Here is a 357,437-nt window from a genome sequence, read left to right as displayed (position 1 = left end):
CCCAGATCCAGGCTGACAAGAAGATGCCGGCCAAGGACAAGAAGGAGGCGCTCGCCGATCTCAACGAGGCGCTGAAGTCGCCGCCGCCGGCAATCGAGAACAAGGGCAACATCGATCTCGTGGCGAAGTATTACGACAAGCTCGCCGAGGCGCTTGGCGAGGGCGAGGAATAGCGCGAAGCGTTTTCAAGCGAAGTGGACACCGTTCGCGTGAAGAAAACGCGTCAGAAATAGATAGCTACCCGTTCAACGAAGAAGCCCCGGAGAAATCTCCGGGGCTTCTTTTTTGTCTTCGATCATCCGCCTCAGGTGCGGGTGCGCATCCGCATCATGAAGCTGTCGTAGCTCAGTTCAGCCACCTGATTCCAGGCCAGCGATTCGTTACGGAACGCCGCCAGGCTCGTATACATCTTGTTGAAGTGCGGGTTGCTCTTGGAGAGATCTGCGTAGATGCCGTTGGCGGCATTGTAGCAGGCCTCCAGAACTTCCTGCGGGAACGGCCGCAGGATCGCGCCCGCCGCCAGCAGCCGCTTCAACGCCGGCGGATTGACGTAGTCGTATTTGCCGGTGACCCAGGTGAACGTGTCGTAGGAAGCGGTCTCGATCGCGGCCTGATAGTGCTTCGGCAGGGCGTTGAACTTCTCGAGGTTCATGATGTTGTGGCCCTGGCCGGTGCCTTCCCACCAACCCGGATAGTAGTAGTACTTCGCGACCTTCACGAAGCCGAGTTTTTCGTCGTCATACGGTCCGACCCACTCGGCTGCGTCGATGGTGCCTTTTTCCAGCGCCGGATAGATGTCGCCGCCCGCGATCTGCTGTGGCACGCCGCCGACCTTGGCGATGATGGTGCCCGCGAAACCGCCGACGCGGAATTTCAAGCCCCTGAAATCCTCCATCGACTTGATCTCTTTCCGGAACCAGCCGCCCATCTGGGCGCCGGTGGAGCCGGTCGGCACGCCGACGCAGTTATATTCCTTCAGCAGGTCGTTGAGCATGTCCATGCCGCCGCCGAAACGCAGCCAGGAAATATGCGAGCGCGTGTTGAGACCGAACGGCAGCGACGTGCCGAAGGTGAAGGCCGGGTTCTTGCCCCAGTAGTAATAGAGCGCGGTGTTGCCCATCTCGACGGTGCCGTTCGAGACGGCGTCAAGCACCTGCAGGCCGGGCACGATTTCACCGGCGGCGAAGGCCTGAATCTGGAATTTGTTGTCGGTGATTTCAGCGACGCGCTTGGCGAAAAATTCGCAGCCGCCGTACAGCGTATCGAGCGCCTTCGGCCAGCTTGCCGTGTATCGCCACTTTATCTCAGGGTTCGATTGCGCAATGGCAGGTGCTGCAACCGCAGTCGCGGCAAGACCGACACCGCCCACTTTCAAGAAATCACGACGTTTCACTTTTGCTTCCCCTCTGCTTTTTGCCGATACCCGACCAAGGGACGACGGTCTCATGCCGTCTTCTCTGATTACCGATGGCGGGTGCTGGACTGTTGTTTAAGGATGTGGGCCCTGAAACCTAGGCTCTTGGTGATGCAATCAATTTTCCCGGCTTTATGGACCTGCAGGCAGGATGACGAATTGGTGATCGATAATCAAGGGTTCTGGTTTCCGTCGCAGTTGCGAACAGCTGCCTGAATACTGTGCGGCCAGGCTGCTTCACCCGACGAAAGACTAAGATTGCCGCTGACGCGGCTTGCGGCCGCCTGCTAGTGAAAGCTGCAATTCCCTCGCTGGAGTTCGTCAATGGCCGACAAGAAAGTAGTGGTTGCGGGCGCGACAGGGCTGGTGGGAAATGCCGCACTGCGGCACTTCGGCCGGACCGGCGGCTGCGACGTTGTAGCGCTATCGCGCCGCAAGCCGCGCGAGCTTCATGGTGCCCGCCATGTTCAGGTCGACCTGACGGATGCCGCACGATGCACGCAGACAGCGTCTGAATTGCAAGGTGCAACCCATCTTGTCTACGCAGCGCTCTATGAAGCACCGAATTTGATCGACGGTTGGCGCGATCCGAACCAGATCCGCACCAACGATCTGATGTTACGCAACCTGATGGCGGCGCTCGAGCCGGTCGCACCGCAGCTCCGCCACGTAGCGCTGCTGCAGGGCACCAAGGCCTATGGCGTTCACGTTCGTCCGCTTACCGTGCCGGCCCGCGAAGGCCGCTCGGAAATGTACGAGCAGCCGAACTTCTACTGGGCGCAGGAGAACTTTCTGCGCGAATTGCAGCAGGGCAAGCTGTGGCACTGGAGCATTCTTCGCCCGGTCCTGATCGTTGGCGAAGCCATGGGCGGCGCCATGGATTTGATCCCGCCGCTCGGCGTCTATGCGGCGTTACTGCGCGAGCAGGGTGGCCCGCTCCATTATCCGGGTGGAGCGGCGCGGGTAGCGCAGGCGGTCGACGTCGATTTGCTTGCGCGTGCGATCGCGTGGTCGGGAGAAGCAATCGCGGCGCACAACGAAGCCTTCAACGTCACCAACGGCGATGTATTCACCTGGGAGAATGTCTGGCCGGCAATTGCCGATGCGCTTGAAATGAAGCCGGGGAGTGCCGTGTCGCTGTCGTTGGCACAGGAGTGTTCGAAATGGATCGCGCCGTGGGACGACCTGCGCCGCAGATACAATCTGGTTTCACCCGGGCTCGAAGAGTTCGTCGGCCTGTCATTCCAATATGCCGATTACAGCATGCGCTATGGCCAGACGCAGCCAGGGCCGCCGTCGATTGTCTCGACGGTGAAGATCAACCAGGCCGGCTTCACCGAGATGATGGATACCGAGGCGATGTTCCGCAAATGGTTCACCCATGCGCGGGCGAGTCGGTTGCTTCCGTAACCAGGTTCCGGTGGAGGGAAAATGAAAGAGATTGCTCTGGACGCTTCGGCATGGCGGGATCGGAATGATTTCTATGATGCATTGCTTCCGGCGCTCGGCGCACCAGGCTGGCATGGCCGAAATCTCGACGCTTTGAACGACAGCATCGGTGCGGATGACATTTCAGCGATACGACTGCCCTTCCGCATCAAGATCACAAATGCGGCGTCGGCGCCTGCCGATCTTCAACAGTATCTATTTAAGTTTGCCGATTTGCTGACGGATCTCAGGGTTCACCGCGGCTGCGAAGTGTATTTGATGCTGGATTAGCGGAATATAATGCACCCGCGATGAAGCTTGTTATCGTGCGCCGCCGAACGCCGCTTCCATCGCCCGGCGGGTCTTGATGGTGTCGTTGTTTTCGTCGACCTCGACATCGCTCCAGCGCACCACCGCGCCATGGGCAACGTCGCTCTTAAGCTTGACGCGATGGGCAAGTCCGATCGGCAGCGCGCCGGCTGCGAGGCTCTTCGATGCCGGCATCAGTCTGCCCCACACCGTGTAGCCGCCTTCGCCATCGAGCATCTCGCCGGCGCGCAGGTCGCGCTTTGCCACCGCGGCCACGTCGCCGCGAAAATCATGCGGCTGCCCGGTCGGCTCGTTGCGCAGCGCCGCCGACAGGATTGAAATGTTCAACTCGAGCCCGATCAGATGATACGGCTTGTACATCGCCGCATATCGGCCTGAGGCGTCGGTCTTCAGCCCATATTGCTTGAAGCAATCGGCGGCGTAGTCGTTCGGCGCTTCCAGCACGACATAGACGCCCCAGCGCAGGTCGCGGAAGACAGGGCGGCCGTCGCGCTCCAGCGACGACACGACCTCTGCGAGGCCGGCCTTCTCCAGCACACCGCCCGCATCGCGCGGCCGCATCACATGCGGCAAATCGTCGACGCCGCAGGGTGGAAACAGCAGCCCATCCGACGGCACGTCAAGTCCGCATGCGTTCGCGATTGCCGCCATTTCGATCGCGGATTTGGTGCCGTCCAAAAACGAGTTGAACATCTGCGGGTTCATGCCGGCCGATTGCGCTTCGCCGGCCGTCAGTCCGTAATGGCCCCAGACGCCATCCGGCGTCACGTCGTGATAGGCCGGCAGATATTTGGTGCCCTTGCCGGCGGCGACGACGCGAAAACCGGTCGCGCGCGCCCAGTCCACCATCTCGGCGGTCAGCGCCGGCTGGTCGCCATAGGCCAGTGAATAGACCACGCCGGCCTTGCGTGCTTCATCGGCCAACAGCGGGCCGGCCAGCACGTCGGCCTCGACATTGACCATGACGACATGCTTGCCCGCCGCAATCGCCGCGCGGGCATGTCTGATGCCGACGGTGGGATTGCCGGTCGCTTCCACCACGACGTCCATCGCGCCGCCGGCAATTGCGCGCACGGCGTCATCGGTGAAAGCGGTTCGAGCGATCCGCTCTGCGTCCCAGCCGACGGTGCGGCACGCTTCCCGGGCGCGGTCGCGATCGATGTCGATGATGACGGACACTTCGAGTCCCGGCGTATGTGGCACCTGCGACAGGAACATCGAGCCGAACTTGCCGGCGCCGATCAGCGCGACGCGAACCGGCTTGCCGGCCGCGAGGCGGGCGTTGAGGAGGCGATGAAGGTTCATGAGGAATGTCCGATCGGAGTGAGGCATGTCCCGGACGCGGTGCAGCCTAGGCGATGCGTAGCATCGTCCGTAACGCTGCTCCGCAGGGCCGGGACCTATGATAGCAATAAACGAGAGCAGGTCCCGGTTCAGCAGCGCATCATTTCATGCTGCACTGCGCCCGGGACACGATCGCTCCTACTCCGCGGCCTGCTGGTGGGCACGCGCCAGCCGCAGCAGCGCGTCATCCTCCACCGTCTGGATCGGCGTAAAATCGCGGTGCGCGATATATTCCGGCCGGGTGGGGGTGCGGATGTAGTTCGAAACCGCATTCAGCGTCAGGTAGACGATCTTGCGTGGATAGGGCGTGATGTTGCCGCTTGATCCGTGCACCAGATTGCCGTGGAACATCAGCATGCCGCCGGCCTTGCCGGTGGGGGCTACGATGCCGCCTTCCTTCACCAGCCGGGTGACGGTGGCCTCATCCAGCGTCCACAGCGGATAGGAGGTGGTCTCCAGGTCATGCGAGGCCTTGAGGTCGCCGGCGTGCTGGCTCTTCGGCACCAGCATCAGGGGGCCGTTGATCGGCATCACCTCGTCGAGGAAGATCGCGATGTTCATCGCGCGCGGCTCGGGCATGCCGTCGTCGCGTTTCCAGGTGCCGTAATCCTGGTGCCATTGCCAGACATCGCCGGTGAAGGCGGCTTTGGCGTTGATCTTGAACTGATGCATGTAGAGTTTTTCGCCGAAGAGCTGCTCGATCGGCTCGATCATGCGGGGATGAGCGCCGAGAGCGCCGAAGGCTTCGTTATAGAGATGCGCGGCAAAGGCGGTGCGCGGCGCGCCGCTCTTCTCGCGCCACACCTCGGGCCGGTTGGCGTCGTAGATGCCTTCGGCCTCGCGCGCGAGATAGGCTGCTTCCTCGGGGCTGAACAGCTCGGGCAGGAACAGCCAGCCTTCGCGGTTGAAGAATTCGATCTGCTGCGGTGTCAGTTTCATGGCGTTCTCTCCTGTGATTTTAATTGTCGGCGGTTATGCCGCCTTGTCGTCAGTCGCCCTCAGTCTCTCCTCCGTCATTCGTCCGGCGGTCTGCGCATGCGCCAGCGCCGCGGCTTCCGCGACCTTCGCATTGCCGGCGAAAATCTCCGAAGCGATCGCCTCGTGCTCAGTCCAGGCACTCTCGCGGTAATCGAGTTCGGCCAGCACGGTCGCCATCGAGCGGCGCATGTGCGGCCATTGCGGCGCGATCATTTCCTCGATCGCGGGATTGCCCGCGAGGCGATAGATCGCGCTGTGAAAATCGACGTCGAGTGCGATCAGCCGCGCCAGCGGCGTGTTTTTATCGATGGTCCGCCCTGCCTGCAGCGCGGCTTCAAGCCGCGCGCGACCCGCAGCGTCGACCTTGGTTTGCGCGGCGGCCAGCCGTGCTGCCAGCGCGTCGATGGCGCCGCGCACCTCGTAGAGCTGGCGGATGCGCGCCGGGTCGAGCCGGGTGACTTCAAAGCCGCGGCGGCCGCTTTCGGCGACGAGCCCCTGCCGGTGCAGCAAATGCAGCGCATGGGACACCGGCTGGCGCGATACGCCGAGTTTTTCGGCGAGCTCGTTCTGCCGGATGCGATGCCCCGGCGGCAGCGAACGGTCGGTGATCGCCTCAAGGATCCGGGCATAGACCTGGTCGATCAGGTTGGGGAGCGGATCCAAAGGGATCATGCTGGCTGTCCAGTTTGGAATACGGAATTCCGAATTCAAAAGCTAGCGCCTCGCCCGGGCTCAGTCAAGGGGGACTGGGACCGGGGTGTGGGGATATGCTTCGTCGGGGGCGATCGGAGGTCTGCAATGAGCAGCGACGCAGCCGGTTTCATTGGCAATATCCCGCAGCATTACGATCACGGTCTCGGCCCGATCATCTTCGCCGAATATGCCGCTGATATCGCAAGACGCGCCGCCGCCGGGCGTCCGGCGCGGGTGCTCGAAACCGCCGCCGGCACGGGTATCGTCACACGGAAATTGCGTGACGCATTGCCTGCCGACACGCAGTTGATCGCGACCGATCTCAACCCGCCGATGCTCGATATCGCGCGCGCCAAGTTTCGTCCCGGCGAGCAGGTCGGCTTCCAGCCCGCCGATGCGGTCGCGCTTCCCTTTGCCGACCAAAGCTTCGACGCCATCGTCTGTCAGTTCGGCGTGATGTTCTTTCCCGACAAGGCAAAATCCTTTTCCGAGGCCTCCCGTGTTCTCGCCCCGGGCGGCCGCTATGTGCTCAGCGTCTGGGACTCCCATCGCTACAATTCGTTTGGCCGCATCGCGCACGAGGTGGCCGCGCGTTTCTTCCCGACCGATCCGCCGCAGTTTTACAATGTGCCGTTCTCCTGCCACCAGATCGATCCGATCAAGGAGTCGCTGATAACAGCAGGCTTCGGTGACATCGGCATTGCTGTGATCAGGCAGGAAAGGGAGCTGCCTGACGTCGCGAATTTCGCGCGCGCGGCGGTCCATGGTAACCCGCTGATCGATCAGATCCAGGCGCGTGGCGGCGTCGATCCGGCACGCGTCGTCGACGCGCTGACGCGGGAATTTCGCCGCGAATTCGGCGATCCCGGCCGGATATCGCTACAGGCCATCGTGTTCTCGGCCGTGAAGGGATGACCCCGCTCACGTGAGCATGGTTACGTCGGACGAACCGAGCCGCTCGGCGTCTGCCACCGCCTCGACCGCCGATATCCGCTCCCCGCTGAGGGTAAGGTGCAGCACGATACGCAACTGCCCGCCGATGCTGACGGCGACCGCCAGCGTACCATCGACCAGCGCCGGCTTGGCGGCTTGCGCGCGTCCCTTGAAGGTTTCGGCCACGGCCGTGGCGCCGCGAATTTCGGCGAGCGAGCCGAGCCGTTGGGCGGCAGCATCGGCGCGAAACACCACGTCGGGATCCAGCACCGCGAGCAGCCCTTCGAAGTCGCCCTCGCGGGAAGCCTTGAGGAAGGCGTCGACGATGTTCTTCTGCCGGCCGAAATCAGCGTCCGGCGGTGGCGTGCCCTGCACACGACGACGCGCGCGGCTGGCCAACTGCCGTGCTGCGGCAGGCGTGCGGCCGACGATCGGGGCGATCTCCTCAAAGGGGACGGCGAACATGTCGTGCAGCACGAAGGCCAGCCGTTCGGCCGGCGCCAGCGTCTCCAGCACTACCAGTAGTGCCGCACCCACCGAGTCGGCCATCTCGGCGTCGCGCCCATGCGCATCGTCAACGACAGGTTCCGGCACATGCGGCCCCATCGGTTCCTCGCGCTGCGATTTGCGCGAGCGTAGTATGTCGAGGCAGATGCGGGCGACAACGGTGGTCAACCAGCCGCCGAGGTTCTCGACCGCGCTGGTATCGGAACGGCTCAGCCGCAGCCAGGTCTCCTGCACGGCATCGTCGACCTCGCTGGTCGAGCCCAGCATGCGGTAGGCCACCGCCCTCAGGCGGGCCCGGTTGGCCTCGAATTGTTCCGTCAGAAATTTTTTCTCGTCCATTCGGTCACATTCCCATGTCGCGTTCCGTCTTGGCTATGACGAACGAAACCGCGCCGATGTGACAGCAAATCGGCGCGGCGGCGTCAGAACGGAACAACTCATGGAGAGTAGAAATGATGCACGCCCGTATGAATCACCCGGTCATGGTCGTTCCCGATGCCATGAAGGCGCTGCAGGCGCTGGGTGAATTGACCAAAAACAGCCTGCCGGAAAAACTGCTTGAGCTGGTGCATCTGCGCGCCAGCCAGATCAATGGCTGCAGCGCCTGCGTCGACATGCACCCCAAAATCGCCAAGCGGGCCGGCGAGACCGACGAGCGCCTGTTCTGCGTGGCGGCGTGGCGCGACACCCCCTATTTCACGGAAGGCGAGCGTGCGGCGCTGGCGTTGACGGAGGCCCTGACCAGGATCAGCGACCGGCCCGATCCGGTACCGGATGAGGTCTGGAGCGAGGCCGACAAGCATTTCGACGAGGCGGAGCTCGCGGCGCTGATCCTGGCGATCGCCAATATCAACGTCTGGAACAGGCTCAATATCGCGGTGCGCCAGCCGGCCGGCGTTTGGAAGGGGTAGCTGCGACAGTTTCTCCCGAAACTACGGTCAATTTTAACGCGCCGGATCGTGCTAAATTCACCAGCGCGCGATAAGAAACGCGCCCGGCCAGATGTCGATCGGCCGGGCTTTCGCTTTGCTGCTTGGATCCCGTTTCCGGTCATGTCCATCACCTTAGAACGCCAGTCCATGCTGCGACCAACCATCCGAAAGCGGATCCTTGGCATTGCCATAGGACTGATCGTCCTGATGGCGATCACGTCGGCGTTGTCGACGGTGATGACGCGCAAGATCGCCCATCAGCTCGACGAGTTCAGCAGCAAATATGTCGAAGCGTATGGGCATCTGGCGCGGATGAATGTCCGCTCGCTGGAGCAGGCTTTGGCGCTGCGCCGGATCGTGATCGGCAGGATGCAGTCGCCGCCCGACATGGCATTCTCCGCAGAGCAGCGAAAAATCTATGAGGCGAAGGGAGCGGAAATCGAACAGGAGGCGCAAGCGGCGCGCGCCCTGATCAACGCGATCATCGACGATGTCTCCACCGGATCCGATAACGCCCGGCTCGGCCGGATCGACGATCGAATCGAGCACGTGACCAGCGATCTCCGTCGCTATCTCGGTGAGGAATACAAGCGATTGTTGTCCTTGCTCGACGCCGGCAATTTCGTGGAGGCCAGAGCCAGCCTGGTCCGAACCGATACGCTGCGCGACGAACTCAACCAAAGAATCGAAGGCATCCGCACGGACATGCTGGGGCAGGTCCGCAGCGACGCCGTGATGACGATGCGCGACCAGAAGACCGCCATTGTCATCTCCGTTGTCCTGACCTTGCTTGCGGGCATCCTCGGACTGATGTTTTCACTTTTCATCAGCACCGGCATTACCGGACCAGTCCGGCGTTTGCTGGAAGGCACCCGCGCCGTCGAAGCCGGCCGGCTCGACGGGTCGATCGACGTCACCACGCGCGACGAAATCGGCCAGCTCACGACGGCCTTCAACAACATGGTCGAGCAATTGCGCCACAAGGAGCGCTTGCGCGAAACCTTCGGCCGCTATGTCGACCCGCGCGTCGTCGAAGGCCTGATCGACCCGCAATCGCTGGCCGCAAGCAATGGTGAGCGGCGGGTGATGACGGTGCTGTTCTGCGACATGAAGGGCTTTACCAGCCTCAGCGAAGGCACGACACCGCAGGGCCTCGTCAAGGTGATGAACCATTATCTGTCGACAATGTCGGGACCGATCCGCGGCCATCGCGGCATCATCGACAAATATATCGGCGATGCCATCATGGCCTATTGGGGGCCTCCGTTTACCGAGCATAGCGAACAGGCGCGGCTGGCATGCCTTGCCGCCGTCGAGATGGCGGACCGCGGCAAGGCGCTGCGCACCGAACTGCCCGAATTGCTTGGCGTGCGCACCGTGCCGAGCGACTGCGAAGTGCGCATCGGCATCGCGACCGGCGAGGTGCTGGTCGGCAGCATCGGCTCGGAATTCATGATGAGCTACACCGTCATGGGTGATGCTGTGAATCTGGCCTCGCGCCTGGAGAACGCCAACAAGTTCTACGGCAGTCATTCGCTGGCTTCGGAAGCTGCGATCATGGCGGCCGGCGATGCCGTGGAATCGCGCGAGGTCGATCGGCTGACCGTCGTTGGCCAGACCCGTCCCGAAGCGGTGTTCGAGATCATCGGGCGCGCGGGCGAGTTGACGGAGAAGCAACTTGAACTGCTGGCGCGGTACGCCGAGGGGCTGGCTGCCTATCGGGCGCGCCGCTGGGATGATGCGCGCCGGGCTTTCCAGGCGGCGCTCGAGGCCGTCCCCGGCGACGGACCGTCCAAAGCGATGGCGCAACGTGTCGAGAACTTTCAGGCTAATCCGCCGGCCGCCGATTGGGATGGCGCGTGGCGGCTGGATCAGAAGTAAACGGGGCGACGCATTTACGCCGCGAGAAACTCCAGCACCACGTCGCAAAATTCCTGCGGCGCCTGTTCGAACATCCAGTGGCGCGTGCCGGGGATGACCGCCGTCGTTGCACCTGGAATATGCTTGGCCAGCACGCGCCAGATCACCGCCAATGCGCCCTTGGTGTCGCCGCCGCCGATCAACAAGGTTGGCGTCTTGATCGATTCCGCTTCGCTCTTCAGAAACGGCTTGCGGTTTTCGCCGACCTGGCCGAGCAGCGTATAGATGTTGTCGCGCAATTGCTGTCGTGGCGCCGCAGGCCACCGCGCCCACGCGCCTTCACCGTCGATCCCATCGACAAAGAGGGCGAGCGCACCGTCGATGTCGCCGTTTCGTACCATCTCGGCAGCCATCGGAACGCGCGGACCCAGCGGCACGGGGCCGGGAGGCGGGCTTGTCGGTTGCAGCGCCGGTTCGAGATCGCCCCCCGGCTCGGCAAGAATGGCCCTGCGCAACAGATCCGGCCGCGCCTGCGCCACCCGGAATCCGATATGGCCGCCGCGGGAATGGCCGATCAAATCGACCGGCCCCACATTCAGCTCCTCGATGAAGCCGATGACGTCGGCGGTGTGCTGCGCCATCAGATAGTCGTTGCCTACCCCGTTCCAGTGCTCCGGAAAGAACCGCCGCAGGCTCAGCGCAATCACGCGGTGCTTCTTCGACAGCGGCCCGAGCACGGCGTTCCAGGTGCGGAAGTCGCCGAGTGTGCCGTGCACGAGAACCAGTGGCGGGCTGTTGTCGGCACCTCGGCCAACATCGAGATAGGCCATGTCGTAGCCGTTGACGGTCAGTGTCTGCATGGCGATCAACCCTCCGCGAGATATGTCAAAACGATCTCGCAATATTTCTGCGGCGCCTGCTCGAACATCGGGTGCGTGGTGCCCGGGATCATCTCGGTGCGCGCGCCTTTCACGTTGGTGGCCAGCGCATGCAGCACCTTCGGCAGCGTGCCCTTGGTCTTGGCGCCGCCGATGAACAAGGTCGGGGTCTTGATCGCCTCCGCATCCGCCTTGGAGAACGGCGGACGCTGGTCGCGCATCTGGCCAATCAGCGTCGTGGCGTTGTCGCGCAGCAGTTGTTTCGGCGTTGCCGGCAGGCGCTTCCAGGCGCCGGGGCCTTCCAGCGCATCCATGAAGATCTGCAAGCCGCCGTCGATGTCACCCTTGGCGATCACCTCAGCGGAAGCTGCTATCATTCCCGCCAGCGGCGAGGGGCCGGGCTTGTAGGCGGGATCAAGGGTAGCGTCGAGCTCGCCCCCCGGCTCGGCCAGGATCAGCTTGCGCAACAGGTCAGGCCGGCGCTGCGCGACGCGAAAGCAAATGTGTCCGCCGCGGGAATGGCCCATCAGGTCGACCGGCCTGGCATCGAGCCTTTCGATGAAGCCGATCACGTCGTCGACATGCTGCGCGATCGAATAGGTTTCACCGACGCCGTCCCAATGGTCGGGGAAGAAATGCCGCAACGACGGTGCGATCACGCGGTGTTTGCGCGTCAGCGGCCCCAGCACCGACGACCAGATCCGGAAATCGCACAGCGAGCCGTGCACGCACACCAGCGTGGGCCCCCGGCCGATCTCGAGATAGGCCATGTCATATCCGTTGACGTTTATCGTTTGCATGGGCTCGTGAGGTGGGGATGGGTCAAAAGCCATTGAATGGCGCTGGCGAGAACCTCAGATCATCGGAAGTTGTTCATGCCGTCAAGTTCCCTCAGGTTTCGGGTGGATAGCAATAATCTCCAAGCCTAGATTTGAGCTCAAGAGGAAGCTGGGTGGCATTGAACAGGAGACTATGGAGCCAGCCATGACCGGGCACCATTTTACGATATTCGACACCGCGATCGGCCGCTGCGGCATCGTTTGGGGCGAGCGCGGCATCATTTCGGTGCAGTTGCCGATGGGCGACGAGAAGAAGACCCGCGCCCGCCTGCAGCAGCGCCATAACGACCTTGTCGAGGCAGAGCCGCCCGAGAACGTGCAGGCCGCGATCGACGGGATTGTAGAACTGCTCGAGGGCAAGCCGAACGACCTCGCCGGCGTCGTGCTCGATCTCGACGGCGTTCCTGAATTCAATCGCGGCGTCTACGACATCGCGCGCACCATTCCGCCGGGCAAGACCATGACCTATGGCGATATCGCCAAGAAACTCGGCGGCGTCGAGCTGTCGCGCGATGTCGGCCAGGCGCTGGGCCGCAACCCCTGTCCGATCGTGGTGCCGTGCCACCGCGTGCTGGCGGCCGGCAACAAGCCCGGCGGCTTCTCCGCCAATGGCGGGGTGGTGACGAAATTGAAGATGCTGACGATCGAAGGCGCGGTCGTGAACCACACGCCGAGCCTGTTCGATTGAGCGGCTTCGGTTCTGATTGAATCAGAACCGAAGCCTGGGTTCTTGTTTGACGCGTTTTCTACCGCAGATAAGTCTACGCAATCTGCGTAAACTTGATTGCTATGCGAACCGGTATCCACCCCCGGATCAAGTCCGAGGGCATGCTTCGCTCGAAAACGCTATCGGTTCACCGCCCCTTGAAATTCGGCGGCCGCTTCTCGTTGAAGGCCAGCACGCCCTCGCGGCGGTCTTCGGTCGGGACCATGCGGTTGTAGGCCTCGATCTCTAGCGCGAGGCCGTCCCGCAGCGATAGTTGCAGGCCGCGATGGATCGACAGCTTTGCCTGGCGGACGGAGATCGGCGCGTTGCGGGCAATGCGCGAGGCGGTCGCCAGTGCCGCCGGCAATAGTTCGGATATCGGAAAGACTTCGTTCACAAGACCCCAGGCGTGGGCTTCCGCTGCCGTGAACGGCTTGCCCGTCAGGATCAATTCCTTGGCGCGGCGCTCGCCGACGGCCCGCGGCAGGGTTTGCGTTCCGCCGCCACCCGGCATGATTCCGAGCGTGACTTCGGTCAGGGCAAAACGCGCGCCCTCTGCCGCATAGAGGAAATCGCAGCAGCCCGCGATCTCGCAGCCGCCGCCATAGGCCGCGCCGTTGACGGCGCCGATAATCGGGACCGGGCAGTCGATCAGCGCCCGCACCATTCGCTCGAAGATGACGTGCTGGCGAGTCCATGCCTCGTCGGTCATGCCGCGGCGCTCCTTCAAATCGCCACCGGCGCAGAACGCCTTGTCGCCGGTGCCGGTCAGGACGATGCAGCGCAGGCTCTTCGGATCAAGCGCCGCATCCTCGAAATAGCGCACGAGGTCGCGTCCCATCCGGGTGTTGAGCGCGTTGGACGCGTCCGGCCGGTTGAGCCGGATGATCGCCACATGCTCGTCGACCGGCTCGATCGAAAGCGTCTCGAACGTCGGCGTGCCCGCGCTCATGTCGCCTCGCAGGAAAATCCATTGCCCTTGCGCCGGATTTTTCCGACCGAAGGCGAGGGGAAATGCGCGGTGCAGCACAGCGTATCGGTGTCGCAGTAACGTTCCAAGAAATTGCGCCGCGTCGTGGCCGCCTGCACCTGATCGACATCGAACTTCACGGACAGTTCTGGATAGCGCGTCTGCAGCGGCGAATGCATCAGGTCGCCGGAGAACACCGCGTCGTCCTTGCCGCGGCCGAAGGTGAAGGCGGCATGGCCGGGCGTGTGGCCCGGCGTCGGCAGGATGCGCGCGTGGTCGCCGATCTGGTAGTCGCTGCGCACGATCTCCGCCTGTTTCGCCTCGACGACCGGCAGCACACTGTCGCCAAACGCCGGCACCGGCGTTTTCGCGTGGGTCTCGGTCCAGTAGTCGAACTCGGTCTTGTCGAACACGTAGCGCGCCTTGGGGAAGGTCGGCACCCAGCGGCCATTGTCGAGCCGCGTGTTCCAGCCGACGTGGTCGACATGCAGATGCGTGCACATGACGTAGTCGATGTCACCGACGGAAAACCCTGCGGCAGCCAGCCCGCGCGCGTAGGTGTCGTCGGTCTTCATGTTCCATTTCGGCCGCTGCGGCCGCGGCTTGTCGTTGCCGATGCAGCTATCGATCAGGATGGTGTGATGCGGCGTCTTCACCACATAGGACTGGAAGCACAGGATCAGCACGTCCTTGTCGTCGAGCGCACCGGCATCTCGCATCCACGCCCGGTTCTCCGCCAACAGTTCCGGCGTCAGGCCCGGCAGCATTTCCAATGCCGGCAGGAAGGTGGTTTCCTGTTCGATGATGCGGTGAATGGTGAGATCGCCGACGGTAAATTTCAGGCTCATGATTTTCCCGGCTAGATTATCGCGCGTTGTCCCTGATGTAGGGAATGATGAAGTTGGCGAGGATGTCGAGCGCGGCCTGACCTTGCCGGCCGCTGCCATAAAGCCCGGATGTGGTCATGACCACAAGATCGAGTTCGGGGACGATGAAGATCCGCTGGCCGCCGAGGCCCTGGGCCGCAATCCACTTCACATCCTTGTCGCCGGACAAGGTGCGACCCATCCACCATTGCTGGCCGTAATAGAACAGGCCGCCGAAATAGCCGATCGCCTGAAAGCGCGGCGTGACCGATTGCTCGATCCATTTCGACGACACAATCTGCTTGCCGTTCCAGGCACCCTTGTTGAGCACGAGCTGGCCGATTTTTGCGGCGTCGCGCGGGCGCAAGCGAAGACCCGCGGCCGCGGCAATATGCTCATTCCGGTACTTCATCCATTCCCAGTCCGAGATGCCAAGGGGCGTGAACAGGGCCTCGCGCGCAAAAGCGTCCAGCGATTTACCCGATACACGCTCGATGATGTTGCCGAGCAGGTCCGTTCCACCGCCATTGTAATTCCATACGGTGTCCGGCGGTGCCGCGATCGGCTTCGACAGGACGTAGCGGAACGGGTCGGCTTCATTGCCGAGATGCGGTTCGTCGTTCTCAGGATCTTTCCAGGCGCGGTTCTCGTCCCACTGAATGCCCGACGACATGGTGAGGAGATGGCGGAGGGTGATGTTGTCCCAACCCGCCGTTTTCAGCGCCGAATAGTCCGGAAAGAATTTGACGACAGGCTCGTCGGCGCTCTTGATCAGCTCGCGATCGATTGCGATCCCCACCAGCAAGGAGATCACGCTCTTCGAAACCGAGCGCATGTCGTGCTTGGTCGTCGCATCGAAATCGTGCTGCCGCCCTTCGCCCATTCCCCAGGGCTCGTCATAGCCCGGGAAGTACTGCTCGAACACGAGCGTCCCGCGACGGACCACGATCACGGCATGAACGTTGGCATTGGTGGACTGTAGCCGCGCGGCGATGCCGCACAGGCGCGCACCGTCAAGGCCGACGCTTTCCGGCGTCGCGGTGGGCCAGCCATCGCCGATGGAGGCCGGGCTGCCGCAGGCGAGGTTGCGCTGGCCGGTGGAGAATTCCTGTAGCTGGGCAGATGCGGCGGATGCGCCGAGCATGAAAACGGCAGCGAAGCCGAGGTGTCGCAATCGTTTGCCACCCTCGCGCATGCTGCCGTCTCCCTTGTTGTGGTTACGCCGGCGGCGGTGCCGAGATTTTCACCGACGGCCGCTCCATCATCTTCTGATGGAAAGCGTCGAGTTTTGGATAGGCCTTGCGCCAGCCGCAATCGGCAAAGCGGAAATCGGCATAGCCGAGCACACAAACAAGGCCGATCTGCGCGATGTTGAACGGGCCAGACAGAACGTCGGCCTTGTTCTCGAAGCGCGCCATGCCGGTCCACGCGCGGTTCCAGTGATCGTCGGACCACGCCTTCCACCGCAGCGGCTCCGGCCGCACCATGCCTTCGTAGCGGCACAGCAGCATGGAATCGAGCATGCCCTGCAGCAGCGAATGGTCGCTCTTGACCTTCCATCGCTCGGGGCCGGAGGCGGGGATCAGTTTGCCGCCGCCGGCGAGTTCGTCGAGATATTCGACGATCACATACGAATCGAGAATGACATCGCCATTGTCGAGGATCAGCACCGGCAACTTCTTCAGCGGCGTGATCTTCGAATATTCTTCGTTGGCCTGACCCGGCGCGACCGTGGCCGCGATGAATTCGATCTTGTCGATCAGGCCGGTCTCGATCGCGACGATGCGCACTTTTCGGGCGAACGGCGAGGCGGGGGAGAAGGTGAGTTTCATGCTGGGAGTTCCCTTGGAAGTTTTCTTCTTTGTTTTGCCCGGTCATGACGACCACGCGATGTCATCATCCGCGAAGGCGGATGATCCAGTACGCCGCGGCTGTTCGGTTCTTTCACCAAAGCCGCGGCGTACTGGATACCCCGCTTTCGCGGGGTATGACGTCTAGGCCGCGATGATCTCCTGCCGCTGCTCGCCGAGGCCTTCGATGCCGAGGGTTACGACGTCGCCGACGTTGAGGAAGGTCGGCGGCTTCATGCCGAGACCGACGCCGGGCGGGGTGCCTGTCGTGACGATGTCGCCGGGCAACAGCGTCATGAACTGCGAGACATAGGAAATGCATTTCGCCATCGAGAAGATCATGGTCGAGGTGTTGCCGGTTTGGCGGCGCTGGCCGTTGACGTCGAGCCACATGCCGAGCTTCTGCACGTCAGGGATTTCGTCCTTGGTCACCAGCCACGGGCCAAGCGGGCCGAAGGTGTCGTGCGACTTGCCCTTGGTCCACTGGCCGCCGCGCTCCTGCTGGAAATTGCGCTCGGAGACGTCGTTGCAGACGCAATAGCCGGCGACGTGGTTCAACGCGTCGGCTTCCGAGACGTACTTGGCGCGGGTGCCGATGATGGCGGCGATCTCGACTTCCCAGTCAAGCTTGGTGGAGCCGCGCGGCTTTTCGACCGCGTCGTTCGGACCCGACAGCGAGGTGTTGGCTTTGATGAAGAAGATCGGTTCGGTCGGGATCGGCGATCCCGTTTCCTTGGCGTGGTCGCTGTAGTTCAACCCGATCGCGACGAATTTCGAGATGCCGGTAACCGGCGCGCCGAAGCGCTGTTTGCCGTCGACGGCGGGAAGTTTTGAGGTATCCAGGGCGGCGAACTTGGCGAGCCCGGCCGGCGAATAGGCCTCGCCGTCGAGGTCCTTCACGTGGGCCGAAAGATCGCGCAACTGGCCGGATTTATCGATCAGGCCGGGCTTTTCCGCGCCCTTGGCGCCGTAACGTACAAGCTTCATTTTGTCACTCCCTGCAGGGTTTATCAGGCTTATCGGTGGTATACCTCGGTACGCTTCATGGAACAGCGGGGCAGGAAATTCAACTGCCGAAAGCGCAGGGTAGGGTGGGCAAAGGCGCCCTTGCGCCGTGCCCACCATCCCGCGTGTCGGGCGCTAGTCGCCTAGCGCGATGTACTTGAACGCATCGCCGTCACGCCTGATGTGACCGGCGCTGAAATGCCCGCCGATCACGAGCGTCGGCGTGTCGGTAAAGCGCGAGAACAGCTCGCGGCGGGTTTCGGCCGACTGCCGGGGATCGGAATCCGCCGTCGAAGACCAGTCGAGATGGGCCATCTGGCACGGATGGTGGGCAACGTCCCCCGTCAGCAGGGCTTCCTCGCCGTCCGACTTGATGTGGACGCTCATATGGCCGGGGCTGTGGCCGGGTGTCGGGATCAGGGTGATTTCATCCGCAAGCTGGGCGTCGCTGGCGACGAGATCGGCCTTGCCGGCATCGGCAATCGGCTGCACGGAATCACTGAACACGGCCGCCTTGTCCGGCGCATCGCTGTGGTCGCGCCAGTGCTCGTATTCGGCCTTGCCGAACACGTATCGGGCATTGGTGAAGGTCGGCGCCCATTTGCCATCGACGAGCCTCGTATTCCATCCGACATGATCGACATGAAGATGCGTGCATAGCACGGTATCGACGCTATCAGGGGGAAAGCCCGCCGCCGTCAGTCTGTCGAGGAACGGATCCGTTCGGTTGTTCCAGGTCGGAACGTTGCGGCCCTGCTTGTCGTTGCCGAGCCCGGTATCGACGATGATCCGGCGCGTGGGCGTTTCGATCAGGAACGAATGGATCGACATTTTCAGCCGGCCTTCCCCGGTCGCAAAATGCGGAATGAGCCAGGGCAGTTTCTGGATTTCCTCGTTGGTCGCGAGCGGAAGGATGAAACGGGTGCTGCCGACCGTTTCAACTTCAACGACCTTCGTGATTTTGACCCTGCCCACGGTCCAGTGCATTGGCGCTTCCTTATTGATGTAATTGGCCGCGAAGATGCGGGTTTCTGCAGGTCGGCGCAATGGATCGGATGGGGCGATGGAACGTTATCGCGGCATCACACCAGGAGCGCGCCATGCCGGAACTCGCGATTTCGACGGAAAAAGTCGGGTTTTTGATTGAGAAGGCCCGGCAATTCGACGTCAAGGAGGCCACGTCTGATCCGGACTCCGGGTCGAACGCAGCCGATGACGACATGATCGATGTGCTGCAGGACAATGGGCAGGATCCGGTGATCCGTGAGATCACCGGCTTCATCAACGCGCTCTCCGAAGAGGAGAAGGTCGATCTGGTCGCCCTGATGCGGCTCGGCCGTGGCGACGCCTCCATTGATGAATGGGAGGATTTGCGTAGGGAAGCCGCCGGCCAGCGTGAGCGTCACACCGCGCGTTATCTCCTGGGCGAGCCAATGCTCGGAGATTTGCTGGCGCAAGGCCTCGACGAGTTCGGCCTGACTTGGGATCAGGAGCGAACCGCGGCGGATTCCTCCAGTGTCAGCCAACGGGAAGAAGACGAGCGCAATCGACGATAACGGTGCCGAGTTTGTCGCCTTTCTCCACCGCAAGGTGTGCCTGCGCAGTGTCCGAGAGCGCGAACTGCGCCGCGACGTTGTGAATGCGCGGACCCGCCGACAGCCACTTCGTGATGTCCGCCTGCGCTGCAGCCAATAACGGCTGTGGCAGTGCGAACAGCACCAGCGCGCGAAGCGCGATGCATTTTTCCATCAACTCGCGCATCGGCACGACGGGCGTGCGGTTGCCGTTGCTGGCGTAGACCGCGATCGTCGAATTCATGCCCATCAGTTTCAGCGTGGTCTCGATATTGCCGCCGAAATCGACATCGACGACACGGTCGACGCCAAGCTGCCCGGTGAAGGCCATCGTCTTGGCGACGACATCCTCGCTTTTATAATTGATAACGAGGTCCGCGCCGGCAAGCCGCGCCTGCTCGGCCTTAACAGCCGAACTCACGGTCGCGATCACCTTGGCGCCGCCCCATTTGGCGAGTTGCACGGCATAGTGACCGACGGCGCCCGCGCCGCCGGTGACCAGCACTGTCTGTCCCACGATCGGGCCGTCGCAGTAGAGGCAGGTCCACGCCGTCATGGCGGGGATGCCGAGCGTGGCGCCTTCCGCAAACGACAAATTGTCCGGCAGCGGCGTCACCAGATGTTCGGCGAGCGCAATATACTCGGCCGCCGTGCCGAACGCGCGGCCGTTGCGCTGGCCGTTGAACAGCCAGACGCGCTGGCCGGCCTTGAGCCGCGTGACGCCGTCGCCGACCTGATCGATGATCCCAGCACCATCGCTGTTCGGAACGACGCGCGGATATTCCATCGGCCGGTAGCCGCCGCCGCGGCGGCCGACATCGGCGGGATTGACGCCGGATGCTTCCAGCCGCACGCGCACCTCGCCCGGGCCGGCCACCGGCGTCGGCATCTCGCCATAGGTCAGCACCTCGGGCGCTGGCCCCGCTCGCTCGTACCAGACAGCCTTCATAGCGTGCCCGGGAACGCGCCGCCGTCGAGCAGGATATTCTGGCCGGTGATGAATCCGGCCTTGTCGCCGCACAGGAATGCACAGGCATAGCCGAACTCATCGGGCTCGCCGAACCGTCCGGCCGGATTTTGCTTGGCGCGCTCGGCAAACACCTGGTCCGGCGTGATGCCGCGCTTTTCGGCTTCCGCTTTCCCCACACCGCGCAGCCGGTCGGTGTCGAACGGTCCAGGCAGCAGCGCATTGATGGTGACGTTGCTGATCACGGTCTTGCGCGACAGCCCGGCAATGAAGCCGGTGAGGCCGGCGCGCGCGCCGTTGGAGAGCCCCAATATATCGATCGGCGCCTTCACCGCGGCCGAGGTGATGTTGACGATGCGGCCGAATTTCCGCGCCATCATGCCGTCCACCGTCGCCTTGATCAGTTCGATCGGCGTCAGCATGTTGGCGTCGATCGCCTTGATCCAGTCGTCGCGGGTCCAGTTGCGGAAATCGCCGGGCGGCGGGCCGCCGGCATTGTTAATCAGAATATCGGGATCGGGACAGGCCTTCAGCACCGCCTCGCGCCCGGCCGGCGTGGTGATATCGCCGGCGATCTCGGTGACGGTGACGCCGGGGTTGGCTTTGCGGATTTCGTCGGCGGTCTTCTTCAGCGCCTCCGCGCCACGTGCAGTCAGCGTGACATGTACGCCTTCATTGGCCAGCGCCATGGCGCAGGCGCGCCCCAGGCCCTTGCTCGATGCGCAGACGATGGCGCGGCGGCCTTTGATCCCAAGATCCATTGTTTCTCTCCCGTTGTGTCAGGTGATTGTTGAAGTTGATGGAACTACTGTAACCAAGTCGCGCGCGCCTGATAAGTCACCGAGGCCCGCTGATAATGCATATTGCGATCCCGGAAATCGGTTGTGTCGCACGTCATTGCGAGACAACGTAGGGTGGGCAAAGGCGCTCTTGCGCCGTGCCCGCCATCTATCCGGATCATCAGCTGGTGGGCACGCTTCGCTTTGCCCACCCTACAATCCCGCGCTCCTCGCAATAACGGGAATCAACCCGCCCGCATCTCCGCTCTTATCATGTCGGCGGCCTTCTCGCCGATCATGATGGTCGGTGCGTTGGTATTGCCGCCGATCAGCGTCGGCATGATCGAGGCGTCGACCACGCGCAATCCTTCGACGCCGTATACTTTCAGCTTTGGATCGACCACGGCCATCGGATCGTTGACGCCCATCTTGGCGGTGCCGACCGGGTGATAGACGGTGTCGACGCGGGCGCGCAGGAGGTTACGGATGTCATCATCGCTATGCACGCCTTCCGTGAACATCTCCTTCTTCTGCAACGCGCGCAGCGCCGGTGTCTCCATCAGCCGCCGCGTGGTCTTGAAGCCCGCGACCATGGTTTCCAGATCGTCCGGCTCGCCGAAGAAGTTCGGGTCGATCACCGGCGCGGCAAGCGGATCGGCGCTGCCGATCGTGACCTCGCCGCGGCTCTTCGGCCGCAGCAGGCAGACGTGGCAGGTAAAGCCGGTGCCGCGATGGCGCTTGCGGCCATGGTCGTCCGCCAGCGCCATGCCGAAATGGAGCTGGATGTCGGGGATGTCGAGGTCGGGCCTTGTTTTCAGGAAGCCGCCGCACTCGGCGAAATTCGACGTCATCGGTCCGGTGCGTTCGCGCCGGTATTGGCCGATGGCCCGCAGCAGCCTCGGCAGCGCTTTAAGCGAAATACCGTTGAAGTTGGGGTTGTCGGACATGTAGCCGAACACGAAGTCCGGGTGATCCTGCAGGTTCTGTCCGACGCCGGGCAAATGATGGACGGTGGCGACGCCGTGCTTGCCAAGCGCCGCGCTGTCGCCGACGCCGGAGAGCATCAGGAGTTGCGGGGTCTGGAACGCGCCGGAGGACACGATCACCTCGCGCCGGGCACGGATTTGTTTGAGCTCCTTGCCCTGCCGGTATTCGACGCCGACCGCGCGCTTGCCTTCGAACAGGATGCGGGTGGCGTGGGCATGCGTCTCGACGCGCAGATTGGCGCGGTTTCCCATATGCGGGTGGATATAGGCGCGCGCGGCGCTGCAACGTTCGCCGTTCTTCTGCGTCAGTTGATAGATGCCGAGGCCCTCATGCTCGTCGGCGTTGAAGTCCTCGCGCAGGCGGAACTGCGCTTCCTGTGCGGCCTGCAGGAATATCTGCTGCACCGGATTGCCGCTGCGCGACTTGTTGACGGAAAGCGGCCCACCCTTGCCGTGATACTCGCCTTCGAAATCGGAATTGTTTTCCGCGCGTTTGAAGTAGGGCAGCACGTCGGCGAACGACCAGCCGGCATTGCCGAGCGAGGCCCATTGATCGTAGTCGGCGCGGTGGCCGCGGATATAGACCATCGCGTTGATCGCCGATGAGCCGCCGAGCCCCCTGCCGCGAGGCTGATAGCCGATGCGGCCGTTGAGGCCCTTCTGCGGGACGGTGTTGAAGGCCCAGTTGTTGACGTTGCCCGCGACCATCAGCACGAGTGCGAAAGGTGTCGTGACCACCCAATTGTCGTTCTTGCCTCCGGCGTCCAGCACCGCCACCGAAATGTTCGGATCCTCCGACAGCCGCCCCGCCACCGTGCAGCCGCCCGAGCCGCCGCCCACCACCACGAAGTCGAATGTATCCGTCACGCGCATCCCCCCGTATTTTTTGTTCTGGCGGCCTTCCTGGGCCGCATCTTGGGGCGCAAAGCTCCGCTTTTGCAGCGTTTATGGCAAGTGCGGTTCCAGGAGGCGGTTTTTGCGCTCCAACCCCTCGTTTTTGCTGTCATAAAATCTGCAAAAGGGGGTTCTTGCCCCTTTCCAAAGCAGGGCGACGTTGATACATACCCCTCGCACCCGATGGCTTTGCCCGGGTTGCCTTCTCAGGAAGCCTCCGGACGGGATCGATCGGCGCCGAACACGCGTTGGCCGGTTCACTTCCGGTCCGGTTTTTCGAAGGCAGTGCAACGGTTTAACGCGGGGTGGAGCAGCCCGGTAGCTCGTCAGGCTCATAACCTGAAGGTCATAGGTTCAAATCCTATCCCCGCAACCAAATATGCTGCTGATTAAACAGCAGTAATTCGAAAAGCCGCCCCTCGGGGCGGCTTTTTGTATTTCAAGGACCGCTTGCTTGATTTGCCTCAAGCTGCCTGCCCAACGGTCGGGCTGGTTTGTTTGCGGCGCCGACGATGCTGCTCTTGAAAAGGAGGCGCCGGGCCAAGCCGACGGAATGCAGGCGCCCCGCTGCTTCCGAGTTGACCTCATGAATCCATTGCTCAAGGAAATCCGGCACAATCCCCTGCTATGGCTGCTGGCGTTCGTGCCGGTGCTGTTCGTCGCGCAACACGTCAAGCCGGACGCGCACACGCTGCTCTTCGTGCTGTCGGTCCTGGCCATCGTGCCGCTTGCCGGCCTGCTAAGTCACGCCACGGAATCTGTCGCGGCCAAGACGGGCGACACCGTTGGCGGCCTGCTCAATGCCACGCTCGGGAACCTGACAGAACTCGTCATTGCGCTAACTGCGCTGCACGCCGGGCAATATACCTTGGTGAAGGCATCGATCGCAGGCGCAATCGTCACCAACACGTTGTTCATGCTCGGCATGTCATTTCTGCTCGGCGGACTAAGGCACCATGTGCAGGAATACGACCGGGGAAGCGCCCGGCTGCAGGCGAGCCTGCTTTTCCTGGCGACGATCGGCATATTGATCCCTTCGGCGGTCTCCGAAGCCGATTCTGCGGCCGGATTGGAGTTCACGGCGAAGTTGAGCGTGGGCCTGTCCGTGTTGCTCATCGCGGCCTATGGCCTGGGCCTGCTGTTCTCGCTCAAAACCCATCGCGAATTGTTTGGCGGCGCGGGGCACGCGGAGGCCGGCGAAGCGCCGTGGCCCATGGGACTGGCCCTGGCCACGCTGGCCGGCGTCACCATACTGGTCGCACTGGTCAGCGAGGTTTTCGTCGAGTCGGTGCAGCAGGCCGCGGTGGCTTTCGGGATGAGCCCGGCCTTTGTCGGCTTCATTGTCGTTGCGCTGGTAGGGGGAGCCGCAGAAATGGCCTCGGCCTTTTCCGGCGCGCGCAAGAACCGGCTGGACCTGAGCGTTGGGATTGCGCTCGGGAGTGCATCCCAGATCGCGCTCTTTGTCGCGCCGGTGCTGGTGCTGCTGAGCTACGTCATCGGGCCGGAGCCGATGAGCCTGCAATTCTGGCCGGGCGCGGTAGTCATGATGCTGATCGCGACCATGACCGCGTCGCTGGTGACCAACAGTGGCCGCTCGGCATGGTTTGTCGGCGTGCTCGTACTGATGGTGTACTTGATCTTTGCCATGACGCTTTACCTGTTGCCACCCCGGACACAAGGCGAAAGCAGACATGCGTCGATCACAGCCACGACTCCGATCGAACATCGGCTGCGATATCCGAGCGTTTGACGGGTCCGACCAGCTGAACGAAAACAGCGCCGCAAACGCAAATGCGGAAGCAGCGAGAGTAATGTTTTTCGTACTCTGTTTCATGGTCTTCTCCGTTGTGCGTAGAATACGGTAGCGATGCATGTCGTTGCGCTTCGGAGCGCCTGGTCTTGACTCGGGTCAAGGGTACCGGAACGGCGATCACTTCGGGTCTGCTGCTCATTCAACGTCACCTGCCCGTTGGGACAATGACCGTTGGGGCAATAGTCCGGGCAGCGCGTTTGTCGTTAACTGGTGCCAATGAATTTCTCCCTCAGGCAGGGGGTGCCAATGGCGGGTCAGTGGGAGTTTGACTTACGCGCTACGCTGTGCAGACAGCTCGCCCAGCGTGAACCGGCAAACCGGGCTCTTTGGATGGCCGAGGCGGAGAACTGGTCGCGCCTCTCGAAAGAGGGCAGCCGCAGCGGTCGAGTTTCTTTCGGCACTGGCCGTCGGGCGAGAGGTCAAATTGAGCAGCATGATCTCGCCTGTTGCGCTTCCAATTGTCGGCGATCGCATCCAGCTCCAACAGGTTATTCTTAACCTGGTCGTCAATGCGATCGACGCGATGGCGGACACGCCCAGTGACGGCCGCGTAATCAGTCTTCTGACGCTTTTCCGAGCGTTTCATTTTGTCGGTCACAATGCAGGCAATTTGTCGATGCGAAGCTTCCGACTGCGGGCTGCAAGCATGCTAACAGCTTCGATCATTGCCTATGGTGCCGACAGCGCCTTTGCGAATCCGCTGACGCCGTTCCGATATGAAGCGCAGGCGCAACGACATTGCCGCGCCGATGTGGTCGTCTGGCTCGATCTCGGCAAAGGGATCTATTACTCGAAGCGGCAAGGACGATATGGCCGCGGCTCTACCGGAAGTTTTGTGTGCCGGGAGGAAGCCCGTAGCAGCGGCTATCGTCGCTCGCTGCTGGGGCTGCGGTAACGCCGGGCGAACTCCGCCACGATCCTTCTCAGAGCAGTTGCAGCGTCAGGTGGACCACCTGAGGCGATCCTTTGGAGCCGCGCTGGAAGCCGAACTTCTTGAACAGTTTCAGCATGGCGGTGTTCTCGGGCAACACTTCCGCGACCAGTTCCTTGAGGCCTGCATCGCGTGCCAGGGCCGCGAGATGCCGCATCAGGATCGTTCCCATACCCTGGCCCTGATAGGCGTCCACCACGATGAAAGCGATCTCCGCCTGGCCCGGCTGGACAACGATATAGCGTCCGCCACCGACGATGACCGGGCGGCCATCCTCAGCGATTTCCGCGACGATTGCGACGTGCGATTCAAAGTCGATGTTGAGAAAGAAGGCCATTTCCTGCTCGGAGAAGCCCTTCTTTGGCACGAAGAACCGCCGCTGCAGCGATTGCATGCTGGTCCGTCCGATCGCCGCCAGCATCCCGGCGCGGTCATCAGGACGGAGCGCACGGATCGTGATTGGACGGTCGTCGCGAAGATGCTCGCGGACCGAATATTCGGCGGCGTCAGGCATGGCAGAAGCTCTCCGGCTCCGACAGTGCGCTTGATCAGCCAGAGCGACCTTTGCGTGCTGCCGCTTGATCTGGATCAAGCGCGGGCTTGGGCGAGCGCCGATAGGCTCTGAATGTCAGGTGAAGTTCTATCGGCCCGCATCCGGTCCGCGGCTGGGCCGTTGCGTGCGTCAACGAGGGCGAAGCAATGGCCCAGAGGGTAGTTCGACAGACGGCATCCGGAGGAGAAATCATTCAGCTGGCGCTCCGCCTGGGTGTGCTGGCCTTCCTGGTTTACTGGTCGTTCGTTCTTGTCCGCCCATTCATTCCCATTCTCGTCTGGAGCATGGTTCTGACCGTGGCCCTGTACCCGCCGTACAATTGGCTTTCGGCTGGGCTCGGCGATCGGCCGAAGCTGGCGGCCGCGATCATCACGATCATCAGTCTGGCGATCGTCATTGGACCGGTGACGTGGCTCGGCTACGGCGTGGTCGACGGCTTGCAAGAGCTTGCTCGCCAGCTTGGCGCCGGCGCCCTGGTCATTCCGTCGCCTCCGGAAGGCGTCAAGGCATGGCCCGTCGTCGGCACCCAGATTTTCGAACTCTGGGATCATGCTTCAACAAATCTGAGGGTCGCGCTCAAGGAGGTCGCTCCGCATCTCAAGCCATTGGCTGGTCCGGTGCTTGTCTTTGCCGGCAGCGCGGGGTTGGGGACGCTCAAGTTCGTCGCGTCGGTGGTGCTGGCGGGCTTCCTGTTCCATTACGGTCCCGGCCTCGTGGCGGCAATCAAGAGGATTCAGGCGCGTCTGGTTACCCAGCGAAGCCAGGATTTCGTCGCCCTCGCCGGGTTGACGATACGCACAATCGCGCAGGGAGTTATCGGCGTAGCCATCCTGCAATCACTGCTGGCCGGTATCGGACTGAAGCTTGCAGGCGTGCCTCATGCGGGCGTGCTGGCTTTCCTTGTGCTGGTTCTTGCGATCCTGCAGATCGGGTCGGCAATCGTCCTTATTCCCGTCATCATATGGATCTGGGCCACCAAGGACTTTGCCCTGGCTCTTCCGCTGACGGTCTATCTCCTGGTCGTGGGGCTGGCCGACAACGTCTTGAAGCCGATACTGATGGGGCGTGGGCTGAATACGCCCACGCTTGTCATCTTCATCGGTGTCCTGGGCGGGATGCTGGCGCATGGCATTCTCGGGCTGTTTGTCGGGCCGATCATCCTGGCGGTGACCTGGGAACTGATGATGGCGTGGATCCGCGAAGAGCGGGTCGACGCTGCCGCAACTGTTGCCGAACAATGCACCGAAAAAGTTGCCGCGATGCCCAGCGTCTAGGCGCATCTCGATGTGATCGCGCGCGGCAAACGAGAGTTATTCCCCTTGACCTATGTCAATGGTCCCGACCACCCGAGCGCAATCCTGACGCAGGGCTGCAAGCAGTGAGAGATTTGAGCATGTCTACCGACAAGCCGGCCATCTCTGGCGAAGTGCTTCCGGGACTCTTTGCATCCGGCCTCGAATATCTGGTCGATACCGGGCAACGGAGTGTCCTGTTTCTCGATGTCATGCGCCAGCGCGGGCTGCAATACCGCGAACACATCGCTGAAACGGCGCCGCATGTCCTCAACTATGAGGTTGAATTGATCGTCGACGGCAGAACCCTTCCGCAGCCGGTCAACTACGCGCTGGTCAGCGTCGCTCCGCCGAGTGGCGTGGCGATCGATAACAAGCGCCGTCCGTTCGTGGTGATCGACCCTCGCGCCGGGCACGGGCCGGGAATCGGCGGCTTCAAGGCCGACAGCGAGATCGGCGTGGCGATGAAGGCGGGGCACCCCTGCTACTTCATCGGCTTCCTGCCCGAGCCGATGCCCGGCCAAACCATCGAGGACGTCGCGAGAGCTGAGGCTGTCTTCATCGAGAGGGTCATCGCCCTGCATCCGGAAGCCGACGGCAAGCCGTGCGTGATCGGCAATTGCCAGGCCGGCTGGGCGGTCATGATCCTGGCCTCGCTGCGGCCGGAGCTGTTCGGCCCGCTGATCATCGCCGGCGCGCCTTTGTCCTACTGGGCTGGCGTTCGCGGCAAGAATCCGATGCGCTACTCGGGCGGCCTATTGGGCGGAAGCTGGCTGACCGCACTCACCAGCGACCTGGGCGGCGGCAAGTTCGACGGGGCGTGGCTTGTCCAGAACTTCGAGAACATGAATCCCTCGAACACGCTCTGGACCAAGCAATACAACGTCTATTCGAAAGTCGACAGCGAGGCGGATCGCTATCTCGAATTCGAGCGCTGGTGGGGCGGCCACGTCAACTTGAACGCCGAGGAGATCCAGTTCATTGTCGATGAGCTGTTCGTCGGCAACAACCTGGCCGCCGGACGCATCAAGACGTCGGACGGCCAGACCGTCGACCTCAGAAAAATATCATCTCCGATCGTCGTGTTCTGTTCAAAGGGCGACAACATCACGCCGCCGCAGCAGGCGCTCGGCTGGATTCTCGATCTCTACAGCGATGTCGACGATATCAGGGCTTACGGACAAACCATCGTCTACACCGTTCACGAGACCGTCGGGCACCTCGGCATCTTTGTCTCCGGAGGCGTCGCCAAGAAGGAGCACAGCGAGTTCTCCAGCAACATCGACCTGATCGATGTGCTGCCGCCCGGGCTTTATGAGGCAACGTTCGAAGCCAAATCCGCCGAGACGGCCAATTCCGATCTTGCCGGTGGAAAGTGGATCATGCGGTGCGAACGGCGCACGCTGGACGATATCAGGGCCATGGGCGGCAACACGGCCGAAGATGAACGCCGGTTTGCGACGGCCGCACGTGTGTCCGAAATCAATCTCTCTAATTACCGGAAATTCGTGCAGCCGTGGGTTCGTACGGCAGTTGCGCCCCAAATGGCGGAGTTGATGCGCCAATGGCATCCGCTACGCGTTTCCTACGAGGCCTTTGGAGGCGATACCGTTGCCATGAAGGGCGTCGCGAGAGCTGCTGACAAAATTCGCGAGCAGCGCAAGCCGGCAGCAGAAGACAATCCGTTCGTCGCGTTCCAGGAGACCGTCTCGAAGAATATCGTCGACGTCCTCGATAAATGGCGCGACACGCAGGAATCACTCAGTGAGGCGCTCTTTCTCGGCATCTATGGATCGCCCGTGGTACAGGCCGCGGTCGGCATCACGCCGAATGCCGACGTTTCGCCAAAGCCGCAGATGTCGTCGGAACACCGCGAGCGTCTGGAGGCGCGCATCGCCGAGCTCAAGTCGCAGGTCGGCAGCGGCGGTCTTAGGGAATGTGTCATTCGCGGTCTCCTGTATGTCGGAATGTCGCGGGGAATGGTCGACGAGCGCAGCCTGGAGGCTTTGCGAAGGGCTCGCGCCAACGACGCAGGATCGCGTCTGACGCTGGCGCAGTTCAAGAAGATCGTGCGCGAGCAATTCTTCATGCTGCTGCTCGAGCCGGCGGCGAGCCTCGCCGCCATACCCAAATTGCTTCCGCCTGACGAAGGCGAGCGGCGTGCCGGCCTGGAGGCAATCCGCGGCGTGCTGTCCGCGAGTGCGGAAATATCCGGCGAAGCCGCCAAGCGGCTCGATCGCGTGACTGAATTGTTCGGTCTTGCCGGAAAATCGCGGGCGAAGGCGTCATAGGCGTTGGTGGGTTGATCGGAGAGTTGGATATGGGCATTGCATCCATCGAGGCGGGCGAAGCGAGAGCCGGCGCGAAATACGATCGTCTCATTGCGGCAGCCAAAGCGATCCCGCCGGCGACAACCATCGTCGTGCATCCATGCGATGAAAGTTCGCTGCGCGGCGCAGCCGATGCCGCCGAGGCGGGCATCATCAAGCCCGTACTTGTCGGACCGTCGGCGAAGATCAAGGCGGTCGCGTCCAGGCACGGTATCGACATCAGCGCATTTGAACTGGTCGATGCGCCTCACAGCGAGGCTGCAGCAACAAAGGCCGTCGAGTTGGTCCATGCGGCCAAGGGCGAGATGCTGATGAAAGGCAGCCTGCACACCGACGAACTGATGCGAAGCGTGACCGCAAAGGCAGGCGGATTGCGTACGGAACGGCGGATCAGCCACGTCTTCGTGATGGATGTTCCGGCCTATAGCGAAACCATCTTCGTCACCGATGCTGCGATCAACATCTTCCCGGATCTCGATGGCAAGCGCGACATCGTGCAGAATGCGATCGATCTCTATACGCAGATGGGACTTGGCACATCTCCCCGGGTCGCCATCCTCTCGGCGGTCGAAACCGTCACGTCGAAGATTCCGTCCACCATCGAGGCCGCTGCGCTTTGCAAGATGGCGGACCGCGGGCAGATCACGGGCGGGCTGCTCGATGGGCCGCTTGCCTTCGACAATGCGATCGACCGGGAGGCGGCGCGAATCAAGGGCATCAAGTCGGAAGTCGCGGGACGCGCCCAGATCCTTGTGGTGCCGGACCTTGAGGCAGGCAACATGCTGGCCAAGAACCTGGCGTACTTCGCCAAGGCGGACGGCGCCGGCATTGTGCTCGGCGCCCGTGTTCCCATTGTGCTGACGTCGCGGGCGGACTCCCCGCGATCCCGAATGGCATCCTGCGCCGTTGCGACGCTCTATGCCGACGGGCGGCGACGCCGCGCCCAGACAGCCGCAGCGTGACGGCCATGGATACCATGCTCGTCGTCAATGGAGGCTCCTCAAGCGTCAAGTTCCAGGTGTTTGCCGTGGATGGCAACGGCGGGCTGCGCCGGCTGATCAAGGGGCAGATGGACGGGATCGGCAGCCGTCCCCGGCTGCGCGCAACCGGCGCGGCAGGCGAAGCATTGGCGGATCGATGCTATCCGATCGAGGCTGTACCAGATGTTCCGACAGCCTTGATGCTCGCCAGCGCCTGGCTGCGCGACGAACATCAATTGAACCCGCTCGCGGTGGGCCATCGGGTCGTCCATGGCGGTCCCGACTACGATCGCCCTGTGCTGATCGACCATGGAGTAGTCGCGCGTTTGGAGCGCCTCACGACACTTGCGCCGTTGCATCAGCCCCACAATCTGGCGCCGATCCGAATCCTGCTTGCCAAATTTCCAGCTCTGCCCCAGGTCGCCTGCTTCGACACGGCCTTTCACCGCGACCACGACGAGGTCGCCGACCATTACGCCATACCCCGCCGGCTGCACGAGGAGGGAGTCCGCCGTTACGGATTTCATGGTCTTTCCTATGAATACATCGCAAAGACCCTGCCGAACGTTGCACCCGAAATCGCCAGAGGCCGGGTGATCGTGGCGCATCTCGGAAGCGGCGCATCCATGTGCGCCATACACGGCGGACGCAGCGTGGAGAGCACCATGGGGTTCACCGCGCTCGATGGGCTTCCGATGGGAACGCGCACCGGCCAGATCGATCCCGGCGTCATACTGTATCTGATGACGGTAAAGGGCATGTCGCCCGCCGAGGTGCAGGACTTTCTCTACCGCGATTGCGGGCTGAAAGGGCTTTCCGGCGTCAGCAACGACATGCGGGAGCTCCAGAACAGCAGCGATCCCCACGCGGCGTTTGCCGTCGACTATTTCGTCTACAGGGTTGCACTGCAGGCCGGAATGCTGGCTGCTGCCCTGCAAGGTCTCGATGGCTTCGTTTTCACCGCAGGGATCGGTGAAAATTCCGTCGGCATTCGGGCACGGATTGCGGAGCGGCTCGAATGGCTCGGGATATCTCTCGACCCGGTCGAGAATGCTCGCCACAGCCTTCGGATATCGCGCGGAGGCAGTCAAATTCCGGCCTATATCGTGCCGACCGATGAAGAGCTCATGATCGCACAGCACACCTTGTCGCTGCTGTGGAATCGGCATTCATCCTCCAGCCTGAAACGGGAGAGAGCGTCATGACAATTCCCGTATTTCCAGAAACCAAGATTGCGCTGAAGGGCCGGAAGGGGCTGGTCGTCGGTATCGCCAACGATCAGTCGATCGCATGGGGATGCGCCAAGGCGTTTCGGGCCCTGGGCGCGGAACTCGCTGTCACCTATCTGAACGAGCGGGCAAAGAAGCACGTCGAGCCGCTGGCAAAGGCGCTTGAGGCTTCGATCTTCATGCCGCTCGATGTGAATACCGAAGGACAGACCGAGCAGGTGTTCGAACGGATTGAGAAAGAGTGGGGACAGCTCGATTTTATGCTGCACTCGATTGCCTTCTCTCCGAAGGAAGCCCTGCATGGGCGCGTCGTCGATGTCGAGCGCGACGGTTTTCTCAAGACGATGGACGTTTCCTGCTGGTCGTTCATGCGGATGGCGCATCTGGCGGAGCCGCTGATGAAGAACGGCGGCACGCTGTTCACCATGACCTATTACGGCAGCCAGATGGTCGTCAAAAACTACAACATCATGGGCGTTGCGAAGGCGGGCCTGGAGGCCGCCGTCCGCTATATCGCAGCCGAGCTCGGTCCCAAGGGGATCCGGGTGCACGCGATTTCGCCGGGGCCGCTGGCGACGCGCGCAGCTTCGGGAATTCCCGAATTCGACGAGCTGATGGATAAGGCACAAACCACCGCACCGACGCGGAGTCTCGTCAGCATCGACGATGTCGGCGCGGCGACGGCGTTCCTGGCACTCGATGGCGCGAAGCTGATCACGGGCGGCGTCATGTATATCGACGGTGGATATCACATCATCGATTGAGACGCGGACTCATGGCGCAATCATATCCCGGCGCCGTGACTGCCGGCCCCGGCGGGGCGGTCCATCTCCGGAGGCATGTCGATGTTGCGTCAGTTTCTCGTTGGCGCGGCCGCAAGCGGTTGCAACATCGCGATCCATGCGTTGGTGATGGTGGCTGTCATAAGGGCGGCGCGCTTCGCCGACGAATTGGCGATGGCATATCAGACGTTTCGATTGATCGCGATCATGATTGCCGCCGTGACGGTCCTGATGATCGCGCATCTCGCCGAGGTACTGGTCTGGTCATTGATTTACGCGACAGCCGATGTGGCGCCGGAAGGCACCGATCTCGTGTATTTCGCCTTTGTAAACTACACGACGCTCGGCTACGGCGACGTGACCCCGGTCAAGCGTTGGTCTCTGCTTGGGCCGATGACCGCGATGAACGGGGTCCTGTTGTTCGGCTGGTCGACGGCGGTGATCTTCGAGGTGTTGCGCATGACGTTGCTGGCGAGCGGCGAAGAGGGAGCGCACGAGAAGCGGGGATGGCCCAAGTAGCAATTATGCGGCAACTCGCGCCCCTTGATCTGTATCAAGCCCGCAGAGGGGACCGTGGTCAGCCTCCCAGTGGCACTCTGGATTGGCCTTGAGAGGCTGCGTCGAAGTTGCCGCGTTCCGGGATCATCTGGAGCCTCTGACTCAGGGAGACCAACATGAAACTCTCGATCACATTGTCGGCATTGCTGATTGCCGGTTTGATGGCCGCAACGACGGAGCCGGCCAGCGCCGTCGTGTACTGCCAGTATGTCTCCTATCCCGCAGGCTGCACCGTAAGGGCAGGCGTCGTGCTGCGTCCGCGGCCGGTCGCCCGCGCGGTGGCGACGCCCGGCGTCGGCCGTGTCGGCACACCCACGAATCGCGGCGGCCTGGTAGCGCGTCGGCCGGCGCTGACATGGCTCTTCTTGCCGCATTAGCACCTCGTGATGTCGCAAATTACCGACGTCGAGGTTAAGGCGGCTTCTGCCAAAAAATACGGCCGTACCCGAGTTCGACTTCGAAGCGGGTGCGGCGCCGCGGCGGAGTAGCGTATGCCCCTGGCGCGATATTTCCTTTATGTCGGCGGAATACTGCTCACTCTGGTGTTCATTCTGGACGCTTGCCTGACAAAACTGCCGGTCATGGAGAGATCGCACGTCAATTCGCCCGTCATCCGCATTCATTCCGATCGCAAATGGCCGGAGCGCATCGTTCTCGATACCGCCCTTCCGACGATCGTTCCCGCGCAAACCGCGATCGTGGAAGACCGCGTCGTCAATCCTGCAACGGTCACCCCAAGGGAGAGGGAACGCGAAGCATTTGCGTTGATGCAATCATCCGATGCGAAGCGGCTGGAACCGTCCAGCCCGGGAAGACGAGAACTGAAGCCGCAGCGGCAACGCAAAATTGTGAAGCGGCACGTGCCGCCGCGTTCGCTCCTCGTTGCGAGGCAGCCGCAGTTTGGCTGGTTTGGCAACATCTGGTGATGGCATCGGCAATCTTGCTCGTTGTGAGTGGGTAAACTCCGGAAGCAAGCTACTTCTCGATCCGAAATCGAACCGTCCTGGCCTTCTTGTCCGCGGATTCTTCGACTGTCTCAAAAATCCCTGCGGACGCTCGCCGTAGAAGCGCCGCACGGGGAGGTGCAATCGATGACGAAACGTACCGATAGGTTCCGGAAAATGACCCGCCACTCGCTTTGATTTCCCGTAACGGCACGTGTTGAAAAGACTTTCGCACTGTTTCATGAATAGAGGCGTTACGATCTCGATACCCACTGCAACTGCTCGTCAAGCAGATGAGCCGATCCGTCGCTCTTCCTGCGCGCTCATCAGGTATTATGTCGCAAAGTACAGCGCGCCTGCCGCTGAAGCATGGGCTCGCAGTCAGGGCGCGACCGAAGCGGAAATTCAGACTGCTCGGCGTTGTATCAAGCCTCAACAGACCGTCCGTTTTGGTCAAACAGCCGCATAGCAAACAATGACGAAGGTCCGATAACCTCCTCGTCGGGCATGTCGTCAGTTTCGGGCCAGATGCATTGCGTGCGGACGCCACAAATAATGCAAATCAGTCTTTCAAAGTAACAGCAGTGCGGCGATGCAGAGGATGAGAACTGCCTGCCAACCGGCCTTGACGGTTCTCCTTGACTCACGAGAAGACCTGATACCGATTCCTGCCGGTAGGCGATTGTCGTTGGCGGGAAGCCTGCCTGCTTGAAGCAGAGCATCAGAAATCCGGGGCGACTGACACATCGGCATGACGATGTCCTCCGGCGAACACTCCCATTTGGAGTACTTGCCGTCATCCAGCTCCACGACGATCCAGGTCAGATGATGCAAATCAATTGGTAAGCAGCACTGATCAAACTGGATTGTAGGTCATGGCCGTCGGCCAAGATCACTGAGCCATCAGCGGATTGTACTGCGGCAACTGGCCTCTTTCACTTTTGGACACAGAGTGGTCTCAGCGTCTCGTCAGAGCTTCGGGCCTTCGCGTACTCAATCAGTGTCTGCCGGGCCGCGTCGCACCGTTCTGCGCTGGTAAATTCCTGTGTCGCAATCACGGCGCCATTTGCAACGCCAAGCCAACTAACGATGATTAGAACGTGGGTCACAATTTCCTCCTCACCGGGACAATGCCTGTCGACGACCGACAGCGGATGGATTATCCCGGCCAGGACGCTCGTTGATGCGCCCGCGCGTTGATCTGGGTCAAGCGCCGCCGACTACCCTTTATGGTCCTCGCCAAGCAGCGCAACACCCAATACTCGCACTTAACGAAAAGCCCCGGCACTGTGCCGGGGCCAAGCTTTGCTTGCTGGAGACAAGCGGTTGATCAGTAGCGAGCCGCGACTGGCGCCCCGTAACCGCCGAAGCGGTAGTTGATGCGCAAGGTGACCATATCCACGTCCTGGCTGACCCGGTTGTTGATCGCTAAGGCAGTGAACGAATTATCGGCATCGCCCATGAACAGGTGGTCGTACTCAACGCCGAACGACCAGTTCGGTGCAAAGCCGTACTCAAATCCAACACCCACGACGCCGCCCCAGCGGGTCGAGCTTGCCGAGGCCAGTTCAATGCCGGTGGGGGTATCGAGGATGCTAAAGCGGTTGCTTGTCACCGCCGCGCCGCCCTTTACGTATAGCAGCGCTTGATTCCAGGCGTAACCGATCTGGCCGGTAAAGAGGCCAATGCCATCGGTTTTGGTGCGAATGGAGAGTATCCCAGGAAAGAGCAGACTATCGCGCGTGTGGCTGAGATCCGCCCAATCGCCCTGAGCTTCCAGGCCGAACACCCACTGATTGGCTTGCCAGCGATAACCGATCTGGCCGCCGACGACGCCTCCGGAACGCTCGTGGCAGCCCTCAGCGAAGGTTACGCCAAGCACCGGGTCAACGAAATCCCAACAATTGCGGCTCTGAGCCCAGCCGCCGTTGGCGCCGATATAAAAGCCGGTCCAGTCGTAAATCGGGGCCAGCACCGGAGCGGGCGGCCGCGCCTTGACTGCCATATCGGCAGCGGATGCGGGGGCGGCGATGCCGACCAATGCTACGAGACCAACGGTAGCCAGCAGAAAACTTTTCATTTGTTCCTCTCCATTTCCGTTGGCTTTAAATTGTCCCCACCAACGGGAGCTCAGGCGTTGCATTGATTCCAACTTGCAACTAATCCTACGTACTTTAAACAAAATGCTCGTGCCAAAATGGCAACACTCAAGAGCAATTGGTGAGCGCTCATTATTGCTTTGTTGATTATCGTGCACATGGCGGGAGGCACGGCCGTGCGCCGCGAGAGTTCCGCGCGCTCTTTGAAGCTGCGGTTTATTCGCTCTTCCTTGACTGCGGGTCAGCACTTTCCGCCGCGTCGCCACTGTCTTGTTCCCGTCCTTCGTCAAGCCATGGCGGAATGTTTGCCGATGCGATTGCGCGTCTCGGCAAATGAGGAATGATTGTTCCGGCGGTCACGACCAATCCCTCGTCGAATCTGGCACGTGCAAAATTCCTGGCCTCCATTTCGGTTTCAAACGTTTGAGTCGACCGAGAGCGCCGGCTCCGGACCGCTGTGCCTTTCCATGGGAGTTCGAAGGTCACATACCAGGTGTGCTTCTTCATCCGATGCTTCCGATGGATCTGCCAGCCGCGTCCCCGGCAACACGATCAGCGGTAGTGCAATGCGATTAGTTCGGCGACGCAGGCAGGACGCTGACCGCCTTCGATTTCGATCACCATGTGATAGTTGACCCTCAAGCCATCGGGCGGGAGGTCCTCTACCTCCGCGATGCTGGTGCGACCCCTGATACGTGAGCCGGCCGGGACGGGCGAGAGATAACGTATCCGGTCCGCGCCATAGTTCAAGGTGTTGCGCAGGCCTTTGAGGCCCATCACGGAACGAATGAACATCGGCGCCAGGCTGAGCGACAAGAGTCCGTGGGCAATGGTGATACCACCCGGAAGTTCTTTCTTCGCCCGCTCCTGATCGACATGGATCCATTGATCGTCACAGGTCGCCCGCGCAAAGAGGTTGATGCGTTCCTGGGTCACTTCAATCCATTCGCTGGCGCCGACCTCGGAGCCGACCGCTGCCTTGAACTCACTGAAGTTGCTGAAGATGCGCATGTCAGGTCCTCGATCGTGCACGTTGCGGGGTCAGATCCTCATCTCTGGAACGCTGGCTGGAATGAACAAATCCGCTTCCGTCACCGCCATGACCTCGGCGACGGTGACGCCTGGCGCGGTCTCCTGCAGCGTTATCCTTCCGCCGGAAAAGCCGATCACCGCCATGTCGGTGACGACGAGGTCGACCGGCCGGGAAGAGGTCAGCGGCAGCGCGCATTTCTGGACGATCTTCGATTTCCCTTTGGCGGCATGCTGCATGGCGACGATGACGCGCTTTGCTCCGGTCACCAGGTCCATCGCGCCACCCATCCCCGGCACCATCTTGCCGGGGATCATCCAGTTCGCGAGGTGTCCTTCGGCGTCGACCTGAAGGCCGCCGAGGACCGTTATGTCCACGTGACCGCCGCGGATCAATCCGAACGACATCGCGCTGTCGAAGACGCATGCGCCGGGCAGGGCGCTGATCGGCCGTCCGCCCGCATCGGTGAGCAGGGGGTGGGCCATGCCTTGCTCCGGCATCGGTCCCGTGCCGATCAATCCGTTCTCCGACTGAAAAAACACCTTGAGATCGGACGGAACGAAGTTCGCGACCAGCGTCGGAATTCCGATGCCGAGATTAACGAGGTTGCCGGCGCGAAGTTCGCGTGCCACCCGTCGCGCGATGAGCGATTGAGCGTCCATGGGTCACCCGTTGGCGATGAGGTAGTCGACGAGCGGCGCGGGCGTTATGACATGGTCGGGCGCAATGACGCCGACGGGAACGATGTTTTCTGCGGTGACGATGACGGTATCGGCCGCCATTGCCATGACGGGATTGAAGTTGCGCGCGGTCAGCGCGTAGGCGAGATTGCCGAGGTAATCGGCCAGAAATGCATGGATCAGCGCGAAATCCGATCGAAGTGCCGTCTCGATCAGGAAGCTCTTGCCGTCGACCTCGATCTTTAGTTTGCCCTCCTCGACCACGGTGCCGACGCCTGTCGGCGTCAGCACGCCTCCCAGGCCGCAGCCGCCGGCCCGAATGCGCTCGACGAAGGTGCCCTGAGGCACCAGGTGGACCGCGACCTGGTTGGCCATCATCTGCTTTTGTACGTGCGGATTTAATCCGATGTGGCTTGTGGTCAGTGTCGAGACAAGCGCCGCGTCGAACAGCTTGCCGACGCCCTTGCCGGGGACTGCGACGTCATTGCTGATGATGGAGAGCTCGGATTTCCTTTGCCTGACCAGTTCGTCCAGCAGCCGTTCCGGCGTTCCCACCCCCATGAACCCACCGACCATCACCGTTGCGCCGTTGGGGATCATGGCGACCGCTTCTTCCACGGAGACGGCTTTCATCGGAGACCCCGAAATCGCTTGCGCTTGCAGGCGCGTGCCCGAAGGTGGAGCGAAGCCGGCATGAAGCTTTGATCTGTATCAAGGCTTCCGCTTCTGGAATCGATGCCATTACCGGGATCGCCGTCTATCGGTCCTTGCGGCGTTCTATGCCAATCGAGGACAGCATATCGTCCCATAGCTTGCGTACCTGCTCGTGGCGGCTCTCGATGGCCGTGCTCACTTCGTTGCGAAGCGGCAGCAGGTCTGAGTCAATTCACCGACCGCGATCGGTGTTGCGCCAACGCCGACCAGCGCAGCGCCGACCGCCGGCTTGAACAAGTAGGAACCTTATGGTGGCACGGGTGCGAGCGGGCGAGGTCCAACTCGGCTGGCGACAGTGGGGCGAGGGCGATGTCACCGTCGTCTTCATCCACGGTAATCTCGCCAGCAAGGACTGGATCGAACTCGCCGCCCCGCTGTTTCCCAGCGGCGTCCGTATGATCGGCATCGACTGGCGCGGCTGCGGCGATAGCGACCGGCCGCGCCACCAGCGGCCGATTTCTCCAACTATTCCATGCGCCAGCACGCGCTCGACATGCTGGCCGCACTCGATGAGTTGCAGATTCCCTTCTGCCACCTCGCCACCCACTCCACCGGCGGCATCATTGCCGCGCGCATGCTGCTCAAGCAGCCCGAACGCTTTGGCAGGGTGTTCGCGCTGGATCCGGTTACGCCGCTGGGCATGGCCTTCAATGCCGAGCAGACCGATCTGTTTCGCAAGATGATGACGAGCCGGGACCTGACGCGCGCGGTCATGGCCACCGCCGCGGCCTCGCTGTTCGTCCCCGAGAGCCTTGCGCCAAATACCATGCCGCGGTTTCGCGAGGGCCTTGGCGAACTCCAGGCGTTCTACGAACGCGTCCTGGAGCAGACATTCGGTGTGGCCGAGGGCATCTGGCTCGGTACGCCCTTTAACCTCAACCTTGAGCGGGAGAGCGGCGAGCTGGAGCGGTACATGGCCGAGATCTGGCATCCGCATCTGGTGTTGGGGGGGGAGAAGGATGGCTGGATTGCTCTTGCCGATCTCAAGACTATGGCAGCAGTCATGCCGGATTGCCGGCTAATCACGGTGCCGGGCATTGGGCATTCGATGAATCTGGAATCGCCGGCGCTCTACGCCGGATATTTCGGCGCATGGTTCGGCGGCTTGTCCGGAAGTGAGGTGGCGATCTAGCTTCGCCCTAAAGGTCCAGCTCCGCCAATCGTCCCCGGTCCAGCAACACGATTTGCCGCTGAGTCTGGCCGAGGAAGCCAAGGATGCCCATGCCGTGAAGATGTGACAACGCCCGGGAGACCGTTTCGAGCGTCAGGCCGAGATAGTCGGCGATATCGCGGCGAGACATCGGAAGGGCCATCACGCCGGCGGCCGTCAGGCGGGGTTCCATCTCGATCAGGAATGCGGCGACCCGCTCGAGCGACGTCTTGCGCCCCAGCAGCAGCATGTGTTCCTCGGCATGCCGGAGGTTGCTCGTCGTCATGCTGAGAAGATCGAGCGCTACCATCGCGTCGGTTTCTGCTACGTGCTCCAGGCTGCACCGTTTCATCAGCCGTACTGTCGTATCGACGATCGCTTCCGCGGTGAATCGGTGGGTTGCGCCGTTCTCCAGTCCAAAAATGTCGCCAGCCAGATGGAACGCGCCGATCTGGCGGCGGCCATCGGAGAGAAGCTTGTGGGTGCGAACCGCACCGTCGCCGACCTGATAGACATAGTCAGCAGGTTCCGCCTCGCCAAAGATTTCCGTGCCCTTGCTGTACTTGAACTCGCTCAGGATCACCCTTGCGCGCGAAAGCTCACCGAGCTGTCCCAGGGCCTTCGGTCTGCTGCCGGGATGGGCGTTGACGTTGACAAACATGGTCTCCCCCTGTTTGAGACAATTTGTCTGCATTCCTGGAGCTCGCGACCAAAGGCCTTAAAAATGCATGGCTGGTAGCTCCCGCGAATGTGTTAAACCGGACGCTGTAGCATGGGCTATTGTATCGAGGGTCATTGTCCTCTGGGACAATGACCGGAAGGGCGAAGTCTAACAGATCACCAGGAAGAATTTTCGAGGATGTAGGCGACACCTCGGCGAGCATCCCAGATTTTATTTTTCATTTCGGCGAAGATGGGGGCAAGCTTCATCGAGCCTAACGGCGGTTCTGATGCAATGATCGCGCGGATCAGTGCGTTGTTGATTGGCGTAGCCGTGTTCCTCACCCCGCTCGAGGTGATGGCGCAAGAGAAGCGCTCGCGATCGATACTCCTGCTTGACCAATCCCAATCCACGGGGATGTTTTTCCTTCAGATATTCTCTGGGCTCCGTGCTGCAATCGACGCCGATGCCAGCGCTCACACCACACTTTTTTCCGAAAGTCTCGATCTCAGCCGTTTTGACGGCGAGGTCTATGACGAAAGTCTGCGCCGTCATTTCAGCGAGAAATATCGAGACAAGAATATCGGCGTTATTGTCGCGATCGGCTCCGGGACGCTCGAGCTCGTACAGCGCTGGAGGAATGAACTATGGCCGGGAATTCCTGTCGTGTTCGGAATGGTCGATGCGGCCGATTACGCCCGGCTGAAATTGCCGAACGATGTGACGGGCAGCATTCTCAAGACGGTGCTCGCCGATTCGATCGGGGTCGCGCGCGCGGTGGTGCCTGATTTGGAAACCGTCGTCTTCGTTGGCGATCATTGGGAGCGCCAGAACGTATTCGGGAGTTGGGGCCTTGAGATACCCAGCGCTACGGCAGGACTGAATGTCATTGATCTCGTGGGCGCGACGATGGTGGAAGTGCGGAAGCGAGTTGAAGCGCTCCCCGCGCGCAGCGTCATCATCTATTCCGCAATATACTCCGATGGAGAGGGCACCTACTTTTCGCCTGCCAAAGGGTTTGAACTGGTCGCGGAGAAGGCGAATCGACCAATCATTGTTGCGGCGGAACCGCTTGTTGCGCTGGGTAGCATCGGCGGCCCTGTGATCGTTCCCGGTCTGATTGGCGCTGACGCTGCAAAGCTGGCGCTGCGGATTTTGCACGGCGAACCGGCGTCGAGTATTCCCGTAGCGATGTCCGATGCGGTGAAGCCCATCTTCAATCGGCTGCAGATGCAGCGATGGGGAATCAGCGAGTCTGATCTGCCTCCCGGCAGCGAAGTTCGCTTTCGCGAGCCAAGCATATGGGAGAAATACCGTTGGCAGACCCTTTCGATCGCGGCCGTGCTGTTGATACAGGCCGGGTTGATTTCGATTCTGCTGCACGAACGGCACGGACGAACCACTGCCGAACGCGAATCCCGGAATCGCCTGACCGAGCTGGCGCACGCGAATCGTCAGGCGACGGCAGGGGAACTGACTTCCACGATCGCGCACGAGCTGAATCAGCCGCTCGGTACAATTCTTACCAATGCCGAGACGGCAGAATTAATATTGAGCTCACCAGCGCCGAACTTGAGCGAGGTCAAGGAAATTCTTGCCGACATCAAGCGAGATGATATTCGCGCGAGCGAAGTCATCGATCGTGTGCGTGGCTTTTTGAGAAGGGCGCCGTTTGAGGACAAGGCTATCGACCTCAACGATACCGTGCGCAAGGTATTCGATTTCCTGTCGGTCCAGGCGTCGGTGCGAAAAGTTGCGCTGCACTTCGAGCCCTCGGGAGAGTCGCTTCGGGTGAAAGGTGATCAGGTTCAGCTTCAGCAGGTCATCCTGAACCTGGTCGTTAACAGCATGGATGCAATGGCCGCGATACCAAACGGACGGGCCGTGATTGGGCGAACCGAGATGAATGGCGGGTCGTCCGCAGTGGTTTCGATTTTGGATTCCGGTCCCGGAATTCCCACCGAAAAGTTGAACGAGGTCTTTGATCCATTCTTCACCACCAAGAAGCAAGGAATGGGAATTGGCCTGTCGATCTCGCGCACCATCGTTCAGGCGCACAAGGGACGGATCTGGGCGGAAAATCAAAAGGACGGTGGCGCGGTGTTCCGTTTATCTCTGCCGTTGGCCTTATCGTAGGGGGATCAATTGCCGGGGGTAGTTCATATTGTTGACGACGATGCTTCCTTCCGGACGGCTATCGAACGTCGTTTGAAGAAGGCTGGTTACGAGGTCGCGACTTATTCGTCGGCCCAGCATTTGCTGGACCATCTGCCGAATGAGAGCGAATCTGGGTGCATTCTACTCGACGTGCGAATACCGGGATTGAGCGGGCCGGAGCTGCAGGGACGCTTGAGCGAGATCGGCTCGATCTTGCCGATCGTGTTTCTCACCGGCTATGCGGATGTCCAGACCACAGTGCGGGCCATCAAGGCAGGCGCAGAAGATGTCCTCATCAAGCCGGTATCGTCGGAAGAGCTTCTTGGTGCGGTGGAGCGGGCGCTGGCTCACCATCAGGCAGCGCGCAGCCAGAGAAGCAAGCTCGACGTCGTGCTCGCCCATATTGCGAAGCTGACGCCGCGCGAACGCCAGGTTTTCGATCTTGTCATTCGTGGAAACACCAACAAGCAGGTTGCCAATGTATTGGGCGCGACCGAACGCACGATCAAGGCGCATCGCCGCAGAGTGATGGAGAAGTTGCAGGTCCAGTCGCTCGCGGAGTTGGTCTCCCTTGCCGAGCGTGCCGGGATTTTGAGAGACCTGTCGGGTACCGGACAGTCGAATTGAGCAGTCGTCAACTGAATTTGGGCTCGCATTGTCCCATGGGACAATAGAAAATGCGGGACTCAGAGCTTACCAAAATTGAGTGGTGAGTCGGGGAGCCACGACCTGATCAGCTTCGGCGGACGCTGACAGGTTGCAGATCGTCTCTCGAAAAGACGTTCAAGGCGCGGTGGACAGGATAGCGATCTTGCGCAAGCGAAATGTCGTCTTTGTCGTCGATGATGACCTCGGGACGCTCAAAGGGCTCAAGCGGCTGCTACGCGAACACGGTTACGACAGCGTCGTGTTTTCGTCTGCCGACGAGTTCCAGAAACACGACGATTTCGAGTCGGCGTGTTGCGTGGTTCTCGACATCGATCTGAACAACGAATCTGGAATCGAACTGAGGCATCGCCTCAAGGCGGCGGGCATTTCACTGCCGGTTATTTACATCACTGCCAACGACAATCCCGCTGTCCGCACGGCCGCAATCGAATCCGGGTGCATTGCCTATCTTACAAAGCCGTTCCGGGCGAAGTCTCTGATTGAGCCGATCGAAAAAGCAGCCTCCGAGGCGGCGTAGGTTGTCGCCGCCGCGAACGCTACGCATCATTCATCGATATTTTGCTCGAACGTTTGCGTCGGAATTCCCTGCCTGACCGCAGCGAACTGGTTGACCGGCAATGCCGTGGTCACCGCCAGGACGCTGGAATCCACGACCTCGAGCTGAAGCTTCTGGCCTGTTTCCATTTCCTTGATCAAGGCGGGGTCAGCCAGATCGGCGGCGATGCAGGTGTTGATGAGGCACCAGACGTAGGGAATTCGGTAGACGGCGCCCTGGTCGATCGTGATATTTACCCCGGCCTGCAGGTAGAGGCCGACGGGAAGGAACATCTGCAGCCGCGCGGCCTTGTCGCCCTCGCGTTCGACCAGGTCGATGCGGACAGCGGACTGGCCGGTCTCAAACGTGCGGCTGATCGATGTCCGGCACACCGTGATTGTGCCAGGAACCTTGAAGCAGACCTTGTGCCAATCCGAATACTTGATGTCGCGCGCCGCGCGCTGGCCGCGCAAGGCGAACTCCAGACCGGCCGGCTTCTCGCTTGCCGGGCTGCCTTCCGGCTTCGCGGCCTGTTGCGCGGATGCAGTTCCAATGCCGATATCCAGCAGCATCAGGACCGACAGTGCTGTCACCAGGCTGGATTGGCCGTGGTATTGGTGGGGCCGCTGCCTTGTCATCTTCGTCTCCATCGCTCCGCCGGCGTCAACCTCATCTGTGCTTGTCCAGGAACGCCCCGACCAGCGGCGTCCACAACGGGAGGCTGTCGCGCGAACTGACCAGAAAATGTCCGCCGGCATCGGCGGAAATCGGGACGGTGAGGGTCGTCTTCACCAAAGGTGGGTTCATCGTTGGCGTCGGAGGTGGCGAGGGTGTGCTGACATTCCGCGGCAAAAACTATCCATTTACGGTTTCGGGAGCCAGCATCGGCTTTACCGTTGGCGCGTCGACCACCAAGCTGGTCGGCAGGGCATTGAACCTGAGGGGTCCCGGTGACATTGCCGGGTCATACGCTGTGGTCGGCGCCGGTGGCGCTCTTGCGGCCGGAGCCGGCGGCGTGCAGTTGCAGAATGCCAAGGGCGTCATCCTGCAGCTCAGCGGTCCAAAGGTTGGCGTGGAATTGTCGGCCGCCATGGGCGGGGTTACGATCGCCATGCGATGAGTTTGCGGAAATGAGTTTGCGTCGAGGCGCCCGTCGGGGCGCCTCGGCTCGCCGGATCGTGATTACTCGCCCCAGGCGATCACGATGCTGATGTCGCCCGGCACACCTCCGGAAAAATCGACGATCTGATAGCGAATGCGGTAGCCGCGCGGTTTGAGGTAGTCGGACCAGAGCTGAAAGATTTCCTGCGCTATTCCCGTTAGCGTCTTTTCCCAGCCCGGCTCCTGTTGATTGATGGCGCGGCCGTTGTCGGTGCATAGCGTGTGGGGGAACCGATAGACCTGAACCTCGCTCAGCCCATTCCGTACCGCGCGCTGGATGACGGTTGACGCAAGCTTGACCTTTTCGTCTTCGGTCAGGCCCGACGGCTTGCTCAGTCTTTCGATCAGCTTGTGCTTTTCAGATTCGGCCGCGGCCGTTCGGCGGGCATATTGTTCGGCCCTTTCAGCCTCCTGGAGGGCGGCTTGCTTCTGGATATCCCTTGCCGTGGGTAGCAGATCGTCGATTTTCTCGGGCATGGCTGATCCCTCCTCAATGAACCGTCGCGCCTCAAGCGATAGCTAGCGTCAGCGCCGAGACCACTCCTTTGATCCAAATCAAGCGTTCGCGACGCCGCGCGATTTCAATTTTCGGCAGTGCCCGGCTGAGCGAGGAGATGGCATGAAGCGGTTACTTCAGTTCGCGGTCGCCGCCGCAATGGTTGCGGGTCTGCATGGTCCGAGGCCGGTGGGCGCCGTCGATCTCTCCGGGGCGTGGGCCAGCAGTGCGGACGAATGCTCCAACGTGTTCGTCAGGAGGGGGCGCGCAAAGCAGATTGAGTTTACCGCTGTCGGATCAGCACGGAGGCGGCTTCATCGTGGAAGCCGATCGTCTCAGGGGCAAATTTGCCGGCGGCAAGATCAAGAGCAGGAAGGAGGACGGGGACACCGTTAACATCATCGCAGGCTGCGCGACCGACATCATTGCTTTCCAACGTCCAGTTCAGCCTCAAGATGCTCGAGCCGAACAGGATATCGCGGATATTTCCGGGCATCGAGGACATGGCGATCAGCTACCACCGTTGTCCGATCTGATCATTGTTGCCGTCGACGCGCAGGGCCGGGCACCGGGGCGGGTTGATTCATATCAAGGGTCGGGCGCGGCTGCCGATCAGTGTTGGTGGGATTATAGGGGCGCCGGGTTCTGGGACCTATGTTGGCTTAAGACGTGGAGGAACATTTGAGCGATCAGCTTCATCCACTGGCTCCGCACCATTTGCCCGGTTTCATCACGGCGCCTGGCGAGACGGACGTCTGGATGGTCGTGATGGGTGTCTTCCTGATTGTCGGCGTCCTGGCGGTCGGCAACTTGTATCTGAAACTGCACTCGTTACCCGAGCGGATGGCTCACAAGTCGCAGAAATTGCAGTTCGAGATCGTCGCTGTGCTGGGGCTCCTGGCGCTGTTCACCCATATCCACCTGTTCTGGATCGGAGCGCTGTTGCTTGCGATGATCGACCTTCCGGACTTCAGCACGCCATTGCGCAGCATCGCAGGCTCGGTCGAGAAGATCGCGGGCACTTCGCCGGACGATGTTGTCGCTGGCGAGGCGGGCAACGCTCCAGCCCTCGCGGTGACGGAAGAGCCGAAGCCGCGCGCGTCAAAGCGGGAGGTGCACGGTCATGCTTGAGCTGATCATCTGCTCCATGCTCACGATCCTGCCGGATTACCTGTACCGCCGCTATATCCAGGGCAAGCGTATCGGCAAGGAAATTACCTTCTTTTCGGTCTGGTTCGAACTGAGATACGGCATCGTCGCCTGCCTGATGCTCACGGTTTCACTCATTACCCTGATTTTCTATTTCCACCCGTCGACCAGCAACGCGACCCTGTTCTTCAGGACGGTACCAATCCTCCCCGAAACCAACGGACGTGTCGCCGAGGTCCTTCACGATTACAGCGCCCCCGTCGCCAAGGACGCTGTGATTTTCAGGCTGGACAACTCGAAGCAGGAGGCTGCGCTGGAGACGGCCCGGCGGAAAATCGCCGAAGTCGACGCTTCGCTGATCGCTGCAAAAGCGGACGTGCTGAAAACGGAAGGCCAGATTCAGGAGGCGAAGAGCGCCGTTCAGCAGGCTCAGGATGAATTGGATGTGAAGAGCGAACTGCAACGGCGCAACCCGGGGATCGTACCGCAGCGGGACATCGAAAAGCTGCAGGTCATGGTCGATGGGCGCAAGGGATCGCTCGATGCGGCTAACGCCTCAAAACAATCCGCCGAGTTGCGCGTCTCGACCCTTCTGCCGGCCGAGAGGGAAAGTGCGGAAGCCGCATTGGCGCAGGCGCAGGTCGATTATGACAAGACCTTCGTCCGGGCCGGCGTGGCGGGGCGCGTGGAGCAGTTCTTCCTTCGCGTCGGTGACATCGTCAATCCGTTGATGCGGCCAGCCGGAATCCTGATTCCGGAGGGAGCAGGGCAGCGTTCGCTGCAGGCGGGCTTCGGACAGATCGAAGCCCAGGTCATGAAGGTCGGCATGGTGGCCGAGGCGGCGTGCATCTCCAAGCCATGGACCATTATCCCGATGGTCGTCACCGGCGTTCAGGATTATATCGCAGCGGGTCAGTTCCGTGGCGGAGAGCAGCTCATTGAAGCGCAGAATATCGCAAGACCGGGCACGATTCTCGTGTTCCTGGAGCCGCTCTACAAGGGCGGGCTCGAGGGCGTGACGGCGGGAAGCAGTTGCATCGTCAACGCCTACACCAGCAATCACGAGCTGATCTCGTCCGGCAAGCTGAGCACGGCTAAGAGTTTCGGCTTGCACGCGGTCGATGCGGTTGGCCTCGTTCACGCGCTGTTACTGCGAATCCAGGCTCTGCTGCTGCCGATCAAGACGCTGGTGCTGAGCGGGCATTGATAGAGGCCGTGAACAGTGAGGCCGTATGGATTCGATCAGAATGCCGTCATGGCTTCGGATGGTCCTTGTCGCAGGCGTCGTCGTCCTGGTGACGGGAGCAGGTCTGTTCGGCTATCGCTGGTATTCACGGCCGACGACATTGACCATTGCGGTCGGATCGCTCGACGGCGAGGCCACGAAACTAATGTCGGCGCTGGCAAGCCGGCTCGCTGCCGCGAATGCCCCGGTACGTCTCAAACTGGTGGAGACGACAAGCGCGCTTGAGGCGGCCGACATGTTTTCGTCGAACAAGACCGATCTTGCCGTCGTGCGCGGCGATGTCGGTGACCTGTCGCAGGCGCAGGCCATTATTGTCCTCGCACGCGCCGTCGTACTGCTGGTTGCACCCCCGGGATCCCAAATAACATACATCGCCGGCTTGAAACGCGTCACCGTCGGCGTGGTTGGCGGTGAAATGAACCGGAAGGTCGTCAGCGCCCTGACGGAGGAGTACGATCTCGGCCGTGCCAATGTATCGTTCCGCAACCTCACGCCCGCGGAGACGCGGCGCGCGCTCGAAGCCAAAGAGGTGCGCGCACTTCTGATCGTCGTTCCCCTGGCTGAGAAATATCTGGCACTGCTGCGTGGCTTCTTTCTGCAGAACCCGAAGGCCGCGCCGGTCCTTATTCCTGTCGATGCGGCCGGCGCCATTGCCGAGAAACAGCGCGCCTACGAAAGCTTCGATATCCCGAAAGGAACGCTGCGCGGTTCGCCTCCAGTTCCCGGCGACGATCTAACCACGCTCAGAGTTTCGTTCTACGTGGTTGCCAGCAAGCAACTCGACAACGATCAGGCCGGCGCATTGGCGGAAGCGTTGATGAAGGCGCGCAGAGACCTGCTCGGCGAATTGCCAATGCTGGCGCAGATCACCGCGCCCAGCACCGATTCCGATGCTTATCTGCCGGTCCATCCCGGTGCTGCCGCCTTCTACAACGGCACGCAGGAAAGTTTTCTGGACCAATGGGGAAACGCCATCTTTCTGGCCCCGATGATATTCGGCGCACTGATCTCGGTGGCGGCGGCGGCGTGGAAATTTCTTCGCGACGGCGAACCCCGCAAGAGCGAACATGCGCTGGATTCACTCTACGCCCTCGGTCGCCGCATAAGATCGGCAGAGGGCGAGCCGGAGCTGTCGGAAATCGAGCGTGAGATCGACAAAGTCCTTCAGATGCAGCGCGTGAAGGCAGCGGAAGGGGACGAAAACGCGCTTGATGTTACCACTCTTAACGTGGCTGCGCATCGCCTTCAGAACCTCGTCCATGACCGACGAACGTTGCTGGCTGCACGGCCCGGCGACAAGGCGATGGCTTGATCACAAGTACAGGCGGCCCGAACCTGTTCGCACAGTTCGCGTCGAAGTTGGACCTTTGATCTTGATCAAGGGTCCGCTGCCGTTTCGGCGATTGGCTTGTCTCGTTTGGCAATGGAGAAGGCCATGTTGCGTTGCAGGAACTTGCTGCTGGCACTCGCCATCATGATAGCGTCGCCGGGCCTTGCGGCGGCGCAGGCGACCGATGGCAAACCGCCGGAGCCTGAGCAGACCTTACTGAAACCCGAACAACTCGATGCGCTGGTCGCGCCGATCGCGCTTTACCCCGATGAACTGCTCGCCAATGTGCTGGCGGCTTCGACCTATCCCCTGGAGGCGGTGCAGGCCGACCGCTGGGTAAAAACCAACAAGAATCTGAAAGGCGATGCGCTCAAGGCCGCGGTCGACAAGCAGGCATGGGACGACAGCGTCAAGGCGCTGGCCGCTACACCCGATGTCCTCGCGACGATGAGCGACAAGATCGACTGGACCAAGAATCTTGGCGATGCCGTGTTGGCGCAGCAGCCCGACGTGATGGACGCGGTACAGCGGCTGCGCGCAAAGGCGCAGGCGCGCAACAAGCTCGTCACCAACAAGCAGCAGAACGTCAGCGTTCAGCAACAGGAGAACAAGGAGGTGATCGTCATCGAGCAGGCACAGTCCGATACGGTCTACGTTCCCTACTACGATCCGGCGACGGTCTATGGTGACTGGCCCTATGCGGAATATCCGCCGTATTATTTCGGCTATCCATCCTACATCGGTGCCGGCGTGATTGCCGCGGGCCTGGCATTCGGCGCCGGCTGGGCGATCGGGCGCTGGGGCAATTACTGGGGCGGCGGCTTCAACTGGGGTAACCGCAACCTCTACGTCAATCACTACAACAGGACGACCAACATCGGGAACACCTGGCAGCACAATCCGGCGCACCGCCAGGGGGTCCGATACAACAACGCCGGCGTTGCGCAGAAATTCGGCAACAACAACCTGCGGGCCGGCGCTGCCGACCGGATGGATTATCGCGGCCGCGACGGCCAGAAGGTGCTCGACACGGGAAAGGACCGCGCCGGCGCGGGTGATCGTGCCGGCGATCGCGCAGGCGCCGATCGGCCGGGGGCCGGTGACCGCGCCAAAGGAGGCGACCGCGCCAAGGCAGGTGGTGGTGGTGCGAAAGGCGGCGATCGCGCCACGACAGCCGACCGCAGCCGTTCCAGTGGCGCGGGCAACAAGGGCGGGCGCGATACGGCGATCAGGAACGTGTCGTCGGGCAGGGCAGTCAATGCTCATTCCGCCCGTGGCCAGGCAAGTTTTGCCAGTGCCGGCGTGTCACGCGCAAGCATGGCTGGCGGCGGCTTCCGCGGTGGAGGCGGCGGTGCAGCGTTTGCCGGCGGTGGACGCGGCGGCGGAGGGTTTGGCGGCGGTGGAGGTCGCGGCGGCGGTGGCGGCCGGCGTTCCGATATTGCGCTGAAGCACGACGTCGTCCTGCTCGGACATCTGGACAACGGCCTCGGCTATTACCGCTTCAGCTATCTCGGCAGCGACAAGGCCCATGTCGGGGTCATGGCGCAGGAAGTGCAGGCGGTCATGCCAGGTGCAGTGACGCGCGGCGGCGATGGTTATCTGCGGGTTCACTACGACAGGCTCGGGCTCAAGTTCCTCACCTACAAGGATTGGCTCGCAGCCGGCGCGCAGATCCCCTTACGCGCGAGGATGTGACGATGACCAGGCTTCGGTTGACGCAAAGCTGTCGGAAACACGCCGTCGCGCTCTCGGCGGCAGCCATTCTGTTGCTTGGATTATCTTTCGCCAATGCTCAGCAAGTCTTCAAGACACCGGAGGAGGCCGCCACAGCGCTCGCCGTCGCCATCAGATCTGGTGCGCCGAGAGATATCCTCAAGGTGCTCGGCCGCGATGGCGTGGAGATCGTGTTCTCCGGCGATGAAGTCGCGGACCGCGAAGCGCGGGAACGGTTCGTGGGAGCCTTCGATGCCAAGCACAATGTGACCGTCGAAGGCGACAAGGCGTTTCTGGTCGTGGGAGCCGACGACTTCCCGCTCCCGATTCCGCTCATCCGTCAGGAATCCAGCTGGAAGTTCGATACAGCCGCCGGCCGGCTTGAAGTCCTGTACCGGCGCATCGGACGCAACGAACTCGACGCGATTCAGACCTGCCTGGCCTATGTCGATGCGCAGAACGAATATGCGGAAAAAGACCGCACCGGTGCCGGGCCCGGCGTCTATGCGCGGCGCATTGTCAGTTCCTCCGGCAAGAAGGACGGCCTCTATTGGCCGGCGTCGGATGGTGATGCGAGCCCACTTGGCGAGTTCGTCGCGCAGGCCTCCGCGGAAGGATACAAGGCCGGGACAGGACGTACGCCGTACCACGGCTACTACTATCGCATTCTGACGCGGCAAGGACCGAACGCTCCCGGCGGAGTGCTCAACTACGTCGTCAAGGGAAAGATGATCGGAGGATTTGCGCTGCTCGCCTATCCCGCGGAGTATGGCAATTCAGGCGTGATGACCTTCCTCGTGAATCATTCCGGCACCGTCTACCAGAAGGATCTGGGTGACTACACGATGTCGCTGGCCGAGCGTATGACGTGGTTCGATCCCGACCAGACCTGGAAGAAAGTCGAAGCATCCCGTCCTTGACGCATTCCGATTCCGATCAACCTGATCCACGAGATCGATTTCTTGCGTTTCGCGATTGAACGACAAGGTTCCCGTGCTGGAACCGGCGAGGCGATTCTTCAGCGCGAGAATCCGCGCTGAAAAAAATCGTCGGCCACCACGTACAAACCCGCAGCGATCTTAAGCTGAACGTTAATCCCTCGCGCTATCCGTCGCACAAAGACGGAGTGCGGTGATGGCAGGTATCTTCGACATTCAGGGTTTTGGCGCGTTGTCCGAATGGAACGGGCAGTTCTCGAGCGCCTCGGCCAAGCAGGCATTTCAAAAGATTGCGTCGCTCGGATCGAACTCGATCGAGCTCACGGCGCGGATCTGGACGCAAACAGGAACCGCCAATTCGGTCTTTGCCGATCCGGCCAAGACCGAAAGCGACGCCAGCCTGCTGACCAGCTTCCAGGCCGCGCATGACGCCGGCCTGTCGGTACTCTTCAAGGCGGCGCTTTCGACGTTGAATGGAACCAGGGTATCCAGCCTGGCGCCGGCGGATGTGGCGGGCTTCTTCGCGTCCTACAAGGCCGAGATCGTCCATCTCGCCACCATCGCGCAGGCCGGCGGCGTCGAGATGTTCGCCATCGGTAACGAGATGAGCAGCCTGTCCGGCCAGCAATATCGCGGCTACTGGACCGATCTTATTGCGGCGGTCCGCGACGTCTATCACGGCGAACTGACCTATGCGGCCGCGACCGACGAGGCTTCCCATGTTAGTTTTTGGGATCAGCTCGACACGATCGGCGTCAATACCTATCCGCCGTTGACGGCCAGCCACGCGCCGACCGTGCAGGAGCTGGTCGACGCGTGGACCTCCGTTCCGGTCAATCCTTATTACGCTGCCGCCTTCGACTACAAGTCGCCGGTCGACTTTCTCCATTCGCTTGCGACGACATACGACAAGCCGCTGCTCATGACGGAGGTCGGCTATCGCAGTATCGACGGCACCGCCATCGCGCCGGGATCATGGACCAGCAACGGCACGCCTGACGTGATGGAGCAGGCGGACGCCTACAACGCCTTCTTCCAGGTCTGGTCCACCCATGGCGGCAGTTGGTTCAAGGGGGCCGAACTCTGGCAATGGGATCTCAACAACCAATATTCGAGCACCGGCTATTCCGTCATGGGAAAGCCGGCCGAAGCCATCGTCTCGCAGTATTTTCACGGCGACGGGGCCGTGCCTGGCCTCACTGCGCCGGGATCGGCGGTTGCCGACATCATCGATCTCGGCCGCGGTAACGACGTGATCAACGCCGGCCTGGGCGATGACGTCATTCGCGGCGGAGCCGGGGATGACGTCATTGTCGGTGGGCCCGGCGGGCCCGGTAGATTGGCCGTCACCACCGTTACCCTGGTGGGCTACGGCTCGGTGGTCGAGGGTGTCGGCGCCCAGGCCCAGATCCTGGTCAACGGCAAGCCGGTATCCGGATTGCTGGAATTCAAGCCGGCGGTGGACCCTGCGGGTTACCAGACTTTTACCGTGAGCTTCGAGAACCCCGGCGCGATCAGCAGCATCGATATCTCGCTGGCGAATGCCACGCCGGGACGCGCGCTGCACATCAAGGATTTTCTGATCAACGGCGTTGCCGTCACCCCCGCCGACGCCACCAATGCGAGTTCGCCCGGCTCGTTCGACCTTTACGTCCGCAACATCCATGTCGACGCGTCCAGTCACCAGGACTGGTTCCTTGGCGCATCGACGGACAACGACGTGATCAATGGCGGCGCCGGCGACGATCTCATCGCAGGTGCCACTGGCACTGACGACATCGACGGTGGAGATGGAAGCGATACGGCGGTATTCGCCGGCAGCGCCCGTGACTACGACATCACCATCGTCGGCGGCCAGCTCGTGGTGCGCGACCGGATTGCCGACCGCGACGGCAGCGACCATCTCGTGAACGTCGAATTTCTGGAGTTCGCCGACGGCACCGTCGAAACCGGAAATCTGCTGGCGAGTCTGTCGGGCCATTCCAGTGATGCGCTTCAGGTGCTGGCGACCGACGGCGCCGGAAACATCACCAGCCAGACGGTTCGCCATGCCGACGGTTCGCGCGACGTCTATATGTCGGGGATCACCGGCAAGGATTATGCGTCCGAGCATGACGTCATCGGCGCGAACGGCCATACGGTTCTTGTCGAGCGCTTCTTTTCCGACGGCGATCTTGCCTTTCGGCAAATCGTCAGTGGCGATAGCTCGGTCGACAGCGCCACCTATGACACAGAGGGTCACCTCCGCAATTTCCTGAGGCGTTTTGCCGACGGTTCCTTCGATCAGTTCACCTACGATGCATCGGGATCGCAGACCGGCGAAACGATCCGGCATGCCGACGGCTCGCGCGACGTCTATAGCTATGGCATCGCCGGCAAGGCGTACGCTTCACAGCACGTGATCAGCGATCCCTCCGGCCACAGTGTGCTGATCGAGCAGTTCCATGCCGACGGCACGCTGGCCCTGAAGCAAACGGTCGACGCCAGCGGCGTCCGCACACTCGTTCAATATGACCAATCCGGGCACATCGCCCAGCAGACGGTCACGCAGATGGATGGCTCCTACGTCCAGTCCAGTTACGCGGCGGATGGCGCCTTGATCGGCGAAACAACGCGGCACGCCGACGGGTCCCGCGACATCTACAGCTACGGCATCGTCGGCAAAGACTATTCTTCGCAGCATGTGGTCAACGATTCCGCCGGACATAGCGTGCTGATCGAACGTTTTCATTCCGACGGAACGTTGGCGCTGAAGCAGACCGTCGACGCCGACGGGACCAGGACGCTCGACAAGGATGACCAGGCCGGTCACCTCGTGCAGGAGACGGTGACACAAGGCAACGGGTCCTATCTTCAATCCAACTACGCGCCAGATGGCGCCCTGATCTCGCAAACGACGCGGCATGCCGACGGCAGCCGGGACGTCGATACTTTTGGCATCGCGGGCCAGGCCTATTCGGCACGCCACGATGTTTTCGATGCGGCAGGGCACAGGCTTGCGACCACCTTCGACAACCAAGACGGCTCGCATACCATGACGGCCCATGCGTCCGGCGTCACGCTGACCTCAACGGCCGCAAGCGACATCATGAACAGCGCGGGCGGCGATACGTTTGTCTTCAAGGAGGCGGCCGGACACGACGTGATCCACGATTTCAAGGCCGGGGATTCGCCAGGTCACGACGTCATCCAGATCGAATCGACGATCGCCGCCGACATCGCGCATCTTTCCGTTCACGTCGTCGGACACGACACGGTCATCGATCTCGGTCATGATGCATCCATCACGCTCATCGGCGTGACGTCCCTGACGGCGGATAACCTGCTCTTCATCTGATAACGTGGGCGCGTCGGTTCAGCCCCGTTCGGGACCGACGGTTACGACCATGACACCGTCGATCTTGATCAGGAACGTCATGGTGGGCTGGTCGGACGCCGGAGCCCGTTCGACCGCATGCCGGAACGCCGCGATCTCCTCTTGTGCTGCCGCCCGCAGGCTGAGCGCTGAATTTGGTCCGCAGACCGGGACGCCGTCCGATGTGAACGCGGTCAGATCGGCCTGCAGATCGGCGTCGCGACAGATTTCCTGCGCGGCAGCAAGGTCGTCTGCTTCAAAGGCGAGCGTCGGCTTCCGGTCGATGTCGAGGACAAAAACCTGACGCGAACCGGATCCGTCCGGTCGCTGCGATGGTTCGCGGGCTGACACGCCAAACAACTCCTCGATCGCTCAAGTGGCAAGCCGGGCCGACAGATCAGGATTTGCCCAGGGGCGGAAATTGTCAAACCCCCAATCGGTCGTGTCGTGAATGCCGGGTTACTCCGGCTGAGGCCGATTTCGCCCGGTCGGTGGCGCAAGGCAGGCCCGGTTGGAAAGCGTTTCGACAAATCCTGAAATTTTGTCCGAAACAACAGGGCGGGTTCGTGCGTTGCCTTCCAGCATGCCCTCCCGGTAACCCCGTGCTGCGGCTTCCTGCGACATCCAGATTGCGACCATCCGAATTGTTCCCGGTCCCCGCATTGTTGCGCTGTCTGTGCATTCGAAATAGCATCGATCGCGAACCAGGTGCGGGCAGGGCAGAAGAAATGACATACGAGGCCTTCTTTGCAGCTTTCTGCCGTCGACCGCTCGGTAGCGAATACGGAACCCACGCACTGGAAAAAGCGTCTTCGCTGCCCTCGCTGTTCGTCGGCGCTGCGGAACGCGTGGTCACAGCCGTCCTGTTCGAACCGGGCCTGCGATTATAGCAAGGCCGGGTTTCCCATGGTCGGCGCGCAACCGGTGCTGATCGATTTTGCAGCCAGCATTTTTGAGCGCCGAATGTACGATGCCGAGAATGGCTCGGTGCTGCAGCGGGACGTCAGCCGCCGTTCCATCGGTTCGCGGCTGCATCGTCTTACCTTCGGGGGCAACCCGGTGGCGGTTTCCAACAGCACGAAGTTCATCGATTTGTTGAAGCGGGAGTCGCGGCGGCCTGTGGTGCTGGTGGTCGGCGGCGGGACGATCGGTTTGGGCGCCGACGAACTTTATCGGGATGATTCCATCGAACTCGTCGGCACCGATGTCTATGCCTCGCCGCACACCGTACTGGTGGCCGACGCCCACAGACTGCCGTTCGACGACGGCGTGTTCGACGGTGTCTGGGTGCAGGCGGTGCTGGAACACGTGCTGGAGCCCGCAACCGTCGTTGCCGAACTGCATCGCGTGCTTCGGCTGGAAGGCCTGGTCTATGCCGAGACGCCGTTCATGCAGCAGGTGCATGAGCGGGCCTACGATTTCTCGCGTTTCACGCAGAGCGGTCACCGCTGGTTGTTCAGGCGATTTTCCGAGATCAGCGCCGGGCCGGTCGGCGGCGCCGGCGTGGCGCTGGCATGGTCGATCCGCTATTTCTCGCGCGCGCTCGGCGCGGGCAACAAGCTGTCACGCCTGATCGTGCTGCCGTTCTTCTGGATCAGGTATCTCGATGCGTTCGGCCGCGGCCGGGCCGCAGCAGACGCCGCCAGCGGCTTCTTCTTTCTCGGCCGCAGGGCCGAACAGGCGATGGATCCGCACGCCATGCCGGAATACTACAATCGGCAAAAGTGAGGTTTCGACAAGCGGCGTGCGGGCCTCAAGAAAGGCCCTTGATCTTCTTGCATGGCGTCGACGCGGTCGACGACATCCGCGCGACGTCGGTGACGGAGCGAATGACAAGCTTCTCCTTGCGGGTGATGAAGCGCAGCACGCCGTGCGGATGGGCGTCGCAGAACTGCGCAAGCGTGGCGGCCGTTGCCGGCACGCTGTCCTGCTTGGGGACGACGGCGATCCCGCCATCTCTCAGCATGTACGCATCCTTCACGTTGGGCATGGATGATGTCGCGATGCAGACCTTGAACAGGTCGTTGTAGGCCTGCGGCGTCTGGGCGAGGTCGCCGCCGGGCGTGCCCAGCAGATACTCGCGGCTCTTGCGGCAGTTCTCGCTATCCGCCCGCGCCGCACCGGTCGCGAGCACCAGCAGCATCGCGGTCGCGATCAACAGCCTCATGCCACTGTTCCGATAGCGCGGGCCGCGGATGTCCGCTTGCCGGCATAGGCCAGGCCATAGGTCGTCGCCGCGCAGCGTTCCCATGAAAGGGCGCGGGCATGGGCGGAGGCGCCGGCTGCGAGAATGGCGCGCAGGCCTCGATCCGAGGCCAGCTCTGCGATCGCCTGCGATATGCACTCCACCGACGGCGGCACGAGAATTCCGGTCTCGTCGGCGAGCACGGCGTCAGGTACCCCGCCGACCTCAGTCGCGACGCTCGGCAGGCCGGCGGCTCCGGCCTCGAGATAGACCAATCCAAATCCCTCCACCCGGCCGGTCGTGTCAGGCAGTCCGGTGAGGCAGAAGAAATCCGAAGCCGCGTAGAGATCGCGGATTGCCTCGTCCGGCTGTGGGCCGAGGAAGCGAATGTCGCAGGCCATCTGACCGGCGGCCTTTCGGAGTTCGCCGACATAATCGGCTTCCCCATCCGGTCCGATCACGAGCCACGCGATGCGACGGCGCAGATCGTCCGGAAGCCGCGACAATGCGGCGAGCGCCAGATGATGCCCCTTGCGGCGCGTGATCCGCGCGACCGTGATCATCACCAGCCGGTCTTCCGGCAGACGATAGGCCAGGCGGACCTCGCGGCGTTTCCGTTGCGCGCCGAACCAGAATTCCGATACGCCCAGATTGATCGCGCTGATCCTGGCGGGATCGACGGCAAACCGCTCGCGGAACAGCGTCTCGGTGAAGCGGCTGTTGGCGACGACCTCCGTGCGCGGCCCGAACACACCGGCGCCGCGGATAGCCATGCGCTTCAGCCGCGTCTGCGTTTCGTTGATCTCAGTGCCATGCACCGTCATCAGTACCCGCGCCGGCGTTCGCCATCTGGAAAGCGCGAGTGGAATGAAGAACGGCCAATCGGCGGCATGGACCACATCGTATCGATCGCCGCGGACGCCGCGGCGCGCCAGCATGATCTTGGCCGGCATGTCGCGCATCGAGTGGAGACCGCCGCGAAACCGAACGACCTCAAAGGGCAGGGACCGGTCGTCGTCGTCCGTCTGCCGCGCGTAATCGGGCGCCATCACCGTGACCTTTGCGCCGAGCCGGCTGGCGGCCGCCGCGATTTCGCGGGCGTAGGTCCCAATGCCTCCCATCGCGGGAGCGAACTCGCTGGTCAACAGAAGGATGTTCAACCCGGCGCCCTCAATAGGTCGGCGCCGCGGCGGCAAGTCCCCGCGCATCCTGAATTTCCTGATGATAGCGGAACACCCGCGCGAGCTGGGTGCTCGGGGTGAACGACCTGATGCTGTCGGCGATCTGTACCGGATTCATCACGCCCGCCTCGATGGCGGTTCTGATATCGACGAACCGCTGGACGAGCGCATCCGCCATGTCGTCGGGACTGCCGTCCCGCGCCACCAGATAGCCGCTGATGCCAGGGCGGATCACGGGTTCGAGCTGCGGCAAGTGCATGGCGACGACGGGACGGCCGACCGCCAGGGTCTCCAGCACGCAACGCGGCATGCCTTCGAACTCCGACGTCAGGATGCCGGCATGGGCGCCGGCCAGCGTCTCTGCCATGCCTGCGGCATCCTTGAAGCCGTGGCGCACGGTGATGTCCTCAATGGCGGCGAATTCCTCGAACCGGTGCGGGTCGCTGGTGCCGATGTAGTGAAACCTGACGTCGCCATTCAATCGCCGCTGCAGGCGATCGATCGTGCGAAACATCAGCGGCGGATCCTTGAACTCATCGAGCCGGCCCGCGAACACGATCTGGAACGGTGACGAGTCCAACGGCCAGAGCTGCGGCTTGAAGATATCCGTATTGACCCATGTCCAGAGCGTGTCGATCTTGTCCTTGCGGCGTGGATAGGTCTGTTGCAGCCGCTCGGTGATGAACGGATTGACGCAAAGAAACTTCTCGCTCATGGCGACGGCAAACCGCTCGCCGGTGTTGTGGACGAAGGCGTATTTCCGCAGCAGCGAGTCCATCTGCAATTTCGGTGCGCCCTCGCCGTGAAGCATCTGCACGAATGGCAGCCGCAGGATCGCCGGCAGCCACGAGAATTCAACCCGCCGCAGATCGACCGAGCATCGCCTGGCGCGGATCAGCCTTGCGATCGGGCCGAAGTAGCGCAGCAGCGCCATGAAGAACTGTCCGGTCAGCGACGTGCGGATGGTGCGGGCCGCTTCGCGCGCCTGCTGGTCCGAATAATGCAGGATGGGCAGGAAGTCGAAGCCGCGGCCGCGAAATGTCAGCCGGTGAAGCTTTCCCAGCTCCAGCTCGCCCGTCGAGTCCACGCCGATAAAGAGGATGTCGGTGTCAACAGGATGAAACGTGATGAAGTCGCGGATGTAGGTTTCGAGGCCGCCGACCTTTTGGCCGCGCGGGTCGAACGGATGGATCAGGCAGATCTGATAGCGCGGCTTGATGCGGCTGGTGTTTCGCGCCCGCAGCGCCAGGGTCAATGTTGAAGTCATGCAGCTTTCCTCATGCGTGCCTGGACAATTTGCGGAATGGTTCGTGCAACGAGACGCGGAACCACGCTCATGCATCTGACATAGCGGGGACCGAGCCGCCGTGGCTCGCGCAGCATGCGCCACGCCCATTCCAGCCCGGTTCTGCGCGCGATGGATGGCGCGCGGCTCTGCGTGCCGGCGATGAAATCGAGCGCGGCCCCGATACATAACACGCCGGTGCCGTTCAGCTCGTCGAGGCATCGCGCCGCGAACAGTTCCTGCCGTGGTGCGCCCAGCGCGACGAAGCAGAGCCTGGCGCCCGAGGCACGAATGGTTTCGATCGCCACATCAGCTTCGCTGGAATAGGGATCGAACCCCGGTCCCGGTGCAAGGCATCCCGCGATCTGCAATCCCATGAATCGTTCCGACAAACGCTGCGCCGTCATGTTCAGCGTGGAATCGTTCGAGCCCAACAAAAAGACCGAGAGGCCTTTCTTTCGCGCCTCCGCGCACACCGGTTCGACGAGATCGGCGCCGGTGGTCCGCTCGATTCGTGTTCCCATGAGACGGCTCAGCACGACGATCGGGAACCCGTCGGCTGTGACAAATCGGGCACGGCGATAGGCGGCGCGAAAGTTGGCGTGTTGCTGCAATTGAACAACGTGATCGAGATTCAGTGTACAGACGCTGAAGTTGTCGCCGCGTTGCGCGGCCGACACGATCGACGACACCGCTTCCGGAAGCGATGGAACATTGATGGAGATACCGTCGACCGTGAGACTCGGCTGCAACGATATTGGCGGTTCCGCCATGTCGACCTCCTGACGATGATTTGATTGAGAGACGCATTCACGCTGGACGATCGACATGCCCGTTGCTTCGCAGTGGGAACTGTCAGCCGAAAAATCTTGATCGGCATCGTCACGAAATCGAACTAATGCGACGCAACGATGGCGATGTCGCAGCGCGAACGACAACACGTGGCGACGAAGCATTCACATGATGGAGATCAGCTATGCAGGAGTGGTCGAGGCGAAATGCGCTCGCTCTCATCGCAGGTGCAGGCGTTGCGTCGTACGGGAAGAGAGCATTCGCCGCGCAGCCTGCGCAGAGTCTAGGTGCCATCGCGGCGCGCAACGGAATCGTGTTCGGCGCGGCCGCAGGTCCGGTGATCGACAAGGATCATGCCTATCGCGAGCTCTATCAGACGCAGACGCGTATCGTTACGACAGATATTGCGATGAAGATGGGAACCATCGCGCCACAACCAGGCCCTAAGCGATTCGAGAGCGCGGACCGTCTGCTGCAATTCTGTGCAAGCAACAACATTCCGATGCGGGGCCACTGCCTGATCTGGAACGAATGGGTTCCGCAATGGGTCAGGAACATGAGCGGCGCCGAGCGCGAAAAGTTCTTCGATTCCTATATCGAGGAGGTCGCTGCCCGCTATGTCGGCAAGCTGCACTCCTGGGATGTCGTCAACGAGCCGTTCTGGCCCGGGCACAAGGCGCCCGGCGGTTACAGGCTCGGTCCCTGGTACGACACGTTCGGCACGGGCTACGTTCGCCGGGCCTTCGAGCGTGTGGCGATGGTCGACCGCAAGACCAAACTGGTTCTCAACGAAGCGCAGAGCGAACGCGACGATGACGTCGGCCTCGCGGTTCGCCGCGGCTTGCTGCAACTGGTCGACGAACTGAAGCAGGCCGGCGTGCCGCTGCATGCCGTCGGACTGCAAAGCCACCTGCAGCCGCGATACCCGCACGACCCTGGACGTTTTTCCGAATTCCTTCACGCGCTCGCCGATCGTGGCGTCGATATCTATCTGACTGAGTTCGACGTGCGCGACGACACGTTTCCCGATGACATCGTCGCGCGCGATGCCATGATCGCCGAGACGGCCGAGAAGTACCTGAACAACGTACTGCGCGTTCCGGCGGTCAAGGTGGTGATTGCCTGGGAGCTTGCCGACAACTACTCGTTCTATACCGACGCGGCGAAGAAGAAGGATCCTCTCGCGCAGCGGCTGCCCCGGCCGCTGCCGTTCGATTCGTCGATGCAGAAGAAGCCGCTCTGGTTCGCGATGGCGCGCGCGTTCGAGAATACCAGGAAGTCGTAGGCGCCGATCGTAATGGGCTCATGCCCCCGAATGTTGGGGGCGTGGGCGGAGCATCCGCACCAGCGACGGCGCGTAGAGCAGGGCGAGCGTTCCGAAGTAGGCGGCGGCGCCTGCCGCAACATGTGCCGCCAACACAGCAATAGTGCGGGCTTCCGGGAAGATCCGCAACAGTGCCGCCATCGCAATCGTGGCCAGTGCGATGCGCACGAGATGGCCGACCGGAAGGCGCAGGCCAAACCGGGTAAACCCGATCGAGAAACTGACGCTTGCCGCGGCCAGCGCAGCCAGCACGGTGGCGCCGGCAACGCCGGTGAGGCCCCAACGCGGCAGGAACAGGGCGCTCAGCACCACGGTCGTCGACGCATCGATCGCTGCAATGGACATCATCCAGCGTGTGCGGTTCTGCAGCAGAAATACCTGGTCGCCGAAATGGGCACGCAGGTTGCGGATCGCGCCGGCAAGCGTGGAGAGCGGCAGGACGGCGAGCGTCACCGCCTGGAACGGCACTGCGATCAACAGGTGCACGATCTCCGCTCTCAGCATGAATATGCCGGCGAGGCTCGGCGCCAGGATCGCGACCAGGAGCGCGCTGTTGGCGGCAAGCTGGCGCATGCCGGCCTGGCTGCCCTCCTGTTCCATGCTCTTGACCGCAAGCGGGAACGCGGCGGCCGTCACCAGCATGGCCGCGACCGCCGCGGCGCGTTGGCCGAGGCCGTAACCCACCGCGAACAGTCCGGCTGCGGCAACACCGGACATTTCGTTGACGATGAAGCGCGACGCATTGAGGCCGACCCAGCCGAGCGCGCCGCCGACGATCAGTGGAATGCCGTAGCGCAGCGCGTGCACGACGATCTCCCGGTCGATCGGCCAAAGGCGGTAGCCACGGCGGAGTGTGGGCATCACGATCAGCGCCGCGGTCAGTTGCGCCGCGGCGTATCCCGCAAGCGGCCACTCCGCCGATTGGCCGAACAATCTGATCAATACCAGGCCGGCGATAAATCCGACCGACGGCCCGAATACCTGCTGGATCGTGTAGACCCGGATCTGCTGCTGCGCGCGGGCGCGCTCGCCGATGTAGACGTTGAGGGATCGGGTTATCACATAGGCCACGGCGGCCAGGAGAAGGCCCGTTCTGGCGCCGGGCGCAATGACCAGAAGCAGAATTCCGACGACGGCCGCGCTCTGCAAGGCAATGGATACCAGCAGGACCGCATTTTCGGTGCGATAGAAGCGCGGCGCGTCGTTGGCGTCTTGATACCGTCCTAGGAAGCGCAGCGCATACTGCGACCACCAGGCGAGAAAGCCGATCTGCAGCAGTTCGTGCGTGGCGGTGATCAGCGTGATGACGCCGAGCGTGTGTTCGTCGACGACATGCGTCCATACGATCATCGCCAGAAGCTGGAACAGCGGTCCGACGAATTGCGCGGGCAGATAGAGCAAGGTGTGTTTCAGGAGCATTTGTTCAGGCCCCCAGCCAGCGGCAGAGTCGGGGGGAGGCGATCTGCCGGACGGCCAGCAGCGCTGCAGTAGAGAGGAGGACGGTCAAGCCGCAGCAAACGGCAAAGCCGGCGACGCCGCCGAGCTGGCGCACCGGGGTGTGATCGCGCAGCGCCATGATGATGAAGATGTGCCAGAGATAGATGAAGTAGCTACCCGAGCCGAACCAGCCAAGCAGCGGCGAGCCCGGCTGGATGGCGAACAGCCCAACGCAGAACAGGGCTGCATAGAGGAAGAAGGCGATCGAATCGTAGGTGGCGGCGTCGCCAAGATTGAGAATGCGCACGGCGGCATAGAGCATGTAGGCCGCCAGCATGGCGCCTAGCAGCGAACGGCGCATGCCCTGGTCGCTCAGGTCCGCGAACATCGCGGTCAGCGCGCCGAGCGCGACAAAGGAGAACCAGAAGGGAATGTCGCGCATGCGGACTTCGTCGAGCAATGTGTCCGAGGCGCCGAGCCTGGACATGGCCGGATCGAGATAAGCACCGGCAAGCAGGCCGCAGCCGATCGAGAGGATCAGCAGAGCCGCAATCCGCTTTCTCGAATCCGGCTGTCCGGTCTCGACAACCGCAAAGACGAGCCACAGGCCGAGTGTGCAGCAGACATAGACGAAGACGTAATAGTAGACGAACACGTATCCGAGCGCGAACCGGGCGAGTGTCGTGGCGATGCGGTGGTCCATCGCCGGATTGTGCAGCGCCATGTAGGCGTAGGCGGCGGCGAACGCAATCGCGTAAGGGATCAGAGCGGCCTTCAACCGCTTCGCCAGCGGCACACGGCCGGAAAGCGCGGTCAGATATCCAGATGCAAACAGGAAGACCGGCACGCAGGGCCGCAGCGCCGCGTCGAGGGATTTCGCCCAGATAGCATCGAGCGGCTGCGGCAGCGAGTGGATTCCGATCACCATCAGGATGGCGATGCCGCGCATGGCGTCGATGACGCCATCGCGGCTTCTTGCCGACGCCTGCGCGACGCTCAGGGATCGCGGATGTTCCGATAAGCGCTCCACGACCGTCATCACGTGCTCTCCTGCCGCGAGATCGCGGGAGACGGCGCGGGTCTGATGGCGCGGCGGTCGTAGGCCTCGGTCAGATATCGCCGCAGCGGCGTTTCGAACGTGCGCAGCGAGACGACACTCGAGAAGGCAAGGACGATGATCGCCACCGGCGCAAGAATCAGCCGCTCATGCGGCGACAGCGAAAGCAGGCGGGACCCGAAGGTGATGATGACGGTCGCCACCGGAATATGCAGCATGTAACAGGAGTAGGTCAGCGGCGACCAGCGATCGAAGCGGAGCCGCGACAGCAGCGTCTCGCGTCCCGCGCAATCCACCTGAACGGCAAGCATTGCGATGGCGTAGATCGCGATCAAGGCGATCGTCGTCGGCAGCCACGAACCGAGCACGATGAACGCCATGAGCGATGCGGCCAGCGCGCCGGGAATCACGGGCCAACACGCGATCCGGTCGCGTAACAGATAGCAGGCCATGCCGAGGTTGAAGGCAGGCAGCGCCCTGAAGGCGCCGCCCTGGTTGATCCAGTCGGCCCACGGCGTCGTTCCTGCTGCCGATGTCCAAAGGGAATTGGCGAGCGCGGCGACGATCACGAGCGCAATGACCGCCTCCTTGCGCCGTTGCGCGATCAGCGCGACGACCGGGAAAAGCAGATAGCAGAACATCTCGGCCGAGAGCGACCAGCTCGGGAAGTTGAACGTCAGGCGCTCGCCGATGAAGGCGTGAAGCAGCAAAAATTGCGCGGGCAGGTCGGAAAGCGGGTAGCGGGCGGGGTTGTCGGTCCGGGCGGCGCCGAAATGAAGCGCGCCGGCAAGCGCCACATAGAAGGCCAGCGTGGCAAGATGGAGCGGATAGATGCGGGCGAGGCGACGCCAGAGGAAGCGGCCGATCGATGCGGCATCGTTGACGCGGCCGAAATACTGACGGGCGATGACAAAGCCGGAGACCACAAAGAACAGATCGACGAACAGATTGAAATGCCAGGTGTGCGCGACCATGAAACGGCCGGCGGGTACGTCCTTGAAGTAATCGGAATAGTGAAGGATCACCACGGCGCCGGCCGCAATGATCCGCAACCCATCCTGATGCCTTGTGGTGCTGGTGTCATGCAAGGCTGCGGTACTCCGGACCCGAATTTCCTGGAACGCAAGTGTCAGTTGGCAAGACGGGCGATCAGGCTGATGACAGCCTCGCGGTCGCTGCGGGCCAGATCGTTCCAGCGCGCCAGATTCCGCACCGCCAGTGCCACGTACCGGGCGCGCCAATCCTCGTTCGACAGCGCAGCCGCGATCCGCGTGGTGGCGGAGGCAGGATCCGCGGTATCGATATAGATTCCGGACTCGCCGAGCACCTCGCGAAAGATGGCGGCATCGGGGGCGATGATTGGAAGGCCGGCATACTGAGCTTCCAGCAGGGGCAACCCCAGACCTTCGTCATGCGAGGTGCAGACGAACAGATCGGCGGCTTCGAGCAACTGATTGACCCGCTCGGTGGACTGATATCCGTGCAGCGTAACGCCGGGTTGCCACTCAAGCGTTTGCCAGTCGTTACCCCAGCCCGGCCTTCCGACGATATCCAGTGTTGCATCCGGAAATCCCTGCGAGCGCAATGCGTCGAGGATTTTCGCCGCCGCTGTGAAATTCTTGCGCGGCTCCACGGTGCCCAGCGCGATCAGCCGAAGCGGTTGGGGCCGCGCGCTGCGTTCGCCGCGTTGTCCGGGGGCGAGGCCAAACACGTTGCGGACCGAAGGCCGATAGAGCGTCACTTCCGCGTCGGACCGGCAATGCGCGGCAAGCTTGCGCCTGGTATCGCCGGAATTTGCCAGAAAGCGCGGATAGTGGCGCAACGCGAGCTTGAAGGGCCCGGCCATGTAGAGCCGCGCCCGCATATTGAGTTCGGCGCGCCGCGTGATCAGAAAGTCGTCGTGGATATAGGGCAGCACCCGCGATGCGAACGGCCGCAGCAGCGGGCTGGGCGGAAAGCCCGGGCACAGCAGGATCGAGGACGAAGCGGCGAGCCGCATCGGCAATCCCAGGGTCTGCGTCGTCACCATCTGGCGAAGACCCTGCGCCTTCACCGGCACGACATCGAGCGGCGCCAGCGCGGCCTCGGAGAACAGCTCGAGCGTGATGCGTTCGAGACCGGTGACGTGACGTCCGAGATGGGTGTTGTCGACATAGATGGTCATGCGAAAGGGGATCCCGTGTTATGCCGGAACGGACCGGTAGCTGATGGGTGGGCGAACTTGCGCGGGCGCGGCGACGCGCCGCGGCTCGCGCGGCAGCAAGACCGAAATGAGGATCACGAACTGCGCGAGTTGAATGTTCTTCGACGAGAAGCTCACCGAACTGGCGGCGATGATGACGATCAGCAGCACGATCGCCCACGCCGCCCGATCTGAGCGGCGCAGCAATTCGACGAAGAAGCAGACCAGTCCGACCGTCAGCACGATGGTGTGGACGAGGCCGAACTGAACGACGGAGGAGATCCAGAAGTTTTCGATGCCGTAGTTGAGGCCGAGCTGCGACTGCAGCGCATTCACCCGAACCGGGTTGGGGCCGAGGATCAGTTCATGCCAGTCGAAATGCGAGAGCAGGCTGAAGGTGGCGTAACGCGCCAGCGTGCTGCCTTTGTCTGAGGAGAAGCGCAGCAGCATCTTGTCGAAAATGCCGAGGTCGAGCGCGGCGAATACGATGGCGCCTGCAGCAAACAGCACACAGATGGCGAGAATTGCCGCGGGAAGCGGCATTCGCCTTCCCCGCATCAGGCGGAACGCCTCAAAGCCCCCGAGCAGCCCGATCATCGCCAGCACTGTGACCAGCGACGTTCGGCCGCCGAAGGCCATCAGCGATCCCAGGCTGAATGCGATCAGCGGCAACCGCACCAGCAGCGGCGGACAGATCGCCGGACGGAGCACCAGCGCCAGCACGTAGGCGCCCACGATGCCGGATGCCGTGAGCGGGTGGCCCAGCAGCGCTGCGGAGCGCCATTCTCCCAACACCACGACGTCGCCGAGCGTCAACGGGATCAGCCGATGGCCGGAGAAATACTCATAATAGCCGAGCACGACGTTCAGCAGGATCGTGAAATGAATGGCCCAGGCCAGCGGGCGTTTTTGCGACGGCGACAACTGCCACATCACCATCGCAATCAGGATCGGCAGCAGAAACGTGTCGATGATGACCGTGAACGGGCGTTCGAGCACGATCACCTGGATCAAGAGGAACAGCCAGCAGAGCAGATACGCCAGCAGCAGCTTCGATTCGGAGAACATCCGATTGAGCTCGCCGACCGGGCCGCGGCTGCGTATCAGCAAAAGAGAGAATGCGAGCAACGTGAAATAGGTTGCCGGATGCAGCTTTTCGTAAAAATTACCGCCTGCCGTCATATAATGGATTTTAAAGTTGGTCAGTACGGACGACGAGGCCGTGAACGTTGCCATCACGGCCAGCAGCATCAAGCCGGCCGCGATCCGTTCGATGACGGCGTCGGCATTCGAAGCGCGCCCATGCGCGTAGGAAGCTGGCCGCGGCGCCGATGATGCAAGGGGGAGACGATGCACCCGTGCCACGCCGGCTGGTCCGTTAAACGGTCCGCGCATTCTCACCGCGCCGCTCCGGCATGCAGGCGCGCGGCGCCGTATGGCTTGAGATAGGCCGAGCTGCGGTAATAGTCATAGAACTGCAGGCGGCTGAGATCGACGCGGGTCAACACCGTGCCCATGACCCGGTTGCGGACCGGGGACAGCAGGTCCATGGCATGGGACAACACTTCACCCGGAGTCTGGTCCCAGGCCAGCGCCAGAATGATGCGATCGGCCAGTTCGGCGAGCGCGCGGCCATCGACCAGGGGCACCAGCGGCGGCGAGTCGATCACGATCAGTTCGTAGCGGTGGCGGAAGTAATCGAGAACGTCGACGATCCGGTCGGAGAACATCAGCTCCGTGATGAACTCGACTTCCTTGATCGGCGTGGACGGCAGAATCGAAAGCCCCGTGCTGGGATCGACCAGAATGGCGCGTTCCGGCGCTGCCTGGCCGATCGCGACTTCCAGCAGCCCGGCGTCGGCGCGTGGACAGAGTGCGCGGGTCACTTGCGGGTTGCGGAGGTCGCCATCGATGAGGAGCGTTCGGATGCCGAGCATGGCCAGCGACTGTGCCAGGTTGATCGCAAGCGTGGTCTTGCCCTCGCTGTCGAGCGCGGAGGTAACCTGCACGACCTTCACCGGCTGCGACCGCATCGTCCGTTGCAGCGCAAGGCGAACGGCGCGGATCGCTTCCGCGAAAAACGTGCCGGGCTCGTCGATCGCGTAGCGCGTCAAGGGCGGCTGCAGCGCCGGCGGCAACAGCCCTGTCGCCTTCGGATCATAGCGGCCGAGTTCGCGGCGTCCGCGCCGGGCGAGACCGGCCAGCTCGCGCGCGCCGATCAGCGGCACCGCGGCCAGCGCGGGCACGCCCGCAATGGCTTCGGCCTGCTCAAGCGTCTTGACGCGGCCGTCGAGATAGTCGGTGAGGAACGCCAGCACGCTGCCCGCGCCGAGACCGAGCATCACGGCAAGGCCCAGAATCAGCATGGTCTTGGGAGAGGACGGCCTGATCGGAATGCTGGCCTTGGTCACGATTCGGGAATCCGGCATCTCCAGGCTCTCTTGCGCCGTCGTTTCCTTGGAGCGTGCCAGATAGGATTCATACTGCGTGCGGTTGGCCTCGGCCTCGCGCTGCAGTTCGCGTAAGCGCACCTGCGCCTGGCCTGAGGACGTGGACACGCCCTGGAGCTGATCGAGGCTTTGCGTCAGCGACGCTTCGCGTGAGCGCGCGACGTCGTAATCGTGCTTCGTGCTCTCCAGGATTCGCCGGATTTCCTCGTTGATCAGCCGCTGGGTATCACGCCGCTGCGCCCGGACATTGGCGACGAGGGGGTGACGCGCGCCGTATTTGCTCGACAGGTCGGCTTCGTTCTTGGCGATGTCGGCATACTGGGTGCGCAGCTTCGTGATCATTTCCGAGGAAATGGCCGCGTTGATGCCGCCGGGATCGCCGCCTGATTTCGCGATGTCCTGGACCTGTTCATACTTCGCCCGCGCCTCCGCGGTTTGCGCGCGCGCGGCGATCAGCTTGCCGTTGAGGTCGGTGATCTGCTGGTCGTTGAGCGTGACGCCCTGCGACACCATCAGATTATTGGCGGAACGATAATCCTCGACTGCCTTTTCGGAGGCGACAACCCTCGACTTCAACTCGTCGATCTGGCCGTTGAGCCAGTTCGCGGCAATGCGCGTCGCATCGTATTTGGCGCGTACCTGCTCGTTGAAATACGCATCCGCAATCGCGTTGGCGATGGTCGCGGCCTTCTGCGGCGATTGAGAACTGACGGCGACGTCGACGAGGAAAGTGGTGCCCTGCCGCGTCACTTTCATCCGCTTCTGAAGGATATCGACCGATCGCGACCTGGCGGCGTCCTCCGGGCTGGCTCCGTCGCTCGGCCCGCTGCTGCGGAATAGCCCCTTGATCGGATCGAGCAGGCCGGGCTTCGGCGTGAATTCCTCGTCTTCGGTTAGCTTCAGCTTGTCAACGACGCGCGTCAGAATCGCGACCGACTGGATCAGCAGCGTCTGGCTTTCGATGGTCGCATCATCCGTGCCGAAGTTTGACAGCACGGACTGGTTGGTCTCGACGACGTTGGCGCGGCGCGGATCGACCAGCACGGTCGATGTCGCTGTATAGAGAGTGGTGGCGAACATCAAATAGGTCAGCGCCAGCCCGAGCAGCGCCAAGGCCGGCAGCGCCAACAGCCGGTAGCGGCGGCGCAGGATGCGGCCCATCTCGCGCAAATCGACGGTCGGATACTGCCAGCTTTCCGCGGGGGGGCGGGTGACGGGCTCGTCGGGGATTACATAGGGCAGGTCAGAATTGCGCTGTAACATTCATTCCTACCAGATGTTTGTCGAAGCTGAAGACGGGAATGTCGCTGTCGCGCTTGGTGTAGCGGTAGTAGGCGGAAACCGCCCCGAAGCGGTTGACGAGGTATTTGACGCGCGTGTCCGACGTCAGCACGTTGTCCTTGCGGAGTTGACCGAAGAACTTGTCGTTCTCGTAACCGCCCGCGAGCGACACGATGATGTTGCGCCGAAGTTCGTAGTCGACGCCGAGTTGAACCGCGTTGGCGAGCACGCCGGTGGCGCTGGTGTCGGTGGTCTGCGTCACGAGCTGCTCGGCATTGAAGTGTACATCGAGCAGGCGCGTCGGCCGCCATGTCAGCCGCGCGCGGTAGGAGGGGCCTTCTATGTTGCCGATCGACGGATCGTCGAAGCGCTGCTGAACATAGCCGGCGCCGAATTCGCCGGTCACCAGATTGCTTAAGCCGACCGTGATGCCGGTCAGCGCGCGATAGCCTTGCGAGTCCAGCGTATGGCCCGGCGTTCCCCTGATGTCGCGCTGATTGCCTTCCACGCCGCCGAACCAGCCGAGGGTGGAAGAGATCGCATAGTCGATCCGGCTGTGCAGTGCGTAGATCTGCCCGTCGCGGGCGTCCTGGTTGATGACGGTGCCGTCCTGCGCGCGCGTCGATCCGTAGTCGTAGGAATCGGTACGGAAGCCGACCGATGTTGTCAGCCGGTTGAACTCCTTGCGCAGCGTGACGTCGCCGGACATCAGGTTGTATGGCGTCGGCGATATGGCGTTGGCAGGAGAAGTGAGCGTGCCGACGCCTTCGTTCAGATGCGCGATCTGAAAGCTGCCCAGCAGCATCGTGTCGTTTGTGATGTCCAGCCAGCCATTGCCCTTCAGGCTGGCGTTGGTCTGGTTCAGGCTCGAAAACTGATTATAGGTCGTCGACTGCGCATCCAGCTTCAGATCGACGCCATGCCGCCCCCATAGTGAATGCGCGCGCAGCGTCGGCTCAATCACCGCTGCGACATCGGAACGCGGCGCGGTGTTCGAAGCAAAGACGTTGCTGTCGTAGAAAGTTCCGGCGGTCAGCGACGGGTTGAACATCCAGGAACCGGAGCGAATGCCGACGGGTTCGTAGCCAGGCTGTTGTCGCTTCTTCACCGGCATGTCCTCGGGCGGAACCTCTTCGCGGTTGTCCGGGTCGGTCCGGTCCGGCAGCGATGACGGTTCAAAGATCTTCTGTGAGCTCCAGGGTGATGCGAATTCTCCGCTGGTCCATGGAATGGCCTGTGCATTCGCCGACGATCCAAGACCCAGCAGGATTGCTATCGCCGGCGCGGGCAACAGGTTGAAGCGGCATCGGCCGGGCACGCGTACGAAGCGGGATTGCTCGCCGCTTCCTTCGGATGCATTCCACCATGCAAGTGCAAACTCGGATCCCATCACCCATCCCTTGCGGGAACTTGAAGGCGGCGAACACTTAACGGGCGAAGCCCATCGCTCAGAAAATGATCGTCGACTGCGCATAAGAAAGGCATGCCTCATACTCGGTACGCGGGCGCAAGGTTTTTGAGTTGTGAGATTGAAGTGATGCGCTCGCTTGCAACGCGCCTTGCCGGAAAAAGTTTTCCTCGCGTCGCAAAAATATTTCGCATTGCAAAACGCTTGATGTGACGACAACGCAACACACACGTCGTCATTCCGCGCGCGAGCGGCGTGCACCTCATCTGCGGTTCCGCGACGCTAGAAGTAGCGCTCCGGAATCCGAATGTTGTCGCCCGGGAAAACCGGAACCGGCGCATCGAGAGGCAGGATCTCTTCCGCGCCGGCACCTGCCCGGCGCAGATAAACCTTGTTCTCATTGGCGCGATACGTGAATCCACCGGCGCTTGCGACCGCGTCCAGGACCGTCAGCCCATTGCGGTACGGGTATTCGCCGCTCTTCTTGACCTCGCCGAGAATGTAGTACGGGCGATACTGCGCGATCTCGACGTTCACGCGGGGATCGCGCACGATTCCCTTGGCAAGCGCGGATGCGATCGCTTTTTCGAGCTGCCGCGTCGTAGTGCCGGCAGCCTTTATATGGCCCGCGAGTGGAATCGAAACCTTACCGCCATTGTCGATTTCATATTCGCCGGTGATATCGGCCTCGCCGTAGACCTTCAGCCTGATTCGATCGTTCGGGCCAAGGATGTAACCCTCCGCGGACGATGTGGATGGCGGCGTTTGTGCTGAAGCTTGAACTGAAAGACCGGCACTGATGCCGGCAATCGCAAGGACGACGAAAAGAAGGAAGGGAAGCGTCGGGCCGGCGCTGGACGACCGTTGCTGCATGGCTGCATCTCCGTGAATGCACGTACAGCCTCCGATCATAGAAAGGAAAACAAGGCGAAAGAATGTGATGCGCGAGTTCCATCGAATTCGCAATCGCGTGCGCGCATCACAAAACGCGTGTGCGCACATCACAAAAAGAGGATCGTCGATCCTTCGATCGCGATGCAGGTCAGGGTTCCCGTTCGCCACGCGCAGGTATCGATGTTGATTCGGTTGTGGCGGATATCCGGACGCGGCACCGGCGTGTGACCGTGCACGATGAATCTTTCGTGATCCAGCGTGGAGTCGAGGAACTCGTTCCGAATCCAGATCAGGTCGTTAACATCCTGCTGCGCGATCGGGATGTCCGGGCGAATGCCGGCGTGAACGAACAGGAAGTCGCCGCAACTGAACTGATTGCGCAAACACTGCATGAACAATTCGTGGGCACGGGGGAACGCATCGAGAAGGCGGCGATGCAGGTCGAGAGCTGTCTCGGTGTCGTCGTGCAGCTCGATGCCGTAGGATGCAAGCGTCTGCATGCCGCCCAATGGCAGCCAGTGCTGCAGGATGGCCGGATCCTGAAGGAACCCTTCCATCACAGCTTCGTGGTTGCCGCGCAGACACACGGCGCTATTGGCAACCAGACGAACCGCGAGCAAATCAATCACCGTCCTGGAGTGCGGTCCGCGATCGATGTAGTCGCCGAGATAGATTTCGACCGTATGCGCAATCGGTCTGCGCCGGATGTCGTCGTCGATGCGCGCAGTGATTTCGCTCAGAAGGTCGGCCCGGCCGTGGATGTCACCGACCGCATAGATGCGTGTATCGGCTGGCGCTGAAGCGTTAACGGAGCGCGAAGGTGCTGCGGACATCTGTTGCATGGTGTGCGATGTCGATCATGGAACCGGGTGGCGGTCAATCCATCACGCAGTACGCCGAGGCGAGGTGTCTAGAAAAAGAGCAGAGCGATCAAGATAACGATCGCCACCCACGCTATCACATTCCCGATGATGATTCGGTTCCTGAGCTTGCGGTCAGGCAGCACTCTGTCGTGCGGCACCAGCGCGCGGCTGTGCAGACGTTCGGCCATCATGGGCGCCTCCCCGGAAGCGTTCCGCGAGGTGGACGGCTCGCGAATCGCTGCCGTCTCTGTTTTTTCTTCGAAGCCTGGCGATCATCGCACCAGCTCGTGCGCTTCAGTCTCCGTCTGTCGTCAGGCTGTGGTGGATCGCTAGCTTTCGATGAACGATCTCGTTCAAGACAACGGCGTGACGGCCATTTGTTGCCCTTATAGCGACGCTGAATTTGTTCAATTGAACGTCGAGAATCGAATAATGGATTTTGTTCCGCGGTTTTCGAATATGCATAGCAGCGTCGAGTCACACGCATCCCGTTAACCGGGCAAATCGAAACTAAGCGCCTCCGAACAAACCAGAATATCGCGTCGCACAATCGCGCGCGCGATTCAGTTCCGGCGTCATGCGAGACCTATTTCACTTTCGTGCCAAATTTCGCTCAAGATTTTGGAAAGTCTTTGCGACTTCGAAAGTGCTGACATTCGCTGCTGCGAAATCGTCACGCGCGGTGCCGGGCAATTCGACGTGCTCGGCCACAGTCCGGTTCCAGCAGAGAGGAGAGTCATGGCCTCGATCGTGACAGCCAACTTCGATCGGAACAACGTCACGCCGATTCGGAGAGAGCGGACTCAGATTTCGGTCCGTCCTGTCGAGTTTGCCGGCGGCGGTACGCATCGTGCGTATCGAGGCCGCCGGCGTTCGCGCCGTGCCGCGCGGACTGAGCCGTCGTCGTCGATCGCAAAGCGCGTCTTCGACATCGCCGCGGCAGGCGGCGCATTGCTGTTTTTCGCGCCTCTCCTGATTGCGATTGCCGTGGCGATCAAGACGACGTCGCCGGGCCCGGTGCTGTTCTTTCAATACCGCTACGGCTATCGAAACCGCCGCTTCAAGATCTACAAGTTCCGCACCATGCGTAACGATGCCGGTGATGTGCGCGGCGTAAGGCAGACGGTCCAGGGCGATGCGCGCGTGACGCCGGTGGGGCGAATTCTGCGCAAGACCAGCCTCGATGAGATTCCGCAACTGATCAACGTGATCAAGGGCGACATGTCGCTGGTCGGGCCGCGGCCGCACGTTCCGGGAATGCTGGCCGCGGATCTGCCCTACGAAGACCTCGTGCCATATTATTTTCAGCGCCATACGGCGCGGCCCGGTATTACCGGGCTCGCGCAGGTCAGCGGCTGCAGGGGCAGCACGGCCGAGTTCGGGCCTGCGGTCTCGCGGATTGATTACGACCTGCATTACATCGAGCAGTGGTCACTGCGCATGGACGTCATGATCATCATCCGCACGATCCGCAAGGAATTCCTGTCGGGAAGCGGATTCTGACCAACGTCAAGACATCGAAGGACCATGCCATGGCGATGATCGAGCCGCACGGCCGAATCGTACCCGTTCTCCTGTCAGGCGGCGCCGGCTCGCGGCTGTGGCCGCTGTCGCGCGAGACCTACCCCAAGCAGCTGCTCTCGCTGCTCGGCGAAAACACCCTGCTGCAGCAGACGGCGTTGCGCGTCGACGACCGTTCGCTGTTTACTGAGCCGATGGTGATCGCAAACGGTGAGCATCGTTTCGCGATCGGCGAGCAGTTGCGCGCGGTGGGCGTCGATCGTCCAACCATCGTGCTCGAGCCGTTCGGAAGGAATACCGCGCCTGCGGTTGCGGTTGCAGCGTTGCTCGCCAGCGAAAGCGATCCGGACGCCGTGATCCTGGCGATGCCGGTCGATCACTGGGTGCGCGATCACGCCGCGTTTCGCGCCGCGATATCGACGGGCGTCACGGCCGCGCGGTACGGCCGCTTCGTTCTGTTCGGCGTTCGGCCTTCATCGGCGGCGACCGGGTTCGGCTATATCCGGATGGGCGACGAACTGGACGCTGCTTCCTCCATTCGCAACGTGGCCGGCTTCGTCGAGAAGCCGGATCTGGTGACGGTCGAGCGCCTGCTGGCCTGCGACGAGCATGTCTGGAACAGCGGCATATTCCTGCTGCCAGCGCGCCAGTTCATCGACGAATTGGCGCATCGGGCGCCGGAGGTTCTCGCCGCCTGCCGCAAGGCGCTGACGGGCGCGACCCGCGATCTCGATTTTCTTCGCCTCGAGGAGCAGGCGTTCGAGGCCTGCCCGACCATCTCGATGGACTACGCGATCATGGAAAAGACCGACAATGCGGTCGTCGTTCCCGCGACCTTCGACTGGAGCGATGTCGGAAGCTGGTCGGCGTTGTGGTCGATGGCGGAAAAGGATCCGTCGGGCAATGTGGTGATTGGCGATGCGGTGATGGAAGACACCTCCGGCTGCTATGTCCGCGGCGACGGCCAACTGGTCGCAGCGCTCGGCGTCGAGGATCTCGTCATCGCTACCTCGCCTGATGTGGTGCTGGTGACCAGCCGGAAGCGCGACCAGGATGTCGGAAAGCTGGTCGAGCGTCTGAAGGCAAACGGCCATCGGTCGGCGACCCAGACCCACAGCGTCCATCGGCCCTGGGGCTATTATCAGTCGATCCATGCCGGGGAGCGGTTTCAGGTCAAGCGGATTACCGTCAATCCCGGCGCCAAGCTGTCGCTGCAGAAACATTATCACCGCGCCGAACACTGGGTCGTGGTGAACGGCACCGCGATTGTCACGCGCGACGACGAAGAAATCCTGCTGCGCGAGAACGAATCGATCTTCGTTCCCCTGGGATGCATGCATCGCCTGGAGAATCCCGGAAAGGTTCCGCTCAATCTGATCGAGGTCCAGTCCGGCAGCTATCTCGGGGAGGACGACATCGTTCGCGTACAGGACATCTATGACCGCGTCTGAGGTGCGGCCGGGTGGGGGGCGGCATCCGCATCGAGGACGACGCACGTCGCAGCGAATTCTGTGCGTGCGACACCAAGGGAGGCGGCGATGAACGCAAAGCAACAGGTCAAGGAGCTGGTGAAGGACGCGTTTCCTTCGGTCTGGCTGCAATGGCATTTCATGAAGCGCCCCAAATCGGCGGAGCGGGAACTGTCTTATCTCGAAAAGGTGATTCCCGATGATGCGGTGACGGTCGACGTCGGCGCCAATTGTGGCCTGTACACGCGGCGGCTGGCGCGCCTTTCCCGGCAAGTACATGCCTTCGAGCCTTCGCAGCAGATGGCAAGGCTGCTGCGCCGAACCTCGGCGCGGAATGTGAGTATCCACGAGATCGCGCTGTCGGACCATGACGGCGATGCCGAGCTGTTCATCCCGCAGGGCGATGACGGCCTGGTGTATGGGCTTGCTTCGCTGGAGGCGCGAAACGATTCATCGGCCAAAATAGTCTCTGCCCATGTGCCGATTGCGCGGCTTGATGCTGTGATCGATCAGGATGTGGCGTTCGTAAAGATCGACGTCGAAGGCCACGAGCTGAATGTCCTGAACGGCGCCGTCGAACTTCTGGAGCGTTGCCAGCCGGTATTTTTGGTGGAGGCGGAAGACCGCCATCGCGCCGAGGCGACACGCCTGGTGTTCGAATTCTTCCGGAGTAAATCCTATCGCGGGTTCTTCCTGAAGGACAACGACGTGATCGGCGTGGAGCAGTTCGATTCCCACAGGTTCCAGGATGCCGGCGCGCTGCGGCCGGATGGCGGCCGCAAGGATGGACGGTTCTACGTCAACAACTTCTTTTTCTTTCCTCGTCATCTCGACGGTGAATCGATATTGAGCAGCTAGCTAGCTCGTCGCTTCACCGGCCATCCGTCGGCGCGGCCAAGGCCGCGCGCGGCTTTTCAGACAGGAACCGTAATGCATATAGCGATGATTGGCGCCGGCTATGTCGGGCTGGTGTCAGGGGCGTGTTTTTCCGATTTTGGGCATCAGGTCGTCTGTATCGACAGCAACGCGGAGAAGGTCGCCAGCCTCAACAACGGAGAGATGCCGATTCACGAGCCGGGACTTGCCGAGCTGGTAGCACGAAATGTCGGGCAGGGCCGCCTGTCATTTGCGAGCGACCTGAAGTCGGCGGTCAGCGAAGCGGAGGTGGTGTTCATCGCGGTCGGCACGCCGTCGCGTCGCGGTGACGGCCATGCCGATCTGTCCTATGTATATGCGGCGGCGCGCGAGATCGCGGGCGTGCTTCCGGAGCGAGCGGTGGTGGTCACCAAGTCGACGGTTCCGGTCGGCACCGGCGACGAGGTCGAGCGCATCATCCGCGAAGAGAATCCGGAAGCCACGGTGGCCGTCGTCTCGAATCCCGAGTTCTTGCGCGAGGGGGCGGCGATCCGCGACTTCAAGCATCCAGACCGGATCGTGATCGGAACGGATGACGCGCGCGCCCGCGGCGTGATGGCCGAGGTGTACCGGCCGCTTCATCTCAATGCATCGCCGATCCTCTATACCGACCGCCGCACCGCCGAACTGACGAAATATGCCGCCAACTCCTTCCTTGCCACCAAGATTGCTTTCATCAACGAGATTGCGGACCTTGCCGAAAAGGTCGGCGCCAACGTGCAGGAAGTCGCGCGCGGGATCGGCCTCGACAACCGGATCGGTCAGAAATTCCTGCACGCAGGCCCGGGCTTCGGCGGCTCCTGTTTTCCAAAGGATGCGATGGCGCTGATCAAGACCGGCCAGGATAATGAATCGCCGGTACGAATCGTGGAAACGGTGGTTGCCGTCAATGACCAGCGCAAGCGGGCGATGGCGCGCAAGGTCGCCAACGCGTTTGGCGGCAATCTGCGGGGAAAATCCATTGCGGTGCTCGGCGTAACCTTCAAGCCCGATACCGACGATATGCGTGACGCGCCGTCGATTCCGCTGGTCACCGCGCTGCAGGACATGGGAGCCGAGGTTCGGATCTTCGATCCCGTCGGCATGGAGCAGGCGAAGAAGGTGTTCGAGAACGTCACCTTCTGCGAGAGCGCCTACCGTTGCGCGAGGGGATGCCACGCGCTCGTCATCGTCACGGAATGGGAGCAGTTCCGCGCGCTCGATCTGAAGGAATTGTCCACCATCATGGCCTGCCCCGTCATCGTCGATCTGCGCAACATCTACTCCCCGGAGGAGGTGGAGCGGAACGGCTTTCTGTACTGCGGCGTTGGTCGGCCGAAATCGGTGGCGTACTGACCCTGATGCGCCGCCATGACATCGGCTGGTTGAGGATGCACGGATGATAATGCCGGATCAGGCAATTCTGGTAACGGGAGCCGCGGGCTTCATCGGATTCCACGTGGCGCAGCGGCTGCTGCAGTCCGGCCACCGCGTCGTCGGGGTCGACAATCTCAATTCCTATTATGATCCGCGGCTGAAGGCGGCCCGGCTCGATATCCTCAGAGCCGACCCGCGCTTTCAGTTCGAAAAATTGGACGTGGCAGACCGCGTGGCGATGCCGGCGCTGTTCGCGCGCTATCGATTTCCCGTCGTCATCCATCTGGCCGCGCAGGCGGGCGTGCGATATTCGCTGAGAGATCCACACGCCTATGTCGACGCCAATCTGGTCGGCTTCACCAATATTCTGGAGGGATGCCGGCACAATGGCTGCCGTCATTTGCTGTTCGCGTCCTCGTCGTCTGTCTACGGGGCCAACCGGAAGCTGCCGTTCTCGGTACACGACAACGTGGACCATCCGATCAGCCTCTATGCCGCGAGCAAGAAGGCCAACGAGTTGATGGCGCATTCGTACAGCCATCTCTACGGGATACCCTGCACCGGCTTGCGGTTCTTCACGGTGTACGGCCCCTGGTATCGCCCCGACATGGCGCTGTTCGTGTTTGCGGACGCGATCGTCCGCGGCGATCCGGTCAAGTTGTTCAACGGCGGCCGGATGCTTCGCGACTTCACGTATGTGGACGACGTGACGGAAGCTTTGGTCCGCCTGATCGACCGTGCGCCGCAGGTCGGGCAGGCCGGGCTGGGCGGAATTCCAGACCCGGGATCGAGCATCGCCCCCTGGCGCATCTACAATGTCGGCAACAACAAGCCGCAGGAATTGCTGCGTGTGCTCGATATCCTCGAACAGGAGCTCGGGCGCAAGGCCAACAAGGAACTGCTGCCGATGCAGCCGGGCGACGTGCCGACGACCTATGCCGATGTCGATGACCTCGTACGTGACGTGGATTTTCGCCCGGCGACCCCGATCGAGGACGGCATCCACAGGTTTGCGGCCTGGTATCGCAGTTATTGTGAGGCTTGACCGGATAGAACGGTAAGCTCACGCCACTTCCAGGGCGTGCGCGTAGGCGTGGCCGGAATTGGTGATGTGCACCGTCATCAGTTTCGTAAAGCCTTCGAACTTCCCGCGCTCGAACAGATCAAGCAACTCGCGGTGCTGATCGAATGACGCCGGCGTCTGGACGTCGATCGGCGAACTCAAATTGGTGCGCAGCGCGGCGGTCCGCCCTGCGATGAGTTGATAGGACTGCATCAAATAATGATTGCCGCAATGGACAAACAGGGCGTCGTGGAATGCGGTGTCCGCCGAGCCGTAGGCGAGCGTATCCTTTGCCGCCACCGCCTGCTTCATGTCCGCGACTGCCGCCGTCAGCGCTTTCAGCGCGCCGTCGCGGTCATGCCGATAGGCGAGTTCGGCCGCCTTGGGCTCGATCAGGATACGGAAGGTGCAGAGCTCGTCGATGTCGGCGGCGCTCGGTGTGAAGACGAAGCTGCCGACCTGCGGCTTCACCACGACGAGCCCCTGCGCCTGCAGCAGGCTCATGGCTTCGCGAACCGGCGTGCGGCTGACGCCAAAGGATTGCGCGAGCATCTCCTCGGCGATGATGGAGCCGAGTTCCAATTCGCCTTCGATGATCGCCTGACGCAACCGCAGCATCACCTTCTGCGACAGCGATTTTGGCGTATCGAGCTTGAATGATTTCATGGCGTCACCGCCCCGTTTCCTTTGCTGCGCCGCCTGCGACCTGCGGATCGATCAGATCACTTTTCCCGGATTGAGGAGGCGATCGGGATCAAGCGCAGCCTTCAGCGTGCGCATCAGCGCAATCTCGGCTTCACTGCGGGCATGCCCGAGCCACTTCTTCTTTAGCGTTCCGATGCCGTGCTCGGCCGAGACGCTGCCGCCCATCTCGCGGACCAGGCCGTAGACGATCTGGTCCATTTCTTCCTTCGGCTGTTGGTCGACGGAGAGTCCCGGCACCCACGACACCAGGTGCAGATTGCCGTCGCCGATATGCCCGTAATAGACGCTGTCGCAACCGGGAATGCCGGATGCAAGCGCTGCCTTGCAGCGCCGGACGAATTCGTCCATGCCCGCGACGGCGAGGCCGATATCGTAGGGGATGTGCGGGCCGAGCACCTGGCCGAATTCCGAACAGATGTCACGCACCGCCCAGAAACCTTGCGTCTGCGCGACCGATTGCGACACCGCCGCATCGCTCAGCATCCCGCGTTCCAGGAGGTCCGCAAGCCAGGCCTCGAACCGCGGCGCATCGGTTGCCTCGTCGGTGCCCTGCGCCTCGACCAGTACATAGAGGCCGTGACCGGTGCCGACCGGCGAGCGGACGCCCGCGCGCGTCGTGATCACGTCCCAGTAGTCGGGCCACATCACTTCGAAAGCGGATAGCAGCGGACCGAGCCCGCTGCGCGCTTCGTTCAGGAGCGCGAGCACCGCCGCATAATCCGGAACGGCGCAGAGCGCGGCCATCGTCGAACGCGGTTTTGGAAACAGCTTGAGCACCACGCGGGTGATGATACCGAGCGTGCCCTCCGACCCGATGAAGAGATGCTTCAGGTCGTAGCCGGCGTTGTTCTTGATGAGCTTGTTGAGGCTGGTCATGATGGTGCCGTCGGGCAGTACCACCTCGAGACCGAGCACCAGTTCGCGCGTCATGCCGTATCGAATGACGCGATTGCCGCCGGCATTGGTGGAAAGATTGCCACCGATCGCACAAGAACCTCGCGAACCGAGATCGAGCGGAAAAAACATGCCGCGTTCGTCGGCCGCCTTCTGAATGGTCTCGAGCGACGTCCCGGCCCGCACCGTCATGGTGGCACTCGCCGGATCGATTTCCTCGATGCCGACCATGCGTTCCAGCGAGATCGCGACCCAGCCGGCCTCCGGCGAAGCGCCGCGGCACAGACCGGTCAGTCCACCCTGTGGCACGTAACACAGTCCGGCCTTTCGGCAGGCGAGAACCGCGTCAGATACGCCGGCGGCATCGACCGGGCGCACGACGGCGAGCGGAGTCTGCGGCAGGCTTGCGCTCCAGTCGTTGCCATTGCGTGCCGGCACGTCGGCGCCGAGCAGAACGGCCTGGGCGCCGAGCTTCCGCTGCAACTGGCTGAGCGCTTCCCGGCCTTCGTCGCGTTTCATGGCGTGCATGGCGTGCCCGTTTCTTCGCGGTACGTGCCGCGCCGTGGACCGGAAAGCGGTGTTTCCGCTCCCGAAATCCCCCTTGAGGCTATCTTGTATGTAAGATACAAGAAGTGTCAACACCGACGGATGGCGGGGCACCGGTTCCGGCGACAAGGGAGCGAATAATGACCGATGCGATCCGTGGCTTTTGGGTAGCGACGCCGACGCCGCTGTCGGCCGACGACTCGGTGGATCATCTCCGGCTGGCGCGACATGTGTTCCAATTGTTCGCGAAGAAGGTCGACGGCGTGGTGCTGTTTGGTACTACCGGCGAGGGGACGTCGTTCAGCGCGGCGGAACGGCTTGCAACCGTCGAAGCGCTTTTGAAGGCAGGCATCCCGGCGTCACGCATGGGTCTAGGCAGCGGCTTTCCGGCCTTGACCGATAGCGTCGCGCTCACCCGCTCGGCGCTGGGTCTGGGATTGAGACATATGTTGTTGTTGCCGCCTTATTTCTATCGTGACGCGAGTGCGGAAGGCATCGAGGACGCGTTCGCCGCCATATTGGATGACGTCGCCGACGATCGGCTGCGAGCCACGCTCTATCATATTCCGCAGACCTCGGGCGTCGGCGTGCCGGCGTCGGTGGCGGCCAGTCTCCGTGCGCATTACGGAGAGATCGTCGCGGGCCTCAAGGACAGCAGCGCCGATTTCAAACAGTTTCAGGCGTTTCGCGCCGCTGCGCCGGATCTGGCGATCACCGTGGGCAACGAGGTCGATATCGCCCGCGCGATGGCGCAGGGCGGCGCCGGCACGATCTGTGGCCTTGGCAACATCGTCCCCCATCTGGTCCGGGCCATGCTGGATGGCGGAGACGCGGAGCCGCAGATGCGCGCCGTGCTCTCGGTCATCGCCGACCTGCCGTTTACGCCAGCGCTCAAGGCTATCCTCGCCGAGCAGACCGGCGATGCCGGCTGGCTGCGGGTCCGCGCGCCACTGCGCGCAGCACCCGACGGCGCCGCGCTTACGGCAAAGCTGGATTCGCTGTCGCGGGCCGTTGCCGCTTGAGCGAGCAGTGGACTAAGGCCCGGCCGGCGCCCCTTCGCGAAAGTCTCGCGGCGTGGCGCCAAATCTGTTCTTGAATGTGCGGGTCGCGTGGGCGGCATCGGCGAAGCCGCACTGATGCGCAAGTCTCGCGATCGAAGTCCCGGTCAGTGATTTCTGCCGCAGCAGATTTCGAAACAGCTCGACGCGCAGATGAAGAACATGCCGTTCGAATGTGGTTTCGCGGTCGGCAAAGATGCGATGAAACGTCCGCTCGGAGATGCCGAATTGGGCGGCAAGCGCCGGCGCAGGCCGGGCGCTGGCGATATTTGCCCTTAGATGGATGTCGATCAGACCAAACAGACCCGGGCGGGTGAGTTGATGGCTGGCGCCGACGGCAAGGTGCAGCAGGGCCGATAGATAGGCCGCGATATCAGGCGCGTCCTGTTTGGCCGGCGCGGATGAACTGGAGATTGCGTCGCGGACCAGGGCGGCAATCGAGCGGGCCACCGTTCCGGACAAGGGGATGGGTTTTGCACAAAGCCGCTCCGCCTCGGGAATGGATCGCAACAGGGACGCGGCGGGCACCGTCGCGATCAGCAATTCCGCGCGTTGCTCGGGACCGAACAGCCGGTCCTCGAACGGGCGTCGTGCATCGTAGAGCACGCCGTATCCCGGATCGATCGTACCTTCGTTGCCGGCTTGCACCATCGCGCTTCGCCCGCGGCGCTGGAAATCGAACATGAATTCGTCGGAGCCGGCCCGGCTCACGAGCCTGGCGTCGCGGGTGTAGCATTGCGGGCTGCTATCGAAGCGGACAAGCTTGGCGTCGCCGATCTCGACGAACTCGAAGTGGCCACTGACGATCGCAGAGCCGAGCGGCCTGGTCTCGACATTGGCGAATGACCGGCAGATCGCCTCGGTCCAATAGGCGGTCCGCTCGGTCGGACGGATCGGGTCGGTGGAGACGCTGATGGGCATCGTGCGAACGAGATCCGGTTTGTGGTCCTCCAGCGTCGCCCAGGATTGGTGGCTCTGGCAAGGGCCGAACCGGCCGGACGTGGCAGGTTCATTCAAGACGCGGCGCCTCGGGCCGCCGTAGGCTGTGGCCAGAAACCCTAGGGGGAATTCGGTCCGATATGGTACGTACAAAGCCATCCGCCGGCGTAGATGCCGGTCATCCGCTCGACCCGCTCAGCGAGACCGAAGTCGCGCTGGCGTCCGAAATATTGAGGACGGAAAAGCGGCTCGGCCCGCACGCGCGATTTACGCACGTGCAGCTCGAAGAGCCGGCCAAATCCGACGTGCTCGGATGGAAGCCGGCTGGCGCACGTCCACGGCGGGCCGCCGTCACCTTGTTCGACAGCAAGACCGGTGCAACGCATGTCGCGACGGTAGATCTCGATTCGAGGCGCGTGACGGAATGGCTGGAGTATTCGACCAAGGCCCATCCTTACGGCCAGCCGCCGATCACGATCGAGGAAGTCTTCAAGGTCGGCGACATCGTCAAGGCCGACGCGGACTGGCGGCGTGCGATGAAGCGACGCGGCCTGAAGGATGAGGATATCGAGCTGGTTCAGGTCGATCCGTTTTCAGCCGGCTATTTCGACCGCCAGGTGGAAAAGGGCCGCAGGCTGGTCAGCGCCGTGTCCTACTGGCGCAGGGATCTCAAGGACAATGGCTACGCGCACCCGATCGAAGGCGTGGTCGCGCTCGTTGACCTGATCGAGAACAGGATCGTCCATCTGGTCGACGAGCCCGAAATCATTCCGATCCCGAAAAAATCGCGCAACTACGACCGCGCCTCGATCCCGCAAACGCGCAACGACGTCAAGCCGCTGGATGTCGTGCAGAAGGACGGCCCGAGCTTTATGGTCGAGGGATGGAAGGTTTCTTGGCAGAACTGGTCGTTCCGCGTCGGCTGGACCGCGCGCGAGGGCCTCGTGCTTCACCAGATATCGTTTCGCGACGGTGCGCGCGAGCGGCCGATCATCTATCGGGCCAGTGTCACCGACATGATCGTGCCCTACGCCGATCCGACCGCGAACCATTTCTGGAAATGCGCGTTTGACGCCGGGGAGTATGGACTGGGCAAGCTCGCCAACGCGCTCGAACTCGGCTGCGACTGCCTCGGTCACATCCATTATTTCGACGTGCCGGTCGCCGACGATTACGGCAAGCCCGCGATCATGAAGAATGCGATCTGCCTGCACGAAGAGGATTACGGCATCCTCTGGAAGCATTACGAATTCCGCAACGAGACCTTCGAGGTGCGGCGCTCGCGGCGGCTCGTCATCTCGTTCTTCACGACGGTTGGAAACTACGACTACGGCTTCTTCTGGTACTTTTACCAGGACGGCACCATTCAGCTCGAAGTCAAGCTCACCGGTATCATCCAGACGGCGGCGATCGCGCCGGGCAAGCCCTATCCGTGGGGCGGCATGGTGGACGAAAACCTCGGCGGGCCCACCCACCAGCATTTCTTCAACGCGCGACTGCACATGATGCTGGACGGCGAGGGCAATACTGTCACCGAGCACGAGTTCCGGCCGCGGCCGTGGGGAACGGACAACCCGTACGGCAACGTGTTCGATACTACGTCGCGCCTTCTCTCTCGCGAGCGCGACGCGGTCCGCGAGGCCGACGGTCGGACAGGGCGGTACTGGAAGATCAACAATCCCAATCAAAAGAACAGCGTCGGCGGCCCGACGGCCTACAAGCTGCTGGCGCACAGCGCGCCGGTCATGCTTGCGCAGGAGGGCTGCTACATGACCTCGCGCGGCGGCTTTGCGACCAAGCACATCTGGGTGACGCGCTATGCACCCGACGAGCGCTACGCCAGCGGCGAGTTTCCGAACCAGCATGCCGGCGGCGACGGCCTGCCGAAATATGTTGCGAAAAATCGTTCGATCGAAAACCAGGATATCGTAGTCTGGCACAGTTTCGGGGCGACGCATGTCTGCCGCCCCGAAGACTTTCCGGTGATGCCGGTCGAATATGTCGGCTTCACGCTGAAGCCGAACGGCTTCTTTGCCGAGAATCCGGCGATGGATCTGCCGCCTGATCGCAACAGCGCGAGCCGCGACAACAGGGATAAGGATTCGTGCTGCGGCTGAAGGCCCGCCGTCAGCTTTTCATTTCATCGAACGAGACTGACCATGAATCGCAGGAAGCTCCTCAAAGTTGCTGGCGCCGCGGTCGCCTCTACCGCCGTCGCGGTGCCCGCCATCGCCCAGTCCACGCCCGCCTTGCGCTGGCGTCTCACCACATCATTTCCGAAGACGCTCGATACGCTCTACGGTGCCTGCGAGATGTTTGCGAAGGCGATCGCCGATCTGTCGGACCAGAAATTCCAGATCAGCGTATACGGTCCGGGCGAGATCGTGCCGGCATTTCAGGTGTTCGATGCGGTGGCGAACAACACCGTCGAGATGGGGAACAGCGCCTCCTATTACTACATCGGCAAGGACCTTGCGTTTGCGTTCGGCACCGCCGTTCCGTTCGGCCTCAACACGCGACAGATGAATGCCTGGCTCGCCTATGGCGGCGGTCTCGACATGCTCAACGAGCTCTACGGCACGTTCGGCATTCTGGGCATCCCGTTCGGCAACACGACCGCGCAGATGGGCGGATGGTTCCGCAAGGAGATCAAGACGCTCGATGATCTCAAGGGCCTCAAATTCCGCGTCGGCGGCGTGGCGGGGCAGGTGTTGAGCCGGCTCGGCGTTGTGCCGCAGCAGATTCCTCCGGGCGACATCTATCCGGCGCTCGAAAAGGGCACGATCGACGCCGCCGAGTGGATTGGTCCCTACGATGACGAGAAGCTCGGCTTCCTCAAGGTCGCGCCCTATTACTACTATCCCGGCTGGTGGGAAGGATACGCCAACGGCTTCCTTTACATCAACAGCGCGAAATGGGCCGAGCTGCCGAAGCTCTACCAGAACATGGTGACAATTGCTGCAGGCCAGGTCGCAGCCGACCTCACCGCCAAATACGACGCTCGCAACGCGTCTGCCATCAAGCGCCTGGTTGCGGCCGGTGCGCAATTGCGGCCGTTGTCGGCCGACATCCTGGATGCATCGTTCAAGGCGACGAACGAGCTGTTTGCCGAGGTCTCCGCAAAGAACGCGAAGTTCAAGGCGCTCTACGATTCGACGATCGCATTCCGGAACGAACAGTACCAATGGCATCAGGTCTGCGAGGCCACCTACGACAATTACATGATCAAACGGATCCGCGCCTGACGGCTTGCATATCGGGGGCTTGAATTGGACATTCGTACCGGCCGGCCCGCCACGCTTGCCTCAAACGGCATGGTGACGTCGCCGCATTCGCTCGCCTCCGCGGCCGGCCTTGACGTGCTTCGCGCCGGCGGCTCCGCGATCGATGCTGCGATTGCGACCAGCGCGGTGCTCGCGGTCGTCTATCCGCACATGACCGGTCTCGGCGGCGACGCGTTCTGGCTGATTCATGACGGCGCGAGCGGCGAGATCCGCTACCTCAATGGCGGCGGCAAGGCGGCGGAGGGCGCCACGCTCTCTTCGCTCGAAGCGCGCGGGCTGAATGAGATCCCGCTTCGGGGTATCGTGCCGGCGACCCTGACGGTGCCGGGCGCGGTGGCGAGCTGGATCGAAGCGCACAGCGTCCATGGGCGGCTGCCGCTCCGGCGTGTGCTGGAAAGCGCCATCGGCTACGCGCGCGACGGCTTTCCGGTCACCGGCCGCCTTGCCAGCTTCATCGAGATGACGCGCGACGATCTGGTGCGGGATCAAGAGGCCGCAGCGCTTTTCTTTCCCGATGGGACGGCAGTGCGGTCGGGCACGAAGCTTGCCAACGCAAATCTAGCGCGCACGCTGCAATCGATCGCGGATGACGGGTGGTCTGGATTTTATGAAGGGCCAGTCGCCGCCGAGATGGCGCGCTTCTCGGAAGCCGCGGGTGGCCTGTTTCGCATTACCGATTTCAGCCGGCAAAAGGCCGTCTGGGGCGAGCCTCTTGTTGGCCGCTACCGCGACGTCACGGTCTTCAACACGCCGCCGCCGACGCAGGGTTTTACCGTGCTCGAAATGCTCAACCTCGTCGCGCCGCATGAACTACATCGAAAGGATTTCCTCGGGCCCGACCATGTCCATCTCCTGGTACAGGCCAAGCAGATCGCCTATCACGACCGCGATCAGGTGCTCGCCGATCCCTCGTTTGCCGATGTGCCGGTCGAGCGGCTGATATCGAAAGAATACGCGGCCGAGCGCGGCCGGCTGATCGACGCAAGGTCGGCATTGAAATGGGACATGGTGCCGTCATTCGGCAGCCTGTCCGGCGATACGGTCTATGTCGCCGCCGCCGATCGCGACGGCAATGCGGCGTCGCTGATTCAAAGCCTGTATGGCGCCTTCGGCTCCTGCGTGGTTGCGGGAAACACCGGCGTCATCCTGCAAAACCGCGGCGCCTATTTCTCGCTCGATCGCAACCACCCCAATCGGCTCGAGCCGGGCAAGATCCCGCTGCATACGCTGATTGCCTCAATGGCCAAACGCGACGGCAAGCTTTGGAGCGTGCTTGGCTGCATGGGCGCGGACGGCCAGCCGCAGATCCAGATGCAGCTCTACTCGGCGATGATCGATTTCGGTCTCGACATCCAGGAAGCGATCGAGACGCCGCGGTTCCTGTCCGGCCGCTTCGCGCTCGGCGAGGCGCGCGACACGCTGCATATCGAGAGCCGCTTTCCCGGAAGCACGATCGATGCGCTCGCACAACGCGGCCACGCGATCAACCGCTGGGGCGCCTGGAACGAAATGGCCGGTCACGCGCACGGCATCACGATCGGCCGGCAGAACGGCATGTTGAGCGGCGGTTCCGACCCGCGCAGCGATGGGGCGGCGATCGGGTATTAGGTCACTGCTCAGTCGCGGTCGAACTCGGGCACCGGAACGCGAAGGCAGGAGTCGATCTCAATCAAGATCGCCTTTCATGCATGCGGTGATAAAGGCTGTCTTTCCGAGCGATTCATTGCCACCCCAACCGCGTTGGGTCGCAAGATCCTTGCAGGATTGAAAGGAACGCTTTGTAACCTCCGCTTCGTTTTTAGCCGAACTGGTGCGACGGATGGCTGGGGCGGGCGTTGACGTTGCCGGAGGTGGTGACGATGTAGCAGCCGATGACGATGTCGGAGGTGGGGTCGTTGACACTGGCGGCAATGCTGCGGCAGCAGTTGGGCTCAACGAAGCCTTGCCATCGGGCCTCTGGGTTGCAGACAAGAAAGCGAAAGCCGCAGTGCATAGCGCGACGGCACCGATGAGTGCGACCGAAAGCCACGATTTAGCGCTTGCCGGAGTGGCAGTCGCTTGCGGCGCCCCATAAGATCGGCCATCGTCCCACGTCGCCACGATATAGGCATGGACCGGCGCCGGAATATTCTTCACATTCCGCGCGCCGATGTCGATAAATCGCGCGGACAGCTTGCCGGTCACCTGCTCATGCACCGCGCGTGAAATACAGATGCCGCCAACTTCGGCCAGGCCTTCGAGGCGCGCGGCGATATTGACGCCATCGCCGAGCAGATCGCCCTCGCGCTCGACTACGTCGCCGATGCCAATGCCGATGCGGTAGCTCATCTGCCGGCTGGCCGGATAAGCGAGGTTCCGCGTGCGCAGGCTTTCCTGGATGTCGATGGCGCAGCGCACCGCTTCGACCGCGCTGGGGAATTCTGCAAGAAGTGCATCGCCCGCGGTATTGAAAATGCGGCCGCCAGCTATCGCAATGAAGTCGTCAATGGTGGTTCGACACGACGCCATTCGCCGCAGCGTCTCTTCTTCGTCATCGGCGACCAACCTGCCGTAGTCGGCGATGTGGGCTACCAGAATTGCGGCGATCTTGCGCCTCATGAAGATGGTATCCCGCACAAATCGGTCGCAGCAAAATGCTCCCAGGTTAGGACAACCAGGACGATCACGGCGGGGTACCCGCGCGACTTCGCGGAACCCGGTCCATCCGGTCGGCGTCAAGCGAAGCCTATCCGCCGTCCCTCCAGGCCGCAATACCCAAACTTCCCGTAACGTGCCAGAATCCTTGGCATTTGGACCGATTGGTCGTGCGGCCGCGAGTTCTGTCGCAGCCCGACCACGCCTCGAACAGGAGCAACGCTATGCCGCTATGGACCTGCGAACAATGCGGCGCCCAGTTTCCCGAAAGCGCTGCGCCGCCGCGGGCCTGCCCGGTCTGCGAGGACGAGCGGCAATATGTGAACTGGAAGGGGCAGGCGTGGCTCACGCGCGAGGAACTGGCGACGCACCACAAGCTCGTCTGGCGCGACGATCTCGGCATTTCCGGACTGGCCGTGGAACCATCTTTCGCGATCGGACAACGCGCGCTCCTGGTGCGGGAGGCAGATGGCTGCGTGATGTGGGATTGCCTGCCGCTGGTCACCCGCGAAGCCATCGACTACGTCCGCTCGCTCGGCGGCCTGAAGGCGATTGCCGTCTCGCACCCGCATTACTATGGCGCGGTCGCCGATTGGAGTGAGGCGTTCGGCGGCGCACCGGTCTATCTGCATGGCGACGATCGCGCTCTTGTCACGCGGCCTCACCCGGCCATCGTGCCATGGACCGGCGACAGCCACAGGCTCTCCGACGACATTGTTCTGGTGCGGACCGGCGGACATTTCGCCGGCGGCACCGTGATGCACTGGCGCGCAGGCGCGGAGGGCAGGGGTGCATTGCTCACCGGTGACGTCGCGATGGTGGCGATGGATCGCCGCTCGCTCAGCTTCATGTATAGTTTTCCGAACTACATTCCGCTCAACGCCGCGGCGGTGCGGCGGATCTGGGCTGCGGTCGGGCCGCTGGCCTTCGACCGCATCTACGGCGCATGGTGGGGCCGCAACATCGCCGACAATGCAAAGGCGGCGTTCGAGATGTCCGTCCAGCGCTATATCGCGGCGATCTCCGGCTGAGGAATACGGCAAGCTCGACGGCGCCGCGCGGCAAGCGGTGTCGTCGATCATCACTGGCACCGGATGCGAGAAATTGCTGGCTCCCGCAGCATGACCGCCACGGCTAACCTGTCGCCGGCTAGCGGTTGCCGGCGCCAACCGCAGCTACGCCTCGCGGCATCGGCGCCGCCTCTCGCGCCGGTTGTGGCGGGATAGTCCCGCTTTTGGGCTCGTTGAGCCAGCCGGTGAGGCGCGACATCAACCCTGATTGTTCGGCCGTCCGGGGCTCCTGCACGAACGGGTCGGTGTAGCACCGTGCGCCTGCGGCCTTTGCAATCCGCGCCACGGCGTCGGTCATCGCCGGCGCGCCCGCGGTATAGACCACGTCGTCCGGCGTGAGCTTCGGCAGATGATCGGTCGGCCTGCCGCTCTGAATGGCGTGCGAGATCTGTTGCGGCTCCGACACCATCGGGATCAGCCTGACGTTGGGAAACAGCGCCAGCCGGCACAGCGCGGCATGCATGTAGAGCGAGCGGATGCTGCGGGCCTGCACGATGAAGACCATTTCGCGCTGCGGCTGCTCCATGATCGCGGCGACCGCGACCGACCACATCGGGGCGAAACCGGTGCCGCTGGCGACGAGAACGATGCGGCCGGCATGGCCTTTCCTGAAAAAGGCGCGGCCGTACGGTCCCGTCAGTCTGACGCGATGCCCGGCGCGGATTTCCTGGCCGAGCGCCGAGGATACCAGCCCGTCCGTAACCTTTCGGATGTGAAAGTGCAGCATGTGATCGTTGGGAGCGCCTTCCAGCGGAAAAGTCGGGCTGTAGGACCTCGCCGGAAAGCCCTGAAACTGCAGCTTGCAATACTGGCCGGGAAGATAGTCGAGCGGCTTCGGCAGTTCGATGTCGACGCCAACCACGTCGGGCGCGAGCTGAACGGTTTGCGCCACTTCCGCCGACAGCGCCACCGGCTCGGGCGCGGCCTCGATCGCGATCTCGAGATCGGAGACGATCCGGGCCTGGCAGGCATGGATCATGTCGTCGCCCCGGCTGTGGCCGCCGAACACCTGGCCGTCGACCAGGCGCACGCGGCAGGCGCCGCAGATTCCGGCGCGGCAATCGTGCGGAAGATCGACGCCGTTCATCAACGCCCAATCGAGCAGAAGCTCGCCGCGATTCGCCAGAAACGGCTCGTCATTGATCGTGACCTTGCAAATCTTTGACATTTATTCCACCTCGATACGAATCGGCCGAACGTGCCGTGTATGTCTGATCTGGCTGTGATCGAAGGCGGCGACCCGCATAAAGACGCCGCTTCTGATCGGCACGTCGAACTTGCTTGTTGTGTCGAGCCGACGTTTCACCTCGAGCGCCCAATGGCCGGAAGCCCAGCGGGCTGCACTTCGAACGTCTGCGCGATCGCCTGAAAATTCGCCGCTCAGGATGACGCCCGGGATCACAGTCCCGGTCGGGATGCGGGCGTCGACGTCGGTCGAATAGGGAACTGAATCCTTCTCGGTCATGAACCAGCGCGCGCCGTCGCTTTCGCCGTGGTTGGGATCGAGGTCGATATCCCCCAGCGCGTCCGTCGTGGCGGCGACGACTTTGGGCAGGCGCAGCGGGGCGACCAGGCGGCTGCGGCGCGGACCGCCTGACGTGTCGGCCTCGACGGTGAAATTGTCCCGGTAGTTTGCCGTTCCCGGGTCGGGCGCGAAGCCGCCTTTGTACGGAACGACGTTGGCCGCCTGCATCGGGGTCGGATTCAACGGAGGCCCGAAATGGGCGTCGTCCATCCATCCGGTCGCGCCGCTCGTCGCCTTCCACTGCCAGACGTCGGCATAGCCGGTCTCCGTGTAGTGCAGTCCGCGGCCGCTCATGGTGGCCGGCGCGCCGGCGACCGGCTGCGGCCCTGGATGAAAGGTTCGGCCGCCGGCCAACGTGACATCCGAGGTGGTCAGCAGCACCGAAAACTTGTCTTCGTTGTATCGATGCTCGTCGCCGAGCTGAAAGCCGGAATGAAGCAGGTGCCATCCGTCGGCTTCCTTGACGAGCGGCAGGTGCTTCAGCGAGCGTGTCGAATCCTGCCAGGTGAAGAGGAAGTACGCATAGGTGCCGTCGTGCACCGCGCGGACCTCGATTCTGGCTTCTCCTTTGCCGTCGAAATTTCCGCCTTCGCCGGTCAGCAGCGAAAACGGCTTGACGCCACGCCAGGCCCGATCGGACGTGTCGCCGTCGAGGATCGGCGCGTCGGCGGCGTTGATGCGGCGAATCTGCACACTATCCACCGCCAGCCGATCGGTAGCTACGATGAGCGAGGCGCCAGTGATCGCGGCGGCGGTCGCGACCACGAACGCATTGGCCTGCAGGGTCGGGTTTCGCGATCGTGCGGGGCCGGCGTTGGGTCGCGGCGCCGGGTCTGTTTCAGGCGTCCGATCGCGGCGCACCTCGGCGCGGGGCTGCAGCGGGTGGGACGAAACCTTGGGCGGCACATCGACGTTTTCGGATTCCTTCGAACGCGCCGACTGCTCGGCCAGGAGGCCCAATAGTTCGACGGCATCGAGCCGTGGCGGCGGCGCAGGCAGCGGGGCGGGACGAAAGATGCGCAGCAGTTGCGCAGCGCCGCCGCTCTTGAACTGGGTCAGGACATGCAGGACGACGAAGGCGAGGATCACCCAAGTCCCCACCCAGTGCAGCATCGCGACGTCGTAGCCGGAGTAGAAGCCGAAATAGAGTGCGCCGCCGCTGATCATTAGCCCCGACATCGTGACAAAGAAAATCCAGTACATCAGGGCGATCACGGCGCTCAACCTCGCCTGCCCGCGGCCGAACAACCCGCGCAGGCGAACCTTGTCGAGCTGGACGCGGCGCCCGAGGCCGGAGCGGAGCATATAGACGATGTAGCCGATCGCGACTGCGACCAGGACGATCGCGGCCTGCATATGGGCGAGCCATACGCCGTCACGCGGCAGCACGGCATCGAACCAGTTGATCCAGGTTCGGTCGGGCGTTTCAGTCGCAATGCGTAAGCCGGTAACGAGCGCAACGGCGAAGGCTGCCACGAACGTCCAGTGTAGAATGATGGTCCCATAATCCGTCTTACGCTGCCTCACGCATACGCCCCGCTACTTCACTTCCGAGGCAGCAACCGCGCCGATTTCCTCCAACCGCCGATGTCGCTGCCGTACCAATGATGGTCCCCAAAGCCGTCGTTGAGGCCATCGTCTAAAGATCGTCCTTTGCGGCGCAGGCCGGCTAAAACCTGTTCTCTGCGCGCCCGCTGCGTGCGCCGGATCGGCGAACGCGTTCTTTGCTCGATGTATCGGCCTCCAGCATCCCCGGGACATGGGGACGGCTGGAGGCCGCGCCGCGCGCCGCTATCCCCACGTGTGATGTAAATGATGCGTCAGTTCGGACATGTCCGAATGGCCGTGATCGACGACGACCGTGGGGGCTTCCGTCGTTACGATCGTGACCGGCACATCGCCGGTCGCGATGGTGGCAATTTGCGGCGAGACCTGGGTTTCGCTGGCGCCGGCGATGTTGACGGCATGCTGTCCAGGCGAGTTCGGCGGGCCTTGCACCGTCATGCTTGCCAGATTGATATCGCCCGTAACGATATTGGTGATATCGCCACTGCCGTCCTGTACCGCACCAGGGGGGACGTTCCCCTGGTTGATATGGCTGAGTTCGAGCTGGATCTGCTGCACGATCTCGTCGGCATCCTCGACGGTCAACCCAACGAACAGTTCAGGGTTTGCAGCTATCAACGCTTCCATCTCTGCTATCGCAGCAGCGAGGTTCTCGTCGGTCTGCGCCGTGTTCTCGGCGTCGCCGGCCTCCGCCAGATTGGTGGTTTCCGCCGAATTGGCGTCAGGCGCGGTGGCCGCCGTCTTGTCAGCGGGAACAGCCTCGCGCGCCGCGATTGGTTCGGTTACCGGCGCCGCCGGATTCGCCAGCACGGGATCGGTATTGACGGTGTTGAGAATACTGAGATGGCTGGCGCGGAGCGCTTGTTCTGCGCCGGGCATGCCTCCACCGCTCGCCGAGGCGTTGGCTGCCGAGATGGCGGCGGTGATGTCGGACAGGATCGCCTGAACATGACCCAGCGCGGCGCCGGAAAACTGGCCTGTATTGAGTTCGGCCAGCACATTGTTTTGCACCGTCGCGAGATCGTTGGTGTGGTTTGCCATGCTGCCGGTTCGCTGGCCGCCTTGGTCGAGGGCGCTTTGCGACGAAGCATCCATCGGCGGCCGCGCCATGCCGATGAAGGTGGCGCCGAGGTCGGAGAAACTCGAGCCGATCGGTCGGGTTGTCGTTTGGCTGGCCGGCAGCGTTTCGTCGGGAGGGGGCACGACGGACGGCGATTCCGGGGCGGCATGCGGACTCGCGACCTCATCGATCGGCAAATCGGCGTCGCGAAGATACTCCTTGTCAGCGAAGCCCGCCATCATTCGTCCCCTGCTATTCACTCTGTTACATGACGTATGGGCGCAATCCTCCGCGAGGGAGCAGGATGTGCGCACGACGAAGGATCGCGGAGCTTCGTGGCGTCATTCGGCCGACACAGCGACTATTGAGCGCCGAAGCAAGGTTATAGACGGACGAATCCATGACGGGCGCCGCGCCGAAAAACGGCGAGTTAGACGCGCTCCAAAGAAGGGTATCGCAGCCCGTGTCGGCGCCCGTCGCGCGAATCCAGGACGCTGTCCCCCGTGCCGAAATTTTGCCCGGCCGCACGCACACTGGATAAGCGACAACGAGGCCTTTGCCACCGTTCTACCCACGAGCGAACTTGAACAATCGGCATTCGTCGCATTCTCGCCGAAAAATGGTCTGCATCGCGCGTCAAGGAGACTTGCAGGGAGACCCGGTCGATGGGTCGAAGGGCAGTTCAATGAGTATCGCTCAGGGGCAGGCACACGGCCGAGCGCGGGCAGCGCCGACGCCCCGCGCAATTTCCGGCCTGTTGTCGACGCTGGCTGCCGACGATCCCGTCGCGACCGCGATGCGCGCGAGCGCGCGCCGCTTGATCGGCGTTGCCGTCTTCAGCGGCGTCATCAACATCCTGATGCTGTCGGGGTCCCTTTATATGTTGCAGGTGTACGATCGGGTGATTCCGAGCCGTAACCTCGCGACCCTGTTCGGCCTGTCCCTGATGGTGCTGATCGCCTACCTGGTGCAGGGATATTTCGATGCGATGCGGTCGCGGATGCTTTGCCGCATCGCAACGCTGTTCGATGGCGCGCTGCAGGGGTCGATCCATTCGGCGCTCGCCACCTTGCCGCTGCGCGGGGTGAAGCCGGTCCTGATGCAGCAGCCGCTGCGCGATCTCGATCAGGTGCGCACCTTCATGTCGGGCATGGGGCCGACGGCGTTCCTGGACATGCCGTGGATCCCGGTCTTTCTGATCGGGCTGTTTCTGTTTCACCCGCTGATCGGCTTCACGGCGCTGCTTGGCACCGCGGCGATCGTTGCCATGACATTGGTGACCGAGCGGATCTCGCGCGGCGCGACCAAGGCGGCGATGGACTTGAACGCGCAGCGGCAGGTGCTGGCGGATGCGACGCAGCGCAACGCGGAAATCGTGCGCGCCCTCGGCATGACGGATCGGTTGACGGCGCGCTGGTCGCAAGCCAACGAGCGCTACCTGCAGGAAAACATCCGCGCGACCGACGTCTATGCCAATCTCGGCTCGGCCGCGAAGGTGCTGCGCTACATCCTGCAATCGGGAATGCTGGCCATAGGCGCCTATCTCGTCATCGCCGACAAGGCGTCGGGCGGCATCATGATCGCGTCCTCGATCCTGATGGGGCGCGCGCTCGCGCCCGTCGAAATCGCGCTCGGCACCTGGAAGCAACTGGCCGCCGCCCGCCAGGGCCTCACGCGTCTGCGCGACATCTGCAAGGCGACCGCGCCGCCGCCGGCGCCGCCGGTCATGTTGCCGCGCCCCTGCCGCGAATTGTCCGTGCAGAATCTCGCGGTGGCAGCACCCGGATTCGACATGCCGATCGTGTCGGGTGTCACGTTTTCGCTCAAGGCCGGCGCGGGACTGGCGCTATTGGGCGCGAGCGCGTCGGGCAAGACCTCGCTCTCGAAGGCGCTGGTTGGAATCTGGCCGGCGCATCGGGGTGCCGTGCGGCTCGACGGCGCGGCGCTCGATCAATGGCGCAACGAGGATCTCGGCCGGCATATCGGCTATCTCCCGCAGGATGTCGGCCTGTTCGACGGCACCGTGGCGGAGAACATCTGCCGCTTCGACGAACACGCGACCTCCGACGCCATCCTGAAGGCCGCGCAGATCGCGGGTGTCCACGACATCATCCTGCGGCTGCCGGAGGGCTACGCGACGCGAATAGGGCAGGGCGGCATGTCGCTGTCGGCTGGCCAGAAGCAGCGGGTTGGCCTGGCGCGGGCGGTGTTCGGTGATCCGTTCCTGCTCGTGCTCGATGAGCCCAACGCCAATCTGGATGCCGACGGCGAGAACGCCTTGACGCGCGCCATCGGGATCATGCGCCAGAACAAATCCATCGTCGTCGTCATCTCGCATCGCCCGAGCGCGCTCTCCGCGCTTGATATGACGATGGTGCTCTACGAAGGCAAGGCGATCGCGTTCGGCCCGAGCGCAGAAGTGTTCGCGCGCGTCCGAAACGCTGGCGGCAAGGCGCCGCCGGGATCGCCGCAGCCGCCGCCGCAGGCCAAGGCAGAACAGCGCGCATCACTTGCCGAGAGTGTTTCATCATGAAGAGTTTTGATCACGTGCATGCCGATGAAAGAGTTGCGCGCCACCGGATCGGCGGGACGGATGAGGACGTCGCGGCGCCGCAAGGCCAGGCGCTGATCCTCGAACTGCAGCGATTGCGGCAGGCTTTCGAGCACGACAATCTGCAGGACCAGCGGCCGCCGCTTCGCCGCCCGGCGAATGACGAATCAGGTCCGGGCGCGCGGCGTTCGCGCCAGGCCCGGCCGAAGCGGTCGAAAAAGAAAGGCAAGATGGGACGGGTGCTGGATTGGCTCGGCCCCTTTGGATCCCAGTCCGACGGCTTTGATGCCGAGCCTCCGGCGCCACGTCGCGGACGCGTCACGCGTGAGCCGCAGTTCATGACCCCGCCACCGGCGGGCAGCGCGCGTGGCCCGGCGGGTAATGCTCCGGCAAACAATGCTCCCTCAAGCAATTCCTGGCGGAATGAACGGCAGGCACGCGGTCCGATGATCGCGCCCGACGATCCGTCGCTCATGAACATGCCGAGGTCGCGGCCGGAGGTTTTGTCGATCGAGGACACACGGCTGCCGCCGCGCATCGAGGCTCCCCAATTGGCGCCGCCGAGCCCGGCGGGCCCGGTGCCGCGCGATCGTTCCGTGACCGGGGTCGTCCGCAACAGCCTGACCGCTGGCGTCGCCTTTCTTGCCAATCGCGATGGATCGACGGATGTGGCGGGCGCGCCCGGCGAAAGCATCGTCGTCCGGGCGGCGCGCGCCTTTGAGGGCGAACTGCGCACCGGCTTGCGGGCGCTGCTCGTCGTCGGCGGGCTGGCAGGCGGCTGGATGACGCTGGTGCCGTTGTCGGGCGCCGTCGTGGTGCCGGGCAATCTGGTGGTGCAGTCCAACGTCAAGACCATCCAGCATCCGACCGGCGGCGTGGTCGCGCAGATCCCGGTCCATAACGGCATGCGGATCAACGCCGGCGATCTGCTGCTGCGGCTGGACGCGACGCAGGCGCAGGCCAGCCTTCAGGTGGTCAGCAAGCAACTCGACGAATTCCGGGCGAAGATCGCGCGGCTGGTCGCCGAGCGCGACGGTCTGCCCCGGCCGGCGATCCCGCCGGAAATGTCGGCCCGGCTGGAAGACAACAATGTCAAGACGCTGCTTGCTTCGGAGGCGTCGCTGTTCAGGGCGCGGGTGACGGCCCGAGAGAGTCAAAAGGAGCTGCTCAAGAGCAAGGTATCGCAGCTTGGCGAGGAGATCGTGGGCCTGGAGGCGCAGGTCGCGTCCAAGGTCAAGCAACTGGACCTGATCACGGGCGAGCTCACGGGAGTGCAGGAGCTCTTCGACAAGCGTCTCGTGCCGATCGCGCGGCTCACGGCCTTGCAGCGCGAGAGCGCCAGAATCGAAGGTGAACGTGGCCAGTTGATCTCAACCATCGCCGAGACCAGAACCAAGGTCGACGAGGCGAAGCTTCAGATGGTCAGGCTCGACCAGGATGTGCGGACGGAAGTCGTCAAGGAGCTCGGCGAGGCGCAGGGCAAGGAAGCCGAACTCAGCGAACGAAGTGTCGCAGCGCGCGACGTCCTCGAGCGGATCGAGATGCGCGCGCCGACGTCGGGTGTGATCCATCAGCTGACCGCGCACACCATCGGTGGCGTCATTCGCGCCGGCGACGCCGTCATGGAGGTGGTGCCGGATTCCGACGATCTGCAGATCGAGGCGCGGTTGCAGCCGAATGACATCGACCAGGTGCGGAAAGGCCAGCAGGCTTTTGTCCGCTTCTCGGCCTTCAACCAGCGGGTGACGCCGCAGTTGATCGGTCAGGTGTCGTATGTCTCGCCCGACACCACCCGCGACCAGCAGACCAACACGTCCTATTTCACGGTCCGGATCATGCTGCCGGAAGAAGAGCGCCGGCGGCTGGCCGGGCTGCAACTCTCCTCGGGCATGCCCGCGGAAGTGTTCATGCAGACCGGCAGCCGGACCATGCTCAGCTATCTGTTCAAGCCGATCCTGGATCAGTTCCAGCGCGCTTTTGTCGAGCGGTGAGGGGGGCAATACCGGGTTGCAGCGAGGCTAAATCTTGCCACTCCAGATGGTATCGCTATATCAGGGCTTTGCTTTGGCCCTGTTCCCTGCGAGCCCCTGATGACCACTACCACTGCCCCCGAATCCCAGCCGTTCCAGGCCGAGGTTGCCGAACTTCTGAACCTGATGGTGCACTCGGTCTATTCGGAGACCGACATCTTCCTGCGCGAGCTGATTTCGAACGCGTCCGACGCCTGCGACAAGCTGCGCTATGAGGCGATATCGGCGCCCGAGCTGATCGCCGACGGTGCGCCGCCCAGGATCCGCATCGTGCCGAACAAGGCGGCCGATACGCTTTCCGTTGTCGACAGCGGCATCGGCATGGACCGGCAGGAGCTGATCGACAATCTCGGCACCATCGCACGATCAGGCACGAAATCCTTTCTCTCCCGCCTGACCGAGGCCAAGGACGGCACCAATCTGATCGGCCAGTTCGGAGTCGGCTTCTATGCGGCGTTCATGGTTGCCGATCGCATCGTCGTCACCAGCCGCCGCGCCGGTTCGGATGAGGTTTTTGTCTGGTCGTCCTCGGGGGGGAGCGGGTTTGAAATTGCGCCGGCCAGCGAGGAGGATGCGGCTCGCGTCACGCGCGGCACCGAGATCGTCCTGCACCTGAAGAAGGACGCAGCGAAATATGTCGAAGCTCACGAGATCGAGCGCATCGTCCGCGCCTGGTCCGACAACATTCAGTTTCCGATCGAACTCGTGCCGGAGGAGGGCGAGCCGCGCCAGATCAATTCGGCCAGCGCGCTGTGGCAGCGGCCGAAATCGGAGCTCTCGCCGGAGGACTACAAGCAGGCCTACCAGCAGATCGCCGGCGCGTTCGACGATCCGGCGATGACGCTGCATTATCGCGCCGAAGGTCGGCAGTCCTATGCGGTGCTGCTGTTCGCACCATCGACGAAGCCGTTCGATCTGTTCGACCAGGCGCGCAAGGGCAAGGTCAAGCTCTATGTCCGCCGCGTCTTCATCGCCGACGACGCCGATGTCCTGCCGGCTTATTTGCGCTTCATCCGCGGCGTGATCGACAGCGAGGATTTGCCGCTCAACATCTCCAGAGAGATGCTGCAGAACAATCCGCAACTCGCGCAGATCCGCAAAGCCGTCACCGGCCGCGTGATATCGGAGCTGGAAAACCTCGGCGAAAAGGAGCCGGAAGCGTTCGCCAAAATCTGGGACGCGTTCGGCCCCGTGATCAAGGAAGGCATCTGGGAGGACTTTGAGCGCCGCGAGAAATTGTTGGGCTTGTCGCGCTTCACCACGACCACGGGCGAGAAGCGCTCGCTCAAGCAATATGTCGAGGACCTCAAGCCGAACCAGACCGACATCTATTACCTGACCGGCGACAGCATCGAACGGCTGAAGGCGAACCCGAAACTGGAGTCCGCGACCGCGCGCGGCATCGAGGTATTGCTGCTCACCGATCCGGTCGATGCATTCTGGACCTCGGCGCCGCTCGATTTCGGCGGCAAGCCGCTGAAGTCGCTGAGCCAGGGCGATATCGATTTCGTCCTGATCCCGCTGCTGGATGACAAGGCGGAGGACAAGAAGGACGAGGCTGGCGCCGACGAGGCCACGACGATCGCGCTGATCAAGGACGCGCTCGGCGAGCGCGTCTCCGACGTTCGCGCCTCGCAGCGGCTGACCTCGAGCGCGTCATGCCTGGTCGCCGGCGGCGACGCGCATGACCGCATGCTCGAGCGGCTCTTGGCGATGCAGAACAAGGCGCCCGCCACCAAGCCGATCCTGGAGATCAACATGCGCCATCCCGTGGTCGCGGCGATCGCCGGCGACAAGGAGGCGGGCAAGGACCTGTCGTTCCTGCTGCTGGAGCAGGCGCAGATCCTCGACGGCGAGTTGCCGGAAGACCCGGCGGCGTTCGCCAACCGGCTCAATGCGCTGGTGCTGCGGGGGCTGGCAAAGGGGTAGGACGATCTGTCGCGAACCGGATTTTAAAATCGACCGTATCTGCTGGAAAGCTGAAACCCCGGGGGGCCTTCATCGCCATGACGACGCCTGACGGCACCGACATTTTCTACGGCGCGATCCCGGTCTTTCGCGGCTTTGGCAGCCTGATGGACCCGGCGATGTATTCGCCGCTGCCGGATGACTGGACCGTCGGCGTCGCCGACATCGTGGAATCGACCAGGGCGATCGCGAACCAGCGCTACAAGGCGGTCAACATGGCGGGTGCCGCCGTGATTGCCGCCGTCACCAACGCGCTTGACGGGCGCGAATTTCCGTTCGTGTTCGGCGGCGATGGCGCCAGCTTCGCGGTGTCGCCCGGCGACCTCGCGCGCGCCCGCGAGGCGCTCGCGGCGACGGCGGCATGGGTCAGCCAAGATCTCGATCTGCTGATGCGGGTGGCGCTGGTGCCGGTCAGGGACATCCGCGCGCAGGGTCTCGATATCAAGGTGGCCCGCTTCGGCCCGTCGGCCAATCTGTCCTATGCGATGTTTTCCGGCGGCGGGCTTGGCTGGGCGGATGCCGCGATGAAGCGGGGCGAGTTTGCGGTGCCGGCGGCAGCGCCGGGTACGCAGCCCGATCTGTCTGGATTGTCTTGCCGGTTCGAGGAAATTCCTTCCACGCGCGGGCTCATTCTGTCGGTGCTGGTGGTGCCGGCCAGGGGCGCCGATCCGCTCGCCTTCCGCAAGGTGATCGAGGACATCATCAGGCTGGTCGAACAGTCTCCGGATGCCGGGCGGCCGGTGCCGCCGGGCGGGCCGCCGCTGCGCTGGCCGCCGGCCGGCGTGGAGTATGAAGCGCGCGCCGCGCGTGGCGGGCCGCTGTTGAAGCGGCGCACCGTCGTGCTCGCGGTGACGCTGTGGGCCTATGTCGTGATGCGGTTCGGCATCAAGGTCGGCAATTTCGTGCCGAAGAATTACGTGCAGCAGGTGGTGGAGAATTCCGACTTCCGCAAATATGACGACGGCCTGCGGATGATCCTCGATTGCACGGAGGAACTGGAGCGCGCGCTGGCGGAGATTCTGGCCAACGCGGCTTCAGCAAGGGTGGTGCGCTACGGCCTGCACCGGCAGGACGCGGCGATGATGACCTGCTTCACGCCATCGGTGATGCGCAGCGATCACGTCCACTTCATCGACGGCGCCCGCGGCGGCTATGCCTCGGCGGCGTCAGCGCTGAAGGCGATGGCGGCGTGATTTGCGGTGATTCGTAGATTCCATGGGGCGGTGAGCGTGGCCTTTCCGGTAGGTTTGGGTTTCCACACTCGAACCATCGGAGAGTCAGATGCAAGCATCGACCGTAGCCACGCCCACCGTTGAGCATTGTGGCACAATTTTCGTTGCAATCGAACTGAGTCAGAAGAGCTGGCTGGTGACGCTGCACAGCCCGGACAAAGGTAAGATGTCCCGCCATAGGCTGGAGGGGGGCGATCATGCCGAGCTGTTGGCGTTGGTCGGTCGGGAGCGCGACCGGGCGGCTCGGGCGCTGGGAGCCATTCCGGCGGTGGTGAGCTGCTACGAAGCGGGCTACGATGGGTTCTGGCTGCACCGGCTTCTGATGGCGGCCGGGATCACGAACTACGTGTTTGACCCTGCGAGCATTGCGGTTGATCAACGGGCGCGACGGGTGAAGACCGACCGGATCGATGGCGAGAAGATGCTGCGGACGCTGATGGCGTATCTGCGCGGTGAGCCGCGGGTGGTACGGATCGTTCAGGTACCAGCGCCGGAGCAAGAGGACGCCCGCCGCGCCAGCCGCGAACGCGGCCGGCTGATCAAGGAACAGACCGCTCACACCAGCCGGATCAAGGCGCTGCTGCGGCTGTTGGGCATGGCGGTCGGGAACCCGCGCCGGCGCGACTGGCTGAACTGGCTGGCGGCGCAGCGGGATTGGCAGGGCCAGGCGGTGCCACGGCAGATGCTGGCGGAGATCAAGTACGAGCACGCGCGGCTGATGCTGGTACGCGAACAGCTCGAGGCGCTCGCACAGGCGTCGGCTCAAGCGGATCCGGCACCTGCGGCGGTTCAGATGGCAGAGCGCAGCGAACTATTGCTCCGGCTCAAATGCCTCGGCCCGGCGTTCGCGACGACGCTGGCCAGCGAGGTGTTCTACAAGGATTTCCGCAACCGGCGTGAGGTCGCGAGCTATTTCGGGCTGACGCCCAGCCCATGGCAGAGCGGCGGAATCGACCGCGACCAGGGCATCAGCAAGGCAGGCAATCCGCGCGCCCGCTGCGCCGCGATCGAACTTTCCTGGCTGTGGCTGCGGCATCAGCCGGAGAGTGCGCTCACCCGATGGTTCCGCAGCCGCACCCACAACAATGCCAGCAAGCGCAACAAGCGCATCGCCATCGTGGCCCTGGCGCGCAAGCTGATGGTGGCGCTCTGGCGCTACCTCACAACTGGCCTGGTCCCCGAAGGAGCCCTGCTCAAGGCCGCGAAGCCGTAAACGTTTCAAGCAACGCGTCAGCGTCGCGGCATCGGCCGCGGTCAGCGCGGAATGGATGATGACCGTGCCACCCTTGGGCCAAATCAACAGGCCGCTTCGTAGATGGGTCTCATCCCTGTGGCTTCCTCGCCGCAAGCATGCGGAATGTGGGTACCGGGCTGCAACCGCCCGACCGGATATGAGGTGATGCAGTGAGCTGCTGCATAAATCGCCGGAAGCCAGTTCCTGAGCGCACCGACCGCGGCGGCACGCTGCGCTACGCATGGCTCCGCGCGCCGCCGCTCCACCGAATGCAAAAAATTACATCCAAGCCTCGGTTGGGATGCTTGACTCAAAAGGCCTCATATGAGGGTGGGCAAAGGCGCACTTGCGCCGTGCCCACCATCTATCCGACACCACCCGAATGAATGGTGGGCACGCTTCGCTTTGCCCACCCTACGGCCATCGAGATCGCTACTACCGTCCCACCCGCGTCCAGTTTTCGCCGCCGCAGAGTGCGCCGACGCAGCCTTCGACTTTCAGCGTATCGGTCCCCGTCACCGAGACGCTGCTCGCGTAGGTGCCGCCGTCATCGGCGTTGTAGATCTGGCCCGACCATTTGTTGGGCGCTACCGGCTGCATGCCGCTGAACAGCGGCAGGCCGATCATCGGCCGCTTCTTCAGCGCCGGGTTCGGATTCTTGTCATCGACCTGGGGGTTGCCGGTAGCGGGATCGACCGGCTCTTTGAGGCCGACGATCACGCCGCAGATGCCGCCGCCGCATTTGCTGACTTTCACCCGCGCGTCGCCGGCCTGGGTCAGCCAGACGCCGGTCGGCTCGCCGGCGCCTTGCGCGTAGGCGGACGGCGCGGCCAGCAGTGCCGCCGAGATCGCGATGATGAAAGCCGGTCTGCAAGCCATGAATCATTTCCCCAAAAAAGCAGGCCTGCATAGCAACAAATCAGATTTGTGCAACGTCGGATTGCGCGAAGGCGATCATTTGCTCCAGCGGGTGAGGCGGATCGACAACGCCGTACCGAGGCCGTACACGACCATCGCCGCGCCGACCAGCGCGAACAATGTCCATGCCGGCGCGCCCATTGAGGCCAGCCACCAGCCGCCGATGCCGACGATCAGCAATCGCGCGGTGCCGGCAATCACGGGACCGCCGACCTTTGCTGCCCCCTGCGAAGAGAAATAGAGGCAGACGCCCATCCCGAAAAAGGCGAACGCCGGGCCGGCCCAGACGAGATAGGAAGAAGCCGCGGCGGTGACGCCGGGATCGCTGGTGAACAGCGAAATCCAGAGCGACGGCATCGCTGCGACGATCAGCCCGATGGCGCCCACGGTGATGCCGGCTGCGGCTCCCGCGATCCACGCCACCTGCCGCGCGCGCGTCACCAGCCCCGCGCCCATCGCCATGCCGACCATCGGCACCGAGGCGACGCCGAAGGCGAACGCGATCGGCGTCAGCAGAAATTCCAGCCGCGAGCCCATGCCATAGCCGGCCAGCGTCTCGGTGCCATAGCCGGCCAGGATTTTGGTGAAGATCAGCACCGTCAGCACGGTTTGCAGCGGCGACAGGCAGGACACCGCGCCGACCTTGAGAATGTCGAAGAACATGTCGCGCTGGAATTTGAAGCCTGCGAAGTTCAGCGTCAGCCGGCTGCGGCCGCTGATGAGGTAGCAGGCCAGGAACACCGCCCCCAGCGTGAAAGCTGCAAGCTGGCCCGCGGCGACGCCGCTCATGCCGAATTTCGGCAGGCCGAACAGCCCAAGGCCCAGCGCGCCGCCAACGGTGATCTGGACCAGCGCGGTGCCGATCAGGGTCACCGATGGAATCCGCATGTCGCCGGTGCCGCGCACCACCGAGGCCAGCGTGTTCACCAGCCAGATCGCGATCGCGCCGGAGAACAGCACGTGCGAATATTGCATGGCCTGATCGATCACGCCGCCGCGCCCGCCGAGCAGCGTGTAAAATGCGCGGCCGAAAATCAGCATCATCGCGGTGAAAAAGATTCCGGCGCAGGCGCCGATCATCGCAGCATGCAGCGCCAGATCAGCTGCGCGGTCGCGATCGCCCGCGCCGATGGCACGGCTGATCGCCGAGGACACGCCGCCGCCCATCGCGCCCGCCGACATCATTTGCGTCAGCATGACGAAGGGAAATACCAGCGCGATGCCGGCGAGCGGCTCGGTGCCGAGCCGGCCGATATAGGAGGTCTCGGCCACCGCAACCAGCGTCGTGCCGGCCATGGCGATCGCATTGGGCAGCGTGAGCTTTAGCAGCGTCGGCAGGATCGGCGAGGTGAGCAGGCCGTTGGCCGACGCTGATGGAGCCGCGGCGGTGGGGCGCATGTCGAGCTGGGCGTCCATGGTCATGCGTCACCGGTCATCCAAATGAATAGATTATGGATGACATATTATCCGGCCGGCTCCGTGCAAGCCACCCGCGCCCGGTGCAGGGGTCACCACGGCAGGCCGCATAGGTCGATGACGCCGTCGCGCGGCTTGCGGGTGAAATCGAACACGAACGGCGCCATCGCCTCGAAACGCACCCGCCCCTCCGGCTGTTCGGCATAGACCTCGCCCTGGAAGCGATGCCAGCCGCGCGCTTCATAGAATGCTTCATTGTGCGGCTCGCAGAACAGCATCGCAAACCGCACCGCCTCGTGATCGCGTAGGGTCCTGATGGCGGCGTTCAGCGCCAGCGAGGCGTAGCCGCGTCCCCGGCAATCCGCCCGCGTCGAAACGCCGCCGATGCCGCCGATATGAACCTTGCGCCCGTCCCAGGTCGCGTCACGGAAGAAAATGCCGACATGGCAGGCGAGACCCGGCTTAAGCCCGTCCTCCGGTGCGTCGATCAGTACGCGCAGGTCGGCGTGGGCCCATTTGACGTGACCCCACGACAACTTTTCGACCACATGCGCCGGCCAGACCGCCTGCATCAGCGGTTCGGCCCGTGGCCATGATGCGTCCCCGTTCAGGACGTCGATCTCGATGCTCATTTCGTTCCCTCATCGGCGCCAAATCCGCATGGGCGCCATATCCGTCATACGCTGGACGCGGAGGGGCGTTACCCAGAACCTTGCGCGTTCTTGCCAAATTGCGGTGTTTATGCGCAATGGAACCTTCTATAACGGTTCCCGTTAGACCAGACCACGTCTCCCATCAGTTCGGACATCACCCCATGACCTTCACGCTGCCCAATCTTCCCTATTCCCACGACGCCCTTGCGCCCCACATGTCCAAGGAAACGCTGGAATACCACCACGACAAGCATCACCAGGCTTACGTGACCAACGGAAACAACGCGATCAAGGGGACCGAATTCGAAGGCAAGTCCCTGGAGGAGATCGTCAAGGGTTCGTTTGGCAAGAATCCGGCCGTGTTCAACAATGCCGGCCAGCACTACAACCATCTGCATTTTTGGAACTGGATGAAGCCGAATGGCGGCGGCAGCAAGCTGCCCGGCCGTCTGGAAAAGAAGATCACCGAGGACCTCGGCGGTCTTGACAAGTTCAAGGCCGATTTCGCCGCCGCCGGCGTCGGTCAGTTCGGCTCCGGCTGGTGCTGGCTGTCGGTCAAGAACGGCAAGCTCGAAATCTCCAAGACCGCGAACGGCGAAAGCCCGCTGGTCCATGGCGCAACGCCCATTCTCGGCTGCGACGTCTGGGAGCACTCCTACTACATCGACTATCGCAACCGCCGTCCCGACTATCTGAAGGCGTTCTGCGATAGTCTGATCAACTGGGACTATGTCGACGAGCTGTTCGGCAAGGTGTGACACTCCGTCATTCCGGGGCGCGCGTAGCGCGAGCTACGATGTGCAATTGCACATCGTAGAATCGATCGGGCCGCGTGCCTGCCGTGAAATGGATTCCGGGCTCAGCCCTGCGGGGCTGCCCCGGAATGACAGCGGATAAGAGTTCGAAGGGCGGTGGTCGTGCGGCTGCCGCCCTTATTCGTTCGCCGGCGCCGTCCCGATCCTTGCAGGGATCGCTGCCATCCGGCACAAGCGGCATGCCGGGTGCCTTTGCTACGTGGAAAAATGCTGCGATGAGCTATCTGCTGGTCTTTGTCGGTGGCGGCCTTGGCGCGACGCTGCGCCATCTCATCAACCTCACCTGCGCCCGCATTCTCGGCACCGGATTTCCCTGGGGCACCTTCATCATCAACGTCACGGGCTCGACCGTGATGGGGCTGATCGCGGGCTATCTCGCCTTCAAGGGCGAGGCGTCGCAGCCCTGGCGGCTGTTTTTGATGACCGGCATCCTCGGCGGCTACACGACGTTTTCGGCCTACTCGCTCGATGCAGCGCTGCTCTACGAGCGCGGCGAACTTGGCCTTGCGGCGCTTTATGTCGTTGGCTCGGTCGTGCTCTCGATTGCCGGGCTGTTTGCCGGCCTTGCGCTGGTCCGCCAGTTCACCTGAACGAATGGCCCGCGGGCGGGCAGGGCCGCGTGACGCCCTCGCATGGGCATGCCTGAGATGCGCATGGCTATCGTTGCGTCGCCACCATGGCGGGACTAAGCAGGGACGAAATAGCATCACCCGCCGAACCCATCGCCCTTGTCAGAACATCAGATAAAAGACCCGGCGCCTGCCGATGACGCCGAGCCGAAGCCCCGGCGCGCCCGCAAGCCGGTGGGCTGGTCGATGATCGTGATCGGCGCGCTGGTCGTGGTCTGCGCCGCGCTGGTCTGGCGGCGCGACGGCGTTGATGGCGTGCTAAAAATCCTCACGCATGATCTCTGGCTGTTCGGGGAAATCATGCCGCGCGTGCTGGCCGGCTGCCTGCTCGGCGGCTTCATCGCGGAAATTCTGCCGCACGACAAAGTATCGCGAGCGCTGGGGCCGAACTCGGGCCTGAAGGGACTTTTGATCGGAACGGCGTTCGGCGCGATCCTGCCCGGCGGTCCCTTCACCGCCTATCCGGTGGCGGCGGCGCTTTTGACCGTCGGCGCCGATTTCGGCGCCACCATCGCCATGGTCGTGAGCTGGACGCTGATCGGCTACGGCCGCGCGGTCGCCTGGGAATTGCCGATTCTCGGCACGGAGTTCACGCTGTGGCGGATCGTGATCTCGCTGCCGATCCCGGTGCTGGCCGGCGCGCTCGGCCGCTTCGTCTTCGTGCGGATGTACCCGAAGGGCGAGCCGGAGCCGCCGTCATGACCCTCTCCGCGCTGATCATCGACATCACCCTGTGGGGCTCGGTCGCCGTGCTCGGCTTCATGGCCTGGCAGCGCGGGCGCGTCGTGCTGGTGTCGTCGGTGCGCGAAGGCAGCATGGACTTCATCAACATCGTGCCGCGCATCGCGCTCGGCGTGATCGGCTCGGGCTACATCGCCGCCGTCATCCCGCCGGAAGTCATCACCGGCTGGCTCGGGCCGGACAGCGGCTGGTTCGGCGTGTTGACCGCAGTGATCGCCGGCGCCGCAACCCCCGGCGGCCCCGTGGTCGGTTTCTCGATCGGCGCGGTGGCGCTGAAAGTCGGCGGCGGCCCGCCGCAGGTGATCGCCTATGTCGTCGCTTGGGCGCTGTTCGCCTTCCAGCGCATGATCTTGTGGGAAATCCCGTTCATGCCGGCCCGGTTCGTCTGGTTTCGCGCGGCGGTCTCGGTGCCGTTTCCGTTCCTGGCAGCGGCGATCGCGATGGTGATCGGGAAGCCGTGAGCTGAGAGACGGACCACAAGGCTTCCTAAGAGATGCTGGGAGCACTATGTTTGCAGCATGACCCGCTTGCTCGAACCCTATGAGCTCACGCCTGAGGAAGCCGCCGACCTCGATGCTTCGCTCGCCGAAGCCGCGAAGGGTGAGTTCGCGACGGATGAAGAGGTCCGCGCCGTCTGGGCAAAGCATGGGTTGTGAATTTGGGGTGTCCTAGTTCAGTCTGAGGCCATGCAGCTTGAATCGACACTGACCTGTCCCGCGTGTGGGCACCAGGCCACCGAGACCATGCCGACAGACGCCTGCCAGTTCTTCTACGACTGTCGGAACTGCGGCACCCGGCTCAAGCCCAGGCCGGGCGATTGCTGCGTTTACTGCTCTTACGGAACCATACCGTGCCCGCCGGTCCAGATCGACGGCAAGGGAGCGTGTTGCAGCGTGATTGTGTAACGTTGCTGCCTGCGACTATCTTCCAGTCATGGCGGATCACTGCTGCGCACCACCACCCCTGAACCTCGGCCCGCGCCAGGACGTGAGCGCCTTTCGTCGCGTCCTGTGGGCCGTGCTCGGCATCAATGCTGCGATGTTCCTGGTTGAAATCGGCGCGGGCCTGGCTGCGGGGTCTGCCTCCCTCCAAGCCGACGCGCTCGACTTTCTGGGCGACGCCGCGAACTACGCGATCAGCTTGTTCGTGGTCGGCATGGCCTTGCGCTATCGGGCCGGCGCCGCGCTTGCCAAGGGCGTCACGATGGGCGTTTTCGGGCTATGGGTTATCGGCGTCGCCGGCTGGCATGCCCTGCATGGGACGCTGCCGCAGGCGATCACCATGGGCAGTGTCGGCTTTGCCGCGCTGGCCGCCAACGCGCTGTCCTTTTACCTGTTGTGGCGGCACCGCACGGGCGACGCCAACATGCGGTCGGCCTGGATTTGCACGCGCAATGACGTGTTGGGCAATCTGGCTGTGTTGCTGGCTGCGCTTGGCGTGTTCGGTACCGGCACCGGCTGGCCCGACATTATCGTCGCCGCGATTATGGCCGTGCTTGCGCTGCAAGGCTCGGTGGCCGTCGTGCGGCACGCCCTGGCCGAACTGAAGCAGCCGGCCGCAGCGACGGCTTAGGCCGCGGCCTCACATCGTGCCGCGAATTGCGCAACGCTACCGCCCAGCACCCGCGGCTAGAGCCCCAACCGAACGGTCAGGGCGCTTGATCTATGTCAAAGGGCGCGCCACCGGCAAAAGCACGGTTTAAGCCGCGGGGATTAGCAATGGAGTAGAGCATGAAAATGACTTTGAGAGCGGTGGCCATCGCTGCGTCGACGTTCGCATGTGCGGCGTTGTTTTCGCCTGGCTGGTCCGATCAAGGCGGGATATCGCTGTCGATCAATAAAGCCGAGGCGCAGAAGCGGGTCTATATCACCCGTGGTTACGCCGCGAGGGCGGCCTACGTCGAGCCGGGCTCCTGGTACGCCGTGAGGGCCTACTACTTCGGTGGCCCCTGGAGTGGTCGTGGGTACAGCTACACCGGCTGGCCTGACTACGCAGCGCGCAATGGCATTGGCTGCACGCCCGGTACTGCCATCAAGGGCGGCGACAGCATCATGTACGTCTGTCAGTAGGGTTTATTTTTACGTGGGGCCAGGTTGCGATGATGGCGACCTGGCCCAACACCTGTGTTGTTCAGCCGCCGCCAAAGCACTGGTGACCGCGGTGATGTCTGCTGCAAGGGTAACCCGCACGACTGATCCGTCTCACCGTCTCATCTCGACCTGTCGAGACCTGACCCGTCTCGGTGACGACCACGCTATCGCAACGTAGGACGAGGATCGTGAGAAACCTGTCGACGATTGCCGCGCTATTGCTTTTGGTCGGATGTTCTCGTTTTGACGAGGCAAAGGAACGTGAGGGATGCCAAAAAGCACACCCGAACGATCAGGTCGCGGCGGATAAATGTCTCGAAACCTCTCTCCTTGAATGGGAAAAAGCCAATGCGTGGGTTGCTCGGATCACTCATCGGCGATCCCCGATGCCCTAGGGGCCGGGAGCATCCCCGCAGGTGATCGCGGCCGCGGAACGCATGCCGTACCCCAATCGTTAACAGTTTATGAAAGCTGTTGCCGCCGCATTTGTTGCTCTGTTCGTTTTGTGGGTCGTTGACGTCAACTTCAACGGCGCCCGTTACACCGACGCTGGCATGCGGATGATCCGGTCTACGGTCTCATCGATTGGCGTTCGAAATTAAGGCCGCCTCCGTGCTCCAGATGCGGACCCAGCCTCGACAGTCTCTCAGTTTGATTGCTGGGGAAGCCAGTCGGTGAAGATGGTCCGCGTAAGAAACCAGAGACCAAGCAGGATTAGCCATGCCGCACACAACAGGGGCAGGGCGTGAAACAGGGTGCCCGTATCCGCCCCCTGGACCCAAATCCAATAGGCTTGGGCAACCACCGGAAGGAACATCGCAGCGACCATTGCCGGGATTCCGGATTGAGATGCCAGGGAGATGGTGTGCAGAACGATGACAGCCCCGAGCAAGCTGAGAAGGGTGGGCAATAGTGCCCAGAATATCGGATGCAGGAAATCCGTGACGAAGTAAGCAACGCCGAAAATGATTATCCCGGCAACCATGCCTTCCGGCTTGCACCAGTAAACGGCCAAGACACCCATGGCCAGAGACAGGGTTTCGACCAGGAATTCACCGGTCCTGTCGCGAAATCGATCGCTCAGACATTTCTCTGGTTTGCAGTTCTGGGTCATCGGGGAATTGGTCGCCTCAATTGGCCGCCGCGTTCATGCGATGACTCGGCTTCTGTCCCGGCCGGCCTACCAAAGCCTGTGTTGCCCGTCGGGCAAATCACGCCAGCGCTTGGTCCAGTACCCGGTGCAAAGATATTCCCCTTTTGTTCCCTCGCAAATCAGTTCATCCATGCACCTGTCCCACCCGGCAAGAGGGGCGGCTCGCGATCGTCACGAAACGCGCGGTGGGATGCGGTGGACGCGGAAGCCATGACTGACGAGGCTGGCATGACGCGTACGGCGAAGTCGTGTGGTTCTGACGCCGCGGTGCTGGCGTCAAGTCGGCGGGAAGTGTCCCGCCGATGACGGTGGCAAGAAAGCCGTTCGCCGGGAAGAGCACGAAGTAAGCCGTAAAACCACTGCGCAGGGAAGGCCGGATGCCTCCGCTGAACCTGTATGCTCGTGTGCGTCTTCTTGTGCGCAAATTGCACACGAGACCGCGGGTGCAGCGTGCACCCGGTCTTCCCTGCACCCTCTGTTTTTCAGGGGGGCATGAATTCGAGCAAACCTCGGGCGAACGCGTCGCGAGATCGCGAAGGCGTGTCGTAGGATGGGTAGAGCGAAGCGAAACCCATCGTCACGCGCGCCAGCATTGATGGGTTTCGCTCCGCTCTACCCATCCTATGGCAGCCAACGCGTAGACTCCCGTAATGTTATAATGTAACATTTACCCATGCCTCACAAACATTCCCACGACCACGGGCACCATCACCATAGCCACGCCCATTCCCATGGCCCGGCGACGCCGCATCCGGCGCAACCGGCTCCCTGGTCGATCCTGCGCATGACCGTGACCGCGCGCCTTGCCGCGGCGCTCGCGGTCAGCGCCGGCCTGTGGGCCGTCGTCCTGGTGGCGATGAGGTGAGCATGGCGGCGCGGCTCAAATTCCACAACGTCACGCTCGGCTACGATCGTCACCCGGCCGTGCATCACCTCAACGGCGAGGTTGCCGCCGGCGCGCTGGTGGCGGTGATCGGGCCGAACGGCGCCGGCAAGTCGACGCTGTTTCGCGGGCTCGCCGGCATTTTGAAGCCGCTCTCGGGATCGATCGATCTCGGCGGCCTCGATATCCGCGACATCGCCTATCTGCCGCAGAGCGTCGACATCGACCGCAGCTTTCCGATCTCGGTGTTCGATCTGGTCGGCACCGGCCTGTGGCGCTCCACCGGATTTTTCGGCGGCATGGGCAAGGCGGAGCGGGACAAGATCACGCACGCGCTCGCCGCCGTCGGCCTCAACGGTTTTGAGAACCGCAGCATAGGCACGCTGTCCGGCGGCCAGATGCAGCGCATGCTGTTCGCGCGCGTGCTGCTGCAGAATGCACGACTGATCGTGCTGGACGAGCCGTTCAACGCCATCGACACGAAGACATCGGCCGATCTGCTGGCGCTGGTCAAGCGCTGGCACGGCGAGGGCCGTACCGTGCTGGCGGCGCTGCACGACATGGAACTGGTGCGCGACCATTTCCCGGAAACCCTGCTGCTGGCGCGCGGACCGGTGGCCTGGGGCGCGACCGCAGAGGTGCTGACCGCCGAAAACCTGATGGTCGCCTTGCGGATGTGCGAGGCGTTCGACGACACCGCCGCCGCCTGCGCGGACGATTTGCCGTCACAGGCCGCCTGATGCTCTACGACGCGCTGATCGCACCCTTCACCGAATTCGAGTTCATGCGCCGCGCGCTTGCCGCCGTGATCGCGCTTGCGCTGGGCGCCGCGCCGATCGGCGTGTTCCTGATGCTGCGGCGGATGAGCCTCGTCGGCGACGCCATGGCGCACGCGATCCTGCCGGGAGCGGCGATCGGCTTCCTCGTGTCCGGGCTCAATCTGTTCGCGATGACGACGGGCGGGCTGATCGCGGGCTTTACGGTCGCGCTGCTCGCGGGCCTCGTCGCGCGCAATACCGAGCTGAAGGAAGACGCCTCGCTCGCGACCTTCTATCTGGTGTCATTGGCGCTCGGCGTTACCATCGTTTCCGTCAAAGGCACCAATATCGATCTGCTGCATGTGCTGTTCGGCAACATTCTGGCGATGGACGACCAGACGCTGCTGGTGATCGCGTTCAATGCCACCATCACGCTGCTGGTAATGGCGGTGATCTACCGGCCGCTGGTGATCGAATGCGTCGATCCGGTGTTCCTGCGCACCGTCTCTCGCGCCGGCGCGCCCGCGCATCTGGCGTTTTTGGCACTGGTCGTGATCAATCTCGTCAACGGCTTTCACGCGCTCGGTACGCTGCTCGGCGTCGGGTTGATGATCCTGCCCGCCGGCATCGCGCGGTTCTGGTCGCGCGACATCACCGGCATGATCTGCATCGCAGTCGCCAGCGCCATTGTCTGCGGCTATGCCGGGCTGGTGCTATCGTTCCAGACCCGGATTCCCTCGGGGCCGGCGATCATCCTTGTGGCGGCAGGGCTCTATCTGGCGTCGCTGTTGTTCGGCAATGTCAGCGGACTGGTGCGGCAGTTGTTTCCCCGCCGTCATCTCGAGGCGTGAAGATGCGACGACTGTGTTGGCTGATATGTCTGGGATTGATCGCGGTCAGCGGTCCGGCGTGGGCGCAGGCTCGCCTCAACGTCGTTGCCAGCTTCTCGATCCTCGGCGATTTCGTCCGCAATGTCGGCGGCGATCGCGTCAATGTCACCACGCTGGTCGGCCCCAACAGCGATGCACATGTCTACGTGCCGACGCCGGCGGATGCGAAAAAGGTGGCGGACGCGAAACTCGTCTTCGTCAACGGCCTTGGGTTCGAGGGCTGGATGCAGCGGCTGGTGCAATCATCTGGCAGCAAGGCAACGGTTGTTGTGGCAAGCACCAACATTACGCCGCTCAAGCTCGGCTCCAGTACCGACCCGCATGCATGGCAAACAGTCACCAATGCCAAAACATACGTCTACAATATTCGTAATGCGCTCAGCGCGGCAGCTCCCGCAGATGCGGCGCTTTTCGAGGCCAATGCCGAAGCCTATCGGGTGAAGCTCGAGGCCCTTGAGGGCGAGATAAGCCCGTGGGTCGGGTCAATTCCGCCGGAGCATCGCAAGGTGATCTCGACCCATACTGCCTTTGGCTATTTCGCAAAAGCGTACGGTATCGAGTTCATCGCGCCACGCGGCGTCTCAACCGAGTCCGAGCCGAGTGCCCGGGATATTGCCGGGATCATCACCCAGATCAAAACCAAGAAAATTCCGGCGGTTTTTCTGGAAAATATCAGCGATCCGCGCCTGATCGAGCGGATCTCCGCGGAGACCGGCGCCAGGGTCGGCGGCACCCTTTACTCGGACAGCTTGACGGACGAAAAGGGCGACGCCCCCACTTACATTGATATGGTAAGGCACAATATAAGGACCCTGAGGAACGGGATTGGGTATGGTCCTGGCCCAATACGCTGAATATCTCCGGAGCCGTTATGTCTGAACCTTCGTCCCAGAAAATTCCAGTGACCGTGCTGACGGGCTATCTCGGCGCCGGCAAAACCACGCTGCTCAACCGCATCCTGTCGGAAAACCACGGCAAGAAATACGCCGTCATTGTCAACGAATTCGGCGAGATCGGCATCGACAACGACCTCATCATCGGCGCCGATGAAGAAGTGTTCGAGATGAACAATGGCTGCGTCTGCTGCACCGTGCGCGGCGACCTCGTGCGCATTCTCGACGGGCTGATGAAGCGCAAGGGCAAGTTCGACGCCATCATCGTGGAGACCACGGGCCTCGCCGATCCGGCCCCGGTGGCGCAGACCTTCTTCGTTGACGAGGACGTGCAGAAGAACGCGCGCCTCGATGCGGTCGTGACGGTGGCCGACGCCAAATGGCTGAGCGATCGCCTAAAGGATGCGCCGGAGGCCAAGAACCAGATCGCATTCGCCGACGTGATCGTGCTGAACAAGACCGACCTTGTTTCAAAGCCCGAACTCGCCGAGGTCGAGGCCCGCATCCGCGGCATCAACCCTTACGCAAAGCTGCACCGCACCGAGCGCTGCAAGGTGGCGCTGTCGGATGTGCTGGAGCGTGGCGCGTTCGATCTGGATCGCATCCTCGAGATCGAGCCGGAATTCCTCGATGCCGGCGATGGCCATGATCATCACCACGACCACGATCATCATCACGGCCATGGCCATCACCACGATCACGGCCACAGCCATGGCGGGCTAAAGCATTACCACGACGAGGAGATGCAATCGCTGTCGCTGCGGTCCGACAAGCCGCTCGACCCGACCCTATTCATGCCGTGGCTGCAGAACCTCGTCGCCACCGAGGGCCAGAAGATTTTGCGCTCGAAGGGCATCCTCGCCTTCACCGACGACGATGACCGCTACGTGTTCCAGGGCGTGCACATGATGCTGGAAGGCGATCACCAGCGAAAGTGGAAGGACGGCGAGGCGCGCGAAAGCCGCGTCGTCTTCATCGGCCGCGAATTGCCGGAGCAGATGATCCGCGACGGTTTTGAAAGCTGTATCACGACGTGATGACACAGTTCGATCCGGGCGAAATGCCCTCCATCGCTTCCATCACCGACCAGGTGCGGACGTTGCCGGTCGGCATGCCCGTCACCTCGATCTATTTCCTCGGCGATACCGCGGTGTTCGTCGGCGCCGAGGAGTACGCGGCAATGGTGAACCAGGCGGGCGAAGTCTCGAAAGTCGCAATCCATGGCGGCGCCGTCCTGTGTGCGGCGTCTGACGGCAAGCGCATCGTCACCGGCGGCGACGATGGCAAGGTCGTCGCGCTCGACACCAAGGGCGAGGTCACGGTGCTCGCGACCGACGCAAAACGGCGCTGGATCGATAACGTCGCGCTGCATCCCGATGGCGCGTTTGCCTGGTCGGCCGGCAAGACCGCGTTCGTCCGCAGCGGCAAGGGCGATGAGAAAAGCTTCGATGCGCCGTCGACCGTCGGCGGGCTCGCCTTCGCGCCCAAGGGATTGCGCGTGGCGGTCGCCCATTACAACGGCGTGACGCTGTGGTTTCCCAACATGGCGGCGAAGCCGGAGTTTCTGGAATGGGCTGGATCGCATCTCGCCGTCACCTTCAGCCCCGACAACAAATTCCTGGTCACCGCCATGCACGAGCCGGCGCTGCACGGCTGGCGGCTTGCCGATAACAGGCACATGCGGATGAGCGGCTACCCGGGCCGTGTCCGTTCGATGTCGTGGAGCACGGGTGGCAAGGGCCTCGCCACCTCGGGCGCCGATACCGTGATCATCTGGCCGTTCGCCAGCAAGGACGGTCCGATGGGCAAGGAGCCCGCGATGCTGGCGCCGCTGCAGGCGCGCGTCTCCATGGTCGCCTGTCATCCGAAGCAGGACATCATGGCGGCCGGCTACAGCGACGGTACCGTGCTGATCGTGCGGCTCGAGGACGGCGCGGAAATCCTGGTGCGCCGCAATGGCAGCGAGCCGGTCTCGGCACTGGCCTGGAACGCCAAAGGCACGCTGCTGGCGTTCGGCACCGAGGATGGCGACGCCGGAATCCTCGAATTTTAGGTGTTTCGGACAGGCACTGGTTCCCCGCGGAACCATGCGCCCCGCCGGCCGTTGATCTCGCGACCAATTTCGTGGGGTTGAACGATGTCTGCCGATGACGACAAGCGCGAATACCGACGGGAAATGCTGCTCGCGTCCGCGCTGATCGCGGCCGGGCTGGCCGTTTCAGCGCTCGCGCTGACCGCGCTCAGCGCGCGCGATCCTCAACAGATCGCGCAGGCGACGCAGCCGACGCAGCCGACGCAATCGACGCCGGGCGCGGAAACGAAACCGCCCGCGCCAGCCGAACCGGGCACGACCGGCCAAAGGCCGTCAGACATTCCGCCGCAGCCGGCCCGTCCCGACCCGGACGCGCAGAAGGCGGGCGCTCAGCCCGCGCTGCCGCCGGCGCCGGCGGAGAAGGTTGCGCCGCCGATCCGCGAGAAATGATCCCACTTTCGCTGCTCCGATTGTGCAATCGCAAAATTCGTGGGCTGGCAGAGGCCTGCGGCGCGCGCTCTGACGCGCCATTGTGCAGCCATGCGAGCTATATCCGCTCGTATCAATTCGTAGGACGGGGCGCAGGCGTCGCCTCCGAACGCCTTGTGTTGATCCCCAACAAGCGGTTAGGCTTGCTGCAATAACGGCCGGCAGCTCGAACAAACAGCCGGCAGGTCAGGGAGTGACGCATGCGTGAGTTAACGCCTGAAACGATCACGGACGCCGTGCTCGACCAGATGGCGACAACGCCGGACCCGCGCCTGAAGACGATCATGGCGTCGGCGGTCAAGCACCTCCATGCCTTCGCCCGTGAGGTCAATCTGACGCCGGCGGAATGGATCAAGGGCATCGAATTCATGACCGCCGCCGGCAAGATGTGTTCGCCGGAACGGCAGGAATTCATCCTGCTGTCCGACACCCTCGGCCTCTCGGCGCTCGTCAACGGCCTGCACGACGCCACCGCCCTCGAGGAGGCCACGCATACCAGCCTGCTCGGCCCGTTTTACCGCGAGGCCACGCCGACGCTCGCGGCCGGCAGTTCGATCGCCAAGAATCCGAAGCCGGGCAGCGAATGCGTGCTTTATGGCCGCGTCACCGATGCCACCGGCAAGCCGGTCGCCAACGCCACCGTCTCGATCTGGCAGACCGGCGCCGACGGCCTCTATGACATTCAGGCCAGCGCGACGTCGGTCGATTATCGCGGCGTATTCGCAACCGATGCCGATGGGCTCTATGTGCTGCGCACCGTCAAGCCGCTCGGATATTCGATCCCGATGGACGGGCCGGTCGGCGCCATGGTGAAGGCGCAGGCACGGCATGGGATGCGGCCAGCGCATATTCATTTCCTGGTCGGCGCGCCGGGCTATCGCGAGCTGGTTACCGCGCTCTACCTGCGCGACGATCCGCATCTCGCAGATGACGTTGTGTTCGGTTCGTCGGGCGATCTCGCCGTCGACGTGGCGGCAAACGATCCGGACTGCCCGATCAAGGGCATGCCGAGCATCCGTTTCGACATGCGGGTCTCGCGCGAAAGCGAGGCCGACAAGACCAGCGGGCGCGTCGGCGCCGATCCGTCGGCGATCATGAAAAAATCGGCCAAAAATGAACCCGCGCCGGTGGGAGCCAAATAGCCTCGATCTGACCTAACCATTCGCAGCGACCGGACGGAGATCCGGCGGAGCCGTAATGACTGACAACAACGACAAATGAGGGGGATTCAATGAAACGCAGGACATTCCTTGGCGGCGCGATGGCCGTCGCGGTGGTTGGGCAGGGCTCGCGCGCGCTGGCGCAGCAGCCGCCGATCAAGATCGGCATGTCGATGCCGCAAACCGGCGGTCTCGCCGGCGGCGGCAAGGCTTCGCTGCTCGGCATCGAAATCTGGCGCGACGATATCAACGCCAAGGGCGGCCTGCTCGGCCGCAAGGTCGAGCTGGTCGTCTATGACGACAAGTCGAGCGCATCCGAGACGCCGGCGATCTACGCCAAGCTGGTCGATGTCGACAAGGTCGATCTCCTGTTCGCGCCTTATGCGACCGTGCCGACCGCGCCGATCATGCCGTTCGTCAAGCAGCGCGGCCTGCTGCTGATGGGCAATTTCTCGTTCCAGGTGAACAGCAAGGTCGGCCACGACATGTGGTTCAACAATGCGCCCTGGGGCCCGGCCGATAGTTGGGCGGCCTCGTTCCTCGATCTGGCGCAGAAGGCCGGCGGCAAGAGCATGGCGCTGCTCACGGCGGATCAGGAATTCGCCCAGAACCTCGCGCTGACCGCACGCGACGTCGCCAAGAAGCGCAACATCCCGGTTGTCTTCGACCAGTCCTATCCGCCGAACACGGTGGAATTCGCCTCCATCATCCGCGCGCTCAAGGCCGCCAAGCCCGATATCGTCTATGTCGCGTCCTATCCACCGGATTCAGCCGGCATTCTGCGTGCCGTGAACGAGATCGGGATCGGCGACGACGTCAAGATTTTCGGCGGCGGCATGGTCGGCCTGCAGTTCGCGGCCGTGATGTCCAATCTGGGTTCGTTGCTCAACGGTGTCGTCAACTACAACACCTGGCTGCCGGAACCGAGCATGTATTTCGACGGCACCAAGGACTTTTTCGAGAAATACACCAAGCGCGCGGTGGAGGCCAAGGTCGATCCGCTCGGCTATTACCTGGCCCCGTTCGGCTATGCGATGGGCCAGATGATCGACGCGGCGGTCAATTCAACCAAGTCGCTCGACCAGAAGGGCATCGCCAAATATCTGCGCGAGAACGAGCACAAGACCATCGTCGGGCCGATCGCGTTTTCGGCGGATGGCGAGCGCAAGGAAACCGCGACGCTGCAGGCGCAATTCCGGGGCGTGAAGGACAAGGACATCGAACAGTTCCGCTCCTCTGGCAAGCAGGTGATCCTGTTCCCGGACAAACTGAAGACTGGAAATCTCATCAGTCCCTTCGAGGCTGCCCGCAAATAGGCTAGCGGCCTTTTTTTCCGGTCCAGAACGGGCCAAGGGGGATCTGAATTGTTTTCGATGGACCTGCTGCTAGGTGCTGTCGTGCTTGGGGTACTGCTCGGCTGCTTCTATGCAGCCGTCAGCGTCGGGCTGTCCGTCTCGTTCGGATTGCTCGACGTTCCCCATGTCGCGCATCCGGCCTTCCTGGTGCTCGCGTCCTACGGCGTGTACCAGCTCAACGAGAGCTACGACATCGACCCGTTGCTGGCCGGGCTCGCCATCACGCCGCTGTTTTTCCTGTTCGGCCTGCTCGCCTACCGCGTTTATTACGAGACCTTCGAGCGGCGCGGCAGCGACGCCGGCGTGCGCGGCATCGCGTTTTTCTTCGGCATCGCCTTCATCATCGAGGTGCTGATCATTATGCAATTCGGCGTCGACCAGCGCTCGGTCTCCGCGACCTATATCGGCAAGTCCTGGCGGTTCGGCGAGTTTCGGATCCCGATCCGGCAGCTCGTCGCGTTCGCGGTCGCGCTGGGGCTGACGGTGCTGCTCGCCGTGTATCTGTCGAAAACCTTCATGGGCCGCGCGATCCGTGCCGTCGCGCAGGACGAGGAGGCGCTGCGGCTGATGGGCGCCAATCCGGTCCGCATCAAGCAATTTGCCTTCGGCATCGCCACCGCCGTGCTCGGGATCGCGGGCGCGCTGTTGATTATCGTGGCGCCGGTCGAACCGACACTCGACCGTGCCTATATCGGGCGGACCTTCTGCGTCGTGGTCATGGCCGGCCTCGGCAGCATCAGCGGCACGCTGATCGCCGCCATCATCCTCGGCGTCGCCGAGTCCATCGTGCTGACGATGTTCGGCGCCTCCTGGGCTCCGGCGATCTCGTTCGCGATGCTGCTCGGCGTGCTCGCCGTCCGGCCGCAAGGTCTGCTCGGCCGATGATGAAGCATCGCAACACCATCGCATTCTGGGCCGGCGTAGCCATCTTCCTCGCCGCCGTGCTGTCGATGACGCAAATCGTCCGCAACGAATATCCATTTTTTGCCGGCTACGTCATCCTGCAATTCATCGCGCTCGCTGTCGCCTGGAGCATCCTCGGCGGCTATGCCGGTTACGTCAATTTCGGCACCAACGCCTTTTTCGGCGTCGGCGTCTACACGGCGGTGGCCCTGTTCAAGGCGACGGGGGCGCCACTCGTGGTGCAGATCGGAGCTGCCGCCCTCGTCGGCATGGCGCTCGGTTTTGGCGTTGGCCTGTTGACCTTACGGATGCGTGGTATCTTTTTCTCGATCGCGACGATCGCGCTGGCGATCATCATCGAGACCTTCGTGATGAACTGGCGGTTCGTCGGTGGTGCGGCCGGCATCCAGTTGCAACGGCCGCCGGTGATGGCGCCGTTCGACAGTTACGTGAAGATGCTGTTTTTCGTGCAGGCGCTCCTGGTCGTCATTGCCGTCTCGATTGCGCGCTACATCCAGAATTCCCGGATCGGCCGCGGCCTGCAGGCGCTCAGGGACGACGAACTCGCCGCCGAATGCACGGGGGTGCCGACCCTGAAGCTGAAACTGGTCGCCTGCATGATCTCGGGCGCGCTGATTTCCGCGGCCGGGGCGCCCGCCGCCATGTACCTGCAATATGCCGATCCCTCCTCGGCATTCAATTTGAGCTACTCGGTGTCGGCGCTGGCGATGGCGCTGATCGGCGGAACTGCGCACTGGATCGGCCCGGTGCTCGGTGCCATCCTGCTCGGCTCGACGCAACAGCTTCTCGCCGTGACCATCTCTTCGGAAGTCAACGTGCTGGTGCTCGGCATCATGCTGGTGCTGTTCGTGGTCGCCGCCCCCAAGGGCATTATCGGGCTGTTGCGGCCGCGCTATCGTCTGCGTGCGGGAGGCAAGCCATGACGGTAACAGCCGCGCCGGACGCACCCCTGCTGCAAGTCGGAACCCTTACCAAGACTTTCGGCGGCTTCACCGCGCTCGACAATATCAGCGTCGATATCAGGAAAGGCGAACGGTTCGGCCTGATCGGCCCGAACGGCTCGGGCAAGACCACGCTGATCAACTGCATTTCCGGTGCGCTGCGTCCGCAAACCGGCAGCGTGGTGTTCTGCGGCGAGGACATTACCCAACTGCCGCCGCACCTGCGTGCGCGCCGCGGTATCGCCCGCAGCTTCCAGATTCCACGGCCGTTCAAGAGCATGACGGTGCTCGAGAACCTCATGGTCGGGCTCGATTTTGCCACCGTCGGTTCGAGCCTGCCCGAGGAAGATGTCGCGATGTCGATCCTGACGCGGATGGGCCTTGCCTCGAAGGCCGGCGCGCCGACCGGTACGCTGAGCCAGGTGGAATTGCGCAAGATGGAGCTTGCGCGCGCGATGGCGGTGCGGCCGAAACTCCTGATTTCGGACGAGGCCATGGCGGGGCTTTCCAGTTCCGAAGTCGACGAGGTGCTGGATCTCCTGATCAGCCTCGGCGAGGAGGACATCACCATCATCATGATCGAGCACATCATGCAGGCCGTGATGCGCTTTTCGGAGCGGGTGATGTGCCTCGACGCCGGAAAGATCATCGCGATCGGCGCGCCGGCCGAGGTGATGGCCAACAAGCGGGTGCAGGAGGCCTATCTTGGCACTTAGCCTTGCCATCGAGGGCCTCGATGCCGGCTACGGCGCCGTCAAGGCGCTGCGCGGTGTGACGCTCCATGTCGAAGCCGGCGAGACCGTTGCCTTGCTCGGCACCAACGGCAACGGCAAGAGCACGCTGATGAAATGCGTCATGGGCCTGGTTCGCCCGGACCGTGGCCGTCTGTCGCTGACGATCGACGGGCAGGTGCACGATCTGACTAAGCTCTCGCCCGAAATGATCGTCGATCTCGGCGTGGCGCTGGTGCCGGAGGGACGGCGGCTGTTTCCCAAGCTGACGGTGACGGAAAACCTGATGCTGGGTGCTTTCCGGAAATCGGCCCGCAGCGCCATCCGGCAAAATCTCGCGCTGGCGTTCGAGACCTTTCCGGCCCTGAAGGAGCGCCGCAACCAGCTCGCCGGCACCATGTCCGGCGGACAGCAGCAGATGCTCGCGATTGCGCGCGCGCTGATGTCCTCGCCGCGCCTGTTGCTGATCGACGAGCCATCGGTCGGGCTGTCGCCGCTATTGGTATCGCAGACGATCACCAAGATCGGCGAACTCAAGGAGCGGGTTGGCCTGACGGTGCTGATGGCGGAGCAGAATTTCAACCAGGCGATCCGGATCGCCGACCGCGGCTACATCATCGTCCATGGCGAGATCGCGGTCGCCGCGCAGTCGGTTGACGAGTTGAAGGCCAACGACATCGTCAAGCGGCTCTATCTCGGCGGCGTCGCCTAACGGATATAACGGCATCGTGACGGTGTCTGCGCCGTTCTGCCGGTTTTACAGCCTCGCCTGTTGTCGCCGGCTGTCCCATAATCTCTCATCGCGTCAGTGCAGACGACAGATGGGGCAAGCGATGAAGATCGACGATGTCAGGCGAACCGCCTATTCGATGCCGCTGACCAACCCGTCATTCCCGCCGGGACCCTATCGCTTTTTCAACCGCGAATATTTCATCATCACCTATCGCACCGACCCCGAAGCGCTTGCCGCCGTGGTGCCCGAGCCGCTCGAAGTCACTGAGGCGGTCGTCAAATACGAATTCATCCGCATGCCTGATTCAACCGGCTTTGGCGATTACACCGAAACCGGCCAGGTGATCCCGGTCCGGTTCAAGGGCGAGGAGGGCGTCTACGTTCATTCGATGTATCTGGACGACGAGGGACCCATCGCCGGCGGCCGCGAGCTCTGGGGCTTTCCCAAAAAGCTGGCGAAGCCGAAAATCGCCGTCGAGAGCGACGTGCTGGTCGGCACGTTGCACTACGGCTCGGTGCTGTGCGCCTCCGCCACCATGGGCTACAAGCACCGCCCGGTCGATCACGATGCGGTGCTGAAGGGGATGAAGGCGCCGAACTTCATGCTCAAGATCATCCCGCATGTCGACGGCACCCCGCGCATCTGCGAACTGGTGCGTTATTATCTGGAAGACATCACGCTGAAGGAAGCATGGACCGGCCCAGCGGCGCTGGGGCTGTTTCCGCACGCGCTCGCGGACGTGGCGCGGCTGCCGGTGCGCGAGGTGGTCTCCGCGCTGCATTTCAAGGCGGACCTGACGCTGGGGCTCGGGACGGTGGCGTTCGATTACATGGCGAAGTGATGGGCGAGCCGTTTGTTCGCCGTTACTGCGCGCCCCTCAACGTACAGGCGGTCGAGCAGGTCGTGGTCACGCCGCGCTCGCAGGCGATGCACACCGCGACGCACTGTTTCTTGTCCTTGGGATTGTACTGGCTGTAAAGCTTGCGGGCGCAGTTGTCGATCGAGCCCGTGACGTCGTTGCTGCTCTCAGGCGTGCACGCGGCCAGGGCCGCGGCCGACAGGACGATGGCAATGATGGCGCGCATGTTGGTCGCTCCAACCGGGAGCCCTCGCTCTTAAAGCTGTGGCGACGGCCCTAGGCCCTCGCAGAAAATGACCCCTCAGGGTCGCGCGATTGAATTAATCGAGTGTTACAAGGGATCGGGTTTCCTGCTGCGTAGTTCTACGCCCGGGATAGAGCCGCACGCTGTGCACTGCAGCGGGAACCGACCGGGCGGCGAAGTGGCGCTACGTGGATTTCGGCAATGGCCGCGCCGTCCCCCGGCTGTACCGTGCCGTCGCGGCTACCGCACCAGAACGTTCCTGAACTGCCAGGGGTCCGAGGTGTCGATGTCTTCCGGGAAAAGTCCCGGCCGGTCGGTGAGCGGCGTCCAGTCGGTGTAAAAGCCTTTCACCGGGCCGAGATACGGCATCTGGATATCCAGCAGACGATCGAAATCCATCTCGTCGGCTTCGACGATGCCTTCGTTCGGGTTTTCCAGCGCCCACACCATGCCGCCGAGCACGGCGGAGGTCACTTGCAGGCCGGTGGCGTTCTGATAGGGCGCGAGTTTGCGGGTCTCTTCGATTGAGAGCTGCGAGCCGTACCAGTAGGCATTGTTGTCATGGCCGAACAGCAGCACGCCGAGTTCGTCGATGCCATCGACGATTTCGTTCTCATCAAGGATGTGGTGCTTTTCCTGCATCTTCGCTGCGCGGCCGAACATTTCATGCAGCGACAGCACGGCATCGTCAGCCGGATGATAGGCATAGTGGCAGGTCGGCCGATAGATTGCCGTGCCCGATGCGTCACGCACCGTGAAGTAATCGGAGATCGAGATCGACTCGTTGTGGGTGACGAGGAAGCCATACTGTGCGCCGCGGGTCGGGCACCAGGTGCGCACGCGCGTGTTGGCGCCGGGCTGCATCAGATAGATGGCGGCGCCGCAGCCGGCTTCGTGGGTACGCGCATTCTCGGGCATCCATTTTTCATGGGTGCCCCAACCGAGTTCGGACGGCTGTACGCCTTCCGACAGGAAACCTTCCACCGACCAGGTGTTGACGAAGACGTCGGGCTCTTTCGGCGACTTGGAGCGCTGGGTGTCGCGTTCGGCGATGTGGATGCCCTTGACACCAGCCTGCCGCATCAAGTCCGCCCATTCGGCTTTGGTCTTCGGCTTGGGGGCATTGAGCTTCAGGTCAGCGGAGACATTGAGTAGCGCCTGCTTGACGAAAAAGGAGACCATGCCGGGATTGGCGCCACAGCAGGAGACGGCCGTCGTCGAGCCTGCGGGGCGCGCCTTCTTGGCGGCCAGTGTCGCTTCGCGCAGGGCGTAGTTGGAGCGGGCTTCCGGGCCCTTCGAAGAATCGAAATAGAAGCCGAGCCAAGGCTCGTTGACGGTGTCGATATAAAGAGCGCCAAGTTCGTTGCAGAGTTCCATGATGTCGGTAGAGCCGGTATCGACTGAGAGATTGACGCAAAAACCCTGGCCGCCGCCATCAGCGAGCAGCGGGGTCAGCAATTCGCGATAATTGTCCTTGGTCACGCCCTGTTGGATGAATCTTACATTGTGCTTCTCGCAATGCGCCTTGCGGCCCTCGTCCTTGGGATCGATCACGGTGATGCGCGACTTGTCATAATCGAGGTGCCGCTCGATCAGCGGCAGCGTGCCTTTGCCAATGGAGCCGAAGCCAACCATGACGATGGGGCCGGTAATCTTCGCGTAGATCTGCGAGGCGGGGCTCATGAGCGGCTCTCCGAAAAAATGCGGTCTGTCTTGAACGGGGATCAGGCGGTGCGGCGCTTCGCGGTGACTTCGATCTCGACCTTCATCTCGGGTCTTGCGAGGCCAACGACGATCAGCAACGTCGCCGCGGGGCGAATGTCGCCGAGGACTTCGCCGCAGACGGCGAAGTGGGCATCCACGTCCTTTGCGTCGGTGACGTAATAGGTCGCGCGGACGATATCGGCCATCGCAAAGCCGCCCTCTTTCAGGGCAGCCTCGATGGTCTTGAAGCAGTTCCGTGACTGGCTCGTGACATCCGCCGGCATCGTCATGGTGGCGTAGTCGTAGCCGGTGGTCCCGGCGACGAAGGCGAAGTCGCCGTCGACGACAGCGCGGCTGTAGCCGACGGTCTTCTCAAGGGGCGAGCCAGTGGAAATCAGGCGGCGGGGCATAGGTACCTCGGTCCAAGCTTGATTGGGGAGTGGGTTTGGCGCGGTTTAAGGGCTTTTCGGCTGCGCGCGCAACCCCTCGCGGGGCTACCGGGATGGCCTGGCGACGTCGGAGGCCGGGGGCTCGGTGCCGCCCCAGCGGCGCAGGAGGATGTCCCGCGCGATCATGACCGAGATCATGATCAGGAGCACCGTGGTGACGGCGCTGCGGAAGCGTGGGCGCGCGCCGGCACCTGGCTCGGGAAGGCTCTCCGGCATGGCATCAAGCCACGCGCGGCACGAGCAGCGCCTTCCTGGCGCGGCCTGCCTTGGGTCTAGGCAGCGGCGTGCCAGTCGGCGCGATGATGCCCCAGGCATCGTCGAGCGCGCCCGCACGGAGTTCGAGGCCGAGCAGCCGGTCGCGCTCGAACGCGCCCGGGAGCGACAGCCCGCCGGTCTTGGCGGCCGAGAAGCCGAAGCGGGCGTAATAGGGCGCGTCGCCCAGCAAATTACCGCGCGATGGCCACGCGCCTTCGCCGCCGCGAGCGCGTGGTCCATCAGCGCAGCCCCGACGCCGAGCTGGCGGGAGGAAGCCTCCACCGCCAGCGGGCCGAGTATGAGCGCAGGGCAACCCCCTGCGCTGACGTGCCACAACCGCACGGTGCCCACCAGACGGCCCTGCGTCACCGCCGACAGGCTGAGGCCCTCGGCGGGCGCACGTCCGTCGCGCAGGCGCTGGCAGGTGCGCGTATGGCGATTGTCGCCAAAGCAGGCATCCAGCAGCGCCTCGCGCGCAGCGACGTCCGAGGCCCGCTCGCTGCGGATCGCAAACGGAGCGGCGTCAGATTTGAGGGCAATCGTGGTCTTCCGCAAAGCAGTCATGGCACGTCAGTCCCCGCTTCCACGGCAGGCAAGCCGCGCGAGGCGTTGTCTTCAAATTCGCAAATGACGGGGAGGGAGCCGGCGCACCGGCTCCCGTTATTCAAGCCTCAAACGAGGCGTCAGATGTGGTAGGTCCGCAGCGGCGGGATGCCGTTGAACGCCACCGACGAGTAGGTCGACGTATAGGCTCCGGTACCTTCGATCAGCAGCTTGTCGCCGATCTCGAGCGTCACCGGAAGCGGATACGGCAGCTTCTCGTACAGCACGTCGGCGCTGTCGCAGGTGGGCCCAGCGAGCACGCACGGCGTCATCTCCGCGCCGTCATGCGGCGTGCGGATGGCGTAGCGGATCGACTCGTCCATCGTCTCGGCGAGACCGCCGAACTTGCCGATGTCGAGATACACCCAGCGCACCTCGTCCTCGTCGCTCTTCTTGGAAATCAGAACGACTTCGGTCTCGATGATCCCGGCATTTCCGACCATGCCGCGACCCGGCTCGATGATGGTTTCCGGGATCTGGTTGCCGAAATGCTTGCGCAGCGCACGGAAGATCGACCGGCCGTATTGCACGACCGGAGGAACGTCCTTGAGGTACCTGGTCGGGAAGCCGCCGCCCATGTTGACCATGGACAGGCTGATCCCGCGCTCCGCGCAGTCCCGGAACACCGTCGAGGCCATCGCCAGCGCGCGGTCCCACGCCTTCACCTTGCGCTGCTGCGAGCCGACATGGAACGAGATGCCGCACGGCTCCAACCCTAAGCGCTTGGCGAGGTCGAGCACCTCGACCGCCATCTCCGGGTCGCAGCCGAACTTGCGCGACAGCGGCCACTCGGCGCCTGCGCAGTCATAGAGAATGCGGCAGAACACTTTGGCGCCGGGGGCGGCACGCGCGATCTTCTCGACCTCTGCGGCGCAGTCGACCGCGAACAGGCGAATGCCGAGCGCGAAGGCGCGCGCGATGTCGCGCTCCTTCTTGATCGTATTGCCATAGGAGATGCGGTCCGGGGTCGCACCGGCAGCCAGCGCCATTTCGATCTCGGCGACAGTCGCGGTGTCAAAGCAGGAGCCCATGGAGGCCAAAAGCTGCAGCACTTCGGGCGCAGGATTCGCCTTCACCGCGTAGAACACGCGGCTGTCCGGCAAGGCCTTCGCGAAGGTCTGGTAATTGTCGCGCACGACTTCGAGGTCGACCACGAGGCACGGCTCGGTGTCCTGGCCCTCGCTGCGGCGGTTACGCAGGAATTCCTGAATACGTTCGGTCATAGCACCCTCCAAACGGCCCAGCGACGGGACCCGTTCAAATTTTGATCTCGGACATGAGTGCTTCGGCGTTGTCGCACGATGGAGACGCGACAAGGCCTTGAACTCAGACCGAATTGTGCTGCCGTGGATTGGTTGGGAATTTCCCGCCCGCACACCTGGCAATGAAGGACAAGCCTTTTCAGTAGCCCGCGCCGGCGTTGGAATGCCGGTAGAGACCAAAAAAGCCCGATCCGTCGTTGCTTTAAGTCGCGTCCCCCGTTGAGAGCGGGGTGCGCCGGTTCGCCTCCGGCTGCCAGTCACGGTTGCAAAGGATGCAGAGACCTTCAACGGCATCTCTTGAGAGAGATGCTGGCCACTCGAACAGGAGCGACCCTCGGTTCTTCATCCCTTGGCGGCTGTCCGGCCTCTTGTCCGGATACCTACCGACTGACACACGACCACAGGCACGTGCGAAATTGGGCAAGGCTGGAAATAAGACTTTTGATTCTGCTTCGCAACAATTTTTTTAGGCTGGGGACAAATTTCCCCAACGTGTGCTTACAAATTGGTTCGCGGCGCGCGGGGCCGATGAACAAACATGAACGGACGTTAAGATTTCTGAAAGATGCGCGAGCGCTTCAACGCCTGTGCCGCAGCGCTTTCTTGTACGCGCGCGTCAGGCGCGCTTGAAGAACGGCTCGATGCGTTGCGCAGCGCGGATGAACGCCACCATGATCAGCACGCCGATCCCGAACAGCACCGCCTGGAGGATATGTGCGGCGGTGTCGTCGAGGCCGAACAGGATCGCGAGCGCCCAGCCGCCGGCAAACGCCGCGCCGAACACTTCGGCGCCGATCAGGATCGCCGCCGAGATGACGGTGACGACGCTCGGCCAGACGATCGCGCGGGAGGAGGTGGAAGAGGGCTGTGGGCTCATGGAAAAGGTCCTGTTCAAGGGGCGCAATCTCTCCGAAAAGGCCCGATCTATCAAGCTTAAAAGGCCCAAAAATGCCGCATCGCGTGATATAGATTGCCGCATGTTCCAGAGCGTTTTCGAGCGAAGTGGTGACCGGTTCGCGCTAAAGAAAACGCGTCAAACCAAAGTTGGAGCCCGGCCCTGATCAATCAGGGCCGAGAGGGCTCCAGAGGAAAAGACGGGATTTGTCATGTCAGAAACCCTGCAGACGGCAGCCGCTCCGGAAGCCGGAGCAAATCCACTGCTCAAGCCGTGGCAGACGCCGTTCGAGACGCCGCCTTTCGCCGAGATCGAGCCGGAGCACTTCCTGCCCGCCTTCGAGCAGGCCTTTGCCGACCATGCCGCCGAGATCGCGGCGATCACCCATGATCCCACCCTGCCGGACTTCGCCAACACCATCACGGCGCTGGAGCGCTCCGGCAAGCTGCTCTCCAAGGTCGCAGCCGTGTTCTACGACCTGGTTTCGGCGCACTCCAATCCGGCGATTCTCGAGATCGACAAGGAAGTCTCCTTGCGGATGGCGCGGCACTGGAACCCGATCATGATGAACGCGGTGCTGTTCGGCCGCATCGCGATGCTGCACGAGAAGCGCGCCGCGCTCGCCCTGACGGCTGAGCAGACGCGGCTCCTGGAGCGCACCTACACCAACTTCTACCGCGCTGGCGCCGGCCTCGACGAGGTTGCCAAGAAGCGGCGGGCCGAGATCAACGAGCGGCTGGCCCAGCTCGGCACCTCGTTCAGCCACCATCTGCTTGGCGACGAGCAGGACTGGTTCATGGAGCTCGGTGACGACGACACCGCCGGCCTTCCCGAGGCCTTTGTCGCCGCGGCCAGGGCGACTGCGGAAGAGCGGGGCATGGCCGGCAAGGCGATCGTGACGCTGTCGCGCTCCTCGGTCGAGCCGTTCCTGAAGGGCTCGTCGCGCCGCGACCTGCGCGAGAAGCTCTTCAAGGCCTTCACCGCGCGTGGCGACAATGGCAACGCCAACGACAACAACGCCACCGTGGTGGAGATCCTCGCGCTGCGCGAGGAGGCCGCCAAGATCATGGGCTTTCCGACCTACGCCGCCTACCGGCTGGAGGATTCCATGGCCAAGACGCCGGAGGCGGTGCGCGGCCTGCTGGAGCGGGTCTGGAAGCCGGCCCGGACGCGAGCGCTTGCCGACCGCGACGCCCTGCAGGAGCTGATCACAGAGGAGGGCGGCAATTTCAGTCTCGCCCCCTGGGACTGGCGCTACTACGCCGAGAAGCTTCGCCAGCGCCGCGCCGATTTCGACGACGCTGCCATAAAGCCCTATCTCGTCCTCGACCACATGATCGAGGCCGCCTTCGACTGCGCCACCCGGCTGTTCGGGATTACCTTCTCCGAGCGCAAGGATATCCCGGTCTGGCATCCGGACGTCCGGGTCTGGGAGGTCAGGGATGCCGACGGCAAGCACAAGGCGCTGTTCTACGGCGATTACTTTGCCAGGCCCTCGAAGCGCTCGGGCGCCTGGATGACCTCGCTGCGCGACCAGCAGAAGCTCGATGGCGAGATCGCCCCGCTGATCATCAATGTCTGCAACTTCGCCAAAGGCGCGGGTGGCGAGCCGTCGCTGCTGTCGCCGGACGATGCGCGCACGCTGTTCCATGAGTTCGGCCATGGCCTGCACGGCATGCTGTCCAACGTGACCTATCCCTCGCTGTCGGGGACGTCGGTGTTCACCGACTTCGTAGAGCTGCCCTCGCAGCTCTACGAGCACTGGCAGGAGCAGCCGCAGGTGCTGCGGCAGTTCGCAAAGCACTACCAGACCGGCGAGCCGCTGCCGGACGACCTGCTGGCCCGCTTCCTCGCCGCCCGCAAGTTCAACCAGGGCTTTGCCACCGTGGAGTTCGTCTCCTCGGCGCTGATCGACCTCGAGTTCCATACCCAGCCGGCCGAGGCCAGCCGGGATGTCTCGGCGTTCGAGAAGGCGGAGCTCGAGAAGATCGGCATGCCCGCGGAAATCGCGCTGCGGCACCGGCCCACGCAGTTCGGCCATATCTTTTCCGGCGATCATTATGCGTCCGGCTATTACAGCTACATGTGGTCGGAAGTGATGGACGCTGATGCGTTCGGCGCCTTCGAGGAGGCTGGCGACATCTTCGATCCCGCCACGGCAAAACGCCTGCATGACGACATCTATTCGTCGGGCGGCTCGCGCGAGCCGGAAGAGGCCTATGTCGCGTTCCGAGGCCGCGAGCCGGAAGCCGACGCGCTGTTGCGCCGGCGGGGACTGCTCGAAGCAACACCGGCGGCCTGAGGTGACAGCAACGATGCACAGGTTACTCGGTTTGCTTCTCCTGACTGCCGGCATCGTGCTCGGCACGGCCACGGCCGAGGCGCATCCGCATGTCTGGATCACCGCCAAGAGCGAGGTGGTCTACGCGTCCGACGGCTCGATCACGGGCGTCCGCCACGCCTGGACGTTTGACGAAATGTTCACCACCTACGCGCTGCAGGGGCTCGCGACCAAGACCAAGGGGGTCTACACCCGCGAAGAGCTGGCGCCGCTGGCCCAGACCAATGTCGAGTCGCTGAAGGAGTTTAACTTCTTCACCTTCGCCAAGGCCGACGGCAAGAAGGAGAAGTTTGTCGAGCCGGTCGATTACTTCCTCGAATACAAGGACAACGAACTGACGCTGCATTTCATGCTGCCGCTCAAGACGCCGTTCAAGGCGAAGCAGACGGCGCTTGAAGTCTTCGACCCGTCCTACTTCATCGACTTCAAATTCGACGACAAGGATCCGATCAAGCTCAACGGTGCGCCCGCCGCCTGCAAGATGCAGTTCCAGCGACCGAACGACGGCACCGCCAATGCGCAGCGCCTCAACGAAAACAATTTCATGAACGGCGACAATTCCAACTATGGCGCGATGTTCGCCAACAAGATCATGGTTGATTGCCCGTGAGGCGGACGCCTGCAGGCCTCGCGCAAGGCATAACGGTCGCACTTGCCGCGCTTGCGGCCGTCATGGTGTTCGACGCGGCCGTGCACGCGTTGATGGCGCAGAATCCGTTCGGCGGCTCGCGGCCTCCCGCCGAGCCGCAGGTCGGCGGCATCATCGGGTGGATTCTCGCGAAACAGTCCGAATTCTATCGCGAGATGTCGGCGACCATCCGCGCGGCGAAGTCGGATGGCAGCGCGGTCTGGACGCTGCTTGGGATTTCCTTTGCCTACGGCATCTTTCACGCCGCCGGGCCCGGCCACGGCAAGGCGGTGATCTCGTCCTACCTCGTCGCCAACGAGGAAACCGCGCGGCGCGGCATCGTGCTGTCGTTCGCCTCGGCGCTGTTGCAGGCGCTGGTGGCGGTGGCGCTGGTTGCGGTTCTCGCCTGGCTGCTCTCCTCTACCGCCAAGACGATGTGCTCCGCGGAGAAGGCGATCGAGATCGCAAGCTATGCCCTGATCGCGGCGTTCGGCGCCCGGCTGGTCTGGACCAAGGGCGGCGGTTTTATGCGCGCGCTGCAAGCGAAGCCGGCGCCTGCGATGGCGCATCATCATCATGATCATGGCCACGATCACGGACATGACCACGGTCACCACCATGATCATGCTCATGGCCACGACCATGTTCACGACGAGCATTGCGGTCATTCCCATGGGCCGACGCCGGATCAACTCGCCGGTCCCGGCGGCTGGCAACGCGGTCTGGGCGCGATCTTCGCCGTGGGCATGCGGCCCTGCTCGGGCGCGATCCTGGTGCTGGTGTTTTCGCTGGCGCAGGGGCTGTTCTGGGCCGGCATCGCCGCGACCTTCGTGATGGGGCTCGGCACCGCGATCACGGTCGCGACCATCGCCGTCGTTGCCGTGTCCGCCAAGGGGCTCGCCCGCAGGCTCAGCGCAGGAAGCGAAGGCGGCGGCACGCTGATCATGCGCGGCATCGAATTCGGCGCGGCCGGCTTGGTGCTGCTGTTCGGCCTCGGCCTGTTGTTCGGCTACCTCGCCGCCGAACGCGCGACGTGTTTGTAACCAGTAGCCCGGGTGAAGCGTAGCGAAACCCGGGGCCGTAGAGTCCGCGGGCGCACCAGTCCCGGATTGCGCTGCGCTCCATCCGGGCTACAAGCGGCGTGACGCTTGGTTTGCGTCGACGATTCCGGCGCGAACGGCCGCTTACGAACGAACCCGAGATCGGTTTCAATCATAATACGCGCCCAGATGCCGCATGCCGCGCATCGCGTCTATCGATGCACTCGTCACGCTCTTTGCAGCGTATGACGAATGTAAGAAGTCGTTACAGTGCAGGCACTTTCGATAGGTTCGCGGCTTCGGATCCCAGGTCCGGATGCACGGTTCGGTCAGGCTGGAATCATGGAGCCGGCGATGTGTGATGTCCGCGCCACAGCATTCAACTCTGGAATGTGTAGATCGTTGTTCCGGGACCGTTCAAATACCTCAGAGGAACTAACATGAAGAGCTTTCTACTTGGAACGGCAGCACTGGCGACGCTGTGTCTGTCGCTTCCGGCGCTTGCCGCCGATCTTCCCGCCCGCGTGACCAAGGCACCCGCCTTGATCGCGGCGGCGGCCTACGACTGGTCCGGTTTCTATCTCGGCGTTCACGCGGGCTATACATTCGGTGAAGACGACAACATCTCCACGACCGGACAGGCCGCGGCGAACATCGCCAATGTCGCGGGCGGCGCACGCCCGGGACAGGTTCGTATCGATCGCGACGGCTTCATCGGCGGTGGTCAGGCCGGTTACAACTGGCAACTCACGCCGAACTGGGTGATGGGTCTGGAAACCGACATCTCCTATGTCGACATTCGCAATGATACGAATGTCGTGACGATCCCGCTGAACGGGATCGGCACGCTCAACAATAATTTCCGCACGCGCATGGAATATTTCGGCACCGTGCGCGGCCGCATCGGTTACGCTTGGGATCGCACCCTGGTCTATGCGACGGGTGGTCTTGCCTATGCGGATATCGAGAACAGCGTCGCGTTCTTCGGTCCCGCAGGACAGTTCCAGTTCGCAGGCAACAATCGCCGTACCGAAACCGGTTACACCGTCGGCGCCGGCATCGAGCACGCATTTGCTTCAAACTGGACCGTGAAGGCGGAATATCTGTACTACGATTTCAGGGACGAGACGGTGAACGTTGCCGTCATTCCCGGCGGCGGTGGCGGTGGCACCGGCTACAACAGCCGTTTTGAAAACGATGGCCACATCGTGCGCGCCGGCCTGAACTACAAGTTCGGTGCAATGGGTATCAGGTAGTCCCTGGTCCGCGATATCGACAACGAAAAGCCCGGCTTTGCGCCGGGCTTTTTTGTAGTAATCCGTCTAGTGGTCGTAGCCCGGGTGAAGCGCCGCGTAACCCGGGGCCGTAGAGCCTGCGGGCGCACCAGTCCCGGATTGCGCTGCGCTCCATCCGGGCTACAAGCAGCCGGCTTTATCATACTGGCCCGGTAAGCTATCCATTGCCCGAACACGCATATCCGGGAGTCCCGATGTCACGCGAACAATTCTGGTTCTTTCACCCGTTCCGGGTGCGCTATTCCGAAATCGACGGCCAGGGCGTCGTCTTCAACGCGCATTACCTGACCTATTTCGACACCACCATCACCGAATATTTTCGGGCGCTCGGTTACGATCAGTATGCCGACGCCAAGCAGACGGGCGAGGATTTCCACGTCGTCAAATCGGTCATCGAATACAAGGCGCCGGTCCGGTTCGACTGGGAACTGGACGTTGGTGCGCGCGTGGCGCGGATCGGCAATTCAAGCCTCACCTTCGAACTCGCGATCTTCCTGAAGGGCGGCAATGAGGCGCTCGTGACCGGTGAGATCGTCTGGGTCAATACCAACCAGGAAACCCATCGCCCGGTCCCGATATCGAAATCGATCCGGGACCTGATCGCGGCGCGGGAACATCATCTCGGCGCATAATCCTGCGGTTGATTAGCCAGCAGCGTCAGTCGAATCGCGCCGTTGCAGTCTTGCCGTCCGGTGCGGTGAGTTGGACCGCTCCCTTGAACTTGGCCGGCAGGGCCGTGGCCGCTGTTCCGCTCAGCACGTTCTTTTCCGATGGTGCGAGCGTGATGCGTTCGGTCTTTCCTCCCAGATTGAAGATAGCGACGCCCTTGAAGCCCTTCGGATCAACCGGCTTGTCGTTTTCGCCAATGAGGAAGATTTCAACCGTCTTATCCTTCGCGACGAGTTCCGCATGGTAAGGGCCGGCATCGACGACACGCCCGCCATGTGAAGCTTTCGGCTCGTGCGCGTAGGCGGGCAGGGCGGCCAGCAGGGCAACACCGAGAGTGAGATATCTGAACTTCATGCGCAGTCTCCTTTGGGAAGATAGGAACGATCAATAAGAGTGCGAAGCAGCATGATCTGCGAGTTGCTCCTCGGATTGCCGTTGCATCAGGCGCATCAGCGGCTTCCTGCCGAACGTGAGGAACAGCACAGGCGTGATCAGGGCATCGAGCAATGTCGCGCTGGCAAGTCCGCCGAAGATCGTCACGGCGACGGGGTGCAATATCTCCTTGCCCGGCTCGTCGGCCGCGATCAGCAGCGGCAGCAGCGCCAGCCCCGCGGACAGCGCGGTCATCAGGACGGGCGTCATGCGCTCGAGGCTTCCGCGGATGACAAGCTGTGGCCCGAACTCCATCTGCTCGCGCAAGGCGAGATTGATGTAGTGGCTGATCTTGAGAATGCCGTTGCGTGTCGCGATCCCCGTGAGGGTTATGAAGCCAATCATACTGGCGACAGATAGCGGCTGGTCGGTCAGCGCCAGCGCCGCTACCGAGCCGATCAGTGCCAGCGGTACGCCGCCCATAATGATCAGGGCCAGCACGGCGGAGCGGTAGCGGCTGTAGAGAATTGCGAAGATCAGCGCGAGTGAAAGAACCGAAAGGATACCGATTCTGAGGCTGGCTTCCTCCTGGGCCTGGAATGTGCCTTCAAGGCTCGCGGTGACGCCCTGCGGCAGGCTCGCCGCATCCAGTTCTGTGCGAATGCGCCGCACGATCTCCGCCATGTCGGTCTTGCCGTCCGAGTTCGCGAGTATGACGATGCGCCTGCGGCCGTTCTCTCTCAGGATCTGATTTGGCCCATCGGTCTCCTTCACGTCCGCGATCTGACGCGCCGGGATCCACCCCGACGGGGTCTTGATCAGGAGGTCGCCGAGCTTCTCCGTCGTGCGAAGGCGGTCGGGCAGCCTCATGACGACGTCGTAGCGCCTGTAGCCGTCGACCACGCGCGAGATGACGCGCCCGCTCGACAGGCGTGACAACTGATCGGTCACGGCGCCCGGCTGCACGCCGTACAAAGCGGCCCGCGTATAATCGACGCGGATTTCGAGTTGCGGGATGCGCACCTGCTTTTCAACCTGCAGGTCCTGGATGCCTTCGATCTTCGAAAGTCGCTGACGGAGTTCTTCCGCACTGTTTCGCAGCGTGTCGAGGTCGTCGCCGAACAGTTTCAGGGCGAGCTCGGCGCGGACGCCCGAGAGCAGATGATCGAGCCGGTGCGATATCGGCTGCCCGACATTGACCGAGAGCGGCAGCACCGAAAGCCGGGAGCGTATGTCCGCGACGATCTCGGGCTTCGGCCGCGGCGAGGGCTTGAGATCGACTTCGAGGTCGGACGAATGGATGCCTTCCGCGTGTTCATCCAGTTCCGCGCGCCCCGTGCGCCTTCCGACGCTGATCACCTCAGGCACATCGAGCAGAAGGCGTTCAGCGATCGACCCCACCCGGGTCGATTCGGAAAGTGAAACGCCGGGGTTGAACGCGATATTGATCGTGAACGTACCTTCGTTGAAGGCCGGAAGGAACGCGCGCTTCAGGCCAAGTGCGCCCGCACCGGCACCCAGCACCGCCAGCGCCGTCACGCCCAGCAGCAATCCCTTGTGAGCGAAAGCAAACCCGAGCGCCGCATGGTTCGCGGATTTGAGCTTGCGGACGAGCCAGCTCTCCCGTTCTGCGAGGCGTTTCATCCCCGGCAGCAGGTAATAGGCCATGACAGGGGTGAGGGTGATCGAAACGAGCAGGCTCGCGAGGATCGAGATGATGTAGGCGTGACCGAGCGGCGCGAACAGCCGGCCCTCGATGCCCGACAGCGCAAACAGCGGCACGAACACGAGGACAATGATCATCGTGGCGTAGACGATGCCCGATCGCACTTCGTTGGATGCCGAAACCACCACGTCGAACACGGACCGGGGATTGCCTTGCTCCCTGTTCTCGCGCAGCCGGCGGAAGATATTTTCGACATCGACGACGGCGTCATCGACCAGTTCGCCGATGGCGATCGCAAGGCCGCCCAGGGTCATCGTGTTGATCGACAGGCCAAGCAGCTTGAAGATGATGGCCGTGGTCAGGATCGAGACCGGGATCGCGGTGAGCGAAATGGCCGTCGTGCGCCAGTTGAGAAGAAACGCGAACAGGATGACGGCCACGACAAGGGCGGCTTCGAACAGCACCCGCTCCACGTTCTGGATCGAGTTTTCGATGAAACTGGCCTGCCTGAATATGATCTCGGTGGCTTTCACGCCGGACGGCAGGCTTGGCTCCAGCTCCGCGAGCGTCTGCGTGATCTGCCGCGTCAGTTGCACCGTGTCGACATTGGGCTGCTTCTCGACCGAGACGATCACGGCGGGCTTGCTCATATAGCCCGCGTCGCCGCGCTTGACCTTGGGCGAAAATTCAACGTTCGCTACCTGCCGCAGCAGGATGGGGCGTCCCTCGATGGTGGTAACGACGATGTTGCGCAGGTCTTCCAGGCTCGTCGTGCGTCCGATGTTTCGGATGAGGAATTCGCGGGCATTCTGGTCGGTGAAACCGCCGCCTGTGTTGGTGCCGAATTGCCTTAGGGCCTGCTCGATTTGCTCATAGCCCACGCCGAGCGCGCGCAACGCGGAAGGCAGCGGCGCAATCCGGTACTGACGGACCTCGCCGCCGATCGGGATCACCTGCGCGACGCCAGGTATCGCGAGCACCCGGGGCCTGATCGTGAAATCGGCGATCTCGCGCACCTCCATCGGCGATGCCGTCTTCGACGTTACCGCGATCAGGAGAATCTGGCCCATGATCGAACTGATCGGGCCGATCTGCGGCGTGACGTTCAAGGGCAGCTGGCTCTGCACTTGCGCGAGACGTTCCGCGACCAGCTGACGGTTGCGGAAGATATCGGTTCCCCAATCGAACTCCACGTAGACGATCGAAAGCCCGATGCCCGAGACCGATCGTACCCGGCTGACGCCGGGCACGCCGTTCATCTGGGTTTCGATCGGGAAGCTGACGAGCTGCTCGACTTCCGGCGGGGCGTAGCCTTCGGATTCCGTCATGATGGTAACGGTCGGACGGTTGAGGTCCGGGAACACATCGACGGGCAACTGGCGCGCGGTATAGGCGCCCAGAAGAACCAGGATGCCCGCCATCGCAAGAACGAGAAGGCGGTTGCGGAGCGAGGCGCTGACCAGGAATGTGAACATGAGCGTGTCCCTTCAGCGTACGTGATCGAGAAGGTCCGCGCCTTGCGACACGATCCGCTTGCCGGGCGTGAAGCCGGACACGATCAGCACACGATCGCCGTCGAGAGGCTCCGTGCGCACGCTCCTTGCCATGAACCGCTCGGGCGCTGTGTGCTCGTACACAAAATCCTGGCCGTTTGAGCCGCGGACGACGCTGCCGCGCGGCACCGCGAGGCCCTCCTTCGTTTCGTCGGTCGTGACCAGCACGGTCAGGAACTGGCCGGCCCTGAGGCCTGCCGTGTCGCCCGTCACGGCGAAATGCACCGGCACCGATTGGCTGCGATCGGCGAAGCCGGTGCCCTGATAGACGAGGTCGTAATTCCTGCCGGTATACGTCGACGCCCGCGCGCCGCGGGACGGTTCGAGGCTCTCGAAGCTCAGCGCCTCGACCCACAGCCGCGAGGGATCGATGATGTTGAAGACGATGGAGCTCGGCTGAACGATCTGGCCTGCCACGGCGCTGCCTTCGGCGATCACGCCGGCAACCGGCGCGATCAGCGCTTCGGGCTCGCGGCGCGACTTATCAATCGATGCGCGCCGTTCGCGAAGCCCTTCCAGTTCGAGCCGCGTGTCCTCGAGTTGGGTCCGCGATATCGCGCCCGACGGCGCGAGCTGCTCGTAACGCGCGTATCTGCGCTCAACAATCGAGATCTGCTGATCGAGTTCGCCCTGGCGCTGCCGCATGTCCGAAACATCGATCGCCGCAATAGGCGGCGTGACATAGCCGAGGATGTCGCCTTGCTTCACCCGCGTGCCCAATCGGGGAAAGCCGCCCGGCGGTGCAGAAAGACGGCCGCCGACGGCGGATTGCACATACCCGCTGGCGTTGGGATCGGGAATGATCCTCCCCGGAAGTTCAGTGATTTTCTTGTGCTCCGCGTTTTCGGCGACCAGCGTCCGCACCGCAAATATCCGCTGCACCGTCTTGGGCACAAAAACCGCGGCATCCGGAAGGCGCTGGGCGCGCTCGCCCGAGACGGTGCTGATGGCGATTTTCGCCTTTTCTTCCTCATGGCCATGGCCTTCATGCATCGCCGGCTCGCGCGCGCCCATGAGTAGAGGAAGGATTGCAACAAGGGCTGCCGCCCTGCGCCGACCGCGCAGTGCAATGGCGGAGAGCAGCGCCCCGATGAATGCGCCGCCCAGGACAAGAAGAACCGAAACCTTGCTGATATGCTCGCCGGCAGCCGCTTCCTGTTGTGCGACGCTTTGCGTGGCGCCTGGCGCCGTCTGAATCGTCAGCGGCAAAATGTCAGTGCTATCTCCCGCCGTAACCGTGAAAATCAGGTCCGCACGTCCGCTCTTTGCCAGCCACGGCGCTGCCACCCGGTATGTGCCGTCGGCACCCGCCACGGCTTTTACGGGACCTCCAGGGGATTCGACTTCAATCGTTGCGCCGGTCACCGGCTCGTTGGTGGCGAACCGGTCGAGATAGATCTCGAGATTTTCGCCGCGGACAATCGCGACGATCTCGAACGCGTCGGAATCGGCCTCGCCGCGTGGCAGCGCGCCTGTCGAGACGGGCGGCTGTTCCCCGTGGTCATGACCCTCGTGGGCGGAAGCGGGGGCAATCGCAGCGCATAGAACTGCGGTCACCGCGAGAGCACGCAGGGCACGCCCGAAATGGGAAAGCATACTGGTAGTCCTTCAATCTGAATTGCCGTCGCCTGCGGGCAGCCCACGGCATGCCTCGCAAACACACTGTTCGGTTGGATTCAGACGAAGTGTTTGGGAGGCCGCCTGAGCGACTCAGGCTCGCGGTCCGGCCATACCTGTGACGGCACGAACGCAACACGCGTTATCGACCGGGGAAACGGGACGAACTCCACGGCGCTCGGCAACCCGGCCGCGCAGCAGGCGGCACATGCGGACAAGCAGCAGTCGCCGGTACAATTCCGGTCCGAAGCCGGCGGCATCTTGTCCTGCTTCCATTGAGGCTGCTGCAACGATGCAGACCTGGCCGACCGTGCGGATTCATGAAGAACGGCTTGAGATGCGACCTGGCTCTGGCCGCCATGAACTGATGCCTGGTGCTGATGGCCGATATGGGCCTTGGCAACAGACGGCGCGAACGAAAGCACGATCAGGACGATCGCCGCTCCCAGAATTCGCATGATCAGTTGCTTCAGCATGATGGCTCTATTGTAGCACAGGTATTCCCTAGATATCGCCGGGGAACCGGGAATTCAAGGTCCTCCGGAGAGCTAGGCCCGCGCCATCATATGACGACCTTACGCCGGCAAATACCCTCTGATCGCCGGCAGAAAGAAAATCGCGATGTTGATCGCGAAGCCAATGCTCCAGAGAATCGAGCGCAGCGTCGGGCGATTTCCGAGATAGGTGAAGACATAGGCGATCCGCACGATCAGGAAGAGAACCGCGAGTTCGTCGATCAGGTGCTGCGGCCCGAGACGGAATTCCGCCAGCAGCACGGCGACCGCAAAGAACGGAAACGCCTCGATGCCGTTCTGGTGGGCGCCGAGCGCGCGGGCACGGATCGCGTCCTCGTAGAACGCGGGATCGCGCGGCCTGGCATTGTCGAAATGACGATGCCCGGCCCATTTGACCGAGGCGATCGTCAGCAAATAGAGCATCAGCGTTCCGAAAACGCACCATTCGGCGATCGTCATGGTTCCTCCCGCCCCCGGGGCAATGGGCAAAGCGTATCGAACCGGCCATTATCTTGACAAGGATAGTGCAACGCGCGAAGCCATCGAAATCATGACCGCGGCAGCCCCCATTGGAAATCCCAAGCCGGTATCGGCCGCCCAGCCGCAGCGTGTCGGCGTGCTGCTGGTCAATCTCGGCACGCCTGACACCGCCGACGCCCGGGGCGTGCGGGTTTATCTCAAGGAGTTTCTGTCCGACCCGCGCGTGATCGAGGATCAGGGCCTCGTATGGAAGCTGATCCTCAACGGCATCATTCTGCGCGTGCGTCCTGGCCGCAAGGCGCGCGACTACCAGAAGATCTGGAACACCGAGAGAGACGAATCCCCGCTCAAGACGATCACCCGCGCGCAGGCCGAGAAGCTCGCCGACGCCATCGCCGATCACGACCATGTCGTGGTCGATTGGGCGATGCGCTACGGCAACCCGTCGATCCGCTCGCGGATCGACGCGCTGACCGCGCAAGGCTGTGACCGGATTCTCGTCGTGCCACTCTATCCGCAATATTCCGCGGCGACCTCGGCGACCGTCAGCGACGAGGCGTTTCGGGTGCTGGCCGGGATGCGCGCGCAGCCGACGCTGCGGGTGACGCCGCCTTATTACGACGATCCAGACTATATCGAGGCACTCGCCGTCTCCATCAACACGCATCTGACGACGTTGTCGTTTCAGCCCGAGCTGATCGTCGCGTCGTTTCACGGCATGCCGCAGAAATATGTCGACAAGGGCGATCCCTATCAGGCGCAGTGCGTTGCAACAACGAACGCGCTTCGCAAACGCCTGGGGCTTGATGCCTCCAAACTGATCCTTACATTTCAATCACGCTTCGGCTTCGACCAGTGGTTGCAGCCCTATACCGACAAGACCATCGAAAAACTTGCGAAAGATGGTGTGAAACGCATTGCCGTCGTGACCCCCGGCTTCTCCGCCGATTGCCTGGAGACGCTGGAAGAGATCGCGCAGGAGAATGCCGAGATCTTCAAGCACAATGGCGGCGAGCAGTTTTCCGCCATTCCTTGCCTCAACGACAGCGATCCCGGAATGGACGTCATCCGCCAGCTCGTTTTGCGCGAGCTTCAAGGCTGGATTTAACCACCCTGCAGAACAAGCGGCCTTTCGGATCGAATTCATCTGGTGGCCGCCAAACAATTCCCCAGCTATATAACCATAACTTGAGAGCGGCCGGCTGAACCGGCGCCGCGGCGTTGCGGACAAAATGAGAGACCGCGCCCGGCAGCGCACCTTGCCGGCTTTGGAGGGATTTTATGAGTGGCTTCGACATTTTCGCGATCGCGTTTGTTCTGCTTGTCATTGTCACGCTGTTTGCGGGCGTCAAGACGGTGCCGCAGGGTTATGACTGGACCATCGAGCGGTTCGGCAAATATACCCGCACGCTGGCGCCGGGGCTCAACATCATCGTTCCCTATTTCGACCGCGTCGGCCGCAAGATGAACATGATGGAGCAGGTGATCAGCATTCCCGAGCAGGAGGTGATCACCAAGGACAACGCCACCGTGACGGTGGACGGCGTCGCCTTCTATCAGGTGTTCGATGCCGCCAAGGCGAGTTACGAAGTATCCAATCTCGATCAGGCGATCATCGTGCTGACCATGACCAACATCCGCTCGGTGATGGGCGCGATGGACCTCGACCAGGTGCTGTCGCATCGCGACGAGATCAACGAGCGGCTGTTGCGCGTGGTCGACGCCGCGGTGTCGCCGTGGGGGCTGAAGGTCAACCGCATCGAGATCAAGGATATCGTGCCGCCGGCCGACTTGGTGGAAGCAATGGGACGGCAGATGAAGGCCGAACGCGTCAAGCGCGCCGACATTCTGCAGGCCGAGGGCCAGCGCCAATCGGAAATTCTGCGCGCGGAAGGCGCCAAGCAGGGCCAGATCCTGCAGGCCGAAGGCCGCAAGGAGGCTGCGTTCCGCGACGCCGAAGCGCGCGAGCGCTCCGCCGAAGCCGAGGCCAAGGCGACCCAGATGGTCTCCGAGGCCATCGCCAAGGGCGACGTCGCCGCGTTGAACTATTTCATCGCCGACAAATACATCAAGGCGTTCGGGCAGCTCGCGGATTCGCCGAACCAGAAGATCGTCATGCTGCCGATCGAAGCGATGAGCATTTTGGGATCGCTGGCCGGCATCGGCGAGATCGCCAAGGCAACCTTCGGCGAAGCCGCGACGTCGGCCGCGGCCGCACGGCGGACGGGATCGGTGCCGAACACCACGCCGCCGCCGGTCGCGCCGCAGCGATAGGGGCGGATCCGGAAGGTCATACTGTTTGATTAGAGGTTCGTGTCATGGCCGAAATGTTCTCTACGTTGGGCACCTGGAACTGGCTGATCTTCGGCTTCATCCTGATGGCGCTGGAGCTGCTGGCGCCGGGCATTTTCCTGTTCTGGCTCGGGCTTGCCGCCCTGCTGGTCGGATTGCTGTCGTTTGCGATCAACCCGTCCTGGCAGACGCAACTGTTGTTGTTTGCCATCTTCGCGGTTGCCGCCGTGCCGGCGTGGCGGCACTTTGCGCGTAGCGCGGGAAGCCGCAGCGTCAGCAACCCGTTCCTCAACCGGCGGACCGAAGCGCTGGTCGGCCGGGAATTCACGCTGGAGAAGCCGATCGTCGACGGAACAGGCACGGTGCGGATCGACGACACGATCTGGCGCGTGGCCGGTCCCGACGCACCGGCCGGCAGCCGGGTCAGGGTCGTGCAGGCCGATGGCGCAAGCCTGACGGTGGCGGCGGCTTAGCTTGCTGTTCGCTTGCTCCACCGCTCGGCAAAACGGTGGAGCGGCAGGAAGGTCTCGTTCAGCTCCTGGCCGAGTGCCGTCAGGCGATAGCCGTCGCCTTGCACCAGTTCGATGAAGCCGGCTTCTCGCAGTTCTGACAGCCGCGCGTGAACCACCGTCGGCGAGGCGTCGTCGCAGGCGGTACGCAGCGCCCGCGAGGTCAGGGGGCCATCGCGCAGCTCCCAGATGATCCGTCCGCTCCAGCGTCGGCCCAATAGATCGAGCAGCGCCATGATCGGGCGGCCCGTTCGGGAGCCCCGCACTGCCCGTTTCCCTGCGATGTCGGCCTGTTTCGCCATCGAAAACCCTCTTGCTTCTTGCTACGGAATGTGTAGCGTATTGCTACATATATTGTAGCACAGGAGTTGGTCGTGTCCCAGACCGCGCCGCGCATTGAGCCGCTTCAGCCGCCCTACGCACCTGACATTGCCGAGCAGTTCGACCGCATCATGCGCGGCGCGTCGCCACTGATGCTGTTTCGCGTCATGGCGGGCAACGCCCGTGCCTGGGAAAAATTCCGCGCCGGCAGCCTGCTCGATCGCGGGCCGCTCGGTTTGCGGGAGCGTGAGATCGTCATCGACCGCACCTGCACGCGAACAGGGTGCGAGTACGAATGGGGCGTGCACGTCGCGGCGTTTGCGGCTGCCGCAAAACTGACCGATGAACAGGTCCGCGCCACCGTGCACGGCGCCGCCAGCGAGGCCTGCTGGTCGGAGGCAGAGCAGGCGCTGATCGCAGCCGTCGACGCGCTGCACGACCGCGCGACCCTGAGCGATGCGGAATTCGCCGCGTTGTCGGCGCAATACGACGAGGCACAGATATTCGAGATCATCCTGCTGTGCGGATTCTACCGTACCGTATCGTATCTTGCGAACGGGCTGGCGCTGCCGCTGGAGGAGAAGGCGGCCCGGTTTCCGGCGGCCTGAACCGTCATTGCGAGGATTTGTAGGGTGGGCAAAGCGAAGCGTGCCCACCATTCCTAGCGTAGTGCGTGATGGTGGGCACGGCGCAAGTGCGCCTTTGCCTCCCTACAAATCCAACGCTACGCCACGCCCGCGCGCAAGAAATCGTGCAGGTGCACGATGCCGACCGGCTTGTCGGCATCGGTGACGATCAGCGTCGTGATCTTCGAGGAGTTGAGGATCTCCAGCGCCTCGCCGGCCAGCACGTCGCGGTCGATCGTCTTCGGATTCCTCGTCATCACCTCGTCGACGGTGGCCGACATCAGGCCGGGCCCCATGTCCATGTGGCGGCGCAAATCGCCGTCGGTGACGATGCCGGCGAGGTGTCCGCGGGCATCGACGATGCCGACGCAGCCAAAGCCCTTCGACGTCATCTCGACCAGCGCGTCGGACATTTTGGTGCCGAGCGGCTTCAGCGGCACGGCGTCGCCGGAATGCATGAGGTCGCGGGTGTATTTCAGCAGCGCGCCGAGTTTGCCGCCCGGATGCAGCACGCTGAAATCGATGGACGTAAATCCGCGGCCTTCCAAGAGCGCAATCGCCAGCGCATCGCCGAGCGCCAGCATCATCAGCGAGGAGGTGGTGGGGGCGAGATTGTGCGGGCAGGCCTCGCGCGCCTTGGGTAGCGTCACCGCGACGTCGGCCGCCTTGGCTAGCGAGGATTCCCGGTCCGCCGTCATCGCGATCACGGAAATCCGGAACCGCGCGGCATAGCTGATCAGGTTCTTCATCTCCGGCTGCTCGCCGGACCAGGACAGCGCCAGGATGACGTCATCAGGCGTGATCATGCCGAGGTCGCCATGGCTGGCTTCGGCGGCATGAACGAAGAACGCCGGCGTGCCGGTGGAAGCAAAGGTCGCGGCGATCTTGCGGCCGATATGGCCTGATTTGCCGAGCCCCGTGACGATCAGCCGTCCCTTGGCATTCCGGATCAGGTCGACGGCGGCGACAAACGGCGCCCGCAGATCGGATTGCAGCGCCGCTGACAGCGCGGCGATCCCGCCGCCTTCTGCATCGAGCGTACGCAGGGCCGACTGGACGGCAGCGTCAGCGGGTTCGGTGCCGGATGATTTTGCCATCAGCGGGTTCGGATTGGCCATGTCTGTTCCAGGAGGAGGGGGCTTCGCCCCGAAGCTCTCCATAGCATGACCGGTCGGGCGAAGCGACGCGCACGGCGCGGCTCTCAACGGCTCATTAACCATAATTGTTTTAACTCCATTAACGACGTGCTCTCGCGCGCGCTCGGTGCGTATCAATCAAGTATCTGTTTTTGTTGGAGTATTTCTTCTCGTGATGGCGAGGCCAGCAACCGGCCGGAACAGCCGCGCGCGCGTCTTTCGCGCAGCCTTGCCGTGCCTTGCGCTGATTGCTCTCGCGGGAACCGCAGCGAGAGCGCAAACCGTCACGCCGGACCTGTTCAGCTCAACGCGCACCAGCCAGGTGACGTCGCCGGATTCTCCGCTGCGCCGGACCGCGGCGGAGGCGAACGATCCGCTCAACAATCCGAAGCTGCAGGAGCGTGACAAGCCCGCGCCGTCGCGGATCGGACAGATCCCGAAATACGGCCTGCCGGCGGCGAGCGGCGCAGCCGATTCCGGCTACGACTCGCTCAACCGCAAGCGCAAGAAACCGAAATACTATCCCGGGCAGGTGAAGCCGAAGCTGCCGGTCGGCCCCGGCAGTCCACCGCCGCCGATTGCGTCGAACACGCCGCTGCGGCTCTCGATCCCGCCCTCGGAATCCGCCAACAAGACGCGCATCCCGCCGGCCATGGCGGGCACAGTGGTGGGACAGCCGCCGCGCAAGCGTCTTAGGGTCGACGACGACCCGTTCGGCGCGGTCGGTGATTACGCCGGCAGTTTCCTGATCAAATCCGCGGTCGAATTCTCGGGCGGCTACGACACCAATCCCGGCCGGCTCGCAGCAGAACAAGCCAAGCCGTTCTATGTGATCGCGCCGGAATTTTTGGCGGTCTCCGACTGGGAACGTCACGCGCTGGTGGCCGATCTCCGCGGCTCCTTCACCGGCTACACCAGCAATCTCACGCCGAACGCCGACGGTACGCCGCTGTCGGCGCCGCTCGATATCGATCGTCCGAGCTTCATCGGCCATGTCGACGGCCGGCTCGACGTCAGCCGCGACACCAGGCTGTTGGCGCAAGGGCGGTTGTTCGTCTCGACCGACAATCCCGGCAGCCCGAACGTTCAGGCGGGCCTCGCCAGATATCCGATCTACACCACGGTCGGCGGCACCGTCGGCGTCGACCAGAGCTTCAACCGGCTGCAGGTTTCCGCCGGCGCCACCGTCGACCGCACCGACTACACCAACTCAAAACTCACCGACGGCACCTCGACCACCAACGACGACCGCAACTTCAGCCAGTACGGCGGCGTCGGCCGCGTCAGCTATGATTTGAGGCCTGGCCTGAAGCCGTTCGTGGAAATGCAGGGCGACAGCCGCGTGCATGACGTCAGGCTCGACCGCGCCGGCTTTGCGCGCGATTCCGCGGGCGGTTACGTCAAGGGCGGCACCACCTTCGAATTCTCGCGGCTCTTGACCGGCGAAATCGGCGTCGGCTACGCCGCGCGCAACTATATCGATCCAAGGCTTAATCGCCTTGAAGGCCTGCTCGTCTCGTCCTCGCTGGTCTGGACCGCGACGCCGCTGACGACGGCAAAGTTCTATTCCGACACCACGATCACGGAGACCACGCTGCCAGGTACGTCGGGCGTGTTGACGCACATCTACACCGTTGAGGTCGACCACGACTTCCGCCGCTGGCTGACCGCGATCGGCAAGTTCACCTGGGGGGATCTCGACTATCAAGGCAATCCCAGGCGCGACAAGATCTACACGTTGTCGGGCGAAGCCATCTACAAGATGAACCGCAACGTCTGGCTCAGGGGCACGCTGCGGCGGGACTGGCTGGATTCGAATTTGCCGGGGAATAGCACGGCATCGACGGTGGTGATGCTGGGGGTGAGGTTGCAGAACTAGGACTGCTCTGGCGCTCCACGCTCAACTCGTCATGCCCCGCGCAGGCGGGGCATCCAGTACGCCGCGGCTTATCCGGATATCACCGACGTCTCTGGAATACTAGATCACCCGCTTTCGCGGGTGATGACAGCTTGAGTGATTGCTGGAGTTGCGACTCTATCTCGGCAGCGTTGTCGATCCCATCAGATACTGGTCGATCGCCCGCGCGCACAGACGTCCCTCGCGGATTGCCCAGACCACCAGCGACTGGCCACGGCGCATGTCGCCGGCGGAAAAGACGTTGGGCAGCGAGGTCTTGTAGTCCTGCAAATTGGCGCGGACATTGCCGCGCTGGTCGAGATCGACGCCGAGGTTCTTCAGCATGCCCTCGTGCACCGGATGCACGAAGCCCATGGCGAGCAGCACAAGCTGCGCCTCGATTTCGAATTCGGTGCCCGCGATCGGCTTGAACTTGTCGTCGACCTGCACGCAATGCAGCTTTTGCACCTTGCCGTCGACGCCCGAGAACTTTTGCGTCAGTACGGCGAATTCACGCTTGGCGCCTTCGGCCTGGCTCGACGAGGTCCGCATCTTCAATGGCCAGTTCGGCCAGGTCACGCCCTTGTTCTCGTGCTCGGGCGGCGCCGCCATGATTTCGAGCTGCGTGACGGATTTTGCGCCCTGCCGGAAAGACGTGCCGATGCAGTCCGAACCGGTGTCGCCGCCGCCGATCACGACGACATGCTTGCCTTCGGCGAGAATGTCCGCGGCCTCGCCGAGCGGCTCGGAGGAGACGCGGCGATTTTGTTGCGGCAGGAAATCCATCGCAAAGTGGATGCCGTCGAGGTCGCGGCCGGGGATCGGCAGGTCGCGGCCGGCTTCGGCGCCGCCGGTCAATGCCACTGCGTCATACTGGTTGAGCAGTTCGCGCGGATCGATCGCGCCCTCGGAAGTGCCGCCGACATGGACGCCGTAATGGAACGTCACGCCTTCGGCTTCCATCTGCGCCACGCGGCGGTCGATGACGTGCTTTTCCATCTTGAAGTCGGGAATGCCGTAACGGAGCAAGCCGCCGGCCTTGGCGAATTTTTCGTAGACGTGGACGTCGTGGCCGGCGCGCGCGAGTTGTTGCGCAGCCGCAAGGCCCGCGGGTCCGGAGCCGACGATCGCGACCTTCTTGCCGGTCTTGACGGGCGCAATCTCCGGCTTCAGCCAGCCATTGTCCCAGGCGCGGTCCACAATGGCGCATTCGATGGTCTTGATGGTGACCGGGTTGTCGTCGATGTTGAGCGTGCAGGAAGCTTCGCACGGGGCCGGGCAGATGCGGCCGGTGAACTCGGGGAAATTGTTGGTCGAGTGCAGGTTGCGCGAGGCTTCTTCCCAGTTGTCCTGATAGACGAGGTCGTTGAAATCGGGGATCTGGTTGTTGACCGGGCAGCCCGGCGTGCCCGGCGCCACCGAACCGGTGCCGTGGCAATAGGGAATGCCGCAATTCATGCAGCGCGCGGCCTGGTCGCGAGTGTCTTTCTCGCTCAGGGGAATGACGAATTCGCGATAATGCTTCAAACGCTCGGCGACCGGCGAGTACTTGCGCTCATTCCGGTCGATCTCGAGAAAACCTGTGATCTTGCCCATTTGAACCTGACGCCCTTGCATCTTCTTGGCCCTATGGTTCGAGACGGCCTCGCGCCTTCTCACCATGAGGAACGTTCAGTCTTTTCTCCTCATCCCGAGCGGCGGCGCGTTGCGCCGCGTCTCGAAGGATGAGGCCTCGATTCCCTAAGCCCCGATTGCGATTTTGGGTTCGGCGTCGGCGTTCGCCTTCAATTCCTTCAGTGCGCGGCGGTACTCCACCGGCATCACCTTGCGGAATTTCAGGAGCCACGTCTTCCAGTCGGCGAGGATCTCCGCCGCTTTCTTCGAGCCGGTCAGCTTGGCGTGGCGCGTGATCAGGATGTGCAGCCGCTCGATATCGGACTCCAGCAGATTGGCGAACACGTCGACCCGGCCATGCGCCTCGAGATCGCCGGAGTGGTTGTAAGTGCCCGCATTGATCAGCTCTTCCGACAATACCGGCTCGAGCTCGACCATCGCGAGGTTGCACAGCTTCTCGAAGTCGCCGGCCTCGTCCAGCACATAGGCGACGCCTCCCGACATGCCGGCCGCGAAGTTGCGCCCGGTCTTGCCCAGCACCACGACGATGCCGCCGGTCATGTATTCGCAGCAGTGATCGCCGGCGCCTTCGACGACCGCGATCGCGCCCGAGTTACGCACCGCAAAGCGTTCGCCGGCAATGCCGCGGAAATAGCACTCGCCTTCGATCGCGCCGTACATCACCGTGTTGCCGACGATGATCGATTCTTCCGGCACGATGCCGGAATTCCGCGGCGGCTTCACGATGATGCGGCCGCCGGAAAGGCCCTTGCCGACATAGTCGTTGCCTTCACCTTCGAGATCGAAGGTGACGCCGCGCGTCAGCCACGCGCCGAACGCCTGGCCCGCGGTGCCCTTCAGGCTGACCTGAATGGTGTCATGCGGCAGCCCGGCATGGCCGTAGATCCTTGCAACGGCCCCGGACAGCATCGCGCCGGCGGAGCGGTCGGTGTTGTTGATCTCTTCCTCGATCTTGACCGGCGCACCGCGATCGAGCGCGGCCTGCGCCTTCTCGATCAGGCGGCGGTCGAGCACCTTCTCCAGATGATGGTTCTGGGCCTCGGCGTGATAGATCTTCTGGCCGGGCAGTTCCTTCTGCCGCACGAACAGCTTTGAGAAGTCGAGCCCCTTGGCCTTCCAGTGCGCCACCAGCGTGGACTGGTCGAGCATCTGGGTCTGGCCGACCATCTCGTCGAACTTCTTGTAGCCGAGCTGCGCCATGATCTCGCGCACCTCTTCTGCCACGAAGAAGAAGTAGTTGATGACGTGCTCGGGCTGGCCGGTGAAGCGCTTGCGCAGCACCGGGTCCTGCGTCGCGACGCCAACCGGGCAGGTGTTGAGGTGGCACTTGCGCATCATGATGCAGCCGGCCGCGATCAAAGGCGCGGTGGCGAAGCCGAATTCATCGGCACCCAGCAGCGCGCCGATCACGACGTCGCGTCCGGTGCGGAAACCGCCGTCGACCTGGACCACGATGCGGCTGCGCAGCCGCTCGCGCACCAGCGTCTGGTGGGTTTCGGCAAGGCCGATTTCCCACGGCGAACCCGCGTGCTTGATCGAGGTGAGGGGGGACGCGCCGGTGCCGCCCTCGAAGCCCGCGATGGTGACGTGGTCGGCGCGCGCCTTGGCAACGCCCGCGGCCACGGTGCCGACGCCGATTTCGGACACCAGCTTGACCGAGACCTGTCCGTCCGGATTGACGTTCTTGAGGTCGTAGATCAGCTGCGCCAGATCCTCGATCGAATAGATGTCGTGATGCGGCGGCGGCGAAATGAGACCGACGCCGGGCGTCGAATGCCGCACGCGTGCAATGGTCGCGTCGACCTTGTGGCCGGGCAACTGTCCGCCTTCGCCGGGCTTGGCGCCCTGCGCCATCTTGATCTGCATCATGTCTGAGTTGACGAGATATTCCGTCGTCACGCCGAAACGGCCCGAGGCGACCTGCTTGATCGCCGAGCGCATGCTGTCGCCGTTCGGCAGCGGCTTGAAGCGATCGGATTCTTCACCGCCTTCGCCGGTGTTGGACTTGCCGCCGATCCGGTTCATGGCGATCGCCAGCGTCGTATGCGCCTCGCGCGAGATCGAGCCGAACGACATGGCGCCCGTGGCGAAGCGCTTGACGATTTCGGCGGCCGGCTCGACCTGGTCGAGCTTCACGGGCTTGCGCTTCTCGTCGTCGGCGGTCTTGAGCCGGAACAGGCCGCGCAGCGTCAGCAGCCGCTCGGATTGCTCGTTGAGGATCTTCGCAAACGCCCGGTAGCGCTCGTGCGAATTGCCGCGCACGGCGTGCTGCAGCGTCGAGACGGACTCTGCGGTCCAGGCGTGATCCTCGCCGCGGGTGCGGTAGGCATATTCGCCGCCGACATCGAGCGCGGTCTTGTAGACCTGCGCATCGCCGAACGCATCCGTATGGCGGCGCGCGGTTTCCTCGGCGATCTCGGCAAGGCCGACGCCTTCGATCCGGGTATGGGTGCCGGCAAAGTACTTGGAGACGAAATCCGCCTTCAGCCCGACGGCGTCAAAAATCTGCGCGCCGCAATAGGACTGGTAGGTCGAGATGCCCATCTTGGACATCACCTTCAGCAGACCCTTGCCGATCGACTTGATGTAGCGCTTGACGATTTCATAGTCATCGAGCGCGCCCGGCAGGCGGTCCTTCATCGCGATGATGGTCTCGAAGGCGAGATACGGATTGATCGCCTCGGCGCCGTAACCGGCCAGGCACGCGAAATGATGCACTTCGCGCGGCTCGCCTGATTCGACGACGATGCCGACCGAGGTGCGCAATCCCGTGCGGATCAGATGATGATGCACGGCGGCGCAGGCCAACAGCGAGGGGATCGGAATCCGGTCCGAGCCCGCCATCCGGTCCGACAGGATGATGATGTTGACGCCTTCGCGCACCGCACCTTCGGCGCGCGCGCACAATTCGTCGAGCACCTGCTCCATTCCCGCCGCGCCGAAGCCGGCATGGAAGGTGGTGTCGAGCGTGCGCGACTTGAAATGGGTGTCCGCGACATCGGAGATCGAGCGGATCTTTTCCAGGTCGGCATCGGTCAGGATCGGCTGGCGGACTTCGAGCCGCTTGGTCGAGGCCATGCCCTGCAGGTCGAACAGGTTCGGCCGCGGCCCGATGATCGAGACGAGGCTCATCACCAGTTCCTCGCGGATCGGATCGATCGGCGGGTTGGTGACCTGCGCGAAATTCTGCTTGAAGTAGGTGAAGAGCGGCTTCGGCCGGTCCGACAGCGCCGAGATCGGCGTGTCGTTGCCCATCGAGCCCGCGGCTTCTTCGCCGGTGGCCGCCATCGGCGTCATCAGGATGCTGATGTCTTCCTGCGAATAGCCGAACGCCTGCTGCCGGTCGAGCAGCGGCAGGTTCGAGCGCATGCCCTTGACGGGCGCGTCGGGCAATTCCTCCAGCACGAGCTGGGTGCGATGCAGCCAGTCGCTGTAGGGATGGCTCTTGGCCAGCGTCGCCTTGATCTCGTCGTCGGGAATCAGGCGTCCCTGTTCGAGGTCGACCAGCAGCATCTTGCCGGGCTGCAGCCGCCACTTGGTGACGATCTGGTCCTCGGGGATCTTCAGCACGCCCATTTCGGACGCCATCACGATCCGGTCGTCCTTGGTGACGAGATAGCGCGCCGGCCGAAGCCCGTTGCGGTCGAGCGTGGCGCCGATCTGTCGGCCGTCGGTAAAGGCGATCGCGGCGGGGCCGTCCCACGGCTCCATCAGGGCGGCGTGATATTCGTAGAAGGCGCGGCGCTGCTCATCCATCAGGGGATTGCCGGCCCACGCTTCCGGAATCATCATCATGACGGCGTGCGGCATCGAGTAGCCACCCTGCACCAGGAATTCGAGCGCGTTGTCGAAGCAGGCGGTGTCGCTCTGGCCTTCATAGGAGATCGGCCAGAGACGGCTGATGTCCTTGCCGTAGAGCTCCGAATGCACGGAGGCCTGGCGTGCCGCCATCCAGTTGACGTTGCCGCGCAGCGTGTTGATTTCGCCGTTGTGGGCGATCATCCGGTACGGATGCGCCAGCGACCAGGTCGGGAAGGTGTTGGTCGAGAAGCGCTGATGCACCAGCGCCAGCGCGCTGTCGAAATCCGCTTCGTGCAAATCGGGATAGTACTTGCCGAGCTGGTCGGCGAGGAACATGCCCTTGTAGATCACGGTGCGGCACGACAGGGAGACCGGGTAATAGCCGGCCAGGCCGCGGTCACGGCGCTGATAGATCGCCTGCGAGATCGACTTGCGCAGGATGTAGAGCCTGCGCTCGAACTCGTCCTCGGTCTTCGCCGTGCCGTTGCGGCCGATGAACACCTGCATGTGGTAGGGCTCGGTCGGCTTGACGGTTTCGCCGAGCGAGGAGTTGTCGGACGGCACGTCGCGCCAGCCGAGCAGCACGAGGCCCTCTTCCTTGATCTGTTCGGCGATGATGCTCTGGATCACCTTTCGCCACGCCGTCTCCTTTGGCATGAACAGTGAGCCGATGGCGTATTGGCCGGGCGCCGGCAGCTTGAAGCCGAGTGCCGCGGCCTTGCGCGCGAAGAAGGCGTGCGGGATCTGCACCAGAATGCCGGCGCCGTCGCCGGCGCGCGGATCGGCGCCGACCGCGCCGCGATGTTCGAGGTTGCAGAGAATGCTGATCGCGTCGGAGACGATCTGATGCGACTTCTTGCCCTTGATGTTGGCGATGAAGCCGACGCCGCAGGAATCCTTCTCCATCGAGAGGTCGTACATGCCCTCGGCCGGCGGGCGCCAGCTGTGCTCGCGCGGAGAATCTTCAAGCATAGTGTCGGCCGGTTTCGAGGCCGCGGTCGCCGACAGTGCTTCTGCCACGATGTTTTCGCGCTCGAATTCCGACCCGCTCATCTCATTCCTCTCAAAAAAGGCTAAGGGCCTCACCGCATCGTCGGCGCACCTTGGACGCTTGCGGCACCCACCGGGCCACCGCTCGTCCTCCGCGAGCCGCAATTTCTTAAATTCAGGCCTGGGCGTTCAACGTCCCTGAGGAACGGCCTTGCCTGCACTGCCCTGGAGCTCGTGGCGCCACGGTTTCGTTGCAATCCCTGTGCCGGGACCGCCCCGCAATTGAGACAGTGATACTGTCCTAACTCCGACCATGCCAAATTTTTGTCTATCACACAAGCGCGTGAAAGTCCTCGCCCGCATGCGGATTGGCGCTTGGCGGCGGGGGAAAAAACCGCCGGCGCGGGTTTGCGGCAGCGGCGCCCCGATCCGGCCCAAGGACCGCCGGATTTCGCAATGAAATATTGGCCCGGGCCGGCAGGCGAGGGCGCGAAAATGCTCCCGCTCGGGCCGGCGGCTGCGGGGCTTACAGGAGCTTTCGGTGATGAAGTTTTTCACGGGATCTTTGGCGGCGGGACTGGTCCTTCTGGCGGGCGGCGCGCAGGCGCAGGTGCGAGGGCCTTACACGGCGGCATCGGATGTCGACGCGCCTTATGCGGTGGCACCGCGCGAGGTTCCCGGACCGCAATACCTACCCGGCCCACACTATGCACCCGGGCCGCAGCACGGATACGGCCCTGGCCCCGGCTTGTTGCCGTCGACGGAAGTCTACTCCGTGCTGCGCGACAACGGATTCTCGCCGCTCGGCATCCCGAGGCTGCGCGGCTTCGTCTACACGATTGCGGTGATCGACCGCGGTGGCGAGGATGGCCGGCTGGTGATCGACGCGCGCAACGGCCGGATTATCCGTTTCATGCCGGCCCGCGGGATGGGTGACAATTACTACGAGGATCAGAGCGCCCTCGGTGGACCCTCTGCGGCTCCACCGCCGCAGGCGCATGCGCCGACCCATGTCGAGGCTGCGCCGCGGCCGTCACAGCCAGCCCCTCATGTTGCGAGCCGTACCGTGCCGGTGCCGAAGGCAAAGCCGCTTGCCGCCAGACCCGCGCCCGTGCCGGCGCCGATCAAGCAGGCGGCAGCACCTGCGCCGAAGCCGGCCGAGGTGCCGGCGGCCGCCCCGGTGACAACAGGCTCGGTTCCAGCCAAGCCCGCGCCGCAGATTGCACCGACCCAGGACATGCCCACGATGCAGGGGCTGGAGTGAAGCACCGTAGCCCGGATGTAGCGAAGCGTAATCCGGGGTGACTTTATCCGCGAGCAAGGGTCCCGGATTGCGCTGCGCTCCATCCGGGCTACGAACCAAAAAACGCCCCGGTCTTCCCGGGGCGTTTTCATTGGGGCGAGCTATTCGCGCTGACCTGCGGCGGCCAGGATCAGGTCGGCGACCTTGTCGGGCTGCGAGACCAGCGACAGGTGACCGGCCTCCAGTTCGACCGTCGTCGCGTTCATGCGCTTGGCCAGAAATCGCTCGAGGTCGGGATTGATGGTGTAGTCGAGCTTCGACACCGCGTACCAGCTCGGCTTGCTGCGCCAGGCGGCCGCGGTGGTGCGGCCGGTGAAGATTGAAGCCGCGGTCGGCCATTGCACGGCATAGAGGACTTTCGCGGTCGTCGGATCGACGCCATTGGCGAAATATTTCAGGAAGGCGTCCTCGGATAATTTGGTGAAACCGTCATGCTCCTGGACGCCGGCTCGCGCGGGGCCTGCCGGAAACTTCTGCGAAAGTGCGACGAAATCCTCGCCCGCATCAGGCGCGCGCGCGGCGACATAGACCAGCCCCGTGACCTTCGGGTCGGTGCCGACTTCGCTGATCACGGTGCCGCCCCAGGAATGCGCCACCAGCACCGTCGGGCCGTCCTGTTGCGCCAAAACGCGGCGTGTCTCGGCAACGGAATCTGCCAGCGAGGTCAGCGGATTCTGCACGGCAGTGACGTGAAGGCCCGCCGCCTGAAGCTTTGGAATAACCTGCGACCAGCTTGATCCGTCGGCCCACGCGCCGTGCACCAGCACGACATTCTTCGCCTTGACGGGGTCAGCGGCCAGCGCCGGCGCGGCTTGCACGCCGAGCGATCCCGCAAGGACGCCGGCAACGATTGTCAGTGTTCGTAAGATGCTCATCGGTCTGCTCCATGATCGGCCTGATAAGCGGCTCGCCCGCTTCAGTTCGAAATTCGAGGAGAGCGCCGGCATCGTTACCCAACCTCACGGCGACGTGAGCCGCGTGAGGCCTTCAAAATTGCGGGTCAGGAATGCGCGCAAAAAAACGCCCCGGTTTCCCGGGGCGTTTTCGCAGTCAGCCAATCCCGGCCGAAAACTTGACCGCCTTACGCGGCGACCGAAGCGTCGACCACTTGCGGGGCCTGCGCGCCGGAATTGATCGGAATGCTGCGCGGCTTCTTGGCCTCGGGGATCTCGCGGACGAGATCGACGTGGAGCAGGCCGTTCTCGAGCGAGGCGTTCTTCACCTGCACGAAATCGGCAAGCTGGAAGATGCGCTCGAAGGCACGCGCGGCGATGCCGCGGTAGAGCACTTCGGCATTGTCCTTGCCGTTCTCGTTGGCGGTTTTCTCACCCTTGATCGTCAGCGTGTTTTCCTTCGCGACGATCGAAAGCTCGCCTTGCGAGAAGCCGGAGACCGCAACGCTGATGCGGTAGGCGTTCTCGCCGGTGCGCTCGATATTGTAGGGGGGATAACCGGGGCTGCCGTCTGACGTCACCTGATCGAGCAGGTTGAAGAAGCGGTCGAAGCCGACGGTGGAACGATAGAACGGAGTGAGATCGTAGGTACGCATAGGGTAGTCCTCCATTGAGCGACTGTTTCAAGTAACCCGCCCGCCATCGGGCCGGGCTTTCGCACTTGTGCAGCCTCAGGGTTTTGGAGCGTTGGGTTTCGGTTCCGAAACACTGGTAGCGGCCTGCACAGAAATGATATGGGAGGGGTGAAACGGCGTTCAAGAGGGGCGAAACCAGCCCCTTTTTGGCGCCCCCGCCTTGATTTCAAGCCCTTTTCACCTAGCCGGTTCCTCCTCATGACGCTTGTCTCCATCCCCGCCAATCCGGTTCCGGAGGACGTCGTCTCAGGTACCATCAAGACGCCCGATGGCGCGGAATTGCGGTTCGCGCGCTGGGCGCCGCCGGCGGGGCGCAAGGGCACGGTCTGCGTCTTCACCGGGCGCAGCGAGCAGATCGAAAAGTATTTCGAGACGGTGCGGGACTTGCGCGATCGCGGATTTGCGGTGGCGATGATCGACTGGCGCGGCCAGGGGCATTCCTCGCGCCGCCTGCGCGATCCGCGCAAGGGCTATGTCCGCGACTTCTCCGATTTCGAGGTCGACGTCGAAACCTTCGTGCAGCAGGTGGTGCTGCCGGATTGCCCGCCGCCCTATTTCGCGCTGGCGCATTCAATGGGCGGGGCGGTCATGCTGCGGGTGGCGCGTGCGGGAAAACGCTGGTTCGACCGCATGGTGCTGTCGGCGCCGATGATCGACCTGCCGGGGCGCAGGACGGCGCTTCCGTCGCGGGCGTTGCTGCGGGTCATGCGGCTGATGGGGCAGGGCGGCCGCTACGTGCCCGGCGGCAGCGACGCGCTGACCGGAACGGAATCCTTCATCAACAACCCCTTCACCAGCGATCCCGTGCGCTACGCCCGCAACGCCGCGATCCTGGAAGAAGATCCGACGCTGGGCATCGGCTCGCCGACGGTGGCGTGGGCCGATACCGCGTTCAGGGCGATGAACACCTTTCGTGGCATGAACTACCCGTCCGAAATCCGCCAGCCGATCCTGATGCTGGCCGCCAGCAACGACACCATCGTTTCCACCGCCGCGATCGAGGAGTTCGCCTATCACCTGCGCGCCGGTTCGCATCTGGTGATCGCGGGCTCCAGGCACGAGATCCTGCAGGAGCAGGACCGCTACCGCGGGCAGTTCTGGGCGGCATTCGACGCCTTCGTGCCGGGCACGCCGCTGTTCAAATAGTTGCTTGCCGTGATTTGATCCGGTTCAATCGGACGCGAACGGCGCCGGCGATACTTCGGGTCTGGAGAATGCCGTCATGATTCGTGGAAGCTGCCTGTGCGGTGCCGTCAGGTTTGAAGTCGATGAGGTACGATCGATCACACACTGCCATTGTGCCAATTGCCGCAAGCTTACCGGCGCGGCATTCGCAACGTACGCTCATGTCGAAGTCGACAAGTTCCGATTTTTGGCCGGCGAGGACATGACCGTGCGCTATGAATCCGCGCCCGGCAGTTTCCGGTATCGTTGCAAGATCTGCGGCTGCCTGACGCCAGGCAAGGCAAGTTATCTGGAGACGGTCAGTATCCCCGCCGGTTTGTTCGACGACGATCCCAAGGTTCGGCCGCGCCTGCACGTATTTACGTCGTCGCGTGTGCCCTGGTGGACGATTCAGGACGACTTGCCCCAGCATGAAAAATGGGTTCCGGGCTACGAGCCGAAGCCGTAGTGAATGCGTGGCCGGACGCACCTTCGGCAGTTATCTTCCAGCCGAAGGCTTCGGCAGCCGAGCGGTGATCCGCTCGGGCAGCCGGCGTTCGACGAACAGCGTCCTGACTTCGGCGACGCTGAGATAGCGCGCCTCGCCTTCGCCCTTGCCGAGGATTTTCAGCAGCACAGGCCATTCGCCCTTCATGAGCATGGGGTAGTACCAGTGCGCGGCATCGCCGTCGCGCTTGATATTGGCCTTCATGAAGGTGTCGATCTCTTTCGCCGTCAGCCCGCGCTCTACGCCCCCTGAAGGATCCTTGTAGTCCTTGCCGAAGCCGGCGAGCCGGGCGATTTCGTCCTCATGAACCTTCGCATCGACGTCGAGAATGCGCGAACCGCCGCCGTGCTTGTCGAGAGGGCCATCGCGCAGTTCGTCGAGCACCGCGCCGGAGGTTGCGCTTTTCAGCACGCGCAGCGGCCCGAGACCGTTCGCAATGACGGCGACCAGCCAGGTTTTCATCCGCACATTCTTTTGGGCCGAGCCGGTTTCGCCGCTTGCGAGGCCGATCATTTCGGTGAGCTTTTCGAGCGGAACGTCGTGGCCGCCGACATATCCGTTGGCGACCAGCGCGCGCAAAAACGGGCATGGGTTATTGGGTGAAACGGGAATCTGCCCGGCAGGCGCAGCGCCCGGGGCCGTGGCAATGCGGTCGTCTGACATGGTTCAAATCCTTAAAAGGCGCCGAATATGAAAAATGGCCTGTACCCGCCGCGCAGCGGATGATGGTTCTGAAAAGGGAGTTCGGCGGCGCGCTACTTCAGCGTGTAGGCAAGTTTGGCGGAATCCAACGCCGTGTCAACCGACCGGCTTACACACGCTCAGGAATCTGCGGCAAGCCTTGGAGAGGATTCGACGAGGGTCAATCTACTGAAGGGGATGCCGGCCTTCACAAGGCCGTCACGGTAATGGGCGAGGTCCTCAGGCATCTTCCAGTGGAAGTTCCGTAAATGCCGTTCGACAGTGAGGCCGGGATAGTTGCTGAGCAGAGCCTCGGCCGCCGTTGCCGCCTCCGAAGTTCGTCCCAATTGGGCGAGCGCTGCCGCGCGGATCGCGAGTGCCTGAAGCATATTGGGATTGGTATAGAGCTGCTCCCGAGCCCAGGACAGCGACGCGTCATATTGTCCGAGCAGGTAGTGGCTGAACGCGTTCACGGCCGCCCATTGATACCGGGGATCGTTGTTGCCGCTCTGCGCCGCCATCGTAAACAGTTCGATTGCGGGCCGGTGTTGGCCGGACACGAGATGACAAATCCCAAGCACGCCGCGGGCGCCCATATCGTACGGATTGAGCCCGACCGCCCGCTTGGCGGCATCCATCGCCGTCTCGTGGTGCCCTTCCGCCGCGTTCAGATAGGCGAGGGTCTGGAACGCAAAGGACGAACGGGGATCGAGCCGGACACTGCTTTCCGCAAGACTCATTGCGTAGTCAAACATTTCGCGCGTGCTCCGGATCCATCCGAACTGGATGCCCTGGATCTGGATCGTGGCGAGATAGGCACGGGCGATCGACAACGTCGGATCGAGCGCGATGGCTTCCTTGAACAGGCTGATCGAGGTTTCGAGATCGGCCTGCGTCTGCAGATAATAGTAGGACAGTCCCTTAAGGAAGCGATCCCAGGCGGTGAGGTCGTTCGAGTTCGAGCGCGGCGGGGCCGAGGCTTCCGCCCGGTAGATTTCAGCCGCAATCGCCGCCGACAGGCTGGTGGTGAGTTCGTCCTGCATCGCGAACAGGTCGCCGATGTCCCGGTCGAACCGGCCGGTCCATAATTGCTCGCCGGTCTCGGGTGCGATCAGCTCGGCGGTGACGCGAATCTTGTTGGCGGCGCGGCGTACGGAGCCCTGGATCAGGTAGCTCGCATCGATCTCGCGCGCGATCAGGCGCGTGCTCACGCTCTTGCCTTTGAACGAGAATGTCGAGTTGCGGCTCAGCACCCGGTAGAACGATTGCAGCGAAAGCGCGTGGATCAGGTCCTCGGTCAGTCCGTCGGAAAAATACTCGTCGGCGCTCTCGCTCAGATTCGCGAACGGCAGCACGCCCACGATCGCCGTTCGATACTGGGCCGGAAGATTGGTGACCGATGTTTCGGTCGAGGCTTTGTGCGCAGGGCCGCTGGCATCGGCGCCGGCGGGTTGCCAGGTCCAGACCTGGATCGGCTCGTCGATGTTCTTGAACCGGTGGGGGCCGGCATCGGCCAGCGCGACGCTGAGGCGCTTGCCGGCCTCGTGGCAGGCCTTGCCCGAAACCGCCACGCCGCCGGGGGCGGCAACCGATTCGAGGCGGACGGCGATGTTGACGTCGTCGCCGAACACCTCGTCCTCGTCGGCCATCACGTCGCCCATGTGGATGCCCATGCGGAACTGCATGAGGCGGTCGGCGGGGAGGTGCTCGTTGCGCTCCGCCATCACCATCTGCATCGCAACCGCGGCCTCGATGGCGCCGACGATAGAGGGAAATTCCAGGAGGAAGCCGTCGCCGGTGTTCTTCACCAGGCGGCCGCCGTGATTGAGAATGATCGGATAGATCGCGGACCTGTGCGCCTTGAACGTGGCGTGCGTCCCCGCCTCGTCGGCCCCCATCATGCGGGAATAGCCGGCGACGTCAGCGCAGACGATGGCTGCCAGGCGTCTCTCCATGTCCCCAGTATATCCTCAACGGCGCCGGAATGCGCGGATAACCACTACGCGGTCGCTCAAACGATTCCAATGTTTATAAAATATGCGCAATCTGGTGGAAGCCCGATTTGCTCATGATAGTACTGCAAACCGTCAAGAATTGGCACATGCGGAAATTAAGGGCAGGCAGGGCCAGGGAACCGGTCAAATGATGGTTGAGACACTCGGCATTCACGAACTCTGGCTTTTCATCCTCTCCGGACTGTTGCTCAACATCACCCCGGGGCCGGACACGGCCTATATTATCGGCCGCAGCATCCAGTTGGGCTGGCGCGGCGGTGCGGCGGCGGCGATCGGCATCTGCTGTGGCTGTCTGGTCCATGTATTCGGCGCCGCTATCGGCCTGTCGGCGCTGTTGATGGCGTCATCTGCCGCCTTCACGGTGCTGAAATGGGCCGGTGCCGCCTATCTGTTGTTCACGGGCGTCCAGATGCTGCTGTCACATTCGCGTCCGCTGGCGGAGGCGGCCCTGGAGGGCAACGAGGCCTCGCTTTCCCGCGTGTTCTGGCAGGGCGCCCTGACCAACGTGCTCAATCCGAAGGTGGCGCTGTTTTTCTTGGCCTTCCTGCCGCAATTCGTGGCGGCGGACTCTGGCCACAAGACGCTGGCCTTTCTGGCCCTGGGCATGATCTTCATCTTCAACGGCACGCTCTGGTGCCTCGGGGTTGCTGCTTTCGCGGCAAGGGCGGCCCGCCGCATCAGGCAATCGGCTAACGTGATGGCCTGGATCAACCGCGTACTCGGTGGGCTGTTCGTCTATCTCGGCATCCGCGTCGCGATGCTGGAGGCGCGCTAGGTACGGCTGTCCGCCTATCTGGAGAATTCCATCGCAAGGAACTCGCGGGCTTCTTGAGCGGCTTCGGGGACGTTACGCCATCAGTTTCGCCAGCGCATTGCCGGCCAGATAGAGGCCGAGAACAATCATGCCGATCTGGAACCAGCGCCGAAAGATATCCGGCTGCAGCCGCGTCCGCACCGCCTGTCCGATAAACATGCCGGCAAAGGACGCCGCCAGGGCGACCGCACCAGGCAGTGCGGTTGCGGCCGTCAGCAGACCGGCGCCGGTGAGGTTGAGGCCAAGCGCCAGGGTCGCGACCGTGAAGAATACGCCCAATGCCTGGATCAGCTCTTCCTTCTCCATGCCGATCGCCTGCAGGAACGGCACCGATGGAATGACCTGCACGCCGGTTGCCGCCGAAATCATACCGGTGATCAGCCCGACGATGCCGCCGACCCATTTTTCGTTTCGGCGGGCAATGGTGAAATCGAATTTGCACAGGCCGATGATGGCATTGATCGCCAGCAACAGGCCGAGCGCGATGGTGGTGTAGCGCGCATAGGGCCCGGTCAGCGACCCCGCGTTCAGCCAGATGCCGGCGGCCGTTCCGGCCAGCAACGGCCATAGCCGCCGGAAAATGTCGCGCAAGTAAGGACCGCCGAAGGTTTGCCAGATGTTGGTGACGATCGCCGGCACGATGACGATGGCGATCGCCTGCGCCGGCGGCATCGACACCGCAAGCAGGCCCATCGATACCGTCGGCAGGCCGAGCCCGAGTGCGCCCTTCACGAGGCCCGCGAGCAGGAAGGTGGCGGCGACGAGGAGAAGCAGGGAATCGAACATGGGGCGACATTGACCTATCGGCACAATGGGCACAATCTGGAGGTTACGGAGACAGCCTTCGGAGAAGGCGAAGGCAGTCTGTCATTGCGAGGAGCGGCGACGAAGCAATCCATTCTTTCTTGCTGTGGCGGCATGGATTGCTTCGCTTCGCTCGCAATGACGGCCTCAACGCCGATCACGTCGTAAGGAATCCCGATGCGCTTCGATCTCGTCGATCTTCAGCTCTTCATCGCGGTAGCCGAGACGCGCAGCATCACCAACGGCGCTGAGCGGGTTCATCTGGCCTTGGCCTCGGCGAGCGCGCGGATCAAGGGGCTGGAAGAGGCGCTTGGCGTTTCGCTGCTGACGCGCGGCCGCCGCGGCGTCGAACTGACGCCGGCCGGCGAAAGCCTGCTCGATCATGCAAGGGTCGTGATCCACAATGTCGAGGCGATGCGCGGCGATCTGGCCGCCTTTGCCCGCGGTGTGAAGGCCACCGTTCGCTTCCTCGCCAACACGTCGGGGCTTTCGGAATATCTGCCGAAGGCACTGGCTGCCTTTCTGGCCGCGCATCCTCGCATTTCGATCGACGTCGAGGAACGCGAAAGCGCCGACATCGCCCGCGCGATTCTGACCGGCGCCGCCGATCTCGGACTAGCCGCCGAACACGCGCTTGCGGACAATATCGAGCGGATCCCGTTCAGCGAAGACCGCCTGGTGCTGGTCACCGCGCGCGACGACGAACTGGCGAACCGGCGGCAGGTCGATTTCGGCGAAGTGGTGGAGCGCGAATTCGTCGGCCTGATCAGCTCGATCGCGCTGCACACCCATATCAGCGGACATGCGGCCCGTCTCGGCGCGCGTCTGCGCTTTCGTGCGCGGCTGAACAGTTTCGATGCGATCGGCCAGATGGTCGCCGCCGGCATCGGGATTGGCGTGATGCCTGAAGTGGCGGCAAAACGATGCGCGCGATCAATGAAGATCAATGTCATCAGGATCAGGGATTCCTGGGCCAACCGGCGGCTCGTGATCTGTGCCCGCAGTTTCAAGTCGCTGCCAAGGCCTGCGCAGCAGTTGGCCGAGCATCTGCGCAAATCGGCGCCGCGTTGAAGAGGCCTGACAGGAAGCCGGACGTTACTTGCCCGTGGCAAGGCCGGCGGCCTTGATGACGCGCGCCCACTTCTGGGTCTCGCTTGCTATGTAGTTGCGAAAATGTCCCGGCGTGTCGCCGGCGACTGTCAGTCCCTGATCGGCGAGCTTCTGCTTGACCTGCGGGTCGTGCATCGCCTCGTTGGCGATGCGATTCAAGGTAGCGACGGTCGGCTCGGGCGTTCCGCCCGGTGCGATCATGCCGTACCAGTTTTCGATCAGGAGGTCCGGCATGCCGACCTCCGCGGTGGTCGGCACGTCAGGCGAGGTGGGCGCGCGTTTCGGAGCACCGAGGGCAATCGGGCGCAGGGTGCCGGCCTTGATATGCGGCAGCAGCACCGGCAAATCGAGGAACGCCATCTGCACCTGCTGGCCGAGCAGATCGTTCACCGCCGGCGCAGCGCCGCGGTAGGGCACGTGCACGATGTCGATGCTGGCTGTCAGCTTGAACAGTTCACCGGCGAGGTGCGGCAGGCCGCCGACGCCGGCCGATGCGAAATTGAGTTTTCCCGGCTGGGCCTTGGCGAGCGCGACCAGCTCTTTCATATCGCCGGCGGGAACGTTGCTGGCGACAACAAGCATTTCCGGCACCGTGGTCACCAGCGTGACGGGCGCAAAGTCCTTCGTCACGTCGTAGGGCACTTTTTCCATCGTCGGGTTGATGACCAGCGCGCTCGCGCTCACGATGCCGATCGTGTAGCCGTCGGGGGCTGCCTTCGCGACCGCATCGGTGCCGAGCACGCCGGCCTGGCCGCCGCGATTGTCGATCAGAACCGGCTGCTTCGTGATCTCGGACATGCGCTGGCCGACCAGGCGCGCGATGATGTCGTTGGGTCCGCCGGCCGGGAATGGCACGATCAGGCGGATCGGTTTGTTGGGAAAATCCTGTGCGGTTGCCGCTACCGGCACCAGCGACAGCGTCAATGCGGCCAACAGCGTGCGTGCCGTTTTCATGCAAGCCCCCCTGATCCGGATCTGTTTCGGCACGGGGCTCGCAAGAAGCGCCGCGCGTTCGTCCGTGATGGGGCGAGTATGCCGCTTGTAGCGCTTCGGTGCTAGAGGTTGCGGCCGATTCAGCCGGTTGCACCCCGTCCCGCGATGCGTGGATCAGGGCAGCAATTCGTCTGTCGCGGCGACCTTGATGGAACGCCGGGTGATCAGGTTGCTCCAGACCCAATTGTGATGGCGAATGATGCTGAGGGCATCGAGGTGAGGACGGTCGCCCAAGGTGTGACCGTCGGCTACCGCCACGACATCGTAATGATGTGCGACCGTCGAGCGAACCGTGGAATCAACGCAGAAATCAGTTGCCCATCCGGTGATCAGGATCCGGTCCGGCTGGAGCTCCTTCAAACGCGCCTGCAGGTCCGTGCCGGCAAAAGGATCGTTCAGTGTAGTCGGGACGATAATGTCGGCAGGTTCGCGGACAAGTTCGGGAAGAAACTGCCATCCGGGCGTCTGCGGCTCAAAGGCGTCTCCCTTGCCACCGCAGTGCTGGATCAAAATCACCTTGCCGGCTTGGGCACGGACCCTGGCGGTTAGCCGGTTGATGCGATCCACGACGCCGTGCAAATCATGTTTGGGCATGCCGCTGAGGAGCCCGACCTGCATATGGACGACCAGCATCGCGTCCATCGGGGCCCCTAACTGTTCAGCAGTTTCAGCGTCGCCTCATGCACGCGGGCGTCGCCGGCGGCGACGATGCGGCCGCCGCTCTGGGCGGGCTTGCCTTCCCAGTTGGTGACGACGCCGCCGGCGCCCGTAACGATCGGGATCAATGCCGCGATGTCATAGGGCTTTAGTTCGGTCTCGACCACGAGGTCGAGATGGCCTGCCGCCAGCATGCAGTAGGAATAGCAGTCGCCGCCATAGCGCGACAGCTTTACCGAACTCTCGACCCGGCTGAAGATCTCGCGATCGGCGGCGTTCATCAGCAGGGGGCTGGTGGTGAACGAGGTCGCTTCCTTCAGGGACGTGCAGCGGCGCACCGTCAGCCGCCGCTCGCCGGATGGTCCGGAATACTGCGCCGAACCGCTATCGCCGGAAAAGCGCTCGCCGATATAGGGCTGGTGCATCATGCCGAACACCGGCGTGCCCTTGTGCAACAGCGCGATCAGGGTGCCCCAGATCGGAAATCCCGCGATGAAGGATTTGGTGCCGTCGATCGGATCCAGCACCCAGACATATTCGGCGTCCTCGCGCTCGTTGCCGAACTCCTCGCCGACGATGCCGTGCTGGGGAAAATTGGCCTTGATCAGGCGGCGCATCACCGCTTCGGCGGCGCGGTCGGCCTCGGTGACCGGATCGAAATCGCTCGCGCTCTTGTTGTCGATGGAGAGCGAGGTCCGGAAGAACGGCAGGATGGTTTCGCCGGACGCAGTCGCGAGGCGCCCGATGAAGGCTGTGAAATCGATGACCGTCACGGCTGTCCCTTACCGCACTGGAGGAAGAATACTGCCTCTTGCCTAGCCCAATCCGCACCGTCGCGCACCGCCAACGGCGCGTTATTCCCATTCGTATTGCGAGCTGGCTTTCGAATCGGCTTTCGAGAAGGCTTCGTTTAAGCGTGGATTTTTGGTTAGCCCTGCCATCACGAAGTTGCGAGTTTTGGCATACCAGCACTGCAGTGGGACCGGGGCTTGGCCGGGTATCCCATTCAAGTCATTGATTTAACTTGTATAAACGCCGTGCATCGATGGTGTTGCCGATCCGCCAGCCTGTTCCACTTTGGACCGGAACTAAGCCAAAAACCCTTGCGTTTTGTGCAGCGCGGCCGCATATTGTTGCGGTGCGGTAGGGCCTCGCCCTATCGCTGCCCTCCTTGGGCGTTTCCTCCCTAGACTTGGGCCGCTTGTTCATTCAAGCGGCCCTTTTTTCTTTGGGCGCTTTGTCATTCCGGATTTCTTTCTTCGTCATTCCGGGGCGCGCCACTTGGCGCGAGCCCGGAATCCATCGGGCCACACGCGCGGGCAGTTAAATGGATTCCGGGCTCGCGCTTCGCGCGCCCCGGAATGACGAAGCAGAATCTACTCCGCCGCTGCCTGGAACGGTCCGAGATCCCCGAGCGGCACCTGGGCCAGCGCGTCGGCGAGCGCGACGAAATCGGCGGCCACTTGCGCAAAGCGCGGGCTGCGCTCGCGCCGCCGCTCGTCCATATAGATCGCCCGGTTGAGCTCAAGCTGCACGGTGTGCAGTCCGCTCGCCGGGTTGCCGTAATGCTCGGTGATGAAGCCGCCGGCGTAGGGCTTGTTGCGGCCGATCGAATAGCCGAGCCCGCTCATGATTTCCTCAACGACATCGGGCAAAAGGCTCGCGCAACTGGTGCCGTAGCGGTCGCCGATCACGATATCGGGCCGCCGCGGCTCGTCGCGCGACACGCCGACCGACGGCATCGAATGGCAATCCACCAGGATCACGGTTCCGAATGCCTGATGGGCCTTGTTGATCAGCCGCCGCAGCGCCCGGTGATACGGCTTGTAGAGCGCCTCGATCCGCCCCAGCGCGTCGTCGACCGAAAGCCGCTCGCGATAGATTTCCTGCCCGTCCCCGACCACGCGCGGGATGGTGCCGAGGCCGCCGGCCACCCGCATCGAGCGGGTATTGGCGAAGCTCGGCAGGCGCCCGGTGAACATCCGCGGATCGAGCTCATAGGGCTCGCGGTTCACGTCGACATAGGAGCGGGGGAAATTGACCCGCACCGTCGGAAAGCCTTGTTCGCTCAGGCCTCCGATCAACTCGTCCATGAACGAATCCTCGGAGCGGCGCAGCGCGGCGAGGTCGATCCGGGAGGCGTTGAGAAATTCGAGCGGATAGACCGAGCCGGAATGGGGCGAGTTGAAGATGATCGGCGCCCGCCAATGCGCCGGCTCCACGATCTCGAACGGGGGCGACAGCTCGCCATCAAACTGGGTCATCGTGGGGCGCCGTCCCTTGAATGTCCGCATTCCCTTCGGCCCGATCGCGATCATGCGACCGATTCTGCCGAAGGGCAGGGTTTGTAAGGATGTATTGTCCGTAATCGTAATCATTCTGCCAAGCGAAAAAAACCGCCGAACTACTGGAAGGTGTCGCAAACGCCCGAAAAGCGCCGCCTTGATCGATCTTGGTACATTCCGCTGCAGAAACAGCGCCGCTCGCCGCCAAGAAGCCGTTACCTTTTAACTGAAATTTACCCTCTGTCGGGCTTAGTGGGCGGAACGATCCTCCAAGCCGGAAGCGACGACCGACCGCCATGCACAAGATCCTGCTCGCCGAAGACGACAACGACATGCGCCGCTTCCTGGTCAAGGCGCTGGAAAACGCGGGGTTTCAGGTCTCCTCGCATGACAACGGCATGTCGGCCTATCAGCGGCTGCGCGAGGAGCCGTTCGAGATGCTGCTGACCGATATCGTGATGCCGGAAATGGACGGCATCGAACTGGCGCGCCGCGCCTCGGAACTCGACCCCGACATCAAGATCATGTTCATCACCGGTTTTGCCGCCGTCGCCCTGAATTCCGATTCGGAAGCGCCCAAGAACGCCAAGGTGCTCGCCAAGCCGGTTCACCTCCGCGAACTGGTCAGCGAAGTGAACAAGATGCTGGCGGCCTGATTCGGCGTCAATTTCGCTCGAAATCACTCCAGAAATTACGTCCAAGCATCCTTGCGGGGGCGCTTTGGAGCCGATATACGGACCCCACCCAATACGAATAAAGCTGGAGCGGGATGATCGGTCATCCCATTCCGGGGCGCGTAGCTCAGCGGGAGAGCACTACCTTGACATGGTAGGGGTCACAGGTTCGATCCCTGTCGCGCCCACCAGCCTTCGCTTGCTTCGCAAGCTACGGCTCGGCAAGCCACACCGAACTCTATCGTAGCGAAGCAAGCGAAGGCTGCCGCGGCGTAGCCCGAAGGGCGAAGCCGGGCTCCATCCGTAATGCTCATTCGCGAGCTACGGCCCGGCAAGCGACGAGAACTCAGCCACCACAACGTGATCCCGCCAACCTCACGCCGGCAGCCCCGCCTTGAGCAGCCCGGCCTCGTGTCGCGCGCGATCCGCCTCCTGCTTGTAGTGCTGGGTGGTGAGATACGTCGCCACCGAGAAACCCGGTTCGAGCTTCACGACCTCTGCGGCATGTGCGGCGGCCGCAACGCCGTTACCCATTTGTGCGAACGTCGCTGCGAGGAAGGCGTGATGCGTGTAGTCGGGCCGCGTGATCCGCGCGAAAGCTTCAGCGGCTTCCGCGAATTTCTCGGCGCAGTAGCAGGCGCGACCCAGGTGATTCCAGAAGCGTTCCGGGTGGTACGGATTGAGGCGCATCGCCTTCCTGATCCAGTCGATCCCCTCTTCCGGCCGCCCCAGCCAGGTCAGAAACTCGCCCTGCTGCACCACGACGATATCGTAGTTGGGATTGAGCGCGAGTGCCCGCTCCTGATGGTAGGCGGCCCTGTCATGATCGTCGCGCGTCAGGTTCACCGCGGCCAGGATGCGGTGTACGTCGCTGTCGTTGTCATCGAGCGCCAGCGCGATCTGCAATTCGTCAGCCACCTGCTGAAAGGTGGCGTCGCGATCCGCGCACCATCCATAGACCCAGGTCTGTCCCAGCACGCAGGCCTTCCAGGCATGCGCGTGTGCGTAATTTGGGTCGAGCGCGATGGCGCGGTCGAGGAGAGACTGCGCCTCCGCATTGTCTTCCCGTCGCGAGCGGTGGTGCAGCACTTTGGCGGCGAGCACGCATTCATAGGCCGCCATGTTGTCGGTTCGCTGGCGCTTCGCGCGTTCCTGCGTGGCGGCCTCGACGCGGCCAGGAAGCGTGCTGACGATCGCGCCGGTCACCTCGTCCTGGATCGCGAAGATATCCTCGAGCTTGCGGTCATAGCGTTCGGCCCAGACGTGCCGGTCGGTTTGCGCATCGATCAGCTGCACGGTGACGCGAACGCGATCGCCGACCTTGCGCACGCTGCCTTCGAGGACATATTCAACGCCGAGCTCGCGCGCGACCTCCTGCACCTTTACGGCTTTGCCCTTGTGCACGAAGGTCGAGTTGCGCGAGATGACGAGCAGGTCGCGGAAGCGCGACAGCTCGGTGATGATGTCCTCGGTGAGGCCGTCGGCAAAGAATTCCTGCTCCGGATCGCCGCTCATGTTGACCAGCGGCAGCACGGCGATGGATGGCTTTCTGGTAACTGACGTCGCCGAAGCCTCCTTGCTACTTTCGAGCGCTGCGATCGTGGCTGACTCGAGCCGCACCCGGAAGACATGGATCGGGCGGGTGATATTCTTGACGCTCTGCTCGCCGAGATCCTCGAATGCGATCTCGTCCAGCCGATCACCGACTTGATCGCGCACCGCGCCCGAGATGCAGATGCCACCCGGTTCGGCGAGCGCCTCGAGGCGCGCCGCGACGTTGACGCCGTCGCCGAAAATATCGTTCTCCTCGACGATCACGTCGCCGAGGTTGATGCCGATGCGGAACTGGATCCACCGCGCCGGCGACACATCGGCATTGCGCCGCGCCATCCGGCGCTGGACTTCGGCTGCGCACGTCACCGCGTCTACGACGCTGTGGAACTCCACCAGCATGCCGTCGCCGGTCGTTTTGATGATGCGGCCGCGGTTCTTGGCAATGGAGGGATCGATGAGCTCAAGGCGATGGGTCTTGAGGCGTGCAAGCGTCCCCGCCTCGTCAACCTCCATTAGCCGGCTATAGCCGACCATGTCGGCGGCAAGGACCGCAGCGAGTCTTCGCTCGGGTCCGGGCGCTTCCATTTTCCGCCTCTCCAGCAAGCAGTCTAGCAGATTTGTTGCATGGGCCAAGGATGCATCCGGGATGCAAGTGTGCATCCGGACGCAAGTATGCATCCGGGATGACGGCAGCCGCAGTTCAATCTCAAGCAGCAGGAAGATGGGTCCTGCAATTACGCCGGATCTGGCAGGGCGAGTAGAACGGCGAGAACCGAAGGTGACTTGAGCACCGCGAACTTCTCTCGCGCGCTGAGAAAGCCCGCCGCCTCCTCGAAGGTTTCAGCATCTTCGATTTTCGCGCGTGCAATCGCGAGCTGCGGATCGACCTCGCCGCGCTTTCGTGGCCGCTGCCCGGAAGGATTGTTCAAATGCGCTTCGAGCAGACCGGCATCGCTGCGCAATTCGTACAGCGGGCAGGTGAGCGGCGAATGCGGCGCGCTGGCCAGTTCATTGGCCCTTGTCAGTACCGATGGCGGCGCGGTCTGCTCCGGGGTTTTGAACAATCCGGACCTGCGGTTCGGGCCCGGCGATGACGACAATATTGCGATCGGAATGGAAAGCAGCAGGCCGAGGATTACCGGCGTCATCCAGAGCAGCAATGGCAGCGAGACGGCATAGGCGGCCACCGCCATGGCGACCCCGACCAACGTCGGCACCGCATAGGTGTTGACCGTGTCACGGTGCGAGACCGCGCCATCGTCCCGGCGCTGAACCTGCCATCCGGCGTCGCGCCCGAACAGGATTTCCCCGACGGCGGACGACTGGAAGATCATCATGACAGGCGCGGTCAGGCCCGAAAGGATGGTCTCGGCGATGATGCCGGTCAACACCTGCAGACCGCCGCCGAATTTTCTCCGCGTGTCGGCGTCGGTCAGCAGTACGGCGAAGGCGAGCAGCTTCGGCGCGATCAGCATGCCCATCGTGCCTGCGAACACCCAGGCCGCCAGGACCGGATCCTGTGCCGGCCATTGCGGGAACAGCGAATATCCCTTCGGGAAATATTCGGGCCGGACGAATTGCGCCTGCAGCGAAACCAGAATGCCGAATACGAGAAAAATCAGCCAGAGCGGCGCGGTGAGGTACGATCCAATTCCCGTCAGCAGATGAAGCCGAGATACCCAGTGAAAGCCGCGGGTCGGCAGCAGCGCCAGATGCTGCAGATTGCCCTGGCACCAGCGACGGTCGCGGGCGGCGAAATCCGATAGCGTCGGCGGAGATTCCTCGTAGCTGCCGCGAAGCGTCGGCGCCATGTGGATCGCCCAGCCACCCCGTCGCATCAACGCCGCCTCGATGAAGTCGTGGCTCATAATATGCCCGCCGAACGGCTTGCGTCCCCTGAGTTCGGGCAGCCCCGCATATTGCGCAAAGGCACGCACGCGAATGATGGCGTTGTGCCCCCAGTAATTGCCTTCGGAGCCGTGCCACCACGCGATCCCCGCGGCCAGCATCGGGCCGTACAGCCGCCCAGCGAATTGCTGCCAGCGCGCGAACAGCGATCCCGCATTGACGATAACGGGCAGCGTCTGAATCAGCGCGGCCTTCGGGTGCGTCTCCATGGCAGCTACGAGGCGAACGACGCTGTCGCCGGTCATCAGACTATCGGCGTCCAGGATCAGCATGCACTCATAATTGGAGCCGAACCGCCTGACCCATTCCTCGATATTGCCCGACTTGCGCGCGGTGTTCTCGGGGCGGTGGCGATAGAAGATCGCGGCCACGCTGCCGACGTCCTGTCGCAGCTTGAGAAAGCATTTTTCCTCGGCGATCCAGGTCGCGGGATCGGTGGAGTCGCTTAGCACGAACCAGTCGAACCGCGCGCCGTGTCCGGTCTCCTGGACCGATTCATAAGTTGCGCGCAATCTCGCGAGGACACGATGGGGGTCCTCGTTGTAGGTCGGCAGCAGCATCGCCGTGCGGCCGTGGATCGCGGGCAAGGGAGCCCTGGGATCGATGCCGAGTTCGTCCTTTTTCCTGGCTAGCAGGACGAAGAAACCGGCCAGCGCCGACATGAAGGAGAAGGCGATCCATGCAAACAGCAGCACGAACAAGACCAGGATGATCGACTCCAGGACCGTGACACCGCCGACCTGAAGCACCCGGTACATCTCGTAACAGCCCGCCGCGGTCAGGATCGCGGTGCCGGTCAGCACCAAGCCGCGCCGGAACCACAGCGGCGCAAAGTCGGGCGCCGATGGCGGCTCGAATCGCCGCAACGCCTGTACCGCCATATCCGTTGGCGATTCCCGAGGAAGGAAATCGTTCAGCGGAATATCGGCAGCGCCGGTCGTTCCGCCGGTTTTCGCTAAGGTGTCCATCGATAGACCCAGACCTCCGATACCGGCTCATTGTCCTGCATGAGCGATGCGCGGATTTCGACGGGGGTCTTTTCCTTCAACAGCTCGAAGCTGAATCGCCAGCCGCCGGTCGCCGGATTTGGCTGGGTGACGATGTTCTGGATTTTCGCCTTCTCGGCCGTTACAACACCGCGCAGGATTTTCGGATCGACCGATTTCAGCCGCTCGCCGGTCACGTCGAGTACGAAGATCGTGGCGTTGTCGCCTCGCGCGCCGATGCCGGTTCGGGAAAATCGCGCGAGCGAGGTGGACTTCGGCGCATCCGGTCCCCAGTGCAAACGATAGGTGTAAGTGTGCTCGCCCTTGGCGGCCAAGGCAGCCTTGGGAAGCCAGAACGAGGCAATGTTGTCGTGAATCTCTTCCTTGGTGGGGATTTCGAGCAGCTTCACCGCGCCTTCGCCCCAATTGCCGATCGGCTCCGCCCACAGGCTCGGCCGACGCTCGAAATTCGATTCCAGATCCTGGTAGGCGGCAAAATCCTTCTGACGCTGCATCAGGCCGAAGCCGCGCGGGTTGAGATCGGAAAACGAAGAGACCTGCAGATCCCTCGGATTATGCAGTGGCCGCCAAAGTTCCTCGCCGCGGCCATTGAAGATCGCAAGCCCATCCGAATCGTGGACCGAGGGGCGGAAGTCCTCGACGTCCTTGCGGTCGTTCGGTCCGAAGAAGAACATGCTGGTCATCGGTGAGAGGCCGGCGTGGTCCAGATCCACGCGCGGATAGATCGCCATTTCAACATCGAACACGGTGGTGTCGCCGGGCCGAATGGTGAAACGATAGGCCGCCGCGGCGCTCTCGCTGTCGAGCAGCGCATGCACGACGATGGAATTTGCGCCTGATGCCGGCTTCTCGATCCAGAACGTCTTGAAGAACGGAAATTCTTCGCCCTTGGCTTCGCCGGTGTTGATCGACAGGCCGCGTGCCGAGAGTCCGTATAGTTGTCCCTTGGCCACTGCGCGGAAGTAGCTCGCGCCGAGAAACACGCAGACCTCGTCATAATAGTCGGGCTTGTTGATCGGCGCATGCAGCCGAAAGCCGGCAAAGCCGAGGTCTACGGCCGGGCCCGGCGGCGGCGTATCGCCGAACGAAAACAGCTCGGGCTGGTAGGCAATTTTTGATGCCTGGCCGTTCTTCACCTCGAAGATATCGACCCTGTTCTTGTAGAAGAACCCGCGATGGAAGAATTGCGCCTCGAAGGGAAGTTTTTCGCCGCGCCAGAGCGCGCGCTCGGGCAAGAACCGGATCGCCCGATAATGGTCGTAGTCGATGTTAGCGAGATTGTCGGGCAGCTTCTCGCTCGGAGCCTTGTACGGCTTGCTTGCGAGTTCGCGCGCTATTTGCCGCACAATGGATCGGTCGAACGGCGCCGGCTGGGCACGGGCGGGGGACAAAAGCCCCGGCGCCACCCCGGATACCAATGGCAACGCTGAAGCAGCGAGGAAATCTCTACGATTCACGAAACAACCTCGCGATTACGAACATCGACCCTCGGCAACGCAGTGCACGCGCGGTGGTTCCTCACTTCGGAACTGATTGCCGTTTTTTCCCGATTGCCTAAAATCCGGTCACGGGCCGGGTTACCCTCGCAGCGTGTGGCTTATGCGTGTGACCACGCTGTCCCACTGGCGCTTCTCCGTGGCGGGATAATTGATCAGCACGCAGTTCATGGTGCCGTTGCCGCGGTTGCAGCGGTTGTACCAGATCCGGTCCTTGCGAATGCTGGACACGACAAAGAAATCAGATGTGATCCGTTGGTAGATGATGCCGGCAGGCGGGCGTTGCTTGGCCAGGAACGTGGCGGGCGAATCGTTCTCAGGATTGGGAACGGACTGCACCGTCAGGTCGGCGCGGCGGTCTTCGGTGAAAAACCGTCGCCCGGTTCCTCCCTCGGGCGGCCCGGCGTCGCTGGTGAAGATCGAGACCGGCATGTCGACGCTGGTGCCGGTGCTCGGGATTACATATCGCCGCCATTCCGTGTCGCCGGCAAAGGCGAGCGGCGGAAGGAAGACCAACAGGACGAGAGCAGCAGACAGGCGCGGCGCACGCATTGAACGATCTCCGGTTCGATTCGAGACAATCGAATCGATCTATGTTCGTTCCAGCTCCAGACATTTCTAGGGCGCAGTTTTTTCGCTGATATGCTTGCCTGCGATATATCCGAACGTCAGCGCAGGGCCGAGCGTAATGCCGGCGCCGGGATAGTTGCCGCCCATGATGCTCGCCATGTCGTTGCCGGCGGCATAAAGGCCTGCGATCGGCTGGCCGTGTTCGTCCAGCGCACGCGCATGTTCGTCGGTCCTGATGCCGGCATAGGTGCCGAGATCGCCGATCACCAGCTTGATCGCGTAAAACGGCCCGTCCTTGATCGGCGCAACGCAGGGGTTGGGCCCGTGCAGCGCATCGCCCTGGTAGCGGTTATAGGCGCGCGAGCCCTTGCCGAAGGCGGGATCGCGGCCTTCCGCGGCTGAGACGTTGAACTCGGCGATCGTGGACTCGAGCCCTTGCCGGTCGATGCCGGTGCAGTCGGCGAGTTCGGCCAGCGTGCTTCCGCGCTTGAGATAGCCGGTCGCGAGATGATGGCGCAGCGGCATCGGAAACGGCGGCACGCATCCAAGGCCATATTTTCGCAAGGCGCGGTGATCGCACACGAGATACGCCGTGATCTCCTCGCCGGGTTTGGCCGCCTTCACCATCGCCTGCACGAAGTCATGGTACGAATTGCCTTCATTGGCAAAACGCCTGCCGTCGCGCATCACGGCGATGACGCCGGGTTTGGCGCGGTCGATGAAATGCGGCATCACGCCCTTGCTGCCGTCCTTGCGCTCGGTGATCGAGACCGGCACCCAGGCCGCGGCATTCGGCAAATTGTCCTCGATGCGTCCACCCGCGGCCTCCGCCAATCGCAAGCCGTCACCAGTGTTGCCGGCAGGACCCGGCGAGAAATGCTCGGCGCCGCTGGGCGCGTGCGGGAACATCGCCTTGCGTCTTGCAACGTCGTGCGGGAAGCCGCCGCAGGCCAGCACGACGCCGCGCTTGGCATGGACGCGGATCAGCTTTCCATGGCGTTCGACGACCGCGCCGCGCACCGCGCCGTCCTCGACGACCAGTTCGTGCACCGGTGATGACAGCCACAGCGGTATCTTCAGGTCGAACGCCGATTTGGCGAGGCGGCCCGCGAGCGCATTGCCGTTGGTCAGCGTCATGCCGCGGCCGTTGCGCATGACGTCGATGGCATGCTTCGACAGGCGCTTCGCGACATAGATCGCCGAGGTCAGCGATTTGGTCACGCGCATGAAGTGGACGATGTCCTTGCCCGATCCCAGCATCATGCCGAACACCGTGAGTTCGGGCAGGGGACTGCCGAGAGTCTTGACGTGCTCGCCCAGTTCGCGGCCGTCGAACGGCCGCGTCACCATTGAGCGGCCGCCCTGCGCGCCGCCGGGTGCTTCCGCATGATAATCCGGAAAGGTCAGCGGCATGTCGAAGCGCACCGCCGTCTTGCTGATGAAAAAATCCACCGCTTCGGGGCCGGCGGCGAGAAACGCATCGACGCGTGCGGCGTCAAAGCTGTTGCCGGCCTCATGCCGCAGATAGGTCCGCGCCTGGTCGGGGCTCTCAGTGATACCCCAGTCGCGCGCCAGCGAGGTGCCGGGGATCCACAGCCAGCCGCCGGAGCGGGCGGTGGTGCCGCCAAAGCGCGGTTCCTTCTCGACGATCAGAACATTGAGGCCGTGATGCCCCGCGGTGACCGCTGCCGACATCCCCGCACAGCCCGAGCCGACCACCAGCACGTCGCATTCGTAAGTTTCTTGTTCGCTGCCCGCCACGCGCTCTGCCTCTGCCGTTGTTCGTTGGGCGGTCATTTGGATGGGGAAAGATTTGCCTGTCAATCGTGCCGCGATACGGTCGACGTCCCGGTCGACCTCTCTTGGGCAGGGCTATGCGGTGTTCGACCGGATAGATCGGCCATCGGCTGCGCGCTCCAGCGGGGAAACATAACCCCGACGCGCGCATGGCCAGAGATTGGTTTTAAGTGTTATCATCGCGACGGCATTGTCCCGTCGAGAGGTTAGGATTCAAAGCGGCCCGCACCTTTCTCAGGAGGTTCGACCATGACACGGCACCTTTTTTTCGCGATCACCCTCATAGGCACCGGAGTGCTCCTCAACTCACCGGCACAAGCACAGCAATGGGTGTGTGAGGATAGAGCCGCGAATTGCCTGGGCAGGTGTTTCGACAAGGCGGGAGGGGCAGGCGACTGGGGAGGCCATCAGAGCACATGCGTGCGCTGCGACCGGCAAGTGATCAGATGTTACATACGGCGGCACCGTAGCTAGCGATCCCAGTAACCGAAATACAGAGGCTGCGCCGCTCAATTGCCCGTCTCGAACGAGCAATTCGCGCCGCCGCCGGCCTTCTGCCTGATCTCGGCAGGGTCGAGCGTGCAGTTGAGCTTCGAGAGGCTTTCGAACACCGATCCGGCGGCGCCGTCGGGGGGAATGCCGGCCATGGCTTCGGTCGCGAAGATTTCGCTCGCTCGCCGTCCGGTGATGGTCTGCTTGGCGCCCTTGAAGGTCAGTTCGCAGGAGCGCGCGGTGATGTCGACATTGCTGACGCGGCAGACAATCTTGTCCGCGGTGACGGATATTTTCTTGGTGTAACGCACGCCGCTCTGTCCGACGAAGAACGCCGAGACGGCTTCCCGCTCATCCGCAGTCAGCAGCGGCGAATACAGCGCAACGACGCCGGCAAGCGCCAAGGCCGCCGGCCCGCTGGCCGTTGCCGGGGCAGCCGATGCGGTGGAAGCGCCGGCGGTAAGAAGCGAGACGGCGAGAATCGCCAGCCTGCCGGATTTCATTTTCATCTCCTTGGGTGATGCGCGCTCGCCCCTCCGTACCACAGAAGGCTTGCTTCGCCAGCGGCGAATATTTCGTGTCGCGAACGGTAGGCCTGATGCGGTGTGCAGTTCGGGCAGGGCGGCCCCCTCAGTAAAGCGCTTGTGCCGCCCTGCTATCGGCGGCACATTTGCAAGCGCGACATCAAGATCGCCGAGACGAAAACCCGAGGAAGCTCATGGCGGCCACGCGGATCGACTGCGATATTCATCCCGCGGTGGGCGGAACCCGCACGACGCTGCTGCCCTACCTCGACGACCACTGGAAAGAACAGGTGGTCAGCCGCGCCATCGACGGCCTCGATCTCAACTCCTATCCGCCCAACATGCCGTTCTCCGGCCGCACCGACTGGCGGCCCGCGAACGGCAAGCCGGGCAGCGAACTTGCGATGGTGCAGCGCGGCGCGTTCGACCAGCTCGGTTCAAGTCATGCGATCTGCAACGTCGTCTACGGCGCGCAGGCGGTGTTCGATTCCTATATGGCGGCAGGCTTCTGCAAGGCCATCAACGACTGGATCGCCGCTGAATGGCTGGCAAAGGATCCGCGGCTGAGCGCCTCGATCGTGTTGCCCTTGCAGGCGCCTGATTTGGCGGTGGAGGAAATCGAGCGGCGCGCCGGCGACAACCGCTTCGTCTCCGTGCTGGTGCTGGCGCAGGGCGAGACCCTACTCGGACGGCGGCATTACTGGCCGGTGTGGCAGGCGGCCGCGAAGCACAAGCTCCCGGTCGCGATCCATGCCGGCAGCGCCTATCGCGGCGCGCCGAGTTCGATCGGCTGGCCGTCCTATCGTTACGAATATTATCTGGCGGAAGCGCAGGCGTTTCAGGCCCAGATATTGAGCCTGATCTATGAAGGCGTGTTCGGCAAATTCCCTGACCTCAAGGTCGTGCTGATGGAGTCAGGCGTGAGCTGGCTGCCGGCCTTCATGTGGCGCGCCAACAAGACCTGGCGCGGCGTGCGCGTCGAGGTGCCGTGGGTCAAGCGCGAGCCGGCCTCGATCATTCGTGATCATGTCCGCGTCACCATGCAGCCGTTCGACAGTCCGCCGGATGCCGCAGGCGTCGCGGATGTGATCGAGCAGATCGGCTCCGACAAGATGTTCCTGTTCGCGTCGGACTATCCGCACTGGCAGTTCGACGGCGACGATCCGTTGCCGCCGCATCTGCCGGCGAGCATTGTCTCGCGCATGTGCGCCGACAACCCGTTAGAGACTTTTCCGCGGCTGAAGCTCGCGGCATAGAATTCGAACACCTAAGGAGGATCGCATGAGTGACGTCATCGACCGCCCCATCCTCGCAGAGGAAGAAGCCGCCAAAAGCCGGTTGCGCATCATCGATTGCGACGTGCATCCGAGCATCCATGCGCACACCGACCTCGATCAGTTCCTGCCAAAACGCTGGCAGCAGCATTTGCGCACCTATGGCAGCCATCTGCGCACGCCCTATATCGGCACCACGCCATACCCGCGTTCCTCGCCGCTGATTGCGCGGCGCGATGCCTGGCCGCCGACCGGCGGGCCGCCCGGTTCGGATCTCGATTTCATGCGCAAGCAGCATCTCGATCCGCTCGATGTCGAGTACGGCATTTTGCAGGTGCTCGATCTCTTCATCTTCTCGCAGCAGAACCTCGAATTCGGCGCCGCGATCCAGCGCGCCATCAACGACTGGCAGCTCGCCTTCTGGTCCGATCGCGATCCGCGGCTGAAGGCCTCGATCCTCGCCGGCCAGGACGATACGCAGTTCGCGATCGCCGAGATCGAGCGCTGCGCAAAAATCGGCCGCTATGTGCAGATCAACGTCTGCCCGCGCGCCAACGAGCCGCTCGGCCGCCGCCGCTACTGGCCGATCTACGCACGCGCGCAAGAACTCGGCCTGCCGCTCGGTATTCACGTCGGCGGCTATGGCGGCCATGCGCCGACCGGCGGCGGCTGGCCGTCTTATTATGTCGAGGAACACCAGAGCAACGCGCACACCATGGCGGCGCAGCTTACGAGCCTCGTGCTCGAAGGCGTCCCCGAACGCTTCCCTGACCTCAAGATCGTCTTCATCGAAGGAGGCTTCGGCTGGATCCCGTCGGCCACCTGGCGGATGGACCGGCACTTTGATGCGTTCCGCAGCGAGGTGCCGCATCTCAAGCGCCGGCCGTCGGAATATGTGAAGCAGCATTTCTGGTTCACGACGCAGCCGATCGACGAGCCCGATGAAGCAAAACATCTGCGCTCGCTGATCGAGTGGGTCGGCGCCGATCGCCTGCTGTTTTCGTCGGATTATCCGCACTGGGATTTCGACGATCCGCGCTTTGCCTTCAAGACGCCGCTCACCGAGGCCGAGCGCCGAAAGATCTTCAACGGCAATGCGCGTGCGCTCTACAAGCTCTGAGCGACGACAGGGATAACATGGCCCGTCACATCGTCGCCCGCACGTCAGATATCCCGCCCGGCGGCAACAAGGTCTTCGGCGTCGACGGCCGCGACATCGTCGTGTTCCACGTCAACGGCGAATTCTTTGCGCTGCTCAATCGCTGCCCGCATGAGGGAGCGCCGCTGGAAAAGGCCGCCTGCGTCGCGCGGCTGACCTCGCCGGAGCCCGGAATCTACCAGCGCTCGCGCGTTGGCGAACTTCTGCGCTGCCCGTGGCACGGCTGGGAATTCGACATGCGCAACGGCCAATCGTTTTTCGATCCGAAGCGCGTAAAGGTCCGCTCCTATCCGGTTGCGGTCGAGAGCGGCGAGGAATTGCAGAAGGGGCCTTATGTGGCCGAGACCTTTCCGGTGCACGTCGAAGACAGCTACGTCATCATCGAGACGTAGTGCGTCCATCCTGCTGGCGCTGATGATGCGACGGTGTTGCAGATTTAATCTGATTCCGAATGTCGCGGCGAAAGCGGCTGCGCGGAGCGTGTTGCGTCCGCCCCGTGAACTGCGATCACGCCTTTTGACCGCGCAGAAATTCCGCTCGTGCCTGATCATCAAACTTAAGCCCGACAACGTGCTTAAGCTGCAATCCATTCGATCCCCGCGTTGCACTCTTGTCTGTCGCAAACGTGAATAGCAAGCGGCTTCCGTAGAAGTACGGGACAACGCGATTTTGACGCAGCGTCGATCTTCACCGCCCGATAACTAATGCCACTGATAGTTGTGAACGTTTAATCCGGAAAGTGTTTAGTCGGATTATTTGTCGGAAGAATAATTATGGACGAATGACATGTTCCGCGTTCTTACCTGTCTTACTGGTGAGCACGACTGGCGGTTGGTCTTGCTCGCCGGGCTTGTTTGTTTCGTCTCCAGCGTTGTTGCCGTCAATATTTTTCATCGTGCGATCGCGTCGCAGGCGAGGACGCGCCTCATCTGGATTGCGATTGCAGGTGCCGCGATCGGGTATGGGATCTGGGCGACGCACTTCATCGCCATGCTTGCCTATGAGCCCGGCGTTTCGACCGGATATGGCATCGCTCTGACGGCTCTGTCGCTCACCATGGCGATGTTGTTGACTTCCACCGGTCTTGGCTTTGCTGCAAGTGATCCCGGTCGATGGCGTGCGCCCATTGGCGGCGGGATCATTGGTGCAGGCATTGCCAGCATGCACTATCTTGGCATGTGGGCCCTCGAAGTGCCCGGCCGCGTGACCTGGTCGTTGGACCTTGTGTTGGCTTCCGTCGTTCTCGGGATGATGTTCGGTTATGCCGCGCTCGCGGTCGCGGTACGCCATACTGGTAGATGGGTAACATTTGCGGCCGCGCTTTTGCTGACGCTTGCAATTGTCTCGCATCATTTCACCGCAATGGGCGCGGTGGGGATCGTTCCCGATCCGACGCGGGGGCCTGACACCTCGTCTCTTTCCCCCGGCTTCCTCGCTTTGGCGATAGCCGGCGTGGCTTTATCGGTGCTTGGCATGAGCCTGATCGGCGTGCTGGCGGATCGCCGCCTTGCCAACCGGACCCGCAGGTTTGAAGAAATCATCAGCGAGCTTTCGCGTGCTCGACAGCAGGTCGAGGGCTCCCAGAGAGAACTGCAGGAGCAAAAACTCAGGCTGGATACGGCCATCAACAACATGGGCGACGGCCTTTGCATGTTCGATGCGGAAAAACGACTTGTCGTCTGCAATGACCGTTACGCCAGCATGTATCGGCTGCCGCCGGAACTGTTGAGGCCGGGGACATCTCATCGCGAGATCATCACGCATCGTATTGCGAGCGGTATCCTCAAGGCTGTAACCAGCGATAACGCCGTGAAGCAGGTGATTTCGACGTTGGCGGCGCTGCCAACCGACGCAGCTTCGAGCCGGATCGACGAGTTGGCGGATGGCAGATTGATCCGGGTTACCCGGCAGCCGATGGCTGGCGGCGGCTGGGTCGCGACGCATCTCGACGTTACCGAGCAACACAGGTCTGAAGCCAAGATCACCCATATGGCCCAGCATGACGCGCTGACGGATCTGCCGAATCGCCTATTGCTCAGGGAGCGGTTGGAGCACGACCTTGCAATCACGGTTCGGGGAGGGCCCGACCTGGCGGTACTGATGCTCGATCTCGATCGCTTCAAGGAGATCAATGACACGCTTGGACATCCGACAGGCGACGCCCTGCTGCAAGCCGTAGCCGGGCGTTTGCGTGGCTGTGTCAGAGAAACGACGTTCATCGCACGCCTGGGCGGCGATGAGTTTGCCGTCATCGAATACGTGACAAATCCGGCTGCCGAAGCCGCGGCACTCGCCGATAGAATTCTGGTGGCGCTTTGCGAGCCCTTCGATCTTGGCGACCACCAGGTGACAACCGGAACAAGCATCGGCATTGCCATCGCGCCGGGCGATGGCAACAATTCCGAAAAGATATTGAAGAGCGCGGATCTCGCTCTCTACTCCGCCAAAAACGGCGGACGAGGGACATGCCGTTTCTTCGAGCCCGAGCTGGACCAGTTCATGCACGCCCGGCGCAACCTCGAACGGGATATGCGCAGCGCACTCGTTAATGGTGAGTTCGAACTCCACTACCAGCCATTCGTCGACGTCAAGAGCGGCGAAATTTGCGGCTTTGAGGCGCTGTTGCGCTGGCGTCATCCCCAGCGCGGGTTGGTCATGCCGGCGGAATTTATTCCGCTTGCAGAAGAAACGGGTTTGATCGTGCCGATCGGAGAATGGGTATTGCGAACGGCCTGTGACGAGGCGGCAAAATGGCCCGCCAATCTCAAGATAGCTGTAAATCTGTCACCTGCTCAGTTCAGAAGCAAAAAGTTGGTTCCCGTCGTTCTCGACGCCCTCGCAACCGCGGGACTTACGCCACAACGACTTGAGCTCGAGGTAACCGAAACGGCCATTATGGATGATAGCGAAGCGGTATTCGCTGCTGTGGGACAGCTGCGCCAACTGGGCGCGCGCATTGCCCTGGACGACTTCGGCACCGGCTATTCATCCCTGAGCTTTCTCCAAAAGTTCGCATTCGACAAGATCAAGATCGATCGCAGCTTCGTCAGTGAATTATCAGGTGCAAATGAAGAGGCGCGCCTGTTCGCGCGTGCCGTGGTTCGATTTGCCGTCAGCCTCGGCAAGACAACGACGGCCGAAGGGGTGGAAACGAAGGAACAGCTGGATATCTTGCGCGAAGAGGTATGCGCCGAGATGCAAGGCTATTACGTCAGTCGACCGATACCCGGCCCCGAAGTGGCGCGAATGCTGCAGGGATTGGTCCGGACAGATGCAAACGCTCCCAGGCGGCGCGCTCAAAGAAAGTTGATGGCGGCCGCGAGAGCCTGACAGCTACTTCGTCTTCGAGGGCTCGGTCAGCCCATCGACCATGGCGCCCACGATGACCGCAATCTCCTTGCGCAAGGCGTCGACCGGCACGGCGATCAATTTCTGCTCGAGGCCGAGCAGCACCATGCCGTGAACGGCGGAGAAAAGACTGCGCGCCGTCACGCCCAGTTCGGCCGGCGTTCGCTCTGGAAAGAGGTCGGCGAGCGGCTGGTAGATATGGCGAAACAGATTCATCTGTTCGCTGATCGCCCATTCCGGAACGGGCTTGCCCGGCGCCATCCTGTGTTCGAACAGCGCGCGCCACAGTTCGAGATTTTCAGCGGCGAAGTCGCAATAGGCCACCGCAATGCGAACGAGTGTTTCCTGCGGTAAGGCCGGGCCATTGCTTTCTGCGGCGGTGAGGGAAGCATCCAGCCGCGCAAGCGTCCGCGATCCCACCCGCAGGATCAGCTCATCCATATCGTCGACGAGATTATAGACCGCGCCGTTGGCGACGCCGATTTCCCGCGCCAGCTCCCGCGTCTTCAGGCCGGTCAATCCGCCCACCGACATGCTTTTCTCAGCTGTCTGGATCAGGGATTCTCGAAGTTTTGCTCGTCTTTCCAGTGCCTTAGACATTATCTACCAATTTCTTGAGCGATGCTCAAAATAGTTCTTGAGCAACGCTCACGTTGGTGCTACAGCTAATTCATGAGCAACGCTCATAACACAGGGAGCTACCAATGTTCAAAACTGTTTTGACGCTCTTCCGGGGCAGCGTGGCTGCCGCGGGGGAAGAACTGGAAGACCGCTCGGCCCTTCTTATTCTCGACCAGCAGATGCGCGACGCGGCCGCGGCCGTCGAACGTTCCAAGCGCACGCTGGCGCTGGCGATCGCAGGCGACCAGCAGGAAGGCCGCCGGCTCGACGCCACCAACGCCCGGATCGCCGACCTCGAAGTCCGCGCCACTGCCGCGCTCGATGGCGGCCGGGAAGACCTCGCCCGCGAGGCGGCGCAGTCGATCGCCAACCTCGAGGCCGACCGCGATGCTGCGATGACCGCGCGAACCCTGTTCGCGTCCGAAATCACGCGCATGAAGCGGCAGGTCGCCAGTGCCGAGGCGCGGATCACCGAACTCGATCGCGGCCGTCGCATCGCCCGCGCGTCGGAAGCAGTTCGCGCACTGCGCCGGGGCGGTGTCGAAGCCGCGCGTCCCTACGAATCCACGCTGCCGGAAGCGGAGAACACGCTGAAGCGCCTGCGCGAACGGCAGATCGAGGCCCAGGCCGCCGCCGACGCCCTGATCGAACTCGATGCCGCCAGCGGACCGCAGGCGACCGCCGAGAAACTCGCCGAACAGGGCTTTGGCCCACGACTGAAATCAACCGCGGACGACGTGCTCGCGCGGCTGAACGCCAAACGCACGCAAGCTGCCTGAAACTGAACTTGATCGATTTAACCCATATCAACAGGAGATTGTCATGAACCAGAACGTCCAACCCCACAGCGGTGCCTGGGTTACCTTTACTTACGTTTCGTTTTCCGCCTCGGCCTTCATGGTCGCCGTCGGCGTGTTCTTCCTGCCGCTCGATCTCTGGATCAAGGGCTACCTGGCGATGGGCATCGTCATGCTCGTCCAGTCCTGCGTCACCCTGACCAAGACCGTGCGCGACATGCATGAGAGCGGCAAGATGGTGAACCGCATCGAAGACGCCAAGGCCGAACGGCTGCTGATGGAAGTTTCCAAAGCTGCCTGATTTCAAGGCTGCCTGATTTCCAAGGCCGCGTAACCTGTGACGCGGTGCTGGCGAAGGCGGGCGGTGGGTGCCTCGGCATCCGCCGTCCGTCGGCGGCCATAGCTACAGATTCGCTGGCCGGCATGATTCAGAAATCCCTGCGGTCCGGCTTCACGTCGGAAGACTCAAAGGAAGGATCGACTTCAATGAAACGAACCGTGATGTTTCTTCTGCTGGGCCCTCGCTTGTCGCGCTTGCGGTGTGGATGGTTGCTGTTGCCATCGCGGGGCGGATCGACGACGCATTCGTTGCACTATGCACAACAGCGTCCTTTCTGCTTACCTTGCCTGTATCGGCGATCGCGGGGCTCGTGGACGGATATCTTGCACCGACCTTGCCGGCGCTCTTGAGGGCGCCTCTGACCGCAGCTGTCGGCGCGGCTTTGGCCAGCGGCCTGTTTCTCACCTTGTTCACCATGATGTTCTCAAGGCCAGTGCCGCCAGAGGTCATGAATGGCGCGTTCTGCGCCGGCCTTTTCCTGTTGCTGCCGATGGGCGTGTGCTCGCTGTTGTCGAATGAGATCGACCGGCAACGGCATTCGATTGAACCGGCCTGCGCGTGAAGAACCGATGTGCGGACCGCGTAACCTTTGACGCGCGGCGCCGGCGAGCGCGGACGGCGGATGTCTCAGCATCCGCCGTTTGCTTGACACAGCAAATCAAAAGGAATGCCCATGCCGTTTGAAGCCTTCCTCAAATCAGGGGTAGTCCAGCGCATCCGAAGATCAAGCTGATTGGCATCCGCCATTCTCTGTCATGAATCATTTGGCGTCGCCGCTAAATGCGTCGTTTACCCTGCCGCAACCTAAAGGTGCTCTACTCATAGCTCGTTAACTGGCGCGGGCGCAGAAATGCCGGGCGGATCAGGTTGCGGCGCGGCTTCGCGAAGCGCATGCTGCCCGTCTGAGACCGATATTTCATCGCATGATCTCATTTGCAGGATGGCGCCATGAATCAGAATATCCAGCATCACAGTAACGCCTGGGTCACCTTTACCTACGCTTCGTTCGGCACCTCGGCCTTCCTGGTCGCGATCGGCGTCTACTTTCTCCCCGTCGACCTGTGGATCAAGGGCTACCTTGCGATGGGCATCGTGATGCTCGTTCAGTCCTGCGTCACCCTGACCAAGACCGTGCGCGACGTGCATGAGAGCAGCCGCTTTGTGAACCGCATCGAGGATGCCAAGGCCGAACGGCTGCTGATGGAAGTTTCCAAGGGCTCGTAGTTTCCAGGTCCTCGTAGTTTCCAAGGCTTCCTAGTTTCCAAGGCTTCGTAGTTTCCAAGGCTTCGTGACTTCAAGGCTTCATCATTTCCAAGGCCGCGTAACCTGTGACGCGGTGCTGGCGAAGGCAGGCGGCGGATGCTTCGGGCATCCGCCGTTTTCCTGTCTGGCTGTGATGTTTGACGTCGCCAATACATCGTTTACCCTCCTGCCACCGTAACGTGTCGCACTCATGGCTCCTTAACGGGCCCGGCGCACAAATCCGGACCGAGTGCGGGCAAGTGGCATGGCGTTTATCTCGAGCGGCAATTCGGCGATCCGTCGTGCTTTGGGGCAGGTTCGCTCCGCGGCCGGACGTTTGGGCGGCTATGGCGTGTTCTGGCTGAAGGCGCTGCGCCAGCCGACCATCGATCTCACCATTCGCACCCATGCCGGGCTGATCACGCGCATCGTCGAAACTCCCGGCCTGTCGCTTTCCGAGGCCGAACTCGGCGAACTGGTCGCGCAACTGCGCGTCGTGGCCGCCAAAACGCTGCCTGAGGAAAGCCTCACCTACGGCATTTTCTCCGGCGACCGCGAACGGCTGTCACGGGCCATTGTCACGCTGATCTCCGAGGAAGCGACCGGGCGGCCGATCGCCTTCAATGCGCTGTCAGTGATGGAGGTCGAACTCGATGGGGAACCTGCGGAGGTCACCCATCTCGGTCTGGTTATGGTCGATCCCGACGAGCGGGGGCGGGGGCTGTCCTGGGTCCTCTATGGCCTGACGGCGCTCGTTCTCTTCGCCCGTGACGGGCTGCGTCCGAAATGGATTTCGAACGTCACCCAGGTGCCGTCGGTCGTCGGCATGGTCAGCCAGACCTTTTCGGATGTCTTTCCGTCGCCGCATCCGGACGCACGCCAGAGCTTTGCCCATCTCCAACTCGCGCGCGGCATCATGTCCCGTCATCGCGCCGTGTTCGGCGTGGGCGAGGAAGCCGGCTTCGATGAAGTCAGATTCGTCATCACCAATGCCTATACCGGCGGATCGGACGCGCTGAAGAAGACCTTCGAAGCCGCGCCAAAACATCGCGACGAGCAGTACAACGCGTTTTGCGCCCGCGAGCTGGACTACGCCAGGGGCGACGATGTCCTGCAGCTCGGCCGCATCGACCTTGCCGGAGCGCGCCGTTATCTGTTGAGCGAAGTGCCCTCCGGTTCGCTGCCGGCGCTGCTTGGTACCGGCACCGCGCTGGCCCTGCAGCGGCTGGTGCTTCCCGCCGTTCACTGGATGGACGATACGCGGCCCTTCGGCGTCTTGCGGCCGCGGACATCCGGAAATGGGGGCGGCCCATGACGCCGGGGATGATCGCCGATTCCATCGTCAACCTGTGCGGCGCGATCGGCCTTGGCGTCGCCATGGCCACGCTCTACCGGCGTGATCCCAGGAGCCCGCTGACCCGGCGCCTGCTGGTGGCGCTTGGCATCATCGCATTGCTGTTCCTGGTACGCGGGACGGCGTGGTGGAGCGGCAGCGGGGTGCTCGACAACCTGTCGATGATTCCGGCGGCGCTGATTCCGCTCGGCGCCTTGATCGTGACCGAAGGTATCCTGCGGCGTCATGCCCCGCGCCCGGCCAAGATCGCTATTCTGACCGGCGGCATCGCACTCGGTCTCGCCGGCGCCGTCGGATCGGAGCGCTTTGCGGCGCCCTTTGCCATCTTGCTTGTGCTTTTCCAGCTTGGCAGCTTTGCAATCTGCGCCTGGCTGCTGGCGAGGCGCGACCGGACCAAGCTGATGGCGTCCGAGAATCGCAGTATCGGTCGCCTCGCCGTCGGCGCCGTCCTCGTCATTCCCTTCATCGTCACCGATTTCAGGGTGCTGATGCCGGATATCCCGGTCAGGCTCGGGGCATTGGGGGCACTGCTGGTCGTCACCGCGATCCTGATCGCGGAACGCGGCGCGGAGACGCAGCGTCAGGCGCTTCTGATGACGGCGCTGCGGCTCTCGAGTTCGGCGCTTCTCGGTATTGCCGCGGCGTTTGTCGCGCCGGAGGTCGATGCGGCGCAAATCATGCGATTTTGCGCGATTGCGATCGCCGGCGTTCTCACCATCGGCTTGATGGTGGACGCGCTGCGCGCGCATTTTGAATCGCAAGTGCCCGGCGTCCTCAATTCCGTCGCGGCGTCGCCGGCCAGAACGCGCGACGCGCTGATCGCGGAACTCGCGCGTCACCCGATCTTCGAGAGCGCCCGGCGCTATCGCGAGAGCGAACTTCTGAGCTACGATCCGCCACTGCTGCGCGATTTTCTGTCGGTCCGGCGGGTGTTACGCCGCCCCGACGCGCCGTGGGGCCTGTCATTGTCCGATCCCGCCGTCGAGCGCGTCGTGTCGCTGCTGGCGGCCAACAGCGCGACGCATCTCATCGTCCTGTCGCACGATCCGATCGACGTCATCGCGTTGGCGGTTCCCGTGATTTCGGCCGATCCGGCCACGGAAACGGCGCTGGCCCTGGTGCGCCGCCTGCTGGCGCTGACGCCGGAGACCATCTGACATTCCGTCACGCAAATTTTCTTGCCCGGCTTACGAAATGCATCGTGACTGTGATAAGACCGCCGCCGTAACGGTTCATGACGGGACAGGCCGATGTCGAAACAAGCGATGCGCGAGGAGGCCGAGCGCCTGATCCGCGAGACGATGGAAAAGAAGGCCCTCGTCGTCAAGCAGGGCAACACCCGGATCGAAGCCGTCTGCGGCAAATGCGGCGCGCCGAACCGTGTCCAGGCGGAAAAGGGTGCAACCCGCGTCAAATACGTCTGCAAGCAATGCGGCGACAAGCAGGTGACGCTGTAGGGATTCGCGGTTTGTAGGGTGGGCAAAGCGAAGCGTGCCCACCATTCCTTGCGGAGTGCGTGATGGTGGGCACGGCGCAAGCGCGCCTTTGCCCACCCTACGAACTGTGCTCGCGGTGACCGCCCGCTCATTCCCCCTTCACAAACCTCGCAAACGCATCCGCGTAGTCCGGATGCCAGCGCGACAGCGCGGGGCGATTTTCCACGATATCGCCGGCAGCCCACAGCATGCGCCGTTCGTCGAGCGGCCGTGGCACGTCATTGTCCGGGCAGAGAATATAGAAATCGCCGGCATCGATGCGCGCGACCATGAAATCGACCGTCTGCTCGGCCGTCCAGGCACCGGGCGGCTTCTCGGTGCGGCCGCGCGCGGTGAGCGCGGTGAAGACGTGACCGGGGATCATCAGATGCGCGCTGATCCTGCAGCCCGGTATGTTCCGCAATTCGTGCTGCAGCGCCTCCGTCTGCGCTTTCACGCCGGCCTTCGAGACGTTGTAGGCGGGATTGCCGGGCGGCGTCGTGATGCCCTGCTTGGAACCGGTGTTGATGATGAGACCGGGCCGCCCGCGTTCAACCATGTGAGGTGCAAAAGCCTGCGTGCCGTGAATGACGCCCCACAGGTTCACGGCGAGGATACGCTGCCAGTTCTCCAGCGGACCAAGGCTGGTGCTGTCGGGACCGATGCCGGCATTGTTCATCAGGATGTCGGTGCCGCCGAACCGCTTTTGCACCGCGGCTTCCAGGCCGGCTACGTCGTCGAAGCGGCTGACATCGGCGGCCGCGGTCATGATATCGGCAGCGCCGCCCTTCGCGACCGACGCCAGTGTGGCGGCAGCCTCGGCGAGCCGGTCAGCCCCGATATCTGCGATGCAGACCTTCATGCCGATGGCGGCGAAGCGTGTGGCGGCGGCAAGCCCGATGCCGGACGCGCCTCCGGTGATCACGGCAACATTGTTCGGCGACATGGCGGGATGGGGCATGCAAAGTTTCCTGGACTGCTTGGGGAGGGGCGACCTCAGCGCGTCCAGTTATCGCATACTTTCCGCCTCTTATCAGCCCGCGCGTTTCTTCGCCCGGCCGATATCGGATCGCAATGCCTGCAACTCCTTGCGCGCCGCGCTTGTCGCGGTGCGCTCGATCTTGCGGTAACGCGCGACCAGCGAGCGGCCGAACGGCGTCAGTACGGCGCCGCCGCCGTTCTTGCCGCCGGTCTGCCGCTCCACGGCGGCCTGACGGCAGATGCGGTTGATCTCGTCGACCAGATCCCAGGCCCGCTTGTAGGACATTTCCATGGCGCGGCCGGCGGCGGAAATCGAACCGCTTCGATGGATCGTTTCGAGCAACTCGATCTTGCCGGGACCGATACGCCCCCCGGCGTCGATATCGATGCGGACGCTGAGCGAAGGATGGGGCTTGCCGTTCGGTTTTTGCATGGAAGATGTGCTCACTCGCTTCGAGGCTACACGTTGCGTCCCAAACCTTTTACGAACAAGCTGAAGCGGTTACATATCCGTATCAACACGGGGTTCTGGAATAGACATGAATTATCCATCGCTGTTTTCGCCACTCAAGGTCGGCCCCTATCAGCTCAATCATCGTCTCGCGTTGGCGCCGTTGACACGGATGCGGGCGGCAAAACCCTCGCTCGCCCCGCGGCTGTTGAACGCCGAGTATTACGCGCAGCGCGCGACGCCGGGCGGGTTGCTGATCGCCGAAGCCTCGCCGGTGACGGAAACGGGCTTCGGCAGCCCCGGCGTGCCCGGCATCTATACCGAGCAGCAGATCGCGGGCTGGCGCGAAGTGGTCGACGCCGTTCACGCCAGGGGCGGAATCATTTTTCTGCAGCTCTGGCATGTCGGACGCGTCTCGCATTCCTCGTTCCAGCCGGGCGGTGTGTTGCCGGTGGCGCCATCGGCGGTGCCGATCGCTGACCTGAGAACAGCGACCGCGGACGGCAAGGCGGTACCTTATGAGACACCGCGCGCCCTTGAGACGTCGGAAATCCCTCTGGTGGTCGACGCCTACCGGCAGGCGGCGAAGAATGCGCTTGCGGCCGGCTTCGACGGTGTCGAGGTGCACGGCGCCAATGGCTATCTGATCGAGCAGTTCCTGCAGTCGCACACCAATTTTCGCACCGACCAATATGGCGGCTCGATTCCGAACCGCGTGCGCTTCCTGATGGAAGTCACGCAGGCGGTGGTGGACGTGTGGGGCGCGGATCGCGTCGGCGTGCGGCTGTCGCCCTATGGCGTCGCCAATGGCAGCGGCGAGCCGGACCCGATGCCGCTCTACACGTATGCTGTTGAGCAACTCAATCCGCTTGGCCTCGCCTACCTGCATTTCATCGAGCCGCGCTCCTCCGGAGCCGGCCGCGCCGAGGTCAATCATCAGAATGTCCCTTCGGCGATGGTTCTGTTTCGTCCGATCTGGAAGGGCGTTCTGATCGCTGCCGGCGGCTTCACCGGCGAGACCGCGAATGCCGCGATCCGGGATGGCCATGCCGACGCGGTCGCGTTCGGCCGCATCTTCATTTCCAATCCGGACCTGCCGCGCCGCCTGCAACGCGGTTTTCCGCTGACGCCCTACAACCGCGCGACGTTCTATGGCGGCGACGTGGCGGGCTATACGGATTATCCGGAGCATAACGAACTGGAGCAGGCGTAAATAGATCGTAGCCCGGATGAGCGAAGCGAGATCCGGGGCCGGTATCAACAGCGTTCCCGGATGTCGCTTTCGCTCATCCGGGCTACAAGGGCTCGATCATGTTTCCGGAAGAGGAATTCGAGAAGAAGAAAACCAAGGCCGTTGCGCTCGGCAAGCCCGCCGCCGGCCAATGCCTGTGCGGCAAGGTCGCCTTCGAGATCGACGTGCCGGCGCGCTGGGCCTGGCACGATCATTCGCCGTCGAGCCGCCGCGCGCACGGCGCGGCGTATGCGACCTACATCGGAAGCTGGCGCAAGCGTTTTCGTATCACCAGGGGCGAGGCCAGCCTCACGCGCTACGAGGATAAGGCGACCAAAACCGTACGCAGCTTCTGCTCGCACTGCGGCACGCCGATCGCCTATGAGCGTCCGCGCTCGCCGCACATGGTCAACATCCCCCGCGCGCTGTTTTCGGGCCGCACCGGGCGGCAACCGTTCTATCACATCGCGATCGAGGAATTGCAGGAGTGGGCCTACACCGGCGAACCGCTGGTGCCGTTGAAGGGATATCCCGGCGTGGTCTGGCAGCGCTCGAAAAAGAAGAAGCGTGCCGATCGTGAGGGGATGGTCTAGAGCATGATCCGGAAAAGTGTGGAGCGGTTTTCCGAAAAGATCATGCTCAAACAAGGAGCCAAAGCGCGATGACGATTCAACCCAATCGCATCGCGCTTTAGGGACAAGTCCCCGGCGTCGGCGTGTGCTTGAGCGCGCGGCCGGCGGCGACGGCGGTCAGTTTGCCGTCCTGAACGGCCGGCGCGCCGTTGACCAGCAGGGTTTGCACGCCGACGGTCAATTCGCGGGGGCGCACATAGTCGGCCTTGGGGGCGTAGCCGGCAGGGTCGAACACCACGACGTCAGCGAAATAGCCGGTCCGCAGGTAACCGCGTCGATCGAGCTTGAAGATGTCGGCCGACAGGCCGGTCGATTGGCGGATGAAAGTCCTGAGGTCGATGACTTGCCGCTCTTGCACATAGACCGCGTATTTGCGCGGAAAGGTGGCGTATTGGCGGGGATGGCCATCGGTGCCGTCCGAACCGGTGACGATCCATGGCTGCTTCATGACGAGGTCGACGTCGCTGTCGATCATGTTGAACGAGGCGATCGAATCTCTGACATTGGCTCGGAGAATTCGGATGGCGGCGTCGATCGGTTCGATCTTCCATGCGTCCGCCATCTCCGAAAGCCGCTTGCCGGTCCAGGGCCGCTCGACGCTGGTCAGCAGGATCGATTCCGCGCCGCCACGGCGGCGCAAATTCTCGATCATCTCACCGCGAATCTTGGCCATCGTTGCCGGGTCGTCGAAGCGCCGGATCATCGCCGCATAGCCGCCATCGACCGCCCAGCGCGGCACCAGGGCTGCGTCGAGGCTGGTGCTCGACGCCAGCCACGGATACTGGTCGGCGGTCACCCTCTGACCGGTCGCTCGCGCCTCGACGATCAGGCGGATCACTTCCGGGGTCTGGCCTTGCAGATCGATGCCAAGCGCCTTGAGGTGCGCGAAATGCACGGGGATTTCGGCTTCGCGGCCGATTTGCAGCACCTCCTTGACCGAGTTCATGAGGCCGATGGAATAAGAGCTTTCGTCGCGCTGGTGGGTGTCGTAGACGCCGCCGCGCCGGGCGGCCTCCCTGGCCAGTGCCACCACCTCGTCCGTTTTGGCGAAACTCTGCGGCGCGTAGAACAGACCGGCGGAAAGGCCGATGGCGCCCTCGCACATTCCCTTGGCGACGAGCGCCTTCATGCGCTCCAGTTCGGAAGGCGTTGGCGCGCGGGCGTCCTGGCCCAGTACCGCCTCGCGGACGGCGCCAAAACCGACATAGCTGACAATGTTGGTGCCGATCTTCTGCGCTTCGAACTGTGCGTGATCGGCTGCGACATCGGGTATCCCCCTGCCATCGACGCCAATGAATGTGGTTGAAACACCCTGCATCAGCCACGGCGCGTTCAGGCGTTTGGCCGCATCGGGCGAGCGGATAAAGCTCTCCGGATGGGTGTGAACGTCGATGAATCCGGGCGCGACAATCATGCCCTTTGCGTCGATGCTCGCTTTTGCGGTCGGTGCGCCGGCATGGGGGCCGACATAGACGATCTTGTCTGCGGTGACCGCAATATCGCCCACGAATGGCGCCTCGTCGCCACCGGTGTAGATGGTCCCGCCGCTGATGACGAGGTCGGCCGCATCCGCCGCGGATGCTCCGTGATTGAGCATGAGTCCAAGTGACATGGCGGCTAGCAGGACCGATTTGCGGTTCATTCTGGAATCTCCGGCGCGAGGGCGGGCGCTTGTCAGCGTAGCTCTCGTGATCTGCATCATCCAATGCAAAATTAGCATTGGACGCGGCGCCGGCGCGGCCTATTGGAAAAAAGAGCGCGAGCGCCCGAGGGAACCGCAGCGGAATTAGTCGTCAGTGTTGCGTGTGCTGTGTGTACCATTTTGGTGAAGCGACAATAAGATTCAAGGTGATAGTCGCAACTAAAATTGTGGTCGCGTCTCATGAGGATAGAGATCAAAAAAGGGATCGGGGGTCATCTGCAAGCTTACTAGTGGAGCGTCGCCGGCTTGAAGCCAGCCGGTGTACGTCTGCAGAACAGCAATCAAGCGAGTACGTTGGTTCACTGGGTAGTTATGCAACTGCGTCTTGCAGGTAACACCTGCTCGCACGCGCCGCCAGCGATCCTGAAAGACTTCCATCAGTATGAACTCAACAATATCCAGCGGATGAGCAAAGAAAGAAATTAGTCGAGGGAGTTCTTTGACCTCACCTATGAACTGAGTATGCAATGTTGGATGTCCAATTTTATTGGGGTGAATGTCAAAATGGCATTCGGTGCAATTGGGATTGTCCTCCGCCCACATCAATTTGATGCATGTACCCCCGGACGAAACAATTAGTCGGTTATCATCGTCTTCCGATAGCACGCCTACGAGATTGAAAGAGATTTCGGCAACAAGAGGTTTCGCTGACGTGCCGTGGCTACGATAACTGGTGCTAGGACGCGTTTTAACCGGTTGATCGGTCCCGCCGTGGTTCGTGTTCCATTGTACCTTTCCATCTCCCTGTCTTGCATTCGTCACGGCCGTTGCCAATTGCGCTTGCAACTCAGTTAAACGATTGGTGTTCGCAAGAAATTTCGAACTGGCCTTGGCAAAAGCAGTTAAGTCGCTCTGCATGAGCCGAACGTCAAAGGCAATTGGCAACGGTCACTCCTCATCTAGATCGTTTGGATTAGCCATTGCCCTTAAGACCGGATCGACTTGAACCTCGGTTCTCATCATCCAAGGCTCCAGCGATTCAGCCGGCCATCCCGGTGGATGCACTTGAATTGCCTCGTCGATAGTTCCGATTTGCGCGGCTAGAAGGTCTTCGTTGCAGATCACAACGTGGGAGGAGGACGGCTTCGATTCTCCGACTTCGAAATTTGGAACAAGCGAGGCTAGTGCGGCCTTTCTTGTTCCAGCAATTGTAGCTGCTGAACTCGTTTAGTGGGCCCTTATACTCTGCTTGATCTACTTCCTTTAGCCAGTCGGTCGACCGCTCCAGGTCAGCGAGGTTTTGAAAGTCTTCTAAAGAAAGCCCTAGGGCAGGATGAGATTAGGTTGGGCCGTGACGACGGACCATCTCGTGCCCCGGACGCAAGCGGCCTGAGGGCTGCGCGCCCAGGCTCATTCTACTTTGCATGGGGTTGTTTTCGCGATTTTGTATCTGGGCCTGCGGTGTACCGCCGAAGAGTATCTGCGCCGCGTCCGGGACGCGGGCGTGGCCGCGCAGGGCAGCCATGACCTCCCTCCATTGCGCGCGTTGTTGAAGTTTGGTCATCTGCCTCCATCCCGCAGGCCAACGGACCGGCGGGCAGGAGGAGACATGAAGAACAAAATCACCGGCCGCTCCGCATTCCTTGCACTGCTGAAAGACGAGGGCGTCACGCATCTGTTCGGCAATCCCGGCACCACCGAGCTGCCGATCATGCATGCGCTGAAGGACCATCCCGACCTCACCTATGTGATGGCGATGCAGGAAAGCCTCGTCGTCGCCATGGCCGACGGTTTCAGCCGCGCCTCGGGCAAGCTCGTCGCCTGCAACGTCCATGTCGCGCCAGGCCTCGGCAACGCGATGGGTTCGCTCTACAACGCAAGCTTCACCGGCACGCCCCTGATCCTGACGGCGGGCCAGCAGGAGCAGGGCCATGGCCTGACCGAGCCGGTGCTTTACGGTCCGCTGGTGCAGATGGCGCAGCCGCTGGTGAAATGGGCGGTCGAAGTGACGCGGCTGGAAGACCTGCCGCGCATCGTGCGCCGCGCCGCCAAGATCGCGACCACGCCGCCGACCGGGCCGGTCTTCATCTCGCTGCCGGGCGACATCCTCAATGCCGAGGCCGGCATCGAACTCGGCCGCTCGACCCGGATCGATACCCGCGTCAAACCGGCGGACGAATCGCTGCAGGCGCTGACTGCACGCATCCTCAAGGCCGAGCGGCCCGTGATCATCGTCGGCGACGAGATCGTCAAGAGCGATGCCTTGCAGGAGGCGGCGCAACTTGCGGAAACGCTGGGCTGTCCGGCGTATCAGTCTTCAACGCCCTACGGCGCGCATTTCCTGTCCGAAAGCCCGTGCTTCATGGGCGCGCTGGCACGCATCCAGAAGCTTGCCCGCGAGACGCTGGCGCCTTACGACCTCATCATCGCGCTCGGCGGCGATCCGCTGCGGATGTCGGTCTACAGCGAGACGGACCCGCTGCCGGATGGGCTGTCGATCGTTCAGATCGGCCTGGTCGATCACGACCTCGCCAGGAATTACGGCGTCGACATCGCGCTCAAGGCCGATGTGAGGGAGACGCTGCGCGCGCTGGTGCCGGCGTTGAAGGCCGCGGGCGGCGGTGCGCTCGAAGTGCGGGCGAGACGGGGGCTGGATGCGCTGGCGTCGAAGAACTGGACGGCCCGGCGCAGGCCGCTGGTCGAACAGATATCGAAAGCGGGCAAAACCTCGCCGATTGATCCGGACTGGCTGGCATTGCAGGTGGTCGAGGCGATGCCTGATAATGCGATCCTGGTCGACGAGGGACTGACCTCATCGCGGCAGATCATCGCGCTACGCCCGCATCGCGACCGCTACGGCTATCACGCGCTCGCTTCGGGCGGCATCGGCTGGGGATTGCCGGCGTCCGTCGGCGTCAGCCTCGCCAACCCGGATCGGCCGGTCGTGTGCTACTCCGGCGACGGCAGCTCGATGTACTCGATCCAGTCGCTGTGGACGGCGGCGAACCACAAGCTGCCGCTGACATTCGTGATCGTCAACAATGGCGGCTATCGCATCATCAAGCAGCGGCTGCTCGCCTTCCACGACGACGATCATTATGTCGGTATGGATTTCATTGATCCGCCGGTGGACTTTACGGGAGTGGCGAAGTCGCTGGGGCTTGAGGCGACACGGGTCACTGATCCTGCCCAGTTGAAGTCCGTATTGTCATCCGCCTTCAGCCGCCCCGGCGCGAAGCTGATCGAGGTGGTCGTGAGCAATTCGGTGAATTGATCGTCATTGCGAAATCGTAGGGTGGGCAAAGCGAAGCGTGCCCACCATTCAGATTAGCGATGTGGATAGGTGGTGGGCACGGCGCGAAGTGCGCCTTTGCCCACCCTACAAGTTACTCCGCCGCCGCAGCGCGTGGCTTCACGCGATACCTTGTCGCCGGATGCTGCTCCGTTAACCGCGCGCGCCCGGCACCGAACAGTTTTTCGCGCAGCGTTCCTTCCGCATACGCGCTCTTGTAGCGCCCGCGCTTCGTCAACTCCGGCACCAGCATGTCTGCGATATCCTCGAAATCGCCGGGCGAGGTAGCAAACGCAACGTTGAGGCCGTCGACATCGGTCTGCTCGAACCAGGCCTCGATATCGTCGGCGACCTTCTCCGGCGTGCCGACCACGACCGGCCCGGCGCCGCCGATGCCGACGTGCTCGACGACCTCGCGCACGGTCCACACCCTATCAGGATCGGCGCGGGTGACGTTGTCGAGCGCGGTGCGCCCGGCATCGTTCTGGACGTGGCGCACCTGCTGGTCGAGGTTGTAGCCCGAGAAATCGATACCCATCCAGCCCGACATCAAGGCCAGCGCGCCCTCGGGCGCGATGTGGCGGCGATAGTCGGCGTACTTTGCTTTCGCCTCGGCCTCGGTGCGGCCGAGAATGATCGTCATCATGGAGAACATCAGGATTTCGGCCGGATTGCGCCCGATCTCCTTCGCCAGCGCGCGGATCGCCGCCACGCGTGGGCCGATGATCCTGGCCGACGGGCCCGACATGAACACGCATTCGGCATGCTCTGCGGCGAACTGCCGTCCGCGCGGCGAGGTGCCGGCCTGATACAGCACCGGCGTTCGTTGCGGCGATGGCTCGCTGAGATGAATGGCGTTGAGCCGGTAGTTGCTTCCCTCGTGCTCTATGCGATGCACCTTGGAAGGGTCGGCGAAAATGCCGCGCGCGCGGTCGCGCAGAACGGCGTCGTCCTCCCAGCTTCCTTCCCAGAGCTTGTAGACCAGCTCCATATATTCATCCGCGATCTCGTAGCGGTCGTCATGCGCGGTCTGTTTGTCCTTGCCGGCGCCGCGCGCGGCCGAGTCGAGATAGCCGGTCACCACGTTCCAGCCTATCCGGCCTTCGGTCAGGTGATCGAGCGTCGACATCCGTCGGGCAAACGGGTAGGGCGGCTCGAACGAGAGATTGCTGGTGACGCCAAAACCGAGATTTTGCGTCACCGCCGCCATCGCCGGGATCAGCATCAGGGGCTCGTTCGCCGGCGTCTGCGCGGCATTGCGCAGCGCGGCGTCGGGGCTATCGCCGAACACGTCGTAGACGCCGAGCACATCGGCGAGAAACAGCCCGTCGAACCGGCCGCGCTCCAGCGTCTTCGCCAGGTCGAGCCAGTAGGGCAGGCGGTTGTAGCCCAGCGTGCGGTCGCGCGGATGGGTCCAGAGCCCCGGCGATTGATGCGCCACGCAGTTCATGGCGAAGGCATTGAGCCGGATTTGTTTTGTCATGACGCGAACCTCGGTGCGTGCAGGGTTCCCTGCGCATTCGCCCGGTTAAACGCCGGGCTGTTGCCCGAAATTGTTGCATCCTCGCTGTTTTTAGCAAGGCCTCATTCGGTAGCCGTACCACTTCCAGCGGGCGGCTTATCCCGATAGGTTGCGCTCCACACGTTTGCGAACAAGGGAAAGAAATATGGCTGATAGAGCCGACGCGATTGCGCGGGTACGTGAGCATCTGAATTCCGGCGCGTTTCTCGCCGAGCTCGGCCGCAGGGTCGGCTATCGGACCGAAAGCCAGAACCCCGGCAGCGGCGAGGCGTTGCGCGCCTATCTCGTCGATGACCTCCAGCCCGCCTTCGCCGCGCTCGATTTCTCCACCCGCCTGATCGAATCGCCGAGCGGCAAGGGTCCGTATCTGCTGGCCGATTATCGCGAGGATGCCTCGTTGCCGACCGTGCTCACCTATGGCCATGGCGATGTCGTCGACGGCATGGAAGGCGAATGGCGCGACAATCTCGATCCCTGGAAAGCCACGACCAAAGGCGAGCGCGTCTATGGCCGCGGCACCGCCGACAACAAGGGGCAGCACAGCATCAATCTCGCGGCATTGCGCGCCGTGCGCGAGACCCGCGGCGGCAAGCTCGGCTTCAACGTCAAATTCATCATCGAGACCGGCGAGGAGATCGGTTCGCCCGATCTGCGGCAGGTGTGCGAAGCCCATCGCGAGGAGCTGAAGGCCGATCTGTTCCTGGCTTCCGACGGACCACGGCTTTCAGCCGACCGGCCGACCATCTTCCTCGGCTGCCGCGGCGGCAACCGCATCCATCTCGATGTCAACCTGCGCGAGGGCGGAAACCATTCGGGCAATTGGGGCGGCGTCCTCGCCAATCCCGCGACGATCCTTTGCAACGCCATCGCGAGCCTCGTCGACGGCAAGGGGCGGATGAAGCTCGAGGCGCTCAAGCCGCCGCGGATCTCGAACGCGGTGCGCGCGGCGCTCGCGGATGTGAAGATCGAGCCGACCGCCGACGAGCCGGCGCTGGCGCCCGAATGGGGCGAGGAGGGATTGTCGCCGGCCGAGCGGCTGTTTGCCTGGAATACGCTGGAAGTCCTGGCGATGTCGTCAGGCAATATCGAGAAGCCGGCCAACGCGATTCCCGGCCGCGCCAATGCCGTGCTGCAGCTTCGCTTCGTCGTCGGCACCAGATATGAAGAGGTCGTCGACGCCGTGCGCACGCATTTGCATGCCAACGGCTTTTCGATGGTGGAGGTCAGCGGCGCGCAGCGCTTCGCGGCTTCGCGTACCGATGTCGACAGTCCCTGGGTGAACTGGACGGCGAACTCGATCCTGCAGACCACCGGCAAGGCGCCGGCGATCCTGCCGAATTTCGGCGGTTCGCTGCCGAACGACGTGTTCGCCGAAGGGTTGGGGTTACCGACGATCTGGGTGCCGCATTCCTATCCCGGCTGCTCGCAGCACGCGCCGGACGAACACATTCTTCTGCCGGTGACAGAAGAGGCGCTCGCCATCATGGCGGGGCTGTTCTGGGATCTCGGCGAGAAGAAGCGGGCGTTCTAGCTGCGGTCACACCCCTTCGTCCAGCGCGACCATCTCGCGCTTCTTGCGTAGCGCCGGCAGCAACGGGCCGATCAACAGCACGACTGCGAACGCCAGGCAGACGGCCGAGATCGGCCGTTCGATGAAGGTCATCAGGTCGCCCTGCGACAGGATCAGCGACTTGCGCAGGTTGTTCTCCAGCATCGGCCCCAGCACGAAGGCCAGCACCAGCGGCGCCGGCTCGTAGCCGAGCTTGCGCATGAAATAGCCGATAATGCCGAACGCGATCATCACATAGACATCGAACACGTTGTTGCTGGAGCAATAGACGCCGATGATGGTGAACAGGATGATCAGCGGGAACAGGATGTTGTAGGGCAGCTTGAGGAGCTGCACCCACATGCCGATCATCGGCAGGTTCAGCACCAGCAGCATCAGATTGCCGATATACATGCTGGCGACGATGCCCCAGAACAGGCCGGGGTTCTGCGTGATCATCAGCGGGCCGGGCTGCAGGCCGTGAATGACGAAAGCGCCGAGCAACAGCGCCATCACCACGTTTGGCGGAATGCCTAATGTCATCAGCGGAATGAAGGCGCCGCCGGCCGCGGCGTTGTTGGCGGCTTCGGGTCCCGCCACACCCTCGATCGCGCCATGGCCAAAGCGTTCCGGCGTTTTCGACAGCCGCTTCTCCAGCGCATAGGACGCGAACGACGAGATCACTGCGCCGCCACCGGGCAGGATGCCGAGGAAGAATCCAAGGATCGTTCCGCGCGACATCGGGCCGGCGCTGGCTTTCCAGTCCTCCCGGCTCGGCAACAGGTGCGTGATCTTCGTGTTGATGACGTCGCGCTTGATGACCTGCTCGGTGTTGAACAGGACTTCGGCGACGCCGAACAGGCCCATCACCACGGGGACGAGGCCGATGCCGTCGATCAGTTCCAGGCGGCCGAAGGTCAGGCGCGGTTGCGCGGTAATGCTGTCGAGCCCGATCACGCCGAGCACGATGCCGATGCAGGCCATCAGCAACGCCTTCGCCATTGAGCCCTGCGTCAGGAAGGTGAGGACCACAAGGCCGAGCACCATCAGGCTGAAATATTCGGCCGGACCGAAAGCGATCGCGACGCTGGCGAGCTTGGGCGCCACCAGCATCAGCGCGATCAGCGCGAAGGTGCCGGCGAAGAACGAGCCGAATGCGGAGATGCCGAGCGCAGGTCCCGCGCGGCCCTGCTTGGCCATCTGGTGGCCATCGATACAGGTGACGACGGAAGCAGCCTCGCCGGGAATGTTGACCAGGATCGAGGTGGTGGAGCCGCCATACATCGAGCCGTAATAGATGCCGGCCATCATGATGATGCCGGACTCCGGCGTTCCCGACAGCGTGATCGGCAGTAGCAGCGACATCGCCGAGATCGGGCCGATGCCCGGCAGCACCCCGACCAGCGTACCGATGAAGACGCCGATGAAGCAGTAGATCAGGTTGACGGGTTGAAGGGCGACGCCGAAGCCATGCGCGACATTGATGAGTGTGTCCATGGTGCGGGTCAGCCGATTTCGAAGATGCCCGAAGGCAGTTGAATCAGGAGCAGGCGTTTGAGGACCCACCACATGCCGAGCGGAACCAGCACGGCAACCGGAACGGCCAGCGGCCAGCGGACCGGGTCGACCACGCGCAACAGCAGCAACATCAGCGGAATTGAGGACAGCAGAAAGCCGAGCGGATTGAGGGCGAAGGAGAAAGCGATGAGGCAGACGATCACCAGCAGCGGCTTGGTCCAGCGCGTGTTCACCCAGCGCGAGCCAAAGGTCGGCCCGCCCTCGGTCAATGCGGCGATGATGATCGAGGCGGCGAACAGGCACATCAGGATGCCGGTATAGAACAGCACGAACCCGGAGCCGGGGTCGTTGATGGTGCCGAGCTTCAGCTTGAGCCCGGACCAGATCACGAACCCGCCGAGCGCAAGCCCGATCAGCCCGCCCCAAAGTTCGGAATTGTTGAGGCGGAATTTGACGTCGCTGTCGTTACTCATCGATTACTCTCTCAGCCATTCCCCGGACGCTGCGCTGCACCATTAGCGCGTTTACGCGCGTCTTGACGCGCTATGGTGATGCGCTGCAGAGCCGGGACCCATGTGTCTGCGGCTAGATGGGTCCCGGTTCTGCGAAGCAGCGCTTGCGCGGTGCGTCGCGTCCGGGACACGGCGATTCAGTTCGTCTTCTTCGCCAGCCCGAGCTTGTCGACCACCTTGCGCTCGGACTCGGTGACCTCGACGACGAACTTCTTGTAGTCCTCGGTGCTCTTGTAACTGGGCACCATGTCGAATTTGGCCAGCGTGGCGATCACAGCCGGATCGTCCAGCGCCTTCTTGAAGGCGTCGTGCAGCTTGGCGACGATCTTCGGGTCCATCCCCTTGGGGCCGGCGATGCCGAACGGGGAGTCATAGACCATGGGGTAGCCGAGCTCCTTCAGCGTCGGCACATCGGGATAGTTCGGCGAGCGCGCCGAGGTCCACACCATCAATAGCCGCAGCTTGCCGGCGTCGACCAGCGGCCGCCAGCCGGTCGAGTCCGCTTGCAGCATGGTATGCTGTCCCAGCACCGCGGCATTGGTTTCCGCGCCGCCCTTGAAAGGCACCTGCGTCAGCTTGATGCCGGCCATGCCGGCGATCTGCTCCATGCCGATATGCAGCGACGTGCCGGCGCCCGGGGTGGCATAGGTCACCTTGCCGGGATTCTGCTTGGCGTAATCGACAACGTCCTTCCAGGTCTTGAACGGCGACTCCGCGCTGGTGGTGACACCGAAGGTGTAGCCGGTGAGGTGGATGATATAGGTAAAGTCCTTGTCCGGATTCCAGGAGACTTCCTGCATCAAGGGCAGGCGGAACACGGTGATCGGGATCTGGGCGATGGTGTAGCCGTCGGGCCTGGCGCCTGCTGCCATGGTGGCAGGGCCGACGGTGCCACTGCCACCGGCCTTGTTGTCGATGGCGATCGGCTGTCCGAGCACCTTGGAAGCGCTCTCGGCGAGCGCCCGCATCGAGATATCGGTCGAGCCGCCCGCGGGCCACGGGACGATCAGCGTGATCGGCTTGGTGGGATATTCCTGCGCGCCGGCGGCTGCTGAAATCAGCATGCCAACGGCGGCGACGGCGAACGTCAAACGGCGAGCTCTGGACATATCGAACACTCCCCTGCGGCCTCATTGACGGGGAGGCGCGCTTATCTTCTTTTTCTGGGGTCGATCTTCCCCGAAATCGCCTGAGAAGAAAAGCATATTGACTGCGACGGGCGACGCCGCGGCCGGCTGGAAACGCGACGTGCGACAATTAGTCTGCCGCGGCCTCCCGAGGTACGGAATTTATGCCGCGCGGCGCAGGGTAAACGCGCTCACCTCGCTGGCCTCCGGCTTGCGATCGATCATATCGGCCGTCAGTCGCGCACTGCCGCAGGCCAGCGTCCAGCCGAGCATGCCGTGGCCTGAGTTGATGAAGAGGCCATCGAGTGGCGAGCAGCCGATGATCGGCCGACTGTCCGGCGTCGCGGGACGAAGCCCGCACCATGGCTTGACGTCGCCGGCGGCGTCGATGCCGAGCAGCTCCGCCGAAGCGCGGCGCAGGATGTCGACGCGTCTGGTGTCGATCGTCGTGTTGCTGCTTTCGAGATCGGCGATGCCGGCGATCCTGATCGCCGTGTGTCCATCGCGTGCGAGCGGGGCGAATACCAGCTTGCGTTCCATATCCGTCACGCTGTGCCTCATGACGCGCGCATCGGGCGGCGGTGTCAGGGTGATGCTGTAACCCTTGAGCGGATAGATCGGCAGATAGAATCCGCACGCTCTCGCAAATGCGCTCGATGCCGCGCCCATACACAGGACGAACTGCTCTGCTTGCACATGCCCCTTGTTGATCTCGACCGCGACAAGCCGCCCGCCGGAGCGAACCGGACCGATCACGTCCGTGCCGAGCAACCATTCGACATTGCGTTGCCGTCTCAGGCGGAACGTAAGCCCCGCACAGAACGCCGCGCAATCTCCGATCTGTTCGGAAGCCGTGAAGATGCCGCCTGCGAGTTTGGCGGCGTCAAGCCTGAGCGCAGGCTCCAGCGCCAGGCATTCGGCCGGCGTCAACACCTGCTGGCCGTCCTCGCCGGTCTCTCCGGTGATCGCGCGCCGCGCCGCGTCGAATTGCCTCCGGCTGCGGAACACCACAAGCTTGCCGGCGGTTCGCAGCCCGAACGAAAGCATCAAGCTGTGGGAAATCCGCGCCAGCTCGCTCCGGCTCAGGGCGGCGAGTGCGAGCTGCGCTGCAATGGTCTCGCGCACCGCTGTCGGCCGGCAGGCGAGCAGGAATCGCGTGCCCCAGGAAATCAGGGCAGGATCGAGGCCGGCGCGGATGCGCATCGGCGAATTCGGCGACAGCAGCAGCGATGGCAGCTTCAGCAAGGTTGCCGGAGACGCCAGCGGCGCCACGAACGCGTAAGAGAGCTGGCCGCCATTGGCGGCGCTGGCGTCCTTCGCGGTGGAAGCATGCCGGTCGACGATGATGACGTCGTGCCCGGCCTCGGCAAGGCACCATGCGGTCGTCAGTCCGATAACGCCGGCGCCCAGTACACAGATTTTCATCTCTAGGTCTCGTCTTGGGTGATCGTCCGATCGAAACGCGAGAACCGATCGGGCGAAGGGTTGTCGCGCACCAGGTTAAGGCCCCCGGACGCCGCCATTGATGCCAAGTCTGCATGATGCAAAATTTGCATAACCTGCCCGCGGCGTGGCAGGCTAATGAAGGCGGGACCTCATGGGTGAGCGCGAGCCGGCTTATATGACTGGGCAAGGAATCATCGGGATTGTCGCGCTGATAACGGCGGGGTGTGGCGATGCAAAGCTTGCATTGGCCAGCCTGCCGGCCGATCCGCTACGTTTCCCGGCATGGGGCTTCACATTGCGTATCGAGAACCAACGCTGGCTGGCGTCCGCGGCCTTGCGCTGCCCCGAGGCGGGCTTTGCGGCCGCGCGGCGGCCGCGGCCTGCATCAAAGCGGGGAGCATGATGGAGCTTCGCTGGCTTCAGGATTTTCTGATGGTGGCCGAGACCGGCAATTTTACCCGCGCCGCCGAGAAACGAAACACGTCTCAGGCGGCGTTCAGCCGACGGATCAAGTCGCTGGAGGCCTGGCTCGGCTTCGACTTGATCGACCGCAGTGTCTACCCGACGCAGCTCACGCCGCAAGGCGAGCGTTTCCGTGAACATGCCGGCGAGTTGCTGCGGCAGATGCTCGACAGCCGCGGCGAGCTTGGCGGCAAGCCGCTTCACCGCAACGAACATATCCGCATCGCCTTGCCGTTCGCGATGGCCACCGCACGGCTGCCGCATTGGTGGCAGGCCTGGTCACAGGAGCGGCGGTTGAGCTGTTCGGTGGTGGTGGGCAACATCCACGATCTCGTCACCTCGCTGGTGTCAGACAATGTGGACCTGATGATCTGCTACCATCACGCGCAGCAGCCGATCCATCTCGATCCGGATCTTTACGAACGTGTGACGCTCGGCACAGAATTCCTGCGGCCCTATGCCAGCGAAGCGCTGGTGGCGAAGGGAGGCGCGTCGCTGCCCGGGCGGGCGTCGCATCCGGCGCCGCTTCTGATGTATTCGCCCGGCGTCTATTTCGCCCGGCTGGTCGATCTCATCCTGGAGAATGCCCCCATTTCCGGCGTGCGGGTGATCGAAAGCGATATGTCCGATGTGCTCTGCGGGATGGCGCTCGGCGGCCGGGGCATCGCCTGGTTGACCGAGGGCACCGTGGCCGCTTATGGCCGAAAGCGGCTGACCCCGATCGGCGGCGACAAATGGGCGTTGCCTTTGTCTTTAGTCGCATTCAGGGGTCGAATGCATGATGGTCAACGGGCGCTAAATCTGTTTTGGTCCGAATTGTGCAGGTATAGTGCCGCGCACGCCGGGGGCGGTCTTGCGAAGACTGGTTCGAGACCGCCGACGAAACCATCTGACAAGTTACTTCGTAAGCTACCCGGCAAGTTGTCGAGTTCGGGCGGATGAGCAATCATCCGCAACCTTTTAAGGGAGAAGTTACGTGAAAAATCGTCAAATTTTCGGCTATCTGCTCGCCGGCGTCCTGTGCGCCGGGCCGGCAATGGCGCAGGAACTTACCGGGACGCTGAAGAACATCAAGGACACCGGCGCCATCACGCTCGGCTTCCGCGACTCGTCCATTCCGTTCTCTTATCTTGACGACAACCAGAAGCCGATCGGCTACGCCATGGACATCTGCTACAAGATCGTCGATGCCGTGAAGAAGGAGCTCAAGCTCGACAAGCTCGAGGTCAAGCTCAATCCGGTGACGTCGTCGACCCGCATCCCGCTGCTCGCCAACGGCACCATCGATCTCGAATGCGGCTCGACCACCAACAATGCCGAGCGCCAGAAGCAGATCGCCTATACCAACACCCACTTCCTGACTGCGAGCCGCTACGTCACCAAGAAGGCGGGCAAGATCAATTCGATCGACGACCTCAAGGGCAAGTCGGTGGTCTCCACCGCCGGCACCACCAACATCAAGCAGCTCACCGAGGCCAACGGCGCGCGCAGCCTCAACATCAACATCATCCCGGCCAAGGATCACGCCGAGGCGTTCCTGATGGTCGAGACCGACCGCGCGGTGGCCTTCGTGATGGACGACATCCTGCTGGCGAGCCTGATCGCCGGTTCGAAAGCGCCGGATGATTATGTGATCTCCAAGGATGCGTTCTCCAAGCCCGAGCCCTACGGCATCATGCTGCGCAAGGACGATCCGGCCTTCAAGAAGGTGGTCGATGCCGCGACTGCGGCGCTCTACACGGGCGGCGAGGGCCAGAAGATCTACGACAAGTGGTTCACGCAGAAGATCCCGCCCAAGAACCTGAATCTCAACGTTCCGATCAGCTCCGAACTCAAGAACGAGTTCGCCAAGCCGTCGGACTCGCCGGATCCGGATTCGTATAAGTAAGCGTTCCCGCGCCCATGCAATGGCCCGGCCATTGCATGGGCGTACTTTATGCGGCGACACGGTGGACGGTAGGGGCCCGTGAACTATAACTGGAACTGGCACATCTTCTTCGAGCCGAACCCGACTGGGGCCGGCAATTATCTCGACATGCTGGTGTCGGGCCTGGTGCTGACCATCGAGACGGCTCTTCTTGCCTGGGTCATTGCGCTGATCTTCGGCACGATCATCGGCATCTTGCGCTCGCTGCCGTCGAAGACGGCATCCTGGGTTGGCTTTGGCTACGTCGAATTCTTCCGCAACATGCCGCTATTGGTGCAGCTCTTTCTCTGGTTCTTCGTGCTGCCGGAACTGTTGCCGCGCGCCGCGGGGTTGTGGATGAAGCAGCTCCCCAACGCGCCGTTCTGGACGGCGGCGATCGGGGTGGGGCTGTTCATGTCGGCGCGCGTCGCCGTGCAGCTCGCCGCAGGTATCGCCTCGCTGCCGCGCGGGCAGAAGCAGGCGGCGACCGCGCTCGGGCTGACGACGGCGCAGGGCTATCGCTATGTGCTGCTGCCGATGGCGTTCCGCATCATCATGCCGCCGCTCACTTCCGAGTTTCTCAATACCGTGAAGAATACTTCCGTCGCGATCACCATCGGCCTGATCGAACTGACCGGCCAGGCGCGGGCGATGCAGGAATTCTCGTTCCAGGTGTTCGAGGCCTTCACCGCCGCGACCGTGATGTATCTCGCGATCAACATCATCGTCGTCACCGGCATGCGCTTCCTCGAACGCAGCCTGGCGATCCCCGGCTATATCACGGGGAAATAGGCCATGTTCGACAACCTCGATTTCGACGTTATCCGCCGCTCGCTGCCCTATCTGTTCCTCGACGGCATGAGCTTTACGCTGATGTTGACCGGGCTGTCGGCACTGGGCGGTCTGGTCTTCGGCACGATGATCGCGCTGATGCGGTTGTCGAGCTACAGACTGATGGGCCGCATCGCCGGGCTCTATGTCGACTTCATGCGCTCGCTGCCGCTCGTGCTGGTGATCTTCTGGTTCTATTTCCTGGTGCCCTATATCGGGCAATGGCTGACGGGCGCGTCGCGGCCGATACGCGTCGGCGCGTTCACCTCTTCGCTCGTCACCTTCATCATGTTCGAGGCGGCGTACTTCTCCGAGATCATGCGTGCCGGCATCCAGTCCATTTCCAAGGGGCAGCCCGCGGCCGCAAGCGCGCTCGGCCTGACCTACAGCCAGTCCATGCGCTACATTGTGCTGCCGCAGGCGTTCCGCAACATGCTGCCGGTGCTGTTGACCCAGACTATCGTGCTGTTCCAGGACACTTCGCTGGTCTACGTGCTGTCGATCCCGGATTTCCTCGGCGCCGCCAGCAAGGTGGCGCAGCGCGACGGACGGCTGGTCGAGATGTACCTGTTCGCGGCGGTGGTCTATTTCGTGATTTCCTGTGTCGCGTCCTATGGCGTCCGACGCCTGCAGGCACGCATTGCTATTGTTCGGTGAGAACCCATGATCGAAATCAGCCACGTCAATAAATGGTACGGGCCGACCTTCCAGGTGCTGAAGGACTGCACCACCAGCGTCGCCAAGGGCGAGGTCGTGGTGGTTTGCGGCCCGTCGGGCTCGGGAAAGTCGACGCTGATCAAATGCGTCAACGCGCTGGAGCCGTTCCAGGAAGGCCAGATTATTCTCGACGGCATCAAGGTCAACGATCCCAAGACCGATCTGCCGAAACTGCGCGCCCGCGTCGGCATGGTGTTCCAGCACTTCGAGCTGTTTCCGCACCTGCGCATCATCGAAAACCTGTGCCTGGCGCAGGAGAAGGTGCTGGGCCGCTCGCATGGCGAGGCCATGGCCAAGGGCGAAAAGCTGCTCGAGCGCGTGGGGTTGACGGTGCATGCGAACAAATACCCGGCCGAACTGTCCGGCGGCCAGCAGCAGCGCGTGGCGATTGCGCGCGCTCTCGCCATGGATCCGATCGCGATGCTGTTCGACGAGCCGACTTCCGCGCTCGATCCCGAAATGATCAGCGAGGTGCTCGACGTCATGGTCGATCTCGCCCACGAGGGCATGACCATGATGGTCGTCACCCACGAAATGGGCTTTGCCAGCAAGGTCGCCAATCGCGTGATCTTCATGGACAAGGGCGAGATCGTCGAGGATGCGCTGAAGACCGATTTCTTCGGTAGCCCCCGCAGCGAGCGCGCGCAGAAATTCTTGTCGAAGATTCTGTCGCATTGAGGTGACCGTCTATCACCGTCATTGCGAGCGAAGCGAAGCAATCCATAGCGCCACACTGAAAGTATGGATTGCTTCGTCGCTACGCTCCTCGCAATGACGGTGGCAAGGGTTCCGCGTCATTGCGCATAGCGTCCGCCACAACCACTTTGCTTTCCTACAGGAGACTCTACTTTGGAACAGATCGCTTACGTCAATGGTTCGTTCGTGCCACTTTCAGAGGCGAAGGTCTCGATCCTCGACCGCGGGTTCCTGTTTGCCGACGGCATCTATGAGGTCGCCGCCGTACTCGACGGCAAGCTGATCGACAATGCCTCGCATCTAGCGCGGCTGGAGCGCTCGGTCGGCGAGATCGAACTGGCCTTACCGGAAACCACGGCGCGCATCCAGGAGATCCAGCAGGAGCTGGTCAAGCGCAACAATCTAGCCAACGGCATGGTCTATCTGGAAGTGACACGCGGCGCCGATACCGGACGTGACTTCGCGTTCCCCAAGGGCGACGTCAAGCCGACGCTGATCATGTTTACGTCCACAAAGGACATCATCAACGCGCCCTCGGCCAGAACCGGCATCAAGGTGATCACGGTGCCCGATCTGCGCTGGGCGCGGCGCGACATCAAGAGCGTGGCGCTGCTGGCGCAGGTGCTGGCCAAGCAGGCTGCGGCTGTGGCCGGCGCCGGCGAGGCCTGGATGATCGAGGACGGCAAGGTGACCGAGGGCGGCTCGTCGTCGTGCTTTATCCTGACCCAGGACGACGTGATCGTGACGCGGCAGAACGGCAGCGCGATCCTGCCCGGCTGCACCCGCAAGGCCGTGGTTGCGCTCGCCGAAGAACGCCAGCTTCGCGTCGAGGAGCGGGCGTTTTCGGTCGAGGAAGCGCTGGCCGCCAAGGAAGCCTTCGTCACCAGCGCCAGCGTATTCGTGCAGGCGGTGGTGTCGATCGATGGCAAAACGGTCGCCGACGGCAAGCCCGGCCCGATGACCAACCGGCTGCGCGAGATCTATGTCGAGTTCGCCAAGGCGACGGCGGTGTAAGCCTGAGGGCGGCGTCATGCCCGCCTTGTGCGCAATTGCGCACAGGGGCGGGCGATCCAGTATTCCAGAGACGTCAGCATTTGAGCCGAGAAGCCGCGGCGTACTGGATGCCCCGCCTACGCGGGGCACGACAGCGGAGTGTGTGGTGCGCGCGGTTCGCCGCCGCACCAGCCCTTACTTCTTCTCGAACGTCGTCAGTGGCGCGCCGTCATCGGCAACGAAAATCGCGAGCAGGCTTGCGGGCTCCGTCGTGCTCGCATTCTCGCTGACGAGATGCTCGCTGCCGGGCGGCTCAAAGAAGCTTTCGCCCGCCTCGTAGACGCGCGCCGGGCCTGTCGCCGAATTTTCCGAACGGATGCTGCCCGACAGCACATAGGCGAACACGCTGCCGGCGTGATGATGGCTGGCCGACTTGCCGCCCGGCGCGTAGTTGACCACGACTGCGGTCAGACTCTTGCCGGGCACATTCGGAAGTTTCTCCGAACGAACCAGCGTTACCTTATCGCCTTCGGCGTAAGCCGCCGGTGCAGCGGCAATCGCCAGCGCAACCACGGCCATCGCTGCCACACGACCCATCGTTATTGTCATGTCAGCCTCCTCGCCTTTAAGCCACCGCTGCCTTGGCCTTGACCGGGTGTACCGCGCGAAAAGCGATCGCCAGCCGGTTCCAGGCATTGATAGCCCCGATCAGCATGGTCAGATTGACCGTCTCCGCTTCCGAGAAGTGGGCGCGCACGTCTTCGTAGAGATCGTCAGGGGCATGCGTTTCGGCAATCAGTGTCAGTGCGTCGGTCCAGGCCAGCGCCGCGCGTTCGCGGTCGGTGTAGAGCGGCGACTCGTGCCAGGCGCTCAACAGATACAGCCGCTGCTCGGTCTCGCCCTGCTTGCGGGCGTCCTGGGTGTGCATGTTGATGCAATAAGCGCAGCCGTTGATCTGCGAGGCGCGGGTCTTGACCAGCTCGATCAGCGATTTTTCCAGGCCGGAAGCCTGGATCTGGGCTTCGAGCGCGACGAGCGCTTTGATGGTGTCAGGCGCAGCCTGGTAGTAGTTCATCCGGGGCTTCATGCAATTCTCCTCTCTGGACGTTTTCAATTTGAGGCGAATGTCAGTGTATTCCGACCTGAATCATAGTCACGATATGGATCGATGTTGCCAGATACAATAAAGTGATCCGACGCAATGGGGGAGTTGGCGGATGTTATCGCGCAAGTTGGTGTCGACAGGCCGCTGTACGATGCCGTTGGTTGCGATGATCGCATCGGTCTTGCTGAGCGCCCCTCTGCCCGCAGCCCAGTTCGGCCCGCCGCCGAACGCGCCGTTGTCGGCGGAAAAGCTTGCCCGGATCGACGATTTTCTCAACGACCAGGTCGCACAAGGGGAGATTCCGGGCGCCGTGATCCTGATCCAGCGCCGCGGCAAACCGGTCTATTTCAAATGGTTCGGCAAGCGCAATGTCGATGCCGGCATCGACATGACGCCGGATGCGATCTTTCCGCTGCATTCGCTCACCAAGACCATTACGAGCTTTGCCGCGATGATGCTGGTCGACCGCGGCAAGATCAAACTCGACGATCCCGTAGCCAAATACATTCCGTCCTTCGCCGGCATGAAGGTCGGCGTCGAGCGCAAGGATGAGTCCGGCAAGGCTGTGCTCGATCTCGTGCCGTTGCGCCGGCCCGTCACAATCGAGGATTTGCTGCTGCATACATCGGGGATCACCTATGGCTTCTACGGTCCGCGAGGACCAGTGAAGGCGGCGTATGACGGCATTTATCTCGGCGATTTCGACAACGCCGAATTTGCCGAGCGGATCGCCAGGCTGCCGCTGGCGGAGCAGCCGCGCACGCTGTGGGATTACGGGCACTCCATCGACGTGCTCGGCCGCCTGATCGAGGTCGCGTCCGGGCAGTCGCTGTACCAGTTCGAAAAGACGGAACTGTTCGATCCCCTGGGGATGACGACGACTAAATTCTTTTTGACCGATCCGGCGGAACGGGGCCGCTATGCCCGGCCGCTGCGCAAGGACCAGCATGTTGAGCGAACTTCGCTCGAGGTCACGCGATGGGAATCCGGCGGCGGCGGGTTGGTCTCCACCGTCGCCGATCTCTCGCGCTACGGGCAAATGCTCCTGAACGGCGGCTCGCTCGACGGCAGGACCTATCTCAGCCCCGCCACGTTTGCGGCGATGACGACTGACCATATCGGCCCGGGCTCGGGCGTCGCAAGCAATTACTTTTATTATCCTGGCGACGGCTTCGGGTTCGGCTACGGCTTCGGCGTCCGCACCGATCCCGGCAATGCGATGCCGCCGCCGCCAGGCTCGCCCGGTGAAATCAAATGGGATGGCGCGACCGGCGCCTACCTCGTGGTCGACCGCGCGCAGGACATGTTCTTCGTCGTGCTGCAGAACGCGCCATCCGGACGCCTGCATGTGCAGGTGAACGTCAAGAAGCTGATTTACGACGCGTTCGAGAAATGACCGGGCGCAGGCTCGATGGGAAGTAACAAGATGCTGCGCAAGACCGATCGGAGCGACCGGACCCTCAAGGTGAGGGGGCGCATCGTCGCGCTCGATCGCGCCCGCACCTTCATCACGCTATTGGTGCTGATCCATCACTCCGCGGTCAACTACACCCATTTCGGCAACGGCGACAAAATGCGCTGGCTGGGGTTCGACCTCATCGTGCTGTTCAACGACAGCTTCTTCATGGCTTGCATGTTCCTGATCTCGGGCCTGTTCGTTCACGGCAGCCTGACCCCCAGGGGAGCGGCGGACTTCGTGCGCAACCGCGCGTGGCGGCTCGGCATTCCCTTTCTGGTTTCGATCTTCGTGCTGATGCCGATTGCGTATTATCCGACCTTCCTGCGCTATCATTTGCCTGGCACTACCGATTTTAGCTTCTTTCATTTCTGGTGGCGCACGCTCACTGTCGGCCCCTGGCCCTCGGGTCCGGCATGGTTCCTGTGGGTGCTGCTGGCGCTCAACATCGCAGCCGCGGTATTGCAGGCAGTGTCACCGCGCCTGCTGAAGACGTCCGGCTTGCTGATCTTTTCGCTGCGTGACCGGCCGTGGACGGCGTTTGCGGCGTTCCTCGCCGCCTCGGTCGTCATCTACGTGCCGATGCGGCTGATCGTTGGCGATATGAGCTGGCTGGAGCCCGACGGCTATCCGCTGCCGATCCAGACCAGCCGGATCTTGCTCTATGCCGGCTATTTCCTGACCGGTTTCGGCATCGGCGCGGTCAGCCTTCGCGCCGGAATCCTGAGCGAGGAAGGTGCGCTGGCCAGGCGCTGGCCGCTTTGGCTTGCCTTTGCGTCGTTGTTCTACGGCGCGATCCTGCTGCAGGTCTATGCCCATCACAACTGGATCGCGGACTTCGATTCGCCGCCGCTAGCCTGGCAAGCCGGTTATGGCCTTGCCTTCTCGCTGTTCAGTGCAGCGATGACGTTCACGGTGCTGACCGTGTCTCTGGCCTTCGCCTCATCGCGCATGAAGCTGCTCGATGCCATGCGGCCAAATGCGTATGGTATCTTTCTCGCGCACTATATCTTCATCATCTGGCTGCAATACGCCGTCTACGATTATTCCTGGCCGGCCTTCGTCAAGTTTGCCGTCGTTTTCGCCGGCACGCTGGCCCTGAGCTGGGCGGTCACGGCGCTGTTGCGGAAAATTCCGATTGTGTCGAGAATGATCTAGATCGATCTGAACTCCGTGGATTCCGGCCATGCAATTTCGTCGAAATGCGAAGAAGCTGTTCGCTCTGCTCGTTCTCGCAGCGTGCGTCGTGATATCGGGTTCTCCCGCAATCGCCGCCTATCCGGACCGCGTCATCAAGATCATCGTTCCCTTTGCGCCGGGCGGCGGAACGGACGCCATCGCGCGCGTATTGGCGCAGGAGATGGCAAAGGAGCTCGGCGCCAGCATTATCATCGAAAACAAGCCGGGCGCGGGCACCATTATCGGCGCGCAGGCGGTCGCTGTCGCCGAAGGCGATGGCTACACGCTCTTGATGGGAACATTTGCCCATGCCGTCAATCCCAGCCTGAACGCCAAACTGCCGTTCGATCCGAACAAGGATTTTGCGCCCGTAGCACTGGTCGCCCGTTCCCCCAACATCGTCGTCGTCAATCCGAAATCGTCGTTCCGCGCCATCGCCGATCTGATCGCAGCGGCGAAGGCCGAGCCCGACAAGATCTCCTACGGCACGTTCGGCACCGGCACCTCGGCGCACCTCGCCGGCGAAATGTTCAAGCATATGGCCAAGGTCAACATGACGATGGTCCCCTACAAGGGCTCGGCGCCTGCGATCATCGACCTGATCGGCGGACAGATCCAGGTGATGTTCACGACGGTGGCCAGCGCGGCTTCCCTGATCGAGGGCGGTCAGCTACGGGCGCTGGCGGTGACAACAGCGGAACGCTCGCCCGCCTTTCCGCAATTGCCGACGGTCGCCGAAACCGGCCTTCCGGGCTTTGAGGCCGAAACCTGGTACGGCCTGTTTGCGCCGGCGAAAACGCCGCCCGACATCATCGACCGTCTCAACCGATCGGCGGCGAAGGCCGTGCAGGCCGACGCCTTCAAGAAGCTCAGCGTCAACGAGGGGCTCGTCCTGATCGGGGCGCCGCCAGCGGAGTTTGGCCGCTACTACCGCAGCGAGGTGGAGCGTTGGCGCAAGGTGATCGAGGAGGCCGGCATCAAGATCGAGTAGACGGGCAGGGCGGCGCGAACCCGGTTCCCCTGATCGCGGTTCCCCGCTAGGATGGCCTGCATGTATGTGAGCGCTTCCGAGAGCCGGGTGCTGGCGCGCATCTTCGGGCTATTGTCCGAAGACCTCAGCGAGCGCGACGTTCGCGAGGCGGTCGGCCGCCATTTGCTCGAATTGCTGGAAGCCGATCACTACGCCTCGTTTGTCTGGCAGGACACGACCGGCCGCTTCGAGAAGGCCGTCTACCTGAACATGGACCCGGCCAACATCGCGGCCTACGACCGCTATTATCAGCAGCACGATCCGATCACCCCCAAGCTCCAGGCCCGCCGCGAGGCGACGTTGGTCACGCAGGTGATGCCGCAACGCGACCTGATGCGAACCGAGTTCTTCAACGATTTTCTCGCTCGCGACGGACTGCATTGGGGCGTCAATGCCTATAGTTTCGTCGGCGGCCGCAATATCGGCGACGTCAGGATCTGGCGCGGCCGGCGGCGCGAGAATTTCGACGGCCATACGCTGGAGCTGTTGCGGCTGATCGAGCCGGCCTTCACCGGGGCGCTGGTGCGCGCGGCCGGCGGGGCTGCGGCCATCGCGACGGACGGCTCACCGATCCTGAAACTCTCGGTGCGCGAGTTCGAGATCGCGCGGATGATATCAGACGATCTCAGCGACAAGGAGATCGCGCACCGGCTGCGGGTCGAGGTATCGACCGTCCGCACCCATATCGAGCGGATTTTCGCCAAGCTCGGTGTCCGCCGCCGCAGCGGCGTCGCGAGCCTGTTTGCCAGGCATTAGCGTCGCGGGCACAGCCTAGCGCGACGGCGGTGGCAGCCGGCCGAATATCTTCTCCATCGCCATGCCAACCGCGAGCAACTTGCGATCGCTCCCCGCGGGTCCATCGAGTTCGAGGCCGACGGGCAGTTTGCTCGACGCGCCAAGTGCGATCGGAAGCTGGATGCCGGGAACGCCGGCGTTCCCGCGCTGGCGGGAAGCCCGGCCACCTCGATATTGTCCTTGATCACGACGGGGACGCCGCCGAGCGGCTTGCACGAGCCTTTCTTGCGGCCAGCGTCGAAGGCTTCGGCGGCCTTCATCGCGCCGGCCTCGTCGAGCGTGATGAAAGCATTGAGTTCGCCCTTTGCCTTGGCGCGCGCCAGCGCCGCCGTGGTCAGCGCCTTGCTGGTGATCTTGCCCGCGCACAAATCGGCGGCGGCTTGGGTTGCGGTCAGTTGATCCAGATTGATTGCTGGCTGGGCTGCGGCAGGAGATGCCGCGGCGAGGACTAGGCTCGTAAAGGCCGAGCCGAGCAGGATTGAGCTGCGAGCCATGATGATCCTCCGTAGAACTGAGTACCTGTCCGGACGAACTTTACCCGCTGCCGGTTCCGGCGCCTGTCCTCATTTCTGAGGACGTCAGACCTTCTCCGCCACAAACCTGTTCCGCAATGTCCCGATCCCCGTGATGTCGATCTCGACGACGTCGCCGGCCTTCAGGTCAGGCGAGGCGCCGTCGGTGCCCATCCAGATCACGTCGCCCGGCGACAGCGTGAAATATTTGGTCAGTTCGACGAGGAACGGCACGATGCCGAAGATCATGTCGTTGGTATGGAAGCGGCCGGTCTCCTTGCCGTTGACCCGGAGCACGGTTTCCATCCCGTCGAGATCGACGTCAGTTTCGATCCACGGACCCATCGGCTTGAAGGTGTCGGCGTTCTTGGAGCGCCACAAACTGCGGTCCGCCTTTTGCCAGGTACGCTCGCTGACGTCGTTGCCGATGGTGTAGCCGAACACGCAATCCATCGCGTTGGCTTCGGTGAGATGCTTTGCCTTCTTGCCGATGACGACCACGAGCTCGCCCTCGTAATGGATTTTCTCGGTCGCGCTCGCCGGAATCACCACATCCTCGTCATGGGCGATCAGCGCGTTCTGCGCGCGATAGCCGATCTCGGGTCGGTCGGGCACGTTCGGCACCGTGCCGGCCTTGTCGGCGGCTTCCTTGAGATGCTTGAGATAGTTCAGCCCGACGCAATAGAAGGTCCGAGGAATCAGCGGCAGCTCGATCTTCACATCCTCGAGCGCATGTGACTGCGTCCCGCGCTGCCATTCGCCGAAGGGAATCGCCGTTGACGGCGATCACGTTGTCGCCCTCGATAATGCCCCAGGATGTCTCGCCGGCGGCGGTGAATTTGAGCCAACGCATGAAGGGACCTCTTGTTATTCGGCCGCGGCCTGCGGACTGGTTTTCCAGGCGCCGGCGGCAGGCCGCGCCAGGCCGAGATTCTCGCGCAGCGTCTTGCCGGTGTAATCCTTGTGGAACAGGCCGCGGCGCTGCAGTTCCGGCACGATATGCGTGACGAAATCGGCGTAGGAGCCCGGCACGATGGTGGCCGCGATGACAAAGCCGTCGCAGCCGCGCTCGACGAACATCTCCTCCAACTTGTCGGCGATCTCCTTCGGGCCGCCGACGATCGCATCCTGCACCTGGCCGCGGCCGGAGAAGGTGACGAAGTCGCGCGCGCTGGGATTGGTCTTGCCTGAATTCTTGAGCACGCCGTCGCGAATGCCCAAAATGCCCTGCATGCTCTTGAGCTCCTCTGATGTCAGTGGCTCGTCGAGCGGCTTGGAGGCGAAGTCGTAGTTCAGCGCCTCCGCGAGCAGCGACAGCGCATCGATCTGCAGCGGCAGCTTGTTGATGACAGCCATCTTGTCCTCGGCCTCCGTCCTGGTTGCGCCGCAGACGGGTGTGGTGAGGTTGCAGAGGAACATCTGGTCGGGATCGCGGCCGGCTTTCGCGGCCTCGTTGCGGACTGCCGCATAGCCATCCTTGGCGGCGGCCACGTTGCGCGCGGCGGTAAAGATCACCTCGCCCCATCGCCCCGCAAAGCGCTGGCCGCGGCCGGACGCGCCGGCCTGGATGATGACGGGATGGCCCTGCGCCGAGCGCGGCACCGTGAACGGACCGCGCGACTTGAAGAACTCGCCCTTGTGGTCGAGCCGCTTCACCTTGGCGGGATCGGCGAAGCGGCCGCTCGTCTTGTCCATGATCAACGCGCCGTCTTCCCAGGTGTCCCAATGGCCGAGCACGACTTCCATGAACTCGTCGGCGCGATCGTAGCGGAAGTCATGTTCGAGATGGGCGTCCTTGCCCATGTTGTGGGCCTCGCCGTCATTGAGCGAGGTGACGACGTTCCAGCCCGCGCGGCCGCCCGACATCAGGTCGAGGGTGGCGAAACGGCGCGCGACGTCGAACGGCTCGTAATAGGTGGTCGAGCAGGTCGAGGCGAGCCCGAGCTTTTCGGTGACCATCCCCATCGTGGTCAGCACCACGATCGGGTCCATCTTCACGCAGCGGATTCCGTACTCGACGGTGTGGGCGTGGTCGTTGCCGTAACGATCCGGCATCGCCAGCCGGTCGTCGAAGAACGCCATGTGAAACTTGCCGGCTTCGAGAATTCTTGCGATCTCCTGATAGTAGTCGGCCGACATCGAATCGTCGCGCGATTCCGGGTGCCGCCACGAACTCGGCAGATTGGTGCAGTTCTGCGCCTGCAGGAATCCCACCAGCGCCATTTGCCGTGTCATGCGGTTCTCCTTGTGCTGGCGGAATTCATTTCAGGTCGAGTTCGGCGGCGAGCTTGTAGTCGGTGGCGAGCGCCTTCAACCTGTCCCAGGTCGCGTCTTCGACCTCAATGCCGTCCCGCCTGCGCTGTTGCTCGCGAATATGTTCGATCTCGCCGGGATAGAATACGCCTGGCGAGCCTTCCGATGGCGGCGTCGATTTCAGATAGCGGGCGAATTCGCCAACTTCTTTTTCAAAATCCTTCAGCGGGCGGAAGGCTGCGACATTGAACACCGCCATGAAGCATCCGTCATTGTGACGGCCGGTCGGCTCGACGCCAAAGCCCAAGCCCGTGAGCAGGCCGCACAGCACTTCGACCATCGCGGCGAGGCCGCTTCCCTTGTAGCCCTCGCTGCCGCCAAGCGGCAGGAGGGCGCCGCCTTTGCGATACTGGGTTGGATCAGTGGTGTGCCGTCCCTCGGCGTCGATAATCCAGCCTTGCGGAATCTGTTCGCCGCGCGCGACCGACAACGCGATCTTGCCGGCCGCGACCGCGGAGGTCGCCATGTCAAGGTAGAACGGCGCTTCCAGATCGGACGGCACCGCAATCGAGATCGGATTGGTGCCGAGCCGTGCCTCACGGCCGCCGAACGGCGCGACATGCTTCGGCGAGCGGCCGGAATCGGCGGTGGCAATGCCGATCATGCCCGCCCGCATCGCCATCAAGGGATAGGCGGCGAGCCGCCCGACATGGCTCTGGCGGAATACCGTGCAAGCGGCGACGTTGGCGGTCTTCGCCTTTTCAATCGTCAGCGACATCGCCTTGGCGTTGACGTGGAAGCCGAACCCCCAATGACCGTCGATCACGGCCGTGGTCGGCGATTCCTGGACGATGGCCCATTTGGCGCCGGGCACGATATGGCCGGCCTTGATACGATCGATATAGGTCGGGATCGCGATCACGCCGTGCGAGTCATGGCCGGCGAGATTGGCGTTGACGCAGCCGACAGCTACTGCATCAGCCTCCTCCTCCGACGCGCCGGCGGCCTTGAGCAGCGCCGCGCCGATTCGCGTGAGACGGTCGGCCTGGACCATCGGCATGGGAGTTTCCTCTACCTTTTAATGCCCGCGCGAACGGCGGGTCTTGCTTGTTAGCGCAGCCGGCATGCTCTCAAAGCGGCGGCAGCAGGGCAAGCGTGGAAATATCCTGCTAGCCATGCTGCCGGCACGGCCCTCGAGGGCTTTCGAATTTCATCCTGCAAAATTTGAAAATGGCCTTCGGCCGGCCCGCATCCCGGCCGGCCGGCGCCGGCGGTATGGCTGACAAATCGTGAATGAGCCCGTAGTTCTCCTGAGCGACGTCGCTGTTCGTTGGTCCGACATTTACTCTGAATCGCGACTCAGGGGCGCCAATAACGAGCATTTAGGCCTCCTGCACGCATAAAATCCGGAGGGGGCAGCCCGGCGCTGCCGGCAGGGAGCTTGGGGACGGTGAAGACCGATATCGCGCGCACGTTCGCGGCGTTGAATGCGACCAACGAAGCGATTCTGTACGCCAAATCGCCCGAAGAACTGTACACAAAGGTCTGCGAAGCCGCGTTCTCGGTCGGGGACTTCCTGGCTGTGGCGGTCTTCCTGCTGGAGCCGGAAACCAATCTCTTGCGCTTCGCTGCCGGCTGTGGCGATGACGTCCCTCGGCTGCGCAGCATCGACATTTCGATCGTGGCCGGTAAGCCTGAGGGATCCGGGGTTGCCGGGCAGGCCTTCCGCGACCGGCACGTATGCGTCAGCAACGATTTCCTGAACGATCGGCGCTCGCTGGCCTGGCGCGAGGGGGCCAAGGCCAACCAGGTGGGCGCGGCGGCAGCGCTGCCGCTGACCTGCAATGGCGAGAGAGTCGGCGTGTTGCTCGTTTCGCGGCGCGAGGCGCACTCGATCGACGGGCAGCTCGTCTCGATGCTGGAGCGCGTATCGGCAAACGTTTCGTTTGCGCTCGACAATTTCAACCATGAGGCCGCGCGCAAGAACGGCGAGCGCGTGATGCGGCGATTGAACCGGATGTTCGGCGCCATCAGCGCGACCAACGAAGCCATTCTGCGCGCCAAGACCGAACAGGATCTCTATCAGCGGGTTTGCGATGCCGCAGTACACAGCGGAAAATCCGCGGCTACCGTGGTCCTGCTTGCGGAGCCGGACTCGATCTGGTTGAAGCCGGTTGCCGGGACTGGCGCGATCGTCGAACAGATCATGCGGGCGCCGTTCTCGATAGATGCGGGCAACCCATATGGAACGGGCGTCTGCGGCAGGGCATTCCGAACGCAGCAGCCTGCCGTCAATAACGATATCCTCAGCTCGACACAGGGGCAGCCCTGGCATCAGGCCGCACGCGAGACCGGCGTCACCGCCTGCGTCGCCGTTCCGCTGATCAAGGCCGACGAGAGCATCGGCGTGTTGATGTTCTTTGTCGGGAAACTGTGGGCGGAGGACGAGGAGATCGTCGCTCTGATGGCGCGGATCGCGGAGAACGTCTCGTTCGCGCTGGACAATTTCGATCGCGCTGGCGAAAAGGCGAGAGCCGACGCCCAGAAGGAACGTCTGGGGCGCATGCTGGCGGCGCTCAGTGCGACCAACGAAGCCATCGTTCGTGCCACGTCGCGGGCGGAGCTGTTCGAATTGGTATGCGAAGCCGCCGCGAAGGGCGGACGGTTCAACTCGACCAGCATCTTGCTGGCCAGATCCGACAGCGACTACACCGACATGATGGCCGTGGCGGGGCCGACGGCCGGCAACATGCGCCAGGTGAAGGTTTCGATCAACGCGGACCATCCGGAAGGGCGCGGGCTGTGCGGCAACGCTTTCCGCTCCCGCCAGCCCTGCATCGCCAACGATTTGCGCGCTGACCCGCGCGGGTCGGCGTTTCACCAGTTCATTCACAGTGACGGCGCAATGTCAGGCGCGGCGTTCCCGCTGATGGTTTCCGGCCAGGCGGTCGGCGTGATGTTCTTCATTTCCTCCGAGAAAGGTACGTTTACGCCCGAATTCGCCGAACTGCTGCAGCGGCTCACCGGCAACGTGTCGTACGCCATCGGGACCTTCGACCGGGCTGACGAGAAGGCGAGGACCGAAGGTCAGAAGGAGCGCCTGACGCGGATGTTCGCCGCACTCAGTGCAACCAACGAAGCCATCATGCGGGCTAAATCCCGCAACGAACTGTTCGATATGGTGTGCGAAGCTGCGGCGAGCGGCGGCCGGTTCACCTCGGCCACCATCGCATTGGCCTCTCCCGGCAGCGACCTGCTCAGGATCGTCGCCGCCGCGGGTCCGGCTGCCGAGACGACGCGGCACGTCAGGTTGTCGGTGGATGAAGCCCGTCCCGAGGGCCGTGGGCTCAGCGGAACGGCATTCCGGACCAGGCGGCCCTGTATCACCAATGATTATGTGGCCGACCGGCGCGTCGCCGCTTTCCAGGCCATCGTCGGCAGCTACGGCGCTCGGTCAGGCGCCGCCTTTCCCCTGCTGGTTCGCGGCGAGCCAGTCGGCGTCATGATTTACATGTCGCTGGACAAGGACACCTTCACCCCTGAATTTTCGGAACTGCTGCAGCGATTGGCCGACAATGTGTCGTTCGCGCTGGAGAATTTCGACCGCGCCGACGACAAGGCACGGACCGAAATCCAGAAGGAGCGCCTGACGCGCATGCTGGCGGCGCTGAGTGCGACCAATGAGGCGATTATCCGCGCGACGTCGCGGGCCGAGTTGTTCGAGCTGGTGTGCGAGGCCGCGGCCAACGGCGGCAAGTTCACCTTGACGTCCATCACGTTGATGAAACCCGGCAGCGATTATCTCGACGTCGCGGCTGCCGCCGGTCCGACTGGGCTCAGCGCGCGCCTGGCGAAGATATCCATCAATGAGGCACACCCGGAGGGACGCGGGCTGTGCGGCCAGGCTGTCCGTTCGCAGCGGGCCTGCATCATCAACGATTACCTTGCTGATCCCGGCGCCGAGGCGTTTCACCATAGAGCGCGCCTTGATGGCACGAATTCCGGCGCTTCATTCCCCCTGTGGGTGCATGGGCAGGTCGTCGGCGTGATGTCTTTCATGTCACTTGAGAAGGACACGTTCACGCCCGAGTTTGCCGAATTGCTGCAGCGGCTCGTCGACAACGTTTCGTTCGCACTGGAAAATTTCGACCGTGCCGACGAAAAAACCAAGGCCGATGAGCGGATCGAATATCTGGCGTCGCACGACAGCCTGACCAACCTGCCGAACCGGGAAATGTTCAACGGTATGCTTCGCCGTGCGATCGATGCCGCCGCGCGCTACCAGCGGCAGTTTGCCCTGCTGTTCATCGACCTCGACAGGTTCAAGGTAATCAACGACTCGCTGGGACACGACGCCGGCGACATGCTGCTGGTGGAGATCGGCGGCCGGCTGCGCCGTGCGCTGCGTTCGAGCGATGTCGTGGCGCGGCTCGGCGGCGACGAGTTCGTGGTCATTCTGGAGGAGACCGCCGAGCGTCACGAGGTCGAGCGCATTTCCGGCGAGCTTCTTTCCGTGTTGAGCCAGCCGCTGCAGCTCAGCGGTCACGAATGCCACACCACCGCCTCGATCGGGATCGCGATGTACCCGTCCGACGGCACCGACATGCAGACGTTGACCAAGAACGCCGACATGGCGATGTATCTCGCCAAGGAGGACGGCAAGAACGGCTTCCGCTTCTTCACCAAGGAGATCAAGACGCAGTCGATCGAACGCCTGATGCTGGAGAGCGCCTTGCGCCGCGCGCTGGAGCGCGACCAGTTCTCGTTGCACTATCAGCCCAAGATCGACATGGCGAGCGGCCAGATCACCGGCGTTGAAGCGCTGCTGCGCTGGAATCATCCCGAACTCGGCATCGTGTCGCCGGGGCAGTTCATTCCGCTGGCCGAGGAAACCGGGCTGATCGTTCCGATCGGCCGCTGGGTGCTCGAGGAAGCCTGCGCTCAGAACATGGCCTGGCAGCGTCGCGGCCTGCGGCCGGTGACGGTGGCGGTCAATCTGTCGCCGCGGCAATTCGCCGACCCGCATCTGCTGCACGACGTCGACGAGGCGCTGTTGGCGAGCGGCATGTCGCCGGTGCTGCTGCAGCTCGAAGTCACCGAAAGCATGGTGATGCGGAATGTCTCGCGCGCCATCAAGATACTCGACGCGATCCAGGCCCGCGGCATTCGCCTTGCGATCGACGATTTCGGGACCGGCTATTCGTCGATGTCGTTGATGAAGCAGTTCCCGATCGACACGATCAAGATCGATCGCTCCTTCGTTCGCGACCTGCCCGTCGATACCGAAGACCAGGCCATTGCGCAGGCGATCATCAGCATGGGCAAGGCGCTTGGCATGACCGTCATCGCGGAGGGTGTCCAGACCGTGGAGCAGGAGACCTTCCTGCGCAACCACGCCTGCGACGAAATGCAAGGTTTTCTGTTCTCCAAGCCGCTGCCCGCCAGGCAGATGGCCGATTTGCTTCGCGCCGAGCCGCGGCTCGCTCCGCCGCCGTTGCAGCCGGAGGCCGGCTCAGGGCTGAAAGGCGCTGTCGTCTGACGGCTGCGGATGCAGCTCACGGACCGCCGGATCCGGAACTTCGGTCTTGCGCGGGAAATCGTAAGGCCAGGGCAGCGACGTCTGTTCCGCGAAGGCTTTGAAGAAGACTTCCGCCCCCGCCGCATACGTCGCATGATCGGGAAGACCGAGCTCGGCGCACCATTCCGCCGGCAGGGTCTGCTGCGCGTTGCGCAACTCCATCGCCGGTCCCCACCACCAGGCCGGGGCGGGCGATCGTTCCTTTTCGGGAACGCCACGCCAGCGAGCATATTCGCCAATCATGCGTTCGAATTGCAGTCGCGCCGCCGGATGCATTCTATCTCCTGATCTCAGATGATATCTGCATCCGCGCGCGGCGCAATGCGCGTTAGCCGGTTACTGGCGGCCATGCTGCCAGTGCGAAGTCACATCCGCACCGGATTTGTTGAGGTGGACGTGCTGATCGACGTGGTCGACCCACGACATCGGGATAAAGTGATGATGCTGGCCATCGGGCGAACTCTGTTTGGTCAGCTTGATCTTGTCGGCTCCTTCCAGATGATCGACTTTTCCGACCGTCTTCTTGTCCGACGAGATAACGTCCATGTGTTCCCGGATCTGTGAAGCAGAAGCCATGTTTCATATCCCTGATTTGGTTGGGAACATGAAACGCGCCGCCGCTGAAATGGTTGCCCGGCCGTTGATCTCAAGTCGGTCCCGTTGCGCCGGCGATTACTTCTCTTCCGCCGCCGTTGAGGTCGCCGGACCTTCGCCCATGATCGGTCATGAAGATGCAAGAATGGGAGTGAACAATGCATCGTCAAACCTGGCGAAGGTTTGCCATCCCTCAATGGGCTTTGAAGACCTGATCAAGGCATGGGCTCCGGCCCGTCGCGCGACGAGCCCATCGCGATCTACGCGGTCCCCGATGACCACGGTTTCGTGTGGCGTCACGCCCGCGGCGGCGATCAGCGACTCAAGACCTCGGGGATGTGGCTTTAGTAATCCGATACTCTCGTCTCCGGCATATACGATGTGATCTGCGGATAAACCTAGCGCTTCGAGCTTCGCTTCCGCCGGATAGTCCGAGAGGATGCCGATGGATTTGCCACTGCGCCGCAAACCGGCAAACAGTTGGGACAGACCTGGATGGCGACAGGCGGCGAGATATCCAAGTGGTCTCCGTTCAATCCACTCGGACACGATAGAACGCACTCTATCCGGAGAATTGGCTGTCGCTGCCGCTGTCTGCGTGATCAACGCACGTTCGAAATCGATGACCTGCTCATCACCCAGCCGCTCTCGAATACGGCGATACTCGGCGAGCACGGCAATAACGTTCAGGTCCCGTTTCAGAAGCGTATAGAGCAGGATGTCCCGCGTCATCCTGATCCGTAATGGGCGTTGTCGGTAGAGCGTCCCATCTACATCGAACACGACAAAATGCACGTTATCCCAGTCCAACGGCATTACTGAACTCTGATATACCGTTGAGTCGTGAAAACTTCGAGCTCAGGAATGTTGGTGAATGTCGTGACCGAAAAGAGCGCGGTTAACCAGACAACCAAAACGATCAGACCGCTTTCCTTGAACAATTTTTCTGGTTTCTGTGCCGACGATCCTGGTTCCATCGAAAGGGCGAGGTATTTCGCGAACAGCGCGATGACGATCGGTACCGTCAGTATATATTCGATCCGGTACTTGATGAGAAAGACCGCCAGGAAGAAGACAGAACAAAGCGCGTAAACCAGGCATGAGACGGCGAGCGACGTCTCCGAGTAGCTGATAAAGCTGGCTCTGTATCGTTCCAATAGTTCTCTGCCGTGCGACGCCACAATTTCGCGGAATTCTGAAAGCCGCTTCGCCGCCATCAGAAATGCACCGCCTGCCCAATACGTCAGGATGACTGAAGAGGGTGGTAACGTCGTCGGGTCCACCATTGCCCATCCGATCATCAATCGTAGAGGATTGTTGATGGATTCGGAGATTACGTCGAGATACGCCCTGTCCTTCGTCCGGAGCGGAGGAACGTTGTAGACGACGCCTTGCAGAGCGAAGATGCTCGCAATGATGAACATCGACTTGCTGTTCGCAAACGCGCAAGCCAGCCCGACGCCAAGAAAGGCGGCCCATTCAACCAGAACGATGTTTCGTTCCAATTGGTTCTGCACCGCAGATCGCCGGACCTTCGTCGGATGGAACTTGTCGAAATCCCGATCGAGCCATTCGTTGATGACGTAGTTGGCCGACGCAACGCATACCGCTGTCATCAAGCCGAGCGCGACGGAAACTCCCAACAAATCTGTATGAACGCCCCGAAGCAGATAGGCCAGCATGATACCGGGAACAATGAAGATGTGCTTGGTGCTGTGGTCCAGGCGAGCCATGGCCAGGTAGGCCAAAGCAGTTTCTTGCAACTTCATTGCGGCAACGCCGGTGTTCTTATTCATGGAATAACACCACGCAAATCTTGGTTTCCTTGACGCGCCAGCGGTCGGAAGTTTCAGGCCGCAGCACGCTGACTAATGGCTGTGTTCAGCGCGACTGATTTTCTTGATAATGAAGTTATCATCCTCAAAGACCGGCTGCAGGCGATCGAGCGCGTCGCGAAATTTCTGCGCGCTCTGGCGGCGCACAGCGAGATAAAGTGCACAACCGGGACATATGTCCTGGATCATTCCCAGCTTGCTCTCCAAATGGGCTCCGTCCGGAACGCCGCGTATGACGTGCCGCTCCGCGTAATAGGTCTGCACCATGCTCATCTCATTTGTGACGACCATCGCACCTGTCGGAACCTCAGCCTTGATACGGCGGCCAAAATTTGCAAGGTGCCATGCCTCGCCGTCGCCACGAACAGTGATGGCCACCGCGGAAATGCCCAAAAAAAGCAACGCGCAGGGTAAGGCAAGGTTGGTCAGCATTGCGAGATTTTCGCGCAGCCAGGAATCCCGCGTAGCCAGAGGGATGTCGTCAAGCAGCGAATAGAGGCAGGCCACGCCGATGGCGAGTATGGGGCTGGCGAGGATCATCTGATATTCGTGTATGATGTAATGCCCCTGCATGATGGCCGCCCACCCCAACCAGACTGTGCAGAGCGGTAGCAGGACCGCATCGAAAGAGTTGTTGGGAAAGCTCCGACGGCGGCGGAGCGCGGTTAAAACTAGCGCAAAGATGCCGACGATACCGAGCGATCCGCAGAACAACTGCGTACGTATGACGTAAGCTTCAAAAAAATGAGGTGCCGAGGAAAATACGTTGAGGCTGTCTATGGTTTCCAGCTGCCGTTCTACGGGGTGAACCCGCGCCGACATGGGCAAATACTGGGTCAGCCCCAGCCGAAACGTGAAGATCGACCACAAGTCCGATAAGAACGTGGGGTCGGACAAGGCATAGATGGCTAATGTACTCGCGCCTGCTGCGATTGCCGCGATTGCCCAACAAAAGCACGTCTTCAAAATCTCCGATCGGCGATTGAAGACGTACGCGAGCAGCAATCCAGGCAGCGCCAGAAACGGCTCCCAGGAGGCAACACAAGCAAGAAAAAAGACGAGCGCACTGAGTCCGAGATCCAGCAACCTTTCGCGTCCGGCATCGGCACTTTGCAGGTAACGCAACATAAACAACAGCGCCAACGAAACTCCCAGCATGGCCAGGTTGGCCGGCAGAAGAATCAAGCCGTACCGGAGCGTGGCGGGCATGAGCAGGAAAGCGCTGCCGCAAACGATTGCCGCTCTGGGCTTGAAGTACATCGATGCGATGTTCCACATCAGATAAGCGTTGGCGATGGCGATGACCGCCATAAAGAGGTGCATCGCTCGAATGGAATCCGGAAATGCGCGCAGAACCAGACTCAAGACGTAGTAGAAGAACGGCGGCCAATGCAGATAATTGTCCGGCTGGGTCGTTAAGGGATCAAAGTTCTCGATTGGTATGCCGTGAAGATCAATGATTCCGTGGGTGGCAAAGGAATGCGCGATTGTCGCTATATGCGCACTAACCCAAGCGTGCGGGTAGTAGAAGTCTGTGAGACTTAGCGCCAGCCAAATAATCAGCAGGCCCGCCAGAACCGGCAGTATCCAGGTGACCGCATAGCCAAGCAACTGAGCCGTTATTCCGGATTCGCCCGCGCCCGCTTTCGTGCTGACAGAGACTTGTGCCACCGTAACCCCGCTTTTCAAGCGCCACCCCAATTAATTCAAGGCAACATCAGGCGTCGAAAATTCATGCGTGTTGACTGCCTGCTCATCGTTGCGATGCTGTCGCTATTTTTTGGATATATAGCGCGGTCAACGTGACCAGCCCGACAATAAGACTCTCGGAACGGTACGCCCGCCAGCACAATAAATGTATCAGCGTTAAACGAAACTTAAGATTGTAGATTTAGCTTGCAACGCGAGAGTGCTGAATGAAAAAGAATTGTTGGCTGTGCGGCGAAGTCAAGCTGACCTGCGTGAAGGCGGCTGACGTTCCATCGACCGTCGACGCCGCCGCGTTCCGCGTTACCGACGCGAACTATGGTCAGTGCGCAGCGATATACCAATGCACTGCTTGCGGCTTTCGCCAGTGTTCGGATTTCTCCGACGTCCTGTCGTTTTATCAGGCGATGGACGACCCAGGTTATGAAGCTAGCCGTGCGCCGCGCTCCTTACAAGCCGAACGTCTCCTCCAGTTGGTACGTCGTTATCGTCCTGACGGTCGTTTGCTGGATATTGGTGCCGGCAGCGGAATTTTGGTCGAAGTCGCGACCCGCTTGGGATATCGCGCCGAAGGGATAGAGCCTAGTGAGTGGATGGTTCGGAGCGCGGCGGCTCACGGTCTGAAGATACAGGCGGGTGTTCTGCCTAACGAGGGGATTGCCGGACCCTATGACGTGGTCACCCTTGTGGACGTCATCGAGCACGTTTCTGATCCCATCGAGTTGCTTGTGCAGGCGCGCACCGTGCTGGCGCCAGACGGTACAGGACTTGTTATCACCCCCGACGTGGCGTCAGTGGCTGCTCGAGCCATGGGTAAGCACTGGTGGCACTATCGTATGGCCCACATATGCTATTTTGAGCGGGAGACACTTTTGGCGGCGTTGCGGCACGCAGGTCTGGAGCCCATCGCCATTTTTCGCCCGTCCTGGTACTTCACTGCCGATTATCTGAGCCAGCGTCTTGGAGCTTATTTGCCGATAGTTCGAAAGATGCAACTGCCCATGCTTGAGAGAATGGTCGTGCCACTGAACCTTTTCGATTCGCTGGGCATTGTGTTCCGGCCCGCGTAGTCGAAGCCGCGTCGCTCCTGACCCTGACCTGTCTGTTCGCGGGCCCGCAGACTGCATTGAAGCAGCATGTGAAGAGCCGTGGAAACTAGTTGCAGGAATAGACTGGCTGCGCCGGGGTCATTTCTCTTCCGCCGCCGTTGAGGTCGCCGGGCCTTCGCCGATGATCAGCAGAACGGCGTCCTCATCCTTGGCGCCGTCCCAATGCACCTGCTTGGCGAAATGGGTGACAAAGCTGCCGGCCGGCATCGGCGTCGTGTTGGCCGGATCGAATTTCGGCCCCGAGCCGACCCACCACGTGCCCTGCAGCACGACGATGTAGCGATCGTTGGGATGGAAGTGCGGGCGGCTGAAATGATTGCCCTTGGTCCATTTGTTGTAGACCATGTAGAAGCCGGGCTTGGCCGGATCGCCTACGACAACAGCGCTTTGCGCGCCGGCAGCATTGACCGGACCCCAGGGAATCTGGTCCGGCAGTTTGTAGATGACGGCGGCCGGATTGAGTTCCGCAGCGGAGCCGATGCTCAACATGCCGGCGAAAGCCAGCGGCGTCATGAGGTATCGCCAGGAGCGGGGTATCGCCTTCATGGTCTCCTCCCTTGCCGTCTCGTGAACTGAGATGCGCTCATCTCTGTTGCCGCGATGCTAGCCGGTCTCGTTCCCGCGGAGCAAGGCGCGCGGGCGCATGCGTGATCGGCGGCCGCGGTAAGCGAAATGTCGCACAACGCAGCTGCAGCATGAAAAACGGATTTACGCCGCGCGCCGCGGTGATAGGTTGCGGCCCAACTAAAAGCAGCCATGGGAGGGTTACGTTCATGAAGCGTTTGTCGATACTTGCGGCCGGTCTGTTGATCGGCGCCGCCGCTGTTCAATTCTCCAGCGTGGCGTCCGGCCAGAGCGATGGCTGGGTGACGCTTGTCGACGGCACCAAGATGGGCGACTGGACCGAGGTCGGTAAAGCCAATTGGGCGATGAAGGACGGGGCGCTGGTCGCAGACAAGATCACCGAGGGCAAGGATCCCTCCTATCTCGTCAGCAAGAACTCGTACAAGGATTTCGAGATGAAGGTCGAGTTCTGGGCCGACGATGACGCCAACAGCGGGATCTTCATTCGCTGCGACCAGTCGGCCAAGATCGATGCCAAGATCTGCTACGAGGTCAATATCTTCGACAAGCGGCCCGATCCGACCTACGGCACCGGCGCCATCGTCGATGTGGCCAAGGTCGACCCGATGCCGAAGGCGGGCGGCAAATGGAACACCTACGAAATCACGGCCAAGGGCTCGCAGCTCGTCGTCGTGCTGAACGGCCAGAAGACCGTCGATGTCCAGGATTCAAAACACGCCAGCGGCCCGTTCGCGCTGCAATACGGTTCTGGCGTGATCAAGTGGCGCAAGGTGCAGATCAAGCCGCTGTAGGCCGGCGCTCAGGCAGCAGGAGATTGCCTGGTCTCAATCGCGAACCGGCGCACCGGTCTTCAGCGGATGCGCCTTCTTGTGCCACGCCCAGGCGGTGCGGATGATGGTGGCCAGATCCGAATGAGCGGGACGGAAGTTTAATGTCGCGCGTGCGACGGAGGGATCGGCGACCAGATAGGTCGGATCGCCTGATCGCCGCGGTTTGACGACATGCGGGACTTTGCGGCCGGTCTCGGCCGCGATCGCGGCGAGGATCTCACGCACCGAAAAACCGTTGCCGGTGCCGAGATTGAACGCGCCGCCTGAATGTCCCTCGAGCAGCAGCTTGAGCGCCAGCACGTGGGCAGCCGCGAGATCGGTCACATGGATGTAGTCCCGGATCGCCGTCCCGTCGGGCGTGTCGTAATCGTCGCCGAATAGCGCGAAGTCGGGGACATGCCCTTGCAGCGCCATCATGGCGCGCGGGATGAGGTGTGTCTCGACCTCGCGCAATTCACCGATGCCGCCGGCATGGTCGGCGCCAGCGGCGTTGAAGTAGCGCAGCGCGAACGAGCCGAAGCCATAGGCTGCGCGATAATCCGCCAGCACGCGCTCGATCATCCATTTCGAGGCGCCATAGGGATTGATCGGCGCGCAGGGATAGTCCTCCCGCAGCGCCTTGCTGTCGGCATTGCCGTAGACCGCGCCGGTCGACGAAAACACCAGGCGGTTACAGCCGGCCTGGCGCATGGCCGCCAGAAGCGACAGCGTGCCGGCGAGATTGTTGATGTAGTATTTTTGCGGATCGGCAACGGATTCGCCGACCAGGCTCGACGCGGCGAAGTGCATGACGGCCACGATGTCATGTTCGGCGAAGGTCCGCGCCAGCGTGGCCTGGTCGGCGATGTCGCCGACCACCAGCGCGCCTGCGGCGAAGCTGCGGTGGCCGGACGAAAGATTATCGTAGGTGACGGGCTGGTAGCCCGCCGCATCCAGCGCCCTGCAGCAGTGCGAGCCGATATAGCCGGCACCGCCGGTGACGAGAATGGCCGGACGGCTGCTCATCGATCGTGTGTCCCGCCGATATCAGCCGATCGGTTCCTGTTCAGCAACAGATAGAGCGCGCGCGGATTGGTAGTCAGATAGCGCCAGAACAGGCGGCGCGGCTCCAGCCAGATGCGCCAGGCCCATTCGAGGCCCGCATGCTGCATCCACCGCGGCGCGCGGGCGCGGCTGCCTGACAGGAAATTGAACAGCCCACCCGACGTCTTGATGACGCCGACGTTGGAGAGGGCAGGGGTAAATTCCTCGACGAAGGCCTGTTCATAGGGAACGCCGAGCGCAACCCAGAGATAGTCCGGCGCCAGCGCGTCGATTTCGGCGACCTTGGCACGAAGCGCCTCGCCCCGCAGAAAGCCGTGGCAACGGCCGACGATCTTGAGGTCAGGATATTGCTCGCGCACGCTGGCGACCGCGGCGGCATTCTCCGCCTCGTCCGCGCCCAGCATGTAGAAGGTCAGACCGGCCGCCTGTGCCTTGCGGGCAACGAGGTGAAACAGGTCGGTGGTCGCGACGCGTTCGGGCAGCCGCGTCTTTGATCTGAACCTCGACGCGGTCACCAGCGGCTGGCCGTCGGCATTGATCAGGTCGGCGGCCCGAAACAGCCGGTCGGTCATCGGCTCGGTCGAGCAGCGTGCCAGCACCTCGCCATTGGCCGAGGTCAGATAGAGCGGGCGGTCGACACGGCGTTGCGGGAACACCATTTCGATCATGAAGTTCGCGGTCTGCTCGAGATCCAGCACGGCAAGCCGCAGCCCGCCCAACGTGATGCGAGGCACGTTGGCCGTGGCCGCTCTCCCGACGAGATTTACGCGACGCTCAGGCATACTGCTTGTCTCGCTGCGGATTGCCCGCCGTTGGGTTGACTTCGCTGAGGACGACACCGACGAGCTTGCGCTCGGTCCCGCCGAGGGCTGCGATGATGTCTTCCATGCTGTCGTTGATGTCGAGATGCACCGGGAGGATCGCAACGAGTCCCTCGGCCATGTCGAGCAGTTTGCGGTCGGTCGGGCTCCACGGCATGGCCGGCCCGTCGAGAATCACGAGATCATAGCCACCGGCGGAACGGGCCTGCGCAATCGCCTTTCGGATGGCGTCACAGGCTTTCGCATCGGTGGCATTGACGGCCGGCAGGATCGAAATTCCGTTGGCGGTCTGGATCACGCGGGCGGCCTTGGCGCCGATGCCGAGCCAGCCGAAACGGCTGGGCTCGCTGCTGGTCAGGTGACCAACCTTGCCCGACAGCGCGCGTTCCCTGAGATCGGCATCGATCAACAGCACCCTGGCGCCGTCGCGCGCCGCGGCGAGCGCGATGTTCAGCGCGGCGATGCTGCGGTCCTGATCCGCACCTGCGCCGATCACAGCCATCACAGGCAAGGTTTCCCCGCCGGCGCGCCTGGCCAGCGCCGCGCGCATCTCGCGCATGGCAGTGAGGACGGTCATCAGCGGGAAGCCCGCGCGCAGCGTCGGCCAGCCGAGCCGCGTGACGTCGGCGGTGCCATCAGTTGCAAGGATGCCGCCGAGCGTGCGTATCACGTCGGTTTCCTGTAGCCGGACGATCGGAGGCTTTTCGATCAGGCTGACCGCGGGTTGGGGCTGCGGTTCGGTAACGGGCTGCGTCGCGGCCGCAGGTGCAGTCGGTTCCTTCGAAGCCTCCGATGGCGCGTTGTTCCGAGGCTGAACGGCGTTCGTGCGCGGCGTCAACTGGTTGACCGCGACGAACCAGCCGGCGGCTGCGAGCCCGCCCAGAACAAAACCGATCATCGCGAGCAGGCTCATGGCCGGCGGGAAGGTGCGCCGCTGCGGCACGGTGGCGTCGCCGATGATGCGTGCGTTCGAGGTGTTCAGGCTCTCCTGCTCCTCGGTTTCGCGCGATCGCTTCAGGAACGACTGATAGACGTCGCGGCTTGCCTCAACCTCGCGTTCGAGTTCGCGCAGGCGCACCGAGGCCTGGCTCATCTGGACGCTCTGGCGCTTCTGGGTTTCCAGCGCCTTGCCGAGCGAGGCTTCATAGTCGCGGGCGCGGATCAGGTCGTTCTTCGCGGACTGCGCGAAGCGCTCGACTTCCTCGTTGATGGCGCGGCGCAGGTCCTGCACCTGCTGCTCCATCTGGCGCAGCGCCGGATGACGCGGCCCCAGTTCGCTCTGCAATTCCGCCTGGCGCTTCCGCGCTTCGGCATGCTGCGCGCGCAGATTGGCGATGGTTTGCGACTGCAGCGCCTCGGGGATAGCGCCGGCGTCGGAGGATGCCTTGCGGCTGGCTGCGATCTGGTCGAGTTTGGCCTGCGCGTCCAGCGTCAGCGCGCGGGCGGCGGCGAGCCGCTGGTTGCTGGCGGAGAGCTGCTGGTCGCTGATCAGCGTGTCCTGGCTGCCGACGAAATTGTTCTGCGCCTTGTAGACCGCGAGCGTGTTCTCGGCGTTGCGAAGCCGTTCCTGCAATTCCTTCAAACGGCCGGAAAGGTCGGTGGTCGCGCGCCGCGCGGCGGCGGCCTGCGATTGCTTGGATTCGGCGAGATAGGCCTTCGCGATCGCGTTGGCGAGCATCGCCGCCTTGGCCGGCTCATACGACCAGACGTCGATATCGACGATGAAGGTACGATCGGTCTTCTTGACGTTGATGTGGCGATTGAGCGCTTCCAGCGCGCCCATCTGGATCTGCTTCTGCTGCTCGGCGGTGGGGCGCAGCTCGACCCCGATCAGGCCGAGCAGCGATCCCAGGATGCCCCTGGAATCGCCGCCGCCGAACTCCGGATCCTTTTCCAGATGGGTATCGCGGATCACCTGCAGCAGTACATTGTTCGAGGTGATGACGCGCGCCTGGCTCTCCACCACCATCGCGAGGCCGGAAGTATCCTGGGCGCGCGGCGTCAGTTCGCGGTCGACCAACTGCAGTTCGCGGGGATCGACGTAGAGCTGGGTGGAGGCGGTGTATTTGGGCGTCAGGCCTTTGCCGATCGCAACCGCGACGCAGGCGGCGATCAGCGCCGCCGAGGCGATCGCAACCTTGCGCTGCCACAGCAGCTGGGTCAGATCGAGCACGCTGAAGCCCGCCGGCGCGGCTGTTGCCGCGGGGCCGGCCTCAGGCTTCGCCCGCTCTATCGGCTGGTCATAGTTAAGCATCGACCCCAGCTTCCATTCGAACTGCCGCACGCATCGGCTGAGGGGTTACTCTTCGGGTTACGCCACGGGCGCCGAAAAAAAGCGCTGAACAAACGCAACAGGGAAAATTAACCATACTCACCAAGGGACTATTCCCTGAATTGGCAAACAAAGCGTTTAAGCGCGGGCGCATCGCATCGCCTCCGCCATCGTCAGGACTGGAATCTTCCGCTTCGTCGCCGCGCGGAGCGCATGGGCGAGCAAGGCGGGCGAACAACCATAGGGGCTCGGCCGGTCGGTGACGTCGTGGCCGTAGAAAATTAACCATCCGTTATTGGTTTGCGCGCCGTCGAACGCACGGTCGATCCCGTCGCGATCCATCTCGCGATCGATCAGCGGCACGGCGCGCAGGAACTGCAGGTCGACGCTGCCGGCGTTGACGCCCTGTACGATGCTGCGGCAGGTCTGGAATTCCTCCCTGAGCTGATACTTGCGTGCGTAGGAGCCGTATCCGAACGGATAGGCAAAACTATCGACCTTTATCGAAGGGTCGAGTGCGCGAAGGTAACCGCGGTTGCGAATGATTTCCTGTCTCATCGCGGCTTCGTCGAGGTCGCAGGCGCGCTGATGCGAGTACGTATGGCAGCCGATCTCGTGACCCCTGCGGTGGAGCGAGACCACATCATCGGTCTCGCCCGCCTCCCAATCAGGCGCGTCGGCGCCGACCAGGCTGCCCGAGACATAGAACGTCCCCCGCGCGCCATGCGCTTCGAGCATCCCGGCGCCGGTCGTCGCCGCGCTCTTTGGAAGATCGTCGAAGGTAAAGCTGACCATCGGCGTGCTGTTGCGCAGACGGAACAGATCGACGCGCAGATGCATCGCCAGCCGGTGGCCGACCTTTGCCCTTGCCTCTGACAACATCGCGTTCATGGTCTCAACGCTTTCGCAGGATCACGTGGTAGTCGCCGTGCCGCACGTCGGTCTTGCCGGGGAGGAAGAAGTTCATCACCTTCGCTGCGGCATCGACCATTGCCGCGAACAGAGGCTTGCGCAGCCGCATCTCCGGATAACGCGGGCTCTCATACTGCTTGCGGTAGATCATCTGCAGGCCGTGCTGCTCGGCAAACGCCTCCAGGTTGGAAAGCGTGACCAGCGGATGGAACAGCGTCGGGAACGGCGCGTGGCCGGGCAGGCCGGCTTTCTTGTCGCCGCGGACATGGCGGTAGAACCAGACGTGGAACCAGTGCGGCGAGTATTTGGTGACGACGCCGGACAGCGACCTTGGATTGGGCGCGCCGATCAGGATCAGCCCGTTCGGCTTCAGCGATGCGCAGAAGTTCAGGAGGGCTGCTTCGACATCGGGTACGTGCTCGATCACGTTGTAGCAGATCACGAGATCGAAGCTGCTGGGCTTGAAGCGATGGGTCTGGATGTCGCCGAGGATTGCCTCCTGCGCATAGTCGTTGTTGCGGATCTGGTCCTCGTCGATGTCGACCACGGTGACGTGGGCACGATGCAGCACCTTGAGCGGCAGGAAGCTGGTCGAGCCGCCGCCGGCCTCGTAAATCGAGAGTTCGCCCTCAGGCAGTCTCGCTTCGAGAATGCCGTGAACGGTCAACAGGCTCTGCCGTGCCTCGCCATGTGCCAGCTCGAGCAGCGCCTGCGGATGCTGTACGGTTTCGGCTGCCTGCCGGTGGTCGATCGTGACTGCCTCGTTCATCGGCTTCATCCATTCTGACGTGGGGGTTGCCTTGTTCATTCTAGTTTTCCCAATCGACGCGCTGAAAAGCGTCCATCAATGCCTGGTCCGCCGTGTGAATCGACGGGTCGAACGGCACGCGGTTGGTGCGCTGGTATTTCCAGTTGCTGCCGATCTCGCGAAAATGCCGAAACGAAAAGTCCCTGGTGCAGAAATAAGATGCCCACCAGGAGAAGATCGAATGGACATGCCATTGCGCATGCGTGGGACATCGGGCGGGAACCACCGTCCATTTCGGCAGGCACTCATTCGCGTCGCGCCGCATTACGAGCCTTGAGAACTCGTATTTCGGCGGCATGAGAATCGAGAAGTCGGCGTGCCGATACGGCGCCTTGTGCATGTCGCGGATACCGTCGTCGACGCCGATGATCCATCGCCCGCGATATCGGACAAGCCCGGTCCATGATTGTTCGGCGGCTTCAAACACCGATTGTCCCGTCTTCGACAGCACCAGTTCGTCGGTGTCGGAGTTCATGGCGCTGCGGGCATTCTGAAGGAAGCGCCATCGTGCGTGCTCCCACGCCCCCAACTGGCAGAAATCGGAATCCCAGTGGTCCCAGCTATTGGCGCCCTGCGGGCCGTATTTGAAAGGCCACTCCATCACGACTGAGCATTGGATGCCCGCGACCGACCGGAGCGCCGCGCTCAGTGTGGCGCTGTCGTAGGCGCTGGAGCCGTTGTCATAAATCAGAACGGCATCGGCGCCGTGAATGTCCCGGTTGAACCTCACCCAGTCGAGGATCCATTCGATCGGATTGTCCTTCGACATCGTGAAGATGACGCGGCGATCCCGGAACATTTCCGACTCGTTAGGCGACACCTGGAACGTGAAGCTCCCCAGTTCGCCCAACGCCTGGATGGGGCCGGCCTGCTCGGGAATGTCCAGCCACAATTGGGCGTGGCGGTCGAGGTGCCTCGTCCGCGCCTTGCGGGTGCCGGCGCCGCTGATGAAATTTGTCGTCGCGACATCGCGCGCGAGATTGAAGAATGGCGGCGCAAACAGGGCAACCTTCGATTTGCTCACCTGCACTGCGTCGTAGAACAGCGTATTGCTGTCGAAGTCGCGCTCGAAATTCTCGCCCCGAAACGCGGGCGGGCGCGTCGCCTCGCGCCGCTTGTCGGTGAAGTCCGGCAGCGAAACCGGATTGGTTCGACAAATGACATGTCGATTGTCGGCTGCGACGACCGTATTTTTACTCGCTAGCCGCATCATGGTTCTCTTATCGACATGCTGGGTAGCCCCGTGGCCGGGGCGCTGATGGACGAGGCCGGGAGATTGCGACGCCGGACATAGGCGATCACGGCCTTGCGCAGGCCGGCGATGTCGAACGCGAAGGCTGCGGCGACGTAGACGACGCAACCGGTTGCGGCCAGCACGCCGAACGAGACCACGCCGATCGGAAGCAGCGGTTTGAGGAATGTCAGCACCAGCGCCATGATCGCCGTCGCCGAGACGATGCGCAGGACCTGGAACGCGTTGAAGGGAAGCGGAAAGGCGTTGTGCGTGAGAAACCAGCCGAGGCCCGCGCCGAATGCTTCCACGATCACGAGGCTCGACGCCGCGCCGACCAGGCCAAATCTGGCGAGCAGGACCGGCATGACCAGCAAGTTCGCGATCAGCATCGCGATGCTCTGCGTCGTCATCATGAAAGGTGTCTTGGCGAGATGAAAGCTCGCGTGGATGTAGGATTGGGAAATCGACTGAAACAGCCAGGCAAAAGCCAGGATCGGCATGATCTGCGCCGCGGTCTCCCGGAACTCGCTGCCAAGGATCACGCCGGCAATATAGCTGCTCGTCAGCGCCACGCCGGCGACGGCCGGCAAGACGGCGGCCAGCAGAATTTCCAGGCTGAACTCCAGATGCGGCCGCGCTTCGGCGGTGCCGCCGGTAGTATACGCACGCACCGCCAGCGGGATCGTTGCCGATGCGATACTTACCGCGGGGATCAGGATGATCTGCCGGACGAGATCGGCGGCCGCGCCGTACTGGCCTGCCGCATGGTCGCCCATGAAATGAAACACCAGCATCCGGTCGAGCGCGGCGTGGAGCGCAAAGACGATGCCCGACAGCGTGATCGGAATGCCGAAGCCCGCGAACGTCCGCAAATCGGAAATTTTCGGCCCGGCTACGGGGGATCGCAGGATCGTGCTGGCAAAGAGCGTCGTCGTGACGAAATAGGTGATGGTCACCATCGCGAGCTGGCACAGTCCGCCGCCGCCGAGTAGCGCCGCGGCCAGGCACAGCGTGAAGGCCAGGCCAGCGCGAATGATCGACGCCGACATGAACGCGAATGATTGCAGCCGCGCCTTCAGCAGTTCCTGTCCGAGTTCAAACAGGCCGAGCCCCAGCGCGAAAAAGATGGCCGCGAGATTTCGCTCCAGCGATACCGACGTCGTCAATGTGGCGACGAGGAGCGCGATCGGCGCGGCAAGGGCGGAGATGAGATAGGCGACGAAGATGGTCTTCCTGACGTCGATCGTGCCGCCTTCCGACTGGAAGCGCAGGGCAGAGACGCGGACCCAGGTGAACAGGAGCGCCGAGACGATGCCCGCGGTGCTCAGACCGACGACGTACACCCCATACTCTTCCGGCGAGAGCAGGCGCGTGAATACGACCGCGCTCAGCAAGCCGATCACGGCCGATACGATGCTCGCAACCGAATAATGGAACGTCTGGCTGAGCATTATACTTTCGGCCTTTGAAGCGTGGAACTTCGCTTCGGCAATGGGTTCAGGGTTAACGACACGTTGCAATTCATCTCGACAATCTGCTGGAAGCGCGCCGTTAACCGGCGGATTCCTTCCGCGGTACCCATTGAGCAAGATCGGTGCCGGACCGGCGCACTGCGTGTTGCGGCGCGTCGGCTTGGTTAACCTGCCGTTTTTTCCTGCGTATCTTACGGCTAGAGCGCTGCGGCCCCGCGAGGCCGGCAATTTCCGGTACACCCGCTCCGTCCGCGGTGTCCGCATTTGCGACACACTGGTGCCGCTCCGGCTCCGCGGTAACCATGGCGGAAGCGCCGTTTGCGCGTGCGCCCATGATGGACCGGATATTGCAAACCGGTCCCTGGCATCGTCGACATCTTCGACGATTGGATTTCAGATGACCAATTTCCAACGAAAACCCATTTCGCAAGAAGCGGGCTGCGAGCTTCCTGTTCTTTTTGATACAGCCGACCTGTCCGGCCTGTATCCTTTTGCGACGGTGAGCGCCCACCACCCCGCCGGCTTCCTGCGGCGCGTCGTTGCGCGGCTGGTGAGTCCGAGGTGACGAGATACCGCGCCGACATCGACGGCCTGCGCGCGATCGCCGTCATCCCCGTGCTGCTCTACCACGTCGGCGTCCCCGGCTTTTCCGGCGGCTTTGTCGGTGTCGATATCTTCTTCGTCATCTCCGGGTATTTGATCTGCGGCATGATCGATGCGGACATCCGCAAAGGATCGTTCTCGCTCGCCAATTTCTACAAGCGCCGGATCCTGCGTATCCTGCCGGCGCTGTTCGTGATGTTTCTCGTCACCAGCGTCCTTGCCGCGCTCTATTGCCTGCCGGTTGAACTCGTAGATTACGCGAGGAGTCTCGCAAGCGCCGTGGCGTCGGTCTCGAATGTCTATTTTGCGCAGACCGCCGGCTATTTCGACGCTCCGGCCGAAACCAAGCCTCTGCTGCATACCTGGTCGCTCGGCGTCGAAGAGCAGTTCTACTTCGCTGCACCCCTGTTGATGCTGTTGGTGTATCGCTTCGCGCCGAAGCGCGCCGGGCTGCTGTTCGCCATCGTCGCCGCGGCTTCGTTTGCCGGTGCACTGGCGATGAGCGCGCGAAATCCCGCATTTGCGTTCTATCTTGCCCCGTTCCGGGCCTGGGAGCTGGCGCTGGGCGCGCTGCTCTCGGTCGAATTTGTTCCCGTGCCGGAAACCGCATTCTGGCGAAACGCCAGCGGCGTGTCGGGATTATCGCTGTTGCTTGGCGTCATCATATTCGGGTCGCCGGCGGTGCCGTTACTGGCGATGACCGGTCTCGCCGCTGTCGGCACGGTGCTGGTGATTGCGTCCAGCGAGCGTGCCGTCTCGGTGGCAGGGCGATTGCTGTCCTTGCGGCCGTTCGTGTTTGTCGGGCTGATATCCTATTCGCTCTATCTGTGGCACTGGCCGCTTACCGTGTTTCAGCGAACCGACGCCATTTTCTTCACGGAGTCGTCCGCATCGGCAAAACTGATACTGATCGCGCTCTCCATCGGCATCGCCTGTTTGTCGTGGAAGCTGGTCGAGGCGCCGTTCCGCAACCTGGCGAAGGGAACGTCGAAGGCCGCCATTTTCGGCGCGACCTCGGCCACCATGGCCTCGACGGTCGGGCTGTGCGGGTTGGTGATCCTGTTCAGCGGCGCGCCGTTCCGCTTTTCCAAGCGCATTGTCGAGATCGGCTCCTTTCTGGCCTACGATTCTTCAGTCGCGGTTCGCACCGGCCGCTGCTTTCTGTCGAGCAACCGCCAGAAGCTCGATGTCGAGACCTGCCTGAAGCCTGATCCGGCGCGGCCGAACTACCTGCTCGTCGGTGACAGCCACGCCGCGCATCTCTGGTCCGGGCTTTCGCTGGCGATGCCGGAAATCAATCTCATGCAGGCGACCGCCAGCCTTTGCCGCCCGGCCGTCGCAGCGGGTTCGCGGTATGACACACCGGTTTGCCGCCATCTGATGGAATTCGTGTTCAGCGATTTTCTTGTCCATAACGAGGTCGACGGCGTACTGCTTGCCGCATCGTGGAAGGATGAGGATCTGCCGTTTCTGTCGGCGACGCTGCAATTTTTGAAATCAAGAGCGATCGACGTCACAGTGCTTGGTCCGATCGTCGAATATGATGCGGCGCTGCCGCGGCTTCTCGTGGACGGTATCCTGCACGACATGCCGTCGCGTGCGAGTGCGCGGCGTACGCCCGGAATTCGCGAACGAGATCTGGCCTTGAAGCAGATGGTGACGACTGCAGGCGCCACCTATCTTTCCGTTTACGATGCCGTTTGCCGCGACGATCGTTGTGACGAATTTGTGCGGGGCGACATCCCCATGCAATTCGATGCGGGGCATCTCACGGCCGAAGGCGCGATCGAGGTAGGACGAAGGCTATCGGCGGCCTTTGCCAGAAAGCATGCGAGGGTAGATGTTTCGAACTGATCCAAGGCGGCGCAAAGGGCTCGGTATGAAGCGGCTGGTGCTGTTTCTGGCAGCCTTCGTGCTGACCGTGCTGCTGCTGGCGCATGTCGACAGCAACGCCGCCTCACGCGCCGTCTCCAACCCGCCGAAGTTCGCGGGCGCCTTCGTCAACTGGGGTCCGATAGGACGCGAGCATACGCTGCAGGCATGGGAAAAATGGCTGAAGCAGAAGCCGTCCTCGGTGCTCGGCGTCGACTTCTATGGCGGGACGACCTGGGAGGACTCTTCCAAATTGAGCTGGGTTCCGGGCATATGGAAGAAGCTCAATCCCGCGCGCAATGTGGTTTGGTCGATCCCGCTGACGATGAAGGGGACGCCTCTCGCCGACGTGGCCGATGGGCTTCACGATGCCGAATTCGAGGCTGCCGCCCGGGCGATTTCGGAAGCGCATCCGCAGGCGGTCATTCGGCTCGGCTGGGAGATGAATCTGGCTGAAATGGCGTGGTTCGCCAAAGGCCATGAAGCCGATTACATCAAGGCGTTCCGCCGCGTCGTGGAAATATTCAGGCGTCACTCCACTACCTTCAAGTTCGACTGGTGTCCGGGGTGGGGGCCGCAGGAGATGCCGGCGGACGCGAGCTATCCCGGCGATGACGTCGTCGACTACATCGGTCTCGACGTCTACGATTTCAAGCAGGAGGGCACGCCCGAGGAGCGCTGGAACACCTTCTACGTCAAGGCGCCATATGGCCTGGAATGGCACCGCGATTTTGCGCGCAAGCACGGCAAGCCGATGAGCTACCCTGAATGGGGCGTGGGCAATGCCGGCGACAACCCGTTCTTCATTCAGCAGATGCACGACTGGTTCATGAAGAACGAAGGCAGCATTGCCTACGCCGCCTACTTCGACGTCAACGGTGCGTGGCCTACCCAGATCGACAACGGCCAGTTTCCAGATTCGCAGCGGCTATTCCGTAAGTTGTTTAGCCGCTGATTTGCGGCGAGCGTTCGTTCAGCGCGGATTAACCCCGTCCATTAACCGTCGTCGAAGTTCGCTGCTTCACGTTTCGGCATCGGACCGAATATTGCACCGCTGCCAGCGTTACGTTCGGAACGGCCGGATCAACCCCGGAACGAACGACTTTATCGAGACGGAACTGTCCCGCGATTACGCCGGCCATCCCGTTTCGGGACGATGAGACATACTCGTGAACGACCTGAGCGTCATGGCAGAGCTTTCGACCAACGATCTCCGGATGGACGGGCCCGAGCCATCGGTCAGGGCTTTGCGCGCGCTGGTGGCGGCTTCGCCGGCGCTCGATCCCGCAACCGAAATCGTGGTTTGCATCCCCTGTTTCCGCCGGCCGCAGTACCTGCGCCGGACGCTGGAGTCGCTTGCCGCGCAGCGCACCAGCCGCCGCTTCGCCGTCGTCATGGTGGAGAACGATGCCTCGAAGAGCGAGAGCGTCCCGGTTGCCGTCGAGTACCTCGCGTCGGGAAAATTCACAGGGCTATGCGTGATCGAGCCGCGGCAGGGCAATTGCCATGCGATCAACGCCGCCTTCGAGACGGCGCTGCAGATGTTCCCGGCGGCAACCAGCTTCCTGATGATCGACGACGATGAAATCGCGTCGCGGGACTGGCTGGAGCAGATGGTAAGGACCGCCAATGCGACCGGCGCCGACATCGTCGGCGGACCGGTATTCCCCGAATTCGATGACGCACGGAAGCGCGGCTTGCGGCGCCACCCGGCTTTTGCGCCGGCTTACGATGCCTCAGGCCCGGTGCCGGTGATCTATGGCTGCGGCAATTGCCTGATCCGGCGCTCGGTGTTTGCGCGGTTGGGCATGCCGGCGTTCGACCTCCGTTTCAATTTTCTGGGCGGCGGCGACACTGATTTCTTCTACCGTTGCCGAAGGCTCGGGTTGCGCTTTCATTGGGTCAACGAAGCCGTGATCTCGGAGACCGTGCCGCAAGGCCGCACCAGCCTGAAATGGCTTGTCATGCGCGGCCTGCGGATCGGCGCGATCAACTATCACGTCCAGCGCAAGGCGACGCCGACGGCCTGGCTGCGGGCGAAGTTGACCGCCAAACTGCTGGCGGCCTTGCCGCTTTCGCTGGTCTATGCCGTGTGTGCCGTCCTGACCGAGCGAGAGCGGACCATTGCGATGCATCCCGTCACGGTTGCGATCGGCAGCGCGCTGGCCGCGTTCGGCCTCGAACCGCAACCGTACAAGGCTTCGAAGATCGTCTCATGAGCCAGCTCGTCGACGCATCCGAAATCCGTAAGCTGGCCGCCGGGATAGAGCGCCAGCAGGTGATGGATATCGTTCGCGGCGCGACATTTGTCGGAACGCTGCTGCTCGGCTGGATATCGCTGCATCCGTTTGAAAGCCTCGGCAATATGCAGATTGGCGATGCCGGTACCGGAAACGAGCTGGCGACCTATGCGGTGTTCGGCGCCCTCAGCGTGCTGACGATTGCGCTCGCGATGCGAAATGACGCGCGGGGACTGGTGACGTTGTTGTCGCCGGCGTTTGTCCTGTTCGGCGCCTGGCTCCTGGTGACGGTCGTGTTGTCGTTCGATCCGACGACGTCGATCAAGCGTCTTTCCTTGACGATCTGCGTCATCGCGGTGACTGCTGCTCTCATGCTGCTGCCAAGGTCGCAGCAGGAACTGATGCACTGGTTCACGGTCGCCGCGCTCGCATTGCTGGCGATCTGCTATCTCGGAATATTGCTGGCCCCCGATCTTTCGATTCACCTGGCGTCCGATCCGCAGGAGCCCGGCCTCGCCGGCAACTGGCGCGGCGCGTTCGGCCACAAGAACCAGGCCGCGTCCATCATGGTGGTGGTGCTGTTTCTCGGCGTCTACGTCATCCGCTCCGGCCTGTGGCTATCCGGTGCCGCCATCATCGTGCTCGCCTCGCTGTTTCTGCTGTATTCGGCCGGAAAGAGCTCGCTGACCCTGTGCTTTGTGGTGCTGCTGCTGACGTCGACAATCCATTTCATCCGCATGCTCTGGCTTCGCGCGATCATCTTGCTCACGCCGCTGGTATTGCTGAACCTGTTGAGCATCGGCGCGGTGATGTCTGAGGGCCTCGCCGGGATTTCCAAATTGCTGCCGTTCGATTCGACATTTACCGGCCGCACCGACATCTGGGCGTTTGCATTGCAGTCGCTCCATGCGCGGCTGCTCACCGGCTATGGCTTTGCGTCCTTCTGGGGCAGCAGCGCCATTCAAAATCTGCCGGAAGGCAAGGAGTGGGCTGGCTTTGCCGCGCACAGCCATAATGGCTATCTCGACACCGCGCTAGGCACGGGCCTGCCCGGGCTCGCCTTGCTCATCCTGGTGCTGGTGATCCTTCCTTTAAGGAATTTTCAGCGGGCGGATGAGGGCGGCAACAACGGGCCGCTCGCCATGATGCTGCTGCGGATCTGGCTGTTCGGGCTCTATCTGTCGGCGATGGAAAGCTTCTTCCTCGACCGTTCCGAACCCTCGTGGTTCACGTTCCTGTTGGCGGTATTCGGCCTGCACTACCTCGCCCGGTTTCGGGCGAAAGCCTGAGGCTCAGAGCTGCGCCCGCACCGCCTCGGCAACGTCCTTCCACCAGCCGTCGAAATCGAATGGCAAGTGTACCGGCGGCCGTTTGACCACCGAAGCGATCCGGTCGGCATAGGCCTCGTTATCAGCGCCGCGCGCGACCAGCGCGATGGCGCCGCGGCCGATCAATTCCTTGAAGCGCGGATGGTGGTCGAATTCCTCCGGCAGCGCGGGACCTGCGACGATCAGCGGACGGCCGGATTGCACGCAGGTGAGAATGCTGGAGCGCCGCGCGGTGAGCCCTTCGTCGAGCGGATAGCAGAATGCGTCGATCTCGCTGAACAGGCCGAACACCTCGTGATCGGAGGCGACAAAGCCGGAGACGATCACGTCGTCGGCGATGCCGAGTTCTCGGGCGCGGGCATGAAACTCCTGCTCGACCTTGTCGACGCCGCGGATGAAGGAGCCGATATAGACGATCAGCGGCTTGAGCCCGCGTTGCTTCAGAAGGGCGCCGATCTCGAGCAGTGCGTTGGGCTGCTTGCCCGGATAGATCGACCCGAAATGACCGATCAGGAGCCGCCCGTCACCTTTCGCGGCGATCAGGCGATGCCGCAACTTCGAATCTTCAATTCCCGCCGGGGCCTCGATGTTCGGCGGCAGTGGCGCCAGCACGCTCTTTCTGGCGGTCCAGCCGAGCAGGCGGTCGCTGGCCAGCTCGCGCTGCACCAGCGGCGAAAACATGATGATGGTGTCGGCCAGCAGCAGCGCCGGCATGTAGGTGATGCGGCGCAGCCAATGCAGCCCGTCCCATTCGTGCTGGATCAGGACGACCTTACGTCGGCGCAGCTTGGCGATCGCCATCGCTGCGAGCGGCGCGAACATCACGCGCTTCCAGGCCACGATCGGGAAGTTGCAGACCACGCTTTGCGCCGTGCCGACCGCGCGCCAGATCTCGGAAAGCGAGCCTTCGCTGCGCGTCAGGGTTAACGTCGCGCTGGTTCCGGGCTCGAGCTTTTCGATCGCCTCCTGCAACAGCCGGGTGAACTGGCCGACGCCGCAATGCATCTGCGGTCCCGCGCCTAGAAACAGCGCCCGATATCGGGTTTCTCCAGTCATCGTGCGGCGGCGGGGTTTCCAGGAACTGTCGGCGTTAGCCATACATCCCAGACATTAGCTTCCGGTAAGCGCCGGCGTCCGCCCGGCACCGTTCTTGCCAATCCGACCATGAAGGCCGTCCGACCGTCTCATAACGGGACATCGAGCGGTCCCGGCAATGGTGGCCGGCCGCGATTTCGGGACAGTCGGAATGGGCGGGCCAGGTAACGGGAAGCAGGAGCGCGGCGATGACAGGCAAGATCTTCAGCACTTGGGATGAGACGCATTCCGAGCTTTGGAGCCACCAGCCGATCCGGCTCCAACACGAGATGCACAAATCGCCGGCGTTCTCGATGGACGATCTCGCCCAACTGATCGAGAGCTATCCGCGCGAGCACTACAGCCTGGTGAAGACGGGCGCCAAGGGATCCAGCCGCGTGTGGCGCGAGGGCGATATCGGTAACCTCTCCGGCCGGCAGGTCATCGAAGCGATTTCCCGGGGCGGGCTCTGGCTCAACATGCGCAATGTCGGTTCGGTCGATAGCCGCTACCGCAAGCTGATCGACCGGATGTTCGAGGAGATTGCGGCCAACGTTCCTGGGTTCGTGGTGCCGAACCACCAGGCCGGTATTCTGATCTCTTCGCCGGACGCGCAGGTCTATTATCATGCCGACCTGCCGGGGCAGGGCCTGATCCAGATCGCCGGGCGCAAGCGGGTCTACGTCTATCCAAACACCGCGCCGTTCATCAAGCCGCAACACCTCGAGGACATCGCGCTGTTCGACGTCGAGGTCGATCTGCCCTACGCGCCCTGGTACGACCGGCATGCGCAGGTGTTCGACCTCGAACCCGGCCAGATGCTGAACTGGCCGCTGAACGCGCCGCACCGCGTCGAGAATCTCGGCACCGTCAATATTTCCATGACGGTATCCTACGGCAACGACGAGATCCGCCGCGCCCAGATCGTCCACCTCGCCAACGGCCTGCTGCGCCATCGCTTCGGCTATACGCCGAAGACCAGCAATCTGCGCGGGCCGTCCTTCTTCGCCAAGGCGGTGCTGCAAAAGCTCGTGCGCGACAGCAAGTGGGTCAAGCGCGAGCGCAACGCCCGCCGCGCGATCGATTTCCGCCTTGACGCCGCTGAGCCCGGCAGGATCGTCGATCTGCCGAAGGCGGCATAGGTCGCAACGCCGATGACGGTGCTGACGACCAATGCGGGGCAAGTGGCGGCGCGATCAACGAGCCGCTCGGCCGGATTCCGTGTCGAGCTGCCGCGCGACTGGAAGCAGGCCGTCGCGCGCTGGCACGATATCAGCCCGTCGACGCCGTTCCAGCATCCGCAATGGTATGACGCGTGGTACGCCGCTTTCGCCGGTGCCGAGGGCGTGGCGCCTTTAATCGCTGTTGTCACGGACGCATCGACCGGCGAACCGGCGATGCTGCTGCCGCTGATCCGCCGCCGGCAAGACAAGATCACAACGGTCGAATTCGCCGATCTCAATCTGACCGACTACAACGCGCCGATCTTGGGCAGCGCCGCGCCGCGTGATGCCAAAGCGATGCGCGCGCTGTGGCGCTGCCTGCTGTCGGCGCTGCGCCGCATGCCTGAGGCGGCCGATCTCATCCGCCTTCGCAAGGTGCCCATCGATCTCGATGGCAGGCCCAACCCGCTCGCCTTGCTCGACACCGGCGGTCCGTGCTTGCTCAACGGCAATCTCGTCACCACCGGCGAGGATTACGACGCCTGGCGCTACACGCTGCAAAAAGTCGTGCGCACGGAGCTGCAACGGAGCTGGCGCGTCTTCACGCGCGATACCGCCGCATCCTTTGCGATCGTCACCGATACCAGTGAAGCGTTGCGGATTCTCGCGACCACCGAGGTTCAGCAAGCCGCGCGGATGCAGAGCATCGGGCGGAACTACGCCCTCAATGACGAGACCTGCGCGGCATTCTACCGCAACCTGGTGCGCGATGGCGTCGGCAATGGCTATGCGCTGGTCTCGGCGCTCACGGTCGGCGACGAGATCGTGGCGACGCTGCTCGGCATCAGGACCGGCTCACGCTACGTGATGATCCGCATCAGCAATGCCGGCGAGAAATGGTCGAACTGTTCGCCGGGCCGGCTGATCATCGAGCGCACCATGGCGGCTCTGCACCAGGACGGCGTGCGCGAGTTCGACTTCTCTGTCGGCAATTACACCTACAAGCGCCGCTTCGGTGTGACGCGGCTGCCGCTGATCGACATCAGCGCCGCCTTGAGTTGGCGCGGATGGCCCTACGCGCTGCGCGATCATATGGTGCGTACAGTGCGCAACTATCCGCGGCTCGATGACTGGTTGAAACGCGCGCTCGGTAAACCGCTGTCACGCGAAGAGAATTGACATATTCTTGCCGCACGGGAACAGCCGTGCAAATTTGCAACACATGCCGGGATTGTGGGGACGTTCTGCCTGTGTTCGCGAGAGTTCATGATCGCCTGCACGCCAGAGGCGTAGGCTGCGCTACGGGTCAGGGACTACTGGTGAATGCTTTCTTGATTGTCTTCTTGGGGAGAGCCGACATGCCAGCCTATATCCATCATCACGATATCGAACCGGCCTTCGTCATCTGTCCGAGCTGCGTCGGAGTTCCGATGTATGTGCGCGACGTCGAGCCGCATTGGAGCATGGCGAAGATCGACTTCACGTATGAGTGCGCCGACTGCGGCGCCGAAGTTCGCCAGACCATCGTGAAGCCGCAACTGCGGCATTAGCTTGGGGAATCCGTAGGGGGCAAGGGCGCATCGCGCCGTGCCCACCTTCCCTTCGCAAAATGGACGGGGATGGTGGCACGCGCTTTGCGCCCACCCTACGCAGCAGCTTTAAACCCGCCGCACTACGGCCGGTCGGCCAGGATCGCACTCCAGCGCGTCGCGATCCCACTTTGCCGATATTGCCGCGGCCTCATAGGTGCTTTGCAGGAAATCGAGCAGCGCCTTGTCGGGATCGGTTGCCGTTCGCACGGCATCGTAGGGCAGGATGAATTCGCCCAGCGCTTCACTGAAGAAGGCCGCATTCGGTCGCACCTTCGCTGCGCGGAAACCCGGTGGCTCGGGATAGGCATACGAATAGAACGCAGGATAATCGATCGCGCCGCCGCCCGGCCAGAAGCCGGCGCTGCTGACTTCGTGTGAATAGGCTTCATGTGCGACCGCATCGGGCAGGTTCGGCACGCCGCCGGGATGGCGCGGGGCGCGGCGGCCCGAGAAGCGCGTCACCGCGAGATCGAAACTGCCCCAGAAGAAATGCACCGGGCTGGCCTTGCCGAGGAAGCCGGTTCGGAATTGCTTGAAGACGCGGTCGCAGTTGACGAGAATTTGCAGGAAGCACCCGACAGCATCGGGATCGTAGGAAGCGTGCTTGGTGTCCTCTGAAAAGCGCACCGGCTCCGGCAATTCGTTCGGCATCTCGTCGATGGCAACGGCAATGCCGAGTTCGGCAAGCGCTGCCATCGTGGCGACGTAGAAGCTGGCGACCGAATGTCCTGCTAGCGTAAATTGCTCCAGCGAGCCGTCGCTGGTTGAAATGCGCAGCGTGTGGTCAATGAAATCGAAGTCGATCTGGAACGTTCGCGCGCCGTCGGGGACCGGCGACGTCGTCAATCCGCGCGGCGTGACGTAGAGCGTCACATGCCAGGAATGATTGAGCCAGGGCGATTTGGTCAGCCGGATCTTGCCGACGATCTGGGTCCAGAGCTGCAGCGTCACACAGGTGTCACGCCACGCCGCGGTCGGCAACTCCGGCCACGGGACTTGCGAATTGTTACTCATGCCACAACCCTGCGCGTGTCTGCCGTGAAGGCAGAAGGCGTATCACGAATTCACGCGGCCTTTAAAAACCGCGCCTCACGATTTAGTGCACTCCCGGCAGCGCCGCTGTCCGCGCGAGGCGCGGTACAGGCTCCTGCACCACCAGCGCCGCGCCAGGGCCTGCAGCGGCCGGCGTGCCTGTTGAGCGAGAAAGAGAATTTCGACCATCATTGTTTCCGTCGCCCTGAGGGACGAAATAGGGCGGCATTCCCGAATGAGAATGCCGCCCATATCGCATCAGCCACGCAGTTTGTTCGCGGTCTCGGCGATCACGCGTCCTTGATAGCGCGCGCCGGCGAGTTCGTTTTCGCTGGGCTGGCGGCTGCCGTCGCCGCCGGTAATCGTGGTCGCGCCGTAGGGCGCGCCGCCGGTGACTTCGTCGAGCTTCATCTGGCCGGCGAAGCCATAGTTCAGGCCGACGATGGTCATGCCGAAATGCAGCAGGTTGGTGATGATCGAAAACAGCGTGGTTTCCTGCCCGCCATGCTGGGTCGCGGTCGAGGTAAACGCGCCGCCGACCTTGCCGTGCAGCGCGCCCTTTGCCCAGAGGCCGCCGGCCTGATCGAGGAAGTTCGCCATCTGCGACGCCATCCGGCCAAAGCGGGTGCCGGTGCCGACGATGATGGCGTCGTAATTGGTGAGGTCCTCAATCTTTGCGATCGGCGCGGCCTGATCGAGCTTGTAATAGGAAGCCTTGGCGACCGCTTCGGGCACCAGTTCCGGCACGCGCTTGATGTCGACGGCGGCGCCGGCCTTGCGTGCGCCTTCTGCGACGGCATTCGCCATCGCCTCGATGTGACCGTAGGCGGAATAATAGAGTACGAGTACTTTGGCCATGATGGCTTTCCTTTTGGGTTTGGGTTTGAGGTGCTCGAGAAAAAAATCGGTCGTCATGCCCGGCCTTGTGCCGGGCATCCACGTCTTGCTTTTGCGTCAAGGCGTGGATGGCCGGGACAAGCCCGGCCATGACGGCGGTTGGTTCGATTGACGCCCCTACGCCGCGTCGACCAGCACCAGTTCGGAATCTTCCAGCGCGGTAATCGTCAGCTTCGCCTCGTTGCGGATCGCAACACCGTCGCGGGCGTTGATGCGTACGCCGTTGACTTCGATGCTGCCGGCCGCCGGCACCAGGTAAAGGTGACGGGCTTCGTTCGGCGTATACTCCGCGCTCTCGCCGGCCTTCAGTGTGGTGGCGAGCACCCGCGCATCGGCGCGGATCGGCAGCGCATCCTTGTCGCCGGCAATACCGCTGGCGATGGTGACGAGCTTGCCGGAGCGATCCGACTTCGGAAACGGTTTCGCGCCCCAGGTCGGCTGGCCGCCCTTCGTCGTCGGCTCGATCCAGATCTGGAAGATCTTCGTCTTCGAAGCTTCCAGATTGTATTCGGAGTGACGGATGCCGCTTCCGGCGCTCATCACCTGCACGTCGCCGGCCTCCGTCCGGCCCTTGTTGCCGAGCGAGTCCTGATGCGTGATCGCGCCTTCGCGGACATAGGTGATGATTTCCATATTGGCGTGGGGATGGGCGGGAAAGCCTGAGTTCGGCGCGATCTCGTCATCGTTCCACACCCGTAAGGAGCCGTGGCCCATATTGTCGGGGTCGTAATGGCTGCCGAACGAGAAGTGATGTTTTGCCTTCAGCCAGCCGTGATCGGCGCTGCCGAGTTTTGCAAATGGTCTGAGTTCGATCATGGGATATTCCTTCGTTGAAAGTTTCTTGAATTAGGCGGCCGCGCGGCATGCGCCCGGCCTCGCTGGATTTGAATCAGGGGCCGAAGCCGCCATCGACATTGAGCACCGTGCCGGTCACGAAGGAGGCTTCGGGGCTCGCGAGGAACAGCACGCCGGCTGCGATTTCTTCCGGCTTGCCGAAGCGCTGCAGCGCGTGCTGCTTGCGCTGGAGGTCAGCAAAATCGCGGTCGTCGTCCGGGTTCATGTCGGTGTCGATCGAGCCCGGCTGCAGCACGTTGACGGTGATGCCGCGCGGTCCGAGATCGCGCGCCGCACCTTTCGTGTAGCCGACGACCGCGGCCTTGGTGGCGGCGTAGTCGGCGAGGCCGGGGAATGAAGCGCGGGTTGCGATATCGGAGCCGATCGTGACGATACGGCCGCCTTCACCCATCAGCTTTGCCGCCGCGCGGATCGCGGTGATGACGCCATCGACGTTCACGGCGCTCTGGCGGGCCAATGCCGCGGTGTCAGCGTTGGGATCGTCGACCGCGCCGCCGACGGCGACGCCGGCATTGTTGACGAGGATGTCGAGCCGGCCGAAATCCTTGGCGACGTTCTTGACCAGTTGGTCGACGTCGACGGAGGAGGCCTGGTCGGCCTTGTAGGCGCGGGCATTGACGCCCTTGGCCTTCAACTCGGCGACTACGGCTTCCGCCTTTGCGGGGGACGCCACATAGCTGATGGCGACGTTGGCGCCTTCTTCGGCGAGGGCGCGGGCAGACGCCGCGCCGATGCCGCGCGAACCGCCGGTGACGAGGGCTACCTTGCCTGAGAGCTTCTTGGTCATTGGATTTCTCCGTTGCTTGAATTCCGATGGCCTTTGGATATGCCGCCCGGCATGGTATATAAATAGAAACTATTGAAACTCATTGTTTCCAAAAATGAGCCTTGGAGGCGATCCGAATGTCAAAGCTCCCGGATTTCGAGGCGCTCGCGATTTTCGCGAAAGTCGTGGAGTTACGGTCGTTTGCAGCGGCCGCGGCCGAACTGGCGCTGTCCAAGGCCACGGTGTCCAAGGCGGTCAGCCGGCTGGAGCAGCGGCTCGGCGCGCGGCTGTTCAACCGCACCTCGCGGCGGCTGGCGCTGACCGATGCCGGGCAGCGGCTCGCCGAGCGCGCCACGCGGCTGCTCGCCGACGGCGAGGACGCCGAGAACGAAGCGTTGTCGCAATCGATGGCGCCGCGCGGGCTGGTGCGGCTCGCGGTACCGATGACGTTCGGCGTGAAAGCCGTGGCGCCGCTATTGCCGGAGTTTCTTAGCGCCTTCCCGGAAGTCTCGATCGATCTTCATCTGAGCGACGCAACGGTGGACCTGATCGGCGAAGGGTTCGATGCCGGCCTGCGCATCGCACGGCTGCCGGACTCGTCGCTGATCGCGCGGCGGCTCTGCGCGATGCCGCGCTATACGGTGGCGGCGCCGTCATACCTGAAGCGGAACGGCAGGCCGACGCATCCGATGCATCTCGCAGAGCACAAATGCTTCGGCTACGCCTATCTCTCGACGGCAGGCGTCTGGCACTACACCAATGCGGCTGGCGAGCAGGCCAGCGTCCGGCCTGCGGGCCAGCTCCGCGTCAACAATGGCGAGGCGGTGTTGCCGTCGGTCATCGCCGGCCTCGGCGTCGCCGACCTGCCGGACTTCATCGTCGGCGACGCCATTGCATCGGGCGAGGTCGAGGTGATCCTGAAAGGCTGGCACCAGCCGGAAGGCGCGGTGCATCTGGTAACCCCGCCCGGCGGCCCGCGGCCTGCGCGCGTCGAAGTGCTGGCGGAGTTTCTGGCCAGGCATTTTGCGAAGGCGAAGAAGCGAGGAAAGACTTCGTAGGGTGGGCAAAGCGAAGCGTGCCCACCGCTGATACGAACGGTCTGAAATTCGTTGAACGCACACAATGAGCATGAAGACCCGAAGTATGGTGGGCACGCTGCGCTTTGCCCACCCTACGATTTGAGGCTAGGCTGCGCCCAATAACCAAAACAAAATCACCGGGGAGAGACCACCAATGAACCGCCGCGAACTCCTGAAAGCCGCCGCTGCTCTGCCGCTGGCACAAGCTGCTCTCTCCAACACCGCCTTCGCGCAAGCCCCTTACCCCTCGCGCAACATCACCATGATCGTCCCATTCCCGCCGGGCGGCCAGGCTGATCTCGCGGCGCGGCCGATCGCGCAGGCGCTCGAGCGGATTCTCGGCAAGCCCGTGATCGTCGACAACCGCGCCGGCGGCGGCGGCGGATCGGTCGGCAATGCGGCCGCCGCGCGCGCCGAGCCCGACGGTCACACGCTGCTGATGACATTGTCCTCGCTCGCCGTATTGCCGGAAGCCGACCGGCTGTTCGATCGGCCGGTGGCGTATGAGGTCTCGCAGTTCGCGCCGATCGCGCGCGTGCTCGCCGATCCCACGTTGCTCGCCGTGCCGGCCTCGGCACCGTGGAAGACGCTGCAGGAATTCGTCGACGATGCCAAAAAACGTCCAGGACAAATTCCCTATGGCTCGTCCGGTCCCTACGGCACGCTGCATGTGGCGATGGAAATGTTCGCGGCGAGTGCCGGCATCAAGCTGCTGCACGTGCCGTTCCGCGGCGCCGGCCCCGCGCTGGCTGCGCTGCTGGGCGGAACCGTACAGGCGATGGCGTCAGCACCGGGCACGCTGAAGCAGCAGGTCGATGACGGCAAGATGCGCGTGCTCGCCAACTGGGGCGCCGTGCGCGTCAAGAGTTTCCCCGACCTGCCGACGTTCCGCGAACTCGGCTACAAGGATGTCGAGTTCTACATCTGGGCTGGACTATTCGCGCAGAGTGCGTTGCCCGCGCCGATCATGACGCGGTTGCGCGAAGCGATGGCGCAAGCGGTGAAGGCGCCGGAGGTGGTCAAGACTTTCGAAACCGCCGGAAGCCCGGTCGCCTATCAGGACGCGCCGGAATTTTCAAAATTCGTTGCGGAAGACAGCGCGCGGCTGGTCGCGGCGGTGAAGAAGATCGGCAAGGTCGAGTAGCGGAACCCGCTTCACTTTTTTTTGTTCGCACAAACGTCGCGTGGCCGCATTCATTCGTCAGGCTGAACGCCGCCGCCGCGCGGAGTTCCGCGCCAACTTGAAAATCGAAAAGAAAGGACTTGATCCATGCAAACGCAACGGATTGTCCTGGGCTTTGCCGTTGCGATCGCCGGCATCGGCGCTGTCGCCCCCGCATCTGCGCAGGAATATCGCGGAACCTGGGAACAGCAGATGGCCTGCACGCCCGACGTCTGGCGCCTCTGCGGCGATCAGATCCCCGATGTCAGCCGGATCGTGGCCTGCTTGCGGCAGAACACGCCGCAGCTCTCCAGTGGTTGCCGCGCGGTATTCGAATCGCAGGCCAATGCGCAGCAGCCAACACAGCGTGTGCCACAGCAGACGGTGCCTCGTTCGCGCGCGCCGCAACAAGTGCAGCCGCAGGCAGTGCGGCCCCAGCCGCGACCGTTCTATGAGGAGGATGAATAGGCCGGCGCTTCCTGCGCGGGCCTGATCTCGCAGACATCGACCCACTCGGCCGACGTCAGTTCCGCCATGCGCGCCGGCGTGATTTTCACCGCGCTATGCGTTGAGCCTGCGGCCGGCACCACGACATCGAACGCCTTCAGCGATACGTCGCAGTAAACCGGCAGCGGCGTCTTTAATCCGAACGGACAGACACCGCCGACTTCATGGCCAGTGATCTCGGCGACTTCCTCAAGGCCGAGCATCTTCGGCTTTCCCCCGAACAGCGCCTTCACCTTCTTGTTGTCCATCCGCGAAGTGCCGGCCGCCACGATCAACACAACGCGCTCGCCGATCCGCAAGCTCAGCGTTTTTGCGATCCGCGCCGGCTCGACGCCGTAAGCTTCGGCGGCGAGCGTGACGGTGGCGGAACTCATGCTGGATTCGATCACGGAGATATCGGGCGCCTTCTCGGCGAAGAAGGCGCGGACGGACTCAAGACTCATTTCAGGACCTTTGGGCAGACACCAGAGCGGGGAGCTCGGCAAGGCCGTGGATGCGGTGATCGGGCACGACGCCGAGTTCATCCATCTGGGTACGCAACGCCCAAAACATCGTCAATGGCGGCAGCGTCACGCTTTCGAGGCAGGCCAGCGCCATCGCTCCTGGTGTCACCCGCTCGATCCAGGCGACGTTGAGCCCGAACGCCTTGGCGCCGCAGGCGTCCCAGGGATTGGCCGAGATGAACAGCACCCCGGCCGGCGGCACGTGCAGCACCTCCTCGATCAACGCGTAAGCTTCGGGGCTGGGCTTGAAGATTTTCTTCGCATCGACGCTGATGACCGCATCGAGCAGTCGGTCGAGTCCGCTGTTGCTCACCAGCGCATCCAGCATGTCGGGGCTGCCGTTGGACAGGATCGCAAGCTTGCGATCCTTCATCGCCGAAAGCGTCGCGAGCGCATCCGGATAGAGATCGAGATGCAGGTATTTGTCGATGATGCGCGCGAACGTGTCATCGTCATATTCGAGCCCGAGGCTATCAAGCGTGTAGGCCAGCGAGTCGCGCGTCACTTCGGAGAAATCCCGGTAGTTGCGCATCAGCGAGCGCAGCCAGGTATATTCAAGCTGCTTGATGCGCCAGACCTGAGTGATGATTCCGCCATAGCCGGGAAACGCATCCTCGGTGACGTCGGCCACCGACTGGACGTCGTAGAGCGTTCCATAGGCGTCGAACACAACGGCTTTGATGGTCACTGTCATTACTCTTTGGCGCCGATCGTTGCATCGAGAAATTCGCGCAGCGCCTCGGACGATTGATCTGTCGCCGACTGGTTGAATTCGAGGTGGTGACCCTCGATCGGATTCTTTGGACCAGGCGCATCGAAAGCGTGATAGGCGCCGGGATAGACGATCAGTTTGACCGGCGCACCACGCTCCTGCCGTGAAATCCCCCAAGCGTCCCGGCCATCAACCATATTGCGGCACTCCTCGGCGGGCGTCCAGTCATCGAGTTCGCCGATCAGGATCAGCGTCGGCACTGTCATGTAGCCCTTGAAGCTGCTGCAAGGTGGATAAAAGGCGATAGCGGCCCCGAACTTGTTTGGCGATGTCTTTTCGAAGGGACCATGTTCAACCGACCTGAGCGCCGTCGCACCACCGCGCGCGAAACCCAGCAAGGCGACGCGGGCGGGATCGACGGATGGAAGGCGTACCAGAAACTTCAGGGCCCGGTAGGCGTCCCTATCCACATCATGGGGAGTGGTGTTGCGGCAGCTATTGATGCCGCGCGAACCCAAGCTATCTACCGTGAGAGTCACATAGCCCCACGCCGCGATTCGCTTTCCCCAGCGCTCGTCGGTCGGCCGCCAGTTTCCGTTGCAACTGTGCAGCAGGATGACGGCAGGCGAAGGGCGCGCGTCGGTGGTTTGCCTTAGGTAACCCTGAAGCGGGTTTGAGCTGGCGAGCGGGCTGTCGATTTCAACGACAATCGAGGGCTTTTCAGCCGCAAAGCAATCGGCCGCGCTTCCGATCAGAAGCACGGCGACGAAAGCGATATTGGCGAGCTTCGTCACAGACTATCCTCTCGCACAACAGTCCGCCTGTGATGGGACGTCGCACTATATACCCAAAATCTTCCGCGCGTTGGCCTTCAGCACCTTCGGCCGGATCTCCTCGCGGATGTCGAGTTTTGCAAAATCCGCCAGCCAGCGGTCCGGCGTGATGACCGGCCAGTCCGAGCCGAACAGCATCTTGTCCTGCAAAATCGAGTTGATGTAGCGCACCAGAATCGACGGAAAATATTTCGGCGACCAGCCGGAGAGGTCGATATAGACGTTCGGCTTGTGGGTCGCGACCGACAGCGCCTCTTCCTGCCAGGGGAAGGAAGGATGCGCGAGGATGATCTTCAGGTCGGGGAAATCCGCCGCCACATCGTCCATATACATCGGGTTGGAATATTTTAAGCGCATCCCCATGCCGCCGGGCATGCCGCTTCCAACGCCGGTCTGGCCGGTGTGAAACAGCGCGATCGCGCCGCCGTCATTGATCGCCTCGTACAGCGGATAGGCCATGCGGTCGTTGGCGTAGAAGCCCTGCATGGTCGGGTGGAATTTGAAGCCACGGACGCCGTATTCCTCCATCAGCTTCTTCGCCTCGCGCACGCCGAGCTTACCCTTGTGCGGATCGATCGAGACGAAGGGGATGAGAACGTCGAGATTGTCGGAGGCGACTTCCAGCATCTCGTAATTGTTGTAGCGGCGGAAACCGGTCTCGCGTTCGGCATCGACCGGGAAGATCACGGCCGCGATGTTTTTCGAGCGGTAATAGGCCGCGGTTTCCGGCACGGTCGGCGGATGCTTGTGCGGCGATTTGAAATAGTCGGCCATGCGCTCCTGGAAATCGTCATAGCCGTCGTCGCCATGCATGCCGCAGGGTTCTTCCGCATGGGTATGGATGTCGATCGCGACGACTTTTTCGATATCGGGCAGTTTGAGCTTGGGCATTTGGGCTTCCCCGGCGGCTTGATTTTTGGGTCTGGAAAATTGATTATACTATATAACAAATTCCGCAAGACGGCAGGAATAAAAGGCGGAAAATAAGGGAGAGTGGCATGGCGCCGGCCGAGGCCTTCGAGACCGATTTCTGGAAAGACGCCAATCTGCGCAAAGTCTGGGACGACATCGTTCCCGGCGAGCCCCGCAAGACCATTCCCTACACGCTGACCAGGGAAGCCATCGAGCTGTACTGCAAATCAGTCGGCGAGGATCATCCGATCTATTTCGATGAAGCCTATGCCAGGACCACCCGCTATGGCGGGCTGATCGCGCCGCCCTCGATCCATATCCTCCTGATGTTCTCCTGCACGCCGGCCGACGACTGGATGCGCTCGCCGGGAACCGTCAATGCCGGGCAGTCCTGGAGCTACAACCTTCCGGCAAGACCCAATGACGTCATCACCCTGCAGGCCCGCGCGCTCGACAAGTTCATCAAGCGCGAACGGCTGTTCGTGGTGCACGACAACGTCTTCTTCAACCAGCGTGGCGATGTAATCTGTTCCGGTCGCGGCTGGACGATTCGGCCGATGTGAGAGGAGGGCGATCAATGACTGCTACGTTCGACAATCTCTCCGCCGGCGACGTCATCGACGGCCCGAAATTCGCGGTCTCACGCGAATCGATCCGCCTGTTTTGCGATGCCTCGCTCGACTACAACCCGCTGCATCTCGACGACGACTACATGAAGGGCAATTTCGGCAAGACCAATTTCGGCGGCATCATCATGCACGGCATGAACAATTTCGGGCTGATCTCCCGAATGCTGACCGACTGGGCCTGCCCCGCCGGTGCGATCCACCGGCGGCTGGAGACGCGGTGGGTCAAGCCGGTCCGGCCGGGCGATACCATCCAGCCATCGGGAATCATCAAGGCCAAGCAGACGACTGAAAAATCCCGCTGGGTTTTGATCGACGTGGTGGTGAAGAACCAGCTTGCGGAGAAGGTCGCGACCGGCGAGGCCCTGGTCGAATTCCCGCGCGACCTGTTTTGCCAGTGATTCCGAATAGTTCTACGGCAGCGTGGTTTGACGCCCAGCGTTAGGTCCGGAACGGGACAGATGGGCCCGAAAACGGGCCCATTCGGATTGACATTCGGGGCCGGCATGGCTTAGAAACCGCCCCGTCCCGGGCGGTTGGCCGCTTTCGGGATAAATCCCATTTTGCCACTTTTGGGTAGCTCAGGTTCGGCCTTCAACACGGCCTTTCAAAGCATCAGGATTGTCCCATGAAGGTCCGTAACTCGTTGAAATCGCTGCGTGGTCGTCACCGCAACAACCGTCTGGTCCGCCGCAAGGGCCGGGTATACGTGATTAACAAGGTGCAGCGCCGCTTCAAGGCCCGCCAGGGTTAAGCCGCCAAGGTTTAAGCCGCCACAGCTAGCCTTGGGCGCTGAGCCGGCTTTTTCTTCCTCGTTTCACAAGTCTTTGACGACGTGCCGCTTTGCGGCTCGATTTTGCGCGTCTAGACTTGGCCCATGGATTTGAGATTCCCAGGCGCCCGTAACTGCCGGATCGTGGTCCTCGCCGCTGTCATGACAGCCGTGCCGGCGGCCGCTTTTGCCCAGAACAACACCCAGGTCGTTCCCCCGCCGAAAGCCCAAAAGAAATTGCCGGAAGCGCCGAGCAAGCTTCCCAATGTCGGGGCCGATCGCACCCGCGGGCTGGATTTCCTGTTTGGCGCGTTGAAGGCCGCCCCCGATGAAGCCAGCGCCAAGCACGTCGAGGCGCGGATCTGGGCGCTGTGGATGAAGACCCCAAGCGATACGGCTGCGCTGTTGATGCTGCGCGCCAAGGCGGCGATGGACGCGCAGAAGGTCGATGTCGCGCTGAAACTGCTCGATGCCGTCGTCAAACTGCGCCCCGACTATGTCGAGGCATGGAACCGGCGCGCGACGCTGTATTACCTGAAGAACGACTACACCCATTCGCTGGAGGACATCCGGCAGGTGCTGATCCGCGAGCCCCGGCATTTCGGCGCGCTGGCGGGGCTCGGCATGATCATGCAGGAGATCGGCGACGAAAGGCGCGCGCTGGAAGCGTTCCGCAAGGCGCTGGCCGTCAATCCGCATCTCGAAAAGGTGCCGGAACTGGTCAAGACCCTCGCCGAAAAGGTCGAAGGCCGCGATATCTGACACGCGCATGATCCGGCCCGAAGGCCGGCGTGAAGCGCAAATGCGGACACCGATAAGATCGCGCTTGATCAAGGGGATCACGGTTAACCTTGATTCCCGACGCTTTGCTTCACGCGGGAACGCCGCGCAGCTAACGCGCTATTATTGGCTGACTGCGTGACAGGAGCGAGCCATGAAATCATTGCTGCTGGCCGGCACGATCATCATTGCGACCGGAACCTGCGCTTTGGCGCAAGGCGGTTATTGGGTGGTCGGCAACCGCGCGACCAGCAAATGCGAAATTGTCACGAGCAATCCCGTCATCAACGCCCAGGTCGGCGGAAATATCTGGTTCGGATCCGGACCGTACCAATCGCTCGACGACGCCAAGCTGGCCCGTTCGACTATCCGCAGCTGCCCGGCGGTGGAAGAACCGCCCGCAGAGACGCCGGATAACAAATCCAATTAGAGCGCTTTTCGAGCCGCGTCGGGAAAACGCGTCGACCCAGGAGGCTCTAATGTACGGCGTTGCTGCCGCGGGCCATGCCGTCGAGGCCTACCGCCGCGTAGAACTGCGCCAGTTCGGCCTCAAGCTGCTCGTTTACCCGCAGCAGGGCCTTGAGTGCGCCGCGGATGTCGCCATTGCAACTCGCTACGATCTGATCGATGGCGGCTTCGCTTGCGTCGGAAATCATGAGCAGTCCTCCGATGATACGCTGGAACAATTTGTAGTGAGCGCCCCTGTTCCTGTGGATGTTGGGTACAATGCAGGCGCCCGACTAACCCCCCAATCAGGCACGCGCACACATGGCGAAAGTGTCAGCGTCACTGTACAAATTTGACGATGACATCATTATGACCCCGCTATCCACAGGGGCGGGGCCCTGTGGACAACCCCCGAAACCTGCTTCCATCCGGGCCGTAGCTCGCTGGTGCAGAAAATCAGCCGGAAATCCTCGATGGTGGTAGTCATTGTAGTGGCGGCGCTGGCGGTGCTGGCGTTGGTCACGCAAGCCGGCGTGTTTCTGGCGCAGCGGGCCCATCCTCCCCAGGGCAGGATGGTCGAGGTGGCGGGCGGAACCCTGCACATCCTCGATATCGGCCCGCGCGATGCGGCCGGTCCCCCGATCGTGATGCTCCATGGCGCAAGTTCCAATCTCGAGGTGATGCGGCAGCCGGTCGGCGAGCGGCTGGCCAGAAGGCACCGCGTGATTCTGATCGACCGTCCCGGGCATGGCTGGAGCACGCGCCTCCGGCTTGAGGACTCCACCCCGGAAATCCAGGCCCGCATGATCGCCGACGCGCTGGCAAAGCTCGGTGTCAGCAGCGCGATCTTTGTGGTGCATTCCTGGGCCGGCGCGCTGGGGGCGCGGATTGCGCTGGATTACCCGCAAGCCGTCGCTGGTCTCGTGATGCTGGCGCCGGTGGCCTATCCGTGGCCCGGCGGCGTCGGGCGTTACAACAGGCTGATCGCCACGCCGGTGATCGGACCGCTATTCGCCTACACCATCACGCTGCCGCTCGGCCTCCTGCTGGCGGAACCGGGTGTGCGCGGCGTCTTCCTGCCGCAGACGATGCCGGACGGCTTTGTCAAAAACACCGCCACGCCGCTGTTGCTGCGGCCGCGCGAATTCATCGCCAACGCGCAAGACCTCGTGACGCTCAAGGCGGCGGTCGTCGAGCAGGCGCCGCGCTACGGCGAGATCAAGGCGCCGATCACGATCATCTCGGGTGATGAATCCGACAAGACGGTCTCGACCAGAATTCACTCGCGGCCGCTCGCCGCCACAGCGCCAAACGCGAAACTGATCGTCCTGCCGGGCGTCGGTCACATGGTCCAGCAAGCGGCGCCAGATCTCGTCGTTGCGGAAGTGGAAGCGATGATATCAGGGACGGCGCCGGGTGCGGAAGCGGCGGCGGCCCATTGAGGCGTGCGCGAGCCCGGCTTCTGTTGACGCGCGTTCTTGCGCGATCAAGGATGACGGTGACGCCGCACGTGACCTGACGGCCGCGGATGGGATATGATCGGTGGGCGCGGGATTCCGCTGCTCGTCCCGCCGTGGATGAACCTTAAGAGTCGCGTTATCGGGCAGCCGACCTTCGAGGGAGAGCGCCATGTACGCCGCCATTCGTCAGGGCAAGGCCAAGGCCGGCAAGGCCGAAGAGCTCATACGCAGGATCAAGGAAGGCGCGATTCCCGTCATCAGCGGGGTCGACGGATTCATGGGCTATTACGTGGTCTATGCGCCCGATGACACGGTGATCGCGATCAGCCTGTTCAACAATTTCGCGGCTGCCGAAGAATCCAACAAGCGCGCGCTGGCGTGGATCGAGCATGATCTGGCGCCGCTGTTGACCGGGCCGGCCACCGCAATGGCCGGACCCGTGATCGTGCACACGCTGGCTTGATGCAGCGGTCGCTCCTGGTGAGGAGCGCGGCTCCGCAACGCGTGCAGAGCCGCTGGCAACCTCACTTCGTCTTGCCGTCCTTGTCGAACGAGGCGACATAGGCCCAGAGGTCGCCGGCCTCTTTCTCGTTCTTGATTCCGGCGAAGACCATCTTGGTGGCGGGAATCTTCGCCTTCGGGTCCTTGATGTATTCGAGGAACACGTCCTTGTTCCAGGTGATGCCGGAATTCTTGTTGGCGTCGGAGTAATTATAGCCCTCGACGGTGCCGGACTTGCGGCCGTCGAGCCCGTTCAGCACCGGGCCGACCTTGTTCTTGGCGCCCTCGCCGATCGCGTGGCAGGCCAGGCATTTGTTGAACGAGGACTTGCCGGCGGCAGCGTCCTGCGCCAGCGCGCCCGTTGCTGTGGCCAAAGAGGTAACGACAACCAGCGCGCTCAAAGTCGATGTTTTCATGTGGTGCTCTTCGTTTCTTCCCGGGTAGAGAGGCGGATTTCTTGTGGCAGGACCGCTTGAATTGGACAAGCCACGAAACTTTGACAGTTTTGCCCATGGCCGGCTTGCCCCAGAGAGAACTCATCGTTCGGAGGGACGGCAATCCAACTTTCGGATGGCCTACCCAAACCTTGGTAGACGTGCTTGATTTGGCATCACAAATTCGTTCGCGAGGCTTTGAGGATACGTATGGCCATCATGATGCCGGCTTCCGATCAGGCGGTCCTGGATCGCCGTGACGCCATCGTCACAGCCCTGCGTGCGATCGTGCCGGGCGAGGGCGTGATCGACAGCGCGGCCGAAATGCTGCCCTACGAGTCCGATGGCCTGATGGCGTACCGCCAGCCGCCGATGGTCGTGGTGCTGCCCGACACCACCGAGCAGGTCTCGCAGGTCCTGAAATACTGCTTCGAGCAGGGCATCAAGGTCGTGCCGCGCGGTTCCGGCACCTCGCTATCGGGCGGCGCGCTGCCGCTGGCCGACGGCGTGCTGCTGGGGCTCGGCAAGTTCAAGCGCATCCGCGAGATCGATTTCGACAATCGCGTGGTGGTAACCGAACCCGGCGTCACCAACCTCGCCATCAGCCAGGCGGTGGCGCATGCCGGATTCTATTATGCGCCCGACCCGTCGTCGCAGATCGCCTGCTCGATCGGCGGCAATGTCGCGGAAAATTCCGGCGGGGTGCATTGCCTGAAATACGGCATGACCACCAACAACGTGCTGGGCTGCGAAATCGTGCTGATGTCCGGCGAGATCCTGCGGATCGGCGGCAAGGCGGCGGAGAACTCAGGCTACGACCTGATGGGCATCATCACCGGCTCGGAAGGGCTGCTCGGCGTCATCACCGAGATCACGGTGCGGATCCTGCAGAAGCCGGAGACGGCCCGCGCCCTGATGGTGGGGTTCGCCGAGGTCGAGCCCGCCGGCGAATGCGTGGCTGCCATCATCGGCGCCGGCATCATTCCAGGCGGCATGGAGATGATGGACAAGCCCGCGATCCACGCCGCCGAAGCTTTTGTTCACGCCGGCTATCCGCTCGATGTCGAGGCGCTTCTGATCATCGAACTCGATGGCCCTAGCGTCGAGGTCGACGAACTGATCAAGCGCGTCGAGGCGATCGCGCAAGGCTGCGGCTCGACGACCTGCCAGATCTCCACCAGCGAGGCCGAACGCAATCTGTTCTGGGCCGGCCGCAAGGCGGCATTCCCGGCGGTGGGCCGGATTTCGCCCGACTATCTCTGCATGGACGGCACCATTCCGCGCGGCGCGCTGCCGAAGGCGCTCGCGCGAATCCGCGACCTCTCGGCGAAATACGATCTGCGCGTCGCCAACGTGTTTCACGCGGGCGACGGCAATTTGCACCCCTTGATCCTTTATGACGCCAACCAGCCGGGCGAGATCGAGCGGGCGGAGGCGTTCGGCGCCGACATCCTGCGCGCCTGCGTCGAATTCGGCGGCGTGCTCACCGGCGAACACGGCGTCGGCATCGAGAAGCGCGACCTGATGCCGGAAATGTTTTCCGAGATCGATCTCAACCAGCAGCAGCGGCTGAAATGCGCGTTCGATGCGCAGGGGCTGCTAAACCCGGGAAAGGTGTTTCCGACGCTGCACCGCTGCGCCGAACTCGGCCGCATGCATGTGCACGGCGGCAGACTGGCGTTTCCGGATATTCCGAGATTTTGAGCATGGACTTCGCCAATTTTTCAATCGTCATACCCCGCGAAGGCGGGGTATCCAGTACGCCGCGCCGCAGATTTTCGTCCTCGGCTCCTGCGATTACTGGATCGTCCGCCCGGTGCGCAATTGCGCACAAGGCGGACGATGACGACAGAGTTCGGGTTTGAAAGCGTGGATACGCTCAAAGTACGAGACGCCAAAGACGTCGAAGAGGTGGTGCGCGCGGCGATTGCCAGCGAGCAGCCGCTGGAGATCATTGGCCATGGCACCAGGCGCGCGATCGGCCATCCGATGGCGACCAACGCTGTGCTTGATGTGTCGGCGCTGAACGCCGTCTCCGCCTACGAGCCGAACGAGCTGATCATCACGGTGCAGGCCGGCGCGCCGCTTGCCGACGTGCAGTCGCTGATCGATTCCAAGAACCAGCAATTCGCCTTCGAGCCGATGGATACCTCCGCGCTGCTGGGCGTATCCGGCAACGGCACCATCGGCGGCATGATCGGGGCGGGGCTCGCCGGTCCCCGCCGCATCAAGGCCGGCGGCGCCCGCGATCATCTGCTCGGCGCGCATGCGGTGTCCGGCTTTGGCGACAGTTTTAAAACCGGGGGCAGGGTGGTGAAGAATGTCACCGGATATGATCTCTGCAAGCTGTTGGCGGGGTCGTGGGGCACGCTGGCCGTGATGACGGAAGTCACCCTCAAGGTGATGCCTAGACCTGAGAGCGAGCGCACGCTGGTGCTAAGCGGGCTGGACGATGTGAGCGCGAACCGGGCAATGACCGCAGCACTTGGCTCGCCCTACGACGTCTCGGGCGCGGCGCACCTGCCGAACTCGGCATTCCGGCCCGCCACCGGCGAGCTCGCGGGGTTTTCGACGCAGGGGCGGGCGGCCACGATGCTGCGGCTCGAAGGCATTGCCGCCTCGGTGGCGGATCGCGCCAATTCGCTGGCCAGGACGCTTGCGCCATTCGGGTCGGTGGACATGCTGCAGGACGGCGCCTCGGCTGCGGCGTGGAGTGCCATCCGCGACGTCGAACCCTTCGCCGCCAGCGGCGCGCTCGGTGCGTGGCCGGTGTGGCGGATCGTCTGTCCGCCGGCTTCCGGCGGCGCGCTCGGCCAGGCGCTGGCGCGCGACACCGGGGGCGATGTGATCTACGACTGGGGCGGCGGCCTGATCTGGGCGGCATTGCCGCCCAAGCCGGATGCGCTAGCCGCCCTGGTGCGCCAGCGCGTCGAGGCGGCCGGCGGCCACGCGGCGCTGATCCGGGCGTCCGAGCAGACCAGGCGAAATGTCGACGTCTTCCATCCGCAGGCTGCAGGCCTAGCCGCGCTGAGCCAGCGCGTGCGCCACAGCTTCGATCCCAAGATCATCCTCAACCGCGGCCGGATGGTGCGGGGGCCCGCGTCATGAAAACCGAATTCTCGCTCGCCCAGCTCGCCGACCCTGATATCGCCGAAGCCGACAAGATCCTGCGCGCCTGCGTGCATTGCGGCTTCTGCACCGCGACCTGTCCGACCTATGTGCTGCTCGGCGACGAGCTCGATAGCCCGCGCGGTCGCATCTATTTGATCAAGGAGATGCTGGAAAAGGACAAGCCGCCGACCGCGGAGGTGGTCAAGCATATCGACCGCTGCCTCTCCTGCCTCGCCTGCATGACGACCTGTCCGTCGGGCGTGCACTACATGCACCTGGTCGATCAGGCACGAGTCCGGATCGAGCGGGACTATTCGCGGCCGCTGACCGAGCGGGCGTTGCGCGCGGTGCTGGCGCTGGTGTTGCCGCGGCCAAAGCTGTTTCGCGCCAGCATGATCATGGCGCGGTTCGCCCGGCCTTTTGCGGCCCTGCTGCCGGCGTCAAAGGCGGCGGCGACGCCCGGTCTGTTGCGGCGGATCAAGGCGATGCTGGCGCTCGCGCCGAACGGCCTCCCGGCGCCGGGACCCTCGGGCGGCAGCGTCTTTGCGGCCACGGGCGAGCGGCGCGGGCGGGTCGCGCTGCTGCAGGGCTGCGCCCAGCAGGTGCTGGCGCCGCGCATCAACCAGGCCGCCATCAATCTCCTGACGCGCCACGGCATCGAGGTCGTCCTGGTCAAGGACGAGCAATGCTGCGGCGCGCTCACCCATCACCTCGGGCAGGATGGCGACGCGCTGGCGCGGGCCCGCGCCAACATCAACGTGTGGAAAAAGGAAGCGGAACAAGGTGGCCTCGACGCCATCCTGATTACGGCATCGGGCTGCGGCACGGTCATCAAGGACTATGGTTTCATGCTGCGCGAGGATCGCGATTTCGCTGGCCCTGCAGCGCAAATCTCCGCGCTGGCAAAGGATATCACGGAGTTTCTCGCCGGCATTGAGCTCGCGCCAACGACACAAAAAGGCGACGTCACAATCGCCTATCACTCGGCTTGTTCGCTGCAGCACGGACAGAAAATCACAGGCCTTCCGAAAGAATTGCTTTCCAAGAATGGATTCGTGGTGAAAGATGTGCCTGAGAGCCATTTGTGTTGCGGTTCGGCGGGGACCTACAACATTCTCCAGCCCGACATTGCGAGCAGATTGCGCGATCGGAAGATCGCCAATCTTGCGACAGTCAAACCGGACATGATCGCTGCAGGCAATATTGGATGCATGGTTCAAATTGCCGGCGGTACGTCAGTTCCTGTGGTGCACACGATTGAGCTTCTCGATTGGGCGACAGGAGGTCCAAAGCCTGGATCGATCGGCCAGGGATTGAATTGATCGATCGGCCTAAGGGCGCGATCCGGAACGTCTGCCCCCGCGTGTGGATGGCGGGATCGGCATCCGGTTTCCTCGGGACAAACGCGCAGCGTTTGTCCGGAGATCGCGCCCGGACAAGGGATGGAGCGGGAGGGCACTTCGAAGAAGTGTCGCCCCGGTCTGGCCCACGGACTATTCGAAGCGCTCGACAGACATGGACAGCGGCAACAGGAGGACCAGATGGCGAAGAAGAGTAAGAAGGGCAAGAAGGCTAAAAAGGCCAAGAAGGCCGTAGTGGCGAAGAAGAAGAAGTCCGCCAGGAAGGCGTCGAAGAAGGCCGCGAAGAAATCGGCAAAGAAGGCTGTCAAGAAGGGCGCAAAGAAATCCGCCAAGAAGGCCGCCAAGAAGTCAAAGGCTGCGGCACCGAAGAAGGCCGCAAAGAAGAGCCCGGCGAAGAAGAGGAAGGCGGCTGCCAAGCCCGCCGCTCCCAAGGCGGAGCCCGCGATGGCGGCGCCCGAGCCGGAGCCCGCCCCCGCACCGAGCTGGGCTACCCCGGAGCCGTCCACACCCTCATGGGGATCCGGCTCGTCCAACGGCGGCGACCATAACTAGACGGTCGCCTGCTGGAAACAATTTCTCGGAAAGGCCGCAGCATCCAGCGCTGCGGCCTTTTTCGTGTGTCCCGAGTTCGTGAGGTCTGTCCGAGGCGACCGGAGCCGTATTTTCACGGGAAGGTTGATTCGCAAAAACGCGTCCTGCGGCACGTCGCCCGCCGTTGCCTTTTCCGGTTTCAGTTGCCGCCGGCGGCACCAAAACCCCCAAAATTGTTGTGAGAATGCAACACATGCGGAGAAGATTTATCGAAACCGCCCGAACGCCTAAAAAGGCGGCACATGCTTGCCTTTTTTGCTTCACGATCGTGACGCCGCACACCACTGTGTGACCACGTTAAGACATTTGGCCGCAGTCGGTTGTCGCATGCCCTTGGGGGGCGCCGGAACAGGGCTGTTTTATCTGGTGATGGGGATCGTCATGAAGAAAGTGGCTTTGTTAGCAACGGCGCTGGCAATGATATCGGGTTCGGCTCTTGCTGCAGATTTGCGGGTGAAGGCCGTCAAGGCTCCGCCGCCGCCGGCATTCGACCCCTGGGATTTCGCCTTCGGCGGCGGGATCACCAACGATTACATCTTCCGCGGCATCACCCAGTCCAATCACAAGCCCTCGGTCAACGTCTATTTCGAGCCGCGCTACAACGTCACCAAGGACTTCCAGCTCTATGTCGGCGTGGGCGGCGCGAGCATCTCGTTCCCGAACCGCGCGGCGGCTGAAGTCGACGCTTACGGCGGCGCCCGCCTGACGGTTGGCCAATTTGCTTTCGACGTCGGCGCCTGGGGCTACATGTATCCGGGCGGAACCTGCCACTACGGCCCCGTTGTTCCTCCAACCGATTTCGCAGGCGTTCCGCTCAGCGCCGAATGTCTGCAGAACGCTCTGGTCAACGGCAACGTCATCAAGAAGGACCTCAGCTTCTTCGAGGTCTATGGCAAGGTGAACTACACCTTCAACGACAACTTCTCGCTCGGCGGTAACGTCTATTATACGCCGAGCTTCCTCAATAGCGGCGCCGAAGGCACCTATGCTTCGATCGTCGGCAAGGCGATCGCGCCGAGCACCTGGTTCGGCGCCAGCGGCATCGGCATGTATGTGTCGGGTGAGTTCGGCCGTCAGTGGCTGGGTACGTCAGACTCGTTCTACGGGACGGCACTCTTCCCCAACGGCATCAACTACGCCGACTACAATACCTGGAACGTCGGCATCGGCTTCACCTACAAGGTGTTCACGCTGGACTTCCGTTATTCCGACACCAACCTGTCGAAGGGTGATTGCAACGCCTTCACCAGCGACTTCGCGGCTCGCGGTAACATAACGGCATCGTCGGGCACCTTCCTCACCCCGATCAATCCGTCGGGCGTCGGTTCGAACTGGTGCGGCGCGGCCGGCATCGTCAAGCTCTCAGCTGACCTGACCGCGCTGACCAACCTGAAGTAAGATCTTCCTGTCGAAGACGAGGGGCGGCAGAGCGATCTGCCGCCCCTTTTCTTTTGGGTGGCGCGGATGAAACGGGATTGGCGGCGCGGGCTGCGGAAAGCGATCTCCCGCAACGATCACCGCAACGTCGTGGCGGGCGCGGTCGCAGGGCTCGGCGGCGCCATTGCCATCGGCATCATGGAGCTGTTCTCGTTCGCCGCGCATTATCCGCTCGCGGTGATCCCGTTCGCCACCTCGATCGTGCTGGTGATCGGATCGCCGGACGTCGAGCCGGCGCAGCCGCGGGCCTTGATCGGCGGGCATCTGATATCGGCGCTGGTCGGCCTTGCCATGCTGAAGCTGACCGGGCCGCAGGCCTGGGCCGCGGCCGCCGCCGTCGGCCTTGCGATTCTGGCGATGTACGTGACCGGGACGTTTCACCCGCCGGCCGGCATCAACCCGCTGCTGGTGGTATCAGGCAATCTGCCATCGACGTTCCTGCTGGCGCCGGTGCTGGCCGGCGCAGTGCTTTTGACCGCGTTCTGCTACGTCTGGCACCGCGGGGTGCGCCGCCAGCCCTGGCCGCGGCGCTGGTGGTAGAGAAGATCGTAGCCCGGAGTAGCCAACGGGTCGCGCGAATGCGCGCCCGATGACAGGCTCCGCGAAATCCGGGGCCACTCTCGCAAGCGGGTACTTTTCCCGGATTGCGCTTCGCTCCATCCGGGCTACGGGTCTATGTCGTTCGTGCCGTCGGCTTTTCGTCCCGTAGCGCAAACCGTTCGCCGTCGCGCACCAGGCTGACATTGCGCTGATGGAAGGCATCCAGTGTCGAGCGATGGCCGATCGAGACGATGGTGGTCGCCGGCAATTTCTTCTCGAGCAGTTGATACAGTGCTGCTTCCGAAGGTTCGTCGAGCGACGCCGTCGCTTCGTCCAGGAATAAATACTGCGGTGTGTGTAGCAGCGCGCGGGTCAGTCCAAGGCGCTGCTGTTCTCCGAGCGAGAGCGTCCGGTTCCAGTGCCCGTGTTCGTCGAGTTGCGACGCGAGCCTCGGCAGTCCTGCCTGCTCGAGCGCGCCGCCGATTTGCCCGTCGGTGAACGTCCCTTCCTTGGCGGGGTACTCGATCGCGCCTCGCAGTGATCCGGTCGGGAAATACGGTCGCTGCGGCAGCATCATCATTGTTGCCCCGGCCGGAATCGAAATCGAGCCGCTCCCGAACGGCCAGATGCCGGCAATGGCACGGAACAGCGTCGATTTGCCGGAGCCCGAGGGCCCGGTCACCAGCGTGCGCTCGCCCTTGCGCAAACTCAGTCCGCTCGCGTTCACCAGCGGCGTTCCGTTCGGCAGCCGCAGCGCCAGCTCCTTGAGGTCGATGGCGCCGGCCCCCGCGGTCTCGACCACGTGAACCCGGTCGTCGCGGGTTGCGAGATCGCGCGCCGCTGCAATTCCTGCCTCGAACCCGTCGAGACGGTTGACCACGGCCTGCCACTCCGCCAGTTGGCGGTAGATGGTGATGAAGAACGAAAGCGCGCCCTGCACGTTCGAAAACGCCGATGCGGTCTGCATCATGCCGCCGAGCTGGATCTTCTCCGCGAAGTAAGCCGGCGCCACCAGGATGTAGGGAAAGATTACCGAAGCCTGATTATAGCTGGCGGTGAACGCCGTTATCTTCTTGGTCCGGTTCATGATGGCGAGCCAGTTCTCCACCACGCGTCCGAAGCGAACCAGAAGGCGCTCGCGCTCGGCCTGCTCGCCGTGCAATAGCGCAATCTGTTCGGAGTTTTCCCGCACGCGCACCAGGTTGAAGCGAAAATCCGCTTCATATTGCTGTTGCCGGAAATCGATGCCGACCAGTGGCCAACCGATCAGATGGGTTAGCACAGTGCCGAGCACCGAATAGATCAACGCGCACCAGACGAGGTAGCCGGGAATTGCATATTCCTGGCCGAACAGGTGCAGCGGCGCGGCATTCGAAAGGCCCCACAACATCACGACAAAGGACGCCAGCGTGACGACCGAATTCAGAAGGCCGAGGCCGATATTGAGCGTGCGATCGACGAACAATTTGACGTCGTCGGTCATGCGCTGGTCGGGGTTGTCGGCGGCATCCCCCTGAAGCTGCATCCGGTAGTGATTGGCCTGATGCAGCCAGTCACCGAGATAGCGCGCGGTCATCCATTGCCGCCAGCGGATCTGCAGCCATTGATTGAGGTAGAGCTGATAGACCGCCAGCACGATGAAAATGCTGACAACGACGCAGAAATAGATGATCTCGCTGACGAAGGTGTCCCAGTTTCGATCCTGCAGGGCGTTGTAGAAGCGGGCGTTCCACTGAGTGATCAGGACGTTGATGCCGACGATCGCAAGCTCAATGGCAATCACGGCGGCCAGCAGTCCGCGGCCGGCCCATTTGTCTTCGGAGCGGAAATAGGGGGCGGAGATGCGCCACACCGTGGCGAGCGTCGGGCGGAGGTTGTTCACAGATCAGCGTCTCCGGAAATGGGGCTTAAAGCCCTGAATGGATAGAGGAATTAGGTTCTACTACTAAGGTTATGGAATGGGCTGCCTGCGGCGGCTTGTCGCAGGTGCCGGTGAGACCCTAGCATGGCTGCGACGGCGAGGGGCGGCGGCCAACGAACTTCGCGAGGTTGTGAGCGTTGGCGATGCCAAGGCGGCTCAACCCCGCTTTTCCACGGTTGTTCCCGCGAATCGTTCAACTCGTGCCCGGCCATCCACGCCGGCGGGCGCGCCAATAACAATGTCGGGAGAACCGCAAATGTGGGATCAACACTATAATCCGCTGGGCAACGCCGCGCTGTCGACGATCGCCGCCGCCGTGCCTGTGGTCACGCTGCTGGTGCTGATCGCCAGCGGCAAGGTCAAGGCGCATCTGGCGGCCATCATCGCGCTGATCGTCGCCAATATCATCACCATCGCCATCTTCACCATGCCTGCCGACATGTCGATCCGCGCCTCGTTGCTCGGCGTTGTGATCGGCTTCTTTCCAATCGGCTGGATCGTGCTCAACGTCATCTTTCTCTACCGCATCACGGTCGAGACCGGCCGGTTCGAACTGCTGCAGCGGGCGATCGGCGGCGTCACCACCGACCGCCGCCTGCAACTTCTCTTGATCGCGTTCGCATTCGGCGCGTTCTTCGAAGGCGCATCGGGCTTCGGCACGCCGGTGGCGATCACCGGCGCGGTCCTGATCGGGCTTGGCTTCTCGCCGCTGGCCGCCTCCGGCCTTTCGCTGATCGCCAACACCGCGCCCGTCGCCTATGGCGCGCTCGGCACGCCGATCCAGGGTCTGGCGTCCGTGACCGGCCTCGATCCTTATGTGCTCGGCGCGATGGTCGGCCGGCAACTGCCGTTCTTCTCGCTGATCGTGCCGTTCTGGCTGACCTGGGCGTTTGCGGGCTGGCGCGGCATGATCACGATCTGGCCGGCCATTCTCGTCACCGGCGTCTCGTTCGCGGTTCCGCAATTCGTGATCTCGAACTTCATCAATCCGTGGATCGTCGATATCGGCGCGTCACTGATCTCGATGGGCTGCCTCATCCTGTTCCTCAAGGTGTGGCAACCCCGCGAACTTTGGCTGTCTCCGGCGCTGCGCGGAAAAGATGAATCGGCCGCGACCATGAAGCCCGCCAAGCCGCTGGATACGACGAAGCTCAGCCAGGCACAGCTCTGGAGCGCGCTGCTGCCGTGGATCATCGTCTGCGTCGTGATGCTGATCTGGGGCACCGGCTCGTTCAAGACCTGGGCGAATTCGATCTTCGTCTGGAAGTATCAGGTGCCCGAGCTGCACAACCTGATCAACAAGGTGCCGCCGGTGGCCGCAAAACCGACGCCCGAAGCTGCGCTGTTCGACTTCACCTATCTGTCCTTCACCGGGACCGGGATGCTGATCGCCGCGATCATTTCCGGCTTCCTGATGGGCTTCTCGCCGCTGAAGATGGTCGCGGAATATGGCCGCACCATCAGGCTGTGCGCGATCTCGCTGATCACGATCTCGGCGATGCTCGCCATCGGCACGCTGACGCGGCTCTCCGGCGTCGACGCCACGCTCGGCCTCGCCTTTGCCGCCACCGGCGTGCTCTATCCCTTCTTCGGCACGCTGCTCGGCTGGCTCGGTGTGGCGCTGACGGGATCGGACACCGCTTCCAACGTGCTGTTCGGCAATCTGCAGAAGATCACCGCCGAACAGCTCGGTCTGTCCCCCGTGCTGATGGCCGCCGCCAATTCGTCCGGCGGCGTCATGGGCAAGATGATCGACGCGCAATCGATCGTCGTCGCCTCGACCGCGACCAACTGGTACGGCCATGAAGGCTCGATCCTGCGTTACGTCTTCCTGCATTCGATCGTGCTGGCCTGCCTCGTCGGCGTGCTGGTGACGCTGCAGGCCTACGTCCATCCGTTCACGATGATGGTTTTGAAATAGCGACGCCGGCAAGGGCAACCGACATGATCCCCGCGCGGCCGACACTCGCGGGGGTTTTCTTTTCGGTGTCGTATTTATGAAATCGGCCAGCGTAGCCTGTGCGAACTTCTCTGGTTCCTTTGATTTGAATCAACGCGACCTGCCGTGCGTAACCATTTTTTGCGGCGTGCCTGGGGGATAACTTTTACCTAGGAGGTCGCCGATGAAGAACATAGTAGTGGTCGGAGCAACTGCACTCTTCCTTACGGCATCGCCGATTGCCCACGCGCAAACTCCTTCTCCTGCTGCTCCGGAACGCTTGAATGCAGCGGACCGGAATACCCTGATGGACTTGCGGATTGATCTGGCAAAGGCCGCATTGCAACTGACACCTGACCAGGAAAAATACTGGCCGGCTGTAGAGAACGCTATTCGCGCCAGGGCGGAGGACCGGAAAGCCCGTGTTGCAAAAATCTCGGAAACAGTAGGCAGACGGGCCGACCAAAACCCGGTCGAAGTCATGCGCAATCGTGACCCCATCGCCTTCTTGCAACGACGCTCGGAAGCATTGGCTCAACGATCAGCCGATGTGGATAAGCTCGCCGAGGCGTGGCAGCCACTCTATAAAACGTTCAGTCCCGAACAGCGGCAGCGCATGGCGGCCATCGCGATCTTTGTACTCCACGACATGAGTGAATCCGTAGAACGGCGTCGTGCGCAGTCTGACGACGAGGACTGAAGCAAAGCAGTTCGATTCGTGCCTGCCGCATGATGGTCGGAGCATATGCGGCTAGCCGACTTTAAGCCTGGGCGATGTCCGCTTTGGATCAAGAGGCCGACATCCCCGGGTCTTCAACGTGGGTCTGCAAGAACCCCGCTGAAATTCCGTTCTATCAACCCACGAAATTCCAGTTCATCATCAATACAAAGGCTGCCCGTAGGATCGGGCTCGAAATACCGCCGCCAGTTCTCTCCGGCGGCAACGAGGTAATCTAATGAAGCGGCGACTTCCGCTAGTGGCACGAAGTCGACATGCGGCACATTCGAAATTTTCTGGCCAATCACGTCATTGTCCAATAGAACGGCGCGCGGCGCGGTAGGTCTGGTATTTTTCGAGAGGTAGCATGATTTCATTCGCACGCACGGCCCGGGCAGGCACCGCTTCGCTCCTGCTGATCGCCACCGCCCTGCATTTCAGCCCGGCGCTGGCCGATGACGGCTTTCCGTTCGGAACGGAAATGCAGCTCGACGTGAACCGCCAGCCCGGATCCAAGCGGATCCCCAATCTTGAGATCGGCGATGCCGGCGAGGTGGTCTTCGAACTCTGGTGCAAGGGCGGCAAGGGCCAGTTTTCGGTGGCGGGCAACACCGTGATCTTCGTCGCCGGCGCGATGGCAAACCGGCCCTGTCCGCCGGACCGCGCGCAGGCCGATGACGAGTTGATCGCGGCCCTGACCGACGCAGGCACCTGGAAGCGGCAAGGCGATTTCGTCTCGTTCGTCGGCGCGAAAGCGCTACGGTTTCGCATCAATACGAACTAGCACTACTTTGGCAGATTTATTCACGCCGCTGCTTTTCGCCGATTTGTCTTCTGCAGTACGGGCATCGCTGAGGTCGTGGTTGAACGATGAGATCGACGATGGCCTGGCGTACGGCCGGCAGGCTCGGCTGAGGCGGTGGACCATTGATTCTTTTTTTTCCGCCCCGCTTGTGCGAGACGCCGATGCTGGAGGAATGCGTAAGCGATCATGGTCATGAGCGCGTGACGATGGAGGCCTTGCCAGGATCTTCCCTCGAAGTGATCAAGCCCGAGTTCCTCTTTCAACTGCTGATGGGCCTGTTCGCAAATCCATCGGGCTTTGATCGTGGCAGCTAACGTGCGCAGATTCGTCTTGGCCGGCAGATTGGCGAGATAATATTTCTTCTCTCCCGACGTCCTGTGTTCGCCGATGAGCCAGGCTTCGTCCCCCGGAAGATGCTGCTGGCCCATGTCCTTGATCCGCTGAGGTGGCCCATCGGCGGTTCGCACGCGAACAGCGGCGAAGCGAGCTTCCAGCCGGCCCTTGGTACCGTTTCGCCAACTCACATTTTGCCACTTGGCATTGGCCAGCATATCTTCGGCCGCCCTCGATAGGATATCCGGAATGTGCCGCTTGCGGGGACGGCCCCGACCGGCAACCGGCCAGATCAGTTTAACCTCGACCGGATACACCTTCAGGTGACGAGGGATACCGACGGCCCAGGCCAGGCCGCGTGTCGTGAGCCCCTGACGGAACGGCGCGCTGAGGCCGTAACCGGCATCCGCCAGCACACAGCCGAAGCGCATACCGGCTGCCATCACGCGATCGATCTCCGCCAAGGCGATCTCTGGCTTGGTCCGCGCTGCGCGGTGCTCGACTGGAACGCCCGCACGCTTCAAACGCACCGGGTTGCTCGTCCAACTCTCTGGAATGAAGAGACGTAATGCCACCATTACCGGCACTTCACCCCGCGCAAGCGTCAGCGACACCAATGTTTGGCAATTGGCCGTCTTGCCGAGAGACGAGGCATATTGCGGAGCGACACCAACCGAACGATCGCCCTTCTTCGGCATCGCTGTGTCGTCGATGACCAGCACCGCATCTTTGCCGCCGACGAGGCGATCGGCCTGAACGAGCAATTCTGACTCCAATGGCGCCGCATCCCAGACGCCATCAGCGATGAAATGGTGCAACTGATCATAGTCGTTCGGTGCCAGCCGCGCCGCCATCGGCTGGACGCTCTTGCGATCACCCGGTCCAATCAGTCCCGAAACATACAGCGGACACATCCGCCGCCGTGCCTTGTGACCTAAACGATCCAGGAATGGCTTGAGCCAGCGTCCAAGCTCGTCTTCCCACTTCGACCTCGTGTCCACCATGGTCGGCCCTCCAAAAGCCGACCACCCATGAATCATTGAAAATCTGATTCGGGAATCCAATTGCGCCGATCAATCGCAAAAATCTGCCAAAGTAGTGCTAGGTCTCGTGTGCAAAATGGCCGAGGATGAGTAAGCCCGAGATCAGCATAGGGCCCGAAGATCCGAGGCAGGCGGACGTGCGGCGCATCTTCGCCGAATCAGGCGCATATCTGCAGGCGCTGTATCCGTCCGAAAGCAATCACGTCGTGGACGTCGATGCACTCGCCGCACCCGACGCGATCTTTCTCGCCGCGCGCCGTAACGGAGAACTTCTCGGATCGATCGCATTTCGGATCATCGCGCCCGGGCACGCTGAAATAAAGCGCATGTTCGTACGTGCGGAAGCTCGAGGAAATGGGGTAGGGCGGCGTTTGCTCGTGGCGCTGGAAGATGCGGCCCGCCTGAAGCAGATGAGTCGTATCAGTCTGGAGACGGGCATCAGGCAACCAGAGGCGATCGGGCTCTATCGCGCGTCTGGCTATCAGGACTGTCCGCCGTTCGGCACCTACACGTCTGACCCGCTTAGCCTGTTCATGACCAAACGCCTGCAGCTTTGATCTGCAGGTAACGGTCCACCCGTTCGTCAGGGTGGGGCTCATAAGCACTGACGCGGCTGGTCGAGGCGTGGCCGCGCGAACTTGGTCGGGAACTCGGTTACTGCGTCGCAATCAATCCGCTGGCGGTGGCGATGACCCAGCGGTTGCCCCAGCGCACGATGGACTCCACGCGTCCTAGTCCAGGAATTGTGTCGCCGCGTGCGGCCATCCGGATTCCGTCGGGACCTTCGAGAACCGCGGTGCCGTCCCGGACATCAACCACCGTCCAACCGGGAATCGTCGCCGGCTTGGTTTCCGGCGCCGCCACCAGGGGCTGGCGCATCGCGATCGCAGCGGCGGAAGGGCCCGCATTTGCCTGGGAGGCCGGGCTCGCAGGCGGGCGTGCACCGCCCGGCAACAGGGCGGACGGCTTGGGAATGCTTCCGACAATGGCGGGCGAATCTAACGCCGATGCCGTCTTTCGAGCGCCTTCAATCCTGCCGCTCGATCGTGCTTCGGAAATTCGCGGCGAGGGCGCTTCTTTCTGCGCAACTTCGACAAGACCGAGTTCGGTTGCGAACTGGGGCCAATTCAGGCCGCCGGCCCATCCCAGTGCAAAGCTTGCTACCACTGCTGCAGTGACCAGCACAGCGGTGCGTGCCCGATCGCCAAATGGCTCCCGCACCACCAATACTTCGTCGCGATCGGCCTTCAGGAAATTCCACAGGCTCGCGGATTGCTCCCGCCACTGGCCGGCAACCACATTCCCCGACAAAATGCTCTCAAAGGTATTCGGCTCGCGGTCTTGCATGGCGTGACCCAGGTTTCGGCGAACCGATGATGTTCCTCGAAGCTGAATCGAATCTTAACAATCAAAGCCTGGGACCAGATCATTGCGCACCGGTCCGCGGCGGGGGGATTGGTACGCGCGCAGCCCATCGATCGCCCTATCGTGTGGGTACGCGGATCATTTCCATACCGACTTGTCGACGTCCCAGCGCTGGCCCTTGAACTCTTTCGCCAGCGCCTCGACCGAACCATTGTCGTCCTTCGGCTCGCCGCCTTCCTCGTCGCCGGTGGACTCTTCCGACAGGTTCAATTTGGGGCCGGTGCCTTCATCCGCGGTCGTGATCACCGGGCTCGAGATCCACAGCATCAGCCTGTCCGACACACCGGGTTTGTCCGGAGAGACCAGCGCGGTGACTTCGATACTTTCGGTCAGCGCGAGCGGCGGATAGACCGGGCTCGGCCGCTTCAAGGTCAGTGTCAGTTTTCCGGTATTGGCGTCCCAGTCGGCGCCCGCCGCCTTGGCTGCGAGCGTTCTGGAGAGAACAGCCGATATCGCCGACGCGATCTTGTCCTTGTTGATCTTGTCGCCGTCGCGCCATTCGGCCGCCGCAAAACGGATGGTGCGGTCCATCTCGACAGAACCGCTGGTCCATCCCGCCGCGACCACGCCCGGCATCGATTTGGCCTTCGCAATCAGCGCCGCCGTGCGCTCCGGATCGGCCGTGAGGTTGATGGTCTGCTCGCCGGCGCGCAGCGCATCGCAGGAGATCGAAAGGCTCGATAGCCCGACCTCGACGGCTTCGCCCTTCAGGCTCTTGAGGAAATCCAGAGCGGCGTCGAGTTTTACCCGCACGCCGAACGCCTCGGGCGAAACGTCGGTAAAATCCTTCGGCGCCGGCGTGATGCCGTCGTCGCTGGTCTGGTTGTCGAGGAATTCCTTCTCGCTGAGATCGGAATTGTCCGTCGAGGTCACCTCGGTGACGGTCTGGCCAATCGTGATCTGGCCGCGGAATTCGAAGGTGTCGCCGACAGGCTTACGCGACAGCTTGACGATGACCGGCTGCTTGTCACCGAGGCTCTGCGTGGTGCCCGTCAGGTTCTGCCCGTTGAGGACGGCGAGATTGGCGACGAAGCGGTCCTTGCGGTCGGAGCCCTTCGCGGCGGGGTAGCAGACGTCGAGGGTAGCCGCGATGACGTTCTTGCCCTGCCGGGTTTCCTTCAGGATGACGTCGGCGTTGCCGTCCATCAGGCCGTCGATCGCGGTGAAATAGCGCGTCTCGGTCGCGCCCGGCGCCGTCTTGGAGGGAAGTTTCATCTGGGCGAAAGCGAGGCCCGGGGAGACCGTGACCAGACCGAGCAGGAGAAGGAACCGCGCGCGCATATGAAATTCCCTGAAACGATGGAATCGGCAGGGGTCGTAAGTAGCAAACCCCGGTAGCGTTTTCGAGCCAAGCACGTCCTGAACCGATCGGGCGCGCTTCATTGCCAAAAAAGCCAAAAAAGAAGGCCGCCCGGAGGCGGCCTTCGATCTGTTTACTCGGGAAAGCCGGGCCCTAAAAGCCCATTCCGCCCATTCCCCCCATGCCGCCGCCACCGCCGGGCATCGCCGGCGCCGGCTCCCTCGGCAGTTCGGCGACCATGGCTTCGGTGGTCACCAGCAGGCCTGCGACCGACGAAGCGTCCTGCAGCGCGGTACGAACCACCTTGGCCGGGTCGATGATGCCCTTGTCGACCATGTCGACATATTCCTCGGTCTGGGCGTCGAAGCCGAAGGTCTCGGACTTGTTCTCCAGGATCTTGCCGACCACGATCGAGCCTTCGACACCGGCGTTTTCCGAGATCTGGCGAACCGGAGCTTCCAGCGCCTTCAGCACGATATTGATACCGGCCTGAACGTCGGAATTGTCGTGGTTGATGCGGCCGACGGCCTTCTTGGCGCGCAGCAGCGCGACGCCGCCGCCCGGCACGATGCCTTCCTGCACGGCCGCTCGGGTCGCGTTGAGGGCGTCCTCGACGCGGTCCTTCTTTTCCTTGACCTCGATCTCGGTCGCGCCACCGACGCGGATCACCGCGACGCCGCCGGCGAGCTTGGCCAGACGCTCCTGCAGCTTCTCGCGGTCGTAGTCCGAGGTGGTTTCCTCGATCTGCGCCTTGATCTGCGTGACGCGGGCTTCGATGCCCTTTTTCTTGCCGGCGCCCTTGACGATCGTGGTGTTCTCCTTGTCGATCACCACCTTGCCGGCGCGGCCGAGCATGTTGATGGTGACGCTTTCGAGCTTCATGCCGAGTTCATCCGAGATCAGCTGACCGCCGGTCAGGATCGCGATGTCTTCCAGCATCGCCTTGCGGCGATCGCCGAAGCCCGGCGCCTTGACGGCGGCAACCTTCAGGCCACCGCGCAGGCGGTTGACGACCAGCGTCGCCAGCGCCTCGCCCTCGACGTCCTCGGCGATGATCAGGAGCGGGCGACCGGACTGCACCACGGCTTCCAGCACCGGCAGCATCGACTGCAGGCCGCTCAACTTCTTCTCGTGCAGCAGCACGTAGACGTCCTCGAGCTCGGCCGTCATCTTTTCGGCGTTGGTGATGAAGTAGGGCGACAGGTAGCCGCGGTCGAACTTCATGCCCTCGACGATGTCGACTTCGGTATCGAGCGACTTGTTCTCCTCGACCGTGATCACGCCTTCATTGCCGACCTTCTGCATCGCCTGGGCGATCATCTTGCCGATGGCGGCATCGCCATTGGCCGAGATAGTGCCGATCTGGGCGACCTCTGCGGAGGAGGCGACCGGCTTGGCGCGCTTCTCGATGTCCTTGACCACGGCGGTCACGGCGATGTCGATACCGCGCTTGAGGTCCATCGGGTTCATGCCGGCGGCGACCGACTTGGCGCCTTCGCGCACGATCGCCTGTGCCAGCACGGTCGCCGTGGTGGTGCCGTCGCCGGCGGTGTCGTTGGTCTTGGAGGCGACCTCGCGCAGCATCTGCGCGCCCATGTTCTCGAACTTGTCCTCGAGTTCGATTTCCTTGGCGACGGTGACGCCGTCCTTGGTGATGCGCGGAGCGCCGAAGCTCTTCTCGATCACGACGTTGCGGCCCTTCGGACCGAGCGTCACCTTCACCGCGTTGGCGAGAACGTCGACGCCGCGCAGCATGCGGTCGCGGGCATCGCCGGAAAATTTAACGTCTTTGGCAGCCATTTTTTGGACTCCTGAATGAATGGATACGGTTGCTTGCCGCCTGTCATCGCCGGGTCTTCTTCCCCTCTCCCCTTGTGGGAGAGGGTGGATCGAATGAGCGATAGCTCATTCGAGACGGGTGAGGGGTCTGTCTCCGCGGATGGAGACCCCTCATCCGGCGCGCTTTTGCGCGCCACCTTCTCCCACCCCAACTCGGGTTTACCCGAGTTGGGCATTTTGAATTTCGAAGTCGGATAAATCCGACTTCGATGGGAGAAGGAAAGAAGTGACTGCGCCGACGACGGTGCGCGGCGGCTATTGATTGGTCTTAGGTCAGCACGCCCATGATGTCGGACTCCTTCATGATCAGGAGTTCCTCGCCGTCGAGCTTGACCTCGGTGCCCGACCATTTGCCGAACAGCACGCGGTCGCCGACCTTGAGGTCGATCGGAATCAGCTTGCCGGCCTCGTCGCGGCCGCCCGGGCCCACGGCGGTGATTTCGCCCTGCGACGGCTTTTCCTTGGCGCTGTCGGGAATGATGATGCCGCCCTTGGTCTTCTCTTCGGCATCGATGCGCTTGACCACGACGCGGTCGTGCAGCGGACGGAATTTGGTTTTGGCCATGACGTCTCCTCTTGAAGTTCCTTGGAAGGCGTGGTTTCAGGTCTGTGCCATCGAAAATGGCTTGATAATGCCGGGTATTCGACGCCGCCCCGGGCGGGACAGCACGACCCTTAGCAATCGTGGTATTTGAGTGCTAAACGTGGGGCCGGGGAATATGGCTTGGCGCGGATCCTGTCAAGCAAACAAGGGGGTTAAGGCCTTCTTGAGGCCAATATAGGATGGTCCCACGGAAACCAAATCGGCGCAGCGGCGTAATTTTAACCGACGTCATTGCTCCGGCAGGCTTTTTGCGGTTGGCTGCTTGACGGGAGCGGCCAGGGAATTGCTCGGGGGAATTCGATGATCAGCTCACGTAATGCGCGTACGGTTGCCAATCTGGCGATCGCGTCGGCGCTGACGGTCTTGCTGGCGGCGTGCAGCAGCATGAGCCTGCCGTCGCTGTCGTCCAGTCCGGCGCCCGAGGCCGAACCCGGTGTGGCGCCCGATATGCCGGCGACCATTCGCTCCGACGAGATCGTCGGCCGCTGGGGCCTCGCCTCGTTCCAGAATCCCAACGACCGCGCCCGCACCGAAGCGGCGGCGCGCGGGCAGTGCAAGCAGCCCTATGTGATCGGCGCCGGCACCTCTGGCGGTGTTGTCATGCATCTGGCCGACCAGGCCACCCCGCAGGAACTGCGCCTCAAGGGCAGCCCGAGCGGCAAGAATTATATCGGTCCGCCCGGCCCGACGCCCGGCGAGCAGGATCGCGAGATCGTCTCATTCGATGGCCGCGTGCTCGTGACCCGCTTCATCGAAAAGGATGCCGCAGTCCGTTACGGCAACATGGTCTATGTGCGCTGCGCGCCGAGGGCGTGAGGCAAACTGCATTCCCTTGCCGTCATGCCCCGCCACCGGGTCTCGCCTTCGGCGAGCCCGATGACAGGCTCCGTCGGGGCATCCAGTACGCTGCGGCTTCTCCGCTGAATCGCTGACGTCTCTGGAATACTGGATCGTCCGCCCCAGTGCGCAAGTGCGCACAAGGCGGACGATGACAGTGGAGGACGGACGACCCAACAAAAAACGCCGCCTTGAAGCCGGCGTTTCTGTTTAGCCAGCGTTAACCAGATCAATCGAACAGCGCGTCGATGTCGTTCTGCGAGGCGTGACCGTCGTCGCCGTCCAGCTTCGGGCCGTTCAGCAGCTTGGCGTCGCCTTCGCGGGTATCGACGATCGGGGGAGCGTGCGCCTTGATGGCATCGACGCCACCCCAGATGTCCATCATTGCATTGATGTGCTGCTCGATGAACTTCATCGTGCTCATCACCTTGCTGATGCGCTGGCCCGTCAAGTCCTGGAAATTGCAGGCCTCGAAGATCGCGACGACGCGTTCCTGGATTTCCTCGCTGAGCAGCTTTTGCTGGTCGGGCGAGATGTTCTTGGACAATGCGGTGGCGGCCTGGTCGATCGCCTCGACGGCCTCGAGAATTTGCTGGGTGGCCTGTTCGGTGCCGCCGACGACGGCGCCGAGCTCGCCATTGACCTTGGCCATTTCCTGGCCGTCAAAGCTCTTGCCGTGCAGCGTGGCGATTTCGCGTTTGGTGCGGTTGATCGCATCGTGAATGAGGTCAAGCTCGACCTTGAGCTTTGCGCACTGCTCGATCTGGGCACGATAGGTTTCCAGCAACGCGTGCGATTCGGCAATCTCGCGCGTGATCTCCGACTGCCCGGTCGAAGCGGCGGGGGTGTGGCCGAAGCCCGCCATCTGCGTGCGGATCGCGCGCAGCTCGGCCATGATCTCACGATGCATCGGGCCGATCTCGCCGCCTTCGACGGCAGGCATCATAATTGGCGCGTCGCCCAGAAGGGCTTGTTCGATACGAAAACGTTTGCGATTGACCGACATGAATTTTTCCCACCCCTTCACTTCCGTCTGTGTTTTAAACCGATGCGATTTAACGTGAGGTTCACGCCGGAACGCGTCGTGACAGCGGATTGCCCGCGGCCGCATACCAACGATTAACCATGAGGGGACCGCGTTCACGCAAAATAAACGCTACCGGACAAATCAGCGCGCGATCGCCGAAATGGTGAATCGAAACGCCTGATCTGTTTACCAAACCGATTAGGTTTTGATTTGTATTGATCGCGTGCCGCGGCGTTCGTCGAGCCGCCGCCAACCCGCAATGACGAACAGTACAGAGTACGTCGATGTCCGGAAAAATCTCCCTTGCGCTCCTTGCGAGCGCGTCTTGCCTTTGCTTCGCCAGTGAGGCCAGTGCGATCGACGCCTCGCCAATTGCCGAGCCCACCGTGATCTACGGCCGTGAGCCCGCGCCGGTGCGCATGGCTTCTGCCAAACGCTCCAGCATGGGCGGCGGCTTCATCGAATTCCTGTTCGGCGATGCGCCGCAGGGCGGGCGCTATCAGCAACAGCCGGCCTATCAGACGCAGCCCGACTACGGATATGGCGGGCGGCGCGCGCTGCTGCCGCCGATGGACCCGCAGCAGTCGATGCGCCGGGAGGAGGAGTTCGATCCCGCGCAGCACCGGCTCGATCCGAAATACGAAAAGCAGGTGGTCGAGTATCACGGCAAGGAAAGCCCGGGCACCATCGTGATCGACACCCCGAACAAATTCCTGTTCCTGGTCCAGGGCGACGGCAAGGCGCTGCGCTATGGCGTCGGCGTCGGCCGTCCCGGCTTCACCTGGTCGGGCGTCAAGGCGGTCTCCGCGAAGAAGGAATGGCCGGCCTGGACGCCGCCGCCGGAAATGCTGGCGCGGCGCCCCGATCTGCCGCGGCACATGGAGGGCGGTCCGCAAAATCCGCTCGGCGCGCGTGCGATGTATCTGGGTTCGTCGCTCTATCGCATCCACGGCTCCAACGAGCCCTGGACCATCGGCACCAACGTATCGTCCGGCTGCATCCGGATGCGCAATGAAGATGTCATCGATCTCTACGGCCGCGTCGGCGTCGGCGCCAGGGTCGTGGTGATTTGAGGTGTTCGCGTAGCCTGTAGCCCGGATGGAGCGCAGCGCAATCGGGGGCGATCTCACCGCGGAGCGACCTGTCCCGGATTGCGCTTCGCTCCATCCGGGCTACAAACAAAAAACGGCCGCCCGATCGGGCGGCCGTTTCTCTTTTTCAACTCGGACACCGCTCACGCGTAATCGCTGTCGCCACCGCCATCGTCGCCGTCGAAGCCGTCGGAATCGTGGTCGGTGTCGTCATCATCATGCGAGGCAGAATCGAAGAATCCCTGGCGTGAGCCGGAATCGTTATCGTTGTTGTCGGCCCGCTGGCTGGACGAGCCGCGCGAACCGATGTCGTTGATCCCGGCGTCGCGCGCCAGATTGCCGCCGGACTGATCGCTCCACGGCCTGCGGTCTTCGATGCCGCCGCTATGGCCGGCTGTGTCGCCGAAGCTTTGGTGGTTGCCGCCGCCGCCCATCATCGAACGGAGGCTGCTGGCCAGCATCGATCCGCCGACCACACCGACCGCGGCTGCCGCAGCGGTTCCGAGAAACGAGCCGCCGCCGCCGAACGGCGACTGCTGCTGAGCGCCGGGCTGGGCGTAGGCCGGCTGATTGTATTGTCCGGGCTGATTGTATTGTCCGGGCGCCTGGTTCTGCTGCAGTACCTGCCCGGTGTTCCAGGCCGGGCGGCTGCCTGCCATCTCAGGTGCGCGAACGTTGGGCACCGAACCATGTTGCTGGTTCTGCCCGAAGATCGCATCGCGCATCGAATCGAGGAAGCCGCCGGATTGAGCTTGCTGACCCGCGCCCGCTTCCAGCTCCTGGATGCGCATGTCGGCGCGCTTCAGCGCCTCGTCCTGCACCAGCGTCGTTTGCACCAGCGCATAGACTGCATTCGGCGCGTTGCGCAGGCCCTGCATGATCGCTGACATCGCCTCCGGATCGCGCTTGGCGCTTTCCAGCTTGGCGAGCCGGTCGAAAAGATCGTCAATCAGTTGGCGTTCTTGCGGTGTCATGGCCCTCTCCCTCGCGTCGGATCGTCGTCAACGCGCCGGGAAGATGTAGGGCGGGCTTTGTGTCGCAAGTAGTGGGTGGCCGAATTAAATTTTGGTATGCGACAAAACGCCGGGATTTCCTTAAATCTTATCAGCTCAATGTAACTTTATTCGCCGCCAGCAATGTCGGGAATCGATCGCTTGCCAGGAACGCATGTTCCGCCTCGCGCTGGGTGGTCAGGGGATCGAGGCTCCTGAGCGTTTCGTCGACGAATCCAGGGTGGCACATCACCAGCCCGCCTTCCGGCAATTCGGCAAGGAACTCACCCATCAGCACGCCGAAATCGGGCGCTTTCGAAAAATCATAGGCGCCGGCGAAGGCGGGATTGAACGGGATGCCGGCACGGGCCGCGCGCTTGCGGAATTGCGCGCTGAGAACGTCGAGCACCAGCGCCTTCGGCGCGCCGAGCAGCCCTGCCAGCGGCTTGAGGCGTCCGCCCTGGCGAACCCAGGCGCCGGGCACGGCTTCCTTCACCGCGCGCAGGAAGGCGTCGCGCACCTGCGGGAAGAGTTGCGCATGCTGATGGCCGTCGACGAAATCGGGCGCGCGGCCGAACAGCTCCTTGAAGGCCGCGAGCTGGGCTAGCATCTCGTCCTCGATCATTTCAGGATCGAGCCGCCGCAACAGCCCCGATCGCAGCATGGCTGGGAACGGCAGGAACAGGCCACCATTGAGCGGCCGGAAGTGCATCGTCAGCGGACGAAACGGAGCGGTCAGCGTCGCGTGCAGGCCGATCGCGCAACGCGGGCTGTTCGCTGCTGCGTCCTGCAGCGCGGCGACCTCGGCGCGCCCGATCGCTGCGCCTACCACCATCACCGAGGTGGCATTGAGACGGCCGCGGGAAATCAAATCGCGAATGGCGCGGTTGACGCCATCGGCCAGCCCGTAATCGTCGGCGCACAGCCAGATCCGGCGCAGCGCAGCGTCGTTCATTCGGCGGCGGTCCGCTCAGCGGTGCTCGCCGCCGTCTCGCCGTCGGCGCGCTTTTCGGAGTGCTCGGCGACGAAGTAGATCGGACGCGCCTTCAGCTCGGACAGGATCTTGCCGATATATTCGCCGACGATCCCGATCATGATGAGCTGAACGCCGCCGATCGTCATCAGGCCGATCATCAGCGAGGGATAGCCGGGGACCTGCTTGCCGGTGGTCCAGACCTCCCAGAGAATGGTCAGGCCGAACAGGAAGGCGCTGATCGCCAGCAGCACGCCGAGCAGGCTCGCAAAGCGCAGCGGCGCCACCGAGAACGACGTCAATCCCTCGATCGACAGTCCGATCAGGCGGCCCGGGCTGAACGTCGTGACGCCGTGCGCGCGCGGCGCCGGCTCGTAATCGACGCGGATCTGGCGGAAGCCGATCCAGTTCGACAGGCCCTTGAAGAAGCGGTTGCGCTCGGGAAGCTGTCGCAGCGCCGTGGCCGCGCGCGGCGACAGCAGGCGGAAGTCGCCGGCATCCTCGGGGATCTTCTGCCGCGCGCCCCAGTTGATCAGCGCGTAGAAGCCGTGCACCGCCTGGCGGCGCAGGAACGATTCATTGTCGCGATGCGCCTTCGCCGTATAGACGACGTCGTAGCCGTCATCGATCCAGTGCGAGACCAGCTTTTCGACCAGATCAGGCGGATGCTGCCCGTCGCCGTCCATGAACAGCATCGCGCCAAGGCGGGCATGGTCCAGCCCCGCCATCAGCGCGGCCTCCTTGCCGAAATTGCGTGACAGCGACACCACCTGGATGTCGAGCGCGTCAGCGGTGAGCGTGCGCGCGATCGCCAGCGTGTTGTCGGCGCTGCCGTCGTCGACATAGACCACTTCGCATCCGAGGCCGTAACGTGCCTTTAGCGTGCGGGCGAGGCCGACCAGCCGCTCGTGCAGCAGAGCGAGCCCCGCCGCCTCGTTGTACAGCGGCACGACAATCGACAGGCCCTGCGCCGCGGCGCCGGCTGCGGTCGTCGACAGGCGGGAAACGTCAGAGCCGAGCATCATCGATCAGGTCCCAGATCATCCAATCGTATATGTTACCTGCCGCCACCTGTCGCAACGATGAACGAAACGGCAGCCTTATTGCCGCAAGAACGCCTCGAGCCTGGCAAATAACGGGTTTTCCCGGTCGAGCACGTAGTCGAGCGAGGCGATCGAAACCGTGTCCGCCCCATGCTCGCGCAGGAAGCTGCCGAGCGCGTAAAGCTGCATCGGCGGGCAGTGCAGCGTCAGCATGCCCGACGAGGTCGGCCCGCCGAACGGCGTCACCACGCCAAACCGGTTATGCGCCTCCGCCAGCAACGCATCGTTGCAGCCGGCGAAACGCGTTCGCACCTCGCGGTATTTGCTGGCGCGGGCGCGCGCGGCGATGTGGTCGAGGATGACGCGCGCGGTCTCGCGGGCGTCAGTCGACCAGTCGGCATCGCGGGACGCCACGAGATTGGCCTGGCTGCGCAGGATCACGCCGTCGTCCAGCACCTTGAGGCCGTTGGCAGCGAGCGTCGCGCCGGTCGTCGTGATGTCGACGATCATCTCGGCGGTGCCGACGGCGGGCGCGCCCTCGGTGGCGCCGGCGCTTTCGACGATGCGGTAATCGACCACGCCGTGGGCGGCGAAGAAATTGCGCGTCAGGTTGATGTATTTGGTTGCGACCCGCATCCGCCGGTTATGCTGGGCGCGGAAACCGGTCGTGACGTCGTCGAGATCGGCCATGGTGCGGACGTCGATCCATGCCTGCGGCACCGCGACCACGACATTGGCGCTGCCGAAGCCGAGATTGTCGATCAGCAGCACGCGCTTGTCGGCATCCGTAATGCTTTCGCGCAGCAGATCCTCGCCGGTGACGCCGAGATGGACCATGCCGCGCGCCAGTTGCGAAGCGATTTCGCTCGCCGAGAGATAGGCGATCTCGACATTGTCGAGGCCCGTGATGGTGCCGCGATAGTCGCGCGCGCCGCGCGGTTTCGCCAGCGAGAGCCCTGCGCGCGTGAAAAACGCCTCAGTATTTTCCTGCAGGCGGCCCTTGGAGGGAACGGCGAGAACGAAGGGGGCGGTCATGCGGCGCTCCCTTGCGAGACAGGTTTTCCGAGCTGCGTCAGCGCCTCGATCCACACCGAGAAGCCGACCGCGGGAATCGGCGTCGGCGAACCGAGCTGCTTCATCAGGCCATCATAGCGCCCGCCCGCCACCAGCGGTTCGACGCCGTTACCCCTGGTATTTCCCTTGGCATTTCCTTTGGCGTGCAGCTCGAATTCGAAGCCGGTGTAATAATCGAGCCCCCGGCCGAACGAGGTGGAAAACCGCGTCAGCTTCGTGTCGATGCCGCGCGCGGCCATGAAGCCGACGCGGCTTTCGAGCTGGTCGATGGCGGCGGCGAGATCGAGCTTGGCGTCGGAGGCAAGCGCACGCAGTTGCGCCACCGATTCATCGGGATCGCCCGCGATCGCGAGGAAGCGCTTGATGATGGCAAGCGCATCGCGCGGCAGCGCGCCGCCCTTCAGCGTCGATTGCTCGAGGAAGCGGTCGGCGATTTCGGCAACCGTCCGTCCGCCGACATTGGTGGTGCCGGCGATCGACATCAGGTCGGTGACCAGCGCCAGCGCCGCCTTGCGGTCGGAGCCGGCAAGTGCGGCCAGCACGCCCTCATATTCGTTGCGGCCGGGCGCGGTCGAAAGCGTCAGCCGCTCGATGTCCTCGGCGAGGCTGATCTTGCGGTTGAAATCCTTGATCAGCCGCCGCCGCCACACCGGATAGAGATTAAGCGCGTCGATTAGCGCCGTGAACAGGGCGACGTCGCCGGTGCGGATGTCGACGTCCTTTAATCCGAAGGCGGCCGTGGCTTCCAGCGCCAGCGCCAGCATTTCGGCGTCCGCCGCGGCGCGGTCCTGCCGGCCAAAGGATTCGATGCCGGCCTGCAGGAATTCGCTCGGCTGGCCGCCGCGATAGCGGAACACCGGCCCGAGATAGCTGAAGCCCGCGGGTTGGCCGGCGCGCCCGGAGGCAAGATAGTCGCGCGCGACCGGAATGGTGAGGTCGGGGCGCAGGCAGAGCTCCTCGCCGGACGCGTCGGTGGTCAGGTAAAGGCTCTTACGGATGTCCTCGCCGGAGAGATCGAGGAACGGCTCCGCCGGCTGCAGGATGCCGGGGTGCGCCTGGACGTAGCCGCCTTGTGCAAACGACAATAGCAGCGCATCCGCCCAGGCGGCGGATCCGGCAGCACCTCTGATGGCGGCGGTCGCGGTCATTTCACGTCCAAAATATCCGGAAAAACCGGGTTCCAAGGGTCGTTTGGGGTTCCGCCCGGGGGGAGGCGTCTCGTTGGCGCAGGCCTTACCATGGCCGAACCGCGGTTTCGACAGGGATTGGCGAAGTGGCTTAATGATTGGGAGCGTTAACGATTTTAAGACGGCTTGGCTAGCAGGAGCGTCGGCCGCTGGAACCGCGTTGGTTTAATGGCAAAGATTGCCAAAATCTGTGGTCGCATCCATATTTGGGGAAGAAAGGTCCGCGCCATGAATATGAATGTCTCGCTGACTGAAGAACTGAGCGAGTTCGTCAAAGCCAAGGTTTCGAGTGGCCGTTACACCTCGGCAAGCGAGGTTGTGCGTGAGGCGCTGCGGATCATGGAGCAGACGGAAGAAGCCCGGTTGGCTTTCCTGCGGAATGCTTGGGCGGCAGGCCAGGCGAGCGGCGATGCAGGCGTGGCCGATTTTGCTGATATCAAAGCGCAAGGTCGGGCGCTGTTGAAGGCGGCGGGCAAGTAGCTTGGGCGAGGTTCGCCTTTCCCAGCTCGCAGAGCGCGATCTCCTGGAAATCTGGCTTCACATGGCGGCGGACAAAGGGCCGGATACGGCTGATCACTGGATTGATCGTATTGAAGCGCGGTGCCGCCAACTGGCGGAATTTCCCGAGTCAGGACCGCTTCGCCCCGACATTGCCGACGGTGCGCGGATGCTGGTGATTGCGCGCTGGCTGGCACTTTACGAAATCACGAAGGGCGGCCTCCGCATCATGCGCGTCGTCGATGCCGCGCGCAATCTGGGCGAACTGGACTTATCCGGCGAGTAAGAGCGTGGCGCTCCGCTCCGCCTCGGAGTGGTGGCAGCTCCTTGGCAAACGAATACAGACATCATCCTCTGCCTGAACTGTGCCAGTCGCCCAGGGCGGCCTGCACCAGCGCCAGCGCGGCGACGCCGGCGGTATCCGCGCGCAGGATGCGGGGGCCCAGAGACAGCCGCAGCCTCTTGGGCTGCCGCAGAAGCAGCGCCCGTTCTTCCTCGGCAAATCCGCCCTCGGGGCCGATCAGGATGTCGATGCCGCCAGTTGCGGTTACCCCGTTTTGCAGGGCCTGCAGAGGCGAGGTGGTTTCCGCCGCCTCGTCGCAGAAAACCAGCAGGCGCTCCGGCTGGCGCTGGGTCAGAAACCGATCGAGCGGCATCGGCTCGGCAACATCGGCGAGGCTCAGGATGCCGCATTGCTCGGCGGCCTCGATGACATTGGCGCGCATCCGCTCGCTGTTGACCCGCGAAACCTGGGTGAATCGCGTCAACACCGGCTGCAGCGCCGACGCACCCATCTCGACCGCCTTCTGCACCATGTAGTCGAGGCGAGCGTGCTTCAGCGGCGCAAAGACATAGGCGATGTCGGGCAGGCGATCCTGCGGCCGCGTTCGCGCGAGGATCTTCAGGCCGTCGGGCCGCTTGCGTCCCTCGATCTCCGCCTGCCATTCGCCGTCGCGGCCATTGAACACCAGGATGCTTTCGCCGGCCGAAAGGCGCATCACATTGCCCAGATAGTTGCTCTGGTTGCGCTCCAGCGCGATTCTCTCGCCCTCGCGCAAAGGGGCGTCGACGAACAGGCGAGGGGCGCGAAAATCGAGTTCAGGCATATGCGATTGTTCCGTTTCGCGCCGGTCTTAGCCTATAAATGCCTATAACCGGAACCTTGCGTCGATCGGAAGACGTTGGGCCGTAGGACCTTGCCGGAGAAGCCCCCTTGATGATCCGCCTGATTGTGCCGCTGATCGCTGCCGTCGTGACGATCCTTGCGGACCAGGCCCATGCGCAGGGCACATTCCCGGCGCCGCCATCGAGCGAGCTGGCGGGGGCCTGCCTGAAGGCTTTCACCCCGTTGCGCGAAGAGGCGGAGAAACGCAGCAGGCTGATCAAGGCCGCGAGTGACCGCAAGGCGCCGCCGGATGAGGCCTGCAAGCTGATCGGAAATTTCGGCCAGGCCGAATTGAAGATGATCAAATATGTCGAGACCAACTCGGCCAAATGCGGAATTCCGTCGCAGATCGCCGACCAGCTCAGGAACGGCCACAAGAACACCGAGAAGATGCAGAAGCAGGTCTGCGCGATGGCGCGGCAGCGCCCGTCAGCGGATTCGGACCTGAACGAAGTGCTGGGGCCGGGCGACTTCTGGCCCGCATCCGCCCCGCTCCTCCGTGCCATCAATCCCTTGTGACCTGGACGAAACGCGTCGCGACCGGCTGCAGCCGGAATGCGCCATCTGGACGGTCACGAAACCGGGTACGGCATCTGAAATGTTCCGTTTCCGGGCGCTTTTAGCCCAAAGCGCTAGAATCCGGAGGCCATTCTTGGCTTACCGGCGGCCATGCGCCGCGCTGCTGCCCCAATCAACGGGTTGTTAAGCGTCGGCAGGAATCGTAAAATTGCCCATTGCAAATCTGCTTCGTTCGGAACACGCCGGGGCTGCCTGGACCTCGCCGGAGATATACCCTTGATGATCCGCCGCCTGATTGTGCCGCTGACCGCTGCCGTCGTGACCTTTCACGCCGGGCAAGTGTTTGCGCAAGGTGCGTTTCCGGCGCCATTGCCCAACCAGAGCGCGGCACCCGCGAATGCTTCGCCGTTTCCGCCGGTGAATGGCGCTGCGCCGTCGGCCTCGGTCGGCGCGCCGTCGGCGTTCCCGTCACAGGGTGCCGCCCCGGTTTCCAGCGGATTCAGTGGGCCGCCGCCGCAGGCCAGCGGTGGGGCGGACGCCTGCATGAAGGGGTTCGTTCCCCTGCGCGAGGAAGCCGAGCGGCGCGGCAAGATGATCAAGGCCGCGAGCGACCGCAAGGCGCCGCCGGATGAGGCCTGCAAGCTGATCAAAAACTTCGGCCAGGCCGAAGTGAAGATGATCAAATATGTCGAGACCAACTCGGCCAAATGCGGAATTCCGCCGCAGATCGCCGACCAGCTCAAGAACGGCCACAAGAACACCGAGAAGATGCAGAATCAGGTCTGTGCCGTCGCGCAGCAGGCGCAGGCGCGCGGACCGGCCGGTCCGAGTCTCAGCGAAGTGCTCGGCTCTTCGGCGGCGGTGCCTGAGGCGCAAACCGTGAAGAAGGGCGGCAGCACCTTCGATACGCTGAACGGCAACGTTCTCGCGCGATGACCGCGCTCCGATGAGCGACGCGACCACCCGCGTTGCCGACGCCACCGGCAACTGGGTCGATACGCGCGCGCCGTCCTGGTCACGGCCTTACTTGCGGCTTTCCCGTTTCGACCGTCCGATCGGATCGTGGCTGTTGCTGATGCCGTGCTGGTGGTCGGCGGCGCTGGCCGCCGGTGTTGCCCGCGACGTCTCGCAACTGCCGCTCGTGATCGTGCTGTTCTTGATCGGCGCCTTTGTCATGCGCGGGGCGGGGTGCGCCTGGAACGACATCACCGACCGCGATCTCGACGCGCGCGTCGAGCGGACACGGTCGCGGCCATTGCCCGCCGGGCAGATCAGCGTGACGCAGGCATTTGCCTTCCTGGTCCTGCAGGCGCTGATCGGACTTCTGGTGCTGCTGCAGTTCAACCGTTTTGCGATCATGACCGGCATCGCCTCGCTGGTTATCGTCGCGGTCTATCCTTTCATGAAGCGCATCACCTGGTGGCCGCAGGTCGTGCTGGGGCTGGCGTTCTCCTGGGGCGCGCTGATGGGATTCGCTGTCACGCTCGGGCGGATCGATCTGACCGCGCTCGCGCTCTACGCCGGCTCGATCGCCTGGGTGATCGGCTACGACACGATCTACGCCCATCAGGACACCGAGGACGACGCGCTGATCGGCATCAAGTCCACCGCACGCCTGTTCGGCGCGCGCACCCATCGCGCGCTCGCGGTGTTTTATTCGCTTGCGGTGGTCTTGATCGGCGTAGCGCTGGCGCTGGGTAGCGCTCGCTGGCCGGCATGGATCGGGCTGATCGCGTTCGCCGCGCATCTGGCGTGGCAGATCAGGCGATTGGACATCAGCGATCCCGCGCTGTGCCTGCGCGTGTTCAAGTCCAATCGCGATGCAGGCCTGTTGCTGTTCGCGGGACTCTTGATTGACGCCGTGATGCGCGCGTAGTTCATCAATCTGGTAGGGTGGGCAAAGGAGCGTCAGCGACGTGCCCACCATCCATCACCGATCGCGCTGCTTGATGGTGGGCACGCCTCCGCCTTCATCAATACGACCGCGCCGGCGTCATCGCGGCCCAAACATCTCTATACTGAACGTGAGTACGTACAATTTGGATAGTTTGAGCATCCATAGAACACTCCGAACTTCCCGTTGCGCTTTACCAAACTTCCAACACAGCCTTCCGCTGGACATTTTCCAACAGTTTTCGGTTCTTTTGCGGATAGACGGCGATCAATGTATTTCTGACGCTTAAAGGTCCAAGGGTGTACATTATCGTCGTACGCCCAAATTCCCCGCTTGTTCTTCTGAGCAACTTCCAAAGCATCAAAATATATCTCATCAGGCCCATATCTTTCGAGAACCCAAGCCCAACCATTCAGCAACATCTCAATCTCAATATTTCCTGTCAGATATAACGAACGATTGCTGACCATAGAAGCTGGATATCGATCACCCAAATATGGAACAGCGACAATCCGCCCATGCCGATCAAACGAATTGCCTGTATCCATCTTGGTCAGGATATCAATCCAAACTTTTCGTCCTCCAATCAAAGCAGTGAGAAACTCTCTCGCTTCACAACCACCTCTTTGCTCAAGCTCTGGAGCATCGACAAAGCCAAATCGGATTGTGGCTTCGAACTCTGTGTGGTCTTTTGGATTATCCGTCAGTTGACGAACGGCGATCTTGGTGAGGAACCCATCACCATCAAACACTTTCAATACAGGAACCTCAATCGCAGTCGGTGAAGCTGCTTCTTCGAAAAACGTGAATTGATCAGGATCATTCATGACCGGGCTTTTGCTTCGCGAGAGCCGCGCAAGGCGAGCTGGTTACTAATTTAGAGTATCCCAATCGCATCGTGATTGTCAGCGCGTGCCAAATCATTGCGATGGCAAGCCATCGTAGGCGATCAGGCACCGCCCGCGCATGGCAGGCGGGGCGTCAGCCGTCAAAGGAAAGGCCGCACGAAGCCCGCCGGGGGGCCACAGGGCAAGGGCCAGCCGCGCCAGCGCATACGCTGAAACTAGGGCCTATCGAGGCCCGGCGGGTTTCGGAGGGCTTTCGGTTCGTCCGGCAAGGGTCGAGAAATGCTCAGATTTTCAAAGACTTCCGCCGTTTTCAGCAGGTCGAAAAAACGGCTAGACATCAAGTCGTGTGGGCCTGTAGCCAAGCGATATTTTGACCTAAATAATGTTGGCTTTTCAGTACCTTGGAAAAGCGAAGGGCCTGAGCGGATCGGCTCAGGCCCCAAATATGCCCCGGATCAGCTTTCGCGATGGCTGGCCTGTTCTGGCCAGCGCTGGCCTGTAATGGGCCGCTAGGCCAGCCTGCCGCCCTTATTGCGCCGCCGCTCCTGTTTCTTGCGGACGCTTTCGGCTGGCAGGGTTCGCTGCCACCGTTCTATCTGATCTTCGTACCAGACCCGTTTGTTCGGGCTGATGTAATGCGGGCGCGGAAACTGCTCGCGCGCCATCATTCGCTTTAGCGTCGAGTGGCCGACCGGCACCAGCTTCAGCACCTGTTCGAGCGTGAGCATGCGCCGCGCGCCGCCTTCTTTCTCCTCTTCCACCATTTCCAGCACCATCGCGCTCCTTTCTGCGCTTCACCTTCGGCCACTTGCCCCAGGCGTGAGCGGCGCGCGTTTCACTGCTTCATCATCTTCGCCAGCTTGCGGGCTCGCTGCACAGCGATCAGGCGTGGATCGCCCGCAACGTCGATCATCTCCTCGTCGGTCAGCTCGCGCAGGCGCAGGTCCTCGGTGAAGGCCATGATGTGCCCGCAGTACAGGCACACCGTGATGTTGCCGGGTCTCGGAAGGCCGCGAAAGTCCACGCCGCTTGCGCCGTTCACCTGCCTGCCGCAGCCGAGACAGGACGACATCGGCACCTCGACGCCGCGACCGAGAAAATGTCCTTTGCGTCTGCTGCCCATTGCTCACTGCACCAAATTCATCAGCTCGCGCAGCTCGATCGCCGCGCGCTTCAGCTCATCAGGGTACTGCCTCGCGGCGTTTCCGATCACCGTGGCCAGCACCGCGAACGCGGTCTTGACCTGTACGGCGGCAGGCTCGCCGTGCAGCTCATCCATGATTTCTTCGTGCAGGTCGTTTACGACCTTTGCCTCGTTCTCGCTTCGCATCATCGCCTCCTTGCAAAGGATACAGGCGCTCGGTGGTATGCTTCACGCAATCGATCAGATCGACATAGGCGACATCGGGCCGCTGCCGCGCGATCTCCAAGTCCAGTGCCAGCGTATGCCCGCCGCCGCAGAACCAAAGATGCAGGATCAGCTCGCCGTGCTGCGCGGTGCGGTGGTGAGCATTGGCGTATATCTTCAGCTCGTGCGTTCGCTCAGCCATCGGCACTCCTACGCTGGCACCAGCGCCAGCGCTTTGACGTACATCTGCTGCAGCTCGGCGACGGCTTCAGGCCCGTCGCGCTCAGCCATTCCGCGCAGGATCGGCAGGCCGCTGTCGATCGAAGCCATGATCTCGTCGTGCGTGGCCGCGCGGCCCTCGGCGAAGAACTCGACGCGCTCGGGATCGCCGACATCGAACAGCGCGCCGCCGTGCCCATCCTTGAAGATCGAGTAATGCAGCGTCGTCCACATCATTGTCACGCCTGGATTTCTGCGCAGCATGATGCCCGCTGGCTCCAGATGCTCGGGCATGTCCCGCTCGTTACGTCGCATTCGAGGTTGCGTTAGAAATGGACAGGCCTGCACCGCATAGAGCGCGCACTCGCGATGGCTCGGCGGCTCAGCTGAGCCTTTATTGATGCTGCACATCGGGCCGATCACGAAGACCATGAACTTGCCGAGCGGCTCGCCGCAGAGCCAGCAGCGCTTGTGCCGCACGCAGATCACCATCTTCTCGCCATCGAAGCCGCGAAACTCGGGCTGGCCATCGACGTAGGGAACGAAGTACGGGATCGGAAAACCCTGATCGTTGATCTTAAGGCGCTTCATCCGGTCGGGCAGCTCCAGATGACGGATGCGTTGGTTCAGCTCGCGCATCAGCTGCCACCGCCGTTCGCCTGACGATCGAGCGCCCGCAGCAGATCGATGATCTGGTTGAAGGCCAGCTTGCCGATGCCGTCCATCTTGCGCAGCTTGTCCGGTCCCGCCGCCTTCAGCTGCTCGACGGTGGTAATGCCTGCGTTCGCCAGCACCACCAGCACGCGGTTTGGCAACGCCAGCTCGCTGCGCTGATCAAGCACTTCTTCTTTCCACCATGCGCCGCTGGCGTTGGCTTGCTCGGCGAGCGCCGACAATTTGGTGAGGCTGGTGCTGCTGCTGATCTGGTCGCTCATGGTTTCCTCCATTTCTGTGATCCACATTTGCCGTGCCGTCATGATACTGCCTCGCCAGCTGGCAACAGGCCGAGCTGATCGGCGCGTTCGGAGATGGTGCGACCGTCATGAGTGAGCATGAAGGGCAGGAAGACAGCGTCGAACGACAGGATGCCGGTCTCGACCGCCATCAGCTGACCCTTGACCCAGTCGCGCAGAATCGAATTTATCGCGATCTGCCCCTGCGCCAGCGCCTTGTTGCGGTGCTGCTGCTCGTCGCCCTTATGGCGATAATTGTACGGGTGTTCTTTTAGATACAGTGAGGCCCAGCCCTTGGCGCTGGCGCGTAACTGCATCTGGCGACCTCGATGCTTGAAGACCAGCATGACCTCGTACTTTTCGTAATCATCCATGAAGCCGATCTGCTCGCAGCCAAAGCGGCGCAGCAGCCGCGTGATCTCATCGCGGGCCGCAATGCCGCTGGTCGCCTGCGCATAGGGCGTGTCTTTTGCCATCAATCACCGCCGTAGAGCCGCCGCCGATCCGCTAGGCGCAGCTGCTGCTCTTTCTCCAGCTTCTTTTCGATCTCGCCGAAGTCGAGCGCCCGCATGCTTTCCTCGACCGGCGCGAGGCTTTCCAGAAACAGCTTTGCATCGGGCGACAGCAGGCCCATGCCGACCACCTGCGTGCGCAGATCGAGCGCCTGCTTCTCGATCTTGGTGATCGCCGCCTTCGTCATCGCCTCAATAGAAGCCTTGGCCACGCGGCGCAGCTCGGTGCGGCGGGCCGCGAGCATGTTCTCGCCGCGCCCAGCCCATGACGCGCTGATCGACGGCGCGAAGGCAGCGGGGATGCCCAGCTCCTTGCATCGCTTGGCGATGGTGTTCTGGCTCTCAATCACCACGCGCTGCGCCTGCTCGGTCGCTTTCTTCCAGACCTCGTCCTGATCGAAGGTGTAGACGGTCGCCATCTTGGTCTCGAAGTCCGCGAGGCAGGCCGCCGCCTGTTCCTCGGCATGCGCCCGCAGCACCTTGGTGCGATCCTTGATGATCATCGAAAGATCGTGGGTCTCGTTGCGGCTCAGCTTGCGCGGCTCTTCGCTCATTGGTCTCGCTCCGTAGCGAGGTTGGCCTTGCCCTTATCGAGGTGCGCTTTGACGATGCGGCGCACCAGCTCCGTCAACCTTATCTTGTTCAGCTTCGCCAGCAGCTCCAGCTGCTCGTAGTCGTGCCGGTCGAACATGACGACGACCTTCATCCGCATGCCGCCCGCAGCTTCAGCTGCATCCGCAGCAGGTCGATCAAGGCGTCGATCTGGTCCTCGTCTTCGCACATGCTGTCGATCTGCGCGGCCAGCAGATTGATCAGCACCGACATGCGGTCATCATCCTTGAGCGGCCACAGCAGCAGCGTTGTCATTTCCAGCGCCGTGCGCTCGCCGAAGCTGGCACTGCGCCATGGCTGTTGCGTGATCGAATGAAATGTCGCCATGACCGCTTCCCTCAATGCTTCGCCAGCAGCCGCTTAGCGCTAGCAATCTTGCCTTTGCTGATGCCGGTCGTAACCAAGGCCGTCAGCGCAGCGCGCGTCTCCAGCAGATGCCGCGCATCCTTGATCTCGATGATCGCCACCAAGCGCGGGTTGTTCTCGCGCGCCAGCCGCTCAAGGCAGTGCCAGACTCCGGTCAGCTTGGTGCCGGGCTTCACCCTTGATACTCCGCCAGCTTGTCGAGTTCGGAGGCCAGCCGCTCATTGACATCATCGCCGCGTTTGGCTTCCGCCAGGACGGCGCTGCCGAGCAGATAGAGCGCGGTGATGTCACTCTTGACCTTGGCGGCGCGCTCCATCACCAGCTGCTCGACCGCCTTGGAATTTTCTCGCGAGCGCTCCAGCTGGCTGACCCAGTCGGTGGCGACCTGATCGATGCCCTTGATCATCAGATCATGCTTCTGCTGATCGAATGGCAGCGCCGAGGGCGGCAGCGTCTCCTGAACCTGCCTCGATTCGGTGTTGCGGGCAGCAAGGCGCTGGATGTCGCGCACCGTTTCGTCCATATCATTGCCCGCTTCGTACGGGAGGCCGTTCATCTCCGTCATCGTTGATCTCCGTGGCTTGGTTGCTATTTGATCCTTCGGCTCGCCGCCCACCGACAAGGCTGGGGCGCAATGCAATAGAGCGGCGAGCCTCTGGACCACCGCAGGCCGTGGCGAGCTTGTCCCACGCGCCACGCTGCGGCGATTCCCCGTCTCCTTGGCCTGCCGCTCCTTGCCGGAGCGGCGAGGCCTTCGGATCACCGCAGCGTCACGCGAGATACAGTCACGCTGGCTGCAGCAATAGCGTTTCCGCCAAGCGATCCCTCTCGGCGGTGTCGGTAATTCTCGGCAACAGCTTGCTCTGGATCACCTCCTTGGCTTCGCCCCAGAACGCATGAAGTTCGTGATCCTTCATGTTTCGGCGCGACATCGAATTGATCGCGACCACTGGCGTGCCGAGCAGATCGCCGAGCATTACGAAATTGCCGGTAGCGACCAGCAGCTCGGCGCGCACCTTCTCGGGCGTGCTGTGCAGCGCCTTCGCCAGTTCGTTGATGGTCGCCATGATGCGGCGATGCTCGATCATGTCCCGATCGTGCAGCGGCTCGATCTCGATTACCTGGGCCGCGATCGGTTCGCCGCTGCTCTGGTTCTGGTGAAACTCCCGCGCGTCGGCATCGAACGGTGCCCAGCCGGTCGGTGTCAGCACTAACCTCATTTCGTCAGCTCCTCATGCTTGGCTTCGATGTTCCTTTCAAACAGCCGGAACAGCTGCGGCTTGGTTTCCTTCAGCTTGACCAGCAGCGCGCCGTTCAGGCTCATCCATTCGTCCCACTCGGTGATGGTCTTGCAGTGAAGCATGTAGCGCTGCAGCGGCTCGATGAACTCGGCCCATGTCTGGCCTTCGTGCATCTCGATCGCGAACGGATCGACGTGATCGACAACCTCGCCAGTGTGCGGATCGTGCAGCTCGTCCATCGAGCGCGGCGCAGGCGCTGGGCGATAGGAGCCGCCAGCACGGTTGCCATCGTCGTCATCGCCGATCGCGAGGTTGAACATCATGATCTCCAGTGCGCGCTTGCCGTAGGAGATCGCGGAGATCGTCGCGTGCGTGCGGGTCATCATGTCCTGACCGCGAAGGCCCTGCGTGACGATTGGCATGTCCACTTGGAAGCGGCGCTGGATCATGCCGTTTGACAGCATGCCGACGACGCGGATCATGTTCGGCTCGCCGGTCGGCTCGGTGTTGAACTGGATACCGAAGCCATGGCTGGTGTAGATCGGGCGAATCTCGCCATCGAGCCGCGCGAAGGTGGCGTATCTGCTGCGGGTTTGCGGGTTGTTGGCGTTGGTGGAAATGGTGCTCATCTCCGCTTCAGCCTTCGACAAGGCCTCGTTGAACTGCTGATCGGCGCTGCGCTGCTGACTGGCTTCCTGCATCGCGACCAGGCGCTCCAGCTTGTCCACGTCGAAGTTGGGGTCCATCGCGGCGCGCTCGATCACGCTGTGATAGTCGCTGCTGGCTGGAAGCGTGTTCATGCGGCCCTCCGGGTGATGGCAAGGGTGCCCTTGCGGTTTCGGGTGATCAGGAACGCGCCAGCGAAACACTTTCCGACATCATCGGGGATCAGATCGCGCGCCGCCTTGCCAGCTTCATCATGCGACTGCGCTGCGGCAGCGGTGATGTCATATTCCTGCAGGTAGAGCAGCAATTCGCCTGACCAATTGGTCGGCTCGGCGATGATGTCGATCGTGCGCCACTTCTCTCTCGGCACCACAGGCGGCATCGGGAACGGCGGCGTCAGCGTCCGCAGGCAGGTCAGGAAGATGCCCGCGCGCTTGATCAGCTCGGCGGCAAAGTCTGGGTCGTACTCATGCTCGAAGTCGAGCGGCTCGTTGGTGCCCTGCGCGACCAGCAGGATCGCCTTGCTGGCTCCGGTGCAGAGCCGCTGCAGCATCGTCTGCGGATAGTACGCGGCGAGAAATTCTTGTCTGCGCCACGCTGGCGAGAGAAATTTTACCTCGATGACGGCGTCGAGCGCGGCACAATACCCGTCCAGCTTGCAGCAAACGTCGGCGATCTCGGGATGGAAGACGACTTCGCCGCGCCGTGTGATCGAATATGCGGTTTGTGACGCGAACCAGTCGAGGATCAGCGGCTCCATATGCGAGCCCGCTTTCATTGCCCAGGTCTGCGGCTCTGGCGGATCGATGGCGGCCCTGATGCGGTAGTGCTTATTCCACTCGGCCGCACTGCCTTGCATCACCACATTGGCGCTGCTGCCGGTGAATCTGCCGATCTGGTAGTCGAACTCGGAGGACATACGGGCGCACTCCCGCAACGGTTGCTGCAGGCTTCTGTCACAAAATGCATATTTGAAGAGATGCTGGACGGGCTTGCCGCTTGTGTAGTCTCTTCCGCTGCTGGGCGTCCCGTATCTACGCGCCAGCAATTCAGCGCACGCAACTTCAAGCACAAATTTTAATCGCGTCAAGGTGGTGTCGCGAACATTTTTTCAGTTCAGTTGTCGGAACCGGGACGGCTCGATGGCACTAAAAATTTAATGTTGCAGCACTTGAGCCGACCTGACCTAGCGTGAGCCAATTTGGTTTGAATTGATAAGCCACGCTCGATCATTCCAGATCATTTCGCGCGTTTGACTGAAATAATTGTTGAGCATCAGCATGACGCCATCATGACGCGGCGTCTCCAACCGATCTGGTCCTTCAACGAAGTAGTCGATGTGCTCGGCGGCCCCGTCGCTGTCGGTCGCCTCACTGGACAGACCTGCGCCGCTGTCTGCAATTGGCGAAGGTATCGCGGACTCTTCCCGAGCAAATACTATTTCTGCATGCGCGCCGCGCTCGCGGACGAAGGCTACTTCGCGCCGATCTCTCTCTGGGGCTTCTACGGCACAGCCGAAACCAACAAGGATCAAGCCGCCTGATGATGATCAAGCGCGGAGGGAGCCGCCATGCGCCAGCTATCGCTGTTCAAGGGCAAGAGGCAACGAGGCATCGCACCGCCGCCGCCGCTGGAGTTCGCAACCCACGCCACGCTCGCCGACATCTGCAAACGCTGGCTGCATCCCGACTGGAAATTCACACACCTCCCGCTCGGCGAACACCGCGAGCACCGGATCAATCCCCGCACCGGCAAAAGATATTCGCTGACCGGCCAGCGCCTGCAGCGCATGGGCGTTCAGCCAGGCTGGCCGGATTTTATCTTCGTAGGCCCCGAGCAACGGGTGTTCTGGTTGGAACTCAAGAGAGCGAGGACAGGCCGCCTGTCCGAAGATCAGTCAGAAGTGCTTGCGCATCTCGTCGCCTGCGGCTTCGCGGTCCTGGTCACCACCTCTCTCGATGATGCGGTCGCTACGCTAAAGCAGGCGGGCATCCTGCGCTCCAGCGTGGAGCTGCAGTGATGGGGCGCATCGCGAAACACGAACCCGATCCGCGCGCCCTTGAAGCCTACGGCGCTTTGCGCGAGGGCGTGCATCTGGCGGGCTACAGCTTCGAGCGCGCCTGCAGCAAGTTGAAATGGCTGCTGCAGGAGGATCGCTGGTGCGGCGTCGGCACCGGCTTCGATGACATCAACGCCTTCCTCTCCTCGATCCGGCTCGACAACCTGAAGCCCGTCGCCGAGCAGCGCAAAGAGATCGCGAAGCTGATCAAGGAAAAGCAGCCGAAGGCCTCGAACCGGCAGATCGCGAAGACGCTGGGCGTCCGCGAAACCACCGTGCGCCGGGACGTTGCGCCAAATGGCGCACCGGCTGGAAAAAAGCCGAGCAATGTCAGCGAAGCAAAGGCATCAGCTGCGCCAAATGGCGCACCCGCCATCGCCGGGGCCGCCGCCGCGAAGCTGATAGCGCGGCGCGAGGAAGGCAAGCAGGCCCGCCTCGACAGGGTCGCCGCCGACGAGCAGCGCGTGCTTCGGCTAGTGCCGATCGCGGGAAAGTTTCGCACGCTCATCCTCGATCCGGCATGGGACTACGACTGGCTGTCGGTCGCTGGCCGCGCCAAGCCCGGCTATGCGATGCAGACGCACGAGCAGCTGCTGCAGCTTGATGTCAGGCAATGGGCCGATGAGGCTGGCTGCCATCTCTACCTCTGGGTCACCAACAATTTCATGGCGCGCGGCTGCGAACTGATGGCGCACTGGGGATTCCAGCATCGCGTCGTCATCACGTGGATCAAGGGAGGCGCTTTCGGGCTCGGCTCCTATTTCCGCAACAGCACCGAGCACGTGCTGTTCGGCACGCTGGGCGAGACCACCACGCGGCCAGCGGCGGCCAGCATACCGACGCACTTCACCGCGCCGCGCCCAGGCGAACATTCGGAAAAGCCGGAGGCCTTCTACGACATCGTGCGCGCCGCATCGTACCCGCCCTATGGCGAGGCCAACCAGCGCGAAGCACGGCCTGACTTCACCAATCTGTTCCGCGAAGAGCCAATAGCGGAGGTCGCCGAATGAACGACTTCATTCGCGATGACAAGTGGCAGCGGCCTATGCGCGATGCGTATCTGGTGCCGTTCTATCAACGCACCTACAGCGGCTTCCTTTTGCTCGATGACGGGCGCTTCTCGCGACAGCAGCAGGAAACCGGAATCGACACGCTGGTCTGGCGCGCTGACCGCATCCCGATCGCCGTTGAGGAGAAGATCGTGCGTGCGCCCGATCGCCGCGATCCTTATGATGCGATCTGCCTTGAGACCGACAGCTGCACCTCGCCTGGGTTCATGCGCAGCGGCTGGATGTGGTACGCGCGTTGCGATGTTCTGCTCTACTGCATGCATCAACGCGACGACTCGCTCGACTGCCTTTGGATCGACTTCCCGCAATTGCATGACTGGTTCTGGCCGCGCGTGAAGGATTTCCCGCCGACGCGGATGGCCGACACAATCAACAGGACCGAGTGCCGCGTGGTGCCGATCGCGGACATCACAGCTGCCGTGCGGCTCCATCGCTTTCGCCTTTCCCGCCAGCGCACCGTGATTCCTTGGTCGAGCGTGGTCGGAACCAACGACCCCATTGTCTGAAGCAGGAGGACTGCATGCAGCGCCGCACCATGCCGCAGCGCCGCCATTGCGAGACTTTCGAGATCGCGTTCGGCGGGCTGGCGAAGAGTCACACCATCACGCTCGGCTTCTACGAGGACGGCGCGCTTGGCGAGGTCTTCATCAACGGCGGCAAGAGCGGTGAGCAGGTCGAAGCGATAGCGCGCGACGGCGCGGTGCTGCTTTCGCTGGCGCTGCAGTACGGGGCCGAGCTGGACAACATCAGAAGCGCGATCACGCGCGATGAACAAGGCGCACCATCGTCCATCGTCGGCGCGGTGATCGATAGGCTGAGCTAGGCAGCATCATGATCACCGCCGACGACAAACTGCAATGCGCCGAGCGCGAGCTGCGATACCGGCAGCGCGTCTACGGCCGGCTGGTCGATCGCGGCAAGATGACGAAGCGCCAATGCGACCGCGAGCTGGAGCTGATGGAGGCCATTGCCGAGGACTACCGCAAGCTGGCGGCGCAGGAAGCGCTGCCGCTTTGACCGCCTGGTACAACGAGATTGATGCCTATGCCGCAGGATGGCTCAGGAATCTCATCAGCGAACGGCTCATCGCCGACGGCGAAGTCGATACACGATCAATTGTCGATGTTCGCGCTGATGAACTTGCCGGATTCGACCAGCTGCATTTCTTCGCAGGCATCGGCGGATGGTCGCTCGCCTTGCGACGAGCGGGATGGCCTGACGCTCGACCTGTTTGGACAGGAAGCTGCCCCTGTCAGCCGTTCTCGCTGCTCGGCAAGCAGGCTGGATACGCAGACCCACGGCACCTTTGGCCGACTTGGGCTCGGCTCATCCGCGAGCGACGACCTGCAACGGTCTTTGGCGAACAGCTTGCGACCGCTCCTCGCTGGCTCCGACTTGTGCGAGGTGATCTGGAGGCGCTGGGTTACGCCGTGGGGGCGCTGCCTGTCGAGGCCGCATGCGCGGGTGCGGAGCAGCTTCGTGATCGATATTGGTTTGTGGCCCACCGCGACATCGAGCGCGGAGAATCCGCAGGTGCGTGGCTTCGGCGCGGCGGCAGCGCATCCGAAGCGCGGCACGACGCTGGCGGGCGCGGCGTTCTGGTCAACGGCATCGAGCCGGGATTGGAAAGACACGCCGGGCATGTCGATCAAGCGCGAGAAGAATCGCAAGCGGCTCGATCAGCTGCCGAGGCAGGTCTTCAATTCGGAAGTGGTGCTGTGGCCAACAGCGCGGGCCTCGGAGGCGGGACCGGACTTCGCCAAGGCCTCACGATCATCGACGGGGATGGCGCTGCCAGCGATAGCCGCGCGTTCGATCTCGCCATCTGCCTCATCGACGGAAAAGTGCGGCGCGTTAAACCCGGACTTCACCTTGTGGCTGATGGGATTCCCGCCCGAGTGGATAAGCTGCGCGCCCTCGGAAACGCCATCGATCCAAGACCCGCCGCCGCCTTCATCCGCGCCGCGATGCAATGCATCGGAGCTGGGCCATGAATGCTGAACAGCTCGCCCAGGCGCTCGGCGCTGTACGATCCGGCAGGCAATGGAAGTGCTGCTGCGTGGCGCACGAGGATCGCTCGCCCTCGATGATCATCTTCGATGGCCGCGAGAGCGTGCAGGTCAGATGCATGGCGGGCTGCGAGCCCGAGGACATTATCGGCGCGCTGCGCTCGCGCGGATTATGGTCTGGCGCGAGCCAATTTGACCAGCCGCGAGCCGAAAAAAGCGTTTCACATGAAACACATAGCGATCGGCGCGAGCACATGCTGCGCACGCTGGCGCGCTGCATCTTCGATGATGCGCAGCCGATCCGGGGCACCATCGCGCAGAAATATTTCGAGAGCCGCGATCTCTGGTCGGTCGCATGCGAGATCGATGATATCCGCTTTCATCCGCGCTGCCCGCGCGAGAAAGGCGAGCAAGCTGCGGTCGTGATCGCGATGCGCTCGATCCACTCGCACGCGGTAACGGCCATCCAGCGGATTTTTCTGGACCGTCACGGCAAGAAGTTCGGCAAGGGCATGATGCTCGGCACCTGCACGGGCGCGGCGATGCAGCTGCAGCCGAAGATCGGCAGGACCTTGCATATCGCCGAAGGGCTGGAGACGGGGCTGGCCTGCATCGCGATGGATCGCGCGCCGACATGGGCGCTGGGCTCGGCGGCGCTGATCCAGACCTTCCCGGTGATCGGCGACATCGATCGGCTGGTGATCTGGGCCGATCATGATCCGCTGCAGAAGATCGGCGGCATCTGGTGCAGGCCCGGTCACAAGGCCGCTGGCATTTGCATGGACCGCTGGCTGAAGGCCGACAAGCAGGTCGAAGTCGAAACACCGAAGCAGGAAGGCTGGGACGAAGCCGATGTGTGGAGTGCCCGCTGTGCCCGACTTTGAGGATGAGGATCACAAGACGCTTTCGCCAGACGATATCATCGTGCCGTTCGATGATGCGCGCAGGCGGCGCGGCAGGGCCGAGGAAGGCGAGCAGCAGCAGCGCGTCGTCTTCGTCGCTGCGCCGTACATCTGGACCGATCCGCAGAACATCCCGCTGCGCGACTGGCTGTACGGGCGGCTACTGGTGCGGCGATTCCTGACCGTGACCATTGCGCCAGGCGGCGTCGGCAAGTCATCCCTGATCGCCGCCGAGGCCTTGGCGATGGTTTCAGGCCGCGATCTGCTCGGCGTGAAGCCGGTACGCAGGCTCAGGGTCTGGCTGTGGAATCTCGAAGACCCGCAGGAAGAGACCACGCGCAAAATTCAGTCGGCAGCAAAGCATTTCCATCTGACGGCGGACGACATCAGCGAGCGGCTGTTCGTCAATTCGGGCCGCGATCATGCGCTGGTGATCGCCAAGGAAATTCGCGGCGGCACCATCATTCTGCGGCCCGTCATCGACAACATCGTGCAGCAGGTCAAGGAGCACGCCATCGATGTGCTGGAGGTCGATCCGTTCGTCAGCTGCCATGAAGTGTCCGAGAACGACAACAGCGCGATCGACATGATCGCCAAGGAATGGAGCCGGGTCGCCGAGCTGGCGAATTGCGCGGTCCATCTCGTGCATCATACCCGCAAAGCGCCAGCGGGCACCGAGGTCACGACCGACTCTAGCCGAGGAGCCAAGGCGCTCACCGATGCGGCGCGCGTGGCGCGGGCGCTGAACCAGATGACCGAGGAGGAAGGCGCGAAGGCGGGCGTCGATAATCATCGGCTGTTCTTCCGCGCATTCAACGACAAGGCGAATCTCGCGCCGCCGGTCACCGTGTCGGATTGGTTCCGGCTGGCCAGCGTCTGGCTGGAGAACGGCCCCGCTGGCGGTGACAGCGTCGGCGTGGTGACGCATTGGGACTACCCCGATCCGCTGTCAGGCATCACCGGCATCGACTTCGCCAAGGTCGCCGTCGCGATCCGCAGCGGCGACTGGCGCAAGGATGTGCGGTCCAGCTTCTGGGTCGGCAAGGCGGTGGCGAAAGCGCTGGGCCTGGACGTCGAGGAAAAGGCCGACAAGGCCAAGATCGTCGGCCTGATCAAGGTGTGGTTATCAGCGGGCAGTTTGATGGTGGTGGAGGGCTTCGATGAACAGCGCCGACCGAGGGAATTTGTGCAGGTGTGCGATGCGGAATAACCCCTGCTCCAGTGACCAATATAATGAGTGGAGCAAACTGGAGCGAACCGGAGCGCCGACAGTCTCTGCTCCACTTCCAGTTCCTTACAGGAACAGGAACTGGAGTGGAGCAGATTTTGATGTCGGCCCCGCGACTGGAGCGGAGCTGAGCAAACCGTCAACGCTAGAATTGCTTGACGAGGTTCCCACAACTTGGGATGGTGCGCATGTCGGTCGGCGGTTGTGCGAAGCAATGCGAACTCTGGCGCTGCTGCCCATAGGCGGCGGTTCCGGCTATGCGGCGTGGCCTGCCTACTGCTACGAGTGGGAAGATTTGCTTGCGCAGCATGAGCAGGGTGAGCTGGAACGAACGCAGCAACTGCAAAACCGCATTCGCCTGCTGCCCTCCAGCCGGGACGTGCAGCGGATGGAAGCCGCGATCTGCTGGCCTGCCCAGTATCTGGCGCGGCTGGTGCATCTCTTGGTCGCGGTCAACGTGGTCGCCTTGGCGCACTCACTGGAACGCGACAGCGGGTGGGTCGCCGCCAAGCGCGGCGGCTATGCCGACACATGGCGCGAGCGACACGATCAGGGCTGCAGCATCATCGCGCGAGGACTGCGCAGCTGCCGGGTGCCGGTGTTCTGATGGATGAGCAGCAGCAGCCCGACGAAATCGCCGAGGTCGTGCGCAAGCTGTCCGATGCGCTGCGAGGTGAGCCGATGGCAAACTGCATCGCAGCGGCGGCCACGTTCCAGAGTTTTCTGGTCTGCGCTGTCAGCGCCAGCAAAGGGGACGCGCTGAAGCTACAGGATGAGCTGCACCAAAAAATCACCGCATCGATCAGTAAAAACTACGACACGTACCATGCCGAGTGGGTCAAGGGACTGAGATGAGCGCCGCAATGATCATCGGCAGGATACGATGCCGAAAGGTCTGCGACGGCAGCTCACCGAACAGCCGCCGATACGCAGCAGCAAACCTGCCGAGTTCGCCAAAGCCGTGATCGATTGCAACCTGCCTGACCGTTGCAGCAGGCCCAGCCGTCAACAGCGCTTCGTGTACATCGCCGAGTCGCTTGCGGCGCAGGAAGGCGATCGGCGGAACGCCGAGCACATCGATGAATGCGCGATGCAGGCGACGCCGACTTACATTGAACACGCCGCTCAGTTCAGAGATATGGATGGGCCGGTTACCCGCATCAACGAGATAGCGTTCAACATCGCGCACCAGCTTCACTGCCGACTGCGCCAATCGCGGGCCTCGATAACTAACGCCATTGAGCACTGGCGCTGTCATCATCTCCAGAATGTTGCGCTTGTAGAAGTCGGCAGATGCAGCTGACATCGTCGCGCCATGCTCCTGAAGCACCGCCAAGATTATCCGAAATTGCTCGGCGAAGGCGGCAGAGATGGCGGGATCATTGCTGATCACCGAGACAGAGCTGCGCCAAACTGCAGCTTCCGATGCACCGGGCTGCTGGCTCTCGATAAACTCAAACAGCTCACTTGGTGCAATGAGCATCGACCCGTAATTGTTGCCGCCATAGTACCGCGCATAGATTTCTTGGTCAGGCGGGACGATCACAAGATCGCCAGGACTAGCCTCGAAATGCTGGAACGATGCTGGAGAGTCGAGCACCATGCCGAGCGCCCATCGGTATGGGCTCTGGAGGCCGCGCCCCCGCAGAGCGCGCGAGAAGGAGCCGGTCGAGATTCCGAGCGAGCCAATTGACAGGTGTGCCAGCGATCCGGTCATCTGGCCACGACCAAGCTGCACGATGTCTATCGGAGCATCCTGCACTGCATCGCGCAGCGCCTCAAAATGGGAAAAAACGGCACGACGCAGGATGACCGGACCTTGGCTCATGGCTACGGCCCCCGGAAAGGAGACGGCAGACCAATTAAGATAGCATGACAAGGTTTCCCGCAGGGAGAAATATCGGCACTTGGCACAACCTGCATATGCGGATGATCAGGGAGCATTTGCAGGTGGCACAATCTGCATATGCGGATGATCAGTGGTGGCATTTTGATTAAAAAATAATCAACCTTGGCGTGTTGGAGCCCCGTCGATGGCGCTGAAGCTGCCCAGAGGAGCTGAGCGTGAGTTTATCGTGATCCATGGCATCGTTGCGGTGTACGTCGCCGCGCTGCCTGCAGGGCCTGCGTTCGTCTCGTTGTCCCGCGATCTGCTACACAGCCTGCTGACCTTGCGCCGCAGATGGCCCGCATTGCAGATCACCGCCGCCTTTTGGGTGAGGGATAAAACGGAAGCCAGGTTGATCACGCGCGAGGTCCGCGCGAGCCTCGTGCAAGGCGAGGACGGTCTGCTCGTCGCCACAGCCAAGACCGCGCAACGCAAAATCGAAAACGTGGCCGCGCATATGAACATCGCGCTGACCGAGCACGAAGTGGTGCTGATCCGGGCACGCGCAGCAGTGGACTACATCGAGCAGCAGATCGAACAGGCGCAAGCGTCAGGCGAGCTGTCATGGTTCAACCGGGCCTATCGCGCATGGCGGCTGGAGGCGAAGCAGTACGGGCGCAGCATGTCCTATGCCGAAGCCCGCGCCCGCCTGCGGCAAAATTTATTTCGTCAAGTTCTGGTCAATGAAGGCCAAAGCGGATCAACGCAGCTGTTCCCGCCGCTGCCGGGAATTGATTTTTCGGTTCCGGGGTGATCTCTTCACGCGCGCAGGTGCGGCTCGAAGTGTGACTGCATTTGCACCCCCTACCTAACGCAACCTCCCTTTTCAACCGGCCTTCGTTCCCCTCGATGGCCGGTTTATTTTTGAGAGTTTCCCATGGGCGCGATCGAGGAAGGCGGCAAGGTCGCAACCGGCATCATCGACGGCCTGAAGCACCAGCCGCTGGCGCTGGCACTGGTCATCATCAACGTGCTGTTTCTCGGCTCTGTTGGTTACGTGCTGCACCGGGTCGGCGAAATCAACAGCGCTGCGGCGATCCGGCGCGATGAATTGCTGGCCGATCTGGCTCGCAATTGCGTGGTGCCGCCGCCTGCAGGCTCAACGCGCGAATCCATCGCACCAAAATGACCGAGGCTGATCTGGCGAAGGTCAGCAGCGCGCTGGCCAGAGTCGCTATGGCGATCAGCGAAGCACAGTCTGTCATCGATCAGCTGCTCAGGCCCACAGCTGTCTGCAGTCCGCCGTCTGACTTCCAACGCAGGATGATCACGCTGACGCCGCGCGAGCGCGAAGTGTTGGGCCATGTCATCAAGGGTCGGATGAACAAGCAAATCGCCCATGATCTCGGCGTCGTCGAAAAAACCGTCAAGGTCCATCGCTCGCGGATAATGACCAAGCTGGCCATGCGCAACGTTGTGGAGCTGGTTCGGACAGCAGAAAGGTTTGGCCTATGAGCTACAAGCGGGTCGTCATGTCGTCCGGTCACGGCAAGCACGTGCGCGGTGCCAGCGGCATCCTTGATGAAGTCGATGAAGCGCGCAGGGTGGTCGAGCGGGTCGCCACCGAGCTGCGCAATCGAGCCGTCGAAGTCACGACGTACCACGATGATGTCAGCAGAAGCCAGAACGAGAACCTGAACCGGATAGTGGACTTCCACAATTCCAAGCAGCGCGATCTCGACGTGTCGGTGCATTTCAATGCTTACGAGCAGGTCTCGAAGCCGATGGGCACCGAGGTGCTGTACGTGACGCAAAGCGGCCTCGCCGCCCAGGTATCCAGCGCCATCGCCGCCGCCGGCGGCTTCATCAATCGCGGTGCGAAGAAGCGAACGGATTTGTTCTTCCTGAACAACACCGCGATGCCGTCGATCCTGATCGAGGTCTGCTTCGTGGACAGCGAGGCGGATGCCTATCTCTACGATGGGAATTTCGAAGCGATCTGCGATGCCATTGCGGATGTGCTCGGCGGCGTTGAGGAAGGCGAGATAACACCGTCGCCGCCGCAGCCGGATGCAGCGCTCCATGTCGTCGGCAAGGTTTCCTATTTCGGCGGCCCAGACGACAAGGGCGTGTCGGCGAGCGAAGGGCTGGCCTTCATCAGCAAGGTCGATGAGAAGCCGGAATTGTTCCTACCGTACCAACCTGAAGGGACAACCGGGCTGGCGCGTCGGCTCAATCCCCACATCCACTACGTCGCCTGCCGATGGGACTACAACAAAACGCCGAAGCTGATGATGTTGCAGCAGGTGGCACTGGTCCGCGCGCCCAGCACCGGCATCGAGATGAAAGCCTTCCCGGCCGACTGGGGACCGAACCAAAACACGGGCCGCGTTGCCGACATCAGCCCCGGCCTGATGGAAGACCTCGGCATTCAAACCGACGACGAGGTGGAGGTGATCTTCCCGTACTAAGGCATGAACCCATAAATCTGTAGTAATCGGCAGAGTCCGCTTTGGTGCGCACAACGGACTCAAGTCGGACATCGCTCCATGTCCGAAAAGTGCCAGAGGACTAAACCGCTCGCGCGGTAAGGCGGCGCGGCTGGCGGCACAGCCAATACGATAGCGCGGCGGGACGTCCTGTCTTGAGATGAGGGGTTCACAACCTTCACTCAAGACAGGAGCATCCCGATGACCGACGAGGCCATGAGCCCGCTGCGGCGGCGCATGATCGAAGACATGACGATCCGCAAGTTAGCGCCAAAGACCCAACAAGGCTATATCCGCACCATCAAGGATTTTGCTGCTTTCCTTGGCCGATCGCCTGACACGGCGAGCTTCGAGGACGTCCGACGCTTTCAGTTGCACCTGGCAGCGAACGGCGCGCACATCCCCATTCTCAATCACACCGTGGCCGCGTTGCGGTTCTTCTTCAAGATCACGCTCAGGCGCTCCGACATCATCGAGCACACGACGTTCCTCCACGAGCCGCGCAAGCTGCCGGTGGTTCTCAGTCCCGAGGAGGTGGCGCGGCTGCTCGATGCCGCGCCGGGGCTCAAGTACAAGGCCGCGCTGAGCGTGGCCTACGGGGCGGGCCTGCGCGCCGCGGAGGTGATCTCGCTCAAGATCGGCGACATCGATAGCAAACGCATGGTCATTCGCGTCGAGCAAGGCAAAGGCCGCAAAGACCGCTACGTGATGCTGTCTCCGCATCTCCTCGAACTGCTGCGTGCCTGGTGGAAGACGGCGCGACCGCAGGGCTGGCTGTTTCCAGGGCGCGATCGTGTGCAGCCGATGACGACGCGCCAGCTCAATCGCGTCTGTCATGCTGCAGCCCAACAGGCCGAGATCGACAAGCGCGTCTCACTGCACACCTTGCGACACAGCTTCGCCACCCACCTGCTCGAACAGAACATCGATATCAGAGTGATCCAGGTGCTGCTCGGACACGCCAAGCTCGATAGCACGGCGCTCTATACGCGCGTCGCCACCAAGACGATTCGCCAGGTGATGAGCCCGCTGGAGCATATCGCCCGCAGGGTCGAGAGGGCCGAGCCGCCCGCTTAAGCGCGGCGCGCGTGCCGCGCCCATCGCTGGAGGTCGCGGACATTTTCCGCGGCCACGGACCGGCATGGCGCCGGGCCAATGCCGGCCATGTCAGCCTCGGCCAACTCAAGGTGATGTCGGCGATCGAGAACTGCCGCACGGCGGCGCTCGGTGGTCATGTCGCGCGCTGCGAGGACTGCGCCTATACGACCATCGCGTACAACTCCTGTCGCAACCGGCATTGCCCGAAGTGCCAGGGGGCGGCGGCAAAGGAGTGGCTGGCGGCGCGCGAGGCCGATCTGCTGCCGGTGCCGTACTATCATGTCGTGTTCACACTGCCGGCGGCCATCGCCGATATCGCCTACCAGAACAAGGCCGTCATCTATGACCTGCTGTTCAAGGCCTCGGCCGAGACCCTGACCACGATCGCCGCCGACCCCAAGCACCTCGGCGCCCGCGTCGGCATCACCTCGGTTCTCCATACCTGGGGCTCGGCCATGACCCATCACCCGCACGTCCACATGATCGTGCCGGGCGGCGGCGTCTCGCTCGACGGCGAGCGCTGGGTGGCGTGCCGGCCCGGCTTCTTCCTGCCCGTGCGCGTGCTCTCGCGCCTGTTCCGCCGGTTGTTCCTGGAGAGGCTGATCGCGGCCCACAGAGCCGGCCACCTGACATTCTTCGCCGATCATGCGGCTCTCGCCAACGCGCAGGCGTTCGCGGCGTATCTGGCACCGCTACGCCGAGCCGAATGGGTGGTCTATGCCAAGCGCCCGTTCGGCGGGCCACAGGCCGTGCTGGCCTACCTGTCGCGCTACACCCACCGTGTCGCCATCTCGAACCGCCGTCTGATCGCGGTCGACGAGCACAGCGTCACCTTTCGATGGAAGGATTATCGCGCCGATCGTCGCGACCGCCAAAAGGTCATGACACTTGCTACCGGCGAGTTCATCCGCAGATTCCTCATCCATGTCCTGCCGCAAGGCTTCCACCGCATCCGCCACTACGGCCTGTTCGCCAGCGCCACGCGCGCCGATAACATCGCCCAAGCGCGCGAGCTGCTCGCCGTTTCAAAACCTGAAGGCCAGCCCACCGGTGCCGCCGTCGATCACAGCAAGTCGACTTGTCCATGCTGCGGCGGTCGCATGATCATCATCGAGGTCTTCGAGCGCGGTGCCACGCCACGGTATCGGCCAACAAGTCCAACGATCGTAATCAGGGTCGACACCTCATGACCGCGTCACAATCCCGCAAATCTGATCGTCGCGCTCGCTGCCTCTCGATCGGCCACGGCAGAGCGCGCTCAGATATCTGGCCGTCGTCGCAAATCGATCGCCAATTCACAGCGTTCAACGCCACCCGCCGCTCATTCGTTAGCCGCTCCGCCCTCGGCCAACTCGCTGAACCGGCTCAACTCCAATCACTCACATCATCCGCGGCACTCAAATCCCCATAGCCCACGCCGCGCCACCCTCGTGCCCCTCCCGCGGTTTCCTCCCTTGGAGGTTTGCGGACGCCGGCCCCGTGTGCGCAGCGCCACCGTCATGGGGCCGGCATCCGAAAACCTTCACAGACTCGGAAGTCTGTCACACGCATCTACTTGGAGCGCTGGACATCGAGGACATCCAATACCGGGCACTCCGGCGCCGCGGTGCCGGTGCATTGGGCGACGGTTCTTGTCAGCAAGCGTTCAAGCTTGCGGAGGTCATTGATCTTGGCGCGGATGTCGTCGAGGTGATGTTCGGCAATCTCCCGGACTTCGCGGCAAGAGGCTTTTTCAGGGCCGCCGAGCCGCAGCAAGGCGCGCACTTCGTCCAGCGAGAATCCCAACTCGCGCGAGCGCCGCACGAACGCGAGGATGCGCCGTTCCATCGGACCGTAGATGCGGCGCCCGTTCTCAGCGCGCGAGGCGACGGGGAGCACCTTGATTTTTTCATAGTAGCGAATGGTCTCGATGTTCACGCCGGTAAGCTGTGACAGCTTGCCGATCGTCAGCCCATCCGCTCGCGTAGTCGTGATCGCAGCCATGGAAAACCTCCTTGATCCTGTAGTCGCTACAGGATGTAGCTTTATCGGCATGACAATCAAGCAAGACCATATCGTCGGTGATTCAGGGCGCGCGACGACGCTGATCGCTGCCGGCGGCCTGCTGGGCGCACTCGCCGCCTCGTCGTGCTGCATTCTGCCGGTGCTTCTGTTCAGTCTCGGGATCAGCGGCGCCTGGATCGGGAATCTCACCCAGCTTGCACCTTATCAACCGTATTTCCTCGCGGCGACAACGGCGTTTCTCGGAACCGGCTATTGGCTCGTTCACCGCGCCTCTAAACGTGCCTGCGTCGAGGGCGAAGCCTGCGCCCGGCCTTTGCCGATTCGTCTGGTCAAGACCGTGCTCGTTGTGGCGACAGTCCTGGTCGTTGCTGCCCTCGGCTTCGATTTCGTCGCGCCACTACTCCTCGACTCATGAATGGAAGGTGCCCCATGCACAAACTGCTGATGTCCACTGCACTCACATTTTGCCTGTTTGGGTCTTCTGCCGCGTTGGCCGCCGAGCAGACGGTTACACTTGCGGTGAAGAACATGTACTGCGCGACGTGTCCCCACACGGTGAAAGCAAGCCTTGAAGCGGTACCGGGGGTGACCCATGTCGCCGTGTCCTACAAGGACAAGACTGCAATCGTAACGTTCGACGACGTGAAGACTGGCGTGAATGCGCTGACCGCCGCCACGAGCAACGCGGGCTATCCCTCCGTTCCCAAAGGTTAGGCGCGGCGTCCAAGCGGACCCGCGACGTAACGACTACCGGCGCAGGCCTGCGCGGAGGTAAGGCATGGATACGTATGATCTCATCGTGATTGGCACGGGAACCGCGGCTCAGGTCGCCGCGAGTCGCGTCCGCAAGGCGGGACGTTCGGTGGCGGTGATCGACCACCGCCCCTTCGGTGGCACCTGCGCGCTACGCGGCTGTGATCCCAAGAAGATGCTGGTCAGCGGCGCCGAGGCCGTCGATCTCGCGCGCCGTCTGCGAAGTCGCGGCCTGGCCGGGGACCTGCACATTGAATGGAAAGACCTGATCGCTTTCAAACGGACCTTCACTGATCCGGTACCAAGAAAGCGCGAGGAAGATTTCGCCAGGCAAGGCATCGATGCGTTTCATGGCTTGGCCCACTTCACCGGTCCCGATCGCGTCGCGGTCAATGAACACGTTCTCCAGGGCCGTAGAGTGTTGATTGCAAGCGGTGCGCGGCCGGTCCCCCTCGGATTGCCAGGTTCTGGACATGTCACGACCAGCGACGCCTTCATGGACCTCGAACGCTTGCCCGGCCGTATTGTCATGGTCGGCGGCGGTTATATCGCCGCCGAGTTCTCCCATATCGCGGCCGGTGCGGGCGCCAAGGTCACCATCCTGCAGCGCGCGACGCGGATGCTGCCGACCTTCGACGCCGAGGTGGTGAGCTGGCTGATGGAAAAGTTTGGCCAAATCGGCGTGGACGTGCGAACCGCAACCACCGTGACGGCGATCGAACGCGCGGGCGATGAGTACCGCGTCCATATGCAGACGCCGCAGGGCGAAGCGGTCGCGAGTGCCGATCTCGTAGTTCACGCTGCCGGGCGCGTGCCCGACATCGCTGAACTCAATTTGTCCGCGGCGAACATTGCCGTGGCAGGCGGACGACTTCAGCTGAACGACTTTCTGCAAAGCATCTCTAACCCGATCGTCTATGCGGCGGGAGACGCTGCGGCAAAGGGCCCGCCACTGACGCCGGTGTCGAGCCACGATGCCAAAGTCGCCGCGGGCAATATACTGGAAGGCAATCGCCACAAGCCGGACTATCGTGGAGTGCCTAGCGTCGCCTTCACGCTCCCCCCGGTCGCCGCCGTGGGACTTTCCGAAAACGTCGCCCGTGCGCAAACCTCGAAGTTGCGGATCAAGTCCGCGCCGGTGCCCTACTGGTACACGGCCCGCCGCGTTGCCGAGCCCGTTTACGGGTACAAGACGCTCGTCGATGAGGATAGCGGGCGCATTCTCGGCGCGCATCTCGTCGGGCCACACGCCGACGAAGTCATCAATCTGTTCGCCCTTGCGATCCGGCACGATCTGACCGTCGATGATCTCAAATCGACGATCTTCGGCTATCCTACCGGAGCCTCGGACATCGGCTACATGCTATAGGAGACCCCATGATCCTAGAATCCATCATCACCTGCCCGGACTGCGCTACCGCGAAATCGGAGACCATGCCGACCGATGCCTGCCAGTTCTTTTATGAATGCACCGGCTGTGGGGCGAGGCTGCGGCCGAAAGCAGGCGATTGTTGCGTGTTCTGCTCCTACGGCTCTGTGCCGTGCCCGCCCATCCAGGCGGAGCGCTCGGGCGGGTCCGACGCGGCTGGTTGCTGCGGAGGGTAAGTGAATCACGCTGGACGAAGCCGTCCTGATACACCAGCCAGCCTCGCTCCAGCAGTCTCATTTGCGAAAAGGAGCACATCCATGCGCACCGATCCCGCATCTGCAAATCTCTCCGATCGGTTGGTCGCCAGCGTCGGTCAAGCCGCAAGCGCGCGCACCACGCCCGGGCTTTACCGAGCACTGCTGCGGCTCCTGTCCCATGGAGAGCCTGTCACCATCACCGAACTCGCGGCTGCCGCAGGACAAGCCTTCGATGTCGTGCAACGCGCGGTGGCTGGCTGGAATGACACCGAATACGACGAGCAAGGCCGCATTATTGGCTGGGCACTCACCCTGCGTCCCACTCAGCATAGGTTCAACATCGACGGCAGGCAGTTGTATACGTGGTGCGCGCTGGACACCCTGTTCTTCCCCGCCGTGATTGGCCGTCCGGCCCGTGTCGAATCTCCCTGCGCGGCCACAGGCGTTCCCATCAGGCTCACAGTCGATCCGACCGCCGGCGTCAGCGCGCTCGACCCGTCCGCTGCGGTCGTCTCGATTGTCACGCCGGAACAGATGAGCTCAGTGCGCACCGCTTTCTGTAACCCCGGCCGCTTCTTTGCCACGCCCGATGCAGCGCGCGCCTGGCAATGCAAGTATCCAGGAATGGAGGTGCTAAGCGTGGTCGATGCCCACCGAGCGAGCCGCCCCCTTAGCGAGATGCTTCTCAATGGCAGCGCTCCGCCGCTTCAACACGGTTTAGAATAAGCCGGAAATCGCTCAATGTCCGACTTGGGTCAATCGCTTCGGTTTGACCGCGTACCGCCGACTTCCGCTCTACCCCCGTCAACGGACATTAGTCTGGTCGGCCCGGCAGGTCCGTTTCGTGCTGTCGGCGGCAGCCGATCCCATGGCGCGACAAGCCTTGGCGCTTGGAGGAGACCCGCAGGTAGCTGACGAAGTTTTCTATGATGCGGGCTCATGGCGTCAGTGTCCTATCACATTGCGTTTGCCACGGTCGGCTTTGATGGTCCTTGGTTTGGCCTTGATGCCGTACTTCTTCTCCGCGGCTTGCGCGGCCTTGATGTCTTCGCGGTTTAGCAGTGCCTTCCGTTCAGGGGTCTGTTTGATCACCACCTCGGCGGCCTTGGCCGGTGTCTCGTTGAGCGACTTATTGCTTCGGTGGCTTCGTGCGTATGCCAATGCCGCCCTTACGTTGGTCACGATGGTGGCAATGCTACGGTCCGCATGACGGACCACATAGAGGCCATTGTTCTTCTGGCGCGAGATGATGAAGCCGTTGATCAGCATCAATACTTCTCCAGTTGGGTAGCGGCGACGAGACTTTTCATCGGCCGGTCTCCGACCAATGGTTGGTGGCCACAGTTATCATACATCGATGCGCCGACTTCGAAGCTGAACGGCAGGAGCGAACATTCAACGGGCTGATCCAGATCAGCCTCGCTGCCATCGGCATGCTGGGCCTGATCGATGAGCTGGCCAGCCAGCTGCTTAAGCGCCTTCCGATCATTCGGCACGCGCGCTGGCTGTACTGGGCGTGGCAGGTCGAGAAGCACTACGTCATGTGGGCGCAACTGGGTTCGTTGCCGATCTACCGGGACCGGGATCAGGGCGTGCTCGATGCCATCTGGCGCGGCGAACGGTAGGCGCAAGCCGCTGATCCTGCTGCGATATCGGCGTGGAAGTTGGTTCTATTTGCAGTGAACGGGGCGCAGAAAGCGGCCGATCTGGTACGGATGAGGAACAGATCCGCCTTCGGAAAGTCCGAAATTGAACAAGCAATTGCATAGCGACGGGCGCGAATAGCAATCAACCCATTGATATCATCGGGGAATAATTTGCTATGGGCGGGGGGCGGAGCCTGCGAATAGTTCGCAGCACATCCTGTAGCGCGGCGGCGCTTCAATTTTAGCGGCTGCGTTTTGAAAAAATCCCCAAAGACGAAAGTTCTAACCACCTGAAAAACAAGCAATTCCAATAGCTTGTGACCGATAATACCGTTCCGGCCCAAACAGTTAGCGGAGGCCCCTCCGGCTAACTATCGGGCCGAAACGGGCTTTTTCCTCGGTATCTAGATGCCGCGTGGAAGATCCTTCTAAACCCCAAAATCGGCGTAAATTCAGGGACTTAACCGGAGAAGCCGGAATGCAGCAGACCAACGAAAAGGCTGTTTTTCCCGGCAAAAACCGGCATTTCGGACTATCCGAAACCGCCAGGACATGGCCTGCCGATCGGGTAGAGCGCCGCGCGATCCGCGAGCTGGTGCCCAGCGCCCGCAACGCCCGCCTGCATTCCGACGACCAGATCGAGCAGATCGTCGCGTCGATCAGCGAGTTCGGATGGACCGCGCCCGTCCTGATCGATGAAGCGGGATCAATCATCGCTGGCCACGGGAGAGTGCTGGCTGCCGAGCAGTTAGGCCTCGATGAAGTGCCGACAATGACAGCTCGCGGCTGGTCCGACGCGATGAAGCGGGCCTATCTGATCGCCGACAACAAGCTGACCGAGAACGGCGGCTGGGATCAGGCGCTGCTGCGGATCGAACTGAACGATCTAGCGGCGCTTGGCTATGAAGGCCTGACCGGCTTTTCCGAGATCGAGCTGCGCGCGATGGGCGTTGGCGTCGAAGCATTGGGCGGCATGCCCGTGCTTTCCGATGGCGAGCATTCGCCCTTCCTGCAGATGACCTTCATCCTGCTGACGGCGCAGGGCGAAACCGTCACCGCCGCAATCGAGCGGGCTTCGGCGGCGCTGGGACCGCCGAGCGAGGCCGACGAAAACAAAAACCAGAACGGCAATGCGCTGGCGGAAATCTGCCGCGCCTACCTAGAAGCGCGATGAGCGCAATCGATCACGGCAAGGTCGCGGTCGTCGTGCTGCTCGGCTGCATCGGCATCAACGTCATTGTCCAATGGCTGTTCGGGCTGTTCCTCCAATGAGCGCGCCGATCTGCTTCCTGCTCTGCCTTGCCGCAGTAGCCGATCATTCCTACGCGCTGGCCTTCGCGCTGCTTTTGATCACTGGCTTTCGGGCGCTGACATCATGACCAGTGCAAAAGAAATCGAGGTCCGCCCCATCGCCAAGCGCGATGCTGATGCGCTGATCAAGGCCGTGCACTACAGCGGCAAGTTCGTCCGCAATTCGCAGCTTTCGCTGGGCGTCTTCCTACACGGCCGGCTGGAGGGCGCGATGCAATTCGGCCCATCGCTGGACAAGAGCCACATGATCCGGCTGGTCCGCGACACCGGCTGGAACGGATTCCTCGAATTGAACCGGATGGCCTTCACTGACGTGCTACCGCGCAATTCGGAAAGCCGCGCGCTCGGCATCGCGCTGCGCATGATCAGGAAGAACTACCCGCATATCGAATGGATCGTCAGCTTCGCCGACGCCTGCCAATGCGGCGACGGCACGATCTATCGCGCGGCGGGCTTCGTGCTGACGCTGATCAAGACCAACAAGGATGTGATGCGCTTCGCCGATGGCAGCGTCGGCCACAAGATGTCGCAAGTAACAGGCGGCAATCGGCTGCAGCATTTCGCGGCGACGGGCGGCAAATGGTCAGGCATCGGCACGCCGCTGGAAGGCCACACGCTGCGCTACATCTATTTTCTCAATCCGGCAGCGCGGGCGCGGCTGAATGCCGAGGCGCTGCCCTACAGCGCAATCGAGCAACGGGGAGCGTCGATGTATCGCGGCGTGCGTGGGAAGCAGGCGATGGCTGGCACCAACCAGCACAGCGACGGAGCAGCACCGATCCCCACGCTCCAGCGAGAAAAGAGGAGAGCATGACGACGACCGGAAGAAAGCCAGTGCCGACGCATCTGAAACTGCTGCGCGGCAATCCCGGCCAGCGCAGGCTGACCGAAGAACCGCAGCCCGAGCAGCACGATGATGTACCCGAGCCGCCTGCCTTCATCACCGGCTATGCCGCCGATGAATGGTGGATCACAGCGACCGAGCTGCATCGGCTGGGCCTGTTGACCAAGGTCGATGTCCCAGCGCTTGCCGCCTATTGTCACGCTTTCGGGCAATGGCGGATGGCGGCGGAATCGCTGGCGAAGATGGCTGCGAACGATCCGATCATGCACGGCCAGATCATCAAGACCAAATACGGGGACGCCGCCGCGAACCCGCTGGTCTCGATCGTCCGCAAGCACGCAGGCGATGTGGTGCGCTACGCCGCCGAGTTCGGCCTGACCCCCGCCGCGCGCAGCCGGATCACTTCCGGCATCCACGGCGACGATTCGCAGAGCAAGTTTGCCGGACTCATCGCAGGTTAAGCGGACGCCTGACGGCAAGCGCCGCGCCGCAGCTGTTATCAAATTCATCGAGAAACTTACCGTGCCCAGCGGCCATGGCATGGGCAAGCCGTTCAGGCTGGAGCCGTTTCAGAAGCTGTTCATCCGCGCGATCTATGAGCCGCATCTGGGGCTGCGGCGGGCGGTGCGTCGCGCCATCCTTTCGATGGCGCGCAAGAACGGCAAGACGGCGCTGATCGCAGCAATCGTGCTTGCACATCTGGTCGGCCCCGAGGCGATCGTCCACGGCGAGATTTATTCCGCCGCCAATGATCGGGATCAGGCCGCGATCGTCTACAAATTCGCCCGCCAGATGGTCGAGCTGGATCATGAACTGATGGCGATGATCGAGCTGGTGCCATCGACCAAGACGATGGTCGCGCGCCGCACCGGATCGGTCTACCGCGCGGTCAGCGCCGAGGCTGGCACCAAACACGGCTACCTGCCCAGCGTCGTGATCTATGACGAGCTGGCCCAGGCGAAGAACCGCGATCTGTACGATGTGCTCGATACCTCGTTCGGCGCACGCGATGAGCCGCTGTTCATCGTGATCTCGACGCAGAGCAATGATCCCGAGCACATCATGTCGAAGCTGATCGACGATGGCTTGAGCGAGATCGATCCGGCGATTGTCTGCCATCTGTACGCCGCCGATGAAGATTGCGAGCTGGCGGATGAGACGCAATGGCGCAAGGCGAATCCAGCGCTCGGAAAATTCCGCGATCATGAAGACCTTGCGACCGCGATCCGCAAGGCGATCAGGATGCCCGCCGAGGAGCCCAAGGTCCGCAATCTGTTCCTTAATCAGCGCGTGTCGCCGATCGCGTCGCTGATCAACCGCGCCGAATGGATGGCCTGCGCAGGCGAAGTGCAGCTGGAGCAAGGCGAGGAAGTCTATCTGGCGCTCGATCTTTCATCGACCATCGATCTGACCGCGCTGCTGGTCGGCTCGGCCTCTGATCCCTGCCGCATCGAGCCGCATTTCTGGAAACCGCGCGAGCATCTGACCGAGCATGCAAGCCGCGACTTCGGATCGGGATCGCATCGCTATCGCGAGTGGGCCGAAGCTGGCCATCTGAAGATCAGCCCAGGCAAGACCATTAACCCGGAGGCGGTGGCGCTTTTCATTGCCGAGATGACGCAGCGCTACAAGGTCAAGGGGCTGGCCTATGACCGCTGGCGCATCAACGATCTGCTGCGCGAGTTCGATCGCGTTGGCCTGCAGGCATTCGAGGACGGCGAAAAAGGCGGCGACGGGCTGCGGCTGGTGCCATGGGGCCAAGGCTTCAAGGACATGGGGCCAGCGATCGATGCGCTGGAACTGGCGGTGATCGAGCGCAGGCTGATCCATCCCAACAATCCGATCCTGAATTGGAACATGGCGAACGCGGTTGCGACGATGGACCCAGCGGGCAACAGGAAGCTGGACAAAGACAAGGCGCGCTTTCGGATCGACGGCGCAGTGGCTGCAGCCATGCTGCTGGGGGTGCGGGCGAAGGATCGCAGAGTCAAACCCATCGACATCGAGGCGCTGATCGGATGACCCCGCGCGAGCGCGACTATGTCCCATTGCTGGTTGCCATCTCGGTGGTGGCCAGCCTGATCATCCTCCTGATCGCCGTCTATTATGCGTGAGGCATGGCAGCACTTCTACGGCACCGCTTTCTGGCAGCGCCGCCGCAAGCTGCAGCTCCATATGCATCCGCTCTGTCGATTCTGCGCCGAGGGCGGCGTCGTCACCCGCGCCACGCACGCCGATCATGTCGAGCCGCACAAGGGAGACTGGAATCTGTTCTGCCTCGGCGAGCTGCAAAGCCTCTGCGCTTCCTGCCACAGCTCGCGCAAGCAGCTGATCGAAGCGCGCGGTCACGACATCATGGTCGATGACGATGGCTGGCCAACCGATCCGAACCACCCAGCCAACAGGCGCCGCTGAAAGGAGACTGCATCATGCCGATTACTATTCTCGATGGACCGACGATCCCCGCTGGCCAGTCCCTCTCCGATGGGATCGATTGCTCCGCTGGCGAAATCGTCCGCATCACCATCCCGCAAGAGTACACACCAGCGAACATGACGTTTCAGGTCTCCAGCAATGGCGAACTTTATAATGACCTGTACGACAGCGACGGCAACGAGGTCACGATAGTCACCAAGCCGGACACCGGCATCGTCATCCGTGATCGGGCATGGGTGCGTTCGATCAAGTTCATCAAATTCAGATCAGGCACGCGCCAACATCCAGTGGCGCAAAAGGTCAATTGCAAGTGCGCCATCGCAATCGACACGCCAGAGGCGGCTCCATAGGAGATGAGCCATTGCCAATTCTGCAGTGGCGTTGCGCACATGGTGAGGCTCCAGCTGTCACGCTTGCGTGTGCTCGCACCGTCAGGATCGCGCCGCTCGATGATGCGGTCGATAGCAATGTCGTCCGCATCAAAGGCCCCGGCATCATCGAATCTTTCGGCGAAGGCCCGCCGATCATCAAGCGGGTTTTCCTCGAAGCCGGAATCACGCTGAAGCATAGCGCCGAGCTGGAGCTGCTGACCGGCATGGACCGCCAGATCAGCGCGCTGAGCATCGGGCTTTATGCCTGCGATGGGCGCAGCTGGACCGAAGTGCATTTTACATCGACGGGCGCGCACGAGCTGACGCGCCGGCTGGACAAGATCGAAGCCCGCTTGGCCGAGGTCGAGCGCCGCCTAGAGCCCTGATCATCGAAAGCATCAACGCCTGATCACCCTGCAGCAGCGGGAGGAGCCGCCATGCGCCGCTACGCCATCAAGGCCCAGCGCCAGGACATCGAGCCCGATGACGACGAATCCTATTCCGACTTCATGGAGCGCTGCGAGAACGAACTCGGCGACGAGGAAGAGTGCCAGATCATCTGGGACAATCGCGCTGCCGAAGGCATCCGCCACAAGACCCATGCGGCCAAGGTCAACGGCATGCAGTTCGTGCTGTCGGATGAGACGCCCGATCGCATGGACGACATCATCATGTCCGATGGCTGGCAGCTGTCGAACTTCAAGAAGAACCCCATCGCGCTGTTCGGCCACAAGAGCGACTTCCCGATCGGCAGATGGAAAAACCTGCGCGTTGAAGACAAGCAGCTGCTCGGTGAGCTGGAGCTGGCCCCGGAAGGCACTTCCGATCGGATCGATGAGATCAGGCGGCTGGTCGAGGCCGATATCCTGCGCGCCGTCTCGGTCGGCTTCAGGCCGCTCGAAAGCAAGCCGCGCAAGGAAACCGACTACGGCGTTTTCTTTACCCAGGCCGAGCTGGTCGAAACCAGCCTCGTGTCGGTGCCAGCGAATCCAAACGCGCTGGCCGTGGCCAAGTCTCTGAAAATTTCACCCGAAACCATCGACCTCGTCTTCGCCGGGAAAGGCGCAAGGGACGGCATCGAGCGGCGCGGGATCACCGGCGGGCAAGCCGAAAAATCATCGCTTGTGAGAAAGGGCGCGACAATGTCGTTTGCTCAAAGGATCACTGCTACCGAACAGCGCATCAACGCGCTGCGCGATCAGCTCGCGGCCCACTGGGAAAAGGCCGACGAGACCAATGTCACCGACGACCAGCTGAAGATCGCCGCTGACTTTAACGAACAGATTGAGCGGGAGGAGCGCACGCTTACTGCGCTGCGCGACACCGAGCGCAATCTCGGCGCAGCATCTGATGACGGCGGTGCCGCCATCGTCGTGCGCGGCGCTCAGCCGGTCAGGCCGCTTGCCGATCCGCTTCGCCCGTTCTCGAAGAAAAAGATCGAGCCCCGCGAGGTGCTCGTGAAGATGGGCGTCGTTCAGATGCTCGCGCACTGCACCAAGAAGCCGATCGATGTGGTGATGCGTGAGACCTATCCCGACGACGAGCCGGTCATCCGAGGCGTGTTCGAGTGGATGGCCAAGGCGGCAACCGCGCCAGCAATGACCACTGTTCAAGGCTGGGCGGCTGAGCTGGTCCAGCAGATCAACGTTGGCTTCATGGACACCCTGATGCCGAAGTCGGTCTATCCCCGGCTTTCGAACGCTGGCCTCAGTCTATCGTTCGGCACCAACGGCAAGATCAATATCCCGACGCGCGCAACCACGCCGACCATCGCGGGTTCGTTCGTCGGCGAAGGTCTGCCGATCCCGGTTCGTCAGGGTCTGTTCACTTCGCAGCCGCTGACCCCGAAGAAGATGGCGGTGATCACCACTTGGACGCGGGAGATCAACGAGCACAGCGTGCCTGCGATCGAAGGCCTGCTGCGCAACGCGATCCAGGAGGACACTGCTATCTCGCTTGATACGGTGCTGCTGGATACCAACCCGGCAACGATTATTCGTCCTGCTGGCATCCGCAATGGCGTAACCGGCCTGACGCCCACTGCAGGCGGCGGCTTCAATGCCCTCGTCGGCGACATCAAGCAGCTGTCTGGTGCACTGCTCACCGCCACCAATGGCAACGTGCGCAATCCGGTCTGGCTGATGAACCCGCAGCAGGTCAACAGCATCTCGCTGACGGCGATGCCCGGCATGAGCGCCTTCCCGTTCCGCGATGAAGTTGGCCGAGGCCAGCTCAATACGTGGCCAATCATCGACTCGGGAACGGTGCCTCTCGGCACAGTGATCGCGCTCGATGCTGCAGACTTCGTCTCGGTTGGCGGTGATGCGCCGCGCTTCGAGCTGAGCGATCAGGCCACGCTGCACATGGAAGACACCACACCGGCTGACATCGTCGGCGGTGCCGACCCCGGCACGCCAGCCAACCCGGTCAAGTCGCTCTGGCAGACCGACAGCATCGCGCTGCGGCTGATCCTGCCGATCAACTGGACGCTTCGCCGCGCTGGTGTCGTCGCCTTCGTTGCTGGCGTCACTTGGTAACGGGCGGGAAAGGCAAAGGAGAAAGCACCATGACAGACAACAAGCAGGATGAGGCCGCCCGCAAGCGCCTGGGCGAAGAGCGGGCGCGGCGCGAGAAGCAGCGGGCGTCGCAGCGCGATGCGATGGCAGGCGTCAAGCCGACACCGACGCAGGAAGAGAACGACCTTGCTGCATCGGGCGTGCCGGTAACGCCGGAGCCGGATGGATCGCCGCAGCAGCCGCCCGCACCGCCAGAGCCGCCACCGCCTGAAGGCGGCGCAACGCGGACGCGGCAGGTCGAGGCGGGCAGCAAGGGCGCATACTCAACGCGCAGCGCAACTGCGTCTGAGTGAATGAGCGCGACGGCCGCCAAGCCCCGCTTTCGCGTGAAGGCGGGACGCAGCGCCGCGCTTGTGTCCAAAGCCGAAGGCGAATATCACCCCGGCCCGTGGCTGCTGCCGATCACCGGAGGCTGGTTGCCTGCCGGTGTCGGCGAAAGCCTGAACTGGTGGCAGCGCGGCTTTGATCCTGTCGGCTTCTCGTCGCGGTCGGCAATGGTCGAGGCGTGCGTCTCGGCCTACGCGCAAACCGTTGCGATGTGCCCCGGCGATCACTGGCGGCTGAACGACAAAGGCGGGCGAGACCGGGTCAAGACATCCGCGCTCGCCCGCATGCTTCGACATCCCAACAGCTACCAGTCGATCAGCGACTTCCTGTTGAACGCCACGCGCTCGCTCTATCTTGACGGCAACACCTACGCGCTGGCGCTGCGCAACGATCGTTTCGAGATCGATGAGCTGCATTTGATGGACCCGACGCTGTCGTACCCACGGCTGGCGCAGACCGGCGATATTTTTTACCAGCTTGCGGGCAATGACGTGATCGACAGGCGGCTCGGCGGCCAGAAGCTGATCGTGCCGCAGCGCGATGTCCTGCACATCCGCCTGCATTCCGTGCGTGGCCGCGCGCCCGTGCCGCTGGTCGGCGAGTCGCCGATCGTCGCCGCCTATGAGGACATCGGCGTCGGCGGGGCCATCGCGCAGCAGCAAGTGCGCTTCTATCTGAACGAGGCGCGGCCATCGGCGGTGCTGTCCACCGATCTGGTGCTTGACAAGGATCAGGTGCAGGCGCTGCGCGACCGCTGGAATGAACAGGCCAAGGGCCTGCATCAGGGCGGCACGCCGATCCTGACCGCCGGCCTGAAGGTGCAGCCATGGTCTACGGGCGGCAAGGATGCTGCCACCGCTGACATCCTGAAGCTGACCAACGAGCACATCGCGCTGGCCTTCCGCATCCCGCTGCAGGTGCTCGGGCTGGGCGGCAACAATCTCTCATCGACCGAGCTGCTGATGCAGAGCTGGATCGCATCCGGCCTCGGCTTCGCGCTGAACCACATCGAAGAGGCCATCGGCCTGCTGTTCAATCTGAAGGGCCAGCCTGACGAGTATGCCGAGTTCGATACGGCAGCACTGCTGCGCTCGGCTCTGAAGGACCGCATCGAAGCACTGGTGCGCGGGGTTCAGGGCGGCGTCTTCGCGCCCAATGAGGCCCGTCAAAGCGAAGGTCTCGACGCCGTCGAGTTCGGCGATGAGCCGCGCGTCCAGCAGCAGGTCGTGCCGCTGAGCGCGGCGGCAGCGATCCCCCCAGCGCCGCCTGCGCCAGCTGCGCCGCCAGCTGAAGGCACCGCCGAAGCTGATGACGACGAGGAAGAACCGCCACCGCCACCGCGTCCAGAAAAGGGCGACCGCGATGCAATCCAACGGGAAGTCCGCAACCTCATTGCCTGCGCCGACCGGATTGGCCGCCGAAGAATTACTTCTTGAGGCGTGGCGCGAGGCGCTGGCCGAGGTGCTCGATGCCGAGCGCAAGCAGTGGCAACGCGAGCGCGCCCTGATCGAGGCGCAGGCCGAGGCAATCATCGCCACGCTGAAGGCCGAAGTGGTGCAGTTGCGCAGCAGCTCGCTGGAGCGGATCAACGCCACTATGGGCGAGATCGTCCGCGTGGCTCTGGCCCAGATCACCATCGGCAAGGATGGCGAGCCGGGACCTGCAGGCGCGGAAGGCCCTGTCGGCGCACGCGGCGATCAAGGCTTGCCCGGTGAGAAAGGCGATCGGGGCGAGCCCGGCCCGCAGGGCGACAAGGGTGAACCCGGAGAGCAAGGCGAGCGCGGCGAACGCGGCGAGCAAGGCCCTGTCGGCGCACGCGGCGATCAAGGCTTGCCCGGTGAGAAAGGCGATCGGGGCGATCCCGGCCCGCAGGGCGACAAGGGTGAACCCGGAGAGCAAGGCGAGCGCGGCGAACGCGGCGAGCAAGGCCTTGCTGGTGAACGCGGCGAGCATGGCCTGCACGGCGAGAAAGGCGATCGGGGCGATCCCGGCCCGCAGGGCGACAAGGGTGAACCCGGAGAGCAAGGCGAGCGCGGCGAGCGCGGCGAGCAAGGCCTTGCTGGTGAGCGCGGCGAGCGCGGCGAGCCGGGAGAGCGCGGCGAGCAAGGGCTACAGGGCGAGCGCGGAGAACGCGGAGTACACGGTGAAAAGGGCGAAGTAGGAGAACGAGGCGAACATGGCCAGCAAGGTGAAAAAGGCGAAAGAGGTGAAGCAGGCCAACACGGCGAACAAGGTGCGCGCGGCGAGCAAGGCGAGCGCGGGGAAACGGGCGCGTCGGGGCAGCTGACAGCTGCGCACCCGTTTACTGAAGGTGCCGTCCATTACGAGGGCGACATCGTCCTCCATATGGGCGGCACCTATCAGGCGCGATGCGATACCGCCCGCACGCCGCCGCATGAAGACTGGGCCTGTCTCGCCGCCAAGGGCCGCGATGCCGCGATGCCGAAGATCATCGGCACCTATCGCGAGGGCGAAACCTATTCGTATCTCAACATCGTCGCGCTGGGCGGCTCCAGCTTCATTGCGCGCACTGATGATCCGGGGCCGTGTCCAGGCGAAGGCTGGCAACTGATCGCATCAGCGGGCCGCCCCGGCAAGCAAGGGCCGAAGGGCGAGCGCGGCGAAGCAGGAGCGCGTGGCGAGCGCGGCCTGCCTGCACCCGGCATCCTCGGCTGGAGGATTGATCGCGAGGCCTATACCGCCACGCCGATCATGTCGGACGACAGCGAGGCCCCGCCACTGCAGCTGCGCCCGCTGTTCGAGCAATTCCACGGCGAGGCAGGCTGATGGCTGATATCTGGGTCAAGGTGCTGGAGCCTGCCGACAGCTATGCGCTGCTGACGCTGGAGGAAGCCAAGACGATCCTCGGCATCTCGGCTGGCGACACTTCCGAAGATGATCAGATCAAGATGTGGATCGACCAGTATAGCGACGTGGTCGCCACCATGTGCAACCGCGTCTTTGCCAAGGAGAAGGTGCAGGAAACATGGCGCGGCGATCTGATGCCGTTCGACAGCCCGCGCCTGTTCCTGACGCACTACCCGGTCGCCGATGATGACATTGAAAGCGTGGAGTCGCCGCGCGGCAGCATCATCAATGCAGCTGCCTACGAGATCGAAAATGGATCGGGCAAGCTGCGCATCGAAGGTGCGTGGTCAGAGCCGATCACCGTGATCTACACGGGCGGCTATGCCTTGCCAGATGGAGCGCCCGATACGCTGAAAGCCGCGACCGGCCTGCTGATTCAGGGCGCGCGATCCGAGATGACGACCACCGCCGTCAGCGGCATCAAGTCGATCAGCCATCGCGAGAGCCGCGTGCAGTTCATGGAAGGCGGCGGCCAATCCAGTGGTGGCGGCGGCGCATTGTCGAAGGCCGCCGATACCGTCAACGCGCTGCTCTACAAATATATGCGCTTCCATGTTTGAGATCAGGATCGACGGCATCGAGCCCCTGCTGGCGAAGTTCGACAAGCTGGAGGATCAGATCACCGCGCTGCAGAGGACAATGCCCGCCGAGCTGGAGGCGTGGCAGCGCGATGACATGAAACGCAAGTATACCAACATGACGGTCGAGGTCGTCAACAACGAGACCAATGCAACGACCTACATCTGGCCGACATCACGCACGCCATCCGGCAGGCGGCGGCGATTTCAACGACCGAAGCAGCATCGACCGGCTACCGCTGGCCCTGTGGTGCGAAGCAAGCGCCCGATCCTTCGCGCCGAGCTGCTGGCGCAGCTCTGGGACCGCATGGTGAAGCTGACAGCCGAGGCTGTGAAATGGCCGTGAACCTCGATGTGCTGCTGCAGGGGCCGATCTTCGATTTCTGGGCAGTGCCGGTGACGTTCAAGCCGATCAAGTCGCAGCCGGGTCAGCCCGACTATCAGGGGCGCGGCATCCTGAACACCTACAGCCTCGATGTCGCGGGCCTTGATGGGAAAATCTATTCCGATCAGCGCACCATCCTCGACATCCGCGAGAGCGAGTTCGCGGTGCTACCTGAGCAGAACGATCGGTTGCTGATTCCGAAGGACTGCAACAACGTGCCGCGCGGCGAATATCAGATTGCCGATGCCTCCAGCGATGGCGGCGGCCAGACCATGCTGACCATCCGAAAGTACGAAACGATCATGTGACATGGGCATCACCGACACGCAGTCATTCTCGCTGGTGATCCGCGATGTGTTCTTCGATGCCGTGAGTTCAGATCCATTTTTCGCTAGTTACAGCAAGCGCAAGAACAAGATGCTGAGCGTGCAGCATCAGCAGCTGCCGTACCTAGGCGTCTACATCATCGATGAGACCATGTTGCCGGATGGCGATGCCAATGCGGGCATGATCCGCTTCAGCCACACGCTGCGCATCGGCTTCTCGGTGATGGTGGCGAACAACGATCAGGTTGTCGCCGAGCAGCAGATCGATGCGGGCTACTGGCGGATCATGAATCGGCTGTGGCCCGATCAGTACATCATGAACCTGTTCGACACGATGAACCCGCATACAGGCGAGCCGAATCCAGACAACACCCGAATCGAAAGCATCACGCGCGGCGTGCGCCGCCATGTCTTCGGGGCCACCGCGCTGAACAACGAAACGCCGGTCGCCGAGATGCAATACGACGTTTCAGTTTTCTTCCGCACCGGCTGGCCGCCGATCATCACCGATGACCTTGAAGAGATCGACATCTCGACCGGCATCAAGATCGGCGACACGCAGGAAGAGATGGATCAGCGCCTGCAGTTCCACGGCAAGTATCTGTTCGACATCTCCAGAAAACGGGAGCCACGACGATGACGAAGTTCAGCAAGGCATCGCTGCGCGGCCTGCGCACGAAGCAGCGGATGGAAGCAATGCACGCGACCGCGCCAGCTGGCGTGCGCGTCGTGCCCGCCAATGATGACGGACGCCGGCTGCTGCGGCATCCGAAGGGCGGCGGCTTCCCCGCCGAAGGCAGCGCCGAGTGGCCGGATGATCGCTTCACCAAGCGCAGGCTCGCGGACGGCTCGGTGACGCGCGAGGCCCCGCCCGAGCCCGAGGGCCGAGAGAAAGAGCGCCGCAAGCCCGACAAGGGCGATCAGCCGGATGAACCCAACCACGCCGCCTGACCGGGCGGCGTTTTCATTTTGACAGGAGGCATCGATGCCGATCAGCTTTGCGAACATCCCCGCCAACATCAAGGTGCCGCTGTATTGGGTCGAAGTCGATCCGTCGATGGCAGGCCTGCCGACCATCAACCTGCGGGCGCTGCTGGTCGGCGTCATGATTGCCGATGGCAATGCGCCGTTTGACATCCCGCGTCCCATTGGAAGCCAGGCGCAGGCCGATGAAGCCTTCGGCCAAGGCTCCGAGCTGTCGCGAATGTTCAAGGCCTACTTTGCCAACAACTTCGCGAACGAAGTCTGGGGCCTGCCGCTAAAAGAGGCGACAGCCGCAACCGCTGGCACAGCGACCATCACCGTCACTGCAGCTCCGACCAGTGCAGGCACGCTGCATCTTTACATCGCAGGCGAGCATATCCCGGTCAACGTGGCGACCACCGACACTGTCACCACCATCGCCGCTGCGATCGTTGCAGCGATCAATGACGAAGTTGCCCTGCCGGTCACCGCAGCCAATGCAGCTGGCGTTGTAACCTTGACCTCGGTGTTCAAGAGCATCAACGCCAACGAGATCACCGTCTCGCTGAATTACTATGGCAGCCGTGGCGGCGAACAGACCCCGCCCGGTCTGGGCATCACCATGCCTGCAACCGGCTTCCTCACAGGAGGCACCGGCTCGCCCGACTTCGACGCCGCGATCATCAATCTCGGTGAAGAGCCCTACGAGTACGTCGCGATGCCGTACACCGACAGCAATTCGCTGTTCGACTGGGATCAGGAATACGGCTTCACCGACATGGGGCGCTGGGGCTGGCAGCGCCAGCTGTTCGGTCACGTCTTCTCAGCCAAGCGCGGCACCTATGCCGAGCTGATCACCTTCGGCGATGCGCTGAACAGCCCGGTCGAATCGGTGATGGCGGTTGAGAAGGCCAGCCCGTCGCCGACCTTTGAATGGGCCGCAGCCTATGCCGCGAAAGCGCAGCGTGCCCTGATCAACGATCCGGCGCGACCGCTGCAGGCCTTGACGCTCAACCAGATCAAGGGCGCTGGCGTGCATCAGCGCTTCGACTTCGTCGAGCTGAACTCGCTCGCATCCACCGGCCTCGCAATCCAGAAAGTGGGCGCGGACAATCAGCCGATGATCGCCCGCGAGCAGACCACCTATCAGGTCAATCTCTACGGCCAGCCGGATGATGCCTATGAGCTGGTGACCACGCTGGCGACGCTGGCGAAGCTGCTGCGGAATCAGAAGCACGCCATCACCTCGAAGTATCCGCGCCACAAGCTGGCGAATGACGGCACCAAGTTCGGCCCCGGTCAGGCGATCGTCACGCCCGGCATCGCGAAGGCCGAGCTGATCGCGCAGTATCAGCAGGATATGTACGTCGGCCTTGTCGAGGACCTCTCCAATTTCAAGCGCCATCTGCTGGTCGAGCGCGATCCCAACGACCCCAACCGCCTCAACGTCCTCTATCCGCCTGACCTGATCAACCAGCTGCGCATCTTCGCGGTGCTGGCGCAGTTCCGGCTGCAATACGACCGGGGCATCGACACCCAGATCATCGGCCCGACCTCGCCGCCGTTCAACGCGGCATCGGGTGCGTGATCCCACGAGCATCAAGGAGGACTGATCAATGGCACAGAGAATTGCAGGCATCGCCTTCCTGACCGTGGATGGCAACCAGCTGGCGCTGCGCGGCAACTTCACCGTCAGCCCGTCGCCCGTCGAGCGAACCATGATCGCCGGGCAGGATGGCGTGCATGGCTATCAGGAGCTGCCGCGCGTGCCCTACATCGAGGGCGATCTGTCTACGCTTCCCGGCTTCTATCTGGAGGACCTGCTGAACGAAACCGATGTCACCGTGGTGGCGCAGCTCGCCAACCGGATGCAGTACGTGCTCACCAGCGCAACCTGCAAGGGCGGCTTCGAGAACAATACCCGCGACGGTCAGGTCCGCGTGCGCTGGGAAGGCGTGACCTGTGAGGAGGTTTCGCTGTGAACGTCAACCCGAAACACGAAGGCTTCGTTGATGATCAAGCGACGAAGCCAGAAGCCGAAATCATCTCGCCAAGCAATAAGCGCGCGATGCCGCCGCCCGAGATCGAGCCGCCGCCCGAGGAGCTGCCGCCGCTGGAGCTGGACGAGTGGCCGATCATCGTCAAGCTGCTCTACAAGCCGATCCGCAACAATCGCGGCGAAGAAGTGCGCGAGGTCTCGCTGCGTGAGCCGCGCGCTGGCGACATCAACCGCTATGGCAATCCGATCCGCGTCAATCAGGATGGCGACGTGATCATCGATGAACGCAAGATGACCTACATGATCGGCGCGCTGTCCAACATCCTGCCGCCGTTCATCGAGGAGATGGACCCGCGCGACTGGAACAGCTGCGCCTATCGATTGCGGCGTTTTTTTCTTCCCGATCCAGCGGCCTGGTAGGCGGCGAGGAAGAAGTGATCCTCGACTGCTACCGCTTGGCCCGCTGGTATCACGTTAGTCCCGAAGTGTTCTTGTCGATGCCGCTGAGCGAGGTTTCGCTGCATCTGCATCGCACCGCGCAGTGTGATCGCGCGCAGCAGGCAGCAACAGGCGATGACGACTGATGCCCACTGAACAGGAGGAACTACGCTTAACAGTCAACTTGGCCGACAACGCTTCGGCTGGGCTGGCGAAACTGAACGAGGAGATCAGGCAGCTCGGCAGCGGCGCGAGCCAGCAGCACATCGAGAAGTTCAAGCGCGAGACCACAGAGACGACACGCAAAGTAAAGGAGATGGGCAATGAAGTCGGCGAGGCCTACAAGGGCCTCGGCATGCTGCGGACGGGCCTCGCCGCAGGTGCCGCAGGCTTGTCGCTGTTCGGCTTTGAGATGGCGCGGCAGGTCAAGATCATCGTTGATTATGCTGACAAGATCAGGACGCTGAACCAGCAGGCCCGCCAGATCGGCGTCAACCCTTCGCAGCTGAAGGATGTCACCGAGCAGCTGCAGGCCTTCGGCATCTCGGGCGAGACGGCCGCCTCCAGCATCAGCGCCGTCTCTGGAAAAATTGCCGAACTGCAGCGCCAGGGCAGCCAGCTGCGGATGGAGCTGCTGAAGAACGCAGGCCCTGATCGCGAGTCGGTCAGGAATATGTCGCAATATCTCGACCGCCTGACCAATGCGAAGACCGTCGCCGAGCAGCTCAACATCATCCGCGAGGGCGGCGAGCAGGTCTACAATAACGCACGCAAGCAAGGCTACAGCGAGCAAGAAGCGGCCAACCGGCGCAACAATTTCTGGCAGCTGCAGGGGTACAACGCGCAGCTGGCGAACGCGGGCAAGCTGAAAGAGCTGAGCGCCGAAGAGAAGCGCATTGCCGATGAGCGCGCGGCGCGAGCCGAGGCCTTTTCCAACCAGATCGGCTCGATCACGCGCAAGTGGAATGAGATGGTCGAGGCATCGAACCAGCCGATGCTGCAGAACCTGAAGGCAGTGCTGGAATATGCCGAGCCGATGCTCGACAGGCTGAAGTCGTTCATGGAGTGGATGCAGAAGAACGATGTGCAAGCGCCGCCCGGACTGAGCGGGTTCGCCGAGGCCCAAAAACCAGTGCCATATGCCAAAGAGCCACCCGAGGGGAATTTCTGGATCAGGTTCGGCAACTGGTGGCGTGGTCCCGAAAAAAGCATGGATGAGCTGAAGAAGTCGCTTGATGAGCACAATAAGACGATCAAGGAGCTGAACGACGCCATCAAGGGCGGCCCCGGCAGTTTCCAGCCGACCGGTTTCGACGGCAGCGGTGGTGGTGGTCTGCTCCATCGCGCCACTTTCACCACACCTAGCGGCCGTCAACCGATGTTCGGCGGTGGAGGTGGTCTCTGGGGCGGCGGCAGCGGTCGCATGTTCGGCGGCGATGGTGGCGGTGCGCCCTACGGCTCGGATGTCGGTGCAGGCACTGGAGCTGGCGCAGGTGCAGCACCTGCAGCTCGCGGCACGCCCGGTGCTGGACCCTTCACGGTGCCGAAGGGCGGTGATCCGCGCGGCATGGAGCCGTACATCCGCGAGACTGCAAAAAAGTACGGCGTTGACCCTGACACGGCAGTGAAAGTTGCGGCATCGGAAGGTCTGCGAGACTTTCTTGGTGATCGTGGCAAATCAGGCGGCGCATTCCAGCTCTACACAGGCGGCGGCCTTGGCAATGAATTTCAGAAGCAGACCGGCCTCGATCCGCTGGACCCGAAGAATGAAAAGGCCACCATCGACTACGCGCTGAAGAATGTCGCGCGCACTGGCTGGGGACCGTATCACGGTGCCAAGCGCCTCGGCGTCGGCCGGCGCGAGGGCATCGGAGGCCTGCCAAATGGCCAGACTGCTGGCCCCGGCACCGGCTACGGTGCTCCTGGTGATGCTGCAGGCTCAGTGCCGAAGCCTGTACTTGATGAAGCCAAGGCGCTGTTGATCCGGGGCGGCGGCTCAGGTGAGCTGCAACAGTTCATGGCCTCGAAGGGCTATCCGCGCAGCGGCGCGTGGTGCGGCCAGTTCACTGCATCAGTGGTGGCAGAGGCTGGCGGCAAGCCGCCGAGGAATGCAGCCGTTGCATCGAACTGGCTGACATGGGGCCAGCACGTAGACCCCTCCGAGGTCCGCGAGGGTGATGTCGCGGTGCGCACGCGAAGCCGCTACGGAGGCCGCGCTGTGCCCGGCCAGACCGGCAGCCATGTCGGTCTCGTCGGCAGTGTTGGCGAAAAGTCCATCGACATGATCGGCGGCAATCAGGGCCGACCAGTTACGCCGCGCAGTCGCTGGGGCGGTGAATGGGAATTTCGGCGCGGCCTTGCAGAGGATCGCCAGCAGATTGATCGCACGCAGTCCTCAACCACCAAGGTAGAAGGCACCGGCAAGATTAGCGTCGATGTCAACGCACCCAAGGGGACCGGCGTCGGTGCCGAGGGCGGTGGATTGTTCAAGGATGTCGAGATCAACCGACAGACCCAGATGGAGCCAGCGCGTCGCGGGCCTGCACAGGAAGTAGAGACGTTATCGATATGACGAACATCTTCGACCTGCCAGCGGTATGGCGCAAGGCGCTGATGCCAGCATCGTTCAATGGTGCGCGCTTTCATTGCGAAATGAACAGCCGCGAGAGCGGGCGCAGGACTGTGCTGCATCAGTTTCCAAAAAAGGACTTGCCCTATGCCGAGGACATGGGCCGCGCTGCGCGCGAGTTCACGGTGCGTGGGTACTGCATCGTCTTTCCCTACGACAGCGAATATTCGCTCTACCAGCGCGACTATCGCCGCCCGCGCGATGCGCTGATCAAGGAGCTGGAAAAGGAAGGCCCCGGCACGCTGCAGCTGCCGACGCAGCCAGCGCAGCAGGTGGTCTGTCCGCGCTATCGCATGTCGGAGGAAGAGCGCTTCGGCGGCTACTGCGTAATCGACATGACGTTTCAGGAATACGGCCTCGATCCGCAGACCTTTGCGCCGAGCATCGCTACCGCTTCAGCGATCGCCCAGGCGAGCGAGGCACTGCGCGGACAGGTGCTGCGCACGCTGTCAGAGCAGCCGCTGCCGCCGCCGACAGGCATCATCAACATATGAAGCGGCTTGATGCAGATGAAGCGGCACCGATCGCCGATCGGATGCTGCTGAACCTACTGGGCACCGTGCCGCCGAAGGGGCGCACGGGCTCGGATGCCCGCACCGCGATTGGCGACACCCGAGCGCACGCCTACAAGCTGTGCATCAACGACGCGATAGGGCCGCCGCTCGACCAATGCTTCGATCTGGCGCGGCTGGCGGGCGCGACAACGCAGCGTCTCGACTATGTGCGACAGCGGATCGAGGCCGAAGCGCCCGCTACGCTGGGCGGCCGGCTGATCAGGGATGCCGGAATCCGGCTCTGCCTCGCCGCGCAGGCCCGCATCATTGCTGGCATGACCTTTGTCAGCCGTCAGGATGTCAACGCGATCAAGACGCAGCTCTACCAGCCGTTCCGCGATGCCGAGGAGATCGCCGCCGACAGCATGGATCAGGCGACCTTCCAGGCGCTGGTTACGCTGCACGGCGCGGTGACCAACCATCTGGTTGCGACCGCGCGGCCCCTGCCGCGCATGGTCAACTTCCGCTTCCATGAGCCGCTGCCTACGCTGGTGATGGCGTACAAACTTTATGACGACGCCTCGCGCTGCGACGAGCTGCGGCAGGAGAACAAGGTGGTGCATCCGGCATTCGCCCCGATGTCCGGCTTGGCCCTGTCGGCATGATCAAGAGCAGGTGGCGGCGAGTCGTCTTCGCCGCTGACTGCGATGAGGACGGCAACTGCCCGGTCTGCGGCATCGACTATGCCGAATGCAAATGTCCGGGACCGACCATGGAGGACTACGAATATCGCGAGCGCAACGGCGTGCTCTATGCCCGCCCTTTGGTGACGCATGCCGAAGCCTCAAGAAGTCGCCGTTCTTGATGTCAACGGGCTGCAGTTCGAGGACTGGGAATCGGTCTGGGTGCAGCAGCGCTGGGCCGACAGCTTCACCTATTTCCGCTTCACTGCCGCCGAGCGCGATCCGATCATCAACAAGCAAGGTGGCCCGTTCCCGCTGATCGCGAAGCTGCAGTTCAAGCCGGGCGACAAATGCACCATCACGCTGGCGGGGCAGCTCGCGGTTACCGGCTACATCGAGACGCGGCAGGTAGCCTATGACGCCAGCGCGCACGGTGTGATGCTGATCGGCAAGAGCGCCACCGCGTGGGCGGCGCGATCGAGCGTCGATACCAAGACCGGCAACTTCGACAAGAAGAATATCGTGCAGGTCGCGCAGGAAGTGATCGCGCCCTATGGCGTCGGCCTGCAGGTAATCGGCTCGCCAGACATGACGCCGTTCGACAAGCTGCAGAACGAGAAGGGCGAGCTGGTCTGGGACTTTCTAGAGCGCATCGCACGGCCTCGCGGCGTGGTGATGGGCTCCGACAGCAAGGGCAACTTCCTGCTCATCGGCGAGCATTCGTATCCGGTGGTCGCGCAACTGGTGGAAGGCCAGAACATCAAGTCATGTCAGTGCATCATCACCGAGGAGCACACTTATACCGAATATCGCGTCGATGGGCAGGCCCCGGCCAGCGACAGCAACGCTGGCACCGCAGCCAGCGAGTTGACCGGCAAGGTCGGTGGTACATCGCCAGTGATCAGCAAGCTGATCACTGCCGCCGAGCAGCCGGTGAGGACGCAGGCCGAAATACAGGCCCGCGCCAAGAATGAGAGCGTCTGGCACGAGGGCACCAAGATACAGGCGACCATCGTCGTGCAAGGCTGGCTGCGCGACGGCTCCAGCCTCTGGCAGGCGGGAGATGATGTTGCCGTCTACTCGCCGATGGCGATGCTGAACAACACTTTGAAAATTCAGAACTGCACGTTCACGCAGGACAACCATAGCGGCACGCTCACCACGCTCGATCTGGTGAGCCCGAACCTCCTGCGCGACCGCGCCAACTTCGATCCCGGCTAGAGGAGCAGATCATGCACCGCGCCACCCCGCTCAACACCTCGATCCGCGCTTACACCGCCGGCGGCTCGCGCAGCGTCGTCGATAAGGTCGATGACGAGAAGCTGATGCAGGAGATGGGTGGCAACTTCATGGCCAACGAGACCCGCGCCGAGGTCGAGGCTCCACAGAACTATGGCTTCACCAGCGTGGTGTTCGATGCCGAGAAAGGCGAGGACGGCAAGGTGCAAGGCAGCGCCGAGACCTTCATCGGCTTCATGGGCGGCAACCGATCCTTTCCTGTCTCGGGGCCGATGGATGATCGCAGGCACCGGCTCTACAAGCTGAAGAAAGGCGACACCGCGATGTTTCGCGGGCGCGGCGACAAGCAACAACTCCACATGACAGAGGACGGCGGTTTCTGGACCGCGCCGCAGAACAAGACCGTGCGAATGCAGCTGGTCGATCAGGATAGCGAGAGCAACGAGACGAAGCAGCAAGGCGGCAGTTCGGGCGGCGGCGCGCAGGCCCGCGCAACTGAAGGCGGCGGCGGCAGCTCGGCGCAGGGCGGCCAGCAGAAGCGCGGACAGGAGGCACTCTACAAGGAGGGCCAGAAGGGCAAGCGCTTTGTCGATATAACCAAGGACAAAAGCCGCATCTCGGGCAAGACCGTGCATTCGATGCTCGATGACGGCGAGACCTACGTGCATGTCAATTCCGACAAGAAGGTCTATGTCGGCGCTGAAGCTGGCAAGGGATCGTTCAGCCTGCTGGTGACGCTGGATGGCCCATGCGTCAACAGCCTGGGCAAGATCGGCTGAAGCCGTGCCGACCTACAATGTCCCCGACATTCGGCTGGTGCAGAACAATCTCTTTCCGAAGTATTCCGTCACGCTCGACTGGTCGCTGCTGCCGAACGGCACGCTCGATGACACGCAGGCGCTCGCCACTTCGGTCTGCGTTGCGCTCGGCACCAACGCGCTGGCCTCGCCTGATGAGCCGCTGCCCGATCCTGACAGCAACGACCGCTGCGGCTGGTGGGGCGATCTGGACGCCGAGCTGATCTGGAACGGCTGGCCGATCGGCTCGAAGCTATGGCTGCTGCGCCGCGCCAAGATTAATTCGGCATCATCGCGCGAGGGCTCCACCGTGGTGCTGGTCGAGAACTACATCCGCACCGCGATGCAGCCGTTCGTGGATCGCAGAATCTGCTCCAGCTTCGATGTCTGGGTCACGCGCGTGGACAAGCAACGCATCGACGCACTGCTGAGAATTTATCGAGGACCCGCCCAGCCCATCGAGCTGCGCTACGAGGTTCTCTGGGACGCGATGGGGCCATAGAGCAATGCCTTGGTCAACGCCGACACTGCGAGACGTCCGCTCGCTGGTGCGCGATGCCGTGAACGCATCGCTGCCGGGAGCTGATGCCAATGTGCCGAACAGCGTGCTGCGCGTGCTCTCCGATAATCAGGGCGCGCTCTGCCATCTGACGCTGCAGTATGTTGACTGGTTGTCGCTGCAGCTGCTGCCAGACACCGCCGAGACCGAATGGCTGGATCGGCATGGCGACATCTGGCTGGTCAATGCTGATGGCTCGACGGGCCGCAAGATGGCCACGCTGGCGACCGGCATCGCCAGCTTTCAAGGCATCATTGACGGCACGGTAGTGCCGACCGGCACGCAGCTGCAGAGCGCGGTCGGCATGCCCGCAGGATCGGACTCGCCCTATCAGGTGGTGACCTACGAGACGCTGGAGGACATCACCACTTCAGCCTTCTCGCTGGTGCAGGGCCCGATCCGCGCGCTCGATCCCGGCAGCTTCGGAAATCTGCCGATGGATACGCCGCTGTCCATTTCCACGCCGGTCCCCGGCGTCAGCCTGACCGTTATCGTGGTCGCGCTGACCGGCGGCACGGATGACGAGACCGACGAGCAGCTGCGCGCCCGTATCCTGCAGCGCATCCGCAATCCGCCGATGGGCGGCTCGGTCGCCGATTATGTGGCATGGGCGCTGGCGGTGCCCGGTGTCACCCGCGCATGGGCCGCAGCCGAGCAAGGCATCGGCACCATCACCGTGCGCTTCCTGATGGATGATCTGCGCGCCGACAATGACGGCTGGCCGAAACCCGATGACGTGCAAGCGGTGCATGACTACATCGACAGCAAGCGGCCCGTCACAGTCAAAGACTGCTACGTGCTCGCGCCGATCAAGGAGTTCATCAACCTCACCATCCAGAACCTGGTGCCGAATACGCCCGAGGCGCAGGAGGAGATCGAGCAGAGCCTGCGCGACATGCTGCTGCTGATCGCCGCGCCTGGGCAGACCATCTACGCGGCGTGGATCAGCTACGCGATCCTGAGCGCGCCGAGCGTGGTCTCGTTCGATCTGATCACCAATGATGACTTCGAGATGCCGTCGCTCGGCCACATGGCGGTGCTCGGCACGATCCTTTATCAAGCCGGTGCCGAGCTGAGCGGATGAGCGACCGGCACATCCGCAGGGGCGGCGGCGACTACACCGACGCCTTCCTCTCGATGCTGCCGCAAGGCCAGGCTTGGCCGAAGCATGCGCCCGATAGCGTGCTGGTGCGCGGCATCAGTGGCCTGTGCGACTACTGGGGCTTCGTCGATGGCCGCGCCGCCGATCTGCTGGAGCGCGAGAGCGATCCACGCCAGACCGTCGAGCTGCTGCCGGACTGGGAACGCAACTGGGGCCTGCCCGATCCCTGCTACGAGGAGCCGCAGACCATAGGCGAGCGCCAGCTCGCGCTGGTCATGCGGATGACGATGCAGGGCGCGCAGAGCCGCGAGTTCTTCATCTCGGTCGCCGCAATGATCGGCTACTCGATCACGATCACCGAGTATCGCACGTTCGTGGTCGGCATTGATCGTTGCGGCGACAACCGCGCCATCGGCGACGGCACCAGCCCGATCTACAACGAATGGGGCCAGCCGATCCTGAACAATGACGGCAGGCCGGTCGAGGATGGCGAGCTGTCAGAGTGGCCGTACTACGGACTCGGCCCGCCAGAGAACCGCTTCTATTGGACGGTGCATGTCCACGTAGCTTCGCTGACATGGTTCCGCGTCACCAAGGGCCAGACCGGCATCGATCCGCATCTGCGCATCGGTCTCGCCGACGATCTTGAGTGCCTGCTGGACCGATGGAAGCCGGCGCACACCGAAATCATCTTCGACTACTCCGGTCTCGACAATCCCGGTGATCCCATGGCCGGGACGCCTTAGCGGGGGATGCAAATAAAATGAAATATAACCAGCCTTACGGTGTCTCTGATCCTGAAGGCCCGTACATCAACGGCAATCCTTCCACCGGCACGATGGGCTCGATCCCGCCCGCTGCATCGATTGAGTATCCGCAGCGCGAGATCGTGAACCTGATCAAGGATGTCAACCTCGCCACGCCTGACAATGCCGACCTGCGCCAGCTGGCGAAGGCGGTGCAGTCAACGAAGCTGTGGTCGGTCGATGATGCAGGCACCGTCAACCAGTATTCGGTAACGCTGTCACCGCCCCCTGGAATGTATTATCGCTATCTCACGGTGGTGGCATGGATCACCGTGGCGAACACAGGTGGAGCGAACCTGAACGTCAATGCGATGGGCGCGAAGCCGATCGTGCGCTCGGATGGCTCAGAGCTGGTCGCAGGCGACATCGGCGTGAACACGCTGAACTGTTTCGTGTATGACGGCGCAAAGTTCAGGGTCGTTTGGCTGGGTCGCGACAAGGGCGCGACCGGCTTCCTGCAGCAGAACCTCACCTTTTATGTGAACTTCGCGACCGGCGACGATGCCAACGATGGCTCGGCGGCGGTGCTCGCGTCCGGCCATGGCCCGTTCAAGACGCTGCAGCGAGCCTCAGACATCATCGGCACCTTCAATCTCAATGGCCACAACGTCACAGTGAATGTCGCCGACAATCAGTCCTACATCTCGGTAAATCTGCCCGCCTCTGCAGGCAACGGCAACGTGAACTGGATCGGCAATGCGGCCAACCCAGCGAACTGCCTGATCACCGGCACCAACCGCAACGCCGTCGCGGTCGGCGGCGTCTGCAACACCATGACCGGCTTCAAGGTGACGACAGCAGGCGCAGCAATGCAGGACACTGGCGCTGGCATCCACGCGCAGGGCGCGACGACGGCATCGTTCATGAACATGGAGTGGGGCCAATGCAAGGGACCGCACGTCTTTGCTTATGGCGGCGCTTATGTTCGGCTCGGCGGGCCGAAGCGCATTTCAGGCGGCGCGACCAACCATAGCTACGGGCGCGGATGCTTCATCGACTGCCAGTACGGCGGCAAGGTGGACTGCATCGAGGTCTCGCCCGCGCAGCCGCTGACGATCATCGGAACGCCGACCTACGACACCGCCTTCATCGCAGGTAACATGGTCGGCGTGGTGGCTTTCATCTACAGCACGCTGACCGGCAACAGCATCGGCAAGAGATACGACGCGCAATACAATTCTGTGATCGGCGTCGGCGGCGGCGGCGTCAACTATCTGCCCGGCACCATTGCAGGCACCGTCGCAACGGGGGGTCAATATGCCTAAGTTTTTTTATGATCCTTACGACTGGTACTGGAAAGCCGAGGACGGCCGCATCTATAGCAGCAAGCGCCAGACCAATGTCACCGACACCGATGCTGACTTGCTGTCGTGGTGCGGCGAAGGCGACGACGCTGCCGTACCGCAATTCTGGCCGCGCGATGATGCGGGCGCGCAGACTGATGCCGCGCTGCAGGCGGTGCTCGATCCCTACGGCCTGACGATCAACCCGGCAGCGCCGTGACAGGTGTAAGCCATGGCCATCGTCAACTTCACCGTTGAGAACGATGCCGATTTCTACCGGCAATTCCTCTATCGGTACCTCGACGGCTCGCCGATTGATCTGACCGGCAACACCATGAAGATGGGCATCCGCAAGCGCGCTGCCGATGCCATCGAAGAGATGCTGCTCACCACCGAGAACGGCGGCCTCGCCATCGTGGATGCGGCGCTCGGCAAGTTCACGGTGCGGATCACACAGGGCCAGCTCGCGGAGCTGCCGGTCGGCGACTACGACCATTCGCTGATCCGCATGGCGGGCGGCCTGCACCTGCGCGTGTGGTCGGGGATGCTGACGAACAATGCAGGGCCGAGCCGATGAGCCGCAGCGTAGATGTCACCAACGATGCCGATGTGAAGATCAGCAACGCGTCAGCGCCTGCTGGCGACGTAGCGGTCGAAGCCGACTACGAGGTCGAGGTCATTCAGGAAGCCGAGCAAGGCCCGCCGGGACCAGATGGCCCGCCGGGTCCGCAAGGGCCTCCGGGGCCGCTGGGACCGCAAGGACCTCCGGGGCTGGATGGCAACACCATCCTCTACGGCGCGATTGATCCGATGCCAACCGTGGGCAACAGCGGCGACTTCTACATCAACACCACTTCGAATTATCTGTTCGGGCCGAAGGCTGGCAGCTGGCCGCCCGGCACTTCGCTGATCGGGCCGCAAGGACCGCAGGGCATTCAGGGCGTGCAAGGCAATCCGGGGCCGCAGGGCATCCAAGGCATTCAAGGTGTGCCGGGTCTTGATGGCAACACGGTACTGTACGGCGCGGTTGATCCAACCGGCGCGGTCGGCGTCAACGGAAATTTCTACATCAACACGACGACGAACTTTATCTACGGCCCGAAGGCTGGCGGTGCATGGCCTGCAGGTACTTCGCTGATCGGCCCGCAAGGTCCGAAGGGAGATCAGGGCCAACAGGGCGAACAGGGTCTTCAGGGCGTGCAAGGCATTCAGGGCGAGCAAGGCGAAGAAGGCCCGCAAGGCCCGCCCGGTGAGGTGCCCGAAGCGCCAACGGATGGCCAGACCTACGGCAGGAAGAGCGCGGCTTGGTCGCCGATCCCTGCAGTGCCGCTCGATGCGCTGGCGTTCAACGGCCTGCAGATCAACGGCTCATTTGACGTCGCGCAGGAGCTGGGCGCGGCGAGCGTCCAGGCCCTCAACGCCGCGAAATATGTCTGCGACAACTACCTGATGTTCGCGCAGCATCCGACCATCCAGCTATTCGGTCAACGGACTGGGCCATTTCCGGCAGCGCCATTCGGCCGGGCATTGCCGAGCGCGATATCGGTGACCGCCTCGCCGGGATCTGCGTCGTTAGCTGCGAATGACTACACGCTGCTGATGAACCACATCGAGGGCTACCGCTTGGCGCGGCTCGGCTGGGGCGGCAGCAATCCGACGCCGCTGACGTTCGCCTTCTGGGTCTTTTCAAACAACCGGATCGGTACCGCCACGCTGAGCATTCGCAATCTCGCGCAATCCCGCTTCTATCTGGCGAACTTCACCATCAACGCCGCTAACACATGGGAATATAAAACCATCACCATCCCTGGCTGCCCTGATGGCGTTTGGGAGACCAACGTGGCGCTCGGTGCCTATGTCGGCTTCTGCTTCGGCGCAGGTTCAAGCTATCTTGGCACGTGGAATACGTGGACCGCCGGATCATCGTTTGCCACCGCAACAACGACAAACTTCTTTTCGGTCACCAACAATGCGATCTACCTCACCGGCTTGATGATCCTGCCCGGCAGCCACGCGCCGACTGCTGCACAGCATCCGCTGATCATGCGGCCTTACACGTTCGAGCTGCCGCTGGTGCAGCGCTACTATCGGCAGATCAAATGGAATGTGGAAGGCAATTCGAGTGGCGCGCAGGCTCGTGTGACCTGCGGCTCGGCAATGCCGTCGATGCGGGTGCCTCCTGCGGTGACGCGCATCAGCATTACCGCCTTTGCCAACATCCGGGGCAACGACCCCAACCAGTTCGTGACCTGCGCGCCGTCGAGCGAAAATGCCTTGGTGCTGTCCTGCGAAAGCGCCGCCGCTGGCTATGTACAGGCCATTGGTGTGGTCGATGCCTTGAGCGCGAGGTTCTGACATGGCAGCAGAGTATCGCCTGATGGCATTCGAGGGCTTCGTTCAGCGGATGGCGGACGTCACCACGATCCCGAATGATCCGGCCAACGCTGACTGGATCAAATATCAGGAATGGTTGGCGGCAGGTGGTGTACCTGATCCCTGTCCTGCCTCCGCGAGTCCGCTGCCAGACACAGCATCAACGCTGGGCTTGAAACGCGCGCTCGAAGAGCTGGACCTGTGGCAAACGGCGAAGGATCAGATCATCGCGGCAGGCGAAGAGGACGAATGGTACATGGCGCTGGAAGTAAAGCGCGAGGCGGTTGATCGCTATGATCTCGGCTTGACGCCAGAGGAGATCGACAACCTCATGATCCGCTCGTGGCAACTGGCGGCGAAGGCTGCTACCCAAACCATCCCGCCTGATCTGGCGGCGCGGGCCATTGCACCGCGAAAATAAATTTCGCTGTCACCGCAAAACAATTTTTGGTTCCTGTCACTAACTGCATATTCCTCCCGAACCTGACCCCGCTTCGGCGGGGAATTTTTTTTGACTGCAGCAACGAGCCTGCACAGGAGCGGCGCAATTTTTCAGTTGGCGAACTGCCAGCGCTATACAACCGCCACGATCTAAATTAACTTCATACTCCCTCGGCCATCTCGCGTTCGCTGGGGCCTACGCGAGACCACCTTGGCAAAAGTGTGTGCGACCAAGGCACGGCAAACTCGTGCAGCGTATCAAGCTGGCCATCGCTCTGCCCCGAATCCTCACATCGCTGAAATCTGTTCCAACTCGAAAAGGGACTCGCGATGCCAAAAACTTTTCCGATCATGATCGAAGTCGAAGAGATAGCGCTCGGCCCTGTGCTGCGCCGTCTCAATGACATGCCTGGTATAGCCAAGCTGCATTTGCAGCTCGGCCATGGCGGCCAAGGAGCTGGGCACAAGCAGCTCGCCGAAAAAGCGGCCAAGGTCCGCAATGGAGAAAGCGCCGAGCAGACAACCATGAAGCTGCTGCTGGAGGGGCCGAAGCACATCAGCGAGATCAGCAGAGCGGTCGGCGGCGCGAAGTCGCGCGCCTATGGCGCTGTGCATCAGTTGCGTAAGAAGGGCTTTTCCGAAGCTGGCACCGAGAAGGGCACGCATCAGCTCACCGCCAAGGCGCGGGCGCAGCTCGGCGCTGCGCTTCCTGCGCTGCCAGCGCCTGCAGTAAAGCATGGACCATCGGGGCGCGCATCTCCCGGCTCGGGCAACATCTTGCTTCGCGCGGCGCTTGATGCAGGCCCAGTCTCGCCAGCCGCTCTGCGCTCGCACATGGCCAGCAAGGGCATGTCGCCGAAAAGCATCTCGGGCGTGCTGGAGCGCGCTAAGCGCGATGCTTTGATCAAGAAGAACGGCAGGGGCTACGCGCTGACCGCCAAGGGACAGAAGATCGAGCTGGAGGCTGCGGCACATGGCTGAAATGAGAATGTACCGCACCTATAATTACATCGACAAGGACCCGATCATCGACAAGGTCCGCACGCTTGTGCAGGACGAAGGCTTGATCAGGAAGCTGAAGATCGTCCACGAAATCTCGGGCGTCTCCACCGCGACTCTCGACAACTGGTTCAACGGCACGACGCGCAAGCCGCAGCACGTCACCATCGCAGCGGTGGTCACTTCGCTCGGCTATGCGGAAGAGTTCGTCAAGAAAAAGGACATCGATGTCGAGGCCGAGCGCAAGGCCGGCGCGGACTGGCTGGCGAAGCGAGAGAGGCAGCAGAAGGCGGCAAGGCCGAAGCCCGCCAAAAAGCGGAACGGCCATGGCGGGAGGAAATGATGAAGAATGGACGCAAGCAGGTGAAGGTTACCAAGCGCGGGACAACGCCAATCGATGGCATCATCGGCAACAAGATACGAGCACGCAGGCTGGAAATGCACTTCAGCCAGCAGCAGCTGGCCGATGCACTCGGTGTGAGCTTTCAGCAGGTGCAGAAATACGAGAAGGGCGTGAACCGGGTCGGGGTTGGGCGGCTGCAGCAGATGGCCCAGTTTCTGGAGACCGACATCCGCTACTTGATGGGCGATCTGGCGGGCGACCGCAAGAAGCCGCCGACTGTGTCGCGGTTCGCCAAGTTCATGGCCACCAAGGACGGCGCGGACATTGTTGAAGCGATGATCAGGATCGAAAGCCCCGCATTGCGCAAGAGCGTGATCCAGCTGGCGCGCACGCTGGGAGGTGCCGAGGCCAACGCATGAGCGAGCGCGAGCTGCGGCGGATGCTCGACTATGCTTCCGACTTTTGCGAGCACCACTTCGCCAAGAAAGGCGAGATAGCGCCAATGTGGCACGCGATCACTTCCGATGGGCAGAAGCTGATCGAGCCGCACCCGACCTATCTCGGCAAGGACATGGCGGCGGCGACGATCCGGATTTTCTTCGATCTGCGAGACCTGATCCGTTACGTCTACATCGGCGAAGCATGGACGCTAAACCGACTGATCCGGCCCGAGGAGGAGGAAGAAATTTTCCGCAAGGGAATTTCCGAGCATCCCGATCGCGTCGAAGTGGTGCAGCTGCAGGGCGAGGATCGCGACTACGGCCAGATCATCGCTTCGCGGGACATCATCAGGCCTGCGAAGGGCAAGCCGTATCTCGGGCCGCTAACAATGGTCAACGATCTGCCGCACGTCCCGCAAGGGGCCACGATCACATCCGAAGGCCGCATGGTCGGCATGCTGCCAGTGCGAGGGACGAGGCAATGAAGGAGCCACTTATTGTCCACGCGCCGCCGAACAAACAGCTGCGCATCGATGAGGTCTATCTGTTCATCTCGGTGGACGAGACCGGCGAAGGCGTCTGCGCCGCGCGGCTGATGGGCGCAGGCTCGCTGGTGCCGCTGATCGCTGCCGACGTAACGCGCATGGAGCAGCTGATCCCGATCGCCCGCAATATCGCCAAGGCGACCGGCAAGCAGGTGAAGCTGATCAAGCTGAGCCAACGCAGCGAGCTGATGACATTCCAACCCGATGATGGAGGAGCGATGCAATGAAGCTGACTCTTGGAGAGGCCAATGCCACCACCGCAACCATCTGCCAAGACGACGGCACGCCGATTGCGAACATTACGTGCCCCGAAGCGGCAGCGGTTGCCGAAAAGATCGTCCGCTCCTTTTACTATCACGATGCGCTGATCGGCGCGGTGTCAGCGCTCCGACGCGATGATCTGGGCGGCCAGCTTTGCGGTATGATCGACCTTCGCGAAGCCGGGGCCAAGGAAGCTGGCGAGCGGCTGGAGCAGCTGGTCAGTATGGTCGATGTGCTCACAGACCACGCGGATGAGACTAGAGATGATAGATGACGGCTTCACCTGTCAGGACTGCGGCGGATTCATCTTCCGCGCAGGACCGTGCGGCGGTCTTTCGCAGAACATCGAATGCGCTGGCTGCGGCCAGCGCTTCAATGTCTCGCGCTGGCGCGGGATGCTGGTCACCTTTGCGCGCATCCCGAACGACAGCGAGTGGCGCGAAGATATGTTCCCGAAGGTGCTGCAATGAAAACGCTGCAAGAGCGTGTGAAGGAGCTGGCGGCGCAGGAGGAGCTGGTGCTGCCGCCGGATCATGACCAGCGGGGGATGTACGATGACTCGACGCTACAGCTCGGCGACATGACCGTCTTCGGGCGCTGGCCGGGCAAGATGATGAAGGCGCTGGCCGCGATCAGCGCCCGCGCGCATCAGGCCTATGATGAATGCTCGGACTTGCCGCGCGGCAGCTCCCGGGACAAATGCCTTTTCATGTCGCTGGCGGTTCGCGATTTCCTCGTGCAGATCGGCTTCGCCGATGCGACGGTGCGCGCCTGCTTCCTGTACATCGCCGCGAATGATCTGCAGGGCCGCGAGCTGTGGTCGGTCGGCCTCGGTGCGCCTGGGCAAGAGCCGAACCCGGAAAAATTCAACGGCCATGCGGTCTGCACGGTGCCGTCGCTGGAACTGCTGATCGACACCACGGTCTATCAGGCGATCAGGCCGCAATGGGCGGACTCGGTCGGCGGGATGGTGGCGATCAAGTACCACAAGCCATGGGCCAACCAGCTCATCCACGGCTGCCTGTCCATCGCGGGCTGTGAGACCGAGCTGCCGGATCGCCGCGTTTGGATGATCTGGCTGGAACGGCCCGAGCTGAACTGGAAGCGCGAGATCGACTTCAGGCGCAGGAACGAGCGCCGCCGCTACCTTACCAAGGCGCTGCGCGAGGCATTTGGTGAGTGGCGCGATGGCTGACCGCGCGTTTCTGGAACGCTTGTCGCGAGAGCTGGCGGACAAGGGCCTGCTTATCGAAGCCGGTTGGGTTGGCTATCGCCTAGCGGTGATGTCGCCGCAAGCCCCGCCGATCCAGCTTGAAGAATGCAAGATGGCGTTCTTCGCAGGCGCGCTGCATCTGTTTCAGAGCATCATGACAATCATGGACCCCGGCAGCGAGCCGACCGAGGCAGACTTGAACAAAATGGATCTGATCGACAAAGAGCTGCGGAAGTTCGGGCGTGAGTTCGAGCTGAAGGCGACCAAGGCGAAAGGGTCGGCATGAGCGATGATAATGATCATGCAGACGAAGCGACGCGCGAGGCAGCGCAGCTGGTCGATCTGATCAAGCCGCTGTTCGCCTTCCGCGATCCCGAGGTGGTCGGAGCGGTGCTCGGCCAGCTGCTGGCGAAGCTGATCGCCGGGCACTGTCCCGAGATGCGCGAGGAGGCTATGAATCTGGTGATCGACATGGCGCGCGATCTGGTCCCCATCGAGATCGATGAGCAGATCGAAGCCGGGGCTGTCCCGCCAGAATGGCGAGGGACCAAGCAATGAGACACGGGCAATTCATCGACAGACCGCCTTGCGAACAGGCGCATTCCTTCGAGGTCGCCACATGCAGTGATCCGACCTGCGGCCTGCATCTCATCGCGAAGCGGAGCAACGACGCACCGATCTGCGAAGTGGTAATCGGGCGTCCGCAGCTGCGCCAGCTGCTCGGCTACATCCATGATGAAGGGCTCGATCTGCTATGAGGCAATGCGGCGATTGCCAGCTCTGTTGCAAGCTGCTGCCGGTGCCGCCGCTGCAGAAGGCGGCGGGCGCGAGCTGCAAGTTTCAGAAATTCCACAAGGGCTGCGCGGTCTATCATCGACCCGAAATGCCGAACGAGTGCGCGATCTGGAATTGCCGCTGGCTGGTCAATGACGACACCGCTGATCTGTCGCGGCCCGATCGATCGCACTACGTGATCGACGTGATGCCCGACTTCATCACCATCACGCCAGAGGGCGAGCCGCCGCAGAACATTCAGGTCGCGCAGGTCTGGATTGATCCGCGCCATCCCGATGCGCACCGCGATCCTGCGCTGCGGCGCTGGATGTTTCGACGCGCCCAGGCGGGCGTGGCCACGATCGTGCGCTACAATGCCAAGGATGCGCTGGTGATCTTCGCGCCGCCGTTCGATATCGAGGGGCAATGGCACGAGATCAGAAGCGGCATGAAGCCGACGCCCACGCATACGTTCGATCAGATACTGCAGGCGCTGGGCGGCGAAGCAAAGGCGGTGATCGAATGACCAACCGATGGGGAATATGGTGCGGCCTGCTCATGCTTGTAATGGCACCGCTGACCGCCACCGCCACCGCTGACGGTTGCGCAGTGGTTTTGAAAACGCCTGACGGATTTCTCGCCTTGCGTAAAGCGCCAACGGCTAACGCCGAGATCGTCGCGAGATTGAAGGAAGGCGAGAAGCTGGACGTGGACACCGCTCAATGCGAGACACGCGCCGACTTGTCGATTTGCGGTAAGGGCACACGCTGGACCCATGTGACGAGCATTCCACGACTAGACGGAAAGCAGTCAGCAACGCCGACGCGAGGCTGGGTGAGCGACCGCTACATCAAGTGGTTTCCTTGCGAGTGAGAAGACCGATGACCAATAGCGTCGAAATTGATGAAGGCGGCAACGGCGAGCACGCCGATGTGCTGGTCTGCGTGCGGCTGACGCAGCCGCTGCTGATGCCCGACAATCAGATTAGCCTCTGCGATGCCTGCGGCGAAGCCGTCCAGCATCGCGCGCATGCGCCGAAGCTGCCGCGCAAGCTGTGCTGGGAGTGCGCCGAGCACTGGCCACGCAGCTGGCGGCGAAGGGCGAGCTGCATTCCATCCTCACGCAGGAAAGCGCCGCCGAGCTGGCGGCCCACCTGGAAAAGAAGAACGCGAAATGAGTGAGCGCCTATGAGCAAGGGAAAAAAGCACCGCGTGATTCTGATTGATCCTGAAGCGCGCCTCATCAGCGAACTGGAAAGCACCGCCACGCTTGCCGCGCTGCACGAGATGATCGGCGCGGATACGCTCGATCACTTCCGGCTGGCGGCCTTCGAGAACGGCGGCGTCGATGTCGGCTGGATCGATGATGGCGGCCTGTCGCGCGGCAAGCCGATCCACGCCTTCCTGCTGCCGACCGCGAAAGACCCCATCGGCGGAAAGTGCGTGATCATCGGCGCTGATCGCTATGGCGAGACCTGCAGCTGCCAGATGCCGGTTGCGATCCTGCGCCAGGACACCAGCTGGCTCGGCGTGATCCTGCCCGAGGTGACGTGGGATCATACCGCGCAGGGCTCGCGCGCCATCGTCACCTATTCGCGGATGAGGGCGTGACGCGGCTATGGCTGACCGCGCTGGCGGCGGCGATGCTGCTGGTGATGATCGTCATTGTCATGAACGCGCAGATTTAGACGCCAGCTCGGCGAGATAAGTCTGCGCCTTTTCGAGTGCCTGCTCCTTGGTCAGGTAGCCGCCGGTGGCGCGGCGTCCTGCGTTGTCGTCATAGTAGAAAAATTTGCGCCCGCCTGGGTGGCGCACCTCGAAGCTGCCAGCATTGCTTCCGCCAAACTCCGCGAAATTATGCGCGATGCTCGGCTGATCCGGCACGATGCTGGCTTGCCAGCCT

At 62.7% G+C, this 357,437-nt stretch carries 377 protein-coding genes, 2 tRNA genes and 5 pseudogenes (2 of these 384 only partly in view); 222 read left to right on the top strand and 162 right to left on the bottom strand.

Translation table 11 applies throughout. The features are described from left to right. Nucleotides 1-173: the 3' portion of a hypothetical protein gene (locus IVB05_RS39005; RefSeq protein ID WP_247781397.1), read on the top strand. Its footprint begins 436 nt before the window's first position; only the last 173 of its 609 coding nucleotides appear in the window; its start codon lies beyond the left edge, outside the window; it ends in the stop codon at nt 171-173. Between the two features lie 131 nt (nt 174-304). On the opposite strand, the gene IVB05_RS39000 is transcribed toward IVB05_RS39005, so the two are convergent. Next, a complete protein-coding gene (locus IVB05_RS39000; RefSeq protein ID WP_247781396.1) occupies nt 305-1,393 on the bottom strand; it encodes a twin-arginine translocation signal domain-containing protein in 1,089 nt (362 codons plus the stop codon). Nucleotides 1,394-1,738: 345 nt separating this feature from the next. Between IVB05_RS39000 and IVB05_RS38995 the strand changes: the two genes are divergently transcribed. Then, complete coding sequence (locus IVB05_RS38995; RefSeq protein ID WP_247781395.1) at nt 1,739-2,824, top strand: NAD-dependent epimerase/dehydratase family protein; 1,086 nt, start codon at nt 1,739-1,741, stop codon at nt 2,822-2,824. A 21-nt stretch (nt 2,825-2,845) separates the two neighbouring features. Then, nucleotides 2,846-3,133: a barstar family protein gene (locus IVB05_RS38990; protein ID WP_247781394.1), complete on the top strand. Its 288-nt coding sequence runs from the start codon at nt 2,846-2,848 to the stop codon at nt 3,131-3,133. 30 nt (nt 3,134-3,163) lie between these two features. Here the strand turns inward: IVB05_RS38990 and IVB05_RS38985 are convergent, their stop codons facing one another. From IVB05_RS38985 to IVB05_RS38975, 3 genes are all read right to left on the bottom strand, one after another. Beyond that, nucleotides 3,164-4,477, bottom strand: a complete 1,314-nt coding sequence (locus IVB05_RS38985) for a Gfo/Idh/MocA family oxidoreductase (protein WP_247781393.1) — start codon at nt 4,475-4,477, stop codon at nt 3,164-3,166. Nucleotides 4,478-4,654: 177 nt separating this feature from the next. Beyond that, nucleotides 4,655-5,455, bottom strand: coding sequence for a phytanoyl-CoA dioxygenase family protein (locus tag IVB05_RS38980; RefSeq protein ID WP_247781392.1), 801 nt, complete (start codon nt 5,453-5,455; stop codon nt 4,655-4,657). Nucleotides 5,456-5,488: 33 nt separating this feature from the next. Then, nucleotides 5,489-6,166, bottom strand: coding sequence for a GntR family transcriptional regulator (locus IVB05_RS38975; protein ID WP_247781391.1), 678 nt, complete (start codon nt 6,164-6,166; stop codon nt 5,489-5,491). 126 nt (nt 6,167-6,292) lie between these two features. On the opposite strand from IVB05_RS38975, the gene IVB05_RS38970 reads away from it, so the two are divergent. Further along, a complete protein-coding gene (locus tag IVB05_RS38970; RefSeq protein WP_247781390.1) occupies nt 6,293-7,102 on the top strand; it encodes a class I SAM-dependent methyltransferase in 810 nt (269 codons plus the stop codon). Nucleotides 7,103-7,108: 6 nt separating this feature from the next. Here the strand turns inward: IVB05_RS38970 and IVB05_RS38965 are convergent, their stop codons facing one another. Further along, nucleotides 7,109-7,966 carry a sigma-70 family RNA polymerase sigma factor gene (locus IVB05_RS38965; protein ID WP_247781389.1) on the bottom strand — a complete coding sequence of 286 codons (858 nt, stop codon included), beginning with the start codon at nt 7,964-7,966 and terminating at the stop codon, nt 7,109-7,111. Between the two features lie 116 nt (nt 7,967-8,082). On the opposite strand from IVB05_RS38965, the gene IVB05_RS38960 reads away from it, so the two are divergent. Together IVB05_RS38960 and IVB05_RS38955 are read left to right on the top strand one after the other, a co-directional pair. After that, nucleotides 8,083-8,538, top strand: coding sequence for a carboxymuconolactone decarboxylase family protein (locus IVB05_RS38960; RefSeq protein WP_247787311.1), 456 nt, complete (start codon nt 8,083-8,085; stop codon nt 8,536-8,538). Nucleotides 8,539-8,706: 168 nt separating this feature from the next. Further along, on the top strand, nt 8,707-10,440 hold the full coding sequence (locus tag IVB05_RS38955) for an adenylate/guanylate cyclase domain-containing protein (RefSeq protein WP_247781388.1): 1,734 nt from the start codon (nt 8,707-8,709) through the stop codon (nt 10,438-10,440). A 14-nt stretch (nt 10,441-10,454) separates the two neighbouring features. Here the strand turns inward: IVB05_RS38955 and IVB05_RS38950 are convergent, their stop codons facing one another. Next, nucleotides 10,455-11,279, bottom strand: coding sequence for an alpha/beta hydrolase (locus IVB05_RS38950; RefSeq protein ID WP_247781387.1), 825 nt, complete (start codon nt 11,277-11,279; stop codon nt 10,455-10,457). Nucleotides 11,280-11,284: 5 nt separating this feature from the next. Continuing rightward, nucleotides 11,285-12,097: an alpha/beta hydrolase gene (locus IVB05_RS38945; protein ID WP_247781386.1), complete on the bottom strand. Its 813-nt coding sequence runs from the start codon at nt 12,095-12,097 to the stop codon at nt 11,285-11,287. A 184-nt stretch (nt 12,098-12,281) separates the two neighbouring features. On the opposite strand from IVB05_RS38945, the gene IVB05_RS38940 reads away from it, so the two are divergent. Continuing rightward, complete coding sequence (locus tag IVB05_RS38940; protein ID WP_247781385.1) at nt 12,282-12,824, top strand: methylated-DNA--[protein]-cysteine S-methyltransferase; 543 nt, start codon at nt 12,282-12,284, stop codon at nt 12,822-12,824. A 166-nt stretch (nt 12,825-12,990) separates the two neighbouring features. Here IVB05_RS38940 and IVB05_RS38935 read toward each other — a convergent pair whose 3' ends face one another. The 6 genes from IVB05_RS38935 to IVB05_RS38910 all read right to left on the bottom strand — a co-directional run bounded on the left by IVB05_RS38935 (nt 12,991) and on the right by IVB05_RS38910 (nt 18,520). Further along, nucleotides 12,991-13,794: an enoyl-CoA hydratase-related protein gene (locus IVB05_RS38935; RefSeq protein WP_247781384.1), complete on the bottom strand. Its 804-nt coding sequence runs from the start codon at nt 13,792-13,794 to the stop codon at nt 12,991-12,993. Next, entirely contained in the window at nt 13,791-14,660 is an 870-nt protein-coding gene (locus tag IVB05_RS38930) for an MBL fold metallo-hydrolase (protein ID WP_247781383.1), read from the bottom strand. Before IVB05_RS38930 ends, IVB05_RS38935 begins: the two co-directional genes overlap by 4 nt. A gap of 16 nt (nt 14,661-14,676) precedes the next feature. Beyond that, nucleotides 14,677-15,873: a serine hydrolase gene (locus IVB05_RS38925; RefSeq protein WP_247781382.1), complete on the bottom strand. Its 1,197-nt coding sequence runs from the start codon at nt 15,871-15,873 to the stop codon at nt 14,677-14,679. Between the two features lie 22 nt (nt 15,874-15,895). After that, nucleotides 15,896-16,510 carry a glutathione S-transferase family protein gene (locus IVB05_RS38920; RefSeq protein WP_247781381.1) on the bottom strand — a complete coding sequence of 205 codons (615 nt, stop codon included), beginning with the start codon at nt 16,508-16,510 and terminating at the stop codon, nt 15,896-15,898. Nucleotides 16,511-16,672: 162 nt separating this feature from the next. Beyond that, the gene (locus IVB05_RS38915; protein WP_247781380.1) at nt 16,673-17,515 is read right to left on the bottom strand and encodes a fumarylacetoacetate hydrolase family protein; all 843 of its coding nucleotides are present in this window, start codon (nt 17,513-17,515) and stop codon (nt 16,673-16,675) included. Nucleotides 17,516-17,668: 153 nt separating this feature from the next. Next, on the bottom strand, nt 17,669-18,520 hold the full coding sequence (locus IVB05_RS38910) for an MBL fold metallo-hydrolase (RefSeq protein WP_247781379.1): 852 nt from the start codon (nt 18,518-18,520) through the stop codon (nt 17,669-17,671). A 113-nt stretch (nt 18,521-18,633) separates the two neighbouring features. Between IVB05_RS38910 and IVB05_RS38905 the strand changes: the two genes are divergently transcribed. Next, nucleotides 18,634-19,089 (top strand): DUF3775 domain-containing protein, encoded by a 456-nt coding sequence (locus IVB05_RS38905; protein WP_247781378.1) that lies wholly within the window; start codon nt 18,634-18,636, stop codon nt 19,087-19,089. Here the strand turns inward: IVB05_RS38905 and IVB05_RS38900 are convergent. From IVB05_RS38900 to IVB05_RS38890, 3 genes are all read right to left on the bottom strand, one after another. After that, complete coding sequence (locus IVB05_RS38900) at nt 19,052-20,056, bottom strand: NADPH:quinone reductase (protein ID WP_247781377.1); 1,005 nt, start codon at nt 20,054-20,056, stop codon at nt 19,052-19,054. The genes IVB05_RS38905 and IVB05_RS38900 overlap by 38 nt on opposite strands. After that, a complete protein-coding gene (locus tag IVB05_RS38895; protein ID WP_247781376.1) occupies nt 20,053-20,835 on the bottom strand; it encodes an SDR family oxidoreductase in 783 nt (260 codons plus the stop codon). The genes IVB05_RS38900 and IVB05_RS38895 overlap by 4 nt, the downstream gene beginning before the upstream one ends. Before the next feature lie 263 nt (nt 20,836-21,098). Next, a complete protein-coding gene (locus IVB05_RS38890) occupies nt 21,099-22,706 on the bottom strand; it encodes a choline dehydrogenase (protein WP_247781375.1) in 1,608 nt (535 codons plus the stop codon). A 326-nt stretch (nt 22,707-23,032) separates the two neighbouring features. On the opposite strand from IVB05_RS38890, the gene IVB05_RS38885 reads away from it, so the two are divergent. From IVB05_RS38885 to IVB05_RS38875, 3 genes are all read left to right on the top strand, one after another. After that, nucleotides 23,033-23,109, top strand: a tRNA-Met gene (locus tag IVB05_RS38885). A gap of 210 nt (nt 23,110-23,319) precedes the next feature. Then, complete coding sequence (gene cax / locus IVB05_RS38880; RefSeq protein WP_247787310.1) at nt 23,320-24,483, top strand: calcium/proton exchanger; 1,164 nt, start codon at nt 23,320-23,322, stop codon at nt 24,481-24,483. Nucleotides 24,484-25,192: 709 nt separating this feature from the next. Beyond that, nucleotides 25,193-25,441 (top strand): hypothetical protein, encoded by a 249-nt coding sequence (locus IVB05_RS38875; RefSeq protein ID WP_247787308.1) that lies wholly within the window; start codon nt 25,193-25,195, stop codon nt 25,439-25,441. Nucleotides 25,442-25,469: 28 nt separating this feature from the next. Here IVB05_RS38875 and IVB05_RS38870 read toward each other — a convergent pair whose 3' ends face one another. Further along, complete coding sequence (locus tag IVB05_RS38870; RefSeq protein WP_247781374.1) at nt 25,470-25,991, bottom strand: GNAT family N-acetyltransferase; 522 nt, start codon at nt 25,989-25,991, stop codon at nt 25,470-25,472. Between the two features lie 185 nt (nt 25,992-26,176). On the opposite strand from IVB05_RS38870, the gene IVB05_RS38865 reads away from it, so the two are divergent. The 9 genes from IVB05_RS38865 to IVB05_RS38825 all read left to right on the top strand — a co-directional run bounded on the left by IVB05_RS38865 (nt 26,177) and on the right by IVB05_RS38825 (nt 34,614). Next, nucleotides 26,177-27,304 (top strand): AI-2E family transporter, encoded by a 1,128-nt coding sequence (locus tag IVB05_RS38865; protein WP_247781373.1) that lies wholly within the window; start codon nt 26,177-26,179, stop codon nt 27,302-27,304. Nucleotides 27,305-27,423: 119 nt separating this feature from the next. Beyond that, a complete protein-coding gene (locus tag IVB05_RS38860; RefSeq protein ID WP_247781372.1) occupies nt 27,424-29,613 on the top strand; it encodes a DUF3141 domain-containing protein in 2,190 nt (729 codons plus the stop codon). A gap of 29 nt (nt 29,614-29,642) precedes the next feature. After that, nucleotides 29,643-30,614, top strand: a complete 972-nt coding sequence (locus tag IVB05_RS38855) for a phosphate acetyltransferase (RefSeq protein WP_247781371.1) — start codon at nt 29,643-29,645, stop codon at nt 30,612-30,614. A gap of 5 nt (nt 30,615-30,619) precedes the next feature. Then, complete coding sequence (locus IVB05_RS38850) at nt 30,620-31,837, top strand: acetate/propionate family kinase (RefSeq protein WP_247781370.1); 1,218 nt, start codon at nt 30,620-30,622, stop codon at nt 31,835-31,837. Next, nucleotides 31,834-32,625, top strand: a complete 792-nt coding sequence (gene fabI, locus IVB05_RS38845; protein ID WP_247781369.1) for an enoyl-ACP reductase FabI — start codon at nt 31,834-31,836, stop codon at nt 32,623-32,625. Before IVB05_RS38850 ends, fabI begins: the two co-directional genes overlap by 4 nt. Nucleotides 32,626-32,706: 81 nt before the next feature. Then, nucleotides 32,707-33,162: a potassium channel family protein gene (locus tag IVB05_RS38840; protein ID WP_247781368.1), complete on the top strand. Its 456-nt coding sequence runs from the start codon at nt 32,707-32,709 to the stop codon at nt 33,160-33,162. Between the two features lie 155 nt (nt 33,163-33,317). After that, entirely contained in the window at nt 33,318-33,578 is a 261-nt protein-coding gene (locus IVB05_RS38835) for a hypothetical protein (protein WP_247781367.1), read from the top strand. A 114-nt stretch (nt 33,579-33,692) separates the two neighbouring features. Continuing rightward, nucleotides 33,693-34,127: a hypothetical protein gene (locus IVB05_RS38830; RefSeq protein WP_247781366.1), complete on the top strand. Its 435-nt coding sequence runs from the start codon at nt 33,693-33,695 to the stop codon at nt 34,125-34,127. 259 nt (nt 34,128-34,386) lie between these two features. Continuing rightward, on the top strand, nt 34,387-34,614 hold the full coding sequence (locus IVB05_RS38825) for a hypothetical protein (protein WP_247781365.1): 228 nt from the start codon (nt 34,387-34,389) through the stop codon (nt 34,612-34,614). Nucleotides 34,615-35,475: 861 nt separating this feature from the next. Here the strand turns inward: IVB05_RS38825 and IVB05_RS38820 are convergent. The 4 genes from IVB05_RS38820 to IVB05_RS38805 form a co-directional block, all read right to left on the bottom strand. Continuing rightward, nucleotides 35,476-36,225, bottom strand: coding sequence for an outer membrane beta-barrel protein (locus IVB05_RS38820; RefSeq protein ID WP_247781364.1), 750 nt, complete (start codon nt 36,223-36,225; stop codon nt 35,476-35,478). 571 nt (nt 36,226-36,796) lie between these two features. After that, nucleotides 36,797-37,255, bottom strand: coding sequence for a MaoC family dehydratase (locus tag IVB05_RS38815; RefSeq protein WP_247781363.1), 459 nt, complete (start codon nt 37,253-37,255; stop codon nt 36,797-36,799). 30 nt (nt 37,256-37,285) lie between these two features. Beyond that, the gene (locus tag IVB05_RS38810) at nt 37,286-37,936 is read right to left on the bottom strand and encodes a 3-oxoacid CoA-transferase subunit B (RefSeq protein WP_247781362.1); all 651 of its coding nucleotides are present in this window, start codon (nt 37,934-37,936) and stop codon (nt 37,286-37,288) included. A 3-nt stretch (nt 37,937-37,939) separates the two neighbouring features. Then, nucleotides 37,940-38,587: a 3-oxoacid CoA-transferase subunit A gene (locus IVB05_RS38805; protein ID WP_247781361.1), complete on the bottom strand. Its 648-nt coding sequence runs from the start codon at nt 38,585-38,587 to the stop codon at nt 37,940-37,942. Between the two features lie 329 nt (nt 38,588-38,916). On the opposite strand from IVB05_RS38805, the pseudogene IVB05_RS43855 reads away from it, so the two are divergent. After that, nucleotides 38,917-39,057: pseudogene (locus IVB05_RS43855) on the top strand (alpha/beta hydrolase); the annotation flags it as partial. Between the two features lie 83 nt (nt 39,058-39,140). Next, entirely contained in the window at nt 39,141-39,800 is a 660-nt protein-coding gene (locus IVB05_RS38800; RefSeq protein WP_346771808.1) for an alpha/beta hydrolase, read from the top strand. Between the two features lie 7 nt (nt 39,801-39,807). On the opposite strand, the gene IVB05_RS38795 is transcribed toward IVB05_RS38800, so the two are convergent. After that, entirely contained in the window at nt 39,808-40,479 is a 672-nt protein-coding gene (locus IVB05_RS38795) for a helix-turn-helix domain-containing protein (protein ID WP_247781360.1), read from the bottom strand. A gap of 294 nt (nt 40,480-40,773) precedes the next feature. On the opposite strand from IVB05_RS38795, the gene IVB05_RS38790 reads away from it, so the two are divergent. The 3 genes from IVB05_RS38790 (at nt 40,774) to IVB05_RS38780 (ending at nt 43,822) form a co-directional block, all read left to right on the top strand. Then, nucleotides 40,774-42,615, top strand: a complete 1,842-nt coding sequence (locus IVB05_RS38790) for an ABC transporter substrate binding protein (protein ID WP_247781359.1) — start codon at nt 40,774-40,776, stop codon at nt 42,613-42,615. 9 nt (nt 42,616-42,624) lie between these two features. Beyond that, the gene (locus IVB05_RS38785) at nt 42,625-43,263 is read left to right on the top strand and encodes a response regulator (protein WP_247781358.1); all 639 of its coding nucleotides are present in this window, start codon (nt 42,625-42,627) and stop codon (nt 43,261-43,263) included. Between the two features lie 130 nt (nt 43,264-43,393). Next, on the top strand, nt 43,394-43,822 hold the full coding sequence (locus tag IVB05_RS38780) for a response regulator (RefSeq protein ID WP_247781357.1): 429 nt from the start codon (nt 43,394-43,396) through the stop codon (nt 43,820-43,822). Between the two features lie 26 nt (nt 43,823-43,848). Here IVB05_RS38780 and IVB05_RS38775 read toward each other — a convergent pair whose 3' ends face one another. Further along, nucleotides 43,849-44,478 carry an invasion associated locus B family protein gene (locus tag IVB05_RS38775; protein ID WP_247781356.1) on the bottom strand — a complete coding sequence of 210 codons (630 nt, stop codon included), beginning with the start codon at nt 44,476-44,478 and terminating at the stop codon, nt 43,849-43,851. Nucleotides 44,479-44,561: 83 nt separating this feature from the next. Between IVB05_RS38775 and IVB05_RS38770 the strand changes: the two genes are divergently transcribed. Further along, nucleotides 44,562-44,960, top strand: coding sequence for a hypothetical protein (locus IVB05_RS38770; RefSeq protein ID WP_247787306.1), 399 nt, complete (start codon nt 44,562-44,564; stop codon nt 44,958-44,960). A 62-nt stretch (nt 44,961-45,022) separates the two neighbouring features. Here the strand turns inward: IVB05_RS38770 and IVB05_RS38765 are convergent, their stop codons facing one another. Both IVB05_RS38765 and IVB05_RS38760 read right to left on the bottom strand, forming a co-directional pair. Further along, on the bottom strand, nt 45,023-45,478 hold the full coding sequence (locus IVB05_RS38765) for a hypothetical protein (RefSeq protein ID WP_247781355.1): 456 nt from the start codon (nt 45,476-45,478) through the stop codon (nt 45,023-45,025). Nucleotides 45,479-45,780: 302 nt separating this feature from the next. Further along, nucleotides 45,781-46,002 (bottom strand): hypothetical protein, encoded by a 222-nt coding sequence (locus IVB05_RS38760; RefSeq protein WP_247781354.1) that lies wholly within the window; start codon nt 46,000-46,002, stop codon nt 45,781-45,783. A 176-nt stretch (nt 46,003-46,178) separates the two neighbouring features. Between IVB05_RS38760 and IVB05_RS38755 the strand changes: the two genes are divergently transcribed. From IVB05_RS38755 to IVB05_RS38730, 6 genes are all read left to right on the top strand, one after another. After that, nucleotides 46,179-46,628: a hypothetical protein gene (locus IVB05_RS38755; RefSeq protein ID WP_247781353.1), complete on the top strand. Its 450-nt coding sequence runs from the start codon at nt 46,179-46,181 to the stop codon at nt 46,626-46,628. Beyond that, nucleotides 46,621-47,853 carry an HlyD family secretion protein gene (locus tag IVB05_RS38750; protein WP_247781352.1) on the top strand — a complete coding sequence of 411 codons (1,233 nt, stop codon included), beginning with the start codon at nt 46,621-46,623 and terminating at the stop codon, nt 47,851-47,853. Before IVB05_RS38755 ends, IVB05_RS38750 begins: the two co-directional genes overlap by 8 nt. A gap of 25 nt (nt 47,854-47,878) precedes the next feature. Continuing rightward, complete coding sequence (locus IVB05_RS38745; protein ID WP_247781351.1) at nt 47,879-49,204, top strand: TAXI family TRAP transporter solute-binding subunit; 1,326 nt, start codon at nt 47,879-47,881, stop codon at nt 49,202-49,204. A 123-nt stretch (nt 49,205-49,327) separates the two neighbouring features. Further along, nucleotides 49,328-50,917, top strand: a complete 1,590-nt coding sequence (locus IVB05_RS38740) for a DUF3300 domain-containing protein (RefSeq protein WP_247781350.1) — start codon at nt 49,328-49,330, stop codon at nt 50,915-50,917. 2 nt (nt 50,918-50,919) lie between these two features. Continuing rightward, nucleotides 50,920-51,855, top strand: coding sequence for a DUF2950 domain-containing protein (locus IVB05_RS38735; protein WP_247781349.1), 936 nt, complete (start codon nt 50,920-50,922; stop codon nt 51,853-51,855). A gap of 214 nt (nt 51,856-52,069) precedes the next feature. Further along, the gene (locus tag IVB05_RS38730; protein ID WP_247781348.1) at nt 52,070-55,210 is read left to right on the top strand and encodes a hypothetical protein; all 3,141 of its coding nucleotides are present in this window, start codon (nt 52,070-52,072) and stop codon (nt 55,208-55,210) included. Between the two features lie 18 nt (nt 55,211-55,228). Here the strand turns inward: IVB05_RS38730 and IVB05_RS38725 are convergent, their stop codons facing one another. Further along, on the bottom strand, nt 55,229-55,579 hold the full coding sequence (locus IVB05_RS38725; RefSeq protein ID WP_247781347.1) for a hypothetical protein: 351 nt from the start codon (nt 55,577-55,579) through the stop codon (nt 55,229-55,231). A 555-nt stretch (nt 55,580-56,134) separates the two neighbouring features. Between IVB05_RS38725 and IVB05_RS38720 the strand changes: the two genes are divergently transcribed. Beyond that, the gene (locus IVB05_RS38720; RefSeq protein ID WP_247781346.1) at nt 56,135-56,956 is read left to right on the top strand and encodes a class I SAM-dependent methyltransferase; all 822 of its coding nucleotides are present in this window, start codon (nt 56,135-56,137) and stop codon (nt 56,954-56,956) included. Between the two features lie 25 nt (nt 56,957-56,981). Here the strand turns inward: IVB05_RS38720 and IVB05_RS38715 are convergent, their stop codons facing one another. The 4 genes from IVB05_RS38715 to IVB05_RS38700 are packed head-to-tail and all read right to left on the bottom strand — an operon-like array spanning nt 56,982 to nt 60,817. Continuing rightward, on the bottom strand, nt 56,982-57,395 hold the full coding sequence (locus tag IVB05_RS38715) for a hypothetical protein (RefSeq protein ID WP_247781345.1): 414 nt from the start codon (nt 57,393-57,395) through the stop codon (nt 56,982-56,984). Further along, nucleotides 57,392-58,621 carry a glycosyltransferase family 4 protein gene (locus IVB05_RS38710; protein ID WP_247781344.1) on the bottom strand — a complete coding sequence of 410 codons (1,230 nt, stop codon included), beginning with the start codon at nt 58,619-58,621 and terminating at the stop codon, nt 57,392-57,394. Before IVB05_RS38710 ends, IVB05_RS38715 begins: the two co-directional genes overlap by 4 nt. Then, nucleotides 58,584-59,861, bottom strand: coding sequence for a glycosyltransferase family 4 protein (locus IVB05_RS38705; protein WP_247781343.1), 1,278 nt, complete (start codon nt 59,859-59,861; stop codon nt 58,584-58,586). The genes IVB05_RS38710 and IVB05_RS38705 overlap by 38 nt, the downstream gene beginning before the upstream one ends. Then, a complete protein-coding gene (locus IVB05_RS38700; RefSeq protein WP_247781342.1) occupies nt 59,858-60,817 on the bottom strand; it encodes a WecB/TagA/CpsF family glycosyltransferase in 960 nt (319 codons plus the stop codon). Before IVB05_RS38700 ends, IVB05_RS38705 begins: the two co-directional genes overlap by 4 nt. 38 nt (nt 60,818-60,855) lie before the next feature. On the opposite strand from IVB05_RS38700, the gene IVB05_RS38695 reads away from it, so the two are divergent. Next, nucleotides 60,856-61,956, top strand: a complete 1,101-nt coding sequence (locus tag IVB05_RS38695) for an endo-1,4-beta-xylanase (protein ID WP_247781341.1) — start codon at nt 60,856-60,858, stop codon at nt 61,954-61,956. 18 nt (nt 61,957-61,974) lie between these two features. Here IVB05_RS38695 and IVB05_RS38690 read toward each other — a convergent pair whose 3' ends face one another. The 10 genes from IVB05_RS38690 to IVB05_RS38645 form a co-directional block, all read right to left on the bottom strand. Then, entirely contained in the window at nt 61,975-63,414 is a 1,440-nt protein-coding gene (locus tag IVB05_RS38690) for a polysaccharide biosynthesis C-terminal domain-containing protein (RefSeq protein WP_247781340.1), read from the bottom strand. A gap of 4 nt (nt 63,415-63,418) precedes the next feature. After that, nucleotides 63,419-64,471 carry an acyltransferase gene (locus IVB05_RS38685; RefSeq protein ID WP_247781339.1) on the bottom strand — a complete coding sequence of 351 codons (1,053 nt, stop codon included), beginning with the start codon at nt 64,469-64,471 and terminating at the stop codon, nt 63,419-63,421. Continuing rightward, nucleotides 64,471-65,577, bottom strand: a complete 1,107-nt coding sequence (locus tag IVB05_RS38680; RefSeq protein WP_247781338.1) for an acyltransferase — start codon at nt 65,575-65,577, stop codon at nt 64,471-64,473. The genes IVB05_RS38685 and IVB05_RS38680 overlap by 1 nt, the downstream gene beginning before the upstream one ends. Nucleotides 65,578-65,618: 41 nt before the next feature. Beyond that, entirely contained in the window at nt 65,619-66,653 is a 1,035-nt protein-coding gene (locus IVB05_RS38675) for a glycosyltransferase (protein ID WP_247781337.1), read from the bottom strand. Between the two features lie 18 nt (nt 66,654-66,671). Beyond that, entirely contained in the window at nt 66,672-68,066 is a 1,395-nt protein-coding gene (locus IVB05_RS38670; protein ID WP_247781336.1) for a VpsF family polysaccharide biosynthesis protein, read from the bottom strand. Between the two features lie 2 nt (nt 68,067-68,068). After that, the gene (locus tag IVB05_RS38665) at nt 68,069-70,384 is read right to left on the bottom strand and encodes an AAA family ATPase (RefSeq protein ID WP_247781335.1); all 2,316 of its coding nucleotides are present in this window, start codon (nt 70,382-70,384) and stop codon (nt 68,069-68,071) included. Next, entirely contained in the window at nt 70,365-71,792 is a 1,428-nt protein-coding gene (locus tag IVB05_RS38660; protein WP_247781334.1) for an outer membrane beta-barrel protein, read from the bottom strand. The genes IVB05_RS38665 and IVB05_RS38660 overlap by 20 nt, the downstream gene beginning before the upstream one ends. Nucleotides 71,793-72,092: 300 nt before the next feature. After that, complete coding sequence (locus IVB05_RS38655) at nt 72,093-72,683, bottom strand: polysaccharide biosynthesis/export family protein (protein WP_247781333.1); 591 nt, start codon at nt 72,681-72,683, stop codon at nt 72,093-72,095. Nucleotides 72,684-72,811: 128 nt separating this feature from the next. Further along, the gene (locus IVB05_RS38650; RefSeq protein WP_247787305.1) at nt 72,812-73,537 is read right to left on the bottom strand and encodes a metallophosphoesterase family protein; all 726 of its coding nucleotides are present in this window, start codon (nt 73,535-73,537) and stop codon (nt 72,812-72,814) included. 77 nt (nt 73,538-73,614) lie between these two features. Further along, nucleotides 73,615-73,758, bottom strand: a complete 144-nt coding sequence (locus tag IVB05_RS38645) for a hypothetical protein (protein ID WP_247781332.1) — start codon at nt 73,756-73,758, stop codon at nt 73,615-73,617. 547 nt (nt 73,759-74,305) lie between these two features. On the opposite strand from IVB05_RS38645, the gene IVB05_RS38640 reads away from it, so the two are divergent. The 5 genes from IVB05_RS38640 (at nt 74,306) to IVB05_RS38620 (ending at nt 79,873) form a co-directional block, all read left to right on the top strand. Next, nucleotides 74,306-75,070 carry a sugar transferase gene (locus IVB05_RS38640; protein ID WP_247781331.1) on the top strand — a complete coding sequence of 255 codons (765 nt, stop codon included), beginning with the start codon at nt 74,306-74,308 and terminating at the stop codon, nt 75,068-75,070. Between the two features lie 35 nt (nt 75,071-75,105). Continuing rightward, a complete protein-coding gene (locus tag IVB05_RS38635; protein ID WP_247787304.1) occupies nt 75,106-76,539 on the top strand; it encodes a mannose-1-phosphate guanylyltransferase/mannose-6-phosphate isomerase in 1,434 nt (477 codons plus the stop codon). Nucleotides 76,540-76,626: 87 nt separating this feature from the next. Continuing rightward, nucleotides 76,627-77,415, top strand: coding sequence for an FkbM family methyltransferase (locus IVB05_RS38630; RefSeq protein ID WP_247781330.1), 789 nt, complete (start codon nt 76,627-76,629; stop codon nt 77,413-77,415). A gap of 72 nt (nt 77,416-77,487) precedes the next feature. After that, complete coding sequence (locus IVB05_RS38625) at nt 77,488-78,807, top strand: UDP-glucose/GDP-mannose dehydrogenase family protein (RefSeq protein ID WP_247781329.1); 1,320 nt, start codon at nt 77,488-77,490, stop codon at nt 78,805-78,807. Nucleotides 78,808-78,856: 49 nt separating this feature from the next. After that, nucleotides 78,857-79,873 (top strand): NAD-dependent epimerase, encoded by a 1,017-nt coding sequence (locus IVB05_RS38620; protein ID WP_247787302.1) that lies wholly within the window; start codon nt 78,857-78,859, stop codon nt 79,871-79,873. An 18-nt stretch (nt 79,874-79,891) separates the two neighbouring features. Here the strand turns inward: IVB05_RS38620 and IVB05_RS38615 are convergent, their stop codons facing one another. Both IVB05_RS38615 and IVB05_RS38610 read right to left on the bottom strand, forming a co-directional pair. Continuing rightward, the gene (locus IVB05_RS38615) at nt 79,892-80,557 is read right to left on the bottom strand and encodes a GntR family transcriptional regulator (RefSeq protein ID WP_247781328.1); all 666 of its coding nucleotides are present in this window, start codon (nt 80,555-80,557) and stop codon (nt 79,892-79,894) included. Between the two features lie 51 nt (nt 80,558-80,608). Further along, on the bottom strand, nt 80,609-82,018 hold the full coding sequence (locus tag IVB05_RS38610; RefSeq protein ID WP_247781327.1) for an FAD-binding oxidoreductase: 1,410 nt from the start codon (nt 82,016-82,018) through the stop codon (nt 80,609-80,611). A 158-nt stretch (nt 82,019-82,176) separates the two neighbouring features. On the opposite strand from IVB05_RS38610, the gene IVB05_RS38605 reads away from it, so the two are divergent. Next, nucleotides 82,177-83,058 (top strand): dihydrodipicolinate synthase family protein, encoded by an 882-nt coding sequence (locus IVB05_RS38605; RefSeq protein WP_247781326.1) that lies wholly within the window; start codon nt 82,177-82,179, stop codon nt 83,056-83,058. 12 nt (nt 83,059-83,070) lie between these two features. Here the strand turns inward: IVB05_RS38605 and IVB05_RS38600 are convergent, their stop codons facing one another. Then, nucleotides 83,071-84,111, bottom strand: a complete 1,041-nt coding sequence (locus IVB05_RS38600; RefSeq protein ID WP_247781325.1) for a helix-turn-helix domain-containing protein — start codon at nt 84,109-84,111, stop codon at nt 83,071-83,073. Between the two features lie 62 nt (nt 84,112-84,173). Here IVB05_RS38600 and IVB05_RS38595 point away from each other — a divergent pair, with 62 nt between their 5' ends. From IVB05_RS38595 to ggt, 3 genes are read left to right on the top strand one after another with little or no spacing between them, the layout of a single operon-like run. Further along, entirely contained in the window at nt 84,174-86,150 is a 1,977-nt protein-coding gene (locus IVB05_RS38595) for a primary-amine oxidase (RefSeq protein ID WP_247781324.1), read from the top strand. Between the two features lie 42 nt (nt 86,151-86,192). Beyond that, nucleotides 86,193-87,278, top strand: coding sequence for a TRAP transporter substrate-binding protein DctP (dctP, locus tag IVB05_RS38590; RefSeq protein WP_247781323.1), 1,086 nt, complete (start codon nt 86,193-86,195; stop codon nt 87,276-87,278). A gap of 24 nt (nt 87,279-87,302) precedes the next feature. Next, nucleotides 87,303-88,925 carry a gamma-glutamyltransferase gene (gene ggt / locus IVB05_RS38585; protein ID WP_247781322.1) on the top strand — a complete coding sequence of 541 codons (1,623 nt, stop codon included), beginning with the start codon at nt 87,303-87,305 and terminating at the stop codon, nt 88,923-88,925. Between the two features lie 231 nt (nt 88,926-89,156). Here ggt and IVB05_RS38580 read toward each other — a convergent pair. Then, a pseudogene (locus tag IVB05_RS38580) lies at nt 89,157-89,915 on the bottom strand (adenylate/guanylate cyclase domain-containing protein); the annotation flags it as partial. Nucleotides 89,916-90,175: 260 nt separating this feature from the next. Between IVB05_RS38580 and IVB05_RS38575 the strand changes: the two are divergent. Then, entirely contained in the window at nt 90,176-90,982 is an 807-nt protein-coding gene (locus IVB05_RS38575) for an MBL fold metallo-hydrolase (protein ID WP_247781321.1), read from the top strand. A 118-nt stretch (nt 90,983-91,100) separates the two neighbouring features. Here IVB05_RS38575 and IVB05_RS38570 read toward each other — a convergent pair whose 3' ends face one another. The 3 genes from IVB05_RS38570 to IVB05_RS38560 all read right to left on the bottom strand — a co-directional run bounded on the left by IVB05_RS38570 (nt 91,101) and on the right by IVB05_RS38560 (nt 95,411). Next, a complete protein-coding gene (locus tag IVB05_RS38570; protein WP_247781320.1) occupies nt 91,101-92,189 on the bottom strand; it encodes a 2Fe-2S iron-sulfur cluster-binding protein in 1,089 nt (362 codons plus the stop codon). After that, nucleotides 92,190-94,073 (bottom strand): ethylbenzene dehydrogenase-related protein, encoded by a 1,884-nt coding sequence (locus tag IVB05_RS38565; RefSeq protein WP_247781319.1) that lies wholly within the window; start codon nt 94,071-94,073, stop codon nt 92,190-92,192. Nucleotides 94,074-94,337: 264 nt separating this feature from the next. After that, on the bottom strand, nt 94,338-95,411 hold the full coding sequence (locus IVB05_RS38560; RefSeq protein WP_247781318.1) for a hypothetical protein: 1,074 nt from the start codon (nt 95,409-95,411) through the stop codon (nt 94,338-94,340). Between the two features lie 578 nt (nt 95,412-95,989). Between IVB05_RS38560 and IVB05_RS38555 the strand changes: the two genes are divergently transcribed. From IVB05_RS38555 to IVB05_RS38535, 5 genes are all read left to right on the top strand, one after another. Beyond that, nucleotides 95,990-97,705 carry a type I secretion system permease/ATPase gene (locus tag IVB05_RS38555; RefSeq protein WP_247787300.1) on the top strand — a complete coding sequence of 572 codons (1,716 nt, stop codon included), beginning with the start codon at nt 95,990-95,992 and terminating at the stop codon, nt 97,703-97,705. Further along, nucleotides 97,702-99,714 (top strand): HlyD family type I secretion periplasmic adaptor subunit, encoded by a 2,013-nt coding sequence (locus tag IVB05_RS38550; RefSeq protein WP_247781317.1) that lies wholly within the window; start codon nt 97,702-97,704, stop codon nt 99,712-99,714. Before IVB05_RS38555 ends, IVB05_RS38550 begins: the two co-directional genes overlap by 4 nt. A 96-nt stretch (nt 99,715-99,810) precedes the next feature. Continuing rightward, nucleotides 99,811-101,682 carry a molecular chaperone HtpG gene (gene htpG / locus IVB05_RS38545; protein WP_247787298.1) on the top strand — a complete coding sequence of 624 codons (1,872 nt, stop codon included), beginning with the start codon at nt 99,811-99,813 and terminating at the stop codon, nt 101,680-101,682. A gap of 77 nt (nt 101,683-101,759) precedes the next feature. Continuing rightward, nucleotides 101,760-102,914: a DUF3095 domain-containing protein gene (locus tag IVB05_RS38540; protein ID WP_247781316.1), complete on the top strand. Its 1,155-nt coding sequence runs from the start codon at nt 101,760-101,762 to the stop codon at nt 102,912-102,914. Between the two features lie 88 nt (nt 102,915-103,002). Beyond that, nucleotides 103,003-104,166: an IS110 family transposase gene (locus IVB05_RS38535; protein WP_256472886.1), complete on the top strand. Its 1,164-nt coding sequence runs from the start codon at nt 103,003-103,005 to the stop codon at nt 104,164-104,166. A 456-nt stretch (nt 104,167-104,622) separates the two neighbouring features. Here the strand turns inward: IVB05_RS38535 and IVB05_RS38530 are convergent, their stop codons facing one another. From IVB05_RS38530 to IVB05_RS38520, 3 genes are all read right to left on the bottom strand, one after another. Then, on the bottom strand, nt 104,623-105,066 hold the full coding sequence (locus tag IVB05_RS38530) for a DUF2147 domain-containing protein (RefSeq protein WP_247781314.1): 444 nt from the start codon (nt 105,064-105,066) through the stop codon (nt 104,623-104,625). A 75-nt stretch (nt 105,067-105,141) separates the two neighbouring features. Continuing rightward, the gene (locus tag IVB05_RS38525; protein WP_247781313.1) at nt 105,142-106,527 is read right to left on the bottom strand and encodes an MATE family efflux transporter; all 1,386 of its coding nucleotides are present in this window, start codon (nt 106,525-106,527) and stop codon (nt 105,142-105,144) included. An 86-nt stretch (nt 106,528-106,613) separates the two neighbouring features. Next, nucleotides 106,614-107,153 carry a GNAT family N-acetyltransferase gene (locus tag IVB05_RS38520; protein ID WP_247781312.1) on the bottom strand — a complete coding sequence of 180 codons (540 nt, stop codon included), beginning with the start codon at nt 107,151-107,153 and terminating at the stop codon, nt 106,614-106,616. Nucleotides 107,154-107,335: 182 nt separating this feature from the next. Here IVB05_RS38520 and IVB05_RS38515 point away from each other — a divergent pair, with 182 nt between their 5' ends. From IVB05_RS38515 to IVB05_RS38480, 8 genes are all read left to right on the top strand, one after another. Further along, complete coding sequence (locus tag IVB05_RS38515) at nt 107,336-107,932, top strand: superoxide dismutase (RefSeq protein ID WP_247781311.1); 597 nt, start codon at nt 107,336-107,338, stop codon at nt 107,930-107,932. 272 nt (nt 107,933-108,204) lie between these two features. Then, nucleotides 108,205-108,579, top strand: a complete 375-nt coding sequence (crcB, locus tag IVB05_RS38510) for a fluoride efflux transporter CrcB (protein ID WP_247781310.1) — start codon at nt 108,205-108,207, stop codon at nt 108,577-108,579. A 138-nt stretch (nt 108,580-108,717) separates the two neighbouring features. Next, the gene (locus IVB05_RS38505) at nt 108,718-109,320 is read left to right on the top strand and encodes a permease (protein WP_247781309.1); all 603 of its coding nucleotides are present in this window, start codon (nt 108,718-108,720) and stop codon (nt 109,318-109,320) included. After that, complete coding sequence (locus tag IVB05_RS38500) at nt 109,317-109,820, top strand: hypothetical protein (protein ID WP_247781308.1); 504 nt, start codon at nt 109,317-109,319, stop codon at nt 109,818-109,820. The genes IVB05_RS38505 and IVB05_RS38500 overlap by 4 nt, the downstream gene beginning before the upstream one ends. Before the next feature lie 57 nt (nt 109,821-109,877). Continuing rightward, nucleotides 109,878-110,015 (top strand): hypothetical protein, encoded by a 138-nt coding sequence (locus IVB05_RS38495; RefSeq protein ID WP_247787438.1) that lies wholly within the window; start codon nt 109,878-109,880, stop codon nt 110,013-110,015. 30 nt (nt 110,016-110,045) lie between these two features. Further along, nucleotides 110,046-110,264 (top strand): GDCCVxC domain-containing (seleno)protein, encoded by a 219-nt coding sequence (locus IVB05_RS38490; protein ID WP_247781307.1) that lies wholly within the window; start codon nt 110,046-110,048, stop codon nt 110,262-110,264. Nucleotides 110,265-110,292: 28 nt separating this feature from the next. Further along, nucleotides 110,293-110,931: a cation transporter gene (locus IVB05_RS38485; RefSeq protein WP_247781306.1), complete on the top strand. Its 639-nt coding sequence runs from the start codon at nt 110,293-110,295 to the stop codon at nt 110,929-110,931. Nucleotides 110,932-111,095: 164 nt separating this feature from the next. Continuing rightward, on the top strand, nt 111,096-111,428 hold the full coding sequence (locus tag IVB05_RS38480) for a hypothetical protein (RefSeq protein ID WP_247781305.1): 333 nt from the start codon (nt 111,096-111,098) through the stop codon (nt 111,426-111,428). Nucleotides 111,429-112,095: 667 nt separating this feature from the next. On the opposite strand, the gene IVB05_RS38475 is transcribed toward IVB05_RS38480, so the two are convergent. Next, a complete protein-coding gene (locus tag IVB05_RS38475) occupies nt 112,096-112,563 on the bottom strand; it encodes a hypothetical protein (RefSeq protein ID WP_247781304.1) in 468 nt (155 codons plus the stop codon). Nucleotides 112,564-113,275: 712 nt separating this feature from the next. On the opposite strand from IVB05_RS38475, the gene IVB05_RS38470 reads away from it, so the two are divergent. From IVB05_RS38470 to IVB05_RS38405, 14 genes are all read left to right on the top strand, one after another. Then, nucleotides 113,276-113,467 (top strand): hypothetical protein, encoded by a 192-nt coding sequence (locus IVB05_RS38470; protein WP_247781303.1) that lies wholly within the window; start codon nt 113,276-113,278, stop codon nt 113,465-113,467. A 2-nt stretch (nt 113,468-113,469) separates the two neighbouring features. Further along, nucleotides 113,470-114,225: an ABC transporter ATP-binding protein gene (locus IVB05_RS38465; RefSeq protein WP_247781302.1), complete on the top strand. Its 756-nt coding sequence runs from the start codon at nt 113,470-113,472 to the stop codon at nt 114,223-114,225. Beyond that, on the top strand, nt 114,225-115,094 hold the full coding sequence (locus tag IVB05_RS38460; protein WP_247781301.1) for a metal ABC transporter permease: 870 nt from the start codon (nt 114,225-114,227) through the stop codon (nt 115,092-115,094). The genes IVB05_RS38465 and IVB05_RS38460 overlap by 1 nt, the downstream gene beginning before the upstream one ends. Before the next feature lie 2 nt (nt 115,095-115,096). After that, nucleotides 115,097-115,987 carry a metal ABC transporter substrate-binding protein gene (locus tag IVB05_RS38455; RefSeq protein WP_247787297.1) on the top strand — a complete coding sequence of 297 codons (891 nt, stop codon included), beginning with the start codon at nt 115,097-115,099 and terminating at the stop codon, nt 115,985-115,987. 17 nt (nt 115,988-116,004) lie between these two features. Then, nucleotides 116,005-117,063, top strand: a complete 1,059-nt coding sequence (locus tag IVB05_RS38450; RefSeq protein WP_247781300.1) for a GTP-binding protein — start codon at nt 116,005-116,007, stop codon at nt 117,061-117,063. After that, on the top strand, nt 117,063-118,079 hold the full coding sequence (locus IVB05_RS38445; protein ID WP_247781299.1) for a WD40 repeat domain-containing protein: 1,017 nt from the start codon (nt 117,063-117,065) through the stop codon (nt 118,077-118,079). The genes IVB05_RS38450 and IVB05_RS38445 overlap by 1 nt, the downstream gene beginning before the upstream one ends. A gap of 84 nt (nt 118,080-118,163) precedes the next feature. Then, nucleotides 118,164-118,508, top strand: a complete 345-nt coding sequence (locus IVB05_RS38440) for a hypothetical protein (protein ID WP_247781298.1) — start codon at nt 118,164-118,166, stop codon at nt 118,506-118,508. 239 nt (nt 118,509-118,747) lie between these two features. After that, nucleotides 118,748-119,689, top strand: a complete 942-nt coding sequence (locus tag IVB05_RS38435; RefSeq protein WP_247781297.1) for a dioxygenase — start codon at nt 118,748-118,750, stop codon at nt 119,687-119,689. A gap of 89 nt (nt 119,690-119,778) precedes the next feature. Beyond that, nucleotides 119,779-121,023 (top strand): amino acid ABC transporter substrate-binding protein, encoded by a 1,245-nt coding sequence (locus IVB05_RS38430; protein WP_108520988.1) that lies wholly within the window; start codon nt 119,779-119,781, stop codon nt 121,021-121,023. Nucleotides 121,024-121,080: 57 nt separating this feature from the next. Continuing rightward, nucleotides 121,081-121,947, top strand: coding sequence for a branched-chain amino acid ABC transporter permease (locus IVB05_RS38425; RefSeq protein ID WP_247781296.1), 867 nt, complete (start codon nt 121,081-121,083; stop codon nt 121,945-121,947). Further along, complete coding sequence (locus IVB05_RS38420) at nt 121,944-122,909, top strand: branched-chain amino acid ABC transporter permease (RefSeq protein ID WP_247781295.1); 966 nt, start codon at nt 121,944-121,946, stop codon at nt 122,907-122,909. The genes IVB05_RS38425 and IVB05_RS38420 overlap by 4 nt, the downstream gene beginning before the upstream one ends. Next, nucleotides 122,906-123,643 carry an ABC transporter ATP-binding protein gene (locus tag IVB05_RS38415; protein WP_247781294.1) on the top strand — a complete coding sequence of 246 codons (738 nt, stop codon included), beginning with the start codon at nt 122,906-122,908 and terminating at the stop codon, nt 123,641-123,643. The genes IVB05_RS38420 and IVB05_RS38415 overlap by 4 nt, the downstream gene beginning before the upstream one ends. Then, entirely contained in the window at nt 123,633-124,370 is a 738-nt protein-coding gene (locus IVB05_RS38410; protein WP_247781293.1) for an ABC transporter ATP-binding protein, read from the top strand. Before IVB05_RS38415 ends, IVB05_RS38410 begins: the two co-directional genes overlap by 11 nt. A 121-nt stretch (nt 124,371-124,491) precedes the next feature. Next, entirely contained in the window at nt 124,492-125,232 is a 741-nt protein-coding gene (locus IVB05_RS38405; RefSeq protein ID WP_247781292.1) for an acetoacetate decarboxylase, read from the top strand. Nucleotides 125,233-125,254: 22 nt separating this feature from the next. On the opposite strand, the gene IVB05_RS38400 is transcribed toward IVB05_RS38405, so the two are convergent. The 7 genes and pseudogenes from IVB05_RS38400 to IVB05_RS38370 form a co-directional block, all read right to left on the bottom strand. Then, entirely contained in the window at nt 125,255-125,476 is a 222-nt protein-coding gene (locus IVB05_RS38400) for a hypothetical protein (protein ID WP_247781291.1), read from the bottom strand. A gap of 258 nt (nt 125,477-125,734) precedes the next feature. Further along, entirely contained in the window at nt 125,735-127,177 is a 1,443-nt protein-coding gene (locus IVB05_RS38395; RefSeq protein ID WP_247781290.1) for a homospermidine synthase, read from the bottom strand. A 41-nt stretch (nt 127,178-127,218) separates the two neighbouring features. Next, complete coding sequence (locus IVB05_RS38390) at nt 127,219-127,608, bottom strand: RidA family protein (protein WP_247781289.1); 390 nt, start codon at nt 127,606-127,608, stop codon at nt 127,219-127,221. Nucleotides 127,609-127,692: 84 nt separating this feature from the next. After that, a complete protein-coding gene (locus IVB05_RS38385) occupies nt 127,693-127,863 on the bottom strand; it encodes a hypothetical protein (protein WP_247781288.1) in 171 nt (56 codons plus the stop codon). Nucleotides 127,864-127,867: 4 nt separating this feature from the next. After that, a pseudogene (locus IVB05_RS38380) lies at nt 127,868-128,466 on the bottom strand (N-acetyltransferase). Nucleotides 128,467-128,585: 119 nt separating this feature from the next. Further along, the gene (locus tag IVB05_RS38375) at nt 128,586-129,728 is read right to left on the bottom strand and encodes a type III PLP-dependent enzyme (RefSeq protein WP_247781287.1); all 1,143 of its coding nucleotides are present in this window, start codon (nt 129,726-129,728) and stop codon (nt 128,586-128,588) included. 655 nt (nt 129,729-130,383) lie between these two features. Beyond that, nucleotides 130,384-130,644 carry a hypothetical protein gene (locus IVB05_RS38370; RefSeq protein WP_247781286.1) on the bottom strand — a complete coding sequence of 87 codons (261 nt, stop codon included), beginning with the start codon at nt 130,642-130,644 and terminating at the stop codon, nt 130,384-130,386. A 229-nt stretch (nt 130,645-130,873) separates the two neighbouring features. On the opposite strand from IVB05_RS38370, the gene IVB05_RS38365 reads away from it, so the two are divergent. The 5 genes from IVB05_RS38365 to IVB05_RS38345 all read left to right on the top strand — a co-directional run bounded on the left by IVB05_RS38365 (nt 130,874) and on the right by IVB05_RS38345 (nt 136,598). Beyond that, a complete protein-coding gene (locus IVB05_RS38365) occupies nt 130,874-132,964 on the top strand; it encodes a M3 family metallopeptidase (protein ID WP_247781285.1) in 2,091 nt (696 codons plus the stop codon). A gap of 13 nt (nt 132,965-132,977) precedes the next feature. Continuing rightward, complete coding sequence (locus tag IVB05_RS38360; RefSeq protein WP_247781284.1) at nt 132,978-133,613, top strand: DUF1007 family protein; 636 nt, start codon at nt 132,978-132,980, stop codon at nt 133,611-133,613. A gap of 62 nt (nt 133,614-133,675) precedes the next feature. Then, complete coding sequence (locus IVB05_RS38355; protein WP_247787295.1) at nt 133,676-134,674, top strand: nickel/cobalt transporter; 999 nt, start codon at nt 133,676-133,678, stop codon at nt 134,672-134,674. Nucleotides 134,675-135,111: 437 nt separating this feature from the next. Beyond that, complete coding sequence (locus IVB05_RS38350; RefSeq protein ID WP_247781283.1) at nt 135,112-135,927, top strand: outer membrane protein; 816 nt, start codon at nt 135,112-135,114, stop codon at nt 135,925-135,927. Nucleotides 135,928-136,160: 233 nt separating this feature from the next. Then, the gene (locus tag IVB05_RS38345) at nt 136,161-136,598 is read left to right on the top strand and encodes a thioesterase family protein (protein ID WP_247781282.1); all 438 of its coding nucleotides are present in this window, start codon (nt 136,161-136,163) and stop codon (nt 136,596-136,598) included. A gap of 25 nt (nt 136,599-136,623) precedes the next feature. Here IVB05_RS38345 and IVB05_RS38340 read toward each other — a convergent pair whose 3' ends face one another. From IVB05_RS38340 to IVB05_RS38320, 5 genes are all read right to left on the bottom strand, one after another. Further along, entirely contained in the window at nt 136,624-136,989 is a 366-nt protein-coding gene (locus tag IVB05_RS38340; protein ID WP_247781281.1) for a hypothetical protein, read from the bottom strand. 30 nt (nt 136,990-137,019) lie between these two features. After that, on the bottom strand, nt 137,020-140,148 hold the full coding sequence (locus IVB05_RS38335; protein WP_247781280.1) for an efflux RND transporter permease subunit: 3,129 nt from the start codon (nt 140,146-140,148) through the stop codon (nt 137,020-137,022). A gap of 12 nt (nt 140,149-140,160) precedes the next feature. Beyond that, on the bottom strand, nt 140,161-141,822 hold the full coding sequence (locus tag IVB05_RS38330; RefSeq protein ID WP_247781279.1) for an HlyD family efflux transporter periplasmic adaptor subunit: 1,662 nt from the start codon (nt 141,820-141,822) through the stop codon (nt 140,161-140,163). 80 nt (nt 141,823-141,902) lie between these two features. Continuing rightward, a complete protein-coding gene (locus IVB05_RS38325; RefSeq protein WP_247781278.1) occupies nt 141,903-142,319 on the bottom strand; it encodes a hypothetical protein in 417 nt (138 codons plus the stop codon). Nucleotides 142,320-142,418: 99 nt separating this feature from the next. Then, nucleotides 142,419-142,817 (bottom strand): MAPEG family protein, encoded by a 399-nt coding sequence (locus IVB05_RS38320; RefSeq protein ID WP_247781277.1) that lies wholly within the window; start codon nt 142,815-142,817, stop codon nt 142,419-142,421. A 91-nt stretch (nt 142,818-142,908) separates the two neighbouring features. Here IVB05_RS38320 and hemH point away from each other — a divergent pair, with 91 nt between their 5' ends. From hemH to IVB05_RS38305, 3 genes are all read left to right on the top strand, one after another. Then, nucleotides 142,909-143,946 (top strand): ferrochelatase, encoded by a 1,038-nt coding sequence (gene hemH, locus IVB05_RS38315; RefSeq protein ID WP_247787294.1) that lies wholly within the window; start codon nt 142,909-142,911, stop codon nt 143,944-143,946. Nucleotides 143,947-144,119: 173 nt separating this feature from the next. After that, nucleotides 144,120-145,112 carry an SPFH domain-containing protein gene (locus tag IVB05_RS38310; RefSeq protein ID WP_247781276.1) on the top strand — a complete coding sequence of 331 codons (993 nt, stop codon included), beginning with the start codon at nt 144,120-144,122 and terminating at the stop codon, nt 145,110-145,112. Nucleotides 145,113-145,156: 44 nt separating this feature from the next. Then, nucleotides 145,157-145,603, top strand: coding sequence for an NfeD family protein (locus tag IVB05_RS38305; protein ID WP_247781275.1), 447 nt, complete (start codon nt 145,157-145,159; stop codon nt 145,601-145,603). Here the strand turns inward: IVB05_RS38305 and IVB05_RS38300 are convergent. Further along, the gene (locus IVB05_RS38300; protein WP_247781274.1) at nt 145,600-145,941 is read right to left on the bottom strand and encodes a helix-turn-helix domain-containing protein; all 342 of its coding nucleotides are present in this window, start codon (nt 145,939-145,941) and stop codon (nt 145,600-145,602) included. The genes IVB05_RS38305 and IVB05_RS38300 overlap by 4 nt on opposite strands. Before the next feature lie 72 nt (nt 145,942-146,013). Between IVB05_RS38300 and IVB05_RS38295 the strand changes: the two genes are divergently transcribed. Further along, the gene (locus IVB05_RS38295) at nt 146,014-146,568 is read left to right on the top strand and encodes a carboxymuconolactone decarboxylase family protein (RefSeq protein WP_247781273.1); all 555 of its coding nucleotides are present in this window, start codon (nt 146,014-146,016) and stop codon (nt 146,566-146,568) included. A 116-nt stretch (nt 146,569-146,684) separates the two neighbouring features. Here the strand turns inward: IVB05_RS38295 and IVB05_RS38290 are convergent, their stop codons facing one another. Next, complete coding sequence (locus IVB05_RS38290) at nt 146,685-147,704, bottom strand: KpsF/GutQ family sugar-phosphate isomerase (RefSeq protein ID WP_247781272.1); 1,020 nt, start codon at nt 147,702-147,704, stop codon at nt 146,685-146,687. A gap of 193 nt (nt 147,705-147,897) precedes the next feature. Between IVB05_RS38290 and IVB05_RS38285 the strand changes: the two genes are divergently transcribed. Then, nucleotides 147,898-149,601, top strand: coding sequence for an outer membrane beta-barrel protein (locus IVB05_RS38285; protein ID WP_247781271.1), 1,704 nt, complete (start codon nt 147,898-147,900; stop codon nt 149,599-149,601). A gap of 156 nt (nt 149,602-149,757) precedes the next feature. On the opposite strand, the gene IVB05_RS38280 is transcribed toward IVB05_RS38285, so the two are convergent. Both IVB05_RS38280 and gltB read right to left on the bottom strand, forming a co-directional pair. Continuing rightward, on the bottom strand, nt 149,758-151,215 hold the full coding sequence (locus IVB05_RS38280; RefSeq protein ID WP_247781270.1) for a glutamate synthase subunit beta: 1,458 nt from the start codon (nt 151,213-151,215) through the stop codon (nt 149,758-149,760). A 144-nt stretch (nt 151,216-151,359) separates the two neighbouring features. Beyond that, a complete protein-coding gene (gene gltB / locus IVB05_RS38275) occupies nt 151,360-156,108 on the bottom strand; it encodes a glutamate synthase large subunit (RefSeq protein WP_247781269.1) in 4,749 nt (1,582 codons plus the stop codon). 481 nt (nt 156,109-156,589) lie between these two features. On the opposite strand from gltB, the gene IVB05_RS38270 reads away from it, so the two are divergent. Further along, the gene (locus tag IVB05_RS38270; RefSeq protein WP_247781268.1) at nt 156,590-157,309 is read left to right on the top strand and encodes a hypothetical protein; all 720 of its coding nucleotides are present in this window, start codon (nt 156,590-156,592) and stop codon (nt 157,307-157,309) included. A 140-nt stretch (nt 157,310-157,449) separates the two neighbouring features. On the opposite strand, the gene IVB05_RS38265 is transcribed toward IVB05_RS38270, so the two are convergent. Together IVB05_RS38265 and IVB05_RS38260 are read right to left on the bottom strand one after the other, a co-directional pair. Continuing rightward, the gene (locus IVB05_RS38265; protein WP_247781267.1) at nt 157,450-158,223 is read right to left on the bottom strand and encodes an alpha/beta hydrolase; all 774 of its coding nucleotides are present in this window, start codon (nt 158,221-158,223) and stop codon (nt 157,450-157,452) included. A gap of 206 nt (nt 158,224-158,429) precedes the next feature. Then, entirely contained in the window at nt 158,430-158,897 is a 468-nt protein-coding gene (locus IVB05_RS38260) for an Hsp20 family protein (protein ID WP_247781266.1), read from the bottom strand. Between the two features lie 237 nt (nt 158,898-159,134). Here IVB05_RS38260 and IVB05_RS38255 point away from each other — a divergent pair, with 237 nt between their 5' ends. Both IVB05_RS38255 and IVB05_RS38250 read left to right on the top strand, forming a co-directional pair. After that, a complete protein-coding gene (locus tag IVB05_RS38255; protein WP_247781265.1) occupies nt 159,135-160,082 on the top strand; it encodes an alpha/beta hydrolase in 948 nt (315 codons plus the stop codon). 76 nt (nt 160,083-160,158) lie between these two features. Further along, nucleotides 160,159-160,569, top strand: a complete 411-nt coding sequence (locus tag IVB05_RS38250; RefSeq protein ID WP_247781264.1) for a GFA family protein — start codon at nt 160,159-160,161, stop codon at nt 160,567-160,569. A gap of 54 nt (nt 160,570-160,623) precedes the next feature. Here IVB05_RS38250 and IVB05_RS38245 read toward each other — a convergent pair. Together IVB05_RS38245 and IVB05_RS38240 are read right to left on the bottom strand one after the other, a co-directional pair. Beyond that, a pseudogene (locus IVB05_RS38245) lies at nt 160,624-161,271 on the bottom strand (cytochrome C); the annotation flags it as partial. Nucleotides 161,272-161,429: 158 nt separating this feature from the next. Continuing rightward, nucleotides 161,430-163,244, bottom strand: coding sequence for an adenylate/guanylate cyclase domain-containing protein (locus IVB05_RS38240; protein ID WP_247781262.1), 1,815 nt, complete (start codon nt 163,242-163,244; stop codon nt 161,430-161,432). A 187-nt stretch (nt 163,245-163,431) separates the two neighbouring features. On the opposite strand from IVB05_RS38240, the gene IVB05_RS38235 reads away from it, so the two are divergent. Next, nucleotides 163,432-164,079 carry a LysE family translocator gene (locus IVB05_RS38235; protein ID WP_247781261.1) on the top strand — a complete coding sequence of 216 codons (648 nt, stop codon included), beginning with the start codon at nt 163,432-163,434 and terminating at the stop codon, nt 164,077-164,079. Between the two features lie 72 nt (nt 164,080-164,151). Here IVB05_RS38235 and IVB05_RS38230 read toward each other — a convergent pair whose 3' ends face one another. Next, the gene (locus tag IVB05_RS38230; RefSeq protein ID WP_247781260.1) at nt 164,152-164,904 is read right to left on the bottom strand and encodes a sulfite exporter TauE/SafE family protein; all 753 of its coding nucleotides are present in this window, start codon (nt 164,902-164,904) and stop codon (nt 164,152-164,154) included. A 195-nt stretch (nt 164,905-165,099) separates the two neighbouring features. On the opposite strand from IVB05_RS38230, the gene IVB05_RS38225 reads away from it, so the two are divergent. Then, nucleotides 165,100-165,993: a LysR substrate-binding domain-containing protein gene (locus IVB05_RS38225; RefSeq protein ID WP_247781259.1), complete on the top strand. Its 894-nt coding sequence runs from the start codon at nt 165,100-165,102 to the stop codon at nt 165,991-165,993. Nucleotides 165,994-166,017: 24 nt separating this feature from the next. On the opposite strand, the gene IVB05_RS38220 is transcribed toward IVB05_RS38225, so the two are convergent. From IVB05_RS38220 to IVB05_RS38200, 5 genes are all read right to left on the bottom strand, one after another. Beyond that, nucleotides 166,018-166,986 carry a tripartite tricarboxylate transporter substrate binding protein gene (locus tag IVB05_RS38220; protein WP_247781258.1) on the bottom strand — a complete coding sequence of 323 codons (969 nt, stop codon included), beginning with the start codon at nt 166,984-166,986 and terminating at the stop codon, nt 166,018-166,020. Between the two features lie 153 nt (nt 166,987-167,139). Next, nucleotides 167,140-167,667: an isochorismatase family protein gene (locus tag IVB05_RS38215; protein WP_247781257.1), complete on the bottom strand. Its 528-nt coding sequence runs from the start codon at nt 167,665-167,667 to the stop codon at nt 167,140-167,142. A gap of 8 nt (nt 167,668-167,675) precedes the next feature. Further along, a complete protein-coding gene (gene hisN, locus IVB05_RS38210; RefSeq protein ID WP_247781256.1) occupies nt 167,676-168,455 on the bottom strand; it encodes a histidinol-phosphatase in 780 nt (259 codons plus the stop codon). Nucleotides 168,456-169,058: 603 nt separating this feature from the next. Then, entirely contained in the window at nt 169,059-169,946 is an 888-nt protein-coding gene (locus IVB05_RS38205) for an N-formylglutamate amidohydrolase (protein WP_247781255.1), read from the bottom strand. Beyond that, entirely contained in the window at nt 169,933-170,265 is a 333-nt protein-coding gene (locus IVB05_RS38200; RefSeq protein WP_247781254.1) for a hypothetical protein, read from the bottom strand. Before IVB05_RS38200 ends, IVB05_RS38205 begins: the two co-directional genes overlap by 14 nt. Here IVB05_RS38200 and IVB05_RS38195 point away from each other — a divergent pair. After that, nucleotides 170,264-170,623: a response regulator gene (locus IVB05_RS38195; RefSeq protein WP_212417990.1), complete on the top strand. Its 360-nt coding sequence runs from the start codon at nt 170,264-170,266 to the stop codon at nt 170,621-170,623. The genes IVB05_RS38200 and IVB05_RS38195 overlap by 2 nt on opposite strands. Before the next feature lie 134 nt (nt 170,624-170,757). After that, nucleotides 170,758-170,832: transfer RNA gene (locus tag IVB05_RS38190), tRNA-Val, on the top strand. 184 nt (nt 170,833-171,016) lie between these two features. On the opposite strand, the gene IVB05_RS38185 is transcribed toward IVB05_RS38190, so the two are convergent. The 6 genes from IVB05_RS38185 to IVB05_RS38160 form a co-directional block, all read right to left on the bottom strand. Continuing rightward, the gene (locus tag IVB05_RS38185) at nt 171,017-172,780 is read right to left on the bottom strand and encodes an adenylate/guanylate cyclase domain-containing protein (RefSeq protein ID WP_247781253.1); all 1,764 of its coding nucleotides are present in this window, start codon (nt 172,778-172,780) and stop codon (nt 171,017-171,019) included. 149 nt (nt 172,781-172,929) lie between these two features. Then, a complete protein-coding gene (mdoH, locus tag IVB05_RS38180; protein WP_247781252.1) occupies nt 172,930-175,071 on the bottom strand; it encodes a glucans biosynthesis glucosyltransferase MdoH in 2,142 nt (713 codons plus the stop codon). Further along, nucleotides 175,059-176,567 (bottom strand): glucan biosynthesis protein G, encoded by a 1,509-nt coding sequence (locus IVB05_RS38175; RefSeq protein ID WP_247781251.1) that lies wholly within the window; start codon nt 176,565-176,567, stop codon nt 175,059-175,061. The genes mdoH and IVB05_RS38175 overlap by 13 nt, the downstream gene beginning before the upstream one ends. A gap of 120 nt (nt 176,568-176,687) precedes the next feature. Further along, nucleotides 176,688-177,158: a hypothetical protein gene (locus tag IVB05_RS38170; RefSeq protein WP_247781250.1), complete on the bottom strand. Its 471-nt coding sequence runs from the start codon at nt 177,156-177,158 to the stop codon at nt 176,688-176,690. 66 nt (nt 177,159-177,224) lie between these two features. Beyond that, on the bottom strand, nt 177,225-178,937 hold the full coding sequence (locus tag IVB05_RS38165) for an FAD-dependent oxidoreductase (RefSeq protein WP_256472875.1): 1,713 nt from the start codon (nt 178,935-178,937) through the stop codon (nt 177,225-177,227). 545 nt (nt 178,938-179,482) lie between these two features. Continuing rightward, nucleotides 179,483-179,968 carry a hypothetical protein gene (locus tag IVB05_RS38160; protein ID WP_247781249.1) on the bottom strand — a complete coding sequence of 162 codons (486 nt, stop codon included), beginning with the start codon at nt 179,966-179,968 and terminating at the stop codon, nt 179,483-179,485. Nucleotides 179,969-180,183: 215 nt separating this feature from the next. Here IVB05_RS38160 and IVB05_RS38155 point away from each other — a divergent pair, with 215 nt between their 5' ends. The 4 genes from IVB05_RS38155 (at nt 180,184) to IVB05_RS38140 (ending at nt 185,752) form a co-directional block, all read left to right on the top strand. Continuing rightward, a complete protein-coding gene (locus tag IVB05_RS38155; RefSeq protein WP_247781248.1) occupies nt 180,184-181,245 on the top strand; it encodes an amidohydrolase family protein in 1,062 nt (353 codons plus the stop codon). 25 nt (nt 181,246-181,270) lie between these two features. Beyond that, entirely contained in the window at nt 181,271-182,383 is a 1,113-nt protein-coding gene (locus IVB05_RS38150) for an amidohydrolase family protein (protein ID WP_247781247.1), read from the top strand. A gap of 17 nt (nt 182,384-182,400) precedes the next feature. Next, on the top strand, nt 182,401-182,814 hold the full coding sequence (locus IVB05_RS38145) for a Rieske (2Fe-2S) protein (protein ID WP_247781246.1): 414 nt from the start codon (nt 182,401-182,403) through the stop codon (nt 182,812-182,814). 394 nt (nt 182,815-183,208) lie between these two features. Further along, a complete protein-coding gene (locus tag IVB05_RS38140; RefSeq protein WP_247781245.1) occupies nt 183,209-185,752 on the top strand; it encodes an EAL domain-containing protein in 2,544 nt (847 codons plus the stop codon). A 3-nt stretch (nt 185,753-185,755) separates the two neighbouring features. Here the strand turns inward: IVB05_RS38140 and IVB05_RS38135 are convergent, their stop codons facing one another. After that, entirely contained in the window at nt 185,756-186,370 is a 615-nt protein-coding gene (locus IVB05_RS38135; protein WP_247781244.1) for a TetR-like C-terminal domain-containing protein, read from the bottom strand. Between the two features lie 104 nt (nt 186,371-186,474). Here IVB05_RS38135 and IVB05_RS38130 point away from each other — a divergent pair, with 104 nt between their 5' ends. From IVB05_RS38130 to IVB05_RS38100, 7 genes are all read left to right on the top strand, one after another. Further along, nucleotides 186,475-187,170: a PspA/IM30 family protein gene (locus IVB05_RS38130; RefSeq protein ID WP_247781243.1), complete on the top strand. Its 696-nt coding sequence runs from the start codon at nt 186,475-186,477 to the stop codon at nt 187,168-187,170. A gap of 43 nt (nt 187,171-187,213) precedes the next feature. Beyond that, entirely contained in the window at nt 187,214-187,489 is a 276-nt protein-coding gene (locus IVB05_RS38125; protein WP_247781242.1) for a YiaA/YiaB family inner membrane protein, read from the top strand. Nucleotides 187,490-187,556: 67 nt separating this feature from the next. Next, the gene (locus IVB05_RS38120; protein ID WP_247781241.1) at nt 187,557-188,090 is read left to right on the top strand and encodes a hypothetical protein; all 534 of its coding nucleotides are present in this window, start codon (nt 187,557-187,559) and stop codon (nt 188,088-188,090) included. Between the two features lie 386 nt (nt 188,091-188,476). Further along, nucleotides 188,477-188,752 (top strand): YiaA/YiaB family inner membrane protein, encoded by a 276-nt coding sequence (locus tag IVB05_RS38115; protein WP_247781240.1) that lies wholly within the window; start codon nt 188,477-188,479, stop codon nt 188,750-188,752. Nucleotides 188,753-189,035: 283 nt separating this feature from the next. Beyond that, complete coding sequence (locus IVB05_RS38110; protein WP_247781239.1) at nt 189,036-190,085, top strand: hypothetical protein; 1,050 nt, start codon at nt 189,036-189,038, stop codon at nt 190,083-190,085. After that, nucleotides 190,082-191,281 (top strand): hypothetical protein, encoded by a 1,200-nt coding sequence (locus IVB05_RS38105; RefSeq protein WP_247781238.1) that lies wholly within the window; start codon nt 190,082-190,084, stop codon nt 191,279-191,281. Before IVB05_RS38110 ends, IVB05_RS38105 begins: the two co-directional genes overlap by 4 nt. A 93-nt stretch (nt 191,282-191,374) precedes the next feature. Further along, nucleotides 191,375-191,581, top strand: coding sequence for a hypothetical protein (locus IVB05_RS38100; protein ID WP_108519872.1), 207 nt, complete (start codon nt 191,375-191,377; stop codon nt 191,579-191,581). 127 nt (nt 191,582-191,708) lie between these two features. Here IVB05_RS38100 and IVB05_RS38095 read toward each other — a convergent pair whose 3' ends face one another. After that, complete coding sequence (locus IVB05_RS38095; protein WP_247781237.1) at nt 191,709-192,560, bottom strand: SDR family NAD(P)-dependent oxidoreductase; 852 nt, start codon at nt 192,558-192,560, stop codon at nt 191,709-191,711. A 72-nt stretch (nt 192,561-192,632) separates the two neighbouring features. After that, nucleotides 192,633-193,013, bottom strand: coding sequence for a winged helix-turn-helix domain-containing protein (locus tag IVB05_RS38090; protein ID WP_247517611.1), 381 nt, complete (start codon nt 193,011-193,013; stop codon nt 192,633-192,635). 106 nt (nt 193,014-193,119) lie between these two features. Here IVB05_RS38090 and IVB05_RS38085 point away from each other — a divergent pair, with 106 nt between their 5' ends. Both IVB05_RS38085 and IVB05_RS38080 read left to right on the top strand, forming a co-directional pair. Further along, nucleotides 193,120-194,244 (top strand): alkene reductase, encoded by a 1,125-nt coding sequence (locus tag IVB05_RS38085; RefSeq protein WP_247781236.1) that lies wholly within the window; start codon nt 193,120-193,122, stop codon nt 194,242-194,244. A gap of 98 nt (nt 194,245-194,342) precedes the next feature. Continuing rightward, entirely contained in the window at nt 194,343-194,855 is a 513-nt protein-coding gene (locus IVB05_RS38080; protein WP_247781235.1) for a GFA family protein, read from the top strand. Between the two features lie 97 nt (nt 194,856-194,952). On the opposite strand, the gene IVB05_RS38075 is transcribed toward IVB05_RS38080, so the two are convergent. From IVB05_RS38075 to IVB05_RS38065, 3 genes are all read right to left on the bottom strand, one after another. Continuing rightward, nucleotides 194,953-196,536 (bottom strand): amidohydrolase family protein, encoded by a 1,584-nt coding sequence (locus tag IVB05_RS38075; RefSeq protein WP_247781234.1) that lies wholly within the window; start codon nt 196,534-196,536, stop codon nt 194,953-194,955. A 219-nt stretch (nt 196,537-196,755) separates the two neighbouring features. Beyond that, nucleotides 196,756-197,481 (bottom strand): hypothetical protein, encoded by a 726-nt coding sequence (locus IVB05_RS38070; RefSeq protein ID WP_247781233.1) that lies wholly within the window; start codon nt 197,479-197,481, stop codon nt 196,756-196,758. A gap of 394 nt (nt 197,482-197,875) precedes the next feature. Continuing rightward, nucleotides 197,876-198,100 carry a hypothetical protein gene (locus IVB05_RS38065; protein ID WP_247781232.1) on the bottom strand — a complete coding sequence of 75 codons (225 nt, stop codon included), beginning with the start codon at nt 198,098-198,100 and terminating at the stop codon, nt 197,876-197,878. 45 nt (nt 198,101-198,145) lie between these two features. Here IVB05_RS38065 and IVB05_RS38060 point away from each other — a divergent pair, with 45 nt between their 5' ends. Continuing rightward, complete coding sequence (locus tag IVB05_RS38060; protein ID WP_247781231.1) at nt 198,146-199,810, top strand: thiamine pyrophosphate-binding protein; 1,665 nt, start codon at nt 198,146-198,148, stop codon at nt 199,808-199,810. 112 nt (nt 199,811-199,922) lie between these two features. Here the strand turns inward: IVB05_RS38060 and IVB05_RS38055 are convergent, their stop codons facing one another. Beyond that, nucleotides 199,923-201,311: an LLM class flavin-dependent oxidoreductase gene (locus IVB05_RS38055; RefSeq protein ID WP_247781230.1), complete on the bottom strand. Its 1,389-nt coding sequence runs from the start codon at nt 201,309-201,311 to the stop codon at nt 199,923-199,925. Nucleotides 201,312-201,495: 184 nt separating this feature from the next. On the opposite strand from IVB05_RS38055, the gene IVB05_RS38050 reads away from it, so the two are divergent. Next, complete coding sequence (locus IVB05_RS38050) at nt 201,496-202,881, top strand: M20 family metallopeptidase (RefSeq protein ID WP_247781229.1); 1,386 nt, start codon at nt 201,496-201,498, stop codon at nt 202,879-202,881. A 6-nt stretch (nt 202,882-202,887) separates the two neighbouring features. Here the strand turns inward: IVB05_RS38050 and IVB05_RS38045 are convergent, their stop codons facing one another. The 4 genes from IVB05_RS38045 to IVB05_RS38030 form a co-directional block, all read right to left on the bottom strand. Beyond that, nucleotides 202,888-204,396 (bottom strand): tripartite tricarboxylate transporter permease, encoded by a 1,509-nt coding sequence (locus IVB05_RS38045; RefSeq protein ID WP_247781228.1) that lies wholly within the window; start codon nt 204,394-204,396, stop codon nt 202,888-202,890. A gap of 8 nt (nt 204,397-204,404) precedes the next feature. Continuing rightward, nucleotides 204,405-204,890: a tripartite tricarboxylate transporter TctB family protein gene (locus IVB05_RS38040; RefSeq protein WP_247781227.1), complete on the bottom strand. Its 486-nt coding sequence runs from the start codon at nt 204,888-204,890 to the stop codon at nt 204,405-204,407. A 176-nt stretch (nt 204,891-205,066) separates the two neighbouring features. Next, nucleotides 205,067-206,038 (bottom strand): tripartite tricarboxylate transporter substrate binding protein, encoded by a 972-nt coding sequence (locus IVB05_RS38035; RefSeq protein ID WP_247781226.1) that lies wholly within the window; start codon nt 206,036-206,038, stop codon nt 205,067-205,069. A 180-nt stretch (nt 206,039-206,218) separates the two neighbouring features. Then, a complete protein-coding gene (locus tag IVB05_RS38030; RefSeq protein WP_247781225.1) occupies nt 206,219-207,481 on the bottom strand; it encodes an FAD-dependent oxidoreductase in 1,263 nt (420 codons plus the stop codon). A gap of 172 nt (nt 207,482-207,653) precedes the next feature. On the opposite strand from IVB05_RS38030, the gene IVB05_RS38025 reads away from it, so the two are divergent. The 7 genes from IVB05_RS38025 to IVB05_RS37995 all read left to right on the top strand — a co-directional run bounded on the left by IVB05_RS38025 (nt 207,654) and on the right by IVB05_RS37995 (nt 213,128). Next, a complete protein-coding gene (locus IVB05_RS38025; protein WP_247781224.1) occupies nt 207,654-207,905 on the top strand; it encodes a hypothetical protein in 252 nt (83 codons plus the stop codon). Beyond that, nucleotides 207,905-208,906, top strand: a complete 1,002-nt coding sequence (locus IVB05_RS38020) for a LysR family transcriptional regulator (protein WP_247781223.1) — start codon at nt 207,905-207,907, stop codon at nt 208,904-208,906. Before IVB05_RS38025 ends, IVB05_RS38020 begins: the two co-directional genes overlap by 1 nt. Before the next feature lie 94 nt (nt 208,907-209,000). Beyond that, nucleotides 209,001-209,852: an amino acid ABC transporter substrate-binding protein gene (locus IVB05_RS38015; RefSeq protein WP_247787290.1), complete on the top strand. Its 852-nt coding sequence runs from the start codon at nt 209,001-209,003 to the stop codon at nt 209,850-209,852. A 78-nt stretch (nt 209,853-209,930) separates the two neighbouring features. Continuing rightward, nucleotides 209,931-210,662 carry an amino acid ABC transporter permease gene (locus tag IVB05_RS38010; RefSeq protein ID WP_247781222.1) on the top strand — a complete coding sequence of 244 codons (732 nt, stop codon included), beginning with the start codon at nt 209,931-209,933 and terminating at the stop codon, nt 210,660-210,662. 3 nt (nt 210,663-210,665) lie between these two features. After that, entirely contained in the window at nt 210,666-211,358 is a 693-nt protein-coding gene (locus IVB05_RS38005; protein ID WP_247781221.1) for an ABC transporter permease subunit, read from the top strand. 6 nt (nt 211,359-211,364) lie between these two features. Continuing rightward, nucleotides 211,365-212,096: an amino acid ABC transporter ATP-binding protein gene (locus tag IVB05_RS38000; RefSeq protein WP_214487937.1), complete on the top strand. Its 732-nt coding sequence runs from the start codon at nt 211,365-211,367 to the stop codon at nt 212,094-212,096. Between the two features lie 171 nt (nt 212,097-212,267). Continuing rightward, the gene (locus tag IVB05_RS37995) at nt 212,268-213,128 is read left to right on the top strand and encodes a D-amino-acid transaminase (RefSeq protein WP_247781220.1); all 861 of its coding nucleotides are present in this window, start codon (nt 212,268-212,270) and stop codon (nt 213,126-213,128) included. A 174-nt stretch (nt 213,129-213,302) separates the two neighbouring features. Here the strand turns inward: IVB05_RS37995 and IVB05_RS37990 are convergent, their stop codons facing one another. Together IVB05_RS37990 and IVB05_RS37985 are read right to left on the bottom strand one after the other, a co-directional pair. Continuing rightward, on the bottom strand, nt 213,303-213,716 hold the full coding sequence (locus IVB05_RS37990; RefSeq protein WP_247781219.1) for a cupin domain-containing protein: 414 nt from the start codon (nt 213,714-213,716) through the stop codon (nt 213,303-213,305). A gap of 16 nt (nt 213,717-213,732) precedes the next feature. After that, nucleotides 213,733-214,194, bottom strand: coding sequence for a carboxymuconolactone decarboxylase family protein (locus IVB05_RS37985; protein WP_247781218.1), 462 nt, complete (start codon nt 214,192-214,194; stop codon nt 213,733-213,735). 130 nt (nt 214,195-214,324) lie between these two features. Here IVB05_RS37985 and IVB05_RS37980 point away from each other — a divergent pair, with 130 nt between their 5' ends. The 4 genes from IVB05_RS37980 to IVB05_RS37965 are packed head-to-tail and all read left to right on the top strand — an operon-like array spanning nt 214,325 to nt 218,633. Continuing rightward, a complete protein-coding gene (locus tag IVB05_RS37980) occupies nt 214,325-215,608 on the top strand; it encodes a serine hydrolase domain-containing protein (RefSeq protein ID WP_247781217.1) in 1,284 nt (427 codons plus the stop codon). Between the two features lie 15 nt (nt 215,609-215,623). Continuing rightward, complete coding sequence (locus IVB05_RS37975) at nt 215,624-216,826, top strand: acyltransferase (RefSeq protein WP_247781216.1); 1,203 nt, start codon at nt 215,624-215,626, stop codon at nt 216,824-216,826. Nucleotides 216,827-216,854: 28 nt separating this feature from the next. Further along, on the top strand, nt 216,855-217,838 hold the full coding sequence (locus tag IVB05_RS37970) for a tripartite tricarboxylate transporter substrate binding protein (RefSeq protein WP_247781215.1): 984 nt from the start codon (nt 216,855-216,857) through the stop codon (nt 217,836-217,838). 60 nt (nt 217,839-217,898) lie between these two features. Beyond that, nucleotides 217,899-218,633 (top strand): LuxR C-terminal-related transcriptional regulator, encoded by a 735-nt coding sequence (locus IVB05_RS37965; protein ID WP_247781214.1) that lies wholly within the window; start codon nt 217,899-217,901, stop codon nt 218,631-218,633. Here IVB05_RS37965 and IVB05_RS37960 read toward each other — a convergent pair. The 4 genes and pseudogenes from IVB05_RS37960 to IVB05_RS37940 form a co-directional block, all read right to left on the bottom strand. Beyond that, entirely contained in the window at nt 218,630-219,166 is a 537-nt protein-coding gene (locus tag IVB05_RS37960) for an amidase family protein (protein WP_247781213.1), read from the bottom strand. The two genes, IVB05_RS37965 and IVB05_RS37960, sit on opposite strands and share 4 nt — an antisense overlap. 84 nt (nt 219,167-219,250) lie before the next feature. After that, nucleotides 219,251-220,037, bottom strand: a pseudogene (locus IVB05_RS37955) (fumarylacetoacetate hydrolase family protein). A gap of 14 nt (nt 220,038-220,051) precedes the next feature. Further along, entirely contained in the window at nt 220,052-221,419 is a 1,368-nt protein-coding gene (locus IVB05_RS37945; protein WP_247781211.1) for an LLM class flavin-dependent oxidoreductase, read from the bottom strand. Nucleotides 221,420-221,444: 25 nt separating this feature from the next. Continuing rightward, complete coding sequence (locus IVB05_RS37940) at nt 221,445-222,497, bottom strand: Ldh family oxidoreductase (protein WP_247781210.1); 1,053 nt, start codon at nt 222,495-222,497, stop codon at nt 221,445-221,447. A gap of 390 nt (nt 222,498-222,887) precedes the next feature. Here IVB05_RS37940 and IVB05_RS37935 point away from each other — a divergent pair, with 390 nt between their 5' ends. Then, nucleotides 222,888-226,976 carry a GAF domain-containing protein gene (locus IVB05_RS37935; RefSeq protein ID WP_247781209.1) on the top strand — a complete coding sequence of 1,363 codons (4,089 nt, stop codon included), beginning with the start codon at nt 222,888-222,890 and terminating at the stop codon, nt 226,974-226,976. Here the strand turns inward: IVB05_RS37935 and IVB05_RS37930 are convergent. The 5 genes from IVB05_RS37930 to IVB05_RS37910 all read right to left on the bottom strand — a co-directional run bounded on the left by IVB05_RS37930 (nt 226,950) and on the right by IVB05_RS37910 (nt 231,133). After that, nucleotides 226,950-227,291: a hypothetical protein gene (locus IVB05_RS37930; protein WP_247781208.1), complete on the bottom strand. Its 342-nt coding sequence runs from the start codon at nt 227,289-227,291 to the stop codon at nt 226,950-226,952. The genes IVB05_RS37935 and IVB05_RS37930 overlap by 27 nt on opposite strands. 60 nt (nt 227,292-227,351) lie before the next feature. Next, nucleotides 227,352-227,591 carry a DUF2171 domain-containing protein gene (locus IVB05_RS37925; RefSeq protein WP_247781207.1) on the bottom strand — a complete coding sequence of 80 codons (240 nt, stop codon included), beginning with the start codon at nt 227,589-227,591 and terminating at the stop codon, nt 227,352-227,354. Between the two features lie 147 nt (nt 227,592-227,738). Next, a complete protein-coding gene (locus IVB05_RS37920) occupies nt 227,739-228,425 on the bottom strand; it encodes an HAD family hydrolase (RefSeq protein WP_247781206.1) in 687 nt (228 codons plus the stop codon). After that, nucleotides 228,425-229,405 (bottom strand): UbiA family prenyltransferase, encoded by a 981-nt coding sequence (locus tag IVB05_RS37915; RefSeq protein ID WP_247781205.1) that lies wholly within the window; start codon nt 229,403-229,405, stop codon nt 228,425-228,427. The genes IVB05_RS37920 and IVB05_RS37915 overlap by 1 nt, the downstream gene beginning before the upstream one ends. Before the next feature lie 72 nt (nt 229,406-229,477). Next, complete coding sequence (locus tag IVB05_RS37910; protein ID WP_247781204.1) at nt 229,478-231,133, bottom strand: glycosyltransferase family 39 protein; 1,656 nt, start codon at nt 231,131-231,133, stop codon at nt 229,478-229,480. A gap of 227 nt (nt 231,134-231,360) precedes the next feature. On the opposite strand from IVB05_RS37910, the gene IVB05_RS37905 reads away from it, so the two are divergent. Next, on the top strand, nt 231,361-232,221 hold the full coding sequence (locus IVB05_RS37905; RefSeq protein ID WP_247781203.1) for a class I SAM-dependent methyltransferase: 861 nt from the start codon (nt 231,361-231,363) through the stop codon (nt 232,219-232,221). Nucleotides 232,222-232,338: 117 nt separating this feature from the next. Here IVB05_RS37905 and IVB05_RS37900 read toward each other — a convergent pair whose 3' ends face one another. Continuing rightward, a complete protein-coding gene (locus IVB05_RS37900) occupies nt 232,339-232,806 on the bottom strand; it encodes a cupin domain-containing protein (protein ID WP_247781202.1) in 468 nt (155 codons plus the stop codon). Nucleotides 232,807-233,033: 227 nt separating this feature from the next. Between IVB05_RS37900 and IVB05_RS37895 the strand changes: the two genes are divergently transcribed. Continuing rightward, nucleotides 233,034-233,636 (top strand): DUF1080 domain-containing protein, encoded by a 603-nt coding sequence (locus tag IVB05_RS37895; protein ID WP_247781201.1) that lies wholly within the window; start codon nt 233,034-233,036, stop codon nt 233,634-233,636. A 33-nt stretch (nt 233,637-233,669) separates the two neighbouring features. Here the strand turns inward: IVB05_RS37895 and galE are convergent, their stop codons facing one another. From galE to IVB05_RS37860, 7 genes are all read right to left on the bottom strand, one after another. After that, on the bottom strand, nt 233,670-234,680 hold the full coding sequence (gene galE / locus IVB05_RS37890; protein ID WP_247781200.1) for a UDP-glucose 4-epimerase GalE: 1,011 nt from the start codon (nt 234,678-234,680) through the stop codon (nt 233,670-233,672). Next, a complete protein-coding gene (locus IVB05_RS37885) occupies nt 234,677-235,501 on the bottom strand; it encodes a WecB/TagA/CpsF family glycosyltransferase (protein ID WP_247781199.1) in 825 nt (274 codons plus the stop codon). Before IVB05_RS37885 ends, galE begins: the two co-directional genes overlap by 4 nt. After that, complete coding sequence (locus IVB05_RS37880; protein ID WP_247781198.1) at nt 235,494-237,794, bottom strand: exopolysaccharide transport family protein; 2,301 nt, start codon at nt 237,792-237,794, stop codon at nt 235,494-235,496. Before IVB05_RS37880 ends, IVB05_RS37885 begins: the two co-directional genes overlap by 8 nt. A gap of 156 nt (nt 237,795-237,950) precedes the next feature. Continuing rightward, nucleotides 237,951-238,703: a polysaccharide deacetylase family protein gene (locus IVB05_RS37875; protein ID WP_247781197.1), complete on the bottom strand. Its 753-nt coding sequence runs from the start codon at nt 238,701-238,703 to the stop codon at nt 237,951-237,953. 4 nt (nt 238,704-238,707) lie between these two features. Continuing rightward, nucleotides 238,708-239,532 (bottom strand): class I SAM-dependent methyltransferase, encoded by an 825-nt coding sequence (locus IVB05_RS37870; RefSeq protein ID WP_247781196.1) that lies wholly within the window; start codon nt 239,530-239,532, stop codon nt 238,708-238,710. A gap of 1 nt (nt 239,533) precedes the next feature. Next, on the bottom strand, nt 239,534-240,742 hold the full coding sequence (locus IVB05_RS37865) for a hypothetical protein (RefSeq protein ID WP_247781195.1): 1,209 nt from the start codon (nt 240,740-240,742) through the stop codon (nt 239,534-239,536). Beyond that, the gene (locus IVB05_RS37860; protein WP_247781194.1) at nt 240,742-242,217 is read right to left on the bottom strand and encodes an oligosaccharide flippase family protein; all 1,476 of its coding nucleotides are present in this window, start codon (nt 242,215-242,217) and stop codon (nt 240,742-240,744) included. Before IVB05_RS37860 ends, IVB05_RS37865 begins: the two co-directional genes overlap by 1 nt. A 418-nt stretch (nt 242,218-242,635) precedes the next feature. Between IVB05_RS37860 and IVB05_RS37855 the strand changes: the two genes are divergently transcribed. From IVB05_RS37855 to IVB05_RS37835, 5 genes are all read left to right on the top strand, one after another. Then, complete coding sequence (locus IVB05_RS37855; RefSeq protein ID WP_247781193.1) at nt 242,636-242,803, top strand: hypothetical protein; 168 nt, start codon at nt 242,636-242,638, stop codon at nt 242,801-242,803. Beyond that, nucleotides 242,800-244,695 carry an acyltransferase family protein gene (locus tag IVB05_RS37850; RefSeq protein ID WP_247781192.1) on the top strand — a complete coding sequence of 632 codons (1,896 nt, stop codon included), beginning with the start codon at nt 242,800-242,802 and terminating at the stop codon, nt 244,693-244,695. Before IVB05_RS37855 ends, IVB05_RS37850 begins: the two co-directional genes overlap by 4 nt. Beyond that, nucleotides 244,682-245,668 (top strand): hypothetical protein, encoded by a 987-nt coding sequence (locus tag IVB05_RS37845; protein ID WP_247781191.1) that lies wholly within the window; start codon nt 244,682-244,684, stop codon nt 245,666-245,668. The genes IVB05_RS37850 and IVB05_RS37845 overlap by 14 nt, the downstream gene beginning before the upstream one ends. Before the next feature lie 262 nt (nt 245,669-245,930). Further along, nucleotides 245,931-246,932, top strand: coding sequence for a glycosyltransferase (locus IVB05_RS37840; protein WP_247787288.1), 1,002 nt, complete (start codon nt 245,931-245,933; stop codon nt 246,930-246,932). After that, the gene (locus IVB05_RS37835) at nt 246,929-248,242 is read left to right on the top strand and encodes an O-antigen ligase (RefSeq protein WP_247781190.1); all 1,314 of its coding nucleotides are present in this window, start codon (nt 246,929-246,931) and stop codon (nt 248,240-248,242) included. The genes IVB05_RS37840 and IVB05_RS37835 overlap by 4 nt, the downstream gene beginning before the upstream one ends. A gap of 3 nt (nt 248,243-248,245) precedes the next feature. On the opposite strand, the gene IVB05_RS37830 is transcribed toward IVB05_RS37835, so the two are convergent. Then, entirely contained in the window at nt 248,246-249,337 is a 1,092-nt protein-coding gene (locus IVB05_RS37830) for a hypothetical protein (RefSeq protein ID WP_247781189.1), read from the bottom strand. A 227-nt stretch (nt 249,338-249,564) separates the two neighbouring features. On the opposite strand from IVB05_RS37830, the gene IVB05_RS37825 reads away from it, so the two are divergent. The 3 genes from IVB05_RS37825 to IVB05_RS37815 all read left to right on the top strand — a co-directional run bounded on the left by IVB05_RS37825 (nt 249,565) and on the right by IVB05_RS37815 (nt 252,068). Next, entirely contained in the window at nt 249,565-250,497 is a 933-nt protein-coding gene (locus tag IVB05_RS37825; protein ID WP_247781188.1) for a cupin-like domain-containing protein, read from the top strand. 12 nt (nt 250,498-250,509) lie between these two features. Beyond that, the gene (locus tag IVB05_RS37820; protein ID WP_247781187.1) at nt 250,510-251,697 is read left to right on the top strand and encodes a GNAT family N-acetyltransferase; all 1,188 of its coding nucleotides are present in this window, start codon (nt 250,510-250,512) and stop codon (nt 251,695-251,697) included. Between the two features lie 179 nt (nt 251,698-251,876). Then, nucleotides 251,877-252,068, top strand: coding sequence for a hypothetical protein (locus IVB05_RS37815; protein ID WP_247781186.1), 192 nt, complete (start codon nt 251,877-251,879; stop codon nt 252,066-252,068). 108 nt (nt 252,069-252,176) lie between these two features. On the opposite strand, the gene IVB05_RS37810 is transcribed toward IVB05_RS37815, so the two are convergent. The 4 genes from IVB05_RS37810 to IVB05_RS37795 form a co-directional block, all read right to left on the bottom strand. After that, nucleotides 252,177-253,124 carry a DUF5996 family protein gene (locus IVB05_RS37810; protein ID WP_247781185.1) on the bottom strand — a complete coding sequence of 316 codons (948 nt, stop codon included), beginning with the start codon at nt 253,122-253,124 and terminating at the stop codon, nt 252,177-252,179. A 276-nt stretch (nt 253,125-253,400) separates the two neighbouring features. Beyond that, complete coding sequence (gene wrbA / locus IVB05_RS37805) at nt 253,401-254,000, bottom strand: NAD(P)H:quinone oxidoreductase (RefSeq protein WP_247781184.1); 600 nt, start codon at nt 253,998-254,000, stop codon at nt 253,401-253,403. 156 nt (nt 254,001-254,156) lie between these two features. Then, entirely contained in the window at nt 254,157-254,855 is a 699-nt protein-coding gene (locus IVB05_RS37800; RefSeq protein WP_247781183.1) for a pirin family protein, read from the bottom strand. A 73-nt stretch (nt 254,856-254,928) separates the two neighbouring features. After that, nucleotides 254,929-255,681, bottom strand: a complete 753-nt coding sequence (locus IVB05_RS37795) for a 3-oxoacyl-ACP reductase family protein (RefSeq protein WP_247781182.1) — start codon at nt 255,679-255,681, stop codon at nt 254,929-254,931. Between the two features lie 116 nt (nt 255,682-255,797). Between IVB05_RS37795 and IVB05_RS37790 the strand changes: the two genes are divergently transcribed. The 3 genes from IVB05_RS37790 (at nt 255,798) to IVB05_RS37780 (ending at nt 258,369) form a co-directional block, all read left to right on the top strand. Continuing rightward, the gene (locus tag IVB05_RS37790) at nt 255,798-256,718 is read left to right on the top strand and encodes a LysR family transcriptional regulator (protein ID WP_247781181.1); all 921 of its coding nucleotides are present in this window, start codon (nt 255,798-255,800) and stop codon (nt 256,716-256,718) included. A 175-nt stretch (nt 256,719-256,893) separates the two neighbouring features. Continuing rightward, entirely contained in the window at nt 256,894-257,883 is a 990-nt protein-coding gene (locus IVB05_RS37785; RefSeq protein WP_247781180.1) for a tripartite tricarboxylate transporter substrate binding protein, read from the top strand. Nucleotides 257,884-258,009: 126 nt separating this feature from the next. Further along, nucleotides 258,010-258,369 carry a hypothetical protein gene (locus IVB05_RS37780; RefSeq protein ID WP_247781179.1) on the top strand — a complete coding sequence of 120 codons (360 nt, stop codon included), beginning with the start codon at nt 258,010-258,012 and terminating at the stop codon, nt 258,367-258,369. On the opposite strand, the gene IVB05_RS37775 is transcribed toward IVB05_RS37780, so the two are convergent. Genes IVB05_RS37775 through IVB05_RS37760 form a run of 4 tightly spaced genes read right to left on the bottom strand, consistent with a single transcriptional unit; the run spans nt 258,351 to nt 261,347 of the window. After that, nucleotides 258,351-258,851 carry a YbaK/EbsC family protein gene (locus IVB05_RS37775; RefSeq protein ID WP_247781178.1) on the bottom strand — a complete coding sequence of 167 codons (501 nt, stop codon included), beginning with the start codon at nt 258,849-258,851 and terminating at the stop codon, nt 258,351-258,353. The genes IVB05_RS37780 and IVB05_RS37775 overlap by 19 nt on opposite strands. Before the next feature lies 1 nt (nt 258,852). Next, nucleotides 258,853-259,599 (bottom strand): haloacid dehalogenase type II, encoded by a 747-nt coding sequence (locus IVB05_RS37770; RefSeq protein ID WP_247781177.1) that lies wholly within the window; start codon nt 259,597-259,599, stop codon nt 258,853-258,855. Nucleotides 259,600-259,604: 5 nt separating this feature from the next. Further along, a complete protein-coding gene (locus tag IVB05_RS37765) occupies nt 259,605-260,417 on the bottom strand; it encodes a dienelactone hydrolase family protein (RefSeq protein ID WP_247781176.1) in 813 nt (270 codons plus the stop codon). Nucleotides 260,418-260,462: 45 nt separating this feature from the next. Further along, nucleotides 260,463-261,347, bottom strand: coding sequence for an amidohydrolase family protein (locus IVB05_RS37760; protein WP_247781175.1), 885 nt, complete (start codon nt 261,345-261,347; stop codon nt 260,463-260,465). 107 nt (nt 261,348-261,454) lie between these two features. Here IVB05_RS37760 and IVB05_RS37755 point away from each other — a divergent pair, with 107 nt between their 5' ends. From IVB05_RS37755 to IVB05_RS37735, 5 genes are all read left to right on the top strand, one after another. After that, entirely contained in the window at nt 261,455-261,931 is a 477-nt protein-coding gene (locus tag IVB05_RS37755; protein WP_247781174.1) for a MaoC family dehydratase N-terminal domain-containing protein, read from the top strand. A 14-nt stretch (nt 261,932-261,945) separates the two neighbouring features. Further along, nucleotides 261,946-262,395 (top strand): MaoC family dehydratase, encoded by a 450-nt coding sequence (locus tag IVB05_RS37750; protein WP_247781173.1) that lies wholly within the window; start codon nt 261,946-261,948, stop codon nt 262,393-262,395. Nucleotides 262,396-262,622: 227 nt separating this feature from the next. Continuing rightward, nucleotides 262,623-262,748 (top strand): type B 50S ribosomal protein L36, encoded by a 126-nt coding sequence (gene ykgO / locus IVB05_RS37745; protein ID WP_002718645.1) that lies wholly within the window; start codon nt 262,623-262,625, stop codon nt 262,746-262,748. Between the two features lie 123 nt (nt 262,749-262,871). Further along, nucleotides 262,872-263,528: a tetratricopeptide repeat protein gene (locus tag IVB05_RS37740; RefSeq protein WP_247781172.1), complete on the top strand. Its 657-nt coding sequence runs from the start codon at nt 262,872-262,874 to the stop codon at nt 263,526-263,528. A gap of 172 nt (nt 263,529-263,700) precedes the next feature. Further along, nucleotides 263,701-263,976: a hypothetical protein gene (locus IVB05_RS37735; RefSeq protein ID WP_247781171.1), complete on the top strand. Its 276-nt coding sequence runs from the start codon at nt 263,701-263,703 to the stop codon at nt 263,974-263,976. A gap of 46 nt (nt 263,977-264,022) precedes the next feature. On the opposite strand, the gene IVB05_RS37730 is transcribed toward IVB05_RS37735, so the two are convergent. Then, nucleotides 264,023-264,202, bottom strand: coding sequence for a hypothetical protein (locus IVB05_RS37730; protein ID WP_212417885.1), 180 nt, complete (start codon nt 264,200-264,202; stop codon nt 264,023-264,025). Between the two features lie 264 nt (nt 264,203-264,466). Between IVB05_RS37730 and IVB05_RS37725 the strand changes: the two genes are divergently transcribed. Together IVB05_RS37725 and IVB05_RS37720 are read left to right on the top strand one after the other, a co-directional pair. Continuing rightward, a complete protein-coding gene (locus IVB05_RS37725; RefSeq protein WP_247781170.1) occupies nt 264,467-265,435 on the top strand; it encodes an alpha/beta hydrolase in 969 nt (322 codons plus the stop codon). A 187-nt stretch (nt 265,436-265,622) separates the two neighbouring features. Further along, the gene (locus IVB05_RS37720) at nt 265,623-265,916 is read left to right on the top strand and encodes an antibiotic biosynthesis monooxygenase (RefSeq protein ID WP_247781169.1); all 294 of its coding nucleotides are present in this window, start codon (nt 265,623-265,625) and stop codon (nt 265,914-265,916) included. 61 nt (nt 265,917-265,977) lie between these two features. Here IVB05_RS37720 and cycA read toward each other — a convergent pair whose 3' ends face one another. Next, on the bottom strand, nt 265,978-266,370 hold the full coding sequence (gene cycA / locus IVB05_RS37715) for a cytochrome c-550 CycA (protein ID WP_247781168.1): 393 nt from the start codon (nt 266,368-266,370) through the stop codon (nt 265,978-265,980). A 228-nt stretch (nt 266,371-266,598) separates the two neighbouring features. Between cycA and IVB05_RS37710 the strand changes: the two genes are divergently transcribed. The 6 genes from IVB05_RS37710 (at nt 266,599) to IVB05_RS37685 (ending at nt 273,428) form a co-directional block, all read left to right on the top strand. Beyond that, nucleotides 266,599-268,092 carry an FAD-linked oxidase C-terminal domain-containing protein gene (locus IVB05_RS37710; protein ID WP_247781167.1) on the top strand — a complete coding sequence of 498 codons (1,494 nt, stop codon included), beginning with the start codon at nt 266,599-266,601 and terminating at the stop codon, nt 268,090-268,092. 165 nt (nt 268,093-268,257) lie between these two features. Beyond that, nucleotides 268,258-269,496 (top strand): FAD-binding protein, encoded by a 1,239-nt coding sequence (locus IVB05_RS37705; RefSeq protein ID WP_247787286.1) that lies wholly within the window; start codon nt 268,258-268,260, stop codon nt 269,494-269,496. Then, nucleotides 269,493-270,821, top strand: a complete 1,329-nt coding sequence (glcF, locus tag IVB05_RS37700; protein ID WP_247781166.1) for a glycolate oxidase subunit GlcF — start codon at nt 269,493-269,495, stop codon at nt 270,819-270,821. Before IVB05_RS37705 ends, glcF begins: the two co-directional genes overlap by 4 nt. A gap of 219 nt (nt 270,822-271,040) precedes the next feature. After that, nucleotides 271,041-271,412, top strand: coding sequence for a histone (locus IVB05_RS37695; RefSeq protein WP_247781165.1), 372 nt, complete (start codon nt 271,041-271,043; stop codon nt 271,410-271,412). Nucleotides 271,413-271,832: 420 nt separating this feature from the next. Continuing rightward, nucleotides 271,833-272,849 (top strand): TorF family putative porin, encoded by a 1,017-nt coding sequence (locus IVB05_RS37690; RefSeq protein ID WP_247781164.1) that lies wholly within the window; start codon nt 271,833-271,835, stop codon nt 272,847-272,849. A 66-nt stretch (nt 272,850-272,915) separates the two neighbouring features. Then, the gene (locus tag IVB05_RS37685) at nt 272,916-273,428 is read left to right on the top strand and encodes an HPP family protein (protein ID WP_247781163.1); all 513 of its coding nucleotides are present in this window, start codon (nt 272,916-272,918) and stop codon (nt 273,426-273,428) included. Nucleotides 273,429-273,561: 133 nt separating this feature from the next. Here IVB05_RS37685 and IVB05_RS37680 read toward each other — a convergent pair whose 3' ends face one another. Next, a complete protein-coding gene (locus IVB05_RS37680; RefSeq protein ID WP_247781162.1) occupies nt 273,562-275,310 on the bottom strand; it encodes an ABC transporter ATP-binding protein/permease in 1,749 nt (582 codons plus the stop codon). A gap of 295 nt (nt 275,311-275,605) precedes the next feature. Here IVB05_RS37680 and IVB05_RS37675 point away from each other — a divergent pair, with 295 nt between their 5' ends. Both IVB05_RS37675 and IVB05_RS37670 read left to right on the top strand, forming a co-directional pair. Continuing rightward, nucleotides 275,606-277,270: an L-lactate permease gene (locus IVB05_RS37675; protein ID WP_247781161.1), complete on the top strand. Its 1,665-nt coding sequence runs from the start codon at nt 275,606-275,608 to the stop codon at nt 277,268-277,270. 202 nt (nt 277,271-277,472) lie between these two features. Further along, nucleotides 277,473-277,988: a Spy/CpxP family protein refolding chaperone gene (locus tag IVB05_RS37670; RefSeq protein ID WP_247781160.1), complete on the top strand. Its 516-nt coding sequence runs from the start codon at nt 277,473-277,475 to the stop codon at nt 277,986-277,988. Between the two features lie 113 nt (nt 277,989-278,101). On the opposite strand, the gene IVB05_RS37665 is transcribed toward IVB05_RS37670, so the two are convergent. Beyond that, the gene (locus IVB05_RS37665) at nt 278,102-278,314 is read right to left on the bottom strand and encodes a hypothetical protein (protein ID WP_247781159.1); all 213 of its coding nucleotides are present in this window, start codon (nt 278,312-278,314) and stop codon (nt 278,102-278,104) included. A 59-nt stretch (nt 278,315-278,373) separates the two neighbouring features. Here IVB05_RS37665 and IVB05_RS37660 point away from each other — a divergent pair, with 59 nt between their 5' ends. After that, nucleotides 278,374-278,790: an META domain-containing protein gene (locus IVB05_RS37660; protein WP_247781158.1), complete on the top strand. Its 417-nt coding sequence runs from the start codon at nt 278,374-278,376 to the stop codon at nt 278,788-278,790. 20 nt (nt 278,791-278,810) lie between these two features. Here the strand turns inward: IVB05_RS37660 and IVB05_RS37655 are convergent, their stop codons facing one another. Continuing rightward, nucleotides 278,811-280,148 carry an IS701 family transposase gene (locus tag IVB05_RS37655; RefSeq protein ID WP_247781157.1) on the bottom strand — a complete coding sequence of 446 codons (1,338 nt, stop codon included), beginning with the start codon at nt 280,146-280,148 and terminating at the stop codon, nt 278,811-278,813. Between the two features lie 125 nt (nt 280,149-280,273). Between IVB05_RS37655 and IVB05_RS37650 the strand changes: the two genes are divergently transcribed. Beyond that, the gene (locus IVB05_RS37650; RefSeq protein WP_247781156.1) at nt 280,274-280,744 is read left to right on the top strand and encodes a GNAT family N-acetyltransferase; all 471 of its coding nucleotides are present in this window, start codon (nt 280,274-280,276) and stop codon (nt 280,742-280,744) included. A gap of 97 nt (nt 280,745-280,841) precedes the next feature. Here the strand turns inward: IVB05_RS37650 and IVB05_RS37645 are convergent, their stop codons facing one another. The 4 genes from IVB05_RS37645 to IVB05_RS37630 all read right to left on the bottom strand — a co-directional run bounded on the left by IVB05_RS37645 (nt 280,842) and on the right by IVB05_RS37630 (nt 285,316). Next, entirely contained in the window at nt 280,842-281,534 is a 693-nt protein-coding gene (locus tag IVB05_RS37645) for a hypothetical protein (protein ID WP_247781155.1), read from the bottom strand. Nucleotides 281,535-281,690: 156 nt separating this feature from the next. Continuing rightward, nucleotides 281,691-282,893 (bottom strand): hypothetical protein, encoded by a 1,203-nt coding sequence (locus IVB05_RS37640; RefSeq protein ID WP_247781154.1) that lies wholly within the window; start codon nt 282,891-282,893, stop codon nt 281,691-281,693. Between the two features lie 172 nt (nt 282,894-283,065). Further along, nucleotides 283,066-284,712: a chaperonin GroEL gene (groL, locus tag IVB05_RS37635; RefSeq protein ID WP_247781153.1), complete on the bottom strand. Its 1,647-nt coding sequence runs from the start codon at nt 284,710-284,712 to the stop codon at nt 283,066-283,068. 307 nt (nt 284,713-285,019) lie between these two features. Then, nucleotides 285,020-285,316, bottom strand: coding sequence for a co-chaperone GroES (locus IVB05_RS37630; protein WP_247781152.1), 297 nt, complete (start codon nt 285,314-285,316; stop codon nt 285,020-285,022). Nucleotides 285,317-285,655: 339 nt separating this feature from the next. Between IVB05_RS37630 and IVB05_RS37625 the strand changes: the two genes are divergently transcribed. After that, entirely contained in the window at nt 285,656-286,171 is a 516-nt protein-coding gene (locus IVB05_RS37625) for a hypothetical protein (RefSeq protein ID WP_247781151.1), read from the top strand. Nucleotides 286,172-286,421: 250 nt separating this feature from the next. Here IVB05_RS37625 and IVB05_RS37620 read toward each other — a convergent pair whose 3' ends face one another. Further along, nucleotides 286,422-287,198 carry a protein phosphatase CheZ gene (locus IVB05_RS37620; protein ID WP_247781150.1) on the bottom strand — a complete coding sequence of 259 codons (777 nt, stop codon included), beginning with the start codon at nt 287,196-287,198 and terminating at the stop codon, nt 286,422-286,424. A 305-nt stretch (nt 287,199-287,503) separates the two neighbouring features. On the opposite strand from IVB05_RS37620, the gene IVB05_RS37615 reads away from it, so the two are divergent. Beyond that, nucleotides 287,504-288,292, top strand: coding sequence for a L,D-transpeptidase (locus IVB05_RS37615; protein ID WP_247781149.1), 789 nt, complete (start codon nt 287,504-287,506; stop codon nt 288,290-288,292). A 161-nt stretch (nt 288,293-288,453) separates the two neighbouring features. Here IVB05_RS37615 and IVB05_RS37610 read toward each other — a convergent pair whose 3' ends face one another. From IVB05_RS37610 to IVB05_RS37590, 5 genes are all read right to left on the bottom strand, one after another. Next, complete coding sequence (locus tag IVB05_RS37610) at nt 288,454-289,284, bottom strand: DUF2076 domain-containing protein (protein WP_247781148.1); 831 nt, start codon at nt 289,282-289,284, stop codon at nt 288,454-288,456. A 130-nt stretch (nt 289,285-289,414) separates the two neighbouring features. Beyond that, nucleotides 289,415-290,257 carry a ChbG/HpnK family deacetylase gene (locus IVB05_RS37605; protein ID WP_247781147.1) on the bottom strand — a complete coding sequence of 281 codons (843 nt, stop codon included), beginning with the start codon at nt 290,255-290,257 and terminating at the stop codon, nt 289,415-289,417. Then, complete coding sequence (locus tag IVB05_RS37600; RefSeq protein WP_247781146.1) at nt 290,254-291,300, bottom strand: glycosyltransferase family 2 protein; 1,047 nt, start codon at nt 291,298-291,300, stop codon at nt 290,254-290,256. Before IVB05_RS37600 ends, IVB05_RS37605 begins: the two co-directional genes overlap by 4 nt. A 75-nt stretch (nt 291,301-291,375) precedes the next feature. Further along, nucleotides 291,376-292,353: an ATP phosphoribosyltransferase gene (hisG, locus tag IVB05_RS37595; protein WP_247781145.1), complete on the bottom strand. Its 978-nt coding sequence runs from the start codon at nt 292,351-292,353 to the stop codon at nt 291,376-291,378. Next, a complete protein-coding gene (locus IVB05_RS37590; RefSeq protein WP_247781144.1) occupies nt 292,350-293,540 on the bottom strand; it encodes an ATP phosphoribosyltransferase regulatory subunit in 1,191 nt (396 codons plus the stop codon). The genes hisG and IVB05_RS37590 overlap by 4 nt, the downstream gene beginning before the upstream one ends. Before the next feature lie 207 nt (nt 293,541-293,747). On the opposite strand from IVB05_RS37590, the gene IVB05_RS37585 reads away from it, so the two are divergent. Together IVB05_RS37585 and IVB05_RS37580 are read left to right on the top strand one after the other, a co-directional pair. Then, the gene (locus IVB05_RS37585) at nt 293,748-294,059 is read left to right on the top strand and encodes a type II toxin-antitoxin system ParD family antitoxin (RefSeq protein ID WP_346771807.1); all 312 of its coding nucleotides are present in this window, start codon (nt 293,748-293,750) and stop codon (nt 294,057-294,059) included. A 1-nt stretch (nt 294,060) separates the two neighbouring features. Then, nucleotides 294,061-294,363, top strand: a complete 303-nt coding sequence (locus tag IVB05_RS37580; RefSeq protein WP_247781143.1) for a type II toxin-antitoxin system RelE/ParE family toxin — start codon at nt 294,061-294,063, stop codon at nt 294,361-294,363. 61 nt (nt 294,364-294,424) lie between these two features. Here the strand turns inward: IVB05_RS37580 and IVB05_RS37575 are convergent, their stop codons facing one another. Further along, nucleotides 294,425-295,183 (bottom strand): 16S rRNA (uracil(1498)-N(3))-methyltransferase, encoded by a 759-nt coding sequence (locus IVB05_RS37575; protein WP_247781142.1) that lies wholly within the window; start codon nt 295,181-295,183, stop codon nt 294,425-294,427. 110 nt (nt 295,184-295,293) lie between these two features. Here IVB05_RS37575 and IVB05_RS37570 point away from each other — a divergent pair, with 110 nt between their 5' ends. From IVB05_RS37570 to ubiA, 3 genes are all read left to right on the top strand, one after another. Further along, on the top strand, nt 295,294-295,761 hold the full coding sequence (locus tag IVB05_RS37570) for a hypothetical protein (RefSeq protein WP_247781141.1): 468 nt from the start codon (nt 295,294-295,296) through the stop codon (nt 295,759-295,761). Between the two features lie 279 nt (nt 295,762-296,040). Continuing rightward, the gene (locus tag IVB05_RS37565; protein WP_247781140.1) at nt 296,041-296,697 is read left to right on the top strand and encodes a hypothetical protein; all 657 of its coding nucleotides are present in this window, start codon (nt 296,041-296,043) and stop codon (nt 296,695-296,697) included. A 10-nt stretch (nt 296,698-296,707) separates the two neighbouring features. Further along, nucleotides 296,708-297,637, top strand: a complete 930-nt coding sequence (gene ubiA, locus IVB05_RS37560; protein ID WP_247781139.1) for a 4-hydroxybenzoate octaprenyltransferase — start codon at nt 296,708-296,710, stop codon at nt 297,635-297,637. 137 nt (nt 297,638-297,774) lie between these two features. Here ubiA and IVB05_RS37555 read toward each other — a convergent pair whose 3' ends face one another. The 16 genes from IVB05_RS37555 to IVB05_RS37480 form a co-directional block, all read right to left on the bottom strand. Then, the gene (locus IVB05_RS37555) at nt 297,775-298,482 is read right to left on the bottom strand and encodes a topoisomerase DNA-binding C4 zinc finger domain-containing protein (RefSeq protein ID WP_247781138.1); all 708 of its coding nucleotides are present in this window, start codon (nt 298,480-298,482) and stop codon (nt 297,775-297,777) included. A gap of 530 nt (nt 298,483-299,012) precedes the next feature. Further along, on the bottom strand, nt 299,013-299,279 hold the full coding sequence (locus IVB05_RS37550) for an AlpA family phage regulatory protein (protein ID WP_247781137.1): 267 nt from the start codon (nt 299,277-299,279) through the stop codon (nt 299,013-299,015). Nucleotides 299,280-299,338: 59 nt separating this feature from the next. Continuing rightward, complete coding sequence (locus IVB05_RS37545) at nt 299,339-299,626, bottom strand: hypothetical protein (RefSeq protein WP_247781136.1); 288 nt, start codon at nt 299,624-299,626, stop codon at nt 299,339-299,341. A 3-nt stretch (nt 299,627-299,629) separates the two neighbouring features. Next, the gene (locus IVB05_RS37540) at nt 299,630-299,782 is read right to left on the bottom strand and encodes a hypothetical protein (RefSeq protein WP_247781135.1); all 153 of its coding nucleotides are present in this window, start codon (nt 299,780-299,782) and stop codon (nt 299,630-299,632) included. Beyond that, nucleotides 299,775-300,053, bottom strand: coding sequence for a hypothetical protein (locus tag IVB05_RS37535; RefSeq protein WP_247781134.1), 279 nt, complete (start codon nt 300,051-300,053; stop codon nt 299,775-299,777). The genes IVB05_RS37540 and IVB05_RS37535 overlap by 8 nt, the downstream gene beginning before the upstream one ends. 8 nt (nt 300,054-300,061) lie before the next feature. Beyond that, on the bottom strand, nt 300,062-300,709 hold the full coding sequence (locus tag IVB05_RS37530) for a hypothetical protein (protein ID WP_247781133.1): 648 nt from the start codon (nt 300,707-300,709) through the stop codon (nt 300,062-300,064). Beyond that, entirely contained in the window at nt 300,709-301,005 is a 297-nt protein-coding gene (locus IVB05_RS37525) for a helix-hairpin-helix domain-containing protein (RefSeq protein WP_247781132.1), read from the bottom strand. The genes IVB05_RS37530 and IVB05_RS37525 overlap by 1 nt, the downstream gene beginning before the upstream one ends. Before the next feature lie 38 nt (nt 301,006-301,043). Next, entirely contained in the window at nt 301,044-301,499 is a 456-nt protein-coding gene (locus IVB05_RS37520) for a hypothetical protein (protein WP_247781131.1), read from the bottom strand. Next, nucleotides 301,499-302,089, bottom strand: a complete 591-nt coding sequence (locus IVB05_RS37515; RefSeq protein WP_247781130.1) for a hypothetical protein — start codon at nt 302,087-302,089, stop codon at nt 301,499-301,501. The genes IVB05_RS37520 and IVB05_RS37515 overlap by 1 nt, the downstream gene beginning before the upstream one ends. Beyond that, entirely contained in the window at nt 302,086-302,241 is a 156-nt protein-coding gene (locus IVB05_RS37510) for a hypothetical protein (RefSeq protein WP_247781129.1), read from the bottom strand. Before IVB05_RS37510 ends, IVB05_RS37515 begins: the two co-directional genes overlap by 4 nt. Beyond that, nucleotides 302,238-302,474, bottom strand: a complete 237-nt coding sequence (locus IVB05_RS37505) for a hypothetical protein (protein ID WP_247781128.1) — start codon at nt 302,472-302,474, stop codon at nt 302,238-302,240. The genes IVB05_RS37510 and IVB05_RS37505 overlap by 4 nt, the downstream gene beginning before the upstream one ends. 11 nt (nt 302,475-302,485) lie before the next feature. Then, a complete protein-coding gene (locus IVB05_RS37500) occupies nt 302,486-302,689 on the bottom strand; it encodes a hypothetical protein (RefSeq protein WP_247781127.1) in 204 nt (67 codons plus the stop codon). Next, nucleotides 302,686-303,078 carry a hypothetical protein gene (locus IVB05_RS37495; RefSeq protein WP_247781126.1) on the bottom strand — a complete coding sequence of 131 codons (393 nt, stop codon included), beginning with the start codon at nt 303,076-303,078 and terminating at the stop codon, nt 302,686-302,688. Before IVB05_RS37495 ends, IVB05_RS37500 begins: the two co-directional genes overlap by 4 nt. 220 nt (nt 303,079-303,298) lie before the next feature. Further along, complete coding sequence (locus IVB05_RS37490; protein WP_247781125.1) at nt 303,299-303,733, bottom strand: hypothetical protein; 435 nt, start codon at nt 303,731-303,733, stop codon at nt 303,299-303,301. Next, complete coding sequence (locus tag IVB05_RS37485; RefSeq protein WP_247781124.1) at nt 303,730-304,554, bottom strand: ERF family protein; 825 nt, start codon at nt 304,552-304,554, stop codon at nt 303,730-303,732. The genes IVB05_RS37490 and IVB05_RS37485 overlap by 4 nt, the downstream gene beginning before the upstream one ends. Further along, nucleotides 304,551-305,339 (bottom strand): YqaJ viral recombinase family protein, encoded by a 789-nt coding sequence (locus IVB05_RS37480; protein ID WP_247781123.1) that lies wholly within the window; start codon nt 305,337-305,339, stop codon nt 304,551-304,553. Before IVB05_RS37480 ends, IVB05_RS37485 begins: the two co-directional genes overlap by 4 nt. 372 nt (nt 305,340-305,711) lie before the next feature. On the opposite strand from IVB05_RS37480, the gene IVB05_RS37475 reads away from it, so the two are divergent. The 11 genes from IVB05_RS37475 to IVB05_RS37425 all read left to right on the top strand — a co-directional run bounded on the left by IVB05_RS37475 (nt 305,712) and on the right by IVB05_RS37425 (nt 312,543). After that, a complete protein-coding gene (locus tag IVB05_RS37475) occupies nt 305,712-305,963 on the top strand; it encodes a helix-turn-helix domain-containing protein (RefSeq protein ID WP_247781122.1) in 252 nt (83 codons plus the stop codon). Between the two features lie 27 nt (nt 305,964-305,990). Further along, a complete protein-coding gene (locus IVB05_RS37470; RefSeq protein WP_247781121.1) occupies nt 305,991-306,440 on the top strand; it encodes a hypothetical protein in 450 nt (149 codons plus the stop codon). Then, nucleotides 306,440-307,489, top strand: a complete 1,050-nt coding sequence (locus IVB05_RS37465; RefSeq protein ID WP_247781120.1) for an MT-A70 family methyltransferase — start codon at nt 306,440-306,442, stop codon at nt 307,487-307,489. Before IVB05_RS37470 ends, IVB05_RS37465 begins: the two co-directional genes overlap by 1 nt. After that, nucleotides 307,486-308,055 (top strand): hypothetical protein, encoded by a 570-nt coding sequence (locus IVB05_RS37460; RefSeq protein ID WP_247781119.1) that lies wholly within the window; start codon nt 307,486-307,488, stop codon nt 308,053-308,055. Before IVB05_RS37465 ends, IVB05_RS37460 begins: the two co-directional genes overlap by 4 nt. A 14-nt stretch (nt 308,056-308,069) precedes the next feature. After that, nucleotides 308,070-308,372 (top strand): hypothetical protein, encoded by a 303-nt coding sequence (locus IVB05_RS37455; RefSeq protein ID WP_247781118.1) that lies wholly within the window; start codon nt 308,070-308,072, stop codon nt 308,370-308,372. Nucleotides 308,373-308,380: 8 nt separating this feature from the next. Beyond that, nucleotides 308,381-308,566: a hypothetical protein gene (locus tag IVB05_RS37450; protein ID WP_247781117.1), complete on the top strand. Its 186-nt coding sequence runs from the start codon at nt 308,381-308,383 to the stop codon at nt 308,564-308,566. Further along, nucleotides 308,485-309,543, top strand: a complete 1,059-nt coding sequence (locus IVB05_RS37445) for a DNA cytosine methyltransferase (protein WP_247781116.1) — start codon at nt 308,485-308,487, stop codon at nt 309,541-309,543. Before IVB05_RS37450 ends, IVB05_RS37445 begins: the two co-directional genes overlap by 82 nt. Beyond that, a complete protein-coding gene (locus IVB05_RS37440) occupies nt 309,540-310,442 on the top strand; it encodes a toprim domain-containing protein (protein ID WP_247781115.1) in 903 nt (300 codons plus the stop codon). The genes IVB05_RS37445 and IVB05_RS37440 overlap by 4 nt, the downstream gene beginning before the upstream one ends. Further along, the gene (locus IVB05_RS37435; RefSeq protein ID WP_247781114.1) at nt 310,429-311,670 is read left to right on the top strand and encodes an AAA family ATPase; all 1,242 of its coding nucleotides are present in this window, start codon (nt 310,429-310,431) and stop codon (nt 311,668-311,670) included. The genes IVB05_RS37440 and IVB05_RS37435 overlap by 14 nt, the downstream gene beginning before the upstream one ends. Before the next feature lie 232 nt (nt 311,671-311,902). After that, the gene (locus tag IVB05_RS37430) at nt 311,903-312,295 is read left to right on the top strand and encodes a hypothetical protein (RefSeq protein ID WP_247781113.1); all 393 of its coding nucleotides are present in this window, start codon (nt 311,903-311,905) and stop codon (nt 312,293-312,295) included. Further along, entirely contained in the window at nt 312,295-312,543 is a 249-nt protein-coding gene (locus IVB05_RS37425; RefSeq protein WP_247781112.1) for a hypothetical protein, read from the top strand. The genes IVB05_RS37430 and IVB05_RS37425 overlap by 1 nt, the downstream gene beginning before the upstream one ends. On the opposite strand, the gene IVB05_RS37420 is transcribed toward IVB05_RS37425, so the two are convergent. Then, nucleotides 312,527-313,516, bottom strand: coding sequence for a helix-turn-helix domain-containing protein (locus tag IVB05_RS37420; RefSeq protein ID WP_247781111.1), 990 nt, complete (start codon nt 313,514-313,516; stop codon nt 312,527-312,529). The genes IVB05_RS37425 and IVB05_RS37420 overlap by 17 nt on opposite strands. 205 nt (nt 313,517-313,721) lie before the next feature. On the opposite strand from IVB05_RS37420, the gene IVB05_RS37415 reads away from it, so the two are divergent. From IVB05_RS37415 to IVB05_RS37390, 6 genes are all read left to right on the top strand, one after another. After that, a complete protein-coding gene (locus tag IVB05_RS37415; RefSeq protein ID WP_247781110.1) occupies nt 313,722-314,330 on the top strand; it encodes a hypothetical protein in 609 nt (202 codons plus the stop codon). Nucleotides 314,331-314,453: 123 nt separating this feature from the next. Beyond that, complete coding sequence (locus tag IVB05_RS37410; RefSeq protein WP_247781109.1) at nt 314,454-314,705, top strand: hypothetical protein; 252 nt, start codon at nt 314,454-314,456, stop codon at nt 314,703-314,705. Further along, entirely contained in the window at nt 314,702-315,031 is a 330-nt protein-coding gene (locus IVB05_RS37405; RefSeq protein ID WP_247781108.1) for a LuxR C-terminal-related transcriptional regulator, read from the top strand. Before IVB05_RS37410 ends, IVB05_RS37405 begins: the two co-directional genes overlap by 4 nt. Then, on the top strand, nt 315,028-315,987 hold the full coding sequence (locus tag IVB05_RS37400) for an N-acetylmuramoyl-L-alanine amidase (RefSeq protein ID WP_247781107.1): 960 nt from the start codon (nt 315,028-315,030) through the stop codon (nt 315,985-315,987). Before IVB05_RS37405 ends, IVB05_RS37400 begins: the two co-directional genes overlap by 4 nt. A gap of 219 nt (nt 315,988-316,206) precedes the next feature. After that, nucleotides 316,207-317,082, top strand: coding sequence for a site-specific integrase (locus IVB05_RS37395; RefSeq protein WP_247781106.1), 876 nt, complete (start codon nt 316,207-316,209; stop codon nt 317,080-317,082). 11 nt (nt 317,083-317,093) lie between these two features. Next, entirely contained in the window at nt 317,094-318,293 is a 1,200-nt protein-coding gene (locus tag IVB05_RS37390) for an IS91 family transposase (protein ID WP_247781105.1), read from the top strand. A gap of 361 nt (nt 318,294-318,654) precedes the next feature. Here IVB05_RS37390 and IVB05_RS37385 read toward each other — a convergent pair whose 3' ends face one another. Continuing rightward, nucleotides 318,655-319,020, bottom strand: a complete 366-nt coding sequence (locus tag IVB05_RS37385) for a MerR family DNA-binding protein (RefSeq protein ID WP_346771806.1) — start codon at nt 319,018-319,020, stop codon at nt 318,655-318,657. On the opposite strand from IVB05_RS37385, the gene IVB05_RS37380 reads away from it, so the two are divergent. The 5 genes from IVB05_RS37380 to merB all read left to right on the top strand — a co-directional run bounded on the left by IVB05_RS37380 (nt 319,013) and on the right by merB (nt 322,212). Next, the gene (locus IVB05_RS37380; protein WP_346771805.1) at nt 319,013-319,522 is read left to right on the top strand and encodes a mercuric transporter MerT family protein; all 510 of its coding nucleotides are present in this window, start codon (nt 319,013-319,015) and stop codon (nt 319,520-319,522) included. The two genes, IVB05_RS37385 and IVB05_RS37380, sit on opposite strands and share 8 nt — an antisense overlap. A 14-nt stretch (nt 319,523-319,536) precedes the next feature. After that, nucleotides 319,537-319,821 carry a mercury resistance system periplasmic binding protein MerP gene (gene merP / locus IVB05_RS37375; RefSeq protein ID WP_247781103.1) on the top strand — a complete coding sequence of 95 codons (285 nt, stop codon included), beginning with the start codon at nt 319,537-319,539 and terminating at the stop codon, nt 319,819-319,821. A gap of 64 nt (nt 319,822-319,885) precedes the next feature. After that, nucleotides 319,886-321,229: an NAD(P)/FAD-dependent oxidoreductase gene (locus IVB05_RS37370; RefSeq protein ID WP_247781102.1), complete on the top strand. Its 1,344-nt coding sequence runs from the start codon at nt 319,886-319,888 to the stop codon at nt 321,227-321,229. 8 nt (nt 321,230-321,237) lie between these two features. Continuing rightward, nucleotides 321,238-321,465 carry a GDCCVxC domain-containing (seleno)protein gene (locus IVB05_RS37365; protein ID WP_247781101.1) on the top strand — a complete coding sequence of 76 codons (228 nt, stop codon included), beginning with the start codon at nt 321,238-321,240 and terminating at the stop codon, nt 321,463-321,465. Between the two features lie 81 nt (nt 321,466-321,546). Further along, nucleotides 321,547-322,212 (top strand): organomercurial lyase MerB, encoded by a 666-nt coding sequence (gene merB / locus IVB05_RS37360; protein ID WP_247781100.1) that lies wholly within the window; start codon nt 321,547-321,549, stop codon nt 322,210-322,212. Between the two features lie 219 nt (nt 322,213-322,431). Here merB and IVB05_RS37355 read toward each other — a convergent pair whose 3' ends face one another. After that, nucleotides 322,432-322,755 carry a hypothetical protein gene (locus tag IVB05_RS37355; protein WP_247781099.1) on the bottom strand — a complete coding sequence of 108 codons (324 nt, stop codon included), beginning with the start codon at nt 322,753-322,755 and terminating at the stop codon, nt 322,432-322,434. A 14-nt stretch (nt 322,756-322,769) separates the two neighbouring features. Between IVB05_RS37355 and IVB05_RS37350 the strand changes: the two genes are divergently transcribed. The 8 genes from IVB05_RS37350 to IVB05_RS37315 all read left to right on the top strand — a co-directional run bounded on the left by IVB05_RS37350 (nt 322,770) and on the right by IVB05_RS37315 (nt 328,480). Beyond that, nucleotides 322,770-323,111 (top strand): hypothetical protein, encoded by a 342-nt coding sequence (locus tag IVB05_RS37350; protein WP_247781098.1) that lies wholly within the window; start codon nt 322,770-322,772, stop codon nt 323,109-323,111. Nucleotides 323,112-323,610: 499 nt separating this feature from the next. Beyond that, nucleotides 323,611-324,306 carry a ParB/Srx family N-terminal domain-containing protein gene (locus tag IVB05_RS37345; protein WP_247781097.1) on the top strand — a complete coding sequence of 232 codons (696 nt, stop codon included), beginning with the start codon at nt 323,611-323,613 and terminating at the stop codon, nt 324,304-324,306. A gap of 201 nt (nt 324,307-324,507) precedes the next feature. Continuing rightward, the gene (locus tag IVB05_RS37340; RefSeq protein ID WP_247781096.1) at nt 324,508-325,257 is read left to right on the top strand and encodes a hypothetical protein; all 750 of its coding nucleotides are present in this window, start codon (nt 324,508-324,510) and stop codon (nt 325,255-325,257) included. After that, nucleotides 325,254-325,748, top strand: coding sequence for a phage terminase small subunit P27 family (locus tag IVB05_RS37335; RefSeq protein ID WP_247781095.1), 495 nt, complete (start codon nt 325,254-325,256; stop codon nt 325,746-325,748). Before IVB05_RS37340 ends, IVB05_RS37335 begins: the two co-directional genes overlap by 4 nt. After that, nucleotides 325,726-327,309, top strand: coding sequence for a terminase TerL endonuclease subunit (locus tag IVB05_RS37330; protein ID WP_247781094.1), 1,584 nt, complete (start codon nt 325,726-325,728; stop codon nt 327,307-327,309). Before IVB05_RS37335 ends, IVB05_RS37330 begins: the two co-directional genes overlap by 23 nt. An 84-nt stretch (nt 327,310-327,393) precedes the next feature. Further along, nucleotides 327,394-327,702, top strand: coding sequence for an HNH endonuclease (locus IVB05_RS37325; protein WP_247781093.1), 309 nt, complete (start codon nt 327,394-327,396; stop codon nt 327,700-327,702). 14 nt (nt 327,703-327,716) lie between these two features. Further along, nucleotides 327,717-328,073 (top strand): hypothetical protein, encoded by a 357-nt coding sequence (locus IVB05_RS37320; RefSeq protein ID WP_247781092.1) that lies wholly within the window; start codon nt 327,717-327,719, stop codon nt 328,071-328,073. Then, nucleotides 328,028-328,480 carry a hypothetical protein gene (locus IVB05_RS37315; protein ID WP_247781091.1) on the top strand — a complete coding sequence of 151 codons (453 nt, stop codon included), beginning with the start codon at nt 328,028-328,030 and terminating at the stop codon, nt 328,478-328,480. Before IVB05_RS37320 ends, IVB05_RS37315 begins: the two co-directional genes overlap by 46 nt. Before the next feature lie 12 nt (nt 328,481-328,492). Here IVB05_RS37315 and IVB05_RS37310 read toward each other — a convergent pair whose 3' ends face one another. Then, nucleotides 328,493-328,696, bottom strand: coding sequence for a hypothetical protein (locus IVB05_RS37310; protein ID WP_247781090.1), 204 nt, complete (start codon nt 328,694-328,696; stop codon nt 328,493-328,495). Nucleotides 328,697-328,750: 54 nt separating this feature from the next. Here IVB05_RS37310 and IVB05_RS37305 point away from each other — a divergent pair, with 54 nt between their 5' ends. From IVB05_RS37305 to IVB05_RS37295, 3 genes are read left to right on the top strand one after another with little or no spacing between them, the layout of a single operon-like run. Further along, nucleotides 328,751-330,631, top strand: a complete 1,881-nt coding sequence (locus tag IVB05_RS37305; RefSeq protein ID WP_247781089.1) for a phage major capsid protein — start codon at nt 328,751-328,753, stop codon at nt 330,629-330,631. Nucleotides 330,632-330,660: 29 nt separating this feature from the next. Next, nucleotides 330,661-330,963, top strand: coding sequence for a hypothetical protein (locus IVB05_RS37300; RefSeq protein WP_247781088.1), 303 nt, complete (start codon nt 330,661-330,663; stop codon nt 330,961-330,963). Then, the gene (locus IVB05_RS37295; RefSeq protein WP_247781087.1) at nt 330,964-332,433 is read left to right on the top strand and encodes a phage portal protein; all 1,470 of its coding nucleotides are present in this window, start codon (nt 330,964-330,966) and stop codon (nt 332,431-332,433) included. It begins immediately after the preceding gene. Here the strand turns inward: IVB05_RS37295 and IVB05_RS37290 are convergent. Together IVB05_RS37290 and IVB05_RS37285 are read right to left on the bottom strand one after the other, a co-directional pair. Next, nucleotides 332,423-333,103: a hypothetical protein gene (locus IVB05_RS37290; protein WP_247781086.1), complete on the bottom strand. Its 681-nt coding sequence runs from the start codon at nt 333,101-333,103 to the stop codon at nt 332,423-332,425. The two genes, IVB05_RS37295 and IVB05_RS37290, sit on opposite strands and share 11 nt — an antisense overlap. A 3-nt stretch (nt 333,104-333,106) precedes the next feature. After that, the gene (locus IVB05_RS37285) at nt 333,107-333,343 is read right to left on the bottom strand and encodes a hypothetical protein (protein WP_247781085.1); all 237 of its coding nucleotides are present in this window, start codon (nt 333,341-333,343) and stop codon (nt 333,107-333,109) included. Between IVB05_RS37285 and IVB05_RS37280 the strand changes: the two genes are divergently transcribed. The 36 genes from IVB05_RS37280 (at nt 333,344) to IVB05_RS37105 (ending at nt 356,408) form a co-directional block, all read left to right on the top strand. Beyond that, a complete protein-coding gene (locus tag IVB05_RS37280) occupies nt 333,344-333,784 on the top strand; it encodes a hypothetical protein (RefSeq protein WP_247781084.1) in 441 nt (146 codons plus the stop codon). Further along, the gene (locus tag IVB05_RS37275; protein ID WP_247781083.1) at nt 333,784-334,425 is read left to right on the top strand and encodes a hypothetical protein; all 642 of its coding nucleotides are present in this window, start codon (nt 333,784-333,786) and stop codon (nt 334,423-334,425) included. The genes IVB05_RS37280 and IVB05_RS37275 overlap by 1 nt, the downstream gene beginning before the upstream one ends. Next, complete coding sequence (locus tag IVB05_RS37270) at nt 334,418-334,789, top strand: hypothetical protein (protein ID WP_247781082.1); 372 nt, start codon at nt 334,418-334,420, stop codon at nt 334,787-334,789. Before IVB05_RS37275 ends, IVB05_RS37270 begins: the two co-directional genes overlap by 8 nt. After that, a complete protein-coding gene (locus tag IVB05_RS37265; RefSeq protein WP_247781081.1) occupies nt 334,780-335,136 on the top strand; it encodes a hypothetical protein in 357 nt (118 codons plus the stop codon). Before IVB05_RS37270 ends, IVB05_RS37265 begins: the two co-directional genes overlap by 10 nt. A 1-nt stretch (nt 335,137) precedes the next feature. Beyond that, nucleotides 335,138-335,794, top strand: coding sequence for a hypothetical protein (locus IVB05_RS37260; protein ID WP_247781080.1), 657 nt, complete (start codon nt 335,138-335,140; stop codon nt 335,792-335,794). After that, a complete protein-coding gene (locus tag IVB05_RS37255; protein ID WP_247781079.1) occupies nt 335,791-336,105 on the top strand; it encodes a hypothetical protein in 315 nt (104 codons plus the stop codon). Before IVB05_RS37260 ends, IVB05_RS37255 begins: the two co-directional genes overlap by 4 nt. 34 nt (nt 336,106-336,139) lie before the next feature. Next, on the top strand, nt 336,140-337,705 hold the full coding sequence (locus IVB05_RS37250; RefSeq protein WP_247781078.1) for a phage tail sheath C-terminal domain-containing protein: 1,566 nt from the start codon (nt 336,140-336,142) through the stop codon (nt 337,703-337,705). 28 nt (nt 337,706-337,733) lie between these two features. After that, on the top strand, nt 337,734-338,099 hold the full coding sequence (locus tag IVB05_RS37245; protein ID WP_128941060.1) for a phage tail tube protein: 366 nt from the start codon (nt 337,734-337,736) through the stop codon (nt 338,097-338,099). Beyond that, nucleotides 338,096-338,536: a phage tail assembly protein gene (locus tag IVB05_RS37240; protein ID WP_247781077.1), complete on the top strand. Its 441-nt coding sequence runs from the start codon at nt 338,096-338,098 to the stop codon at nt 338,534-338,536. Before IVB05_RS37245 ends, IVB05_RS37240 begins: the two co-directional genes overlap by 4 nt. Nucleotides 338,537-338,550: 14 nt before the next feature. Beyond that, on the top strand, nt 338,551-338,700 hold the full coding sequence (locus tag IVB05_RS37235; RefSeq protein ID WP_247781076.1) for a hypothetical protein: 150 nt from the start codon (nt 338,551-338,553) through the stop codon (nt 338,698-338,700). Next, the gene (locus tag IVB05_RS37230; RefSeq protein WP_247781075.1) at nt 338,700-341,126 is read left to right on the top strand and encodes a hypothetical protein; all 2,427 of its coding nucleotides are present in this window, start codon (nt 338,700-338,702) and stop codon (nt 341,124-341,126) included. The genes IVB05_RS37235 and IVB05_RS37230 overlap by 1 nt, the downstream gene beginning before the upstream one ends. Beyond that, nucleotides 341,123-341,677 carry a DNA circularization N-terminal domain-containing protein gene (locus IVB05_RS37225; RefSeq protein ID WP_247781074.1) on the top strand — a complete coding sequence of 185 codons (555 nt, stop codon included), beginning with the start codon at nt 341,123-341,125 and terminating at the stop codon, nt 341,675-341,677. Before IVB05_RS37230 ends, IVB05_RS37225 begins: the two co-directional genes overlap by 4 nt. Beyond that, a complete protein-coding gene (locus tag IVB05_RS37220) occupies nt 341,674-342,342 on the top strand; it encodes a hypothetical protein (protein WP_247781073.1) in 669 nt (222 codons plus the stop codon). The genes IVB05_RS37225 and IVB05_RS37220 overlap by 4 nt, the downstream gene beginning before the upstream one ends. A 168-nt stretch (nt 342,343-342,510) precedes the next feature. Further along, entirely contained in the window at nt 342,511-343,581 is a 1,071-nt protein-coding gene (locus tag IVB05_RS37215) for a phage baseplate assembly protein (RefSeq protein ID WP_247781072.1), read from the top strand. Between the two features lie 11 nt (nt 343,582-343,592). Further along, nucleotides 343,593-344,378 (top strand): phage baseplate assembly protein, encoded by a 786-nt coding sequence (locus IVB05_RS37210; RefSeq protein ID WP_247781071.1) that lies wholly within the window; start codon nt 343,593-343,595, stop codon nt 344,376-344,378. Beyond that, nucleotides 344,341-344,898, top strand: coding sequence for a phage GP46 family protein (locus tag IVB05_RS37205; protein ID WP_247781070.1), 558 nt, complete (start codon nt 344,341-344,343; stop codon nt 344,896-344,898). Before IVB05_RS37210 ends, IVB05_RS37205 begins: the two co-directional genes overlap by 38 nt. A gap of 103 nt (nt 344,899-345,001) precedes the next feature. Beyond that, entirely contained in the window at nt 345,002-346,039 is a 1,038-nt protein-coding gene (locus IVB05_RS37200; protein WP_247781069.1) for a baseplate J/gp47 family protein, read from the top strand. Next, nucleotides 346,036-346,803 carry a putative phage tail protein gene (locus IVB05_RS37195; RefSeq protein WP_247781068.1) on the top strand — a complete coding sequence of 256 codons (768 nt, stop codon included), beginning with the start codon at nt 346,036-346,038 and terminating at the stop codon, nt 346,801-346,803. The genes IVB05_RS37200 and IVB05_RS37195 overlap by 4 nt, the downstream gene beginning before the upstream one ends. A 17-nt stretch (nt 346,804-346,820) precedes the next feature. Then, a complete protein-coding gene (locus tag IVB05_RS37190) occupies nt 346,821-348,128 on the top strand; it encodes a hypothetical protein (RefSeq protein ID WP_247781067.1) in 1,308 nt (435 codons plus the stop codon). Beyond that, nucleotides 348,121-348,366, top strand: a complete 246-nt coding sequence (locus IVB05_RS37185; RefSeq protein ID WP_247781066.1) for a hypothetical protein — start codon at nt 348,121-348,123, stop codon at nt 348,364-348,366. Before IVB05_RS37190 ends, IVB05_RS37185 begins: the two co-directional genes overlap by 8 nt. A 12-nt stretch (nt 348,367-348,378) precedes the next feature. Further along, nucleotides 348,379-348,723 (top strand): hypothetical protein, encoded by a 345-nt coding sequence (locus IVB05_RS37180; protein ID WP_247781065.1) that lies wholly within the window; start codon nt 348,379-348,381, stop codon nt 348,721-348,723. Beyond that, complete coding sequence (locus tag IVB05_RS37175; protein ID WP_247781064.1) at nt 348,720-350,501, top strand: collagen-like protein; 1,782 nt, start codon at nt 348,720-348,722, stop codon at nt 350,499-350,501. The genes IVB05_RS37180 and IVB05_RS37175 overlap by 4 nt, the downstream gene beginning before the upstream one ends. A gap of 22 nt (nt 350,502-350,523) precedes the next feature. After that, entirely contained in the window at nt 350,524-350,940 is a 417-nt protein-coding gene (locus tag IVB05_RS37170) for a hypothetical protein (protein WP_247781063.1), read from the top strand. A 350-nt stretch (nt 350,941-351,290) separates the two neighbouring features. Beyond that, nucleotides 351,291-351,941, top strand: coding sequence for a helix-turn-helix domain-containing protein (locus tag IVB05_RS37165; protein WP_247781062.1), 651 nt, complete (start codon nt 351,291-351,293; stop codon nt 351,939-351,941). Continuing rightward, nucleotides 351,934-352,302 (top strand): hypothetical protein, encoded by a 369-nt coding sequence (locus IVB05_RS37160; protein WP_247781061.1) that lies wholly within the window; start codon nt 351,934-351,936, stop codon nt 352,300-352,302. Before IVB05_RS37165 ends, IVB05_RS37160 begins: the two co-directional genes overlap by 8 nt. Beyond that, a complete protein-coding gene (locus tag IVB05_RS37155; RefSeq protein ID WP_247781060.1) occupies nt 352,302-352,721 on the top strand; it encodes a helix-turn-helix domain-containing protein in 420 nt (139 codons plus the stop codon). Before IVB05_RS37160 ends, IVB05_RS37155 begins: the two co-directional genes overlap by 1 nt. Continuing rightward, complete coding sequence (locus IVB05_RS37150; RefSeq protein WP_247781059.1) at nt 352,718-353,227, top strand: hypothetical protein; 510 nt, start codon at nt 352,718-352,720, stop codon at nt 353,225-353,227. The genes IVB05_RS37155 and IVB05_RS37150 overlap by 4 nt, the downstream gene beginning before the upstream one ends. Continuing rightward, a complete protein-coding gene (locus IVB05_RS37145; RefSeq protein ID WP_247781058.1) occupies nt 353,224-353,514 on the top strand; it encodes a hypothetical protein in 291 nt (96 codons plus the stop codon). Before IVB05_RS37150 ends, IVB05_RS37145 begins: the two co-directional genes overlap by 4 nt. After that, the gene (locus IVB05_RS37140) at nt 353,511-353,822 is read left to right on the top strand and encodes a hypothetical protein (RefSeq protein WP_247781057.1); all 312 of its coding nucleotides are present in this window, start codon (nt 353,511-353,513) and stop codon (nt 353,820-353,822) included. The genes IVB05_RS37145 and IVB05_RS37140 overlap by 4 nt, the downstream gene beginning before the upstream one ends. Continuing rightward, nucleotides 353,812-354,018: a hypothetical protein gene (locus tag IVB05_RS37135; protein ID WP_247781056.1), complete on the top strand. Its 207-nt coding sequence runs from the start codon at nt 353,812-353,814 to the stop codon at nt 354,016-354,018. Before IVB05_RS37140 ends, IVB05_RS37135 begins: the two co-directional genes overlap by 11 nt. Before the next feature lie 17 nt (nt 354,019-354,035). Continuing rightward, nucleotides 354,036-354,743 carry a hypothetical protein gene (locus IVB05_RS37130; RefSeq protein ID WP_247781055.1) on the top strand — a complete coding sequence of 236 codons (708 nt, stop codon included), beginning with the start codon at nt 354,036-354,038 and terminating at the stop codon, nt 354,741-354,743. After that, complete coding sequence (locus IVB05_RS37125) at nt 354,736-355,047, top strand: hypothetical protein (RefSeq protein WP_247781054.1); 312 nt, start codon at nt 354,736-354,738, stop codon at nt 355,045-355,047. Before IVB05_RS37130 ends, IVB05_RS37125 begins: the two co-directional genes overlap by 8 nt. Next, the gene (locus tag IVB05_RS37120) at nt 355,044-355,319 is read left to right on the top strand and encodes a hypothetical protein (protein ID WP_247781053.1); all 276 of its coding nucleotides are present in this window, start codon (nt 355,044-355,046) and stop codon (nt 355,317-355,319) included. The genes IVB05_RS37125 and IVB05_RS37120 overlap by 4 nt, the downstream gene beginning before the upstream one ends. After that, on the top strand, nt 355,316-355,519 hold the full coding sequence (locus tag IVB05_RS37115) for a hypothetical protein (protein WP_247781052.1): 204 nt from the start codon (nt 355,316-355,318) through the stop codon (nt 355,517-355,519). The genes IVB05_RS37120 and IVB05_RS37115 overlap by 4 nt, the downstream gene beginning before the upstream one ends. Continuing rightward, the gene (locus tag IVB05_RS37110; protein WP_247781051.1) at nt 355,516-356,061 is read left to right on the top strand and encodes a hypothetical protein; all 546 of its coding nucleotides are present in this window, start codon (nt 355,516-355,518) and stop codon (nt 356,059-356,061) included. Before IVB05_RS37115 ends, IVB05_RS37110 begins: the two co-directional genes overlap by 4 nt. After that, on the top strand, nt 356,058-356,408 hold the full coding sequence (locus tag IVB05_RS37105) for an SH3 domain-containing protein (RefSeq protein ID WP_247781050.1): 351 nt from the start codon (nt 356,058-356,060) through the stop codon (nt 356,406-356,408). Before IVB05_RS37110 ends, IVB05_RS37105 begins: the two co-directional genes overlap by 4 nt. Here IVB05_RS37105 and IVB05_RS37100 read toward each other — a convergent pair. After that, on the bottom strand, nt 356,381-356,566 hold the full coding sequence (locus IVB05_RS37100; protein WP_247781049.1) for a hypothetical protein: 186 nt from the start codon (nt 356,564-356,566) through the stop codon (nt 356,381-356,383). The two genes, IVB05_RS37105 and IVB05_RS37100, sit on opposite strands and share 28 nt — an antisense overlap. A 156-nt stretch (nt 356,567-356,722) precedes the next feature. Between IVB05_RS37100 and IVB05_RS37095 the strand changes: the two genes are divergently transcribed. After that, on the top strand, nt 356,723-357,145 hold the full coding sequence (locus IVB05_RS37095) for a hypothetical protein (protein ID WP_247781048.1): 423 nt from the start codon (nt 356,723-356,725) through the stop codon (nt 357,143-357,145). 57 nt (nt 357,146-357,202) lie between these two features. Here the strand turns inward: IVB05_RS37095 and IVB05_RS37090 are convergent, their stop codons facing one another. Then, on the bottom strand, nt 357,203-357,437 hold the 3' portion of the coding sequence (locus tag IVB05_RS37090) for a hypothetical protein (protein ID WP_247781047.1). Its footprint extends 149 nt past the window's final position; 235 of the gene's 384 nt are visible here — the last part of the coding sequence; the start codon falls outside the window, past its right edge; the stop codon is at nt 357,203-357,205.

Origin of the sequence: Bradyrhizobium sp. 170 (genome assembly GCF_023101085.1) — a bacterium.
In the GTDB taxonomy this organism is placed as follows: Bacteria; Pseudomonadota; Alphaproteobacteria; order Rhizobiales; family Xanthobacteraceae; genus Bradyrhizobium.
This window is presented reverse-complemented; position numbering and strand designations above follow the sequence as displayed.

Bases quoted from the DNA above. Each gene is read 5' to 3' on its own strand.
- IVB05_RS38980 (WP_247781392.1), bottom strand. From the start codon at position 5,455: ATGAAACTGACACCGCAGCAGATCGAATTCTTCAACCGCGAAGGCTGG.
- IVB05_RS37270 (WP_247781082.1), top strand. From the start codon at position 334,418: ATGTTTGAGATCAGGATCGACGGCATCGAGCCCCTGCTGGCGAAGTTC.
- IVB05_RS38255 (WP_247781265.1), top strand. From the start codon at position 159,135: ATGACGCTTGTCTCCATCCCCGCCAATCCGGTTCCGGAGGACGTCGTC.
- IVB05_RS38330 (WP_247781279.1), bottom strand. From the start codon at position 141,822: ATGCTTTCCCATTTCGGGCGTGCCCTGCGTGCTCTCGCGGTGACCGCA.
- IVB05_RS37425 (WP_247781112.1), top strand. From the start codon at position 312,295: ATGGATGAGCAGCAGCAGCCCGACGAAATCGCCGAGGTCGTGCGCAAG.
- IVB05_RS38250 (WP_247781264.1), top strand. From the start codon at position 160,159: ATGATTCGTGGAAGCTGCCTGTGCGGTGCCGTCAGGTTTGAAGTCGAT.
- IVB05_RS37825 (WP_247781188.1), top strand. From the start codon at position 249,565: ATGACAGGCAAGATCTTCAGCACTTGGGATGAGACGCATTCCGAGCTT.
- IVB05_RS37985 (WP_247781218.1), bottom strand. From the start codon at position 214,194: ATGAAGCCCCGGATGAACTACTACCAGGCTGCGCCTGACACCATCAAA.
- merB (WP_247781100.1), top strand. From the start codon at position 321,547: ATGCGCACCGATCCCGCATCTGCAAATCTCTCCGATCGGTTGGTCGCC.
- IVB05_RS37255 (WP_247781079.1), top strand. From the start codon at position 335,791: ATGACGAAGTTCAGCAAGGCATCGCTGCGCGGCCTGCGCACGAAGCAG.
- IVB05_RS37450 (WP_247781117.1), top strand. From the start codon at position 308,381: ATGATCACCGCCGACGACAAACTGCAATGCGCCGAGCGCGAGCTGCGA.
- IVB05_RS38240 (WP_247781262.1), bottom strand. From the start codon at position 163,244: ATGGAGAGACGCCTGGCAGCCATCGTCTGCGCTGACGTCGCCGGCTAT.
- IVB05_RS38310 (WP_247781276.1), top strand. From the start codon at position 144,120: ATGAGTGGCTTCGACATTTTCGCGATCGCGTTTGTTCTGCTTGTCATT.
- IVB05_RS37510 (WP_247781129.1), bottom strand. From the start codon at position 302,241: ATGAAGGTCGTCGTCATGTTCGACCGGCACGACTACGAGCAGCTGGAG.
- IVB05_RS37650 (WP_247781156.1), top strand. From the start codon at position 280,274: ATGAGTAAGCCCGAGATCAGCATAGGGCCCGAAGATCCGAGGCAGGCG.
- IVB05_RS38570 (WP_247781320.1), bottom strand. From the start codon at position 92,189: ATGTCAAAGATTTGCAAGGTCACGATCAATGACGAGCCGTTTCTGGCG.
- IVB05_RS38750 (WP_247781352.1), top strand. From the start codon at position 46,621: ATGCTTGAGCTGATCATCTGCTCCATGCTCACGATCCTGCCGGATTAC.
- IVB05_RS37210 (WP_247781071.1), top strand. From the start codon at position 343,593: ATGCACCGCGCCACCCCGCTCAACACCTCGATCCGCGCTTACACCGCC.
- IVB05_RS37280 (WP_247781084.1), top strand. From the start codon at position 333,344: ATGGGCGGCACCTATCAGGCGCGATGCGATACCGCCCGCACGCCGCCG.
- IVB05_RS38385 (WP_247781288.1), bottom strand. From the start codon at position 127,863: ATGCCGGAGAGCCTTCCCGAGCCAGGTGCCGGCGCGCGCCCACGCTTC.
- IVB05_RS37870 (WP_247781196.1), bottom strand. From the start codon at position 239,532: ATGAACAAGGCAACCCCCACGTCAGAATGGATGAAGCCGATGAACGAG.
- IVB05_RS37465 (WP_247781120.1), top strand. From the start codon at position 306,440: ATGGGGCGCATCGCGAAACACGAACCCGATCCGCGCGCCCTTGAAGCC.
- IVB05_RS38170 (WP_247781250.1), bottom strand. From the start codon at position 177,158: ATGCGTGCGCCGCGCCTGTCTGCTGCTCTCGTCCTGTTGGTCTTCCTT.
- IVB05_RS37585 (WP_346771807.1), top strand. From the start codon at position 293,748: ATGGCAAAGATTGCCAAAATCTGTGGTCGCATCCATATTTGGGGAAGA.
- IVB05_RS37120 (WP_247781053.1), top strand. From the start codon at position 355,044: ATGAGCGATGATAATGATCATGCAGACGAAGCGACGCGCGAGGCAGCG.
- IVB05_RS37570 (WP_247781141.1), top strand. From the start codon at position 295,294: ATGATCCGCCTGATTGTGCCGCTGATCGCTGCCGTCGTGACGATCCTT.
- IVB05_RS38095 (WP_247781237.1), bottom strand. From the start codon at position 192,560: ATGCCCCATCCCGCCATGTCGCCGAACAATGTTGCCGTGATCACCGGA.
- IVB05_RS37925 (WP_247781207.1), bottom strand. From the start codon at position 227,591: ATGGCTTCTGCTTCACAGATCCGGGAACACATGGACGTTATCTCGTCG.
- IVB05_RS38945 (WP_247781386.1), bottom strand. From the start codon at position 12,097: ATGCAAACGATAAACGTCAACGGATATGACATGGCCTATCTCGAGATC.
- IVB05_RS37180 (WP_247781065.1), top strand. From the start codon at position 348,379: ATGGCCATCGTCAACTTCACCGTTGAGAACGATGCCGATTTCTACCGG.
- IVB05_RS37605 (WP_247781147.1), bottom strand. From the start codon at position 290,257: ATGAACGACGCTGCGCTGCGCCGGATCTGGCTGTGCGCCGACGATTAC.
- IVB05_RS38535 (WP_256472886.1), top strand. From the start codon at position 103,003: ATGCAAGCATCGACCGTAGCCACGCCCACCGTTGAGCATTGTGGCACA.
- IVB05_RS38285 (WP_247781271.1), top strand. From the start codon at position 147,898: ATGGCGAGGCCAGCAACCGGCCGGAACAGCCGCGCGCGCGTCTTTCGC.
- IVB05_RS38915 (WP_247781380.1), bottom strand. From the start codon at position 17,515: ATGAAGCTTGTACGTTACGGCGCCAAGGGCGCGGAAAAGCCCGGCCTG.
- IVB05_RS38320 (WP_247781277.1), bottom strand. From the start codon at position 142,817: ATGACGATCGCCGAATGGTGCGTTTTCGGAACGCTGATGCTCTATTTG.
- IVB05_RS38745 (WP_247781351.1), top strand. From the start codon at position 47,879: ATGGATTCGATCAGAATGCCGTCATGGCTTCGGATGGTCCTTGTCGCA.
- IVB05_RS37625 (WP_247781151.1), top strand. From the start codon at position 285,656: ATGATCAGCTCACGTAATGCGCGTACGGTTGCCAATCTGGCGATCGCG.
- IVB05_RS38075 (WP_247781234.1), bottom strand. From the start codon at position 196,536: ATGAACCGCAAATCGGTCCTGCTAGCCGCCATGTCACTTGGACTCATG.
- galE (WP_247781200.1), bottom strand. From the start codon at position 234,680: ATGAGCAGCCGTCCGGCCATTCTCGTCACCGGCGGTGCCGGCTATATC.
- IVB05_RS37215 (WP_247781072.1), top strand. From the start codon at position 342,511: ATGCCGAAGCCTCAAGAAGTCGCCGTTCTTGATGTCAACGGGCTGCAG.
- IVB05_RS37880 (WP_247781198.1), bottom strand. From the start codon at position 237,794: ATGCTTAACTATGACCAGCCGATAGAGCGGGCGAAGCCTGAGGCCGGC.
- IVB05_RS37225 (WP_247781074.1), top strand. From the start codon at position 341,123: ATGACGAACATCTTCGACCTGCCAGCGGTATGGCGCAAGGCGCTGATG.
- glcF (WP_247781166.1), top strand. From the start codon at position 269,493: ATGAAAACCGAATTCTCGCTCGCCCAGCTCGCCGACCCTGATATCGCC.
- IVB05_RS37140 (WP_247781057.1), top strand. From the start codon at position 353,511: ATGAAGCTGACTCTTGGAGAGGCCAATGCCACCACCGCAACCATCTGC.
- IVB05_RS38800 (WP_346771808.1), top strand. From the start codon at position 39,141: ATGCGCCAGCACGCGCTCGACATGCTGGCCGCACTCGATGAGTTGCAG.
- IVB05_RS37550 (WP_247781137.1), bottom strand. From the start codon at position 299,279: ATGGTGCTGGAAATGGTGGAAGAGGAGAAAGAAGGCGGCGCGCGGCGC.
- IVB05_RS37845 (WP_247781191.1), top strand. From the start codon at position 244,682: ATGTTTCGAACTGATCCAAGGCGGCGCAAAGGGCTCGGTATGAAGCGG.
- IVB05_RS38710 (WP_247781344.1), bottom strand. From the start codon at position 58,621: ATGCGCGGGGACTTGCCGCCGCGGCGCCGACCTATTGAGGGCGCCGGG.
- IVB05_RS38615 (WP_247781328.1), bottom strand. From the start codon at position 80,557: ATGAAATCATTCAAGCTCGATACGCCAAAATCGCTGTCGCAGAAGGTG.
- IVB05_RS37145 (WP_247781058.1), top strand. From the start codon at position 353,224: ATGAAGGAGCCACTTATTGTCCACGCGCCGCCGAACAAACAGCTGCGC.
- IVB05_RS38200 (WP_247781254.1), bottom strand. From the start codon at position 170,265: ATGGCGGTCGGTCGTCGCTTCCGGCTTGGAGGATCGTTCCGCCCACTA.
- IVB05_RS37930 (WP_247781208.1), bottom strand. From the start codon at position 227,291: ATGCATCCGGCGGCGCGACTGCAATTCGAACGCATGATTGGCGAATAT.
- IVB05_RS37615 (WP_247781149.1), top strand. From the start codon at position 287,504: ATGTCCGGAAAAATCTCCCTTGCGCTCCTTGCGAGCGCGTCTTGCCTT.
- IVB05_RS37260 (WP_247781080.1), top strand. From the start codon at position 335,138: ATGGGCATCACCGACACGCAGTCATTCTCGCTGGTGATCCGCGATGTG.
- IVB05_RS38860 (WP_247781372.1), top strand. From the start codon at position 27,424: ATGTCTACCGACAAGCCGGCCATCTCTGGCGAAGTGCTTCCGGGACTC.
- IVB05_RS38575 (WP_247781321.1), top strand. From the start codon at position 90,176: ATGCCGCTATGGACCTGCGAACAATGCGGCGCCCAGTTTCCCGAAAGC.
- IVB05_RS38450 (WP_247781300.1), top strand. From the start codon at position 116,005: ATGTCTGAACCTTCGTCCCAGAAAATTCCAGTGACCGTGCTGACGGGC.
- IVB05_RS38365 (WP_247781285.1), top strand. From the start codon at position 130,874: ATGTCAGAAACCCTGCAGACGGCAGCCGCTCCGGAAGCCGGAGCAAAT.
- IVB05_RS38390 (WP_247781289.1), bottom strand. From the start codon at position 127,608: ATGCCCCGCCGCCTGATTTCCACTGGCTCGCCCCTTGAGAAGACCGTC.
- IVB05_RS38040 (WP_247781227.1), bottom strand. From the start codon at position 204,890: ATGAGTAACGACAGCGACGTCAAATTCCGCCTCAACAATTCCGAACTT.
- IVB05_RS38340 (WP_247781281.1), bottom strand. From the start codon at position 136,989: ATGAAGTTCAGATATCTCACTCTCGGTGTTGCCCTGCTGGCCGCCCTG.
- IVB05_RS38670 (WP_247781336.1), bottom strand. From the start codon at position 68,066: ATGCGCGGACCGTTTAACGGACCAGCCGGCGTGGCACGGGTGCATCGT.
- IVB05_RS38160 (WP_247781249.1), bottom strand. From the start codon at position 179,968: ATGAAATCCGGCAGGCTGGCGATTCTCGCCGTCTCGCTTCTTACCGCC.
- IVB05_RS38235 (WP_247781261.1), top strand. From the start codon at position 163,432: ATGATGGTTGAGACACTCGGCATTCACGAACTCTGGCTTTTCATCCTC.
- IVB05_RS38520 (WP_247781312.1), bottom strand. From the start codon at position 107,153: ATGAGCATCGAGATCGACGTCCTGAACGGGGACGCATCATGGCCACGG.
- IVB05_RS38370 (WP_247781286.1), bottom strand. From the start codon at position 130,644: ATGAGCCCACAGCCCTCTTCCACCTCCTCCCGCGCGATCGTCTGGCCG.
- IVB05_RS38560 (WP_247781318.1), bottom strand. From the start codon at position 95,411: ATGGCGGGCTTCGCTGACAAGGAGTATCTTCGCGACGCCGATTTGCCG.
- IVB05_RS37320 (WP_247781092.1), top strand. From the start codon at position 327,717: ATGCCGATTACTATTCTCGATGGACCGACGATCCCCGCTGGCCAGTCC.
- IVB05_RS38990 (WP_247781394.1), top strand. From the start codon at position 2,846: ATGAAAGAGATTGCTCTGGACGCTTCGGCATGGCGGGATCGGAATGAT.
- IVB05_RS37620 (WP_247781150.1), bottom strand. From the start codon at position 287,198: ATGTCGGTCAATCGCAAACGTTTTCGTATCGAACAAGCCCTTCTGGGC.
- IVB05_RS38605 (WP_247781326.1), top strand. From the start codon at position 82,177: ATGACCGATGCGATCCGTGGCTTTTGGGTAGCGACGCCGACGCCGCTG.
- IVB05_RS37860 (WP_247781194.1), bottom strand. From the start codon at position 242,217: ATGCTCAGCCAGACGTTCCATTATTCGGTTGCGAGCATCGTATCGGCC.
- IVB05_RS37630 (WP_247781152.1), bottom strand. From the start codon at position 285,316: ATGGCCAAAACCAAATTCCGTCCGCTGCACGACCGCGTCGTGGTCAAG.
- IVB05_RS37645 (WP_247781155.1), bottom strand. From the start codon at position 281,534: ATGCAAGACCGCGAGCCGAATACCTTTGAGAGCATTTTGTCGGGGAAT.
- IVB05_RS38015 (WP_247787290.1), top strand. From the start codon at position 209,001: ATGGCGCAGGAACTTACCGGGACGCTGAAGAACATCAAGGACACCGGC.
- IVB05_RS38065 (WP_247781232.1), bottom strand. From the start codon at position 198,100: ATGACCAAACTTCAACAACGCGCGCAATGGAGGGAGGTCATGGCTGCC.
- IVB05_RS37300 (WP_247781088.1), top strand. From the start codon at position 330,661: ATGACAGACAACAAGCAGGATGAGGCCGCCCGCAAGCGCCTGGGCGAA.
- IVB05_RS37945 (WP_247781211.1), bottom strand. From the start codon at position 221,419: ATGACACGGCAAATGGCGCTGGTGGGATTCCTGCAGGCGCAGAACTGC.
- IVB05_RS37855 (WP_247781193.1), top strand. From the start codon at position 242,636: ATGACCAATTTCCAACGAAAACCCATTTCGCAAGAAGCGGGCTGCGAG.
- IVB05_RS38470 (WP_247781303.1), top strand. From the start codon at position 113,276: ATGCCTCACAAACATTCCCACGACCACGGGCACCATCACCATAGCCAC.
- IVB05_RS37590 (WP_247781144.1), bottom strand. From the start codon at position 293,540: ATGACCGCGACCGCCGCCATCAGAGGTGCTGCCGGATCCGCCGCCTGG.
- IVB05_RS37455 (WP_247781118.1), top strand. From the start codon at position 308,070: ATGCAGCGCCGCACCATGCCGCAGCGCCGCCATTGCGAGACTTTCGAG.
- IVB05_RS38355 (WP_247787295.1), top strand. From the start codon at position 133,676: ATGGTGTTCGACGCGGCCGTGCACGCGTTGATGGCGCAGAATCCGTTC.
- IVB05_RS38985 (WP_247781393.1), bottom strand. From the start codon at position 4,477: ATGAACCTTCATCGCCTCCTCAACGCCCGCCTCGCGGCCGGCAAGCCG.
- IVB05_RS37740 (WP_247781172.1), top strand. From the start codon at position 262,872: ATGGATTTGAGATTCCCAGGCGCCCGTAACTGCCGGATCGTGGTCCTC.
- IVB05_RS38055 (WP_247781230.1), bottom strand. From the start codon at position 201,311: ATGACAAAACAAATCCGGCTCAATGCCTTCGCCATGAACTGCGTGGCG.
- IVB05_RS38035 (WP_247781226.1), bottom strand. From the start codon at position 206,038: ATGTCCAGAGCTCGCCGTTTGACGTTCGCCGTCGCCGCCGTTGGCATG.
- IVB05_RS38630 (WP_247781330.1), top strand. From the start codon at position 76,627: ATGAACGCAAAGCAACAGGTCAAGGAGCTGGTGAAGGACGCGTTTCCT.
- IVB05_RS38060 (WP_247781231.1), top strand. From the start codon at position 198,146: ATGAAGAACAAAATCACCGGCCGCTCCGCATTCCTTGCACTGCTGAAA.
- IVB05_RS37540 (WP_247781135.1), bottom strand. From the start codon at position 299,782: ATGGATGAGCTGCACGGCGAGCCTGCCGCCGTACAGGTCAAGACCGCG.
- IVB05_RS37220 (WP_247781073.1), top strand. From the start codon at position 341,674: ATGAAGCGGCTTGATGCAGATGAAGCGGCACCGATCGCCGATCGGATG.
- IVB05_RS38970 (WP_247781390.1), top strand. From the start codon at position 6,293: ATGAGCAGCGACGCAGCCGGTTTCATTGGCAATATCCCGCAGCATTAC.
- IVB05_RS37915 (WP_247781205.1), bottom strand. From the start codon at position 229,405: ATGAATAAGAACACCGGCGTTGCCGCAATGAAGTTGCAAGAAACTGCT.
- IVB05_RS37115 (WP_247781052.1), top strand. From the start codon at position 355,316: ATGAGACACGGGCAATTCATCGACAGACCGCCTTGCGAACAGGCGCAT.
- IVB05_RS38005 (WP_247781221.1), top strand. From the start codon at position 210,666: ATGTTCGACAACCTCGATTTCGACGTTATCCGCCGCTCGCTGCCCTAT.
- IVB05_RS37105 (WP_247781050.1), top strand. From the start codon at position 356,058: ATGACCAACCGATGGGGAATATGGTGCGGCCTGCTCATGCTTGTAATG.
- hisG (WP_247781145.1), bottom strand. From the start codon at position 292,353: ATGACCGCCCCCTTCGTTCTCGCCGTTCCCTCCAAGGGCCGCCTGCAG.
- IVB05_RS38835 (WP_247781367.1), top strand. From the start codon at position 33,318: ATGAAACTCTCGATCACATTGTCGGCATTGCTGATTGCCGGTTTGATG.
- IVB05_RS37830 (WP_247781189.1), bottom strand. From the start codon at position 249,337: ATGACTGGAGAAACCCGATATCGGGCGCTGTTTCTAGGCGCGGGACCG.
- fabI (WP_247781369.1), top strand. From the start codon at position 31,834: ATGACAATTCCCGTATTTCCAGAAACCAAGATTGCGCTGAAGGGCCGG.
- IVB05_RS37940 (WP_247781210.1), bottom strand. From the start codon at position 222,497: ATGCCGATGGTCCAGGCCGACCGTCTCACGCGAATCGGCGCGGCGCTG.
- IVB05_RS37785 (WP_247781180.1), top strand. From the start codon at position 256,894: ATGAACCGCCGCGAACTCCTGAAAGCCGCCGCTGCTCTGCCGCTGGCA.
- IVB05_RS37535 (WP_247781134.1), bottom strand. From the start codon at position 300,053: ATGGCTGAGCGAACGCACGAGCTGAAGATATACGCCAATGCTCACCAC.
- IVB05_RS38105 (WP_247781238.1), top strand. From the start codon at position 190,082: ATGACGCCGGGGATGATCGCCGATTCCATCGTCAACCTGTGCGGCGCG.
- IVB05_RS37380 (WP_346771805.1), top strand. From the start codon at position 319,013: ATGTTCACGCCGGTAAGCTGTGACAGCTTGCCGATCGTCAGCCCATCC.
- IVB05_RS38185 (WP_247781253.1), bottom strand. From the start codon at position 172,780: ATGGAAGCGCCCGGACCCGAGCGAAGACTCGCTGCGGTCCTTGCCGCC.
- IVB05_RS37475 (WP_247781122.1), top strand. From the start codon at position 305,712: ATGACGCGGCGTCTCCAACCGATCTGGTCCTTCAACGAAGTAGTCGAT.
- IVB05_RS37365 (WP_247781101.1), top strand. From the start codon at position 321,238: ATGATCCTAGAATCCATCATCACCTGCCCGGACTGCGCTACCGCGAAA.
- IVB05_RS38595 (WP_247781324.1), top strand. From the start codon at position 84,174: ATGGTACGTACAAAGCCATCCGCCGGCGTAGATGCCGGTCATCCGCTC.
- IVB05_RS37685 (WP_247781163.1), top strand. From the start codon at position 272,916: ATGAAACGGGATTGGCGGCGCGGGCTGCGGAAAGCGATCTCCCGCAAC.
- IVB05_RS37795 (WP_247781182.1), bottom strand. From the start codon at position 255,681: ATGACCAAGAAGCTCTCAGGCAAGGTAGCCCTCGTCACCGGCGGTTCG.
- IVB05_RS37660 (WP_247781158.1), top strand. From the start codon at position 278,374: ATGATTTCATTCGCACGCACGGCCCGGGCAGGCACCGCTTCGCTCCTG.
- IVB05_RS37670 (WP_247781160.1), top strand. From the start codon at position 277,473: ATGAAGAACATAGTAGTGGTCGGAGCAACTGCACTCTTCCTTACGGCA.
- IVB05_RS38975 (WP_247781391.1), bottom strand. From the start codon at position 6,166: ATGATCCCTTTGGATCCGCTCCCCAACCTGATCGACCAGGTCTATGCC.
- IVB05_RS37885 (WP_247781199.1), bottom strand. From the start codon at position 235,501: ATGCCTGAGCGTCGCGTAAATCTCGTCGGGAGAGCGGCCACGGCCAAC.
- IVB05_RS37975 (WP_247781216.1), top strand. From the start codon at position 215,624: ATGGGAAGTAACAAGATGCTGCGCAAGACCGATCGGAGCGACCGGACC.
- hemH (WP_247787294.1), top strand. From the start codon at position 142,909: ATGACCGCGGCAGCCCCCATTGGAAATCCCAAGCCGGTATCGGCCGCC.
- IVB05_RS37980 (WP_247781217.1), top strand. From the start codon at position 214,325: ATGTTATCGCGCAAGTTGGTGTCGACAGGCCGCTGTACGATGCCGTTG.
- IVB05_RS38125 (WP_247781242.1), top strand. From the start codon at position 187,214: ATGAACCAGAACGTCCAACCCCACAGCGGTGCCTGGGTTACCTTTACT.
- IVB05_RS38920 (WP_247781381.1), bottom strand. From the start codon at position 16,510: ATGAAACTCACCTTCTCCCCCGCCTCGCCGTTCGCCCGAAAAGTGCGC.
- IVB05_RS38855 (WP_247781371.1), top strand. From the start codon at position 29,643: ATGGGCATTGCATCCATCGAGGCGGGCGAAGCGAGAGCCGGCGCGAAA.
- IVB05_RS38020 (WP_247781223.1), top strand. From the start codon at position 207,905: ATGGAGCTTCGCTGGCTTCAGGATTTTCTGATGGTGGCCGAGACCGGC.
- IVB05_RS37310 (WP_247781090.1), bottom strand. From the start codon at position 328,696: ATGGGTCTTGTGGCGGATGCCTTCGGCAGCGCGATTGTCCCAGATGAT.
- IVB05_RS38025 (WP_247781224.1), top strand. From the start codon at position 207,654: ATGGGTGAGCGCGAGCCGGCTTATATGACTGGGCAAGGAATCATCGGG.
- IVB05_RS37190 (WP_247781067.1), top strand. From the start codon at position 346,821: ATGAAATATAACCAGCCTTACGGTGTCTCTGATCCTGAAGGCCCGTAC.
- IVB05_RS37265 (WP_247781081.1), top strand. From the start codon at position 334,780: ATGGCCGTGAACCTCGATGTGCTGCTGCAGGGGCCGATCTTCGATTTC.
- IVB05_RS38000 (WP_214487937.1), top strand. From the start codon at position 211,365: ATGATCGAAATCAGCCACGTCAATAAATGGTACGGGCCGACCTTCCAG.
- IVB05_RS37285 (WP_247781085.1), bottom strand. From the start codon at position 333,343: ATGGAGGACGATGTCGCCCTCGTAATGGACGGCACCTTCAGTAAACGG.
- IVB05_RS37125 (WP_247781054.1), top strand. From the start codon at position 354,736: ATGGCTGACCGCGCGTTTCTGGAACGCTTGTCGCGAGAGCTGGCGGAC.
- IVB05_RS38705 (WP_247781343.1), bottom strand. From the start codon at position 59,861: ATGACTTCAACATTGACCCTGGCGCTGCGGGCGCGAAACACCAGCCGC.
- IVB05_RS38625 (WP_247781329.1), top strand. From the start codon at position 77,488: ATGCATATAGCGATGATTGGCGCCGGCTATGTCGGGCTGGTGTCAGGG.
- IVB05_RS38485 (WP_247781306.1), top strand. From the start codon at position 110,293: ATGGCGGATCACTGCTGCGCACCACCACCCCTGAACCTCGGCCCGCGC.
- IVB05_RS37735 (WP_247781171.1), top strand. From the start codon at position 263,701: ATGAAATCATTGCTGCTGGCCGGCACGATCATCATTGCGACCGGAACC.
- IVB05_RS37480 (WP_247781123.1), bottom strand. From the start codon at position 305,339: ATGTCCTCCGAGTTCGACTACCAGATCGGCAGATTCACCGGCAGCAGC.
- IVB05_RS38525 (WP_247781313.1), bottom strand. From the start codon at position 106,527: ATGACCATGGACGCCCAGCTCGACATGCGCCCCACCGCCGCGGCTCCA.
- IVB05_RS38135 (WP_247781244.1), bottom strand. From the start codon at position 186,370: ATGTCTAAGGCACTGGAAAGACGAGCAAAACTTCGAGAATCCCTGATC.
- IVB05_RS38795 (WP_247781360.1), bottom strand. From the start codon at position 40,479: ATGTTTGTCAACGTCAACGCCCATCCCGGCAGCAGACCGAAGGCCCTG.
- IVB05_RS37555 (WP_247781138.1), bottom strand. From the start codon at position 298,482: ATGAATGATCCTGATCAATTCACGTTTTTCGAAGAAGCAGCTTCACCG.
- IVB05_RS38685 (WP_247781339.1), bottom strand. From the start codon at position 64,471: ATGACGGTCGTGGAGCGCTTATCGGAACATCCGCGATCCCTGAGCGTC.
- IVB05_RS37420 (WP_247781111.1), bottom strand. From the start codon at position 313,516: ATGAGCCAAGGTCCGGTCATCCTGCGTCGTGCCGTTTTTTCCCATTTT.
- IVB05_RS37575 (WP_247781142.1), bottom strand. From the start codon at position 295,183: ATGCCTGAACTCGATTTTCGCGCCCCTCGCCTGTTCGTCGACGCCCCT.
- gltB (WP_247781269.1), bottom strand. From the start codon at position 156,108: ATGAGCGGGTCGGAATTCGAGCGCGAAAACATCGTGGCAGAAGCACTG.
- IVB05_RS38550 (WP_247781317.1), top strand. From the start codon at position 97,702: ATGAAGAGTTTTGATCACGTGCATGCCGATGAAAGAGTTGCGCGCCAC.
- IVB05_RS37165 (WP_247781062.1), top strand. From the start codon at position 351,291: ATGCCAAAAACTTTTCCGATCATGATCGAAGTCGAAGAGATAGCGCTC.
- IVB05_RS38480 (WP_247781305.1), top strand. From the start codon at position 111,096: ATGACTTTGAGAGCGGTGGCCATCGCTGCGTCGACGTTCGCATGTGCG.
- IVB05_RS38610 (WP_247781327.1), bottom strand. From the start codon at position 82,018: ATGCACGCCATGAAACGCGACGAAGGCCGGGAAGCGCTCAGCCAGTTG.
- IVB05_RS37905 (WP_247781203.1), top strand. From the start codon at position 231,361: ATGAAAAAGAATTGTTGGCTGTGCGGCGAAGTCAAGCTGACCTGCGTG.
- IVB05_RS38220 (WP_247781258.1), bottom strand. From the start codon at position 166,986: ATGAAAACGGCACGCACGCTGTTGGCCGCATTGACGCTGTCGCTGGTG.
- IVB05_RS37780 (WP_247781179.1), top strand. From the start codon at position 258,010: ATGCAAACGCAACGGATTGTCCTGGGCTTTGCCGTTGCGATCGCCGGC.
- IVB05_RS38100 (WP_108519872.1), top strand. From the start codon at position 191,375: ATGTCGAAACAAGCGATGCGCGAGGAGGCCGAGCGCCTGATCCGCGAG.
- IVB05_RS38960 (WP_247787311.1), top strand. From the start codon at position 8,083: ATGCACGCCCGTATGAATCACCCGGTCATGGTCGTTCCCGATGCCATG.
- IVB05_RS37245 (WP_128941060.1), top strand. From the start codon at position 337,734: ATGGCACAGAGAATTGCAGGCATCGCCTTCCTGACCGTGGATGGCAAC.
- IVB05_RS37470 (WP_247781121.1), top strand. From the start codon at position 305,991: ATGCGCCAGCTATCGCTGTTCAAGGGCAAGAGGCAACGAGGCATCGCA.
- ykgO (WP_002718645.1), top strand. From the start codon at position 262,623: ATGAAGGTCCGTAACTCGTTGAAATCGCTGCGTGGTCGTCACCGCAAC.
- IVB05_RS38820 (WP_247781364.1), bottom strand. From the start codon at position 36,225: ATGAAAAGTTTTCTGCTGGCTACCGTTGGTCTCGTAGCATTGGTCGGC.
- IVB05_RS37490 (WP_247781125.1), bottom strand. From the start codon at position 303,733: ATGAGGTTAGTGCTGACACCGACCGGCTGGGCACCGTTCGATGCCGAC.
- IVB05_RS38415 (WP_247781294.1), top strand. From the start codon at position 122,906: ATGACGGTAACAGCCGCGCCGGACGCACCCCTGCTGCAAGTCGGAACC.
- IVB05_RS38335 (WP_247781280.1), bottom strand. From the start codon at position 140,148: ATGTTCACATTCCTGGTCAGCGCCTCGCTCCGCAACCGCCTTCTCGTT.
- IVB05_RS37505 (WP_247781128.1), bottom strand. From the start codon at position 302,474: ATGGCGACATTTCATTCGATCACGCAACAGCCATGGCGCAGTGCCAGC.
- IVB05_RS37485 (WP_247781124.1), bottom strand. From the start codon at position 304,554: ATGAACACGCTTCCAGCCAGCAGCGACTATCACAGCGTGATCGAGCGC.
- IVB05_RS38325 (WP_247781278.1), bottom strand. From the start codon at position 142,319: ATGCTGAAGCAACTGATCATGCGAATTCTGGGAGCGGCGATCGTCCTG.
- IVB05_RS37250 (WP_247781078.1), top strand. From the start codon at position 336,140: ATGCCGATCAGCTTTGCGAACATCCCCGCCAACATCAAGGTGCCGCTG.
- IVB05_RS38460 (WP_247781301.1), top strand. From the start codon at position 114,225: ATGCTCTACGACGCGCTGATCGCACCCTTCACCGAATTCGAGTTCATG.
- IVB05_RS38995 (WP_247781395.1), top strand. From the start codon at position 1,739: ATGGCCGACAAGAAAGTAGTGGTTGCGGGCGCGACAGGGCTGGTGGGA.
- IVB05_RS37530 (WP_247781133.1), bottom strand. From the start codon at position 300,709: ATGCGCGAGCTGAACCAACGCATCCGTCATCTGGAGCTGCCCGACCGG.
- IVB05_RS38660 (WP_247781334.1), bottom strand. From the start codon at position 71,792: ATGGGATCCGAGTTTGCACTTGCATGGTGGAATGCATCCGAAGGAAGC.
- IVB05_RS38655 (WP_247781333.1), bottom strand. From the start codon at position 72,683: ATGCAGCAACGGTCGTCCAGCGCCGGCCCGACGCTTCCCTTCCTTCTT.
- IVB05_RS37440 (WP_247781115.1), top strand. From the start codon at position 309,540: ATGAATGCTGAACAGCTCGCCCAGGCGCTCGGCGCTGTACGATCCGGC.
- IVB05_RS38425 (WP_247781296.1), top strand. From the start codon at position 121,081: ATGGACCTGCTGCTAGGTGCTGTCGTGCTTGGGGTACTGCTCGGCTGC.
- cax (WP_247787310.1), top strand. From the start codon at position 23,320: ATGAATCCATTGCTCAAGGAAATCCGGCACAATCCCCTGCTATGGCTG.
- IVB05_RS37410 (WP_247781109.1), top strand. From the start codon at position 314,454: ATGGGCGCGATCGAGGAAGGCGGCAAGGTCGCAACCGGCATCATCGAC.
- IVB05_RS38720 (WP_247781346.1), top strand. From the start codon at position 56,135: ATGGTCGGCGCGCAACCGGTGCTGATCGATTTTGCAGCCAGCATTTTT.
- crcB (WP_247781310.1), top strand. From the start codon at position 108,205: ATGAGCTATCTGCTGGTCTTTGTCGGTGGCGGCCTTGGCGCGACGCTG.
- IVB05_RS38640 (WP_247781331.1), top strand. From the start codon at position 74,306: ATGGCCTCGATCGTGACAGCCAACTTCGATCGGAACAACGTCACGCCG.
- IVB05_RS37395 (WP_247781106.1), top strand. From the start codon at position 316,207: ATGACCGACGAGGCCATGAGCCCGCTGCGGCGGCGCATGATCGAAGAC.
- IVB05_RS38690 (WP_247781340.1), bottom strand. From the start codon at position 63,414: ATGCTCCTGAAACACACCTTGCTCTATCTGCCCGCGCAATTCGTCGGA.
- IVB05_RS38085 (WP_247781236.1), top strand. From the start codon at position 193,120: ATGAATTATCCATCGCTGTTTTCGCCACTCAAGGTCGGCCCCTATCAG.
- IVB05_RS37160 (WP_247781061.1), top strand. From the start codon at position 351,934: ATGGCTGAAATGAGAATGTACCGCACCTATAATTACATCGACAAGGAC.
- IVB05_RS38270 (WP_247781268.1), top strand. From the start codon at position 156,590: ATGAAGTTTTTCACGGGATCTTTGGCGGCGGGACTGGTCCTTCTGGCG.
- IVB05_RS38715 (WP_247781345.1), bottom strand. From the start codon at position 57,395: ATGAGGCTGTTGATCGCGACCGCGATGCTGCTGGTGCTCGCGACCGGT.
- IVB05_RS37185 (WP_247781066.1), top strand. From the start codon at position 348,121: ATGCCTAAGTTTTTTTATGATCCTTACGACTGGTACTGGAAAGCCGAG.
- IVB05_RS37110 (WP_247781051.1), top strand. From the start codon at position 355,516: ATGAGGCAATGCGGCGATTGCCAGCTCTGTTGCAAGCTGCTGCCGGTG.
- IVB05_RS38045 (WP_247781228.1), bottom strand. From the start codon at position 204,396: ATGGACACACTCATCAATGTCGCGCATGGCTTCGGCGTCGCCCTTCAA.
- IVB05_RS37760 (WP_247781175.1), bottom strand. From the start codon at position 261,347: ATGCCCAAGCTCAAACTGCCCGATATCGAAAAAGTCGTCGCGATCGAC.
- IVB05_RS38730 (WP_247781348.1), top strand. From the start codon at position 52,070: ATGGCAGGTATCTTCGACATTCAGGGTTTTGGCGCGTTGTCCGAATGG.
- IVB05_RS37875 (WP_247781197.1), bottom strand. From the start codon at position 238,703: ATGAACGCGATGTTGTCAGAGGCAAGGGCAAAGGTCGGCCACCGGCTG.
- IVB05_RS38620 (WP_247787302.1), top strand. From the start codon at position 78,857: ATGCCGGATCAGGCAATTCTGGTAACGGGAGCCGCGGGCTTCATCGGA.
- IVB05_RS37400 (WP_247781107.1), top strand. From the start codon at position 315,028: ATGAGCTACAAGCGGGTCGTCATGTCGTCCGGTCACGGCAAGCACGTG.
- IVB05_RS38765 (WP_247781355.1), bottom strand. From the start codon at position 45,478: ATGCCCGAGAAAATCGACGATCTGCTACCCACGGCAAGGGATATCCAG.
- IVB05_RS38305 (WP_247781275.1), top strand. From the start codon at position 145,157: ATGGCCGAAATGTTCTCTACGTTGGGCACCTGGAACTGGCTGATCTTC.
- IVB05_RS38805 (WP_247781361.1), bottom strand. From the start codon at position 38,587: ATGAAAGCCGTCTCCGTGGAAGAAGCGGTCGCCATGATCCCCAACGGC.
- IVB05_RS37800 (WP_247781183.1), bottom strand. From the start codon at position 254,855: ATGATCGAACTCAGACCATTTGCAAAACTCGGCAGCGCCGATCACGGC.
- IVB05_RS38080 (WP_247781235.1), top strand. From the start codon at position 194,343: ATGTTTCCGGAAGAGGAATTCGAGAAGAAGAAAACCAAGGCCGTTGCG.
- IVB05_RS38265 (WP_247781267.1), bottom strand. From the start codon at position 158,223: ATGAGCATCTTACGAACACTGACAATCGTTGCCGGCGTCCTTGCGGGA.
- IVB05_RS37690 (WP_247781164.1), top strand. From the start codon at position 271,833: ATGAAGAAAGTGGCTTTGTTAGCAACGGCGCTGGCAATGATATCGGGT.
- IVB05_RS38205 (WP_247781255.1), bottom strand. From the start codon at position 169,946: ATGACCCAGTTTGATGGCGAGCTGTCGCCCCCGTTCGAGATCGTGGAG.
- IVB05_RS37525 (WP_247781132.1), bottom strand. From the start codon at position 301,005: ATGAGCGACCAGATCAGCAGCAGCACCAGCCTCACCAAATTGTCGGCG.
- IVB05_RS37545 (WP_247781136.1), bottom strand. From the start codon at position 299,626: ATGGGCAGCAGACGCAAAGGACATTTTCTCGGTCGCGGCGTCGAGGTG.
- IVB05_RS38830 (WP_247781366.1), top strand. From the start codon at position 33,693: ATGCCCCTGGCGCGATATTTCCTTTATGTCGGCGGAATACTGCTCACT.
- IVB05_RS37720 (WP_247781169.1), top strand. From the start codon at position 265,623: ATGTACGCCGCCATTCGTCAGGGCAAGGCCAAGGCCGGCAAGGCCGAA.
- IVB05_RS37865 (WP_247781195.1), bottom strand. From the start codon at position 240,742: ATGCGGCTAGCGAGTAAAAATACGGTCGTCGCAGCCGACAATCGACAT.
- IVB05_RS38850 (WP_247781370.1), top strand. From the start codon at position 30,620: ATGGATACCATGCTCGTCGTCAATGGAGGCTCCTCAAGCGTCAAGTTC.
- IVB05_RS38635 (WP_247787304.1), top strand. From the start codon at position 75,106: ATGATCGAGCCGCACGGCCGAATCGTACCCGTTCTCCTGTCAGGCGGC.
- IVB05_RS38500 (WP_247781308.1), top strand. From the start codon at position 109,317: ATGACCCTCTCCGCGCTGATCATCGACATCACCCTGTGGGGCTCGGTC.
- IVB05_RS38735 (WP_247781349.1), top strand. From the start codon at position 50,920: ATGACCAGGCTTCGGTTGACGCAAAGCTGTCGGAAACACGCCGTCGCG.
- IVB05_RS38350 (WP_247781283.1), top strand. From the start codon at position 135,112: ATGAAGAGCTTTCTACTTGGAACGGCAGCACTGGCGACGCTGTGTCTG.
- wrbA (WP_247781184.1), bottom strand. From the start codon at position 254,000: ATGGCCAAAGTACTCGTACTCTATTATTCCGCCTACGGTCACATCGAG.
- IVB05_RS38050 (WP_247781229.1), top strand. From the start codon at position 201,496: ATGGCTGATAGAGCCGACGCGATTGCGCGGGTACGTGAGCATCTGAAT.
- IVB05_RS38290 (WP_247781272.1), bottom strand. From the start codon at position 147,704: ATGGCCAATCCGAACCCGCTGATGGCAAAATCATCCGGCACCGAACCC.
- IVB05_RS38230 (WP_247781260.1), bottom strand. From the start codon at position 164,904: ATGTTCGATTCCCTGCTTCTCCTCGTCGCCGCCACCTTCCTGCTCGCG.
- IVB05_RS38740 (WP_247781350.1), top strand. From the start codon at position 49,328: ATGTTGCGTTGCAGGAACTTGCTGCTGGCACTCGCCATCATGATAGCG.
- IVB05_RS38435 (WP_247781297.1), top strand. From the start codon at position 118,748: ATGCGTGAGTTAACGCCTGAAACGATCACGGACGCCGTGCTCGACCAG.
- IVB05_RS38875 (WP_247787308.1), top strand. From the start codon at position 25,193: ATGCTAACAGCTTCGATCATTGCCTATGGTGCCGACAGCGCCTTTGCG.
- IVB05_RS37790 (WP_247781181.1), top strand. From the start codon at position 255,798: ATGTCAAAGCTCCCGGATTTCGAGGCGCTCGCGATTTTCGCGAAAGTC.
- IVB05_RS37970 (WP_247781215.1), top strand. From the start codon at position 216,855: ATGCAATTTCGTCGAAATGCGAAGAAGCTGTTCGCTCTGCTCGTTCTC.
- IVB05_RS38030 (WP_247781225.1), bottom strand. From the start codon at position 207,481: ATGAAAATCTGTGTACTGGGCGCCGGCGTTATCGGACTGACGACCGCA.
- IVB05_RS38115 (WP_247781240.1), top strand. From the start codon at position 188,477: ATGAATCAGAATATCCAGCATCACAGTAACGCCTGGGTCACCTTTACC.
- IVB05_RS37405 (WP_247781108.1), top strand. From the start codon at position 314,702: ATGACCGAGGCTGATCTGGCGAAGGTCAGCAGCGCGCTGGCCAGAGTC.
- IVB05_RS38905 (WP_247781378.1), top strand. From the start codon at position 18,634: ATGCCGGAACTCGCGATTTCGACGGAAAAAGTCGGGTTTTTGATTGAG.
- IVB05_RS37175 (WP_247781064.1), top strand. From the start codon at position 348,720: ATGAGCCGCAGCGTAGATGTCACCAACGATGCCGATGTGAAGATCAGC.
- IVB05_RS37895 (WP_247781201.1), top strand. From the start codon at position 233,034: ATGAAGCGTTTGTCGATACTTGCGGCCGGTCTGTTGATCGGCGCCGCC.
- IVB05_RS38760 (WP_247781354.1), bottom strand. From the start codon at position 46,002: ATGTCCTCGATGCCCGGAAATATCCGCGATATCCTGTTCGGCTCGAGC.
- IVB05_RS38665 (WP_247781335.1), bottom strand. From the start codon at position 70,384: ATGTTACAGCGCAATTCTGACCTGCCCTATGTAATCCCCGACGAGCCC.
- IVB05_RS37155 (WP_247781060.1), top strand. From the start codon at position 352,302: ATGAAGAATGGACGCAAGCAGGTGAAGGTTACCAAGCGCGGGACAACG.
- IVB05_RS37150 (WP_247781059.1), top strand. From the start codon at position 352,718: ATGAGCGAGCGCGAGCTGCGGCGGATGCTCGACTATGCTTCCGACTTT.
- IVB05_RS37920 (WP_247781206.1), bottom strand. From the start codon at position 228,425: ATGCCGTTGGACTGGGATAACGTGCATTTTGTCGTGTTCGATGTAGAT.
- IVB05_RS38195 (WP_212417990.1), top strand. From the start codon at position 170,264: ATGCACAAGATCCTGCTCGCCGAAGACGACAACGACATGCGCCGCTTC.
- IVB05_RS38430 (WP_108520988.1), top strand. From the start codon at position 119,779: ATGAAACGCAGGACATTCCTTGGCGGCGCGATGGCCGTCGCGGTGGTT.
- IVB05_RS37520 (WP_247781131.1), bottom strand. From the start codon at position 301,499: ATGGCAAAAGACACGCCCTATGCGCAGGCGACCAGCGGCATTGCGGCC.
- IVB05_RS37135 (WP_247781056.1), top strand. From the start codon at position 353,812: ATGATAGATGACGGCTTCACCTGTCAGGACTGCGGCGGATTCATCTTC.
- IVB05_RS38910 (WP_247781379.1), bottom strand. From the start codon at position 18,520: ATGCACTGGACCGTGGGCAGGGTCAAAATCACGAAGGTCGTTGAAGTT.
- IVB05_RS38465 (WP_247781302.1), top strand. From the start codon at position 113,470: ATGGCGGCGCGGCTCAAATTCCACAACGTCACGCTCGGCTACGATCGT.
- IVB05_RS38280 (WP_247781270.1), bottom strand. From the start codon at position 151,215: ATGGGCAAGATCACAGGTTTTCTCGAGATCGACCGGAATGAGCGCAAG.
- IVB05_RS37725 (WP_247781170.1), top strand. From the start codon at position 264,467: ATGGTGGTAGTCATTGTAGTGGCGGCGCTGGCGGTGCTGGCGTTGGTC.
- IVB05_RS38675 (WP_247781337.1), bottom strand. From the start codon at position 66,653: ATGACCATCTATGTCGACAACACCCATCTCGGACGTCACGTCACCGGT.
- IVB05_RS37340 (WP_247781096.1), top strand. From the start codon at position 324,508: ATGACCAGTGCAAAAGAAATCGAGGTCCGCCCCATCGCCAAGCGCGAT.
- IVB05_RS37230 (WP_247781075.1), top strand. From the start codon at position 338,700: ATGCCCACTGAACAGGAGGAACTACGCTTAACAGTCAACTTGGCCGAC.
- IVB05_RS38965 (WP_247781389.1), bottom strand. From the start codon at position 7,966: ATGGACGAGAAAAAATTTCTGACGGAACAATTCGAGGCCAACCGGGCC.
- IVB05_RS37415 (WP_247781110.1), top strand. From the start codon at position 313,722: ATGGCGCTGAAGCTGCCCAGAGGAGCTGAGCGTGAGTTTATCGTGATC.
- IVB05_RS37565 (WP_247781140.1), top strand. From the start codon at position 296,041: ATGATCCGCCGCCTGATTGTGCCGCTGACCGCTGCCGTCGTGACCTTT.
- IVB05_RS38440 (WP_247781298.1), top strand. From the start codon at position 118,164: ATGTCTGCCGATGACGACAAGCGCGAATACCGACGGGAAATGCTGCTC.
- IVB05_RS38790 (WP_247781359.1), top strand. From the start codon at position 40,774: ATGATCGCGCGGATCAGTGCGTTGTTGATTGGCGTAGCCGTGTTCCTC.
- IVB05_RS37205 (WP_247781070.1), top strand. From the start codon at position 344,341: ATGGCCCATGCGTCAACAGCCTGGGCAAGATCGGCTGAAGCCGTGCCG.
- IVB05_RS38260 (WP_247781266.1), bottom strand. From the start codon at position 158,897: ATGCGTACCTACGATCTCACTCCGTTCTATCGTTCCACCGTCGGCTTC.
- IVB05_RS37295 (WP_247781087.1), top strand. From the start codon at position 330,964: ATGAGCGCGACGGCCGCCAAGCCCCGCTTTCGCGTGAAGGCGGGACGC.
- IVB05_RS38090 (WP_247517611.1), bottom strand. From the start codon at position 193,013: ATGCAAAAACCGAACGGCAAGCCCCATCCTTCGCTCAGCGTCCGCATC.
- IVB05_RS38140 (WP_247781245.1), top strand. From the start codon at position 183,209: ATGTTCCGCGTTCTTACCTGTCTTACTGGTGAGCACGACTGGCGGTTG.
- IVB05_RS37495 (WP_247781126.1), bottom strand. From the start codon at position 303,078: ATGACGGAGATGAACGGCCTCCCGTACGAAGCGGGCAATGATATGGAC.
- IVB05_RS38825 (WP_247781365.1), top strand. From the start codon at position 34,387: ATGAATAGAGGCGTTACGATCTCGATACCCACTGCAACTGCTCGTCAA.
- IVB05_RS38695 (WP_247781341.1), top strand. From the start codon at position 60,856: ATGCAGGAGTGGTCGAGGCGAAATGCGCTCGCTCTCATCGCAGGTGCA.
- IVB05_RS38130 (WP_247781243.1), top strand. From the start codon at position 186,475: ATGTTCAAAACTGTTTTGACGCTCTTCCGGGGCAGCGTGGCTGCCGCG.
- IVB05_RS37755 (WP_247781174.1), top strand. From the start codon at position 261,455: ATGGCGCCGGCCGAGGCCTTCGAGACCGATTTCTGGAAAGACGCCAAT.
- IVB05_RS38930 (WP_247781383.1), bottom strand. From the start codon at position 14,660: ATGAGCCTGAAATTTACCGTCGGCGATCTCACCATTCACCGCATCATC.
- IVB05_RS38935 (WP_247781384.1), bottom strand. From the start codon at position 13,794: ATGAGCGCGGGCACGCCGACGTTCGAGACGCTTTCGATCGAGCCGGTC.
- IVB05_RS37775 (WP_247781178.1), bottom strand. From the start codon at position 258,851: ATGAGTCTTGAGTCCGTCCGCGCCTTCTTCGCCGAGAAGGCGCCCGAT.
- IVB05_RS37640 (WP_247781154.1), bottom strand. From the start codon at position 282,893: ATGCGCGCGCGGTTCCTTCTCCTGCTCGGTCTGGTCACGGTCTCCCCG.
- IVB05_RS37820 (WP_247781187.1), top strand. From the start codon at position 250,510: ATGACGGTGCTGACGACCAATGCGGGGCAAGTGGCGGCGCGATCAACG.
- IVB05_RS38110 (WP_247781239.1), top strand. From the start codon at position 189,036: ATGGCGTTTATCTCGAGCGGCAATTCGGCGATCCGTCGTGCTTTGGGG.
- IVB05_RS37335 (WP_247781095.1), top strand. From the start codon at position 325,254: ATGACGACGACCGGAAGAAAGCCAGTGCCGACGCATCTGAAACTGCTG.
- dctP (WP_247781323.1), top strand. From the start codon at position 86,193: ATGAATCGCAGGAAGCTCCTCAAAGTTGCTGGCGCCGCGGTCGCCTCT.
- IVB05_RS37170 (WP_247781063.1), top strand. From the start codon at position 350,524: ATGGCATTCGAGGGCTTCGTTCAGCGGATGGCGGACGTCACCACGATC.
- IVB05_RS37195 (WP_247781068.1), top strand. From the start codon at position 346,036: ATGAGCGACCGGCACATCCGCAGGGGCGGCGGCGACTACACCGACGCC.
- IVB05_RS38475 (WP_247781304.1), bottom strand. From the start codon at position 112,563: ATGACCCAGAACTGCAAACCAGAGAAATGTCTGAGCGATCGATTTCGC.
- IVB05_RS38900 (WP_247781377.1), bottom strand. From the start codon at position 20,056: ATGAAGGCTGTCTGGTACGAGCGAGCGGGGCCAGCGCCCGAGGTGCTG.
- IVB05_RS38865 (WP_247781373.1), top strand. From the start codon at position 26,177: ATGGCCCAGAGGGTAGTTCGACAGACGGCATCCGGAGGAGAAATCATT.
- IVB05_RS37610 (WP_247781148.1), bottom strand. From the start codon at position 289,284: ATGACACCGCAAGAACGCCAACTGATTGACGATCTTTTCGACCGGCTC.
- IVB05_RS37655 (WP_247781157.1), bottom strand. From the start codon at position 280,148: ATGGTGGACACGAGGTCGAAGTGGGAAGACGAGCTTGGACGCTGGCTC.
- IVB05_RS37345 (WP_247781097.1), top strand. From the start codon at position 323,611: ATGCAGCAGACCAACGAAAAGGCTGTTTTTCCCGGCAAAAACCGGCAT.
- IVB05_RS38225 (WP_247781259.1), top strand. From the start codon at position 165,100: ATGCGCTTCGATCTCGTCGATCTTCAGCTCTTCATCGCGGTAGCCGAG.
- IVB05_RS38360 (WP_247781284.1), top strand. From the start codon at position 132,978: ATGCACAGGTTACTCGGTTTGCTTCTCCTGACTGCCGGCATCGTGCTC.
- IVB05_RS37275 (WP_247781083.1), top strand. From the start codon at position 333,784: ATGGCTGATATCTGGGTCAAGGTGCTGGAGCCTGCCGACAGCTATGCG.
- mdoH (WP_247781252.1), bottom strand. From the start codon at position 175,071: ATGGACACCTTAGCGAAAACCGGCGGAACGACCGGCGCTGCCGATATT.
- IVB05_RS38840 (WP_247781368.1), top strand. From the start codon at position 32,707: ATGTTGCGTCAGTTTCTCGTTGGCGCGGCCGCAAGCGGTTGCAACATC.
- IVB05_RS37965 (WP_247781214.1), top strand. From the start codon at position 217,899: ATGTATGTGAGCGCTTCCGAGAGCCGGGTGCTGGCGCGCATCTTCGGG.
- IVB05_RS37960 (WP_247781213.1), bottom strand. From the start codon at position 219,166: ATGGCTCGCAGCTCAATCCTGCTCGGCTCGGCCTTTACGAGCCTAGTC.
- IVB05_RS37445 (WP_247781116.1), top strand. From the start codon at position 308,485: ATGCGACCGCGAGCTGGAGCTGATGGAGGCCATTGCCGAGGACTACCG.
- IVB05_RS37730 (WP_212417885.1), bottom strand. From the start codon at position 264,202: ATGATTTCCGACGCAAGCGAAGCCGCCATCGATCAGATCGTAGCGAGT.
- IVB05_RS37810 (WP_247781185.1), bottom strand. From the start codon at position 253,124: ATGAGTAACAATTCGCAAGTCCCGTGGCCGGAGTTGCCGACCGCGGCG.
- IVB05_RS37430 (WP_247781113.1), top strand. From the start codon at position 311,903: ATGCGAACTCTGGCGCTGCTGCCCATAGGCGGCGGTTCCGGCTATGCG.
- IVB05_RS38155 (WP_247781248.1), top strand. From the start codon at position 180,184: ATGGCGGCCACGCGGATCGACTGCGATATTCATCCCGCGGTGGGCGGA.
- IVB05_RS38925 (WP_247781382.1), bottom strand. From the start codon at position 15,873: ATGCGCGAGGGTGGCAAACGATTGCGACACCTCGGCTTCGCTGCCGTT.
- IVB05_RS38645 (WP_247781332.1), bottom strand. From the start codon at position 73,758: ATGATGGCCGAACGTCTGCACAGCCGCGCGCTGGTGCCGCACGACAGA.
- IVB05_RS37835 (WP_247781190.1), top strand. From the start codon at position 246,929: ATGAGCCAGCTCGTCGACGCATCCGAAATCCGTAAGCTGGCCGCCGGG.
- IVB05_RS37325 (WP_247781093.1), top strand. From the start codon at position 327,394: ATGCGTGAGGCATGGCAGCACTTCTACGGCACCGCTTTCTGGCAGCGC.
- IVB05_RS38215 (WP_247781257.1), bottom strand. From the start codon at position 167,667: ATGGACGCGATGCTGGTCGTCCATATGCAGGTCGGGCTCCTCAGCGGC.
- IVB05_RS38455 (WP_247787297.1), top strand. From the start codon at position 115,097: ATGCGACGACTGTGTTGGCTGATATGTCTGGGATTGATCGCGGTCAGC.
- IVB05_RS38375 (WP_247781287.1), bottom strand. From the start codon at position 129,728: ATGACCGAACGTATTCAGGAATTCCTGCGTAACCGCCGCAGCGAGGGC.
- IVB05_RS37460 (WP_247781119.1), top strand. From the start codon at position 307,486: ATGAACGACTTCATTCGCGATGACAAGTGGCAGCGGCCTATGCGCGAT.
- IVB05_RS37100 (WP_247781049.1), bottom strand. From the start codon at position 356,566: ATGCGCGCGATGCTGGACGGCTTCGCCGCAGGCATCGCAGAGGCTAAT.
- IVB05_RS38815 (WP_247781363.1), bottom strand. From the start codon at position 37,255: ATGCGCATCTTCAGCAACTTCAGTGAGTTCAAGGCAGCGGTCGGCTCC.
- IVB05_RS38950 (WP_247781387.1), bottom strand. From the start codon at position 11,279: ATGCAGACACTGACCGTCAACGGCTACGACATGGCCTATCTCGATGTT.
- groL (WP_247781153.1), bottom strand. From the start codon at position 284,712: ATGGCTGCCAAAGACGTTAAATTTTCCGGCGATGCCCGCGACCGCATG.
- merP (WP_247781103.1), top strand. From the start codon at position 319,537: ATGCACAAACTGCTGATGTCCACTGCACTCACATTTTGCCTGTTTGGG.
- IVB05_RS38940 (WP_247781385.1), top strand. From the start codon at position 12,282: ATGACCGGGCACCATTTTACGATATTCGACACCGCGATCGGCCGCTGC.
- IVB05_RS38400 (WP_247781291.1), bottom strand. From the start codon at position 125,476: ATGCGCGCCATCATTGCCATCGTCCTGTCGGCCGCGGCCCTGGCCGCG.
- IVB05_RS37750 (WP_247781173.1), top strand. From the start codon at position 261,946: ATGACTGCTACGTTCGACAATCTCTCCGCCGGCGACGTCATCGACGGC.
- IVB05_RS38345 (WP_247781282.1), top strand. From the start codon at position 136,161: ATGTCACGCGAACAATTCTGGTTCTTTCACCCGTTCCGGGTGCGCTAT.
- IVB05_RS37305 (WP_247781089.1), top strand. From the start codon at position 328,751: ATGGACGACATCATCATGTCCGATGGCTGGCAGCTGTCGAACTTCAAG.
- IVB05_RS37600 (WP_247781146.1), bottom strand. From the start codon at position 291,300: ATGATGCTCGGCTCTGACGTTTCCCGCCTGTCGACGACCGCAGCCGGC.
- IVB05_RS37355 (WP_247781099.1), bottom strand. From the start codon at position 322,755: ATGCTGATCAACGGCTTCATCATCTCGCGCCAGAAGAACAATGGCCTC.
- IVB05_RS38895 (WP_247781376.1), bottom strand. From the start codon at position 20,835: ATGGATCTTGGGATCAAAGGCCGCCGCGCCATCGTCTGCGCATCGAGC.
- IVB05_RS38530 (WP_247781314.1), bottom strand. From the start codon at position 105,066: ATGGCTTGCAGACCGGCTTTCATCATCGCGATCTCGGCGGCACTGCTG.
- IVB05_RS38145 (WP_247781246.1), top strand. From the start codon at position 182,401: ATGGCCCGTCACATCGTCGCCCGCACGTCAGATATCCCGCCCGGCGGC.
- IVB05_RS37900 (WP_247781202.1), bottom strand. From the start codon at position 232,806: ATGAAGGCGATACCCCGCTCCTGGCGATACCTCATGACGCCGCTGGCT.
- IVB05_RS38405 (WP_247781292.1), top strand. From the start codon at position 124,492: ATGAAGATCGACGATGTCAGGCGAACCGCCTATTCGATGCCGCTGACC.
- IVB05_RS37370 (WP_247781102.1), top strand. From the start codon at position 319,886: ATGGATACGTATGATCTCATCGTGATTGGCACGGGAACCGCGGCTCAG.
- IVB05_RS38870 (WP_247781374.1), bottom strand. From the start codon at position 25,991: ATGCCTGACGCCGCCGAATATTCGGTCCGCGAGCATCTTCGCGACGAC.
- IVB05_RS38540 (WP_247781316.1), top strand. From the start codon at position 101,760: ATGACGACGCCTGACGGCACCGACATTTTCTACGGCGCGATCCCGGTC.
- IVB05_RS38495 (WP_247787438.1), top strand. From the start codon at position 109,878: ATGACCCGCTTGCTCGAACCCTATGAGCTCACGCCTGAGGAAGCCGCC.
- IVB05_RS38150 (WP_247781247.1), top strand. From the start codon at position 181,271: ATGAGTGACGTCATCGACCGCCCCATCCTCGCAGAGGAAGAAGCCGCC.
- IVB05_RS37095 (WP_247781048.1), top strand. From the start codon at position 356,723: ATGAGCAAGGGAAAAAAGCACCGCGTGATTCTGATTGATCCTGAAGCG.
- IVB05_RS38650 (WP_247787305.1), bottom strand. From the start codon at position 73,537: ATGTCCGCAGCACCTTCGCGCTCCGTTAACGCTTCAGCGCCAGCCGAT.
- IVB05_RS37695 (WP_247781165.1), top strand. From the start codon at position 271,041: ATGGCGAAGAAGAGTAAGAAGGGCAAGAAGGCTAAAAAGGCCAAGAAG.
- IVB05_RS38775 (WP_247781356.1), bottom strand. From the start codon at position 44,478: ATGACAAGGCAGCGGCCCCACCAATACCACGGCCAATCCAGCCTGGTG.
- IVB05_RS38445 (WP_247781299.1), top strand. From the start codon at position 117,063: ATGACACAGTTCGATCCGGGCGAAATGCCCTCCATCGCTTCCATCACC.
- ubiA (WP_247781139.1), top strand. From the start codon at position 296,708: ATGAGCGACGCGACCACCCGCGTTGCCGACGCCACCGGCAACTGGGTC.
- IVB05_RS38420 (WP_247781295.1), top strand. From the start codon at position 121,944: ATGATGAAGCATCGCAACACCATCGCATTCTGGGCCGGCGTAGCCATC.
- IVB05_RS38515 (WP_247781311.1), top strand. From the start codon at position 107,336: ATGACCTTCACGCTGCCCAATCTTCCCTATTCCCACGACGCCCTTGCG.
- IVB05_RS37515 (WP_247781130.1), bottom strand. From the start codon at position 302,089: ATGAGCGAAGAGCCGCGCAAGCTGAGCCGCAACGAGACCCACGATCTT.
- IVB05_RS37840 (WP_247787288.1), top strand. From the start codon at position 245,931: ATGGACGGGCCCGAGCCATCGGTCAGGGCTTTGCGCGCGCTGGTGGCG.
- IVB05_RS37675 (WP_247781161.1), top strand. From the start codon at position 275,606: ATGTGGGATCAACACTATAATCCGCTGGGCAACGCCGCGCTGTCGACG.
- IVB05_RS38395 (WP_247781290.1), bottom strand. From the start codon at position 127,177: ATGAGCCCCGCCTCGCAGATCTACGCGAAGATTACCGGCCCCATCGTC.
- IVB05_RS37710 (WP_247781167.1), top strand. From the start codon at position 266,599: ATGGCCATCATGATGCCGGCTTCCGATCAGGCGGTCCTGGATCGCCGT.
- IVB05_RS37990 (WP_247781219.1), bottom strand. From the start codon at position 213,716: ATGACAATAACGATGGGTCGTGTGGCAGCGATGGCCGTGGTTGCGCTG.
- cycA (WP_247781168.1), bottom strand. From the start codon at position 266,370: ATGAAAACATCGACTTTGAGCGCGCTGGTTGTCGTTACCTCTTTGGCC.
- IVB05_RS37815 (WP_247781186.1), top strand. From the start codon at position 251,877: ATGCCAGCCTATATCCATCATCACGATATCGAACCGGCCTTCGTCATC.
- IVB05_RS38955 (WP_247781388.1), top strand. From the start codon at position 8,707: ATGCTGCGACCAACCATCCGAAAGCGGATCCTTGGCATTGCCATAGGA.
- IVB05_RS38490 (WP_247781307.1), top strand. From the start codon at position 110,046: ATGCAGCTTGAATCGACACTGACCTGTCCCGCGTGTGGGCACCAGGCC.
- IVB05_RS38810 (WP_247781362.1), bottom strand. From the start codon at position 37,936: ATGGACGCTCAATCGCTCATCGCGCGACGGGTGGCACGCGAACTTCGC.
- IVB05_RS38300 (WP_247781274.1), bottom strand. From the start codon at position 145,941: ATGGCGAAACAGGCCGACATCGCAGGGAAACGGGCAGTGCGGGGCTCC.